Genomic DNA, 448,314 nt, shown 5'->3' on the forward strand with positions numbered 1-448,314 from the left:
CGGAACCGGTTGGACGCGGTGCTGGCGCGCACGGTGCGCGAGGGCGAGCTGACCCAGGCCTCGGAGCATGACGGCAAGGCATCGATGTCCTCCTGGCTGCGGGGCCACCACCGCCTGTCCCAGGGCGAGGCGAGCCGGCTGGTGCGCAACGGGCGCGCCCTGGAGCAGCTACCGGCCCTCGCAGCAGCGGCTACGGCTGGTGCGGTGACCGCGGAAGCCGTGTCCGTGGTCGCGCCGGTCGCCTCGGCCGAGAACCTCGCCCGCGCCGAGGCGCAGGACGTCGACGTCCCGGCGATCGACGCCGCACTCACGACGGTGGCATCGACCCGGCCGCATGCCGAACTGCGGCAGGTGGTCGGCCACTACCTGGCCCGCCTCGACCCCGACGGCACCGAACCCGACCCCACCGAGAAGCGGTCGCTGTCGCTGAGCAAGCGCACCGACGGGTCGCTGTCCTTCCACGGCACCCTCGACGCCATCGGCGGGGAGAAGCTCCAGGCCGCGGTCGAGTCGATCCTGCAGGCATCCCGCCCCGCGGGGGACACCCGCACCCGCGCCCAGCAGGCCGCTGACGCCTTGGTCCAACTGTGCGACAACGCCTTGGCCTCGGGCAGCCTGCCCACCCTGCGCGGGCACAACCCGCACGTGGTGGCCACCCTCGACCTCGCGGACCTGATGGACACCTCGACCGGGGCAGGCGCCGGCCGCACGGGCTTCGGCGGCATCATCTCCGCGGCCAAGGCGCGCTGGCTCGCCTGCGGCGGCAACGTCACCCGCATCGTCATCAGCCCCGAAGGCCAGCCCCTGGACCTCGGTCGCTCCAAGCGCCTGGTTCCCCCGCACCTGCGCCGAGCAGTCGAGACCCGCGACCGCCACTGCGTGTTCGCCGGCTGCGACGCCCCCACCCACTGGTGCGACGTCCACCACCTGGTGCACTGGATCGACGACGGGGACACGTCGCTGGAGAACTCGGCACTCCTGTGCGAACGGCACCACACCAAGGTCCACCACGGCTTCCGGGTGGAACGACAACCCGACGGGCGATGGCGCACCTGGCGCCCGGACGGCACGGAGATCGTCGTCCACCAACCCTTCCTCGTCGCCGCCTGAGGTTTCGGGCGTGCCGCTGGCGGCTGAGGTGACCGCGGCGAGGCCTAGAGGCACGGGGACGTAGCCTCGCCCCGCACGAGCGCTCACCCGCGCCGGCACCGAGTGCGATGGAGAACCCGCAGCGCATGTACGAGTACGAGAAGGACGGCGCCGAGATCTACCGGCAGTCGTTCGCCACCATCCGCGCCGAGGCGGACCTGAGCGGCATGCCCGAGGACGTCGCGCGAGTGGCGGTCCGCATGATCCACGCCTGCGGGCAGGTGGACCTGGTCGAGGACGTGGCCTACTCCCCCGCCGTGGTCGAGCGCGCCCGGGCCGCCCTGGACGCCGGCGCGCCCGTGCTCTGCGACGTCCAGATGGTCGCCTCCGGCGTCACCCGCCGCCGGCTGCCCAAGGACAACGACGTCGTCTGCACGCTCAACGACCCGCGCACGCCCGCACTCGCCGCGGAGCTGGGCACCACCCGCACCGCCGCCGCGCTCGAGCTGTGGCGCGACCGCCTGGACGGCGCCGTGGTGGCCATCGGCAACGCGCCGACCGCGCTGTTCCACCTGCTCGAGATGGTCGCCGCCGGGGCTCCCCGACCGGCCGCCGTCCTCGGCATCCCCGTCGGCTTCATCGGCGCGGCCGAGTCCAAGGACGCCCTGGCCGCCTCGGACCTGGACTTTCTCGTCGTCCGCGGCCGGCGCGGGGGCAGCGCCATCACCGCCGCCGCCGTCAACGCGATCGCGACGGACGTCGAATGAGCGGACAGGGGCGTGAGCATCGCAGCGAGGAACGAGCGAGGAGCGGAGGGCCACGCGGGAGCGAATCGGGAGCGCAGAGCACCGGACGTCTCTACGGCGTGGGGCTCGGTCCCGGTGACCCCGAACTGCTCACCGTCAAGGCGGCCCGGCTGATCGGCGCCGCCGACGTCGTCGCCTTCCACGCCGCGCGGCACGGCAGGTCGGTGGCCCGCGGGATCGCCGCGCCCTACCTGCGCGAGGGCCAGATCGAGGAGCTGCTGGTCTACCCGGTCACCACCGAGACCACCGATCACCCCGGCGGCTACCAGGGCGCGATCGACGAGTTCTACGAGGCAGCGGCCGCCCGGCTCGCCGCGCACCTGGAAGCCGGCCGCGACGTCGTCGTGCTGGCCGAGGGCGACCCGTTCTTCTACGGCTCGTACATGCACATGCACAAGCGGCTGGCGCACCGGTTCCCGACCGAGGTCGTCCCCGGCGTCACCAGCGTCAGCGGCGCGGCCGCGGCCGTCGGGCGACCGCTGGTCGAGCGGGACGAGGTGCTCACCGTCCTGCCCGGCACGCTGGGCGCCGAGGAGCTGGCCGAGTGGTTGTCGACCACCGACTCGGCCGCCGTGATGAAGCTCGGCCGCACCTTCCCGCAGGTCCGCGAGGCCTTCGAGCAGGCGGGCGTCCTCGACCGCGCGCTCTACGTCGAGCGCGCCACGACCGACGGCCAGCGCACGATGCCGCTGGCCGACGTCGACCCGGCGAGCGTCCCCTACTTCTCCCTCGCCCTGCTGCCGAGCCCGCTCACCGGCGAGCTGCCCGTCGAGGAGCGCACCGCCCACGAGGACGCGACCGCCGGCGAGGTCGTCGTCGTCGGGCTGGGCCCCGGCGCCCGGTACTGGACCACGCCCGAGGCCGCCGACGCGCTCGCCGGCGCCGACGTCCTCATCGGCTACGGCCCGTACCTGGACCGGGTGCCGGCCAATCCGCGCCAGCAGCGGTACCCGAGCGACAACCGGGTGGAGGCAGAGCGCGCCGCCCACGCCCTGGAGCTGGCCGGCTCCGGACGGCGCGTGGCGGTCGTCTCCAGCGGCGACCCGGGCGTCTTCGCGATGGCGGCGGCGGTGCTCGAGGTAGCGGGGCGACCGGAGTTCGTCGACGTGCCGGTGCGCATCGTCCCCGGCCTGACCGCGGCTCAGGCGGTGGCGTCGAAGGTCGGTGCCCCGCTCGGGCACGACTTCTGCGTGATGTCGCTGTCCGACGTGCTCAAGCCCTGGGACGTCGTCGTCGACCGGCTGCGCCACGCGGCGGCCGCCGACCTGGTGATCGCCCTCTACAACCCGCGGTCCAAGCACCGCCCACACCAGCTCGGTGAGGCGCAGAAGGTGCTGCTGGAGAACCGCTCGCCCGACACCGTCGTGGTGGTCGGCCGGGATGTCGGCGGACCCGAGGAGCGGCTGACCGTGACCACGCTCGGCGAGCTGGACCCGGAGACCGTCGACATGCGGTGCCTGCTGATCATCGGGTCCTCGCAGACCCGGGTGGGCCCGTCCGGTCAGGTCTGGACGTCGCGGACCTACCCCGGCTGAGGCCGGTCAGGCGACGACGGTGAACCACCCGTGCACCACGTCGCCGACCCGGACCCCCGCCGGCCCCGGCACCGCGTCCTCCGGCACGACGACGGTCACCGAGCCGTCGTAGGTCGTCCCCGTGCCGCGCACGTCACGGGCCGGCTCGAGGACGTCGCCCTGGTGGAACTCGACCAGGATGTCGAGCACCGGGCGCTCCTCGTCGACGACAGCGGGGCCGCCGCTGTCCCGGCACTCCCAGGGACCGGTCACCGGCACGGTCACCTCGTCGCCGGGGCGCACCTCCTCGGGGGTCGCCATCACGATCGGCACCGCGCACGCGCCGGCGCTGTCGCCCTCGTCCTCGTCCTCGGCCGCATCGGCGCACCCGGTCGCCGCGGCGAGGAGCAGAGCACCGATGACCGCCGTCCGCCGTCGCATGCGGGCGACCGTCCTCGTGGCACCCCCGTCAGTCAACGGATGACGCCCGATCGAGACCGGCTCGTACCCAGGTCAGCGCCTCGTCGACGGTCGCGACCACCGGCACCCCCTCCGGCAACGGCGGTCGACGCACCAGCACCACCGGCAGCCCGAGCTCGCGGGCGGCGGTCAGCTTGGCCGCCGTCATGGACCCGCCGCTGTCCTTGGTGACGACGACTTCGACGGCGTGCTCGCGCAGCAGGGCCAGTTCGTCGTCGAGGCTGAACGGGCCACGTTCGAGCACGACGGTGGTGCGCGCCGGCAGCGGCGGCTCCGGCGGGTCCACCGACCGCACGAGGCAGTGCGCCGTCAGCCCGGCGAACGCAGCCAACCCCTGCCGGCCGGTGGTGAGGAAGACGCGATCGAAGCCGGCGACGGCTGCGGCGGCGCCCTCCAGCGAGTCGACCCACCGCCAGTCGTCGCCCGGCTGCGCGGTCCAGCCCGGGCGCTGCAGGCGCAGCAGGGGCACGCCCGCGAGGTCGGCGGCGGCCGCCGCGGAGGCGGTCATCGTCGTGGCGAAGGGGTGCGTCGCGTCGACGACGGCGTCCACCGGATTCTCGGCCAGCCAGGCGGTCAGCCCCTCTATCCCGCCGAAGCCACCGATGCGCACCTCCCCCGGCGGCAGCACCGGATCGGCGACCCGCCCGGCCAGCGAGCTCAGGACGTCGACGCCGTCGGCGACCAGCGCCGTCGCCAGCCGACGCGCCTCGCCCGTCCCCCCGAGCACGAGCACCCGGCCGGTCCCGCTCACCACCGGTGCATCCTGATCACGTGACGACCGCGGGCAGGGAGGGCAGCAGCGGGCTGCGCTACGGCTGGACGACCGGCGCCTGCGCGACCGCGGCGACCACGGCCGCGTACACCGCACTGCTCACCGGCGACTTCCCCGACCCGGTGTCGATCGACCTCCCCAAGGACAACCACCCGTCGTTCGCGCTGGCGAAGGAACTGCTCAGCGACGGCGCCGCCACCGCGGGCGTCGTCAAGGACGCCGGGGACGACCCCGACGTCACGCACGGCGCGCTGGTGTCGGCGCGGGTGACCCACGGCGAGCCGGGCACCGGCGTGACCTTCCGCGCCGGCGAGGGCGTCGGCACGGTCACCAAGCCCGGCCTGCCCCTGGCGGTCGGCGAGCCGGCGATCAACCCGATGCCCCGGCAGTTCATCCGCGAGCACGTCGCCGCGGTCGCCGCCCGTCACGGGGGCACCGGCGACGTCGTCGTCGAGATCTCGGTCGAGCACGGCGAGGAGCTGGCCCGGAAGACCTGGAACCCCCGGCTGGGCATCCTGGGCGGGCTGTCGATCCTCGGCACCACCGGCGTCGTCGTGCCCTACTCGTGCTCGGCGTGGATCGACTCGATCCGCCGCGGCATCGATGTCGCCCGGGCCGCCGGTCATCAGCACGTGGCCGGGTGCACCGGGTCGACCAGCGAGCGGGTCGCCGCCGAGCTGCACGGCCTGCCCGAGGACGCGCTGCTCGACATGGGCGACTTCGCCGGCGCCGTCCTGAAGTACCTGCGCCGCCACCCGGTCCCGCGGCTGACGGTTGCGGGCGGCATCGGCAAGCTGGCGAAGCTCGCCGACGGCCACCTCGACCTCCACTCCGGCCGCTCCCAGGTGTCCACGGAGTCGCTGGCGGCCCGGGTCCGCGACGCCGGCGGCCCACCGGAGCTGGTCGCCGGCGTGCGCGCCGCCAACACCGCGCTCGACGCGCTCCAGCAGTGCTCGGCCGCTGGCGTCCCGCTCGGCGACCTGGTCGCGGCCGGCGCCCGCGACACCGCGCTCGGGGTCCTCCGCGGCGCGCCGGTCGAGGTCGACGTCGTGGTCATCGACCGCGGCGGGACCGTCGTCGGCCGCGCCTAGGAGCGGCATCGCGTCGTCGAGTACAGGTGGCTGTCGGGGAACTCCCCCGCGGTCAGCACCGCACCGACGATCACCACCGCGGTCCGCTTCACCCCGGCGGCCTCGACCTGCTCCGCGATGTCGTCGAGCGTGCCGCGCAGGATCAGCTCGTCGTCCCGGCTGGCGCGGGCCACCACCGCCACCGGGCAGTCCGCGCCGTAGTGCGGCACCAGCTCGGGGACGAGTTCGGCGATCCGCTGCACGGCCAGGTGCAGGACCAGCGTCGCCCGCGAGGCCCCGAGCGTGGCGAGGTCCTCTCCCTCCGGCATCGGCGTGGAGCGGGCCGACGTGCGCGTGAGGATGACCGTCTGCCCCACGCCCGGCACGGTCAGCTCCCGCTTGAGCGAGGCGGCGGCCGCGGCGAACGCCGGCACACCGGGGACGACGTCGTAGGGGACGCCGGCCGCGTCCAGGCGGCGCATCTGCTCGGCCATCGCGCTGTAGACCGACGGGTCGCCGGAGTGCAGCCGGGCGACGTCGTGAGCCGCCTCGTGCGCGGCGACCAGCTCGGCGGTGATCTCGTCGAGGTCCAGGTCGGCGGTGTCGACGAGCCGGGCCCCGGGGGGTGCGGTGTCCAGCAGCTCGCGCGGCACGAGGGCGCCGGCGTAGAGGCAGACGGGGGCAGCGGCGATGATTCGCGCCGCCCGCAGCGTGATCAGATCGGCGGCGCCGGGGCCCGCTCCGATGAAGTGCACGGTCATCTCGTCACGCTCCAGATCGTCACCGGCAGCGCGGGCCGGAGCGCGGTGAAGCCGCCCACCGGGCTCGCGTGCGACACCTGCAGGCGAGTGAGATCGCCGCCGACCTCCGCCTGCCAGCGGGCCACCCACGCCTCGCTCTCCAGCGTGACGGCGTTGACCACCAGCCGGCCACCGGGCCCGAGTGCCTCCCAGCACGCGGCCAGCAGTCCGGGCACGGTCACCCCTCCCCCGACGAAGACGGCGTCCGGGGTGGGCAGCCCGGTCAGGGCCTCGGGGGCGCGGCCCTCGACCACCTGGAGGTCGGGCACGCCCAGCCGTCCGGCGTTGCGCAGGATCCGCTCGGCCCGGTCCGGCGCGCTCTCCACGGCGACCGCGCGGCAGGACGGGTGGGTGCGCATCCACTCGATGCCGATCGAGCCCGAGCCCGCGCCGACGTCCCACAGCAGCTGACCGGGCAGCGGGCAGAGCCGGGCGAGGGTCACCGCACGGACGTCGCGCTTGGTGAGCTGGCCGTCGTGCTCGTAGGCGTCGTCGGGCAGCCCCGGCGTCGCCGGCAGCGGCACGGTGCCCGGGTCGGCGACCACGTCCACGGCAGTGACCACCAGCGGGTCGGTCTCGGCGTGCGGCCACGCGGCGGCGCTGCCGGTGAACCGGCGCTCGCCCGGCCCGCCCAGCTGGGCCAGCGCCGTGATCCGGCTGGCGCCGTAGCCCCAGACCGCGAGACGGTTCGCGACCGCTGCCGGGGACCCCGTGTCGGACCCGAGCACCAGCAGCCGCCGACCCGGCGTGACGTGCGGGGCGAGCAGCTCCACCGGCCGGCCCACCACGGGGACGACGGTGGTCTCCTCCACCGACCAGCCCATCCGCGCGCAGGCCAGCGTCACCGAGGAGGGGTGCGGGACGACCTCCACGGCCTGCGGCCCCAGCACGCGGACCAGCGACGTCCCGATGCCGGAGAACATCGGGTCACCGCTGGCCAGGACGACGACGCGGCGGCCGGGGTGCGCCTCGCGCAGGCCGGTGAGCGCCGGCGCCAGCGGCCGGGGCCAGGGCACCCGCTCGGCGCCCACGTCCGGCGGCACGAGGGCCAGCTGCCGCTCGCTGCCGCGCAGCACGTCGGCGGCCTCGATCGACCGGCGGGCAGCCGGTGAGAGACCGTCCCAGCCGTCGGCGCCGATGCCGACGACCACGACCGGGTTGTCGGCGGAGGAATCGGGCGCTGGCACGGGCGCCGATCCTAGGGAGGCACCCACCCCGCGTGACGGCTGCGGGGTGGCCGTGGTCTGATGACGCCGCCACACGCGACGGCAGTGGAGGAAGCCCGGTGAGATTCCGGCGCGGTCCCGCCACTGTGAGCCGGCCCCCGGGTCGGTGAGTCAGGAACTCCCGCCGTCGCGCTCCTGCCACCTCCGGGCGTGGACACCCGGGGAGAGGACGCGTGTTCCGTGCGCCGTACCCGCGCATGACCTATCCCTTCAGCGCCGTCGTCGGCATGGACGACATGCGGCTGGCCCTGCTGCTCAACGCCGTCTCCCCCGCGGTCGGCGGCGTGCTGGTGCGCGGCGAGAAGGGCACGGCCAAGTCGACGGCTGTCCGCGCATTGGCCGCCGTCCTGCCGCCGGTCGCGGTCGTGGCCGGCTGCCGGTTCGCCTGCGACCCCGCCGCTCCTGACCCCGCCTGCCCGGACGGCCCGCACGAGCCGACCACCGGCGGTCCGGTGCGTCCGGCGCGGTTGGTCGAGCTGCCCGTGGGTGCCTCCGAGGACCGCGTGGTCGGCTCGCTGGACCTCGAGCGCGCGCTCACGGAGGGCGTCAAGGCTTTCGAGCCCGGCCTGCTGGCCGCCGCCCACCGGGGCGTGCTCTACGTCGACGAGGTCAACCTGCTGCACGACCACCTGGTCGACCTGCTGCTGGACGCCGCGGCCATGGGCACCGCCTACGTCGAGCGCGAGGGCGTCTCCGTCCGGCACGCCGCCCGCTTCCTGCTCGTCGGGACGATGAACCCCGAGGAGGGCGAACTGCGGCCGCAGCTGCTCGACCGCTTCGGCCTCACCGTCGAGGTGGCCGCGCCACGTGACCCGGCCGCCCGGGCCGAGGTGGTGCGCCGGCGGTTCGCCTCCGACGCCGATCCGGCCGGGTTCGCCGCCGCGTGGTCGGGCGAGGAGACCGGGCTGGCCGCCCGCATCGCCGACGCCCGCGCCCGACTGCCGCACGTCGTCCTCTCCGACGCCGCGCTGCAGCAGGTGACCGCGGTCTGCGCCGCCTTCGACGTCGACGGCCTCCGCGCCGACCTGGTCACCGCCCGCGCCGCGATCGCACACGCCGCCTGGTGCGGCCGCGACGAGGTGACCGAGGACGACGTCCGGGTGGCCGCCCGCCTCGCACTCCCCCACCGCCGCCGTCGCAACCCCTTCGACGCCCCCGGCCTGGACGACGAGACGCTGGAGCAGGCGCTGTCCGACAGCCGCCCGGAGGACGACGGCCCCGACGACGACGGCCCCGACGGCGGCGGCCCCGACGGCGGCGGTGCACCTCCTCCGCCGCCCTCCGGCGCTCCCGACGACACCGGCGCGTCGGCTCCCGAGGGCCAGGATGGCCATCCTGGCCCTGACGACACCGGCGGGCCGACGACGGCGCCGCGCGGCGAGGGCGGCGGCCGCGCCGAGGCCTCCTCCGCACCCGACCGGGCCGCGGTCGCGCCGTCCGAGCCGTTCCGCGCGCGGCGACTGGAGGTGCCCGGCATCGGTGCCGGTGCGTCCGGCCGGCGGTCGCGGGCGCGCTCCGAGCGTGGCCGGGTGGTGGGTTCGACCACGCCGGGCGGCAGCGTCACGAAGCTGCACCTGGTCGACACCGTGCTGGCCGCCGCGCCGCACCAGCGGGCACGCGGCCGCACCGGTCCGGGCCTGCGGATCGCCCGCGAGGACCTGCGCCAGGCCGTGCTCGAGGGCCGCGAGGGCAACCTCGTCCTGTTCGTGGTCGACGCGAGCGGCTCGATGGGCTCGCGGGCGCGGATGGGTGCGGTCAAGGGCGCCGTCCTCTCCCTGCTCCTGGACGCCTACCAGCGCCGCGACAAGGTCGGCCTGGTCACCTTCCGCGGCACCTCGGCCGAGGTCGCGCTGCCGCCCACCTGGTCGGTGGAGGCGGCCGCCACCCGGCTGACCGACCTGCCGACCGGCGGCCGCACCCCGCTGGCCGCGGGGCTGCTCGCGGCGCACGACGTCCTCCGGGTCGAGCGCATCCGCGATCCGCAGCGCCGCCCGCTGCTGGTCGTCGTCACCGACGGCCGGGCCACGGGCGCCCGGGGCAGCAGCTCGCTGGCCGAGGCCCAGGCCGCGGCGCGGCTGCTCGCGTCCACGGGCGCCGCCTCCGTCGTCGTCGACTGCGAGTCCGGCCCGGTCCGGCTCGGCCTGGCCGGGGCACTCGGGACGGCGCTGGGCGCGCAGACCCTGCGCCTGGAGGAGCTGGCCGCCGACGCGCTGGCCGCCACCGTCCGCAGCGCACGACGGGCGGCCTGACATGCCTCAGGGGAAGGTCGCGGTCGACCCGAAGGACGGGCTGACGACGCGGCAGCGGCGCAACCGGCCGCTGCTCGTTGTGCACACCGGCGTGATGAAGGGGAAGTCCACCGCCGCCTTCGGGATGGCGATGCGCGCCTGGAACCAGGGCTGGTCGATCGCGGTCTACCAGTTCGTCAAGAGCGCCAAGTGGAAGGTCGGCGAGGAGAACGCGCTGAGCGCCCTGGGCCGGCTGCACGAGCAGACCGGTGAGGGCGGTCCCGTGGTCTGGCACAAGATGGGCTCCGGCTGGAGCTGGTCGCGCCGCGCCGGCACCGAGACCGACCACGCCGCCGACGCCGCCGAGGGCTGGGCGCAGATCAAGCGCGACCTGGCCGCGGAGGCACACCGCTTCTACGTGCTGGACGAGTTCACCTACCCGATGAAGTGGGGCTGGGTGGACGTCGACGACGTCGTCGAGACCCTCGCGAACCGACCGGGCACCCAGCACGTGGTGATCACCGGGCGGGACGCGCACCCGGCCCTGGTCGAGGCCGCCGACCTGGTGGTGGAGATGACCAAGGTCAAGCACCCCATGGACGCAGGCCAGAAGGGCCAGCGGGGGATCGAGTGGTGACCGTGCCGCGGCTGGTCGTGGCCGCGCCGTCGTCCAACGCGGGCAAGACGTCGGTGGCCACCGGGCTGATCGCCGCGCTCACCGCGCGCGGGCTCACCGTCTCGCCGCACAAGGTCGGCCCCGACTACATCGACCCCGGCTACCACGCCCTCGCGGCCGGCCGCCCCGGCCGCAACCTCGACCCGTGGATGGTGGGCGAGGAGCGGATCGCCCCGCTGTTCCTCCGCGGCGCCCTGCACCCCCGGCCTGCCGACGTCGCCGTCGTCGAGGGCGTGATGGGCCTGTTCGACGGCGCCAGCCACCCCTCGGCCGAGCCGGGCTTCTCCTCGACCGCGCACGTCGCCCGGCTGCTGCAGGCGCCCGTCGTGCTCGTCGTCGACGGCTCCTCGCAGGCGCGGTCGGTGGCGGCCCTCGTGCACGGGTTCGCGACGTTCGACCCCGCGGTCCGGCTCGGCGGCGTCGTCCTCAACCGGGTGGGCAGCGACCGGCACGAGGCGATCCTGCGCGAGGCGCTGGCCGACGCCGGGGTGCCGGTGCTCGGCGCGGTCCGCCGGCTGGAGCAGCTGCACACCCCGTCCCGGCACCTCGGGCTGATCCCGGCGGCCGAGCGGTCCGGCGAGGCGCTGGCGACGGTCCGGGGCCTCGGCGAGGTCGTGGGCGCCGCCGTCGACCTGGACGCCGTGCTCGCCCTCGCGCGGTCGGCTCCCCCGCTGGACGCCGCGCCCTGGGACCCGGCCGCGGAGGTCTCCCCCGTCCCCGGCCGCCCGAGGATCGCCGTCGCGGGCGGTCCGGCCTTCACCTTCGGCTACGCGGAGACCACCGAGCTGCTCGAGGCCGCGGGGGCCGAGGTCGTCGTCGTCGACCCGCTGCGCGACGAGTTGCTGCCGCCCGGCACCGCCGGGCTGGTCGTCGGCGGCGGCTTCCCCGAGGTGCACGCCGCGGAGCTGTCGGCGAACGGGTCGCTGCGCGCCGACGTCGCCGCGCTCGCGGCCCGCGGCGCACCGGTCGCCGCCGAGTGCGCCGGGCTGCTCTACCTCGGCCGCGAGCTGGACGGCCGACCGATGTGCGGCGTCCTCGACGTGGCGACGGCGATGTCGCCCCGGCTGACCCTGGGCTACCGGGCCGCGGTCGCCGTCGCCGACTCGGTGCTCGCGCCGGCCGGCACCCGCGTGCGCGGCCACGAGTTCCACCGCACGCACGCCCACCCGCCGGCCGGCCCCACCGGCGCCTGGGCGTGGTCCGGAGCCGGACCCGAGGGCTTCGTCAGCGGCAGCGTGCACGCCTCCTACCTGCACCTCCACTGGGCCGGCTCCCCGCAGCTCGCCGCCCGCTTCGTCACCGAGTGCGCCCGTCGATCGGAGAACGTCCGTGCACATCGCTGAAGGTTTCCTCCCGGCCGGGCACGCCGCCGGTTGGACGATCGCCGCTGCCCCGTTCGTCGTGCACGGCGCCCGCGCCGTGGTGAAGGAGGTGCGGGAGAACCCCGAGTCCACGTTGCTGCTCGGCGCGGCCGGGGCCTTCACCTTCGTGCTCAGCGCCATCAAGCTGCCGAGCGTCACCGGCAGCTCCAGCCACCCGACCGGCACCGGTCCCGGAGCGATCCTCTTCCGGCCACCGGTGATGGCTCTGCTGGGCACCGTCGTGCTGCTGTTCCAGGCGCTGCTCCTGGCGCACGGCGGGCTGACCACGCTCGGCGCGAACGCCTTCGCCTTCGCCGTCGTCGGGCCGTGGGCCGGGTACGGCGCCTACCGGCTGGCCCGCGCCGCCGGCGCCGGCCTGCTCCCCGCGGTGTTCGCCGCCGTCGCGCTGGCCGACCTGGCCACCTACGTCACCACGTCGTTCCAGCTGGCGCTGGCCTTCCCCGACGCGGAGAGCGGCCTGGCCGGTGCGCTGCTGAAGTTCCTCGGCGTCTTCGCGGTCACCCAGATCCCGCTGGCCGTGGGCGAGGGCCTGCTCGGCGTCCTGCTCTTCCGCGTGCTCACCGTCAACGCCCGCCCCGAGCTCGAGCGGCTCGGGATCCTGACGCCCGCCCCCGTCGCGACAGCTGCCGGAGGTGCCGCATGACCCGCCGCACGCTCGTGAACGCGCTGCTCGTCCTCGCCGTCGTCGCCCTCTTCGCCGTCCCGCTGCTGATCGACGGCGGCAGCTCGGAGTACGGCGGCACCGACGCCGCCGTCACCGAGGAGCTGGAGGCCGACGGCTACACCCCCTGGTTCGACTCGCTGTTCAGCCCGGCCGGCGAGGTCGAGTCCGGGCTGTTCGCGCTGCAGGCCGCCCTCGGCGGTGGGGTGCTCGGCTACGTCCTCGGTCGGCTGCGGGGACGACGCACCCCGACCCCGGCTGCCCCGGGAGCCGGCGAGCAGTGACCGGTCTGGCCGTCGACGACGCGGCGTGGGCCAGCGCCTGGCGCCGGCGCGCGCCGGGCGACAAGGTGCTGCTCTGCGGCGGCCTGGTCGTCACCGCCCTCGTGCTGCCCGCGTGGCCGGGCAGCGCCCTCGTCGCCGTCGTCGCGGTGGCGCTCGCCCTCGGCCCGGCCCGGGTACCGGCCCGCACCTTCGCCCGGGCGGTCCGCTGGCCGCTGGCGTTCGTCGCGGTGGGGGCGGTCACCGCGGTGGTCGAGGTGGGGGGCGACGGGGTCGGCTGGGCGCCGGACGCTGCGGCGCACGCCGGCTCGCTGGTCGGGCACGCGGTGGCCGGGAGCGCCGCGGTGCTGCTCCTGGCCACGACGACGCCGATGTCCGACCTGCTGCCCGCGCTGCGCCGTGCCCGGGTGCCGGCGGCGGTCGTCGAGGTCGCCTCGGTGACGTACCGCCTGCTGTTCGTGCTGCTGGACAGCCTGCGCGCTGTCCGCGAGGCGCAGGCCGCACGGATGGGCTATTCGTCGCTGCGCCGCTCCTACCGCTCGTCGGGCGCGCTGGCCGCGGCGGTGCTCACCCGGTCCTGGGACCGCGCCCGCCGCATGCAGGAGGGGCTGGCCGGCCGCGGCATGGACACGGGTCTGCGGGTGCTGCCCGAGGTGCTGCCCTCGTCCCGCCCGTTCCTGGCCGCCACCGCCGCCGGGCTCACCACCATCGTCGCGACGTCGGCGGTGCTGGCGTGAGCCACCGGACGCTGACCGCGACCGGGTTGGTGGCCGGGTACGAACGTGGCCGCCCCGTGCTGGAGGGCGCTTCGCTGACCGTGCCGGCGGGCCGGCGGCTGGCCGTGCTGGGTGCCAACGGTTCGGGGAAGACGACGCTGCTGCGCTGCCTGTCCGGAGCGCTGGTGCCCTCGGCCGGCGAGGTGAGCGTCGACGGCGCTCGTCTGGGCCACGGCCGCCGGGCGCTGCGGGCGCACCGGCAGGAGGTCCAGCTGGTGCTGCAGGACCCCGACGACCAGCTGTTCAGCGCGTCGGTGGCGCAGGACGTCTCGTTCGGGCCGCTCAACCTCGGCCTGCCCGAGCGGGAGGTGCGCACCCGGGTGGCCGAGGCGCTGGCGCTGCTGGCCGTCGACGACCTCGCGGCGCGTCCGACCCACCAGCTCTCCTACGGCGAGCGCAAGCGGGTGGCGATCGCCGGGGCGGTGGCCATGCGCCCGTGCGTGCTGCTGCTCGACGAGCCGACGGCGGGCCTGGACCCCTCGGCCGTCGCCGAGACGCTGGCCGCGCTCGCCCGCCTGCAGGAGCACGACGCGACCGTGGTCATGAGCACGCACGACGTCGACCTGGCCCTGCGCTGGGCCGACGAGGTGGCGGTGGTGGTCGACCGCCGGGTGGTGCAGGGCGAGCCCCAGACGCTGCTCGGCGACGACGACCTGCTGCGGCGGGCCCGGCTGGACCGCCCCTGGGCGCTGACCGTGGGGGTCCGCCTCCGCGCCCTCGGCCTGCTGCCCGACGGCCCGCTCCCCCGGGACGCCGCCGGGCTGCTCGCCGGCCTCCCCGACCGCCCCCTGTCCGACCGATCCACGGTGCCGACGTGACCACCGTCGGGCTGGGCGCGGTCTCCGGCGTGACCGCGGACGAGGTGCTCGCCGCGGTCGACGCGGTGCTGCCTGCCGCGACGGTCGGCGTGCGCATCGCGACCCTGGACGTCCGGGCCGCGGAGCCAGGCCTCCGGGAAGCGGCCGACCGGCGGGGCTGGGCGCTCGTCGGTCACCCGGCCGCGGAGCTGGCCCGGGTCCCGGTGCCCACGCCGTCCGCCCGGGTGGCGGCCGCCGTCGGGACCGGCTCGGTGGCCGAGGCGGCCGCGCTGCTGCACGGCGGCACGCTCACCGTGCCCAAGACGGTGCACGGCCGGGTGACCGTGGCGGTGGCCGTGGCCGTGGCACCGGCGGATCCGGACCTCTCCCACCACGGCGACGCGGAACTCGCCCCGGGTCTGGTCGACCTGGCCGTCAACGTCCGCGCCGACGCACCGCCGCCGTGGCTGCGCGCCGTCCTGCACGCCTCGATCGACGCCGCGGCCGCCTATCCGGACCCGGCGCCCGCCCGGACCGCGGTCGCCGCCGCGCACGGCCGCCCCGACGACGAGGTGCTGCTCACCGCCGGCGCCGCGGAGGCCTTCGTCCTGGTGGCCCGGGCACTGCGTCCGCGCCTCGCGGCCGTCGTCCACCCCTCCTTCACCGAGCCGGAGGCGGCGCTGCGGGCCGCCGGGCACCCGGTCACCCGGGTCCTCCTGCCCGCCGACGACGGCCGGCGGCTCGACCCGGCCGCCGTGCCCGAGGACGCCGACCTCGTGGTGCTCGGCAACCCGACGAACCCGACCTCGGTGCTCCATCCCGCCGCGACCGTCGCCGCCCTCGCCCGCCCGGGCCGGGTGCTGCTGGTGGACGAGGCGTTCGCCGACACGGTGCCCGGGGAGCCGGAGTCGCTGGCGGACCGGCGCGACCTCCCCGGGCTGCTGGTGGTGCGCAGCCTCACGAAGACCTGGGGGCTGGCCGGGGTGCGCGTCGGCTACGCCGTCGGGCCCGCTCCGCTGATCGCCCGCCTCGCCGCGCAGCAGCCGCAGTGGCCGGTCTCCACCCCCGCGCTCGCCGCACTGGCCGCGTGCACCACGCCGGAGGCGCGCGCCGAGGCCGAGCAGGCCGCCCAGGACCTCACCGGCTGGCGCACGACGCTGCTCGAGTGCCTGCCGCCGTCGGTCGTCGTCGAGGGCGATCCGCGCTCCTCGTTCGTCCTCCTGCGCGTGCCGGACGGGCTCGCCGTGCGCGAGGAGCTGCGCCGCCGCGGCTGGGCGGTGCGCCGCGGGGACACCTTCCCGGGGCTCACCGGCGACCACCTGCGGGTGGCGGTGCGCCGGCCGGAGGTCTCGCGCGCCTTCGCCGCCGTCCTCGCCGACGTCGTCGCCGGCACCACTCCGTACACCTCGGAGGTGCCGTGAGCACCTTTCTCCCCCGCCCGCCCGCGCCCTTGCTGCCGGTCGGCCTGCACCTGCACGACCGGCGGGTCGTCGTCGTCGGTGGCGGGCCGAGCGCCCACCTCGCGGCGGTCGGGCTGCTGGCGGCCGGGGCGCGGGTCACCGTCGTCGGCCCGGAGGTCGTCCCGGCGCTGGAGTCGCTCGCCGGCTCGGGCGCGCTGACCTGGCTGCCGCGCCCCTACGCCGCCGGTGACCTGGCGGCGGCCTGGTACGCCGTCACCGCCACCGGCGACCCCCTGGTGGACGACGCCGTCGCCGCCGACGCCGAGCGCGACCGGATCTTCTGCACCCGCGCCGACGCGCCGGAGGCCTCCAGCGCCACTCCCGCGCCCACCGGCCGCGAGGACCAGGCACCCGTCGGCGGGCCCGGGCGGGTCGTGCTCGTGGGCGGCGGTCCGGGCGACCCGGGGCTGATCACCGTCCGGGGACGGCAGGCGCTGGCGCAGGCCGACGTCGTCGTCGTCGACAACCTCGGCCCGCGCTCGCTGCTGGCCGGGTTGCAGCCCCACGTCGAGATCGTGGACGCCTCGAAGCTGCCCCGCGGGCGCGCCATGCCGCAGGAGGACATCAACGCGGTGCTGGTCTCCCGCGCGCTGGCAGGCAGGCGGGTGGTCCGGCTCAAGGGCGGCGACCCGTTCGTCTTCGGCCGCGGGATGGAGGAGGTGCTCGCCTGCGCGGCCGCGGACGTCCCGGTCGAGGTGGTCCCCGGCGTGACGAGCGCGGTCGGGGTACCCGGCATCGCCGGCATCCCGGTGACCCACCGAGGGCTCACCCACGAGTTCGTCGTCGTCTCGGGGCACCTGCCGCCGGGGCATCCCCAGTCGCTCGTCGACTGGTCGGCGATCGGTCGCCTCCGGGGGACGGTGGTCGTGCTCATGGGTGTGGAGACCGCGCCGGCGATCGCCTCGGCCCTGATCCAGCACGGCCGCGCTCCGGAGACCCCGGTCGCCGTGGTGGTCGAGGGCACGACGGGCCGGGAGCGCACGCTCCGGACGACGCTCGCCGGGGTCGGGACCACGATGGCCGATGAGGACGTCCGGCCGCCCGCGGTGTGGGTGGTCGGCGACGTCGTCGCTCTGGCAGGCGCGGTGCCGGTCCCCGCCTCAGCGGGTAGCCGGGGCTCCCGCGCGTAGGCCAGTCAGGGGGTGACCTCGACCAGGTCCATCACGAAGACCAGGGTGGCGTCGCCGGGGATCACCGGCGGCGAGCCCTCCGGCCCGTAGCCGAGGTCGCTGGGGATGGTGATCATCCGGCGGCCGCCGACCTTCATGCCCTCGATGCCCTGCTCGAAGCCGGGGATGACCCGGCCGGCACCGAGCGGGACCGGGATCGTCTCGTCCGCGCCGCCGCTCCAGGAGGAGTCGAACTCCTCCCCGCTCTCGTAGAACGCGCCCACGTACTTCACGTCGGCGGTGCTGCCCGTGACGGCCTCCGCCCCGTCGCCGACGACGACGTCGTCGATGACCAGCTCGTCCGGCGCCGGATCGTCCGAGGCGGGGACCTCGGGCTTCTCCGACAGGTCCGTGGTGACCTCCGTGGCCGCCGCGCTCGGGCTGCTGTCCGGCGAGTCGGCGCCGTCGTCCGAACCGCAGGCGGCCAGCGAGACGGAGAGGGCGACGGCGATCAGCGCCCGGGAGGCGGTACGGCGGGACATCGGGTCACTCCTGGCGAGCAGCGCTCGGGTCGGGCTCGTGGACGAGCCGGCAGTCGGGGGGCGGTTCCCCCATCGTCCCAGAGAAGCGGTGGCGATCAGTCGCAGTCCTCGCAGCGGACGTCGGGGACGTCCTCCCCGGCGATGAAGTCGCTGATCCAGTCGATGAGCTGCGTGCCCTCGACCTCGCTGCCGTAGAGGACGTCGTCGCCGGCGGTGTTGACGTGCTGCGTGCCCGGGCCGACCCAGGAGCTGACCTCGACGCCGTTGGACTCGATGAACTCCGCGTTGCGGTCGATCAGCTCCGGCAGCGGCGTGCCGGCGAAGCCGATCAGGTCGGTGAACCGGCGCTGCACCTCGTCGTTGGCGGTGTCGACCGTCGCCAGGGCGATGCCCGGCACGTGCCGGCCGGTCTGCACGAACAGGCCGGGCAGCGACCACGCCGTCTGCGGCTGGCCGGCGGCCTCGGGCCACGCCGGGAGCCGGTCGAAGATGCCCCAGAGCCCACCGATGGCGCCGGTGATGAGCTCGTCGCCGGGGTAGGCGCCGGACGCGTCCGCGATCACCTTGATGTCGGCGTCGGGCAGCAGGTCGTGGGCCAGCCCGCCGTACAGCGGGGCACCGGCCGAGCCGGCGCTGAAGCCCAGGACGACCACCTCCTCGGCGTCGGGGAACTCCCGCGCCAGGCCTTCGAGCGCGGTGGTCGCGTTGACCCTGCCCTTGTGCTCGACCACGACGCCACCGCCGTAGTCCTGCGTGTTGTCGCCCAGGTGCAGGTCGCCGGTGCAGTACGGCACGTAGACGACGCTGTAGCCGGCCAGCGGGTTGTCCGGGTTGGCCACGTCGACCAGGCCGTCGGTGGCCGGCGTCGGCGTCCCGTCGCTGTAGACGTACCCGGGTTCGTCGGGCAGGTCGCTCTCGAGGTTGGGCTTCGACGTCCCGTTCTCCGACCCGCAGGTCTCGGCGCTGAAGCAGGCGCCGCCACCCTCGAGGACGAAGACGACCTTCGTCGGGTCGGCCTCGTGCATCCAGTAGTGGAACTCGGTGCCGTCGCTGCACTCGCACTCGTCGGTGCCGGCCACCTTCTCCCAGGTGACCTCCTGGGCCGTCGTCTCCTCGGTCGGCGCCGCGGCGGCAGCGGGGTCGCCTCCGTCGGACGAGGGAGACTCCTCCGAGCACGCGGCGAGACCGGAGAGGGCGAGGACGGCGACGAGTGGCGGCAGCAGCCGGCGGCGGATCACGGGCGGACAGTAATACGGGCGACACGTGACGTTCGCCCCTGGTCCACCCGCCGGTCACCACGAGTTCGCTGGTCGGGCCTGCATCCGGACAGGGGCTCGGAACCGAACACCGTTCGTGGACCCGCGACAGTGGATCCTGCAGCCCCTCGTGGATGCCGGACTGCCCTCAGAGACGATCACCGATCTGCTGTTCCGCCTGAGCTTCGAGGCGGTGGCCCGGGACGGCGACCTCGACGGTGACGCCTGCGCCGTCGTCGACGGTCAGCCGCCCGCCGTCCGGGCGGCCTGGGTGGAGACGCTGAGCCGCATGATCGCAGCTGCGGAGCTCACCTCCTAGCCGGCGGCGTCCGGCACCGGTGACCGGTCGAGGACCCGCCCGGCCACCGTCTCCAGCAGCGGCCGGTCGTGCGAGATCGCGAGCACGCCGATGCCGGCCTCCCGGCAGTGCTCGAGCAGCAGCGTCCAGATGCGGGCCTGGGTGACGGCGTCGAGGCTGGCGCTGATCTCGTCGGCCACGAGGTAACGCGGCCGGACCAGCAGCGCCCGGGCCAGGTTCACCCGCTGCAGCTCCCCGCCGCTGATCTCGTGCGGATAGCGGTCCAGCCAGTCGCGGTGGACGAGCCGCTCGTCCAGCCCGTCGAGTTCCGCTCCGGTGGCCGCGAGCGCCTGCCGCACCGTCCAGCGTGGGTCGATGGCGCGCTCGGGCTGCTGGAGCACCAGCTGCACGGGGTGCGGCGCACGGCGGGGCCGCGGTACGGCGCCGTCGACGGTCACCCGACCGCGGTCGGGTCGCAGGTGCCCGGCCAGCACCCGGCCCAGGGTGCTCTTGCCGCCGCCGCTGGGCCCGCAGAGCCCGAGCACCTCACCTGCCTCGATGCCGAGGTCGTCCCCGGTGAGCACCCACGGGCGGTCGCGCGCGTAGCGGAACCAGACGCCCTCGGCCTGCAGCATCAGACGCCCTCCGCCACGCGGAAGCCGTTGCCGGGCAGCGCCTGCCACAGCGCCCGCGTGAAGGGATGGGTCAGCGCGTCGCCGTCGCCGGTGAAGGCGGCCGGGTCGGCGGTGTCGACGGTGCGGCCCTCGCGGCAGATGACGACGTGGTCGGCCACCTCCAGGGCCGCCCGCAGCTCGTGGGTGATGAGCACGACCGCGCACCCCTCGTCGGCCATCGTCCGGAGCTCACGCAGCGTCGCCCCCACGTCCGCGGGTGGCAGACCCGTCGTCGGCTCGTCGGCGAGCAGCACCCGGGGACTGCTCAGCGTGGCCATGGCCACCAGCACCCGCCGGGCCATGCCGCCGGACAGCTCGTGCGGATAGCGGCGCAGGACCTCGGGTCCGAGCCCCCGGCGCGCGAGGGCCTGGGCTGCCGCGCCCCGGGGGTCGTCGTGCCCGGCCAGCTGCGCGGAGCGGCGCACCTGACGGCCGACGGTGGCCAACGGGTCGAGGAAGCCGGTCGCCTGCGGCAGCAGCGTCATGCCCCTGCCCGCGTGCCGGCGCCGGCCGGCCGCGTCCTGCCGGACGCCGTCGAACAGGACGTTCCCGCGCTCGACGGCATTCGCCGGCAAGAGGCCTAGCACCGCGGAGGCGAGCAGGCTCTTGCCCGCCCCGCTGGCGCCGACCAGGGCGACGACCTCCCCCGCATCGGCGGTGAGGTCCATGCCGGTCAGCGCGTGCACGGTCCGGCGCCGCAGCCCCCGCTCGTACTGGACGAAGTCAACCTCCAGCCCGTGCACCTCCAGCAGGGTGCCCGTCACAGGTGGTGGCTCCGCGGGTCGAGCAGCGCGCGGCTGCTGCTGCCGATCGTGTCGACGAGCGTGACCACCACCAGCAGGCACAGGCCGGGGAGCACGGCCAGCCACCACGCGCCGGCGGTCAGGTGACGCATCGACTCGGCCAGCAGGATGCCGATCGAGGGCTCCCCCGGATCGACGCCGAGGCCGAGGAACGACAGCGCCGCCTCGTGCAGGATCGCGTGCGGGAAGAGCAGCACCGTGCCCACGAGGAAGTGGCCGGTGAGGTGACCCGCCAGGTGCCGGCGGGCGATCCAGCCGCGGCCGTGCCCCTGCTGCCGGGAGATCGCCACGTAGTCCGACGACATGACCTCCCGGGCGCGCCCCCGCAGCACGCGGGTGAGCGTGGGCCAGTGGGTGAGCGCCACGGCGGCGACCACCGCACCGGTGCCCCCGCCCAGGGCGAAGGCCACCAGGATCAGCAGCACGAGGTGCGGCAGCGCCAGGAACAGGTCGACCAGCCAGCCGACCGCCCGGTCGACGACACCGCCGAACACCGCGGCGGAACACGCCAGGGCGAGCGCGATCGCGGCGGAGACCACCGCTGCCGCGACGCCGACGACCAGGCTCAGCCGCAGACCGGCCAGCGTCCGCGCGAGCATGTCGCGGCCCAGCCGGTCGGTGCCGAACCAGTGCGACGCGGAGGGGCCCAGGTTCCGGTCGGTCAGGCTGGTCGTCTGCGCGGCGTCGGCGGCCAGGCCGCCGGCGACGACCACGCCGAGGACGACGAGCACCGACAGCCCGACCCAGGCCAGCGTGCGGCTGCGCCGGTCGGCGAACCGCCGCCCCGGCCGCTCCAGGACGGCGGTCATCGCGCACCTACCCGTTCCGGCGCCAGCGGACCGGGATCGAGCAGCGGTTCCCCCGGCTCGCCCCGGCCCCAGCGGGGACGGCGGGCTCGCCCCAGCTCCTGGGCGACGCGGGGATCCAGGCGGGCGTGCACGAGGTCGCCGAGCTGGTTGCCGACGAAGACGAACACCGTGGTGAACAGGGCGATGCCGAGCAGCAGCGGCACGTCCTGCCCGAGTGCGGCCGTGGTCGTCGCCGCGCCCAGGCCCGGGTAGGAGAAGACCTGCTCGGCCAGCACCGAGCCGCCGAACAGCTCGCCGAGCGAGGCGAACTGCAGCAGGACCGCCGGCGCGGCGGCGTTGCGCAGCACGTGGTGGACGACCACTCCGCGGGTCGACTCCCCCTGCGCCCGGGCGAAGGTGACGTGGTCGCTGGCCATCGCCTCGATCACCGCGTACCGGGTGTGCAGCACCACGGGCGCGACGCCGACGACCGAGAGCGTCAGCGCGGGCAGCAGGAGGTGGTGCAGCCGGTCGAGCAGGGTCACGTCGTCGGCGAGCACCCCGACCGGGACGGCACAGCAGACCGGCGTCCAGCCCAGCGACACGGAGAAGACGTAGAGCAGCAGGAGACCGACCCAGAACGTCGGCGCCGAGGCCAGCGTGTAGGCCCACCAGGTGACCACGCGGTCGGTGAACCGGCCCTGCCGCATGCCGGCGAGCACCCCGAGGGAGAAGCCGAACACCCCGGAGAGCAGCCAGGCGGTCGCCATGAGCGCCAGGCTGGTCAGGAACCGTTCGCCGATGACCTCGGTGACCGGCTGGTTGAACGACAGCGAGCGGCCCAGGTCGCCCTGCGCGACGTTGCCCAGCCAGGTCGCGAACCGTTCGAGCGGCGGGTCGTCCAGACCCCAGCGCTCGGCGATCTGCGCCCGCTGCTCGGGGCCGATGGCCGCGATGTCCCCGCCGACGTAGGCGTCGACCGGGTCCACCGGCGAGTGCACCATCAGCGCGAAGGACGCCGTCGCCACGGCGGCGAGCAGCAGCACCAGCCGGACCAGCCGGCCGGCCAGGGCCTGGCCCGCGCGGGTCAGCAGGTCCATCGCCACCCGGTGATCCCCGCGGTGACCGGCCAGCCGTGGCCGTGGGGTTCGATCCGCGGGGCACCCAGGTCCAGGCACTCGTCGACGACGTAGGTGTGGTCGAGGTTGACCAGCCATGCCCAGGCGGCGTCGCCGGACGGACCGAAGCCGGTGCCCTTGCCGTCGTACTGGGCGGCCCGCCACTCCTCCTCCGCCACCGCGGGCTCCGTGGCGGTCATCGCCGCCTCGAGGTGGGCGTCCACCTCCGGGTTGCCGTAGAAGCCGGGGTTCCAGTACTCCACGCCCGCCTGGGTCGAGGAGTAGAGGTTGTACATCTCGGTCGGGTCGAGGCTGCCCCAGCCGAAGAGCACCGCGTCGGCGTGCAGGCGCTGGTCGATGACGTCCCAGCTCTCCCCCTTGGCCTGGATCTCGATGCCGAGGGGTGCCACCATGTCGGCCACCGAGAGCGCGAGCCCCTGGCGCAGCGAGTCGGCGGCCGGGTAGAGCAGCGAGAAGGCCGCGCGCACGCCGTCCTTCTCGCGGACGCCGTCGCCGTCGGAGTCGGTCCAGCCGGCCTCCTCCAGGAGCTCCTCGGCGCCGTCGAGGTCGGCGTCCTCGATCGCGGAGCCGGGCTCGTACCAGGGCAGGCCGTCGACGGGGCCGGTCGCGGGTGAGCCGTAGCCCTCCAGGACGCCGTCGACGAGCGCCTGCCGGTCGACGGCGAGGTTGATCGCCTGCCGGACTGCGAGGTCGGAGGTGACGTCGTTGCCGATCGGCGCGCCGTCGTCGGTCGTCTCCCCCGTGTCAGGGACGTACGGGAACGTGATGCCGCGGTTGTCGACCGACTCGACCTCTACCAGCCGCATCCCCGGCACCCGGGTGGGCGCCAGCTGGGCGGGCACCGCGGCCACGTCGACCTGGCCGGCCGAGGCCGCGGCGATCGAGGCGTCCTCGCCGGTGAACTGGAAGACGATCCGCTCGAACTCCGGCCGCTGGCCGTAGTAGTCCTCGTTGCGCTCGACGATGAGCTGCTGGCCCCGGTCCCACTGCACGAGCTCGAACGGGCCGGAGCCCACGGGGTTGCGGGCGTAGTCGGGGCCGTGCGCGTGCTCGGGCACGATGCCGAGGCTGATCAGGCGGTTCACGAAGGTGCTCTGCGGGCGCTCCAGCCGGAGTTCGACGGTGTCGTCGTCCACGGCCACCGCCTCGCGCAGCGCGGTCACGTCGGTGAGCCCACCGCTGCGGCTGGCGGTGGTGAACGTGTAGGCGACGTCGTCGGCCGTGACCGGCGCCCCGTCGGTGAAGCGGGCGTCGGTGCGGATGTCCACGGTCCAGACCAGGCCGTTCTCGCTCACCGACCAGTCGGTGGCCAGGTCGGGGACGACGTCGAGGTTCTCGTCCCGGGCGAGCAGCGTGGACTGGAAGAGCGGGGAGCCGTACCGGCCCCAGCCCAGCGTCGGGTCGTAGCCGTCGTCGGACTCGCCGCCGATGGCCAGCACCAGCTCGGCGGGGGCCTCCGCCGCCCTGATGGGGCTGCCGCCGTCGCCGCACGCGGTGAGCGCGGTGGCGAGCACGACCGCGCCCGCGAGCGGAGCGACGGACCTCGGAACTGCGCGCACGGGGGACCCCTTCGTCGACCTGGATCCCGACCTTATTGCAAGGCGCTTGCAACAAGCCCACCCGGTCCGCGGAGGCGCACGCAGGCGCGAGCGCAGGGTTGTGCGCCCTTCCGGTGCCGCCGGAAGGCGGATTCCCCCGCGCTCGCCGCTCGGTGAGGTGGGCCGTCAGCTGCCGGCGCGACGGACGGCGGCGCAGAAGACGCGCGCGTCCTCGACGGTCCCCTCCAGCGGCGCGAGCACCGACGAGCGCGCCACCTCCGCGACGCGCGCGGTGAGCCGCTGCTCCGCCCGGCGTCGTCGCCGGCGGGCACCAGCGCGGACGAAGGGCCGGGCCAGCACCGCCAGCAGCGCGCCGGCGAGCAGCCCGAGCACCAGCAGCAGGGTCGGCAGGGGGATGCCCTCGACCTCCGGCAGCGGCAGGACGTCGTCCAACTGCAGCCAGCCCAGGACGACGAGGCCGAGCAGCCACAGCGCTCCGACGAGAGCGCAGGCCAGCAGCGCCCACTGCAGCCCGCCGACCGCCCGCTGCCACAGCGGCACCCGTGTCGGCCCGAGGTCGGCACCGGTGACGGCGCGGTCGAGCTCGTCGGCCAGCCCGCTGCCCGCCTCGTCGGCGGTCCGCCGCAGCTCGTCCCGCCACCCCTGGGGCAGCCCCTCGCCCGCCGCGGTGCGGACCTGCCGGAGCGCGGCGGTCATCCCCGCCTGCTGCACCGCCCCGGCGGTCGGCAGCGACGACCGCGCCCGCTCGTCACCCAGGTGCAGGCGCTCCAGGGGGTCCGGGCGCAGCTTCCGCACCCAGCGCAGCAGCGGCCACCCGGTGCGCGCCGTTCCCTCCCGGACGGCGGAGCGCTCCACCGCCGCCGTCACCACCGGTACACCGGCCGCGCCGGCCAGCGCCCCGGTCAGCTCCGCCTCGGCCGCGCGCGCGGACCCGGCACCCGGGTCACCGTCCGGGCAGTGCGCGGAGAGCGCCTCGGCGGTGGCCCGGACGTCGGCGGTCAGCCGTTCGGTCGCCGCCCTGCGGGCGCTGACCCGCCGCCCCAGCTCGCCGCGCAGCTCCATCAGGCCCGCGCCCGTGCGCGCCGACGTGGCGACGATCGGCGTGCCCGCGAGCCCCTCGCCGTCCAGGAGCCGGCGCAGGTCGGCCAGGCAGGCGGCCGCCGCCTGCTCGTCGAGCCGGTCGATCTGGTTGAGCACCACGACCAGCACCCCGGCGTGACCGGCCATCGGCGCCAGGTAGCGGCCGTGCACCGCGGCGTCCGCGTACTTCTGGGGGTCGAGCACCCAGACCAGCACGTCGACCAGCTCCACCAGCCGGTCGACCTCCAGCCGGTGCTCCAGCCGGACGCTGTCGTGGTCGGGCAGGTCGAGCAGCACCAGGCCGTCCAGCGCCGGTTCGGCATCGGCCACCCGGTGCCGACGCGGCACCTCCAGCCAGTCGAGCAGGCGGTCCGCGCCGGCCTCGCCCCAGACCGACGCGTGCGCCACGCCGGTCGTCGGCCGCCGCACGCCCGGGGTGCTCACCTCGGCGCCGGAGAGCGCGTTGAACAAGGTGGACTTGCCGCTGCCGGTGGCGCCGGCCAGGGCGACGACGGTGGCGTCGCCGAGGGCCTCGCGCGCCCTGGCCTTGGCCAGGAGCGTGCGGGCGCGGGCGACGTCGGGAACGTCCAGCCGCCCCTCGGCCACCTCGACCGCCTCGCGCAACGCGGCGAGCCGGTCGGTCAGCGGAAGGGCGTCGCGGTCCCTGCGCCTCATCGCTGCGCCTGCCGCGCCGCGGAGAGCTCGGCGGCGGCCGCACGCAGCTCCGCGACGGCGTCGGGCGGCGGTGCGCTCCGGTCGACCAGTTCGTCGAAACGCGCGCGCTCGTCGGTGAGCAAGCTGTTCGCCCGCTGCTCCAGATCCTCCCGGGCCCGGGTGGCCAGCGCCCGCACCGCGGAGTCGCCGAACACCGCCTCCAGCACCCGCTGGCCGACCGCCGTCGTCCCACCGGCGACCGCCACCTCTCCACCGGTGAGCCCACCGGTGGAGGCGAAGACGGCGACCATGACCACGGCGCCCACCCCGTTGACCCCCCACGAGTAGGCCCGCGCGCGGGTGCGCTTGTCCGCACCCTCGTTGCGCACGAGGTCGAGCACGGTGCCCTGCCAGTCGCGCACCTGGGCCGAGGCCGCCGCCGCGTAGTCCGGCGAGGCCGTCTCGAGGTCCGGAGGACCGGCGGCCAGCAGACTCGGTCCACCCGGCGTCCCCCGCCAGGCGTTGACCGTCCGCTCGGCGGCCTCCTCCGCTGCGTCGCGCAGGAGCACCTCCACCCCCGACTCGAGGGCCTGCTGCAGCCCGGCACCGGCCGAGGGACGCCCGGTGAGCGATGCGGTGATCCGGTCGCGCAGCCGGCCGACCTGGCCCTGCAGGGCGCGCATCCACTCCCCCGTGCCGACGAACTCCTGCCAGCGGGCGAGCACCTCGCCGCGCAGCAGCGCCCCGCTGGCGACGCCCTCGGACACCGCGGTGCACGCCCGCGCGTAGGCGGCCTCGGCGGCATCGCGGAGCGCCTCGGCGGCAGCGGCCTGCCGCGCCACGCCCTCGGCGACCAGGTCGACTCGACCGCCCAGGCTCTCCAGCGCCCCGGCCAGGGTCTGGCGGACGACGGCGGCGCGCTGCTCCTGGTCCGCGGCCAGCGAGTGCAGCCAGGAGCGCAGCGGTTCGACCTGGTCCTCGGGCAGGAAGCCGCCGCTGAGCGGGCGCTCCTCGATGACGAACAGCCGCGCGGCGGACAGCCCGGCGGTGCGGAGCATCCCGCCGAGGTCCGCCGCGATCTCGCCCGACGCTTCGGGCGGCACGCGGTCGAGCACCACGGCCAGCGCGGTGCCCCGCTCCTGGGCAGTGCGCAACAGCTCCCACGGGACGGCGTCGGCGTAGCGGGCGGCCGTGGTCACGAACACCCACAGGTCGGCGGCCGCCAGCAGCTGGCCGGCCAGCTCGCGGTTGGTCTCCACCACCGAGTCCACGTCCGGGGCGTCCAGCACCGCGAGCCCCGGCGGGAGCGCGTCGCTGACCACCAGCCGGAGCCCACCGGTGACCTCGCCCTCGCCGGTGCTGCGGGCCAGGCCCGGGAGCACCCGGTCGCCGGCGAAGGCGGCACGGTCGGCCGGCGCGCAGACCAGCACCGGTGCGCGCGTCGTCGGGCGCAGCACACCGGCGGTGGTGACCGGCGTGCCGAGGAGGCTGTTGACCAGCGTGGACTTACCGGCACCGGTGGACCCGCCGACGACGGCCAGCAGCGGGGCGTCGAGGTCGCGCAGCCGGGGCAGCAGGTAGTCGTCGACCTGGTCGACGACGGCGCGGGCCGAGCGGCTCGCCTCGTCGCGGCCGGGCACGTCCAGGTACAGGGGGACCTCGGCCAGGAGGTCGCGGAGCGCCTGCAGGGCGTCGGGGAGGCGCGGCGCAGAGGTGCTCATGACCTGCATACCTGCCCCCGACGGAGCCGGCTCACCCGCGCGCCGCGAACGCGCCGCCGCGACGGCTCTCAGCGGGTCAGCGGGCCGTCCACCGCGGAGGCCGCTTCTCGGCGAACGCCTTCATGCCCTCGGCCGCGTCCGCCGACGCGAACAGGCGGCTCATCTCCTCGCCGGAGCGGTCCCACACGGCGGTCTCCGCGGGCCGGTCGCCGTCGACGATGCCGAGCGCCAGCCGCTTGCTGGCCTGCACCGCGAGCGGGGCGTTCGAGGCGATGACCTCGGCCAGGCGCATCGCCGTCGGCACCACGTCGGCGGCCGGGACGACCTCGTTCACCAGGCCCCAGCGCAGCGCCTCCTCCGCGCTCATCGGCTCCCCCGTGAGCACGAGCCGCATCGCCACCTTGCGCGGCAGCTGCTCGGGGAGCCGGAACACCCCGCCGGCGGCGGCGAGCAGTCCGCGCTTGACCTCCGGCACCCCGAAGGTGGCGTGCTCCGCAGCGACGACGAGGTCGGCGGCGAGCGCCAGCTCCGTGCCGCCGCCCAGCGCCGCACCGTTCACCGCGGCGATCACCGGCGTGCTCATGGGGTGGCGCACGAAGCCGGCGAAGCCGTAGTGCTCGCGGCCCGGCACGATCGCCCGCTCGCCTCGGGCCAACGCCTTCAGGTCGGCCCCGGCGGAGAACGCCTGGTCCCCGGCGCCGGTGAGCACGACGCAGCGGATCTCCGGGTCGGCCTCGGCGGCGTCGAACGCGTCGGCGAGCCGGGTGGCGACGTCGAGGTCGAGGGCGTTGCGCGCCCCCGGCCGGTTGATGGTGATGAGCGAGACGTGGCCGAGGTGCTCGGTCAGGACGGTCGGCTGGTCGGGGGTGCTCACTGCGGGCCTCCGGGACGGTGCGACGAGCGGGCGGAGCGGGAACCGGTCACGGGCTGCTCAGACACCGAGCGAGCGGCCGATGATCTCCTTCATGATCTCGGTCGTCCCGCCGTAGATGGTCTGGATGCGCGAGTCGACGAACGCCTTGGCGACCGGGTACTCGAGCATGTAGCCGTAGCCGCCGTGCAGCTGCAGGCACCGGTCGACGACGCGCTTCTGCAGCTCCGTCGTCCACCACTTCGCCATGGCGGCGTCCTCGGCGGTGAACCGCCGGGCGTTGTGCTCGAGGATCGCCTTCTCCAGGAAGGTCTCGGCGACGGAGACCTCGGTGTGCATCTCGGCGAGCTCGAACCGGGTGTTCTGGAACTTCCCGATCGGCTTGCCGAACGCGGTGCGCTCCTTGCAGTACTCGACGGTCAGGTCCAGCACGTTGCGGGCCGAGGCGACGGCGCCCGCCGCGATGGACAGCCGCTCCTGGGGCAGGTTCTCCATGAGGTGGAAGAAGCCGTGCCCCTCGGTGCCGAGCAGGTTGGCCGCCGGCACGCGCACGTCCTCGAAGAAGAGCTCGGCGGTGTCCTGGGCCTTGAGGCCGACCTTGTCCAGGTTGCGCCCGCGCTCGAAGCCGGGCATGCCGCGCTCGACGACGAGCAGCGAGAAGCCACGGGCGCCGGCCTCGGGGTCGGTGCGGGCGACGACGATCACCAGGTCGGCGTTGATGCCGTTGGTGATGAAGGTCTTGGACCCGTTCAGCACCCACTCGTCGCCGTCCCGGCGGGCCGAGGTCGTGAGGCCCTGGAGGTCGGAGCCGGCACCCGGCTCGGTCATGGCGATCGCGGTGATGATCGCGCCGCTGACGACGCCGGGCAGCCAGCGCTGCTTCTGCTCCTCGGTGGTGAGGCCGGTCAGGTAGGGCGCGACGACGTCGTTCTGCAGCGTGAAGCCCAGACCGCTGGCCCCGACCCGGCTGATCTCGGCGGTGAGGATCGCGTTGTAGCGGAAATCCGTGACCCCGCCCCCGCCGTACTCCTCGGGCACGTCCATGCCGAGCAGCCCCTGCTCGCCCGCCTTGAGCCAGACGGACCGGTCGACGACCCCGGCCTCCTCCCACGTCGCGTGGTGCGGAACGACCTCCTTGGCCAGGAACTCGCGCAGCATGGCGCGGAACGCCTCGTGCTCGGCTTCGTAGAGCGCGGACTGCACGGCCACCTCCGGGTCGGGCGATCGCCTCCGGGGCGGAGGCCCCAGGAACATAACGGGCAGCTACATTGCCCGACCATGCCCGCCCCTTCCCCGGAACGGCCCTTCGGTGCGCTGCTGACGGCCATGGTCACGCCGATGACCGACGACGGCGCCCTCGACCTGGACGCCGCCGAGCGCCTCGCCGTCGACCTGGTCGAAGCCGGGCACGACGGCCTCGTGCTCAACGGCACCACCGGCGAGGCGCCGACGACGTCGGACCGCGAGAAGGCCGACCTGGTGCGCGCCGTGGTCCGGGCCCTGGGTGGGCGCGCCCTCGTCCTCGCCGGCGCCGGCTCCAACGACACGCGGCACGCGGTCGCGATGGCGCGGCACGCGGCCGAGGCCGGCGCCGACGGGCTGCTCGCGGTGACGCCCTACTACTCCCGGCCGTCGCAGGACGGGGTGGTCGCGCACCTGACCGCCGTCGCCGACGCCGGTGACCTGCCGGTGATGCTCTACGACGTCCCCGCCCGCACGGGGCTCCGGTTGAACGCGGACTCGCTGCGCCGGCTCGCCGAGCACCCGCGCATCACCGCGGTGAAGGACGCGACCGAGGACCCGGCCGCCGCGTTCCGGCTGATCCACGAGACGGGGCTGGCCTGGTACTGCGGCGACGACGGCCTGCTGCTGCCGTTCCTGTCGGTCGGCGCGGTGGGGGTGGTGAGCATGGCCGGGCACCTGGTCGGCGAGCAGCTCGCGCACGTCATCGCGCTGGCCGAGGCGGGCGAGCCGGAGAAGGCCCGCGAGGTGTTCCGGTCGGTGCTGCCCGTGATCGACCTGATCGTCGGCTCGGGCAACGGCGCGCTCCGGTCGAAGCTCGCGCTCGCCCTCACCGGCCGCATCCCCGGGCCGGCGATGCGGCTGCCGCAGCTGCCCGCGGGCGAGGACGAGACCGCCGCGGTCCGCGCGGCGCTGACGGCGGCCCTCGGCGCCCCCTAGCCCGGTTCCCGCCCGCGTGCGCGACGGACGGGGTGGGAGTGACGGGTGCGCCGAACACGCACCCGGCGGTGCTGGTCCGGAGGCGCCGCGGCTCGGACCCTGGCTCCATGACCAGCGTCTACGCGTACGGCACAGCACACGCGGTCGTGATGGTCGGCTCCTTCGGCGTGGGCGGTCTCCAGCCGCGCCAGATCGGCCCGGCCCACGCCACCATCGGCCGGGTCAGCGGACAGAGCCGGAAGGCGCTCTGCGGCGCCTACGTCTCCCTCGACGAGCAGCAGCCGTGGCCCCCGGAGGGCTACGACGACCAGCAGCTCTGCGCCTCCTGCGCCGAGCTGGCCGCCCTCTGACCCCCGCCCTCTGATTCGCCGTCACCCGCCGGCGACCGACGGCAGCACCTGCACGACGGCGCCGTCCGTCACCGCCGTGTCCAGCCCGCCCTGCCAGCGCACGTCCTCGCCGTCGACGTAGACGTCCACGAACCGGCGCACCCGCCCCGTCTCGTCGCGGATCCGCCTGCCCAGCGTCGGGTGCCGGGCGGCGAGCGCGTCCAGCAGGTCGGCGAGCGTGTCCCCTGCCGGGTCGACGTCGAGGTGCCTGGTGCCGCCGGCCAGGTCGGCGAGCGCCCCCGGGAGCACCACCTGGACGGTCACGGCAGCCGGACGGCCCGCACCGCGAGGACGTCGGGGAGATGGTCGGCGACGAGCGTGAAGGTGTCCCCCTCGTCCGCGCTGGCGTAGACGCAGCCGTCGCGGGTGCCGAGGTAGAGACCGGTCGGGTCGGCGTCGTCCACGCAGAAGGCGTCCCGCAGCACGGTGGTCCACGCGGCGTCGGGCAGGCCGTCGCCCACCTCGGCCCAGGTCCCGCCGGCGTCGCGGGTGCGGTGCACGCGCAGCCGCCCGTCCGGCGGTACACGCTGCACGTCGGCCACCAGGGGCACGACCCACGCCGTACCGGGGGTCGACGGCGAGGCGGCGATGGGGAAACCGAAGTCGGCGGGCAGCCCCTCGGCGATCGACGTCCAGGAGTCGCCGCCATCGTCGGTGCGGAACACCCCGAAGTGGTTCTGGGCGTACATCCGCGCCGGGTCCCCTGCGTCGACGGCGACCTTGTGCACGCACTGGCCGTACTCCGGCGGTTCGGGGAGGAAGACGGCGCTGATGCCGCGGTTGCGGGGCGCCCAGCCGGTGGCGCCGTCGTCGCTGACGTAGACGCCGCCGGTGCTCATCGCCACCGTGACCCGGTCGGACGCCGGGTCCGGGAGGATCGTGTGCACGGCTCCGCCACCGGCGCCGGGCTCCCAGGTGGGCCGGTGCGGGTGGTCCCACAGACCGCGGACCAGGGAGAAGCTGCAGCCGCCGTCGGTGCTGCGCCACAGCGAGTGCGGCTCGCAGCCGGCCCACACGACGTCGGGGCGCCCGGCCGAGTCGGGGCGCAACTGCCAGACCCGGGCCAGCGCGGCCCCGGTGTCCTCGGGAAAGCGGACGGCGCCATCGTCGGTCTCCTGCCAGGAGGCGCCCAGGTCGTCGGACCGGACCACCGACGGGCCCCAGTGCCCGTACTGGATGCCGGCGAGGACCCGCGGTCGCGGACGCCGCGTGTCGACGCACACCGCGGCCACCTCCTGGGCCAGCAGGTGCGGTTCCCCCACGGTCCAGGTGCGCCGGTCGTCGTCGCTGCGGGCCAGCCACAGCCCCTTGCGTGTGCCGATCGCCAGCAGAACGGTCATGACGCCCCTCCCGGGTGGATGGTCTCGGGAGGAGAGACCGCCGGGAGGTGCGGAACTCAGCGGCGGGTGGCGCCGCCCGTCCCCGGGTCGGTCGGCAGGGTCTGGGTCCGGTCCGGCGCGGCGTCGGCCTGGGCGGCGTGCCGGCCGGTGTGGTCGGTGGTCGTGCCGTTCCCGTGCACCAGATCGGGGGCGGCCTTCTGGGCCCGGGCGCGGAGCTGATCGGCGGCCGTGCGGTCCTCGTCGGCGCGGGCGGACCGCTCCCGGGCCTCCTTCTCGGCGAGCGCGGCGCGCTCCTGCGCCTCGGCCAGGTCGCGGCGCGCCGCGGCGGCCTGCTCCTCGGCCAGCGCCTGTTCCTTCTCGGCGCGGGCCCCGCGGATCTGGGCCTCCTGCAGGTTCTCGCGAGCCTGCTCGCGCTTGCGGGCGCGGGAGATGCGCGAGCGCTTGCTCAGCGCCAGGACGAGCAGCGCGAGCAGAACCACGGCCACGACGACGAGCAGGACGACGAGCCAGGTGTCCATGGTGCCTCCCTCGGTAGACAGGGAGGGTGCCCTCGGGTCAGCGGCAGGAAACGCCCGCGCGGCGCTTGATGATCACCGCGGTCACTTCAGGGCGCTGCCGGCCTGCCACTCGTCCCACGGGACCGTCCAGTCGTCGATGTCGGACGACAGCGTGCCCGCCATGGAGCCACGGACCTCGACGACGTCGCCCGGCACGGAGAAGTCGAAGAACCAGGCGGCCCGCTCGGTCGAGAGGTTGATGCAGCCGTGGGAGACGTTGGTGTTGCCCTGCTGCGCCACCGACCAGGGGGCGGCGTGCACGAACTCGCCGCTGTCGGAGATGCGGACGGCGTACTCGACCGGCGTGCGGTAGCCGCCCGGCGCGTCGACGGGCACCCCGTAGGTGCTGGAGTCCATGACTCGGTTGCGGTTCATCTCGGTGACCACGTGCGCGCCGTTGTAGCTCGGGTTGTCCGGGCTGCCGGCGCTCATCGGGAAGCTCTGCACCAGCCGGTCGCCGTCGTAGACATCCATCGTGTAGGTGGAGGCGTCGGCGATGGAGACGTGCTTGTCGCCGATGGAGAACTCGACGGTGCGGTCCTTCTCCCCCCAGACGCCCTCTCCGAAGTCCACGCCGTAGAGGTTCGCGTCCAGGCGCACATCGATGTTGGCGGGCCAGTACTCCGAAGGCCGGAAGTGCACCTCGTCGTCGTCCACCCAGCTCCACACGCCGTCGGTCGGGGTGGAGCTGGTGACCACGAGGTTGCGCTCGACGGCGGCCTTGTCGGCGACCGGGTCGTCGAAGTAGACGCGGATCGGCATGCCGACGCCGACGGTCTGGCCGCCCAGCGGGCCGACCGAGGGCGTGGACACCGCGGCCGGGGTCACCGTCGTGAAGGTGGAGGTCACCTCTGTCTCGTTGTCGGCGTCGTTGGTCGCCGTGGCGGTGAGCGTGTAGCTGGTGGCGTAGGCCAGAGGCGTCTCCGGGATCCAGACCTCGGTGCCGGCGTCGCCCTCCGCCGGGGCGATCTCGCCCTCGACGGGCGCGCCGGTGCCGTCCACGAGGGTCACCTCGGCGAGCTCGCCGTTCACGACGGAGATCTCCAGCGGGGTGAGGGGCCCGACGTCGACCGCGCCCTCGGACGGCGCGACGGTGACCTTCGCCGGAGGGACCGCGGCGGCGGAGCTGCCCGACCCTTCGCCGTCGTCCCCACTGCACCCTGCCAGGAACACCAGGGTTCCCAGTGCCAGGACCGCCGCTGCTCGCCGCACCTCGCGACTCCTCTCCCCCGCCGGCACCGCTCGGAGGACGCCGGGACACCAGTGTCCACGCCGGAGGGCCACCTGCGCCGCGACGTGCGGCAACGCACGTCCCGATTCGGCGACGGCGGGGTGTGGTGAGGGACTCCCCGCCACCCCCGCACCAGGAGGAACGGGCGCTGGTATCGTTCTCCCTCGTTGCCCGGCCCGCCGGGTGACTCGCGCCATTAGCTCAATTGGCAGAGCAGCTGACTCTTAATCAGCGGGTTCGGGGTTCGAGTCCCTGATGGCGCACCACCCGGAGCGGCCCGGTCCTCGTGGACCGGGCCGCTCCGTCGTTCACCGCCGGCTGGGGGCGTCGGCGACCGGGGTCCGGCTGAGCTTCCGCCAGATCCAGCTCGACGGCACCCGGTGGCCGTGGACGACGTACTCCAGGACCGACGGGACGAAGAGCGTGGTGTCGAGGGCACGCCGCGCCCCGGGCCGGCCGGCCAGCAGCAGTTCGTCCCCGGCCTTCAGGACGAAGTCCTCGTCGGGCGCGAGCGTGGTCCCACTGCCCCGCAGCACCAGCAGCGCCACCGCGTGGAGGCGCTCCTCCCGGTTCTCCGGATTGCGCAGCAGGTCCCCGAGGCGGGCCGATGCGGACGCGAGCCATCCGGCGAGCGCCGGCGCCTCCTGGCCGGTCAGCCGCACCTTCCAGAGCGCCTGGAGGCGGGTGCCGCAGACGCGGGTGAGGGAGTCGATCACCGCGGCCGCCCACGCGTCACCGAGCCCGGGCATCTCCCGCAGGAACCGCCACAGCAACGGGGTGGACAACTGCGCGTAGACCTCGTGGGCGACCACCTCGCTGGGCACGAGCAGGGCATCGATGTCCATCGCGGCGAACAGTGGTGCGCTCGCCGGCCGGTTCTGCCGAGCCACGAGGAACAGCGACGGCTTGCTCCGGCGGGCCGCCGCGACCAGCGACAGGTTGGTCGTGTCGTTGTTCGTGCCGGCGACGAGGCCGACGGCACGGTCGAGGTCCGCCTGCGCCAGGATCCACGGGTCGGACCCGTCGCCCACCAGCAACCCGGGGTCGTCGACGTCCTCCGGGTGATCGTCGATGACCGTCACCTCGAGGCCCTCGGCACGCAGGTCGGCGGCCAGCTCGCGCCCCAACCGGCCGTACCCGCAGATGATCCAGCGGCCCGCCCGCGGGGGTGCGGCGCGATCGGTCAGCTCGCTGCCGGGCCCGCTCTGGAGCCACATGAGGAGCTGGTAGGACGCAGGAGCCCGCAGCGCCAGCCGGAGATGGTCCCCGAACCGGTCGAACGGGTTGACCAGGTTGGGGCTGCCGAATGCCTGCATCCGCTCGGCGAGCGCGCGTGACGTGACCCGGGCGATGACCGGGAGCTCGGGGCGCAGCAGCGCGGCCGACATCACGACCACGAGGTTGGCCTCCTCGTCGTCGGTCAGCGCGACGACCGCCTCGCACGACGGATGGTCGAGCCCGGCGACGGCGAGGTGTCCCGGGTCCCGCGCATCGGCGGCCAACCCGGGGACGTCGCCGCGGTACGAGTCCAGCTCGAGGCCGTCGATCCGTTCGCCGTCCTTGTCCAGGACGACGAATCGCCGCCCCAGGCCGTCGAGGGAGTGGCCCAACAGCTCCCCGGTCCGCCCGTAGCCGGCGATGAGCACGAATGGTTCGCGCAGCCGGGACACCTTCCTGCTGAAGTGCTGCAGCGCCAGCGCCGACCGGAAGGCGCGGTCCTGCAGGAGTGCCAGCAGCGAGCCGATCGCGTAGGCCCAGCCGATCACCGTCAGGTAGATCGAGATCGTGACCCACATCCGCTGGCTGTACGTGAACGGGTACGGGAGCTCCCCGAATCCGATCGTCGACGCGGTGTAGCTCATGAAGTAGAAGGCGTCGAAGAAGCCCATGCGCGACGGCTGGCCGTCGAGGTCCTGACCGGGGATGAGGGTCAGGCCGAGCACGCTCACCGCGAAGATGACGATCAGGACGATCAGCGGCGTCCGCATGCGCCGCAGGATCAGGAAGATCGTGGCCGACGCCTGCGACGCGGAGGCGGCAGCGACCCGCAGCGCGGCCCGGCGGTGGTGATGCTCGTCGTCGCCGTCGAACAGGTGCCGCCAGAAGGTGAGCAGCGGATTGCCCACGACCGCCTCCGATCACCCGCGGTGGAAGGAGACCGTCTCCACGACGAGCAGCACGACCGAGACGATGTTGGCCAGCAGCGCGCCTCCCGACAGGGAGACCACGCTCGCCGTCCACGACTCGTTCATGCCCGCGGTCGACACGTACGTGGCGTAGCCGAACAGCAGGGCGGCGCCGATCAGCTGGAGATCGGCGACCAGGCTCGTGGCCAGGTGGACGGCGCCGATCTGCGTGCGGTCACCGAACTTGAGCACCGTCGCGATCAGGTTGACCACCACCGCCGCGAACAGCTCGTAGGGGTTGTGCAGAGCGGGGTCGTCGATGTCGCCGATGAAGAAGCCGAAGTTCAGCGTCGCGGCCAGCATGACGAAGAAGCCGAAGACCACCTTCTCCAGATTCACCCGAACCACCTGCCCTCGTGATCCCGCACGCGTGGCACCGATCGTGCTGGTCGGCGGCCCAGCGCGCGCGCCGAGCGGTGATCCCGGGATCGCGCGCGGTCGACGACCGCGCCGGCGCCGCCGTCCGTAGGGTCGCCCCGGTGGCGTGGAAGCGGGCGGCGTTCGCCCTGTTCGCAGTGGCCGCGGGCACGAACGTCCCGACGCCGCTGCTGCTCGTCTACCAGGAGCGACTGGGCCTCTCCCCCGAGGTGCTCACCACCCTCTTCGGCGTCTACGCGGCCGGCCTCGTGCCCGCGCTGCTCGTCGCCGGCCCGCTGTCGGACCGCATCGGCCGCCGGCGGGTCGCGCTCCCCGGGATGGTGCTCGCAGCCCTCGCATCCCTGGCCTTCGCCGCCGCGGGTGACGCCCTGGCCCTGCTGTTCCTCGCCCGCTTCGCCCAGGGCGTCGTCAGCGGCATGGTGTTCAGCGTCGGCAGCGCCTGGCTGGGCGAGCTGTCCAGCGCCTCCGGGGACGGCGCCGGCGGTCGGCGCGCGGCGTTCGCCATGACGGCGGGGTTCTCGCTCGGCCCGCTCACCAGCGGGCTGCTCGGCCAGTACGGGCCGGCGCCCACGGTGCTGCCCTACCTGGTCCACGTCGTCCTGGTCGGCGTCGGTCTGGTCCTCGCCCTCCGGCTGCCCGAGACCGTCGACCTGTCCCGCCCCGACCCCCACGGCACCGAGCCGCGGCCTGGCGCACCCCTGATCCGTCCGGGCGACGGGCTCCTGGTGCTCACCGTCCTCGCGCCGGTCGCCGTCTGCGTCTACGCCTTCCCCTCCACCATCATCAGCGCGGTGCCGCTGCTGGTGGACCTGCCGTACGGCGGGGTGGCGGTGACCGGCGTCCTCGCCGGCGTCACCCTCGGCGCCGGCACGCTCGTGGCCGGTCTGCAGCGGCGGTTCCTGGCGTGGACCGCCGTCGCCGGCGCCGGCCTGGGGGCGCTCGGCTTCGGGGCCGCCGTCGTCTTCGCGACGACGGAGGCCGTCGCCTGGCTCGCGCTCGCCGCACCGCTGCTGGGCGCGGGCGGTGGCCTCTGCCTCGCCGCCGGGCTGACGCTCACCGCCCGACTGGCCGCACCGGCACGGCTGGGCGCGCTGACCTCGCTGTTCCTGGCCTGCGCCTACCTCGGCTTCGCCGCCCCCTTCGCGATGGCCGTGGCCGCGCGGGCGTCGTCCGCGCCCGTGCCCCTGGCGGTGGCCGCCGCGCTGAGCGGAGCGCTCGCGCTGCGCCTGCTGCCGGTCGCCCGCGCCGGCCGGCTGTAGCAGCGGACGACGGCGGCGCCCCCTCCGCGAGGAGAAGGCGCCGCCGTCGTGCCTGCCGGGGATCAGCCGGCGATCTGCTCCGCGAACTGGCCCTCGAACGCGTCGGCCAGGACCTTCGCGCCGCCCTCGACATCCGCCGGCTGGAGCACGAAGCTCTGCAGGCTCGGGGACTTGCCGACCTCGAAGCCCTGGATCGGGACGACGAGACCACCGGTCTCGACCTCCTCCAGCTCGCTGAAGGCGTTGAGCACGCCTTCACGGGTGAGGTCGCCGTTCTCGCAGGCCGCGTCGAGCACCTGCTTCATCATCTCGCTCATGCCGAAGCCCACGACCACGCCCAGGCTGACCGTGGCCTCCGGGTAGGCCTCCTTGTACTGCTCGAGGAGCTCCGGGTGCGCGTCGAAAGACGACACCGGCGAGGCCACGTAGAGGTGCGTCTTCAGCCAGTCGGCCGCCGGTCCCTGCAGCAGGCCGGGCGCGAAGACCGGGTTGCTGCCGAGGATCGGCACGTCCAGGCCCTGCGCCTCGGCCACGGTGGCCACCGACGCCGTCTGCCCGGGGGCGACGGTGAGCGCGATGAGGTCGACGCCGGCCGCCGCGAACTGGGTGACCTGCGCGCTCATGTCCTGGTCCGTCGCCTTGATCTGCGCCTCGATCACCTCGAGGCCCATCTCCTCGGCGACGGCCTTCGTGCCGGCCAGGCCGTTGGCGCCGTACTCGCCCTCGAAGTAGATGTGGCCGACCGTGTCGCCCTCGGCGAGGAGACCCTCCTCGAAGAGGTAGTCGTACCCGTTGGCGATCTCCACGTCGTACGTCGCACCGACGACACCGGTCCCGGGGATCTCGGTGAGCGTCTTGGACCAGGCCGACGGGAAGTTGACGATCTGGTCGGACTCGTACTCGGGCGCGAGTGCGGTGTTGATCGGCGAGCCGATCGTCTGCTGCATCGCCAGGATGCTGTCCTTCATCCCGCTGTACAGCTGCACCCCCTGCTGGGGCACGTAGCCGGTGTCCTGCACGTCGAGCTCGACGTCGTAGGTGTCGCAGACCTGGTTGTCCTCCCAGAACAGCTCGTTGGCCTGGGTGATGTCCTTGCCCAGCGCGGCGAAGACACCGGTGAGGTCGGTGAGGACGCCGAGCCGGATGGTCTGGCCCTCGACGCCGATGTCGGTCTGCACGTCGGCGCCGCCTCCCCCGCCGCCTCCCCCGCCGCCGGACTCCGGAGCCTTGGTGCTGCAGCCGGTGGCGGCCAGGACGAGGCCGGCGGCCAGCATCGTGGCGCCGGTCGAACGCTTGCTGAGTCTCACGTGGTGCTCCCTTGGGCTGGCGGGTCGGACGGACTGGGTTCGCTGGAACGGCTGGGTGTGTCGGGTGGGTGCTCGGTGACCCGTCCGCCCGGGCGGCGGGACCGGCCGGCGATGCGGTTGGCGATACCGGCCAGGCCGGCGGGCTCGAAGAGGATCACCAGGACGATGGCCGCGCCGAACAGGAACCGGGCCGCCTCACCGGCCGCCAGTCCGCCGCCGCCCACGAAGGGGATCAGGTCGGCGTAGCGCTGGAAGATCAGTGGCAGCGCACTGACGAAGATCGCCCCCAGCACGGCTCCGTTCACCGAGCCCAGGCCACCGAGGACGATCATGGCGAGGTAGAGGATGGAGAGCTCGAGGCCGAACGACTCCGGGGCGATGCTGCCGATCGACAGCGCGTACATGACCCCGGCCAGCCCGGCGTACATCGAGCTGACGAGGAAGATGCGGGCCTTGTAGCCCTGGACGTTGACGCCCATGACCGACGCCGCGACCTCGCTGTCCCGGAGCGTCTGCAGTGCCCGGCCCGGGCGGCTGCGCAGGATGTTGCGGGCGAAGAGGTAGGCGGCGAGCGCGAGGACGAGCCCGAGGTACCAGAGCCGCTCGGCCTCGCGGAACGGCACCGCGAGCACGTACAGCTCCGGATCGCGGTTGCCGAAGGTGAAGCCGAACAGCGAGAACTCCGGTGCCGACCGCCCGTTGAAGCCGCCGGTCACCTCGGTCCAGCTGTTGAGCACGTGGATGCCGATGAAGACCAGCGCCAGCGACGCCACCCCGAGGTAGATGCCGCGCAGCCGCGCCGCCAGCGGGCTGAAGAGGAGTCCCGCGAGGCCGGCGAGGAGGACACCGACGATCATGCCGATGATCGGTGGGAGGCCCAGGCCGCCGAGCTCGGCGACACCGAGGCCGCCCGGCTCTCCGGAGACGTAGACGTAGCTGACCGCCCCCACGGCCAGGAAGAAGGCGTGGGCGAGGGAGAGCTGGCCGCTGGTTCCCACGAGCAGGTTCAGGCCGATCGCGCCCACGATCGCGCCGGCGGCGGCGAATCCCGTGCGCAGCCAGAACTCCTCCACGTAGAGCGGCAGCGCGAGCATCACCACCAGCGCGAGGACCAGCAGCAGCGGGCGTAGCCAGGACCGGCCACGACCAGCCGGCGCGGGGCGACCGACCCCCGAGGGATGGGCCCCGGGAGCCTCGGTGAGGGTCGACTCAGACACGGGTCAGCTCCTTGGTCCCGAACAGGCCCGACGGGCGGAACATCAGGACCGCGATCATCACGATGAAGGGGACGACGGCACTGAACCCGCGGCCCAGGAAGAGCAGCTGGTCCTGGTAGCCGGCCGCCATCGCCTCGGCGATGCCGATCAGCAGGCCGCCCACGAGCGCTCCTCCCGTGGAGTCCAGGCCGCCGAGGATCGCGGCCGGGAAGGCCCGCAGCGCCACGGCGTAGGTGCTCGGGCTGACCCCCGGGGTGGGCGAGCCGACGAGGAACAGGGCGGCGACCGCGGCGAGCACGCCCGCGACCACCCAGGCCAGTGCGGACACCCGCCCCTGCTTGATGCCCATCAGCGCCGCGGTCTCGCCGTCCTCGGCCGAGGCGCGCATCGCGATGCCCCAGTTGGAGTACTTGAAGGCGGCGAAGAACAGCCCGATCAGGACGGCGGCGACGGCGATCGCGATGAGGCGGTTCTCGGAGATCCCGACGTCACCGACGCGGACCGACCCTCCGGCCCACGGGTGGGGGACGTTGAGGATGTCCGAACCGATCCGCCGGATCAGCTCCGTGAGCAGGATGATGTCCACGCCGATGGTGACGATGGCCAGACTGATCACCGCCGCCCCCCGGAGCCGGTTGATGATCACGCGTTCGATGACGAACGCCGCGACCGCGGTGATCGCGATCCCCACCAGGGCAGCCAGCAGGAAGCCCAGGGGCTCGGACAACCGGGCGATGGAGTAGGCGCCCAGCAGCAGCAGGGAACCGTGCGTGAAGCTGACCACCTCGCTCGCCTTGAAGATGATCACGAAGCCCAGCGCTATGAGGGCGTACATCGCGCCGAGCGAGATGCCGTTCAGCAGGAGCGACAGGAACTGGGTCACGACGGCATCCCTGGGGTCTCGGAGGAGGAGGCGCCGGCCGCGGCCGCCTCGGCCGCCTCCGACGGGTCGATCTCGTCACCGGAGCCGAGGTAGGCCCGGATGACCTCGGGGTCCCGCTGCACCTCGGCCGGAGTGCCGTCGGCGATGCGCCGGCCGAAGTCCAGGACGGTCACGCGGTCGGCCAGCGACATGACCATTCCCATGTCGTGCTCGACCAGGACGACGGAGATGCCGAGCCCGGCGCGGATCTCCAGGATCGCCTCCGCCATGCGGTGGGTCTCCTCGGCGTTCATGCCGGCCACCGGCTCGTCCAGCAGCAGCAGCCGCGGCTCCGTGCACAGCGCCCGCGCGACCTCCACCCGCTTCTGATCGCCGTAGGACAGCACCCCGACGGGCGTGTGCAGCTTGTCGCCGAGCTCCAGGAACTCCGCGATCTCCGCGACCCGGGCGCCGTGGAGCTTCCCCTCCTTGGTGGCCCGCGGCAGCCTCAGCCCCGCCGCGATGAACCCCGCTCTCGTCAGGTGGTGACGCCCGAGCATCAGGTTCTCGGCGACGGTCTGGCCGGCCGACAGCGCGATGTTCTGGAACGCGCGGGCGACACCGACGCCGGCGATCTTGTACGGCCGCATCTGGTCGAGCCGGTGCTCGCCGAACCGGACCTGCCCCTCGGCGGCGCGGTAGACGCCGGACAGGACGTTGAACATCGTCGACTTGCCCGCGCCGTTGGGGCCGATGATCGCGTGGATGGTGCCGGGCTCCACGGTGAAGGACACCTCGGACAGGGCCTTGATCGCCCCGAACCTCACGCTGACGTTCTCCACGAGGACCGGGGGGATGTCCGACCGGACGTCGGTGTCCGGTCCGGGGGCGCTCACTGCGTCCACCGCGAGAGCTTGCGGCCCGACGTCGCCCGCCGGCGCGGTGCGCCGTCGGCGCCGTCGGCGTCGTGCCCCAGGTAGAGCCGCTGCACCTCATCGGTGCGGGCGAGCTCGCGTGCGTCACCCGACAGCGACACCTCGCCGACGTCGAGCACGTAGGCCAGATGCGCGACGCCGAGGGCCATGGTCGCGTTCTGCTCCACCAGCAGCACCGACGTCCCCTGCCGGTTGATCTCGGCGATGACCTCGCCGATCTGGCCGATGATGCGCGGCGCCAGGCCCAGCGACGGCTCGTCGAGCAGCAGCAGCTTGGGGCTGGCCATCAGGGCGCGGCCGATCGCCAGCATCTGCTGCTCCCCGCCGGACAGCAGGGCCCCTCGCTGGGAGCTGCGCTCCCGGAGCACCGGGAACAGGTCGTAGACGCGGTCCTGGGCCCGGGCCTTCGCGGCCTTGTCCCTGCTGCCCATGCCACCGGCCCGGAGGTTCTCCTCCACCGTGAGCCGGCCGAAGATCCGCCGCCCCTCGGGCACCTGGACCAGGCCCATGCGGACCGTCTGCGCGGGATCCCGCGAGCCCAGCTCGGTCTCGCCGAAGCGGACCGACCCCGAGTCGATCCGCCCACGGTGCAGCCGCAGGGTGCCCGAGATGGCGCGCAGCAGGGTCGTCTTCCCGGCACCGTTGCTGCCGAGGACGGCGACGACCTCGCCGTCGGGCACCTCCATCGACACCCCCCGGACCGCCTGCACGGCCCCGCCGTAGGTGACGTGCAGCTTGTCGATGCTCAGCACCGGCTGCCTCCGTACGCCGCGAGGCCCCCGCGGGGCACCCGACAGCTGTGTCGCCGATGGGCCTCGGCAGGCGGGGAAGGATGTGACCTGGACCACATGAGCGGGACTCTAAGGGCACGGCGGCCTTCTTCGGGGATCCACAGTTCACGGTTCGGTCACGTCTGCGGCCCGCCCACTCGGGGGAAGGCCGCGGAGGACCCCGGCGTTCACCCGCCGTGAGGTCTCCCCGGGACAGCGACGCCGACGTCGACGTCGTCGTGATCGGGGCCGGGCAGGCCGGGCTCTCGACCGCCTACGGCCTGCTCCGCCAGGGGTTCGAGCCGCACACCGGGTTCGTCGTGCTGGACGCCGACGATGCACCCGGCGGCGCCTGGCAGCACCGCTGGCCCTCGCTCACCCTGACCACCACCCACCGGGTGCACGACCTGCCCGGCCTGCCCTTCACCCCGGACGACGACACCGCGCCCGCCGTCGAGTCGGTGCCCGCCTACTACGCGGTGTACGAGCGGCACTTCGACCTGCCGGTCATCCGGCCGGTCCGGGTCACCGGCGTCCGCCGCACCGGCGACGACCGCTTCCGCGTCGAGACCGATGCCGGGGCCTGGACCGCCCGCGCGGTGGTCAACGCGACCGGCACCTGGACCCGCCCCTTCGTCCCCCGCTACCCCGGCCAGGAGACCTTCCGCGGGCGGCAGCTGCACACCGTCGACTACCGCGTCCCCGAGGAGTTCCACGGGCAGCACGTCGTCGTCGTGGGGGGCGGAGCCTCGGCCACCCAGCTGCTCGGGGAGATCAGCCGGGTGGCCTCCACCACCTGGGTCACCCGGCGGGAGCCGGTCTGGCGCGACGACCCGTTCGACGAGGACGCCGGCCGCGCGGCCGTCGCGCTGGTCGAGGAGGCGGTGCGCGAAGGGCGTCGACCGGGCAGCGTCGTCGGCGTCACCGGGCTGCTCACCTCCACCCCCTACGTCCGCGACGGCCTCGACCGCGGCGTCCTGGAGCGCCGGCCGATGTTCGACCGCATCACCCCTGACGGCGTCGAGTGGGCGGACGGCACCGTCGTCCGCGCCGACGTCATCCTCTGGGCCACCGGCTTCCGTGCCGCCGTCGGCCACCTGGCTCCGCTGCACCTGCGCGCGCCGGGCGGCGGCATCCGGATGGACGGCACCCACGTCGCCGGCGAGCCCCGGCTCCACCTGGTCGGGTACGGCCCCTCCGCCAGCACCATCGGCGCCAACCGGGCCGGACAGTCGGCCGCACGTCAGCTGCGCCGGCTGCTCCGACCGGACCTCGCCCGCACCGCCTGAACCGGGGCCGCACCCTGGCCCGGGGCGGGGTGTTCGTAGGGGGATGTTCAGGGTTCGTTCAGGGCGCTCCCCGATGTGCCGGGCACCCCCGCGCCGCGAGGCTTCCAGCATGACTTTTCGGATCCCGTCCACGGGCGCGCGGCCATGATCAGCGTCTCGGGCCTCACCAAGAAGTACGGCGACAAGGTCGCCGTCGACGACGTCTCGTTCACCGTCGCCACGGGCCGGGTGACCGGCTTCCTCGGCCCGAACGGCGCCGGCAAGTCGACGACGATGCGCATGGTCCTCGGCCTGGACCGGCCGACCGCGGGCAGCGTCACCGTCAACGGCCGCCGCTACCGCGACTCCCCCGCCCCGCTGCGCGAGGTCGGCGCCCTGCTCGAGGCCAAGGCGCTGCACCCGGGCCGCTCCGCCCGCGACCACCTCCGCTGGCTGGCCGCGAGCAACCGCATCCCGACGAGCCGGGTGGACGAGGTGCTGGAGCTGGTCGGGCTCGAGGCGGTCGCCGGCACCCGGGTCGGCAAGTTCTCCCTCGGCATGGGCCAGCGGCTGGGCATCGCGGTCGCGCTGCTCGGCGACCCGCCCGTCGTCGTCCTCGACGAGCCGGTCAACGGGCTGGACCCCGAGGGCATCCGCTGGGTGCGCACCCTGGCCCGGCAGCTGGCCACGGAGGGCCGCACCGTGTTCATCTCCAGCCACCTCATGTCGGAGATGGCGCTGACCGCCGACCACCTCGTGGTCATCGGCCGGGGCCGGATCCTCGCCGACTGCTCGATGCGCGAGTTCATCGCCGAGCACGCCGCCTCCTACGTGAAGGTCCGCTCGCCTCAGCGCGGGCAGGTCGCCGACCTGCTGCGCGGCGCCGGTGCGGACGTCACGCCGGTCGACGACGAGCTGCACGTGCAGGGGCTGGACGCCGCCGCCGTGGGCGAGCTCGTCGGCGACAAGGGCCTCTACCTGCACGAGCTCACGCTGGTGCGCTCTTCGCTCGAGGACGCCTTCATGACACTGACCTCCGCGAGCGTCGAGTACTCGGCCCGCGCCCGCACCGACCAGGCCGGAGCCCTCCGATGACCGTCACCGCCGAGAGCCGCACCGTCGAGCTCGACCCGCGCCGCAACGTCCCGGGCACCCGCCCGGGCTTCTCCTCGACGCTGCGCGCCGAGTGGATCAAGTTCTGGTCGGTCCGCTCGACGATGTGGTCGACCGTGATGCTCTTCGTCCTGGGCGCCGGCCTCACCGCGCTGATCTGCGCGACGAACGCCGAGTGGCTGGCCAGCAGCGAGGCCGACGAGTCCCCCGGGTCGTTCATCACCTTCGGTCTGACGTTCGCGCAGATCACCGCGATCGTGCTCGGGACGCTGACGGTGACCAGCGAGTACGGCACCGGGATGATCCGGGCCACGCTGGCGGCGACCCCGCGGCGGGGAGCGGTGCTGGCGGCCAAGGCGCTGGTGCTCACCGGCACCCTGTTCGTCGCCGGCACGGTGACGGCGTTCGCCGGCTACTTCGCGGGCAACTTCTTCCTCGACCGCGAGGGCATCGGCCTGGCGCTGAGCGACGACGGCGTGCTGCGCTCGATGTTCGGCAGCGGGCTCTACATGACCGGCCTGGGCCTGCTGGCCGCCGGCGTCGGCATCCTCGTCCGGCACACCGCGGCGGCGCTGTCCATGGTCCTCGCGCTGGTCTTCGTGGCCGGGAACATGGCCTTCCTGCTGCCGGGGACCTGGGGCGAGTGGGTCGCGAAGCTCATGCCGGGCAACGCCGGATCGCCGGTCGCCGTCCCGGTGCCGTTCAACCCCGAGGCGCTGACCCCCTGGACCGGATTCGCCGCCTTCGGGGCCGAGGTCCTGGTGCTGCTGGTCATCGGCTGGATGGTCTTCCAGCGGCGCGACGCCTGAGCACCCGCTCCACCCCTGCATCGGTCACCCACCCACCTACCTGTCGCCCACCCACCCGTCCCTCGGCCGCCCGGCCGGGGGACAGTGGTGCGGTGACATCTGCTGACCCGGCCGCCGAGGGGCGCCGCCGCGCCGACGAGTTCCTGACCCTGCTGACGGCGGAGGACCGCGCCGCCGACACCCTCCTCGAGGGCCTCACCGAGGTCCGCGACCTGGTCTTCCTGGGCGCCGGCCTCACGGCGATCGCCCGCGCCGAGGGCCGGGCGCTCCCGACGGCGCAGCGGGCGCAGGCCAGCACCCGCCAGACGAACCTCGGTCAGCTGCGCGACCGGTCGCGTGGCGACGTGGACGGCCTGCGCGCCTGGCTGCGGAAGTCGGGCGAGGAGATCCTCTTCATCCGCTCGCTGCACGCCACGGCGCAGCAGACCTCCGGCTGACCCCTCAGCCGCGGGTCGGACGGGCGGCCGCGGCCGCCACGGGCAGCAGCGCCGCGAGCGCGGCGGCCACCACGACGTAGGTCCAGTCCAGGCCGATGCCCGCGGCCAGCACGCCGAGGGCGAGCGCGCCGGTCGCGGTGCCGGCGTCGAACGAGGCGTTCCACATCGCGCTCGCCGCCGTCGTCCCGGACTCGCCGGCGCGGGTGAAGGACGACAGCAGCGTCAGGTTCTGCACGGCGCCGAAGCCCGCGCCGAACACCGCCGCGCCGGCCAGCACCCACGCGTCCCCGGCGACCAGCCCCGCGGCGATGGCCACCAGCCCGCCTGCCGCGAGCACGACGGCGAGCGGCAGCAGCAGCCGCACGCCCAGCCGGTCGGCGAGCATCCCTGCGCGCCAGCGGCTCAGCGCGCCGGTCGCCCCGAACAGCAGCAGGGCCGTGGTGGCCAGCACGCCGTCCGGGCGCTCGATGGGCAGGAACGTCACGACGCCGCCGCCGGCCAGCGTCACCGCGAACAGCACCACCGACGGCGCCACGGCCGCCAGCACCGCCGCACGGTTCGTCCCGGCCGCGCCGGGGGCCGGCTGCGGTCCGATCTCGCGCATGAGCAACGGCACCAGCGGGATGCCGAGCAGCGGCGAGGCGCCGAGCCAGGACAGCGTCGCCACCGAGTCCCCGAGCACCAGCGCCACCCCGCCGGGCACCGCGATCATGTTCGGGACGGCGATCGCCAGGCCGTACAGCCCGATGGACTCCCCGCGCCGATCGGGCGGGGCGACCTGCGCCGACAGCGTCGCGCCGAGCACGGTGAGTACGGCGAAGCCCGCGCCGCGCACGGCCGACAGCGCGCTGATCCAGGCGACGCCGTCGTCGAGCACGTAGAGCGGCGACGGGACGCCCATGGCCACCAGCCCCACCACCAGCACCGGGCTGACCCCGAACCGTGCGGTCAACGCCGGGATGGTGGCCTGCACGGCGATGGTGACGACGAGGAAGACCGCGGTGACGACACCCGCCGTGCTCTCCTCCGCGCCGCCCTCGACGGCGTACACGGGCAGCGAGGCCAGCGTCAGGCAGTAGCTGGCGAACCCGAGGAAGGTCACCCCGATCAACGCCTGCATGCCGCGTGACCGCCACAACGACGTCCGCTCCGTGTCCACTGCCCCGCTCACCCGAGAAGCATGACGCGTCCCGCTCCGCGGGCCGCCATCCGGTCGCCTACGCTCGAACCGATGGCTGCGCGGAGGGGAGCTGCGGCGGACGACGGCCGCGGCACCGGTGACGACGTGCTGCGCCTCCTCCGGACCGGCACCGCGGCCGAGCACGAGGACGTCGAGCGCACCCTCGACCTGCTCGACCCGTCGCTGACCCGTCACCGCCTCGCGCAGGTCCTGGACGCGATGCACGGATTCTGGCGCGCCGCCGAGGCGGGCCTGGACGGCTGGGCCGCCCGCTGCCCCGCGGACGCCGAAGGGGTGGACTGGCCGCGCCGTCGCCGCGCGTCCCTCTTCGCGGCCGACCTGCGGAAGCTGGACGCGCCGCCCTCCGACGACGCACCCCTGCTCCCCGACGTCCCGGGCACCGACGAGGCGCTCGGCCGGATGTACGTGCTCGAGGGCTCGACCCTCGGGGGCGTCTTCATCGACCGGCACCTGGCCGCCCTGCCGGAGCTGGCCGGGGTCACGGTCCACTCCTTCTCCCCCTACGGCAGCGAGACCGGCGCCATGTGGGCCGCCTTCCGCCGGACCACCCGCGCACGGATCTCCGAAGGCGGGGACGCCGCGGCCATGCTCGCCTCGGCGCGCACGACCTTCGCCGGGCTGGCCGGCTGGTGCCGGCGCGCCACCGTGCCGGCATGACCGACGCCGCGGAGATCGAGTTCCTGGCGCCGGGGGCGCCGGTCGACCTCGACAACTGCGCGCGCGAGCCGATCCACGTGCCCGGCAGCATCCAGCCCCGAGGGGTGCTCCTCGTGGTCAGCGACCCCGCTCACGTGGTCGAGCAGGCGTCGGAGAACCTCGAGCAGCTGACCGGGGTGCCCTGGGGACAGGCGTTGGGCCGCCCGCTGGCCGACGTCCTCGGCGGGGGTGCCGCGGACGCGGTGATCCGCTCCGCGAGCGCCTTCGGCGACCTGCGCGAACGCAACCCCGTCGAGTTGGTCCTCGACGTGCACGGGGTCCCGGACCCGGTCGACGCCGTGCTGCACCGCGCCGTCGTCGAGGGCCGGCGGGCGGCCGGCCGCGGTGGGGCGACGGAGGGCGCGCCGACCACGAGCCTCGTGGTGGAGCTGGAGCCGGCCCGCGGACCGCGGCCGTTCTCCTTCCCCAACACCTACCAGGCGGTGCGCGGGACGGTGGCCGACCTCAACCGGGCCGCCTCGCTCCAGGAGCTCTACGACATCACCGCGCAGGCGGTGCGCGACCTCACCGGCTTCGACCGCGTGATGGTCTACCGCTACGACGCCGACTACAACGGCGAGGTCGTCGCCGAGGCGAAGCTCGAGGAGCTCAACTCCTTCCTGGGCCAGCACTACCCGGCCTCGGACATCCCGGCCCAGGCGCGGGCCCTGTACGAGAAGAACTGGATCCGGCTCATCTCCGACGTGGACTACGAGCCCTCGCCGGTCCGGCCGACCGACCACCCGGCCAGCGGGCAGCCGCTGGACATGACCTACTCCACGCTGCGCAGCGTCTCGCCGATCCACCTCGAGTACCTGGGCAACATGGGTGTCCGCGCCTCCATGTCGATCTCGCTGCTGCGCGACGACAAGCTGTGGGGCCTCATCGCCTGCCACCACTACAGCGGCCCGCACGCCCCGCCCTACGCCACGCGCGCCGCAGCGGAATTCCTCGGCTCGACGCTGTCCCTGCGCCTGGTCGACCGTGCCGAGGAGGACGAGGTGCGCCGCGCGATGCGGGTGCGAGCGACCCTCACCTCGCTCACCGCGGCAGCCCTGGACGAGGACCGCCGGCTCACCGACACGCTCCTGGGTTCACCCGACCTGCTCGACCTGCTGCCCGCCGACGGCGTCGTCGTCCGGCTCCAGGGGCTGACCGGCAGCAGCGGGGCCGAGGTCCCCCTCGAGGTCGCCGACGCGATCGCCGCCTGGGCGGCCGGCCGGGGGGACGACGTCGTCGCCACCGACTCGCTGGGCCGGGACGCGCCCTCGCTGAGCGCGCCCGAGGACGTCCCCTGCGGGGCGCTCGTGCTGCCGCTGCCCGAGGGCCAGTACGTGCTGTGGCTCCGGGGCGAGGCGGTGCGGCACGTCGACTGGGGCGGCGACCCGCACAACAAGGCGATCGCCGAGCGCCAGGGCGAGGAGATCCGGCTGAGCCCCCGCAAGTCCTTCGAGCGGTGGCGGGAGGTCGTGCGCGGCCGCTCGCAACCGTGGACGACGGAGGAGGTGGCCGAGGCCGCCGAGCTGCGCACCCACCTGCTCGAGGCGCTCTACGCCCGCTCGCGCAGCGTCGTGCGCGCCGCGGAGACCTTGCAGCGCAGCCTGCTCACCGAGCCCGTGCAGCCCGACGGCTTGGAGCTGGCCGTCCGCTACGTGCCCGCCGCGCGCGAGGCGCAGGTGGGGGGCGACTGGTACGACGTGTTCGGCCTGCCCGACGGCTCGACGATCCTGGTCATCGGCGACGTCGTCGGCCACGACAGCCAGGCCGCGGCCACGATGGGCCAGCTGCGCGGACTGCTCCGGGGCATCGCCTACTCGGGGAGCGGCGGGCCGACCGAGGTCCTCACCCAGCTCGACGGGGCGATCCAGGGGCTCGGGCTCGGCGCGCTGGCCACGGTGCTGGTCGGCCGGCTCGAGCGGCCCGAGGGGGCCGACGGCGCCACGCTCCTGCGCTGGGCGAGTGCCGGCCACCTGCCGCCGCTGCTGCGCTCCCCGGACGGCCCGGTCCGGCCGCTCGACGCAGCGCGGGCCGGCCTGCTCCTGGGCGTGGACCCGACCCGGCCGCGGACCGAGCAGCAGGTGCTCCTCGAGCCCGGCAGCACCCTGCTGCTCTACACCGACGGGCTGGTCGAGCGCCGCGACCAGGTGTTCGACGACGGCGTCGACCTGCTCGCCGCAGCGCTGGGCGACCTGCGGGACCTGCCGGTCGACGAGCTCTGCGACGCGCTGCTGGCCCGGCTGCTGCCCGACGGCGCGGAGGACGACGTCGCGCTGGTCGCCGTCTGCCTCCGGCCCTGCGGCGGCTGAGGCTCAGTCGTCCAGTTCGGGCGCCGCGAACAGCGGCGTCAGGCCGTCGTCCGGAGCTCCCGGCGCGTCGGTGCGATGGGTGGGCACGTCGGGGATCGTGTCCCGGACGGGGACCTCGGGGAGCCCGCGGGCGTCGCGTTCCAGCGCCGCCAGCAACCGCTCCTCGTCAGGCGCGAGGTCCCCCGGTCCGAGCCGCCCGCCGTGCCCGTACGCCTCCGACCCGGACGTCGTCCGGTCGTCCGGGTCGCTGCCGAATGGTCCGGCCATGCTCATGCCGCCCACCTCCTGCCGGGGTCAACGAGGGAAGTTGGGCTCGAGACGCGGCACGATCTGCATCTCCGGCACGAAGGCCGACGGGTGCAGCAGGACGAGCGTGCGCACCATCTCGGCCACCGCCGCCGGCGGCATCATCAGGTGGGACGGGATGCCCCACTGCTCCATCATCGGGGTGTCCATGGCGGCGGGGATGACCGACTGCACGCGGCACGGGAAGGGCCGCTCGGTGCCGTCCTCGGCCCGCGTCGCCTTCTCCCGCAGCTCGCGCTGGATGCAGCGGGTGGCGTTGAGGAAGCCGGCCTTGGAGCCGTTGTAGGCGATCGCGCCGCTGCCCGAGGTGATCGCCGAGAGCGACACGATGTGCACCACGTCGGCGGTGCGCCCCTCCGGCAGGTGCTGCACCCGCTTGGTGAACTCGCTGGTCAGGAAGATCGGGCCCTCGAAGTTCACCGCCTGCACCCGCCGGTAGTCGGCGAGGTCGATGTCGGTGACGTACCCCGGCCGGTCGATGCCTGCGACGTTCACCAGGATGTCGAAGCTGTCGCCGTGCGCGTCGAAGAGCCCGCCGACGACGGTGCGCCGGCTCTCGTCGTCGGTGACGTCCAGGGCCACGACCTCGGCGCTGCCACCGCCGTCGGACACCAGGCCCAGGGTCTGCTCGCTCCCGGCGGCGTCGATGTCCGCGATCGCCACGTGCGCCCCGGCCTCGGCCAGGGCCAGCGCCGTGGCGCGCCCGAGCCCGCTCGCCGCACCCGTGACGAGCGCGACGCGCCCCTTGAGCGACTCCTGCATCGTTCCTCCAGTCCCGCGGTCGGTCAGCTCCCGACAGCCTCGCGGAGAACCCGCGCGGTCGCAGGTCGGGGCGTCAGCCCCCGATGGAACCGCTGGCCGACACGCCCTGGAACGCGGGACGCGGCGCGGCCCAGACGTCGGCCATCGTCACCGTGCGGAGCTGCCGGTCCCGGATCAGCTCCAGGAGCTCGCCGTACACCGTGGTGACCGTGCGCTGGTTGGCGTGGCCCACGACGATGGCCTGCGGCACGAACCACTCGCGGGCGTAGCCGACCAGCTCGGCCCCGGTGAGCACCCGGGAGTCGCCCAGCGTGCCGTTCCACATCGCGATGGTCGGGTGCCCGAGGTCGGCGGCGATCCGGTCGGTGCGGTCGTCGTGCGACCCGAACGGTGGCCGGAAGAACGGGGTGTCGACGCCGAACGTGGTCCGGATGAAGTCGCGGTTGCGGGCGATCTCCTCGGCCACCTCGGCATCGCCGAGAGTGGTCACGTCGGGGTGGGACCAGGTGTGGTTGCCCAGGGCGACCTGGCCGGAGTCGACCAGCGGGCGGAGGACGGCGGCGTTCTCCTCCCACGACCGGTAGCAGCCATTGGGGAAGAGGGTGAGCCGGACGTCGGCGTCCTTCGCGAAGGCGGCGAAGGAGGCCACGACCTCGCTGCTGGTGCCGTCGTCGATGGTGAGCGCCAGTCCGTTGCCCGCACCCGGGAGCTCGGTGACCACCCCGGTGGGCGGGAGCAGCGTGCCCGGCGCCGCGGCGACCGCAGCCGCCGGCGACGGCGACGCGGGGGTGGGCGCGGCGACGGGCGCGGCCGCTCCGGCGCGCGTGCCGGTGACCGCGCCGCGCCCGGTGGCGGCCACGGCCAGTCCTGCCGCGAGGGTGAGCAGGAACCGTCGTCGGTCCATGCGCGCGACGCTAGGCAGGGCGACGCGGCTCCCCGGTGGAGGCGGCCGGCGACGCGCCGCAGCCGTTCGGAGCGCATCGGCAGGGCTGCGCTCGGTGACCAGACCCGCTCACCGAGCGTCCCGCGGGAACTACCGCCGGTCAGGCGGTCGGCACCAGCCCGGCGTCCTCGATCATCCGCGCCTGCTCCCGACACCACGGCGACCAGGCGTCGCCCTCGGTCTCCTGACGCCGGCGGAAGGCCGCCCAGTCGAGCACCTCCCACGCCCCCACCTCGGTCGGGTCAGGGGCGGGCGGGCCGGCGTAGCGGCCCAGGTAGACGGGGCAAATCTCGTTCTCCACCACGCCCCGGAACTCGGCCCGGTAGCGGTAGCCGGGCAGCGCGGGGCGGAGCTCGCTGACTTGCAGGCCCAGCTCGAAGGCGGCCCGGCGGGCGATCGCGGCATCGTCGTCCTCGTCCGGCCCGGGGTGACCGCACACGGTGTTCGTCCACATGCCCGGGAAGGTCTGCTTCCCGTCGGCCCGCCGCGTGACCAGCAGCCGGCCGTCGTCGTCGAACAGGTACGCGGAGAAGGCACGGTGCAGCGGCGTCTCCCCGTGGTGCACCAGCGGCTTGGGCATGGTGCCGATGGCGCGGCCGTCGTCGTCGACCAGCACGATCATCTCGGGAGAAGGGGAGGTCACCGCCCCATCGTCCCTGACCACGGCTGCGCGCGCCGGAGCCCTCGCGCGAGCGCATCCGGTGCGGGACCGGCCGTCGAGGGGCACAGTCGTCAGATGGACAGCTTCCGCCGCGACGGCCTGACCTTCGACGTCCGCGACGCCGGCCCCCGGGACGGCGAACCGGTCGTGCTCCTGCACGGCTTCCCGCAGGACTCCGCCGCCTGGGACCTCGTCGCCCCGGCACTGCACCAGCACGGGCTGCGCACCCTGGCACCGGACCAGCGCGGCTACTCCCCCATGGCCCGTCCCCACGGGCGCGCGCACTACCGGCTCCGCGAGACCGTCGGCGACGTGCTCGCCCTGCTGGACGCCGCCGGGCTGGAGAGCGCGCACGTCGTCGGCCACGACTGGGGCGGCATCGTCGCCTGGGCCCTCGGCGCCTGGTACCCCGAGCGGGTCCGCACGCTGACCGCCCTGTCGGTGCCGCATCCGGCGGCGATGGCCAAGGCCATGGTCACCAGTGACCAGGGCCTGCGGTCGTACTACATGGGCGTGTTCCAGCTGCCGGTGCTCCCGGAGCGGCTACTGCTGGCCGGGAACGGCGCGGTCCTGCGCCGCATGCTCCGCTCCGGCGGACTCGACGACGCCCTCGTCGACCACTACGTCCGCCGCATGCAGGAGCCGGGTGCGGTGTCGGCCGCCCTCGGCTGGTACCGCGCCCTGCCCTGGGCCGGCCGCGACCCGGTCGGCAGGGTCCGGGTGCCGACCCTGCACATCTGGAGCACCGGCGACGCCTTCCTCGGCCGGGCCGCGACGGAGGCCACCGAGCGCTTCGTCGAGGCGCCCTACCGGCTGGAGGTGCTCGAGGGTGTGCCGCACTGGATCCCCGAGCTGGCTGCCGACCGCGTCGCCGAGCTGGTGACCGCGCACGTGCGCACCGCGGCCTCCTGACCACTGCGAGCCGACGGGAGCCGTGCTCGGCAGACTGATCGCATGACGGCGACGACGTCCCCGACCACCCGGGCCGAGCGGCTCGACCGGTTGCCCTTCACCCGTGAGCACGGCCGGCTGGTCTTCGGCTCCGGGCTGGGCTGGGCCCTCGACGCCATGGACGTCGGGCTCATCTCGTTCGTGCTGGCCGCCCTCGCCGCACAGCAGCAGTGGGGCGTCACCTCCTCCGAGCTGTCCTGGATCGCCTCGATCGGGTTCATCGGCATGGCGGTGGGCGCCACCGCGGGCGGCCTGCTCGCCGACCGGATCGGTCGACGCCAGGTCTTCGCGCTCACCCTGCTGGTGTTCGGGCTGGCCACCGGCGCCGCTGCCCTGTCGTGGTCGGTCGGCGCATTGATGGTCTTCCGCTTCCTCATCGGTCTGGGCCTGGGCGCCGAACTCCCCGTCGCCTCCACCCTGGTCAGCGAGTTCGCCCCCGCGCGGGTCCGCGGCCGGGTGGTCGTGTGGCTGGAGGCGTTCTGGGCACTCGGCTGGACGCTGGCCGCGCTGATCGGCTTCCTGGTCGTGCCCGGGAGCGACGCGGGATGGCGGTGGGCGCTCGCGCTCGGTGCGCTCCCCGCGCTCTACGCCGCGGTCGTCCGGTGGGGGCTGCCCGAGTCGGTGCGCTTCCTCGAGACCCGCGGGCGGGTCGAGGAGGCCGAGGCCGCGGTACGGCGCTTCGAGCAGTCGGCGGGCGTCGCGCCCGTCGAGTCGCCGTTGCCCACGCCGGTCGCGGCACCCGGTCCCCGGGCACTGTGGGCGACCGGCACCCGGCTCCGGACCGCCGCCCTGTGGACCGTCTGGTTCAGCATCAACTTCGCGTACTACGGCGCGTTCATCTGGCTGCCGTCCCTGCTGGTCGCCAACGGCTTCACGCTGACCAAGTCCTTCGGGTACACCCTGGTGATCACGCTGGCGCAGTTGCCGGGCTACGCCCTGGCCGCCTATCTGATCGAGCGGTGGGGACGCCGGGCCACGCTGGCCACCTTCCTCGCCGGGTCGGCCCTCGGGGCCGGGATGTTCGCCGCCGCGGACAGCGACACCACCGTCCTGGTCACCGGCATGGTTCTGTCGTTCTTCAACCTCGGGGCGTGGGGCGCGCTGTACGCGGTGACGCCGGAGGTCTACCCGACGGTGCTGCGGGCGACGGGGGCCGGCGCAGCCGCGGGATTCGGCAGGCTGGCGTCGATCGCCGCGCCGCTGTGCGTGCCCCCGCTGGTCGACGCAGGGGGCACCGGACTGGTGTTCGGGACCTTCAGCGCGTTCTTCGTGCTCGGCGCCCTGGCCACCTGGGGACTGCCCGAGCGCCGGGGACAGACGCTCGAGGACGACGTCCCGATGCCGTCGTCCGTGGCGGCCTGACCGGGGGCCGGAGCCCCTGGTCCGCCGTCCGCGAGCGGAGCACAGTGACCGGGCATGACCGTCGACCCGGTGCAGACGAACCCCGAGCACTACTCCGTCGTGTTCGAGAACGAGCGGGTGCGGGTGCTGGAGTACACCGACCGGCCCGGCGACCGGACGACCCCGCACGCGCACCCGGACAGCGTCATGCACACGCTCAGCGCGTTCCGCCGGCGACTGCACTCCGGGGACGTCCACCGCGACGTCGACATGCCGGCCGGCCTCACCGCATGGCTGCCCGCCCAGGAGCACTCGGGCGAGAACATCGGTGAGACGGAGACCCACGTGCTCTTCGTCGAGCTCAAGGACGGCGCCGCGCGAGCACCGGGAACCGCAGCCCTCGGCCCGGCGTGACCTGAGCAAAGAAAGCTTTGCAAAGGGACCTTTGCGGTTCTACGGTGCTGGGCATGACCGGCACGCCGCCGCCTTGGAACGCCATCGACGTCCAGGACGTGCGCGCCCTGCGGGCCCTCGCCCACCCGCTGCGCATGAGCCTGCTGGCCGCCCTGCGCAGCGACGGGCCCTCCACCGCCAGCCGGCTCGCCGACCGGCTGGGTGAGAGCAGCGGCGCCACGAGCTACCACCTGCGTCAGCTGGCCGGGTTCGGGTTCGTCGAGGAGGTCCCCGACCAGGGCACCGGGCGCGAGCGCTGGTGGCGCGCGCTGCACCGGAGCACCCGCTGGAACACCGAGGACTTCCTCGACGAGCCCGGCGGGCGTGAGGTCGTCGACGAGCTGACCGACCGGATCGTCGCCCACCAGCGCCGCATGCTCGCCGCGTTCGCCGCCGAGCGCGAGCAGCTGGACGACGAGTGGCGCTCGGCCGCCTCGCTCAACGACTGGGGCGTGCGGGTCTCCCCCGCCCGGGCCCGCGAGCTGATCGGCGAGCTCAACGACGTCGTCCAGCGCTGGCGGGACGAGAACGAGGAGCCGGACCAGCCCCTGGTGCACGTGCTGCTGGACCTCTTCCCGCTGCGGGACTACCCGCTGTGACCGCCGTCCTGGACGCCGACCGGGCGCGCCGGCGCTTCGTCGGGCTCACGGCCCTCCGGTGGCTGCCCGTCGGCGTCGCCGTCCCCGTCTCGGTGCTGCTGGCCACCGCGCGCGGGCTCTCGCCGGCCGACATCGGGGTGACCGTCGCCGTGTACGGCGCCGTCGCCCTGCTGCTCGAGCTGCCCACGGGCGGCCTGGCCGACGCCCTCGGGCACCGGCCGGTCCTCGTGCTCTCCGGGCTGTTCACCGTGGCCGGGCTGCTGACCATGGCCGTGGCCGACAACATGCTGCTGTTCCTCGTCGCCTGGTCGCTCAAGGGCGTGGCCCGGGCCCTGGACTCCGGGCCGCTCGAGGCCTGGTACGTCGACACCGTCCACCGGTCCGAGCCTGGCGCGGACGTGACCTCCGGGCTGTCGCGGGCGGCCGCCGCCGACGCCATCGGGCTGAGCGCGGGTGCGGTGCTGGGCGGGGCGCTCCCGCTGCTGGTCGACCGCGGTGGCGCGTCGGCGCTCGCGGTCCCGCTGCTGGTCGCCGCCGCCTTCGGCGCCGTCCACGTCGTCGCGGTGCTGCTGCTCGTGGTCCCGGTGCGGCCGCCTACGACGTCCGGCGCCGCGGCTCTGCGCAGCGGCGTCCGCGAGGTCCCGCTCGTGATCTCGACGACCGTCCGGCTCGTGCTCACCGACCGGCTGCTGCGCCTGCTGCTGGTCGTCTCCTTCCTCGTCGGCGTCGTGCTGACCGCGTTGGAGCTGCTCGGTCCCCTGCACGTCGCCGAGCTCGCCGGGTCCCCGGAGCGGGGGTCGGCGGTGTTCGGCGTCGTCACCGCGGTCTCCTTCGCCGCGGCAGCGGTCGGCTCGCTGCTGGCACCCGCGCTGGGCCGGGTGACCAGGGGCTCGGTGGCATGGTCCAGCGCGCTCACCTCGGTGCTCGGGGCGGTCGCCGTGGCGCTGTTCGCCCTCGCCCCCGCGCTCGTCGTGGCCGCGGTCGCCTACTCGCTCTTCTACCTGTTCAACGGGGCGGCGTGGCCCCTGCGCCAGCGGCTGATGCACGACCAGACGACGGCCGGTCAGCGCGCGACGACGCTCTCGGCGAAGTCTCTGGCGCTCATGCTCGGCGGGCTGCTCGGCAACCTGATGCTCCCCCGGCTCGCCGACGACGCCGGCTTGCCGGCCGGGCTGCTCGCCGGCGCCGCGGGCATGCTGCTGCTGGCGGTGGTCTCCCTCGGCCTGCGGCCCGGATCCGGGGACGCCGGTTCGCACCGCCCGGACCGGGTAGCGGCAGCTCATGGCTGAGTTCACCCCGGGTCACCTCAAGGGCGCCACCGTCGCGATCACCGGCGCGAGCGGCAACGTCGGGACGGCGCTGCTGCGCCGGCTGACCGCGCCGGGCAGCGGTGTCGCGGAGGTGCGCGGGCTGGCGCGTCGGGTGCCGCCGCAGGTGGCCCCCTACGACGGCGTCCGGTGGTTCTCCGCCGACCTCGGGGACCCGGCCGACGAGACGGCCCTGGCGGAGTTCGTGGACGGCGCCGACGTGGTGATCCACCTCGCCTGGGCGCTGCAGCCCGGACGCGAGCCCGACCGGCTGCACAAGGTGAACGTCGACGGCTCCTGGCGGGTCGCCCGGGCCGCCAGTGCCGCCGGCGTGAAGCACTTCCTGCACATGTCCTCGATCGGCGCCTACGCCGCGGGCGCCGTCGGTCGTCGGGTGACCGAGGACTGGCCGACCACCGGCGTCCCGAGCTCGCAGTACAGCCGGGACAAGAGCGAGGCCGAGCGCGTCGTGCGCCAGGTCCTGGCGCACCGGACGCCCACGGTGCTGTCGGTCGCCCGGCCCACGCTGGTGCTCCAGCCGGAGGCGGGCAGCGAGATCGGCCGCTACTTCCTGGGCCCGCTGGTCTTCGGTCTCGCCCGGCAGATCCCGGGCGCGCTGGCCCGGCTGCTGCCGCTCCCGCTCCCGAAGGTGGCGGTGTCCTTCGTGCACGCCGACGACGTGGCCGACGCGCTCGTGCGGATCGTGGACCGGCAGGTGCCGGGTCCGTTCAACATCGCGAGCGACCCGGTGCTCGACGCCGCCGGCATCGCGGAGGCATTGGGCACCCGCCGGATCCCGGTGCCCGCGATCGCCCTGCGGGTGCCCCTGCAGGCGGCCTTCACCGCCCACCTGGTGCCCACCGAGCCGGGCTGGCTGGACATGGGCACCTCGCTGCCGGCCATGGACACCACCCGCGCCCGCACCCTGCTGGACTGGCAGCCGGTCCACCGCAGCGACGACGTGCTGCGCCAGTTCGTGGCCGCGCTGGGTGCCGGCACCGGCGGACCGGGCGCGCTGCTGCGACCGGCCTCCGGCCCGGCGCTCGACCCGGCCGGTGACCCGGCGAACGTCCCGGGACCGCGGGCCGACTGACTCCGGTTCAGCCGCGGCTGGTCCAGGCCCCCACGTCGCGACCGGTCCGGGCGAAGACCTCCGAGGCGCGGTCGGCGCGCAGGGCGACCAGCGTCGCCTCGCCCTCGGCGAGCGTGATCTCCGGGGCGTCCTCGGCCACCACGCGCGCGGTCGCGGTGGCCCGCCGGCCCTCCACCGAGACCAGCTCGCCGGTGACCACGAGCGGCACGCCCAGGTGCACCGGCCGGCGGTAGGAGACGGTCAGCGAGGCGGTGAGCCCGCCGTGGCCCGCTGCCCGCGCGGACCGGGCGAGCACGTGGTCGAGCAGGGTGGCGACGACGCCGCCGTGCACCAGGCCGGGTGGGCCCTCGTGCTGCTTGCCGACCGTCACCCGGCCGACGCAGCGGCGCTCCTCCGGCCGGTCCTGGACGACCATCGGCGGAGCCACCGGGCTGCCGGGACCGTAGACCGGGCTGTACCAGCGCTCGCCGGTCGCCGGGTCGTCCACCGACGCGATCTCGTGCACCTCGCGGAGATCCTCGGACAGCAGGCCGGTCAGGTCCCGGGCCGCGCGGGTGGCCTCGGCGAGCCGGTCCGGCGGCACCTCGGTGCGGACGGCGGCGTCGACCAGGTCGCGCAGCGCCTGCCCGAGCTCCGCGACGGCGTCCCGGCGGACCCCCCGCTGCTCCGGGGTCAGCTCCCTAGCCACGGGGCATGCCGGCCTCGCGCAGGAGCGCGCCGCCGATGATCACCCGCTGCACCTCGCTGGTGCCCTCGTAGAGCCGGTAGAGCCGGGCGTCGCGGTAGAAGCGCTCGACCGGCGTCGTCCGCAGGTAGCCCAGCCCGCCGTGCACCTGGACGGCCTTGTCGACGGCCCGGCCGACCATCTCGGTGCAGAAGAGCTTCGCCGAGGAGGGACCGACCGAGGTGTCCTCGCCGGTGTCGTAGCGGGCGGCGACGTCGCGGACCATGCTTCGGGCGGCCAGCAGCTCGGCGTGCATGTCGGCCAGCATGGCCTGCACCAGCTGGAACCGGCCGATCGGCGCACCGCCCTGCTTGGCCGTGGCGGCGTAGGCGACGGACTCGTCGAGCACCCGCTGCGCCATGCCGACGCACAGCGCGGCGATGTGCAGCCGGCCGCGGGAGAGCACGGTGAGCGCCTTGGCGTAGCCGCGCCCCTCCTCGCCGACCAGGGCCTCGGCGGGCACCCGCACGTCGTCGAAGAACACCTCGGCCGTCCAGGCGCCGGACTGCCCCATTTTCTTGTCCTTGGGGCCCACGGTCACCCCCGGCGTCGACGTCTCGACGACGAAGCTGGAGATGCCCCGCCCGCCCTTCTCCTCCGGGTTGGTCCGGGCGAAGACGACGAAGAGGTCGGCCAGCGGCGCGTTGGTGATGTAGCGCTTGCTGCCGTTGATGACCCACGAGTCGCCGTCGCGGCGGGCCGAGGTGCGCAGGGCGGAGGGGTCCGAGCCCGCCTCGGCCTCGGTGAGGGCGAAGGAGCCGATGAGCTCGCCGGCCGAGAGCCCGGGCAGGTACTTCTTCTTCTGCGTCTCGTCACCGAAGCGGGCGATCACCTGGCCGGAGATGCCGTTGTTGGTGCCGAACAACGAGCGGAACGCCGGCGTGGTGTAGCCGAACTCGATCGCCAGCTCGACGTCCTCGCTCATGGTGACGCCGAGGCCGCCGTACTCCTCGGGCAGCGCGTAGCCGAAGAGGCCCATCTCGGCGATCTGCGCCCGCAGCTCGTCGGGGATGCGGTCCTCGTCCTCGATCCGCTCCTCGAGGGGCACGACCTCCTCGCGCACGAGCTGACGGACGGCGTGCTTGATCTGACGGAAGTCCTCGGCATCCATGGGACGCATTGTGCCGCGCCGGTCAGCGACCGGCGCGGCACCTGCGCTCAGGCGAGGGCGTCGAGGCGGGCCATGTCCTCGGAGGAGAGGCGCACGCCGGCGGCCCCCAGGTTCTCGGTCAGGTGGTCGACCGACTTCGTGCCCGGGATCGGGAGGATCACCGGCGACTTCTGCAGCAGCCAGGCCAGCGCCACCTGGGACGGCGTGGCGTCCAGCTCGCGGGCGATGTCGGCGACCGGGCTGTCCGGCGCGGCCAGGTTGCCGGTGGCGATCGGGAACCACGGGATGAAGGCGATGCCCTCGGCCGTGGCGTAGTCGAGCACGTCCTGGCTCTGGCGCGTCGTGAGGTTGTACAGGTTCTGCACGCTCACGATCTCGGTCACCTCGCGGGCGGCCTTCAGCTCCTCGACCGACACCTCCGAGACGCCGATGTGCCGGACCTTGCCATCGGCCTTGAGCTCGGCGAAGGCACCGAGCTGGTCGGCCAGGGGCACCTCCGGGTCGATGCGGTGGAGCTGGATGAGGTCGATCCGGTCGACCTTCAGGTGCCGCAGCGAGAGCTCGACCTGCTGCTTGAGGTAGGCAGGGCGCCCGACCGGCGTCCAGATGCCGGGGCCCTGGCGGGTCAGGCCGGCCTTGGTGGCGATGACCAGGCCGTCGGCGTAGGGGTGCAGCGCCTCGGCGATGATCTGCTCACTGATTTCGGGGCCGTAGGAGTCGGCGGTGTCGATGAAGTCGACGCCCTGCTCGACGGCGGCCTGCACGACGCGGACGGCGGCGGCGCGGTCGGCCGGCTCACCCCAGACGCCGGGGCCGGGGAGCTGCATGGCGCCGTAGCCGAGCCTGTGCACGGGGAGGTCCCCGCCGATGGTGAAGGTGTCGCTGAGTTCTGCAGTGGTCATGCCACCGGCCAGCACGCGCGGGCGGGCAGGTGTTCCCGGCACCGTGGACCATGGTCGGCGTGGGCGCAGTCGAGGGTGGCCGGGTCGGGGAGATCGTGGTGCTGCGGCACGGGCAGACGGAATGGAGCAAGGGCGGGCGGCACACCGGCCTGACCGACCTCGCGCTGCTGCCCGAGGGCGAGGAGCAGGCGCGGGCCCTGCGCCCGAAGCTCGGCTCTCGGGGGTTCGCCGAGGTGTGGGTCAGCCCCCTGCAGCGGGCCGGCCGCACCGCCGAGCTCGCGGGTCTGGCCCCCACCGGCGCCGATCCCGACCTGGTGGAGCTGGACTACGGCGGCTACGAGGGCCGGACGACGGCGGAGATCAGCGCGGAGCTCGGGCGCGAGTGGTCGATCTGGGCCGACAGCACCGTGCCCGGTGAGACCCCGGGCGAGTCGCTGGACCAGGTGGCCGAGCGGGTGGACCGGGTGCTCGACCGGGCGCGGGCCCGGCTGTCCGACGGGGACGTCGCACTCGTCGCCCACGGGCACGTGCTGCGGGTGCTCACCGCGCGGTGGCTCGGGCTTCCCCCGCAGGCCGGCGCCCTGTTCGCGCTGCCGGCGGCGGCCTACGGCGTCCTCGGGCACGAGCACTCCCGGCCGGTGCTGACCGGCTGGGCGCTGACCTGAGACGGCGGCTCAGCGGGAGCGGGTGACCCCGACCGCCTGGAAGCCGCCGTCCTGTCGCTCGACCGGCCGCGCGGGCCGGACCGGCCGGCCGAAGAGCCACCCCTGGCCCAGGTCGGCACCGAGGGTGGCGACCTCCTCGGCCAGCTGCTCGGTCTCGATGCCCTCGGCGACGACGACGGCGCCGAGCTGGTGTGCCAGGTCGGTGACCGCCTTGAGCACCGTGCGGGCACCCTCGTCGGGCAGGCCCTGCACGAGCCCCTTGTCCAGCTTGACCACCTCGGGCCGGACGGCGGCCAGCAGCGACAGGCTCGAGTAGCCCGAGCCGACGTCGTCGAGGGCGACGCGCCAGCCCAGCGACCGGTAGTGCTCGAGGACGGTGACCAGGTGCCCGCGGTCGGCGATGGCGTGGGACTCGACGACCTCGAAGACGAACTGGTGCGGCGCCAGGCCGGAGGCGTGGGCTGCCTGCTCGGTGCTGGCCAGGCACACCTGGGCGCGGTAGATCGACGTCGGGTTGAAGTTGATGAACAGGTCGTGGTCGCCGATCCAGGACAGCGCGCCCTCGATCGCCGACTCCCGGCCGATGCGGTCCAGCCGCGCCAGCCAGCCGGCGGACTCGGCCACGAAGAACAGGTCGCCGCCACCCACCTCGCGGCCGTCGACGAGGCCGCGCAGCAGGGCCTCGTGAGCGACGACGGAGCGGTCCGACAGGCGGACGATCGGCTGGTAGGCCGACCAGAACTCGGCCTCGGCCAGGACGCCGACCTCGACGGTCACGCCGCGCCGGGCCAGCTCGACGGCGAGGCTGGGTGCGGTCAGCAGGCGGGCGGTCCGCGCGGTGCCGTCCGTCGGCGGATCGGTGGCCACGCGCACCGCCTCGAGCTCGGCGGCCGTCAGCTCCCGGGCGAGCCGCTGGAAGAGCCGGTCGATCCCTCGGCCGCCCCGGGGGTCGAGCACGTCGACCAGGTGCGGCGAGCTGCTCACGTCGAGGTCCAGGGCAGCCGCGGTGCGCGCGACCGTCGGGAGGACGTGACCGATGGAGGTGGCGAGCAGCACGCGGGTCGCCGCGCCCGGCACGTCCCAGTGCTCGCGGCAGCTGCACCCGATCCCGCAGATCGTTCCCACGCCAGCAGGATGAACCACACCGGGCCATACCGCACGAGGCGCGCGCGGCGCGTCCGCCGAGCCCGACCGGGTGACCGCCGGCGGACTCACAGGCGATCTTGTCGAGTTACGAGACTTGAGTCCCTTAAGGTCGAGACATGCCCGTTCTCTCCGATCCCGACGTCCGCCCGAGTCGCGGGGGCCGGCCGCGCGACCCCAGCCGGGACGGCGTCATCCGTGCCGCGATCCTGCGGCTGCTCGGCGAGGTCGGCTACGGCGCGCTGACCATGGACGCCGTGGCCAGCGAAGCCGGGGTGGGCAAGGCGACGATCTACCGCCGGTGGCGCACCAAGGAGGAGCTGGTCGTCGACACCGTCGCTGAGCTGAACTCCGTGCAGGCCGAGCTCCGCGACACCGGCTCCATCCAGGGCGATCTGCGCGCACTCCTCGGCGCGATGGTGGGCATGGTCAACAGCCCGGCCGGGGCGGCGACGCAGGCCCTGCTGTCCTCCATGCAGCACCAGCCGGCGTTGGCCCAGGCGTTCCGCGAGGGTCCGATGGCAGTGTGGCGGAGCGCGTTCGACCAGGTCTGGGAACGCGGCGAGCAGCGCGGAGAGATCGACCCCGGTTTGTCCGGGTCCCTGATCGCCGAGGCGATCGGCGCCCCGCTCGTGCAGCGCTGGCTGGTCAACGGGCAGCCGGTCGACGAGGCATTCGCGGACGCCGTGGTCGACCAGGTGGCGCTCCCGCTGTTGCGGGCGAACGGCGCGAAGCTCTAGGTCCGGGCCGGCGCCCGGCCCCGGCTCACCAGCCGAGCGTGCCGGGCGCGCCCTTGAACGGTCCGACGACGTCGTCGGTGATCCAGCCGCCGTAGAAGTTCCCCGGCTGCGGGCGGACGACCTCGCCGTCCACCGTGACGCGGTCCACCCGGCCGGGGTAGAAGGCGACCGCGCCGGCGAGGTGCTCGAAGCCCGGGGTCGGCTGCTCGTAGGACCAGCCGGCCGCCGGCACCCGCCGGTCGCCGACGACGACGTCCCAGTAGGTCGCCTGGCCCTTCCACTCGCACCACGACCCGCCCGACGCGCGCTCCAGCAGCCCGTCGGCGAGGTCCTCGCGTGGCACGTAGTAGGTCGGCGGGTGGCTGGTCTCGCAGACCCGGATCGCCCGGGGGGTGTCGCCCAGCACCTGCCCGGCGACCTCCAGCACGACGTGCCGCGGCGTCACCAGGGCAGACGGCGGGCGCGGGTAGTCCCAGACGGACTCCTGGCCCGGTCCGACGGGATCGCGGCGGACGGGCACCCGGTCAGTCGTTGCGGTGCCGGACCCGCTGGACGACGACGAAGGTGACGAGCAGGCCCACGGCACCGGCGGCAGCCATCCCCGCGGGCGTCTGCAGCCAGCGCACGACGGCGTCCTGACCCTTGGCGCGCAGGCGCGTCGGGCTCGTCCGGTAGGTCAGCTGGTCCAGCGTGGCGGCCAGCGACTCGCGGGCGGCGTCGATCTCCAGCTGGATCTGTCGGGGGTCGCGAGGCACCCCGACAGCCTGCCAGACGTCGCCGGAGTCAGCCCCTCCACCGTCCGACCTCCACCCCGGTGGGTGCTCCTAGACTCCGGTGCCACGCGGGAGTGGTGTAACGGCAGCCACGCCAGACTTAGGATCTGGTGCCTTCGGGCGTGGGGGTTCGACTCCCCCCTCCCGCACTCGCCGGCGCCTGTTCTCCGACGGCGCGGCGGAGGGTTGTGGCGGCCGCCGGCTGGGTGCAGCCTGCCCGCATGGGCGCCTACAGCGAGCACCTCCGGCCGCGCCTGCACACCTTCGCGCTGAAGGAGAAGCTCACCGGTGAGGTCCGCGGCCGGGTCTGCGCCGGGCTGTCGGGCGACGTCCTGGAGATCGGCATCGGGTCCGCGCTGAACCAGCCGCACCTGCCGCCGGCGGTCGCCGGCGTGTGGGCCGTCGAGCCGTCGGCGACCGCCATCCGGCTCGGGGCCGAGCGCCGGGCGGCGTCCGCGATCCCGGTCGTCATCGCCGGGGACGACGCGCAGTCGCTGCCCTTCCCCGACGACCGGTTCGACGCAGCGCTGTGCACCTGGGTCCTGTGCGGGATCCCGGACCCCGGCAGGGCGCTGGCCGAGATCGCCCGAGTGCTGAGGCCCGGCGGCACGCTGCACTTCGTGGAGCACGGACTGGCGCCCGACCCCAGGACGGTGACGTGGCAGCGACGCGGCAACCGGATCAACCGGGCGATCGCCGGCTGCGTGCTCGACAACGACGTCGCGTCGCTGCTGGACGCGTCGCCGCTCACGGTCACGCGGATGTCGACCTTCTACGAGAAGGGCGCACCCAAGCCGGCGGGGTACATGTACGAGGGCAGCGCGGTCGCCTGACCGTCGTCCGAGATCACGCGCCGCCGTCCACGCCCCGGTCCGGTTGGCTCATGTCCCCGGTGCCCGGCGTGCCCTCGGCCAGCCCGTAGCGCAGGTAGACCGTGCCCTTCCCGCCGGCCGCGGGCGGTTCGAGCAGCGTGAGGTTGGTCGGCACCTCGCCGCCGGCGAAGACCTTCTTGCCGACGCCCAGCACGACCGGGTGCAGCCACAGGTCGAGCCGGTCGAACAGCTTCTCGCGCAGCAGGGTCTGCACCAGGTCCAGGCTCCCGACGACCTTGATGTCCTCGTGCCGCTCGCGGATCTCGCGCACCGCGGCAGGCAGGTCCGGGCCGAGCTGGGTGGATCCCGCCCAGGAGAGGTCGGGCGTCCCACGCGAGGCGACGTACTTGGGGATCGAGTTGAACAGCTGGGCGATGCCGTCGTCCTGGCCGCCCCCCTGGTGCGGCCAGTGGGCGGCGAAGATGTCGTAGGTCCGCCGGCCGAGCAGCAGCGCGTCGGTGCCCTCGTACGCCTCACCGATCTGCGCCCCGGAGACCTCGTCCATCAGGGGCGCCTGCCAGCCACCGAACGGGAAGCCGCCCTCCGGGTCCTCCTCGGGGCCGCCGGGCGCCTGCCCGACGAGGTCGAGGGTCGCGAACATCTCGATGTGGATGAGGCCCATGGCGAGCTCCTGCAGGTCGGTTCCGTGGCGGTCGCGGGGTAGACCGGCGCCCGGGCGCGAACTCATTGCCCCGGGGGCTCGCCGGCGTCCACCTAGGGTCGACGGGCGATGATCACCGACTTCCTGCTGGACCACTCGGCGCTCGTCCCGGGGGCACTGGGACTCGCCGCGCTGGTCTGCGCCCTCGTCGGCCACGCCGTACTGCGGGTCGCCCGCCCGGGCTCCCCGGTGATCCCCGCACTCGCCGTCGTCGCCGCCGTCGGCGTCCTGGTCCTGACGATGCCACCGACGGGACGCGGCGCCTCGATCCGCGGCTGCACCGTGCAGTTCGCCTGGCCCGGCCCGGGCAGCGTGGAGCTCCTGGCCAACGTCGCACTGCTGATGCCCGTCGTCGTCTTCGCGACGCTGGCCACCCGCCGCCCGTGGGCGGTGCTCGGAGCCGGCTCCGGGGCGTCCGCCGCGATCGAGGCCGTGCAGGCCCTGGTGCCGGCGATCGGTCGCGCCTGCGACACCAACGACTGGGCGATGAACACGCTCGGGGTGGTGGTCGCCACCGGGATCGCCGGGGCGACCCTCGCTCTCGCCGACCGAGCAGCGGCGCGACGGGGCGACGGAACCGCCCGGACTCCGATCGGCACCGCGCGCTGAGCCCCGGGGTCAGAGCTCGACGCGGAGGTCCAGCTCGGCCGACGGGGTCTCCGGGTCGTCGTCGTCCACCACTGCCAGCAGGTGCACCGTGCCGCCCTCGACCGCACGCAGCGCCAGCCCCTCCACCTTGTGCACGTGGCCGTCGATCTCGGGCAGCGGCTCGACGGCGACGACGGTCCCGTCGTCGACCAGCGCGAGCGCGATGGCGACGACCGGGCCGTCGTCGACGGCGTTGGGGGTGTCCTCCGCGGCGGCGCTGAGCAGCATGCGGCCGTCCGGCAGCGCGACGGCGTCGGTCACCGCCAGGCCGACTCCCTCGATCTCGCCGAGGTCGTAGCGCAGCGGACGGCCGACTCGCACCTCCGCCGCGGCGGCCCGGCCGAGCACCGCCGCGACCAGCGCCTCGAGCGACAGCTCCACGCTGGCCGAGGCGATGCCGGCGTGCAGGTTGCCCCGCTGGAACCAGCGCACGCGGTCCTCGTGGCGGGCCGCCCCCTCGAGGTTGAGCTGGTCCACGGGGACGTCCAGCAGCGCGGCGGCGTGCTCGTAGAGGGGTGCCAGGTTGGCAGCGGTGGCCACCGGCTCGCCGTCCACCAGGCGCACCAGGACGCCGCGCATGCGGCGCGGCGAGGACCCGGAGCCCAGCAGCAGCACCGCCGGCTCGCCGTCCACCACGGCCGGGCACGCCACCTCGAGGTCGGGCTTGAGGCGCTTGGTGCCGGCGGCCTCGGAGAACCGGTCCAGCCCGTCGACCGGAGGCAGCAGCCGCACCGGCGTCACCGAGCCGGACCGGCGCCAGGCGGCGAGCGTGGCGTCGTCCTGCGCGATCAGCCACCCGTCGCCCAGCGGCGCGATGGCCGAGGCCGCGGTCACCGGTGCGCCGTCGTCGAAGTGCAGCCGGCGGCCCCCGTCCACGAACACCCGCATGCCCCCACTGTGCCGGGCGCGCCGCTCCCCTGCCCCTCGGACCGGGCTCACCCGTCGGGGTGAGGACGGCGCGGCGCCCGCTCCGGCGCGGCGCCGGGCACGCCGAACGACCGGGTATGAGCAACGCCGCCACCATCGCCGGACGCCACCGCGCCCCGGAAGACGTCGTCGAGACGATCGCCTCCCTGGCCGACGTCGACCGCCCCGGCCGGCACGCGGAGCCGGGCGACGACCTGCCGATCTACGAGTCCCTGCGCGCCGAACTGGCCGCGGTGGACTGGTTCAGCCTCGGCCGCTGACCCTCAGGGCGCGCCGAGCAGCTCGGCGATGACCGGCACCAGGGCGGCGAACGCCTGCCCGCGGTGGCTGCGCGCGTCCTTCTCCCCCGGCGACAGCTGCGCCGAGGTGACCTCGAGGCCCTCGGGCACGAAGACCGGGTCGTAGCCGAACCCGTTGTCCCCCCGCTCCTCGCGGATCACGGTGCCCCGCCACTCCCTCTCGATCACCCGCTCGGTGCCGCCGGGCAGCACCAGGGCCGCCGCGCACACGAACGCCGCGCCCCGCCGTCCGTCGGGCACGTCGGAGAGCTGCCCCAGGAGCAGGGCGGTGTTCGCCGCGTCGTCCCCGTGCCGGCCCGACCAGCGGGCCGAGAGGATGCCCGGCATGCCGTTGAGCGCGTCGACGGTGAGCCCCGAGTCGTCCGCGACGGCCGGCAGGCCGGTGTACCGCACCGCCTCGCGCGCCTTGAGCAGCGCGTTCTCGGTGAAGGTCGCGCCGGTCTCGGGCGCCTCCGGGTACTCCTCGACGTCCGAGAGCCCCACGACCTCCACACCGGGGACGGCGCTGGCCAGCAGCCGGCGCAGCTCGGTGAGCTTGCCCGCGTTGCGGGTGGCCAGCAGCAGCCGGGCGCTCATCGTGCGAGCGCGGCGGCCTGCAGGCGGGTCAGCTCGGCGCAGCCGGCCACGGCGAGGTCGAGCAGCGCGTCGAGGGTCGGCCGGTCGAACACCGCCCCCTCCGCGGTGCCCTGCACCTCGACGAACCCGCCGTCGCCGGTGCACACCACGTTCATGTCGGTGCCGGCGCGGACGTCCTCCTCGTAGGCCAGGTCCAGCCGCGGCTCGCCGTCGATGACACCGACGCTGACGGCGGCGACCGACTGGACCAGCGGCTCCTTCTTGGCCAGCTTCTTGCGGTCACCGAGCCACGAGACGGCGTCGGCCAGGGCCACGTAGGCGCCGGTGATCGCCGCGGTCCGCGTGCCCCCGTCGGCCTGGAGCACGTCGCAGTCGATGGCGATGCTGTTCTCCCCGAGGGCGCCGAGGTCGATCGAGGCGCGCAGCGAGCGGCCGATGAGCCGGCTGATCTCGTGGGTGCGGCCGCCGATCTTGCCCCTGACCGACTCGCGGTCGCTGCGGGTGTGGGTGGCGCGCGGCAGCATCGAGTACTCGGCGGTGACCCACCCGAGGCCCGAGCCCTTGCGCCAGCGCGGCACGCCCTCGGTCACGCTCGCCGCGCACAGCACCCGGGTGCGGCCGAACTCCACCAGCACCGAGCCCTCGGCGTGGTCGAGCCAGTTGCGGGTGATGGTCACGGGGCGGAGCTGGTCGGCGGTACGGCCGTCGGCGCGCGGGGTGGAGGGAGGCTGGCTCACGGGAACCGACACTAGTGCGCGGCCGTCGCGCGGCGCCGGGCCCGTGGGTCGGCCAGGATCGCCGTCATGAGATCGGAGCTGCGTGCCGTCCGCACCGGCGGCGTCCCCGTCGTCGTCGACCTGACCGACGAGTGCGCCGAGTTCGTCAGCACCGAGGGCGACGGGCTGCTGCACGTCTTCGTGCCACACGCCACCGCCGGCATCGCGCTGGTCGAGACCGGTGCGGGCAGCGACGACGACCTGCTCGCCCAGCTCGACGTGCTGCTCCCCCGCGACGACCGCTGGCGGCACCGGCACGGCAGCCCCGGGCACGGCCGCGACCACGTGCTGCCGGCCTTCGTGCCGCCGCACGCCACCGTGCCCGTGCTGGAAGGCCGCATGCAGCTGGGCACCTGGCAGCGGATCTGCCTGGTCGACACCAACACCGACAACCACCAGCGGCACGTGCGCTTCTCCTTCCTGGCCGGCTGACGGCACCAGGGGCACCGACCGGCTGCGTCCGCGTCCCCGGGAGGAGGCAGGATGCGGGCATGACCGACAGCAGCACCGACACGGCACCCGTCCGCCTCACCCCCGGCGAGCCCGCGCCGGAGTTCACGCTGCCCGACGCCGACGGCACCCCGGTGTCGCTGTCGTCCTACCGCGGCCGGCGGGTGATCGTGTACTGCTACCCGGCGGCACTGACCCCGGGCTGCACCACGCAGGCCGTCGACTTCACCGCCGCCGCCGGTGACCTCGCCGAGGCGGGGCTGGACATCATCGGCGTGTCCCCCGATCCCGTCGAGAAGCTGCAGCGCTTCAAGGAGAAGGAGGACATCCGCATCACCCTGGTCTCCGACCCGGACAAGGAGGTGCTCTCCTCCTACGGCGCGTACGGGCCGAAGAAGCTCTACGGCAAGCAGGTCGTCGGGGTCATCCGCTCCACGTTCGTCATCGACGCCGAGGGCCGGGTAGAGAAGGCCGCCTACAACGTCAAGGCCACCGGGCACGTCGCGAAGCTGCGCCGCGACCTCGGCCTCGACTGAGCCGCACCCCGACGTCAGCGCTGGTCGAACCGGAGGACGCTGGTGACGAGTGCGTCCATGACCGTGGTGGCCGTCTTGAGGTCGGGTGTCCGGGCGGCCAGCACGTCGGAGTAGAGGAACGACTCCCCGAGCCGGACGACGGCGAGGGCCAGCAGCGGGACGGGCATCAGCGGCGCGAACGCGTGCTCGTCGACGTCCCGCTGGAACAGCGAGGCATAGGCCTCCACCATCCGCGGGTGCACCAGTCCCTCCGGATCGGTGAGCACCCGGATGGCCATCGCGGGCTCCTCGTCGAGCAGCCGCTGCAGCGCCGGAGCGGTCCCGAGGGCGAAGCGGAACTCCTCGCTCACCGACAGGCAGCGCAGCCGACCGCGCGGCTCCGCACCCGCCGGCCGTTCGTCGTGCTCGCGCTGGATCCTGGCCAGGGTGCGGGCACCGAGGTGGGCCAGGGCGTCGCCGAGGATCGCGTCCCGGTTGCCCGCCCGGCGGAACAGCGTCGCCCGGGAGATCCCCAGCTCGGCGGCCAGCGTTCCGGTGTCCAGCCGCCGGCCCTGCAGGAGCATCCCCGCTGCCGTGCGCACGATCTCCTCGCGAGGCCCCGTCACGCTCGCAGCGTAGGACAGCGGGGGCGGGCTCCGAAGCGCTCGGAGCCCGCCCCCTCAGTCCGACCGGCTCACATGGGGCAGGTGGCCCGGTAGTCCGAGACCGACCCGAAGCTCGAGACCGACGGGCCCGGGCAGAGGAACGGGGTGTACCGGGTGTCGTCGTCCACGAAGCGCTTCAGCCACGCGATGGAGCTCGACGCGATGTCGGTGTTCGGGCTGTTCGGCGCGAAGTGGCTCGCGTTGTTCAGCTCGAGGTAGGCCCGCTCCGGCGCGTTGGTCAGGCTGTTGTAGAACGGGATGGAGTGGCTGCTGACGGAAGCCACGCTGTCGTTCTCCGCACCGATCACGAGGGTGGGCGTGCGGACCTCCGGCCAGGTCTTGTCGGTGTTCCAGCCGGTCAGCGGGATGGCCGCCTGCAGTGAGGGCCGGTCCTTGGCCGCCTCGAGCGCGCCACCGCCGCCCATGGAGTGACCCATCACCGCCAGCCGGCTCGCGTCCACCCGGGAGCGGACCGCGCTGGAGCCGGTGAGGTAGTCCAGCGCGGCCAGCAGCTGGTCACCGCGGGAGGCCGGCTGGTCGTAGCGCGAGTTGGTGTTGAAGGTGATGACGACGAAGCCCTGGGAGGCGATCCGCGGGCCCAGCCAGGCGATGGTCGACTCCGACGCGGTGTAGCCGGGCGAGATCGCCACCCCGCCGAACGTGCCCGCCGTCGTGGTCGTCGGGTAGTAGATGGTCGCCGACCCGAAGCCGGGCGTGGACAGGTTGGAGACCGCCGTCGAGGAGACGGCGAACGGGCCGCGCTCGGCGGAGATGCTGGCCTGGGTCGGTGCGGGGCCCCGCCACCAGGACGGGTCGGCGGAGGCAGGGATCGACAGGGCGACGACCGTCGCCAGTGCGAGGGCGAGAGCCGCGAGGGCGCGCGCCAGCAGGCGTGGAGTGGGCACGGTGGACCTTTCCGGGGAGTGCCGCGACCGACGGGCAGCGGCGACCGAGGGAGGGATGCGCCGACGCACCGGGCCCGGTATGTGATGCACATCACCGTCGACGCCGCGTCAACGTAACGTCACGGATCGCGGCCGCGCAACACTTCCGCCAACTGTTTCAGAACCCGCCGGTCACCGGCCACCCGGCGGCTCCGGGAGCTGCTGGTGCCGCAGGCCGCCGCCCGTCACCGGAACCGCCGGAACACCCTCCGGAGGACACCGCCGCGGCTCCGCTGCTCCTCCTCCGGCCGCCGCTCGACACCTGGCGGCAGGGGGTGCGGGGCCGACCACGTGCGGCGCGGCTGCTCGGTCAGCCAGCTCTCGTCGAGGCGGACGCCGGTCAGCCGCTCGAGGAGGACGAAGGAGTTCGCCGTCGTGTCCTCGTCGACGCCGAAGCCCAGTCCGCCCTCCTCGGGCAGCGGATCCCCGGCGGGTTCGTAGGTGGGGACGACCGGGTCGAACGACCGGACGACGACGCCCTGCCGCGCCACGATGAACCGGAACTTCGCGTTGACGTTGAAGAACACCGACACGGCGACCCCCTCGCGCGACAGCGCGGCGAGCTTCTGCTCATCGGACAGGAACCAGCCGTTGGGTTCCGCGACGACGAGCCAGCCCTCGAGCTCCTCGACCTGGACCGGCCAGTCCCAACCGTCGCCGTCCAGGTCGTCGAAGGCCTGGTCGAACGTCACCAGCCGCTCGCTCTCCCAGTCGAACTCCAGCACGTCCCCGACCTGCTGCAGGTCCGCACCCCGGAGCAGGGTGACGGTGAGGGCGTCGATCTGCTCGGTCCACTCGTAGCCGCTCACGCGTCGCCTGCCGCCTCGGCCGCGCGCTTGCGGCGCTTGCCCTCGTGCATCGCCTGCACCCGGGCGACCGGGATCGTGTGCCCCTGCGCAACCAGATCGGTGGGCAGCGCCTGCGGGTCGGGCAGCGACCCGGACCACGGATCGGTGTCGCCCAGCAGCCCCGGCGCCGTCGTGACGGTGAAGTCCGCGGGCCGCACCTCCCCGAGCCGGTCCCACGGCACGGGGAAGGACACCGGCAGCCCCGGCCGGACGCGCGGGCTGTAGGCGGCGACCACCGTGCCCTGCCCCGACCGCGTGGAGTCGACGAAGACCTTCCCCTCCCGGTCCTCCTTGAGGTAGGCCGTCGTCGCCACCTCCGGGTCCAGCGCGGCGGTCCGAGCGGCCAATGCCCGGGTGGCGGCGGCGACGTCCTCGAAGGACGAACCGGTCAGCGGGACGACGACATGCACGCCCTTCGACCCGCTGGTCTTCACCGCACCGGTGAGGCCCGCGTCCTCCAGCGCACGCCGCACCAACCCGGCCACCGCCACGACCGCCCTGAAGTCCGCCCCCTCCGGCGGGTCGAGGTCGAGCACCAGGCCGGTGGGCTCGGGCTCGCCCACGCGCAGGAACGGGACGTGGAACTCGACGGCGCGCTGGTTGGCCAGCCAGATCAGCGTGCGCCGGTCGTCGCAGAGCACCTGGTGCACCTCGCGGTGGGCGCCGGCTGCCCAGACCGGCACGGTGCGCACCCACTGCGGCGCGCCCTTGCTCACGTTGCGCTGCATGAACGGCGCCTGCCCGGGCCGGACGCGCATGACCGAGAGCGGGCGCCCGGCCAACCCCGGCAGCATGCGGTCGGCCACGGCCGAGAGGTAGGTGACCAGGTCGCCCTTGGTCACGCCCAGCCCGTCGCCCAGCGGCGCGTCCAGGCTGCTCAGGGAGACGCCGTCCAGCTCATCCATGAGCGTCACCGTTCCGCGTCCGCCCCCGTCGAGCAACCGGCCCGCCTGCAGGGGCCCGCCGCGAACGTGCGAGTGGCGGGGGCAGGAGGGTCCTTCGTCAGATCTCGTAGACGCCGGAGGGCTGTACGAGCTCGGTCTCGGAGAACACCGAGCTGGCGGCGAACAGCTGGCCGATGCGGTCGACCCACGCGGGGATGTGGGTGAGCAGGAGCCGGCCCACCCCCGCGGCCGCCGCGTGCTCGGCCGCCTGGCGGCCGGTGAGGTGCAGCCCCGGCGGCTGGTCCGGGTCGTCGTCCGGGTGGGCCGCCTCGGCGAGCAGCACGTCGGCGCCGCGGGCCAGCTCGACGACGCGGTCGCTCGCGCCCGTGTCCCCCGTGTAGACCAGGGACCGCCCGCCGGCGGTCAGCCGGATGGCGTACGTCTCGACGGGGTGCGCGGTGCGGGCCAGCTCGACCTCGAACGGGCCGATCGTCAGGGCGCCGGGGCCCACGGGCACGAAGTCGAAGACGTCGGTGAGCCCGTCGCCGTCCATGTCGTAGGCCATCGCCAGCCGTCGCTCGGCACCCACCGGCGCGTACAGGGGGACCAGCCGGCCCGGCGAGCGCTTGGAGTACCGGTGCCACACCACGAACGGCGCGACGTCCAGGCAGTGGTCGGCGTGCAGGTGGGAGAGGAAGACGGCGTCGACCGAGCCCGGGTCGATGAGCCCCTGCAACGCCCCGAACGCGCCGTTGCCCAGGTCCAGCACCAGCCGGAACCCCTCGTGCTCGACCAGGTAGCTCGACGCCGGCGACCCCGGGCCGGGGCCGCTGCCCGAGCAGCCCACCACGGTCAGCTTCATGCCGCCCCCACCGCGCCGGCGCGCAGCACCGAGCCGATCTCGGGACCGAGGAAGCGGCGGCCCAGCCGCGCAAAGGGCTCCGGATCGCCGGTGGCGAGGAAGGCGTGCTGCGGCGGCGCCGCGTCCTCGCGCAGCATCCCGCTGCTCGTCAGCACCCGGTAGACGTCCTTGGCGGTCTCTTCCGCGCTGGACACCAGGGTGACGTCGTCCCCGAGCACCAGCGAGAGGACGCCGGTCAGCAGCGGGTAGTGCGTGCACCCGAGGACGACGGTGTCGACACCGGCGGCCAGCAGCGGGTCGAGGTACGACTGCGCCAGCCCCAGCAGCTGCCGGCCGCTGGTGACCCCGCGCTCGACGAAGTCGACGAAGCTCGGGCAGGCGGCGCTGGTGACGCTGAGCCCGGGCACCGCGGCGAAGGCGTCCTCGTACGCGCCGCTGGTGATGGTGGCCTGCGTGCCGATGACGCCGATCCGCCCGCTGCGGGTGGCGGCGGTGGCCCGGCGCACGGCGGGGAGCACGACCTCGACGACGGGGACGTCGTACCGCTCCCGGGCGTCGCGCAACGAGGCGGCGCTGGCCGAGTTGCAGGCCACGACCAGCATCTTGACGCCGTCGGCCACCAGGCCGTCCATCACGGCCAGGGAGTGGCGGCGGACCTCGGCGATCGGCAGCGGCCCGTAGGGGCCGTTGGCGGTGTCCCCGATGTAGCGGATCGCCTCGCCCGGCAACTGGTCCAGCACCGCCCGGGCGACGGTGAGCCCACCGACGCCCGAGTCGAAGATGCCGATCGGTGCGTCCGCACCCGGCTGCGTCGTCCCCATGTCGCCGGTCAGGCTAGCCGTCCGTCCCGTCCGCTGCCCGCACGGCGGCGAGGACGGCGGTGGCGGCCCGGACCAACGCGGCGTTGTCCGGGGCCGGCGACCCGTCGGGCAGGTGCAGGACGTCCTCCAGCCCGATGCGGGTGTCCAGCCCGCGGCGGATGGCCAGCGCGAGGGCGGGCCAGCAGCTGGTGCCCTCGCCGTGCAGGAGCACCGGCGGCCCGTCGCCGACGGCGGCCAGCAGCCGCTCGGCCTCCGCCTCCGTGCCGGCCTGGTCCAGGCCGTCGGGCAGCTCCAGCAGCACGCGCAGGCACCGGTCGCGGTGCGGCGACGCCTGCCAGGCGGCCACCCCCGCCAGGTGCCACAGGCCCGCCTCCACCTGGACGCCGCGGTCGAGCAGCGCAGCGGCGACGTCGTCGGCGCCGTCCTCGTGCCAGTTCACCGAGGCGAAGTCCGGCAGGACGGTCCAGGCACCGACGGCGGCGACCCGCTGGGCCGCGTCGGGCAGCGCCCAGGCGCCGGTGGTCACGCCGACCGGCACGCCGGGCACGGCCGCCCGGACCGCGGAGACCACCGCCGCCACGTCGGCGGCCTGCAGGGAGTCGGCTCCGGCGGCGTCCTTGGGATGGAGGTGCAGCGCTCCGGCGCCGGCGGCGGCGACCGCCGCGGCCTCCCGGGCGACCTCCTCGGGAGTGCACGGCAGGGCCGGGTGGTCACCCGGGCGGCGGGGACCGTTGGGGCAGGCCTTGATCAGCACTCCCGCACCCTGTCAGGTCACACCGACAGGATCATGCCCAGAGCTGGCCCTCCAGCGCGGCGGACGCCTCCTCCAGCGTGCCGGCGTAGGCGCCGGTGGAGAGGTACTTCCAGCCGCCGTCGCAGACGATGAAGACGATGTCGGCCCGACGCCCGGCCGCCACCTCCTTGTCGGCGATGCCCAGCGCGGCGTGCAGGATCGCGCCGGTCGAGATGCCGGCGAAGATGCCCTCGCGCTCCACCAGCTGGCGGGTGCGGTGGATCGCGTCGTCCGGGCCCACGGAGAACCGGGAGTCCAGCAGCGAGGCGTCGTAGAGCTCGGGGATGAACCCCTCGTCGATGTTGCGCAGCCCGTAGACGAGCTCGCCGTACCGGGGCTCGGCCGCGATCACCTGGATGCCCGGCTTGTGCTCCCTGAAGTAGCGGGAGCAGCCCATCAGCGTGCCCGTCGTCCCCAGCCCTGCGACGAAGTGGGTGATCGACGGCAGGTCGGCGAGGATCTCCGGGGCCGTGCCCTCGTAGTGCGCCTGGGCGTTGGCCGGGTTGCCGTACTGGTAGAGCATCACCCAGTCGTCGTGCTCGGCGGCGAGCTCCTTGGCCATGGCGACGGCCTGGTTCGAGCCGCCGGCGGCCGGCGACGAGATGATCTGCGCGCCGTACATCTCCAGCAGCTGCCGGCGCTCGATCGAGGTGTTCTCCGGCATCACGCAGATCAGCCGGTAGCCGCGCTGCCGGGCGACCATGGCCAGGGAGATGCCGGTGTTGCCGCTCGTCGGCTCGAGGATGGTCGAGCCGGGCTGCAGCCGCCCCTCCTTCTCGGCCGCCTCGATCATCTTGATCGCCGCGCGGTCCTTGATGGAGCCGGTGGGGTTGTGGTCCTCGAGCTTGGCCCACAGCCGGACGTCGGAGGTCGGCGAGAGGCTGGGCAGCCCGACGAGCGGGGTGCCGCCGAGCGAGTCGACGAGCGAGGCGAAGCGGGCCATGGGAGCTCTTCCGGGAGGGGTGGCGGGGAGGGTGGTGTGGTGCGTCAGCAGCCGCCCGCGACCGCCGGGAGGATGGTCACCGAGTCGCCGTCCTTGACCTGGGTGTCCAAGGCGCCGGTGAAGCGCACGTCCTCGTCGTTGACGTAGACGTTGACGAAGCGGTGCAGCTTGCCCTCCTCGGTGACGAGGCGGTTCTTCAGGCCCGAGTGCTGGGCGTCGAGGTCGTCGATGAGCGCTGCCAGGGTGGCGCCGCTGCCCTCGACGGTCTTGTTGCCGCCGGTGTGGGTGCGCAGGATGGTCGGGATCCGGACCTGGATGGCCATGGCGTGCGTTCTCCTCGGGAGTTCAGCTGTCGTGGGGTCGCTGCCGCGTCGGGCAGCGGGTGGTGCGTCTAGGTGGGCGAACGCCCGGCCGCCGCGCGGGATTCCGGGCAGCGGCGATGGCCCTCCGGCAGGGCCCGCCGCGAGCGTGGGAGCGGCGGGGAGCAGGAGGGGCCGTGTTCAGTCGTAGACGACGGTGGTCGGCGAGTGGCCGAAGAGGTAGGACTCGACGATCTCGACCTCCTCCTCGCTCACCTCGCCGTCGACGATCCGGTAGCTGCGGAACTCGACGTCGTCGCCGGCCAGCCCCGTCCGCTCCGCGTGGTGCCGGGTGGAGACCAGCACGTAGTGGGTGCGGGGGTCGGCGGCCGGACCGGACGCGTAGCCGACGTCGGTGCGCGACGGGTAGGCCTCGGTGGCGGTGTGCGAGTGGTAGACGACGACCGGCCACTCGTCACGGTCGTCCATCTCGCGGTACAGCCGCAGCAGGTCGGCGGAGTCGAACTCGTAGAACGTGGGCGACCGCGCGGCGTTCAGCATCGGGATGAAGCGCTCGGGACGCTCGGTCCCCTCGGGTCCGGCGACGACGCCACAGGCCTCGTCCGGATGGTCCTTCCGGGCGTGGGCCACGATGGCGTCGTAGGTCGCGCGGTCGATGCGCAGCACACCGGCAGTCTAGGCGTCCGCCGTTCCGGTCCCGGGACAGGGCCGGGAAGGGTGGCCTCGGCAACCATCGGCGGGCCAACCGATACGGTCTCGATCCGTGTGGGACGAAGCTCTGCTGATCGCCGGCGTCGTGCTGTTCCCGCTGCCCGCACTCGTCCTCGGCGCCCGGGGCCTGTTCCGGCACCGCGGCTACGTCACCGGCGATCCGAACGACCGCGCCTCCGTCGTCGTCATGGTGACGCTGCGGATGCTCGTCCTGCTGCTCGTCCTGGCGCTGTCGGGCATCACGCTGATCTCGTGCATCGGGGCCTGGATCAAGGACGTCGAGCTGCACGGCCTGGTCTACGTGTTCTTCACCCTCGACCTGCTGCTGACGGCGCTGGTGCTGCTCACCTTCGGCCGGAGCGAGAAGCGACCAGCGCGTCGACGAGCGAGCCCTGCACGGCGGTGAGCCAGTAGTAGACGGCCAGCTGCTGGTCCTCCTCGCCGGCGACCTCCTCCGGCGGCTCGGTCTCCTCGCTGATGTCGAGCCGGGTGCCCAGGGCCAGGCGCAGGTCGTTGCTGGTCCGCAGCCAGGCACCGGCCTGGTCGGCGTCCAGGCGCACCTCACCGCCCTCGGCGGGCAGCGAGGCGCGCACCATGGCCAGGTCGTCGCCCTTCGCGCTGCGCAGCGAGGACTCGGTCAGTTCGCGGTAGTCCGCGGCCAGTTCCGGGTCGGAGCGGTGGCCGTCGGGGAACAGCCGGCCCAGCACCGGGTCGTCGCCGACGTCGTCGAGGTCGGCGGTGAGCAGCTGCTCCAGCTGGTCGAGCAGCAGCCCGAGGATGCCCGCCTCGGCCCGCTCCAGGCGAGCGACCAGCTCGCCGCTGCGCGCGGCCCTGAAGGGCTTCATGTGTCCCTCTGGTAGCTGGCCCACAGGCCGTAGGCGTGCAGCCGGCTGGTGTCGTGCTCCATGCGCTCGCGCGGGCCGGAGCTCACGACCGCCTTGCCGTCGTGGTGCACCTGCAGCATCAGTGCCGTTGCGGTGGCCTCGTCGTAGCCGAACAGCTCCTGCAGCACGAAGGTCACGTAGGTCATGAGGTTGACCGGGTCGTTCCACACGATCGTCACCCACGGACGGTCGAGCTCGCTGCGCTCGTCGCTGGTGGTCTCCGGCGTCCACGTCGGAGCGAGAGGTCCGGCCACGGCTCCACCTTAGGACGCCGATCTGCCCCGGAGCCGGGGCCCGCCTACGCTCCCCGATCATGGCTGTGGACACCGGGCTGACTCCCCCACCGGCTCCCGCACTCTTCACCGACCGGTACGAGCTGACGATGGTCGCCGCCGCACTGGCCGACGGCACCGCCGACCGCCAGTGCGTCTTCGAGGTCTTCGCGCGGCGGCTCCCGCACGGCCGCCGGTACGGCGTGCTCGCCGGCACCGGCCGGCTCCTGGAGGCGCTGCCGTACTTCCGGTTCGGCGACGACGAGATCGCCGCGCTGCGCGAGCAGGGGCTCACCGACGCCCGCCTGCTGGACTGGCTGGCCGACTTCCGCTTCTCCGGCGACATCGACGGCTACGCCGAGGGCGAGCTGTACTTCCCCGGCTCCCCGGTGCTCACCGTGCGCGCCTCCTTCGCCGAGGGGGTGCTGCTGGAGACCCTCGCGCTCTCGGTGCTCAACCACGACAGCGCGATCGCCTCGGCCGCGGCCCGGATGATCTCGGCGGCCTGCGACCGGCCGTGCATCGAGATGGGCTCGCGCCGCACGCACGAGGAGGCCGCCGTCGCCGCCGCCAGGGCCGCGCACCTCGTCGGGTTCGCGACCAGCTCCAACCTGGAGGCCGGCCGGCGGTACGCGGTCCCCACCACGGGCACGAGCGCGCACGCCTTCACGCTGCTGCACGACGACGAGCGGTCCGCGTTCGAGGCCCAGGTCGCGGCCCTGGGCAAGGGCACGACGCTGCTGGTGGACACCTACGACGTCGAGCAGGGCATCCGGACGGCGGTCGAGGTGGCCGGCCCCGAGCTGGGCGGCATCCGGCTCGACTCCGGCGACCTCCCGACGCTGGCCACCCGGGCGCGCGAGCTGCTGGACTCCCTCGGCGCGACCGGGACCCGCATCGTGGTGACCAGCGACCTCGACGAGTACGCCATCGCCGGCCTGGCCGCGGCACCGGTCGACGGCTACGGCGTCGGCACCTCGCTGGTCACCGGGTCGGGCGCACCCACCGTCGGCATGGTCTACAAGCTGGTCGAGCGGGACGGCGTGCCGGTGGCGAAGCGGTCCGAGGGCAAGCGATCGGTGGGCGGGCGCAAGTCCGCCGTCCGGCGGCACGATGCCGACGGCGTGGCGACGGCCGAGCTCGTCACCGCCGAGCCCGTCGCCGCGCGCCCCGGCGACCGCGACCTGCTCGTGCCGCTGGTGCGCGACGGCGACATCTGCGACCCGGTCTCCCCGGCCGAGGCGCTGCACCGGGCCAAGGCGCACCACCTGCAGGTACGCGCGGCGCTGCCGCCGGAGGCGTTCGCCCTCTCGCGCGGCGAGCCCGTGCTCGACACCGTCACCGCCTGAGCCTTCGAGTAAGAGGACCCCGTCCCTCTCACCCCTCGCACGCTCGGAGCGAGCCTCCGGACGGGGCCGAAGATCAACCGGAAGGAACTGCCTTCTCATGACCCGCGCGCTGATCGTCGTCGACGTGCAGAACGACTTCTGCGAGGGCGGCAGCCTCGCCGTGGCCGGCGGCGCCGCGGTGGCCGCCGCGATCACCGAGCACGTGGCCGGTGCCGGCTACGACCACGTCGTCGCCACCCGGGACCACCACATCGACCCGGGCGCCCACTTCTCCGACGCTCCCGACTTCGTCGACTCCTGGCCGCGGCACTGCGTCGTCGGCACCGACGGGGTCCAACTGCACCCGGCGCTGGACCGCGGGCCGATCGAGGCGGTCTTCGACAAGGGCGAGCACGCCGCCGCCTATTCGGGCTTCGAGGGCGCGGCGGACGGCGTGGCGCTGGCGGACTGGCTCCGGCAGCACGACGTGGACGCCGTCGACGTCGTGGGCATCGCCACCGACCACTGCGTGCGGGCCACCGCGCTCGACGCCGTCGCCAACGGCCTGGCGACCCGCGTCCTGCTCCACCTCACCGCCGGGGTCTCGGAGACGACCACCGAGGCCGCCCTCGACCAGCTCCGGACCGCCGGCGTCGGCCTGGAGGGGTCGGTCCACCGCCCCGCCGTGGGACCAGGGACGCCCTAGACGGCGTCGAGGACCTCGTCGCGGGTGAAGCCGAGCACCTGGAGGACGGCGTCCAGGTAGGGCTGGTTGAGCGCGGTGTGCGCCTGCTCGCGCACGAAGGGCTTGGCGTTGAAGGCGATGCCCAGCCCCGCGGTGTTGAGCATGTCGAGGTCGTTGGCGCCGTCGCCGACGGCCACGGTCTGGTCCAGCGGGATCCCGTGCTCCGCGGCGAACCGGGCCAGAGCGCGCGCCTTGCCGGGCCGGTCGACGATCTCCCCCACCAGCCCGCCGGTCAGCCGGCCGTCCACGACCTCGAGGGTGTTGGCCGCCGCGAAGTCCAGCCCGAGGCTCTCGGCCAGCGGATCGGTGATCTGGGTGAAGCCGCCGCTGACGATCCCGCAGCGGAAGCCGAGGCGCTGCAGCGTGCGGATGAGCGTGCGGGCGCCAGGGGTGAGGACGAGGGCCTCGCGGACCTCGTCGAGCACCTCCACCGGCAGCCCGGCCAGGACGGCGACCCGCTTGCGCAGCGACTCGGCGAAGTCGAGCTCCCCGTTCATGGCCGCGGCGGTGATCCGCGCGACCTCGGCCGCACGACCGGCCCGGGCCGCGAGCTCGTCGATCACCTCGCCGCGGACGAGGGTGGAGTCGACGTCGAGCACGATCAGCCGCTTGCTGCGGCGCGTCAGCCCCACCTGCTCGACCGCGATGTCCGTACCGGTGGTCGCGGCGACCGAGGCCAGCTCGGTGCGCAGGGCGGTGGCCTCCGCGCCCGAAACGGTCAGCTCGAAGCTGGTCACGGGATAGTCCGAGAGCCGGCGGATGGCGTCGATGTTGCCGCCGACCGCGGCGATGCCCCGGGCGGCCCCAGCCACCGCCGCCGGTGCGACGGGGCGGCCCAGCAGAATCACGTGGTGGGGGCGGCCGCCCGGAACGGACGCGGGACCGGCGTCGGCCGGCTCGACGTCCACCCGGAGGCCGACGTCGGTGGCGACGGCCGCGGCCAGCGGACGCAGGTGCTCCAGCAGCTCGTCCTGCCCCACCGGCGGGCCGGCGTCCGCGGGCAGTACCCCGACGACGACGCCGAGGACCAGCTGCCCGTGCACCACGACCTGCTCGACGTCGAGGACCTCCACGGCGGGTGCGCCCTCGGCCAGCGCCGCGAACAACCGCGCCGTGACACCGGGCCGGTCGGCGCCGTTCACCGTCAGCAGGGCGCGGGCGGGAGCGGCCTCGGGGACCTCGGTCGGCAAGGGCGTGGGGTCCGGTGGCACCCGGCCATCGTGCCGTACACCCTGGCCGGTGAACCCGAGAGGCCCAGAACCTCGACGGTTCTGGGCCTCTCCGGTTCAGTGCTCGACGCGGATCAGGTGGGGTCGGGGTCGTTCGGCCCCTGGCGAGGACCGGTGCCGGGCACCAGCTCGCTGACCCCGCCGTAGGGCTCGTGCCGCTTGCCGGCGTGCGCCTCGGCCTGGAGCCGGTCGACCAGGTGCGGGTAGTGCGCCTCGAAGGCGGGGCGCTCCGAGCGGATCCGCGGGATCTCCACGAAGTTGTGCCGCGGCGGCGGGGACGACGTCGCCCACTCCAGCGAGTTGCCGTGGCCCCACGGGTCGTCGCGCAGGGCGAGCTTCCCGTACTTCCAGGAGCGGACCACGTTGTAGATGAACGGGATCACCGAGGCGCCCAGCACGAAGCTGAAGATCGTCGAGATCATGTTCAGCGTGGTGAAGGTGTCGGTGGCCGCGTAGTCCACGTAGCGGCGCGGCATGCCCTCGTTGCCCAGCCAGTGCTGCACGAGGAACGTGCCGTGGAAGCCGACGAAGGTCATCCAGAACTGCAGCTTGCTCAGCCGCTCGTCCATCATCCGGCCGCACATCTTGGGGAACCAGAACGCGACGCCGGCGTAGGCGGCGAACACCACGGTGCCGAAGACGACGTAGTGGAAGTGCGCGACGACGAAGTAGCTGTCGGACACGTGCCAGTCCAGCGGCGGGGAGGCCAGCAGCACACCGGTCAGCCCACCGAGCAGGAAGGTGACCAGGAAGCCGACCGACCACAGCATCGGGCTCTCGAAGGTCATCTGGCCGCGCCACATGGTGCCGATCCAGTTGAAGAACTTCAGCCCGGTGGGCACCGCGATCAGGTAGGTCAGGAACGCGAAGAACGGCAGCAGCACCGCGCCGGTGGCGAACATGTGGTGCGCCCACACGGCCAGCGAGAGGAAGCCGATGGCGAGGGTCGCCCCGACCATGCCCTTGTAGCCGAACAGCGGCTTGCGGGCGAAGACCGGGATGATCTCGGTGACGATGCCGAAGAACGGCAGCGCGATGATGTAGACCTCGGGGTGCCCGAAGAACCAGAAGAGGTGCTGCCACAGCATCGGCCCGCCGTTCTCGCGGGAGTAGATGAGGGCGCCCAGGTTCCGGTCGGCCAGCAGCGCGAGCAGCGCGGCGGTCAGGATCGGGAAGGCGAGCAGGATCAGGATCGCCGTCACCAGGGTGTTCCAGGTGAAGATCGGCATCCGGAACATCGTCATCCCCGGCGCGCGCAGGCAGACGATCGTGGCGATGAAGTTGACGCCACCGAGGATCGTGCCCAGACCCGAGACCGCCAGGCCGCTGATCCAGAGGTTCGCGCCCACGCCCGGGCTGTGCACGACGTCGGACAGCGGGACGTAGGCCGTCCATCCGAAGTCCGGCGCACCACCGGGGGTGATGAACGACGACACCACGATCGTGGAGCCGAACAGGAACAGCCAGAACGACAAGGCGTTCAGCCGCGGGAACGCGACGTCGGGCGCGCCGATCTGCAGCGGCATGATCAGGTTGCCGAAGGCGAAGAACAGCGGCGTCGCGAACATCAGCAGCATCAGCGTGCCGTGCATCGTGAACAGCTGGTTGTACTGCTCCGGCGACAGGAACTGCAGCTCCGGCCGACCCAGTTCAGCCCGGATCAGCATGGCCATCAGGCCACCCAGGATGAAGAAGACGAACGACGTCGTCAGGTACATCAGGCCGATGGTCTTGTGGTCGGTGGTCCGCAGCAGGTTGGACAGCCGCGACCCCTTCTCGACCACGTGAGCCGGGCTCGGCCGACTCACGATGGGCGCCGGTGCAATCGTCACGTCCCGCAGCTTAGACGGGCCTCCGGCCGTCCCTGCCGCGGGACGGGACGGGCGCGTCGGACGTCACATCCGGCCTCCCGTCCCGGGCCGCTACGGGCGGCGGTAGACGGCCACCTGCACCGCGACGGTGACCTCCACCGGCTCGGGCAGCACGGCGATCCGATCTGCGCGGATGCCCGCCGGGAGGTGCCGGGCATGCGGGCCCATGCCCACCAGCGTCCCCACGGCGGCGTGGTCGAGCCGCAGGACGTCGCGCCGCTCCGCGTTCGCCACCGGCACCAGGTGGGGCTCCAGCGAACCGGTCAGCCGGGCCGCCTTGTCCGGGTCGACGCGCAGCAGGTTCAGCGGTCCGACCAGCTCCCCCAGGTGGTCGGCGGCGGGCGTCACCACGACCAGCCGCCCCTCCGGGTGCAGGACGCGGGCGATCTCGGGGCCGTTGCGCGGGGCGAAGACGACCAGGACCCGGTCGGCCGCACCGTCCCGGACCGGGAGCCGGGCCCAGGTGTCGGCGACGACCGCCATCGCCCGCGGGTGCGCCCGGGCGGCTCGGCGCGCGGCGAAGGGCGAGGAGTCCAGGACGACGCCGCTCGCACCGGGGGCGCGGTCGAGCACGGCGGCCAGGTGGTGGCCGGTGCCGCCACCCAGGTCCAGCAGCACCCCCGGCTCCGCTCCCCCGTCGAGCACGGCGTCGGCCAGGGCCGCGCTGATGCCGGCGTAGTGACCGGCGGCGAGGAAGGCCACCCGGTCGGCCACCATCTCCGCCGAGTCGCCCGAGGGGGCCCGGTGCCCCGGAGGCAGCAGCGTCACGTGCCCCTGGCGGGCCCGGTCGTGGGAGTGCCCGGCCGGGCAGCGCAGCACGCCGCCGTCCTCACCGACCGCCAGGGGCCCGGCGCAGACCGGGCAGGCAAGCGCCGCCACGGCGGCCTCCGGCAGGTCGGGACGCCGGCTCACGATCGGGGCGGCACCGCGTGGAACACGACGTCGCGCAGCTGCCCGGCGTCGGCCACCGCGGTGACGAAGGTGCCGTGCGGCTGACGCCGCCGGTCGGTGGGCGACCCGGGGTTGAGCAGCCGGAGCCCGGTCGGTGCCGTGGTGTCCCAGGGGATGTGGCTGTGCCCGAACACCAGGACGTCGGTGTCGGGGAAGCGGGCGGCGCACCGGAGCTCGCGGCCCTTCGCGTCGCCCGTCTCGTGGACGACGGCGAAGCGCACGCCCTCGATCTCGGCGCGGGCCACCCCCGGCAGCCGCTCGCGCAGCGCCCCGTGGTCGTTGTTGCCGTACACCGCGACCAGCCGCCGGGACCGCTCCTCGAGGAGGTCCAGCAGCGCCACGTCGACCCAGTCGCCGGCGTGCACGACCACGTCCGAGCTCACGATCGCGTCCCAGAGGGAATGAGGTAGATCACGGGCCCGCTTCGGGACGTGCGTGTCCGAGGTGAACACCAGCGAAACAGGCACGACGACATGGTCGCAGGCCGTTACGTTGCTGCCTCGGCCGGCGATCCCGGCTCACCCGCGCGAACGATGAGGACCCCGTGACCGACCCCGTGCACACCACCGCCGCCGACGGGGCCCAGCCCCCCGCCGACGAGCCCTACGAGCGCCGCTGGCTGGCTCTCGGCATCATCTCCATGACCGTCCTGCTCGTGGTCCTCGACGCCACGATCGTCAACATCGCACTGCCGGCGGTCACCACCGACCTGGACATCAGCACCGCCAGCCAGCAGTGGATCGTCACGGCCTACACCCTCACCTTCGGCGGCTTCCTGCTGCTCGGCGGTCGCATCGCCGACTTCTGGGGCCGCAAGCGCGCCTACCTCGCCGGCGCCGCGGGCTTCGCGCTCGCCTCGGCGCTCGGCGGCGTGGCCCAGAACGAGGCGATGCTCTTCGGCGCCCGGGCCCTGCAGGGTGTCTTCGCCGCCCTGCTCGCCCCGGCGTCCCTCGCGCTGATCACCGTGCTGTTCACCGAGCCGAAGGAGCGGGCCAAGGCCTTCGGCGTCTACGGCGCCCTGGCCGGTGGCGGTGCCGCGATCGGGCTCCTGATGGGCGGCATCCTCACCGAGTACGCCGACTGGCGCTGGTGCTTCTGGGTCAACCTGCCCATCGCCCTGCTCGCCATCGTGCTGGCCATCCGGTTCGTGCCGGAGAGCAAGGCCCCGGGCGACACCAGCTACGACATCCCCGGCGCGGTGCTCATCACCGCCGGGCTGGCCTCGATCGTCTACGGCTTCACCCGCGTCGCCGAGGCCGCGCAAGCCAACTCCGCCGAGGCGAGGGCTGCCAACCAGGCGGCCCAGGCACAGGGCAGCACCACGCTGGTGTCGCCGGAGAGCGGCTGGGCCGACGGCCTCGCCTGGGTCTTCATCGTCGGCGGCGTGGTCCTGGTGGCCCTGTTCGTCGCCACGGAGCTGCGGACCCGCAATCCCCTGCTGCCGATGCGCATCGTCCTGGACCGGAACCGCGGCGGGGCCTACCTGACCTCGACGCTCGTCGGCGCGGGGCTCATCGGGGCGTTCTTCTTCCTGTCGCTGTACTTCCAGCAGGTGCTGGACTACTCGCCGGTGCAGGCGGGCCTCGCGTCGCTGCCGACCACCCTGGGCGTCTTCATCGCGGCCGGTGCGGCCAGCGTCCTGGTGCCGAAGATCGGACCCCGGCCGCTGATGATCGCCGGCGGGCTGTTCGCCGCCGCCGGGCTCTTCACGCTCTCCTTCGTGGGGGTCGACACCGGCTTCTGGCAGCTGCCCTTCCCGGGTGAGCTGCTGCTGGGCCTGGGCCTGGGCTTCACGTTCGTACCCCTGTCGAATCTGGCGCTCATCGGCGCGGGCCCGCGCGACGCCGGCGCGGCCAGCGCGATGCTCAACGCCACCCAGCAGGTGGGTGCCTCCATCGGCACCGCCGTCCTGGCGTCGCTGTCCGTCGCGGCGATCAGCTCCTACACCGCCGACGCCCTGACCTCCGGCGGTGACCCGCGTGATCCGGCCATCGGCCTGGAGGCGCAGGTGGAGGGCTACACCACTGCCTTCACGTGGGCCTCGGTGCTGCTGGTGATCGGGGCGCTGGTCTCGGCGTTCCTGGTCAAGGCGACCAAGGAGGACCTGCCGGCCGACGACGCCGTCGTCCCGGTCGCATAGCTCGTGTGTGGACCCGGCGCGGGGGCCGGAGGCCTCCCGCCGGGTTCACACCGTGGGGCTCAGCGCAGGTGGAACGGCTCCTGGTGGCGGTGTCGTCCGGAGGACGACGGTGTCATCGCTCCGCCATGGCGCGGAGGCGGGCGTTGTAGGCGTTGAGCTCGGCGTCGCCGCTGCGGTCGGCCGCCCGGTCGAGGGCCCGTGCGCGGCGTTCGTCGGAACCCATCCACGAGGCAAGGACGACGACCAGCACGATCACCGTGGGCAGCTCTCCGAAGGACCAGGCGATGCCACCGGCGACGCTCTGGTCGCCGACCGGGTCGACGCCCCAGCTCGCCGGCGGGTTGGCGAAGCTGTCCACGAGCAGCGAACTGGCCATCATCACCGCGACGCCGAAGAAGGCGTGGAACGGCACCGGGATGACCAGCTCGAGGATCCGCGTCGGATGGGCGTGGGTGCTCGGCCACGGGTCCTGGGCGATGATCGGCCCGAAGAACAGCAGCCCGGTGACGACGAAGTGCGCCAGCATGAACTGGTGCCCCGCCGGGTTGCTCATGAGTGCGTCGAAGATCGGCGTGAAGTAGATGCCGTAGAGGCTGGCGATGAACAGCGGCACGGTGAAGCCCGGTGACGCCAGGATCCGGGTGAACCGGCTGTGCAGGAAGTTCAGCAGCAGGGCGCGCGGGGCGGCGGCCGCGCCCTGACCGCGGGGCAGGGTCCGCAGCGCCAGCGTCACGGGAGCGGCCACCAGGAGCAGGATCGGCGTAATCATCGCCAGCACCATGTGCTGGACCATGTGCAGGCTGAACAGCACCATGCTGTAGCCGTTGAGCCAGGTGCCGGTCACGGCGGCGATCGACAGCGTGCCCACGACCCACGCCGCGGTGCGCCACCACGGCCAGGAGACACCGGTCCGCCGCAGCCGGACGACGGCGACCAGGTAGGCCACCAGCCCGACGAGGCTCAGGACGGCGAGCACCGACCAGGGCTCCAGGTGCGGCAGGAACACGCGGCCCCAGGTGGGCGGCTCGCCCGGCACCCACATCCCCGAGTGGTGCCCGTGCCCGTTCCCGTGCTCCACCGACGCCTCCGTCTCTCTGCCGGTCAGTGCTCGCACCACTGTCCCACCCGGGGGCGCTCGCGGGGGCAGCGCCTTCAGTCGTGCACGGGCGCCTCGTGGCCGGCGTGCGAGCGGGCCTCCAGCTGGAAGGTGCAGTGCTCCACGTCGAAGTGCGACCCGAGGCAGGCGCACAGCGCATCGAGCACCCGCCCGCCGTGCCCGGCCCCGAGCGCCTCGTCGGTGACGACGACGTGCGCGGAGAGGACCGGCAGCCCCGAGGTGATCGTCCAGGCGTGCAGGTCGTGCACGCCGACGACGCCGTCCACGCCGAGTATGTGCTCCCGGACGGTGCCGAGGTCGACGCCGCGGGGTGCTGCCTCCAGCAGGATGTCCAAGGCCTCGCGCAGCAGGTGCCAGGCCCGCGGCAGCACGAGGACGCCGATGGCCAGCGACGCCACCGTGTCGGCGTGCGACCAGCCGGTGACGGCCATGACCAGCGCGGCGACGATGACCGCCACCGAGCCGAGGGCGTCGGCCAGCACCTCGAGGTAGGCGCCGCGCAGGTTGAGCGACTCCCCCCTCCCCTGGTGCAGCACGGCGAGCGACACCAGGTTGACCACGAGCCCGACGGCGCCCACGGCGAGCACCAGCCCCGGCGCGATCTCCGGGGGGCTGCCGATCCGGCGGACCCCCTCGACCAGCACGTACCCGGCCACCCCGAGCAGCAGCAGCCCGTTGGCGACGGCGGCGAGGATCTCGGCGCGCTGCCAGCCGAAGGTGCGCCGTCCCCGGGCCGGCCGCTGGGCGAGGGTGACCGCCGTGAGGGCGAGGGCGATCCCGACCGCGTCCGTCGCCATGTGGCCGGCGTCGGCGAGCAGCGCCAGGGAACCGCTGAGGACGGCGGCGACGAGCTCCGTCGCAAGCACCGCGACGGTCAGCCCGAGCACGACCGCGAGCCGACGGCGCCTCCCCCGGGTTGCCGGTGCGGCGGCATGGCCGTGGTCGTGCCCCATGCGTCCTCCCTCCGGCATCCCTCCCGGGGCGGAAGTCTGCCGGATGCACCACGCCCCCGGCCGGAGGAGTCCGGCCGGGGGCGTCGAGGTGCGGGTCCTGGGCGCGAGGTGTCAGATCTGGACGCCGCGCTCCCGCAGCCACGGCAGCGGGTCGACCTTGGTGCCGTTCATCCCGCCGACGTGCACCTCGAAGTGCAGGTGCGGCCCGGTCGACTGACCGCGGTTGCCCAGCAGGGCGATGGTGTCACCGGCGCGGACCACCTGACCGGCCTCGACGAGGATCTCGTCCATGTGGCCGTAGACGGTGACGTCGCCGTTGTCGTGCTGGATGTAGACCACGAGGCCGTACCCGCCGGCCGGTCCTGCCTCGAGGACGACGCCGTCCATGACCGCGTACTCCGGGGTCCGCATCGGCGCCGCCAGGTCGATGCCGGCGTGCACCGTGCCCCAGCGGGCGCCGAAGCCGCTGGTGAGCCGGGCACCGTTCACCGGCGCCACGACCTTCGGGCGGGCCGCCTCGGCAGCCGCCACGACGGCGAAGAAGTCGGCCTTGGCCTGGACGTCGGCGGCCGCGGTCGAGGCCGCGTCGCGCTCATTGCGGCTGACGACCAGTTCCTGGAGCAGGCGGGTGGACTCGGCGTCGGCCAGGGCCGCCGTCGGCTCCGCCTCGATGCCGAGCTGCTCGGCGACGCTGACCGTCTCGGCGACGGCGGGTGCGTCGGCGCGGGCGGAGGGGTCGGTGTCGACGAACGCCCCCACGCTCAGCGCACCCACGATGCCGGCCGCCAGGTAGAAGGCGGGACGGCGGCGCACGACCGGCATGCGGTGGCGACCCGTCCGCCGGGGGCGCCGGTCGGCGGTGGCCAGGGCCACCTCGGCCGGCTCGACCTGCAGCTGGGCCAGGGCCTCGTCCACGAACGCCGGGACGACGGCCGCGGCCGGCGCGGAGTCCTCGGGCCGGTCCGGCGGGAGGACGACGACGTCGGCGACAGTCCCGGGCTCGACGGTCTCCACCGCGATGTCCGCCACGACGAGATCGGTCACCGGGACGACCTCTGCGGGGACGACCACTGCGGGGGCGGAGGGACGGGGCCGCGGGCGGGGCTTCGCCTGCTGCACCGGCGCCGCGGCCTGCTCGACGGCGGCCGGCTCAGCGGGGACGACCCTCCTCGCGGGCGCAGCCTTCGCCCTGGCGGCGGCTGGCGTGGCCGCAGCGCGCTTCGTCGCGGCGGCGTTCCTGGTCGTACCGGCGGCCTTCGTCGGAGCGCCGGCCCCGGCCTTCGGGGACGCCGTGGTCCTGGCGGCAGCCTCGGCCTTCGCCGTCCCCGCGGTCGGGGCCTTCGCGGCCTTCGAGGTCGTGGCCTTCGACGCGGCAGCAGCCCTGGCCGCAGTCGTGGCCCGTGCGGCGGCGGTGCGCGCCGTCGTCGCCCCTGCGCTGGCGGCCTTCGCGGCTGCCGTGCGGGCGGTCGCCGCCGCGGTGCGGGCGGCGGTCGATCCCGCGGCAGCGGTGGTGGCGGCCTTGGCCCGGGCGGCCAGCGAACCGGCAGCGGTCACAGCCTTGGCCGTCGAGCGCCCGCCACCGGGACGGTCAGCGGCGATCCCCGTGCGCGACGCCTTCCCCTGGCGCTGCTGCGGGACCTGCGGGGAGACCTTCCCGTCGACCTCCCCGGCCGGGCGCCGCGAGTTCACGCGGGTCGCCGTGGGGGTCGTGGCCGGCGTCGCGGGAGCGACGTCCCGACCGTCCTCGACGGGTCGATCGTGGTGGAGCGAAGTCATGCACCTGGAGCTTCCGTAGGGGGCATTGCCGTGCCCCCGGGGAGAAGGGCGGGGCCCATGTAAACACGTCGTGATCGGTTCGTGATCTGCGTCGCGGGGTATTGACCTGCAGTTCTGTGGTCTTAGCCACGGAAAACCATGGGTGTGGTTCGGCCGGGTGTAACGCCTTTGTCACAAAGGGTGAGTGGCACGCCGTAGCTGGTTGAAAGTTGCGCCAGGTCGCCCGCACCAGGGCAGAGAGCCGTCGGAACAACCGAACCACGGCCCTAACGAGGAGACGAACCGCATGCGCGCAGTGACCTGGCACGGCCGAGGGGACGTCCGGGTGGAGACCGTCCCGGACCCGACGATCCAGGACCCCACCGACGTGATCGTCGAGATCACCTCGAGCGGCATCTGCGGCTCCGACCTCCACCTCATCGAGGTCATGGCGCCGTTCATGTCGGTGGGCGACATCATGGGTCACGAGCCGATGGGCGTGGTCCGGGAGGTCGGCCGCGAGGTCACCGCGGTCAAGGCCGGCGACCGGGTCGTCGTCCCGTTCAACATCTCGTGCAACACCTGCTGGATGTGCTCGCAGGGGCTGAACTCCCAGTGCGAGACGACCCAGAACCGCGAGCAGGGCATGGGCGCCTCGCTGTTCGGCTACACGAAGCTCTACGGGCAGGTGCCCGGCGGTCAGGCGGAGTACCTGCGCGTGCCCTTCGGCAACACCCTGCCGATCAAGGTGCCCGACGCGCCGCTGGACGACCGGTACGTCTACCTCTCCGACGTCCTCCCGACCGCGTGGCAGGCGGTGCAGTACGCCGGCATCCCGCAGGGCGGCAGCGTGCTGGTCCTCGGCCTCGGGCCGATCGGCGACATGTGCACCCGCATCGCCAAGCACCTGGGCGCCGGTCAGGTCATCGCCTCCGACGTCGTCCCCGAGCGGCTGGCCCGGGCCCGGCGCAACGGCATCACCGTCATCGACACCACCACCCAGGCCGACGTGGTGGCCCAGGTGCGCGACCTGACGGACGGCCGCGGGCCCGACGCGGTCATCGATGCCGTCGGCATGGAGGCGCACGGCTCGCCGGTGGCGACCTTCGCGCAGAAGGCGTCGGCGCTCGTCCCCGACGCGATCATGGAGAAGGTCATGCAGGTGGCCGGCGTCGACCGGCTGGCGGCGCTCAACACCGCCATCGAGGCGGTGCGCCGCGGCGGCACCATCTCCCTCTCCGGCGTCTACGGCGGCGCCACCGACCCCCTGCCCCTCATGCGCATGTTCGACAAGCAGATCCAGTTGCGCATGGGCCAGGCCAACGTCTGGCGCTGGGTGCCCGACATCCTGCCGCTGCTGCTCGAGGGCGACCCGCTGGGCGTCGACGACTTCGCCACGCACCGGGTGCCGCTCGAGCAGGCTCCCGAGGCGTACGCGAACTTCCGCGAGAAGAAGGACGGCGCCGTCAAGGTGCTGCTCCAGCCCTGACCGGCGCACCGGGGGCGAACACCCGCCCCTGGTGTGAGCAGCTCCACCGCCGCCCCGGGCATGCCCCGGGGCGGCGGACCGCTGCAACCGGCAGAGAATGAGGCACCACCGCCTCAGCCCGGCCCTCCAGGACGACGCCGTCCGCCGGCTCCTGCCCGCCCGCGTCCCTGGAGTTCCCCCGTGCCCCGCGCCCTGCTCGCCCTGGCCATCGGCGCCTTCGGGATCGGCACGACCGAGTTCGTCGTCATGGGCATGCTGCCCGAGATCGCCGACGGCCTCGACGTGTCGGTGTCCGCCGTCGGCCTGCTCATCTCCGCCTACGCCATCGGCGTCGTGGTCGGCGCCCCCACGCTCACCGCGCTCGGCCTGCGCTTCACGCCCCGCCAGACGCTCGTCGCGCTGATGGTGGTCTTCGTCGTCGGCAACCTGCTCGCCGCGTGCGCCCCGACCTACGGCACGCTCGCCGCGGCCCGGGTGCTCACCGCCCTCGCACACGGCTCCTTCTTCGGCGTGGGTGCGATCGCGGCCCGCCGGCTCGTCGCCCCCGAGCGCGCCACCCAGGCGATCTCCCTCATGGTCACCGGGCTGACGCTGGCCAACGTCATCGGCGTCCCGGCCGGTACCTGGGTCGCCCAGCAGACCAGCTGGCGGCTGGTGCTGGCCGCCATCGCCGGGATCGGCGTCCTGACCATCGCCGGGCTGCTGGCCTGGCTGCCCTCGGACGGCGGCGAGCCGACGGACCTGCGCACCGAGCTCTCCGCGTTCCGCAGCCGCCAGGTCTGGCTGGTCCTCGCCCTCACGATGGTCGGCTTCGCGGCCACCTTCGCGGTCTACAGCTACGTGGCACCGATCCTCACCGACCTGGCAGGCTTCTCCTCCGGCAGCGTCACGCCGGTGCTCGCGCTGTTCGGCGTCGGCACCACGGTGGGCACGCTGCTGGGCGGCCGACTGGGCAGCCGCTTCGACTTCGGGTTCGTCGCGCTCGGGATGCTCGGGGTCGCCGTCGTGCTCGCGGTGTTCGCCCTCTCCGCCCGCAACGCCGTCGCCGCCGTCGTCCTGCTGGTGCTGTTCGGCACGCTCGGCTTCGCGATGGGGCCGATCGTGCTCAACGGCGTCATCGAGGCCGCGGCCGTGCCCGGCGGCAGCCTGGTGTCGGCCGCCAACCAGGCCGCCTTCAACGTGGCCAACGCCCTGGGTGCGGCGCTCGGCGCGCTGGTCATCTCCCAGGGGTACGGCCTCACCGCGCCGATGTGGGTGGGTGCGGGGCTGGCCGTCGCCGGCGCCGGCATCGCGCTGTGGGTCCGGCAGGGTGCGCGCCGGCCGGTGGGCACACCCCTCTCCTCGTCCGTCCCCGCCGCACCGGAGCCCGCGGGCGCGCGCTGAGCCGCGCATACCCCGCCGCTCGGGGGTAGGGACCGGCCATGACCATCGGCACCGCAGAACCCTCCGGCACCTACCCCCTGGGCGGCCGCGCCGTCTTCCGTCTCGGCTACGGCGCGATGCAGCTCGCCGGCCCGCACGTGATGGGGCCGCCGGCCGACCGGGACGAGGCGATCGCGGTGCTCCGCCGCGCGGTCGAGCTGGGCGTGAACCACATCGACACCAGCGACTACTACGGCCCGCACGTGGTCAACGAGCTCATCCGGGAGGCGCTGCACCCCTACCCCGAGGACCTGGTGATCGTCACCAAGGTCGGTGCCCGGCGGACCCCCGAGGGCGAGTGGCCGGAGGCGCTGTCGGCCGACGAGCTGCGCTCCGCCGTCGAGGACAACCTGCGCAACCTGGGCGTCGAGGCGATGGACGTGGTGAACCTGCGGATGCCCGGCTTCGCCGAGCCGGTCGAGCGCTCGCTGGCCGAGCCGTTCGAGGCGCTCGCCCAGCTGCAGCAGGAGGGGAAGATCAGGCAACTGGGCATCAGCAACGTCACCACGCAGATGGTCGCCGAGGCCCGCGCCATCGCACCGGTGGCATGCGTGCAGAACCACTACAACCTGGTGCACCGGGACGACGACCCGCTGATCGACGCCCTGGCGCGCGAGGACATCGCCTACGTGCCGTTCTTCCCCCTCGGCGGGTTCAGCCCGCTGCAGTCGGCGGCCCTGGAGACGGTGGCCCGGCGGCTGGAGACGACGCCGATGCAGGTGGCCCTGGCCTGGCTGCTTACCCGGTCGCCCAACGTGCTGCTCATCCCCGGGACGTCGTCGGTGGCGCACCTGGAGGAGAACATGCTCGCCTCCGCGCGGGTGCTCGGTCCCCTGGAGCTCCAGGAGCTCGACCGCATCGGCGGCACCGGGGAGCCCGACGTCGACCTGTGAGCGTCAGCCGCCCACCGGGCCGAGCACCCGGTCGAGGTGCGCGTTGCCCAGCACCCCGACCGGGTCCAACCGCGCGCGCAGGGCCGTGAACTCGTCGAACCGTGGATAGCGGGTGCGCAGCGCCGCCGCGTCCAGGCCGTGCAGCTTCCCCCAGTGCGGCCGGCCACCGACGCTGCCGGCCAGCGACTCGAGGGCGGCGAACCAGGAGCCCGGGTCGGTGCGGGCCGGGACGTGCGCAGCGATGTAGGCGGTGTCCCGGCCCGAGGCCGTCGACAGCGGGATGTCGTCGGCGGCCGCCACCCGCACCTCGACGGGGAAGGATGCCTGGAACTCCCCGGCCGCGGCGATCCGGTGCAGCTCGGTCAGGATCGCGGGTGCCTCGTCCCGCGGGACGGCGTACTCCATCTCGACGAAGCGCACCCGGCGCCGGCTGACGAAGACGCGGTGCGAGGCGTCGGTCCACGAGCGCCTGCCCAGCCCCCGGGCGGTGACGGCGGCCAGCTGCGGGATCAGCGCGGGCCGGCGGCGGCCGGCTGCGACCATGCCCGCGAAGACGATGTTGGACAGGACCTCGTCCTCCCACACCGCGCGCCAGCGCGGAAGCGGGGCCAGGCCCGACTCCAGCGGCACGCGGGTGTTGCGCTTGGTCAGGCACCGGTCGGTGTGCGGGAACCAGTAGAACTCGACGTGGTCGGTCGAGGTCATGAACTCCCCGAACCCGTCCAGCAGGTCCCCGAGGCGGGCCGGCCCCTCCTCCGCTCGCAGCGCGAAGGCCGGCTCCGCCTGCAGGGTCACCGTGTCGAGCACACCCAGGGCGCCCAGCCCGATGCGGGCGGCGGCGAAGACGTCGGCGTTCTCGTCGGCGGAGCAGTGCAGGCGCGAGCCGTCGGCCAGCACCAGGTCCAGGGCCCGCAGCTGGGTGGCCAGGCCGCCGAAGCGGGCGCCGGTGCCGTGCGTGCCGGTGGAGAGCGCGCCGGAGACGGTCTGCCGGTCGATGTCGCCGAGGTTGGTCAGGGACCAGCCCCGCGCGGCGAGCTCGGCGTTGAGCCGGTGCAGCGGCATCCCCGCCTGCACCGTGACCAGCCCGGCGCCGTCGACGTCCACCAGGGCGGCGTGCCGGTCGAGCACCAGCTGGACGTCCTCGGGCCGGCCGATGGCGGTGAACGAGTGCCCCGAGCCGATGGGGCGCACCCGGCGGCCCGACTCCCCCGCCCGCACGAGGGCGGCCGCGATCTCGTCGGCACTTGTGGGGTGGACGACGTCGACCCCCGCCACCCGCTGGTTGCCGGCCCAGTTCCGCCAGTTCCCGTCCTCGGTGATCATCGGGCGCGGGCGACCCGGGTCTCGTCGAACACCGGCTCGGCCGACTCGTAGACCCGCCCGTCGGAGCCGAACACGAGGAACCGGTCGAAGGAGCGGGCGAACCACCGGTCGTGGGTCACCGCCAGCACGGTGCCCTCGAAGGCGGCCAGCGCCTCCTCCAGGGCCTCGGCCGAGAGCACGTCGAGGTTGTCGGTGGGCTCGTCGAGCAGCAGCAGCGTGGCGCCGCCCAGCTCGAGCATGAGGATCTGGAAGCGCGCCTGCTGCCCGCCCGAGAGCGTCCGGAAGGGCTGGTCGGCGGCCCCGTTGAGCCCGTAGCGGCGCAGCGCGGCCATGGCGCGGCCCCGGTCCACGCCGGGGCGGCCCGGCTCGCCGTGCCAGAGCAGGTCGACCGGCGTCCGGTCCTGCCACTCGGGGTGGGCGTGCGTCTGGGCGAAGATCCCGGGGACGACGCGCGCGCCCAGCCGCCAGGAGCCGGTGTGCGCGACGTCCTGCCCGGCGAGCAGCCGGAGGAAGTGCGACTTGCCCGCACCGTTGGCACCCAGGACGCCCACGCGGTCGCCGAACCAGAGCTCGGCGTCGAAGGGCTGCATGAGGCCGGTCAGCTCCAGCCCCTCGGCGATCACCGAGCGCACGCCCGTCCGCCCGCCGCGCAGCCGCATCGCCACCTTCTGCTCCGGCGGACGCTCCGGCGGCGGGCCGGCCGCCTCGAACTTGGCCAGCCGGGTCTGCATCGCGTGGTACCGGTTGGCCATGTCCGGGGAGTTCGCGGCCTGCTGCTGCATGGTGCGCACCAGGTCGATCAGCCGCTGGTGCTCCTCGTCCCAGCGGCGCCGCAGCTCGGCCAGCCGCTCGTGCCGCGCGGTGCGGGCCTCGGGGTAGGAGGCGAACCCGCCGCCGTGCACCCACGCGGTCCCGCCCTCGACGGTGATGACCCGGTCGGCCACCCGCGCCAGCAGCTCGCGGTCGTGGCTGACGAACAGGACCGTCTTGCGGGTCTCCAGCAGCCGCTCCTCCAGCCAGCGCTTGCCCGGGACGTCGAGGTAGTTGTCCGGCTCGTCGAGCAGCAGCACCTGGTCGGGGCCGCGCAGCAGCGCCTCGAGCGCCAGCCGCTTCTGCTCCCCGCCCGACAGCGTCGAGAGCTCGCGGTACTTGCACCGGTCGTAGGGCACGCCCAGCGCGGCGACGGTCACGGTGTCCCAGGTGACCTCGATGTCGTAGCCGCCGACGTCGCCCCAGTGCGCCAGCGCGTTCGCGTAGGTCATCTGGGTGGGTTCGTCGTCGCTCTCCATCATGGCGAGCTCGGCGGCCTCGACCGCGTGCCACGCCTCCTGGACGGCGGGCGGCGCGAGGTCCACGAGCAGCCGCTGGACGGTGGTGCCGTCGCGCACCGAGCCGATGAACTGGCGCATCACGCCCAGCCCGCCCGTGCGCGCGATCGCGCCGGCCTCGGGCACCAGGTCACCGGCGATGATCCGCAGCAGCGTCGTCTTGCCGGCCCCGTTCTCGCCGACGAGCGCGGCACGGGCACCCTCGCCGACGCGGAACGAGACGTCGTCCAGCAGCACCCGCCCGTCGGAGAGGGTGTGCCGGACCGCGCTCACGTCGACCGAACCGGAACCGATGCCCACCCGGACATCCTCCCGGCAGGGGCAACCCGATTCCGAGGGGCCCGCCGGTCAGCCGACGTGCATCCCCAGCCGGTAGCGCGCCAGCCGTTCCACGAGCTCGGGCAGTGCGCCGACCGGCGAACCTCCGAGGTCCCGCCGGCTCTCCCGGACGACGCGCACGACGAGCTGCGGCCGCACCCGGCCGGCGTACTCGCCGCGGAGCCGGTCGACGGCCTGCTGGACGGCGGGGTCGGAGCAGGGCAGCTCGGAGGAGGAGTCGGGGCTGCTGGGCGGGACGGTCAGGGTCATCGACGATCTCCCACGGGTGGGCGGGTGCCGGGCTGTCCCGGTTGCTCCACCACCGTGCCGGGACGCCCCCGCCGGCGCCAGGGACCTAGGACTCGCCCTCGGTGAAGTACTCGTTGCGACCGGACGACGTGTTGGCGACGGCATCGCGCAGCAGGGCGCCGAGCTCACCGGTGTCGACGCGGTCCAGCGAGGTGAAGCGGATGCAGCTCTTGCCGCAGGAGACCTTCCCGAGCCGCTCCGCCCGGTCCTCGGCGAGGTAGCCGCCGTCGACCACCGCGCAGACGTAGAGAGACAGGTGCCGCTTCTGGGCGGCCAGTGCGATCAGCGGCCAGCTCGTCGTCTCCCGGGCCGAGCGCGGCCGGTAGGGCATGAGGCCGTACCCCAGCATCTGCCCGGCGCCGGCGGGCGCCAGCCCGCGGTCGATACCGGGCGCGGCCTCCTGCACCAGCGCGTCGACGCGGCGCAACTCGGCCTCGCGCGGGCCCGCAGCGGCGAACCACTCGTCGATGCCGCCGGTCACGACGTCGGCCTCAGCCCAGGGCGAGGGAGAGGACGGTCGCGCCGGCCGCCAGGACCATGGCGAGGACGAGGACGGCGGCCACGATGCGCCGGCGCCGCTCCGCGCGGGAACCCCAGGGACCAGTCATACCGCCACGCTAGCCCCGGGCGGCGGTCACCACGAGACCACACGCGCTGGAGATCGTCGGACCCCGGTGACACGGTGTCCCCGTGACCACGGGGTCCGAGATCGGGTTGCTCCGGCTCGTCGCGCAGCGGGTGGCCGGCCCGCGCGCGGCCACGCCGCTCGACGCCGTGCGCCGGCTGACCGCCGTCCAGGGGCAGGACCACCCCGGCTCCGTCACCTCGGTCGCGCTGCGCACCGCCGGCCGGTCGCGAGCCGAGGTCCTCGCGGCGATGGACCGCGGCGAGATCGTCCGGTCCTGGCCGATGCGCGGCACCCTGCACCTCACCGCCGCCGAGGACCTGCCCTGGATGCTGGATCTGCTGGGCGAGCGCGCGCTGGCCGGCGTCGGCAAGCGCCGCGCCTCCCTGGAGCTGACCGACGAGGACGTGGCGCGGGCCTGCGCGGCGGCCGTGGCCGCCCTCTCCGGCGGCCGGCGGCTGTCCCGGGCCGGGTTGCTGGCCGCGATCGAGGCCGGCGGGGTCGCCGTCACCGGACAGCGCGGCTACCACCTGCTGTGGTTCGCCGCCCAGACCGGCCACACCTGCCTGGGGCCGACCGAGGACGGCGAGCAGCAGTTCGTCCTGCTCGACGAGTGGGTGCCCCGGCCGCGCCGGCTGGAGCGCGAGGAGGCGCTGGGCGAGCTGGCGGCACGCTTCTTCGCCGGGCACGGGCCGGCGCCCGTGCAGGACCTCGCCCGCTGGTCGGGGCTGACCGTCCGCGACTCCCGCGCCGGGCTCGCCACCGCCCGGGAGCAGCTGGAGTCGATGACCGTCGAGGGCGTCGAGCACTTCCTCGACCCGGCCACCCCCGAGCTGCTCGCCGCCTGCCGGGAGGAGGCGCGGGGCACGTTCCTCCTGCCGGGCTTCGACGAGTTCGTGCTCGGCTACGGCGACCGCAGCGCCGTCCTCGATCCCGCCTTCGCCACGCGCATCGTGCCGGGCAGCAACGGGATGTTCCTGTCCACCGTCGTCGTCGACGGCCGGGTCGTGGGCACCTGGCGCCACGAGGGCCGCGGCGCGCGCCGGGCCGCCGTCGGCACCGCCTTCGACCCCGCGGACGCCGACCTGGTGGCCGGCGTTCCCGAGCTCGCCGCCGCGCTGCCCTGACCGGGGCGCGCGACGGCTGCGCGGCGGTCAGGAGGAGGGGCGCTCCACCAGGAAGACCGGGATCTGGCGGTCGGTCTTCTGCTGGTACTCGGCGTAGGGCGGGTAGGCGGCGACGGCGCGCTCCCACCACACCCGCTTCTCGTCGCCGGTGATCTCGCGGGCGACGCCGTCCCACGGCTCCGGGCCGTCCTGCACGGTCACCTGGTCGGGGTGCGCGCGCAGGTTGGCCACCCAGGCGGGGTCCGTCGGCGCGCCGCCCTGCGAGCCCACCATGGCGTAGACGCCGTCGTGCTCGACGCGCATGAGGGCCTGCTTGCGCACCTTCCCGCTCTTGGCACCGCGCGTGCTGAAGATCGCGACCGGCAGGCCGGTGTCCAGCAGCGTGTTCGCCTCCCGGCCCCCGGTCTCCTCGTAGCGGGCGACCTGGTCGCGGACCCACTTCTGCGGACTGGGCTCGTACTCACCTTCCAGCGGCATGACCCGAACCTAAGGCGCTGCGCGCCGGCCGTCCTGCGGAGGGGCGAAGTCGATGGTGTGCGGCACGAAGAAGCTCAGGTTGTCGGTGATCAGGCCGTCGCTCTCCCGGATGCCCAGCCCCGCCGGCTCGCCGTCGACCACCCACGCGCCCAGCACCGGGTGGTGTGGGCCGTCCACGCCGGCGAAGTCTGGCAGCGGCGCGAACTCCTGCACGACGAAGCCCTCGGTGCCGTACCGCCCCGGCAGTTGAGTGGTCACCGCGCCGTCCCGCACGATCGCGACGTTGGCGCCCTCTCGGCCCCACAGCGGCTTGCGGACGTAGGTCTGCCAGGCCGACGGCATCTCGTCGGCGAAGTAGGCGGGCAGGAGGTACTGGCCGAGCACCGGGTCGCTGCCGAACAGCTGCCACAGCACCGGCAGCAGCGCCTTGGTGCTCCACAGCATCTTGTAGGCCGGCTCGACCCACGTCGTCCCGCCGGGACGCATCCCGTCGGCCAGGACGGCGGCGCCGAACTCGTCCTCGATCAGCCACTCCCAGGGATAGAGCTTGAAGACGACGTCGAGATGGCGGCCCTGCGGGTCGTAGAACCGGCCGTCCCCGGAGTCGAGCACGATGTCCTCGACCACGAGCTCGATCGCCTCGTAGCCGGCCTGCACCACGGTGTCCATGAGGTAGGCGACGGTCATCCGGTCCTCGCCGGAGGTCTCCTCGCTGGTCCAGGCCAGGTGCACCCGCGGCCGGACGCCGGTGCGCCGCTCCCACTTGGTGAGGTTGCGCTGCCAGGCCGCCACGAGGGTGTCGTGCAGCGCGTTCCACTGGTCGCGCCCCTGTCCGGTGAACAGGTGCCAGTTCCACTGGGTGACGGCCGACTCGACCAGCCCGGTGGGGGTGTCGGCGTTGAACTCCAACAGCTTGGGCGGGCCGTCGCCGTCGTAGCGCAGGTCGAAGCGGCCGTAGATGCTCGGCGGCTCCTCCGCCCATGTCCGGCGGATCTGCGGTCGGGCCATGGGCGGGATGTTCAGCCGGTCGAACAGCTCGTTGTCGACGACGTGGTCGCCGGCGGCCACGCACATCTGGAACAGCTGGCGGACGGCGCCGTCGAGCTCCTCGACCTCGGCCATGGAGAAGTCGTAGAACGGCCCCTCGCGCCAGTAGCTGCGCACCTCGCCGCCGGGCAGGTGGGTGCGGTTGTAGACCAGCCCCTGGGACTCGATCTCCGCCTCCCAGCCGGGGCGGACGATCCCGCTCTCGATCCGTCGCACGGGAGGCGGCTCAGCTCCCCGCGCCGGAGCCGGCCTTGTTGCCGATCCCGCTGCCGATGCCGCCGCTCACCCGCTGGCCGGCGCTCACCTTGCCCGTGCCGGGCAGGCCGGCGCGCTGCCGCGCGGCGCTGTCACCCGGGTTGATCCGCGTGCCGCCCGAGGGCAGCACCGTGCCGACCGGCAGCCCGGGACGGAAGCCACCGAGGTAGAGGAAGAACAGCCCGCCGCCCAGACCCCCGCCGCGGTCGTCGTCGCAGAGGTCCTCGTCGACGATCTCGCCGTTCTCGTCGGTGCAGTAGGCGACCTGCTCGTCGTCCTCGCCGCCCGCTCCGCACCCGGCCATGAAGCCGGTCGCGGCGGTGGCGAGCACCGTGGTCGTGAGGGCGGCGCGGACGCGGTTGGAGACCGCCATGACGTGGTTCCTCCTCGGGTTCCCCCAGACAGTAGATCGTGGAACCGGACGGCCGCTCGCACCCAGCGCGCCGGTCCCGTCCGCACGCCGCCGGCGGTGCCGCGTGCGCCCCTCGGGTCGCGGAGCCGACCCTCGGAATGGCACCGTCTCAGGCGGCCGGATCCCCCGGACGCACGCCGACCCGCCCTGCCCGGGCCGCAGACCACGGAGGACCGCCGAGCATGAGGTACCGCGAGAGCGGCAGCCTGGACACGTCCGGGGTGCGGGACGCCCGCGGTCGCGGCGGTGGTGGCCGGGGCATCGCCGTGGGCGGTGGCGGGCTGGGCCTGGTGGGGCTGCTCGTCGTCGTCCTGCTGCAGGTGCTCGGCGGTGGGGACGGCGGAGGCGGTGCGGCGGCCGGCGCCTTGTCCGGGCTCGGTCAGGACCAGACCGTCGACAACACGACGCTGGCGCAGAACTGCCGGACCGGCGCCGACGCCAACGAATCGGTCGAGTGCGCGGTCGTCGCCGACGTGGAGTCGATCCAGGACTACTGGTCCGGGGTGCTGCGCGGGCGGTACGAGCCCACGAAGACGACCTTCTTCACCGGCTCGGTGCAGACCGCCTGCGGGGCCGGGTCGAGCGGCTCGGGGCCCTTCTACTGCCCGGCCGACCAGCTGGTCTACATCGACCTGACCTTCTTCGACCAGATGCGCGAGCAGTTCGGCGCCCAGGGCGGTCTGTTCGTCGACGCCTACATCATCGCCCACGAGTACGGCCACCACGTGCAGAACCTGCTCGGCACCAACGCGCGGGTCACGCCCGGGGAGAGCGGCCCGACCAGCGGCTCGGTGCGGCTGGAGCTGCAGGCCGACTGCTACGCGGGCGCCTGGGCGAAGCACGCCGAGACCGTGCCCGATGACTCGGGCGAGCCGCTGATCGCGGACATCACCGACGACGACATCGACCGGGCGCTGGACGCCGCCGCCCGCATCGGCGACGACTACATCCAGGAGAACCTCGGCGGCGGGACGGTGGACCAGGAGGCCTTCACCCACGGCAGCTCCGAGCAGCGGCAGCGGTGGTTCCGCACCGGCTACGAGACCGGCGACCCGAACCGCTGCGACACCTTCGCGACCGACGACCTCGGATGAAGGAGACCCTAGTGCCCCCCACCGCTCGCGAGCTCGCGTCGGGCCCCTACCCGGGGGCCGAGAACCTCAGCCTCGACCGTGACGGGCACACCGCCGTCCTGACCATCGACCGGCCGGCGAAGCGCAACGCGATGACCGCGGAGATGTGGGCCGCGCTCCCCGGCGTGCTGGCCGGCCCGGCCGCCGACCCCGCCGTGCGGGTGCTCGTCGTGACCGGCGCGGGCCCCAGCTTCTGCGCCGGCGCTGACATCGCCGGCCTGCTCGGGGGGCCCGACGCGCAGGACCCGATGGCCGAGGTCCGGGCGCACAACCTCGCGGCGCAGGCGGCGCTCCGGGCCTTCCCCAAGCCGACGGTCGCGATGATCCGCGGGCACTGCATCGGCGGCGGCGTGGAGATCGCCGCCTCCTGCGACCTGCGCTTCGCCGACCGCTCGAGCGTCTTCGGGGTGACGCCGTCGAAGGTGGGCATCGTCTACCCGCCGTCGTCGACCCGGGCACTGGTGGACCTGGTGGGCCCGGCCACGACCAAGTACCTGCTCTTCAGCGGTGAGCTGCTCGACGCGGACGACGCGCTGCGCACGGGCCTGGTCGACCGGCTGGTCGAACCCGCGGACCTCGAGGACGAGGTGCGGCGGTTCGCCGACGTGCTCGCCGCCCGCTCGGCGCTCACCCAGCGGGCCACCAAGGAAATCGTGGCCGCGCTCACCGAAGGCACCGACGCGGAGGCCGTCGCCACCCCGCGGTACCGCGAGACGATCACCGCCGGGGAGCTGCCGGAGGGGGTCGCCGCCTTCGCCGAGCGACGTCCGCCGCGCTTCGGCTGGACAGGCTGACCTGCAGATCCCTGTTTCGCGACCCCTCCGGCAGGGGTACCACAACCTCTGCGGCGCACCCACGGGGGCTGCCCGGCGCGACATCGCTGTCGCACCTCGGCTCCCTCTCCGCCCGCCCGTGACGCATGGAAGCGCCGGGCGGAAGGCCGGTTCCGGCACCGCTTGGATCAAGAAGATCACGCAGCAGGTGTGGCCGAACCACTCCAGGGTAGCGCCACTCCGACCACGAGAACTGCCCATGAACACTGCCGAGGAGGACCGATGACTCACTCCATCGACGCCCCGCTCCCCCCGCCCACCACCACGGCGGGGAGCACGGGCCAGAGCTCGCCCAGCAAGGCCGACGTCGCCAAGGACGAGGCGAAGGCCGTCGGCCAGACCGCGGCCCAGGCCGGTAGCCAGGTCGCCTCGACCGCTGCCGACCAGGCCAAGGAGGTCGCACACGAGACCCAGCGCCAGGCGCAGGACCTGCTCAAGCAGGGCCAGTCGCAGCTCAAGGACCAGACTGTCGCCCAGCAGCAGAAGGCCGCTCAGGGCCTGAGCTCGCTGGCCGGCGAGCTGCGCAGCCTCGCGGACGGCACCAGCCAGGGTGCCCCCGGACCGGCCCGCGACCTGCTCCAGCAGGCCTCCGGCTACATCGAGACGTTCGCCGACAAGCTGCAGAACCGCGAGCCGGCCGAGCTGCTCGAGGAGGTCCGCAGCCTCGCCCGTCGTCGCCCGGGCATGTTCCTGCTCGGTGCCGCTGCTGCCGGAATCGTCGCCGGCCGGCTGACCAGCGGCGTGCGCGCCGCCCACAGCGACTCCGGCCCGTCCGGCAACACCGGTGGCTACCCCACGACCAACTACGTGGACCCGACGCCGACCTACTCGGACACCACGTACACCGACACCACGAGCACCTACACGGGTACCGGCGCCGCCTACTCGACGGCCGGCTCCGCCCCGCTGCCGCCGCCCCCGTACGGCACCGTGCCCCCCGAGGGCAGCGTCGTGCCGCCGGCCACCCCGGCCGGCTGGGACGACCCGGCTCGCCGCCCCGGTGGGGTGGGCTGACGCATGAGCACCCCGTACACCCCGGGCCAGCCCACGGGCGGCCCCGGCTACGCCCCACCGATGGTGGAGCCCGCGACCCAGAATTACGCGGCCGACTACTCCGGTGAGCACAGCGGCAGCCTCGGGACGCCGACGACGGCCGACGGCCGCCCCGACGTCGAGGGCAACTCGGTCGGTGCGCTGATCGGCGAGGTCACCAAGGACCTCTCGACCCTCATGCGCCAGGAGCTCGAGCTGGCCAAGGTCGAGCTCAAGGCCGAGGCAGTGAAGGCGGGCACGGGCGCAGGCCTGTTCGGTGCCGCCGGCTTCGCCGCCTACTTCGCGGTGCTCTTCCTGTCCGTGGCCCTGTGGTGGGCGCTGTCCCACCTCGTCGGCCACAGCTGGTCGGCCCTGATCGTCGCGATCCTCTGGGGGATCGTCGCCGCGGTGGCCGCCCTGATGGGCAAGAAGAAGTTCCAGCAGGTCAACCCCAAGCCCGAGCGCACCGTGGAGACCCTTTCCCAGGTGCCGGGCGCCCTCAAGCCCAACTGACCCCCACGACGAAGGAGTCGCACCAATGACCAGCAGTGACCCGGACGTCATCCGGCGGCAGATCGAGGACACCCGGCGCGAGCTCAGCTACGACGTCGACGCCCTCAACGAGAAGGTCAACCCCGCACGTGTCATGGACCGGCGGGTGACCGCCGCGAAGGGGCGCGTCTCCGGCCTCAAGGACAAGGTGATGGGTACCGCGCACGACACCAAGCAGTCCGCGCACGGGACGGCGTCCAACGCCGTCGGGTCCGTGCAGGGCGCCGCCGGTAACGCCGCCGGCACCGTGCAGGACGCCGCGCACAGTGCGGCCGGTGCCATCCAGGGCGCTCCGGACGCGGCCATCCGGCAGACCCAGGGCAACCCCCTGGCCGCCGGGCTGATCGCCTTCGGTGTCGGCTGGCTGGTGTCGAGCCTGCTCCCGGCCACGCAGAAGGAGCAGCAGCTCGCGCAGCAGGCCGAGACGGCCGTCCGCGACAACAAGGACGCCCTGCTGGCCCCGGCCAAGCAGGCCGCCCAGGAGATCGGCGACCAGCTCAAGCCGGCCGCCCAGGACGCCGTCGAGTCGGTGAAGTCCACCGCCCAGGACGCCGCCGCGACCGTCAAGAGCGAGGGGCAGTCCGCTGCCCAGGACGTGCAGGGCCAGGCCCAGCAGTCCAAGGAGTCGGTGCAGGGCCAGTAGGTCCGGCCCCTGCTCCACCCGGGTCCCTGACCCGATCGCTCAGCACCGCGCCCCGCCGGGTCCGCCCGGCGGGGCGCAGTGCTGTCCGGACCGGCCCGTGCCGGCCTGCCGGGCCTCGCCCCAACGGGTGACGCCGCGGTCGCCAGACCTGCTGCGGCCGCCGCGGGCCGCCGACGTCTGAGGCATGACCGCCGCTGTCCTGGACCGGGGCCGACCGGCCGCCTCCTGGCGGGCGACGCTGCGTGGCCCTGTCCCCGCCACGCTGCTGACCGTCGTCGCGGTGGCGCTGCTCGCCACCGGCGTGCTGCCCGTCGTCCGGACCGGGGCGGTGCTGGCCGGCCTCGTCGCGGCCGCCCTTGCCGTGGGCACCGACTGGCTCACGCGCGCATCGACCTCCACCGTGCGCGCCGTCGTCGTCCCGCTGGCCGGCACCGCGTCCGTCGCGCTGCTGCACGCCGGCACGGAGTCCTCGGCACTGCTCCTCCTGGCCCTGGCTCCGGCGAGCGCCCTGGCCGGCACCGCGCAGCGCCTGGGCCGGCAGGCCCGCGTCATCGACCGGCTGCAGGCGGAGCAGGCCGTCCTGCTGGAGCAGGTCCAGAGCCGCGCCGACGAGCTCGACCAGGCCTCGCGGATCCTGGCCGCCCGCGCGCAGACCATGACCAGCGTCATCGACGCGGTCACCGAGCAGTCGATCATCGGCACCGACCCCGACGGCACGATCCGCGTCTGGAACCCGGGCGCGGAGAAGCTCCTCGGTCTCCCCCGGGCCGACGTCGTCCGGCAGCGCTCGATCCTGGACTTCCACCTGCCCGAGGAGCTCGAGGACGCGGCCGGCAACGGCGGTACGCCCGGCGGTCTCTACGCCCTCGTGCAGACCGCCCAGGAGCACGGCAGCGACGTGCGCGACTGGACCTACGTGGGGGCGGACGGGCGTCAGCGCACCGTCTCCGTCGCCGTCACGCCGCGCACCGACGACCGCGGCGTGCACGCCGGGTGGAACTTCGTCGGCACGGACATGACCGAGATCCGGGCCACGGAGCGGATGAAGGACCAGTTCGTCAGCCTCATCTCCCACGAGCTGCGCACCCCGCTGACCTCGATCTTGGGCTACCTCGAACTGGTCCTCGACGACGACGACCAGACGCTGACCGACGAGCAGCGGCAGTACCTGACGACGGTGGAGCGCAACGCCGACCGCCTGCTGCGCCTCGTGGGCGACCTGCTGTTCACCGCGCGCGTGGAAGCCGGGCAGTTCACGCTGCAGCCCGAGGACGTCGACCTGGTGGGGATCGTGCAGGCCGCCGAGGAGACCGCCCGCGTCGCCGCCACGAACGCCGGCGTGCAGCTCCGCGTGGAGGCACCCGCCGGCGGGCTCGTGGTCGCCGGCGACCCGGTGCGGCTGGGTCAGGCCTGCGACAACCTCGTGTCCAACGCCGTCAAGTTCACGCCCGCGGGCGGGCAGGTGACGCTCACCGTCGCTGCCGGCTGGCAGTCCGAGGACGGCGCGGTGACCCCGGCCGAGCGCCCCGGCACGGTGCCGGTCGCCCAGCTGGCGGTGCGCGACACCGGCATCGGCATCCCCAACGACGAGCAGGGCAAGCTGTTCACCCGGTTCTTCCGCGCCTCGACCGCCCAGCGCAACGCCGTCCCCGGCGTGGGTCTGGGCCTGTCCATCACCAAGGCGATCACCACCGCGCACGGCGGCACGCTGGACCTGGTGAGCGTGGAGGGCGAGGGCACCACGTTCACGCTCACGCTCCCCCGCACCGCCTGATCCCGGCGTCACCAGCGCCCCCGTCCCCTGCCAGGGGCCGGGGGCGCTCCGCTTTTCCGCGGAAAGGCAGCCCGCCTTTCCGCGGAAAAGCGGCCGTGGACGGCGGAAACGGCCCTGACAGCCCCGATCTGCGGGTCACTCGTCGCAGCCTTGCGGATTCCTTGCGGATTCCGGGCGGGTGGCCTGCGGAAGGGCCTCCAGAGTTCTCCTTGTCGCCGGATGAGCCGGTGACACGGACACAGGGAGAACGAAGATGAGCGCCAAGGTCACCAGCTCCACCACCCGCAAGGTCGTCGGCTCGCTCGGCGTCATCGGCGCGGCTGCTGCCGTCGCCGGCATGGGCACCTTCGGTTCCTTCACCGACAGCACCACCCCGGTCGCCACGACCATCAACTCCGGCACCGTCTCGATCGACCTCACCAAGGCGTCGACCCTCGAGTTCTCCGCCGCCGAGCTCATCCCGGGCGACTCGGTCACCCGCACCTTCACGCTGAAGAACGACGGCAGCAGCGACCTCGGCTCGATCATGCTCGCCTCGGCCGCCACCACGAGCAGCATCCTGACGACGGACGCGACCAACGGCCTGCAGCTGTCCGTGAAGTCCTGCCCCGTGGCCTGGACCCAGAGCGGCAACTCCTTCACCTGCGCCAGCGGCGAGAAGACGCTGCTCGCGTCGGGCCCCGCCGTCAACAACAAGGTCCTGGATGCCCCCGCATCGCTGGGCGCCGGCAAGTCCGACAACCTGGCGATCTCCTACGCGCTGCCCGTCTCCGCCGGCAACGAGTTCCAGGGCAAGCAGGCCGCGTTCAGCCTCACCTTCACCGCCACCCAGCGCACCGCGCCGGCTGCGCGCTGACCCGGCTGATCCGACCGGAGATCACACCATGACCGCCGTCCTCCCCGTCCGTCGCCCGGGGGCAGCACAGACGCTGCCCCCGGCCGAGGACAACCGCTCCGCGCACGACCGGTCCGCCGGTCCGGCCCGCACGCTGGGCCTGCTCGCCCCGTGGCTGGTCCGCGCGGTGGTCGGGCTGGCCGTCGCGGTCTTCGCACTCCTCGCCGTGGGACCCCACGTCCTCGGCTACCGCACCATGACGATGCTCACCGGCAGCATGGCCCCGATGATCGAGCCGGGCGACGTCACCGTCGTCACGCCGATCGCCGTCGAGGACGTCACCGAGGGCATGGTCATCACGTACCACCAGCCGATCGGCGACCGCTCGATCGTCACCCACCGGGTGGTCGAGGTCGACCGCAGCGCCGACGGCCGGGTCAGCGTCCGCACCAAGGGCGACGCCAACGAGGCGATCGACCCGTGGACGGCGACCCTCGAGGGCGACACCGCCTACGAGGTCCGGGCCGTGGTGCCCGAGCTCGGCCACCTCATCCAGGCGCTCCGCACCCCCGTCATCACCCAGGTGCTGCTCTACGGCGCCCCGGCCCTGCTGGCCGGCTGGCTGCTGCTCTCCATCTGGCGCCCCACCTCCGAGACCACCGACGACACCGAGACCCGTGAGGAGGACCTGTCGTGAACCGCCTCCGCCGCTCGGCCGTCCTGCTCGGCCTGACCGCCGCCGTGATCGTCGGCAGCAGCATCCCCGCCTCGGCCACCTTCTCCGAGTCCGTCAGCACCAACACCGCCGCGCTGCGCACTCTCACCGTCGCCGCGCCCACCGGGCTGGTCGTCGACGACACTTGCACCACGACGACGACGACCGTGAAGCGCACCGTGTACACGAACCCGGGCACCGGCGCGCAGACCACGAGGTACTACAGCTCCTCGACGACGCAGTCGACCAGCTCCACCAACGAGGACAGCACGACGACACAGACGGTGGCCGGCCCCGGCCCCAACGAGACGACGACCACCACGGTCACCAAGGACACCGACCTGTCCGTGACGCTCCGCTGGACGGCCAGCACGTCCAGCCGCGTGGGCAGCTACCTGGTGTCCGCCCACCTGGGCATCAACGGGTCGGTCAGTCCGCTGATGACCACCACCAGCGCCACGACGTCGGTCACGCAGACGCAGGACGCCGACGCGCTGGCCTACCGGCCGAGCCTGTCGGTCACCACGCAGACCACGTACGGCTGGACCGCCGCCTCCGCGCAGACGCGGGTGCTGTCGTGCTGACCGCCCTCGTCGTCGACGCCGACGCCCTCGCCCGCCGCCGGGTCATCGGGCTCCTCCGCCTCGGCGGGTGGGACGTCCAGGAGGCCTCGGACGTGGCCGCCGCGCTGCACATGGCCGCCTCCACCCCCTACGACCTGGTCGTCACCGACGTCACGGTCGGCGGGGAGGACGGGCTGGAGCTGCTCCGTCAGCTGCGCCGCGACGGTTCGCAGGCCCGCTTCCTGGTCGTGACGGCGGACCCGTCGCCGGCCACGAGCGCCGAGGCAGCCGCCGCCGGTGCGTGGGCCTGCCTGCCCAAGCCGGTCGACCCCGGCGCACTCCTCGACTTCCTGCGCAGCCGGACCACGGGGCCGGCTGCGCAGGGCGACCGCTACGAGATCCACGAGATCGACGACCTGCACGACGACGACCTCGAGGACGAACTGATGGACCGACTCCAGGAGATGTACGTGAGCGCGCTACCGGGCCGGCTGTCGGCCATCGACGTCCACACCCGCCAGGGCAACAGCCCCGCCGTGGCCTCGGCCGCCTACACCCTGGCCGGCACCAGCGGCCAGCTCGGGCACCCCGAGGTCGCCTCGATCTGCCAGGCGATCGCCGCCGATGCCCGGCGCGGCGTCCTGGCCCACTCCCGGGTGCAGCACCTGCACGCACTCGCCGGCGTCTGAGAAAGGACCCCCGTCCTGCCCACCCCTCGCACGCTCGGGGCGGGACCCGGGACGGGGCCGGGTCGGACGCGCACGAACGAAGGGCCCGCAGACGAGGGGGAATCGTCTGCGGGCCCTTCCGTGTGCCCGGCCCCGTGGGGGCCGGGATCAGGCAGCGACGAGGCGGTAGCCGACGCCGCGCACGGTGCGGATCTCCGGAGAGCTCAGCCCGGCGGCGACCAGCTTGCGGCGCAGGTTGGACATGTGCGCCTCGACCAGCCGGAGGTTGCCCTCCCAGTCGGTCTGCCAGACCTCGCGCAGCAGCGTCTCCCGCTGCAGCACCCGTCCCGGGCGGGAGGCGAGCGCGGCGAGCAGGTCGAACTCGGTGCGGGTCAGGTCGACGACGGCGCCGTCGACGCGCACCTCCCGGCTCTCCTCGTCCACCTCGAGCTCGGCGAGCCGGCGGACCGACTCCTCCGCCTCGGGCGCGGGCTGCGGGGCCGGCGCGGTGCGCGGGAAGCGCAGCATGGCCTGCACCCGCGCCACCAGCTCGCGGGGCGAGAACGGCTTGGCCATGTACCCGTCGGCCCCGACGGCCAGACCGATGAGCAGGTCGACCTCCTCGGCGCGCGCGGTGAGCATGAGGACGTAGCAGGCGGTCTCGGCACGGATCTGCCGGCAGAGCTCGGTGCCGTCGGTGTCGGGCAGGCCGAGGTCGAGCACGATGAGGTCCGGCGCCTCGCGCCGCACCTCCTCCATGGCCTCCGCTCCCGTCCCGACGGCGCGCACCCGCATCCCCGCGCGCTCCAGGACCGTGCTGACCAGCGTGCGGATCTCCTCGGTGTCCTCCACGACGAGCACGGATGGCTTCTCCACGTTCCTCCCCCCTCCGATGCGTTCACGAGGCCCGCGACCGATGGGTCGGGGTCACCTGACTGAGTGATCGGCCCGGGTGCCGGGCAGCTTGAGCCGAGCGGGGCCGAGCGGGTCCTCCCCGGTCACCCCTCCGGGTGATGCCGGGGCTCGTCCGGCTCCACAAGTCCCCCGCCGGGGCCGTTGCCGAGTGCGGGGCACGACGTGTCCTCCTCCCCCCGGGGAGGCGCCCACCCGCTGAGGAGCTGGCCATGGACGGCGACGTCCGCGTCCTGGTCGTCGATGACGACCCCGACATCGCACAGTTCGTGCGCACCGTCCTGAGCAAGGCCGGGATGCACGCGGTGGCCTGCTTCGATCCGCTGGAGGCCCTGGCACTTGCGGCCCGCGACTCCTTCGATGCCGTCGTCACCGACATCGAGATGCCCGGCATGAACGGCCTGGAGTTCCTCGGCCGGCTGCGCGAGCTGCAGACCGACCTGCCCGTGGCCGTCATGACCGCGCACGCCTCGGTCGACTACGCGGTCGAGGCGCTGCGCCGCAACGCCGACGAGTTCATGGTCAAGCCGGTGCGCCGCGACGACGTCGTCGCGACCGTGCGCCGGCTGGTCGAGCTCGGCATCGCCCGCCGGGCCACCGCCCGGCACCAGACGGTGCTGGCCATCGGCGCCCACCCCGACGACGTCGAGCTCGGCATCGGCGGCACCCTGGCCGCGCACCGGTCCGCCGGTGACCAGGTCGTGATCCTGACGCTGTCCCGTGGCGCACGCGGCGGCGAGGCCGGCGACCGCATGGGCGAGTCCATGGCCGCCGCGGAGCTCATCGGCGCGCGGCTGTTCATGGAGGACCTCGAGGACACCCGCATCAGCGAGGCCGACCCCACCGTCTCGATCATCGAGCGCGTCGTCGCCCAGGTGCAGCCGACCATCGTCTACACGCACTCCGCGCACGACCGGCACCAGGACCACCGCGCCGTCCACCGCGCGGCCACCGTTGCCACCCGCAACGTGCCCACGTTCGCCTGCTACCAGAGCCCGTCGGCCACGGTCGACTACCGGCCCACCCGGTTCGTGAGCATCGACGGCTTCACCGACACCAAGCTCGCGCTGCTGGCCTGCTTCGGCTCGCAGGCCGGCATCCGCAACTACATGCAGGACGACTTCGTCCTCGCCACCAGCCGCTACTGGTCCCGCTACGGCGGCGGCCAGCACTGCGAGCCGCTCGAGGTGATCCGCGAGGCCAGTGCCGTCGTGGGCGCCCAGAGCGACGCGCCCGCCATCCCCGTCCAGTCCTCGAACCTCACGGAGCGCTCCGGTGTCTGACAACTCCCCCGTCCGCGTGCTAGTGACCGGCGCCGGAGGCCCCGCGGGCGTCGCCGTCCTCCGGTCCCTCGCCCGCCGTCCCGACGTCACGCTGCTGGCCGCGGACATGGACCGCTACGCCAGCGGCCTGTACCTCGTCGACGAGGGCGCCCGCTTCCTCGTCGAGCCGGGCCTGGCCGACACCTTCGTCGACTCCCTCGTCGACCTCTGCGAGCGGGAGCGGGTCGACGTCCTCTTCTCCACGGTCGACGTCGAGCTGCCGCGCATCGCCGCCGAGCGCAAGCGCCTGGACGCCGTCGGCACCGCGCTGGCCGCGCCCAGCCTGGAGACCCTCGAGGTCTGCCTGGACAAGTTCGCGCTCGCCCGGCGCTGCGCCGACGTGCTGCCCACGCCCCGCACCGAGCTGCTGGGCACGACCGACCCGGGATCGTGGGACTACCCGGTGATCGTCAAGCCGCGCCGCGGCGCCGGTTCGCGCGGCGTGCACCAGGTCGACGACGCCGACGCGCTGCGTGCGCTGGGCGCCGACGAGGACATCCTCGTGCAGGCGATGCTCCCCGGCGACGAGTACAGCGTCGACACCCTGGCCGACGCCGACGGGCACGTGGTCGCCGCGGTGCCGCGCTCGCGGCTGCGGGTCGACTCCGGCGTCTCGGTGGCCGGCTGCACCGTCGCCGACCGCGAGCTGGAGCAGACCGCCCGCCAGGTCGCCGAGGCCATCGGCCTGGTCGGGGTCGCCAACGTGCAGCTGCGCCGCGACGCCGAGGGCCGGGCCGCCCTGCTCGAGGTCAACCCGCGCTTCCCAGGCGCGATGCCCCTGACGGTCGCCGCCGGCGTGGACATGCCCTCCCTGGCGCTCGACCTGGCGCTGGGCCGCCCGCTGCCGGACTCGGTGCCCTTCGCCGAGGTGGCCGTCGTGCGGTACCTCGAGGACGTCTTCCTCGACCCGGCCGACGTGCTCGCCGAGCCGTCCGGCGAGGCCGGCCGATGACCGCCGACCTGCTCCGCACCGACCACCACGTGCACTCCACCTGGTCCGACGACGCGGTGAGCACGACGCTGGAGAACCTGGCCGCCGCGCGCGACGCCGGGCTGGCCAGCATCCGCATGGTCGACCACGTCCGCACGACCACGACCTACGTGCCGGAGTTCCTGGCCGAGGTCGCGGCCCTGCCGCCGGTGGAGGGCCTGGAGGTCCTCACCGGGGTCGAGGCCAAGATCCTCGACGCCTCCGGCCGCCTCGACGTGCCCGACGACCTCGTGGTCGGGACCGGCGGCGTCGACCGGATCCTCATCGCCGACCACCAGTTCCCCGGGCTCGACGGCCCGTGGAGCCCCCGGCGGACGCTCGAGGAGATCGAGCGCGGTCTCTCGGCCCAGGACGCCCTCGGCATCCTGGTCGAGGCCACCGTCCGCGCCATGGACCGGGCCGGCCGCGGCCAGCTCGCGCACGTGTTCTCGCTCCTGCCCAAGATCGGGCTCGCCGAGTCCGACCTGACCGATCAGCACGTCGACGCCGTCGCACAGGCCGCCGTCCGCACGGGCACGACGGTCGAGGTCAACGAGAAGTGGCGCTGCCCCGGGCCCCACGTGGTCCTGGCGTTCGCCGCCGCCGGCGTGACGCTCGTCGGCTCCACCGACAGCCACGAGGCGTCGTCGGTCGGCCGCTACTCGTGGGTCGCCGGCAGCGTGCCGGCCGGAGCGCCGGCGGTGACCCGGTGAGCGACGTCCTGGCCGCAGGCCCCGACCTGGCCGGCATCGGCCGCGACGTGCTGGTCGGCGTCTTCCTGATCTTCGTCGCCTTCGGCGCGATCCCCGTGCTCGCCGGCCTGGCGCAGTTCCTCCTCATCCCCGTGCACGCCGTGCGCAACCACTACCGCGAGACCGGGCCCTACCTGCCCAACGTCGCGGTGCTGGTGCCGGCGTGGAACGAGGCGGCCGTGCTGACCACCTCGGTCGAGCGCCTCATGGGGCTGGACTACCCGCCGGACCGGCTGCGCGTGTACGTGGTCGACGACGCCAGCACCGACGACACCCCCGCGGTGATGGCCGGGCTCGGCGCCCGCTTCCCGGGGCGGGTCGTGCACCTGCGCCGCGAGAAGGGCGGCGAGGGCAAGGCGCACACCCTCAACCACGGGCTGCGCGAGATCCTCGCCGACGACTGGATGGAGGCGCTCCTGATCATGGACGCCGACGTCATCTACGCCGCCGACTCGCTGCGCAAGATGACCCGCCACCTGGCCGACCCCACCGTCGGTGCGGTCACCGCCTACATCCGCGAGGGCAGCGAGGACGCCCACGGGATCACCCGCTTCATCGGGTTCGACTACCTGGCGGCCCAGGCGGCCTCCCGGCGCGCGCAGAACGTCGCCGGCGCCATGGCCTGCCTCGCCGGCGGTGCGCAGCTGCACACCCGGGAGAACCTCGAGGCCATCGGCGGCCAGATCGACACCTCCTCGCTGGCCGAGGACACCGTCACCACGTTCCGCACCCAGTTGGCCGGGCGCCGCGTCGTCTTCGAGCCGCACGCCCGCGTGCTGGCCGAGGAGCCGGCCGGCATCGACGCGCTGTGGAAGCAGCGGCTGCGCTGGGCCCGGGGCAACGTGCAGATCACCTCGATGTACCGCCACCTGTGGTTCCGGAAGTCGGTGCACCCCGGTCTGGGCGGCTTCTTCTTCGGGGTCTTCTGGTTCGCGATCCTGCTCCTGCCGGTGGCGATGCTGCTGACCTCGATCGGTCTCATCGGCCTGTACCTGCTGGACAGCGACCTGGCCGCGTCCGTGTTCGGGGCGGCGGTGTTCGTCCCCGTGGCGACCTTCGTCTTCATGATCACCATGACGATCTCGGTCGACCCGCGGGTCGGGCTCAAGGTGTGGAAGGAGGCGCTGCTCTTCCCGGGTGCCATCTCCTTCACCGTGTTGGTCGGGGCCACCTTCCCGACGCTGGTCCCGTGGGGTGCCGGTGACGCCAGCGGCTGGACGCTGTTCGTCTACAGCTGGCTGGTGCTGTGCGTGCCGATGGCCTTCCTGGTCCGGAAGCTCGAGCTCACCCGCTGGGGCCGCCGGTTGGCCCCCATCGGGCTCTATCTCGTCGGGTTCGGCCCGATGATGTGCGCGATCACCGTGGACGCCTACGTCAAGGAGTTCCGCGGGGCCGCGATGACCTGGGACAAGACCGAGAAGACCGGAAGGGTCATGGCATGAGCAGGGGACGCACCACCAGCGACCGGGCAGCAGCCGCGGTCGCAGCGAGCCTCGCCTCGCGCCCGTACCGCATCTCGCCGCCGGTCGTGCTGACCGCCGGAGAGCTGGCCGCCCGCGGCGGGGTGCTCCCCGTCTGGGCCGACCCGATGGCGCTGGCCGACGAGACCGAGGCCGACCGGCTCCGGGAGCGGCGGCTGTACGCCGGCCTCGCGAGCGCGATCGCCGTCGTCGTCCTGCTCTGGACGGTGCGCGCCCTGGTCATGTGACCGCCCCGCCACCGGCCCGCGCGCTCCTCGCAGGAGCGCGCGGGCCGGTGTCACGTCCGCACCCGCCGCAGCTCGACGGCGACGGACCCGTAGGGGGACGTCGCCCCGCGGTGGACGGCGATCGTCGCCAGCCCCCGCTCCCCCGCGAGTCGCCCGATCGCCGCCGTCACCGGCTCCAGCGCGTCGGGCGTCATCAGCGAGAACGCCACGACCACGCGTCCGCCGGGGCGGAGCACCCGGTCGACGACGTCCCACTCCGGTGCGGGCGGCGTCCAGAACGCCCGCACGTCGAAGGCGACGACGACGTCGAAGGGCGCGGCGCCCAGGTCCGCGGTGACCAGCGGCGCCGTGATCAGCCGCACCCGGCCGTGGGAGACCGCGTCGGCGTTCCGGCGGGCCGCGGTGGCGGTCATGGTCGCGGACCGGTCGACGCCCACCACCTCGCCGCGGGCGGCCCGCGCGGCGAGCAGCGAGAGCAGCACTCCGTGGCCGCAGCCGACCTCGAGCACCCGGTCGGACTCCCGGGGAGCAACGACCGCCGCCGCCCAGGCGAGCCGCTCGGAGGCCCGCACCGCGGTCAGTTCAGGGTGCGGGTCGACGGCGGGAGTGCGCCGCCGGCGAGGAGTTCCGCGGTGGCGTCCTGCAGCGCCGTGAGCGCGACCCGCTGGGTGTTGGGGCCGGTCGAGACGCGGGCCACGCCGAGCTCCTCCAGCTCGCGGACCGACGGCGAGCGACCGGGGACGGCGATGACGCTCAGCCGCCCGGGCCCGAATGCCTCGGCCAGCACCGCGATCTCCTCGCGCTCCACCGCCCCGGGGACGAAGACCACCGGCGCCCCCGCCTCCAGGTAGGCCCGGCCGCGCCGGACCGCCTCGGTCAGCACCTCCGTCCGGTCCGCCCCCGCGTCGGCGCGGAGCAGGGCGTCGGTGCGCGCGATGAGCACGAACCCGATCCCGGCGTCCCGACCGGCGGCCAGCACCGCCTCGACCGCCGCGACGGCCTCGTCCAGCGGCCGCATGCCGTCCTCGAGGTTGCCGCCCACGGCACCGGCTCCGATCGCCCGCCGCGCGGTCTCGCCCGGGTCGCCGTAACCGGCCTCCACGTCCATGGACACGGGCAGGTCCACGGCCGCGGCGATGCGGGCCACCATGTCCAGGTGCAGGTCCAGGGGAATCCGCTCGCCGTCCTCGTAGCCGAACGTGGCCGCGATGGAGTGGCTGGCCGTGGCCAGCGCCCGGACGCCGTCCGTACCGGCGACCACCCGCGCGGAGACGACGTCCCACACGTTGGCGAGCACGAGGATCTCCGGTGCGGCGTGCAGGTCCAGCAGGGTTCGGGCGCGGTCGGCGAGGTCGGGCACGGACCGAACCTAGCCCCGGCTCGCGCCGCTGACCAGGAAGGCTGGCGCTCGGCGCACAGGTAAGGCTAACCTGCGTCGCAGTGCTCGACTCCGGTCCGGGCAGCCCACCCCCGCCGTCTCCCGGTTAGGCCGAAGCCGCGCATGTACGTGTGCCACTGCAACGTGGTGAGTGACCGCGACATCCTCGAGTCGATCGCCAACGGCGCGCGCTGCGTGGCCGACGTCGCCCGCGCCACCGGTGCCGGCCGCACGTGCGGTGGCTGCGTGGAGACCATGCGCGAACTCGTGTGCCAGCATTGCCCGGTCATGACCGAGCGACAGCTGGGAGTTGCAGGTGCAGCCCGTTAGTCCCCGAGTGGTCGAACTGCTCAACGATGCGTTGACCTTCGAGCTCACCGTCACCAACACGTACTTCCTCAACGCCCGCATGCTGGACGCCTGGGGACTCCCGAAGCTGGGCAAGGTCTTCTACGACCTGTCCATCGACGAGATGCGCGACGCCGACGCCCTGATCCAGCGCATCCTGCTGTTCGACGGCCACCCCAACCTGCAGCGCCTGGGGTCGATCCGCGTCGGCGAGACCGCCGAGGAGATGCTCGTCCTGGCCCTGGACAGCGAGAAGGCCGCCGTGGCCCAGTTCAACGCCTCGGCCAAGGAGTGCCACGACCTCGGTGACCACGGCACCGCCTCGGTCTTCGAGGAGATGGTGCTCGACGAGGAGAAGCACGCGGACTGGTTCGAGGCCCAGCTCGGTGCCATCGAGCGGGTCGGTGCGGCCCAGTACCTCGCCGCGCAGATCTCCACCGAGACCCCCTGAGCGCGTAGCCGCACGTACCGAGGGCCGCCTCCCGCTCCACCGGGAGGCGGCCCTCGTCGTCCTAGCCGGCGAGCAGCTCGCGGAGTGCGTCGAGCTGCAGGGTCGCGGCCCGCAGCCCGATGCCGGTGTAGAAGACGTCGTCCTCGACGGCGTGCGCCCGGCCCTGCTGCACGCCGGTCAGCAGCGGCCACAGCGGCCCGGCCACGACCGCGGCCTCGCCCGAGTCGTCGGCCGGCCCGTAGGACGAGTACAGGATGACGTCGGCGTCCGCCCGGGTCAGCTCCTCCGCGCTGAGCTCCGCGAACGTCGGGAGGTCGTCGGCGGTCGGCAGCTGCAGGTGGTCCAGCCCGATGTCGGCCATGACCGTGCCGATGAACGACGCGGCGGTGTAGACCCGGATGCCGCCCTCGACGAAGCGCATCGTGCTGACCGTCGTGGCGGCGGGGTCGCCGATCTCCTGCCCCAGCGCGGCGGCGTCGGCCTCGTACGCCTCGATGAGCTCCTCGGCCTCGTCCTCCAGCCCGAGGGCCTCCGCGTCCAGTCGGAGGTTGTCCTTCCAGACCACGCCCACCTGGTCGGCGAAGACCGTCGGGGCGATCTGCGCCAGCTGCTCGTAGAGGTCCTCGTGCCGGGTCTTGCTCGAGAGGATCAGGTCGGGCTCGACGGCCGCGATCGCCTCGAGGTCGGGCTCGCTGATCGTCCCCACGACCTCGACGTCGGCCGCGTCGTCGGCCAGGTAGCTGAGGAAGCCGTCGGACACCGCGGTCGTCACCGCACCGACGGGAGTGACGCCGAGCGAGAGCACGGAGTCCAGCTCCCCGGTGTCCAGGACCACGACCCGCTCCGGGCGCTCGGGGATCTCCGTGCTGCCCATGGCGTGCTCGACCGTGCGCGGGAACCCCCCGTCGCCGGCCGCGGGCGATCCGGTGCCGGCATCCCGCTCGTCGTCGCTCCCGCAGCCGGCGAGGGACAGGGCCGCGGCGAGGGCCACAGCGGTCGCGGACAGGGCAGCACTTCTCATGTCTCTCCTCATGGGTGCGCACGCGCATTCGTCGCACGTGCCTCTGGATCCGTTCGCGACCGTGTGCAAGACTCCGGTGCGAAGCCAGGTGAGGCTAGCCTAAGTTGACTCCGCCTCCGCACCTGCCGGCCACCGGGAGAGAACGCATGACCGTCCAGACAGTGCAGGTCCCGGTCTACCGGCCCTTCGGCGCGCAGGTGCTCCGCCTGCGTCGCCTGAGCCCGAGCTTCCTGCGCGTCACGTTCACCGGCGCCGATCTCGACGAGTTCGGCAGCAACGGCTTCGACCAGCGGATCAAGGTCATGCTGCCGCTGCCCGGTCGCGGCATCGACGACTGCCCGACCGACCCCGACTGGTACGGCGCCTGGCGGGCGCTGCCGGCCGAGCGCCGGATGCCGATTCGCACGTACACGATCCGCGCGGTGCGGTCCGAGCAGCGCGAGGTGGACGTCGACTTCGTGCTCCACGGCGCGACCGGACCGGCGTCGGCGTGGGCGGAGTCCGCCGTGATCGGCGACGAGGTCGTCCTCATCGGCCCGAACGCCCGCTTCCCCGGCCCCACCGGCGGGTTCGAGTGGCACCCGCCGGTCGACGCCTCCTGCCTGCTGATCGCCGGCGACGAGACCGCCGTGCCCGCGATCTGCACCATCGTCGAGTCGCTGCCGGCCGGTCAGCGCGCCCGGGTGCTGCTCGAGATCCCGGAGCCGGGCGACGTGCTCGACGTGGCGGTGCCCCCCGGCGTCGAGGTCACCTGGCTGCCCCGCTCGCGGGGCGCCGGCGTGCCCGCGCCCCGCGGCTCCCTCCTCACCGCCGCGGTCGTCGAGGCCACGGCCGAGCTCGCCGACCTCCTGGCCCCCTCCCCCGTCGCGGCCCTCGAGGACATCGACGTCGACAGCGGCATCCTGTGGGAGGTCCCCGCCGAGGCCGGCTCCGCCCCCGGCTCCTCGGGCGTCTACGCGTGGCTGGCCGGCGAGGCCGGCGTGGTCAAGGGCCTGCGCCGCCACCTGGTCCAGGAGCTGGGCGTCGACCGCCGCTCCGTGGCGTTCATGGGGTACTGGCGCGAGGGCCGCGAGAGCGACTGACCCGCCCGGTCCCACGCCGTGCCGGGGCCGGCCCGGTTTGACCGTTGTCAGCAACCGGTGTCACATGGAGCGATGAGCGCAGCCCCTGACGTCCTGGCCATGGACGGCGTCGCGGTCATCGGCACCCTGGGATTCTTCGTCCCCGCCGCGATCCTCCTCACCGTCGTGGTCCTCGCCGTCGTCCGGGACCGCCGGCTGGCCGCCCAGGAGGAGGCGGACGAGGCCGCCGAGCAGGCCCGTGCGCGCGAGGCGCTGGACGACTACGAGGACATCCAGGGACACCGGCCCGGCGATCGCCCTAGGACTCCCCCAACCGACTGAGCGCGGCCTCCACGGCGTCCTGCACGGTGCCGGCCATCTCGGTGCGGAAGGCCGCCAGCAGCGCCTGAGCGGCGACCGGCTGCAGCCGCGCCACGGTCGCCCGGATCTCCTCGATCTGGTCGGGCGGGGCACCGGCGTCCACCCACGCCTGCCACCGGGTGTCGACGAACATCTGCACGTAGGTGCGCGCGATCTCCCGCACGTGCTCGGTGACCTGCATCTGGGCGGTGACCAGCGCGGTGACCGGGACGCCCAGGGCGAGCACCTGGATGCCGGCGGTGAGCAGAGCGGGGTCCAGCACCCGGAGGTGCGTCTCGTCGACCCGTTCCACCAGGCCGAGCTCGACCAGGCTGTCGACGACGGCCGGGTCCTCGGGCACGCCGGCGCGGGCGGCCAGCTCGGCCCCGGTGGTGAGCTCGGGCTCGGGCGGCAACCAGGGCGCGAGCAGCGCGCGGTGCAGGGCCAGGGTGACCGAGCTGCCCATCGCCGGCGCCGCGGTCAGCGTCCGCTCGATCATGGCGAGCGTGTAGCCCTCGGCCAGCATCTCGCGCACCAGCAGCAGCCGGGCGACGTGCTCGCGTCCGTAGTAGCCGGTGCGGCCGACCATGCGCGGGGGCGGGAGCAGCCCGCGGGCGGAGTAGGCCCGCACGTTGCGCACGGTCACTCCCGCACGGGCGGCGAGCTGGTCGACCGTGAACTCGCGGTCCTCGCCGTCCGGCATCGGTTCTGCTGCCGTGACCACGCACACCTCCTCCCCGCGCATCCCCACGGTAAACGGCTCGTTCTATGTAGCAGTTGTCGATGTCACGGTTGAGGTGTTCCATGGCCTCACACCTACTGAGGGGGTTTGCGTGCTGCTCGCCGCTGAGACACGTCCCGCCGGGGGGGCCGCGCTCGGCGAGGTCGCCCTCGCCACCGGCATCGGAGCCGGCCTGACCGCCGTCCTCCTGGGCCTCGTGTGGGCGCACCGGACCCGCCGCTCCACCGTGCTCACCACGGTCGGCAACAAGTTGGGCTCCGCCACCGGCGTGCCGGCCTGGGTCGCGCTGCCCACCATCCTGACCACGATCTCGCTGCTGGTGGCGCTCCTGGGCATGCTGTGGGACATCGCGCTGCACATCGGCGTGGGCCGAGACGAGGGCCCGCTGGCCAACCCGGCGCACTTCCTCATCCTCTTCGGGCTCTTCGGCGTCTTCGCCGGCGGCATCCTGGCCTGCGCCATGCCGCTGGACGAGAAGCCAGGCCCGGCCGCGGTCCGCTTCGTCCGCGGCTGGGACGTGCCGGTGGGCGGCATCCTGCTCACCGTCGCCGGCTTCTACGCGCTGCTCGGCTTCCCACTGGACGACGTCTGGCACCGCCTGTTCGGCCAGGACGTCACCCTCTGGGGCCCGACGCACCTGATGCTCATCGGTGGCGCCGGCCTGTCGATCGTCGGCCTGCTCGTGCTCGAGCAGGAGGGCCACGGCTCCCTCTCCACCGACGACGGCGACGTGAAGGCCGGGCGCACCGCCCGCTTCGTCCGCCAGGCCGCCGCCACCGGTGGCCTGCTGCTGGGCATGTCGGTGTTCCAGGGCGAGTACGACTTCGACGTCCCGCAGTTCCGGCTGGTCCTCGAGCCGTTCATGATCGCCGCGGCGGCGGGCATCGCGCTGGTCGGCGCCCGCCTGTTCATGGGCCGCGGCGGGGCGCTGGCCGCGGTCGCGTTCTTCCTCGTCATCCGCAGCGGCATCGCGCTCGTCGTGGGCCCGGGCCTCGGCGAGATCACGCCGAGCTTCCCGCTCTACCTGGGCTCCGCGATCGTCGTCGAGGTGCTCGCGCTGTCCGTGGCGCTGCTGCGCCGCCCGGTCCTGTTCGGCGCCGTCGCCGGTGTCGGCATCGGCACGATCGGCCACGCCACCGAGGCGGGCTGGACCCACCTGGTCCAGACGCTGAGCTGGAACAGCGACATCCTGGTCGAGGGCACGCTGATGGCGATCGTCGGCGGCGTCGCCGGTGGCCTGCTGGGTTCGCTCCTGGCCCTCGGTCTGCGGCGCCGGCTGCCCCGGCCGGCCGTGGCGCGCACCGTGCTGCTCGGCAGCCTCGTGGCCCTGGCCGCCTGCCTGGCCAACGGGCTGATCGCGCACGTGCCGGACGACCTCGACGCCACCTTCGCCATCACCGACGTCGAGACCGACCCCCGCACCGCCGACATCACCGTCCAGCTGGACCCCGCGGACTTCGCCGACGACCCCGCCTGGGTGCAGATCACCGCTTGGCAGGGCGACGGCCTGGTCGTGAACGCCCTCGAGCGCGTCGGTGAGGGCGAGTACCGGACCACCGAGCCGGTGCCGCTGCACGGGACCTGGAAGACGCTGCTTCGGGTGCACGACGGTCGCACCCTGACCGCGATCCCGATCTACCTGCCGGCCGACGAGGCGATCGACGAGCCGGAGGTCCCTGCCGAGGACGGGATGACCCGCTCGGCGATCCCCGAGATCGACATCCTGCAGCGCGAGCTCAAGGAGGGCGGCGGCGGCGTGTGGCTGGCCGCCAACCTCGTGGTGCTGGTCTGCACGCTGGCGATCATCGCTGCCCTGGCCTGGGGCGTGGCCCGCTACTCCCGGCGGGCGGCGGCCGCCGAGCCGTTCCCCGACAGCCCGGCGGATGCGCCGGCCGACGAGTCGCGGACGTCCACCGGCGCCGTCTGACCGCCCCGGCCCGCCCCTTCCCTGCGCACACCGGAGACTCACCACGTGACCGCCCGTCCTGTCCGGCTGCCCCGCGCCGTGGCGGCGTCCGCCGTCGCCCTCGTCCTCCCGCTGGCCGCCTGCGCCGGCACCGACGAGCCCCGCCCGTCAGCGGCGAGTTCGTCGTCCAGCAGCACGTCGTCCAGCAGCACCTCGTCCAGCACGTCGAGCAGTGCTGCCGGGGCCGGGGCAGCGAGCAGTTCTCCGGGACAGGGATCGCTGCGCGCCGAGCTGGACGTCGTTGCCGGGCCGGTGGAGCAGGCGGGCCGGATCTCCGTACGGGTGGGCGAGTCGGTCACCCTGGTGCTCAACAGCACGATCGACGACGAACTGCACGTGCACGGCTACGACCTGACCGCCGATCTCCGGGCGGGTCAGACCACCGAGCTGACCTTCGACGCCACCATCCCGGGGGTCTTCGAGATCGAGCTGCACGACGCGGGAACGGTGCTGCTGACCCTGCAGGTCTCGTGACCGCATGACGGTCCTCGCCCACGGGGTGGGGTCGCGCACCGACCTGCCCATCCCCATCGGGTTCGCCCTCTACGGCGCCGGCGCCGCCATCCTCGCCAGCTTCGCCGTCCTGCTGCTGTTCTGGCGCAGCCCGCACCTCGGTGGGCCGGACGCCGGCCGCCCGCTGCCCGCGGGGCTCCAGCGGCTGCTGGACAGCTCCGGGGTGCGCCGCGGACTGCAGGCCGTCGCGCTGCTGATCGCCGCCTTCGTCGTGACGGCCGCCCTGGCCGGGCCGGAGGAGACCTCCCGCAACCTGGGTCCGTGGGTCCTGTTCGTCACCTTCTGGGTGGGGCTCGTCCCGGTCAGCCTGCTGCTCGGACCGGTGTGGCGGGTGGTGAACCCCCTGCGGCTGCTGCATCGACTGCTACGGCCGCTCGGCCCCGATGCGCCCGGCGCGGCCCAGCTGCCGGCGCTCGGGCTGTGGCCCGCGGCCGGTGCGCTCACCGTGTTCGTGTGGCTGGAGCTGGTCCATCCCGACCGCACCGAGCCGGTCACCGTCGCGGTCTTCCTCCTCGGCTACGCCGCCGTCCAGCTGGCGTGCGCGCAGTGGTTCGGCGAGGGCTGGTTCGCCCGCGGCGACGGGTTCGAGGCCTACTCCACGCTGATCGCCCGGCTGTCCCCCTGGGGACGGCGCAGCGACGGGCGGCTCGTCCTGCGCAACCCCCTGGCCAACGCGCTGGCCACGCCGTCCCGGCCCGGGCTGTCGGCGCTGGTGATGGTGCTGCTCGGCTCCACCGCCTTCGACGGGCTGACGCGCACCGTCTGGTGGCAGACCGGCCCCGGCTCGGCGAACGACTGGTTCTCCGGCACCGTCGGGCTGCTGCTGTCCATCGCCCTGGTCTCCGGGCTCTACGTGCTCGGCACTCGGCTCTCCGGCCGGCTCGCCGGGCAGGAGCAGGGCGTCCAGCCGGCGCGGTACGCGGCGACGGTGATCCCGATCGCGCTCGGCTACACGGTGGCGCACTACTTCAGCCTGCTGATGCTGGACGGGCAGACGACCTGGATCCTGATCAGCAACCCGTTCGGCACCGACGGCGTCGACCTGTTCGGCACCTACGGCAACCGGGTCGACCTCACCGCGGTCAGCGCCGACGTCATCGCCCTGGTGCAGGTGGGCGCCATCATCACGGGGCACGTGGTGGGCGTGATCCTGGCCCACGAGCGCGCACTCCTGTCGGCGCGCCGGGCCCGGGCGTCCGACCAGCTGCCCCTGGTGCTGGTCATGGTCGTGTTCACCCTCGGCGGGCTGGGTCTGCTCTTCGGGTTCTGAGCCGGCCGCCCCCCCGGGTGAGGCACACGGGCTGGGCTTCAGCACGGGGCGGCGGATGCCGATGGAGAGAGAGCCGCGTCCGGCGCCACCGGGGTCCACTCCCCGATCCAGCGGAAGGACCGCTCCCGTGATCGCAGTGACCTGTCGCAACGGCGAGCACTTCACCATCGACCCGGCCGAGATCGAGCGCGCGCAGTCCGTGCCCGACACCGTCCTGCACATGGTGGGTGGCCGGACCTACGTGCTCGCCATGAGCCTGGACGAGCTGCTGCGTGCAATCCGCGACTCTCACGCCGAGCGGCTGGTCGTCCAGAAGCGCCTGGCCGGCGGGACGGCCGAGCTCGCCGACTCCGCCTCGACCGTCCGCGCGGCGGCGACCCTGCGGGTGGAGCGGCGCGCACGCAGCCGGGACGGCGACGCCCCCGGCTCCCCCGCCGACCGGCGGACCGACGACGGACCCACTCCCGACGCCTGACCCCTGCCTTTCCGCGGAAGAGCAGACGTCGTCAGACGTCGGTCGAGGGGCGGTACGGGCGGTCCCCGCCCAGGGCGGTGAGCAGGCCGTCGACCACCGCGTCGGGCGACCCGGCACCGGAGATCTCCGCCCCCGCCTCGTCAGGCTGGAGCGGTTCGAGCGTGGCGAGCTGGCTCTCGAGCAGGGATGCGGGCATGTAGTGGCCCTTCCGGCCCTCGAGCCGGGTGCGCAGGACCTCGGCGTCGACGGTCACGTGGGCGAACCACACCGACGGCCGCCCCTCGCGGAGCAGGTCGCGGTAGCTGCGCTTGAGCGCCGAGCAGGTGAGGACGACGGAGCGGCCGGTCGCCTCCCGCTGGTCGATCCAGCCGCCGATGATGCGCAGCCACGGCCAGCGGTCGTCGTCGTCGAGCGGCTGCCCCGCGGCCATCTTCTCGACGTTGGCGCGCGGGTGGAACTCGTCGCCCTCGGCGAACTCCCACTCCAGCCGCTCCGCCAGCCGTTCGGCGACGGTGGTCTTCCCCGAGCCGGACACCCCCATGACGACCACCGTGGTTGCCGTGTTCGTGCCGTCGACCTGCATGGACCGACCGTAGGACCGCGCGCCGCGCACGGCGAGACGGTTCAGCACGCGGCCAGCGCCGCCAGCAGTTCGGGCCAGGCGGCGCTGCGCGGATCGATGACGACGAAGTGGCCACCCTCGACCTCGACGAGGCCGGCCGAGGGGTGCGCCGCCACGTAGGACCGGCCCAGGGAGAGCGGGACGATCTCGTCGGAGGTGCCGTGCACGACCGTGACCGGGGCCGCGGGCGCGGGCTGCCGCACCGGGTCCAGGTCGGGCCGCTCGCCGGCCGGCCGCCCCAGGAACGCGCGGACGGCGTCGCCGTCCAGAGCCAGCTCCTCGCCCAGCCGGAGATCCGCCACCGGCGCCAGCGCCAGCACCCCGGCCAGCGGGGGGGTCCGCAGGTCGGCGGCAGCCTGCAGCACCAGGTGCCCGCCGGCGGAGTGCCCGGCGAGCACGAGCCGCCCGTCGCACCTTCCGGCGACGTCGGGAGCCCCGCTCAGGAAGCCGATGGCCGCGGCGACGTCGTCCACCGTGTCGTCGGGCCGGCCGGGAACCCGCCGGTACTCGATCGCCGCGGTCGTCCACCCGGCCTCCGCGAGTGCCGCCGTCAGCGGCCGGACGTGGACGCGGTCGTAGGCCGGCCGCCAGAAGCCGCCGTGCACGAACACGACGAGCGGCCGCCGCTCGGCGCCGGCACGGCCGAAGCGGACGTCGACGACGGCGTCGGGGTGGTCGCCGTACCGGAGTTCGAGGTCGGGTGCGGGAGCGGGCAGCTGCAGGACCGAGCGGTCCTCGGCGGCAGTCACCCCAGCCGCTGACCGGCGGCCCGCAGGCTGTCCAGGGCAGGGCCGTACATGCGGGTCTTGATGGTGCCGAGCGTCGGACCGGCCTTGCCGGCCAGTGCGTCGGCGAGCTCCACCGCCGTCGCGCGGACGGCGTCCTCGGCCACGGCCTGGTCGACGATCCCGGCGTCGACGGCCTCGACACCTCCGTAGCGGCGGCCGGTGGTCATCGCGATGTGCGCGGTCTGCGGCGCCAGGCGGGACTGGATGAGCGCCGACATCCCCGGGGTGAAGGGGATCTGGATGTCGACCTCGGGCAGGCACCAGAACCCGCGGTCGGCGCGCATGACCCGGACGTCGTGGCTCAAGGTCAGCATGGCTCCGGCCGCGAAAGCGTGCCCCTGGACGGCGGCCACCGTGACCAGCGGGAGAGCGAGCACTCGGGCGAGCAGGTGCTGCACCCCGGACACGTACCCGCCGCGCTCGTCCTCGTGGCCGGCGAGCCACTCGAGGTCCAGACCGTTGGAGAAGAACTTCCCGGTGGCCGTGGTGACGAGGGCGCGGGGGCCCTCGGCCTGCTCCACCTCGTCGAGGGCCGCGTTCACCGCAACCAGCCAGTCGGGGTGGAAGCGGTTCTCGGTGTCGCCGAGGTCGAGCACGAACACGTCGCCGGAGCGGTCCAACGAGGGCATGGCGGGTCCTTCCGCAGGAGTCAGGCGGTGCCGGGCCGGCCCACCGCAGCGGCGGTGCTGGCCCGTGTCGACGCCGATCATGCCGTCCGGCAGTGTTCGACCCGCTCGGGGCGTCGCGAGCGGTCGGTCCACGGGAGGAGCGCGGGTGCGCAGGCTCTACGTCGTCACCCATCCCGAGGCGGCACACCACCTGTCCGGCGAGGTGGGCGGGTGGTCGGACACGGAACTCAGCGAGCGGGGCCTGCGCCAGGCCGACGCCGTCGCGGCGCGCATCCGGGAGCTCGTTCCCGCCGACGCCGCGGTGCAGCTGCACTCCTCCGACCTGACCCGGACGGTGCAGACGGCGGAGGCGATCGGCGCGCGGCTGGATGTGCAACCGGTTCTGCTGCCCGGACTGCGCGAGAAGTCCTACGGCGTCGCCGAGGGGCGGCCGCAGGCGTGGCTGGACGCCCGCTTCGTCCCGCCATCGCCCACCGGGGACCGGATGGACCACTCCGAGGGCATCGAGGGCGCGGAGACCCGGCGCGAGTTCGCCGTCCGCGTGTACGCCGCCGTCGACCGCATCCTGGCCGGCCCGGGTGCGCACCACGTCGTCGTCACCCACGGCTTCGCGCTGACCTTCGTCGTCTGCGCGTGGATCCGCATGCCGCTGGAGGCCACGGGATACGTCAACTTCAGGTCGACGAGCGGCGGGATCACGGTTCTCGAGGAGGACGACTTCTTCGCCAACCGCAGCGTGGTGCGACTGGACGAGACCGCGCACCTCCCCTGACGGGTGGTCAGGCCGGCTTCCGCCAGACCGAGACGGCGCTCTCGCTGTCAGCGGTGAACGGCCGCCCGTGCCAGTCGGCCACCCGGCGGACGTGCTCGAGACCGGCCAGCTGCGCCATGAGGTCCAGCTCGGCGGGCCAGACGTAGCGGTGGTTGCTGGCGGCGTACCGCACGGTGCCGTCGTCCTCCCGCCAGTAGTGGTGGGAGGTGCCCTGCTGGGTGACGAGGTCGAGGGTGTCGAAGCCGACGTGACGCCCGCCGACGTGGAAGGGCACCGCCGTCTGCCCGGGCGGGAACCGGCGGAGCTGCGGGATCCACAGCTCGACGACGAAGTGGCCACCGGGCGCCAGGTGACGGGCGGCGTTCCGGGAGCAGTCGACCTGCCCGGCCTGCGTCCGGACGTTCCCGAGGCTGTTCCACACGACGTAGACCAGGGCGAACGTGCCCGGCGCGGTGGCCGTGGCCATGTCCCCCATCACGACCGGCAGGTCCGGGCGCTTGCGGTGCAGCTGATCGGCCATGGGCTGCGACAACTCGATGCCGGTGACCGGCACGCCCCGGGACGCCAGCGGGATGGCCACCCGGCCCGTGCCGACGGCGAACTCCAGCGCGGGCCCCTCCCCCGCCAGCTCGGCCAGGAAGTCCACGGCGGGGTCGAGGACGTCGGCCGTGAACATGAACGACGACGTCCGGTCGTAGCCGGCCGCCGTCGCCTCGTCCCACACGTCGCTGCTCGTCACGATGCGGAGCCTGGCCCGCCCGGCCCTGTACGGCCAACGAGTTACTTGGGTCACAGCTCGGCCACAGCATCCGTACGGCTAGTGACTCACGTCACTGCGCAAGGTAGAGATCCCGCTTAGCGCCTCGGGCGCCCACCACCGCGGCACCCTGCCCGCGCACCGGTGGCTCTGCACGCGAACGGCTGAGGAGACAACACATGCGAGGACATCGGCGTCCGACAGAGCTCCCCTGGAAGCGGGCTCTCGCTTCCCTGGGACTCGTAGGAGTACTGCTCGGCACCGCCGCCTGCGGGGGGGACGACGGCGGCGGGGGCGGGGGCGGCAACGGAGCGGGCGGTGCGAACCCGGACGACATCTCCGAGCAGGGTGACCCGGTCGAGGGCGGTGAGATCACCGTGGGGCTGGAGGCCGAGACCAACAGCTGGCTGCCCGGAGAGGGCTCCTTCGCCAACTCGGGCACCACGGTCGCCTACGCGATCTACGACCCGCTGATGAAACGGACGGCGGATGGTGAGGTCAGGCCCTACCTCGCCGAGTCGATGGAACCCAATGCGGACCTCACCACCTGGACCCTGAAGCTGCGCCCGGACATCCAGTTCCACGACGGCACGCCGCTGAACGGCGAGGCGCTCAAGACGATCTTCGACACCTACCTCATGGCGCCGACGTCCAACGTGAAGAACACGCTGGCCGATGTCGCCTCGCTGGACGTCGTGGACGACCTGACCGTGGAGTACAAGCTGAAGCAGGCCAACGCCGCGTTCCCGGACGTGCTGACCACCTCCCCCGGCTGGCCCTTCTCGCCCACCGCGGCGGCGAAGTTCGGCCCCGACGCCGGCGCCAATCCGGTCGGGACCGGCCCGTTCAAGTTCGTGTCCTGGCAGCGGGACAGCAACTTCGTGGTCGAGAAGAACGAGGACTACTGGCGGGACGGGCTGCCCTACCTCGACGGGATCACCTTCCGGCCGATCCCCGACGAGGACACCCGCCTGTCCAGCCTGCAGAGCGGTGACATCGACGCCATGCAGACCCTGCGGCAGAGCACCGTCGCCAAGGCCCGCGACCTCGACGGCGTGGACAACTACGAGTACCTGGGCAACAACAGCGGCGGATCGATCATCAACACGAGCATCGCGCCGTTCGACGACCTGCGGGTGCGGCAGGCCCTGGCCTACGGCATCGACCAGCCGGCCCTCATCGACGTCATCGGCGGCACCGGGCTGACCCCCGACGCCACCCAGTACTTCAGCCCGGACAGCCCGTACTACTCCGAAAAGGCGGCGGAGGCCTTCCCGACCTACGACGCCGAGCGCGCCCAGGAGCTGTACGACGAGTACATCAACGACCCGCAGCGCTCCGACGGCCAGCCGGTCGGGACCGACCTCTCGTTCACGTACCGCTGCCCGCCCGACCCCACCCTCAACGAGCTCTCCCAGCTCTACCAGTCCTTCTGGAGCCAGCTGGGCATGGATGTGAAGCTCGAGACCGTCGAGCAGGCCGCCCACGTCCAGAACGGGATCGCGAAGGACTACGAGGTGCAGTGCTGGCGGGTGGGTGCGGAGACCGATCCGTACACCACGCTGAAGAACGCCTTCACCGAGGGCCCGCTCAACTTCACCGGCTACACCAGCCCGGAGATCGACGAGGGCCTGGACACCCTGCGCACCACGACGGACGTGGAGGAGCGCAAGGCGGCCGTGGAGCAGATCAGCATGGACATTTCCGAAAACGTGCCGAACCTGTTCACCGGCTACACCCTCACCGACATCGCGGTGCGGGACGTGGTGAAGAACGTCGACGGCTGGACGTTCCCCGACGGCGATGAAGGTGACGGAGTCCCTGGCGCACAGGCCATGTGGGGCGAGGTCTGGACGACCGAGTAGCACGTCCTCACGCAGGAACACGACGGCCCGGGCGGATCACCGCCCGGGCCGTCGTGCGTCCCATCGCCCCACCCTCGCAGCGAGCGAGGAGGCGGGGCCGCTCGCGATGCCAGACCGTGCCCGGTGGGCGCCGCGGCTGAGGTCGGGAACGAGTCAGGCCGCCCCCCGTATCGGAGAACGGCCTGATCGAAGGGGGTGGGGCTGAGGGGACTCGAGCCCCTGACCCCCACACTGCCAGGCCGTCATGATCACGTTCGAGGCGGTTCACTGCAGTCCCATAAGGCGTGCGACCAGCGGAGAATTACGGCTGCGCACGGCTACGAATGACCGCGAACGACGCCAACTGCAACCACAACTGCAACCACGGCGGGCGGATCTTTAGCAGAGCTGAATAGGCATGCTAACAATGCGGCGAAGTTGGCACGCCACTCGCGCCAGAGACGGCGCAGCTGTAGACGTGCCGGCCGACGAATCTGGCTCACCGCCCATGCTGCGGTTCCCAGCAACGTCATCAGTTCCGTCAGCCGTTGCATGTGTCGGACCGACATCGATTTCACGTCCTTGATCATCGCCTGGTTCCGTGGTCATCCCCCTGAGCTGTGCACGAACATGTCCACCTGTCTGTTTAGGTAAATGTCTAGCGTAACGCGCAGAAGTATGTTAACTTGTCTACGGAGGTGGTCATGGTGGTCCAGCCACGAGTGCTACGCCCAGTGCCCGACCCGCTGGGGAGCTACATCCGTCCGGGGTATAAGGACGGACCCGATGTCCTCCAGCTGCTCGTCGAGGGACGGTCGATCGCATCTGGGCTTGTCGCTAACCCCACCTGGGGGAACCGGCAGGCCGATCTGATGACCGAAGCCGGTCGGCAAGGCCTCGAGACGGTGCTCGACCCGTTGACTGTCGACCTGGGCACCGCGGGTGGCTTCGGTCGAGGGAGGGTCAGGAATCTTCCGTGGGCGGGGAACGCACCCCACTTGCCCGATGACCTGACTGGCCTCGCCGGTGTTCCGCTTGTCCGGGCGATTGCCGAGGAGGTGCAGGCCCGGGGATACAGCGCGGTGCTGGCTCCGACCCACTTCTTGTCTGCGGCTGATGACCCATGGCTGTTGATCGACGCCGACCTGACGCATCGACTCCGAGCCGAACTGGACCGTCTCGGTCTGGGTCACGTGCGGATCTACTACCCCCTGGTGGTCAAGGCCGAGGTGTTCCGGCACGCAGAAGCCCGAGGCCGGCTGGTACAAACGTTGCGCCCACCGCTGCCCATCGACGCCGTGTGGTTGCGGATCCATCCGTTCGGCACCAACAGCAGCGGACCGCTGGCGCTGCGCCGATACCTCGAGGGGTGCCGAGACCTGCACGCCACCGGCGTGCCGCTGGTCGCTGAGCACTCAGGCACGGTCGGCCTGGCACTGATGGCCTTCGGAGCCGTGGGTGGGATCGAATCGGGCATCACCTTCAGCGAGGGAGTCCAGCTAGGCGGCCTATTCAAGGCCCCCGACCCCGACGACCGCGGCTTCTCGCCCGCCCCCCGCATCTACCTACACCAACTGGGAACCTTCCTGCCGCCGGAGCGGGGCGAGGCATTCTTCGGCGCCCGAGGCATGAAGTCCGCCCACGGCTGCACCAACAGCGGCTGCTGCCCCCGAGGCTGGCAGGACATGCAGATGCGGCCCCGTCGACACTTCCTGCTTCAGCGAGCCCATGAGGTAGCCACGCTCAGTGCAACGCCGCCGCCGTTGCGGGCTGGCCTGTACATGGAGAACTTTCTTCGACCGGCGTCCGACCGCGCGGTGCGTGCGGCGGAGATCGAGCCCAGCCTGGAGCCGGCACGAAAGCGCCTGGACTCCTGGCGGGGCACGCTGGGCGCTCAGTTGGAGAAGCACTCGGTGTTCACCGTCAGTGAGCCCGCGGCCGGTAAGCGCCTGCGCCGTCCCGCCTGAAGAAGCAGGGGGCGAGCGGTTCAGTGTCTGTCGGGCAATCCATCGGCTGCTGCAAGGGCTACCTGCTGGCAGCGCGCTCCGCGCTGCCACCACCGCACCAGGGTCCTTGCGGACCAGAGCCGTATACGTCTCCTCGCGTCGGGTCGCACGGGAGACGGTGGCAACCCTCCATTGGATCCTCGCCGCAGACTCGGTGGGCCCCCTCCGGGGGATGTGGCCTCCGGGGATCATGAGAATCCTGATCCAGATACAGATTCGAACCGGCACCCCTGTCCCGGTGCCCGCCGATAGCGACGCCAGGCTGCAACCGCAGTCGACTTTCGCTGATGATCTTCCCCGTATCACCGCTGCCTGCACCTAGACGGCGGTAGGACGCGTTACCCCCACTCACAGGAGGACCTCATGCCAGGTGCAGTCGCTGACCGCCTGGACTCGATCAAGCAGCACGCCGGGATCCGCGGTCGCGAGATCGCTCAACTGCTTGACACCACACCTCAAACCGTGTCTCGGTGGCAGCAGGGCCATGTAGACCCCCAGCCAAGCAAGCTACAGAACCTGCTTACCTTGGAGTGGCTGACAGACCAGCTCGCCGAGTTCTTCCCACCAGATCAAGCGCGCCTTTGGCTATTCGCCCCACACAGACTGTTGGGCGGGGACACGCCAGCCGCACGCATACAGCAGGGCAAACACCAGGACGTGCTAGCTCTCATCGATCAGCTGCGCGACGGGGCCTTCGTCTGAGCATGTCCACGTCAAGCCACGATCCCGAGCTGCTCGACGCCCTCGAAGAACTGGCTACCAATCCCTACGAAGGCACCGCCTGGCGACACATGTTCAACGACTATCCGCCCTCCAAGGTCAACATCTCGGGCGCCCGCTGGAACCCTGCAGGGGTGGGTGCGATTTACCTGGCGGTGGACCGGGACACCGCCGAAGCTGAGGGTCAGCACGCGGTCGACATCCAGCCAGCGCGAATGTTCGCTCGGCGCGTTCTCTACGAGGTCAACATCGATGTGGATGACGTGGTTGACCTCACCGCTGTGGGGGCCTTGCGGTCGGTAGGCCTCTCATCACGTGACATAGAAGCCGACGACTTCACGAACTGTCAGAAGGTCGGAGCCGCGGCGGCCTGGTTAGGTCGTGGAGGTCTCCTGGTCCCCAGTGCCCGAGCCGCTGGCAGCAACTTGGTCGTCTTAGTCGACAGCTCCGCAGCCGCCACCGACGTCACCATCGTCTCCACACAAGTACTCGAGACCCGCTAAGCGGCCTCCGAGTGGCGACGAGCAGGGCTGCTGTACCTGCGGTGAACTGGGTGAGCAGAGCGGGATCGACGGTGGGCGGTCACCAGACATGTCTAGCGTGACGCAGGCGATCACTTACGTTCTCGAGCCGTGCGCACAGCCACCAAGCTCCCCGAACAGGTCGGACAGCTGGACGAGGGCCGGGAAGGTGGGCAGCGCAAGCACCCTTGCACGCCAACTTCCAACAGGGGCGAACACGTCGTCGGCAACGCCGTGTGGCAGCGGTGGCCGAGGTGCCGGCTCTCCCAGACCACCTGTGAAAGGTTTTTTCGTGGCTCCTAAGAGGTGTGAGAGCGATCAGAGCGCTCAGATCGCGACACCAACAGCGATAGCGGCAATCAGGAAGATGATTGAAGCTCTAGTGGCCTTGCCAACGCTACCGCACAGCACCAACTTTTACGCGGACGATCACGCCTGCTGCACTGACGTCCGCCTAGATTACGAGTCGGCCAACACGCGCCGCGAGCGAATGGCGACGCATCTTGAATGCGCCTGGGGCGCGCCATTACTGCTGATTGGCGAGGCCGCAGGGTGGCGCGGCGCCAGACAGACGGGAGTGCCATTTACGGCACCCTTCGACCTTCATGGCAGCGGTATGCGTGAACCCAGCGCGACGATCGTGCGACAGACCATCGCGAATTCCGGAATGCCGGGGCGAGTCATGACCTGGAACGCGTACCCTCTGCACCCCCATCAGGTCGGGCTAGCAGCATCAAATCGATCGCCGACGGCGCGGGAGGTTGCCAGCGGCCTTCCGCTCCTAGATCAGCTGGTTCGTGGGCGCCGCATCATTGCCGTTGGCCGACGTGCCGCCGACTCGTTGGCCCAGATATTCGACGCCCCACCCCCGATAGCATCCGCTGCCAAAGTATCGTCCATGGCCGTCCAGGTGCGACATCCATCCTTCGGCGGGGCGCGCGCTTTCCGGGAGCAGTTTGCCATGGCACTTGTCCACTTTGGCTTCACGAAGCAAAGCGGAGCGCCCATCGATCATCCCTAGGTTACCCAAGACTTGTCGTCGCAGAATCCAAAGCAGCGGCGATGTCCCCGACAAGTCGGTCCCTAGTGTCAGGCTCTCGGACATCGGCTTCCGCCGGCACGATGAATTTTGGACTCGACTTCCATCTATCAACGAACCCGTCGAAACTCTGGCGGATAGCCTCAAGGAGTTCGTCCCCTGCCACTCCCTCGCCAGGACGATCTCGCTCCGCCACCCGAGACCGCGCTTGCGCCGGGGTCAGTTGGCGGAACACGAGTAAGTCAGGCACGAGGTAACTACGCTCCAGAACACGCGTCAGGTCCCGCAACAGTTGCGCCTCCCGCAAAGGGATGCGGCCCAAACTCTCGTTCGCAGCTAGGTACGCTCCTGAGTGCTCGAAGGGTGTACGGTCCTCCACGATAACGTCGGGGAGTGCCGTATCAACTCTTGCCAGCTCCGATCGCAACGCGTCATGCCGATGGACAGATGCAAGAAGAAAGTGAACCTGGCTCGCAAACCCCCAACGAGGGAAGTCGAGGTAGGAGTCGGCGAAGAACGCATTGTCCTCCTCAACATGTCCTTCAAGGTGACCCTGCCAACCCAGCTTGTCGATCAATGCCTGCGCCAAGGTTGAGGCGCCGGCCCCGATCGAGCCAGTCACCACCACATAGCGACGGCGCGCCTGCGGAAATGACTGGTGATCCGGTTGCTTGCCGTTCGGCATGATGCTCATGCGTGCTCGAGGCCCCCGTCCGAAGAGTCGATCCTTCCATCTTAAGTGGTCCACACTCCCGTGAGTAGCCGTAATCTCAACCCACGAGGCGGGAGTGCGATGGAACGACCGATCGGGCGCGCGTGTTCATGAGGTTGCGCGACAACGCGTCCTTCAAATCGGCGATACCGCCAAACTGAACAATCGTTCCCCCAGCATCTTCGATCAAGCCCGCAGCAAATCGGGACACCTTTTCGCCGCTGCGTACGATAGCTACAATTGGGACGCCGGCATGGGCTGCAATAGCGAGCTCGGCACCGACACCGGTACTCGGGGCGCCGACGTGCGCAATGACAAGGTCGCTATTTAGGAGTTCGCGCACATCGCGACGGTATACCTCAGAGGCGCTGACAAACTGCGCGCGTTCCGGATCGGTGTGCATGTGAGGCACGTAAGGGTCAAGATCGAGGGTAGTTACAATTTCAGCAACCGCCTCATATAGCGCTCTGGCGAGGCGGAGGTCCGTCGAGCCTTGGAGCGGTCCAGAAATGTAAACGCGCATCACAAATCTTTCGCTAGGGGGAGCCTTTGCAGATATGAATCGAAGTCGTGTTCGCCCCGTGCGCGCCTATACGGACGGGGGCGACTCAAGACGGTGGTAAGAAGATCACCGTGAAGCACGTACACAGTGTCATCGGCGGTCTCGTCGCGAACAGGGCGGCCTTGGAGAATGGGCAGTTCTCCTTGGTCGCGAAATGCGGGTCGTACCGCCAGCATTTTTCCCGTGTAGTGGCGATCCCCAACCTCGATGGTGGCCTCCGCGGCGTAGGCCGAGCCATGGGTCAGCGCTTGAGTGACCAAGTCCGGGCGCAAGTGACGACGCGAAAGGCCCGGCGGGAGGTAAACCCCATCCACGGTGCGACAGTAGGAGCTTTGGATCCGCCAATTAACCCCACGCCGGTGCTGGAGGTACTGCCATGCCGTCAGGACGGTCCTTGGCAGAAGTGTCGCAACTCGACGCAGAAGCGTCACATGCGAAACCAAGTAGGTGTCGTAAAGACGATTGTAGTCGGCAAGGGTTCTCAACGGATTACTTGTTAGGTAGTCGGACACGTCGCCCACAGGTACGAGCAGCTCGGCGGCACCATAGTCGCAAAGCTCTTCAATCTGCCGGTGCGATTGACGATTCTGGAGATCAGAGAGGGCGCGGCGGTCATCCGCCAGTGTCTCATACAGCAAGATATGGGCGATCTCGTGCGCTTCTGTGAACCTGACTCTCCGCCACGACATGTCCTCGCGGCGGTAGACGGTCCACCCGCGGCTATGAGCATGTAGACGCCCGTGTGCGCCGCTTCCGGGCCGCGCCTTCGCTCGACGAGCCGACAATTCCTCAAGGATGGGGGTGAGGGCATATGGTCCCGATTGCTGCCGAGTACGACGACGAAGATCTGCACATGCTGCGTCCATTGCGGCAGCAGGACTCGACGCGTTCCAAGCGCCTGCGAACGCGACCAGGGAAGGGGCGACGGCACCGCGTCGGACGGGTTGCTCTCGACGTTTCACCTCGGGCGCTCTTGCGGCCACGGGCGTGCCCGCGCCTCCGGTAACGGGGCTGCCCGTTTCAGCTTGTTCGTTGAAAGGGAACGAAAGCTGCGGGTCTTCGGGCGTCACTGTCTCACCGTCCATGGCGCCCGCTGGACAGACTCTCCCAACGGGATCGGACCTCCCATGGTCAGCGCACGGCGTCCAACGCTGCGCGGATGTCGTCGTCCGAGTACTCCCGAACATCTCCATCCCTAGCAGCCAGGGCCACTTCGCTGCGCATCAGCTCCCGGACGGCGGCGGGCAGACGGCTGATGGGAAGGTCGTCCCCTTGACGCTCGGAAAAGCGAGCGATCGCCTGAACAGCATCCTCGTATGCGCTGTCATGTCCGAAGGCGGCGACCTTCGAGGAAGGGCGACTAAGATCCGCGATGTCCTCGCCGATTCCCAGGTTGAAGAGAGTGCCTTGGTCGTCTTGGTCCAGCGGCTCGATTTCCGGGGCAGCGGGCCGCGGGAACGACGCTTCGATCTTGCTTCTCGTCACTCCTCGCAGGTATTCTGGAAGGTCGGCCACGATCGCGTCGGCCTTATCCAGCAGACCACGCTTTGCGGCCACCCATGACGCCAGGACATTGAACAGCGCCAGCCAGTACTTGTTGAGGACGGCGGCAGCCATGCCCCGCAAGGCATCAAACTCTGCTTCAGTCGAGGTGTGCCGCATCTGGGCCTCGAGCCTCGCGAGCTCCGTGGCCTGTCCGATGGGTGTGGCGAGCTCACGCGCGGCCTGGCGCGCGGCGCGCTCCGTTGGGTCTTGATCTGTGAGCTTATCGGCGGCAGCCAGCGCAGCAGCGTCCTCACGGGGCATCTCGGGCATCACGATGGATTCGCCAGGTCCCGCCGCGGCCAGAGCACGGGTCGTTGGCATCTCGAAAGGGGTGTCGTAGACGTGCATCGATGCAGCCCAATGAACGTACTGAGTCATCGGGATGCCGACCGTTGCCGCGACAACTTCTCCCAGCAACGAGAACTCGAAGAAGTTAAAGTGCATCAGCCGGAAGGCGTTGTTTGACCGCATTACGGTCGACATGATCAGGCCCCCGTCACGGACATGGAAGAACATGCCGAACGTGCACGGAATGTCGCTTGAGACCCGGACCGCATCCTCGGGCGACCAGACCACCGCGGCGGCCTGCCGCGTATCTGGGCTGGTCCGCAGCCGTTCGATGACACCGCGGATCTGGTCGAGCCCGGGTGCCGCGTCGAAGAGTCGCTTCCCGTAGCTGGAGCCGGGCACCGTGAGACGGTTGTCGGTGTACGACCGGACCTTTTCCTCGTAGAAGGCGATGTCCTCCAGGCGGTTGGAGCCCGCCACCATCCACACGAACCGCGCGACGGCGCCGACGATGTTCAAGCGACGCTGAGGTGCGTTGGCGATCCGGGCGCACGGGTTCGACATGCCCGTCTGGTAGTGCAGGACCTCGTAGGACTTGTCCTTCTCGGTGTCGATGTACGAGCCGTTGAGCATGTCGGAAACTGTCTGATGCAGTGCCTCGTCCACGGTAGCCGGGATCATCTGGCTGTTCCCTGTGCTCATCGGGTCTCCCCCGCTCGTAGGACCGCCGACGGTACCGGCGTCAGGGCCTTCTGCCCACGGCGCCCGTCCACCCCCAGGCTATCTGAGGGATGCGACAGGTCGGCCGAAGCCGGCCCGCCGAAGTTCCCTCCTCGTCGAGGGGCCTGCCTCCACTCCGGTTGACTCGTCGGCTGGGGTGATCAGGCCCGGGCTGCGGCGTGGGTGAGCGTCTCGTAACAGACCGGGGTGAGCCGGTCGACCGCGGCCGGCCGCGGCACCTTGGTAAAGGCCAGACGCGCCGATGTGGAGGCGGGCGTGCCCAGGACCGACGCCAGCCGCACCGGGGACGACGTGGTGGGCGATCCGGGCGGCGAGATCGCTGCCGTCTGCTCCGCCGAGGTCACTCGGCCACGCGGTGCGGACGCGAGGGCCGTTCAGCCAGCCCGGCCTCGCCCCCGGCGCGGAACCGGCGCACCCCTTGCAGGCGGCACCCAGCGACATCGTCCAGCAACACCGCACAAAGCATCAGCAGCCTTGATCCGGCCCCTCCAACGTCGAAATCATGACCGACACACCTGGTGCATCTGCGGTCCGAAGTCCGTCGTGATACATCGGAGTGGGGTCGCCATCGACGAAGGGCGTTTTGGCGGCGACTTGCCGCGGGTCGGCGGCCGGCGCACTTGCCCCATGGAGTGTCATCACTCAACCGAGCCATCACCGGCAACGCATGGCGGCAAGCTGGCCACATGGACGATCTGCTCGAGGAAGTTGAAAAGTCGATCGATGCGGGCCTCTACTACGTAGGTCTCTTCGCGTGCCTCATGATTCCCGATGTCTGCGCAGCTCTGGGTTCTGCCGACGGCAAGGCGACCCCTGCGGGATACGCCGCCTGGGTGGAGCGACACATGGCGAGATGGTGGGACAGGGGCGACGGCCAGACCCTGTACCAGTTCCGCAACTCCCTGTTACATCAGGCCACCGGTCGTCCGGACGGGAGGTCGTCAAAGCCGCGGCTCCTCTTTGCCGAGCCGGAGCGGAATCAGCGCGTTCACATGACTCTGATAGATCTTGGCGAGGATCGGGCAGTCGTTGTCGACCTGCCGACCTTTTGCTTCGAGGTGCTTGGGGCGGCGAGGTCTTGGCTGGCGTCGGTCCAGGGCACGGAACCGTTCGAGACCAACCTGCAACGGCTTATCCGACGGCACCCGGAGGGACTCCCGCCGTTTGTCGTGGGTCGGCCCGTCATCGGCTAGTTGAAGCAAGACGATGGCCGACACACGTCTTGCATCTCGGGCTGGGAACTCGTGGTGACGGGTTACAGGAGGATCGCCAGCAGACTGAGGACATGGGAACCAGCGGTACACCTGAGTACCGCGCCCGACGGCGGGCGCGCGAGCAACAACGCCGCGAGCGTCAACGTCGCACCCCGGAAGAACGCCCTCGTCCGGACTGGGCCGCCCTCGCGGCGGACGGGCCGGAACGACGCACTGCCGCGACGACCTGCGGGTGGTGCGGTGGACCGATCACCCCGCGCAGCCGCGGTCCGATCCCCAAGTGGTGCTCAGCCACTTGCCGCCACCGGGCCTGGGAGCAGAGCCGCGCGGCGACCTCCGGCAGGGCGGCAGTGCAGATGGTCGAGCGGCGGGTCGAGATTCGTGTCCCCCTCGAGCCGACCCGCAGGGACTGGTCGAGGTTGCTCGGCCAGCTCGCCAGTCAGTTGGATGACGGCCACGTCTATGACCGGGACCTGCACGCCCTTGGCCGGGCGCTGAAGCCCGTCCTGCGGTCCTACCGGCGGCGGGCGCGCTGGACCGGCGCACCTGACCTCACCTGAGCGCCCCGAGGCGGAGCTCCCGTATTGCTCCTGTGAGGCACCGGCGCCGACGGTGACGTCCGGACAGTTCGTCGTGGAGCGGGGGTGACGGGGCGGTGACGACCCGACCGGCCCGACGTCACCCCAACCGGCGCGCCACTGGCCCTCGCTATCGACATGACTCCCGGCCCTGTCGGACGGCAGCGCCCTCAGCCCGCGCGCCACGCCCCGCCGAGAGGCGCACCGATCCGGTTGGAGCGGTAGCGCGCGCCGGTGACGCCCCCGGGCGGCATGCCGTTAGGCAGCTGACCAGACCCTGTCACCCGCGGCGTCGCCAACTCGTCACAACGGATTGCGCAGCCCTGGATGCATGAGGTGTGTCGGCTCGTGATCTTGTCCGGTTCGGCTGTCGAGATGGCCGCGGAGAGCGCCCACGGCAAGGACGCGGACGTAACCGATCGGGTCGACGGTGCGGAGGTCCACTGATGGGGGTGACGTGGCGCCGCACGCGGAGGCGACTGCCGAGGACGTTGGCTTGGATCCTCACTCACGCATTAGCAGCACGATTTCCTCACGGGCCAGCAACGCCCCCGTAGGCGGCGGCTGCCTGCACGCCTTCCGACGTCAGGGTCGGATACTCCGCGACGACCTCTTTGGGGCTTATTCCGGCGGCAAGGCAGTCGAGCACCATGCTGACGGGCACGCGGGTGCCGGCGATCACCGCCTGGTCGCTCAGCAGGCCGGATCGGTGGTGACCAACGCCAGGCGATCGGAACTCATGCGCCAAGGGCGCCCACGATCTACGCCCAGCACGCCGAGCCCCGTCCTGGAGGAAATTCGGAGACGCGCCGGAGCAGGTCAGGAGACCCAGCAAGCCGACGGGCGTCGGCCCCAGGTGATGAAGAGCTCGGACAGCTGGGACTGGAGGAAAACAGGAACTTCGCCGGCCACTGTCACCACGCGGCCGGAAATGGCGCCTTCTCCGGGTGGGCGTGCGGCGCCGGACGCCGGCGCACGAGGCCACGCGACCAGGAGCACGCGACGAGGAGGGCGAGATGGGCGACGCGCAGCGACCTCGGGAGCCGGTCTTGAGCGACCCGCTGCTGCTCACACCCGAGGAGGCCGCCACGGTGCTCCGCCTCGGGCGGACGACGGTCTACGCATTGATGAAGGCCGGCGACCTGCACCCCGTCCACATCGGCCGGAGCTGCCGCCTCTCCCGCAGCGAGCTCGAACGTTACGTTCGCGGGCTGGACGCTCCCCGCACCGCTCCTCGTGCCCTGCGCCCAACCCGAACCACCACGGAGCAGCCCGGACTCTTCAAACTGGGCCCGACGTCGCCCGATGCCGCGTGAGTCCACAACCGCTCCGCCGGTGTCGGACCGCTCGGCCAGACTGACACTCCAGCCCACGACCCAGGGGTGACCAATGGCGGGACGCGCCTCGAACGGCGAGTCGACGATCTACAAGGGCGCCGACGGCCGCTGGCACGGCTACGTCTCCGTCGGGTTCACGCTCGACGGCAAGCTCGATCGCCGGCACGTCAGCAGCAAGAGCCGCGGGGTCGTGGTCGCGAAGGTCCGTGAGCTCGAGCGTAAGCGCGAGTCCGGAACGGTCGGCGAGGCGTCGACCCCGACGGTCGCTGAGTGGCTCGAGCACTGGCTGACGACCATCGCCCCGCGACGGGTGCGACAGCGGACGCTAGAGAGCTACGAGTCGGCCGTCCGCAAGCACCTGATCCCCGGCATCGGCCGGCACCGCCTCGACCGGCTGCGGCCGGAGCACCTCGACCAGCTCTACACCGCCCTGCTGGACGACGGCTACTCCCCCGCCTCCGTGCTGCGCCACCACCGCATCCTGTCCCGGGCCCTCACCGTCGCCGTCCAGCGCGGACACGTCCCGCGCAACGTCGCCGCCCTCGTCGACCCGCCCGCCCAGCGCGCCAGCGACCTCGCCACCGCACTCGACCTCGGTGAGGCCCGCGCCGTGCTGCAGGCCGCAGCCGGCGTCCGCAACTCCGCCCGCTGGACCGTCGCGCTCGCCCTCGGCCTGCGCCAGTCCGAGGCGCTGGCGTTGCAGTGGAAGGACATCGACCCGCTGGCCGGCACCCTCACCGTGCGGCGCAGCATCCACCGTGTCCGCGGCGGCGGGCTGGTGTACGAGGAGCCCAAGACCCGCCGCAGCCAGCGCACGTTGGCGCTGCCGCTGCCCCTGCTCGACGCGCTGCAGGAGCACAAAGCCGCCCAGCTCGGCGAGCGGATGCTGGCCGGCTCCGAGTGGCACGACGAAGACCTGGTCTTCGCCCAGCCCAACGGCCGGCCGATCGACAAGAAGACCGACTACGACGACTGGACACGTCTGCTCCAGGAAGCCGGCGTCCGCCACGTCCGCCTGCACGACGGGCGGCACACCGCCGCCACGCTCCTCCTGAGCGAGAACGTCCACCCGCGGGTCGTCATGGAGCTGCTCGGCCACAGCCAGATGCGCACCACGATGGACATCTACAGCCACGTCATGCCGGCACTGGCCCGCGAGGCTGCCGACCGCATGAGCGCCCTGCTGCTGCCAGGTAAGGGTGGGCAAACTGCAACCACAACTGCAACCAGAGACGACTCAGGCCGCTCCCCAGAAGGGAACGGCCTGGTCATCGGGGTGGAGCTGAGGGGACTCGAACCCCTGACCCCCACACTGCCAGTGTGGTGCGCTACCAGCTGCGCCACAGCCCCGGACCGACCCGGTCTGGTGCGTCCGGGCCGGGAGTAACTGTACAGGGGTGAACGCACGGGAACGCGCAGGGGTGGTGGCGTCGCACCGCGCGGCGCCACCTCCGGCGACTGCGCCTCAGGCGCTCTTCATCTGCGCGATGCGGATGTGGTTGCCGAACGGGTCCCGCAGGCCGAAGTCGATCCCGTAGGGCTGGTCGACCGGCTCCTCGGTGATCTCCACTCCCTTCGCCGTGAGCTCGGCGTGGGTCCGGTAGGCGTCGTCGCAGGCGAAGAAGAGGTGGCCGCCGGCCACGCCCTTGCTGATCGCCACCCGCACCTCGGCTGCGGTCTCCTCGCTCATCGAGGGCGGCCCGGGCTTCTCCAGCAGGACGGCGCGGTTGGGCTGGCCGGGCAGGGTCACGGTGAGCCAGCGCATCGGGCCGAAGGCCATGTCGGCCTGGACCTCGAACCCGAGCTTGCCGACGTAGAAGTCGAGCGCCTGGTCCTGGTCGGGGACGTAGATCTGCGTGATGGTGATCGAGGTCAGCATGGGCAGAACGCTAGGAGCGCTCACTCCCCCGGTGCTTCTCCGAAACTGCTCGGTCGCAGCCAGGCCATGGCGAAGCAGGACGGCGCCGGGGGCAGCGGGCCCCGGCGTCGGTGGACGCTGGGCGGCTCGCCCACGATGTCTCGGAAGACCCGGCTGAAGGTGCCGAGACTGGAGAAGCCCACGTCCATGCAGATGTCGGTGACGCTGCGGTCGGTGGAGCGCAGCAGGAACATGGCCCGCTCGACGCGGCGCCGCTGCAGGTAGCGGTTGGGCGTCTCGCCGAAGGTCGCCCGGAAGCTCCGGATGAAGTGCGCCTCCGACACGTACGCGATGCGCGCCAGCGTCGGGACGTCGAGCGGCTCGGCGTAGCGGCGGTCCATGGCGTCGCGCGCCCGCAGCAACCTGCGGTTCGTCTCCTCGGCCGAGCGGCTCACCCGGCAACTTTATGGAACCGGCCGGCTCTCAGGGGCCCACGCCGAGCCTGCGAGGCGTGGGGGGAGAGCCGGTCCTTCATCAGATGTCGACGCCGCGCTCGCGCAGCCAGGGCACCGGGTTGACCCGCTTCCCGTTCATCCCGCCCTTGTGCACCTCGAAGTGCAGGTGCGGCCCGGTGGACTGCCCACGGTTGCCCAGCAGCGCGATGGTCTCGCCGGCGTCCACGTAGTCGCCGGGCTCGACCAGGATCTTGTCCATGTGGCCGTAGACGGTCACGTCGCCGTTCTCGTGGAGGATGTAGACCGCCAGGCCGAAGCCCGAGGCCGACCCGGCGCGCAGCACGACCCCGTCGGCCGCCGCGTACTCGGGGGTGTGCATGGGAGCGGCCAGGTCGATGCCGTAGTGGAAGGTGCCCCATCGGCCCCCGTAGCCGCTGGTCAGTCGGGCCCCGTCGACCGGCATCACGGTCTTGGGCCGGGCGGCCTCCGCGGCTGCCGCGGCGGCGGCCTCGGCGGCTACGGCGGCCTCGGCGCGGGCCGCCCGCGAGGCGGCGACCTCCCGGAGGCGGGCCTCGGCCTCGGCGACGGTGACCGACGCCTGCGGCAGCACCTCGAGTTGCTCCTCGGCGCTGAGCATCTCCTGCTGTGCGGCGAGGACCGAGGTGCTCTCCGAGGCCGCACCGGCGGGGCCGCTGAAGCCCAGGAAGGCGGCCGCCAGGCCACCGGTGAGCAGGGCACCGAGCAGGACGCCGGGACGGCGGGCCGGCCGGGGGCGGGGCGCACGTCGGGCGCGCCTGCTGGCGGCCCGGTGGCGGGACGGTTCCACCGCGACCAGGAGGTCGGTCGGGGTGTCGGAACCCAAGCCTGCGTGCATGCACCTGCCTGTTTCGCCGGAACGTCGGCCGGGGGAAGTGGCCGGCGCCCATCGAAACATTCCGTGACTTCTTCGTGACCAGCAGTACGGCGCGTCATCGAGGACACGCCGGGTGAGATGTCGCTCACGCCCCGTCAGTCACAGGCGCAACAGACATCCATGTGATTCGCCCGCGATGAGCGGCGTCACACCCGTGCGGGCGACGGGCGGTTTGGCCGGGGCCATGGCTGGCAATGATCCTTCTCCGGGCGTGAAACAACGGCGCCCTCCGTACGCCCTGCTTCCGGTTGCGACCTGATGACATCGGCGCCGGAACCATTGCGCGGCTGGGTGCCGCACCCGTGTACTGCTGGTCTGCACCGGTCCGGAACCGGGTCGGCCGCCGGAGTCGGCAGCACGGACGCGACGAAGGAGGGGTGCGATGACGCAGGTCGAGATCTTCCCGTTCTCCCCGGCGCCCATCTCTGGGTCGTCACTGCCGGAGATCCACCCGCTCACCGAGCGGTCCCTCGGCCACTACAGCGACCAGGTGCTGGTGCCCACCTACGACCGCGCGGCCCTCACGCCCGCCGTCGTCCACTTCAGCGTCGGCGGCTTCCACCGCGCCCACCAGCTGCTCTACTTCGACGAGGTCGCCGAGCGCCGGATCAGCGACGGGTGGGGCGTGGTCGGCGTCGGCCTGCACAGCCGCACCATGAAAGAGGCCCTGGCGCCGCAGGACCACCTGTACACCGTGGTCGAGCGCAGCCCCGACGGCGAGCGCGCCCGCGTCGTCGGCGTGATGGTCGACTACCACTTCGCCCCCGACGACCCGGCCCGCGTGCTGGACCTGCTCACCGACGAGCGCACCCGCATGGTCTCGCTGACCATCACCGGCAGCGGCTACCGGCTGAGCCCCTCGAGCGGGACGTTCGACGCCGACGACGTCGACATCCGCGCCGACCTGCGCTGCCCGGAGCGCCCCCGCACCGTCTTCGGCTACCTCGTCGAGGCGCTCGACCGGCGCCGTCGCGCCGGCCTGCCTCCGTTCACCGTCGTCTCCTGCGACAACATGCATCGCAACGGCGACGCCGCACGGGCGGCCGTGGTCGGCTTCGCCCGCCTCCGGGACGAGGTGCTGGCCCGTTGGATCGCCGACCGGGTGGCCTTCCCCAGCAGCATGGTCGACCGGATCACGCCACACACGCCCCCGGGCGAGCGCGAGGCCGTCGCGCGCCGCTACGGCGTCGACGACCGCTGGCCGGTCATCACCGAGCCGTTCTCGCAGTGGATCATCGAGGACACCTTCAGCAACGGCCGCCCACCGCTGGACCAGGTCGGGGTCCGCTTCGTACCCGACGTCGCCGCCTACGAGCTGATGAAGACCCGGTTGCTCAACGCCAGCCACTGCGCGCTGGGGTACCTGGGCTCGCTGGCCGGTCTGGCCACGCTCGACCAGGTCATGACCGAGCCGGTCTTCGTGCACTACATCGAGCGGCTCATGGACGACGAGGTCACGCCGCTGCTTCCCCAGCCCGAGGGCATCGATCTCGACGAGTACAAGCGCACGCTGCTGCAGCGCTTCGCCAACCCCGCGATCTCCGACGGGCTGCCCCGGCTGTGCCGCCGCGGCTCGGCCAAGATGCCGCACCACCTGCTGCCGTCGCTGGAGGAGGCACTGTCCTCCGGCCGACCGCACCGCCTGCTCACCCTCGCCCTCGCCGGCTGGTTCCGGTACCTGCGCGGCACCGACGAGGCCGGGGAGCCGCTGACGATTGACGACCCGCACGCCGAGCGCCTGCGGATCCTGGCCCGCGCGGGCGGCACCGACCCCCGCCCGCTGCTGGGGCTCCGGCCCCTGTTCGGCACCCTGGGGGACGACGCCGACTTCGTCGACGAGCTGCAGCAGGCCCTGGAACGGCTCGACCGCGACGGCGTCCGCGCCTCGCTGGCCACCGGCACCGCGGTGCCGCTCCGCTAGCCGCTCCACCGCACGGCCCCACCACCCGAGACCGACCGACCGACAGGAGACCACCCGGTGCCGACCGTTCCGCCGACGCTCACCGAGCAGGTGACCCACCTGCTCTGCGACGCCGACGGCAACCTCTTCCCCTCCGAGGAGCCGGCGTTCGATGCCTCCGCCGAGGTGACCAACGCCTTCCTGGCGTCGCTCGGGGTCGACCGGAGCTACACGGCCACCGAGCTGCGGACCGCGGCCACCGGCATGAACTTCCGGTCCACGGCGGCCACCCTCGCCGCGGAGGCCGGACACCCCGACGCCGACGTCGAGCCCTGGGTCGCCGAGGAGCGCCGGGCGGTCACCGCGCACCTGGGCCGCACCCTGCAGCCGCACCCGCCGACGCAGGAGGCGCTGCGCACCCTGGCCGGGCCCCTGACGCTGGCCGTGGTCAGCTCCAGCGCGCTGGCCCGCCTGGCAGTCTGCTTCACCGCGACCGGCCTCGACGACCTCCTCCCGCCGGACCGCCGGTTCAGCGCCGAGGACTCGCTCCCCACGCCGACCAGCAAGCCCGACCCCGCCGTCTACCGGCACGCGTGCGAGCAGCTGGGCATCCGGCCGGAGCAGGGCCTGGCCGTCGAGGACGCCGTCGCCGGTGTCCGGTCCGCCGTCGCCGCGGGCTGCCCCGTCGTCGGCAACCTGCTGTTCGTGCTGCCCGAGGAGCGCGCGGAGCGGTCCGCCGCCCTGATGGCCGCCGGCGCGCTCACCGTCGTCTCCTCCTGGTCGGAGCTCGCCGAGCTGCTGCTGCCCGCCGGCGACGTCCTGCTCGGGACGGGGGCCGGACGGTGAACATCGTCTACGTCGCCTTCCGGGGTCACTTCTCCGACAGCCCCCGCGCGCTCTACCGCGAGATCCGGGCCCGCGGGATCGAGGCCACCCACACGTGGCTGTCCGCGCCGCACACCCAGGAAACCTTCCCTGACGACGTCGCGACCGTGACCTTCGGCAGCCCGGAGTCCATCGCCGCGCTCGAGGGCGCCGACCTGGTCATCTCCAACGACCACATCCCGCTGGACTGGGAAAAGCGGCCGGGCACGACCTACCTGCAGACCTGGCACGGCACGATGCTCAAGCGCGTGCACAACGACGTGCTGTGGGCACCCGAGGGCCGCCTGGCCTACCTCGACCAGGACATCGCCCGCTGGGACCTGCTCCTCTCCCCCAACGCCGTCACCACCGAGCGGCTGCGCAAGGCTTTCGGGTTCACCGGGCCGATCCACGAGACCGGCCTGCCGCGCAACGACCTGCTGCACAGCCCGCAGCGGGACGAGGTGCGCGCCCGCGTGCGGGCCGACCTCGGCATCGGCGAGGACCAGCGGGTCGTCCTCTACACCCCGACGTGGCGCGACGACCTGGTCTTCGCGGGCGCCGAGGGACGGTCCTTCGAGTTCCCGATCGACCTGGACGCGTTCACGCAGCGGCTGGGCGCCGACCACGTGCTCCTGCTCCGGCTGCACAACATGGTGCTCGACCGGCTGAACCCCGCCGAGGGCTCCGTCATCCGCGACGTCAGCGGCTACCCCGACATCCAGGACCTGTACCTGGCCGCCGACGTGATGGTGACCGACTACTCCTCGACGATGTTCGACTTCGCCAACACCGGCCGGCCGATGGTGTTCTTCACCTACGATCTGGACCGGTACCGGGACGAGCTGCGAGGCTTCTACTTCGACCTGGAAGACGTCGCCCCGGGCCCGCTCGTGCACACCAGCGAGGAGCTGGTCGACGCGCTCGCCGACATCGACCGGGTCAGCGAGAAGCACGCCGCGCGCTACGCGCACTTCCAGGAACTGTTCACCCACCTCGAGGACGGCGCCGCGACCCGGCGGGTCCTCGATCTCATCCTCCCGGCCGCAACCGCGTCCGGGCAGACCAGTACGACCGAGGGAGATGATGCTGGTGCGCAACGGTGACCGCGTACTCAACCCCGTACGACGGGGCATGGCACCCCTCGCGACACGGACGACCGGACGGCGGACCGAGGGGCAGTCGGTGCAGGTGATCATCCTGGCCGCCGGCATGGGCACCCGGCTGGGACGCCAGGACCCCAAGCCGCTCACCCAGCTCCGCGACGGCCGCAGCATCCTGCAGCGCCAGCTGGACGGCCTCCGCGCCGTCCTGGGCGAGGACGTCTGCGTCACCGTCGTCGTCGGCTACCGCAGCAAGCGGATCATGAAGGCCGCTCCGGACCTGCTGTTCGCCTACAACCCGGACTTCGCCGAGACCAACACGTCGAAGAGCCTGCTGCGCGGGCTGCGCACCACCCGCGAGGGCGGCGTCCTGTGGCTCAACGGCGACGTCGTCTTCGACCCGGCCGTGATCGAGCTGGCGCTGCCGACGATCGCCGCCGACGAGAGCTTCGTGTGCGTGGACACCAACACCGTCGCCGACGAGGAGGTCAAGTACACCCTCGACGCCGACGGCTACGTGCAGGAGCTGTCCAAGACCGTCGTCGGCGGCCTGGGCGAGGCCGTGGGCATCAACTACGTGTCCTCGGCCGACAAGGCCACGCTGATCGACCACCTGGCCGCCTGCGGCGACCAGGACTACTTCGAGCGCGGCATCGAGACGGCCATCGCGACCGAGGGCCTGAAGGTCCGGGCGGTCGACATCTCGCAGTACAGCGCGGTCGAGGTGGACTTCGAGACCGACCTGGCCCGCGCCAACTCGCTGTTCTCCGTCAAGAAGAACACCGTCGCCGACGTCGGCTGAGCACCGGCCGGCCGGGAGGTGCTCCCGGCCGGCCGGACACGCCGGTCAGCCGACGACCACCTCGAGGTCCGTGGCGATGTCGCGGGAGGTGTTCTCCGAGTCGAACGCGACGTGCGCCGCGTCATCGGAGCCGTACAGCAGCAGCAGCGCGGAGTGGGCCCGGCCGTCGTCCTCGGCCAGCGGCACACCGGCCGCGAGCTGGGCCTGCTCGATGGCGTCCTGGTCGCCGGTCAGCCCGACGAACCCGACGGGCAGGTCGGCATCGAACCGGCCCAGGTACTCCCCCAGCACCTCGGGGGTGTCGGTGTCCGGGTCGGTGGTCACGAAGACCACCTGGACCTGGTCGGCGACCGAGGGGTCCACCGAGCGCAGCGCCACCGCGACGTCGGCCATCGTCGTCGGGCAGATGTCCGGGCAGTTGGTGTAGCCGAAGAACAGCAGCGTCGGCCGCCCGGCCGTCTGCGCCTTGAAGTCGTAGGCCGCGCCGGTGGCGTCGGTCAGCGTGAACGACGGCCGCCGGTAGGGCTCGGCCAGGTCGAATCCCGCGTAGACGTCCTCCGGGCCCTCGACGGTGGCCGGCGGTGCGTCGGCGTGGTCGTGCCCGCTCCCCGAGGTGGGTGACGCCTCCTCGGCCGACGACGTGCCGCCGCAGCCGGACAGGCCCAGCCCGGCCGCGAGGAGGAACGCTGGGAGGGCTCCCCGGGTACGACTGCGCAGTCCTCGGCTCACGGGGCCACGGTACGTCGCCGCGCGGCCAGCCCGAGCGCCAGACCACCCAGTCCGGCCAGCAGGCCGAGCACCGCGAGGACGAGCGCGGTGACGGCGACGCCCGAGGCGCCGTCGTCCTCGACCTCGGCCGAGGTGGAGGTACCGGCGCTGTCGGCGGCGTCCCCGCTCGAGGCCGCACCGCTCAGCGCGAGCACCGGAGCGGGCCGCTCCGGCTCCGGCTGACCGTCGACGGTCGGCTCGATCCACGCCGCCTCGGTGCCGTCGCTGTAGGTCTGCACCGCCGGGAAGGAGAGCTCGTCGACGTCGTCGGGGAACGCGCCGCCGGACAGGGCGAACTCCTGGAACTCACCCGGCGCGATGCCGGCGCCGGCGTCGGCCCGGAACTCCACCACCGACACGTAGCTGGTGATCTCCTGGCCGTGCGCCTCGAGGGGTTCGGGGAGCTCGGAGGTGGTCATGACGACCGTCCAGCCGGGCACCGGCTGGGCGCGCAGCGAGGCCAGGGCCGACTCCTCGGGGACCTGGATCCGCAGCGCGACGGTGCTGGCCGTGTCGCTCTCGTTCGGGACCCGGAAGGTGAGCTTGCCGTAGCCGCCCGGGGCGGCGTCGGTGCTCGACACCGTCACGTGCGCGGACGCCGTCGACGCGACGGCCACCGACGCGGCGAGCGCCGCGGTGGCGGTGGCGAGGACGACGACGGCCCGGGAGCGGGCACGGGGCATGGACATGGAACTCCTCAGGGTCGTGGGTGGGGTCGGTCGTCGGTGCGCCGGTCAGCGCACCGCGAACGTGGTGGAGGCGGTGGTGGCGGTGAACTCGTCGAGGCGCACGGTGACCGTCAGGCGCCACGTGCCGGCTGTGGGGACGGCCATGTCCTGGGCGACGTAGCGGCCCGGTCCGGCGGCCGCGATGTCGACGTCGAGCGGGCCGATCTCCTGCTGCTCCTCGGTCAGCGCGACGCGGATCTGCTCCGGCTGGGTCGCGCGGCCCTCGTCGTCGTACAGGTACAGCTGGAGGACGTTGGACCCCGCCTGCGCGGGCACGACGGTCACCTGGACGCTGCCGGCCTCACCGGAGGAACCCTCCAGCGACATCGTGACGTCGACCGGATCCCCCGCGACGGCCTGCGCCGGCGGCGTGCCGACGAGCACCGCGGAGACCAGGACGATCGCGGCACCGAGCACGGCCTCGACCAGCATCGACCGGCGCAGCGAGGGCAGCTGGTCCCGGGCCCCGTCGGACTGCATCCGGCTGCGCGCGGCCACCGACTCGTCCTCGTCGGAGTCCACCCGTCCCTCCGCCGTGGCGCCGAAGGCGTGGGCCGTGACGCGGGTGCGGCGCCCCGCGGGCGCCCGGCGGACGCCCAGCCGCTGCTGGACCCACACCCGGGAGACCCCGGCCGCCCCGAGGACGACCAGGAAGAAGGTCAGCTTCGCCATGAGCAGCCGGCCGTAGACGGTGTCGACCAGCGCCGTGGGCGAGCCGAGCTCGCGCACGCTCTGCAGGATGCCGGTGACGACGAGGGCCGCCACGGCGGCGAACGCGACCCGGGAGAACCGGCGCATCGCGTCGGCGAAGTCGGCGTCCTCGTCGAACGGCCGCAGCACCACCAGCAGCAGCGCCACCAGTCCGCCGAGCCACACCGACATGGCGACGACGTGCACCGCCGTGACCCCGATGGCGAGGACCGGCCACGAGCCCGCCACCGCGTGGCCCGTCGCCGCGGTCGCCAGGGCGAGGCCCGTGGCGGACAGCGCGGCGGCCGCGAGCTCCGGGACCTCCGGCGGGCCCTCGCGGCGCCAGGCAGGTCGCAGCGCGAACAGCAGGGCGACCGCCAGGACGGCGCGGGCCAGGAGCGCCCAGCCGGCGGTGGAGGCGGCGGTGGCGGACAGCAGCTCCGGGTCCAGCAGCGATCCGAGGCCGGATCCGGCCGCGTACGGGCCCTGCAGGAGGAACAGCAGCACGGCCGTTCCCGCCGCGGTCGCCGCGCCCCACGTGCTCATCAGCCGCAGCCGGCGCGACGACCACCCGCGGGGCAGGCACAGCAGCACCAGCACGGGGACGCCGACGGCGAACGCGATGCCCGCGAACCCGACCGTGCGGACCAGCTGCTGGGCGCCCTCCACCAGCCGGTCGGCGATGGGGCCGTCGGCAGAGGCGGCCACGAGCTCGCCGTCGCCGACGACGAAGGAGAAGGCCCCCTGGATGGGATGGGAGTCGGCGGAGACGATCCGGTAGGTGACCAGGTAGCCGCCGTCACCGAGGTCCGGCTGCAGCGGGATGGTCACCACGTCGCCGTCGACGGAGGCGTCGTCGGTGTCGACGCGCTCCCCCTCAGCCGTCAGGACCCGGGCGTACCCAGCGCCCAGCGACACCCCCTCGTTGAAGGTCAGCGTCACCTCCGTGGGCGCGGTCTCGAGCCGGGCGCTCTCCCCCGGCTCGGTCGCCACGAGCCCGGCGTGCGCGGCAGCAGGGCCGGCGAGGACGACGCCGGCCAGCAGCCAGCCGGTGACGAGCAGCAGCAGGGGCATACGCCGGCGGCTCCGGAGCACGCTCACGCGGCCACCCGCTGGCGGTTCCGGGAGAGCAGGACGCGCGGGCGACGCCGCCGGCTGCGGTTGCGGAAGGCGCCCGCCGACACCAGGACGACGCCCGCGACCAGCAGCAGGTGGGTCAGCGCTCGGTCGGCGTGCACGTGCCCCGCGCCGAGGTCGGCCAGGGTCACCGGCATCAGCAGCGCCGTGAAGGACAGCAGGAAGGGCAGCGCCCCGGCCGCGAGCCGCGGCGCCGCCGCCACCGCCAGGAAGGCCGCGGCTACGGCCAGGTTCCACGCGCCCGTCTCGTGGGTCATGTGGGTCGGCGCGCTCATGGCGCCGGCGCCCGAGACGAGCACCGGCCAGGCGATCCCGGCCTGCGCGACGCCGACGGCGAGCAGCGCCAGCCGCAGGGCGGTGTCCAGCAGCTGCTTCCGGGCCGCCGCGGCGGCCCCCGGCAGCTCCTGGGGCAGCGCCGCCAGGACGGCACCGGTGAGGTCGGGGACCGCCGGCGCCGAGGCCAGCCGGGCCCGGCGCGTGGCCCGGGCGGCCTCGTCCGACCAGCCGGCGCAGGCGGCGCAGGTGTCGAGGTGGCGCTCCAGCTCGCGGTCGGGCATCCCGAGGGGCTCGCCGTCGAGCCGCGCGGAGATCGCCTCGCGGAAGGGGTGGCACGGCATGTGGAGGTAGTCGCCCGGGCGCCCCGCGGAGTTCCCGAGACGTCGATCACACCCCGACAGGTGGCCGCTGAGGGTCCGCGGGCCGGGTCTGCGGGAGGATGGGGACGTGGACGAGCTGGCACCCCTCGCGGCCGACGCCGCGGGCGGCGATCCGCTCGCCGCGGCCGCTCTCGTCCGGGCGACCCAGTCCGACGTCTGGCGGCTGTGCGCCGCACTGGGCGACGCCGGCACGGCCGACGACCTCACGCAGGAGACCTACCTGCGCGCCTTCGGCTCGCTGCACCGCTTCGAGGGCCGTTCGTCGGTGCGCACCTGGCTGCTGGCCATCGCCCGCCGCGTCTGCGCCGACGCCGTCCGCACCCGGCGGCGCCGTCGGCTGACCATGGTCCGCGACGACGCCGGCCTGGCCGAGGTGCCCGCGCGGGGGGGCCCGGACCCGGTCGGCGAGAGCGCCGGCGTGGCCGACCTGCTGGCCCGCATGGACCCCGACCGGCGCGAGGCGTTCGTGCTCACCCAGCTGCTGGGGCTGTCCTACGCCGAGGCCGCGGAGGTCGCCGGCTGCGCCGTCGGCACCATCCGCTCCCGCGTGGCGCGGGGGCGGGCCGACCTGGTCGAGTCACTCGCCGGGGTGGACGTGGACGACGACGAGGGCGACGTCGCTCACAGGTGACGGGCAGGTGACCGGGAGGTGACATCCCGGCCACCTATGCTCCCCGCGTGCCCTTCAGCCTGACGCCCAAGGACTCGAGCTTCTACCCGCTGTTCACCGCATCCGCGGAGAACCTGGTGACGGCGACCGAGGTCCTCGGCGAGTTCGTCCACGACCACGCGCGCCGGGAGGAGCTCGCCGTCCGGCTGCGCGACCTCGAGCACGTCGGCGACCAGGCGACGCACGCGATCTTCCGGGCGCTGAACACCAGCTTCGTCACCCCGTTCGACCGGGAGGACATCTACGCGCTGGCCAGCAACCTCGACGACGTCATGGACTACGTCGAGGCCGCGGCCGACCTGGTGATCCTCACCGGCCTGGGCACGCTGCCGGCCGAGATGAGCCAGCAGGTCGCACTCCTGCAGCGCTGCGCGCAGGTCACCGCCGAGGCGATGCCCCGGCTGAAGACGCTCAAGGACCTCTCCGACTACTGGATCGAGGTCAACCGGATCGAGAACGAGGCCGACAAGCTCTACCGGCGGCTGCTGTCCCGCCTGTACAGCGGCGAGTTCGACGCGCTGGAGATCCTCAAGCTCAAAGAGGTCGCCGACCAGCTGGAAGAGGCCGCCGACGCGTTCGAGCACCTCGCCAACGTGGTCGAGACGATCGCCGTCAAGGAGTCCTGACCCCGATGGACCTCTGCTGATGGGCCTCTGCTGATGGACGCCGCCTTCATCGGCCTGATCGTCATCATCCTGGTGGCGCTGGCGTTCGACTACACCAACGGCTTCCACGACGCGGCCAACGCCATCGCGGTCGCCGTCTCCACCAAGGCGCTGACCCCGCGCGTCGCCCTCGCCCTCGCGGCGGTGATGAACCTGGTCGGGGCGCTGCTGTCGACCGAGGTCGCCAAGACCGTCGGCGCCGGCATCATCGACCCGCCCGAGGGCAACAACGGCCTGGAGATCGTCTTCGCCGCCCTCGTCGGGGCGATCGTCTGGAACCTGATCACCTGGTGGTACGGGCTGCCGTCGTCCTCGTCGCACGCTCTCATCGGCGGGCTCGTCGGAGCCGCGCTGGCCGCCGCCCACTCGGTGCAGTGGATGGGCATCCTCGACAAGGTCGTCATCCCGATGATCGTGTCGCCGCTGGTCGGCTTCGGCCTGGGCTACCTGTTCATGCTGGCGCTGCTGTGGACCTTCCGGCGGGCCCACGTCTCCAAGGCCAACCGCAACTTCCGCTACGCCCAGATCGTCAGCTCCGCGACCATGGCCCTGGGTCACGGCATGCAGGACGCCCAGAAGACGATGGGCATCATCACCCTCGCCCTGTTCACCGCCGGAGAGATCGACAGCTTCGAGGTGCCCTTCTGGGTGGTCCTGTCCGCCGCCGCGGCGATCAGCGCCGGCACCTACGCCGGTGGCTTCCGGATCATGCGGACCATGGGCCGCCGGATCATCCAGCTCACGCCCGCCGGCGGGTTCGCCGCGCAGACGGTGGCCTCCAGCGTCATGGTGACGACGGCGACGGTGTTCGCCGTCCCGGTGTCGACGACGCACATCACGACCACCTCCATCATGGGCGTGGGCTCGACCCGGCGGCTCTCCGCGGTCCGCTGGGGCGTGGCGGGCAACATCCTCGTCGCCTGGATCGTCACGCTGCCGGCTGCCGGATCGGTGGCCGCCGTGGCGTACTTCGTGACCGACCTCGCGGTCGGCTGATACTCCTCGGGTGACCGGCGTCGAGAGTTCCGCTCCCTCCGGCGTCGCCCTCGGCACCGCGCCGGGACGGTGGCTGCTCACGGCGACCGTGCTCGCCTCGGGCATGGCGTTCCTGGACGCGACCGCGGTGCAGGTGGCGCTGCCGACGATCGGCCGCGACCTCGGCGGCTCCCTGTCGGACCTGCAGTGGATCGTCAACGGCTACACGCTGCCGCTGGCCGCGCTGATCCTGCTCGGCGGCTCGCTGGGCGACCGGTACGGCCGGCGGCGGGTCTTCCTCGTGGGCGTGGCCTGGTTCGCCGCTGCGTCGCTGCTGTGCGGGCTCGCCCAGACGCCGGGCCAGCTGATCGCCGCCCGCGCGCTCCAGGGCATCGGCGGCGCCCTCCTGACCCCCGGCAGCCTGGCGCTCATCCAGTCCTCCTTCCGCCCCGCCGACCGGGCGCCGGCGATCGGGGTGTGGTCCTCCCTCTCCGGAGTCGCCGGGCTCGTCGGCCCGTTCCTCGGCGGCGCGCTCATCGACCTGGTCAGCTGGCGGCTGGTGTTCCTCCTCAACGTGCCGCTGGCCGTGCTCGTGGTCGTCGTCGCCGGACGGCACGTGCCCGAGAGCCGCGACCCCGGCCCGCACGGACGATTCGACGTCCCCGGTGCGGTGCTGGGTGCCGTGGCCCTCGGCGCGCTGACCTACGCGCTCATCACCGCCGGGGAGCGCGGCGGTACCGACGTCGTGGTGGCCGCGGTCGCGGCGGTGGTCACCGGGGCGCTGTTCGTCGTCCGCGAGCGGCGGACCCGCTCTCCCATGCTCCCGCCCCGGCTGTTCGCCGACCGGCAGTTCACCGGCGCCAACCTGGCCACCCTCGCCGTCTACGGGGCCCTCGGTGGCAGCTCGCTGTTCCTCGTCCTGCAGCTGCAGGGCGTGCTCGGCTACGGCGCCACGGCCGCGGGCGCCGCGACGCTGCCGACCATCCTGCTGATCACGCTGCTCTCACCGCGCGCCGGCGCACTGGCCACGCGGATCGGGCCGCGGCTGCCCATGAGCCTGGGTCCGCTGGTCGTGGCCGCCGGCACCCTGCTCCTGGTGGGGGTCGACGGCAGCGCCCCCTACTGGCTCGAGATCCTGCCGGGCGCCGTCCTGCAGGGCCTCGGCATGGCGCTCACGGTGGCCCCGCTGACGGCGAGCGTCCTGGGCGCCGCACCGGACGCGCTCGCCGGCGTGGCCAGCGGCGTGAACAACGCCGTGGCGCGCGCCGCCTCCCTGCTGACCGTCGCGGCCCTGCCGGTGGTCGTGGGCCTGTCGGGGAGCGACTACGTGGATCCGGCCGCGCTCACCGACGGCTACCGCGGGGCGATGATCGTGTGCGCCGGGCTCTTCGCCGCCGGGGCCGCGGTGGCGTGGACGACGATCCGGAACGACGTCCTGCGCGCCTGATCCCACTGTCTGGACACCGCATTGCTGCATAAGCGCATCGATCTGGTAGACATAGCGCCGTGACGCGGACGACGACGCTGCTCCTGGTGAGCCGCCTGCACGTCGATCTGCTGCGCGTCTGCACCGCCGCCTGTCCGGGCTGCTGAGCTCCCCGGCGCCGTTTCCGGCGCCCCCTCGTCTCACCCCCTCTCGTTCCCGCGGGCCCCCGTGCGCCTGCGCCTCTCCTGAGACCCGGAGTCAGTCCCCCGTGAAGACCCTCGTCCTGCTCGCCCTCGTCGGCCTGGGCGCCCAGCTCGTCGACGGCAGCCTCGGCATGGCCTACGGCGCCACCTCGACGACGTTGCTGCTCGCCATCGGCACCAACCCCGCGGCCGCCTCGGCGACCATCCACCTGGCCGAGATCGGGACGACGCTGACGTCCGGCCTCTCGCACTGGAAGTTCGGGAACGTCGACTGGAAGGTCGTCGCGAAGATCGGCATCCCCGGCGCGGTCGGCGCCTTCGTCGGCGCGACCGTCCTGTCCAACCTCTCGACCGAGGTCGCCGCCCCGGTCATGTCGCTGATCCTGCTGTCGCTCGGGATCTACCTGCTCGTCCGGTTCACCCTCCGCGGCATCGACCGGCGGAACCTGGGGAAGCCGGTCCGCAAGCGCTTCCTCGGCCCGCTCGGCCTGGTGGCCGGCTTCGTCGACGCCACCGGCGGCGGCGGCTGGGGTCCGGTCGGGACGCCGGCACTGCTGGCCAGCGGCCGGATGGAGCCGCGCAAGGTCATCGGCTCGGTCAGCACCGCGGAGTTCCTCGTGGCCCTCGCCGCGAGCCTCGGCTTCTTCTTCGCACTCGGCTCGCAGGGCATCGACTTCACCTGGGTGGCCGCCCTGCTGATCGGCGGCTCGATCGCCGCGCCGCTCGCGGCCTGGATGGTGCGGCACATCCCGCCGCGGATGCTCGGCTCCCTGGTCGGTGGCCTCATCGTGCTGACCAACACCCGGACGCTGCTCAGGAGCGACTGGATCGACGCCGGCGACGCGACGCGCTACGCCGCCTATGCGGCCATCTCCGTGATCTGGGTGCTGGCGGTCGTGCACTCCTTCCGCCAGCACCGCAAGGACGTCGCGATCGAGTCGGCCGGCGCCGACGCCACCGAGGCGATCCGCACGGCCGGGACGGAGGCCGTGGCCGACCCCAACATCGCCCTCGAGGTGTCCCGGGACGAGCAGCTCGCCGGCCGTCCCAGCGCCCCGCGCGACTGAAAGAGGACCCCCTTCCTCCCCACCCTTCGCAGGCTCAGGGCGGGCCCCTGGAAGGGAGCCGATCCAGTCATCCTGAGCCGAGCAGCCGCGCCTCCAGCTCCGGGGGCAGGCCGGGCTCCGCGAGCTGTGCCATCCGGGCCAGGGGCGGCCGGCCGGAGCGCTGGAGCCACGCCCAGGTATCGGCCACCGTCTCGCGCAGCGGGCGGCTCATCGGCAGGCCGAGCTCCCTGGCCCGGGTGGTGTCGACGTCCCACGCCGTGCGGGCCATGTCCACCGGGAGCCACAGCGGCAGGTGCACCCACGGCTGGACGCCGGCAGCGAGCAGGTCGCCCTCCGGGACCGGCACCCACTCCGCATCGCTGCCGGTCACCTCGCGGCACAGGTCCAGCAGACCGCCCAGCGTGGTCATCCCCGCCGGGCCGGTGGCGTTGACCGCCCCGGAGGCCCCCCGCTCGGCCATCCCGACCAGCCAGGAGGCGAGGTCGCGGGCGTCCACCACCGCGATGGGCTGGTCCAGCGCGTCGGGGACGACGACGCGTCCACCGCGCGCGATGCGCTCCAGCCACCAGCCCAGCCGGTGGACGTCGTCCCAGGGGCCGACGATGAGCCCGGCGCGCGCAGTGAGGAAGCCCCCGCCGACGGCGCCGCCGACCACCCGCTCGGCGTAGGCCTTGTTCGGCCCGTAGTCGTCGTCCTCGCCGTCCCAGGTGGGCTCGTCGTCCTCGCGGCCGACCGGGCCGGGCGGCCAGCCGCGGTAGGCGTTGAGGCTGCTGACCAACGCGTAGCCGGCGACGCCGCCCAGCACCGCCGCGGCGTGGCGGGCGGCGGCACGCGTCTGGCAGGACGTGTCCACGACCAGCTCCGGCGCCCAGCCGGCCAGGGCCCGCGGCAGCGCGTCCGCGTCGTCCCGGTCGCCGTGCAGCGCACGCACGCCGTCGGGCGGCTCGCCGGAGACGCCCCGGGTGAAGGTTGCGACGTCGTGGCCGCGCTCGAGTGCCGCCGTCACCACGTGCCGGCCGAGGAAGTGGGTCCCGCCGAGGACCAGGAGTCGCATGCCCTCAGCCCAGCGGACCGCTCCCCCGGCCGTCCAGCCGGTTCGCGGCGGGCGTAGCCGGACTAGACCGCGCGGCGGTGCACCTGCGGGACCTGGGGCAGCGGCGTCGACCGCGCGGCGGCCAGCACCATCTGCGGCGAGCGCGGCAGCCCGCGGCGGGTGCACAGGCGCAGCGCGCGGGCGCCGGTGAGCACGTCGGTCTCCGGCGGGACGACGAGCAGGTCCGCGCGCTGCGTGCCCCCGTTCCAGGTGAGGCAGACGACCAGCGGGTCCATGCTGCGGAAGCCGCCGGTGCGCACCAGGCGGTCGCGGAGGACCAGCTTGCGAGGTGCCGGCTCCCAGGCCTCCAGCGAGTAGGTGAAGCGCTCGATGCGGACGCCCCGGCGTTCGAGCTCCGCGATCAGCTCGGGCAGCTCCACGCCCAGGTCCCGGCTGCGCGGGAACCAGGCGCCGTCGAAGGCGGAGTTCCCGTCACCGGCGCCGTCCCGCAGGCTCACCCGGACATCGATCCCGCCCCGGAAGTGGTTCTCCGCCGGAGCCGTTCGGGTGATCGTCGTCATGCGGTCGGCCGCCTCTCGTGCACTCGTCCCCCTGGGGTCATGACCCATGACCCCGAGGAGAACGTAGGCCGCGTGTTGCGCGGGTCCCGGTGCACGAGTGACGGGCGTGGCGGCCGCCTGCGGCTCGTCGTCACCACCCGTGCGCGGCTCGCCACACCTTCCCGACCGCCTCCCCCGCTTTTCCGCGGAAAGGCAGGCGGCCTTTCCGCGGAAAAGCGGAAGGGCCCCCGGCGCGGGTGCGCCGGGGGCCCTTCGATGCCGTGGATCAGGCCGGCTTGGGCTTCTTGTTCTTGGCCTTGCCGCGCTCGGTCTGGTCGAGCACCACCTTGCGGATGCGGACGGTGGCCGGGGTGACCTCGACGCACTCGTCCTCGGCGCAGAACTCCAGCGCCTGCTCCAGGTTCAGCACCCGCGGGGGGATCAGCCGCTCGAGCTCCTCGGAGGTGCTCTTGCGCATGTTGGTGAGCTTCTTCTCCTTGGTGATGTTCACGTCCATGTCGTCCGGACGGGAGTTCTCACCGACGATCATGCCCTCGTAGACCTCGGTGCCGGGCTGGACCATCATCTGGCCGCGCTCCTGCAGGGAGAACATCGAGTACGTCGTCGCCACGCCCTGGCGGTCGGCGACCAGCGAGCCGGTCGGGCGGGCGCGCATGTCGCCCAGCCACGGCTCGTAGCCCTCGAGGTTGTGGTTCAGGACGCCGGTGCCGCGGGTCTCGGTGAGGAACTCGGTGCGGAACCCGATCAGGCCACGGGACGGCACGATGTACTCCATCCGCGCCCAGCCGGTGTCGTGGTGCACCAGGTTCTCCAGGCGCGCGCGCCGGACGGCCAGCGCCTGGGTCAGCGTGCCCACGTACTCACCCGGGACGTCGATCGTCACGCGCTCGACCGGCTCGTGGAGCTTGCCGTCGACCATCTTGGTCACGACGGTCGGGCGGCCGACGGTCAGCTCGAACTCCTCGCGGCGCAGCTGCTCCACGAGGATGGCCAGCGCCAGCTCGCCACGGCCCTGCATCTCCCAGGTGTCGGGGCGGTCGGTCGGCAGCATGCGGACCGACACGTTGCCCACGAGCTCCTGGTCGAGGCGGTTCTTGACCAGTCGGGCGGTGAGCTTCTTGCCCGACTTGCCGGCCAGCGGCGAGGTGTTGATGCCGATGGTGATCGAGATCGAGGGCTCGTCGACGGTCAGCGGGGGCAGCGGGCGCGGGTCGTTCGGATCGGCGAGCGTGTCGCCGATCATGACGTCCTCGATACCGGCGATGGCGACGAGCTCACCGGGGCCGGCGCTCGCGGCCGGGGTGCGGGTGAGGCCCTCGGTGACGAGCAGCTCGGTGATCTTGACGTTCTTGATCGTGCCGTCGACCTTGCACCAGGCGACCTGCTGGCCGCTCTTCATCTCACCGGAGTGGATGCGCAGCAGCGCGAGGCGGCCGAGATAAGGCGAGGCGTCGAGGTTGGTGACCTGTGCGCGCAGCGGCTCCTCGGCGTCGTAGACCGGCGCCGGGATGGTGTCCAGCAGCGTCTTGACCAGCGGCGCCAGGTCGTCGCTGTCCGGCTCGGTGCCGTTCTCCGGGCGGGTGAGCGAGGCCTTACCGCTGCGGCCGCTGCAGTAGACGATCGGGAAGTCGAGGTTGTCGGCGGACATGCCGGCGTCCTCCATGAGCTCCATGAACAGCTCGTAGCACTCGTCGACGACCTCGGCGATGCGCGCGTCGGCGCGGTCGGTCTTGTTGACCGCGAGGATGACCGGCATCCCCTTCGCGAGCGCCTTGCGGAGCACGAAGCGGGTCTGCGGGAGCGGACCCTCGGAGGCGTCGACGAGCAGGCAGACGCCGTCGACCATCGACAGGCCGCGCTCCACCTCGCCACCGAAGTCGGCGTGACCCGGGGTGTCGACGATGTTGACGACGACGGGGTTGCCGTTCTCGTCGGCCAGGTGGATCGCGGTGTTCTTGGCCAGGATGGTGATGCCGCGTTCGCGCTCGAGGTCCATCGAGTCCATCACGCGGTCCTGCGTGGAGTCGTTGTCCGTCCCCTCACCCTTGGCGCGCCCGAGGGCGCCTGCCTGGCGGAGGAGGGCGTCGACCAGGGTCGTCTTCCCGTGGTCGACGTGAGCGATGATCGCCACGTTGCGCAGGTCGTCGCGAGTGGGCATGCGGAAGGGCACCTCAGAGGGGGTTCGGGGAGGCCGCAGCGTCAGCGCGCGGCATCTCGTGCAACAGCCGCCCGTGCGGCGACCTTCCCAGGGTAGTCGTTCAGCCGACCGGTTCCTGCTCCCGAGCGGCGTCGGCCACCTGGAAGGTGACCCCTGCGGCGGCGAGAGTGACCAGACTCACGGCCAGCCAGGCGGACATGCCGACCGCGATCGCCAGCACGTGTGCCAGCACGAAGGCCCCGACGTAGAGCGCGGCCAGCGCGACGGCGGTGGCCGGCCCCTTGCGGCGGAGCCACAGGTACCCGGCCGCGAGTCCTGCGGCGGCGAAGACGGCACCGCCGAGCGCGCGGACACCGGTGCCCTGCGCGATGCCGAAGCCGGCGGCCAGGCCGACGGCGACCAGGACGGCCGAGGGGAAGCGGGAGCGGACGAGGCCGACTGTCGACATGCCTCCAGTCTCCCCCGGCGCACGACGCTGGGATCAGGTCACCTGATCCCAGCGCGTCCTCCCTCGCGGTGCGCGGTGGGGGAGGACGCGCTGCGGTGAGGGAGGACGCGCGAGAGGCCCCGGACGGTCATCCGTCCGGGGCCTCTCGGGGCGTGCTGCTCGATCAGGCGGTGCGGAGCACGGCCTCGATCTCGAGCTCGACGTTGATCTTGTCGCCGACGACGACGCCGCCGCCGTCCATCGGCATGGCGATGTCGACGCCGAACTCGGAGCGGGAGATGACGGTCTTGGCGCTGAAGCCGGCGCGCGTGCCGCCGTAGGCGTCCGGGCCGAAGCCGTTGAGCTCGAGCTCCAGGGTGACGGGCTTGGTGATGCCCTTGAGGGTCAGCTCGCCGTCGACGTGCCAGTCCTCGCCCTCGGCGCGCACGCCGGTGGAGCGGAAGGTCATCACGGTGTGGTTGCCCACGTCGAAGAAGTCGGCGGACTTGATGTGGGCGTCACGCTGCTCCTGACGGGTGTCGATGGAGTCCATGTCGATCGTGGCGGTGACCGAGGACTGCGACGGGTCGGCGGCGGTGACGAGCTCGCCGGAGAACTCACGGAAGTAGCCGCGCACCTTGCTGACCATCATGTGGCGGACGGAGAAGCCGACGGTCGAGTGGCTGGCGTCGATGTCCCAGGTGCCGACGACGTATCCGGGGATCTGGACGGTGCTGGTCATGGTGTCTCCAGGTTGTTGAAAGTTTGACCTTCGCGGACCGTAGCGTAGTTGAGAGCTTGACTATTCCGCCAGTACTATCTGCACATGACCGCGCACGTGTCGCACGCCCCCGCCGGTGCCCCCGACCTCACGGCACCGCGCTGGCTGGATGCCGAGGAGCAGCGCGCCTGGCGGGCGTGGCTGTTCAGCGCCCAGCTCCTGATGGACCGCCTCGACCGCGAGCTGACCCATGCCACGGGCATCTCGCACGCCTACTACGAGATCCTCGTCGCCCTCTCGGAGGCGCCCGAGCGGATGATGCGGATGAGCGAGCTGGCCGACCGCTGCCTGTCCTCGCGCAGCCGCCTCTCCCACGCCGTCTCCCGGCTCGAGGAGCGGGGCTGGGTGCGCCGGCAGGTCTGCCCCGAGGACGGCCGCGGGCAGCTCGCCGTCCTCACCGAGGAGGGGTTCGCCGCACTCGACGGCGCCGCCCCGGTGCACGTGGAGAGCGTGCGCACGCACCTGTTCGACCAGCTCACCCCCGACCAGGTCGAGAACATGCGCGACCTCGGCGAGACGCTCCTGGGCCACCTCGACCCCGCCACGGTCCGCACGCTTCCCTGAGGCGGGGCCGAGGCCGAGGACTCAGTCCCGGGACTCGACGTCCGGCGGCGGGGCGGGCCACCGGGGCACCCCGGCGATCGCCCCGTCACCGAGTCCCGTGGTGAACCGCGGCGGCCGCTTCTCCAGGAACGCGGCCACGCCCTCGGCGCTGTCGGGCCCCGCACCGAGCTCGACCACCGCCCGGGACTCCGCGCGGTGCGCGTCCCAGGGCGACGGGGCACCGAGCATCGACCACAGGAGCTGACGGGCGGCGCCCACCGCGATGCCGCTGGTGTTCGCGACGATCTCGCGGGCCAGGGCGTGGGCGGTCGGCAGCAACTGGTCGTCGGGCACCACCCGGGAGACCAGGCCGCCGCGCAGCGCCTCTGCGGCGTCGAAGACCCGTCCCGTGGCGACCCACTCCATCGCCTGGCTGATCCCGACCACCCGGGGCAGGAACCACGACGAGGCGGCCTCCGGCACGATGCCGACCCGGCCGAACACGAAGCCGAAGCGCGCCGACTCGGCGGCGATCCGGACGTCCATGGGCAGGGTCATCGTCGCCCCGACCCCCACCGCGGGGCCGTTGACCGCGGCGATGACCGGCTTGCGCAGCGCGGCGAACGCCAGGCTCACCACTCCCCCGGCGTCCCGGGGGTAGCCGGCGATGTCCTCGCGCAGCTCCGGCGGGCGGTGCCGCGTCAGCCGGTCGGCGAAGGTGTCCGCACCGCCGCCGAGGTCGGCGCCGGCGCAGAACCCGCGGCCCGACCCGGTGACGACGACGACGCGCACCTCGTCGTCCGCATCGGCCGCGGCCGCCACCCGGACGAGCTCGTCGGCCATCGTGGGGGTGAAGGCGTTCAGCCGCTCGGGACGGTGCAGCCGGATCGTGGCGATCCGGTCGGTGACGTCGTAGCGGAGCTCGGTCAGTTCCATGCCGCACCGTGCCAGCCGCCACCTCGGGCAGTCAACGGTGACTGTTCCTCGCGCGGCTGCGGCCCTAGGCTCGCCCGGTGACGTCCGATCCCGTGCCGCTGGAGACCGCGCGGGCACCTCGGTCACGCTCGGCGCGCACCGCCGACAGCCGGCTGCTGATCCTCGACGCCGCCGTCGACTGCCTCGTCGAGGAGGGCTACGCCGGTGCCTCCACGCTCGCCGTCCAGGCGCGGGCCGGCATCTCCCGCGGGCGGCTGCTGCACCACTTCCCGTCCCGGGCGGAACTCCTGGTGGCGGCCTGCGACCACCTGGTGACGACGCAGCTCGAGGAGGTACGGCGGCGGTCGGTGGCCCTCATGGCCGACGGCCCCACCGGGCGCGAGCGGGTCGACCGCGCCATCGACCTGATGTGGGCGACGTTCCAGGAGCCGCCGTTCTGGGCGGCCACCGAGCTGTGGACCGCCGCCCGCACCGACCCCGCCCTGCGCGCCGCGCTCCGGGGTGGCGAGGGGCGGCTGCGCGCGGCGATGGCCGCGGTCGGCGACGGCATCTGGGGCCCGGAGTTCGCCGCCTCGCCGGTCTACGCCGACCTCACCGAGCTGCTGTTCACCAGCATGCGCGGGGTGGCGCTGGTGTACGCCTTCGAGCCCCGGCCGCCCGCCACCGATCCGCACCTCCCGCTGTGGAAGCGGCTGGCGGCCCGGCTGCTCGGCCTCGACGGCCACGCTTGACCCCCCGGGCGGGCACGGCCAGCATGACGCAGATCACATCCGGCCGGCCCGTCGAGGAGTGCCCGTGAGTGTCGAGATCCCCGTCCTGCAGGGCCGGGGCATGACCATGGGCGACCAGCTCGCCCGGCACGCCCGGAAGGCCCCGGACGCGACCGCGCTCCGGTTCGAGGGCACCGGCCGCAGCTACGGCGAGCTCGACGAGCGGGTGACCCGGCTGGCCCGCGCCCTGCAGCAGCGGGGCGTCGGCACCGGCGACCGGATCGCGGTCCTGGCGCTCAACGGGATGGAGACCTGGGAGGCCTACCTCGCCGGCGTGCGGCTGGGCGCGATCGTCGTCCCGGTCAACTTCCGGCTCGTGGCCGACGAGGTCGCCTACGTGCTCACCGACTCGGGCGCTGTCGCGCTCGTCGTCGACACCGCGCTCGCCGAGGTCGCCGCGAAGGCGCGGGAGCTGGCCCCGTCGGTGACCACGACGCTGACGATCGGGCAGGACTACGAGGAGGCCCTGGCCGCAGCGGGCGCCGAGCCCCTCGACGTGACCGTCGACGAAGACGAGCCCGCGTTCCTGATGTACACCTCGGGGACCACCGGCCGACCCAAGGGCGCCGTGCTGACCCACCGCAACCTGCTCATGCACGCCTTCAGCCAGATCACCACCCTCGGCATGGATCCCGACGACCGGGTCGGGGTCCCCGGCGCGCCGCTGTTCCACATCGCCGGCCTGGCCGGGGGCATGCCGCCGCTGCTGCTGGGCGGCACCCACGTGATCATCCGGTCCGGGGCCTTCGACCCCGTCGAGACGCTGGACATGATGGAGCGCGAGCAGGTCTCGAGCATCTTCCTGGTCCCGGCGATGTGGGCCGCCGTCCTCGCCGTCCCGGGCATCGCGGAGCGCGACCTCTCGCACCTGCGCCGCGTCTCCTGGGGTGCGGCACCCGCGTCGACGACCCTGCTGCGCTCGCTGATCGACGCCTTCCCCCACGCCGAGGTCGTCACCGCGTTCGGGCAGACCGAGTGCAGCCCGGTCACCTGCCTGCTGCGCGGCGAGGACTCGCTGCGCAAGATCGGCTCGGTCGGCACGCCGATCCTCAACGTCGAGGTCCGGGTGGTCGACGACGCCATGGACGACGTGCCGCAGGGCGAGGTCGGCGAGATCGTCTACCGCAGCCCGATGGTCATGAAGGAGTACTGGAACAAGCCGGAGGCGACGGCTGAGGCGTTCGCGGGCGGCTGGTTCCACTCCGGGGACCTCGTGCGGCAGGACGAGGACGGCTACTTCTACGTCGTCGACCGCAAGAAGGACATGATCATCTCGGGCGGCGAGAACATCTACTGCGCCGAGGTGGAGGACGTGCTGGCCGCGCACCCCAAGGTCGGCGAGGTCGCGCTGATCGGGGTTCCGGACACGAGGTACGGGGAGGCCCCGCTGGCGGTGGTCGCCCCGCGCGACGCGGACGACCCACCGACGCCGGAGGAGCTCGCGGCGTGGTGCCGGGAGAAGCTGGCCCGCTACAAGAACCCGCGGGAGTACTCCGTCGTCGCCGCGCTGCCCCGCAATCCCAGCGGCAAGGTGCTCAAGACGGCTCTGCGCCAGGAGCACTCCGCCGGCTCCCTGGTGGCCGAACCCGTCGTATAGCGGTCAGCCGGTCCAGGCGTCGGCGACCCGCTCGACGACCTCGGCCGCCTGCGCGCGGCCTGCCCGCGCCGAGGGCGCCCGGGCCGCGGGGTCGAGCACGTTCTTGCCGATCGCCGTGCGCGCGCCCTGGTCCGGGGTGACGACGGCGACGCGCGCCGACACCATGCCGGTCACCTGCGCGTCGACGCTGGCGATCGGCCCGACGCCGCGCGGGATCGGAGCGAGGACGACCAGCCGGTCGTAGCCCTGGGCGAGGTCGGCGTTGGCCGTCGAGCGCATCCCGCCGTCGATGTAGCGCCGGTCGCCGATCGTGACCGGCGGGTAGACGCCGGGGACGGCGCAGCTGGCGGCCACCGCCTGCAGCAGGGGAACCCCGGAGGCGCGGTCGAAGGCGCGGAACTCGCCGGTCTCCGCGTCCACGGCGGTGATGACGAGCTGCCGGTCGGGCCACTCACGGCCGACCAGCCGGGAGCCGATCACGTCCAGGCGCTCCTGCTCGGTCGGCGTCAGCCCGGCCTTCTCGGCGGCGAGCGCGACCGATCCGACCCGGCGGCGGAAGTCCTCGTCCCGGCCGCGGCTGACCAGCATCGCCCAGCCGTAGCGCGCCAGGTTCGAGCGCGACATCCGCGCCACCTTCTCCTGCGCGGGCGGCTCCAGCTGCCGGGCGAACATGGCTTCGAGGTCCGCCCCGGCGGTCACCTGCGCGCCGACGACGGAGCCCGCCGACGTGCCCACGACCAGGTCGGCGGAGGCCAGATCCACCCCCGCGTCGGCGAGGCCGGCCAGCACACCGATCTCCCAGGCGATCCCGGTGATTCCGCCCCCACCGAGGACGAGGGCCGTGCGCTGGTCGCTCATGCCCCCATGGTCACAGACCCTCGACACCGGTTGTGGCGTGGGCCACCCTGGCGGGGATGATCCGACGGACGGACTCCGCGACGAAAGGACGGGCATGACCGCCACGCAGCCGGCACCGGACACCTCGACGAGGAGCTGGCCCCCCGGCCTGCCGCGGTCGCTGGAGTACCCGAACGTGCCGGTCGGCTCGATCCTCCGGGCGGCCGTCCGCCGGTGGGGCGACCGGGACGCGTTCGTCCAGCACGACCTCCCGCTGCCCTACACCGAGCTGGGCGCCCGCGCGCACGCCGTCGCCGGCTGGCTGGGCGACCACGGCATCGGGCGCGGCGACGTCGTCGCCCTGCACATCCCGAACTGCCGCCAGTACCCGGCGCTGTACTTCGGGATCATGCTGTCGGGGGCGACCTTCTCCCCCACCAACCCGCTGCTGCCGGCCGCCGACCTCGCCGCCCAGCTCACCGACGCCGGCGCCACCGCCCTCATCACCTGGGACCTGGTGCTGCCGTTGGTGCGCCCCGCCCTGGCCGCCTCGCCCGTGCGGACCGTGATCGTCACCGGCGAGGCGCACTCCCTCGACTTCGGCGCCCGCCTGGACGTGGCCGAGGGCGACGTCGACGCCGCCGACCTGCTGGGCGGCGACCCCACCGACCGGCACCTCGACGCCGCCGTCGACGTGGACGCCGACCTGGCCCACCTCGCCTACACCGGCGGCACGACCGGGGTGAGCAAGGGCGTGGAGCTCCCGCACAGCAACGTGATCACCAACGCGCTGCAGTCGGTGTGCTGGAGCAACGGCGCGGTGCCGGAGCTCGACGAGCACGGTGACGTCACCGCCCGCCAGGTCGCCGGCACCGACGAGTACCCGGTCCGGATGGGCACCGCCCGGCTCATCAACCTGACGCCCTGGTTCCACGCGATGGGCGCCGTCGGCTTCCTCAACGGCATGGTCATGAGCGGGACGACCGTCGTCATCCACCCGCGCTTCGACCCGGCGAAGTACGTCGAGGACATGGCCCGCTACGACGTGACCTCCATCGGGGGCGCGCCGCCCATCTTCGTGGCGCTGCTGCAGGTGCCGTCGTTCGTCGAGGGCGAGTGGCCGAACGTGCGCGGGGTGTCCAGCGGCGCCGCTCCCCTCCCGGTACCGCTCATCCAGCGACTCCAGGCGCTGCTGCCCAACGCCACGATCGGCGAGGGCTACGGGCTCACCGAGGTCACCATGATGGCCACGGGCAACCCCACCTTCCGGTCCGGCACCCGCAAGCCCGGCACGGTCGGCGTCCCGGTCTTCGACACCGAGATCAGCATCCGGTCGCTCGAGGACGGCGCGGAGGTGCCCCAGGGCGAGCGGGGCGAGGTCTGCATCCGCGGCCCGCAGGTGATGCGCGGGTACGCGCACCGGCCAGAGGCCACCGCCGAGTCGATCGACGCCGACGGCTGGTTCCACACCGGGGACGTCGGAATCCTCGACGAGGACGGCTACCTGTCGATCGTCGACCGCACGAAGGACATGCTGCTCTACAAGGGCTACAACGTCTTCCCGCGCGAGCTCGAGGAGATCCTGTTCGGCACGCCCGGCGTCGCGGGCGCCGCGGTCGTCGGGCGCCCCGACGAGGAGGCCGGCGAGCTGCCGGTCGCCTACGTCGTCCGCAAGGGTGACGACGCCGGCGCGGCACTCACCCGCGAGTCGGTGCTGGAGGCCGTGAACGACAAGGTGACGCACTACAAGCGGCTGCGCGACGTCGTGTTCATCGACGCCATCCCGGTCTCCGCCGCGGGCAAGGTGCTCAAGCGCGAGCTCGCCGCCCTGGAGCGCGAGAAGGTCGGCGGCTGACGCCGTCCGCCCGGACCCCGGCCTGAACCACCCGCCACCGCCCCGATCGGACCTGTGACCCGATCGGGGCGGTGGCGCGCGCGGGAGGCTCCGCCTCACTACTGTCCGCGGCGTGGACAGCGCGTGGGAGGGCACCGAGACCGAGCACACCGGTGTCCGGATCGCGCACGAGGAGGTCTCACCGGTCCGGCAGGTGCTCCGCCGGGTGTGGATCGCCGCGATCGTGCTGGTCGTCGTCGTCCTGGTCGTCTACCTCGACCGGGATGGCTACGAGGACAGCAAGGGCGGCCCGCTCTCCCTGCTGGACGCGGCCTACTACGCCACGGTCACCCTCTCCACGACGGGCTACGGGGACATCACCCCGGTCACGCCCGAGGCACGGCTCATCAACATCCTGCTGATCACGCCCCTGCGGATCATGTTCCTGATCGTCCTCATCGGGACGACCCTCGAGGCGCTCACCGCGCGCTCGCGGGAGGAGTTCCGCATCCGACGCTGGAGGTCCCGCGTGCGTCAGCACGTCATCGTCTGCGGCTACGGCACCAAGGGGCGCAGCGCCATCCGCTCGCTCATCGCCAACGGCACGCCGGCCGACAAGATCGTGGTCGTCGACCCCGAGCCCCGGGCCATCGACGAGGCCAACTCCCTCGGCCTGACCGGCATCATCGGCGACGCCGGCCGCACCGAGGTGCTCCGCCGGGCCTCCGTCGAGCGCGCCCGGGCGGTCATCGTCGCGGCCAACCGGGACGACGCCGCCGTCCTCATCACCCTGACCGTGCGGCAGCTCAACCACAGCGTGCCGATCACGACCAGCGTCCGGGAGGAGGAGAACGCCAACCTCCTCCGCCAGTCCGGCGCCGACACCGTCATCACCACCTCGGCGACGTCCGGGCGGCTGCTCGGCCTGTCCACCGACTCGCCCCGGGTGGTGGCCGTGGTCGAGGACCTGGTCACCGGCGGCCAGGGGCTGGACCTGCACCAGCGCACGGCGACCGCCAGCGAGGTGGGCCTGGGTCCCCGCGACCTGCGCGACATCGTCCTGTCGGTGACCCGCGGCGGCCGCACGCTCCGCTTCGACGACCCGCTGATCGGAACTCTCCAGCCCGAGGACGTGCTCGTCGTGGTGAAGGCGCACGAGCCCAACAAGCCCAACCGACCGCCGACCCAGCCCTCGCCGATCTAGGCCCGGACGAAGGTCTGCGTCTCCTCGTCGCGGCCGCGCAGGGTGACGGTCCGGTCGGGACGCCAGTGGTGGCGCTCGCCGGGCGCGGCCGCTTGCACGGTGGCCTCGCCGGCCACCGCACGGCCGGGGTGGTCCTTGGCGAGCTCGGTGAGCCGCGCCGCCTCGTTCACCGGGTCGCCGATCACCGTGTACTCCAGCCGGCTGGCCGCACCGACCTGACCGGCCCACACCGGCCCGCACGCCACACCCACCCCGACGTCGACCTCACCGGCGTCGGCGACGGCGTCGCAGATGCGGCGGGCCGCCCGCAGCGCAGCACCGGCCGGATCCGGGTGGTCGGTGGGGGCGCCGAAGACGCACAGCGCGGCGTCGCCCTCGAACTTGTTCACCAGCCCGCCCTCGTCCTCCACGGTGTCGACGACGACGGCGAAGAACCGGTTGAGCAGGCCCACCATCTGCTCGGGTCCGGTGCGGCGGACCAGCGAGGTGGACCCGGCGATGTCGACGAACAGGGCGGCGACGGTGCGCTGCTCCCCGCCGAGGCTCACCCCGGTGCGCAGCGCCTGCTGGGCCACCGTCGTCCCGACGTGCCGGCCGAACAGGTCGCGCAGCCGCTCCCGCTCGGCGAGGCCGGCGACCATGGTGTTGACACCCTCCTGCAGCAGCCCGATCTCGCCGGCGTCGTCCACCAGCACGTCGACGTCGTAGTCGCCCCTCCCGACCTGCTGAACCGCGCGGCGCAGGTCGCGCAGCGGCTGACCGACCGCGCGGGCGGTCAGCAACGTGGCCAGCCCGCCGACGAGCAGGGCGACGACGACGAGGAAGACCACGGCTCCCTCCCCCGGCCCGTCGGGGTTGCTCGGGTCGAGGAAGAGCAGCACGACGCCGAGCAGCGGCACCCCGCTGGTCAGCGCCCAGGTGAGCAGGAGCCGGGGCCGCACGCCGAGGATCAGCGCGCCGACCGGCGGGTGGGCCGCCAGGGCCCGGGCGGTCACGGCGCGCGCGGCGCGGGCGGTGAGCAGGTAGGTGACACCGGCGGTCACGACGCCGCCCAGCGTGACCGCGACGCCCACCCGCAGTCCGACCAGCGGATCGGGGAAGACGAACGCGGACACGGTGGCGGTGAGCACCGCCCCGACGAACCAGATCCAGGCCGCGGTGAGCGCGGTGTCCAGCGGCAGGCGGAGGGCCTGGCGGGCCTCCGCGCCGGTCGGCTCGCGGTGATCCATCAGCCAGCGGTTCGTGGACCGCTGCCGGCGCAGCCCGGCCACCGTCCCGACCGGGAAGGCGACGACGAGGTAGGCGGCGGCGGTCCACAGCACCTCGGTCCGGCCGGTGCGGCCGCTGCCGTCGTCGACACCGACGAGGAGCGAGACGACGGTGCCGACACCGATGGCGTTGGCGATCAGCACCAGCAGGACGATGAGGGGGACGGCGGTGCGGCCGCTGGGCGCCCACTCGGCCCACGCACCGTCCCGGGCGACCGTGACCGGCCGCTTGACGTCCTCCGAGGTCATGATCAGCGCAACGAGACCCGGGGGGCCCCGGTTCCGGGGACTCCCCCGATCGTGATCACGCGGCCATGATGACCGACGGCACGCGGCGACGACGAGGAGACCTCCGGTGGACCAGCACGACTACCTGCAGCACGACGGCCTCGCCCTGGGCGAGCTCGTGGCCCGCGGAGAGGTGACGGCCGCGGAGCTGCTCGCCGCCGCCCGGACACGGGCCCGCGAGGTGGAGCCGGCGATCAACGCCATCTGCACCTGGCTGGACGACCACGCCGACGAGCGCGCCGCCCAGCCGCTGTCCGGTCCCTTCGCCGGTGTGCCGTTCCTGCTCAAGGACCTGCACCAGCACCTGGCCGGCCAGCCCACGTCCGACGGCTGCCGCGCCCTGGCCGGGCGGAAGGCGGAGCGGACCAGCACGGTGGTGCAGCGCTGGCTGGACGCCGGGGTCGTCGTCTTCGGCAAGACCAGCACGCCGGAGTTCGGGTCGAAGGGGATCACCGAGCCGACCCTGTTCGGCCCGACGCGCAACCCCTGGGATCTGGAGCGGACCCCCGGTGGCTCCTCCGGCGGTTCGGCCGCCGCGGTCGCCGCCGGCATCGTGCCGGTCGCCGCGGCCAGCGACGGTGGCGGGTCCATCCGCATCCCCGCGGCCTGCACCGGGCTGGTCGGGCTCAAGGCCGGCCGCGGGCTGGTGCCGTTCGGCCCGGACGAGAGCGAGCCGCTCAACGGGCTGGCGACGAGCGGTGTGGTCTCCCGGTCGGTGCGCGACACCGCCGCGATGCTGGACGTGCTGGCCGGGCCCGACGCCATGAGCCCGTTCGCACCGGCCCTGCCGGAGCGGCCGCTGCTGGACCGGCTGGACGAGGCGCCGGGCCGGCTGCGGATCGGCTTCACGACCGACTGCGCGCTGCGCGACCAGCCGCACCCCGAAGCCGTGCGCGCCGTCGAGCACGCGGCCGCGCTGCTCACCGAACTCGGGCACGAGGTGGAGGAGGTGGCCCCGCCGCACGACGACCGGCAGCTGGGCCGTGACTTCCTCACCATCTGGTTCGTCCACCAGGCCAACGAGGTCGCCCGGATCAGGCGAGAGACCGGCGCCGGGGACGACGGGTTCGAGGTCGACACCCGGATCATGGCCGCACTGGGCCGGTCGTACAGCGCCGTCGAGCTGCAGGCGGCCGACGAGCGACGGCGGCTCTACATCTCCGCGCTCGCCGACTTCCACTCCAGGTACGACCTGCTCCTGACCCCGACCCTCGGTGAGCCGCCGATCCGGGTCGGCTCCCTCGACACCCCCGCGCACCTGCAGCGGATCAGCGAGGTGCTGCTGCGCACCCGGACCACCGGGGTGCTGCGGCGGATGGGCATCGTCGAGCAGCTGGTCGAGGCCAACCTCGGCTGGGTTCCCTACACGCAGCTGGCCAACGTGACGGGGCGACCGGCGATCAGCCTGCCGCTGTACCGGACGCCCGACGGCCTGCCGCTCGGGGTCCAGTTCGTCGGCCGGTTGCGCAGCGAGGAGCTGCTCCTGCGCCTGGCCCGCCAGCTGGAGGTGGCCGCACCCTGGGCGCAGCACCTGCCGCGGCCGGTGGTCGCCGCGGCGGCCTGACCCGGCAGCCCGACGGACGCCGGAACCGTCGGTGGCCGGTCCTACGGTGACCGCACGACATCCCGGCACCCGGAGAGGCATCCCGTGACCGCCCTGGAGAACCGCCCGCGCACGGCTCTGCTCGTCATCGACGTCCAGAACGGCGTCGTCGGCGAGGCCTTCGACCGCGATCGCGTGGTCGCGACCATCGGCGGCCTCGTCGACCGGGCCCGCGCCCACGGGGTGCCGGTGGTGTGGGTGCAGCACTCCGACGAGGGTCTTCCCGAGGGCACGCCCGGGTGGCAGATCGTCCCGGAGCTGGCGCCGGGGAACGGCGAGGCGGTCGTGCACAAGAACTACGGCGACTCCTTCGAGGCGACCGACCTCGAGGAGCGGCTGGCCGAGCACGGCGTGGGGCGGCTCGTGGTCACCGGCGCGCAGACCGACGCGTGCATCCGCTCCACGCTGCACGGCGCGCTGGTGCGCGGCTACGACACCACGCTGGTCTCCGACGGGCACACCACCGAGGACATGCGCAGGTTCGGCATGCCCATCGGGCCGGCGGAGGCGATCGCCTACACCAACACCTACTGGGCCTACACCGCTGCGCCCGGTCGCACCGGAGCCGTGACGAGCGCCGCCGAGGTCGACTTCACGACGGCGTGAGCACGGAGCCGGATCCGGCCCGGACGTCAGCCGCGCGCGATCTCCTCGACGATCCGCCGCGCCTCCGCACGGCCCTCCGGAGCCGGCACGAGCGGGTAGACGTGCACCGCACCGGGGCAGACGGTGACGCGCAGCTCGGCGCCCGCAGCCGCGGCGCGCTCCTGCAGCAGCAGGACGTCGGGCAGGCAGAGCTCGCGCGTGCCCACGGTGACGTCCATGGGCGCGAGCCCGGCGAGCTGCCCGTTGATCGGGCTGAGCTTCGGCTGGGTGGGGTCGTCACCGCCGGCCCAGGTCTTGCCCGCCTCCACGGTGCCGTCGATGTTCAGCCAGGGGTCGCGGGGCTCCAGCGCGGGCAGGTCGGGGTGGCTGAGCGTCAGGTCCAGCCACGGCGAGAGAAGCACCAGCCGCCGCGGCTGGGGCAGGCCCTCGGGAGTCAGCGTCTGGGCGAACCCCAGCGCCAGTCCCCCGCCGGCGGAGTCCCCGGCGACGGTGACCGCCGACGCGTCGACCTCGGCGAGCAGGTCGCGGTAGACCTGGGTGACGAAGGGATAGGCCTCGCGGTAGGTGTGCTGCGGCGCGAGCCCGTAGAGCGGCACCTCCACCCGCACGCCGGCGTCGGCCAGCTTCGAGATCAGCGCCCAGTGCTGCTTGGCGATCTCACCGGTGTAGGAGCCGCCGTGCAGGTAGACCACCGCCCGCCCGGTACCGCCGTCCCGCGGGGCGACGGTGGTGCACGGGAAGCCGTGCACCAGGCGGGTGCGCACGTCGTGCCGCGAGCGCAGGGCGGCTGGAGGCTCGTTCGACCCCTTGGGTGCCGCGATGCGCGTGCGTGCGCGCTCCACCGTGGCCGTCCGGGGCTTCCGGGTGAGGCGCAGGACGCCCGAGATCACTCGCATCTGCAGGCTGGCCATGGGGTCGGCGTCCTCTCCGGTTCTCGACGTGCGTGCGCGGCGCACCCTATGCACCGCTGGAGTCGGCGGAGGAGCCGGCGGCGGCGGAGGGGCTCCTGGTGACCGCCACCGGCCCACTGCTCACATGTCGCGGTAGCGGACCGCTGCCTCCAGGCCCTTGCGCAGCCAGTCCTCCTTGACCGGACGCCCGGGCTGCGAGAAGACGGCGTACGCCTTGGTGTCGCGCTGGTAGCGCCAGCCCTCGGCCAGGGAGCCGACGTCGTAGGCGTCGTAGCCGATCGCGTCGAGGAACGCGGTCACCGTCGCCTTGGCGTCGGCGTCGTCCCCGGCGATGGCGAGCACGGACCGGTCGGGGTCACCGGCGGGCTTGGCCAGGCTGACCATCCCGGCCGCTGGCACGTTGTTGAAGCACTTCACGACGTGCGACCCGGGAAGGTGGGCCTGCAGCAGCTCGCTGACCGTCGTCGACTCGTCGTCGAGCTCCGGGATCTGGCCGTCGCGCTGCGGGTAGTAGTTGTTGGTGTCGATGACGACCTTGCCGCGCAGGGGTTCCACCGGGACCTCGCGGTAGGCCTTGAGCGGCACGGAGACGACGACGAGGTCGCCGGCCTCTCCCGCCTCGGCCGGCGTCGCCGCTCGCGCCTTCGGTCCGAGCTCCGCCACGAGGTCGGCAAGTGTGTCGGGGCCGCGGCTGTTGCTGAGCACCACGTCGTAGCCGGCGGAGACCGCGAGCCGGGCGATCCCTCCGCCGATGTGGCCGCTGCCGATGAGTCCGAGAGTCGTCATGCCCGGGGCAAGTCAGGCGTGACCCACGCCATTCCCGCCGCGGTCAGAGGTCCCGGTGCCCCGGTTCCCCGACGCGGTCCTCGACGGCGCCGTGCCGGAGCAGGCTGACGACGGCCAGCGCGAGGCCACCCCAGATCACGAGCATCGACACCACCATCATCACGATCGCGGACGTGCTCATCGGGATCCTCCCTCGGTCGCGTGCAACGGGGCTGCCGGATCGGAGCCGGGTGGTGCCCCGTCCAGGTGGGTGCCGGCACGCCACGGCAGGCGCGCCAGGAGGAAGCCGACCAGCGGAAGGGCCACGACCAGCAGCCACCCGAACACGAGCAGCAGCCAGTCGGGATAGTCCTCGTAGGGCGCCCGGAGGTCGTCCCGCAGGGCGAAGAAGAGGACGACGGCCAGGCCCGCCGGGGCGACGAGGCTCGTCAGGATGCGCCACCCGGCACCGATCCTGGGACGACCGTGGACGTTCAGGTGGTCCCCGAGGCCGGTCAGTGCCCGCAGCACCCAGGCCACGACGAGCATGCTGATCAGCGCCACGACGAGGATGCCGTACTGGTTCACGAAGTGGTCGACGACGTCGAGCACGTAGATGCCGCTGGTCGTGCTGAAGAGCACCAGGCTGAGCACGGCGGCGGGCACCACGACCCCCAGAGTCGCGGTGAGGCGGCCGGTGTCCAGCTTGTCGCGGACGGCGGAGATCACGACCTCAATCACGCTGACCAGCGAGGTGATGCCGGCGATGACGAGCGAACCGAAGAACAGCACGCCGATCAGGGCTCCGGCCGGGGCCTCGCTGATGATCGCGGGGAAGGCCACGAACGCCAGCCCGATCCCGTCACTGGCGACCTCGCTGACCCCGACGCCGCCCGCCTGGGCCATGAAACCCAGGGCGGCGAACACCCCGATCCCGGCCAGCAGCTCGAAGCCCGAGTTCGAGAACCCCACGACGAGGCCGGAGCCGATCATGTCCTCGCGACGGCCCACGTACGAGGCGTACGTGATCATGATCCCGAAGCCGATCGACAGCGAGAAGAAGATCTGCCCGAATGCGGCCGCCCATACCGAGGCCGATCCGAGCGCCGACCAGTCGGGCGTGAACAGCGCGTCGAGGCCCTCGCCGGCGCCAGGCAGGAACAGCGCCCGCACCACGAGAGCGGTGAAGGCGAGCACCAGCACGGGGATGAAGATCAGCGAGGTGGCCCCGATCCCGCGCTGGACGCCGAGCGCCATGATCGCGAGAACTGCCAGCCAGACGATCAGGAGCGGCACGAGCACCCCGGGCACCACGTCGGCGGTCACCCGGATGTCGCCGGCCTGGAGGAACTCCCCGAAGAAGAAGCCCTCGGGGTCGTCGCCCCAGGCCTCGTCGAGGGAGAAGAAGGTGTAGCGCAGGGCCCAGGCGATGACCGCCGCGTAGTAGATGGCGATGAGGAAGCAGATGCCCACCTGCCACCAGCCGAGGCCCTCGGTGCCACGGCGGAGCCGGGCGAAGGAGAGCGGCGCAGAGCCGCGGTGGCGGTGCCCGATCGCGTAGTCCAGCAGCAGGAACGGGATGCCCGCGGTCAGCAGCGCGACCAGGTACGGCACCACGAAGGCACCGCCGCCGTTCTCGTAGGCGACGTACGGGAACCGCCAGATGTTGCCGAGACCGACGGCGGACCCGATCGCCGCCAGGATGAACACCCGTCTGGAGCTGAACGCGCCGCGACGTCCCTGCTCCTCCGACTCCTGCTGCGTCGATCCGCCCGCCGTCGTGCTCATCGGACCTCCTGGTCGTGATCGGCCGAGCTGCGCACACGAGCACCGCTCGGCGTCGCGCCGATGGAAAGAGGATGGCAGGACTCCGGCCACTCGGCTGCCGGAACGGCGTCCCCACTGTTCACCCGGCCTTTGATTACGGGTTCGGCGATCTCGTAATTCCCGGCCACCGGGCTGCCCTTCACTGCTGTCGTCCCCCACCACGGCAGAAAGCGTGCGTACCGATGCGCCCCACCCTCCGTCGCCCCGCGGCCCTCGCGATGGGCCTCGCCCTCGCCGCCACCACCGCGGCCGGCTGCTCCTCCTCGTCGGCCGACGAGCCGGACGAGTCCGACAGCACGATCACCTTCGCGACGACACCGCTCAGCGACGACCCGACCGTCGAGAACCCCGTCGAGGCCTTCACCGAGCTGCTCGAGGAGGAGACCGGCCGGACGGTCGAGGTCATCGACGTGCCCGACTACCTCAGCGTCGTCGAGGCGATCCGCACCGACCACGTCGACATCGGCATCATGAGCGGCTTCCCGTCCGCGCTCGCGGTCAACACCGGCGAAGTCGACGCGCTGGTCGCCTGGCCGGGCAACGGCGAGCCGGTGTCCACCTGCATGGTGCTCGCCGACTCCCCCTACCGGGACGTGGCGGACTTCGAGGGTCAGAAGCTCGCGATGGCCGACCAGGCCTCCAGCAGCGGCTACTTCATGCCCGTCCAGATGCTCGACGCCGCCGGCCTCACCAAGGACGAGGACTACGAGATCGTGTTCGCCGGAGGTCACGACGGCGCGATGCTCGCCCTCAAGAACGGCGACGTCGCAGCCGCCTGCACGTCCACGATGCTCCCGCCGCTGTCCATCGAGTGGGGCATCTTCGCCGAGGGTGACTTCCGCACCGTCGGGGAGAGCGACGGGATGGCCGTCTCGATGAGCGTGCTGGGCAGCCAGGAGCTCGACACCGAGACGCGCGAGCTGCTGGAGAAGGCGATCCCCGAGGTGTTCTCGGCCAAGAACGCCGGCCGTCTCGGCGTCCTCATGCAGGGCATGGAGGGCGCGGCGATGATCGCTCCGGACAACGACATCTTCAGCCCCATCGTCGACGTCGCGCGGCTCGCCGGCGCGGACATCTCGGACCTGAAGTGACCCTGCTCGGCGCTCCGGCGCAGCGCGACCTCGGGGCCGCCGCCCCGCGGCCCGTACCGGGCCCGGCCGTGGTCACCGTGCGGGATCTGTCCGTCGCCTACGGGGAGGACACCGTGCTCACCGGGGTCGACCTCGACCTGTTCGGTGGGGAGGTGGTCGCACTCCTCGGCGCGTCCGGATCGGGCAAGTCGAGCCTGATGAAGAGCCTCACCGGGTTCGCTCCGATCACGGGAGGCTCGGCAGTCGTGGACGGGCACGAGCTCCGCGGGGCCCGGCCGCGCGAACTGCGCACGGTCCGGGCCGGCGTCGGCCAGATCTTCCAGCAGTTCAACCTGATCCCACGGCTCTCGGTGCTCACCAACGTGCTCGCCGGGTGCCTGCACCGCACCGGGCCCGCCTCCGCCCTGGGGCACTTCCCCGCGCACGAACGGCGGCGGGCCCTGGAGCTGCTCGACCGGGTGGGCATCGCGCACAAGGCCAACGAGCCGGCCCGCTCCCTGAGCGGCGGCCAGCAGCAGCGCGTCGCCATCGCCCGGGCGCTGATGCAGCAGCCACGGGTCATCCTGGCCGACGAGCCGGTCGCCTCGCTGGACCCGCGGCTGGCCGACTCGGTGCTGGCCCTGCTGCGCGACATCGCCGTCAGCGACGGCATCCCGGTGCTGGTCAGCCTGCACGTGGTCGACCTCGCGCTGGTCCACAGCGATCGCATCGTCGGCCTGCGCGACGGCCGGGCGCTCCTCTCCGGCCGCGCCGGAGAGCTCGGCTCGGCCACGCTGCACGAGCTCTACGCCGACGAGGAGGACCCCGATGTCGACGACCTCTGAGACCCGGACCGCGGCCCCGCAGGCGCGGAAGCCGCAGCTCGACCCGCTCGAGCGGGCCCGCCTCGAGCGGTCGATCGTGTGGCCGCGGACGCGGACGCTGGCGAGCCTGCCGATCCTGCTGGGCGTCCTCTGGTGGTCCTCCGCGGGCGCCGAGTTCGACCCTTTCGCACTCGGCTCGGGTGCGGTGAACATCGTCGACTACCTGTCGCGGCTCTGGCCGCCGGACTTCTCCGAGTTCGGCACGATCGTCCGCCTGCTGGTGGAGACGCTGCAGATGGCGATCATCGGGACCCTGCTGGGCTCGGTGCTGTCGCTGCTGATGGCGTTCGCCGCCTCGGCGACCATCGCGCCGCCGTGGGTCTACTACCCGGCGCGGTGGACCATGAATGTCATCCGGTCGGTCCCTGAGCTCGTGTTCGCGCTGATGTTCGTCTCGGCCGTGGGTCTCGGGCCGTTCGCCGGCATCCTCGCCATGACGCTGGGCTCGATCGGCTCCATCGGCAAGGTCTACGCCGAGGCCATGGAGTCCGTCGACCAGGGCCCGGTCACCGCCATGCGCTCGGTGGGCGCCTCGCCCCGGCAGGTCGTCCAGTTCGCCGTGCTCCCACAGGCGGCCCCGCTGCTGGTCTCGTACACGCTGCTGCTCTTCGAGGGCAACGTCCGCGGCGCCACGATCCTCGGCCTCGTCGGCGCCGGCGGCATCGGTCTCGAGCTGACCACCGCCATGCGCATGTACGACTACGGCCACCTGGGCGCGATCGTGCTCAGCATCATCGTCGTGGTGACGGTCATCGACCAGTGCAGCGCCCTGATCCGCAAGCGCCTCACCTGACCGGCCACAGTGCCGGACCTCCACCCGTAGAGGACCTCTGCCATGACCATGATCCAGACCTTCCCCCTCGCCAACCTCCGCGACCTCGGCGGCATCCCGGTCCGGGGCGGCCGGGTCCGCCCCGGACTCGTGTTCCGCAGCGACGACGTCGCCCTGGTCGACGAACCCGGCGCCCTCGCGCTCGTCCAGTCGGGGGTGTCCCTCGTCATCGACCTGCGGTCGCCCGGCGAGGCGACCCGCACGGGGCGGGGCGTGCTGAGCGGCCACCCGGTGGACTACCTCCACCTGCCGCTCACCGCCGACGTCTCCGACCCCACCGCTCTGGTGCAGCTGTTCTCCGGGAGCGACCACCCCGAACGGACGATGGGCGCCTGGTACGCCCAGCTGCTCGAGGAACGCTCGGCGGAGATCGTCCGGGGACTGCGCGCCATCGCGGACAACCCCGGCGGCAGCCTGTTCCACTGCGCCGCCGGCAAGGACCGGACGGGCATCTTCGCCGCCGCCCTGCTCACCGTGCTCGGGGCGGACGAGCCCTCGATCGTCGCCGACTACGCCCGCACGGCCGCCGTGATCGAGGCGATCATGGCCCGGTTCGCCGGCCACCAGGCGCCGGGGGCGGCCGAGGAGTGGAAGGAGCTGCCGGCAGCGTTGATGGGCGCCTCGCCGGCGACGATGGCGAGCATGCTCGAGACCACGCGCACCGCGCACGGGTCGGTCGCGGCGCTGCTCGCCGCCGGCGGGTGCGACGCCGCGCTCGCCGCTCGGCTGCGGGACCGGCTGGTGGAGCCTGCATGACGGAGCCTTCTCCGACGCTGGTGCGCTCGCCCGTGGACCGGCGTCCGGGCCGGCCGCGGGACGAGGACATCGAGGAACGGGTGCTGGCGGCGACCCTCGCGCTGGTGGACGCCGGCGCGCCGGTCACCCTCGGCCGGGTGGTCGCGGGGAGCGGTGCCAGCCGGGCCGCGATCTACCGGCGGTGGCCGTCGCTGACCGCGCTGCTGGCGGCCGCCCTCGACCAGGGGCGCGAGGTCCTGCGCGTTCCCGGCGACGGCGACCTGCGCGAACGCCTCTTCGGGCTCTACCTCGACGGACCGGCGCGCGTGGCGGAGAGCTACACCGACGCCCGCTTCCGCCGGCGTCTCCAGCTCACCCTCGCCGACCGTGCGCTGCAGCGCGCCTACTGGGACGCGCACGTCAACCGTCGCCGGCTCCCGGTGACCGAGCTGCTGCAGCAGGGGGTGGCGGCCGGCGAGCTGCGGGCCGACCTGGACATCGAGGCGACGATCGACCTGATCAACGGAGTCTTCTACTACCAGGTGATCGTCCGCGGGGAGAACCCGCTGGAGCCTGCCACGCGAGCCCGGTGCGCTGCCGCGCTGGACCTCGTCTGGCGCGGGATGGCGGCCGAGCCGCGGTAGGCGCTGCCCGCCGGTGAGCCCGGCACGCACCCGCGTGGAACGACGAACGCCCCGGACCGTGAGGTCCGGGGCGTTCGTCGTTCAGGGGTGGAGGTGGCGGGAATCGAACCCGCGTCCTTCGACGCATCACCAGGGCTTCTCCGAGCGCAGTCTGCGTTGCCTCTGCTCGGCCCCGTCGATCATGCAGACATGTCGACGTGACGGGCCCAGTCACTGTTTGATGTCCCACGCGCACCCGCGACCGGTGCGCGCAGTGAGTCATCTAGCTGATGCCAGGAACCGGGTCGATGACGAACCCGGGCTGACAGACTCGCCTAGCTGCTATCAGGCAGCGAGAGCGAAGTCGCGCTGATTGGAATCGGCGCTTGTGTTTTTTGCAACGGATGGTTAACGAGCTCATCGTTGCCTTCCTCGGCTCGCTTCCCCTGGTCACCCGACCGAAGTCGAGACCGTTCACCCCCTGTGTAGTTGTGCAGACAGCTTAACGGCACGCACCAGGAGGTTGTTCCCCCGCGCCGCCGGCGTCGCCCGTCAGCGGAGGACGGATCCCGGGAAGCTGCGGGTGGTGTGCAGCTCGTAGGTGAAGATCCCCGCTCGCACGCCCGGGTCGCCCTCCATCAGCTCGCGCGCCTCGTCCAGGTCCATGTCGAGGACGGCGACGCCGCACAGATCGGTGTCGTCGTCCACGGCGCAGACCACCGGCATCCGCCCCTCGCCCTTGAGGCCGAGGTTCCGGCGGCCGTGCTCCCAGATCAGGCCGGGCGTCTCCGCGGATCCCATGGCCGGCCCGTCGCGCAGCACCATGAGCGTGTAGGTGCGGCTGGCCGCCAGCAGCTGGTTCATCTCGTCATCGGTGACCGACATGTCGACTCCTCGCCTACTCGGCAGGTTCCGTGGTGGCGGCCGCGTCCTGGAGGCGGCCGAGGATGGTGGCCCACCCCTGGGCGAAGCTGCCGCCGAGGTAGCCGCCGGGCAGGGCGCAGTCCTCGCCGAGCTCCCGATCGGTCAGGGCGTCCCAGCCGCGGTGCTCCAGCTGCACCTCGGTCAGCCGGGCGGCGAGCGCCGTGAAGCGGAGCTCCACGCAGGTCGGCGTCCCGGTCGCGTTCCAGGTCATGGTCAGTCCGGACGGCGGCTGCCACTCCAGGATCTGGCCCCACTCGTGCGTCGTGCCGTCGTCCCAGGTCTCGTAGACCCGCCCGCCGGCGCGCGGCTCCAGGGTGACCTCGCGGACCCGCTCCCGGCCGACCGAGAACGGCACCAGCGGCCACCAGTCGGCCAGCCGTCCGGTGAAGACCGCGAACGTGTGCTCCGCGCCGCTGCGCACCAGCGTGGACTGCCGGATCGGTGGCCGCAACGACCGGACGTTGTCCGGGACCGCCTCCGCACTGCTCATCGCGTACTCCCCTCACCGGCGTCCCGCTCGGCCTCCACCAGCCGGCGCCCCAGGTCCAGCGACGAGGCCCACAGCTCGTCGAGCGCCGTGCGGAGGGCGGCGATGCGGTCGGGATTGGCGCGGTACAGCCGTCGCGTCCCGTCGCGCCGCTCGGTGAGCAGGTCGGCCGACCGCAGCACGGTGAGGTGCTGGCTGACCGCGGTCCGGGTCACGTCGAACGCGGCGGCGATCTCCCCGGCGGCCAGCTCCTCCCGCGCGACCAGGCGCAGGATCTGGCGGCGGCGCGGGTCGGCCAGCGCGCGGAAGACGTCATCGGTGTCCGGCTCGCGTGCTGCGGCGGTCATGCCCACAGTCCTACCGGGTTGCCGTCCGGATCGGCCAGGACCGCGAACGTGCCGAAGCCGCCGGGCAGCTCGGTGGGCTCGACGAGGCGCCGACCGCCGAGCCGCTCGGCACGCTCCAGGTAGGTCGGCAGGTCGTCCACGCGGACGTAGATCTTCACGCCCGTGTCGCCGTCCTCCATGGACGGGCCGATCCCACCGGGGATCGTCGGCTCGTCGGCGGCGGTGTCCACGAGGGCGTAGCCGCCCCAGTCCGGGTCCTCGTCCACCGACCACTCGAACAGGCCCGCGTAGAACTCCTTCGCTCGCGCGGGCTGCGCGCTCACGATCTCGAACATCGCCACCGGTCGACCCATGACCCTCTCCTTTGCGTCAGCGTGGTCTAACGTTAGCCACAACTGGCGGAAGAGCGCAAGGGGTGGATCAGATCCAGCCGCGCCGCTTGAACACCAGGTACAGCGCCAGGCTGACGATGCCCATGAGGACGACGGCGAAGGGGTAGCCGTAGTACCAGTCCGTCTCCGGCATGTGGTCGAAGTTCATGCCGTAGACGGTGCCGACGAGCGTGGGCGCGAAGAGGATGGCCGCCCAGGCCGAGATCTTCTTGACCTCCTCGCCCTGCGCGATCGACGCCTCGGTCAGCTCGCGGATCTCCTCGTTCTGCCGCTGCGCCACCAGGGTCGCGTTGACGGTGAGGATGTCGCGCAGCTGCTGCCGGAAGCCCTCGACCCGCTCGATCACCTGCATCACGTGGTCGGCGACGTCGCGGAGGTAGCTGCGCAGCTCCTCGTCGACGCCGTACTTGTCGAACCCCGACGTGATCGCCGCGATGATGCCGGTCAGCGGAGCGGCGGCGCGCTGGAACTCCAGCACCTCCTGCGAGAGCTCGTAGATGCGCCGGGAGACCCCCGGGTCGCCGCGGAAAACCTCCGTCTCGATCTCGTCGATGTCGGTCGCCAGCCCGTCGACGACCGGGCGGTAGCCGTCCACGACGGCGTCCAGGGTCGCGTACAGCACCGCCTCGCTGCCCTTCGCGAGCAGCGCCGGCTCGCTCTCCAGCCGACGGCGCACCCGCGACAGGTCCGGGGACTCGCTGTGCCGGACGGTGATGGCGAAGTCCGCGCCGAGGAACAGGTGCAGCTCCCCGAACTCCACCTCCTCGGCGGCGTCCAGGTACCGGGCCGCCTTGAGGACCACGAACAGGGTGTTGCCGTACCGCTCGAACTTCGGCCGCTGGTGCGCCTTGATCGCGTCCTCGACCGCGAGCTCGGGCAGCTCGAACAGCTCGGCGAGCTCGCCCAGCTCTTGCGGCTCCGGCCGGTACAGACCCAGCCAGGCCAGCCGCTCCTCGCCGAGGTCGAGCTCGGCGCGGCTGTCGGCAGCCGAGTCCGGCGTCGCCACCCGGCGGCCGTCGGAGTAGACGGCGTTGTCGACCACGCGGGAGCGTGCGGGCGGGGCGCCGGCCGGCGCGGGCGGCACCGCACGGACCTCGGGGCGGGGACGGCGGGTCAGCGTGGAGAGGGCGCTCAGCGGCGCGAGACGACGCTCGGTCATGACGGACTCCCGGAGGACGGGGACGACGAGGGACACCGAGAGGTCCTCGCGCGCCGCCGTCGGGCGGTCAGCGCCGGGCGGGGAGGACCTCGGGCGCGGTACTGGGAGGTTCGCTGCGCATGCGCTGGTCCCCCTTCCCGGCCACGGCCTCCTCCGTCAGGAGGCCGTCGTCCATGGTGTCACGCGCCCGGCCGTGCGCGTCGCCCTTCCGGGTGAACGCCGGGCGACGGTCAGCCGACGGAGCCGAGCACCAGGTCCACCATCACCGGCAGCAGGATGACGATCAGCAGCGCCCCGAGGATGTCGAAGGAGAAGCCGCTGCGGATCATCTTGGTGATGGGCACGACGCCCGAGCCGTACGCGATCGCGTTCTGCGGCGTCGACACCGGCAGCATGAACCCGAACGAGGCCGCGAACGTCGCGGCCAGTGCCGGCACGAACGGGTTGACCCCGGCGGCCATGGCCACCGGGATGATGATCGGGACGACGACGGCGGCCGAGGCGGTGTTGCTGGTCGTCTCGCTGATGATGATCGCCAGGACCACGGCGAAGATCGTGATCGCGAAGCTGCTGGTCAGACCCAGCTTGTCGGCCGATGCCTCGCCGATGGTCTCGGCCAGGCCGGTGCTGGCCAGCAGCGAGCCGAAGATGATGCCGGTGCCGAACAGCAGGATCGTGCCCCAGTCGATCTTCGCCGCGTCGCTCCAGTTGAGGGTGAACTCGCGCGACTTCCAGTCCGTGGGCAGCAGGAACAGCAACGAGGCACCGAGGACGGCGATGATGCCTTCGTCCATGCGGTCGCTGATGGTCGTGTAGAGGTCCGACTCGGTGCCGGCGGTCAGCGCGATGACGCCGGGGAAGATCCAGCACGCCACGGTGACCGTGAAGGCGATCAGCGTGTTCTTCTCCGCGCGCGAGAACTTGCCGAGACCGGCCCGCTCGGCCTGCACGTACTCGCTGACCCCTTCGATGCGGCGGATCTCCGGCTTGTTCAGCAGCAGCAGGACGACAGCCAGCGCGACGAACATCAGCGCGCAGATGGGCAGGGCCATCAGCATCCAGTCGAGGAAGCCGATCCGCTCCCCCGTCGCCTCCTCGATCAACCCACGACCGATCAGGTTCGGCGGCGTCCCGACCGGCGTGAGCAGGCCGCCGACGCTGGCCCCGTAGGCGAGCATGAGCATCACCGCGACGCCGACCCGCAGGCGCAGGGGGTCGAAGTCCGGCTTCACCAGCTCCTTGTCCTGCAGCAGCTTGGCGATCACGGAGATGATGCCGAGCGCCGTCGGCAGCAGCATCGCGACGGTGGCGGTGTTGGACACGAACGCCGAGAGCAGCGCCGTGATGGCGCCGAAGGCGATGACCACCCGGTAGGTCGAGGTGCCGACCCATTTCAGGGACAGCACGAACATCGCGAAGCGCCGGGCCAGGCCGTGCTTGAGCATCGCCATCGCGAGGATGAAGGCGCCGATGAAGGTGAAGACCGTCGTCGAGCCGAACGGCGCCAGCGCGTCGTCGGCCGGCACCACGCCCATGGTCACGATCGCGCCGATGCCGATGAGCCCGCCGACCGGGATCGGCACCGGCTCGGTGATCCACAGGACGATGACGCCCAGCAGGATCGCCGCGAGCAGGTGCTGGTCGCGCGGCAGGTCGAACGGGATGAGGGCGAAGACGATCGTCACGACCGGCGCCAGGAAGAGCCCGACGGTGCGCCGGCCCTTCTCGAACCGCTCCTCGGCAGGGCTGAGGGTCTGCTCCCCCAGGCTGCGGTAGGTCGCGCTGCCGCGGAAGGCGGCGTCGACGTCGGTGCGCTGGACTGGGGTCCGCTCCGTTGCGGTCATGACGCCTCCCGGCTCTGGGGTTGAGCCGACCTTAGGGAGTGCGGCGTCGGGGAGCGACCGCTGGCCCGATCAGCCCTTGGCCAGGCCCGATGCGCTGAGGGCACCGTTGGCGACCAGCGTCCGCGAGAGGTCCTTGGCGATCTCGACGACCCGCTCGGTGCGCTCGGGTCCGAGGAACAGCCACGGGTCGGCGGAGAGCGCGTCGGTGTGCACCTCGAGGCGGGCCCGCAGCTCGACGCCCTCCTCGGTGAGGCCGGCGTCGTCCACCAGGCCGCGGTCGGCCAGTGCCTGCACCGCGTCGGCCCACTCCTGCTCGCTCCAGCCGCGGGTGGCCTTGGCCGCCTCCGGGGTGAAGCCGCGACCCATCGCGGTGTGGGTCACGAGCGCCTCGATGCCCGAGAGACCGGAGTGCAGCAGCGCGGCGACGTGCCCGTCGCCGCGGTGCTCGCGCAGCAGCGTGGCCCCGTGCCACAGGACCAGCAGCGGTTCCTCCGGCCACGGCAGGTCCGCGTGCCCGGCGTAGAGCGCGCGGCCCTCCGGCGTCAGCACCGTCGTGGCCTCGCGCAGCAGCTCCCCCAGCTCGGCGACCTCGTCGGAGGACGCCGCCTCGCCGAGCAGCCGGGTGAGGGAGGCGCGGGCGGCGTCGAGCCGGGCGGCCAGCACCTGCTCGGGAGTGGCCAGCGCCCAGGCGGCCGGGATGGTGCGGGCCACCAGGGCCGGCGAGAAGTTGTAGAAGGTCGCCGTCACCGTGCCGGCACCCACCGGACCCATGGCCGCGGACCGGCCGGCGAAGTAGCACATCCGACCGGGCCGCAGCCCTACCGCCGTCAGGTGCTGCTCGGTCTCGGGCGCGAAGTAGACGTGCGAGTGCAGGAGCTCGACGGCGCGGTGCGCACGGGCCACCTGCCGGGGGTCGAGGACGGCAGGGGGCGGATCGGCGCTGACCATGGCCGCACCCTAGCCACCTGCGACCGCCGGGAGGGACGTCGACCAGCTGACCTGCGTGCGGGTGGTCCGGAAGCCCAGCCGCTCGTAGACGCCCGGGGCGCCGGTCACGTTGCCGCTGTCGACGTCCAGCCCCGCCGTCCGGCAGCCGGCCGCCGCGGCCGCGCGCAGCACCGCGGTGATCAAGGCCGAGGCCACGCCCCGGCCGCGTGCGGCGGGCAGCACGCCGATCTGACCGAGGTGGACCTCGTCGTGTCCCCTCGCGCGCGAGTCCGCCTCGTACACGTAGGCGAGCGCGTAGCCGACGACGGCGCCGTCCGCGAGAGCCAGAACCGACAGATCCGGCCGGAACGCGCGCTGGCCGGTGAAGAGCGTGCGCCACGTCGCCGCGTCCCGTTCGGCGGACCCGTGGTGCTCGGTGAACGAGGCGTTGTGCGCCTGCCGGACCTCCTCGTCCCGGTTCCAGCTGAACGGCACCAGCTCCATCCCGTCGACCCCCGGCACCGCGGGCACCCCGGACAGCGGGCGCGCCATCGTGCGGTACCACCGCTCGGGGCGGAAGCCGGCACGGCGGACGACCCCACCCAGCGACGTCATCGCGGCCGGTACCGACACCCCCAGCACGGCGGGCGACGCGGGGTGGCGGTCGGCGTGGATCTCGCCGCCCCGGGCGACCTGCCAGGCGAGGAGGGCGCGACCGATGCCGCGACCCCGCCAGGCGGGGTGGACGCGGGCCTCCAGATCGATCCGGAAGGCGTCCCGGAAGGTGGGGAGAGCCAGGACGGTGGCCCAGGCGACGAGCGCGCCGGCGGGATCCCGTACGGCCACGCCGTCGCGTCCCAGGTCGACGAGGTCGTTGACCCACCACTCGGTCAGGTCCTCGGCGCTCCAGTGCTCGCCGGTGTCGTCGACCTTCTCCGCCTCGGCCAGGAGGGCCGCGGCATCGGCCGCGTCCGCCGGGGTCAGCGGAGCGACGGAGAGGTCCTCGGGGAGGACGGGGAGAGCGACCACGTCATCGGAGGCTAGGCACCCGGGCGCCGGGGGGCGACGGAATTCAGCGCCGCACGAACAGGCAGAACGGGTGCCCGGCGGGGTCGCGGAAGACCCGCACGACCTCGTCCTCGTCCTCGTGGCCGCCGACCGGCTCCGCGCCGGCCTCCTCGGCCAGCGCGCAGGCGGCGTCGAGGTCGTCGACGAGGAAGTCCAGGTGCTGCTGCATCTGCTGGGCCCCCGGCTCGGGCGGCCAGACCGGCGGGACGTGGTCGCGCTCCAGCTGGAAGGACAGCCCGGTGCTGCCGTCGGTCGGCCGCAGCGTCGCCCACTCGTCGGTGTCGTCCCGCATCGGCCAGTCGAGCAGCCGCTGGTAGAACCGCGCCAGACCGCGTGGGTCGGGCGTCCCGAGGACGCTCGCGGTGAAGGTGACGCTCGGCATCAGGTCTCCAGTCCGAACAGTCGGGCGCCGTTCTCCCAGAGGACGGCGCGCAGCCAGTCCTCACCCAGCTCCAGCCGGTGCAGGGCCTCGAGCTGGTGGGCGTAGGCGTAGGGGATCGACGGGAAGTCGCTGCCGAGCAGCACCTTGCCGCGCAGGTCCGACAGTCTCGGCAGCTGGGCCCGGTCGAAGGCGTTCCGCCCGCGCTCGGTGAAGTCGGTGGCGAACATCGTGGTGTCCAGGTGCACGCGCTCGTACCGCTCGGCCAGGTCGAGGAACTCGCCGTACTCGGGCATGCCGAGGTGGGCGATCACCAGTTGCAGCCGCGGGAAGCGTTGCAGGAGCCCGGCCATCGGCTCGGGGCCGGTGTGCTCGCCGGCCAGCGGGCCCGAGCCGCAGTGGATCACCACCGGCGTGCCGGTCTCCTCCAGCCGCGCCCACACGTCGTCGAGCAGCCGGTCCCGCGGGTCGAAGGCGCCCACCTGCACGTGCACCTTGAACACCCGGGCGCCCCGGTCAAGTGCGTCGGCGACGTAGCCGGCCGCCTCCGGCTCCGGGTAGAAGGTGGCCGACTGCAGCACCCGCGGGCGCCCCTGGGCGAAGTCGTGGGACCACTCGTTGAGCCACGCGGCCATGCCCGGCTTGTGCGGGTAGGGCAGCGTCGAGAAGGCCCGCACCCCCAGCCGCTCCAGGACGGCGAGCCGCTCGTCCACCGGCAGCCGGTAGGTGATCGGCCAGGAGGCGGTGCCGTAGTTGTCCCGCGCCCGGCCGAAGTACTCCCACACCTTCTCCTGCACGCGCTCCGGGAGGAAGTGGACGTGCACGTCGACCAGCCCGGGCAGCCCCAGCTCGCGCCAGTACCGCGGGACGTCGGCGTCGTCGACGGGAGCTGCGATCACGCGCCGACCCTAGGGTGACCGGCACCGCTGAAGACAGCCGTCCGGGTGACACGAAAACCTGGTCTCAGTAAAAACTTGTACCGGGTCCACCTTTGTGGCTAAGGTGATCACGTGACCAGGGCAGGGAAGTCGTCGCTCCCCGAGCGCTGCCCCCTGTCCGCAGTCATGGGGCTCCGAGAGCGCAAGAAGCTCGAGGCCTGGCGCACCATCCGCTCCACCGCGCTGGCACTGATCAGCGAGCGCGGCTTCGACGCCGTCAGCGTCGAGGACATCGCCGCCGCGTCCGGCGTCTCCCGCACCACGTTCTTCAGCTACTTCCCCAGCAAGGAAGCGGTCGTCTTCGACCTCGATCCCCTGGAGGTCCAGCACTGGCGGGACCTCCTGGCGGACCCGAGGGCGGACCTGCCGCTGTGGGAGGCGCTGACCGACGTCTCGCTCGGTCTGGCACGACTGCTCGCCGAACGGCTGCCCCTGCAGAAGCGGTTGTTCGAGCAGTCACCGGAACTGTGCACGTCGTCGCGGAACACCTGCGACGCCTTCGGGCCCGACCTCAAGGAATGGATCAGCCGCCGCACTCCGGACGGCGACTCGCTCCGCACCACGCTCGTCTACAACACCGCCTTCGCCGCGTTCACCACGGCGATCGAGGCCTGGGATCCCGACGACTCCTTCGAGCACTTCCTGGAGCTCGTCCGCGACTGCCTGCGCTGGGCCGGCGCAGGACTCGCACATCCCGTGAGCTGACCCGCTCCTCCCCCGGCCGGCCCTGACTCCCGTCGGCCGGAACCCCGCCCGTCCCCGCGACCGCGCACCGCTGCCGGCCGCCCGGACCCGCGCGTCCTCATCCCCTCCACTGCGCACCGCGCAGGAAGGACGGCGCAGCCATGCCCGTCGACAGCCTCCCCGACCTCCGACACTCCCCGTCCGCCGGCGAACCGGCCGGACCGCAACCCGCGCACCCCGATCCCCGGCGATGGCTCGCACTCGCCGTCATCGCGGTCGCCCAGCTGATGATCGTGCTGGACGTCTCGATCGTGAACATCGCGCTGCCCGATGCCGGCGCCGACCTGGGCATCAGCGCGGCCAACATCCAGTGGGTCGTGACCGCGTACACCCTCACCTTCGGCGGGCTGCTGCTGCTCGGCGGCCGGGTCTCCGACATCATCGGCCGCAAGCGCGCCTTCCTCATCGGGCTCATGGGCTTCGCCGCCGCCTCCGGGCTGGGCGGCATCGCACCCAACCAGGAACTGCTCTTCGGCGCCCGCGCGCTCCAGGGCGCGTTCGCCGCACTGCTGGCACCGGCGGCGCTGTCGCTGCTCGCCCTCGCCTTCACCGAGCCCAGGGAGCGGGCCCGCGCCTTCGGCGTCTTCGGCGCCGTCTCCGGTGGCGGCGCGGCGATCGGGCTCATCCTCGGCGGCACCCTGACCGAGTTCGCGTCCTGGCGCTGGACCCTCGGCGTCAACGTGCCGATCGCCGTCGCCACGGCGCTGGCCGCCGTCGTGCTGGTCCGCGAGAGCCGGGCGGAGGGCGACCGCCACTTCGACGTGCCCGGCGTCCTGATGTCCACGGCCGGGCTCGCCAGCCTGGTCTACGGCTTCAGCAAGGCCGCCGAGGCGGGCGTGGGCTGGTCCGACCCGCTCACGCTGACGCTGCTGGGGGCTGCCGCCGTGCTGCTGGTCGGCTTCGTCCTCCACGAGCGCCGGGCCGCCCACCCGCTCCTCCCGCTCCGCATCGTGCTGGAGCGCAACCGCGGTGGGTCCTACGCCGTGTTCCTGCTGGTGGGCGCGGGCCTGTTCTCGATGTTCCTGTTCCTGACGTTCTACTTCCAGGAGACGCTGGGCTACACCCCGCTGGAGTCGGGCTTCGCGTTCCTCCCCTTCAGCGGCGGCATCATCATCGGCGCAGGGCTGGTCTCCCAGGTCCTCCCCCGGGTCGGACCGCGGCCGCTGATCGTCGGCGGGCTGGCGCTGGCCGGTGCCGGGATGCTCTGGCTCACGCAGGTCGGCGTGACCAGCTCCTTCCTCACCAGCGTGCTGCCGGCCGAGCTGGCCATCAGCTTCGGCATGGCGATGGTCTTCGTCTCCGCGTCGAGCACCGCACTGCTGGGAGTCGACGAGCACGACGCCGGGGTGGCCTCCGCGACGCTGACCACCGCCCAGCAGATCGGCGGATCGCTCGGTCTGGCGCTGCTGAACACGTTCTTCGCGTCCGCCGTCGCCGACCGGATGGCCGCCGACCCGGCCGGAGGGCCGGACGCCGCCATGGTCCACGGCTACCACGTGGCCTTCGTGTGGGCCGCGGTCTTCCTCGGCGTCGCCCTGCTCATCGGCGCCGCCCTGATCTCCGCCCGGAAGGACGACCTCCCGGCGCCGGAGATGGCGCTGGCGGCCTGACCGCTCCCGCTCCCGCCGCCGGGTCCGGGCTCGCGCCCCGGGCCCGGCAGCGGGCTGTCCGGCCCCGTCAGAGGGTGACGACGACCTTGCCGCGCACGTGCCCCTGGGCCACCAGCCGGTGGGCGGCGACGAGGTCCTCGAGCGGGAACGCCTTGGCGATCGGCACCCGCAGCTGGCCGGCGTCGGCCATCCGGCCCAGCTCCTCCAGGTCGTGCTGCTCGGGTCGCACGAAGACGTAGCGGCCACCCATGTCGTTGACCGACGGGTCGACGACCGAGGCGATCCGCGACACGTCGCGCACCTGCGCCCGGGCGTCGGCCAGGGTCTCGCCGCCGACCAGGTCCAGGACGGCGTCCACCGGTTCGGACAGCTGCCCGCTGATCGGGCCGGCCGAGTAGTCGAGCACCTCGGCGGCACCGGCGTCCTTGAGGAAGCCGTGGTTGCGCGGGCTCGCCGTCCCGATGACGTGGGCCCCCAGGGCGACGGCGATCTGCACCGCGTTGAACCCCACGCCACCCGCCGCGCGGTGAATCAGCACGCGGTCGCCCTCGCCGACGTCGAGCGCCTCGGTGAGCGCCTGGTAGGCGGTGAGCCCGGCCAGTGGCAGCGCCCCGGCCTCGGCGAAGGAGAGCGACTCCGGCTTGTGCGCGAGGCAGCGCTGCGGTGCCGGCACCAGTTCGGCCGCCGTCCCCCACTGGACGTCGTCGCGGCGGACGTAGCCGAACACCTCGTCGCCGGGGGCGAACGCGACCACCGCCGGTCCGACCGCCTCGACGACGCCGGCGACGTCCCAGCCCGGGACGATCGGGAAGTGGTGCGGATAGAAGCTCGCCAGCCCACCGGCCCGGATCCCCATGTCGACGGGGTTGACGCCCGCGGCCCGCACCCGCACGAGCACGGTGTCCGGTCCGACGGGTGGCTCCGGGAGGTCGTCGCGCAGCGTCAGGACGTCGTCGTCCCCGAACCGGTCGTAGGCCATTCCTCGCATGCCGCTCACCGTAGGCGGGCGCTCCGCGACGGGCCCGCGGTGGCCGTCAGCGCCGCCGGGCCCGGCCCGGGGAGGACGTCGTCCACTCGAGGACCCACTGCTCCCCCACCGGGAGCGCGGCCCACCGCCGCGACGCGTCCTGCACCGCGGCGACGGCGGCCTCGATCCGCTCCCCCGGGACGCCGGAGACAGCGACCGCGCCGGGCAGCACCTGCTCACCGCGCGCCAGCCGGCCGACGACGTCGGCGAGGTGCTCCGCCTGCATGACGGCGTCGCGGCGCTCCTGCTCGAGCCGGTCCGAGCGCTCCGCGGCGACTCGAGGACGGCGTGGACGAGGTCGTGCGGCAGATCGGCCCCACCACCGGCCCCGCGCATGGTGAAGACGACGCCGTCGTCCCGCTCGACGAGGGTCTCGACCGGACGGCGGTCGGCCATCCGCTGGAACGTCATCCGCACGGTTCGCATCGTCCCGGTCGGGTCGAGCGAATCACCGGAGCGTCAGCGGCGGCCCTTCACGTACCGGCCGAACGCCTTCTGGATCTCGCGGCGGGAGTCGCGCTCGGCCATGTCGTGCCGCTTGTCGTAGGACTTCTTGCCCTTGGCGAGCGCGAGGGTCGCCTTGACCTTGCCGTCCTTGAAGTACAGGTCGAGCGGGACGAGCGTGAGCCCGCCCTCCTTGATCTTGCCGATCAGCTTGTCGATCTCGCTGCGGTGCATGAGCACCTTGCGCTTGCGGCGCGGGGCGTGGTTGGTCCACGTCCCCTCCGCGTACTCCGCGATGTGCACGTGCTGCAGCCACACCTCGCCGTCGTCGATCGAGGCGAAGCCGTCGACGAGCGAGGCGCGTCCGGCACGCAGGCTCTTCACCTCGGTGCCGGTGAGCACGAGACCCACCTCGTACTCGTCGAGGATCGAGTAGTCGTGCCGCGCCTTCTTGTTCTGGGCGATGAACTTGCGCCCCTGTTCCCGCGGCATCCCACCAGGTTAGCTGCGTACGACATCTGCGATCTCGTGGCCGTCCCGGCGCCGACCGCCACGACACCGCAGAAGTCAGGAGGCAGCAGCCCCGGCCTGTGGATGACGACGGCGCACCGACCGGCCCAGCGCAACGCTGTCCGGGTGTCCAGTCGCCCCGTCCCGTCCCGCCTGCACCGACCCGCCACCCGGCGCGACACCCGCGCCGCGGGGATCACCGACTGGCAACTGCGCCACGGCGACATCGCCCGGCTGTCCAGGGACACCTACCTGCCGGAGCGCGATGCCGCCGACTGCTGGGGCGACCGCACGAGGTCGTCGCCGCCGTCCGCCTCGCTCTGGCCGGGTGACTGTCGCGATCTCGTGGCCGTCAGGGCGGGACGGCCACGAGATCGCAGATGTCAGAGGGCGGCTACAGGCGGACGTACAGCCGCAGGGTCACGTAGGCGGCGGACGCGGCCAGCGCGACGCCCACCCCCGAGATGATGAGGCTGTTCATGATGACCGCGCTCCACTCGACCTGCGGGATGATGCCCGCCTTGATCGGCCCGGCCAGCGTCCGGTCGACGAACAGCACCTTGGCCACGACCAGCCCGCCCGCGGCCAGCAGGCCACCGATGAGCCCGGCGAAAGCGGCCTCGAGGATGAACGGCAGCTGGGTGTACCAGCGCGAGGCGCCGACCAGCCGCATGATGCTGGTCTCGTTACGGCGGTTGAACGCCGCCAGCTGGATCGTGTTCGCGATCAGCAGCAGCGCCGCGAGAGCCTGGACGACGGCGACGGCGAGCGTGCCGTTGCGGGCACCGTTGAGCAGGCTGAACAGCCGGTCGAGGAAGTCGCCCTCGTCGCGGACCCGGTCGACGCCGTTCTCCCCGTTGGGGAACTGCTCGGCGATGACCGGGTAGCGCTCAGGGTTGACCAGCTCGACGCGGAAGCTCTCCGGGAGGGCGTCGGCGGGCGTGTTCTCGACCAGTTCGGGCTGCTGGCTGAACTGCTCCTGGAAGCGCTCGTAGGCCTCTTCCTTGTTCTCGTAGACGAAGCTCTTCACCTCCGACGAGGAGGACAGCTGGGTCTCGATGGCCGCGCGCTGCTCCTCGGTGACGTCGTCGGCGAGGAAGATGGACACCTGCACCTTGTCGTAGAAGATGTCCTTCATCTTCGGGATCATCCCGCCGGGTCCGCCGATGAGCAGACCGACGCCCATGAGCCCGAGCGAGATGGCCGTCGTCAGGATCATCGCGACCGTCATGGTCAGGTTGCGACGCAGCCCGGTGGCCACCTCGGAGAGCACGAAGTTGACGCGCATGGATTTCCTGTCGTGGAGTTCGGAGAGGCGCGGTCAGCGGGGCGGGGTCAGCGGCCGACGCCGTAGACGCCGCGCGACTGGTCGCGGGTGAGTGCTCCCCCGTTGAGCTCGATCACGCGGCGCCGCATCGAGTCCACGATGTGGTAGTCGTGCGTCGCCATGATCACGGTCGTCCCGGTCCGGTTGATCCGCTCGAGCAGCAGCATGATGCCCTCGCTGGTCTCCGGGTCGAGGTTTCCGGTCGGCTCGTCGGCCAGCAGCACCAGCGGGCGGTTCACGAAGGCGCGGGCGATGGCCACCCGCTGCTGCTCGCCACCGGAGAGCTCACCGGGCAGCCGGTTGGCCTTGCCCTCGAGCCCGACCATCTCCAGCACCTCGGGCACCACCCTGCGGATGGTGCGGTGCGGCTTGTTGATGACCTCGAGGGCGAAGGCGACGTTCTGGGCCACGGTCCGGTTGCGCAGCAGGCGGAAGTCCTGGAAGACGCAGCCGATGGTGCGGCGGAGCTTGGGGACGTTCCACTTGCTCATGGTGTTCAGCGTCTTGCCGTTCACCACGATGGTCCCGGAGGTCGGGTCCTCCTCCTTCAGCAGCAGCCGGAGGAAGGTCGACTTGCCCGATCCGGAGGAACCGATGAGGAAGACGAACTCGCCCTTGTCGATCTCCGTGGTCACGTCGTCCAGTGCCGGCCGGCCGCTCGCCGGGTAGAGCTTGGTGACGTGTTGCATTTCGATCACGAGGCGCCACGGTACTAGCAACAGGGCTCCCTACCCGGCGTTCGCCACGGAACTCGCGGGACTCGTTCTCGCCGTCCGTGACCGCCCGCCGCAAACGCCCAGGACACCCGTCACGCACAGTCGGGATGCGGCCGTCGCGGGTCGCGGGAGTGACCTCGCCTACAGCCGGGCTACGCCGCTTCCTGCTGACGGCGCCACCGGATGCCGGCCTCGATGAACGCGTCGATCCCGCCGTCCAGCACGTCGGAGGGGTTGCCGCTCTCCTGCTCGGTGCGCAAGTCCTTGACCATCTGGTACGGGTGCAGCACGTAGGAGCGCATCTGGTTGCCCCAGCTGCTGCCGCCGTCGCCCTTCAGCGCGTCCATCTCGGCCCGCTGCTCCGCCTGCCGGACGACGAGCAGCCGTGCCTGGAGCACCCGCAGCGCCGCGGCCCGGTTCTGGATCTGGCTCTTCTCGTTCTGGCAGGACACCACGATGCCGGTGGGGATGTGGGTCATGCGGACGGCGGAGTCGGTGGTGTTGACGCTCTGCCCGCCGGGGCCCGAGGAGCGGAAGACGTCGACCCGGATCTCGTTCTCGGGGATGTCGACGTGGTCGGTCTGCTCGACGACCGGCAGGACCTCGACGCCGGCGAACGAGGTCTGCCGCCGGCCCTGGTTGTCGAACGGCGAGATGCGGACCAGCCGGTGGGTGCCCTGCTCGACCGAGAGGGTGCCGTAGGCGTAGGGCACCTTGACCGCGAAGGTGGCCGACTTGATGCCGGCCTCCTCGGCGTAGCTGACGTCGTAGACCTCGGTCGGGTACTTGTGGCGCTCGGCCCAGCGCAGGTACATGCGCATGAGCATCTCGGCGAAGTCGGCGGCGTCCACGCCACCGGCCTCCGACCGGATGGTGACCAGGGCCTCGCGGGAGTCGTACTCGCCGTTGAGCAGCGTGCGCACCTCGAGCTCGTCGATGACCGACCGGATGCTCTCCAGCTCGCGCTCGGTCTCCGCGAGGGTGGCCTCGTCGCCCTCGTCGGCGGCCATCTCGTGCATCAGGCCGACGTCGTCCAGGCGGCTGCGCAGCTCCTCGACCCGCCGCAGCGTGCCCTGCAGGAACGACAGCCGCGAGGTGAGCGCCTGAGCGGCCTCGACGTCGTTCCAGAGGTCCGGCGCGGCGGCCTGCTGCTCGAGCTCGGCGATCTCCTGGCGGAGGTCGTCCACGTCCAGGACGGCCTCGATCGACTCCAGGGTCGTGTTCAGTTCGTCGAGTACGACGGAGAAGTCAGCGGCCACGTCGACCCAGAGTAGTGGGCCCCGCGACCGGCCGAGCCGTCAGACGAGCTCGGCGGGCCTGCGGACGACGCCGGCGGCCACGGCGGCCTCGGTGAGCAGCGGCCGGGGCGGGCGCCCCGCCGCCCGCTCCACCATCCAGGCGGCCAGCTCGTCGGCCGGCATGGGCCGGGCGATGTGGTAGCCCTGGGCGAACGTGCAGCCCAGCTCGGTGGCCGTGGCCAGCTGTTCGGCGGTCTCCACGCCCTCCGCGAGGGTGCGCATGCCGAAGGCCTTGGCGAGGCCGACGACGGCCGCGATCGCCGCGGCCGACTCGCTCCGCCGCCCTTCGGCACCGACGACGAGGCTGCGATCGATCTTCAGCACGCCGACGGGCAGCGAGATCAGCTGGCTGAGGCTTGAGAAGCCGCTGCCGAAGTCGTCGATCGACACCTCGACCCCGGAGATCCTCAGCTGGGCGAACTGGGCAGCGGCCAGCGCCGGGTCCTCGGCCACGCTGGTCTCGGTCAGTTCGAGGACCAGTCGCTCGGGCGGCAGCCCGGACGCCGCGAGCGCGTCCAGGACGTCCTCCACCAGGGTGCCCGCCGTGCAGTGGTGCGCGCTGATGTTGACGCCACCGACCAACGGCAGCCCGTCGGCGTCCCAGGCGGCGAGCTGCCGGGTCGCGGTGGCGAGGACCCACCGGGTCAGCGGCACCACCAGGTCGTGCTGCTCGGCCAGGGCGATGAACTCCGAGGGTGGCAGCAGCCCGCGCTCCGGGTGCTGCCAGCGGACCAGCGCCTCGATGCCGCTGCAGTCACCGCTCGGCAGGTGCATCACCGGCTGGTAGTGCAGGACGAGCTCGTCGCGGTCGATGGCGTCGCGCAGCTCGGCGGCCAGCGTGGCCCGGCGTTCGGCCGCGACCCGGAGGTCGGGGCTGAACACCCGCACCCGGTTGCGGCCCGCGGCCTTGGCCGCGTACATGGCCAGATCGGCGTCGCGGACCAGGTCCGTCGAGCGCAGGTACCGGTGACCCGAGGTGCCGGCGATCCCGATGCTGGCACCGACGCGGACCGCGCGACCGGCGAGTTCGAAGGGACGCGCGACGGTGGCGCGCAGCCGTTCGGCCAGCGCCTCGGCGTCGTCGGGTGAGCACGTGCGGGACAGGACGACGAACTCGTCGCCGCCCAGGCGACCCACCGTGTCGCCCTCGCGCACCGCGGCGGTCAGCCGGGCGGCGACCTCCCGCAGCAGGTCGTCGCCGGTGTCGTGGCCCAGGGAGTCGTTGACCTCCTTGAACCCGTCGAGGTCCAGGAACAGCACGGCCGGGCTCGCGCCGGGCGCCGACAGGTCGGTGTCGAGGAGCTCGTGCAGGTAGGCCCGGTTCGGCAGTCCGGTGAGGGCGTCGTGCCGCGCCTGCCAGGCCGACGCGCGCTGGGCGCGGACGCGGGAGGTGACGTCGGTGTGGGTGACGACGATGTTGCCGGCGCGGTCGACCCGGGACGCCTGGAGGTGGAACCAGCGGGTGCCCGACGGAAGGGTCACCGGGTAGTCGGCGGTGGCGGAGTCGCGCAGACCCATCGAGACCTCGCGGACGCCGGCCACGAGGGCGCGGGTGTGCTCGTCGTCGCGGACCTGGATCGCGAGCGTGAAGTAGTCGTCGCCCACCGCGATGCGGAACCGGTCGTCGTCCAGGATCTCGGCGGCCTCGGTCCACGCCGAGTTGGCGAGCAGCACGGTGCCGCGGGGGTCGACCAGCAGCGTCGGGGAGGGCAGCGCGTCCAGCACGGCCTCGACGAGGAGCGGGGCGCCCGGCCGGTCACCGGCGCGGCGGCGCACGTCGGCGGGCAGTGCCCGGCTCGGTCGTGGTCGCACGTCCCCACCATTCGTCCTGGGCCGCCGTCGGCGTCCACGTCCTGCCCCATCGGCACGCCGAGGGAGCGACGTCAGCCCCGCACGACCTGGGACTCCCCCATGGGGTGAGTCACGGCTCCCGGGTCTCCGCGGCGATCCAGCGAAGGTACGCGGGGTTGCCTGCCACCACCGGCAGGGCCAGCACGCACGGCACGTCGTAGCCGTGCAGCTCGACGACGCGCGCGACGACGGCGTCCACGAGCGACCGGCGGGTGTGCAGGGCGACGCGCGCCTCCATCTCCTCCTGCACAGCGCCGTCCCACCGGAACACCGAGCGGATCGGGGCGACGTGCTGCCCGCAGGCAACCAGCCGTTCCTCGACCAGCGTCCGGGTGAGGGCCGTCAGCCGCTCGGCATCCGCGTCGGTGACCACGATCTCGCAGCACTCCTCGTCCACGCCCCGATCCTGGCGCACGAACGGGCGGGGCGACTTCGGCTCCGGCTGATTGAGGTCGCGGTCGGCGGGGGTAGGAGGCCCTCATGACCGACGAGAAGACGATCGAGATCGACGGCGAGACCTACGTACTGCGCCACGACGGCGAGGGCCTGCAGGTGGGCCGGCGCGTCGACGGCGACGTGACCTGGCTCGACACCGTCGCCGACAGCCTGCTGCCCGAGGCCGCCCGCTCGGCGGTGCAGTCCGGGGACACGTCGAACGAGGCGCTGCAGACGGCTGTCCGCGGCGTGCTCGAGGCCGAGGTGCGGCGCGGCGGCTGATCCGCTGACAGCAGTACGCCGCGGGGCGGTCGCGGAGGCCCCGCGGCCGCCCCGCGGCGCGTTCAGCGGTTGCCGCGCCCTCGGCCCCGGCCGCTGCCCCGGTCGTGGTCCCGCTCCCGCTCCCTGGCCTGCTCCTGGGCCTTCTCCCAGGCGGCGGCGAGCTCGCGGAGCCGCGCCATGTTGCGCTCGTGGATCTCCTGCCCCGAGGGCCGCTCGACGTGCGGCGGGGCCGGTGCGGTCGGCGGGGCAGGCGGGGCCGGCGGCGGGGGAACGACCACCGGCGGCCGGGCGGGAGTCGGCCGGGGCCTCGACGCGGGTGCCGGCGCGGGTGCCGGGGCGGGGACCGGAGCCGGGGTGACGCGTGCGGGAGCCCGGGTCGGCGCGGCAGCGGGAGCCGGCCGGGCGACGGGCGTGCGCGTCGCCGCCGCGGACGGCGCCGTGGGCCGGGCACCGCCGGTCGCTGCGGACGCATGCGGGCGCGACGGTGCAGGCGGGGACGCGTGGACGGCGTGCTGGCGCAGGGTGCCATCGGCGCCCGCCGGCCAGTCGGGGTCGACGAGCGGCCACTCCGCCCAGGCGGCCGGGTCGAGCAGCTGCGGGAGGACTTCTGCCGTCGTCCTCCGGTCCAGGTGGTCCGCGGTGGCCGAGCCGATCTCGGCGGCGGCGGTCACGTCGCACGCCGCGCTGCCCAGGAAGCTCCGACCCTCGGCGCAGTCCGCACGTGCGGCGGCAGCCGCGGCGATCTCGAGCACGAGAGCGCCGACGGAGTCGTGCAGCTCCCGCGTCGCCTCCCGCGTGCCTTCGCCGGCCAGCGCCCGGGTCAGCACCTCCGCGATCTCCGGGGCCGACGGGACGGGCAGCGGTGCGACGGTGAGCAGCGCCGGGCCGGGTCCGACGCTCCAGCGCGCCACCTCTCCGGGCAGCAGCACCATGGCGGCCGGCGCCGTCCGGCGGACGACGTCGGAGCGGGCGTCGTTCTGCGAGCGCAGCAGCACCCGCCCCTGGAGGTCCCCCCGGCCCGAGACGACGACCGGGCGGTCCCGGTCGTTGCGCAGCGTCATGCCGGTCCCGTCCACGCACGCCTCGACCGGGAAAGAGGCGGGCACCGCACCGCGGGTGCCGTCGGCGGCGCAGAGCACCGGCGCGGCGGGAACGGGCGCCGCGGACGCGGCCGGCACGGACAGCACGGGCGCCACCAGCAGCACCGCGGACGCCAGGACGCGACGTCTCACGACGGGAAGCCGCACGTCGGCTGCGCCTGGACGTCCACCTGCTCCAGCCCCGCGGTGACCGCGACGCGCACCCGCTCGGGCAGCGGTCCGTCGCCGACCTGCCCGAGCGCACGGACGAGGCCGTCGAGAGCGGTCACCAGACCGTCGTGCCCGTCCTCGGACCGGACGACGGCGAGGACGCCGCGCAGCTCGGCCACCACACCGGAGACCTGGGTGCGCGACTCGACGTCCTTCCCGGCCGCCAGCGTGCCGATCGAGAGGGGCAGCCGGCGGAGCTCGGACAGGGAGGCGAGCCGGGAGCAGAAGGTGGGGGCGTCGGCGGGCGCCTCGTAGGACGACGCCCGGGCCTCTGTGCCCTCCGCCAACGGTGGCTCGTCGGCGGACGCGCAGGCCGCGACGGCGGCGAGGACGACGGTGGGCACGCCGAGACGGACGGCACCGGCGATTCGCACGCGCAGAAGGTAAGTGGCCCCGAACCCGTTCCTGGCACGCGCGGACCGGCACCACCGGGTCGGGTGACAGGCGTTCGAGGGGTCCGGTCACCCCCCGTGACCGGCCGCGATCGGAACGGAACTCATCCGGAGGGGTGAGATCCGCGTCAACGACCAGGCCCGGCCTCCCGATGGGAGGGCGTGACGCACTCCATGCGCGGCCGCCCCCTGCGGGCCCTCGCCTTCGCCGCCGGCTCCCTCGTGCTGCTGACGGCCGGGTGCGACGCCGGCACGACGCCCGCTCCGGTGGGCAAGGCCGCGCTGGAGAAGCCGGCGACGCCCGCCGTCGCAGCACCGGCTGCCGGAAGCGCCACCACCCCGCTCGACTGGAAGTCACCGGCGTACGCCGCGCTGGGCTGCGCTCCGCGCGCCGAGTGGGTGGCGCAGGGACTGCCCGCCGACGCCTGGGACGCCCGGACCGTGCGCACCACCTTCGCCGACGTGACCGGCGACGGGACCGACGAGGCGCTGGTGCAGGTCACCTGCCCGGCGGCGGTCTCGTCCCACGCCGACCACGTGGTCGTCTTCGACGTCACCACCGCACGACCTCGGCTGCTGGGTGTGCTGGGCGACGACCTGGTGCACCCGCGGGCGGAGGTCGCGACCGAGGGCACGACGGTGACCCTCAGCGGTCCGACCGTCGGCGACGACGACCCGCACTGCTGCCCCGGCCACTGGGGCACCGTCACCTACGCCTGGGACGGCGCGGCGTTCGTCGTCCGGTCCCGGTCCGAGGTGCCCGGCACGCAGCCGGCCGGCGGCGGACGCCTGGCCGACGGCGAGCACGTGGGTGTGCTGCTCTCGGTCGGGGACGACGAGGTATCGGTCCTCGTGCTCGACTGGTTCGAGGGCGCCGACGCCGTGGCGGCCTGCCGCGAGGACGGCGTCGAGAACCACGGCACCGCCTGGTGCAACGAGTACTACGCCCGCGACGGCGGCCGGACGACGACCGTGCCCGTGTCGGCCTCGGCGTCGCTGAGCTACCTCGACCTCGGCACGATGGAGGACGTCGCCGTCGGCCAGGTCGCCGCGCTGGCCGGGACGTACTGGGTCTCCGAGGACCCCGAGGGCGCCGGCTACACCCGCTTCCGCACCGGGGACGGCGAGATCACCGAGCTGGCGAGCATCTACACCCCCTGACGACCGGAGGGGTCCCGGTCCCGACCGGGTGAACCTGCTCGCCCGTCCGGGCGGCTCTCGCCCGCCGTCGTGACGCAGGGTGACCCGGGTCGGCAGGATTCCGCCGGTGACCGTGGTCAGGAAAGTGCTCGCCTCGCTGGCCACCGTCGGTGCCGCCGTCGGCCTCATGGCCTTCGGGACGCTCGGTGAGTTCACGGCCGAGGACGCCGGCTTCCCGCGGACCTCGCTCAGCGACGGGTGACCTCGTACTCCAGGAGCAGCGGGTGCGGCGGGTACGAGGTGCGCCGCTGCCGGCCGGTGGCCGTCCAGCCGAGCTTCTCGTAGAGCCGTCGCGCGCGGCGGTTGTCCCCGAATACCCACAGCCGCAGCCGCCGGACCTCGGGCGGGTACGTGCGCAGCAACGCGTCGTGCAGCCAGGTGGCCAGGCCGCTCCCCCAGGTCTCCGGCGACGTGCCGAAGTGCAGCAGCTCGTCCCCCCGGCGGGCGGCGAATCCCAGCACACCTCCGCCGGCGCGGGTGACCACGTACGCGGCGATCGACCGGTCCTGGAGCTCGGCCACCCACCGGTCGCGGATCTCCTCGAGCGGGAAGGGGTGCGCGGTCTGGTCGAACACGTCCGCCAAGCCGAGCACGGCGCCGCGACGCTGACCGTCGAGCAGCTCGGGCAGGTCGGCCGGCGTCATCCGGCGCAGCGACCACTCGTGGGATTCCGCTCCGGCCTGCCGCTCGGCCTCGTCGTCCTGACGCCCGCGCACGCCGTCCCTCACCTTCTTTGTAGCAGTTCCGGTCAAGCCTCATGAGGCTGATTTTTCGGCTCTATGGTCGCGGATCTCAGATCGGAGTCGATGTCCGTGGACCCCCTCACCACCAGCACGTTCGCCCTCCCCGACGGCCTGTCCGCCAAGGCCGATCCCACCCTGATCGCCGCCGACGAGCAGCACTTCGCGGCGATCTCCGCCAGCCTGTCCTCCTCCATCGCCGAGCTCTCCGGGCGCCTCGACGCCGAGCGCCGCGCTCGCGGTGGCACCGGCCTGGCCGCGCTCGACCGCGACCTGGAGATCCACCGCCTGACCTCCCGCCTGCGCACCCTGCGCCGCTTGAGACTGGACCTCTGCCTCGGGCGCATCGTGGGCACGGACGGGGAACCGGTGTACATCGGCCGGCTCGGCCTCACCGACACCACGGGCGTGCGGCTGCTGGTCGACTGGCGCTCCCCCGCCGCCGAGCCGTTCTTCGGCGCCACCCACGCGCACCCGATGGGCCTGGTCAGCCGCCGCCGGTACCGCTGGACCCGCGGCCGGATCACCGACTACTGGGACGAGGTGTTCACCGCCGAGGGACTCGAGGGGCACGCGGCGCTGGACGACCAGTCCGCCTTCATCGCCACCCTCGGCACCAACCGCTCGGCGCGGATGCGCGACGTGCTGGGCACCATCCAGGCCGACCAGGACGCGATCATCCGGGCCGGTTCCCCCGGTGCGCTCGTCGTGGACGGCGGCCCGGGAACGGGGAAGACCGTCGTCGCCCTGCACCGGACGGCGTACCTGCTCTACGCCGATCCGCGGGTCGGGCACGACCGCGGCGGCGTCCTGTTCGTCGGCCCGCACGAGCCGTACCTGGCCTACGTGTCCGACGTGCTGCCCAGCCTGGGCGAGGAGGGCGTGCGGACGGCCACGCTGCGCGACCTGCTGCCCGAGGGTGCGACGGCGGCGGCCGAGGTGGACCCCGAGGTGGCGCGGCTGAAGGCGACACCGCGGGTGATCGAGGCGATCGAGGCGGCGGTGCGGTTCTACGAGGAGCCACCCTCCACCGGCCTCAGCGTCGAGACGCCGTGGTCGGACCTGCGGCTCGGCCCCGGCGACTGGGCCGAGGCTTTCGAGGCTCCGGATCCCGGCACTCCGCACAACGAGGCCCGCGAGCGGGTCTGGGAGGAGCTGGTCGCGATCCTCGTGGACCGGGCGGAGGACGACGACGTCTCCTCCGACGAGCTGCGCAGGCTCCTCGAGTCGCACCGGGAGCTGCGGGCGACGTTCGACCGTGCGTGGCCGTTGCTCGAGGCGACCGACGTCGTCGCGGACCTGTGGTCGGTCCCGGCCTACCTGCGGCGGTGCGCACCGTGGTCGACGGCGGACGAGGTGCGGGCGCTGCAGCGGCCGGAGGCCTCGGCGTGGACGGTGTCGGACCTGCCGTGGCTCGACGCGGCCCGGCACCGTCTCGGCGATCCGGGAGCCGCGCGGCGGAAGCGACTGCAGGACGCCGTCACCGCCCGCGAGCGCGAGCGCATGGCCGGCGTCATCGACGAGCTCATCCAGGCCGACGACTCCGAGCTGCTGCTGATGACGTCGCTGCGGCACGGCGACCTGCGAGATGCGCTGGTCGACGAGGCCGCGCTGCCCACAGCGGAGCGAGACCCGCTCGCCGGGCCGTTCGCGCACGTGGTGGTGGACGAGGCGCAGGAGCTGACCGACGCGGAGTGGCAGATGCTGCTGCTCCGGTGCCCGTCGGGGAGCTTCACGATCGTCGGCGACCGGGCGCAGGCGCGGCACGGATTCCCCGAGTCGTGGGAGGAGCGGCTGGCGCGGGTGGGGCTCGGCGCGGTGCGGGTGGCCTCGCTGACCGTCAACTACCGGACGCCGGCGGAGGTCATGGCCGAGGCGGAGCCGGTGATCCGGGCGGTGCTGCCGGACGCGAACGTCCCGACGTCGATCCGCAGCAGCGGCGTGCCCGTCCTGCACGGTCCGGTCGCGGAGCGGGACGACGTCGTGGCCGCCTGGCTGGACGAGCACGCGGAAGGCGTCGGCTGCGTCATCGGCGACCCGACCTTCGCCGCCACCGACCGGGTGCGGTCGCTGACCCCGGTGCTCGCGAAGGGGCTGGAGTTCGACCTCGTGGTGCTGGTGCGGCCCGAATCGTTCGGGACGGGTGTCGAGGGTGCGGTGGACCGCTACGTCGCCATGACCCGGGCGACGCAGCGCCTCGCCGTCCTCACCTGACATCCTTGCGGGACCGCCGAAATCTCGACGGCCGTGGGAGGGGTTCGCCCTGGTTGTGGGCCTGGTGGGGCGCCTGGGGACGGAGTCGACGACGGGCCTCCACTCTGCCAATCGCACCGCTGCAGTTCAGCAACCTACGTCGGCGTCGATGTGCCGTCCGGGCACCAGGATTGCGGCCATGTCTGCTCGACGGGTGCGCGCTGCTCTCCTCGCCATGCTGGTCATCGCCTCCGGAACCGCCCTGGCCGCGCCGCCGGGGCTGTCGGTCGCGCGCGCCGCCGCGGACACGGCCCCTCCCGCCCTCGTGGCGTTCGACTTCACGCCGCGGACCGTCGACATCAGCGCAGGACCGGCGTCGGTCACCGTCAGCGCCCGGATCACCGACGCGACCGGCGCTGAGGCGCCGACCATCTCGTTCACCAGCGACACCACGTCCCAGACCGCCGGCTTCGGCTCGATGACCCGGACCTCGGGCACCGCTCAGGACGGCACCTACACCCGCACCATCACCATCCCCAAGGGTGCGGCCCCCGGGACCTGGTCCGCCTCCCTGTTCCCACTGAGCGACACCCTCGGCAACGACGGCACCTTCGGCCCACCTCCCGGCTTCCCGAAGACCCTCACCGTCACCGCCGGCGCTTCTGTGACTGCGCCGGGCCCGCCGAGGATCGGCACGCCGTCGCGGGGTGACGCCTCGGCCACCGCCCGGTGGACCGCACCGGCCAGCACCGGCGGCTCGGCCATCACCGGCTACACCATCCGCACCTACCGCGGCACCACGCTGGTCAAGACGACCTACGCCAGCGCCTCGGCCACCGCCCTGGCCGTGACCGGACTGCGCAACGGCTCCGCCCACACCTTCACCGTCGCAGCCAAGAACGCCCGCGGCACCGGCGCCTTCTCCGCCCGCAGCGCCGCTGTCACCCCGGCCACCGTTCCCGGTCAGCCCAGGATCGGCACACCGTCGCGGGGCAACGCCTCGGCCACCGCCCGGTGGACCGCACCGGCCAGCACCGGCGGCTCGGCCATCACCGGCTACACCATCCGCACCTACCGCGGCACCACGCTGGTCAAGACGACCTACGCCAGCGCCTCGGCCACCGCCCTGGCCGTGACCGGACTGCGCAACGGCTCCGCCCACACCTTCACCGTCGCAGCCAAGAACGCCCGCGGCACCGGCGCCTTCTCCGCCCGCAGCGCCGCCGTCACGCCCATCGCGCCGCCGCCTCTTCCGCCGGCACCGGCGCCGACGTACTACGCGAACTGCGACGCGGTCCGTGCGGCGGGGAAGGCTCCTCTCCTCCGGGGCCAGCCCGGTTACTCGACCAAGCTCGATCGGGACGGCGACGGGGTCGCCTGCGAACCGTGACGTGAAGGGCGGCGGTCACGCTGGTCGATCGGGACGGGTGTCGAGGGTGCGGTGGACCGCTACGTCGCCATGACCCGGGCGACGCAGCGCCTCGCCGTCCTCACCTGACGTCCCCGCGGGAACGCCGGACGGTGCGCACGGCGAGGACGACGCCGCCCACGATGAGCAGGCCGCCGATGCCCTGGAGTCCGGGCGAGTCGTCGGACTCCCCGGCCACCATGCCCAGCACTCCGACGACGATCAGCGCGACGACGGCCACGGCCGCGAGGTAGGGCCTCATCCCCGCATCGTGGCACTCGCACCCAGCGGCGCGTCGCTCCCGCGGTGGAGCTCAGTGCGACGCGGGGTGCCGGAGTGGTTCGCGTGACGACGCGGGACTGGAGTGGGCACGGCGACTCCCCGGTTCCGAAAATGCCGGCGGTCCTTGGCAGTCTCGCTGCGCCACGACACGGCACCGCCTCCTCAGGATCGGGGTCATGTCTTCTCGTCGCGTCCGTGCGGGGCTCGTGGCCGCCTTCTTGCTGGCCTCCGGTCTGGTCCAGGCCCCGCTCACCGGGATGCCCGCGGCATCGGCCGAGAACGAGCTCCCCGGATCCGTCGTCGAACAGGCGTCCGTGACCACTCCGGGTGCGCCGAGGATCGGCGAGCCCGAGCCGGGCAACCGTTCCGCCGTGGCGGTCTGGTCGGCCCCCGCCGGCGACGGCGGATCGAGGATCACCGGCTACGTCGTCCGCGCCTACCGCGATGACACCCTCGTCACGACCGTGTCCGTCGGCCGAGGGGCCCGGACCGCGACGGTGACCGGCCTGACCGGCAGCGCGGCGTACACCCTCGACGTGTCCGCCCGCAGCGCCGCAGGCACCGGCGCCCCGTCGGCGCGCAGCGCTCCGGTCACCCCGATCGGCCCGCCGGCCGCCCCCGGCATCGGTGCGGTCACCAGGGGCGACCGCTCGGCCGTCGTCCGCTGGGCCGGGCCGGCCAGCAACGGCGGTGCGCCGGTCACCGGCTACGTGGTCCGGGTGTACCGCGGCAAGGCGCTCGTGAAGACCCTCAACGCCAACGCGGTGGCCCGGCGGCTGGCCGTGACCGGCCTGACCGACGGCGTCGCGTACACCGTGAGCGTCTCGGCCCGGAACGCCAAGGGCGTCGGCACCGCCTCGGCGCGCAGCGCAGCGGTGACACCGGGTACCAGCACCCGCTAGCCGGCCCCGGGAGCGCCCGCGCGGAAGTCGTGATCGACTGCGCGCGTGGCTCTCGTGGACCGGCTCGACCGTCTGCAGCGCCGCCATCCGGCCGCCGGTTTCCCCATCGCCGTCGTCTACAAGTACGTCGACGACTCCGGCCCGTTCCTGGCCGCGCTGATCACGTACTACGCGTTCGTCTCGATGTTCCCGCTGCTGCTGCTCTCCTCGACGATCCTCGGCGCCGTGCTGGACGGGAACCCGGAGCTGCAGGAGCGGTTGATCGACTCCGCGCTCAGCCAGCTCCCGGTGGTCGGTGAGCAGCTGGGCGAGCCCCAGGGCCTCAGCGGCGGGACGCTCGGGGCCGTGGTCGGCATCCTCGGCGCGCTGTACGGCGGCCTCGGCGTCGCCCAGGCCGTGCAGCACGCGATGAACACCGCGTGGAACGTGCCGCGCAACAACCGCCCCAACCCGTTCCTGGCCCGGGGTCGCAGCCTGCTGCTGCTGGCCACCGCCGGGCTCACGGTCATCGGGACGACGGCGCTGTCCACGCTGGGCTCGGGCGCCGCCGGATCGTTCGGCATGGTGGTGCAGGCGCTGGTGCTGGTGGCCTCCGTGCTGATCAACGCGGTGGTCTTCACCTTCGCGTTCCTGCTGGCCACGACCCGGGAGCTGGGCGTACGCGACGTGCTGCCCGGGTCGCTGCTCGCCGCCGTCCTCTGGCAGCTGCTGCAGACCTTCGGGGTGACCTACGTCAGCCGCGTGATGGAGAGCGCCAGCGCCGTCAACGGGGTGTTTGCCCTCGTGCTCGGGCTCCTGGCCTTCCTCTACCTGGCGGCGGTCGCGGGTGTGCTCTGCATCGAGATCAACGTGGTGCGGGTGGACAAGCTGTACCCGCGCGCGCTGCTCACCCCCTTCACCGACGCCGTCGACCTCACCCCCGGCGACCGGCGCAGCTACACCGGCAAGGCGAAGGCCGAGCGCCTCAAGGGCTTCGAGACCGTGCACGTCACCTTCGACGAGCGCACGCCCCGACCCCAGCCCGAGCGCGACGGCGACTGAGCCGCAGCTACCGGCGGGCGAAGACGTAGGGCCGGAGCGGGGGCTCCTCGGCCACGTCGGGGGCGTTGCCATCTGAGTTGCCGGCGTAGGCCAGCAGCCCCGCGAAGTCGGTGGCGAACGTCGCCGGGTCCACGCCCGGCTGGAACGGCTGCGCGCAGGTGGTGAGCGGAATCCGGGTGCGGACGGCGGGGCCGGGGTGGCCCAGCGCGTCGGCGACGATCGCGAATCCGACGGCGTCGAAGCTGCCGATGGCGAAGTGGTCCGCGGTGTTCGTCGGGCAGACGTCCTGCGTGGCGATATTGGCGATCCGCCCGTGCCCGGTGCGCAGTGCGGAGCTGGGAGCCGGTCCGAAGTTCGGGACGACGACCTCGTCGAGGCGGGTGTAGGCGACCGTGTAGTCGATGCCGCGGAACGTCTCGGCGCCGCTGTTGAGCGCGCGCAGGAACTGCGACCGCGAGGCCTGCTGGTGGAAGGCGGGGTTGCAGCTGCGCTCCCGGCACGTGACGTCGGAGAGCACGGTGCCGTGGTTGGAGGGGCTCAGGCCGACGAGGTCGTCGACGACCTTCCGGGTGTCGGGCCAGAAGCGCAGCGCCCAGCGGGGCACCATGCCGCCCTGGCTCCAGCCGACGACGTCGACCTCGCGGCCGGACTTCCGGCTCATCGTGCGCAGGGAGTGGACGACGTACTCGGCGGCGACCTGGATGTCGCCGGTCGCGTCGAACGGCAGGGTGACGGCGCACCAGCGGATGCCCATGGCGGTGAAGGCGCGCTGGTAGTTCCAGGAGAAGTTCGGCTTCGGCGTCACCGTCGTGCCGGGAACGAGCAGGACCGGGTCCTTCTTCAGGCCGGTGAGCGGTCCGCTGCAGGTGAGGGCCGCGTCGAGCTGCGCCTTCGGGACGCTCAGCGCCGGACCGGGGCGGTCGAGCGGCGCGAACCCGTCGGTGGCGGACGCCGCACCGGGCGTCGCGACGACCATGGCGGCTGCAGCTGCCGCCACCAGCCAGGAACGGATGCCGCGCACGCGCACTCCTCGAGCTCCGGACGCGCCTCGTCGCGCGCCGTCGGGAGGTCAACGAGTGCGGCGACGCGAGGGTGCGCGGGCCGGCCTGCGAGCATCGGTGTTGCCGGACCGGCAACAGGCCTGGCCGGGCCCGCTCGTGACCGGCGAGAGTCTGCGCGTGACCGACTCCGCAGCACGACCCGGATCCGACGTCTCCTTCCCGGCCGGCGGATTCGTCGGCAACCCCGCCGAGCGCGCGCAGTGGGACGACCGCTACAGCTCCCAGTCAGAGCGGCTCTGGAGCGGCCGGCCCAACGGTGCGCTCGTCGCCGAGGTCGCCGATCTGGCGCCGGGGCGCGTGCTCGACGTCGGCTGCGGCGAAGGGGCCGACGCCGTCTGGCTGGCCGGCCGCGGCTGGGACGTCACCGCCCTGGAGGTGTCGGGCGTCGCGCTCGAGCGGGCGGCCCGGCACGCGCAGGACGCCGGCGTCGCCGTCACCTGGGTGCATGCCGGCCTGGTCGAGGCCGCCCTCCCGCCCGCGTCCTTCGACCTCGTCTCCGCGATGTACCCGGCCCTGCTGCGCACCCCGGACGCGGCCGCGGAACGCGCACTGCTCGGGGCGGTCGCCCCCGGCGGGGTGCTGCTGCTGGTGCACCACGCGGGGATGGAGACGCACGTCCCGGAGGAGGGCCGCCCCGATCCGGCCGACTACGTCTGGCCCTCCATGGTCGCCGCGCTGCTCGACGACAACTGGCGGGTGGAGGTCGATGAGGAGCGCCCGCGGATGGTGCCGGAAGGCGGCGCCGGCGCCCACCACGCGAACGACGTCGTGCTGCGAGCCCGCCGCCTGCGCTGATCCGCCTGGACGTTCGGCGGGGACACAGCCCGATTCGGCCTCAGTCCATGTGCGGGTCGGCGTCCTCGTCCGCGGTGAACGCCGCCCACAGCGCGGCGTAGGAGCCACCCGCGGCGAGCAGTTCGGCGTGCGGTCCGATCTCGACCAGCCGGCCGTGGTCGAGCACCGCGACCCGGTCCGCGCGCGCCGCCGTCGTCAGCCGGTGCGCGACCACCAGCGTGGTCCGCCGCCGGGCCACCGCGTCGGCCGCACGGGTGACGGCGGCCTCCGTCGCCAGGTCGAGCGACGCCGTCGCCTCGTCGAACAGCAGCACGTCCGGATCGACCAGCTCCGCACGCGCCAGGGCGAGCAACTGCCGCTGCCCGGCCGACAGCGAGCGGCCACGCTCCCCCACCCGCGTGCGGTAGCCCTTCGGCAGCCCGGCGACCATGTCGTGCGCCCCGACGGCCCGGGCTGCGGCCTCCACCTCGCCGTCGGTCGCGTCGGGCCGGCCGTAGGCGATGGCGTCGCGCACGGTGCCGGAGAAGAGGTACGCCTCCTGCGGGACGACGCCGAGCCGCGCCCGGTACTGCAGCAAGTCCAGCGAGCGCAGGTCGGCGCCGTCCACGCACACCGCCCCGGACGTCGGGTCGTAGAACCGCGCGACCAGCTTCACGACGGTCGACTTGCCGGCCCCGGTCTCTCCGACCAGCGCGAGGGTCTCCCCCGGCGCGACGGTCAGCGTCACGTCTCGCAGCGCCGGAGAAGGGGCGCCGTTGTAGGCGAACGTGACGTCGGCCAGCCGGACCTCGCCGCGCAGCGGACCCACGGGCTTGGCGTCGACGGCGGCCGGGGTCGACGTCGGCGTGCGCAGCAGGTCCCGCACCCGGCGCAGTCCGACGGAGGCCTGCTGGTAGCTGTCGAACACCTGCGAGAGCTGCTGGACGGGGGCGAAGAAGGTGTCCACGTACAGGATGAAGGCGATCAGCACGCCGGCGGTGATGCTGCCGGAGGTGAGCCGGGCGGCGCCGACCGCGAGCACCGCGGCGGCGGCCACCTCGGACAGGAACTCGACGAACGGGAAGTAGGTGGCGATGTACCGCTGGGCCCGCAGCCGGACGTCGCGGTAGGCCTTCGCGTAGCCCTCGAAGACGGCGGTCGAGTGCTCGGTGCGGTCGAACGCCTGGGTGACCCGCACCCCGGCGACGTCCTCCTGCAGCCGGGCGTTGACCGCGCTGACCCGCTCGCGCGCCTCCGTGTAGGCGGGCACGGACCGGGAGCGGAACCAGACGGTCGCGACCACCAGCACCGGCAGCACGGCCACCAGCACGAACGCCAGCTCCACGTCGAAGAGGAACAGCGCGACCAGCACCCCGGTCAGGGTGAGCACGCTGACCACCGCGGTCGTGAGCCCGGTCTGCAGGAACGCCGACAGCGCGTCGACGTCGGTGGTCATCCGCGTCATGATCCGGCCGCCGAGCTCGCGCTCGTAGTAGTCCAGTCCGAGCCGCTGCAGCTGGGCGAAGGTCTTCACCCGCAGCGTGTAGAGCAGCCGCTCGCCGGTGCGCCCGGCCAGCCATGTGGATGCACGGGACAGCGCGAAGTCGACGACCACGACGGCCAGCGCGATGCCGGCGACGGCCAGCAGCAGGGAGAGCGACTGCTGGGATACGCCGTCGTCGATGCCCGTGCGCACGAGCGCCGGGATGGCCAGCTGGGCGGCGGTGTCTCCGGCGACGAGGACGAGTGCTGCGGCCAGCGGCCAGCGGAAGGGCCGGATCAGCCGCCACAGCGAGAAGTCGGGCTCGGCGGCCCGGGCCCGCTCGGCCGGGACGTCGGGAAGCTCGTTGGCCGGGGGCAGCCGGTCGACCAGCCCTCGCAGCATCGGGGTGGGCGCGGCCGCGGCGGCCACCCCGCCCGAGCCCGGCCCGCCGATGGAGCCGGTGGCGGCCCGCGACGGCCCGTCGTCCTCGGCCGGCACCTCCGGCTCGGGCCAGGCCTCAGGCGTGGTGCCACCGGGCGGCAGTTCCTCGACCAGCGGCGGGACGTCTCCCTCGGCACCGGAGAGCAGCAGCCGGTAGAGCGGTGACCGCGCCTCGAGCTCGGCGGCGGTGCCGACGTCGACCACCCGGCCGGCGTCCAGGACGGCGATCCGGTCGGCCAGGGCCAGGGTCGAGCGCCGGTGCGCGACCAGAAGCGTGGTGCGGCCCTGCATCTCCCCGCGCAGCGCCTCGTGGATGCGCGCCTCCACCGCCGCGTCGACGGCGGACGTCGCGTCGTCGAGGACGAGGACGCGCGGGTCGACCAGCAGCGCGCGGGCGAGCGCGACCCGCTGCCGCTGACCGCCGGAGAGGGTGAGCCCCTGCTCGCCGACGACGGTGTCGTAGCCGTTCGGCAGCTCGCTGATGAAGCCGTCGGCTTGCGCGGCGCGGGCGGCGGCACGCACCTCGTCGTCCGTGGCGTCCGGGCGGCCGAAAGCGATGTTGGACCGCACCGAGTCGGAGAACAGGAAGCTGTCCTCGAAGACGACGCCGAGTGAGGACCGGAGCCCTCGGGTGTCCAGGTCGCGGACGTCGACCCCGCCGATCCGCACGGCACCGGTGGACACGTCGTAGAACCGGGGCAGCAGGTTCACCACGCTGGATTTGCCCGACCCGGCGGTGCCGATCAGCGCGAGGGTCTCCCCCGGCTCGATCCGCAGCGACACCCCCGACAGCACCGGCCGGTCGTCGTCGTGGCCGAAGGTGACGTCGTCCAGCTCGACGGTCAACGGGCCGTCGGGCAGTGCGCCGGTGCCGGACACGACCTCGGGCCGGGCGTCGATGATCTCCAGCACCCGCTCGACCCCGGCCCGGGCCTGCGGCCCGATGGTGAGCAGGCCGGCCAGCTGGCGGACCGGGGAGACGAGCGCGGCCAGGTAGGTGGCGAAGGCGAGGAACGTGCCCAGGCTGATGTCGCCGCGCAGCGCGAGCCAGCCGCCCAGCGCGAGCACTCCGACCTGCCCGAGCGCGGGTATCCCCTGCAGCATCGGGTTGTAGCGCGAGGTGTACCGGACCACCCGCATGCGAGCGCCGAAGAGCCGGCGGGCGCCGGCGTCGATCCGGTCCAGCTCCCGGTCCTCCTGGCCGAAGCCCTTGACCACGCGCACGCCGGTGACAGCCGCCTCGACGTCGCCGACAACCGCCCCGGCCTGCTGCTGGGCCGCCCAGTTCGCCGGGAAGAGGTCGCGCCTCGACCGCAGGGCCACCCACCACAGCGCTGGACCGACGGCGAGGGCGACGAGGGTGAGCAGCGGAGACAGATACGCCATCACGCACAGCGAGACGACGAAGAGGAGGGCGTTGCCGGTCAGGTTGGGCAGGAACGCCAGCAGCCCCTGGACCAGCGTCACGTCGCTGATCGCCCGGCTGACCGTCTGGCCGGTCTGCATCCGGTCCTGGCCCGGGCCGTCGAGCCGGGCGAGTGCTGCATGGACGTCGTCGCGCAGGTCCATCTGGACATCGAGCGACAACCGTCCGGCGAGGTAGCGGCGGACGAACCCGGCAGCGAACCGCAGCACTCCGGCGGCGACGAGCGCGATGACGAACGGCGTGACATCCACTGCGACGCCGGACTCGACACCGGCGACCACGCGGTCGACCACCTCGCGGGTCAGCAGCGGTGCGATCCCCGCGACCACGGAGGCCACCAGTGCGGCGGCGAACGCGCCGATCAGGTCACGGCGGTGCCGCAGGCAGTAGCCGATGAGCCGCTTGAGCCAGCCACCCTCCGGCGGCGGGGGCTCGGCAATGCCGCGGGTGCCGGAAAGCTGGAGCTCGGTCGCCGTCACGAGGTGACCGCCGCCCCCGGGAGGACGACGGAGCGGGACGGCACGTCCTCAGTGTGCAACGGCCTGCTCAGCGGTTGCGCTGCACCTTCCCGCCCGGGGCGCCGACCATGAACTCGACGAGGGTTCGGACCACCTGCGGCTCGAGACCTTCGGTGTGCCCCTTGCCCTTCCGCAGCACGTCGGCCACCACCAGGTCTCCCCGCAGCCCCGGGTAGACGTACACCTCCGCCGTGCCCGGTCCGGGCAGCCGGCCCCACGCCAGGGTCGATCCGCCGGGACGGGTGTCGTGGATCCGCCCGGGCTGGTCGTCGACGACGTCGTCGAGCCGGACGCGGTCGCCGCCGCCGAACCGCTCGGCCCAGGGCGAGGTGTCGGGCAGCGAGACGATCTCGTGCTCCCCGGCGGTGTACACGAAGGAGAACTCCGCCGAGGGCAGCCCCTCCGCGACGGAGAACATCCGGGCCCGTACCTCCGGCGGGATCGGCTGCTGGCCCGGCTGGAGGGGCGGACCGAACCCCTCGGCGAGTGGAGCCTGCCCCAGCCGTCCACCGCCGAGGCTCAGCCAGCCGTCGACCCGGTCGGCCCACCAGTCGGTGCGCAGCAGCCGGTTCGAGGTCAGGCTGCCCTGCGAGTGCGCGGCGAGCCAGAACGACCGGACCTGCCCCGGGTACCGGGCGAGGACGTCCTCGACGACGGCCTGCAGGTACGCGTCGTCGGCCTCGGCGACCCACCGGCGGAAGGGCACCTTCGTCTGCGCGGTCGGTGTGGCGACCACCAGCCCGTACTCGTCGACGTGGTCGTGCACCGGGAAGTACTCGCGCTGCCAGGGACCCAGGGAGCCGGCGCCGTGGAGGTTCAGCACGAACACGACGCCGTCCTCCGCCGGGGCATCGGGCCGGTCGAGGGTGAACGGGCGGCCGTCCAGGTCGACCTTCTCGGTGATCACGGCCCGACGCTAGGGGCGGCGGAGCACCAGCGGAAGGTGCCGCACCCGACCGCCTGAGGGCACGAGCGTTCCTCGCTACTCGAAGTAGCGTCGCGGCGCCTCGACCAGCATCTGCCGAATCTGGTCCTCGGTGACGCCCCGGTCCCGCAGCATGGGCAGCACGTCGGTGCTGATGTGGGTGAAGTTCCAGTTCGGCGCGATCTGCTCCTTGGCGGCCTGGGCCTCGACGCCGGGGAAGTAGTCGATGTAACAGCTCGCGTCGTGGGCGAGCACCATCTGGCCCGCGTAGCCACGTTCGGCGAGCGCGACGATGGTGTCCACCCGCGACGTCGTGGGGTTGTAGATGTCGAGCCCGAAGCGGTCCATGCCGAGCAGGCAGCCGGCCTCGGCGAGCTCGCTCAGGTAATCGAGGTCGTTGCTGTCGCCGGCGTGCCCGATGACCACCTTCGTGAGGTCGACGCCCTCGTCACGGAACACCTGGAGTGCCAGCAGCCCCGCCTGGTTGCCCACCGACGTGTGCACCGTGATGGGCGCACCGGTTGCCCGGTGGGTCGCCGAGCAGGCGCGCAGGTTGCGCTCGACGCCAGGGGTCAGGCCCTTGGCCTCCACGACGCATTTGAGGAAGGCGGCCTTCACCCCGGTGCTGGCGATGCCGTCGGTGAGGTCGGAGGTGAAGTCGTCGATCATCGGGTCGGTGGGCAGGTCGAGGAGCAGGCCCGGGCCGCGGTGCTCGTACTGGTGCGGCAGCTCGTCGTAGGTGTAGAGGCCGGTGGCCACGATGATGTTGAGGTCGGTCTGCTCCGCGACCCGCTGCACCCGCGGGATGTAGCGCCCGAGCCCCCACACCGTGGGGTCGAGGATTGTGTCGATGCCCAGCGCCTTCAGCTCGTCGAGCTTGGTGACGGCGTCGGCCACGCGCTCGTCCTCGTCCCACCAGTCGCCGTCGCCGTAGTTCTGCACGTGCTCGGTGGAGAGCACGAAGACGTGCTCGTGCATGAGGGTCGGCCCCATGTCGGCGGTGTCGATCGGGCCACGGACGGTCTCGACGGTGGGCATGACGTCCCTTCGGGTGGGTGGGCGGTGCTCAGCGCACCGGTTGCCAGTCGGTGCCCTCGCGGAGCGACGGCTTGAGCACCTTGCCGCCGGGATTGCGGGGCAGCGGCTCGGACCGGACGACGACGTACTGGGGCACCTTGAAGTCCGCGAGCCGCTCACCAGCGAACGCGATGAGGTCGGGCGCCTCCAGCGTGCGGCCGGGAAGCGGGACCACGACCGCGCCGACCTTCTCGCCCATCATCGAATCCGCAACGCCGATGACGGCGACCTCGCCCACGTCCGGATGCGCGGCGAGGGCGTTCTCCACCTCGACGCAGTACACGTTCTCGCCACCGCGGTTGATCATGTCCTTCTTGCGATCGACGATGTAGACGCGTCCCTCGTCGTCGATGCGGGCCAGGTCGCCGCTGTGCAGCCAGCCGTCGACGAAGGTCTCCGCCGTCTGCTCCGGCTTGGCCCAGTAGCCGGCGACGACGTGCGGCCCCCGGATGAGCAGCTCCCCCACCCCGCTGTCCGGGTCGGGGTCCTCGACCTGCACGTCGACCACGGGAGCCGGGTAACCGACGGAGTCGGCGTGCTCGGCGGCGTCCTCGTGCGGCAGGTAGGTGGAGACCGACGAGGTCTCGGTCAGCCCGAATCCGTTGCCGACCCGGGCCGTCGGGAAGGCCTGCTGGATGCGGTGCACGAGGTCGGGCGCGATTGGCGCGCCGCCGTAGCTGAGCGACATGACCGAGCTGGTGTCGATGTCGCCGAAGTTCGGTTGCTGGAGGGCCAGCCAGTAGATGGCGGGCACCGTGGTGAGGACGTCGACGCGCTCGTCCTGGATTGCGCGCAGGAACGCGTGGACCTCGAACGCGGGCATGATCACGGACGTCCCGGCGACCGCGGTGACCACGAGCAGCTGGGAGTTGCAGCCGGTGACGTGGAACAGCGGGACCGAGATCAGCGTGGTGCGCGGCTCGCGGCCCAGGTTGAGGCAGCGCAGGCAGGTTTCGATGTTGGAGAGGTAGTTCTCGTGGGTGGTCATCGCACCCTTGGGGAAGCCCGTCGTCCCGGACGTGTAGAAGATTCCGGCCAGGTCGGTGTGCTGCTGGTCGGTGGTCTCCAGCGGATTGCCGTCCGGGAGCGGGGCGCCCGGCTCGAACATGAAGGCGGCGCCGGAGTCCTCGACGACGTACCGGACCTCGGGTTCGGCGAAGCGGGTGTTCACCGGTACGACGACGGCGCCGGCGAGCAGCGTGCCCCAGAACGCGTAGACCCAGTCGTTGCCGTTGGGCAGCCGGTTGGCGACCCGGTCCCCCGGCTGCACCCCGGCCGCGCGCAGGCCGCCGGCGACCCGGGCGGCGCGGTCCCACAGCTGCCGGTAGGTCACCCGCTCACCGCCGAGCTCGACCAGCGCCTCGCCGTCCGGACGGCTCTCGACCGCTGATCGCAGGATCTCCGGCAGGTTGCGCGGCAGGTCCCGGTAGCGGCGGATGCCGTCGGGGCCCACCTCGGTGCCACTGCGGTCGAAGGGGTACGGCATGCCGACCTCGCTGACGTCGTCGTCCGGCGCTGGTCAGCGGAGTCTGTTCCCGCGGAGGCCGCGCGTCCAGAGTCGAGCCGCCGGCCGCTGTGGCCCGCATCCCCGGCACTGTCGCTGATTCGAAACCGGCTGGTACAGCCGGAGAGGAACCCTGGGCTCAGCCGCACCTGTTATTGCCGTGCGTCGTAACTCGGTGGAGTCGATTCAGAACGTCAAGGCCCTGACACTTCGATGGGAACGGGCGCGGTCACCGCCATCCATATGACCGCGCTCATGCGGATGTGGGCGGAGGTCAGCCGTCGACGTAGCGGTCGCGCTCGACGACGAACTGGCCGGTGGCGGTGTTGGCGTCGACGACCTCCGGCAGCAGCGGGATCCGGACGGTCACCGTCACGCAGACGGAGAACTCCTCCCCCGGCGTCAGCGTCGGCACGTACGAGCCGGCCGCGTCGCAGTCCGAGCCATCCGGCGCGTACTGCACCCGCACGTCGGTCGCGTCCACCGACTGGTCCTCCACCGCCAGCTGCGCCGCCCGCAGCGCCTGCTCCTGGCCGGTCGCCGGATCAGGTGCGGTGCCCATCGCCCGGCCCGCCTCCCGCGCCGCCGCCGTCGCCGCGAACACGCCGCGCTGCACCGCCGAGAACCCGGCCACGATGTAGACCAGCGGCACGAACACCACCAGCGCGATGAACACGAACTCCACCAGCGCCGAGCCTCGCTCGCCGTCGACCTGCCCGAGCCGGGCGCGCAGCCACCTCACGCGCCCTCCTTCACCGCGCGGCCGGTGACCTCCAGCGGCAGCAGATTGCCCAGTGCCGAGATCAGCGACGGCACCGACCCCGAACAGCGCACGACCACCAGCGTCAGCCCGGTCGGGTCCGTCTCCTCCTCCGAGGTGCACGCCAATCCCTCGGCGGTCCGCTGGTTGGTCGCCCGCTCGACCACCTCCACCGTCCGCGCCGCACCCAGCGACGAGTCGACGTCGGCGTTGGCCGCGAACCGGGCACCCTCCTGCGCGCTCGCCGTCACCACGTTGCGCACGTGCGCGTAGACGGCCACCTGCAGCACCGCCAGCAGCAGCGCCACGATCAGCAGCGAGACCAGCACGAAGTCGACGACGGCACTCCCCCGCTCGCCGTCGTCCTCCGGAACCTGCTGCCTAACCACCGCTCGTGACGCTGGTGAGCGCGTTGCTCACCGCGTCGACGATCGCCGTCCGGAACGGGATGAGGATGGCCAGCACGAGCGCCGCCGTCATCACCGTGATCATGACCCAGCCCGGGACGTCGCCCCGCTCCGGATCGTCGCCCTCGAGCCGGGCGGTCAGGGCGGCGAGAGCCGCCGTCAGGTAGGCGAACGGGCGCATGAGTGCGTCCTTTCCTCGTGTCCCGTGGCTCATTGCGCCAGCGAGACGATGCTGATCAGCCCCGGGAACAGGGCGAAGAGAACGGTGACCGGCAGCACCAGGAACACGACCGGAACCATCATGGCGATCTCCTTGCGACCACCGGCCTCGAGCAGGCGGCGCTTACCGGCCTCCCGCACGTCGGCGGCCTGAGCGCGCAGCACCTCGGCCAGCGGAGTCCCGCGCTCGATGGCCACGAGCAGCCCGTCGATGAAGCGGGCCAGCGCGTCCAGAGACGTCCGGTCGGCCACCTGCTGCAGCGCCTCGGTCAGCGGAACTCCCGCACGCGCCCGCCCCAGCGCGTTGCCCAGTTCGCGGGCCAGCTCGCCGCCGGACAGCCGGGTGACCCGCGCGATCGCGGCGGTCGGGCTCTCCCCCGCCGTCACCGCCAGCGCCAGCAGCTCGGCGACCACCGGGAACTCCGCCAGCAGCAGCTCCTCGCGGCGGTTGACCTGCTGCGTGAGCCACCAGTCGCGTCCCAGCACGCCGCCGACCAGCCCCGCCACCAGCAGGAGTGCGGCCGACAGCACGTTGGTGCTTCCGGCCGCCGCGGAGCCGACGCCCGCCACGGTCACACCGCCCAACAGGCCGAGCGCGCCCCACACCACCTGCTCGACGCGGAAGTCCTCGACGGTCATGTCCCCGCCGAGCGCGTCCAGCCGGCGGCGCACCGCGGCCCGCCCGCCGAGGAAGCGGTCGACCATCCGGGCGCCGTCGCCGATGGCCGGGCCGAAGACCCGCCGGACGGCGACCAGCAGCCCCGGCTCGGTCACGGTGCCCAGCAGCCGGGACGGCGGCGGGGTGTCGTGCACGTAGGGCGCGAGCCGGTCGACCAGCCGCACCGCCCGGAACGGCGGCGCGTACCGGACCGCCAGGATCAGCCCGGACGCCGCGACCAGGCCGAGCAGCATGCCGAGCACGCCCGGGCTCACTGGAGCACCCGCACGTCCTGGGGCAGCCGCCCGATATGCAGCATCAGCCGGTAGGCGACCAGGCACACCGCCCCGCCACCGAGCAGGATCACCGTGCCCACGGGGGTGTCGTAGGCCGACAGCGTCGTGGACTGGGTGGCCAGCAGCAGGAGCACCACCCACGGGGCGGCGACCGCCAGCCGCGCGGCAGACACCACCCAGCCCTGCCGGGTCTCCAGCTCCGCGCGGGCCCGTGCGTCCTCGCGCAGGAAGGTGGCCAGCGTGCGCAGCACCCGGCCGAGGTCGGTGCCGCCCACCTCGCGCGCCACCCGCAGCGTCTCCACGATCCGGTCGCCCACCGGGTCGGCCAGGTCGTCCTTGAGCCGGTCGAGCCCGGCGCTGAACCGGCCGCTGGAGCGGTAGTCGGCGGCGAACCGGGCGAACGGCGGGCGCAGCACCTCCGGTCCCCGCGTGCTCAACGCCGACAGCGCCTCGGGCAGGGACATCCCGGCGCGCACCGCCGAGGAGAGGTTGTCCACGACCTCGGGCCACACCTCGCGCAGGTCGGCCTGCCGCTTCGCCGCCAGCCGGCGCACCTGCGTGTACGGCAGCGCGCAGCCGAACAGCCCGAAGGCCAGGCTGACGGTGACCGTGCCGGTGGTCAGCAGCACGACGACCAGCACGAGCAGCCCCAGTCCGACCTGCAGGGCGATCAGCTGGGCGGCGTTGATGCCGGTCAGCCCCGCCGCACCAAGCAGCTGCTGCACGCGGCCGGGACGCTTCGCCGTCGTCGACCGCTGCGGAGCCCGCGGACCGCTGCGCCAGATCAGCAGCAGCCCCAGACCGAACAGGAAGCCGAGCAGCGCACCGGACTCCGTCATCTCAGGTGCTCCGTCATGCCAGCAGCCCGGCCAGGTCGAAGCCGCGGGCGGCGAAGCGGTCGGGGTGCGGCGGGTAGCCGTCGGCCCGCACCAGCCGCCCGTCGCGGCTGGTGAAGATGTCGGCCGTCTCGATGACACCGCCCTCGGCGCGGCCGGGCAGCGCCACGATCTCGCGCACCCGCCGGAGACCGGAGGGCTCGGTGCCGACGTGCACGACCAGGTCGACGCTGGAGGCCACGGTGGGGACGACGAACGCCGTGCCGATGTTCTCCCCGGCCAGCAGCGGCAGCGTGCACATCTTCACCACGGCCTCGCGGGCGCTGTTCGCGTGCAGCGTGCACATGCCGGGAAGGCCGGAGTTCAGGGCGATCAGCAGGTCCAGGCACTCCTCCTGGCGCACCTCACCGACGACGATCCGCGAGGGCCGCATGCGCAGCGCCTCCTTCACCAGTCGGCGCAGCGGGATCTCCCCGGCGCCCTCGAGGTTCGGCTGGCGGGTCTGCATCGCGACGACGTCGGGCAGCGGGACCCGCAACTCGAAGACCTCCTCGCAGGTGATCACGCGCTCCTGCGCCGGGATCGCCGCGCACAGGCAGTTGAGCAGCGTCGTCTTCCCGGCCTGCGTGCCGCCGGAGACCAGCACGTTGAGCCCCGCCGCGACCGCCGCCTCCAGGAAGCGCGCCGCCTGCACCGTGATGGTGCCCAGCGCGATGAGCTCGTCCAGCGAGTGCGCCTGCAGGACGAATTTCCGGATGTTGACCGCCATGTGCCGGCGGGTGATGTCCGGGATGACGACGTGCAGCCGCGAGCCGTCGGGCATCGTCGCGTCCACGAACGGCGTCGACATGTCGATCCGCCGGCCCGAGGTGCGCAGCATCCGCTCGACCAGATCGGCCAGCTCGCCCGGGGCGAGGATCGTCGTCGTCAGTTCCGACCGGCCGCGGCGGGCGATGAACACCCGGCCCGGCTCGTTGACCCAGATCTCCTCGACCTCGGGGTCGTCGAGGTAGCGCTGCAGCGGCCCGAACCCGGCCACCCGGTCCAGCACGTCGCGGACGACGGACTCGACGTCGTCGATCGGCGGCAGCGCCGAGGTCAGCGACCGCTCGGAGTAGTCGGCGACGACGTCGCGGACCAGCAACCGCACCGGGCCCGGGTCGGTGAAGGGATCCAGGCCGCGGCGGCGGATGAGCTCACGGACCTCCCCGTCCACGACCTCCAGAGCGCTCGCCACGGGCGGACCCTAAGAGAACGGACCGGTCCGAGGAGGTGCCGAACCGGCTGCCTGTGGACGACGGAGCCCAAGGTCCACCCGCGCGGGTGAACGCCCGACCGGCCCGCCTCCACGACCGACCGGCCCGCCGGGGCGGTCGCGAGGCGCAGGATTCTGCTGCGCTGGTCAGCCCCTCGAACGCACGGCCGCGCGCACGCCCCAGCCGGTGACGGCGTCGGCTGCCCGGCGCCACAGCGGCCGTCCGTGGTGCTCCAGCCGCGCCAGCCGGGCCTCGAGGTCCGCGACCCGCCCCGCATCCGGGCTCACGACCTGCGGACGAGCGGCCATCACGGCCAGGCCGTCGGCCATCCCGGCGACCACGCCGGCCGCGTCCTCGGGGGACAGCCGCGCCGTGCCGACGCACATCGCGCCGCGCCACAGACTGAGGACGATCAACCCCTTCTCGACGTGCGTCGAGACCCGGATCGACCGCCCCTCACCGCGGACGTCCTCTGCCCAGTGCCCGTGCACGGGCAGCGCCACGACTGTCATCGACCCAGGTTGGCCGCGGCGCGGTCCAGGGTCAAGCAACCCGGTCCAGGCGCACGCGGGTCAGCCGGTCTCGGCGATCTTCCGGATCGCGTCGAGGGTCTCCGGGATTCCCTCGTGGGCGGCCCGGGTGCGGTCGGCGATCTGTTCCTCGGCGGCCTCGCCGTAGCGCTCGTGGAAGAACTCGATGCCGGCCGGCAGGAACTCCCACGACTCGGTCAGCCGCGTGCCGCCGTCCACCGGCTCCATCGTGAAGGCCCACCGCACGAGACGTCCGCCGACGACCCAGGCGAACTCCCGTCCGCGGTCGGCGGCGACCACCTGGCTGCGGGTCTCCCAGGTGCGCGAGGGCACCTCGTTCCGGCCGGTGAACCAGGCCCCCACCCGGGCGGTGTCGCCCTCGTCCCACCAGCACGCCCGGCACTGCGGGCTCCACTCCCCGGTCCGGGTCACGTCCGACACGAGGTCGTACACCGCCTCCGGCGTGGCACGGACGACGACGGACGACGAGTACGCGAGGTTCTCCACGGCCCCATGGTCGCAACCGGCCGCCGAGCCCGCGTCCCACCGGTCGGCGCCCCGTACGCCGCCGGAGTGTGCGACCAGTGTGCGAGTGCTGGCCGTGGTTGCGGCGCGCCCGGAACGCGAGCCTCGATCCGGCGCCGCACGTCCGTGCGACGCCGGGACCCGCTCCCCCCGCGAGGTCCCCACGCCTCGCACTCCGGAGATCCGAGTGAAACTCCCCCAGTCCGCCCTGGCCGTCGCCGTCACGGCCGGCATCGTCAGCGGCTTGGCGCCGTTCGTGGCGCTCGCCGCACCCCCACCGGGCGCCGCCCCCCCGGCCTTCGCGCTCACCCAGGTGAGCGGCGGCTTCCCCGGCGAGGACGACTACGTCGAGGGCCAGGTGCTCGACACCAGCGCCGACGGCCGGTTCGTCCTCTACAAGGGTCACGTCAACGCCTGGGACCGCGCCTTTCAGCCGGGCCTGTTCGTCGTGGACCGCGGGACCGGTGCCAGCCGGCTGGTGTGGGAGGACCCCGCCCGTCCCGGCAACCCCGGCGGCTTCCTGGGCCCCGACGCCGCCTCGCTGTCCGCCGACGGATCGGTGGTCGTCTGGACCACCCGGGACGACGTCGTGGCGGAGCCCAGCGACGTCTCGCGCGAGGCGTTCCGCACCGTGCTCGCCGACGGGACGACCACCCGCATCCCGCGGTCCCCCGAGGCCGGCATGCGAGAGGTCGAGGCCGTCGACGTCTCCGCCGACGGGACGCGCGCCGCGGTCCTCGTCAGCGACGGCTGGGGCGGCCAGGCCCGCGTCGAGGTGGTCGACCTGCTCACCGGCACGGTCGTCGCCTCCCGCGAGGTCCCCGGCGCGAGCCCCGACCTCGAGCTCAGCGCCGACGGCGGCACGGTCGCGTGGCTCGAGCACGTCGAAGGACCGCTCGACGAGTGGGAGAACCCGACCTGGGACTCGGTCGCGGTCGTCGCGGCCGCCGACACCCTGGAGCCCGTCGCCTCCCTGCCCGACCACGTCGCGTACACGCCCTCCCTCGACGCCGCGGGCGAGCAGGTCGCCTACGTGGGCCCCGAGGGCGCGCTGCTGGTGGCCGATCTGACCGCCGCGGGCACCCCGCGCCGGGCGGTCGAGACCGCCGGCTCCGGCGAGGTGCACCGGCCGCAGCTGTCCGGCGACGGCACGACCGTCGTCTACGACGAGCGCAGGTACGAGGAGGGTTCCGCCGCGAGCGCCGCATGGGCCGTCGACCTGGCCAGCGGCGCCGCCACGCTCGTCGCCGGCACGTCCGAAGGTGCATCGGAGGACGACGGCTCCGGCGACGAGGGCTCCGGCGACGAGGGCGAGGAGCCCGGCTCGGTCCTCGGCACCAGCGCCTTCCGCCCGGTCCCGTCGCACGACGGCACCCATGTCGTCACCTGGCTGGACGGGAAGATCGTCATGGCCGTCGAGACCGGCGACGCGCCCGACACCACGGCACCGACGTGGCCCGCTGACGCCCGGCTGGTCGCCGAGCCGTTCGACCGCCACACCGTTCGGCTCACCTGGCCCGCGGCCACCGACGACCGCCAGGTGCGCGGCTACGAGATCACCGCCGACGGCGCCGTCCTCACCACGGTAGGCGCGGACCGGACCGGCCACGACGTCCCGCTGCACTCCGACGACCGCGCCGAGCGGGTCGTGGAGTACGGCGTCCGCGCACTCGACACCAGCGGCAACGCCTCCCCCGCGCTGACCGCCGCTGCCCGCAACAGCGCCCAGATCAGCGTGCAGCGCGCCGCCCACGACGCCTTGCGGGTCACCTGGGAAGCCAGCGACGACCCCGCCGTCACCGCTTACCGCGTGCTGCGGGCAGCCGGTGGCCAGTCGGCCGACGGCTCGCTCGGCGGCCAGTCGGAGTGGGAGCAGCTCGCCGACCGGCCCACCGGCACGACCGCGCTGCTGGACGAGGCCCTGCCGGCCCTCACCTGGTTCGACTACCGGGTCGACCTGGTCATGGACGACGGCTCGACCCGCCCGTGGGCGACCCGCACCAGCGAGCACACCGACCTCCCGGAGGCGGTGGCGATGACCGTCGACCAGGAGCGGGCGAGTTCCGTGCGGGTGGCCTGGCCGGAGCTGTCGGCCTCGGCCCCCCTGCTCCACTACCGCGTCGAGTACCGGCAGACCTGGCCGGTCCGCGAGACGGAGTGGACGCAGGCCGACCTCGTCGACCGGAGCGAGGAGCGGCTGACCACCATCAGCGGCCTCGCCCCGCGCACCACCTACGCCGTCCGCGCCGTCGCCGTCCTCGACCGCGGCTGGCCCGAGCGGCCCTGGACGCACGAGATCAGCGCCACCACTGTCAGCGAAGGCATCACCAGGCTCGACGTCCAGGCACCGCGCACCGCCGACGGCGCCGCCCTCGTCCTGGGGAGCGACCTGACCGCCACCGCCACCGGCGAGCCGGGCCTGGACGCGGAGCTGCGGCTGTGGCCCACGTCGGCGCACACCGGTGAGCCGACGGCCGTCGTCCCGATGCAGGAACCGACGCCCGGCACCTACGTCAGCGACCCCTACCGGCTCGACGGCACGCTGACCGCCGTCGGCTGGGCCGAGGTCGCGCTGACCGACGGCAGCCGCACCCTGACGCGTGGCACGACCGTCGCCCCGGTCAGCGGGCAGCTCGACCTGGAGATCGCGTCCTCGCCCGACGACCTCGGCGCGCTGAAGGCCGTGCTCAACGGGCCGCGCGGCCGGCAGGAGCTGCCGGTGACCGCACCCGGGCAGGTGAGCGTGCCGCTCTCCCCCGGCACGTGGGGCATCCAGCTGGTGGCCGGCGACGGCGAGATCGTGGCCTCCCGCGGGGTCCTGGCCGTGACCGCCGGCAAGAAGGTGGCCGTCGCGCTCGCCCCCGTCCGGGCCGCGCAGCTCGACGTGGCCCTCACCGCGCCGAACGGCGTGCCGGTGCCCGCGGGCACGCTCAGCGTGCGCGACGACCAAGGCACGCTGCTGGTCCAGCGCCGGATGGGCCCGGCGACGACGGCCACCGTCATCAACGGCCTGCCCGGCCACGTGCAGCTCACGCTGGACTACCGCTTCGACGACCAGTCGGTGCGGATCGTCCAGCCGCGCGTCACCATCGACTCCGGCACGGGCCGCTCCTCGGTGCCACTCGCCCTGGCACCGATCCCGGCCGCCACCACCGACGTCACCGTGACCGGAGCCGGCAAGCCGGTCGGCTCGGCCGCCGTGCAGCTGGTGCAGACCGCCGACGACCGCACCTTCACCACGACGGCGACCACCGGCGGCGACGGACGGGCCGTCCTCACCGGCCTGGCAGGCGCCGGCACCCTGTCGGCGACGGCGGACTTCCACACCGCCGCCGCCAAGCCGGTGGAGCTGACCGCCGACCGCCGGGGGGACCTGACGATCGACCTGCCGCGCACCCCGACCTACCGGGTGCAGCCGCACCTGGTCGTGGTGAGCCCGGACGGGGAGCGGGTCGAGCAGCCGCTCGACTGGCGCACCGCGAGCCACTTCCACGCCACGCTGCGCATGGGGTCGGGGTCGACGATGTCCGGCCGCACCATGGCGCCCTCGGTGCCCTACGAGGGCGTCGCCGGTGACCGGGTCGAGCTCTGCGCCGACGGGCGCCAGGCCCACCTGCCGCAGGGCTGCACCAGCATCGTCCTCGGCGACGACCTCGACGCGGACATCACGCTGGAGCTGGCGCAGGTCGGCTCGGCCCGCGCCGAGCTGGTCGACGAGACCGGCACCCGCGTGGCCAACTGGACGGCGAGCATCTACCGCACGGTGGCCGGTGGCCGCGCCGAGTACGCCGGGGCCCGCACTGGCAACGGTGCCACGCCGGTGCTCGCCTTCGCCTCGGCCGGGCTGTACACGATCACGTGGAGCGACAGCGCCGGGCGCCGCGGCACCAGCGACGTCGTCGTCGACACCGGGACCACGGCGGACCTCGGCCGGGTCACCCTGTCCAAGGCGGCGGCTGCGCCGGCCGACGTGACCGTGCAGTCGCTGCCCGACCCGGTGATGCCGGGTGCGCTGCTCGTCGTCCGGGTCTCGCTCCCGGCCTCGGACACCGTGCGCTCGCAGCTGCGGGTCCGGCTCCCCGGCGGCACCACCGCCCAGGCCGGCACCGCGACCATCGACGGCGCCCGCGCCGCATCGACGGTCACCGACGGCACCGTCGTCGTGCCGCTGTCGGGCCGGGGCGCCACCACGGTGCGCGTCCCGCTGACCGTGGGCTCCGACGTGCTCGACGGCGAGCTGTCCGCACCGATCTCGCTGCGGATGGCCGACGGCGCGGTGCTGGACCTGCCGCCGTCGTCGGCGCAGGTGCGCCGGGTCGAGATGGAGGGCCCGACCGAGACGGCCGGAGCGTTCACCGTTCGCGGCCGGGCTCCGGCCGGAACACCCATCGCCGTGCGGGACGAGGCGGGCCGGGTGCTCGCCGAGACCTCCGCCGGCGCGGGTGGCCGCTGGTCGACGCCGGTGCAGCTGCACGCTCCGCTCGAGGGCGTGACGTACCGGCTGGTCGCCGTCACCACGGCGCCCGGTCCCGACGGCGGCACGGTCGAACTGCTGTCGGAGCCGCTCGACGTCCGGTACAGCGCCTCGGACGTCAAGCCGGTGTCGATCACCGTCGACAACGCGATCGCCGACGCCCGCGGCCGCTCCGTGACCTGGGACCCGCGCACGGGCAACGCCGCGCCGACCCTGGTCTACGTGCCCTCCGTGCCCACGAAGCTCACCGCGCGCTTCGAGGACGCCTCACGGGTGCGTGGCTTCACCGCCTACATCGGCTCCGAGGAGCAGGAGGGCAGCTGCACGGCGACCGAGTGCACCGCCACCTTCCCACCGATGTCGTCCACGGACGTCGGTGAGATCGCCGTCGGCTACACGGTCGACGCCCTCCCGATGGCCAACGGCTCGACCCGCGTGCCGACGCTCGAGGAGATGGTCGCCACCGTGGCCCACCCCTTCAACGCGCCGGAGGACGCGGTGTTCGAGGTGACCGGTCGGGACGAGTACACCGGCCGGTGGTCGGTGCAGGGCATGCCGCTGGTGACTCGCTCCAGCATCGGTGCCGCCACGGAGCTGCCCGCACCGAGCGCGGCGGACCAGGCCCTGGCCGCTGCGGCCGGAGCCCCGATCCGGGGCCTGGAGGTCTCCACCCCGGGCGAGGGCGACGACAAGGAGATCGTCGTGGGCGCGTACGTGGCCACCTCGTGGCTCGACGGCGGGCCCGCCGGCCGGTCGGTGTCCGCGCTCATGGCCGACACCAAGATCACCTGGAAGTGGGTGGAGAAGCGACTGAAGGTCGGCAAGGCGTTCTACGACCTGTACGACATCTCGGCCAACGGCGCGAACAATCAGCAGCTCGACGCGCTGATGGACCACGTCGACCTCAACATCCGGGCATGCCAGCCCGAGATCGCCGAGGAGCTCGAGGGCTACATCGACGACGCCAAGGCCACGTTGGTGCTGCACAGGTACGCGACCAACGCGCTGGACTGGGCGACGCTCGCCGGGGGCAGCTTCGCGACCACGTCGAACGAGAGCCTCGGCGGGCACATCAACACGACGATCAAGACCCTCTTCAAGGGCGGGCTGACCTTCCTGGGCAACGCGTTCATCGAGCGCGCCGTCGAGCGGGTCGAGGCCGTGGGGATGAAGAGCTGCGACCCGCGGGTGAAGTTCGTGCCCAAGGAGTACAAGCCCGGGTCCTGGGGGGTCGGCTCGCCCACCTGGATCTTCGACCCCAGCGGCTACGTCTACGAGGCGCTCGGTACGCAGCGGCTCGAGGGCGTGACGGCCACGGTGCTCAGCGGGCCGTCGCCGCAGGGTCCGTGGACGGCCTGGGACGCCGAGGCCTTCGGCCAGACCAACCCGCAGTCCACCTCGGTCGAGGGGACCTACGGCTGGGACGTGCCGCAGGGGTGGTGGATGGTCCGCTACGAGAAGGAGGGCTACCGGACCGCGCACAGCGAGCCGCTGCAGGTGCTGCCCGAGCACTACGGCGTCGACGTCGACCTGCACCGGCTGGCACCGCCGGCCCTGAGCGGCGTGACCGCGACGGCCGACGGCGCGGTGGAGGTGGTCTTCGACGAGTGGATGAGCAGCGACTCGGTGCGGGCCGGCCTGTCGGTCCGCGCCGGGGCGACGGCGGTGCCCGGCACCGTGACCGCCGTCGGTGAGCAGCGCTCGCCCGGGGACGTCGCGCTGGCCCGCACCTTCCGGTTCGTGCCGGCGACGCCCTTCGGCTCCGGCCAGGTGCTGACCGTGACGGCGCCGGGGACCACGCTCGACCACGGCGGGGTCACCCTCGGGGCGGACGCGACCCGGACCGTGACCGCACCGACCCGGCCGGACGGCCCAGTCTCCTGCGGCGCCCTGGGACTGAGCGTCTCCCCCGGCGGCCAGGTCCGGAAGGGCACGACCCTGACGGTCGGCGTGTCCGGTCTCCCCGGCGCCCAGGTGACGCTGCGGGCGCTCACCTCGGCCAGCGTCATCGACTGGCTCAAGGCGGTGCTGACCGGCCGGCTCGACGGTGCCCGGCCGTGGGTCGTCGTCGGCACCGCGAAGCTGGGGACGGACGGGAAGGCGACCTTCCCCTACCGCGCCGACCGCGACACCCTGTTGCAGGCCGGGCAGCAGAACTGCCTCCTGACCGGCCGGATCGCGGCGGTCGACGTGAAGTGACCCGGTGAGCGCGCGGCCCCCGGCACCCTGCGGTGCCGGGGGTCGCGTGCGTCAGGCCCCGGCGCGTCGCTGCTCGACGACGCGCAGCCGCCCGGAACGGGGGACGACGCGCTCGCGCAGCTCGTGGAGCTCGAGCGCCCGACCCCGGTCGGCGGCGTCGTCGTAGGCGTCCTCGCCGAGCGCCCTGCGGGCCTGCCCGCAGGCCTCGTCCAGGGCCTGCTGGCTGAGCAGCCGGTAGCTGCCGCCCTGCGAGCCGGAGACCTCCAGCAGCGCGTCCGCGGCGCCGGCAAGCGTCGCGGCGCACTCGTGCTCGCCGGCCGCCACCTCGACGACCACCAGGCTCTGCGCGAAGTGCGCGACGTTCAGCACGTCGCCCACCTCGTACGACAGCTCGAAGCCGGCCTCCAGCCGGCGGCGGGCCTCGGGGAGGTCGCCGGCCTGCAGCGCCCCGTGGCCGAGTCCCGCCAGTGCCATCGACAACGCCAGCCGGTCACCGCGCTCGCGGGCGCTGGCCAGGCCGCGCTCGGTGCTGCGGACCGCTCCCGCCTCGTCACCGGCTGCGCGCAGCAGCGTGCCGCGCCAGATCGCGCACATCGAGAGCAGCCACGCGCAGCAGGAGCGGGTACCCCGCGCGGCGCCCTCGTCGGCGACGTCCAGGTGCCCTGCGGCCGCGGCCAGGTCGCCACGGATCATCGCCACCAGCGCGAGACCGGAGGAGGCGTGGGCGACGACGTCGACGTCACCGACGCGTCTGCCGTTGTCGACGGCCACCTCCCAGTGCCCCCCGGCGGCCTCGGGATCGTCGTGCGCCAGCGCCAGGCACCCCGCGGCGTTCGCCGCGACCGCGAGGTCGGCGGCGCCCGCTGCGTCCGGCACGGCCGCGAGCCGGTCGGCGGCAGCGGCGACCACGCGCTCGGTCAGCCGGCGTCCGAACGGCACCCGCTGGCGGAACCACCAGTAGCGCTGCAGCTCCCAGCACAGGCGCGCCGCGGTCCGCAGGTCGCCACGGGCCAGTGACCGCTCGACCGCGAGCGCCGCGTCGTCCTCGTCCAGCTCCACCCGGGCCAGCCAGTGGAGCTGGTCGGCGCAGGCGTAGCCGTCGTGGGCCCGCTCGGCGAGCGCGAGGTAGTGCCGGGCGTGCGCCGCGTGGACGAGGTCGCGCTCCGGGTCGTGCAGCAGCGACCGTGCGTACTGGGCGACCGGTTCGAGCAGGTCGTAGCGCCCACCCGGGTGGACCCGGACCAGCGAGTGCTCGACCAGGACCGCCAGGCACGAGAGCACGTCCCGCTCGCCGTCGCCCGCCACCGCCTCGACCGCGTCGAGGTCGAATCCGCCGGTGAACGCACCCAGCCGCCGCAGCAGCGTCCGCGCGTCGTCGCCGAGCAGCTGGTAGCTCCAGTCCAGGGTCGCGGTCAGGGTGCGCTGGCGGGACGGCAGGTCGCGTTGCCCGCCACCGGCCATCGCGGCGTCCAGCCGGGTGAGCAGCACCGCCGGGCTGAGCAGCCGGACCTTGGCCGCGGCCAGCTCCAGGGCCAGCGGGATGCCCGCGAGCCGCGCGCACACCTGGGCCACGGCCGTGGCATTGCCCTCGTCGACGTCGAAGGCGGGTGCCACCGCGCGAGCCCGCGCGAGGAAGAGCGCGCCGGCCGGCGAGCCGGCCACCTCCTGGGCACGAGCCGACCTCCGCGGTACGGCGAGCGGCTGGACCGGGTGCTCCTGCTCGCCACGCAGCCGGAGCGCCGCGCGGCTCGTCGCGAGCAGCACCACGCCGGGGCACCGCTCCAGCAGCTCCCCCAGGTCGGCCACCGCGTCGAGCAGGTGCTCGCAGTTGTCGACAACCAGGAGCAGACGGGCGTGCCGCAGCGCACCAGCGACCGCGGCGGGGGTGTCCATGCCCTCTCCACCGGCCAGCCCGACGCCCCGGCCGACCGCCGGGATCACCAGCGTCGGGTCGGTCAGCGCAGCGAGGGGCACCCAGGCGACGCCGTCGGGGAACGCCGCTGCCGCCCGGGCCGCCACCTCCACCGCCAGCCGCGACTTGCCCACGCCGCCGATACCGGTGAGCGTGACGACCCGCGCATCCGCCGCGCCGAGCTGGGCGGTCAGCTCGGCCACCTCGACCTCGCGGCCGACCAGCGCCGTGGGCGGCATGGGCAGCGCACTCGGCCGGAGCCCCGCGGGAGCCGACGTGACGACGTCGCCGGCCGGGCCTCGCGATCGCCGCGGAACGGCGGCGCGCAGCGCGGCCTGCTCGGCGTCCGTGAGTCCCAGCCCGTCGCCGAGCGCCCGGACGGTGTGCGGGTACGGGCGCGTGCGCGCGCCACGCTCCAGCGCGCTGATCGCGTGCGGGGTCAGACCCGAGCGCTCGGCCAGCTCCTCCTGGGTGAAACCCGCCCGTTCGCGCAGGGAACGCAGGAGCTCGGCGAACGACGCTCCTGCGGGGCTGGCGGGCACGCGGGCAGCGTAGAGAAACCGGGCGGTCCGCACAGGACCGATGCGCGCGGCCCACGATCGAGTTCGGGCTCCGGCCAGGCGCATCAGCAGGGCCGCGAGGCGCCGTCCTGCGCGTAGCGTCGCCCCACGGAGCCGTCCAGGCTCCCGACGAGCGGAGCGCACGCCATGGGTGACAAGTCCCCGAAACAGTCGTCAGCGAAGAAGCCCGCGGGGAAGTCCATCAAGGAGAAGCGGCAGGACAAGCGGAACGCCGCCGACACGTCCTCGCAGATGGACAACCTGACGCACGGCAGCAAGAAGCACTGAGCCGCTGAGCGACGGGCGGCGCACACGGGTGCGCCGCCCGCCCAGGGCTACCGCAGGGTGGCGACGACGACGTGCGGGCCGGGCTCCGCGAGAGCGTGCCGCACCTGCTCGGCCAGCTCCTCGGCGGTGTTCGCCCGCGACGCCGGCACGCCCATGCCCTGTGCCAGCGAGACGAAGTCCAGCGCCGGCCCGGTGAGGTCGAGCAGCTTGCGCGCCCGCTCGCCGTCGCTGGCCGCGCCCACGCGGGTCAGCTCGTGCTCCAGGATCGCGTACGAGCCGTTGTCGCAGATGATCGTGGTGATGTTCGCCTGCTCGCGGGCGTAGCTCCACAGCGCCGAGATCGTGTACATCGCGCTGCCGTCGGCCTGGATGCCGATCACCGGCCGGTCCGGGCAGGCCACGGCCGCGCCCAGCGCCATGGGCAGCCCGTCACCGATCGCGCCGCCGGTCAGCGACAGCCAGTCGTGCCGCGGGCCGGCCGAGGTCATCTCGGTGAGGCCCGCACCGGAGGTGAGCGCCTCGTCGACGACGATCGCGTTCTCCGGCAGCAGCGCGCCGACGACCGCGGCCATGGCCCGCGGGTTCAGCTTCCCGGTGGGCAGCTCGGGGGTCTCCCGCTCCATCACCTTCGGCTCGGCGCCCGGCGCGGCCAACTCGGCCAGCGCCTCCAGCGCGGCGACGCCGTTCTCCCCGGGGAGGCTCAGCACGTGCACCGTGCAGTCCTCCGGCACCGGGTGCCCGGGCATGCCGGGGTAGGCGAAGAAGTGGACCGGGGCCGTGGCACCGGCCAGCACCAGGTGCTTCGTCCCCTTCAACGCCGCCATCGCCATCTCCGGCGGGTAGGGCAGGCGGTGCAGGTCCGGGAGGCCGGCCCCGCGGGCGGTGCGCGCGGGGAAGGTCTCGGCCACCAGGCGCACGCCGGTGCCGGCGGCGACCCGTGCCGCTGCCAGCTGACCCTCCGGGGAGGCCATCACGTCGCCGCCCAGGAGGATCACCGTCTCCTCGCCCGAGGTCACGACCTTGGCGATGCCCTCGATCAGCGACGGCGCGGCGTGCGGCCGGGGCCGGACGTCCAGCGGCAGGGCGGGCTCGGCGCCCTCCTCCCACGACACGTCGGCCGGGAGGATCAGCGTGGCGATCCCGGTCTTCTTGGCCATCGCCACGGCCTCCGCGGCGTCGCCGGCCACGTCGGCCGGGGACAGCGAACGACGGACCCATCCGGAGACGGTGCCGGCGATGGCGTCGATGTCGGACTCCAGCGGGGCGTCCAGGCGCTTGTGCGAGCGGGCGTGGTCGCCGACGACGTTGACCAGCGGCGTCCTGCCCCGGCGCGCGTTGTGCAGGTTGGCCAGACCGTTGCCCAGGCCGGGGCCCAGGTGCAGCAGCGTGGCCGCCGGCCGACCGGCCATGCGCGCGTAGCCGTCGGCCGCTCCGGTGGCGACGCCCTCGAACAGGGTGAGCACCGCGCGCATGTCGGGCACGTCGTCCAGCGCCGCGACGAAGTGCATCTCGGAGGTACCTGGGTTGGAGAAGCAGACGTCCACGCCCGCGTCGACCAAGGTCCGGATCAGAGCCTGTGCACCGTTCACAGTTCCCGACCCTGGCACGGGCCCCCGCCCACAGCTACCCCAGGGGGTCAGGAGCCACCGGGCTCGAGCACCAGCGACCCGGCGATGACGTCGAACAGGGCGACCAGCTCCTCGGCCACGGGCGCGGTGACCGTGCCGAAGGAGAGCACCAGCGCGCCGCCGCCGTCCGGCAGCGCGACGACCCAGTCCAGGCTCGTCGTGGCCAGGGCCCCGGCGCTCCCCTCGACCGGGCGCCGGCCCACCCGTCGCCGTCGGACCGCGGGTAGACCGGCCACCGGCCGGACGTCGGCCTCGACGACGTCGTCCCCCTCGCCGAACAGGAGGGCCACCTCGGCGATCAGCCCGGGGTCGTCGGCGGCCCCGCGGACCAGCGACACCGCGCAGGTGGCCGACACCGGCACGCCGCGGACGAGACCCAGGTGCGCGTGCAGCGTGGTCGCGCCCGCCTGCCGCGCCTCGGACAGCAGGCTCCGCAGCTCGGCCTGCATCCGCCGGCGCACCGGCGCGACGCGGTCACGAGGCAGGTGCGCCATCTGCCGGTCCAGCAGCCGGCGGATCGCCGTGCGGCCCGCCTCGGCCTCCACCGGCAACGTCACCCAGTTCGGCGGCAGGAGCAGCGACCAACGCCAGTCCGCCGTCGCACCGGCCGCGGTCCGCGACCCACTCACGACAGCGACCACCGCACCGCCGTGGCGAGCTCCTGCAGCGGCTCGCCCGCCGAGGCCCCGTCGACCAGGTCGACGACGTAGAGGGACAGCACGAGCACCACCTCGTGCTCGCGGTCGGGCCACAGCACCGCGCGCTGCTCGTGCACCATGCGGATCCCGTCCTCGCCGCGCACCGCCGGCCGCCAGCGGACCGTCAGCGCGGGGCCGCTCGCGGTGTCCAGCCGGTCGACGTCGATGTCGCCGTGCCGGTCCGCCGAGACGTCCACGACCGTCGTGAGGACGTCGTCGTCGCTCGCGGTCGGCGCCAGCGGGAACAGCCGGAGGAGGGCGACCGGACCTGGCTGCAGGACCCCGGGGGCCGGGAGCAGGCTCCAGGCGAGCGCCGTCACGATGCCGTCCTGCGCCAGCCGGCCCGCCTGCCTGAGCACCGTCCGCGCCGACCCCGCGATGAGCGCGGCGACGTCCTCCATCCGGTCGCCGGACGCCTGCCTGGTCAGGGCACTCGCCGCCGCGGACGCCTGGGCGTCGATGTCGCCCTCGAGGGGCAGCGGCAGCCAGCGGCCGTGGCCGGGGACCGAGATCTGCAGCCCGCTCACCGCAGCGCCGCCTCGGGCGCGGCCGCCACCCGGCGCATCGCGCGCCGGTCGGCGATCCCCCGGCGCAGCGTGTCGGCGAGCCGCAGGCCGAGCAGCCCGAGCGACGCGACCAGCAGGACGACGCCGACCGGGCCGTTCCAGTACATGGTCATGGCCGAGGTTCCGACGGCCAGCGCGACGGCGCAGCCGCTCAGCCAGGCGGTGGTCTGCGTGGCCTCACCCCGCTCGGTCTCGGACAGCAGGTAGCTGGGCTGGATCTTCGCCGACAGCGGGGCGGCCAGGCCGACCGGGGTCCCCCGGCCCACGGGTGCGGGGAGCGCGTCGAGGCCGGCCTCGCGCAGCTCCCGCGCCAGGTCCTCCCGGGCCCTGTCCGTCGGCGCCCACAGCCCCGGGTCCAGCGTCACGTACTCGTTCCCGGCGGCATCGAGCAGCCGGACGGACTGCGGCGCGAGCACCGCCTGCCGGACTCCCCCGCGTGCGGGGCCGGGCAGCCACACCTCCCGGCCACGGTCGGTCAGCACCACCTCGTCGTCGCTGATCTCGACGGTGGCCTCGGCCAGGCCGCGCACCACCCGTCCCTCCGGACGGGGCCGGATGACCGACCGCGAGTCCCGGCCGGGGGTCGGCCCCGGCTCGCGGGCCTCCGCCCGCGCCCGACTGCCGGCCACGATCACCGGTGCGACCACGAGGATCGACAACAGGGTCAGCACGGCGATGACCCACATGCCCTCCCCGAACCCGGCCAGCAGCCCCAGCGCCAACGCGATCGAGCTGACCAACGGACCCCGCCGGCCGGGCCAGGGCGGCGCGGGCTGCGGCCGGAGCAGGACCTCCGACACCCCCTCCAGCGCCTCGAGATCGCGGGCCTCGGCCGGCTCCAGCGGCAGACCCAGGGCCGTCGCGAACGCCGGCGCGCCGGTGATCTCGCGCCACTCCGCACCGGTCGAGTAGGCCGGTGGCGCCCAGTCGATCAGCCCGAGGGCCAGCAACGGAGTGCCGGCGCGGTCGAGCAGGACCAGCAGCTCGTCGCTGCCCGCCCGGCCGGGCAGGAAGCGCCGGGCGTCGTCGTAGCCGATGTGCAGCGCCCGGGCGACCGCACCCGGGGCGAGCAGCTGCCGCTCCTGGCCGGACACGTCGGTGAGCGCGACGGCACCGTCGTCGGTCACGCGGAGGCGCATCGACCGCGCCGCCGGTAGCGCACGTCCACCGAGCAGCTTCGGGCGCAGCTCGGCCACGCGTCGGGGAGCCGCCATCAGTCGGCCAGGTGCCAGTAGGCGTCGGACGTGGCATCCACGAGCGGGTCCTGCCACTCGACCACCAGGTCGTCGGTGCCGTCGGCCAACTGCGCGCCGGTGCTGACCTGGTTGAGGGTGACCGCACGGTGGCCCTGCTGGACGAGGTCGTCCAGGCCCAGGCGCAGCGGAGCCGACAGCTGCATCCCACCGAGGCGCTGCAGCTCGGCCAGTTCCCTGGCCACGTCCGCATCGAGGGCCGTGACCTGGCTCGCACGGGGTGCCTGCGTGACCGCGCCGGCGTGCACGTCGTCGGCGGCCTGCCGGCCGGCCTGGGAGGCCCGCTCGGCGGCGTCGTCGAGGTACTGCTGGCCCCACTGCCGCAGGGGGTTCGCCGGGTCGGCGATGTGGGTGGCGTTCCCGGCGCGGGTGTAGTTCGCCGCACCGGCCTCCAGCACCTCCTGGGCGGCACGGGCCGAGTCGTCGGCGGCCTGCGCGACGTCGCTGCGCAGCAGCGGCACCGCCTTGCCCAGCCCCTTGGCGATCCACTGCCCGGCGCCCGCGGTGACGAGACCGAGGACGTCCATGCCGATGTCCACCCAGGTCACCCCCTCCACGCCGGAGGCCATCATCGCGGCGTGCGCTCCGAACTGGACCGCACCAGCGGCGAAAGCCCCCCAGAACAGCGCACTCATGAGGAGCGCCGCGGGCGCCGCCACGAGGACGAGCACCGCGATCGTGATCACCGCCAGGGCCAGCGCGATCCGGCCGGCCCACGTCGCGATCCGGTCGAGCAGCACCGCGTGGTCGCGCACCCAGCCACCGACGTTGTCCCAGAAGCCGTCGTTGCCGTGCTCGGACGCGTCGCGGATCCGGCCGGCCACGCGCTCCGCGGCGCTGTCGAGGTCGTCGAGCGCCTCGTCGAGCCGCCGCCGGGCCGCCTCGAGCCGCTGCACGGCGTCGTCGCGGGCCGCGGTGTGCTGCCGCTGCGCGGCGAGCTGGTCGGGGGTGGGGTCGACGACGGACTCGTAGGGGTCGTTCGCGTAGCGCCGCCGGTCCTCCTCCGCGGTCTCGGCGTCGCGCAGGGCCCCCGCCGACTCGTCCCGGGCGCGGGTCAGCGGCGCCACCCAGCCGTGCACGGCCTCGGCGAGCTCGCGGTAGCGCCGCTCGGCGTCGCTCAGGTCCTCGGCGAGGTCGCCCGCCGCCTCGGCGAACTTCCGGGCGGCCTCCCCCGTCCAGCCGTCCAGGTCGGACATCCGGCGGAGCTGACCGCTGAGGCGCTCGATGTCGTCGGCCGTCGTCCCGTATCCCTCGGCGAGGCGCTGGGCGTGCGCCGGCTCACCGGGCACGGGGTCGCGCCCGTGGCCCAGGAGCTGCCAGTCGCCTGCCCTCGCCGTCACGCGTCCTCCTCCAGGATCGCCTCGATGTCGGCCGCCAGCTGGTCGTCGACCTCCTGGAAGGTGGAGGCACTGGACGTCGCCATGTCCCCCACCTCGCGCAGCGAGGTCGTCAGCTTGCCCCGCTTGTCGTCCCAGCTGCCGGCGAAGTCGTCGAGCGCGTCAGCCACCCGACGGTGACCGATCTCCTCGTCGTCCCAGCGGGTGCCCGCGGTGTCGCCCTCGAGCCCGTCCGCCAGACCGGACAGCTGCCGGCCCAGCCCGCCGAGCAGCTCCAGGCTGTACTGCAGGTCAGCCACGCGGCGGCTCCTCTCGGGGGGTGCGGTGAGCGGCGGCACGCCGCCACCGGTCGGATCACTGCGGACAATCTGCCCCATCCGGTCCGGATGGTGCACGACGGCTGTGGACACGGTGCGGTGCCGGGGCAGGAAGCACTCGGACCGGTGTCACCCGGACCTGTGGACAACCCCCGAACGGAGCGCGCACCCCGCTGCGGACTGTTACGGTCCGGTCCGTATCCGACCCGTCCCGTCGGTGCCAGAGACGCACCCGGGCCGTCCCGATTGGACTTCAACCATGGCGAACGTCAACGTCACCTACCAGCAGATGGAAGACGCGGCCGGCCGGCTCACGAACGGGCGCACCGAGATCGACGGCATGCTCGGCCAGCTCAAGAGCCTCGTCGACCAGCTCGTCGCCGAGGGCTACGTCACCGACAGCTCCAGCCGCAGCTTCCAGGCCTCGTACGACGAGTTCAACACCGGCGCCCGCAACATGATCGGTGGCCTCGACGGCATGGCGTCCTACCTCAACCAGGCCGCCGCGACCTTCCGCGACGCAGACACCCAGCTGGCCAGCGCCCTCGGTCGCTGACGACTCCCCAGCACTCCTGAGGCCGCCTCGCACCGCGAGGCGGCCTCAGCCGTTCCCGGGGCTGCCGCACGCCGTGGCGGCCGGCCCCGCGGTCACTCCACGCGGACGACGAGGGCCGCGGCCATCCGGTCGGCCTGCTCCACCAGCGCGTCCCCGAGGGCCAGCGCACGCCACGTCGTGGTGACGCGGAGCAGGGCGTCGTCGACCCTCGGCAGCTCCAGCACGAAGGACACCCGCTCGACGACCGATCCGTCGTCGTCCTCGCGCAGCTCGTGCTGCCGGACCGCCGGGCCGGCGACCAGCAGCCGGCGACCGACCTCGGGTGCGCTCAGGTGTTCCGGCCGCTGCACCGCCAGCGCCCGCGCCAGGTCGTCGAGGTCCGGCAGGTCACCCGCCGTGCCGAACACCAGCTCGACGTGGCAGGACGCGACCACCGGGGCCAGGGGCTGGGGCAGGAAGACGAACGCCAGCTCCACCTGTGCCTCGTACGCCGCGCGGGCGTGCGCGAGCACCGACTCCGTCGTCACCAGCACGGCCTGGTCCTCCGCCCCGGGGCCGGCGAGCTCACGGACCAGACCCTCGGCCCACCCGGCCGCCTCCGCCTCGTCCTCCGGCACCGCGTACCAGCCGGGATCGGGCTCCAGCTCCAGCTCCAGCTCCGGGTCCTCGGCGGTCACGCGGGGCCGCCCGGCCGGTCGAGCACGAGGCGCCGCCACAGCAACCGCCCCCACTGGACGCCGGCGGTGAGCACGAGCGTGGCCAGCAGCGCGACCGTGACGGCCGGGCCGTCGTCCACGAGGAAGCCGTACATCAGCAGGAATGCGGCGAATGCAGCCGTCTGCCAGACCGCGGCCTGGCCGGGCAGCCCGGACGGCCAGGTGGCCGCGGCGACGGTCGCCCGCCCGGGCGGTGAGTGGATCCCCCGGGCCAGATGCTCCTCGTCCTGCGGTCGCCGCGCGGGTGCAGCGCTCCGATCCAGCAGCAGGCCGGCGTCCGCGCAGGCCCGCTCCAGTGCGGCGTCCGCACCGTCGGCACCGAACCAGAGCGCCCAGGGCAGGGTCGCCCGCGGCGTCCCGTCAGCGGTGCGCAGCTCCAGCTGGGCGGTCGCGGTGCCGGGCCGCACCACCGCGGCGCTCGTCACCCCACGGGAGCCGCCGCGCGGCAGCCTGCGCTCGCGGCCCAGCCCGTCGACCACGACGACGTCCTCGGGTTCCAGGCGCAGCTGGGCCGTCCGACGGAACCGTCGCGTGCTGGGGACGGCCGGCAGCGGCCGCAGGGCGGGTGCACCGGTTCCCCGATCGCGGCCGGCCAGCAGCCCGAACGCCCACAACCCGGCGGCGGCGAGGGTGCTGAGCAGCAGTCCGGAGGCGGCGGCCGTCCAGAGCGACACGGGCGGCTCGTCGCCCAGGATCGCCCAGAGCAGCGCGACCACCGCCAGCACCGCCGCAGCTGAGCGCAGCACCGTGTAGGCCACCGGCAGCCGCCGCCAGGGGGTCAGGAGCGGCGGCGAGGCGGTGAGCGCCGCAACCAGCTCCGACGGCGGAACGGGTCGCAGCGGGATACCCGCCTGGTCGAGCAGGTCGGGGACCCCGGACCGCTCGAGCGCCTCCCGCGGGCGGGTCAGCTCCTCGGCCTCGGGCACCCAGTCACGCAGATCGATCCGCGCGACGCGGGAGCCGTCGGGAGCCAGCAGGTCCACGGCGCCCAGGGAGTGCGGCGCGACGTCGGCGAGCAACGGGCCGCCGAGGTGCGCGGCGGTCGTGACATCACCCTCCGCGCCCACCGCGAACTCGCGGAGCACCCGGCCGTCGCGCACGAGCGCGAGCCGCTGCGGTCCGGCGACCAGGCGGACCCTGCGGACGACGTCGCGCTGCGGGATGCCGCGGGCGGCCGGGCGGGCCGGTTCCGGGACAAGGGTCACGCGCCCCGGCTCCGCGCGGGAGGAGGTCTCGGTCACCGCGGCTGGAAGGTGGTGCGGTCCTTGAGACCGTCCAGCGCACCGGACTTGTCCGCGGCGTCGGTGCCGATCGGCCCGAACGTCGCGCCGGTGAGCGTGCCCATCTGCCACCGGAGCGAGTTCGTGTAGGCCGCGACGGCGGGGGTCGCGCGGGCAGCATCCGAGAGCTGCCCCAGCCTCGCGAGCTCCAGCCGGGCGGCGTCGTCCAGCATCGGGTTGCCCGCGGCGCCGTTGCGCATCAGCGTGGCGGTGTTCCCCCAGTTCGACGGGGCGGCGTACCGCGCGAGGTCGGCCATGCCCTCGCCCGTCTCGCGGGCGATGGTCACCGGGTTGAACGCCCCGGCGAGGCCGGTCGGTCGCCGGGTGGCCGCGTGCGCCAGACCGTCGGTGACCTGGTCACGGGTCAGCCCCATCCCGGGCTGGGCCTTGGCCTGCGCACGGGCCTGGATGGTCATGCGCCGCAGGGCCTTGCCGCCGACGTGGGCGCCGCCGCGCGCCGCGACCATGCCGGAGACCAGCTCGTCGGTCCGGGACGCCTGCGCGGCGGCGCGGGCTCCCCGGGCGCCCAGCTTGACGCCGGTGAGCGCGGCGCGACCGATGCCGAGGGTGACCAGGGAGAAGGCGTTCAACCCGACCTCCAGCCAGCTCCCCCTTCCCTGGAGGGCGAGCACGATCGAGCCGATCAGGGCGAGCGCGGACGCCAGCGCGGCCAGGCCGGTCAGCACGGCGGCGGCGATCTGCCCGATCACCGGGATCCAGCCGACCAGCAACGCGAGGACGCCGAGGGCGGCGGCGATGTTGGACAGCCACTCGGTGATCTGCTTGAGGTTCCGGTCGAGCCACTCGACGGCGTCGCCCAGCACCTTCCCGACCCCGGCCAACCGGCCGTCGTTCAGCTTGTCGCTGCCGGTGATCTCCTCGATGGCACCGGCCGCCGTCGTGGCCGCCGTGTCCCGGGCGGTCTCGGCCTCCCCCAGCATCCGACGCGCGCGGGCCAGGTCGGCGGCCGCGTTCTCGGCCTGCCGATCGAGGTGCGAGGTGTCCGGTGGCGGCGTCTCCGGCGGGGCCGAGGCGTGCTGCCGGGCCTGCTCCCGTCGTGCGTTGTCGGCCGAGCGGGCCTGCTGCTCGGCCTCCTTCGCCAGCGCCAGGGCACTGTCCGCGCGGTTCTGCGCCGAGCGCAGTTCACCGCTGTAGGTGCGCAGCGCGCCGCCGGCGACCTCGTAGCGGTCGACCACCCTGTCCAGCTTCTCGGCGACCTCGCGCCCCTGGTGGCGCCACTCGTTCCCGGCGTCGCTGTCCCAGCTCTCGTCACGCGCCAGCGCCCGGAGCCGGGCCGCCTGGTCGCGGAGAGCGGTGGCGGTGTCCTCGTAGCGACGGCCGATCCGGTCGACCTCGTCCGGGTCGCCGGGGATCGGGTCGCTGCCGGCCAGGGGGCTCCAGTCGGTGGGTCGGGTCACGAGCCGCTCTCCTCCAAGGCTGCTGCCAGTTCGTCGTCGACCTGCCTGTAGGTGCGAGCGGCCTCGTGCGTCATCTCGGCGAGGTAGGTCATGTCCTCGAGGAAGTCCTCGCGCCGCACCTTCCAGCCGTCGGCGAACTCGCCGATGCGGGACGCCAGGCGCGCGTGGCCCACGGCGGCGCGCGCGTCGTCGGCGATGTCGCCGGCCCGCTGGAACTCGCGGCCGAGGACGTCGAGCTGTCCACCCGCCTCCTCGAGCATGGCCAGGTCGACGCGGAGCGAGTCGGTCATCTCATCCCTCCTGCAGCAGCGGTCGAGGAATCGTAACGACGCCGGCGCCGCCCGGCTCCTCGTCGGCGGGGTCTGTGGACGCCCAGCGCAGTGTGGTGGCGACGGCGTCGAACACCTCCACGAGCGCGGCGGCGAGCGGCTCCATCGGCGTCCGGAACTGGAGCAGGAGCACCCGAGGCTGCTGCGGCACCGGCACGTGCAGGTCCAGGCAGGTGGTCGCCGGCGCATCCTCCTGCTCGGCCTCCTGCCGCCACTGCGCCCGCAGTGCCGGCCCCGCGGGGAGGACCACCTCGGTGACCTCCGCGCCCTCGTCGCGACGACGGCGGGCCAGCGCCTCCAGCTCGGCCGGGTCGGCCAGTGGCACGCCGCTCACCAGCAGCGACGCCGACAGCGGAACGCCGGCCAACGTGCCCACGGACAGGAAGAACTGCAGGCCTCCGGCATCGGCCGCGCGGGAGGCCTGCTCCTCGAGCTCCGCCCGCGCCTGCGCCTTGAGGTGCGGCGCGTCGTCGATGCCCCGCCATTGGCGGTCGACCAGCGCCGCGATCTGCTTCTGCCAGCGGCCCGGCGAGAGGTCGATCGCCCACCAGCCGTCGGGGACGACCAGCTCGTACCGCCCCGGTGCCGTCATGCCGGCAACCCCGGGGCGCTCGGCACGGCCACCGTCAGCAGGGCGCTGTCGCCCAGGTGCAGCAGGCCGCGGCCGGGCTGCACCGGCTGGCCGACGACGCTGCGCGGGATCCGGACGCCGATGAGGTCGCCGTCGGTGGTGCCCTGCGGCGACAGCAGCACCCCCTGCCGCGACTTCTTGGCCTCCACCTGCCAGCCCGACAGGCCGGTGCAGATGCTGTCCGCGTTGCCGGCCAGCACGAGGCTGCGCCCCGGTCCGGCCGCACCCTTGAGCACGTCCCGGAACAGCTCGGAGGCCGGGCAGTCGCGCAGCACGTCGCCGTCGTCGAGCAGGACGACCAGGGGCCGGTCGGGGTCGGCGGTGAGCAGGGCGCGCCACTCGTCGGCCGGCGCCGAGGCGTCGGTGACGACGCCGACCACACCGGGCCGCCCGGCCAGCTGCCGCAACGGCGAGGGCTTGGGCGCACCGACGACGACCGCGGTGCCCTGCCGCAGCAGCGACTCGGCCATCACGGCGAGCAGCGTGCTCTTGCCGGATCGCCCGGGGCCGGCCACGACGAAGGCGGGGCCGCCGCGGCCGAGGTCGGGACCGGCGCCGGTGAGTTCGTCACCGCCCACGCCCACGAGCGCGAACTCCGGACCGCTCGCCGCAGGCCGCAGCTCCCACGCCTGCTCGAAGGTGATGCGCGCGGGCAGCACGTCGACCCGGAACGGGCGCGAGGACCGCGGCACCAGGGCGTCGCGGACGTGCGCGGCCTTCCCGATCTCGGCCAGCGCTGCCGCCTGCCCCTGCCCGGACTCGTCCTCGGCCAGCAGGGCGACCTGCGTCTCGACGCCGCCGTCGACGGTGAGGCCCCGCCCGGGGGGCATGGCGTCGGGCACCTGCTTCGCGCTCACCCCGATCAGCGGGTAGTCGCCCCGGTCGGCCAGCCGCATGACCAGCTTGTTGTCCGTGAGCGAGGCCAGCCGCGAGGTGCCCAGGGACCGGTCACCGGTGATGACCGCGGAGATGCCCACCGAGGCGCCTTCGCGGACGATCGCCATGATGACGTCGGTCAACCGCCCGCCGTCGACCTCGCCCAGCGTCGGCGTGTAGCCCTCCCAGCGGTCGAGCAGCAGCAGGACGTGCGGGAGCCGCTGCTCGGCAGGTGCGGCGCGCCGCTGCTCGGTGATGTCGGCGAAGCCGCCGTCGGCCAGGATCTGCTGCCGCCGCTCGAGCTCGCGGGCCAGCCGGTCCAGCAGCCGGACCGCGCGCTCGGTCTGCGTGCGCGTCACGACCGCTCCGCACTGCGGCAGGTCCGTGAGGGGGAGCAACGCCCCGTTGCCGCAGTCGAGCCCGTAGAGGTGGACGTCGCCGGCCGAGCAGCGGCTGCCGACGGCGCCGGCGAGCGTGCGCAGCACCTGCGAGCGGCCGCTCTTGGGCGAGCCGATGACCAGCAGGTGACCGTCGGTGGAGGGATCGAAGGTGGCCGGCCGCCGCTCCTGCAGCGCCGGCAGGTCCTGCAGCCCGAACGGCAGCCGGGACGCCGCGGCCGCGCCGAGTGCGGGCGTCTCGACGTCGGCGGCCAGCAGGCGCTCGGGCAGCGCCTCCAGCCACGGGCTGCGCTGCGCCGGCACCGACTCCGTGCGGGCCGCCCCGCGGACGGACTCCACCAGCACCGACAGGTCGGTGACCTCGACGTCGGAGGCGGCCACCAGGGACGCCGGGCGCCCGGGTGCGGCGTAGCCGACCTGGTGCCACGACAGCGGGATGACGAACGGGGGGGCGGCGGCCACCGGGCGGGCACCGGGCCGGCGGCCACCGATGCGGCCGGCCTGGAAGGGCACCAGACCGCCATGCCCCAGCCGCGCGTACCCGCGGCCGGGTGCGGACTTGGGGATGCGCGCGGCGTCGGTGGCATCGAGGACGTCGGTGCTGTCGGCGCCGTCGGTGACCCGCAACGCGATGCGCAGGTTGGTGTTGGCGCGGATCTCCGGCGACACCACCCCGCTGGGGCGCTGGGTCGCCAGGATCAGGTGGATGCCCAGCGACCGGCCGCGCTGGGCGATGTTGACCAGACCGGTGACGAAGTCGGGCAGCTCGCGGGCCATCGAGGCGAACTCGTCGATGACGATGAGCAGCCGGGGCAGCGGCGGGCGACCGGGCTCCCGCGCCTGCAGGTCGATGTAGTCGTCGATGTCCTTCACGCCGGCGCCGGCCAGCCAGTGCTCGCGGTACCGCAGCTCCGCACCCAGCGAGGTGAGGGCGCGCTCCACCAGATGGGCGTCGAGGTCGGTGACCATGCCGACGGTGTGCGGTAGGTGCACGCAGTCCTTGAACGCGCTGCCGCCCTTGTAGTCGACCAGCACGAAGTTGAGCACGTCGGGCCGGTTCGCCACCGCCAGCGAGGCGATCATCGTCTGCAGCAGCTCCGACTTGCCCGCACCGGTGGTGCCGGCGACCAGCCCGTGCGGGCCGTCGGTGCGCAGGTCGAGGGTGAACGGCCCGTTGAGCCCGGCGCCCACCACCATCTGCGTGGTGCGGCCCTCCAGCTGCCAGCGGGCGCGGATGCCATCGACGGTGGGCGGCTCGAGCCCGAGCACGTCGAGCAGCCGCACGCTGTCGGGCAGCACGGCGTCGTCGTCCTCGTCGCTCACGTCGCGCAGCGGGGCCAGGGCCCGGGCGGCGGCCTCGGCGAGCTCCGTCGCGACGGGCTCGGCGAGCACGGCGGGCACGGGGTCGTGCCCGCTGCGCCGCACCAGCAGCGCGGAGTCGTCCTCGGCGTCGTACACCGCCGTCGCCCGCGCCGCCTCGGGCAGGAAGCGCTCCTCCTCGTCGGCGCAGACGGCGTAGACGCCCACCTCCGGGCCGTCCTGCAGGACCTGCCCCAGGCCGGGGGTGGCGCGCAGTGCGCGGAACCCGTGCACGACGACGACGTGGGCGGGGAACGACTCGGGGTGCACGCGGCCCCCACCGGTGGCAGCGTGCTCGCGGCGCGCCTTGATCAGCGCGGTCAGCTCGGCCACCCGGGCGGCGACCGTGTCGGCGTCGTTGCCGACGAAGGCAACCGGCCCCTCGCCGTCGGCCGGGCGGGCGTGCGGCAGCCAACGCAGCCAGTTCCACTCGGCGCTGGACCGCGAGGCAAGCAGGGTGAGGGCGAGGTCGCGCGGCGGGTGGTGCACGGCCAGCTGCAGTACCACCCAGCGCAGCAGGCCGGCCAGCCGGTCGGCGGGACCGGCCAGGCCGACGACGCCGGCCTCGCGCAGCGGGACGACGACGGGAACCGCTCGCACCGTGTGCTGCTCGGGCGGCTCGTCGGAAGCGCCCCGGCGCACGACCACCACCTCGGCCGGCAGGTCGGCCGCACCCAGGCGCAGGTCGAGGGCGTCGGGGTCGGTCCGCCGGCGCTCCCACAGCCGGCGGCGCGGGAGGACGGCGGTGAGCAGCAGCTGCGCGGCGTCGGGGTGGTCGGTGCGCCGACGGGTGGTCTCGTCGGCGAGCGCGACCCGGATGCGCTCGCGGGCGCGGGCCAGCTCCTCCTCGTACTCCTCGCGGGCGCGGCGGTCCTCGCGGGCGGTCTGCCGCCGGTCGGAGACGGTGTTGCTGATCATCATCACCGGGCTCGCGATGGCGAACATGAGGTAGAGGGGCGAGCGCAGCACCAGCGCCAGCGTGATGCCGATCGCCAGCGGCGCCAGCACCATCACCAGCGGGAAACGGCGCGGCTCGCGCGCCTTCGGCTCCTGCGGGAGCTGGATCTTCACCTCGCGGCGCGAGGGCAGCAGCCGGGGAGCGCGGACGAAGGCGCGGACGCCGGGGCCGGCCGGCTCCACGGCGGCGTCCGAGGCCGCGGCCGGCACGATGACCAGCTGGGTGTCCCCCAGCCGGAAGACCTGACCGGGAGCGACAGGGATGGGCTCCTCGGGCACCGGCTCGCCCTCGAGCTGCGTGCCGTTGGCCGAGCCGAGGTCGGCCAGGGTGGCGCCCTCGGCGGTCACGGTGAGGACGGCGTGCCGGCGGGACATCGACCGGTCGGCGAATCCGAAGGGGCTGCTGCGGCCCAGCTCGTGGGTGCCGATCGGCAGCTCGGCGACCAGGCCGCTGCCGGGGCCGCTCGCCACGTGCAGCTGCCAGCCACGGGACGGGGGCGGCGGCCGCTCGCCCGCGACGGCGGCCGCGGTGAGCCTGACGACGCTGCCCTCGATCAGGGGCGACTCCCCCACGGGGTGCTCGTCCTCCAGCCGCTGCCCGGCCAGGAACAGCCCCTCCGCGGGCACGCCCGCCGCCCGGCCCAGCGCGGCGGCGACGTCGCCGACAGGGGTGTCGTCGTCGGTGTCGAGGGCGACGTCGAGCAGGTCGCGGTCGGTCTGCCCGACGCTCAGCTGGATGCGCACGAGTGATCCTCCCGCGTCAGCCGGCGCTGTTCTGCAGCACGTCGAAGGTGCGGCTGCGGGACTCGAGGTCCCCGAGCCGCACCGACACGGTGCACCGCGAACCGACGGTGTTGGCGTAGGGCACCCGGTCGACGAAGGCGAGCGACCCGGTGCAGTCGTCGGTGCGCACCTCCAGTTCGCCGCCGAGCTGGCGCAGCAGGACCGTCGGCGCGGGGGTGCGGCTGCTGAAGACGACGGAGATGTTGTCCGCCGCGTCGGTGCCACGCCAGACCGGGAGCACCACCAGGTCGACGGTCCCGGCCACGCGGACCGTGTCGCCGATCTGCACCTCGAGGGCCTCCAGCCGCTGCGCCGGGTACACGGCGGTGGCCACCAGGCCCTCGAGCGCCGCATCGGTCGCCGTGCCCTGCTCGACCAGCCGTTCCCGCAGCGCGGAGGCGTCGACGTCGTCCCCGCCCGGGAAGGCCACGGTGTAGCTGGCGGTCGCGTCACCCCCGGCCGGCACGTCGACCGGCACCTGCCAGCCGCAGGCGGTGGTGGCCACGCCCGGCGTCACGTCGCGGACCGCGAGCACCGACCAGGAGACCTCGGGGCACGGGGCGCCGTCCTCCGGGGCGGGCACCGCCTCGAACAGGGGTCCGGCGATCCCGTTCTCGGCCGACCAGGTGACCGTGGTGGTGAGGCTCCCGGCCTCGGGGTCGTAGGCGGCCTCGCGGACCACGGACAGGCCGGAGGGCAGCTGCCCCGTCGGGCCGATCGCGGTGACCTCCTCGACGGCCGTGTCGGTCGCCGTGCCGCCCCGGGTACCGCGCGCGCCGTCGTCCCCGGAGGTGAGGGCGACCACGCCGATCACGGCACCCACGGCGACCAGCGACCCGCCCACGGTCCACCAGGTGCGGCGGTCGCGCAGCCACCCGGTCCGCGAGTTCTCCTCGTCGGTGGCCGCGGGCGCGGGGGCCACCGGCTGCGGCCGCGGGGCGCGCAGCTGGGTCTGCGCGGAGGCGGTGTCGTCGCCGGGCGCGGCGTGCGGGGCCACCCACGGGCCGTCCTCGGCGGGTGCGGCGACGGGCAGCTCCGCGGGCGCGGCGGCGGAGGCCTTGATGTTCGTGGCACCCGGGTCGAGGTCGGCCGCGGGGCGGTGCCCGAGCACGCCGAAGGCCGGCATCTCCCCCACGCGCGCCGACGCCCAGGCCTGCGGCTCGGGGATGACCGGCAGCCCGCCGACCTCCGCGACGGCGGGCAGCAGGTCACGCAGTGCCGCGGCCGCGGCGGCGGCCGACGGACGGCGGGCCGGGTCCTTGGCGAGCAGCCCCTGCAGCACGGCGTCGACCGGCGCGGGCAGCCCCTCGATCGGCGGGGGCTCGGCGGTGACGTGCCGATTGGCGACGGCGTAGCCGGTGCCGCCCCCGGCGAACGGGGGCCGGCCCGCGAGCAGCTCGTAGAGCACGATGCCCGCGCCGTAGACGTCCGACGCCGCGCTCACCGTCTCGGCGGTGAAGATCTCCGGTGCCATGTAGTCCGGCGTGCCGAGCACGCCGGTCATGCGCACCGTCGTCTCCTGCGCCAGCCGGGCGATGCTGAAGTCGCTGAGCAGCACCGCCGGGGGCTCGGCGTCGGTGAGCAGCACGTTGTCCGGCTTGACGTCGCGGTGCAGGACGCCCCGGGTGTGGGCGGTGGCGAGCGCCTCGAGCACGTCGGCGGCGATGCGCACGGCCTCGCCCACGGGGAGGGTGCCGGCCGCCCGCAGCCGGGCGCGCAGGTCGGCCCCGCGCACCAGGTCCATGACGATGGCGAGGTCGTCGCCCTCGATGACCAGGTCGCGGACCCGGACGACGTTCGGGTGCACGAGGTCCAGGAGGATCGAGCGCTCCTGCACGAACCGGGTCAGGATCTCCGGGTCGCGGGCGAACTCGGGGCGCAGCAGCTTGGCCGCGACCTCCTCGCCCGTGCGCTGGTCGACCGCGGCCCAGACCTGGCCCATCGCGCCGCTGCCGAGCTGCCGCTCGAGGACGTAGCGGCTGCCGAGCGCGCGGGTGGTCTGCATGCCCCTCGTCCTATCAGCCTTCGTCGGCGGGGAGGACGAACCAGGAGAGCGCGGGCGCGCCCTGCTCCACGCCGCGGCCGGGGCCGCGGGTCGTGGCCTGGAGCAAAGCGACGCCGTCGTTCCCGAGGGCCTGCCCTGCACCGAACGTCAGCTCCGGACCGGCGAGGCCGTCGTCGGCGCCCAGCTCGAGCTCCCGCAGGGCGGCGAGGACGTCGGCGGGCTCGGTCGACGCCGCCTGCTCGGCCGCGGTGGACAGGGCCAGCACGGCGTCGTGGCTGCGGACGTCGGCGGTGGCCGCGCCGTCCCGGCCGAAGGTCTCCGGGCCCAGCAGCGCCGGCACGCCCGGGTCCTGAGCCGCCAGCCGCACCGCGGCCAGGAAGTGCACGACGCCGGGCTCGGTCGAGGAGTCGGTGACGGCGGGGCCGACGGTGAAGAACTGCCCTGCCGTGGTCGCGGTGCCGCCGGCACCCAGGTCGGCCAGCCGACCGCCGAACGCCGGGGCGAGTGCGGTCGGGGCGAGCACGACCGGCAGAGTGGGCACGACACCCTGCAGCGCCGCCACCGTCTCGGCCGAGGTCTCGGCGGAGGCGCCCACGACCACGGCGTCGGCGCTCCCGTCGGTCAGCGGCCGGGCGGCCGCGGCGACCTGCCCGGCGAGGGCGTCCCCCGCGGTCAGGGGCACGCGGAGCGCCGGGTCGGCCAGGGCCGCGAGCTCGTCGCCGGCGCCCTCGCCGGTGAGGGCCAGGGGTGCGCGCTGCCCACGCTCGGCCAGCAGGCCGCTGATCCGCTCGCTCACCTGGCTCGCACTCGGCCCGGTGCGCCAGGCCGCCTCGCCGGTCCCGCCGTCGCGGGCGTCGTAGGGCAGCAGGACGGCGGTGTCCGCCGCGGCCGCCAGCGGCAGCGCCGCGTCCAGGTGCGGCCCGGCCGAGGCGTAGACGATGCCGGCCACGCCCGAGTCGAGCAGCTGCTGGGTTGCGGTGACCGCGCCCTCGGCGGTGCCGCGGTCGTCGACGACCTCGAGCTCCACCCGGTCGTCGTCACCCTCGTCCAGCCGGAACTCCGCGACCCGGGCTCCCGCCGCCAGCGCGGCGAACTCGGCACCCTCGCCCCGGGCGCCGCCGCTGGTCACGACCACGCCGACGCGCACGGGCTGCTCGAGGTCGCCGAGCAGCGAGAGCTCGACCGCCGGTGGCGGGGCCGGCGCGAAGTCCTCGCCGCGGCCCTCGTCGTCGGTGTCCCCTCCGGTGCAGCCGGAGACCGCCAGGGCGGCCAGTGCGAGGCCGCCGATGAGTCGACGCACGTCAGCCCTCCGCACCGAGTCGGAAGACGAACACCGTCGAGGACGTCGAGCCGCGCGGCAGGTCGACGCCGAACGGGCCGAAGCCCTGCGCCGCCTGCAGCGAGCGGGCCAGCTGCTGGGACTCCAGCTGCGCGTCGGCCAGCTCGGCGACCCGCACGCCCCGGAAGCTCGCCGCGCTCTGGCTGGTCTCCTGCACCTGCTCGGTGCGGACCCCGGTCTGGCCGGCGCTGTTCTGGATGACCCCGAGCAGCCCGCGCCCCTGCGCGGCAGACCCGAGGTCGAGCAGCACCTTCTGCAGCTGCGCCTGCAGCGCCGCGGCGGCCGCGGACTGCGAGGTGTTCGCGGCCGCGATCTGCTCGGCCAGCCGACCGATCGAGGACTGCGCGGCCTCGCCCAGGTCCTGCTCGGCGGCGGCCTGGACGGCGTCCAGCCGCGCGGTCTGCTCCTTGACGACGGCCCGGCCCTGCTCGAGCTGCTGGGCGGCGGAGGCGTCGAGCTGGCCGGAGAGGTCGTCGCTGAGCCCCTCGAGCGAGGAGTCGGCGTCCTGGCCGGCGGCCGCGGCGTCCTCGGCGGCGTCCTGGACCTCCTCGGCACCGGCGGCGTTCACGCCGGCCGACGCCTCGTCGATCAGCTTCCGCAGGTTCGCCGCGACGGCGGTCTGGTTGCACTGCACCTTCGCGAAGTGCGTGGTGACGGCGTTGAGCGGTGGGCTCGTGACCACCGGCGGCGGGCTCGCGCAGGTGTACGAGCTGCTCGCCGGCGGGGTGTAGAGCTCGCCGATGTCCGCCAGGAGGTCGGTCACGCCGTCCTGCAGGCGGGTGTCGGACACCGGGCCGTTCACCAGGCCGGTGAGCCCTGCGAGCGGACCGGAGATCAGCCCGGCCAGCTGGCCCTTGAGCCCGGTCAGCGCCGGCTGCATGCCGTCGAGGCCGGTGCGGGCGGCGGTGGTGGCGGCAGTGACGTCGGCCCAGGCCGCGGCCTCCTCGGCCACGCGCTCGACCAGCGGGTCCGGAGTACCGGGCAGCGGCAGCGGCAGCGGCTCACCGGCGCAGTCCTTGCCGTCGACCGAGCGGCGCATGGCGTCGTACTCCGGGGAGGTGGCCGGGTCCGTGGCGGCGTCCACGGCGCAGATCGAGGCGGCCAGCGCCTCCAGCTGGGCGGTGATGCTGCCGGTGCCCTGGAGCTCGGTCAGCCGCTCGCCGGCCAGGACGTCGATGGCGTCCAGCTGGTTCTCGACGTCCGCGGCGGCGACGTCGTCCACCGCGTCCGTGGCGGCCTCGATGCCGTCCTCGAGGGTGCCGATCCCGGTCAGCAGATCGGTCACGGTGCTGCCAGGGGTCAGCAGACCCTGCAGCGCATCACCGGCCGTCTTCAGCTCGCCGACCTGGACGACCAGGGCGGCGATCATCGCGTCGACGTCGTCGATGGCGTCCAGGTCCAGGGCGCCGGCGACCTGGCTGCCCTTCGACTGCACCTCTCCGGCGAGCCGGACCAGCTCGGAGCCGGCGCCGACCAGTCGGCAGACCAGCGCCTCGCCGCCGGGCGGGCAGGAACCGGCGTCGCCGATGGCGTCGCGGAGGGTGGTGCGCAGGTCCTCGACGCAGTCGCCGCTGGCCGAGGCCATCTCGCGGAGCTGCTTGCTGACGGTGTCCAGCTGGCCGAGCAGCGTGCCGGCCACCTCGGTGTCGGTGCCGGTGCCGCCGCAGGAGACCGGCGTGGGCGTCGCCTCGCGGCTCGGGGTGCCGAAGTAGTCCTTGACGCTCTGCACGGCGGTGGCCAGCGCGCCGGTGGCCTGGCCGTTGGTCGACCGGACCGTGCCGGCGACGGAGTCGTCGAGGGCGCGGAGGTCGGCGATCACGGCCGCGGCCGCGGCGTCGACGTCGGAGGCGGTGCGGTTGAGCGCGTCGGTCGCCGCGGCGCCGACCTGGCCGGCGTTCACGGTCAGCGTCTGCTGCACCGAGAGCAGGCTGTCGGTCACCTGGGCCAGCGTCGCGTTCACGTTGGCGATGAGGCCGATCGTGTTGTTCTCGGAACCGATCATCGCGGCCTTGCCCCCGAAGGCGTCGCCGACGAGCCGGGCCACGGAGGTGTCGGTGGCCAGCCCCGGCTGGACGGCCAGGCTGAGCTCGGGCAGCTCGAAGTCGGTCGCGTCCTGCACGAGCGTGAAGGTGGTGCTGGGCGACAGCCGCGGCGGCGCGAGCAGCGACGCCCACTGCACCGTCGTCGCGTCCTCGCCGGCGCTGACCACGCCGTTGGTGGTGCCCGGCTCGGTGGCGCCCGGCTGGGAGCGCACCAGGGTGGCGGCGCTGTCCGCGGGCATCGTCGCGCTGGCGACGACGGTGAGCGGTGTGGTGACCAGCTCGTAGCTCTCGCGGGCCACCCCGGCGGCGTCGTACTGGAATCGCTCGGGGCGAACGGTGGTGTTCTGCACCGTCAGGTTGATCTCGACCCGGCCGCTGACCCCCTCGAGGTCGGCGAGGTCGGTGCCCACGCGGCCGTCGTGCCGCCACGAGGTGGTGATCAGGACGGGGAGGTCACCGGCGTGCTGCGCGGGGTCGAGCTTCCGCGTCTTCGTCGTGGTCTCGTCGCCGTCCTCGTCCCGGCTGACCAGCGCCGAGGTGAGCGTGGTGACCCCGCCGTCGGTGCCCAGCTCCACGGTGACCGCCTGCAGCGCGCGCTGCGGGGCCTCCTCGGCGAGCACCACGGGCGCACCCACGGCGGCCACGCCCAGGAGCACCGCTGACGTACCCGCCGTGATGCCCCACCGTCGACGGGACCTCGACCTGATCGACTTGCCCCGCCGTAGGCCGGTTGTGCCCTTCACGACTGTCTCCCCGCGTGTCTTCTCCGCCGCGCTCCCGCGTCCCGGTCGGGGCGAACCCCGGTCCGGCACTGCGGTCGGACACCCCTCGGTCCGGGAACGGCAGCAGATCCCGCCGGAGGGTAGACGGAACCGTCCGTATCGGTCCAACCCTGTCTCCGTCACCACCCGGCGAGGCGACCCTCGCACGCGGCGACAGGCCCGGCGACCGGGGACGCCCGTCCGGGTGACGCCGCGCCCAGGCGGCCGCCAGGGCCTCGACCGGGCCGGTCAGAAGGTCAGGACGATCCGCCCGCGGATGCCGCCGGCCTCGAGCAGCCGGTGCGCGTCGGCGGCCTGCTCGGCGGGGAAGGTGCGCGCGACCCGCAGCGTCAGGACGCCGTCCTCCACCTGCTGGCGCAGCCGGTCCAGCGCGGCCCGGTCCTCGGCTGCCCGCGCGACCTGGTTGGGGAGGGCGCGGAGGCCCCGCTCCCCGTTGCCCTTGTAGCCACGGACGGTCGCCATCGCGCCGCCGTCCTTCACCGCAGCCAGCACGAGCTCGCTCTGCACCGCGCCGTCGGCCAGGCCGTCGACACCGTCCGGGTAGAGCTCCCGGATGCGCGCAGCGACGTCGTCCCCCCGGCGCACGACGACGTCGGCGCCGAGGTCGCGAACCAGCTGCTCGTCGGCCTCGGAGGCGTCGGCGACGACGGTCAGCCCGTCGGCCTTGGCCAGTTGGACGACGAAGCCACCGAAGGCCCCGGCCGATCCGGTGACCGCGAGCACCTGGCCCGGCTGCAGCGCCATGCGGTCCAACGCCATGCGGGCGGTGAGCCCGTTCATCGGCAGCGTGCACGCCTCGATCGCGGTGGCGCCCCGCGGCGCGCGCACCACCGAGTTGCCGGAGAGCACCTTGTCCTCGCGGTAGGCGCCGTGGGGCCCCATCGGGACGACGATGCCCATCGCGAGGTCGCCGACGGCCAGGTGGTCGACGCCCTCGCCCACCTCGGTGACGATGCCGGCGACGTCCATGCCCGGCACCCACGGCGGCGTCTTGAACGGGTCGCGGCCCGCGTACGCCCCCGACCGCGCATGGGTGTCGGTGGGGGCCACCGCGGCCGCCTGCACCTGGAGGCGGACCTGGCCCGGGCCGAGCGGCTCCGGCTCGACGTCGACCATGTGCAGGGCCTCGGGCCCACCGAACTCGGTCACTCCCGCTGCTCGCATGCGTCCTGCATACCGGACGCCCCGTCGGCCGGCGAGCCTTCTCAGCCGGTCCCTAGCGGAACCGGGCGCCGGCTGCGGCCGGCCTGGTCGGGACAGGTCCGATCACGTCCCGGATGCTCTGCACGGTGGTCGCCAGGTCGGCGGCGCCGTCGAGCACGACCTCTCCGGGGACGCCGAGGGTGTCCGACGGCACGTACCACTCCCGGAGCTTGTCGACCGGCAGCTCCGTTCCGAGCGGCCGGGCCATGTGCCTGCGCACCGTCTCCTCGAGCGGCACGTCCAGGTAGAAGACGTGCGTCGGGCCGGGGTGCTCCGCGATGACCTCCCGCAGCATGTCGCGGTAGTGATCCGCCACGAAGATTCCCTCGGCGATGACGTTGTAGCTCCGGCCGGTGCAGTAGCGGATGGTGTGCGCGATCAGGCCGATGTTGTCGGCGCCAGGTGTGTCGTGCTCGCGCAGGACCACCCGCCGGAAGTGGTCCTGGCCGATGTTCGCCGTGCCGCGACCGAGCGCTCTCTGGAGCGCGGCGGCGATCGTCGTCTTGCCGCTGGCGGAGTTGCCGCGCAGCACGATCAGGTGAGGTCGGCCGTCCACCTCACGGACCCTAGCGGCGTGCCCGCCGGGGCGGGCGGCACTCGTGACACCATAGATGGTTGCGCTGACGTCAATATGGTGTCATGGTGACGTCATGGACCTCACCCCCTTCGTCGACCAGCTGCGCCGCGATCTCCTGGCGGCCGCTGACGCCGGTGGCGAGGAGTCCCGCGCACTGGCCGAGCGGCTGACCGCTCCGCTGGAGTCCTCGGTCCGCCTGGCACTGCTGTCCGCGCTGTCCCAGGCCGCCGAGGAGATCACCGCCGAGCTCGCCCCCGGCGCCGTCGACGTGCGGCTCCGCGGCAGCGACCTCGGCTTCGCGGTGACCGCTCCCCCGTCACCCGAGCCGGCACCGGCAGAAGCACCGGCCGCCGAGCCGGCAGCGGACGTCGAGGAGGGCGAGACCGTCCGCATCACGCTCCGCCTGCCCGAGCAGCTCAAGGCCCGCGTCGACGAGGCGGCCACCCGCCTGGGCGTCTCGGTCAACACCTGGCTGGTCCGGGCGGTCGCCAACGCCGTCGATCCCCAGACGCGCCCGTCGTCCGAATCCCGCCGCGGCCGCCGTGCCCACGGCGCCGAGTACACGGGCTGGGCCCGCTAGCCGCCCCGCCCGGCACACGCACCCGCACCGCCGACCCCGACCGACCGGTCCGGGGGCGATCCCGCCTGCCCCGAGGAGGGCACAGCCATGCCCACGTTCGACACCCCCGGCCCCGTCCGGGCCCGCATCGAGGTCGCCTACGGCGCCGTGCAGGTCCGCGCCGACGACCGCCACGACACCACCGTCATCGTCCGGCCGCGCAACGCCGAGAGCTCCGCCGACGTCGCCGCCGCCGAGCAGACCCAGGTCACGTTCCGCGACGGCGAGCTGCTGATCCGGTCGACCAGCCGCCCCCGGCTGCTCTTCTTCGGTTCCGGCCCGGAGATCGACGTCGACGTCGTCCTGCCGGCGGGCTCTTCCCTCGACGTCCGCACCACCGCCGGTGACATCACCTGCCTCGGGCGAATGGGCGCCGCCGACCTGGAGTGCAAGCACGGCGCCGTCCGCATCGACCAGGCCGGCACCCTGCGTGCCCGCAGCTCCAGCGGCAACGTCTCCGCCGACACCGTGGACGGCCGCACCGAGGTCACCACCTCCTACGGGGAGATCCGGGTCGGCGAGACCGCCGGGCCGGCCCGGCTGGAGACCGGCTACGGCAACGTCACCGTCGAGCGGGCGCTCGGCTCGCTGGCCGGCACCACCAAGTACGGCCAGGTGCGCGTCGGCGAGGCCGTCCGCGGCTCGCTGATCCTGGAGACCGCCTACGGCGAGGTCGAGGCCGGCGTGCGCGAGGGGACGGCCGCCTGGCTGGACGTCTCCGCCGGCACCGGGCGCGTCCGCAACCTGCTCACCGAGAGCGAAGGTCCCGAGGGCGCCGACGAGACCGTCGAGATCCACGCCCGTACGTCCTACGGCGACATCACGATCCGCCGGGCCTGAGAGGAGACCGACATGCCCACCGACGCCGCCATCGCCGTCACCGGACTGCGCAAGTCCTTCGGTGCGAAGGTCGTCCTCGACGGCCTCGACCTGACCGTGCCCGAGGGGACGGTCTTCGCCCTGCTCGGCCCCAACGGAGCCGGCAAGACCACCACCGTCGACATCCTGTCCACCCTGCTGCCACCCGACGGTGGGGAGGCCCGCATCGCCGGGCACGACCTGCGCCGCGAGGCCGACGGCGTGCGGTCCTCGATCGCGCTGACCGGCCAGTTCTCCGCCCTCGACGACCTGCTGACCGGGGCCGAGAACCTCCGCCTCGTGGCCGACCTGCTGCACGTCGGCCGCGGCGAGGGCCGGCGCCGGGCAGCCGACCTGCTCGAGCGGTTCGACCTGGTCGACGCCGCCGACCGGGTGCCGAGCACCTACTCCGGCGGCATGCGCCGGCGTCTCGACCTCGCCATGGGGCTCATGGGCGACCCGCGCGTGGTCTTCCTCGACGAGCCGACGACCGGCCTGGACCCGCGCAGCCGCCGGGCCATGTGGGACGTCGTCCGCGGGCTGGTGGCCGACGGCGTGACCATCCTCCTCACCACGCAGTACCTGGAGGAGGCCGACCAGCTGGCCGACCGCATCGGTGTGCTGGACTCCGGCCGGCTGGTCGCCGAGGGCACCGCCGACGAGCTGAAGCGCCTGGTCCCCGGCGGGCACGTGCGCCTGCAGTTCGACGACGCGCCGTCCCTGCACGAGGCCGCGCGCGTGCTCGGCCTCCCCGCGCCCGACGCCGCCGGGCTGGCGCTGGAGGTCCCCGGCGACGGCGGCGTCGCCGAGCTGCGCGCCCTGCTCACCCGGCTGGACGACGCTCGCATCGACGTCGCCGGCCTGACCGTGCACACCCCCGACCTGGACGACGTCTTCCTGGCGCTGACCGGCCGCCCGACCCCCGCAGAGGTGACCGCATGACCACGCTCGCACTCACCGTGACCGACTCCGCGACGATGCTGCGGCGCAACCTCAAGCGGGCCGTCCGCTACCCCGGCCTGACGCTGATCGTCGCCGCCCTGCCGATCGTCTTCCTGCTGCTGTTCGTCTACGTCTTCGGCGGGACGCTCGGCGCCGGGCTGGGCCTGCCGTCCGGCGGCCGGGCAGAGTACCTCGACTACGTCGCCCCCGGGATCCTCGTCCTGGCCATCACCGGCGGGGCGCAGGGAACCGCGATCGGCATCGCCATGGACATGACCGAGGGCATCATCGCCCGGTTCCGCACCATGTCGATCGCCCGCGGGTCGGTGCTCACCGGACACGTCGTCGGCGCGGTGATCCAGACGATGGTGGGGCTGACCCTCGTCGTCGCCGTCGCGCTGCTCATCGGCTTCCGGCCCGGCGCGAACGCCGTGGAGTGGCTCGCGGTCGCCGGCGTCCTGGCCATGACCAGCTTCGCGCTGTCCTGGCTGTCGATCGCCATGGGGCTGCACACGAAGACCGTCGAGGCGGCGAGCAACCTGCCGATGCCGCTGATGCTCCTGCCGTTCTTCGGCAGCGGCTTCGTGCCGGTGGAGTCGATGCCGGCGGCGCTGCGGTGGTTCGCCGAGAACCAGCCGTTCACGCCGATCATCGAGACGGTGCGCGGCCTGCTCACCGGGACGGCCATCGGCTCCAGCGGCCTGGTGGCGACGGCGTGGTGCGTGGGCATCGCGCTGGTCGGCTACCTGTGGGCGCGGCGCAACTACGAGCGCCGTCCCGCCCGCTGAGAGTCTCGGGAGCGTCGAACGCCGGAGGCCCAGGACCGACGCGGTCCTGGGCCTCCTGGGTTCGACGGTCAGGCGGGTCAGCTCTTGATCTTGTACTCCTTGAGCAGACCGCGGCTGATGATCGTCTTCTGGATCTCGCTGGTGCCCTCGCCGATGAGCAGGAAGGGCGCCTCGCGCATGAGCCGCTCGATCTCGTACTCCTTGGAGTACCCGTAGCCGCCGTGGATGCGGAAGGACTGCGTGGTGACCTCGGCGCAGTACTCGCTGGCCAGCGTCTTGGCCATGCCCGACTCCACGTCGCTGCGCTTGCCGGCGTCCTTGAGGCGGGCGGCGTTGACCATCATCAGATGGGCGGCCTCGACCTTGATGGCCATCTCGGCGAGCTGGAAGGCGATCGCCTGGTGGTGGGCGATCGGCTTGCCGAAGGTCTCCCGCTGCTGGGCGTAGGCGATGGCCAGCTCGAAGGCGCGGATCGAGATGCCGCAGGCGCGGGCCGCGACGTTGACCCGGCCGACCTCGACGCCGTCCATCATGTGCGCGAAGCCCTTGCCGGGGACGCCGCCGAGGATGTCGCCGGCCTTGGCCTGGTAGCCGTCGAACACCAGCTCGGTGGTGTCGACGCCCTTGTAGCCCATCTTGTCGATCTTCCCGGGGATCGTGATCCCGGGCTTGACCTCGCCGAAGCCGGCCGGCTTCTCGATCAGGAAGGTCGTGAGGTTCTCGTGGGCGCGCTCGGCGCCCTCGTCGGTGCGCACCAGCGCGGCGACCAGGGTCGAGCTGCCGCCGTTCGTCAGCCACATCTTCTGGCCGTTGATCGTGTAGTCGCCGTCGGCGTTCTTCGTCGCCTTGGTGCGGATGGCGGCGACGTCGGAACCCAGACCGGGCTCCGACATGGAGAAGGCCCCGCGCACCTCGCCGGTGGCCATGCGCGGGAGGTAGTACTCCTTCTGCTCCTGCGTGCCGTGCTGGCGCAGCAGGTAGGCCACGATGAAGTGGGTGTTGATGACGCCGGAGACGCTCATCCAGCCGCGGGCGATCTCCTCGACCACCAGCGCGTAGGTCAGCAGCGACTCGCCGAGGCCGCCGTACTCCTCGGGGATCATCAGGCCGAAGATGCCGAGCTCCTTGAGCCCGTCCACGATCTCCTGCGGGTAGATGTCGCCGTGCTCGAGCTCCTGCGCGTGCGGGATGATCTCGCGGTCGACGAAGCTCCTGACGGTCGACAGGATCTCGCGCTGGATGTCGGTCAGGTCAGCGGTCTGTGCCAAGCGGGTCAACGGTCCACTCCTTCGGGACTTCTGCGTCCGTGTTACCGCCGAGTATGGGCCACGCCCACCGGCGCTCCGCGTGCGCCCGGTCACCTGCGGTATGGACTCCGGGGGCCGTGGGGTGCAGCCTGTGCCGCACCGGACGAGCGGTCCGTCCCGACCGGAGGAGTGCGCCGTGCGCCTCGCCCTCGTCACCTGCGGCACGCGCGGGGACACCCAGCCGATGCTCGTGCTGGCCCTGGAGCTGCAGCGGCGGGGTCACGAGGTCGTCCTCGGGGTGTCGCCCAATCTGGTCGGCTGGTGCCTGGCGGCCGGGGTGACGGCCCTGCCCTTCGGCCCGGACAGCCAGGCCTTCATGACCTCCGCGCGCGGGCAGGAGTGGCTGGCCGCGGGGAACGTGCGGGCGTTCATGGCCGCGCTGTCGGCCGAGTCGACGCAGCACGCCCCGGAGAGTCGCGCACAGCTGCGGGCGGTGACCGCCGGGGCCGACCTCGTGGTGGCCGGGGTGCTCGCCGAGGACGTCGCGCTGGCCGCCGCCGAGGCAGCCGGCGTCCTGCTGGTGACGCTGCACAGCTTCCCGGTGCGCCGCACGTCGGCCTACCCGGCCGCGCTGGTCACCCAGCGCCCGCTGCCCGCGCCGGTCAACCGGATCACGCACCTCCTGTTCGAGCAGGTCTGGTGGCGCGGCGTCCGCACCGAGGTGGCCGACTGCCGCCGCGACCTCGGGCTGCCTGCGAGCCGCCGATCGACGGCCCGGCAGCTCGCGGACAGGGGTTCGACGGAGGTCCAGGCCTACAGCCGGCTGCTGGTGCCGGCTCTGGACGACTACGGCCCGCACCGTCCGCTGGTCGGGTTCCTGGACCCCACCCCCGAGCTGCGGGCGCGGGTCGGCGAGACGGGCATCGACCCCGACCTCGCCGGCTGGCTCGACGAGGGGCCGCCACCGGTGTTCGTGGGGTTCGGCAGCATGCCGGTCACGGATCCGGCCGCGGCGCTCGACCGGGTGCGCGCCGTCTGCACCCGCCTGGGGCTGCGGGCGCTGGTCGGCGCCGGCTGGAGCGCCTTCACGGGCGCCGGCGATGACCGGGTGCGCGTGGCCGGCGTCCTCGACCACGACGCGGTGCTGCCGCGGTGCGCGGCCGCCGTCCACCACGGCGGCGCGGGCACGACGTCCGCCGTCGTCTCCGCCGGCCTGCCGTCGCTGGTCTGCTCGGTCTTCGCCGACCAGCCGTTCTGGGGAGCGCGGCTGCAGGCGCTCGGTGTCGGGACGCACGTCCGGTTCGCCGACCTGGACGAGACCGCGCTCGAGCGCGGCCTCCGGGCGGCGCTGGAGCCGGCCACCGTCGAACGGGCCGGCCGGCTCGGGGCGGCCCTCCGGGAGGAGCGCGGCGCCGAGCTCCGGGTCGCCGACCTGCTCGAGGCGACCGTCGAGCGGACGCCGGTCTGACCGCCCGCGCGGCCGGATCGAGCGAGTGTCTGCTCCCGTGGGCGGCCCGGCCGTGGTGGAGTAGGCCGACCGGCCGGCCCTCGCCGGCGAGCACGAGGAGATTCGATGAGCAGTCCGGACGACGGCAGGCAGACCGCTCCCGACGGGGGCCGCTACCCCGGCGAGCAGCCGCCCGGACAGCCGGGCTACGGCCAGCCGGGGTTCGGGCCGCCCCAGTACGACGAGACCCGGTACGCGCCGGGCCAGGACCAGTACGGGCAGGGCCAGTACGGCCAGCCGCCCTACGGCCAGCCCCCGTACGGCCAGCCCCCCTACGGCCAGCCCCCGTACGGCCAGCCGGCCTACGGCTATCCCTACGGCCGGCCGACCAACTCGCTGGCGATCCTGTCGCTGGTGCTGGCCTTCGTCTTCGCACCGGCCGGGCTGGTCACCGGCATCATCGCCCGCCGGCAGATCCGCCGGACCCACGAGGACGGCGACGGTCTGGCACTCGCCGGCATCATCGTCGGCGGCATCGTGACCGCCTTCTTCGTCCTGCTCATCGTCGTCTGGCTGATCGCCGTCATCGCGCTGGCCAACGAGAGCTACTGAGACGACGACGGCCGCCCGGGTGCACCGGGCGGCCGTCGATCGGGATCGTTCTCAGCTCTCCGGCGGTGTGAAGGACGACGTCCGGGAGAGCCCGGCGGCGCGGCCCTTGCCCGCGATGACCAGCGCCATCTTGCGGCTGGCCTCGTCGATCATCTCGTCGCCGAGCATCGCCGAGCCCTTCTTGCCACCGGCCTCCGACGTCGCCCAGTCGTAGGCGTCGAGGATGAGCTCGGCGTGGTCGTAGTCCTCCTGGGACGGCGCGTAGATCTCGTTCGCGGCGTCGATCTGGCCGGGGTGGAGCACCCACTTGCCGTCGAAGCCGAGCATCGCCGAGCGCTTGGCGACCTCCTCGAACGCGGGCACGTCGCGCACCTGCAGGAAGGGGCCGTCGATGGCCTGCACGCCACGGGCGCGGGCGGCCATGAGGATCTGCATGAGGATGTAGTGGAACGGGTCGCCCGGGTAGTCGGGGTGCAGCGCGCCCACGACCAGGGACTTCATGTTGATCGAGGCCATGAAGTCGGCGGGGCCGAAGATGATCGTCTCGATGCGGTCGCTGGCGAACGCGATGTCGTTGACGTTGATGAGGCCCTGCGCGGTCTCGATCTGCGCCTCGATGCCGATCTTGCCGACCTCGTAGCCGTTGGCCTTCTCGATCTGGGTCAGCAGCATGTCCAGCGCCTTGACCTGAGCGGCGTCCTGGACCTTCGGCAGCATGATCGCGTCGAGGTTCGCGCCGGCGCCCCCGACGACCTCCAGCACGTCCTGGAAGGTCCACTCCGTCGTCCAGTCGTTGACCCGGACGGTGCGGATCTTGTCGCCCCAGCCGCCCTCGTTCAGCGCTGCGACGATGTTCTTGCGGGCACCGGGCTTGGCCAGCGGCGCGCACGCGTCCTCGAGGTCGAGGAACACCTGGTCCGCGGGGAGGCCCTTGGCCTTCTCGAGGAACCGGGGGTTGCTGCCGGGAACGGCCAGGTTGGAACGGCGGGATCGGAGCTCGGCCACAGTGCCTCCGCTGATCTGGAGTCGACGATTCGGTTGCACGGAGCGTAGCGACGGGCCTCGCCGCTCGCGTCATCGCGGTGATCACCGGGCCAGCGCGGCGACCCACCGGGCGAAGGTCTGCACGCCCTGATCGGCGTCCGACCCGGCCGTCAGGCTGCCGTCGCGGAACGCCCTCCCGAGCTTCCCCGGCACCGGGACGGGGAGCACCACCCCTCCCCGGCCGGTGGCCCGGGCGTAGCTCCGGACCATGGAGGTCATGCGCAGGACCTCCGGTCCGGCCAGGTCGGCGACGCGCCCGGCGGGGCCCGCCTCGACCAGGGCGACCAGGCGCTCGGCGACCTCCCGAGCAGCGACCGGCTGCGACGTCATCACCGGTACCGGGTGGAAGGGGCCGAACCGCAGCTGACCGTGGAGCTGCCCGGCGAACTCGTGGAACTGCGTGGCCCGCAGCAGGGTCCAGGGCACCGGCCCGGCCGTCACGAGCTCCTCCTGCGCCACCTTGCCGGCGTAGTGCCCGACCGGTGCGCGGTCGATGCCGACGATGGACAGCGCGACGTGGTGGCCCACACCCACCCGGGCCTCGGCGGCCAGGAGGTTCGTGGTGACGGCCCGGAAGAACCGCACCGCCTCCTCCCCCGACTGCGTCATGACCGACGCCACGTCCACTACGGCGTCGACTCCGTGGAGGACCGCGTCCAGCCCCGTGCCGGCGGCGAGGTCCACCCCGCGGGAGCGCGACAGGACGACGACCTCGTGCCCGTGCTCCTCGGCGACGTCCACGACGTGGTGGCCGACGGTGCCGGTCCCACCGGCGACGGCGACCCTCATCGGGTTCCCGCCACGAACGCGCCGCGGACACCGGTCGGGTCGGCCGACGGGCTCTCCCGGACGGGCAGCAGCAGCGGGACCGCGAGCACGGCGGTGACGCTCAGCGCGATGACCTGCGCGACGGCGTCCACGACCGGCAGTCCGGCGAGGTGGTGCAGGTGGTAACCGAGGTGGGGCACCGAGTAGACGATCCAGGCCATCGCGACGACGAGCCCGGGCCCGCGCTCGCGGTACCGCGACGCGGCCGCGGAGGCCACGGCGAGCCCGAGGTTGAAGGCCCCGACGTCACGGACGAGGTGCTCGTTGTAGGGCCCGTCGGCAGCGACCCAGGCACCGAGAGGGCCGGGGAACGACTCGTAGAACGAGGCGGGGAACAGGAGGGCCCAGAGCCCGACGTAGAGCCCCAGGAGGACGAGGATCCAGAGCGGGATCCGGCGTGCGGTCAGCGTCATGCCCATGGGACGACGCAGTCGCCAGCGATGTGACGTCAGGTGGCGGGTTCGACCAGCGTGGTCGGGCGGCTCCCGCGCACCACGAGGGCGACACCGGCGACGACGGCGAGCATCCCGGGCAGCGCGAGCAGCGGCGGCGCCTGCTGCAGGAGCACCAGCGCGACCAGCGTCGCCCCAGGCACCTCGAGCAGGATCACCAGGCTGACCATCGTCGGCCCCACCGTCGAGAGCACCAGGTTCAGCAGTGTGTGCCCGAGCAGCTGGGCGCAGAAGGTGATCCCCGCGATGAGCAGCCAGTCGCGGCCGCTCATCCCCAGCAGGGGTACGTCGAAGAGCAGCGCGCCGAGGGCCACCACCACCGCGCAGACGGAGTAGGCGACGACGGCGTAGGCCGAGGTGGACAACCGCTCGCGCGCCCTCGCGCCGGCCAGCACGTAGCCGCCCGCGAAGATCGCCCCGAGCAGGGCCAGGCCGTCACCGGCCAGCGCCTCCAGGCTCACCGACACGTCGACGCCGGCGATGAGCCCGGCCCCTGCGACGGCGAGCACGAGCCCCCACCAGACGGTTGCGGGCAGCCGCACGCCCACGAACCGGGCGGCCAGAGCCGTCCAGATCGGGGTGGTGGTGACCAGCGCGGTGGAGGCGGCGACCGTGGTCATGGTCAGGCTCGGCAGCCAGGCGGCGAAGTGCGCGGCCAGGAACAGCCCGGCGACGACCGAGCTCCGCAGGTCGCGCAGCGTCAGGCCTTGCAGGGTCGACCGCTCCCGCGTCAGCAGCACCGGCAGCAGGACGGCGGCGCCGACGGCGTTGCGCCAGAAGGCGACCGCCAGCACCGGGGCCACCACCAGCGCGGTGAGCGGCCCCGACATGGAGACGCCGAGGACGGCCACGCCCATGAGCGCGACGTCGCGGCCCCCTGGTCGCTGGACCGCCCACGAGGACGCGGCACCGCCACGGCCCTCGTGCAGGGTCCCGCCGCGAGCCTGCGAGTGGAGGGGGGCAGGAGGGTCCTCCATCACTCCTGGGGGATCCGGATCCGGCCGCTCGCGATCGGCACGACCGTCCCGCGCACCGTGGCGCCGGTGGCCTTCCCCGCGGCGGCCGTCACCGTGCACTCGAGCAGCGACGGCCGGCCCATCGCCTCGCCCTGCCGGACGGTGAACGACGTCGTCCCGTCGCCGGCGAGCAGGCCGGCCTCCACCAGCCAGACGCCCGTGCCCAGGGCGGCCGAACCGGTGGCCGGGTCCTCGCCCCAGGCGATGTCGCGGGCGAAGACGCGGGCGTCCGCGGTGGCCGTGGTCGCGTCCCAGGACAGCACCGACACGCCTTCTCCCACGGCCAGCTCGCGCAGCGCGGCGGGCCGGGGGACGGCGCGGTCGACGGCGTCGGGCCGCACGGAGAGGTAGGCGAAGGGCAGGCCGCACCCGGCGACCTCGACCGGCACGCCGGTGACGTCGGCCGGCTCCAGCCCCAGGGCCCGGGCCAGCTCCTCGGCCGCGGGGCCGTCCTCGAGGGTCGGCGTCCCACCGGAGAGGGTGGCGCCCTCGTCGTCCACCACCACGTCGAGCACACCGGCGCCGCACTCCTGGCGCACCCTGCCCGCTGCCAGCCGGCCGGCCCGCACCAGCGTGTGCGCGGCGCCGACGCTGGGGTGGCCGGCGAAGGGCAGCTCGGCGTACGGCGTGAAGATGCGCACCCGGTAGTCGGCGCCGGGCTCGGTCGGGGTGCACAGGAACGAGGTCTCGGAGAGGTGGAACTCGTTGGCCAGCGCCTGGCACTGCCCGGTGGTGAGCGCGTCGGCGTCGTGCACGACGGCCAGCGGGTTCCCGGCGAACGCCCGCGGCGCGAACACGTCGACGATCTCGTAGTCCAGCGAGTCCGGGCCGTTCACGGCGCCGACGGTAGCCTCCCCCTCGGCGACCGAGACTGCGAGGGCGCGCACCAGGCAGAGCACCCCCGCCCCGGGGGCCGACGAGCCCCAGCGAGGAGGAGCCCGTGACCACGGTGACCAGGGCGTACGTCTCCCGGCTCGCCGGGCTGACCGTGTTCGACCCCAACGGTGACCGCGTCGGCAAGGTGCGCGACGCCGTCGTCGCGCTGCGGATGGGCACCGCGTGCCCCCGCGTGCTGGGGCTGGTCGTCGAGGTGGTCGCCCGCCGGCGGATCTTCGTGCCGATGGGCCGGGTCACCGCGATCGACCCGGGCGCGGTGATGCTCGCCTCGGGCACCCTGAACCTGAAGCGCTTCGAGCAGCGGGCCGGGGAGACGCTGGTGCTCGGCGAGCTGCTGGACCGCTCGGTGCAGATCCTGGAGAGCGGGAAGCCGGCCCACGTCGTCGACGCCGGCATCGAGCAGACCCGCACCGGCGACTGGCAGCTCTCGAAGCTCGCCGTCCAGGAGCCCGGCCGGCTGGGACGGCGCGGCCAGCTGCACACCGTGGCCTGGGACGAGGTGTCCGGGCTGGCGCTCCCGCAGACCGGGCAGGGCGCCGAGACGCTCATCGCCACCTACCGGGAGCTCAACGCCGCCGACATGGCGCACGCGCTGCAGGAGCTGCCCATCAAGCGCCGGCACGAGGTCGCCGAGGCCATGGACGACGAGCGCCTGGCCGACGTCCTCGGTGAGCTGCCCGAGGCCGACCAGGTGGTCATCCTCGGCACGCTGCAGGAGCGCCGCGCCGCCGACGTCCTCGAGGAGATGGACCCCGACGACGCCGCCGACCTCCTCGCGGAGCTGTCGAACGTCGACCGCAACCGGCTGCTGGAGCTGATGGAGCCGGACGAGGCCGAGCCGGTTCGCCAGCTGCTCAAGTACTCCGAGGACACCGCCGGCGGGATGATGACCAGCGAGCCGGTCATCCTGGCCCCCGACGCGACGATCGCCGAGGCGCTGGCACGGGTGCGGGAGCCGGAGCTGACCCCCTCGCTGGCCAGCCAGGTCTACGTCTGCCGCCCGCCCTCGGCCACCCCCACGGGCCGGTACCTCGGGCTGGCGCACATCCAGCGGCTGCTGCGCGAACCCCCGTCCAGCCTGGTCAGCGGCATCCTCGACGACCTCGAGCCGCTGCGCCCGGAGACCCCGCTGGCGGAGGTGACCCACTACTTCGCCACCTACAACCTCGTGGCCGCCCCGGTCGTCGACGCCCAGGGCCGGCTCGTGGGCGCGGTCAGCGTGGACGACGTCCTCGACCACCTGCTGCCGGACGACTGGCGCGAGCGGGCCCGACGTGGCTGACGGCCCCCGGCTCGACGTCCCCAGCGGTGGGCCCCGTCGGTTCACCGGGTTCCTCCGGCTGAACCCCGACTCGGTCGGCGCGTTCGCCGAGGGGATCGCCCGCTTCCTGGGCACCGGCCGCTTCCTCGCCGTCCAGACGATCATCGTGATCGTCTGGATCACGCTGAACGTGGTCGCCGTCAACCTCCGGTGGGACCCCTACCCGTTCATCCTGCTCAACCTGGCGTTCTCCACCCAGGCCGCCTACGCCGCGCCGCTGATCCTCCTGGCGCAGAACCGGCAGGCCGACCGCGACCGGGTGCAGGCCGAGGAGGACCGCGCCCGCGCCGCCTCGACCCGCGCGGACACCGAGTACCTGGCCCGGGAACTGGCCTCGCTGCGCGTCGCGGTCGGCGAGCTGGCCACCCGTGACTTCATCCGCAGCGAGCTCAACCGGCTGGCCGTGGACGACTCCGGCGACGACGGCGAGCGCCGCGAGAAGAAGCAGAAGAAGAAGCGCGACCCGGTCGCCTGAGCCGCCCGACGCAGCCAGCGCTCAGCCGGCCAGCAGGTGCACGCCCGCGCCGGTCGCCCCGGCGAGCGCGATCACCACGATGAACGGTGCCCGCAACGCCAGTGCCAGGGCCGCCACGGCCAGCCCGGCCAGGCGCCCGTCGACGACGACGCGGTCCTCGCTGGTCAGGCCCTGGACGGCGACCAGCGCGGCCAGCAGCGCGGCCGGCACGAAATCCACGATGCGGGCGATCCACGGCTGCTCGACCCAGGCCGCCGGCACCGACATCCCGGCCAGCTTGAGCAGGTAGCAGCCGATGGAGGCGACGACGACCGCCGTCCACATCGTGTCGCCGCTCATGCCGGCCGCTCCGCTGTCCGGGGCCGCCCGGCCAGCGCGACGGCGACGACCGCGACGATCACCTGCACGCCCGCGGGGACGAACGGGGTCAGCGCCAGCGCGATCACCGCTCCTCCGATCGCGACCCGCCGCTGCGCGCCCGCCTCGGTCGAGCTCGACCGCTGCAGCCGCGGCCACAGCAGGGCGAGGAAGGCCGCCGGGACGACGGAGTCCAGGGCGGCCTGCGCGGTCTCGCCCAGCCCGGAGGCGCCGAGCGCGCCGACCAGGGTCATGGCGTTCCAGCCGAGGTAGATCGTCGCCCCGGTGGCCCAGAAGGCCAGCCGCCCGAGCTCGCGGTCGGGCGCGGCCACGGCCATCGCGGTGGTCTCGTCGATCACCCAGTGGGCGGCGCCGGCCCGGCCCAGCGCGCTCCGGGGCGCCAGGAGCGGCGCCATCCGAACCCCGTACACGGTGTTGCGGACGCCGAGCAGCAGGGCGCTGCCGATGGCGGCCGGCGCGCTCCCCCCGGCACCGAGGACGCCGATCAGGGCGAACTGCGAGGCGCCGGAGAACATCAGCGCCGACAGGGTCATGGCCTGCCAGGCGTCGAGCCCGGCGCCCTCGGCTGCGGCCCCGAAGGCGATGCCGTAGAAACCGACGGCGATGCCGAGCCCGATGGCGTCGCGGAGCGTGCGGGAACGGGCGGGGTCGGACACGTCCGCAGAGGTTAGGCGTCGCCCCGTTCGGCGCCCGACCCGGCGCGCGACCGCCGCCGCACGGTGCGGTCGAGGATGCCCAGCGTTCCCTTGAGTGCGCTCTCCGGGACGATCGGGAGGGTGAGGAAGGGCCGGTAGTCCTCGCGCAGGTTCGACCAGTCGCAGTACGAGGTGACCCGGGTCCCGCCGTCGGCCGGCTCCAGGCGGTAGCCGTACACGTGCTGGAGCGGCGGCCTGATGGTGCCCTCGATGGTCCAGGCGATCTCCCGGTCCGGCTCGAAGGCGGTGATGACCACCTCGACGTCGTACTCGCCCATCGGCAGGTCGCCCAGCGCCTCGCGGTCCATGTGCACGAGGAACCGGTCGCCGACGGCCGCGACCGGCTCGCCCTCGGCGTCCATGAGCATCCCCGAGGCGTCGATGTCCACGTGACCCTGCGGATCGCACAGCACCGCGAAGACCTCGTGCGGGGCGGCCGGGATGACGCGCGTCGCCTCGATGCGCTCGGCGGCGGGGTCCGCGGTGGACGGGGCGTCGTCGGGAACGGTCACGCGCAGGAGCATGGCAGCAGCTGCGCAGCAGATCACCCCCGCGACCGGCGGTCGCCCACCGGGCCCGCCGTACAGTGGCTGCGACCCGTGTGCGCAGGTAGCGCGAAGGCCTGCGGCCGGACGGGTCCCCCGTCGAAGGAGACAGACGCACCGATGTCCGACACCCTGACCGGCACGCCGGCGCTCGACGCCATCACCGCCGCTCTGGCCACCGTCCAGGACCCCGAGATCAACCGTCCGCTCACCGAGCTGGGCATGGTCAAGGACGTCCAGATCGCCGCGGACGGTTCCGTGCGCGTCGAGGTCTACCTCACCGTCGCCGGCTGCCCGATGCGCGAGACGATCACCAACCGCGTGACGCAGGCCGTCGGCGCCGTCGCGGGCGTGACCGGGGTTCAGGTCGTCCTGGACGTGATGGACGACGCGCAGCGCGCCGAGCTGCGCAAGACCGTCCGCGGCACCGACGTCGCCGACCCGGTCATCCCCTTCGCCCAGCCAGGCTCGCTGACCCGTGTCTACGCGGTCGCCTCGGGCAAGGGCGGCGTCGGCAAGTCCTCGGTCACGGTCAACCTGGCCGCCGCGCTGGCCAAGCGCGGCCTGGCCGTCGGCGTCGTGGACGCCGACATCTACGGCCACTCGGTGCCGCGCATGCTGGGCACCGAGGAGAAGCCGACCCAGGTCGACAGCATGATCATGCCGCCGCAGGCCCTCGGGGTGAAGCTCATCTCGATCGGCATGTTCACCCCGGGCAACACCCCGGTCGTGTGGCGCGGGCCGATGCTGCACCGCGCGCTGCAGCAGTTCCTCGCCGACGTGTGGTGGGGCGACCTCGACGTCCTGCTGCTGGACCTGCCCCCGGGCACCGGCGACGTCGCCATCTCGATCGCCCAGCTGCTGCCGAACGCCGAGATCCTCATCGTGACCACGCCGCAGCTGGCCGCCGCCGAGGTGGCCGAGCGGGCCGGTGCGATCGCGACCCAGACCCACCAGCAGGTGGTCGGCGTCATCGAGAACATGTCGTGGCTGGAGCTGCCCGACGGCTCCCGCATGGAGATCTTCGGCTCCGGTGGCGGCGAGGCCGTGTCCGACGCCCTCACCAAGACCCTCGGTGCCCGCGTGCCGGTGCTGGGGCAGATCCCGCTCGACACGCGCCTGCGGGAGTGCGGCGACGCCGGCGCCCCGATCGTGCTGACCGAGCCGGACTCCCCGGCCGCCCAGGCGCTCACCAAGATCGCCGACGGGCTGGCCAGCCGCCAGCGCGGCCTGTCCGGCATGTCGCTCGGCCTCACGCCGGTCAAGCGCTGACACCAGCTCCGCCTCTTCTGGGGTGTTCCTCCCGGTCCCGGGGTCCTGCAGGACCTCCCGAGCACGAGGAACACCCCAGACGTACGTTCGGGGCGTGACCGAGAAGCTGATCTCCGAGAGCATCACCGTCGACGCCCCGCCGGAGGTCGTCTTCGCGATCCTGGCCGACCCCCGCCAGCACTCGCGCATCGACGGGTCCGGTTCGGTCGGCTCGGTGATCAGCGCACCCGAGCGGCTCACCGCGACCGGGCAGACGTTCACCGTGCGGATGAAGCTGTTCGGCGTCCCCTACGTCATCCGCAACCGGGTGGTCGAGTTCGAGCCGGCCCGGCGGATCGCCTGGCGCCACTTCACCGCCAACCGCTGGCGCTACGAGCTCGCGCCCACCGCCGACGGCGGGACGACGGTCACCGAGACCTTCGACGCCTCGCGCGCCGACCGGGTCACCGACACCGTGGTCCGCGCGGCCAAGTTCCCCGAGCGCAACCGCGAGGGCATCGTCGGCACGCTGCAGCGCCTGAAGGCCGCCGCGGAGCAGGACGCCGCCCGAGCCCAGCGCTCGTGAGCACGCCGGAGATCACCACCCCGTGACGGCGGTCGATGCGGTCCTCAGGGCAACCCTGAGCGCGTGCTGATCTCGGGGGCCCGGGCCTAGGTGGCGTCGGGGTCGAACGGGGGCGGGACCGCGCGGTCCCGCGGGCGGGCGGCCATCGGGGCCGCCGCGGCCATCGAGGCTGCCGTGCTCCCGGAGTGGCCGGCGCCCGGCTCGTCGTCCTCGAAGAGCTGGCTGCGGATGAACGTCTTCGGGTGGTACCTGCGCAGGTCGAGGTCGCGCAGCTCCGGCAGGTCGTCGCCCAGGGTCTCGTTGACCTGAGCGCGGACGCCGGTGATCGCGGAGCGGACCTTCTTCAGCCCGGCCGCGGCGTCCTTGGCCAGGTGCGGGAGGCGCTCGGGACCGAAGATGAACAGCGCCGCGAGCGCCAGGACGATGATCTCGCCCCAGCCGATCGAGTCGAACACGCGCCGCCCCCTCTCTCCGGGCTCCCAGCCTAGGTGGCGCCGTCCAGCGAACCCCCCGGAGTCCGGGAGGTGGACGGCTCGCGTCCGCTAGGCGGCGTCGAGAGTCGCCCGGAGCTCCTGGGACTCGCCACCGCGCACGACCTCGATGGTGATCTCCTCGCCCGGAGCGAACCGGTCGACGGCGACGACGAGCTCCTCGGAGCTGCCGACCCGGTCACCGGCGACCTCGATGATCACGTCGCGCTCCCGGATGCCGGCGGCGGCGGCAGCGCTGCCCGGCTCGACGTTGAGCACCAGGGCGCCGTCGCGGGTGCCGTCGGTGACCGAGCGGGCGTTGACCCCGAGCGACGAGTGCACCGCGCTGCCCGTGGAGATCAGCTGCTCGGCGATGTCGCGCACGGTGTCGATCGGGATGGCGAAGCCCAGGCCGATGGACCCCCCGCTGGTGCCGTTGCCGCCGAGCGAGGCGATCGCGGTGTTGATGCCCACCAGCGCGCCGGTGGCGTCGACCAGCGCGCCGCCGGAATTGCCCGGGTTGATCGGCGCATCGGTCTGCACCGCGCTGATGACGGCGTTGGTGTCGCTGCCCTCGCCGGCCAGGCGCACCGGCCGCTCGAGCGCGCTGACGATGCCGCTGGTGACCGTGCCGGCCAGGCCCAGCGGCGAGCCGATGGCCACCACCGGGTCGCCGACGGCGACGTTGTCGGACTCCCCCAGCGTCGCGGTGACCAGCTCGGGCTTCTCGACCTTGATGACGGCGAGGTCGCTGGCCGGGTCGCGGCCGACGATGCGGGCGTCCGAGCCGCTGCCGTCGGAGAACACCGCGCGGATCTCGGCGCCGTCGACGCCGTCCGCGCCGGAGACGACGTGATTGTTGGTGACGATGTAGCCGTCGTCGCCGTCGATCACCACGCCGGAGCCGGTCGCGCCGGCCTCGCCGACGCGCACCTCGATGGAGACCACCGCGGGCATCACCTCCGCGGCGATCGCGGAGACCGAGCCCGGCTCACGGGTGATGCCGGGGTCGACCTGGGTCAGCGTCGTGCCGGGCGAGAGCAGCGGCGATTCCGGTGTGGCGCGGGTGAGCCACCAGCCGACGCCGCCGCCGATGGCCCCGACGAGGAGCACGGCGAGCAGCACCAGCGCGGAGAGCCGGACCGAGAGATCGCGCAGCCGGACCTTCGTGCGGCCCCGGTCGTCGACGACGATCGGGCCGGACTGCTCCTCGGGTGACGGCGGGTAGACCGCGGGGGCGCCGAGCCCGGCCGGGGCGTAGGGGTCACGCCACGGGTCGCTGCGGGCGTCGGCCTTCCACCACGGGCCGGTCGCGGTGCGACGCCGTCCCGGACGGCCGGACGGCGGCTCCTGCAGGCCCCGCTGCCCCGGAGCGGCCGGCGCGAAGGCGCGCAGCACCGCCTCGGGGGGCGGCGGAGGGGTGGGACGGGCCGGCGGCCGGGGACGGTCCTCGGCGAAGCTCCCGGGCACGCTCGCCGGACGACCGAAGGCTGCCTGGTGGCCGGCGCCCGGTTCCGGAGCGGGGACCCGGCGCGGCTGCAGGCGGTCGGGCACCTCGCCGAAGGGCCCGTCCTGCCCGGACGGGCGGACGAAGGCCCGGTCCTCCGGGAGGTCGGCCTCCCGCGGCGGGGTGCCCCGGTCGTCGGACGTGGTCAGGGTGTGCCGCCCTGCCCGTCGAGCGGCGTCGTCGTCCCGATGTCCAGCGTGCGGACGACCGGCGGGACGACCTCGGTGTGCTGGCGGACGCCGGAGTCCGCGGCCGTGCCAGGCGCCGCGGGGGCGTCGGGGGGCAGGTTCAGGGCGAGCGCGGTGACGCCGGCGCCGAGGCCGGCGAGCGTGCCGACGAGCCCGCGGCGCAGCCACCGCGCGTGGTCGGGCCGGTGCGGGCGGTCCTGCGGGGACAGGTCGACCTCCCAGGCGCCTGCGCCGTCGCGCACGGTGAGCCGGGCGGCGTCCGAGCCCAGCGACATCGGGCCACCGCCGGCACCGGGGACGTCGGCGGTGAAGGGGATGGCGCACAGCCGCGACATCAGGTCACCGGGCACGGCCACCTCCTGCGAGCCGTGCAGGGCCTCCTTGGCCTCGCGCTGCGCCTGCACCGCCATGCGGCACTCCATGCAGCCGGCCAGGTGGCGGGCGGCGCGTGCGGCGGGGCCGGCGGTCAGCTCGCCGTCGACGAGGGCCGCGATCGCCTCCTGCGCCAGGTGGCTCTCGGGCATGCTCATCGCGTCCCGCCCCCTCCCAGGATCACGTCGTCCTCGGTGGTCACCCGGCCCGGGGCCAGGTGTGCCAGCGCCTGCCGGAGCTGCACGCGTCCGCGGTGGATGCGGCTGCGCACGGTGCCGAGCTTGATGCCCAGCGTCGCCGCGATCTCCTCGTAGGTGAGGCCCTCGATGTCGCAGAGGACGACGGCGACGCGGAACTCCGGGGACAGCGCGTCGAGCGCCGCCTGGATCTGCGGGTCCAGGTGCGTGTCGGCGTAGACCTGCTCGGGGCTCGGCGCGCGACCGGGCAGGCGCTCGGTGTCCTCGGGGAGCGCGTCGAACCGGATCCGCTGCCGGCGCCGCACCATGTCGAGAAAGAGGTTGGTGGTGATGCGGTGCAGCCAGCCCTCGAAGGTGCCGGGCGAGAAGTCGGCGAGGGAGCGGAAGACCCGGACGAACGTCTCCTGGGTCAGGTCCTCGGCGTCCTGCGGGTTGCCCGAGAGCCGGTAGGCCAGCCGGTACACGCGGGCCGAGTGCTCGCGCACGACCTGCTCCCAGGTGGGCGCGACCCAGCCCTCGATCTCGGGTCGCACGGGCTCGGACACGGCACCAGTATCGCCGACGGGCGCCGTCGCGACCGGTTCGACGTCGGAGGATCGCTCGGACAGGGGTCGCTGGAGGCGCACGTCAGGTCCAACGGACGGCCGCGCGCGCGGTGTTCCCGCAGCACACCCTTCCCAGTGAACTCACAGCTCGGTCACGGCGCGGGCGTCCGGACGCGTCCGCGAGGTGGCGGCGGCCACTACCCTCGGCCGGTGATGAGCGCCCACCCACCGCCGCCGGGGAGCGGTCCGGGGGGCGCCGCCTGGGCCGACCGCTTCGTCGGCGAGTCCGAGGAGATGGCCGCCGCGCGCGAGCGTGCCGTCCGGCTGCCCGGGCCCCCGCCCGTCGAGCCCTCGGTGGGTGCCACCCTGGCCGTCCTCGCCTCGAGCGTGGGAGCGCGCGCGGTGGTTTCCATCGGCAGCGGCGGCGGGCTGTCCGGCCTGTGGCTGCTGCGCGGGATGCGCGCCGACGGCGTCCTCACCGCGCTGGACGGCGATCCCGAGCAGCTGCGGGCGGCCCGCGCCGCCTTCTCCGGCGCCGGCGTCCCCCCGGGCCGGACCCGGCTGATCTTCGGCACGCCCGCCGAGGTGCTCCCCCGGCTCTCCTCCGGCGCCTACGACATGGTGGTCTGCGCCGGACCGCCGCGCGAGTACGCCGCCCAGCTGGACGGGGTGCTCGACCTGGTGCGCGTCGGAGGCACGGTGGCGCTGCACGGCCTGCTGGCCGGTGGCCGCATCGCCGACCGCACCGTCCGCGATCCGCAGACGGTGGCCTGGCGCGAGATCGCCCGCGCGATCCGCGAGGACGAGGGCCTGGTGTCGGCCGTCCTCCCGATCGGTGACGGCCTGCTGGTCGCGACCAGGAGCGGCTAGGCCGGGCCGAAGGCGAACTCGTCCACCTGTTCCCAGGGGCCGCCGAGGTACCGCCACAACCCCAGGCCGCAGGCGCGGACGTCGTACGCCACGAACTCCGCGAGCAGCCGCTCGTGCAGCGCCCGGGCGACCGCGGGCGCCACCTTGTTCTGCACGGTCACGTGCGGGGCGTGCTTCTGCCGGTCCTGCGGCGTGAGCCACGGTTGCCACGCCGAGACCAGTCCGGCCCGCAGCGCGCCGACCTCGGGCGAGGACAGCGCGTAGGCGACCCCCCGGCCGAGGAAGCGCACGCCGGTGACCGCGACGTCGAACGCCGGGCGGTCGGCGGCCTGCGCCAAGTCCGCGCGGACGGCGTCGAGCTGCTCCCCCGGGAGCGCGTGGAACAGCGTCACGTGCGCGGCGAGGACGTTGCGCTCGGGTGGGAAGTGCTGCTCCCGCAACCGGTCGAACCGCTGCTGCGCCGCCTCCTCCAGCAGGAGGGTGACGATCAGCGGCTCCGTCATCTCCGGACTACAGCAGCGCGCGGGCGCCCTTGCCCAGCACGGTCACTCCGCCGGCGCTCACGTGGTAGCGCTCGCGGTCGAGCTCCGTGTCCACGCCGATGCGGGCACCGGGCGGGACGACGACGTTCTTGTCCAGGATCGCCCGGCGGACGATCGCCCCCTCGCCGATGACGACGCCGTTCATGACGACGCTGCCCTCCACGCGGGCGCCCCGCTCGACCCGGACCCCGGGCGAGATGACGGAGCCGTGCACCGCGCCACCGCCGATGATCGCTCCGGCGCTGACCATCGACTCCTCCGCGCGGCCACCCAGCACGAACTTCGCCGGGGGCAGCTGGGGCGGCAGCGTGTAGATCGGCCAGCGGTCGTTGTAGAGGTTGAAGACCGGGGTGACCGAGACCAGGTCCATGTGCGAGTCGTAGTAGGAGTCGATCGTTCCGACGTCCCGCCAGTAGCCGTGGTCGCGCTCGGTCGCGCCGGGGACGACGTTGGTCGAGAAGTCGTAGACCCACGCCTCCCCCGCCGCGGCGAGCATCGGCATGATCGAGCCACCCATGTCGTGCGCGGAGCTCTCGTCGGCCGCGTCGGTGCGCAGCGCCTCGAGCAGCGCGTCGGTGGTGAAGACGTAGTTGCCCATCGAGGCGAAGCTCTCCTCGGGCGAGTCCGGCAGACCGGGCGGGTCGGCCGGCTTCTCCAGGAAGCCGAGGACCTTGCCGCCGGCGTCGGAGTCGATCACGCCGAACTCGGTCGCCTCGCGACGCGGCACCCGCAGCCCCGCGATGGTCACGCCGGCACCGGTCTGCAGGTGCTGGTCGATCATCTGGCGCGGGTCCATGCGGTACACGTGGTCGGCACCGAAGACGACCACGATATCGGGGCGCTCGTCGTAGATGAGGTTCAGGCTCTGGAAGATCGCGTCGGCGCTGCCGGTGTACCAGCGCGGCCCGAGGCGCTGCTGCGCCGGCACCGGCGTGATGTAGCCGCCGAGCAGCTGCGACATCCGCCAAGTCGTGGTGATGTGCCGGTCGAGGCTGTGGCTCTTGTACTGGGTGAGGACGGCGATCTGCCGGATGTCCCCGTTCACCAGGTTGGAGAGCACGAAGTCGATGAGGCGGTAGTTCCCGCCGAAGGGCACCGCCGGCTTGGCACGGTCCTGGGTCAGCGGCGACAACCGCTTTCCCTCACCGCCCGCCAGGACGATGCCGAGCACCCGAGGACCGCCACGCATGCCGGAAACGTAACCGCTGTGCAGCACATTGACTCGCCCAGAGGCCACGAGGCCACCCTTCAGGGGCCCACGGCGAGCTTGCGAGGCGTGGGGGGAAGGGTGGTCCTTCAACCCTTACGGTGATCGGGTGCGCATCGGCATCGTGACCCGTGAGTGGCCGCCGGACGTCTACGGCGGTGCCGGCGTCCACGTCGAGCACCTCGTGGCCGCGCTCCGGGGACTCCCTGCCGGGACCGCCGGCGGAGAGCTCGACGTCGACGTCCACTGCTTCGGCAGCCCGCGGGACGACGCCACCGCGCACGCCGTCCCCGAGGGGCTGCGCGAGGCCAACGGCGCACTGCAGGCCCTCGGCGTCGACGTGCAGATCGCCGCGGCACTGGGCGACGCCGACCTGGTGCACAGCCACACCTGGTACGCCAACACCGCAGGCCTGCTGGCCGCCCTGGTGCACGGCGCCCCGCACGTGATCACGGCGCACTCGCTGGAGCCCCGCCGCCCGTGGAAGGCCGAGCAGCTCGGCGGCGGCTACCGGCTCTCGTCGTGGGCCGAGCGCACCGCCTACCTGGCGGCCGACGCGGTGATCGCGGTGAGCCACGGCATGCGCACCGACGTCCTGGACGCCTACCCCGAGCTCGACCCGGCCCGCGTGCACGTCGTCGGCAACGGCGTGGACGCCGAGGCCTACCGCCCGGTCGAGGCACCGGACACCGTGCGCGCCCTCGGCGTGGACCCCGACCGCCCCTACGCCCTGTTCGTCGGGCGCATCACGCGGCAGAAGGGGCTGGTCCACCTGCTGGCCGCGGCCGAGCAGCTCCCGGCCGACGTGGGGCTGGTGCTGTGCGCCGGCGCCGCCGACACCCCGGCCGAGCACCAGCAGGTCGCCGACGCCGTCGCCGCGCTCCAGGCGCGGCGCGAGGGCGTGGTCTGGATCGAGGCGATGCTCCCGCGCGAGCAGTTGGTCCCCCTGATCACCGGGGCCACCGTCTTCGTCGTCCCCTCGGTCTACGAGCCGCTGGGCATCGTGAACCTGGAGGCCGCGGCCTGCGGCACCGCCGTCGTCGCCAGTGCCGTGGGCGGCATCCCGGAGGTGGTCGACGACGGCCGCACCGGGCTGCTGGTGCCCTACGACCCGGAGGACCCCGACGGGTTCGCCGCCGGCCTCGCGGCCCGGATGACCGAGCTGCTGCGTGATCCGGACCGGGCGGCGCGGATGGGCGCGGCCGGCCGCGAGCGGGTGCTCGCCGAGTTCGGCTGGCCGGCGATCGCCCGGCAGACCGTCGACGTCTACACCGCCGTCCTGTCGGGGCGGGCGTAGCGGCCCCGCTGGTACCGTTCGGTCGCCGGCCCGTGCGCCGGTGGCGCAGCAGCAGCGAAGTCCGGTGCGAACCCGGCGCTGTCCCGCAACTGTGAGGCCCCCGCTCCTGGAGCAGAGGGTGCCGAGCCAGATCGCCTGCTCTGCGCCATGCAACCGACCCTCGCGGCTGGGGTCGCGCATCGGGCGTCGGGTCAGCTCGGAGCCGACCCTCGCCGCCTCCGCTGGAGGCCCTCCCCTTGTCCGGTTCCCTTGCCCGCGCGGCGCGGTCGACGTCGCGCGCCCGCCGGCGGTCCCGCGTCGCCCTGCCGGCGCTCACGGCGCTGCTGCTGGCCCTCCCCGCCTGCGGCGACTCCTCCGACGGTGACGACGACGGCGCCGCGGCGTCCTCCGCGGCGACCGACTTCCCGGTGACCCTCACCGCCGACAACGGCGAGGTGACCATCGAGGAGCAGCCCGCCGCGATCGTCTCCATGTCCCCCACGGCCACCGAGACGCTGTTCGCCATCGGCGCCGGTGACCAGGTCGAGGCGGTGGACGACAACTCCAACTACCCGGCCGACGCGCCGATCACCGACCTGTCCGCGTTCACCCCGAACGCCGAGGCGATCGTGGCCTACGAACCGGACCTCGTGGTGCTCAGCGACGACCAGAACGGGATCGTCGACTCGCTGGAGGCCCTCGACGTCCCGGTGCTGCTGCTCGGGTCCGCGGAGGACCTGGACGAGGCGTACGCCCAGATGGAGCTGCTGGGCGAGGCGACCGGGCACGCCGACGAGGCCGCCGACGTCGTGGCCGACGTGCAGGACCGGATCCGGGCCGCCGTCGACTCGGTGTCCGCCGACGCCGCCGGGCAGAAGGTGTTCCACGAGCTCGGCCCGGAGCTCTACTCCGCCGACAGCTCCACCTTCATCGGCAGCATCTACAGCCTGTTCGGGCTGGAGAACATCGCCGACAGCGCCCCTGACCCGAGCGGTGGCTATCCGCAGCTGTCCGCCGAGTTCGTCGTCGAGCAGGCACCCGACCTGATCGTGCTCGCCGACACCAAGTGCTGCGAGCAGAGCGCGGCCACCGTCGCCCAGCGGCCGGCCTTCGACGCCCTCCCGGCCGTGGTCGACGGCCGCGTCGTCGAGGCCGACGACGACGTCGCGTCGCGTTGGGGCCCGCGCATCGCGGACTTCGCCGAGACCGTCGCCGAGGCCCTGCAGGGCTGAGGACCTCCCCCCGTGACCGCCACCACCTCCCGCACCCGGCCCGGCCGCAACACGGCCGGGCCGGGTGCGGTGCGTCCCCGGCGGTCCACCGCCGTGGTGACCGGTGCCGCCGGCCTCGCGCTGGCGGTGTCCGTGCTCGCCGGGACCTGGGTGGGCGCGGTCCCCCTGCCCCCCGGCGGGGTGGTGCTCACCCTGGCCGACCGGGCGCTGGGCCCCTTCGGCGTGGACGTGCCGGGCGGGCTCGAGGGCACGCAGGCCGCGGTGCTGCTGCAGCTGCGCCTGCCGCGGGTGGTCCTCGCCGTCCTGGTCGGCGCGGCGCTGGCCGTCTCCGGTGCGGCCTACCAGGGCGTGTTCCGCAACCCGCTCGCCGACCCCTACCTCCTGGGCGCGGCCGCCGGCGCAGGCCTCGGGGCCACCCTCACCATCGCCTACTCCCCCGTGCAGTCGCTGGGGCCCGTGGGCATCGTCCCGCTCGCCGCGTTCGCCGGCGCCCTGTTCGGCGTCTTCTGCGCCCTGGGCCTGGGCAGCGTCGCAGGTGGCGCGCACAGCCCCACGCTGCTGCTGGCCGGCATCGCGGTGGCCGCCTTCCTGGCCGCGGCGCAGAACCTCGTGCAGCAGCAGAACACCGACGACCTCCGCCAGATCTACGGCTGGATGATCGGCCAGCTCGGCAGCTCGCAGTGGTCCGACGTCGTGCTGGTCCTCCCCTACCTGGGCGTCGCCTGCGCCGTCCTGCTCTGCTGCGGCCGGGCGCTGGACGTCCTCGCCGTCGGGGACGACGAGGCGGCCTCGCTGGGCGTGCACCCGGGCCGGCTGCGCCTGCTGGTCATCCTGGCCGCCTCCCTCGCCACCGCCTCCGCCGTGGCCGTCAGCGGACTCATCGGCTTCGTCGGTCTGGTCGTGCCGCACATCGTGCGCCGGCTGGCCGGGGGTTCCTACACCCGCGTGCTGCCGCTGTCGCTGCTGGTCGGCGGAGCCTTCCTGGTGGTCGCCGACCTGATCGCCCGCGTGATCCTGGCGCCGGCCGAGCTGCCGATCGGCGTGGTCACCGCCTTCATCGGCGCGCCCTTCTTCGCCGCCCTCCTCTGGGCCGGGGCGCGGCGCCGGTGACCGCGCCGGAGCCGGCCGCGCCGGAGTCCTTCGTGCGAGGCGCCCGGGTCGAGGTCGTGGGCCTGAGCGCCGCCTACGGCCGCACCCGGGTCCTGGACTCGGTGCGCTTCACCGTCGAGCCCGGCGGGTGGCTGGCCGTCATCGGACCGAACGGCTCGGGCAAGTCGACCCTGCTGCGCTCGGTGCTCGGCCTGCAGAGCCACGAGGGGCACGTCCGCATCGACGGCGTCCCCACCACCGGCATGCCGCGGCGCGACCGCGCCCGGCTGCTGGCGTACGCCCCGCAGCTGCCGGTGCTGCCCGAGGGCATCAGCACGCTGGAGTACGTCACCCTGGGCCGCACCCCGCACCGGCCGCTGCTGGCCGCGCCCCGCCGGCACGACCGCGAGGTCGTCGCCGACGTGCTGCAGCGCCTGGACCTCGAGCCGCTGGCCGACCGGCTCCTGGTGACGCTGTCCGGCGGGGAGCAACAGCGGGCCGTCCTGGCCCGGGCGCTCGCGCAGCGGCCGAGGGTGCTGTTCCTCGACGAGCCCACGGCGGCGCTCGACCTCGGCCACGCGCAGCAGGTGCTCGACCTGCTCGACCGCCTGCGCCGCCAGGACGGGCTGACCGTCGTCAGCACGCTGCACGACCTCACGCTGGCCGGCCAGTACGCCGACCGGCTCACCCTGCTCGCGCGCGGCCGCGTGGTCGCGGAGGGCACCCCGGCCGACGTCCTCACCCCCGCGGCGCTGGCCGAGCACTACGGCGCCCGCGCCCAGGTGGTGACCGGTCCCGACGGCCTCGCCGTGCTGCCGGTCCGCTGAGGCGCTAGCCACCGGCCGACGCGCTGCGGATGAGCTCGCCGACCTCGGGCCGTGAGGCATGTGCCCCGGCCGCCAGGAAGGACTGCTGGATCACCTCGTCCAGGCGGTGCCGCGCCATCATGTCGTCGCCCATCACTTCCTGCTCGGCAGCGCCCGGCGTGAAGACCACGGTGGGGATGCCCGCCGCCTCGAGCGCCCGCACCTCCTGGCGCAGCAGCCGGGCGGAGTGCCTCCGGGCCGCCGCGTAGACGCTGAGCGAGCGCCCAGCGGGTCCGCTCATGGGTGCGACGACGATGGCCAGGTCGAACCCGCCGCCGCGCAGCAGCGCCGCGTTCGTCGGCGAGTGCGCGCCGCCGTCGACGTACGTGTGCCCGTTGATCTCCACCGGTGCGAAGTAGCCGGGGACGGCGCAGGACGCCGCGACGGCCAGGTGGATCGGCGGAGCGGCAGTGCCGGGGCGGCCGAAGACCACCCGGCGGCCGTCGTGCCGGTGCACCGCGCAGATCCACAGCGGGTCCTCGGGCCAGCCCGGCCGCTCCAGTTCGCGCAGCGCGGCGAGCTGCTCGGTGATGTCCCGCCGTCCGGGCGCCGCCAGGGCCATGGCGGCCGCCAGCGGCCGGAACCGCCACGGCCGGGTCAAGGCCCGCTGCACCATCCCCACCGCGGGCAGCCGCATGGGCAGGCGCAGCAGCTCCACCGGGCGGAACGGCGCCAGCTCGGGAATCTCCGTGTCGGCGATCTGGCGCAGCAGGTCGCCGTCGCCGGAGAGCGGGGCCTTCACGGTCCACGCGGCGAGGTCCTCGGCCCGCACCCCGAGCCGCAGCAGCGTCCCGGTGATGGAGCCGGCGGAGGTGCCGACGATCAGGTCGGCCGATCGGGGGTCGAAGCCGAAGTCGTGCTCGAGCACGGCCAGGACACCGGCGTGGTAGGCCTGCCCGACCACACCGCCGGCGCCCAGGACCAGGCCGACACGCGTCACGTGGTCATCCTGCCCCGCGCGCCGGGGCCCGGCAGCGGGCGGGGATCCGGTTCAGCGTCCAGCCCGGAACCGGACGGCGTCACCCGGGCGCAGCTGGGCGGCCAGCGGGAGGTCGGCGGTGACGACGACGGCCGGGACCGGGTACCCGCCGGTCACCGGGTGGTCGGCGAGGAAGAGCACCGGAGCGCCGTCGGGCGGCACCTGCAGCGCACCCGGGACCAGGCCCTCGCTGGGCAGCTCGCCGTCCCGGGCGCGGCCCAGCCGCGGACCGGTCAGCCGCAGCCCCACCCGGTCGCTGTCGGACCCGACCTGCCAGTCCTGCGTGGTGAGCGCGGTCCAGGCGGCGTCGTCCAGCCAGTCGCGCCGCGGACCCGGCAGCACCCGGAGCACCGGCCGCTCCGGCGGGGCCCCGACCGGTGCGACGTCCACGAACGGCTCCTCGCCCGCGAGGCCGCCGACCGGCAGCAGCGTGCCCGCGGCCAGGGGCGGCGGACCGAGGCCGGACAGCGTGTCGGTGCTGCGCGACCCGAGCACCGGTGGGACGTCGACGCCGCCGCGCACCGCCACGTAGCTGCGCAGGCCCCGCCATGGCGAGCCGAGCGCCAGCACCGATCCGGCGGGCACCGTGGTGGGCGCGGCGAAGGGCGCGGGCCGGCCATCGATCTCCACCGATGACGGGGCGCCGGTCACGGCCACCAGCACGGTGCGCGCGGCCCGCATCCGCAGCCCGCCCGCGGTGACCTCCAGCAGCGCCGCCTCCGGCCGGTTGCCGACGAGGCGGTTGGCCAGCCCGGCGGCGGTCGCGTCCGCGGCGCCGGACCGGGTGACCCCGATGGCGGCGTGACCCGGGCGGCCCTGGTCCTGCACCGTCGTGAGCGGGCCGGTCGCGAGGACGGTCAGCACGTCAGACCACCTCGCGGAACCGGACGCGTGCCCCCGGCACCAGCAGCGCCGGCGGGTCGCGGTGGACGTCGAAGAGGACGGCGTCGGTGCGGCCGACCAGCTGCCAGCCCCCGGGCGAGGAGCGCGGGTAGATCCCGGCGTACGGGCCGGCCAGCGCCACCGCGCCGGCCGGCACCCGCGTGCGCGGCGTCTCCCGCCGGGGCACGTGCAGGTCCTCCGGCAGCCCGGTCAGGTAGCCGAACCCGGGCGCGAACCCGCTGAACGCCACGGTCAGCTCGACCCCGGTCAGCACCGCGACGACGTCGGACTCGCGCCGGCCCCAGAGCCGGGCGACCTCCGCCAGGTCCGGCCCGTCGAAGGTGACCGGGACGGTGACCAGCGCAGCGCCGGCGGCCGGCCCGGCGTCGGTCACCGGGAGCCGGCGCAGCGTCGCCGCGTCGAGGTCCGTCGGCGGGCGGTCCAGGACGACCAGGACGGTGCGCGCGGCCGGCACCAGCTCCCGCTGACCGGGCAGCGGGGTCTGCTCCAGGGCCCTGCGGACCGCCTCGACGTCGGCCGGGCCGGCCACCTCGACCAGCAGTGCGCGGTCGCCGCAGGGCAGGACGCGGATCGACCGCTCAGCCCTGTCCACCGGTCCATGATCGCCGCCGCCCGGTCCGCTGACCAGCAGCGACCCGGACCCACCGTCGCCGTCGCGTGTCCGGCCTGACAGGCTCCCTCTCCATGAGCAAGCAGCTCCCCACCCCGGACGGTGAGGCCCTGCGATCGCTGCTGCGCGCCTCCCACCTGCTGCCCGCCGATCAGGTCGGCTCGGTCATCGCCGAGAAGGCCGCCCTGCTCGGGGCCCGCGAGGCCGTCGTGTACCTCGCCGACTACGGCCAGCAGCTCCTCCTCCCGGTGCCGGGGAACGGCGTTCCGGTGCGCGAGCCGCTGCCGGTCGACGGGTCCACGCGCGGCCAGGTCTTCCGGCGGGTGGAGCTCCTCCGCGAGCCGACGGCCGACGGAGGGACCCGGCTGTGGCTCCCGTTGATCGACGGCGCAGAACGCCTCGGGATCATCGAGCTGGCTTTCCCCGACGATCCGCGCGATCGGTACGAGGAGGAGGTACGGGCCTTCGTCAGCATCGTCGCGGAGCTGTCGGTGACCCGGAACCTCTACAGCGACGTGCTGCGGTTGCTGCGGCGCCGTCGTCCGCTGACCATGGCCGCCGAGATCCAGTGGGAACTCCTGCCGCCACTCACCTTCGGCACCGACCAGATCGTCATCACCGGAATGCTGGAGCCGGCCTACGAGATCGGCGGGGACACCTTCGACTACGCCGTCAACCGAGAGACCGCCGACCTGCTCGTCCTCGACGCCGTCGGGCACGGCCTCCGCGCCGCGCTGATCGCCGCCGCCGCGCTCGGCGCCTACCGTCACGCCCGGCGTGCGGGCGGCCACCTGCCGGAGGTAGCAGCCGCGATGAACACGATCATCGCCGAGAACTTCGGCGAGAGCTGGTTCGCGACCGCGCTCCTGGCCCGCATCAATCTGCCCACCGGCCGGTTGACCTGGGTCAACGCCGGTCACCCCGCCCCGATCGTCGTCCGCCAGGGCGCACTGGTGCACCCGCCCGTCTGCCCCTCGTCGCGCCCCCTGGGACTGCAGAGCGAGCCGGTCATCGAGTGCGAGACTCAACTCGAGCCCGGCGACCGCGTACTCCTCTACACCGACGGGGTCGTCGAGGCCCGATCCCCCGACGGGCAGTTCTTCGGCGAGGAGCGGCTGGCCGACTTCGTCATCCGCGCGGAGGAAGCCGGCGACCCACCCCCGGAGACCCTGCGCCGACTCATGCGCAGCGTCATGGACCACCAGGCGGGCAGACTGCAGGACGACGCCAGCATCGTGCTCGTCGAGTGGCGCACCGACCGCCACAAGGTCATGCGCCTGTGAGCCGGCCGCAGGGTGTGCGCCCGGCGTCGGCATCTGGACTCCCTGCCCCCGTCCTGGTGCTCGGGCTGATCGCCGCCCCCGGGGCGGCTGCCGCCCTGGCTGCGGGCCTGTGCGACGACCTGGCCGCCGAGCTCTCCGTGCAGCACCCCGAGGTCGCCTGGCAGGTGCGCGCCGTCGAGGACGGGCTGGTCCAGCCGCCGGCCGACGACGCGGAGCTGGTGGCCGCCACCCGCGACCGGCTGCTGCGGGAGGACTGGGACCTCGCGGTGTGCCTCACCGACGTGCCGCTGGAGAGCGCCCGCCGCCCGGTGGTCGGGCACGCCAGCCCGGTGCACGGCGTCGCGGTGCTCTCCCTGCCGGCGCTGGGTGCCGTGGGCCGGCGGCGGCGTGCGCTGCAGACGACGGTCGGCCTCGTCCAGGCGCTGGCCGGGGACGGCGAGCCGGACGACGAGGGCGACCGCGCGACGATCAGCCGCCGGCTGCGGCAGCTCGCGGTCGACCCGGCCGACTCCACCGAGGGCGTGCGCTTCACCGCGCGGGTGCTGTCGGGGAACCTCTCGATGCTGGTCGGCATGGTGCGGGCCAACCGGCCGTGGCGGCTGGCGATCCGGCTCTCCCGCGCGCTGACCGCCGCCATCGCCGCCGGGGTGTTCGCCCTCGTCACCCCCGACATCTGGCGCCTCGCCGACGTGTTCGGCTCGGTCCGGCTGTCCGCCGTCGCCGTGGGCTCGGTCGCTGCCACCGCGATCACCCTGGTCGTCGGCGCGCAGCTGTGGGAGCGGGCCCGGTCGAGGCGGTCGCGCAAGCAGGTGACCCTCTTCAACCTGGCGACGCTGGGCACCGTGGTCATCGGCGTGCTGTCGCTGTACGCCGCGCTGTTCGGGCTCGCCCTGGTCGGTGCCCTGCTGCTCGTCGTCGACCCGCTGTTCACCGAGGCCCTGGGCCACCCCGCCGGGTTCACCGACCACCTCGAGCTGGCCTGGCTGATCAGCTCGCTGGCCACCGTGGGCGGCGCGCTCGGCGCCGGACTGGAGACCGACGAGGCGGTGCGCGAGGCGGCCTACGCCTACCGCCCGGGCGGTGGCGACGCCGAGTCGGCGGAGGTCCCGGCGCCGAGCTGAGGCGTCAGCCGGTGAACGCGGTGAGCGCCACGCCGGCCTGCTCCAGCGCCGTCCGCACCGCACGGGCCAGCTCGACCGCACCGGGGGTGTCCCCGTGCACGCAGATGGAGGCGACGGCCGCCGGCACGGTGCTGCCGTCCACGGCCACCACGGTCCCCTCGACCGCCATGCGCACGGCCCGCGCCGCGACCTCGGCCGGGTCGTGCACGAGGGCCCCCGGCTCGCGGCGCGGCACCAGGCCGCCGTCGGCGGTGTAGCCGCGGTCGGCGAAGCCCTCCGCGAACGGACGCAGGCCGACCGCCTCCGCCGCCCGGAGCAGCGCCGACCCCGGCAGCCCCAGCACCGGCAGCGCCGGGTCGTGGGCGACGACGGCGTCGACCACGGCCCGGGCCTGCCCTTCGTGACCCACGGCTGCGTTGTAGAGCGCACCGTGCGGCTTGACGTAGCGGACCCGGGTGCCCTCGGCCCGGGCGATGCCGTCGAGCGCGGCCAGCTGGTACAGGACGTCGTCGGCGAGCTCGGCCGGCTCGACGTCGATGAACCGGCGGCCGAAGCCGGCGAGGTCGCGGTAGGAGACCTGTGCCCCGACGGCCACGCCCGTGGCGGCGGCGCCGGCGCACACGCGGCGCATCGTCGTCGGGTCGCCGGCGTGGAAGCCGCACGCGACGTTGGCGCTCGTGACCACGCCGAGCAGCGCCTCGTCGTCGCCCAGCCGCCAGACGCCGAAGCCCTCACCGAGATCGGCGTTGAGGTCGACGGTGCTGCTCACCGGCGCAGTGTCGCACTGCGCCGGTGAGCCGACCGCGTCAGAGCTCCGGCTTGAGCTGCACCTTCACGACGCCGTCCTCCTTCTTCTGGAACTTGCGGTACATCTCCGGCGCCTCGGACAGCGGCACCCGGTGCGTGGCGAAGGTGTCGACGCCGAGCGGATCGGCGTCGGTGAGCAGCGGCATGATCTCCGGGACCCAGCGCTTGATGTTGCACTGACCCATGCGCAGCTGGATCTGCTTGTCGAACATGGTCATCAACGGCATCGGGTCGGCCGCGCCGCCGTAGACGCCCGACAGCGAGATGGTGCCGCCGCGACGGACGATGTCGATCGCCGAGTAGAGCGCGTTGAGCCGGTCGACGCCGGCGTGCTCCATGATCGGCGCGGACACCGCCTTCGGGAGCAGACCGGCCGCCTTCTGGACGAAGCTCGTGGCCGGCGACCCGTGCGCCTCCATGCCGACGGCGTCCAGCACCGAGTCCGGTCCGCGGCCGCCGGTCATGTCGCGGATCGCGTCGCCGATCTCCTCGACCTCGTTCAGGTCGACGACCTCGATGCCGCGGGCGCGCACCCGCCCGAGGCGCTCGGGGACCAGGTCCACCCCGATGACCCGGTAGCCCTTGTGCTGGGCGATGCGGCAGGCGAAGTCACCGATCGGGCCCAGGCCCAGCACCACCAGCGTGCCGCCCTCGGGCACGGCGGCGTAGTCCACGCCTTGCCACGCCGTCGGCAGGATGTCCGAGAGGTAGGCGAACCGGTCGTCGGCCGGTCCCTCCGGCAGCGGGATGTGCGTGAACTGCGCCTGCGGCACCCGCAGGTACTCCGCCTGGCCGCCGGCGACCTCGCCGTAGAGCTTGGAGAAGCCGAACAGCGCGGCGCCCGTGCCGTGCTCGCGCACCTGGGTGGTCTCGCACTGCGTGTAGAGCTGCTGCTGGCACATCCAGCAGTGCCCGCAGGAGATCTGGAAGGGGATGGAGACGCGGTCCCCCACCTTCAGGTTCCCGACCGCCGATCCGACCTCCACGACCTGGCCCATGCTCTCGTGGCCGAGGATGTCGCCCACGCCCATGAACGGCGACAGCGGCTCGTACAGGTGCAGGTCCGAGCCGCAGATGTTCGACGTGGTGACCCGGATGACCGCGTCCGTGGGCTCCTGCACGAAGGGATCGGGCACCTCCTCGACACGTACGTCCCGCTGTCCGTGCCAGGTCACTGCCTTCATGGATCCACCGTTCGTCGTCCGCGCGCGCCGTCGGCGCGACGTCGTCCCAGGTCGGGTGCCCGTGGCCGGTGGTGCGAAACCGCACAGCGCGCCGTCCACCCGTACGGAATGCGACTCCTCCACCGCACGCTGCACCAGGCATGGCACCGGCCGAGCCGCTGACGCTCTTCGACCCCGAGCCGCCGACGACCCCCGCACCACCGAACCGCCTGCTGCAGGTGCGCCGCATCTACGCCGAGCCCGCCGCACTCGACAGCTCGCGCGGCCGTCAGGTCCTCGGTCGCTTCCCCGGCGCCGAGGTGGTCGAGGTGCCCTCGCACTGGCAGATCCCCGACCTGCACGGCAACGAGGGCAACGTGGAGCGCTGGGTGCGGGTCAAGACCGAGACGCTCGTGCTCGGCGTCAAGAAGTCGCTCTCCGCGCGGCCCAACGGGCGGTCGGCGAACTGGATCGCGCCCTCGACCGCCAACGGCTGCGCCATGGCGTGCGCCTACTGCTACGTGCCGCGGCGCAAGGGCTACGCCAATCCGATCACCGTGTTCACCAACATCGAGCAGATCACCGGCTACCTCCGCCGGCACGTCGGCCGGCAGGGCCCCAAGCCCGAGCCCGACCAGGCCGATCCGGACAGCTGGGTCTACGACCTGGGCGAGAACAGCGACTGCTCGGTCGACGCGCTCGTCAGCGACAACGTCGCCGACCTCATCGCCACGTTCCGGGAGCTGCCCACCGCCAAGGCGTCGTTCGCGACGAAGTACGTCAACCGGCAACTGCTCGACCTCGACCCCGCTGGCCGCACCCGCATCCGGTTCTCCGTCATGCCGGAGGACGACGCGCGCGTGCTCGACGTCCGCACGAGCCCCGTGGCCGAGCGCATCGCCGCGGTCGACGACTTCGTCGAGGCGGGCTACGAGGTGCACCTCAACCTCTCGCCGGTCGTGCTGCGCGACGGCTGGGAGTCCGCCTGGGCTGCGCTGTTACAGCGACTGGACGACCAGCTGTCGCCCGCCACCAAGGCGCAGGCCGCCGCGGAGGTCATCCTGCTCACGCACAACCGCGATCTGCACGAGGTCAACCTCGGCTGGCACCCGAAGGCCGAGGACCTGCTCTGGCGCCCGGAGCTGCAGCAGCCCAAGCGCAGCCAGAACGGCCAGGACAACGTCCGCTACCGGAACGACGTCAAGCGGGACGGGGTACAGCGACTGCAACGACTGGTGGAGCTGCATGCACCCTGGCTGCGCATCCGGTACGCCTTCTGACCGGCCGGGGTGCCGACGATCGGGCAGAGTGGTCCTTGTCGCCATGGCCACATGTCGACTCTGCGTGTCAGGGGCCTGACAGCGCGTGCCATCCTGGCAGCGCACGGATCGATCTGCGGGGGGGACGTCGGCACAGATGCTGAGCTCTGCCCTGCCCGCACGCGCGCTCGTCGAGGCGCTGCCCGACACCGTCGTCGTCGCCGACGGGGAGGGGCGGATCGCCTACGTCAACGCGGCGGTCGCCACCCTCCTCGGGCACAGCCCGGCGAGCCTGATGGGCCGATCCCTGACCGTGCTCATGCCCGAGCGCTTCCGCGGCTCCCACGGCTCGGGGTTCCGGCGCTTCCGACTCACCGGCGAGGGCGAGCTGGTGGGCGCGACGACCCAGGTCCCCGCCCTGCATGCCAGTGGCCGGGAGATCCCGATCGACCTGACCCTCGCGCGACTGGAACCGGCCGCCGGGTCAGATCCCGACAGCGCGGTGGTCGTCGCGGTCCTGCGTGACGCCAGCACCACCATCCTGCTCGAGCGGCAGCTGCAGGTCAGCCGGTACCTGACGGCCACGCTGCGAGTCACCGCGGCCCTCACCGAGGCGGCGGACTCCGACGTGGCCTTCGAGCAGCTCCTGCCGACCCTCTGCACCGAGCTGGACTGGGACGCCGCCACGCTCTGGCAGCCCGAGAGCAGCGGCGGTCACCTGGTCCACTCGCGCACCTGGGAGGCCCCCGGCGCAGCCATCCCGGCGCTCGTGGCCGACTCGGCCACGCGGACCTTCGTGCGCGGTCAGGGGCTGCCGGGCCTGGCGTGGCAGCACCGGGCCCCCGTGGTGGTCGAGGACCTCTGGGACGACGCCCGTTTCCTGCGGGCCGACGCCGCACGAGCCGATGCCGTGCGCACCGGTGCGGCATTCCCCGTCATGCACGGGGACACCCTGCTGGCCGTCTGCGAGCTCTTCTCCCGGGAGCAGCGGGACGTCCCGGTGGAACTCCTCGCCGTCCTGGCGCACGCCGGACGGCAGATCGGCCAGTTCCTGGCACGGCTGGAGGCGGAGTCCGAGGTCCGGGACCTCGCCGACACCCTGCAGCGGAGCCTGCTCCCCTCGCACCTGCCCACGATCCCGGGTGTCCAGGTGGCCGCCCGGTACCGGCCCGGCGGAGGGTCGGCGCTGGTGGGTGGGGACACCTACGACGTCATGCCGCTGCCGGACGGACGGTGGATGGTGCTGATCGCTGACGTCTGCGGCACCGGCGCCGAGGCCGCGGCGGTCACCGCGCTGACCCGGCACACGGCGCGGGCGGCGGCCGCCGCCGGGAACCCGGGCGACATGCTGAGCGCGGTCAACACCGCCCTGCTGCACGAGCAGGGCCGCGGCCCGCTGCGCTTCGTCACGGCCTGCTGCCTCGTCCTCGAGCCGACGGCCGCGGGGCACCGGGTGCACCTCGCCGTCGCCGGTCACCCGTTGCCCCTGCTGCGCTCGGCCGACGGCGCGGTGACCGAGGTGGGGGCACCGGGGCGGCCGCTCGGCGTCGACGCAGACGTGCAGTTCGAGACGACGTCCGTCGACCTGACGTCAGGCGCGACGCTGCTGCTCTACACCGACGGCGTCACCGAGGCGCGGGACGCCGCCGGTTCCCAGTTCGGGGAGGAGGGCCTGGCACGGCTGCTCTCCGGCCGGGACTGCGCGGATGCCGAGAAGGCCGTGACCGCGGTGAAGGCCGCGGTCGAGGCCCAGGTGGCCGGCTCACGGTACGAGGCGGACGACATGGCACTGCTGGCGCTCACCGTCCCGGCCTGAGTCGACCGGCCCGCTCCGTGTCGGCGTGGGCCGCGCCCACCTGCCGCCGGCCCCGCTCAGGAGGACGACGTCGGTCCACCGACGGGCGAGCCACCCCCGCGGTCCGGTTACCGTGGCCGCGTGGCGCGGGTGGCGGTGGTGGGCGCCGGACTCGGCGGTCTGGCCGCGGCCGCACGACTGGCCGCACAGGGGCACGCGGTCACCGTGCTCGAGCGGTCCCAGGAGATCGGCGGCAAGCTCGGCCGGCTCACCGTGGACGGGCACACCTTCGACACCGGCCCGAGCCTGGTCACGCTCCCGCAGGTCTACCGCGACCTGTTCGCGGCCACCGGCGCTCCCCTGGAGAACTCGGTGGACCTCGTGCGGGTGGACCCGGCCGTGGCGTACCGGTTCGCCGACGGCACGCACCTGGCCTTCCCGGGTGAGCCCGGCGCCGTGCCCGCCGCGCTGGACGCCGCGCTCGGTGCCGGAGCCGGCGAGCAGTGGTCGGCGCTCATGGCCCGCGCGCAGCACATGTGGCGGATCAGCGAGAGGCCCTTCCTGCGCACCCCGCTCGCCGGTGCCGCCACGCTGGCCCGGCTCGCCCGCCGCCCGGCGGACGTCGCCACCATCGCGCCGTGGCAGTCGCTGCGGGGGCTCGGCGAGGCCTACCTCCGGCATCCGCACCTGCGGACCCTGCTCGACCGGTACGCCACCTACTCCGGCTCCGATCCGCGCCGCGCTCCGGCGGTGCTCGCCACGGTCGCGCACGCCGAGCAGGCGTTCGGCTCCTGGTACGTGCGCGGCGGCCTGCACCGGCTCGCGCTCGCGGTCGCCGAGCGTGCCGTCGAGCGGGGTGCCCTCCTCCGCACCGGCTGCGCGGTGCGGAGGGTCGTCGTCGCCGGTGGCCGGGCGGCGGGCGTGGAACTGGCCGACGGCGAGGTGGTCGCGGCCGACGTCGTCGTCTCGAACGTGGACGCCGCGGCGCTCTACGCGGACCTGGTGCCGGCCCGGGCGACGGCGGCGCCCCGTCGGGCCCTGGCGCGGGCGACGCCGTCCCTGTCCGGCTTCGTGCTGCTGCTGGGGCTCCGCGGCCGCACCCCCGACCTGGCGCACCACACGGTGCGCTTCCCGGCCGACTACGACGCCGAGTTCGACGCGGTCTTCGGCACCGGCCGGCACGCCGGGCACCCGCGGCCGGTGGCGGACCCGACCGTCTACGTCAGCGCGCCGGACGACCCGGCACTGCGGCCCGACGAGGACAGCGAGTCGTGGTTCGTGCTGGTCAACGCGCCGCGGCACGAGCCCGGGCGCGGTGTCGACTGGGACGAACCCGGCCTGGCCGAGCGGTACGCCGACCGGGTGCTGCAGGTGATGGCCGACCGCGGACTCGACGTGCGCGACCGGGTGCGCGTGCGGGTGACGCGCACCCCGGCCGACCTCGAACGGGACACCGGCAGCGTCGGCGGCTCGATCTACGGAACGTCGAGCAACGGGGCGCGGGCGGCCTTCCTCCGTCCGGCCAACGCCTCCCCCGTCCCCGGCCTGTTCCTGGTCGGCGGATCGGCGCACCCCGGCGGCGGGCTGCCCCTGGTGACGCTGTCCGCGGAGATCGTCGCCGGGCTGGTGGGCCCCGCCTGACCGCGCCTGGGGCGCGAGTCCGTGCGAAGGTCGACAGGGTGCGCACCGACCCCCCGTCCTGCGGCGCCGAGCAGCTGCAGCTGACCTCCTTCCTCGACTACCAGCGCGAGACGCTGCTCCGGAAGGCCGAAGGCCTCACCGACGAACAGCTGGCGCAGCCGCTGCCGCCGTCCACGCTGACCTTGGGCGGCCTGCTCAACCACCTCGCCTACGTCGAGGACACCTGGTTCCGCGTCCGGTTCGCCGGGCTCTCCGACGACCCGCTGTGGGGCGCCGTCGACTGGGCGGCGGATCCCGACTTCGACTTCCGCACCGCGGGAGACGTGCCCGGCGACGAGCTGCGCCGGCGCTACGCGGAGGCCTGCGCGCGCAGCCGCCAGGTCGTCGCCCGGACCGACACCCTCGACCAGCGCTCGGCACAGGCGCGCGCCAACGGGCGGTACTTCGACCTGCGCTGGGTGCTGCTGCACATGATCGAGGAGACCGCCCGGCACGCCGGCCACGCCGATCTGCTGCGCGAGGCGGTCGACGGGACCGTGGGCGACTGATCCCCGCCGACCGACCGGCTCAGCCGCGGGCCGCGCCGTAGCCGAGCAGCGCGGCCAGGCCGAGCGCGCTGCGCGGCTGGTAGGCCGCCCGCCACAGGCCGCCGTGCGCCGCCTCGTGCGCCTCGTCCTGCCACGGGTGGTCGTGGAGCGGTCCGCCGCCGGTGTGCAGGTCGTGCACCAGCAGTGCGGCCATGAGCACGTTGGAGGTGGCCGGCTCGAAGATCTCGACGCCGAACCGGTGGGCACCGGCGTAGGCAGCGGCGAGCGCGCGGTTCTTCACCACCGACCGGGTGCGCGTCGGCGGGGCGACGTTCATCGACACGGTGGTCCCGGCCGCGCGCGCCGTCGTCGCCCGCCACCGCTGCAGCCGCTTGGCCAGGGCGTAGTTGGGCCCCTGTTGCGCGACCAGGCTGTCGGCGATACCCGGGTCGGTACCGGGCACGTAGGCGCGCTGGAGCAGCCGGCCGCCCGACACGGTGCGCAACGGACGTCCGAGCAGCTTCGCCCCGCGGGAACGGGCGGCGTACGCGCGCACGGACTGCGCCACGGCATCGGCAGGGACGGCGAAGACGTCGGTCGGGGTGGCCAGGAAGGCCAGCGCCAGCTCGGGCCGGGCCGCGGCCAGCCGCACGGTGAGGGCGTCGACCGCCGCGGACACCCGCACGTTGGTCGCCCCGTCGGCGTAGACGTAGTTGCCCAGCACCGGCCGACCGGCCAGGGTCGCGGCCCACTCGGCCACCGCCGGCACCTCGGTGATCAGATCCGCTCCGGCGCGGGCCGGTTCCGGGTCGGCCGACGGGTCGTCGAAGGGCACGAGCAGGGTGCCCGCGCTCCCGCGCGCGGTGTCGAGCACGCGCTCCCACAGCGGTGCGCGGGGCAGGTCGACACCGGCGACCCGGGCGCCCCAGCGCAGCAGCGCGGTCAGCGGACCCATCTCGGCCCCGGCGCCCAGGACGACGACGGTGCTGTCCGGCACCGCGAGCCACTCGGGGTTCGCCGCCACGGTGCGCACCGCCTCGGCGCACGAGGGCTCGACCACACCGGCGGTCACCCAGTCGTCCAGGTGCCGGAGCAGCGCGTCGCCCCGCAGCCGCCGGCCGTGGAAGGGCAGCGAGAGCTCGCGTTCGGGCTCCGCGGTGCCCCGGACCTCGACCGTGTGCAGCGCGCGGCCGGCGGGCGCCCCGGCGAGCTCGTCGAGACCGGCCTCGCCGTCCGGGCCGGCGACGCGCATGCGCCGGTGCAGCGAGTCCAGTCCCGCCCCGGCGATGGTGCGGGCGGCCTCCCCGGAGGGCAGCCCGGCCTCCACCAGGCGGCGGAAGTGGGTCAGGTAACCCCCGCGCCAGTTGGTCTCCCGCTCGGCGGCCAGGGCTCCGGCGGCATCCACGGGACGCAGCGCGTCGGCGGTCACCGCCCGGCCCAGCGCCGCGGTGCTCCGCCGGCCGTCCGGGCCCGCCGGGAACACGACGCCCCGCTCGTCCTCGCTCATCGCTCCGCTCCCATCGGTCCAGCCTCTCCCGGCGCACCGGCCTCCAGCCACCGCAGCAGCGTGCGGGTGCCGAACCCCGTTCCGCCCTTCACCGTCTCGCCGTCGTCGGAGCCGGCGCGTGCCGGTCCCGCGATGTCCAGGTGCGCCCACGGCAGCTCCCCGGCGAAGAATCGCAGGAACAGCGCGGCCGTCGTGCCGCCGGGGTTGCCCGGTGAGTTGTTCGCGTCGGCGACGCTGCTGTCCAGCAGGTCGCGGTACTGCTCGTCCAGCGGCAGCCGCCACAGCGGCTCCCCGACCACCGCGGCAGCGGTGGCCAACGCCTCGGCGAGCCCGTCGGTGGTCGCGTACAGCCCGGCGGTCCGGGTGCCCAGCGCCTGCTTCATCGCGCCGGTCAGCGTGGCGACGTCGACCAGGGCGGTGGCTCCCAGCTCGAGCCTCGCGTAGGCCAGTGCGTCGGCCAGGACCAGCCGCCCCTCCGCGTCGGTGGTGCGCACCTCGGTGGTGCGCCCGCCGACGTGCCGCACGACGTCGGCCGGGCGGTAGGCAGCACCGGAGAGGGCGTTCTCGGCGGCCGGGACCACCGCGGTCACCGCGACCGGCAGCTCGAGGCGAGCGGCGGCGTCGACGGCTGCGAGCACGGCGGCCGCACCGGCCATGTCGGTGTGCATGTGGCGCAGACCGGCGTTCGTCTTGATCGAGATGCCGCCGGTGTCGAAGGTGATCCCCTTGCCGACCAGGACGGGGTGCGCCGGTCCGGCCGACGGCGGGCGGTAGGTGGCGACGACGACCCGCGGCGGGGACGCCGAGCCACCGCCCACCGCGAGGACCCCACCGAAGCCGCCGGCCCGCAGCTCCGCGGGTCCGAGCACGGTCACCGAGACGTGCGGGAGCGAGCCCAGCCGGGTCCGCACCTGCTCGGCGAGCCACTCCGGGTCCGCGACGTTCGGTGGCGTGTTCACCAGGTCGCGCGCCCACGCCACCGCCCGGGCGGTCACCTCACCGGCGGCGGCTGCCCGCGTCATCCCCGGCGTGCCCACCACGACGGCCACCTCGGCCAGCCGCCGCGGTGCCCGCGCGGACGAGCCGTGGAACCGGTAGCCGGCCAGCACGGCGGCCTCCACGGCGGCGCGCACCTCCTCGGCACCCGCCGGGCCCGCCGCACCGTCCAGCGGCAGGACCAGCCGGGTGGCGCCGTGCTCGGCCAACGTCTGGGCCCGCCGCACGCAGATGGCCACGTAGCGGCGCAGCTCCGGCACCGTGCCGGCGCCCGTCCCGACGGCGACCACGCTGCGCGGGCGCCGTCCGGCGACGGGGATGTTCGTGATGGTGCCCGCCGCACCTCGGTTCCCCGTGTCGGCCAGCGCGCCGGTGAGCAGTTCCGGGCTGACGGCCGGCGCCGGCCCGGTCAGCCAGGCAGGCAGCGCCCCGCCCTCCCCCACCGGCACGGCCAGCAGGTCGTCGGTGCCGAGGACGGGCAGGTCGGTCAGGAGCTCGATGCGGGGGAACGGCGCGGCCCCGGCAACCGGCTGTGCGCCGGCGGCCGGGGCCGTGTCGTCCTGCGCTGCACTGCCCGGGGGCAGGTCGGCGGAGGTGGTCAGCTGGTCGCGCCCTTGAGCGCCTCCGACAGCGCCGCCGCCTCGTCGGGCGACAACTCGACGACGAGACGACCGCCTCCCTCGAGCGGCACGCGCATGACCAGGCCGCGGCCTTCCTTGGTCACCTCGAGGGGACCTTCACCCGTGCGCGGCTTCATGGCCGCCATGCGTGCCTCCTTCGCCGGCCACACCGCTCCCCGCCGGGGCGGGGGGTGGGGTGGCGTCCGTCGCTGCTGGAACTCCGACGCCAATGATCCCGTATGGGGCTCCGTCGTCCAACACGAGGGCCCTTCAGGGTGACGCGCGGAAGCAGTCGGCGACGTGGTCGTCCACCATCCCGGTCGCCTGCATGAGCGCGTAGGCGGTCGTCGGGCCCACGAACACGAACCCTCGGCGCTTCAGTTCCCTGGCCATCGCCACCGACTCGGGGCTGGTCGCGGGGACGTCCGCCATCGTGGCCGGCCGGGGCCGTGGACCCGTCGGCGCGAAGGACCACAGCAGCGCCGAGAGCCCCTCCGGCTGCTGCTGCGCGGTCCGGGCGTTGCGGACGGCGGCGGCGATCTTCGCGCGGTTGCGCACGATGCCCGCGTCGGCCATCAGCCGTTCCTCATCCTCGGGGCCGAACTCCGCCACGGCGTCGATCGAGAAACCGGCGAAGGCGGTGCGGAACGCCGGCCGCTTGCGCAGGATCGTGATCCAGGCCAGCCCGGACTGGAACGCCTCGAGGCACATGCGCTCGAACAGGGCGTCGTCGCCGTGCAGCGGCGTCCCCCACTCCTCGTCGTGGTAGGCGACGTACTCGGGGGACGACCCGGCCCAGGCGCAGCGCTGCACGTCGGCGACCGTAGTCCCGGGCACCGACAGGTCAGCGGGCAGCGGCGTCGAGCGCCTCGGTGCCGGGGGCGGACGGAGCGGCCGCGTTGCGCCGTGTCGCCAGCACGCAGCCGGCCAGCACCAGCGGCAGGCCGAGCGCGATGCCCAGGGTGAACGGCTCGTCGAGGAGCAGGACGCCGAGCAGCACCGCGACCGCCGGGTTGACGAACGTGATGACCAGGGCGCGCTGCGGACCGACCTCGCGGATCAGCGCGAAGAACAGCCCGAGCGCCAGCGCGGTGCACACCACCCCCAGGGCGGCCAGGGAGAGCAGCGCCTGCCCCGACGCGTCGACGGCGTCGCCCAGTTGCGGCAGCGCGAAGGGCGCGTAGACGACGGTGGTCACCGCCAGCGCGACGGCCGCGGCGGCCACCCCGGGCACCTCGGGCAACCGGCGGCTCACGACCAGCGGCGCGGTCGCGTAGCCGACCGTCACCAGCGCGACCGCGACCACCGGGAGCAGCTGCGCCCCGGTCAGGTCCAGCCCGAGCAGCGCGGCGATGCCGACGACGCCGACTCCCATGCCGGCCATCCGCACGCGGGTGAGCCGTTCCTCCTCACCGGCCAGGCGGCCCGCCAGCGCGGCGACGAAGGGCACCGCGGCCACCAGCAGTCCGGTCAGCGAGCTGGACAGCGACTGCTCGGCGTAGGAGAGCAGCAGCCACGGCACGGTCATCTCCAGCGCGGCGAACACCAGCAGCCAGCGCCATGCGCGCAGCGCCGGTGCCAGACCTCCGCGGCCGATGGTCCAGGGCAGCAGCAGCGCCGCGCCGATCGCGCAGCGCACGAAGACCACGACGACCGGCGCCACCTCGTCGACGGCCACCTTGATCAGCAAGTACGGGACGCCCCAGATGACCGACATGGCCAGGAACAGCGCCCACCCACGGCGGCTCACCGGCCAGCGGCTCCCCCGGACCGGGCCGCGACGGCCGCGAAGCGGCGCAGCGAACGGCGCACGCCCCACCGCACGAACGGCCGGACGGCGTACCAGCCCGGCGTGAGGACGACCCCGAACCAGCCCCAGGGCAGGTAGAAGCGCTCGGTCCACACGAACGTGGCGTGCTTCCCGCGGGGCTCGATCTCGAAGATGCCCGGACCGCGGATGACCCGGCCGGTGTGCTGCACCTCGACCAGCCGCGGCGGGTCCCACTTCGTGATCACCATGGTGTCCAGCAGCCCGAGGTGCCGGCCGCCGGGCAGGGGCACGCCGGTGCGCGCCGCGAGCCGCCCACCGACGCCCTGCGCCGGTCCGCCGACCGTCTCCACGTCGGTGGCGACCATCCACTCGCCCTGCCCGACCCAGTCGGTGAGCACTTCCCAGACCCGCTCGGGCGATGCCTCGACGTCGATCCGCTCGACCAGCTCAGGCATGGGGGTGCTCCTCGTCGTCGTCCGCGGGTGGTGTCAGCCCGCTCTTCAGGTGGTCGGGAGGCGTCGGATGCAGCCGTCTGGTCAGCGCGGCGATCTCGGCGTCTCGCTCGTCGAGCGTCCGGGCGAACTGGTCGAGCAGCCAGTCCACCTCGGTCATCCGGTAGCCCCGCAGGGTCACCGTCATCCTCAGCGCCCGCACGTCGTCACCCGTCACCGGCCGGGCGCTCGGCAGCTCCACCGGTGAGCGGTCGAGGTCGGCCGGGGGCTGGGTCTCGCCGCGCCCCAGCAGCAGCGAGGCGCCGAGGAAGAGCAGGGCGGCGACGACCAGGACACCGACGAGGAAGAGGAGCAGGTCGAACACGTCAGGCGTCGGAGGGGCCGACCGGGGCCTGCATGCTGCCGTCGTCCCCGCGTGCCCGGCCGGCGTCGGAGGCCTGGATCGCGGCGACCACCTCGGCGACGTCGTCGGTGACGGTGAGCAGCTCCAGGTCGGCGGGGCTGATCGTGCCGGTGGCCGCCATGGTCGTGCGGATCCAGTCGAGGAGCCCCGACCAGTACTCGGTGCCGAACAGGATGACGGGGAACCGGGTGACCTTGCGGGTCTGCACCAGGGTCAGCGCCTCGAACAGCTCGTCGAGGGTGCCGAAGCCGCCGGGGAGGATCACGAAGGCCTGCGCGTACTTCACGAACATCGTCTTGCGGACGAAGAAGTAGCGGAAGGTGATGCCGAGATCGACCCACTCGTTGAGCTCCTGCTCGAACGGCAGCTCGATGCCGAGCCCGACCGAGAGCCCCCCGGCCTCGCAGGCCCCCCGGTTGGCCGCCTCCATCGCGCCCGGGCCACCGCCCGTGACGACCGCGTACCCGGCCTGCGCCAGCGCCGCGCCGATGGCCACCCCTGCCGCGTAGTGCGGGTGGTCGGCCGGCGTGCGCGCACTGCCGAACACGCTGACCGCGCGCGGCAGCTCCGCGAGCAGCCCGAAGCCCTCGACGAACTCGCTCTGGATGCGCAGCACGCGCCACGGGTCCGTGTGCAGCCAGTCGGTCTGGCCACGGCGGTCGAGCAGCCGCTGGTCCGTCGTCGTCCCGGCCGTCCTCGGGTCCGGCTCGCTGCCGCGCAGCATGACCGGGCCGCGGTGCCGGGCCGGCCGCCTCGGCCGCGCGCCCGGCTCGGTCGCCGGCCTGCCGGGGTCCTGCGGGCCGGGTGCGTCCTGCGGGCTGGGCGGGACGGTCATGCGGGGCTCCCGGACAGGTAGGCGACCAGCGCGTCCTCGGCCGGCTGCAGCCGGTCGATCAGGACGTGCTCCTCGCGGGTGTGGGCGAGCGTCGGGTCGCCGGGCCCGTAGTTCAGGGCAGGGATGCCGAAGGCGGCGAAGCGGGCGACGTCGGTCCAGCCCAGCTTGGCCCTCGGCGGCCGGCCGACGGCGGCGACGAACGCGGCCGCGGCCGGCTCCGAGAGCCCCGGCAGGGCGCCGCCGGAGTGGTCGACGATCTCCAGCGTCGCGCCGGCCTCGACGGCGTGCGCGAACACCTCGCGGACGTGCGCCTCGGCGGCGTCCTCGTCCCGGTCGGGTGCGTAGCGAAAGTTGACCAGCAGGGCGGCCTCGTCCGGGATCACGTTGCCCGCAACCCCGCCCGAGATGCCGACGGCGTTGAGCCCCTCGCGGTAGGTGCAGCCGTCGATCTCGACCTCGCGGGCCTCGTAGGCGGCCAGCGTGGCCAGCGGCCCGGCCAGCCCGTGGATCGCGTTGCGCCCGAGCCAGCTCCGTGCGCTGTGCGCGCGGTGCCCCGGCGTCGTCAGCCGTGCCCGCAGCGTGCCCTGGCAGCCGCCCTCGATCTCGCCGGCGGTGGGCTCCAGCAGGATCGCGAGGTCCCCGTACAGCCAGCCCCGGCGCTCGCGGGCGACCCGGCCGAGGCCGTTCTTGACCGCCTCGACCTCTTCGTTGTCGTAGAAGACGAACGTCAGGTCGTGCGCGGGTTCGGCGCCCGGGACGCCGAAGAGCCCGGCGAGCCGCAGCATCACCGCGTCACCGGACTTCATGTCGCTGGTGCCGCAGCCGTACAGCCGGTCGCCCTCGATGCGGCTGGGGACGTTGTCGGCGATCGGCACGGTGTCCAGGTGGCCGGCCAGCACCACGCGCGTCGGGCGGCCGAGATTGGTGCGCGCCAGGACGGCGTCGCCCACCCGCTCCACCTCCAGGCCGCCGAGGGCGCGCAGCGCCGTCTCGACGAGGTCGGCCAGCGGCTTCTCGTCCCCGGAGACCGACGGGACGTCGACCAGCGCACGGGTCAGCGTGAGGACGTCGGCGGAGAGGTCGAGCGGAGGGAGGTCACTCACGACGCCGAGCCTAGGGCCAGGCTCCACCGTCGGCCCCGCCCGGAGGCCCGTGCCGAGCGTGCGAGGCATGAGAGGGGCGGGGTCCTTGAGCGGTAGCGTCCTACCCGTGACTGCCGCGACCGTCTCCGCTTCCGCCGCCGGCCTCGCCACCGTGACGCCTTCGGGCACGGTGCTCGACACCTGGTACCCCGAACCTCGCCTCGGCGCGCCCGCGGGCGCGAAGCCCGGCACCACCCGGATCGGCGCGCTCGACCTGTCCGGCGAGCTGGGGCCCGACTACGGCGGCCTGGTGCGCAGCGACGAGGCGCGCGGGGTGGAGATCATCGCCGTCCGCACCGTCATCCCCGACCTCGCCACCCCGCCGGTGGACACCTACGACGTGTGGCTGCGACTGCACCTGCTCTCGCACCGGCTGATCAGGCCGAACAGTGCCGACCTGACCGGCGCCTTCGGCCTGCTCACCAACGTGGCCTGGACCAGCGCCGGACCGGTCGAGGCCGCGACGTTCAACGCGCACCGGCTGCGCGCCGCCGTCGGCCACGTCACCGTCTTCGGCGTGGACAAGTTCCCGCGGATGGTCGACTACGTCATCCCCTCGGGCGTCCGGATCGCCGACGCCGACCGCGTGCGCCTCGGAGCCCACCTGGCCGAGGGGACGACGGTCATGCACGAGGGCTTCGTCAACTTCAACGCCGGCACGCTCGGCGCCTCGATGGTGGAGGGCCGGATCAGCCAGGGCGTCGTCGTGGGCGCCGACAGCGACATCGGCGGCGGCTCCTCGATCATGGGCACGCTGTCCGGTGGCGGGACAGAGGTCATCTCGATCGGCACCGGCTGCCTGCTGGGCGCGAACGCCGGCATCGGTATCTCGCTCGGGAACGACTGCATCGTCGAGGCCGGCTGCTACGTCACCGGCGGCTCGCGGATCACGCTGCCCGACGGCTCGGTGGTCAAGGCGCGCGAGCTGTCCGGCCGCGACGGTCTGCTGTTCCGACGCAACAGCGTCAGCGGCGCACTGGAGGTGGTCCTCCGCCAGGGCCGCACGTGGGGCTCGCTGAACGCCGAGCTGCACGCGAACTGACGCAGCAGCGGCGGCTTCCGGCCCGGCACGGGTCACAGGTGGCGGTCCAGGGAGTCCACAGCTTCGCGACCTAGGGTCGGTCGCGATGGCCCCTTCCACGTCGACCGCGATGCGGGCAGCCGCGCCTGCCCGGCGTCGTCCCGCCCGACGGCCGTCGACGCGGGGGCGCCGCGGGGGCGGCCGTCGGGGCCGCAAGGACAACTGGTGGCCCGTCGCGATCGTCGCCGCTCTGGTGCTGCTCGGCGTCGCCTGGGCGCGCTCGGCCGACGACGTCCCCGCCGAGGGCAGCTGCACCGTCGACGGCGGCACGGTGACGGTGAGCGCGGAGCAGGCGCGGCACGCGACCACGATCGCGCGCGTGGCCCGCGACCGCGGGCTGCCCGAGCGCGCGGTCGTCATCGCGCTGGCCACCGCCCAGCAGGAGTCCGGTCTGCGGAACCTCGACTACGGCGACCGGGACTCCCTGGGGCTGTTCCAGCAGCGACCCTCGCAGGGCTGGGGCTCGCCCGCGCAGGTGCGGGACCCCGTCTACGCCGCCGGGAAGTTCTACGACGGGCTCGTCGAGGTCCCGGGCTGGGAGACGGGGCGGCTGACCGAGGTGGCGCAGACGGTGCAGCGCAGCGGCTTCCCCGAGGCGTACCAGAAGCACGAGGCCATGGCCCAGGAGCTGGCCACCGCCCTCACCGACAACGCCCTCGCCTGCACCTGATCCGATCAGGCGCCGGCGATGGGGCGCCCCACGGTCAGCGACTCCTGGAGCTGCCGATCCAGCGACCGGTAGGCCGCATCGGGCTCCGTCCCGGTGGCGTCCAGCACGGTGCTGAAGAAGCACCGCGCCGCCGCGGCCAGGACGACGTCGAGCACCTCGTCCTCGGTGAGGCCGAGGCCCCGCAGCTCGGCCAGGTCCTGCTCGCTCATCTCCACCGCTCCCCCGGCGACCTTCTCAGCCAGCCGGACGACGGCGGCGTCGACCGGGTCGAGGTCGCCGGGGGCGCCGCGGGTCAGCGCTCGTACTTCCGGCGCACCGTCGAACTGCTCGACCAGGACCTTCCCGTGCGCCAGGCAGCAGTAGCTCGACCCGAGCCGCCGGGCCGCCGCCAGCGTGGCCAGCTCGTAGCGGCGGGGGTCCATGGACGCCTTGACGGCGGCGTTGAGCCCGCGCCAGGCCTCGAGGACGGCGGGGCGCCGGGCGAACGTCCTGGTGTAGTTCGCGACGTACCCCAGGGCTGCCCGGTCGCGGTCGAACGCAGCGGCAACCTCCGCCGACGAGCTCTCGTCGGCGTCTGAGATCCAGCTCATGGCGGGACGGTAGGCCCGCGCCCCGTCACGCGGAAGGAGTGCCGCCGCGGTCACCGCCCGACGTAGGCCGCCAGGTGCTGCCCGGTCAGCGTGGACCGGTCGGCCACCAGATCGGCCGGCGTGCCCTCGAAGACCACCCGGCCACCGTCGCGCCCGGCGCCCGGCCCGAGGTCGATGATCCAGTCGGCGTGCGCCATGACCGCCTGGTGGTGCTCGATGACGATGACCGACCGGCCGGAGTCGACGAGACGGTCGAGGAGACCCAGCAGGTTCTCGACGTCGGCCAGGTGCAGACCGGTGGTCGGCTCGTCCAGGACGTAGACGCTGCCCTTCTCCGCCATCTGGGTGGCCAGCTTCAGCCGCTGCCGCTCGCCGCCGGAGAGCGTCGTCAGCGGCTGGCCGAGGCTCAGGTAGCCCAGCCCGACGTCGGCCAGCCGGTCGAGGATCGTGTGCGCGGCCGGCACCTTGGCCTCACCGGCGGCGAAGAACTGCTCGGCCTCGGCGACCGACATCGCGAGCACCTCGGCGATGTTCCGGCCGCCGAGCGTGTACTCGAGCACCGAGGCCTGGAACCGCCGGCCCTCGCACTCCTCGCACGGGGACTCGACAGTGGCCATGACGCCCAGGTCGATGAAGATGACCCCGGCGCCGTTGCAGGTCGGGCAGGCGCCCTCGGAGTTCGAGCTGAACAGGGCGGGCTTCACGCCGTTGGCCTTGGCGAACGCCTTGCGGATCGGCTCCAGCAGCCCGGTGTACGTCGCCGGGTTGCTCCGCCGGGAGCCCTTGATCGCGCCCTGGTCGACCACCACCACGCCCTCGCGGCCGGCGATCGAGCCGGTGACCAGCGAGCTCTTGCCGGAGCCGGCCACGCCCGTGAGGACGCACAGGACGCCGAGCGGGACATCGACGTCGACGTCCTGCAGGTTGTGCGTCGACGCGCCGCGCACCTCCAGGACCCCGGAGGCCGACCGCACCTCGTCCTTCACCGACGCCCGGTAGCCGAAGTGCCGGCCGGTGACGGTGTCGCTGGTCCGCAACTCCTCCACGGTGCCCTCGAAGCAGACGACGCCGCCCCCTGTCCCCGCACCGGGCCCCAGGTCCACGACGTGGTCGGCGATGGCGATGGTCTCGGGCTTGTGCTCGACCACGAGCACGGTGTTGCCCTTGTCCCGCAGTTGCAGCAGCAGCCCGTTCATCCGCTCGATGTCGTGCGGGTGCAGGCCGACGGTCGGCTCGTCGAAGACGTAGGTGACGTCGGTGAGCGAGGACCCGAGGTGCCGGATCATCTTGGTCCGCTGCGCCTCACCGCCGGACAGCGTGCCCGCTGACCGGTCGAGCGACAGGTAGCCCAGCCCGATCTCGGTGAACGAGTCCAGCAGGTGCTGCAGCCCGGTGAGCAGCGGGGCCACGGACGGCTGCTCGAGCTTCCGCACCCACGCGGCGAGGTCGCTGATCTGCATCTCGCACAGGTCGGCGATGTTCTTGCCCTTGATGCGGGACGACCGGGCCTCCGGGGTGAGCCGGGTGCCCTCGCACTCCGGGCAGGTCTGGAAGGTGATCACCCGCTCGACGAAGCGGCGGACGTGCGGCTGCAGGGCGTCGATGTCCTTGGAGAGCATCGTCTTCTGGACCTTCGGGATCACGCCCTCGTAGGTCAGGTTGATGCCTTCCACCTTGATCTTGGTGGGCTCCTCGTAGAGGAGGGTGTTCAGCTCCTTCTTCGTGTACTTCGCGATCGGCTTGTCCAGGTCCAGGCCGATGCCCTGGAAGAGCCGGCCGTACCAGCCGTCCATGCTGTAGCCCGGGACGGTGAGCGCGCCCTCGGCCAGCGACTTGCTGTCGTCGTAGAGCGCGGTGAGGTCGAAGTCGGAGACGGAGCCCATGCCCTCGCACCGCGGGCACATGCCGCCGAGGTAGACCGCGTCGCGCACCACGGCCTTCTCGACCCGGCCGCCGGCCTTCTCGGTGCTCATCACCCCGCTCGCCTTGCGCGTCGGCACGTTGAACGAGAACGCGGTGGGCGGCCCGATGTGCGGCGTCCCGAGCCGGCTGAACAGGATGCGCAGCATGGCGTTGGCATCGGTGGCGGTGCCGACGGTGGAGCGCGGGTTGGCCCCCATCCGCTCCTGGTCGACGATGATCGCCGTCGTCAGGCCCTCCAGCAGGTCGACCTCGGGCCGGGTGAGCGACGGCATGAAGCCCTGCAGGAAGGCGCTGTAGGTCTCGTTGATCAGCCGCTGGGACTCCGCGGCGATGGTCGCGAAGACCAGCGAGCTCTTCCCCGAACCCGAGACGCCGGTGAACACGGTGAGCCGCCGCTTGGGCAGCTCGACGCTGACGTCCTTGAGGTTGTTCACCCGCGCACCCAGCACACGGATGACGTCGTGGCTGTCGGCGGCGTGCCTCGCGGTGGCCTCGGTCGTCGCGCTCATGGGTCGGTGCCTCCATCCGTCGGGACCGGCCGCGCGGCAGCGACCGTCCGGAGTTCTACCAGGGGTGTCCGACAGGGATGACCGGTCGAGGACCGACTTCTCAGCTGCGCTGCTGGATCCGGACGGTGTTGCCGGCCGGGTCGCGGAAGGCGCAGTCACGGACGCCGTAGGGCTGGTCGGCCGGCTCCTGCATGACCTCGGCCCCGCTGGCGACCATCCGCTCGAACACCCCGGCGAGGTCCCCGGTGGCCAGGATCAGGGAGGCGTAGGTGCCCTTGGCCATCATCTCGGCGATGGTCCGCCGCTCGTCGTCGGTGATGCCGGGGTCGGCCGCTGGCGGGTGCAGGACGAGGGTCGTCGCAGCCGGGTCGCCGGCCGGGCCCAGGGTGAGCCAGCGCATGCCCTCGTAGCCGACGTCGTTGCGGAGCTCGAAGCCAAGCGCGTCGCGGTAGAAGGCCAGGGAGGCGTCGGGGTCGGTGTGCGGCAGGAACGCGTGGTGGATGGTGAGGTCCATGCCGGTCACGCTAGGGACGGGTGCCCGACCGCTGCTTCTCGATTCCTGACCGATCCGTGACCCTGACCGGCCGGGTGACCTGCTTGGCGACGCACGCCGGCAGGCCGGCCGTCCCACCGGCCCGCTGCCGGTAGACGCTGGGCGGCATGCCCACCAACTCGGTGAAGCGGGTGCTGAACGTGCCCAGCGACGAGCAGCCCACGGCGAAGCAGACCTCGGTGACGGTCAGGTCGCCGCGGCGCAGCAGCGTCATGGCCCGCTCGATGCGGCGGGTCATCAGGTAGGCGTAGGGCGACTCGCCGTAGGCCGCCCGGAACTCGCGGCTGAGGTGCCCGGCCGACATGTGCGCCCCCCGGGCCAGCGCCTCGACGTCCAGCGGCTGCGCGTACTCCCGGTCGATGCGGTCCTTCACCCGGCGCAGGCGGGCGAGATCGCGCAGGCGCTGCTCCGCGACCGGTTCGCTGCCCACCGGTCGGATGCTGCCACGGCGGGCAAACGTGGTGAACCGCCCCGCTCCCCCGACCGAGGGAGGAGCGCTCAATCCGGCGTGCGGGCGAGCCGACACCGTGGCATGACGATCGCGCCCTCCACCCCTCCCGGTCCGGCGGTCACCCCGGGTCCCGACGACGCCGCGGTCTCCGACGTGACCGTCCTGCTGCCGACCCGCGAGGACCTCCTCGCCCGGCTCGACGAGACGCTGCCCACCGCCCGCCGCTGGCCGAGCACCCTGCTGATCGTGGGTCTGCTGCGCCGCGACGACGGCTGGCCGACCCCCGCCACGACGCTGGCCTCGACCACGATGCTGCTCGCCCGCTCGCTGCGCGGTGACGACTGGCTCGGGTCCGCGGGCGCAGCCGAGTTCGCCATCGTGCTCGCCGGTGACGAGAGCGCCGCCGAGGTCGCTGCCCGGCGGCTGACGACCGCCGTCGCCGCGCTCGGCATCCCCGGCCTGTCCGCGGCCGCGGGCATCGCCTCGCTGCGTACCGGTCTGACGCCGCACGAGGTCTTCCGGCGCGCCACGCTCAGCCTCACCGCCGCCCGGCGGACCGGGCCGACGACGGTGATCCGCTACCGCGAGCCGGTCTAGCCGGCCAGGCGCTCCACGGCGGCGTCGATGCGCTCGTCGGTCGCGGTGAGCGCCATGCGGACGTGCCGCGCCCCGGCGGGCCCGTAGAAGCTGCCAGGGGCGGCGACGACCCCGAGCCCCGCCAGCCAGTCGATCGTCGCCCAGCAGTCCTCGTCGCGGGTGACCCAGAGGTACAGGCCGGCCTCGGAGTGGTCGATCCGCAGCCCCGCGGCGCGCACCGCCGCGGCCAGCCGGTCACGGCGGGCGCGGTAGCGCTCGCGCTGCGCGTCGACGTGCGCGTCGTCGCCCAGGGCCGCGGTGATCGCGGCCTGCACAGGCGTGGGCACGAGCAGCCCGAGGTGCCGGCGGACCTCCCACACGCGGCGCACCAGCGCCGGGTCACCGGACAGCAGGCCGCCGCGGTACCCCGCGGCACTGGACTGCTTGGAGAGCGAGTGGACCGCGAGCAGCCCGGTGTGGTCGTCCCCGGCGACCGCGGGGTGCAGGATCGACCGCGGCTCGACCTCCCAGCCCAGCGTCACGTAGCACTCGTCGGCCGCGACGGGCACGCCGTGCGCCCGGCCCCACTCGACCCACGCGCGCAGCTCGTCGTCGCCCAGGACCCGGCCGTGCGGGTTGCCCGGGGAGTTCAGCCAGACCAGGACGACGCCGTCGGCGTCCTCCGGGGGGACGTCGGTACGCAGGACGGTCAGCCCGGCGACCACCGCGCCCACCTCGTACGTGGGGTAGGCGACCGAGGGGATCAGGACCGTGCCTCCGGCGGGCAGCCCCAGCAGCGTCGGCAGCAGCGCGACCAGCTCCTTGGAGCCGACCGTGGGGATCACCGAGGGGACGGCCGCGAGCGGGTCGGCGAGCGTGACGCCCAGCCGCCGCTGCAGCCAGCCGGCGGCCGCCGTGCGCAGCACTGCGGTGCCCAACGCGGTCGGGTAGCCCGGCGCGTTGCCTGCCGCGGCCAGCGCCTCGCCGAGCAGCGCCGGGGTGTCGTCGACCGGGGTGCCGATCGAGAGATCGACGACCCCGTCAGGGTGCTGCGCGGCCCGCAGCCGGGCCGGCTCCAGCGAGTCCCACGGGAAGTCCGGCAGGACGCGCCCCGGGCCGGGGACCTGGGCGGTCAGTGCCCTTCGCCCTGGGGCGGGAGAGCCGCGACCAGCGGGTGGTCCTTGTTGATCTTCCCGGTCTTGGCGGCGCCCCCGGGGCTGCCCAGGTCGGAGAAGAACTCCACGTTGGCGTTGTAGAAGTCCTTCCACTTGTCCGGGACGTCGTCCTCGTAGTAGATGGCCTCGACCGGGCAGACCGGCTCGCACGCACCGCAGTCGACGCACTCGTCGGGGTGGATGTAGAGCATCCGGTCGCCCTCGTAGATGCAGTCCACCGGGCACTCGTCGATGCACGCCTTGTCGAGGACGTCGACGCAGGCCTGTGTGATGACGTAGGTCACGGTGGTTCCTCCCGAGGGACGGTGCGGGCGGCGACCGCGGGGACGGTCGATCGGCTGAATTAGTATCACCCTCCCGCGGCCGGACGGCCGGGAAGGGTGCCCTTCCCCGCGCGCTCACCCGGTGGAGGGAGACCGCGCGTACCCGCTCGAGACCAGAGGTAGGCATGCCCGGCGCGTACCCCCTCGACGTGCGCGGCCTGGAGGAGCTCGCCGCCCGCACCTGGCGCGGCGTGGAGGAGGAGCGCTACGGCGACTGGCTGCTCCGCGCCGGTGGCGGATTCAGCGGGCGGGCCAACTCCGCGCTCGTCGTCGGCGACGCCCCCGAGCCGCTCGCCGACGCCGTTCCCGCGGTCGCCCGCTGGTACGCCGATCGGGGTCTGCCGCCCAGGGCCCAGCTGCCCGGCCCGCCGGGCGAGGCAGACACGGCGTTCGCCGCCGCGGGCTGGACGCGCGCCGAGGACGTCCTGGTGCTCACCGCGCCGCTGACGGACTGGCCGGCGCCCGACGTCCCGGTGGAGCTCTCCCCCGCACCGGACGCCGCCTGGCTGGCCGGGTACCGCTACCGCGGCGCGGCCCTGCCACCGGCGGCCCGCGCCGTGCTCACCCGGGCGGACGACCCGCTGTTCGCCTCGGTGCGCCCCGCATCGTCGCCCGCCCTCGCCGCCGCCGTCGCCCGCGGAGCGGTGGAGGACGGCTGGCTGGTCATCACCGCGGTCACCGTCGACGGGGAGTTCCGCCGCCGGGGGCTGGCCCGCGCGGTCATGGCGGCGCTCGCCACCGCGGGGCGCGAGCGCGGCGCGCACTCCTGCCTGCTGCAGGTGAGCGAGGACAACGAGCCGGCGCTGGCGCTCTACGCGCGGCTGGGCTTCACCGAGCACCACCGCTACCACTACCGGTCGGCGCCGGTCTGACCGGCGCGGCCAGGATCCGGCCGACGGCGAACGCCGCCGCCACGACGCCGAGCACCAGGAAGGCCAGCCCGACCCCACCGGTCACCCCGGAGCCGACCAGCACCAGGTCGCCCTCCGGACGGCGCACGGTCGCACCCAGGGCCACGACCAGCCACACCACCCCCGGCAGGACGCCGACCGCGCGCGAGCCCGACAGCCGGTGCGCCAGCGGCACGAGCAGCAGGTTGCCCGCCACGGCCGCCAGCACCGACAGGGGGATCGGCACCGCGCCGGCCCGCAGCGGCAGCCAGAACGCCTCGACCAGCGCCAGCCAGGCAGCGGCGACGACGGCGAGCAGCGCCCACCCGATGCGCGCGGCGATCCGGACTATCACCTGTCCAGGCCGGCGAACAGGTCGTCCTCCCAGCCGTGCGGACCGCCGCCCGGGCCGCGCTCCCCGCGCACCAGGCGGTAGTGCTCGACGGCGGCCAGCTCCAGCCCCAGGTTGTTGGAGAGGGCGAAGAAAGGCCCGTCCACCAGGATCTGCGTGGGGTGCGCGCGCATGGCGGCGTCCTTGTGCTGGGCGAACGCGCCGCCGTCCACCTCCGTCGTCACGACGTCGTCCGGCACGGCGAACGGCAGGTCGTCGGCGCTCGTGACCCCGTCGAAGAACGTCGTGTCACCGGCGGCGGCCATGGCGTCGATGCCCTGCTGCAGGAGCGTGCGGGGCATGGCGTTCCAGTAGACCTTCGCGATCGTCCACGCCAGGCCCAGGTCGGGCCGGAAGCCGGGGTCCGCGGCCAGGTCGGCGGCGCGCATCGCCACCCGGTGCGCCTGGATGTGGTCGGGGTGGCCGTAGCCCCCGAAGTCGTCGTAGGTGACCAGCACCTGGGGGCGGACCTCGCGGATCACCGCGACCGCGTGCGACGCCGCCTCGTCGAGGTCGGCGTTCCAGAACGCGCGGGGGTGCTCGTTGGCCGGCGTCCCCATCATCCCGGAGTCCCGGTAGCGGCCCGCACCGCCGAGGAAGCGGAAGTCGGTGACGCCGAGCGCCGCCATGGCCCCCCGGAGTTCGCCGATGCGGTAGCCGCCGAGCTGGTCGGCCTGGTCGGCCGCCAGCTGCGCGAGCTCGGGGACGAGGATCTCGCCCTCCTCACCCAGGGTGCAGGTGAGCAGGGTGACCCCGGCCCCCTCTGCGACGTACCGCGCCATGGTGGCGCCGTTGTTGATCGTCTCGTCGTCGGGGTGGGCGTGCACGAGGAGGACGCGCCGGTCGGGAGCCATCACACCGTGATCCTGCCGGATCACCGCTCAGTCGACGTCGACCGGTACGACCGTCCGGGCCTCGGCGAAGTGGCAGGCCGCCGGGTGACCCTGGCCGCGGTCGACCAGCGCCGGCGCCTCGGTGGCGCAGATGTCCTGCGCCTTCCAGCAGCGGGTCCGGAACCGGCAGCCCGACGGCGGGTCGGCGGGGCTGGGCACGTCGCCCTGCAGCAGGATGCGGTCCTTCTGGCCGCGCAGGTGCGGCTCGTGCAGCGGCACCGAGGACAGCAGCGCCTGGGTGTATGGGTGCGACGGCGTCGTGTAGACCTGCTCGTCGGTGCCCTCCTCGACGATCGAGCCGAGGTACATCACCGACACCCGGTCGGAGATGTGCCGGACCACCGACAGGTCGTGGGCGATGAACAGGTAGGACAGCCCGAACTCGTCCTGCAGGTCCTCGAGCAGGTTGACCACCTGGGCCTGCACCGAGACGTCGAGGGCCGAGACCGGCTCGTCGCAGACGATGACCTCGGGCCGCAGGGCCAGCGCGCGGGCGATGCCGATGCGCTGCCGCTGACCGCCGGAGAACTGGTGCGGGTAGCGGTTGACGTAGTCGGGGTTCAGGCCGACCCGGTCCAGCAGCTCCTGCGTGCGCTCGAGGCGGTTCTTGCGGGGCGCGATGTCGGCGTGCACCGACCAGCCCTCGGCGACGATGTCGCCGACGGTCATCCGCGGGTTCAGCGAGGAGTACGGGTCCTGGAAGATGATCTGGACCTCGCGCCGGTACTCCTTGAGGGCGCGGCCGGACATGCCCGCCAGGTCCTTGCCCTTGTAGAGGATCGACCCACCCGTCGGCTTCTCCAGCGCGACCAGCAGCTTCGACACGGTCGACTTCCCGCAGCCGGACTCGCCGACCAGGCCGACGGTCTCGCCGCGGCGCAGGGTCATGTTGACGCCGTCGACCGCGCGGACGTGGCCGATCGTGCGCTTGAACAGGACGCCCTGCGTCAACGGGAAGTGCTTCTGCAGGTCGCGCATCTCCAGCAACGTCTCACCGAGCGGGCCTCGCGCGGACGCGCTCGCCGGAGCGGTGGACACGGCGGACGCGGCGGTCGCGCCGGTGGACTCAGACGGCTCGGACACCGAGGACCTCCTCGCTGTAGTGGCACGCTGCCTCGCGGCCGGAGGCGACCAGGCGCAGCGGCGGGACGTCGATCGAGCACTCGCGGCCGGGCGCCGCCTCGGCGCCGAGGCGACGGCGGGCGCACCGCGGGTGGAAGGGGCAGCCGCTCGGGATGGCGGCCAGGTTCGGCGGCTGGCCGACGATCGGCTGCAGCCGGCCGCCCTTGGCCTCGACCTGCGGCACCGAGTTCATCAGCCCCTCGGTGTAGGGGTGGCCGGCGTCGGTGAAGACGTCGTCGACGGTGCCCCGCTCCACGATCCGGCCGGCGTACATGACCGCGACGTTGTCGGCGACCTCGTTCACCACGCCGAGGTCGTGGGTGATGAGGATCAGACCCATGCCCGTCTCCCGCTGCAGGTCCTTGAGCAGGTCCATGACCTGCGCCTGCACCGTGACGTCGAGGGCGGTGGTGGGCTCGTCGGCGATGAGGATGCGCGGGTCCAGCGCGATCGCCATGGCGATCATGACGCGCTGGCGCATGCCGCCGGAGAACTGGTGCGGGTAGTCGTCGACCCGCTTGGCCGCGGCCGGGATGCGCACGCGGTCCATCAGCTCGACGGCCTTGCGCTTGGCCTCCTTGCGGGAGGCCCCCTGGTGCACCCGGAACATCTCCCCGATCTGCCACCCGACGCTGTAGACCGGGTTCAGGGACGACAGCGCGTCCTGGAAGATCATCGAGATGCCCGGGCCGCGGACCTGGCGCTGGTCCTCCGCGGACATGGCGAGCATGTCGCGGCCCTCGAACCGGATGGCGCCGCTGACCACCGCCGGCGGGACGTCGAGGATGCCCATGATCGCCTGGGCGGAGACGGACTTGCCCGAGCCGGACTCGCCGAGGATCGCCAGCGTCTCCCCCTCCGCCAGCGAGTAGCTGATGCCGTTGACGGCGCTGACGACGCCGGACCGCTGCCGGAACTCGACGTGCAGGTCCTCGACCTCGAGCAGGGTGGCACCGGTGGTCGCGCGGGACGGCGCGGGGTCGGTCTGGAACTGGGTCATGCGCGCTGCCTCGGGTCGAGGGCGTCGCGCAGTGCGTCGCCCATCAGGATGAAGGCCATCACCGTCAGGGTCAGGACGATGCTGGGGAAGAGCACCAGGTGCGGGGCATCGCGCACGTCGCTCTGGCCGGCCTCGATCTGCAGGCCCCAGGAGAACGCCGGGCGCTGCAGGCCCACGCCCAGGTAGGTGAGCGTCGCCTCGGCCGCGATGATCACGCCGATGGTGATCGTCGTGTAGACCAGCACCGGCGCGACGGCGTTCGGGAGGATGTGCCGCACCAGGATCCGGGTGTTGCCCGCCCCCATGGCCCGCGCGGCGGCGACGTAGTCCGAGCTCTTGACCGCGATCACCTGCGAGCGGACCAGCCGCATCGCGGTCATCCAGCCGAACAGCGCCAGCGCGAGGGCGACCGCACCCGGCCCCCGAGAGTTGATGATCGGGATGCTCGTCTCGGGACCGACGCGGAGCAGGACCAGCGCGCCGAGGATGAGCGGCAGCGCGTAGAAGATGTCCGCGATCCGGGACAGGATGCCATCGGTGACGCCCCCGAAGTAGCCGGCGATGGCCCCCACGGCGACGCCCAACAGCAGGATGACCACCACGGCGAAGACGCCGATGATCAACGAGTTGCGCGCCCCGTAGACGACGTTGGACAGGTAGTCGCAGCCCTGCACGTCGTAGCCGAACCAGTGGTCGGCCGACGGCAGCGCCCGGGAGTTGGCCAGGTCGCAGGCCCGCGGGTCCTGCCCGCGGGCGAAGACCTGCGGCACGATCGCCATCACGGTGAACAGCACGGTGAGGACGGCGCCGATCCAGAACAACGGGTTGCGCTTGAGCGCGGCCCACGCGTCGGACCAGAGGCTGTTCTGCCGGTCGCTGGTCGGATCGACGGAGGGGCTGGCCAGGCCGGTCGTCGTCCCCGCCTCGATCTCGTCCTTGCGCAGGTCGGCCTGCTGCTGGTCAGTCATAACGGATCCTCGGGTCCAGGACGGCGTAGAGCACGTCGACCACCAGGTTGAAGAAGATGAAGAAGAAGACCATCAGCGTCACGATGCCGACGACGACGGCGCCCTCCTGGGCGCGGATGGCGTCGAAGACCTCCCGGCCGATACCGGGCAGGTTGAAGACGGTCTCGGTGACGATCGCGCCGCCGAGCAGGGCGCCGATGTCGGCCCCGATGAAGGTGACGACCGGGATCAGGCTGTTGCGCAGCGTGTGCTGGACGATGATCCGCCTCGGCGGCAGACCCTTGGCCTTTGCCGTCCGCACGTAGTCGGCGCGCAGGTTCTCGGCGATGCTCGTCCGGGTCAGCCGGGCCACGTAGGCCAGCGAGCCGGAGGCCAGGACCAGGCCGGGCAGCACGTAGCCGTACCAGCCCTCCCGGGTACCCGCGATGGGGAACCAGCCGAGCTTCAGGCCGAACAGCAGCTGGGCCAGGAAGGCCAGCACCAGGATCGGGATGGCGACGACGACCGTCGTCGACACCAGGACGAGGTTGTCGAAGTAGCTGTTGCGGCGGATGCCGGCGAGCACACCGGCGGTCAGGCCGATGACGATCTCGAAGATGACCGCGACGATGGTCAGCCGGATCGTCACCGGGAGCGTCCGCTCGATGGTGTCGAGGACCGGGCGGCCGCGGAAGTCGGTGCCCAGGTCGCCCTGGAAGAGCCCCTTGAGGTACTCCCAGTACTGCATCCAGAGCGGGTCGTCGAGGTGGAACCGCTCGGTGAGCACCTGGACGACGGCCGGGGACACCGGACGGTCGCCGGCGAGGGCGCGGATCGGGTCGCCGGGAAGTGCGTAGACCACCGAGAAGATCAAGATGGACGCGCCCAGCATGACCGGGATGGTGAGCAAGAGTCGGCGCGCGACGTAGCGGCCCATGGTCCCCCTCCGGGGTGTCTGCGCCCCTGGTCAGGCAGGGGCGCCGGTGTCCATCGTGCCGGTCCGGCGGCACTCGCGCCGCCGGGGGCCCCGTCCTCAGCGGACGGGTGCCCCCGGCGGGTCGTGCGGGCCGCTAGGGCCGTCAGCCGTTGACGGTGACCTCGGACCAGACGGGACGCTGGAACAGGTCGATCCGGACGTTGTCCACGTTGTCGGTGTGGACGGACTGGATCTGGGTGAAGAACATCGGCGCGTACGGCATGTCCTCGGCGATGAGGTCCTCGGCCTGCTGGTAGAAGCCGATGGCCTCTTCCTCGCTACCGGCCTTGTCACCCTCGGCGATCAGGGCGTCGGCCTCTGCGTTGCCGTAGAACGAGTAGTTCGAGCCCAGCGGCGGCAGGGACGACTCGCTGAACAGCGGGGTCAGGTAGCTCTCCGCGGCCGGGTAGTCGAAGCTCCAGCCCATGCGGAAGGGGCCGGTGAAGCCCTTCTGCTCACCCAGCGGCAGGTACTGGGCGAAGTCGAGGTTGCCCTGGAGGCTGAACTCGATGCCCAGGTTGGTGCGCAGCTGGTTGCCGACGGCCTCCATCCACGCGTCGTGGCCGCCACCGGCGTTGAACCACAGGTTGACCGGCTGGCTCTTGTCGAAGCCGGCCTCCTCGAGCAGCTGGTTGGCCGCGTCGACGTCGAAGGTGCAGAACTCGCAGGACCCCTCGCGGTAGCCGTCGACGACCGGCGCGATAAACGAGTCGGCCGCGGTGCGGGTGCCGGAGAAGATCGCCTCGGAGATGGCGTCCCGGTCGATCGCCATGGAGATGGCCTGGCGGACCCGCGGGTCGCTGAAGCGGGCGTCGTAGGTCGGGAAGCCCAGGTAGGTGATCTGGGAGACCTCGGTGTTGATGAAGTTGTCGCCGAACTCGCTCTCGGCCGACTTGATGACCTCCGGCGGGATGACGTCGACGATGTCGACGTTGCCGTCCTGGGCGTCGGTGTAGGCGGTGGCCTGGTCGGCGTAGACGATGAACTCCATGCCCTCGGCCTGGGCCTTGTCCTCACCGGCGTAGTCCTCGTACCGGGTCAGGGTGATGCCCTGGCCGGGCACGTACTCGCTGTCGGCCTGGAACGGGCCGTTGCCGATCGGGTTGGTCCCGAAGGCCTCCGGGTCCTCGAAGAAGGCCTCGGGGAGCGGGTTGAAGGCGTCGTAGCCGACGACCGCCGGGAACAGCGAGAACGGCGCGGCGAGCGCGACGGTGAAGGTCAGGTCGTCCTCGACCGCGAGGCCGCTGAGCTCGGTGGCGGCACCGTCCTGCAGCTCCTGGAACCCGGCGATGCGGGCCAGGTACGAGCCGCCGTCCTGGGCGTTCTCCGGGTTGGCGGTGTAGTTCCAGGCGTCGACGAACGACTGCGCGGTGACCTCGGAGCCGTCGTGGAACGTCCACCCGTCCTTGAGGGTGATCGTCCAGTTCTGGTTGTCCTCGGACTCGATGGACTCGGCGACGCCGGTGTACTCGACCTCGCCCTCCTCCGAGTAGCCCACGAGGCCGGTCCACAGGGCGGCGATGACCTTGGCGCCCTCGCTCTCGGTGGTGTTGCCGGGGATGAGCGGGCTCTTCGGCTCGCCGATGTAGGCGGTGAAGGTGCCGCCGTCGCCGCCGGAGCCGGATCCGTTGTCATCGCTGCCGCCGCCACAGGCGGACAGCAGCATCGCGCCGGCCAGGGCCGTGGCGACGAGCGCACCAGGGCGCTTGTTGAGCTTCACGTGGAGGCCTCTCTCGTTCCGCGAGCGCGGAGTCTCGGACTGGTCGGCCAGGACCTGCACGGGCGTGGGCCTGGCGATCGTGTGTCGGACACGCACGTGTACGGGTCGGGAACCCGACGTGCACGGGGAGCAACGCTAAGCATCCGCCGGAGGGGTTGCCACCAGCGTTGTCCATTTGTGACCTGTCTCCACGATGTCACAGCAGCCACCGCAAGGGCTCCTGGGGTCCTGCCCTGCGACGGGACGGACCGAGGCCTTCACGCCTTCCTTCCCGGACACCTTGCGGTGGGCCCGCGGCGGCGACGACGCGCCGACGTGTCGGCCAGGGCGGCCAGGGGTAGGTGGAGGGCTGGACCACGAGAGAGGACGACGCATGAGCGGCGAGGACAAGGCCAACAACAAGGTCGAGGAGTTCGGCGGCAAGGCCAAGGAGGCCCTCGGCAACGCGACCGGCGACAAGGACCTCCAGGCGGCCGGCGAGAAGGACCAGACGAAGAGCAACCTGAAGCAGGCCGGCGAGAAGGTCAAGGACGCCTTCAAGTAGACCCGCACCACGCACGGCGGAGGCCGCAGCCCACCGGGGTGCGGCCTCCGCCGCGTCTCCCTGCTTTTCCGCGGTAAAGCGGTCTGCTTTTCCGCGGAAAAGCAGATCAGGCACCGTCAGCCGGCGCCCGGTCGCGTCCGGAGCGCGGTGGCTATCCGGCTGACGACGTCGTCCATGTGACGCAGGTCGGCGGCCGAGAGCCGGATGACGCGCCAGCCGGCGGCGACCAGCGCGGCCAGGCGGGCGTCGTCCTTCACGATCTGCAGCCCCTCGAAGTGGTGCTCGCCGTCGTACTCGACGATCAGCCGCTGCTCCGGCCAGGCCAGGTCGACGCGCGCCAGCCACGCGCCGTCCTCCACCACCTCGTACTGCAGGACGGGAGCCGGCAGCCCGCCGAGAGCGCACGCGACCCGGACCCAGGACTCGGGCGGCGACTCGCTCCGCCCGTCGACCAGGCCGAACGCCCGCCGCGCTCGTCTGGACCGCCATGCCGCCACCGGGCGCTCCTGCATCTGCTGCAGGGTGCCGACGTCCAGCAGACGCATCCGCACCATCGCGTCGAGCACCCCGACCGCCGTGCCGATCGGCTCGAGCGCCGCGACGTCCCATGCCGTCCTGCGGGGGCAGGTGTGGCGGATGCCCTCCTCGTCGATCAGCACGTCGGACGTCGGGACGTCGGCGGTGTGGACGCGCACCCCGCCCGGTCCTCTCCATTTCGTCCCCGGTGGGACGACGACCGTCACCGGGTCGCCGTAACCGGGCGCCGGGACGCCCATCAGCGTGGCGGCGGACCGACCAGCCAGCACCGCTGATGCCGGCATCAACAGCGCGGCTGCACGGCAGCGCAGTCCGTGATCCCGGGCCAGCGACGGATCGGCGTAGACGCCGTGCAGCACTCGGAGGTAGGGGCCGTTCTGCAGCTGGTGCCGGGTGAGCACCCCTTCGGAGACGGCGTGTGCCCCGATGAACACGCCGTGCAGTCCCAGGGACCGGAGATACATCCCGGCATGGTCGCCGTCCCGGCCCCTTCCGCGCTCCCGCCGTCCACAGCCCCGCTCTTCCGCGGAGAAGCGGGACGCTTTTCCGCGGTAAAGCGGGGTCAGGAGCGGGTGAGGAGGGTGCGGACGGCGGGGAGAAGAGGGCGGTCGGCGGCGATCCAGTCGACGTCGTCCAGCTCGTCGGCCGTCACCCACCGCAGCGCGGCGTGCTCGTGGGCCACCGGCTCCCCCGACACGACCCGCGCCGCCCACACCCGCATGGTCGAGGCCCCCCGCGGTCCGCCGCCGACGACGCCGTCGAGCGGAACCTCGCCGAGGAAGTCGCCCGGCTCGACGGTCGCGCCCAGCTCCTCGGCGCACTCGCGCACCAGCGCCGCCAGCTGCGACTCGCCCGGCTCGACCTTGCCGCCCGGGAACTCCCAGCAGCCGTCGTACGGCCCGCCCGACCGCTGCGCCACCAGCACCCGGCCGGCATCGACGAGCGCAGCCCCGACCACCTGCACGACCTCGTGCGCCCGGGCCTCCGCGGCAGCGACGTAGCCGGCCAGGTCCACCCGCACCGCCCGCTGCAGCCGGCGGCGCAGCACCCGGTCGGCCACCCAGCCCAGCGGACCCCGCAGCCCGCTCCCGCCGTCGATCCGCTGGTCGACCAGCGTGCCGTCCGCGGTCGCGGTGAACCGGCGCGCGGAGGTCACCCGACCACGCCCGGTCGGGGATTCCGTGACGTGGACGTCGGAGTACGGGCGGTCCGACTCCACCTCCCGCAGCGGCGTCGGCCAGGAGCGGCCCGGAGCGCGGGCGACGTCGAACGCGACGGTCAGCGGCGCCTCCACCAAGGTGGTGAAACGCAGGCTGAACACGCGGCCACTCTCCCAGACCACGGCAGGATGGCCCCCGTGCGCATCAACGCCCGGGTCGACTACGCCATCCGAGCCGTCGTCGAACTGGCCGCCGTCGCACCGGACTCGATGACGGCCGATGCCATCGCCACCGCCCAGGGCATCCCCAGCAGGTTCCTGCAGGCAATCCTCACCGACCTGCAGCGGGCCCGCGTGGTCACCAGCCAGCGGGGCCGGGACGGCGGCTACCGCCTCGGGCTGCCGGCCTCGGAGATCTCCATCGCGCGCATCATGCGGATCGAGCAGGGCTTCCTCGCCGAGGTGCACGGCCAGCGGCCCGAGGACGTGAGCTACCCGGGCGCGGCCGCCGCCCTCGCGCCGGTGTGGGTCGCGGCGCGCGAGGCCTACCGCCGGGTGCTCGAGGGCGTCACCGTCGCCGACGTCGTCGAGGGACGACTCCCCGAGCACGCCGCCGAGCTGGTCGCGATGGACGAGGCGTGGCGCTCGTTCGGCAGCTGAGGCGCCGAGGTGTGAGCCGCTCCACGGCACCGGCCCGGTGAGCTGTGGCACCATCATCGGTGTGACGGGCCGCGGCGTACTCCTCGTGGCGCGCTTGCACATCGATCTCGCGCGCGTCTCCAGCGCCGCCTGTCGCGCCTCGCGCTGACCCAGGTCCCTCCCCGCAGACATCCACTGCGACCCGAACCGGCAGCGCCCTCCCCAACCATCGCGGCCGCCGCCGTGCCGGGGCCAGGCGCAGGAAGAAGTACCGAACGTGACGACCCCCACCCGCACGAGCAACCGCCCCAAGCGCGGCGAGGGCCAGTGGGCTCTGGGCTACCGGGAGCCGCTCAACCCGAACGAGCGGATGAAGAAGGACTCCGACGGCCTCGAGGTACGCCAGCGGATCATCGACATCTACTCGAAGAGCGGGTTCGACAGCATCGACCCCGGTGACCTCCGCGGCCGCATGCGGTGGATGGGGCTGTACACCCAGCGGGCGCAGGGCATCCCCGGCGGCAAGACCGCCGTGCTGGAGCCCGAGGAGCTCGAGGACAAGTACTTCATGATGCGGGCCCGCATCGACGGCGGGCAGCTGACCAGCGACGCCCTGCGGGTCATCGGCGGCATCAGCACCGACTTCGGCCGCGACGTCGCCGACGTCACCGACCGGCAGAACGTCCAGTACCACTGGATCCGCATCGAGGACGTCCCCGAGATATGGCGGCGGCTCGAGTCCGTGGGCCTCAGCACGATGGAGGCGTGCGGCGACGTGCCGCGCGTCATGCTCGGCTGCCCGCTGGCCGGGATCCTGGAGGACGAGATCCTCGACGCCACCGACGTCATCGCCGAGACCGTGGCGAAGTACGTCGGCAACCCCGAGTTCAGCAACCTCCCGCGCAAGTGGAAGACCTCGATGTCGGGGTGCGTGGACCACTGCACCGAGCCCGAGATCGACGACGTCTCCTTCGTGGGGGTCGTGAACGAGGCCGGCGAGGCCGGCTACGACCTCTGGGTCGGCGGCGGGCTGTCCACCAACCCGATGTTCGCCCAGCGTGTCGGCGTCTTCGTCCGTCCCGACCAGGTGACCGAGGTCTGGGCCGCCTGCACCAGCGTCTTCCGCGACTACGGCTACCGCCGCCAGCGCAACCGCGCCCGCATCAAGTTCCTCATCGCCGACTGGGGCCCCGAGAAGTTCCGCCAGGTCCTGCAGGACGAGTACCTGCACGCCGCCCTGCCGGACGGCCCCGCCCCCGCGCCGGCCAAGCACGACCAGCGTGACCACGTCGGCGTCAGCCGGCAGAAGGACGGCCTCAACGCCGTCGGCTTCGCCCTGCGCACCGGACGGATCACCGGCTCGCTGCTCACCACGATCGCGAACCTGGCCGACGAGTACGGGCAGGGCCGGATCCGGACGACGACGCAGCAGAAGCTGGTCATCCTCGACGTCCCGGACGAGAAGGTGGAGGCGCTGGTCGCCGCGCTCGCCGAGCACGACCTGCAGGTGCGCCCGAGCGCCTTCCGCCGCGGCACGATGGCCTGCACCGGCCTGGAGTTCTGCAAGCTGGCGATCGTCGAGACCAAGCAGCACGCGCAGGACCTCTACGCCGAGCTGGAGAAGCGGCTGCCGGACTTCGACGTCCCGATCGGGATCAACGTCAACGGCTGCCCGAACAGCTGCGCCCGCTTCCAGACCGCCGACATCGGGTTCAAGGGCTCGATGGTCAAGGACGACAACGGCGAGATGGTCGAGGGCTTCCAGGTGCACCTGGGCGGCCATCTGGGCGTGGAGGCCACCTTCGGCCGCAAGTTCCGCGGCCACAAGGTGACCAAGGCCGAGACGGCCGACTACTGCGAGCGGGTGCTGCGCGGTTTCCTGGACCGCCGCACGCCCGGTGAGTCCTTCGCCCACTACGTCTCGCGCGCCGAGGAGGACTGGCTCCTGTGAGCGAGGAGGCGGGCGCGGGAAGGACCCGGCAGTTGCCGGTGTTCCACTGCCCGTACTGCGGGGACGAGGACCTCACCCCGTACGAGGGTGAATCGGCCGACGGCTGGCGTTGCAGCGCCTGCCTCCGGGCGTTCTCCGTCCGTCTGATCGCAACGGGAGTGCAGCACTGATGACGACCGCCATCGCAGCGACGCCGGAGCAGGCCGCCGAGGCCGACGCCCGTTTCGGTGCCATCGCCGACCCGGTCGAGCAGGCGCTGGCCGCCCTGGAGTGGGCCGGGGAGACCTTCGGCGACCAGTTCGCGATCACCTCGTCCATGGCCGACGGCCTGCTCGCCCACCTGGCGAGCCGGGCGATCCCCGGCGTGCACGTCATCTTCCTCGACACCGGCTTCCACTTCGCCGAGACGATCGGCACGCGGGACTGGATCACCGGGGTGCTCCCCGTGACCCTGGTCAACGTCACCGCGCCCCAGACGCCGGCCGAGCAGGAGCTCTCCTTCGGGCCGAAGCTCTACGAGCGCGACCCCGACCTGTGCTGCTCGATGCGCAAGGTGGAGCCGCTGGCCAAGACGCTGTCCGGCTACTCCGCCTGGGGCTCGGGCGTGCGCCGCGACGAGTCCGCGACCCGCGCCGACACGAAGCTGGTCGACTGGGACGCCAAGCGCGGCATGGTGAAGGTCAACCCGATCGCCGCCTGGACCCAGGCGGACGTCGACGCCTACATCGCCGAGCACCAGGTGCCGGTGAACCCGCTGTTCGAGCTGGGCTACGGCTCGATCGGCTGCTCGCCCTGCACCCGGCCGGTGGCACCCGGCGAGGACCCGCGCGCCGGACGCTGGGCGGGCTCGACCAAGACGGAGTGCGGCCTGCACACCTGAGCGAGGCCCCCGTGCCGCGTCCTCCGCGACTCTCCCCCGACGACGTCGCCCGCGCGCTCACCGAGCTGCCGCTGTGGTCCGGGGATGCCGACGGCCTGCGGCGCTCCGTGGAGCTGCCCGGCTTCCGGGACGCCGTCGCCGCGATCGTCGCCATCGCGGACGTCGCCGAGGCGATGGACCACCACCCCGACGTCGACCTGCGATGGCGGACGCTGCACCTGTCGCTGGTCAGCCACTCCGAGGGTGGCGTGAGCGAGTTGGATCTCGAGCTGGCGCGCCGCATCGACGCACTGCTCCCCTGACGCGACGCGAGCCCCACACCGGTCCGGTGCGGGGCTCGCGTGCATGGCGTCAGCTGCCGACGCGGCCGCCGTCCTGGCGGTAGGCGACGGCGACGCTCGGCCGGGGGAACGGATTGACCCGGCGCCGGTCCGGCCACGTGCTCGACGGCGCGTCGACCGTGGAGCCGTCGGTCTCCCCCGGGTGCTGCACCGCGACGAACACCGACCGCGCGTCCCGGGTGATCAGCGGACCGCTGCACTCGGCCCCGAACGGCACCGTGAGGAACCGCTTCACCTGGCCGCGCTCGCGCCCCTCGGTGGGGACGGCGTAGAGGCCGTCGTTGCTGCCGGGGAGGTTGCTCGGGCTGCCGTCGGTCGAGATCCACAGGTTGCCGGCGGGGTCGAACTCGACGTTGTCGGGGCAGGAGATCGCGCTGACCTTGGTCTTGTCGAAGCCGGCGAAGTAGGTGCTCGGGTCGGACGGGTCACCGGCCACCAGGAAGATCCGCCAGGAGAACCGCTCGCCCGCGGCTCCTGCGGTCTCCTTCCACTCGACGATGTGCCCGTGCCGGTTCCTGCTGCGCGGGTTGGCCTCGTCCGCCGCGGGGTTCGTCCCGACACCTCGGTTGGTGTTGTTGGTCAGCGCCGCGTACACCCGCCCGTTGACCGGATTGACCTGGATGTCCTCCGGCCGGTCCATCTTCGTGGGCGCCCATTCGGGGCCGCGTGCGCTCAGCTCGTCGGCGGCCAGGCGGGTGAAGGTGAGCACCCAGTCGACCTTCCGACCCGGAACCATCGACGCGCCGTTCTTCACCAGCGGGATCCACCGGCCGGTGCCGTCGAACTCGCCGTCCGAGGGCAGCGTCCCTGTGCCGTCGATCTCGGCCGCCGAGTCGCCGGTGAACTGCGCGACGTAGAGGTCGCCCTCGTCGAGCAGGGTCAGGTTGTGCGCGCGGGAGGCCCGGTCGTGTCCCCGCCGGAACTTCTTCTTCGAGACGAACTTGTAGATGTAGTCGAAGCGCTCGTCGTCACCGGAGTAGGCGACGACGCGCCCGTCCTCGGCGATGCGCACGTCGGCGCCCTCGTGCTTGAACCGGCCCATGGCCGTGCGCTTCTTCGGCCGCGACGTCGGGTCGTAGGGGTCGACCTCCACGACCCAGCCGAAGCGGTTGACCTCGTTCGGCTCGGCGGCGACGTCGAAGCGCGGGTCCACCTCGTGCCACCGGCGTCCGGCCGCCGCGCTGGTGGAGATGCCGTACCGGGCGAGGCGCCGCTCGGGGTCGGCCACCGGACCGGCCGCCGGGCCGAAGTACTGGTTGAAGTTCTCTTCGCCGTGCAGCGTGGTCCCCCACGGCGTCTGACCGCCGGCGCAGTTGTTGAGCGTGCCGAGAACGGTGCGCCCGCGCGGGTCGGCCTTGGTCCTGAGGTACTCCGAGCCGGCCGCGGGGCCGGTGAACTCCATGGGGGTGTCCGCGGTGATCCGGCGGTTGCGGCGGCCGTTGCGGACGGGGCGCCACTCGCCGGTGTTGCCGTGCCGCCGGACCTCCACCACGGAGATCCCGTGGGCCATCATCGCGATCCGCTTCTGCTGCGGAGTCGTCGGCGAGGACTCGGTCGCGACGCCGGAGAACATCAGCTGTTCGTTGGTGTACTCGTGGTTGACGACGAGCAGGGCCTCACGGTCCTTGTCGTCCAGCGGCAGCAGGCCGATGTAGTCGCAGTTGTAGCCGAACTGCTTGGCCTGGGCCTCCGGGGTCTGCCGGGCGATGTCGAACTCCGGCGCGCCGGCCACGACGGGGTCGCCCCACCGCATGACCACCGAGTAGCGGTACCCCTGCGCGGTGACCAGCTCGTCCAGCGTGTTCTGCTCGACCGGCCGGAACGTCAGCGCCCCACCCCGGGTGCTCCCCCCGGGCCGGCCCGACGGACCGCGCTCGTTCGCGGCGGCCGGGGCCAGAGGCCCGGCGGCCACGATGAGCGCACCGGCGCCGGCCGCCTTGAGCATGTTGCGCCGGCTGAAGGCCGTCTGTACGACGTCGGCGAACGTGGGGTTGTCGCTCTGGTTCGGGATGGCGGAGTCGCAGGCGTTGCCGCACTTGTAGAAACACGTCACGTGGCTGCGGTTGCCGTGCCGCTTGAGGTCGAGGAAGGGCAGCAGCGCGCGACGGCGCGGCTCCTGGAGGTCGGTCATCGGATCCCTCTGGTCGGAACGGGCGAGACCCGAGGGACGCTAGGAAGTCCAGGACGCGGCTGGATGGACGCCGGGTGAACGCTGGGAGAGCGCAGGGACACGGCTCGCCCCGTCCGCTTTTCCGCGGAGAAGCGGTCCGCTTTTCCGCGGAGAAGCGGTCTGCTTTTCCGCGGAAAAGCAGGGTCAGGCGGTGACGGGCAGGACCAGCAGGCGGAGGAGCCGGTCGGCCTCGGCGTCGGGGTCGGCGGTCAGACCGGTGTGCACCGGTCCGGGCTGGATGACGGTGCTGCGCGGCGCGGTCAGCCAGCGGAACCGCGACCCGAGCGCCTCCCGCCCGGCCGCCCCGGCCCCGGGGTCCGCGGCGCACACGTCGGTCGCGGCCTGCAGCGCGCGGCCGATCGCCGCCGCGTCGGCCGTGGCGTCCAGGGCGCGCAGCCGCTCGGGGTCCAGGTGCACGCGGGCACCGAGGTAGTCCCGCTGCCGGCAGTAGACGAGGACGCCGGCGTTGAGGAACTCGCCCCGCTCGACCCGCGGCACGACGCGCAGCACGGCGTATTCGAAGGTGTCCCGACCCGTCATCGCTGGGTGATCCCGTCCGGCGGCGGAGGACCCAGCCACGACGGGCGGTTCTCGCCCCGCGGCGCCCTGCGGCGGCCCGCTCCCCCGGCCTCGGTGGCCGCGACCAGCCCCGGCAGCCAGGAGTCCCGCGCCGCAAGCCGGGCGAGGAGCTGCTCGACGTAGCGAACACGCAGCTCCGCGGGCGCCTCGCCCTGCAGCCAAGAGTCCGGCACCAACCCGAGCACCCCGTCCAGCAACTCGCGGGTGACCCTCGGCGCCAGCGCGGCGTCGGCGGCGGGCACGTCCGGCGCGCACTCGATCAGCGCGTGCGCCGACGCGTCGTAGGGCCGGGCCACCGCGGCGGCGGCACCAGGCCAGTGGTGGTGGAAGGTCAGCGCGGCGCCGTGGTCGATGAGCTGCAGCCGGTCGTGCCAGAAGAGCATGTTCGGGTTGCGCCAGGAGCGGTCGACGTTGCCCACGAGCGCGTCGAACCACAGCACGCGGCCGGCCAGCCCGCCGTCCACGCCGTCGGCGCCGGCCTCGAAGTCCAGCGCACCGGGCAGGTAGTCCAGGCCCAGGTTCAGGCCGGCGGAGCGCTGCAGCAGCTCCTGCACCTCGACGTCCGGCTCCCCCACCGCGAGCTCCGGGGCGACGTCGACGGTGACCAGCGTCGGCACCGGCAGGTCCAGCGCCCGGGCCAGCTCGCCGCAGACGACCTCGGCGACCAGCACGTTCACGCCCTGCCCGGCGGCCTGCCACTTCACCACGTAGGTGCCCAGGTCGTCGGCCTCCATGAGCCCCGGCAGCGAGCCACCCTCACGGAGTGGGGTGACGTAGCGGGTGGCGGTGACGGAGGCGAGCACAGTGCCGGCGACCCTACCGGGGTGCCGTCCGCCAGTAGCCGGACATCAGCTCGTGCGACCAGGCCGGCTGGCGGATCTCGCCCCGTGGTGCGAACTCCGTCATGTAGGGCTTGAGGTCGAGCACCGGTGTGCCGTCGATGGCGTCCAGGGCGTGCACCGTCAGGGTGAGCCCGTCCATCGCGAGCAGGCGGCAGACGCTGACCCCGATCCGGTTGGGCCGGCCCTTCGCGCGCTGGGCGAAGATCCCGACCTTCGGCCAGTCCTCGTTGCCGCGCGGGTGCCGGGCGCGGGTCTGGACCGTGGACGGCTCGACGCGGTCGAAGACGTAGACGACCTCGACGTGCGAGAAGTCGGCCAGCCCGTCGAGCGCGTCAGGGGTGAACCGCTCGGCGTCGAGCGTGACGGTCGCCGTCACCGTGTCCCAGTCGTCGTCCAGCGGCTCGGTGCGAGGTGAGTTGACGTAGCCGATCGGGGTCATCTCCATGCGGGCAGCGTGCCAGCCGCCGACTTCAGGGGGTGCGCTGCGGCTGCAGGTCGATCTCCACGGGGCACACGTGCGGCGGTGTCGCGACCATCCAGCGGACGGCCGCGGCGACGTCGTCGGCCTGCAGCAGCCGTCGGGCCGCACGCCCGGCGCCCGCGCCCCCGCCCCGGCCGCCACCAGCCCCCCGGGCGCCCCTGCCCCCCGCGTCGGGGAACACTCAGCCCCGACGAGGGGAGGCGACGATGGGGCTGTTCCGGGCGACCGACCCCGCGGCGCTGCGCGGCACGCCCTTCAGCTACCCCGAGGTGGGCGGCACGGGCGCGGCGGAGCTGCCCGCGGGCTACCGCACCGCGACGTACTCGTCGGTCGTGGGCACCGGCCGGGCCGACTTCGAGCGGGCGGTGACCGCCGTCTTCGACTGGCGGGCCCAGCGCAGCGTCGGGTTCGTCGTGCGCGCCGACGGCCCGGCGAGCACGCCCGGCACCGTCGTCGTCCTGACCGCCGGACTGCCGCGCCTGGGCTACGAGCTGCCGTGCCGGGTGGTCGAGGCGCGGGCCGACGGCGACGAGCGAAGCTTCTCCTACGGCACGCTGGCCGGCCACCCGGAGAGCGGCGAGGAGCGCTTCACGGTGCGGCTGCTGCCCGACGGCGACGTCGTCTACGAGATCCGGGTGTTCTTCCGGCTGGCCTCCCCCGCCGCCCGCGTGGCCGGGCCGCTGAGCCTCGTGCTGCAGCGGCTGGGCACCCGGCGGTACCTCGCCGCGATCGGCGCGGCCGCCCGGGGGCGAGGCGGGTGACCGATGAGTCGCCCGACGCCGAGCGGTCGGTACGTGCACGTCCACCGGCAGGGAGCAGAGGCATATGGGGCTGGCAACGGACGTCGAGGCGGTGGTCGCCGCTGCGGTGGCCGACGGGCAGGTACCCGGAGCGGCGTGGCGGGTCGACCGCGGGGACGAGGTGGCCGTGGGCGCGGCGGGCACGCACACCCCCGGTGGGGACGACGCGATGCGCCCCGACGCCGTCTTCCGGCTGTCCTCCACCACCAAGCCGGTGGTCGCCGTCGCGGCCCTCGCCCTGGTCGACGCCGGCCTCCTCGACCTCGAGGGACCGGTGGACGCGCACCTGCCCGAGCTGGCCGACCCGGTGGTGCTGGCCGATCCCGCCGACGCCGCCGCGGGCACCGTGCCGGCCCGCCGCCCGATCACCGTGCGGGACGTCCTGACCTTCCGGTTGGGCCTGGGCATGGACTTCACCGCGCCGTGGCCGACACCCACCATCACCGCGCTGGCGGCCACCGGTCTGCCGGCCGGACCGCCCCAGCCGCAGGGCGCCCCACCGCCGGACGAGTGGCTGCGCCGCCTGTCGACGGTGCCGCTGGCGTACCAACCCGGGGAGCGTTGGCTGTACCACCTCGGGGCGTCGGTGCTCGGCGTCCTGGTCGCCCGGGCTGCCGGCCGTCCGCTGCCGGAGGTGCTGGCCGAGCGGGTGCTCGCACCGCTGGGTCTGGCGGACACCGGCTTCGGCGTCCCCGCCTCCGCGCGGAACCGGCTGGGCCCGCACTGGACGCCGCCGGACGCCGAGGGCCGGCGGGAGTGCTACGACCCACCGGACGGGCAGTGGAGCCGGCCCCCCGCGTTCCCCGACGGCGGCGACGGGCTGGTCTCCACGGTCGACGACCTGGCGGCGGTCGCCGCGATGCTGCGGAACGGCGGCCGGGCACCGGACGGCGGGACCGTCCTCCGCGAAACCACCGTGGCGGAGATGCTGACCGAGCAGGTCGGCCCGGTCGACGACGAGGGCGGCGGCTGGGGGCTGGGGCTGGGCGTGCGCCGGACGGACGAGCCCGGTGGCCGCTCGGCCGGTTCCTACGGGTGGGACGGCGGCCTGGGCAGCTCGTGGTGGAGCGATCCGCGCACGGGGGTGTCGGCAGTGCTGCTGACCAACCAGATGTGGTCATCCCCCACCCCGCCGCCGGTCTTCGACGCGTTCCGGGCCGTCGCGTTCGGCCCGCGCTAGACGTCCCGTCGCTCGTGCAGCACGGCGCCGAGCACCCACGCGCCGACGGCCCAGGCCGCCACGACTGCCATCCCGACCGGCCAGCTGGTGGGCACCGAGAAGAAGGCGTCCTGCCCGACCCGCACCATGGGCAGCGCCTGGGCGAGCCGCTCGGCCCACCGCGGTCCGGACAGCGCGAGCACCGGCGGGAGCACCAGCACCAGCGCCGTCCCCACCATCACGGCTCCCGCGGTGGAGCGCAGCACCGTGCCCAGGGCGATTCCCAGCACCCCCACGAGCGCCGCGGCGCCCGCCTGCAGGCCGAGGGTGCGCAGCACCGCCGGATCGGTGGGGGGCACGCCGCCGGGCACCGCGGTGAGGGTGCGGGCGGCGAGGAAGCACAGCGCGGCGAGGACGACGGCGAGCAGCAGGCACCAGACCACGACCACGACGGTCTTCGCCAGGAGCAGCCGCGTGCGCCGGGGCACGGCGGTGAGGGTGCTGACCGCGCTCCCCGACGCGAACTCCGCGGTCACGGTGAGCAACCCGACCACCAGCAGCGCCAGCTGCCCGAAACCGAAGCCGATGAGAGCCGTCTGGACGGCGACCTCCGGCCGGTCGGCGGTGTCGGTGCTCGCGGCCGCCAGCGCGCCCACGGCCCCTACGACGAGGACGAACACCCCCGTGGCCCACCAGGTGGAGCGCACCGACCAGAGCTTCGTCCACTCGCTGCCCACCACGGCCGAGAAGGGCACTCCCCTCACCGTGCCGCCGCCCGGTACTCGACGTCGTCGCCGGTCAGGGCCAGGTAGGCGGCCTCGAGCGAGGCGGTCACCTGCGTCAGCTCGTGCACCCGGACCCCGGACAGGAAGGCGACGTCGCCCACCTGGTCGGTGTCCAGCCCTTCGACCCGCAGCGAGCCGTCGATCTGCAGCTCGATCGCCGCCCCGGCCCGCTGCAGCGCGGCGGCCAGCAGCGGCGCCTGCGGGCTGCGCACGCGGACGGCGGAGTGCGCGCCCAGCAGATCGCTCATCGGCACGTCGGCGAGCAACCGGCCCCTCCCGAGGACGACGAGGTGGTCGGCGGTGTCCTCCATCTCGCTCATCAGGTGGCTGGACACCAGCACCGTGCGGCCCTCGTCGGCGAGGTCGCGCAGCAGCTCGCGCATCCAGCGGATGCCTTCGGGGTCCAGCCCGTTGACCGGCTCGTCGAGCAGCAGGACGTCGGGATCGCCGAGCAGCGCGGCCGCGATGCCCAGCCGCTGCCCCATGCCGAGGGAGAAGCCGCCCACCCGGTCGTGGGCGACGCTCTCCAGGCCGACCAGCTCGATGACGTCGTCCACCCGGGAGGCGGGCAGTGCGTTGCTCCGGGCAAGCGCCAGCAGGTGGGCGTAGGCGCTCCGCCCGGGGTGCCGTGCCCGGGGGTCGACGAGCGCGCCGACACGCCGCATCGGGTGCGCCAGGTCGCGGTAGGGGCGGCCGAGCACCCGCGTCGTCCCGGAGGTCGGGCGGGTGAGACCCAGGACGCAGCGCATCGTCGTCGTCTTGCCGGAGCCGTTGGGTCCGAGGAAGCCGGTGACGCGGCCCGGGTGGACGGTGACGGTGAGATCGGAGACGGCGGCCCGGGAGCGGTACTCCTTGGTCAGCGCCTCGACCTCGATCACGGGCGACAGCATGGCGAGCCGCCCGCCCCCGGCGGAAGAGGCGCGCCCTCACCCCTCGGTGCGGACGTCGTCGCGCTCGCGCTGGATCAGCTCCTTGCTGCGCACCAGCCGCAGCGCGGTGACCACCAGCAGGCCACCGGCCATGTTGAGCAGGGTCGTGTACCAGAACCACGCGATCCAGTCGCCGTAGCCGAACGGCCCGCCCGCGTGGATGCCGGCGAAGATGATCAGCGAGTCCAGGATCGAGTGGAACAGCACCAGACCAGCCAGGACGAAGGCGCCCGCCACGGCGGCGACGATCTTGCCGGTCTCGGACTCCGCGCCCTGCTGCATGCGGGTCATCAGGGTGATGGAGCTGCCGGCGAGGAAGGCGAGGCACACCGACTGCAGGTCCAGCGGCGCGTCGACGAAGGTGGTCGCCGACTCGATCGCCGTGACGCCCAGCTCCGGCAGCGCGTGCACGACGATCCACATCACCAGCCAGCCCCCGACCAGATTGGCGACCAGCGTCCCGCTCCACAGCTTCGCCAGCTGGCCGATCCCCGCCCGGCCGGCGACGACCGCGGTGACCGGCACCAGGAACCCCTCGGTGAAGAGCTCGCTGCGGGCCAGCAGCAGCGCGATGAACCCGATGCTGAACGCGAGGCCGGCCAGCAGGTGGCTGCCGGTCTCGGCGTAGACGGCGAGCAGGGCCAGCACGCCGACCCCGACCTCCAGCCCGCCGGCCAGCCCTGTGGACAGCACCTCGCGCCACGTCCGGTGCAGCCGCTGCGCCCCCTGGCTGACGATCCGGTCGAACGCCTGGGCGACCTCGTCCTCCTCGGGGGCGTCGGTCTCGCCGAGCTCGCTGCGTGCCTCGTCGGTGGTCACGGGTCCCCTTCTCCCCCGCGTTCCCGGGCGGCCCGCGGCGCAGGGGCGCTACCCCCCGCCCGGCCGGGCACACGTCGCCGCACCCGGTCGGGTCGCCGCGGGCCGCCGCGACCAGCAGGATCAGCGACCGTGGACCGCGACCTGCTCGACTACGCCGTGGAGCTGGTCGAGGAGGCCGGCGGCCTGGCGGCCCGGTGGTTCACCGTCGCCAGCCCGCGGACCACGGCCGCCGGTGCGTCACCGGTCGAGGTGGAGGTGGAGCGGCTGCTGCGCACCCGCATCGCCGCCCGGTACCCCGACGACGCGGTTCTCGGCAAGGAGTCCGAGATCTCGGCCGGCACCGACGGCCGCCGGTGGGTGCTCGACCCGATCAACGGCACCAGCCTGTTCGCCCACCGGGTGCCGACCTTCAACGTGCTGCTGGCGGTCGAGGACGCCGAGGGTCCGCTCGTGGCCGTGGCCGGCTACCCGATGAGCGACGAGCTGCTCTACGCCGGGCGGGGCCTGGGCTGCTGGCACGCGCTGGCCGGGCGCCCGGTGCGGCAGGTCCGCGTCAACGACCACACGCGGCTGCGTGGCGCCCTGGTCGAGATGCTCAACCCGCTGGCCTGGTCCGAGGAGCTGCTGGTCACCCTGCACCGCGAGCTCTACCTGCAACCGTGGACCAAGGGCGACGTCGACCTGGCCACGGGGCTCGCCGACGCACTGGTGATCGCCGGCGCCCCGATGGGCTACGAGGACCTCGCCGTCCTCCCCCTGCTGATCGGGGAGGCCGGCGGCCGGGTCACCGACCTCTCGGGGCGGGACGTGCTGCGTGGCGACGGCTCGGTGCTCGCCACCAACGGCCGGCTGCACGACGCCCTGCTGGACCTGGTCGCCGGGCTCCCGCACGGGCGGGACTTCGCCGCGCTCCGCCGGGAGCCCTGACCCGCGCCCGAGGAACGGCGACCGGCCTCCGGTCACGCCTGGCGACATTCCGGCACCGGCACGTGTTGGATCACGTCATGATCCGTGGACTGCGTCAGGCCCTGCTCATGATCGTCGCGGGGGCCCTCACGGGTCTGGTCGCCGGAGCCGTCTGGGCAGCTGTCGGTGACACCGGCTTCCAGCGCGCGGCCGGCATCTGCCTGATGGCGGTCGCCGGACTCCTCGCGCTGACCGGCGGGAGCGTGCTGTCCCGTGCCACCACCACGGACGCGCGGGCCTTCCTCGGCCGGGGTCCCTCGCGCGAGGACCCCGCCAGCGGTGAGGGGCTCACCGCCGCCGGCGTCTTCCTCTTCGTGTCCCTGCCCCTGCTGGTGCTCGGGCTCGTCCTGCTCGGCTGACCGCGCGCCGCCTACTTGAGGAAGGGCGCCCGCTTCAGCAGCTTGAGGCCGGTGGTCATCAGCGACGCGTACTTCTCCAGCGGCTGACCGGGGATCGGGCCGATCGGCATCCCGCGCTGCACCGCGACCGTCTGCGACTCCGTGTACTTGAGGATGCCCTCGCGCCCGTGCCGCCGGCCGACGCCGGAGTCCTTCATGCCGCCCATGGGTGCGTCGTGCGAGGCCCAGGCCGCGGCGTAGCCCTCGTTGACGTTGACCGTGCCGGCCTGGATGCGGGTCGCGAGCTCCGCGCCCCGCTTCGCCGTCGTCCAGATGCTGGCGTTGAGCCCGTAGTCGGTGTCGTTGGCGCGGCGGACCGCCTCCTCGGCGTCGGCCACCCGGGCGACGGCGACGACCGGCCCGAAGGTCTCGTCGCGGGCCAGGGCCATCTCGTCGGTCACGCCCTCGAGCACGGTGGGCTCGTAGAACAGCGGGCCGAGGTCGGGGCGCGGCTGCCCGCCCGCGAGCACGCGCGCGCCCTTGGCGACGGCGTCGTCGACGTGCCGGGTGACGACGTCGAGCTGGTCGGAGCTCACCAGCGAACCCATGTCGGCGTCCCAGCCCAGACCGGCGCCGAGCTCCATCGCCTCCACCCGCTCGGCGAACGCCGGCACGAACCGGTCGTAGATCGCGTCCTCGACGTACATCCGCTCCACGCTGATGCACAACTGGCCGGAGTTGGAGAAGCAGGCGCGGATCGCGCCCTCGACCGCCTTGTCCAGGTCGGCGTCGGCCAGCACGATCATCGGGTTCTTGCCGCCGAGCTCGGCGGAGAAGCCGATCAGCCGGCGCGCGCACTGCTCGGCGACGATCCGGCCGGTCGCGGTGGAGCCGGTGAACATCAGGTACTCGACGCCCTCGATGAGCGGGGCCCCCAGCACCCGGCCCGCGCCGGTGACGACCTGGAACAGGTCGCGGGGCAGGCCTGCCTCGAACAGCAGCTCGACGGCGATCAGCGCGGTGAACGGCGTCTGCGCGTCGGGCTTGAGCACGATGCCGTTGCCGGCGAGCAGCGCGGGGATGGCGTCGGAGACCGCCAGGGTCAGCGGGTAGTTCCAGGGGCTGATCACGCCGATCAGGCCCTTGGGGTGGTGGTGCTCCACGGTGCGGGTCAGCACCGGCAGCGCCCCCTGCCGACGGGTCGGCCGCAGGTGCGATGCGGCGGTGTTCGCGTAGTACCGCGCGGTCATGGCGACGTCGGCGAGCTCCTCGAAGGCGCTCACCCGGTTCTTGCCGGTCTCGACCTGCGTGATGTCCAGGATCTGGTCCTGCCGCTCGAGGACCAGGTCGTGGTAGCGGAGCATGACCGCCCGCCGCTCGGCCAGCGGGCGGGCGGCCCACTCGACCTGCGCCGCCCGCGCCCGGCGCTGCGCCTCGGCGACGTCCTCGGCGGTGCAGGTGGGCACCTCGCCGATCAGCGCCCCGTCGAACGGGGCGTGGGACGCCTGCCGCGGACGGCCGGGTGCGGCGGTGACCAGCGCGGCCAGCCGGGTCACGAGGTCGTGGGCGAGGGGGCCGGGGGCGGCGGTGCCCGTCGGGGCGAGCTCGGCGGTCGACATGGCACATACCTACCCCGCTGACCTGCGGTTCAGGCAGGGGGCCCGCTCGGGCCGAACCGCTCCACCCGGATCGAGGACGCGGGCTGACCGGCGGTCTCGAGCAGCTGGGTGGCCGCCTCGGCGAAGGACGCCGACCCGCAGACGTAGGCGGTCTGTCCCGGTTCCCATAGCGGGATCAGCTCGTGCGCGGCCAGCCGGCCGGCCGGGCGGATGCCGTGCTGCTCGCGGGTCAGCGCGATCAACGCACCGGCCGCGGCCAGCTCGTCGGCGTAGGGCAGCGCGGCCAGGGTGCGGGCGGAGACGGCGATGCGCAGCAGGTCCTCCCTGCCGATAGCGCGGGCGTGCCGCAGCATCGAGACGAAGGGGACGACGCCCGATCCGCCGGCCACCAGTAGCGCCGGCGTCTCGCCGTCCCACACGAACCAGCCCCCGATCGGGCCGCGCACCTCCAGTTCGTCGCCCGGCTCGACGACGTCGGCCAGGTAGGTGGACACCTCGCCGTCGTCCAGCCGCTCCACGAAGAGCTCGACCAGCGGGTCGCCCGGCGCGGAGGCCACCGAGTACGAGCGCTGGGCGGTGTAGCCGTCCTCGGCGGTCAGCCGGACGACGTAGTGCTGCCCGGGCAGGTGGTCGATCCGGTCGTGCACGTCCAGCCGCAGCTCCACGGACCGCTGGATCGGGCGTCGCACGCCGGACACCGTCGCCGTCGTCCAGCCACCCGCGGGGGCCTTCACTGCGCCACCCGGCCTCGCTGCAGGGCCCCGCGGCGAGCGTGCGAGTCGTGGGGGGCAGCGAGGTCCTTAATCACCCTGGTACCGCTGCTGCCGCCAGGGGTCGCCCAGGTCGTGGTAGCCGTTCTGCTCCCAGAAGCCGGGCTGGTCGCGCTGCAGGAGGGTGAGCCGGGTGACCCACTTGGCGCTCTTCCAGAAGTAGAGGTGCGGCACGAGCAGCCGGACCGGCCCGCCGTGCTCGATCGGCAGCGGCTTGCCGTCGTACTCCCAGACGATCCACGCCTTGCCGCCGGTGATGTGCTCCAGCGGCAGGTTGGTCGTGTAGCCGGTCTTCGACGTCGCCATGACGAAGCGCGCCTCGGCGGTCGGCCGGGCCGCCTCGAGCAGGGAGTCGACGGAGACCCCGGCGAACCAGGTGCCGAACTTCGACCACGTCGTCACGCAGTGGATGTCCCCGCGGTACTCCGACCGGGGCAGGGCGTGGGCCTGGTCCCAGTCCCAGGTCGTGGGCGACTCGACCGCGCCGTCGACGGTGATCGACCACGTCTCCGGCGCGATGCGCGGGGTGGGCTCGGCGGTGAGCACGGGCCAGTCGGTGCCGGCGTCGTACTGGCCGGGCGGGAGGCGGGGGTCGCGGTCGCGGCGGCGCCCCAGGAAGCCGCGGGTGGGTCCAGGCATGCCGTCACTCTGCCGCATCCGGGGTGCCCGGAGGACGACCGTCCGGGCCCCGGCGCACCGCCCGGAACAGGTCCGACCCGCCAGTGAACGATCCCGGCGGCGGTAAGGCAACCCTTACGAGAGACGTGTCACCGCGCGTTAACGTGGTGGGCGGCCCGGGAACGTCCTAGTTTGGGCGCCGTGGTGACGGTGACGGACTCGACGCAGCGCAGGGCACCCAAGGCGGCCAAGACCACCTCGGTCTTCAAGAAGGCCGTCATGGCGATCAGCGGCATCATCCTGGTGCTGTACCTGATCGCGCACATGATCGGGAACCTCAAGGCCTTCTCGGGCGAAGAGGAGTTCAACCACTACTCCGAGTGGCTGCGGACCATCGGCAACCCCGCGCTCCCGGGCTCGACCGCGCTCTGGTTGATCCGGATCGTGCTGCTGGTCGCCGTGTTCGCCCACATGTGGGCCGCGATCTCGCTGTGGCGCCAGGCCAAGCGCGCCCGCCCCCAGGGCTACGTCACGAAGAAGGCGATGGCCCAGAGCTACGCCTCGCGGACCATGCGCTGGGGCGGCGTGATCATCGCCGCCTTCGTCATCTGGCACCTGCTCGACCTCACCTGGGGCACGGTGAACAGCGCGGCCGACTCCGGGCCCTACGACAAGCTGGTCGCCAGCTTCTCCAACCCGGTCTCCACCGCGTTCTACGCGATCGCGGTCATCCTCGTGGGCATGCACCTGCGCCACGGCATCTGGAGCGCCACCCAGACCCTCGGCCAGAGCAACCGCCGCCGGGAGGTGACCGTGAACTACGCCGCCACCGCCATCGCCACGGTCCTCACCCTCGGCTTCCTGCTCGTGCCCTTCTCCGTCCTCTTCGGTCTGATCGACTAAGGATCCCCAGGCATGCCTCTCGAACTGTTCACCGAAGGCGACCCGATCGCCGACACCAAGGCGCCGATGGACGTGCCGATCGGCGAGCGCTGGAACGAGCGCAAGTTCCGCGGCCGCCTGGTCAACCCGACCAACCGCCGCAAGATGACGATCATCGTCGTCGGAACCGGCCTGGCCGGCGGCGCGGCGGCCGCGACGCTCGGCGAGGCCGGCTACAACGTCAAGTCCTTCTGGTACCAGGACAGCCCGCGCCGCGCGCACAGCGTCGCCGCGCAGGGCGGGATCAACGCCGCCAAGAACTACCGCAACGACGGCGACAGCGTGCACCGGCTGTTCTACGACACGGTCAAGGGCGGCGACTTCCGCGCCCGCGAGAACAACGTGCACCGCCTCGCCGAGGTGAGCGTCAACATCATCGACCAGGCGGTCGCCCAGGGCGTGCCCTTCGCCCGCGAGTACGGCGGCCTGCTCGACAACCGCTCCTTCGGTGGCACCCAGGTGTCGCGCACCTTCTACGCCCGCGGCCAGACGGGCCAGCAGCTGCTCTACGGCGCCTACCAGGCCCTCGAGCGGCAGATCGCGGCCGGCAGCGTCGAGCAGAACGCGCGCACCGAGATGCTCGACCTGATCGTCGTCGACGGCCGCGCCCGCGGCATCGTCGCCCGCGACCTGGTCACCGGCGAGCTCAGCACGCACTTCGGCGACGCCGTCGTGCTGGCCAGCGGTGGCTACAGCAACGTCTTCTACCTCTCCACGAACGCCAAGGGCTCGAACACCACGGCGATCTGGCGCGCGCACAAGCGGGGCGCGTACTTCGCCAACCCCTGCTACACGCAGATCCACCCGACCTGCATCCCGGTCAAGGGCGACTACCAGTCGAAGCTGACCCTGATGTCGGAATCGCTCCGCAACGACGGCCGCGTGTGGGTGCCCAAGGAGCGCGGCGACGACCGCCCGGCCAACGACATCCCCGAGGACGAGCGCGACTACTACCTCGAGCGGCTCTACCCCTCGTTCGGCAACCTGGTGCCCCGCGACATCGCCTCGCGCCAGGCCAAGAACGTGTGCGACGAGGGCCGCGGCGTCGGCCCCGGCGGGCTGGGGGTCTACCTCGACTTCGCCGAGGCGATCGAGCGGCTGGGCCGCCCGGCGGTCGAGGCCAAGTACGGGAACCTCTTCGACATGTACGCCCAGATCACGGGCGAGGACCCCTACGTGACGCCGATGCGGATCTTCCCCGCCGTGCACTACACGATGGGCGGCCTGTGGGTGGACTACGACCTGCAGTCGACGATCCCCGGCATGTTCGTCATCGGTGAGGCCAACTTCTCCGACCACGGCGCCAACCGCCTGGGTGCCAGCGCGCTCATGCAGGGCCTGGCCGACGGCTACTTCGTCCTGCCGTCGACGATCAGCAGCTACCTGGCCGACGGGCCGTTCGAGAAGGTCGACGCGAGCCACCCCGCCGCCGTCGAAGCGCTCCAGGGCGTGCAGCAGCAGACGCAGAAGCTGCTCAGCATCAACGGCAACCGCACGCCGGCGTCCTTCCACCGCGAGCTCGGCCAGCTGATGTGGGACCTCTGCGGCATGGAGCGCACGGACGAGGGGCTGCGCAAGGCCATCGACCGCATCCGGGAGATCCGCCAGGAGTTCTGGAGCAACCTCAAGGTCGGCGGCGACTGGCACTCGTTCAACCAGACGCTGGAGCACGCCGGCCGCGTCGCCGACTTCATCGAGCTCGGCGAGCTCATGTGCATCGACGCGCTGCACCGCCGCGAGAGCTGCGGCGGGCACTTCCGTGCCGAGAGCCAGACCCCCGAGGGCGAGGCGCTGCGCGACGACGAGAACTTCGCCTACGTCGCCGCCTGGGAGTGGACGCCGGAGGGCCAGCCCCCGGTCCTCCACAAGGAAGACCTCAACTACGAGTACGTCCACCTCGCGCAGCGGAGCTACAAGTGACAGCGACCCACGAAGACACGATGCGCTCCAGCGTCGGCGACCCCGGCGCGGGCAAGCGCGGCATGAACCTGACGCTGCGCGTCTGGCGCCAGCAGGGGCCGACCGTCAAGGGCAAGATGGTGACCTACAAGGTCACCGACATCTCCCCCGACATGTCGTTCCTCGAGATGCTCGACGTGCTCAACGAGCAGCTGATCCTGCAGGGCGACGACCCGGTCGCCTTCGACCACGACTGCCGCGAGGGCATCTGCGGCATGTGCGGCGTCGTCATCAACGGCATGGCGCACGGCCCGCAGCAGACGACGACCTGCCAGCTGCACATGCGGTCGTTCAAGGACGGCGACACGATCGACGTCGAGCCGTGGCGCGCCACCGCCTTCCCGATCATCAAGGACCTCGCCGTCGACCGGCGGGCGCTGGACCGGATCATCCAGGCCGGCGGCTACATCAGCGTCCCGACCGGCACCGCTCCCGAGGCGCACGCCACCCCGGTGCCGAAGAAGGACGCCGACAACGCGTTCGACGCCGCCACCTGCATCGGCTGCGGCGCCTGCGTGGCGGCCTGCCCGAACGCCTCCTCGATGCTGTTCACCGCCGCCAAGGTCACGCACCTGGGCCTGCTCCCCCAGGGGCAGCCCGAGCGCAACGACCGCGTGGTCAACATGGTCGCCCAGCAGGACCGCGAGGGCTTCGGTGGCTGCACCAACATCGGCGAGTGCTCCGCGGCGTGCCCGAAGGGCATCTCCATGGAGACCATCTCCCGGCTGAACCACGACCTGCTCGGCGCCCTGCGCGCGGGGGCCCGCCCCAAGAGCTGACAGAAGGACGCACAGAGGCCCCCGCCGGAACATCGGCGGGGGCCTCTCTCGTGCTGCGGCGCCGGGGTCAGGGGCGCCGCGGTCGGTGGGTCAGGCGACGGGGACCTCGGCCCGCTCGTCGAGCCAGGACCACAGCGCCTCGGCCGGCAGCGGCCGGCTGAGGTGGTAGCCCTGGACGACGTCGCAGCCGTGGAAGGTGAGCGCGTCGACCGTGGCCTGGTCCTCGGCGCCCTCGGCCACGAGCACCAGCCCGAGGGCGTGGGCCAGCTGCAGGGTCGAGGTGACGATCGACTCGGCCCGGGGGCTGCCGGTCATCTCGCCGACGAAGGTGCGGTCCAGCTTGAGCTCGGTGACCGGCAGCGCGGCGAGGTACGCCAGGCTGGAGTAGCCGGTCCCGTAGTCGTCGATGGCGACCCCCACACCGTCGTCGCGGAGTCGGCCGAGCACGCGCACGGCACGCTCGCGGTCCTCCATGAGCAGGCTCTCGGTCACCTCGAGCACCAGGCAGCCCGCCGACAGCTCGTGCTCGGCCAGCAGCGCCCGCACCTGGTCGGGGAAGGCCTCGTCCACCAGGTTGGACGGGCTGACGTTGACCGCCATGGTGAGCAGGCGGCCGCGGTCGGACCACGACCGGCACTGGGCCAGCGCGATGTCGATGACCCGGCTGGTCAGCTGCGCCATGAGCCCGGCGGACTCGGCGAGCTCGATGAAGGCGTCGGGGAACAGCAGGCCGCGGGTCGGGTGCTGCCAGCGGACCAGCGCCTCCACGCCGTCGACGGTGCCGGTCGCGAGCGCCAGCTTGGGTTGGTAGTGCAGCACCAGCTCGTCCTGCTCGATGGCGCGGCGCAGCTGGGCGACGTCCTCCAGCCGGTGGCGGCCGTGTCCGTCGCGCTCCTCGTCGTACACCGCGACACCGGTGCGGCCGGACTTCGCCGCGTACATGGCCAGGTCGGCCAGCTGGAGCAGCTCCACGGCGCTGATCGACTCGTCCGGGCCGATCGCGACGCCCACGCTGACGTCGACATCGAGGACCATGCCGCTGAAGCCGAAGGGGCGCTGCAGCTCGGCCCGCAGGCGCTGGGCCAGGCCCAGTGCCTCCGCGGCGTCGAGGTCCTGCGCCAGGACGACGAACTCGTCGCCGCCCAGTCGGGCCAGCACGTCGTCGGCCCGGAGCTGGGCACGCAGCCGGGGGCCCACCTGGGCCAGCAGCGCATCACCGACGGCGTGGCCGAGCGAGTCGTTGATCTCCTTGAACCTGTCCAGGTCGAGCACCAGGACGGCGGTCCGTTCGCCGGCGGCCAGCCGGAGGTCGGCCTCGGCGAGGGCCTCGAAGACCGACCGCCGGTTGGGCAGCCCGGTCAGCTCGTCGGTGCGCGCCTGCCGTCGGCTGTCGGCCAGCGCCCGCACGTCGCGGAAGGTCAGCCCCGTCCGGGCCAGGGCGGCGAGGACGGCGACGAGCGCGAAGGCGCCGGCCACGGGGTCGCCGGTGGCCAGGTACCCCGTGAACAGCAGGGTGAGCGCGGCGACGGCACAGGCGCCCGGGATGACCAGCGCGCTGCCCCCGTCGATCCGTCCGCGGCCCCCGCGAGAGGTGCGCTGGATGGCGGCCATGCCGCAGCAGACGAAGGCGAGGCCCCAGGCGATGTCGAGCGGTCCGCCGACGGTGTAGGTGCCCTCCGCCAGCTGGTAGGCGTAGACGGTGTCGGTGACGACGAACAGCCCCAGGGCGGCGGTGACCCACCACCAGCCCGGCCCGGCGTCACGGCCGATGAGGGCCAGCCCGCCGGCGACCAGGCTGAGCAGCAGCAGGTCGCCGATCGGGTAGAGCATCGCGGTCGCCACGACCAGCCTGCCGCCGTCGGCCGACTGGAGCAGGGCGCCGATGCCGGCGGCCGCGGCGACCGCGGCGGCGGTGCAGCCGGTGACGATGCAGTCGAGCCACATGTTGGCCGTCAGCCGCCGGACGCGCCCGCGGAGCAGGAGCAGGAAGGCGACGAAGGCGAGCGGGAAGAAGCCGAGGAACGCGGCATCGGACCACGCGGGGTCCGGCATCTCGTCGAGATCGCGGTAGTGGAACTCGTAGGCGGCCGCGCCGCTGAAGTAGGAGAACACCGCCGCGGCGAAGCACCACCAGGAGGCGCGGTCGGCCGACCCGGCGCCGCGCACGACCAGGATGAGCACGAGCCCGGCGAGGAAGAAGAGCTTGCCCTGAGCGGCCAGCAGGTCGCCGACGGCGTCCGCGCCGAGCGCGACGGCGGTCAGCGCGACCACCCAGATGCCGACCAGCAGGACCGCGAGCCGGCGGACCACGCGCAACGGGCGCGCGTCGTCGCGCGCCTCGTCGGACAGGTCCTCCAGGACGTCCGGTAGCCGATCCCTCATGCCCTCCCATCGGTCGAGAGGTGGGTGACCTGCAGCACTTATCCCGAACTGGCGTCACGGTTCCCCCGTCGGAGGGAGCGGCGGCACGGGCGCCGCTGTCCCGGGTGTCGGGCGAACCCTCACTGCTCCTCCCCACGGGTGACCGGGGTTCAGCTCGGTGAGCCGCCTGTCGACGTCGTGCGGGGACGACCACGGCGGGAGGAGGACGGGCGCATGGACGGGGACCACGGCCACACGGGGGCGCAGGACGACCGCACCCCTCGGCGGCTCGGCCGGACCGGCCGGCTGCTGTGTGTGGCGGTGCTCGTCGCGGTCCTGCTGGCCATCGCCCTCGCCGTGGGCATCCCCGGGCGGGACGACCCGGCGCTGCTGGACCAGGTGCACCTGCCGTGGTGGGTGCTCGCACTGGCCTTCATCGCCACGGAGACGTTCGTCCTCAACGTCCAGGTGCGGCGCGAGACGCAGACGATCTCCCTCAGCGAGATCCCGCTCGTCCTCGGCCTCTTCTTCGCCGCACCGCTGCCCCTGCTCCTGGCACGGGTGGTCGCCAACGCCGCAGTGATGGTCGTGGTCCGCCGCTCACCACCGGTGAAGATGGTGTTCAACGTCGCCCTGCTGATCGGGTCGACGTGCGTCGCGATCAGCGTGTTCTCCGCGCTGGCGCCCTCGACCGGCGAGCTGACGGCCTCGTCGTGGCTGGCCGCGTACGCGGCCGCGCTGCTCGCCGACGTGCTGTGCGCGCTGGCCATCGGGGCCATGATCGCCGTCCACGACGGCGGCGTGAACGTGCGCGGGCTGCTCACCGAGGCGGGCTCGGTGCTCGTACCGGCCCTCGGCGTGACCATCGGCCTGCTGGCGGTGACGAGCCTGGTGGCGTCGACGAGCAGCGCATGGCTGCTGGTGGCGCTCGGTGCCGGCCTCCTGGTGGGCTTCCGCGCCTACGCCTCGCTGGCCGAGCGGCACCTGAACCTCGAACGGCTCTACCGCTTCAGCCAGGCGGTGAGCAGCACCCCGGGAACCGACGAGCTCATGGGCAACGTGCTGACCGAGGCGCGGGAGATCCTCCGGGCCGAGCACGCCACGGTCGTCTTCGTCGCCTCCGACGGTGGCCTGGTGGCGAGGATCGGTCTCGGCGCCACCGGACGGCTCACCCGGTCGGAGGCGCCGCCCAGCGAGCAGGACGCGTGGATGATCCGCGAGGTGGTCGACGGCGGCGGGACCCTGCTCATGCCCCGGGGCACCCGCGACCCCCGGATGCGCGAGTGGCTGGAGGCGGCCGGTGTCCGTGACGCGGTGGCGGTGCCGCTGACCGGTGGGGCGGGCATCGTCGGTGTGCTCGTCGTCGCCGATCGCTGGGGGGACGTGAAGACCTTCGAGCCCGACGACGTCCTGCTGCTGGAGACCGTGACCAACCACGCCGGTGTGGCGCTGCGCAACGGCGAGCTCATCGGCCGGCTCCGGCACGACGCGCTCCACGACGCGCTCACCGGGCTGCCGAACCGCACCCTGCTGCAGCGCGAGCTCGCCGCCGCGCTGGAGGCGGTCGCGAGCGGCCGCTCGGCCGGGGCCGCCGTCATGGTCCTCGACCTGGACGGGTTCAAGTCCGTCAACGACACCCTCGGGCACCAGCAGGGCGACGCGCTGCTCGTCGAGGTGGGGGCGCGGCTCACCGCCGCGCTCGGCCGGGCCGGCACGGTCGGGCGGCTCAGCGGCGACGAGTTCGCCGTGGTGCTGACCGGTGCGGACGACGAGGAGGCCGCTGTACGGGTCGGGCGCCGGGTCCTGCGCGCGCTGGAGCACCCGGTGGTCCTGGACGGGCTCGAGGTCGTCATCGGCGCCTCGCTCGGCATCGCGCTCGCTCCGGCGCACGGCGACGACCCGGCGGGCCTGCTCAAGCGCGCCGACCTCGCCATGTACGACGCCAAGACCTCGACCCGGAGCCTGCGCGTCTACGAGGCCGACCTGGACGCCGACCACCCGCGCCGGCTGACCCTCGCATCCGACCTGCGCACCGCGCTGCAGCAGGGCGACCTGCAGGTGCACGTGCAACCGCAGGCGCGGCTGGACACCGACGCGGTCGTCGGCGTCGAGGCACTGGTCCGCTGGGAGCACCCCCGGCTCGGCTGGGTGTCCCCGGACGAGTTCGTCCCCGTGGCGGAGCGCGCCGGCCTCATCGGCGCCCTGACCAGTCAGGTGCTGGAGATCGCGCTCGCCGCTGTCGCCTCGTGGCGCGCGGCCGGGAGGGACCTGGGGATCGCCGTCAACCTCTCCACCCGCAGCCTCCAGGACCCCGACCTGGTCGACGAGATCGCCCGCCTGCTGCGGCGCCACGACGTGCCGGCGGCCCGGTTGACCCTCGAGGTCACCGAGAGCTCCGTGATGGGCGACCCCGCCCGGGCGGTGGCGCTCCTGCACCAGCTCCGCGATCTCGGCGTGCGCCTGTCGGTGGACGACTTCGGCACCGGGTACTCGTCGCTGTCCTACCTGCAGCGCCTCCCCGTCCAGGAGGTGAAGATCGACCGCAGCTTCGTCGCCGGGCTGGACCGCGGCACGGAGAACGTCGCCATCGTCCGGGCCATCGTCGACCTGGGCCGGAACCTGGGCCTGGACGTCGTGGCCGAGGGGGTCGAGGACCAGGCGACGCGCGACCGGCTCGCGGCCATGGACTGCGATCTGCTGCAGGGGTGGCACCTGGCCCGGGCCATGCCGGTCGAGGAACTCCTGCCCTGGCTCACCGCACGCGACCAGGCCCCCCACCGTCGCACGGTCCGCGCCGTCGACAGCTCTCGCCGGGCCTGACCGCGACGAGGGAGGACCGCCACCGCGTTCCCGTCCGAGGCGGGTTGCGTTCCCTGGCCCGGGGCCGTCGTCCTGCCCTACGGTGCCCGGCATGGCGACCTGGGACGACGTGGCCCGGACGTGTCTGGCGCTCCCGCAGACGAGCGAGGGCGTCTCGCGCGGATGGCGGCAGTGGAAGGTGCGGGACAAGGCCTTCGTGTGGGAGCGCCCGCTCGGGAAGAAGGACGTCGCCGAGCTGGGCGACGCCGCCCCGACCGGCCCGGTGATGGCGGCCTACGTCCCCGACGAAGGCGCGAAGGCCGCCCTCGTCGCCGAGGAGCCGGAGCTCTACTTCACGACCTCGCACTTCGACGGCTACGCAACGGTGCTGTGCCGCCTGGACCGGCTGGGTCAGCGGGACCTGACCGAGCTCGCGACCGAGGCGTGGGCCTGCCGCGCCCCGCGCCGGCTGCTGGCCGAGCACCCGCCGCCGCAAGGTCCCTGACGCCTCAACCCCGCGCGGGGACGATCCGCTCGATGACGTCGGCCGGCATCAGCCCCGCCTTGCCGAAGCGCCGGGCGGCCTCCACGAACTGCGGCGCGCACGATCCGAGGTCGACGAGCATCTCGCGGGCGGCGTCCTCCCGGCCGGCCAGGGCGGCGACCACGGCCCGCCACATGAGCTGGTCGGGCTCGGTGCTGGCGTCCATCGGGCGCAGCAGCTCGAGCTCACGGTCGGCGGTGACCGGGTCGCCGTCGATGGCGAGCTGGAACGCCCGGACGACGTCCTGGTACCGGGCGCGGGTGACCAGCAGGTCCGCGAGCGCGGTGATCGGATCGTGCGAGTCGTCGACCCGCAGGTCGACCACCATGTCGTGCCAGGGGCGGCCGGTGGTGGTCGCGCGGATGACCATGATCGCGGCCGACCGCCGTCCCCGGAAGTCACCGCCCGCCTCCTCCCCCGCCTGCAGGGCGCTCAGCAGCCGCTCGGCCAGCGGACCACCGGAGCTCTCGAACCGCTCCACCATGCATTCCCACACCTGCTCGGAAGCGGCCATGTTGGCCAGGGCCACGCAGGTGTCGCCGACCAGGTGGCCGGCGGCGTCGACGCACTGCCCTCCGGTGTAGGCGGCGAGGTCACCGGTGACGCCGAGGACGGCGACCTGCCGGCGCTCGGGCTGCGGGTCGACGCTGCTCAGCGCGGTGAGCACCTCCTGGGCGGTGAACCCGCCGCGCAGGAGGTCCAGGCCGACGGCCCCGTACATGGGCTCGGCCATCGACTGGGTGGCGATGACCCCGTGGCCGGGCAGGGCGAAGGGCACGCTGTTGCCGACGGCGAAGGCCTGGGACTGGGTGGCAACGCCCAGGTCCCCGCTCTCGGGGTCCCGGGCGACGATCGAGTACGTCACCCGGAAAGCCTGCCCGCACCGGCCCGTCGGACAAACACCGGTCGCCCGGCGCGTGCGGCGCCTGAGCGGGGTAGGGAGACGGCATGCGTTTCTCCCCGGCCGTATTCCTGCCGGTCCTCGCGCTGTCCGCCCTCGTCGGGTGCGGCGGCAAGGAGCAGCCCGACGATGCGGCTGCGACCACCACTGCCGAGCCGGCCCCCGAGTCCAGTGCGCCAGGCTCGTCCTCCGCCACCGCCTCGGACTCCCCCGGCGCCGCGAGTCCCGGGCAGGTCCCGCGGCCCGGACCGGACAGCTGCGAACCCGTGGCCGAGGCCCCCGACGGCGTGTACGTCGTCGCCGACGCGGGCGAGGTGATCCTGCGTCTGGAGGATTCCGGGATCACCCTCGACGTCCGCTCGACCGACGGGTGGTCCACCTCCGTCGACAGCGACGAGGACGAGGCCGACGTCGAGTTCACCCGCGGCGACGAGACCATCGACTTCGAGGCCGACGTCGAGGCGGGCAGGCTCGTCATCCAGGTCTGCGACGAGGACTGAGCCCGCCCGGGCCGCTCAGGCGCGCACGGACTCCATCGCCTGGGCCAGCAGCTCGACCGACCGCAGCCGGCCCTCCACGGACGAGGACTGGTGGGCGATGATCAGCTCGTCGGCGTCGGAGAATTCCCGGAAGCCCTCGACGTACTCGGCGAGCTGACCCGGTGCACCGACGGCGGTGTGGGTGAGCATCCCCTCCACGTGGTGCCCGGCGCCCTGGACGAGCAGCTGGTCGGCCTGCTCGTCGGTCAGCGACTGCCCGCGCCCGAACAGCCCGATGGCGAGGTTGCGCTTGACCGCCTGCAGCTGCTCGCGGGCGGCGTCCTCGGTGTCGGCGGCGACCACGTTCATGCCGGCGATCACGTACGGGCGGTCCAGCTGCTCCGAGGGCTTGAACTCGCGGCGGTAGGCCTCGACCGCCGGCTGGAGCATCTGCGGGGCGAAGTGCGAGGCGAACGCGTAGGGCAGTCCGAGTGCGGCGGCCAGCGTCGCGCCGAACATCGAGGAGCCCAGGATGTACAGCGGCACGCGCGAGCCCTTGCCGGGGATGGCGTCGACGCCGGCCACGCGCGTCTCGCCGGCGAGGTACCCCTGGAGCTCCAGCACGTCCTGCGGGAAGCGGTCGGCGGAGTTCGGGTTGCGGCGGAGCGCGTACATCGTGTTCTGGTCGCTGCCGGGCGCACGGCCCAGGCCCAGGTCGATGCGGCCGGGGTACATCGCGTCGAGCGTGCCGAACTGCTCGGCGATGGTCAGCGGCGAGTGGTTGGGCAGCATGACGCCGCCGGCGCCGAGGCGGATCGTGCGGGTGTGCGCCCCGACGTGCGAGATGAGGACGCTGGTCGCCGACGAGGCGATCCGCGGCATGTTGTGGTGCTCGGCGTACCAGACCCGCTCGTAGCCGTGCTCCTCGGCGCGCTGGGCGAGGGCCACGCTGGCGGCGATGCTGCTGGAGGCCGTCTCCCCCCGGTTGATCGGCGCGAGGTCGAGGACGGACAGCGGGATGCGCATGGAGAGGTGCCTTTCACGTCGGTTGCCATGCGCAACCCCGCCGTCGGCCCCAGGCTTCCCGCGACCCCGGCGGTCGTGCCTCAGCGGCTCTGCAGCGCGTCCAGCGCCACCGCCATGGCCGCCGCGACGCGGAAGTCCAGCCGCGGGTCGGGCACGGTCACGTCGTACCGGTCGCGGATGGCCTTCCGGCGCTCGCTCACCAGGACCGGCGCGCCGGTCGCGGTGTCGGCGAAGTCGAAGTGGAAGACGAAGGGCACCCAGACGTCGCCGAGGTAGGGGATCAGCTCCCACATGCGGCGGAGGACGGCGATGACCGGCCGGCGTTCCCGGCCCACCGCCTCGATCCCCGGTGCGGACAGCTCCCAGGTGGACCGGAGCAGGCTGGCGCCGAACTTCTTGCTGAAGCTCCCCAGCGGGGTGCCGTGCTCGTCGAGCACGTCGTGCCGGGCGTGGACGTCGAGCCGCTGGCGCGCCTTGAACGAGAAGACCGGCCGGCTCCGGGACTCGTCGGAGAAGAAGACCACCTCCTCCTTGAGCTTCATGCGCTTCTGCTCGGCGAAGGCCAGCAGCGCGCCCTCGGTCCCGTCCGGGTGCACGGCCCGGATCTCGTACCGGTTCACCATCACCGTCACCCGCTGCGAGACGGTGAACCTCGGCACCACCATCGGTGCCGGCTGCTGCGGAGCCGGGGGCGTGCTCACGTAGAACTCCTCGTGGGTCGGGTCGGGTCGGGTCGGCCGGAGCGGCCGGCCTGCAGTGGATCAGGGCGGTGGAGCGGTGGACACTTCTCCACCGGATGTTCGGGCCGTCGTCATCCGATCGACACCTCGGAGCGTCACGCTCCTGGGATGACAGCCAGCCTCTTCGTGACCGGGACGCCCGTGGCGTGGACCGGCCGCGACCCGCGGGACGCGGAGGCGTCCGGGGCCGACCTCGTGCACGCCGTGGCCAAGCCCGTGGTCGACGGCCTGGACTCCTCGGTCTGCGGGCAGCTGGTGACCGCCAGCGCGGGCCGGGACTGGTCCGTCGATCCGGGCACCGCCCGCTGCCCCGAGTGCGCCCGGATCGCCGATCACGCGGGCGGCGTCGCGCGGTAGCCGTTGACGGCGGCGTGCAGCCGCCGGGCCAGCCGCTCCAGCGGGCTCAGCGCCTCCCCGGGACCACCGGCCGCGGGCGGCGGCAGCAGCACCCAGAGCAGCAGGTAGAGCAGGACCCCGCTGCCACCCAGGAGCGTCAGGGCCACGAACCCCACGCGCCAGAGGACGGCGTCGATCCCGGTGTGGTCGGCCAGGCCACCGCAGACCCCGCCGGCCATCCGGTCGGTGCCGCTGCGCCGGGCCTCCGGACGAGGGCCGGGAGACGTGGGCGGCTGGTCGAGGGACGGGGTGTCGAACGCTGCATCGGTCATGGGGAGAGCCTGCCGACGACGGCGCCCCAGAACCATCCGGTGACGCCCGGATCCGTCCCCCATCCCGCGGTCAGGGTCCTGCCCGGGGTCCGGCCGCTCGTGGAGCCGACACGCCGCCCCGAGCAGACGTACCGTCGACGGGGTGAGCGTCCTCCCCGCCCAGGCCCTCCGCCTCGACGACCGCTTCGCCCGCGCGCTGCCCGAGATGGCCCTGCCGTGGCAGGCCGAGGAGGCGCCCGAGCCGCGCCTGCTCGCGCTGAACGAGCCGCTGGCCGCCGAGCTCGGCCTCGACCCCGCCGCCCTGCGCACCCCCGAGGGCCTGCGCCTGCTCGTCGGCACCGCGGTGCCCGAGGGCGCGCGCCCGGTCGCCCAGGCGTACTCCGGCCACCAGTTCGGCGGCTACTCCCCGCGGCTCGGTGACGGCCGCGCCCTCCTGCTGGGCGAGCTCGTCGATGCGCAGGGCACGGTGCGCGACCTGCACCTCAAGGGCTCCGGCCGCACACCGTTCGCGCGCGGGGGCGACGGCCTGGCCGCCGTCGGCCCGATGCTGCGCGAGTACGTCATCAGCGAGGCGATGCACGCCCTCGGCATCCCGACGACCCGATCCCTGGCCGTGGTCGCGACCGGTCGGCGGATCCGCCGGGAGACGGTGCTGCCGGGCGCTGTCCTGGCGCGGGTGGCGAGCAGCCACCTCCGGGTCGGCAGCTTCCAGTACGCCCGCGCCACCGACGACGTCGACCTGCTCCGCCGCCTGGCCGACCTCGCCATCGAGCGGCACCACCCACGCGCCGCCGAGGCGGAGAACCGCTACCTCGCGCTGTTCGAGGCGGTGCTCGCGGTGCAGGCGTCGCTGGTGGCGCAGTGGATGCTGGTCGGCTTCATCCACGGGGTCATGAACACCGACAACATGACGATCTCCGGCGAGACGATCGACTACGGCCCGTGCGCCTTCATGGAGGCCTACGACCCGGACACCGTCTACAGCTCGATCGACGAGGGCGGCCGGTACCGCTACGGCAACCAGCCCCTGGCGGCGGAGTGGAACCTCGCCCGGCTGGCCGAGGCGCTGCTCCCGCTGATCTCCGACGACACCGAGCAGGCGATCGCGCTGGCGGTGGAGACGCTGAAGACCTTCCGGCCGCGGTACGACGCCGCCCTCGCCGAGGGGATGCGGGCCAAGCTCGGGCTGCCCGCCGACGCCGACGGAACCGCGCTCGTCGACGAGCTGCTGGACCTCCTCCAGGGCAACCACGTCGACTGGACGTCGTTCTTCCGCCGGCTGGCCGACGCCGCCCGCGGCGACGCCGAGCCGGTGCGGCTGTTGTTCCTCGACCTCGCCGGCATCGACGGCTGGCTGGAGCGCTGGCGCTCGCTGGGCCCCGACGGGGAGGCGATGGACCGGGTGAACCCGGTCTACATCCCGCGCAACCACCTGGTCGAGGAGGCGCTGGACGCCGCGACGGCCGGCGACACGACCCTCGTCGAGGAGCTGGTGGAGGTGCTGAGCGCGCCCTTCGCCGAGCGCCCCGACCACGAGCGGTACGCCGGACCGGCACCCCAGGACTTCGGGGCCACGTTCCGCACCTTCTGCGGGACCTGACCCTCCCGCACCCCGGCCGGCTGGTGCCGGCGTGACCCCAGGCGCGGCTGGTGTCGCAGGGGTGGACGGGGAAGCGAGGACCGTCCGGAGGGTGACCGGTACCACCATCGCCGGCGGGAAAGGGGATATTTGTCGGTCGGCAGCTGTTCGCCGGCGGCGAGCGACGAGCGAGGGAGGCATGTGATGGCGGGTGCGAGCACCCCGGCCGACCCGCGCCGTCCCGAGCCCGACACCGCCGGGGGCAGCGGCGCCCCGGCCGAGAAGCAGCACTTCCGGCCTGACATCCAGGGCCTGCGCGCGGTCGCCGTCGGGCTCGTCGTCGCCGACCACGTGTTCGGGTGGCCCGCCGGCGGCTTCATCGGCGTCGACGTGTTCTTCGTGATCTCGGGCTTCCTGATCACCAGCCTGCTCGTCCGCGAGCGCTCGCGGACCGGCCGGATCTCCTTCCGGGCCTTCTACGCCCGGCGCGCGCGGCGCCTGCTCCCGGCGGCCCTCGTCGCCCTGGCGGCCACGACGGTCGCCGCCTACCTGGTCTTCCTGGGCGGCCGGTTCCGGGAGACCGTCACCGACGTCGTCTGGGCGGCGCTGTTCGGCGCCAACATCAACTTCGCCCGTCAGGGCACCGACTACTTCGAGGGGACGGCCGCGCCGTCGCTGGTGCAGCACTTCTGGTCGCTGTCGGTCGAGGAGCAGTTCTACCTCGTCTGGCCCGCGCTGATCCTGCTCGCCTTCACCTTCTCGGGGCGGGGCGGGCGACGCCGTGGGGCGCATGCCGCCCCCTCCCGGCGCTCCCCCGCGCTCGCGCTGTGGCTGCTGCTCGGGACGGTCACCGCGGCCTCCTTCGCCTGGTCGGTGCACGCGACGGGCGCCTCCCCGGTGACCGCCTACTTCTCCACCTTCACCCGCGCCTGGGAGCTGGGCGTGGGCGCGCTCGTCGCGATCTCGGTGAGCCGGCTGCAGCGCCTGCCCTCGCCGCTGCGTGCGCTGCTCGCCTGGGCCGGCCTGGCCGTCGTGGCCGGCGCCGCCTTCGTCATCGACGACGGGACGCCGTTCCCCGGCACCGCCGCGTCGCTGCCGGTCCTCGGGGCGGCGCTCCTGCTCGCCTGGGGCGGCGCGCCGGGCGGCCCGGGTACCCGGTGGGCCCTGGGCAGTGCACCCGCCGGTTTCCTCGGGGCCATCTCGTACTCGCTGTACCTGTGGCACTGGCCGGTCCTGATCATCGCCGGAGCGCTCCTGACGCCCGGTTCGACGGTGTTCTACGCCGTCGCCGTCGGAGTCGCGCTGGCCGCGGCCACGGTGTCCTACTACTGCATCGAGCAGCCGGTGCTGCACACCAACTGGCTGCTGCCGCACCGCCCGGTCGATCCCGCCCGCGCCCGGCCGGTCTTCGTCCGAGCCGGCGCCGTCGGGCTGGTCGCCGCCGGTGTCGCGGCCATGACCGTCGTCGCCGTGGTCGTGGCGCCGTGGGGCCAGGGGGGCAACGCCCGGGCCGACGCGGCACGGGCCGCGGCGCAGGCCGACGAGGCCGCCCTGGACGCCGGTGGCCCGCCGCTCACCCCCCTGCAGCAGGACATCCGGGCCGCGACGCTGGCCACCGAGTGGCCGGCCGACCTCGACCCGAGCCTGGAGGAGCTGCCGGCCTACGGCGACGAGGTGTGGCCGGCAGGCTGCCTGGTCGTCGACGAGAAGGGTCTCGACGAGTGCGGGTTCGGCGACCAGGATGCCGAGCGGACCGCCGTCGTCCTGGGCGACTCCTACGGCGCCGCCTGGGTGCCGGCCCTGGCGAGCGGGCTGGTCCCGCGCGGCTGGTACGTGCAGGCCCTGACCATGGCCGGGTGCGGGAACGTCACCGCACCGACGCTCCTGTACGGCAAGCCCTTCACCGACTGCACGGAGCACCGGGAGTGGGCGATCGAGCGCGTCCTCGATACCCGCCCCGACCTCGTGGTGCTCAGCAACGCGTGGACCGCCGACTTCGTCGACGACTCCACCGACCGCGCGACGCTGTACCGGGACGGGCTCACCGAGGTGGTGCGGCGCGTCCAGGCGTCGGGTGCGCGGATCGTCATCCTGGCCGGCCCGCCCGGCTCGGCGAACCTCCAGGAGTGCCCGACCGGGATCAACGGACCGGACGACTGCCTCGAGGGGCCGGTGAAGAGCTTCGCGACCGAGGTGGCCACCGAGCGCGAGGTGGCGGCCGCGACCGGCGCGCTGGCGATCGACCCGGAGCAGTGGTTCTGCATCGACGGGCTGTGCCCGACCTTCGTGGCCGGCACGGCGGTGTACACGGACGGGCGCCACATCACGGTGGAGTACGGGGAGCGGATCGGACCGGAGGTCGTGGCTGCGTTCGGCCTCCCGTGAGCGGCGGGGGGCCGTAATGCCCGGGGCCCGGGCACACTGGCGCTCCGGGACGGGACAGGCGGGATCCCGCCGATGAAGAGTTGACCGACGAGGTGCTGCGCGGCGGCACGCGATGGAGCACCGAGGAGAGGACGTCGATGGCGGGCGCGACCACCCTGGCCGGCTCACGCTCTCCGGAGCCGGACGGCGTCCGCGCCACCCCCACCGTCGCCGACGGACGGGGGCACTTCCGGCCGGACATCGAGGGTCTCCGCGCCGTCGCGGTCGGTCTGGTCTTCGCCGATCACGTCTTCGGGTGGCCCGCCGGCGGCTTCATCGGCGTCGACGTCTTCTTCGTGATCTCGGGGTTCCTGATCACCAGCCTGCTCGTCCGCGAGCGGGCCAGGACGGGGCGGATCTCCTTCCGCGGCTTCTACGCCCGCCGAGCGCGCCGGTTGTTCCCCGCCGCCTTCCTCACCCTCGCCGCGACCACGGCGGCGGCCTGGTTCGTATTCCTCGGCGGCCGCTTCCAGGAGACCGTCACCGACGTCGTCTGGGCGGCGCTCTTCGGCGCCAACATCAACTTCGCCCGGCAGGGCACCGACTACTTCGAGGCGACCGCCGCGCCGTCCCTCGTGCAGCACTTCTGGTCGCTGGCGGTCGAGGAGCAGTTCTACCTGGTCTGGCCCGCGCTGATCCTGGTCGCCTTCGCCCTCCCCGCCGTGCGTGCCCGCCATCGCGCAGCTCCGCCGGAGGGTGCCGGTACCCGGACGGTGGCCCTGGTGATCCTGCTCGGCACGGTCACCGCGGCGTCCTTCGCCTGGTCGGTGCACGCCACCAGCGCCTCACCGGTGACCGCCTACTTCTCCACCTTCACCCGCGCCTGGGAGCTCGGCGTCGGGGCGCTGGTCGCGGTGACCGCCACCCAGCTGCACCGGGTCCCCGCGCCGGTGCGCGCCGCCCTGGCCTGGATCGGGCTGGGCGCGGTCGTGTCGGCCGCGTTCCTCATCGACGACGGCACGTCCTTCCCCGGCACCGCAGCCGCCCTCCCGGTGCTCGGCACCGCAGCGCTCGTCGCCTGGGGGGCGACGCCGGGCGGCCCGGGGACGCGGTGGCTGCTGTCCAGCGCACCGGCCGGATTCCTCGGCGCGATCTCGTACTCGCTCTACCTGTGGCACTGGCCCGTGCTGATCCTCGCCGGGGCGCTGGTGCTGCCCGGGTCGGCGGTGTTCTACGCCGGGGTCGTCGGCGCCTCGCTGCTGCTGGCGACCTTCTCGTACTACTGCGTCGAGCAGCCGGTCCTGCACACGAACTGGCTGCTCCCCCACCGCCCCATCCAGCCGGCGCGCGCACGGCCGGTCTTCCGCCGGGCTCGGACGGTCGGCCTCGGCGCCGTGGTGGTCACGGTGGCGGTGGTCGCCACGGTGGTCGTCGCGCCGTGGGGCGACGGTGGGGACGCCCGGGCCGAGGCGGCACGGGCGGCGGAACAGGCCGACGCCGAGCGGGCCGAGCTGGGGCTGCCGCCCCTGACCCCCCTCCAGCGGGACATCCAGGCGGCGACCTTCGCGACCGAGTGGCCGGCCGACCTCGAGCCGAGCCTGGACGAGCTGCCCGGCTACCTCAAGAAGCAGTGGGACCAGGGCTGCCTGCACATCAGCGAGTCGAACGTCGACCGGTGCCGGTCCGGTGACCCCGCGGCACCCCGGTCCCTCGTCGTCCTCGGCGACTCCTTCGCCGCCGCGTGGATCCCGGGTCTCAGCGAGGAGCTCGTGCCGGCGGGCTGGTCGGTGGAGAGCCTGACGTTCGGCCTCTGCCCGAACATCACCGCGATGACCCTCTTCGAGGGTCAACCCTTCGAGGCGTGCCCGGAGCACCGGGAGTGGGCGATCGAGCGCATCCTCGAGCAGCGGCCGGACGTGGTGGTGCTGAGCCACTCCTGGCGCGCGCAGCTGGAGGACGGGGTCGACCGGCGGGAGCTGTACCTGGACGGGCTCACCCAGGTGGTGCGACGGGTGCAGGCGTCCGGCGCCGAGGTGGTCATCCTGGGCGCACCTCCCGGCTCGGAGAGCCTGCAGGACTGCCCGACCGGGCTCAACCGGCCGACCGACTGCCTCCGGGGTCCGGCCGACAGCTTCTTCCCGCAGGTGGAGAGCGAGCAGCTCGTTGCCGCCGCCACCGGGGTCCGGGCCATCGATCCCCAGCAGTGGTTCTGCTACGACGGGGTCTGCCCCACGTTCGTCGGGAACACACCGGTCTACGGCGACGGCCAGCACCTGACCGCCGAGTACGCCCGGCGCATCGCACCGGACCTGGTGACCGCGATCCTCCAACCCTGACCGGCCGCAGGATGGTTACGTTGCCGCTTCACACCCCGAGCACAGGGATGGTCATGCGCCGTTCGGTTCTTCCCGCCCTCTCGCTGGCGCTCGTCCTGAGCGCCTGCGGGTTCAGCGACGCCGCGGACGGGGACGCCGACGCGAGCAGCACCGCCGCACCGTCCACGAGCAGCGAGGCGGCGCCGGGCACCGAAGTGGAGCTCAACGAGCGCGGCAACATCGCGGTGGAGTTCGGCGAGGAGGCCGCCATCCGCGCGTCGTCCGACCCGGAGGCGCCGCCGATGCTGACGCTGACCATCGAGGAGTTGCTCGTCGACCCGCCCTGCGACGACGAGTCGGAGGTGCCTCCGGAGAACGGTCACTACCTGGCCTTCCGGATGCGGGCGGTGGCCTCGGACGACTTCGATCCGAGGGTGGCGAGCCCGATCGCCGACTACGACTTCAGCGTCCTGGGGTCCGACGGCACCAGCTTCGACCCGGTCAGCCCGGCCGGCCGGGCCTGCTTCGGCCCGCCGCGGTTGATCCAGAACATGCGGGTGGGGCCGGGTTACGAGTACGAGGGCTGGATGGTGCTCGACGCGCCGGTCGAGAGCGGCGCCCTGGTCTACGCACCCGGCGGCGAAGGACCCAACCAGTGGGAGTGGCAGTTCTGAGCGTCCGCGCCCGCTGACGCCCGCGGTCACCGCGCGGGAACGGCCACGGGTGGGCAGGCTCACCAGGTGACACGACACGAGGTCCTCATCGTCGGCGCCGGCAACGCCGGCATCTCCCTGGCCGCCCGGCTGCTCCGCGACGGCGCCCGGGACGTCGCCGTCCTCGCCGCCCAGCCGGTGCACCGCTACAAGCCGCTGCTGAACTACGTGGCCGCGGGCGAGGCGACGATGGCCGACCTCGAACGCCCCATGGCCGACGTCGTCCCCGAGGGCTGCACGTGGATCCGCGACAGCGCCGCCGCGGTCGACCCCGCCGCCCTGACCGTCCGGACGCGCTCGGGGCGCACGCTGCAGTACGGGACTCTGGTCGTCTGTCCGGGTCTGGAGGAGGACTGGGCGGCCACCCCGGGGCTGCAGGCCGCCTACGCCGACGGGTGGGCCGCCTCGTCCTACGTGCCGGGGAGCACGCCCACGGTCTGGCCCCGGCTGTCGGCGCTGCGCGGCGGCTCCGTCGTCTTCACCGTGCCGCCGGAGCCGGCGTCGTGCGGGCCGACGGCGCTGAAGCCGCTGCTCATGGCCTGCGACCACTGGCGGCGGGCCGGCGTCCTCGGCGCACTGGAGGTGCGGCTCGTCCTGCCCGGCGTGACGGCGACGGGCGTGCCGCGGGCCGACGAGGTGCTGGAGAACAGGTTCGCCGACTTCGGCATCCAGGTGCTGCGCGAGGCGCGCATCGAGTCGGTGGACGCCGAGGCGCACGCGCTCACCGTCGCCTCGGCCACCGGGCGGCAGGTGCTGGCGGACGTCGCCTTCGCGCACGCGGTGCCGCACTACCGCGCCCCGCGCTGGATCGCCGACGCCGGGCTCGCCGCCGAAGCCGCGCCGGGCCTGGTCGACATCGACCCGCAGACCCTGCGCTCCCGCCGGCACGAGTCGATCTGGGCGATCGGCGACGCCGCGGACGCGGCCACCCGGCCCTCGGGTGGTGGGCTGCGCAAGCAGGTGGACGTCCTCGCCCGGAACATCGCCGCCGCCCGGGAGGCGAAGCCGCTGCAGCACTACGACGGCTACACCGTCGTGCCCATCACCGTGGACCGGCGGAAGCTGGCGCTCAACGAGGTGGACCGCGAGGGCAACCCGAGCCCGTCCGTACCGTTCATCGACCCCTTCGTGCCTCGTCGCACGGCCTGGCTGTTCGACCGCTACGGGCTCCCGCAGGTCTACTTCCGGCGCATCCTCCGCGGCCGGGTCTGACTCAACCGGCGGTGCGCCGGCGCACCGCCAGCAGCACCACGCAGCCCAGCAGGAGGACGGCGGCACCCGCGGCGAGCATGGGCAGCACCTCCGTGCCCGTGCGCGCCAGCTCGGGGTCCGGGGAGCCGTCCGCAGGCGCGGACGGGTCGGCCGGCGTCGACGGGTCAGCCGGCTCCTCGGCGCCGTCCGGGGGGACGGGCGGGGCGGGATCCGGTCCGCCGCCCGGCGACCCGGTGCCGGTGACCGCCGCCGCAGCGCTGGTGGCGCTGCCCGCGGTGTTGGTGAACACCGCGCGGAAGAGCGTCGTCCCGGTCCTGGCGGTCGTCGTCAGGGAGCTGCCCGTCGCGCCGGGGACGTCGGTCCAGGTGCCGCCTCCGTCGCGGGAGGTCTGCCACTGCACGGTCGGTGCGGGAGCGCCCGCCGCGGCGGCGGTCAACGTCGCCGCGCTGCCGGTCGCGGCCGTGACCGGCGCCGGATCGGTGGTGACCACGGGGGCCACGTCGGTCCCGGGCGCCGCCACGACCACGACGGCCGTCAGCGCGGACGTCGTGCCGTCGGGAGCCGCACCCAGCGCGACGAGTCGCCACACGCCACCCGCGGTGAGGACCGGCATGGCGGCGAAGGCGCCGGTGTCGTCGGCCTGCACGGATCCGAGGTCGACCGGCGCGGGAGCCGCGGCGGCGGCCATGGACGCCGTCGCCACGGCCGGCGCCGGAGCGCTCAGCAGGTAGCCGACCAGCGTGACCCGGGCGCCGGGCGCCAGCCCGGTACCGCTCACGGCAGTACCCGAACCCGGCGTGACCGGGGCGGTCGGTGCCGTCAGCGCTCCGGTCGGGGAAGGTGCGGCCGCCGGCGGCAGGGGGCGGAAGCAGGTCGCCGGTCCGTCGACCTCGTTGCCCCCGCCGTCGACGACCACGTCCCCGAGCGGAATGGGCCCGTCGCCCCAGAGGATGCGGCAGGAGCCGCCGCTGTTGCCCACCACGCTCGCGCGGGTGAGGGTCAGCGGCCCGTAGGTGGCCAGGCCGCCACCGTACGTCCCGTTGCCCGGCGCCACGGCGCCGGCGACGTTCGCCTCGACGACGGAGTCGACCACCTCGACCGGGCCCCCGCGGGTGAACAGCCCGCCACCGACCAGCGCCCGGTTCCCCTCGACGACGGAGTCCGCCACGGTCGCCGGCGTGCCCTGCAGCACCACGCCACCGCCGAAGCCGTTGGCCGCCAGCCCGTTGAACCGGTCGGGGAAGCCGTTGTCCAGCACGTCGACGCCCGTGAGGCTCGTGGCGGCCTCTCGGATGGAGGCGGCCAGGATCGCGCCGCCGTACCCCGTGCCGGGCGTGCCGACCTCGTTGCCTTCGAAGCGCGTGTCCGAGATCGAGAGCTCGTGGTCGAACGAGGCCACCGCCCCTCCGCCGTACATCCGGTCCACGCCGGCCCGCCAGTCGAGCGTCACGCCGTTGCCGGTGAAGGTGCTGCCGGTGATCACCAACGGCGCACCGAACGGGCTGGGGGGCAGCGGCTCGGGCGGGGGCTGGGTGGCGAGCCCCGAGTAGAGACTGGAGACGTAGGCCAGGACCGCACCACCGGAGGCGAGCCCGGTCGCCGTGTTGTCGGTGAAGACGGTGCCCGTGATCGTGGTCTGCTGGCGCTGCCGTACGGCGATGGCTCCTCCGCCGGACCCGTCGTTCGGGCACGTCACGCGGTTGCCGGCGAACTCGCTGTCGACGACGGTCAGTCGGCCGAAACCCTGGGACAGGATGGCGCCGCCGCGGTTGAAGGCCCGGTTGTCGACGAAGCGCACCCGTTCGGCGACCAGGTTCGCGAGGTTCCAGACGGCGCCTCCACCGGGGTAGCCGGCGTCCTGCGACCAGCCGGCCCTGAGCGTGAGGTCCCGGAGGGTCAGCGTCGGCAGGTCGTCGGGCGACGAGACCTCGGACCCGGCCTGGACGGCGAACAACGAGGTCCGCTGCGCGCCGTCGATGACCACGTCGTGCCCGGCCCCGCTGATGGTCACCGACTTGTCCACGATGATCGTGCTGCCGCCCTCGGGGGTGACCACGATGGGGTCGTCGCACGCGATGGCCACGGTGCCGCCGTCGGGGACGTCGGCGAGCGCCTGGCGCAGCGCGGCCTCGGTGCAGTCGGTGACCGTCTGGTCGCCGGGTGCGGCGGCGGCGGGGCCGACGCCGGACCCCAGCACGAGGCCGAGCACGCCCCCAGCCACCAGCAGGGCTCGACGCCGCGGTGCAGGACGACTCGACACGGGGCTCCCTCGGGCTGATCCACCGGGCCCACGCGGGCGCCGGCGGCATACTTGCAGGTCGCAGGGCCTGCGGGGCGCTCATCCGGCGCGGACACGCGGCCTGCCGGCCCGGGTGGGCTCTGGGACGACGCAGGTGTCACATCCCGGCCGAGCGCGGTGTCTCCATGTCGACACCATCGACGACCTGGAGGAGACATGGCGAGCAGCACGCGGGTTCCCCCGACCGAGATCACCGGCATCTACGGGGGACTCCTGAAGAAGATGAGCCGGCGGATGCTGGGGCAGGTGCCGGACGCCGCCGGGGTGCTGTGGCACTACCCGGCCCTGCTCAAGGACGCCATGGGGTTCGGGCGCAAGGTCGAGTCGTGGAACCGGCTCGACCGGGACCTCGCCTCGTTCGCGGCCATGGCCGTTGCCGGGGTGATCGGCTGCAGCTTCTGCCTCGACCTCCACTACTTCATGACGCACAACCTCGGGCTGGACGAGGCCAAGGCGCGCGAGGTGCCACGCTGGCGCGAGTCCGCCGTCTTCACGCCCCTGGAGCGCAGCGTCATGGAGTACGCCGAGGCGATGTGCCACACCCCGCCGACCGTGACCGACGAGCTGTCGGCCGAACTGCTCGAGGCGCTCGGGGCGCCGGCGATGCTGGAGCTCACCTTCCGCGTCGGGGCGATGAACATGACGGCCCGCGGCAACGTGGCCCTCGGTATCCGGTCGCAGGAGTTCGCGGCGTCCTGCGGGTTGCCGCCGCTGGCGTCCCCGGCGGCCGGTGGTCTGACCCCCGCATGACCGACGACCCGTTCACCGCCCACCGCAGCCTGCTCTTCACCGTCGCCTACGAGATGCTCGGCTCGGCAGCCGACGCGGACGACACGGTGCAGGAGACCTGGCTGCGGTGGGCGGACGTCGACCGGGCGACGGTGCGGGACCCGCGGGCCTACCTGGTGCGCATGGTCACGCGACAGGCGCTCAACCGATTGCGCACGGTGTCCCGCAGACGCGAGGACTACGTGGGCGAGTGGCTGCCGGAGCCGCTGCTGACCAGCCCCGACGTCGCCGACGACGTCGAGCTGGCCGAGAGCGTCTCGATCGCGATGCTCACGGTGCTCGAGACGCTGGGCCCGACCGAGCGGGCCGTCCTCGTGCTGCACGAGGTGTTCGTCGTGCCCTACGACGAGATCGCCGCGGCAGTGGGCAAGTCGTCGGCGGCGGTACGGCAGATCGCGCACCGGGCGCGCGAGCACGTGGCCGCGCGGCGACCCCGCATGACGGTGAGCCGTGAGGAGCAGCAGCGGGTCGTGGACCGTTTCCTGACCGCCCTCACCGCGGGCGACCTGCAGGGGCTGCTGGACGTGCTGGCCCCGGACGTCGTCGTCGTCGCGGACGGCGGCGGCCTGGCGCCGGCGGCGCTGCGTCCCTTCCGCGGCCGGGCGAGGGTGGCCAACGCCCTCTCCCGCTTCACCGCGTTCGTACCGGCCACGCCGCCGATGACGACTGCGCTGATCAACGGCGCGGTGGCCGCACGGCTGGATCCGGGCGGCGAGTTCGACACCGCCATCACCTTCGTGATCGAGGACGGCCTGATCTCCCAGATGCACGCGATCCGCAACCCGCAGAAACTCGGCCGGCTCGACACCGTCGCCGAACTCCGGCGCTGACGCCGGGGCGGACGGCGACCACTGCCCGACCGACCCCGCCTCCACGGCTCGGCTGCCTGGCCACGCCATACTCTCCGCGTCGCCCAGCGGGGTGACCTGTCCGGCGGGCCACGGGGGCGTGCCGCCGGAGGAACGGTCGTCGGAGCGCGGGCTCCACCTGCGGACGCCCCCCCGGAGGCGAGGGCGACCGTGCGCAGTCCTGTTCCCACCGACGGCCGCCGCGCGTTCCTGCTGCTGGCCGCCGCGGGGCTGGCGTCCGCCTGCGCACCCTCGGCCGCGCCGCCGCACGAACGGGCACAGGCGCCGACCCGCACTCCGGCCGCCCCCACCGCCAGTGCGCCTCCGGTCCCGCCGGTCACCGCTCCCGCCGGCCCGACGCGGGAGGACGTCGTCGCGCGGTACGCCGGCGTGGCGCCAGCGGCGTTCGGGCTCGACGTGCCGGGCGTGGTGAACCGGCTCCCTACGCGGGAGCGCGTCGTCGCGCTGACCTTCGACGCGTGCGGCGGCGCGCGGGGCAGCGGCTACGACGCCGCGCTGATCGACACCCTGCGGGCGTCGGGGACGCCGGCCACGCTCTTCCTGAACCAGCGCTGGATCCTCGCCCACCCCGACCGCGCCGCGGAGCTGGCGGCCGACCCGCTGTTCGAGCTGGCCAACCACGGCACGACCCACCTGCCGCTGTCGGTGCGCGGAGCCGCGGCCTACGGGATCCCTGGGACGAGCGACCCGGGTGCGGTGTTCGACGAGATCTCCGGCAACCGGCGGGCGCTGACCGAGCTGACCGGCGCCCCTCCGCGGTTCTTCCGGTCGGGGACGGCGCACTACGACGACGTCGCCGTCCGGATCGCCGGGGACATCGGTGAGACGGTGGTGAACTTCGACGTCAACGGCGACGCCGGTGCGACGTTCGGCCCGCGGCAGGTGACCGCCGCCCTCTGCACCGCGACGCCCGGGTCGATCGTCATCGGCCACCTGAACCAGCCCGGCGGCGGCACCGCCGCCGGTGTGGCGGCCGCCCTGCCCCGGCTGGCAGCGGACGGATTCCGCTTCGCACGGCTGTCGGAGCACCGCTAGCGGACAGCCGCTCCTCCGGCCGGCCCGCCGGCGAGAAGTGCTGATCTGGACAAGCAGGCGAGGATGTGACCGCACGGTCCCGCTCGGCGCCGTGCAGTGCGCGCACCTCGCCTCATACCTGACGCTGCCAGGAGGACCGAGACCGTGACCGGTTACGTGCTGCGCCGCTCCCTGCTGTCCCTCATGGCTCTCACCACCCTGCTCGCGGGGGCCGGCGCCCTGCTCCTCGTGTGGGGCGCGCCGCTCTGGCTGCCGGTCGTGCTGGCCGTGGTGGTCGTCGGCGCGCAGTGGGCGCTCTCGCCCTACCTGATCAGCTGGTTGATCCCGGCGTTCGAGCTCCCACGGAAGACGGGCCGGTACGACACCTTCGAGTACGACGTCAGGGACTATCCGAGGGCCCGGCTGCTCGCCGAGATGGTGGAGCGGCGCTGCCTCGAGGCCGGGGTCGAGCCGGTCCGGCTCGGCATCGTGGACGACGGCACCCCCAACGCCTTCACCTTCGGGCACACCCGGGGCAACGCCCGCATCTACGTCACCCGCGGCCTCCTCGACCGGCTCGACGAGCGCGAGCTCGACGCAGTGGTCAGCCACGAGGTGGGGCACGTGCGGCAGAACGACGTCGTCGTCATGGCGATCGCCGCGACGGTGCCGATCGTCCTGTACTACGCCTACCTCGCGCTCCGGGACAGCCGGCAGCAGGCCACCGTCGTCCCGGCCCTGGTCAGCTTCGTCGGCTATCTGCTGTCGCAGCTGGTGGTGCTGGCGCTCAGCCGGGCACGGGAGCTGGGCGCGGACCACTACAGCTGCCGCGTCACCGGTGACGGCGACGCGCTCTGCAGCGCACTGGTCTCCATCGGCTACGGCATGGGGAAGGTGGACGCCGCACGTGCGTCCCGCATCACCGCCGCGCGCGCGGGCAAGGACAAGGACCTCCAGCGGGCCGCAGCCAAGGAGGAGCGCCGCGCCTCCCGGCTGCGCGCGGCCGGGGTGCTCGGCATCGCGGACGTCGGCCAGGGCGCAACGGTGCTCGCCGCCACCGAGCGCGGTCTGGAGCCGACCGAGGTCATCGGAGCGCTGCGCTGGGACACCTGCACCCCGTGGGCCCGGTTCAGCCAGCTCTTCTCCACCCACCCCCTCGTGGTGCGACGCATCGCTGCCCTCGAGGACAGCGGCCTTCCCGGGTCGCCGCAGCGCTGGAGTGCGCGGGAGGTCGCCACCACCTGCTCCGGTCCCGATCTCGACCGGGCACGGCGGCGCTTCGTCCCGGAGGCGGTGGCCCGGTACGCACCGTTCGTGGCCCTGGCCGTGTTCCTCGTCGCCTGGTCCTGGGACGACGGCGTGTTGATGGCGCAGGCCGCCACCCTCGGGGGGCTCGCGCTGGTCGTCCGCACCGCGCTGCAGCGGCCGCTCCGGAGCCCGGAACCGACCGAGCGGATCGCCTCGCTGCTGCCCCGCTTGGATGCGAACCCGGCCAGCGGCATCCCGGTCGAGGTCCGTGGCCAGGTGACCGGCCGCGGGATGCCCGGCTACGTGCTCTCGCCCGACCTGGTCGTGCAGGACGACTCGGGCTTCGTGCCCGTGCTCTACCAGCAGCCCTGGCCGTTCGCGCGCAGCATCTTCGGCCTGCTCCGCGTGCCCGACCTCCTCGAGCAGGAGGTCGTCGTCCGCGGCTGGTACCGCCGCACGCCGGCTCCCGTCCTCGAGCTCCGCGAGCTGGTGCCCGCCCGGGGAGGGCGGGTCCGCGGCTTCGCGTGGGTCGCCGCCTACGCCCTGTCGCTCGGCATCACGCTGGCCGGCGGCGTCGCATGGTGGCTGCTGACGCTCCCCGGCTGAGTGGCCGCAGCCTGCCGAGGGCGCTCCACGGCCCTGGAACCCACTGTTGGCGGCGCCCTTCCCTGCTGTGTGCGCGGCGCTCGCCCCCGGGTCATGTCGCGGCCGGAGCCTCGTGGTGCCCGAACGCCGACCGTCCCAGGAGGAAGCCATGACCACGCCCTCGGCCACGAACCCCAAGGCCACCGACACCGCCGCGGCGAAGCGCACCGCGGACGTCTCCCCGCAGCCCGCGACCGGCGGTCCCGACGAGATGGAGGAGCTCGCGCGCACCCGCGACGAGGCGGAGGACCGCGCCCGCGAGCTGCTGGCCGCACAGGTCCTGCAGGAGTCGCGCAACGGGTCGCACGACGAGCGGGCCCGCCAGCTCGTCCTCGCCGTCCGCCGCGACCTGCTCGTGGAGCTGCGCGAGCAGGAGCAGGAGCAGGCCCGGCGGCAGCTCGCCTCGGCCGCCGACAGCAGCGAGGATGCCGTCGAGGGCCTCGTGCAGGGCGTGACGACGATCGTGCGCAGCCTCGTGCCGGCCGTGCTCGTGCGTCCGGAGGAGGTCATCGAGACCACCTACGCACTGGCCGACCAGAGTCTCCGCGTGACCCGCCGGCTGGCGCTGGTGCTCACCCAGAGCGTGCGCAGCCTCGTCACGGCCTGACGCACCGGACGCACGCGGGTGGCCGTCGGAGCAGGTGTTCGGCGGTCACCCGCCCCGCGGTGATCCCGTCGGACCCATGACCGATGAGTTCCCGCCGGCGGGAGGTCTTCTCTGGGACCGCTTCCACGAGAGGACGCCGAGATGGACACCGCCCAGTCCCCCGCCGAGGAGTACCGCGAGATCGGCGGCCGCTTCACCCGCCTGGTCGAGGGGGTCCGCGACGCCGCGACCTGGGACCGGCCCGCCCCGGTCGCCGGCTGGAGCGCACGCGACGTCGTCCGGCACCTGGTCGAGTGGTTCCCAGGCTTCCTGCACGCGGGCGCCGGTGTCGAGCTGCCCACCGGGCCGCCGGTCGACGACGACCCGGTGGCCGCCTGGCGGACCTTCAGCGCAGGGGTGCAGGCGCTGCTCGACGACCCGGCGTCCGCCGACCTCGTGGTCCGCAATCCGCACATCGGCGACGTGCCGCTGCCGCGCGCGGTGTCGCAGTTCTTCACCGCCGACGTCTTTCTGCACTCCTGGGACCTGGCCCGCGCCACCGGGCAGGACGAGACGCTCGATCCCGAACGCTGCGCGGCGATGCTCGAGGGCATGGAGCCGATGGACGAGCTCCTGCGGTCCAGCGGTCAGTACGGGCCCCGGGTGCCGGTGCCTGCGGACGCCGACCCGCAGACCCGGCTGCTCGCCTTCATCGGCCGCGATCCCCGCTGACCTCCCGCCACCGCGGCGCCCCCCGCGTGGCTAGCGTGCCGGGGGTGGACAGCCGTGACGGCTCGCGCGACTGGGTGAGGTCCGTGCCGAGCGTCGCCACCGTGAGCCGCCTCGTCGAGTCCGAGTACCGGGTTGCCGTCACCGGAGCCGTCCTGGTGCGGTCGTCCACCAACGACGTCTACCGGGTGGATACCGCGGTGCGCTCTTATGCCGTGAAGGTCTACGGGGCAGGCCGGTGGACGCCCGACGAGGTGCGCTGGGAACAGCAGCTGGCGCGACACCTCACCGACTCCGGGTTCCCGATCGCCGCCGACGTGCCGTTGGCCGACGGCGACACCGTCGGGATCCTGTCCGCGCCCGAGGGAGAACGCCCCGTTGCCATGGCGGAGTGGATGCCTGGCGAGAAGCCACAGCCGCCGGGGACCGACGCCCTCTACCGGGATCTCGGGAGATCGCTGGCACAATTCCATGTCGCTGCCGACCACTTCCGCAGCAGCCGTCCGCGTCGCACCGTCCGCACGGCTTCCGAAGTCCGCGAGGTGAGCGATGTACTGGACACCGACTCCCCTCGCCGGCGTCTAATCGAGGGTGCCGCCGCCGAGGCGCAGCGGCAACTCACCCGGCTCGCCGACCAGGGCTTGCACTGGGGGATCCGACATGGCGACGCCTCGCTGGACAACATCCATGTCAGCGACTCGGGACTGCACTTCTACGACCTGGATCTCGCCGGGCCGGGTTGGCAGGTCGAGGACCTCACCCCGGCTTTGTCGACCGGCTTCGCCGATGCCTTCCTGGCCGGCTACACCGCCGTCCGACCGCTCCCATCGGTCGAGCTGGAGGCGCTGCCCTGGCTGCGCATCATGAACTGCCTCCAGAACCTCCACTTCCATCTCGTCCGCAGGCCGGCGTCGGAGGGCACCGCATCGCTGGCCGAGGGCTGGGTCGAGGCAGGCTTCGAGGCCCTTGCTGCCACCGCTGGTCCACTCGGGCTCGACATCTGAGGCCACGACGCTGACGTGTGGTGGCTCCGCTGAGAGACGGTCTCCGACCTGCACTGCTACCGCTGGGCCTTCATGGAGGGCCGCGGGCGAAACCGAACGTTGTGCGGACAATCTGCGGACTCGATGCGGACTGGGCTCTGGATGTGCGGGTCGACCCTGGCACGTCGACGCGGCGCACGCTCAGCTACGAGACTTCCTCCGGAATCTGCTCGTCGAGGGCGCGGCGGCGGGTGAGGCGCGTTGACGTGCCACTGGACGAGCTCGCCGAGTCCGGGCTCAGCGCACTGTCGGCGGCCGGGAGCCTGACCTCGCAGGCGGTGCACCGGCTGGTCGCCGTGACGCTTGCCGGACTGCGCCCCTCCAACTGACTCGCGCACCCACTCCCCACCCGCCACCAGCGGGACGACCGGTTGACCCACCGCCGATCGATCGCCTCCACCCCTGGCGGGCATACCCCAGGGGGGTACGGTGCTAGGTACGGCAGGAAAGCCGGACCGAGGAGGAGTGGTCATGCCAGCTCAACAGCGGACGGCCGTGCTCGAGGTCGCCGGAGTGCACTGGGCGTCAGAGAAGTCGACGGTTGAGCGGCTGCTCGGTCGCCGGCCAGGCGTGCTCGCAGTGGACGCCAACCCAGTCGGGCAGACGGCCACCGTCAGCTACGACCCGACGCAGACCTCGGTGACCGAGCTGGCTGCGTGGGTGCGCGAGTGCGGCTACCACTGTGCCGGGCAGTCGGTTCCCCAGCACGTGTGCGACCCCGCGGCAGAGCCGAGTCGAGCACATGACCGGCAGGACCGGCAAGACGCCGAGGCGGAGGCCTCCGACGCGGACCCCGGTCACGACGGTCACGACGCAGGCGGCCAGGTCGCAATGACCGCGCAGGACGCGATGGGTCACGGCGGGCACCACGGCTCGATGTCGATGGCCGACATGGCCCGCGACATGCGCAACCGGTTCCTGGTCGCAGCGGTGCTCTCGGTGCCCATCCTGCTGTGGTCACCGATCGGGCGGGACGTGCTCGGCTTCGACACCGCCGCCCCGTTCGGGCTGCGTGACGACGTCTTCTCGCTGGCGCTGAGCCTGCCGGTCATCTTCTGGTCGGCCTGGATTTTCTTCGACGGTGCCTACCGTGCGCTCAAGGCCCGCACCCTGGACATGATGGTGCTCGTCGCCGTGGCCATCGGGGCTGGCTGGGGCTACAGCGTGGTCATCACCTTCACCGGCGGTGGCGAGGTGTTCTACGAGGCCGCGACCGTGCTGACCGCATTCGTGCTGCTCGGCCACTGGTTCGAGATGCGCGCCCGCGGCGGGGCGAACGACGCCATCCGCACCCTGCTCGAGCTGGCGCCGCCGCGCGCGGTGGTCCTCCGCGACGGCCAGCCGGTCGAGGTGCCCACCGCCGAGGTGGTCGTCGGTGACCTGCTGCTGGTCCGCCCCGGTGCGAAGGTGCCCGTCGACGGAGTCGTGGAAGACGGCGAGTCCGAGGTCGACGAGTCGATGGTGACCGGCGAAAGCCTGCCGGTGCCCAAGGCATCGGGCGGCCAGGTCATCGGCGCGTCGGTCAACACGACCGGCACGCTGCGGGTGCGGGCGACGAAAGTCGGCTCGGACACAGCGCTGGCGCAGATCGTCGCCCTGGTCCAGCAGGCGCAGGCGTCCAAGGCGCCCGGGCAGCGACTGGCCGACCGGGCCGCGTTCTGGCTGGTCCTGGTCGCGCTCATCGGCGGCGCCCTGACGCTGGCGGTGTGGCTGGCCGTCGGGGCGTCGCTGGCGACCGCCATGCTGTTCGCGGTGACGGTCGTGGTCATCACCTGCCCCGACGCCCTAGGCCTGGCCACCCCGACCGCCATCATGGTCGGCACCGGCCTGGGCGCCCAGCGCGGTGTGCTCTTCAAGAGCGCGACCGCGCTGGAGACCGCCGCGCACATCGCCACGGTGGCCTTCGACAAGACCGGCACCCTGACAAAGGGCGAGCCGGAGGTCACCGACGTCATCGTCGACGGAAGCGCCGTAGGCCTGGACGAGGACACCGTGCTGGCGCTGGCCGCCGCCGTGGAGCGGGAGTCCGAGCACCCTCTGGCCGCTGCGGTCGCCGCCTACGCCGCAGACCGCGCAGCGCCGGTGCTGCCCGCGACCGGGTTCCACAACGTGCCCGGACACGGAGCCATCGCACAGGTCGACGGCCGGACCGTCGCCGTGGGCAACGCCAAGCTGCTGGCCGCCGAAGGTGTCGACCTCGGGCGGCTGGGCCCCCGTCGGGACCAACTGGCCGCCGGCGGGCGTACCGCGGTGCTCGTCGCCATCGACGGGCACGCCGTCGCCGTCATCGCGCTGGCCGACGCAGCGCGCCCGAGCTCCGCAGCGGCGGTCGCGGCCTTGCACGAGGCAGGTGTCCGGGTTGTCATGATCACCGGGGACAACGCCGCCACCGGCCGGCGCATCGGCGACACGCTCGGTATCGACGAGGTCATCGCCGAGGTCCTGCCCGCGGACAAGGCAACCAAGATCGCCGAATTGCAGGCCGGCGGCGCGAAGGTCGCCTTCGTCGGGGACGGCGTGAACGACGCTCCCGCGCTGGCCACCGCTGATGTCGGTGTCGCGATCGGCGCCGGCACCGACGTGGCCATCGAGAGCGCCGACGTGGTCCTGATGACGTCAGACCCCCTCGGTGTGCCGACGGCGCTGACCATCGGCCAGGCGACGGTGCGCAAGGAGAAGCAGAACCTCGCCTGGGCGATCACCTACAACGGGCTGGCGCTGCCGATCGCCGCCGGGGTGTTCGCCTCCTGGGGTCTGGTGCTGCGCCCGGAGATCGCGGCACTCACGATGTCGGGGTCCTCGTTCCTGGTGGCGGTGAACGCACTGCTGCTCAAGCGACTGCGGCTGCCGGGCGCACCGCCGGCACCAGCGCCGCAGGCGAACGCGGCACCCGAACCGGAGCCTGCGTCCCGCTGACGGACACGGCACACGGAGGCGGCCCTCCCCGGCGAGTCACCGGGCGGGCCGCCTACCGTGGAGCGAGAGGGGGGTGAGCATGGGCGCGCGGTTGTGGACAGCACTGCTGTTGCTGGGTGCGGTCGTGCTCATGCACGGGCTCCAGTGCGCCTCCGCCGACCACACCGGCGCCACCCCGTTGCTGTCCGCCGTGACCGCCGGCCACGGAAAGCCAACCGATCCGGCGGTCACCACCACGGCCGCCGCGATGCCCGTCGCCGAGCACACCGCAGCCACTCCGGCGCCCGACGCGGCGGGCAACGCGGGCACGGCCGCGCACGGCCGGAGCGTCACGGCGCCGCACAACGGCGCCGCACACCTGTGGGCAATCTGCCTCGCCGTGCTGGCCGCTGGCCTCGCCCTGCTGTCGACCCTCGCCGGTCTGCGACTGCTGCGGCTCGGCTGGGCCGCTGCCCGTCCCGCGTTCACCCGCGCTGCCGGCTCACTACCCACGCTCCGGCCACCGGAGCTCTTTGCACTCTGCGTCCTGCGGATCTAGGCCCAACCGTCCCACCGCCCGCCCCGCCACCCTCGTCGTGGCCCGGCGGCGGTCGTCACGCCTTCATCCCCTCCAGCAGAGAGAAGCAGAGAGATGACCCGCACCACCGCACGTCTGCCCCACCTCGCCGCCGCCCTCGTCGCCAGCAGCCTCGTCCTCACCGCCTGTGGCGAGGACAGCTCCGACGCCGCCGGGGCTGGTTCTGCCAGCAGCAGCCAGCCTTCGGACAGCACCAGCGCCAGCGCCGAGACGGAGCACAACGACGCCGACATCGCCTTCGCCAGCGGCATGGTGCCGCACCACAAGGGAGCCATCGAGATGGCCCAGCTGGCTGCTGGCCGGGCCGCGGACCCCCGCGTGCTGGACCTCGCCTCCCGCATCGAGGCCGCGCAGGGGCCCGAGATCGACACCCTCAACGGCTGGCTGGCCGAGTGGGGTGCCGCCACCGACAGCGGCATGGACCACGGCAGCATGGACCACGAAAGCGCGGACTCCGGCCACATGGGCGGCATGGACATGGCCGCGCTGATGGACGCGACCGGCGCGGAGTTCGACCGGCTGTTCCTCGAGGAGATGGTCGTCCACCACCGCGGCGCAGTGGACATGGCCGAAGCCGAACTGGCCGAAGGCCGCAACAGCGAGGCCCTGGCGATGGCCGAAACCATCCGCGACACCCAGGTCGGCGAGATCGCGGCGATGGAGCAACTGCTCACCGAGCTCGGCGGCTGACCATTGCCGCGGCGGGGTGAGCACGGTGCTCACCCCGCCGCGGATCCGCCCGCTCTCATCCGCACCACATCTCGGAGAAGTCATGCGCTCATCGCGCTACGTCCTGACCGCAGCCGCCGGCCTGGCCGCTGCGCTGACTGGCTGCTCGGACGCAGCCCCGGCGCCCGCCGACGCCGCCCCGCCCGCCGACACCGTCGCGCTGCCACCCGGGCATGTGCATGGCCTGGCCTACGATCCCGGCGACGGCGCACTGCTTGTGGCCACACACCAGGGGCTCGTCGAAGTCGCCGACGACGGCACCGCGGCCACGCTGGGGCCGGTCATCGACCTGATGGGCTTCACCGTCACCGGATCTGACCACTACCTCGCGTCGGGTCACCCCGGGCTGCGCGTCGATCTGCCGAACCCGGTAGGGCTCATCTCCTCCACCGACGGCGGGCAGACCTGGGCGTCGGTGTCCCGGGCCGGTGAGTCGGACTTCCACGCCCTGACCGCCCTGCCCGGCGGCGGCGTGCTGGGGTTTGACGGCGCGCTGCGCCGCAGCGCCGACGGACGTGCTTGGGAGGAGCTGTCCATCCCGGCGGAGCCGCACACGCTGGCCGCCGCCCCTGACGGCGGCACCGTGCTGGCCACTACCGCCCAGGGGGTGTTGCGTTCGACCGATGCCGGCGGCAGCTGGGCAGTGGTGACCGCTGCGCCGGTGCTTCAGGTGGCCACCTGGGCGGAGGACGGCACCACCGCGGTCGGGGTGGATCCGGAGGGCGGGGTGTGGATGAGCACCGACGCCGCAGCTACCTGGCGCCAGACCGGCGGGCTCGCTTCGGCGCCGCACGCAGTCGCGGCCACCGCCAGCGCCGGCCGCCCGCTGGAGATTGCTGTCGTGACCGACGAGGGCCTCATGCGGTCCGTCGACGGCGGGCGCACCTTCACCCGGCTGCTCGGGTACTGACGCATCCGCCTCGCCGCCGGCCGGCATCACCGGCCGGCGGCCGGGCGGAACCCTCAGCCGAGGGAGGCGATGAGGTCGCGGCAGGCGGCCTCGCAGCGGCGGCAGGCCTCGGCGCAGATCCGGCAGTGCTCGTGCATCGACGCGTGCTGCTCGCACTCGTCGCCGCACGCCTTGCACGCTGCCGCGCAGGCCTCCAGCACCGCCCGCGTCAGATTCGCGTCGTAGCCGGTATGCCGTGACAGCACCCGCCCGGTGACGTCGCAGACGTCGGCGCAGTCGGCATTGGTGCGGATGCACTTGGTCAACTCGGCAACCATGTCCTCGGACAAGCAGGCATCCGCGCACGCGGTGCAAGCCTGAGCGCACTCGAAGCACGCCTCGATGCAGGCGGTCAGCTTCTCCCGCTCCACCCCGCCGAGACCCTTCGGATAGGTGTCCAGCATCTGAGCAGCGACAGTCATGTGACCTCCTCCTCACGCCGGCGCCGACAGCCCAGCGCTGTCACGGTTCGAACCGGCCCTGGCGTAGGTCTACCCACCGGTGGGTATCGCGCACCGACGTCACGGGGTCGTCACCTGCCGAACGGCGTTCAGGGCTCTCGCGAGCACCGAAGTCGCAAGCGCAGCGCAGCGCAGCAGCGCGGACCCCCCATCAGGCGGTCGCAAACCGGATCCCGCGGCTCAGCGTCGGTTCGCGCCTCCAAGGCCAAGAGCGCCTCGGCCTCGTCTACTCGACCCGACGGTCGTGCTCATCGCGGGCGGCGTCCAAGGCCCGTGGTTGCTCGCGCGCCTTCGTTATCGCCGCCGCCTGCGATTCGCCGTTCTGACCACCGCTGCCCCCGTTCGTCCAGCTGACCGACCGCCGGATCGTCACACGCCCTCTGAACACGGCCCCCGACCCGAGCGCCACCCCAGCAGCACGCCGGCACCCGCAGCCGGCGTCACCCCACCCCTCCGACCTGACACACCTCATGCATCAAGGGTTCACGTGGATTCGTTGCAACGAGTAGGCGGCGACGATCGTCGACGACGGCCAGGTGCGCGGATCGCGTGGAACTCGTCGAGTCGCCGGGGAACCACGGCGTTCGCAGTCATCCCGCAGCGCGCAGCGGGGTGCCTGCGCGAAGGTTCTGCCCGGCGACCGCGCCGTCCCCCGTTCGCACCTTGAGATCGTCCTCGGCTGCGTGGGTGCGCCGGCGTCCGCCCTCCGTTCGATCACCCGCTATCGGCTACCGGCTACGAACCACGGAGGGCGTCCACCTGTTCGCGCCACTCCTGGTAGGCACGGATCCACTTCGCCGCCGCCTGACCCCCCTCGGCGTTCAACCACTCCTCGGCCTGCCTCAACTTGTTCTTGCCGCGCTTTCCGAACCGCCACCTTCACCGATGTCGAGCTGCGGTTGCTCCGACGGTCGCACGTCGAGTCGTGGGTCAAGCAGATGATCGCGGCCGGCCTGGCTCCGGGCACCGTCCACACCCGGGTGCAGAACGTGCGCGCCGTCCTGCGCGGCGCCGTCCGCGACCGGGTCATCGCAACCGACCCCAGCGGCGGGGTGACACTCCCCCGCCGCCGGCGCCGCGAACACGCCATGAGCATCCCCACGCCGCCCCAGGTCGGCGCGCTGCTCCCCGCGGCCGACGACCGGTTCGCCACCTACATCGCCATCTGCGCCTCCGGCGGCCTCCGACTCGGAGAGGCGGCTGCGCTGCAGGTCGGCGACGTCGACTTCCTCCGGCGCCGAGTGGTCATCAGCCGGCAGGTCCAGCGAGGACCCGGCGGCACGGTCGAACTGCGGGCACCCAAGCACGGCTCGGAGCGGAGGATCGTCGTCCCCGACCGGCTGCTCACCCTGCTCGCCGGGCACGTGGAGCATCACCTATCCAGCGGCGATCCGGAACGCTGGCTCTTCCCCACCCCGACCGGCACTCCGCCGCACCAGAACACCGTCGGGCACCAGTGGCGCAAGGCGACGTCAGCAGCCGGCCTGACGGGCTTGCGGCTGCACGACCTGCGGCACTTCCTCGCCTCCGGGCTCATCGCCTCCGGGTGCGACGTCGTCACCGTGCAACGGGCCCTCGGGCACGCCTCGGCGACCACGACGCTGAACCCCTACGGCCACCTCTGGCCCGACGCGGAGGACCGCACCCGAGCCGCCACGGACGGTCTGATGTCCGCAGCGCTCGACGATCCAGCGGACCCTCTGCGGACCGGGTGGCGCTGACAGACGTCTGGCCAGCAGACTTGGCCAGGGTTAGACGTTGAAGCGGAACTCCACCACGTCGCCGTCGGCCATGACGTACTCCTTGCCCTCCATGCGGACCCAGCCCTTGGACTTGGCCTCGGCCATGGAGCCGGCCTCGACCAGCTGGTCGTAGGAGATGATCTCGGCCTTGATGAAGCCGCGCTGGAAGTCGGTGTGGATGACGCCGGCGGCCTGCGGGGCGGTGGCGCCGACCGGGATGGTCCAGGCGCGCGCCTCCTTGGGGCCCGCGGTCAGGTAGGTCTGCAGCCCGAGGGTGCGGAAGCCGACCTTGGCCAGCTGGTCCAGGCCAGGCTCGTTCTGCCCGATGGACTCCAGCAGCTCGGCGGCCTCCTCGGCGGGCAGCTCGATGAGCTCGGACTCGGTCTGCGCGTCGAGGAAGATCGCCTCGGCCGGGGCGACCAGGGCACGCAGCTCGTCGAGCATCCCCTCGTTCGCCAGCTCGTCGGCGTCCACGTTGAACACGTAGAGGAACGGCTTGGTGGTCATCAGGGTCAGCTCGCGCAGGGGCTCCGGGTCGACGCCGGCGGCGAACAGGGTGCGCCCCTCGTCCAGCACCTTCTGCGCCTCGAGAGCGGCGGACAGCAGAGCGGCGCGCTCCTTGTCCTTCCGCGACTCCTTCTCCAGCCGCGGGACCGCCTTCTCCAGCGTCTGCATGTCGGCCAGCACGAGCTCGGTGTTGATCGTCTCGATGTCGTCGGCCGGGCTGACCTTGCCGTCGACGTGGACGACGTCGGGGTCGGTGAACACCCGGATGACCTGGCAGATCGCGTCGCTCTCGCGGATGTTGGCGAGGAACTTGTTGCCCAGGCCCGCGCCCTCGCTGGCGCCGCGGACGATGCCGGCGATGTCGACGAACGACACGGTGGCCGGGATGATCTTCTGGCTGCCGAAGATCTCGGCGAGCTTCTCCAGCCGGGGGTCGGGCACGCCCACGACGCCGACGTTGGGCTCGATGGTCGCGAACGGGTAGTTCGCCGCCAGCACGTCGTTCTTGGTCAGGGCGTTGAAGAGGGTCGACTTGCCGACGTTGGGCAGGCCGACGATCCCGATGGTGAGGCTCACGGGAGGTCAGGTTACGTGCCGCGTGCACCCGCCCCGTCCGGATGAGGCGCTGCTCCAGTTCCGCGACCGGGACGCCGACGACTGATGCGGACCAGTCGAAGGGACGTGTCATGGGGAAGACCCGCACCGACGCCGAGCAGCAGATCGCCGAGCTGCTCCGGACGGCGAAGAAGTCGTTGCACCTCTCCGTGGCGTTCCTCTCCCGGCTCGACGGCACCACCCAGCACCTCGAGGTCGTGGAGTCCTCGGTGCCCTTCCTGTTCCAGGAGGGCGTCACGCAGGTCCAGGAGACGACGCTGTGCCAGGCGATCCTGGACAAGAAGCTGCCCGCGGTGATCCCGGACCTCAAGGTCCACCCCGCCGCGATGAGGCTGCCCGCGGCGCGCATGCCGCGCATCCGCAGCTACGTGTCGGTGCCCGTCACCCTCTCCGACGGCACCCTCTACGGCACGTTCTGCGCGGCCGGTCTCACCTCGGACAAGGACCTCACCAAGCGCGACAAGGCGCTGATGGACGTCCTCGCCTCGGCCGCCTCCGTGATCATCGAGCCGCAGGTCAAGGAGACCGAGCGGCGCACCGAGATCGAGCACCGGCTGGACCCGGTCGTGGCCGGCGGCGGGCCGGCGGTCGCGCTCCAGCCCATCGTCGACCTGGGCACCGGCGTCCGCGTCGGGTCCGAGGCCCTCAGCCGCTTCCCCGCCGAGTGGGAGCGCACGCCCGACGTCGTCTTCGCCGAGGCGCACAGCGTGGGCCGGGGCGACGAGCTCGAACTCCTCGCCCTCCGCCGCGCCGCCGAGCACCTCCAGGTCGTGGAGGGCTACGTCGCCATGAACGTCTCACCCGGCACCCTGATGACCCCGGCATTCACGGAGTTGCTCGCCGAGCTGCCCGTGGACCGGGTGCTGCTCGAGCTCTCGGAGCACGACCCCGTGGAGGACTACGACGCGCTCATGGCGGTGCTGGCGCCCTTCCGTGCGGCCGGGCTGCGGCTGGCCATCGACGACGTCGGGGCGGGCTTCTCCTCGTTGCGGCACATCGTCGTCACCTCGCCCGACGTCATCAAGATCGACCGGAGCCTGGTCACCGGCGTGGACGCCGACCCGGTCCGGAGCATCCTCATCCGCTCGCTCGTGGACTTCGCCCGAGGACTGGGCGCCCGCGTCGTGGCCGAGGGCATCGAGACCGCCGAGGAGGCCGCCGTCCTCCGGGACCTGGCGGTCGACTACGGGCAGGGCTGGCACTTCGGCCGGCCGGCAGTGCCCGAACCGGTCGGCGCGCCGGAGCCCGAGCCGGCACCCGCGGCGCCCATCCCCGTGCCCCGCCCGCGCCGGACTCTCGCGCGCCGCACCTGACCCACGGCTCCACGCGGGTGGGATCAGCGCCCCGGCGACGGCAGCAGTCCGCGTTCCACCGCGACGAGCACCGCGCGCGTCCGGTCGTCGACCCCGAGCTTCGCGAAGACCCGGAGCAGGTGCGTCTTCACCGTCGCCTCGCCGATGAACAGGTCCCGGCCGATCTCGGCGTTGGTCAGCCCCCGGGCCACCCCCGCCAGCACCTCCAGCTCCCGCGCGGTGGGCGCGTCGGCAGCCGGCGCCCGCATCCGCGACACCAGCCGGGCCGCCACCGGAGGGGCGAGCACCGTCTCGCCCCGCGCGGCCGCTCGCACGGCATCGGCCAGCTGCGGCAGCGGGGTGTCCTTGAGCAGGTAGCCGGTCGCACCCGCCTCGACGGCGCGGACGATGTCGGCGTCGGTGTCGTACGTGGTGAGCACCAGCACCCGCACGGCCGGGTGGTCGGCCGCGAGCCGGCCGGTCGCGGTGGCGCCGTCCATGCGCGGCATGCGCAGGTCCATGAGGACGACGTCCGGCGTCAGCGACGCGACCATGGCCAGCGCCTCGAGACCATCGCCGGCCTCGCCGACGACGTCGATGTCCGGCTGCGCGGCGAGCCAGCCGACGACCCCGCCGCGGACGACGGGGTGGTCGTCCACCACCAGCACCCGGATCGCGCTCATCGGACCGGCACCCGCACCGTCACCCGGGTTCCCTCCCCGGGCACCGACCGCACGTCGACGTCGCCACCGACCTCCTGCGCCCGGTCGCGCAGGCCGGCCAGGCCCACGCCTACGGAGACGGCCGGGTCGAAGCCCACGCCGTCGTCCTCGACGTGCACCGACACCTGCGCGTCGTCCCCCGACCCGACCCGGCTCACGCGCAGCACCACCGCGCTGGCCGACGCGTGCCGGCGCACGTTCGCCAGCGCCTCCTGGGCGCCCCGCAGCAGCACGATCTCCTCGGCCCGGCTCAGGGCCGGGCCCACGCCCCCGAGCGCCGCGGTGTCCACCCGCGTGACGACGCCGGTCTCGCGGCCGAACCGCTCCGCCAGGCGCTGCAGCGCCTCCACGAGGGTCGCCGAGTCCAGCGCGACCGGCGCGAAGGCGGCGACCATGGCGCGGGCCTCGGCGAGGTTCTCCCGCGCGACCTCCTCGATGACGGCCAGCCGCTCCGCCGCGGCCGCCGGGTCGCCGGGCAGCACGGCCGCCGCGGTCTGCGCGAGGACGACGATGCTCGTGTAGCCCTGCGCCAGGGTGTCGTGCACCTCCCGGGCCAGCCGCTCCCGCTCGGCGACCATGCCCTGCTGGTGGTGCAGCGCCGCGAGCTCGGCGCGGGTGGACTCCAGCTCGAGGATCAGCGCCGCCCGCTGGTCGCTCTGCTCGAGCACGCGGTGCACCCAGATGCCCATGGCCAGGCTGAAGGCCAGCCCGACGAGGGTGGAACCGGGGCCCCACAGGGGTTCCTCGCCCCGTGTCCAGTCGACCAGCGGGCCGACCGTCGCCGCGGCGGCCAGCACGAAGGTCCACGGAACCCCCTCGCCGGCCCGCTCGACCAGGAACCACACCTGCGAGTACGCGAGGAACATCAGGAAGAGCAGCGACGGCTCGTGCCAGGCGATGACGGCCACCGCGGCGACCATGACCGCCAGGTAGCCGGTGCGCCGGCGGACGTCCCGGGAGAGCAGCGCGGGCCCGCCCATGAGGAGGTAGGCCAGCCCCCAGGCCCCGAGCGCGGTGAGGACGACGGCACGGGAGTCCCCGGCGTCGAGCGCGAGGACGTTGCCGACTGCGAGGGCGAGCAGCACCGCGAACGCCACGTGCAGGACGACGAGGGTGATCCGCCAGCCCCGCTCGGACAACGGCGGCCCGCCCGGCTCCCACTCAGGGGAGAGCCCGGCGGGCCGCGTCGACGCCGACGTCATCCCTCGCCCCGGCGCCAGCGGAACGTGCGCACGCAGACCATGACGCCGATGATCACCCATGCACCCAGTACGAGGGCAGTCCTCCCGTGCTCCCACGAGCCGGCCACCTCGCCGGCAGCCGCCGCCTCGGGCAGGAAAACCGACCGCATGCCCTGCGTGAGCCACTTGAGCGGGAACACCGCGGCGACCTGCTGCATCCAGTCCGGCAGCTCCGAGAAGACGAAGAAGACTCCGGAGAAGAACTGCAGCACGACGGAGAACCCGGTGATCCCCGCGGACGCCGCCCGGGCGCTGCCGACGAACGCGGAGACTGCGATCCCGAGGACCGTTCCGGCGAGGACGCCGAGCAGGGCGACCCAGCCGAAGGTCAGCCATCGTCCGGCGTCGGCCGGCAGAGGGACGTCGTAGGCCACCGCGGCCACGCTCAGCAGGATGGCCAGCTGGGCCACCGTGGTCACGACGACCTGGCCGGCCTTGCCCAGGACGTAGGCCGCCGGCGGGGTGCCGAGCACCTGCAGGCGGCCCAGGTCGCCGCGCTCGCGCTCCTCGGCGATCGCGATACCGACCGCCTGGAAGCTGGTCAGCATGATGCCGGTCGCCGCGATGCCGGCCAGGAAGTAGTCCTCGAACCGGACGTCGGGACCCGTCGTCTCGCCGCCGAAGACCGAGCCGAAGATGACCAGCATGATCACGGGATAGGCGAAGGAGAAGACCACCTGTCCGGGGTCGCGCAGGTACAACCGCAGCTCCAGGCCGATGCGTGCCAGGCCGATGCGCAGCGCACCGGGTGGCGCCGGCCGGTCCACGGCGCGGGTGCCGGCGCGGGCGCCACCCACGGCGTCGGTCCTGTCGGTCGTCGCGGTCATCGGAGCACTCCCTCGTCCTCGGTGTGGCTGACGTCGGCGGGAGCCGGTGCGGCCCCGACCAGCTCGAGGTAGATCTCTTCCAGGCTCGGCCGCGTGACCGTCAGGTCCGGCAGGTCGGCCCGCGGGGCGGACGCGAGCAGGGCGCGCAGCGTCGCGGCGGGCTCGGTGGTGACGACGGTCCGGACGACGTCACCCTCCCGCCAGCGGACGGTGGACCGTCTCCTGCGCTCACCGCCCATCCGGTCGGGCGGAGCGACGTCGACCAGGCGGCCGGCGTCGATGACCCCGACCCGGTCGGCGAGGTGGGCGGCCTCGTCCAGGTAGTGGGTGGTGAGCAGGATCGTCGTCCCGCCGTCGCGCAGCCGCTCGAGCACCGTCCAGAACTGGCGGCGGGCGACCGGGTCCAGGCCGGTGGTCGGCTCGTCCAGGAACAGCAGATCGGGCCGGCCCTGCATGCTGAGCGCCACCTCCAGGCGGCGGCGCTGGCCACCGGACAGGGTGGCCGCACGGCGGCCGGCCGCCTCGGTGAGCCCGACCGCGGCGATCAGCTCGTCGGTGTCCTCGGCCAGCGCGTGGTAGACGGCGAAGTGGTCCAGCGTCTCGCGGACCGTCAGCGCGTCGCCCGCCCCGGTGGACTGGCCGACGACGCCGATCCGGTCGCGCCACGCCCTCCTGCCGGTGACCGGATCATCGCCCAGCACGCGCACCTCGCCCTCGTCGCGCCGGCGCAGCCCCTCCAGGATCTCGACGGTGGTCGTCTTGCCAGCGCCGTTGGGGCCGAGCAGCGCGAAGACCTCCCCGCGGTGGACGTCGAGGTCGAGCCCGTCCACCACCGCACGTCCGGCATACCGCTTGACCAGGCCGCGCACCCGCACGGCCGGTTCGTCCGCGTGCGCCACGGCCGTGGTGCCGGGCGCCGTCCATGTCGTCGTCATGCACCGAGCCTGTCGACCCCCCGGCCGCGCCGGGACCGTCGAAGCACTGGTCCGCCGTCCACCGACCGGTGGACACGGGCCCTCCGCCGGTCAGCCGGGTGGTGGGAGGAGGGCCGACTCGTCGAACTCCGGACGGTCCACCGCCGCCGCGAGCCGCTGCGGCGCCAGCACGCAGTAGCTGTCGGTCAGCAGCTCCCGGACCTCGGCCCAGTCGACCCCGTCGTCCAGGCGCAGCCCGACCTCGTCACCGCGCCAGGGTGCGGCGAAGAACGGTGGTCCGGTCCGGCGCAGGGTCTCCAGCTCCAGCCCCGAGGAGCGGAAGGTGAGGACCCGGCTCGGCCCCGCGGTCCCGGCGGCCCGGGCATGGCCCTCCGGACGCCCGCCCTCGATGGTCAGCAGGTGGGCGAAGGTCCGCCCCCGCACGCGCCAGCGGGTGCCGACCCAGGCCTGCTCCTCGTAGGCCGCGGGAAGCGCCAGGGCGATCCCGCGCACGCCGGCCAGCAGTTCGCTCTCCATCCCCACCTCCGCTCTGCATCCGTTCCCACCCTGGACGACGGGTACGACAGGCAGAACTCACCGGTCGGGGGCGTGGTGGATCCATGCACGGCGGTGTCCGAAACCCGCCGGTGCGCCCCGCCGGGGGCTGCCATGCTCGTCCCATGACAGCGACGGCCGACCACGAGCACCGCTACCGGGCGGTGGCCGGCCGGGACGCGCGGTTCGACGGCTGGTTCTTCACCGCGGTGCGCACCACCGGCATCTACTGCCGTCCGTCGTGCCCCGCCCGCACGCCCGCGCCGCACAACGTCTCTTTCTTCAGCACCGCGGCGGGAGCGCAGGCGGCCGGCTACCGCGCCTGCCGCCGCTGCCGGCCCGACGCCGCGCCCGGGTCACCCGAGTGGGACGTGCGCGCCGACGTGGTCGCCCGTGCCATGCGGCTGATCGGCGACGGCGAGGTGGAGCGCTCCGGGGTGCCCGGGCTCGCCCGGCGGCTGGGCTACTCCGAGCGCCAGTTGCACCGGCTCGTCGTCGGCGAACTCGGCGTCGGCCCGCTCGCCCTGGCACGGGCACAACGGGCGCAGACCGCGCGGGTGCTCATCGAGACCACCAACCTGCCAATGGCCGACGTCGCCTTCGCCGCGGGGTTCGCCAGCATCCGGCAGTTCAACGACACGGTCCGCGAGGTCTTCGCCGCCACGCCCACCGAGCTGCGGCGCCGTCCGTCCCCCGCCTCCGGCGGCGCCCCGGGTTCGCTGACTCTCCGGCTGACCGCCCGCGCGCCCTACGACGCCGCCGAGGTCCTGCTCTTCCTCGGCGCCCACGCCGTCCCCGGCCTCGAGGAGTGGGACGGGAGCACCTTCTCCCGCGTCCTCGACCTGCCGCACGGGCCCGGCGTCGTGTCCCTCTCCCCGGCTCCCGACGCGGCCGCCGCGGTGAGCGCCCGGCTGCAGCTGACGCAGCTCCGCGACCTCGGGGTGGCGGTCAGCCGCTGCCGGCGGATGCTCGACCTGGACGCCGACCCCGCGGCCGTCGACGGCGTCCTCGGCGCCGACCCGGCGCTGGCCGACGTCGTGGCGCTCGCACCCGGCCGGCGGGTCCCGGGCTCCCCCGAAGCCCCCGAGCTGGCGGTCCGCGCCGTCCTCGGCCAGCAGGTCTCCGTCGCCGGTGCCCGCACGCTCACCGCGCGGCTGCTGCCCGTGGCCGGCGTCGCCCTGCCCACCCCGGTCGGCACGCTCACGCACGCCTTCCCCCGCCCCGAGGCGCTGGCCGTCGCCGACCTGGGCGGCATCGGACTGACCGGTGCGCGCCGGGCGGCGCTGCAGGCCCTGGCCACCGCCCTGGCCGACGGGGACGTCGCGCTCGACCCCGGGGCCGACCGGGAGGAGGCGCGGCGGGCGCTCCTCGCCGTCCGCGGCATCGGCCCGTGGACGGCGGCGCTGGTCGCCCTCCGCGGTCTGGCCGACCCCGACGTGTGGTTGCCCGGCGACCTGGCGTTGCGGCGCTCCCTCACCGCCCTCGGGAGCACCGACGCCGAGGCCGCCACCCGCTGGCGCCCGTGGCGCTCCTACGCCGTGATGCACCTGTGGGCGCTCGCGGCGCCCGCCTTCTTCACCCGCCCACCACACCCTGAGCGCCCTCTTCCTGACATCCCGACCACACCCACTGCACCTCCCCCCGGACGGAGCGCCCGATGACCCCTCCCGCTGCCCGCTACGCGACCGTGGCCACACCGCCCGGTCCGTTCACCGTCGTCGTCACCGACGAGCCCCCCGGCCCGGTGGTCCTGGCCAGCGGCTGGACCGAGGACGTCGCCGAGCTGCTGCCCGTGGTGCACCGCTCGCTGCGGCCCACCTGGGTCGAGCGCGCCGACGGGCTCCCCGTCCTCGACACCGTGGAGGCCTTCTTCGCCGGCGACGTCACGGCCATCGAAGAGGTGCCGGTGCGCCAGCGCTCCGGCCCGTTCCTCGAGGACGCCTGGGACGTCCTGCGCACCGTGCCCGCCGGGGCGCCGGACACCTACACCTCCTTCGCCGCCCGGTGCGGCCGCCCCACGGCCGTGCGGGCCGCGGCGAACGCGTGCGCCCGCAACGCGGCGGCCCTCTTCGTGCCCTGCCACCGGGTGCTCGGCTCGAGCGGCGGTCTGGGCGGCTTCCGCTGGGGGACGTCGGTCAAGCGCCAGCTCCTCGACCACGAGGCGCGGTACGCACCGGTCGCCGCGGCCTAGCCCCACCTCCCCCGAACTGTCGGACCCTTCCGGCAGCGTGTCCGGCATGGACGCCGCTTCCCTGCTCCTCGGGCTCCTCCTGGGCGCGCTGCTCGCCACCGCCGCCACCCTCGGCGTGGTCACCCTGCTCGCCCGCCGCCGCCCCAGCGACACCGGTCTGGAGCCGGTGCACGAGTCGCTCGACCACCTCCACCGATTGCTCGCGGGAATGGAGCGGGCGCGCGCCACCGCCCATGGCGAGCTGCGCGAGCAGATGGGCACGGTGGGCCAGAGCTCCGCGCAGCTGAAGCAGGAGACCGCCGCCCTGGTGACGGCCCTGCGCACGCCGCACGTGCGCGGCCGGTGGGGCGAGGTGCAGCTGCGGCGGGTGGTCGAGGTGGCCGGCCTGCTCGAGCACTGCGACTTCGTCGAGCAGCCCTCCGGCACCAACGACGAGGGCGCAGGTGTCCGGCCCGACCTCGTCGTCACCCTCTCCGACGGCCGCCAGGTGGTGGTCGACGCAAAGGTGCCCTTCACCGGGTACATCGAGGCGGTCCAGGCCACCGACCAGGGGGTCCGCGACCACCGGGTCGCCGCCCACGCCCGGCAGCTGCGCGCGCACGTGGACGCACTGGCGGCCCGTCGCTACCCCACGGCGTTCCGGCCCGCCGCCCCCTTCACGGTGCTGTTCGTCCCCTCCGACGGGTTCCTCATCACCGCGCTCGAGGCCGAGCCCGGCCTGCTCGAGTACGGCTTCTCCCGGGACGTCGTCCTGGCCACGCCCAGCACGCTGCTGGCCCTGCTGCGCACGGTGGCCTACTCCTGGCGGCAGGAGCGGCTGGCGCGGGACGCCGACCAGGTCCTCGAGGTCGGCCGGCGCCTGCACGCCCGGCTGTCCACGCTGTCCGGGCACCTGACCCGGCTCGGCTCGGCGCTGGGCACCACGATGACCCGGTTCAACGAGACGGTCGGCTCCTACGAGCGGTCCGTCCTCACCGCAGCACGGCGGTTCGACGACCTCGGCATCGCAGAGCAGCCGGTGCCCACGCCGGAGCCCGTGGAGGCGACGGTGCGCACCCTGCGCCCGCCGGAGCCGGCCGTGGGCACCGACGCGGTCGTGCTGGACGGCGAGGACCGGTTCGAGGCGGGCCGCCGCTATGACGACGAAGGGCGGGACGGCACCCGCGGCTGACCCTGCTCGGGCGCGACGGGCACCGGAGGACGTCCCCGGAGTCCGTGCTGACCCGCTCGTCCCACCACTCACTCCATGTCGCCAAGTCGACACTGCCGGGGGGCGACTCGGGCCCGTCTTCCGCCCGTGTGGCAGCTCCACTCGCTACCGTGGCCAGCGAGGGACGGCCGCCCGGGCCCGACCGCGGTGGAACGGAGGTGCGCCATGGCCACGGCGAGTACGGCCGATGCATGGCGGCAGGGCGGGGGCTCCCCCGACCGGTCGTTCCCCGGGTCGCGCATGCCCCGTGAGGAACGCGCCATGAACCCCGACCGCAGTGCTCGCCCGGGTCGCCCACCGGTCCCACCCCGGGGTCGCCCTGCGGACCGGCTCCGTTCCGACGTCGACCGCGGCCGCCCGGTCCCGCCGCGCCGCGAGTCCCTCCGGCCCGACCGTTCGCTCGAGCACGAGCCCGCCGGCGCCCGCCCGGCCGGTGCGCGTCCTGCCGACGCCCGTCCCGCGGGCGCGCGGGCCCGCGCCGACGCTCGCCCCGTCACCGGCGGCGGCACCGTCCGCGGCGCCGTCGCGGTGCTCGGCATGTTCCTGGTGACCCTCGCCGGCGCCGGCATCGACTCGTTCGTGGGCGTCGGGCTCGGCATGATCACGCTGGCGGCCCTGCTCGGCTCCACCGGCGTGGCCATGCTGGTGGTCCGCCGCCGCGACATGTTCTCCGTCGTCGCCTCGCCGCCGCTGGTGTTCATCGCGGTCGCCGCGCTCAACATCGCGCTGGCCCCGTCGGCCCTCTTCAACCTGCCGACGATCGCCACCCTGCTGATCCGCGGCTTCCCGACGATGGCCATGGCGGCCGGCGTGGCCGTCGTGGTCGCCGTCGGCCGGCTGATCGCCCGCCGCTGACCCGCACCGGATCTCCTGGCACGGACGCAGAAGAGCCCGTCACCGCAGTCCGGTGACGGGCTCTTCTCGGTACCAGGTGCTCAGTCGCCGGTGGCCTGGGCCTTCTCGGCGCGCCGCAGCTCGTGCGGCAGCGCGAAGACGAGGCGCTCCTCGGCGGCCTTGACCGTCTCCACGTCGGCGAAGCCGCGGGCGGCCAACCAGTCCAGCACCTCGCTCACGAGGATCTCGGGCACCGAGGCACCGCTGGTGACACCCACCGTGCGCACGCCCTCGAGCCAGGCCTCGTCGATCTCCGAGGCGAAGTCGACCAGGTAGGACGCCCGGGAGCCGGCCTCGAGGGCCACCTCCACCAGGCGCACCGAGTTGGACGAGTTCGTGGAGCCGACGACCAGCACGAGGTCGCACTCGGCGGCCATCTGCTTCACCGCCTGCTGACGGTTCTGGGTGGCGTAGCAGATGTCGTCGCTCGGCGGGGACTGCAGACCGGGGAAGCGGTTCTTCAGCTGGTCGACCGTCGCCAGGGTCTCGTCCACCGAGAGGGTGGTCTGCGACAGCCACACGACCTTCTCGGGGTCGCGGACCTGGACGTTCGCGACGTCCTCGGCGCCGTCGACGAGCTGGATGTGGGCGGGCGCCTCACCGGCGGTGCCCTCGACCTCCTCGTGCCCGCGGTGGCCGATCAGCAGGATGTCGAAGTCGTCCCGGGCGAAGCGCTTGGCCTCCTGGTGCACCTTGGTCACCAGCGGGCAGGTCGCGTCGATGGTGCGCAGCTGGCGGTCGGCCGCCTCCTGGTGCACCGCCGGGGAGACGCCGTGGGCGCTGAAGACGACGACGGAACCCTCGGGGACCTCGGTCGTCTCGTCGACGAAGATCGCGCCCCGCCGCTCCAGGGTGGCCACCACGTGCTTGTTGTGGACGATCTGCTTGCGCACGTAGACCGGCGCGCCGTGGATCTCCAGGGCGCGCTCGACCGCGACCACCGCCCGGTCCACACCGGCGCAGTAACCCCGGGGATCGGCCAGCAGGACACGTCCGCGCTGATCTGCCATGCACCCAGCGTACGTGGGCGGAGGCGCCTGCCGGGGAGCGCGAGCGTGGTCAGGAACACCATCCGAACGGGGACCAGGGCCGGGGTGGGGGTGTCGACCTGTGATCCGTGGGGCAAGGTGACCCCATGTCTCGTGAGATCCCTGAGGTTGTCCGCGCTGCTGCCGGCCTGGCCGCGACCGTCGTCGACGAGGCGCGCAGGCTGCCCGAGACGCTCCCCGGCCTGCCGGTGCGCCTCATCGGCATGGCCATGCAGCACGCGATGAAGGTGCAGCAGCAGTACGCCGGGCTCGTCGCCCGCGGCGACGAGCTGTTCACCGGGATCCGCGGTGACGCCGAGCCGGGCATGGCCACCTTCGACGACGACGGCGACGCCGCACCTGTCGAGGGATTCCGCGGGTCTGCCTTCGACCGCGCCGACGTCGTCCCGGACGAGGTCCCCGACCGCGTGGGCGCGCAGGCCACGGTCGAGGAGTCCGTAGCGGAGGCGCCGGCCACCGAGGAGATCCTCGAGGAGCTGGCCATCGACGAGGCGATCGAGGCGGCTCCCACGCTCGAGGAGACCGCTCCCGCAGCCGCGGCGGCCGACGAAGACCTCACCGCACCCGAGGACACCGCGGTCGAGCTGCCCGTCGCCGGCGCGGCCGACATCGACGACATCCCCACCTCGGTGGACGTCCTGAACGCCGACGGCAGCGACATCACCACCGTCGACGCCGCCGTGACGGACGAGGGCATCGCCACCCCTGCGCCCGCCGACTACGCCGACACCACCGACGACGGCACCGATGTCGCCCGGGGCGACGGTCCGATCGCCGCCGAGGTGGGTGCGGACGACACCGACGCCGCCATCGCGGCGGGCGCCGCCGTGGACGCCGCCGGTGCGGGCTCGGTGGAGTCGACCGACACCGCCTCGACCGACACCGCCTCGACCGACGCCGCCTCGACCGACGCCGCGGCCGGCGACAGCGCACCGGCGGAGGCCCCGATCGACGGCTACGACAGCTTCTCCATCGCGCAGCTGCGCGGCCGGCTCCGTGGCTACGCGCTCTCCACGGTGGCCGACCTCGTGGCCTACGAGGAGTCGGCGCAGGCCCGCCCGGACTACCTCCGCATGCTGCGCAACCGGCTGGAGAAGCTCGAGGAGCAGGCCGTCGAGTCCAGCCCGCTCGCCCCGCGCGGCGCCTGAACCACCCGGCGCGATGCGCCGGCGGTGAACCGGAGAGGCCCAGGACCATGCCGGTCCTGGGCCTCTCGGGTTCACCGGTCCGAGGACCGGCACGGTCGGGCGGGGCTCGCGAAGTGGCCGTGACAGGCTGGCGGTGTGACCGCTCCCTCCTCCCCCGAGGCGCCGTGGCCGGTGCGGACGGTCGCACGCAAGATCGCCGACTGGATCGGCCGGCTCGGCGAGGTGTGGGTCGAGGGCCAGGTCGCGCAGCTCTCCCGGCGCGGCAACGCCGCCACCGTCTTCCTGACCCTGCGCGACCCGGTGGCCGACCTGTCCGTCCCGGTCACCTGCCACCGGGACATCGCCGACCGTCCCGGCCTGGAGCTCACCGAGGGCGCGCGGGTGATCGTCCGCGCCCGGCCCGACTACTACGTCGCCCGCGGCTCCTTCTCGCTGCGCGCCACCGAGATCCGCGCCGTCGGCCTCGGTGAACTGCTCGCCCGCATCGAGCGCATCCGGCAGCTGCTGGCCGCCGAGGGTCTGTTCGACCGCACCCGAAAGCGACCGCTGCCGTTCGCACCCGCCGTCGTCGGCGTCATCACCGGCCGGGACAGCGCCGCCGAACGCGACGTCCTGGTCACCGCCCGCCGCCGCTGGCCCGCCGTCCGGTTCGAGATGTACAACTGCGCCGTCCAGGGACCGCAGGCCGCGCAGAACGTCATCGACGGCCTGCGCCGGCTCGACGCTGACTCCGCCGTGGAGGTCATCGTCATCGCCCGCGGCGGCGGCTCGGTCGAGGACCTGTTGCCCTTCTCCGACGAAGGGCTGGTGCGGGCCATCGCGGCCACCCGCACCCCGGTGGTCACCGCGGTCGGGCACGAGACCGACACGACGCTGGTCGACCACGTCGCGGACGTCCGCGCGGCCACCCCGACCGACGCCGCCCACCGGATCGTGCCCGAGATCGGTGAGCAGCGACGGCTGGTCGAGGGGCTCCGCAGCCGCGCGCGGCACCTGGTGGCCTCGCGGGTCGAGCAGCAGGAGCGCTGGCTGGAGTCGGTCCGCACCCGTCCGGTGCTGGCCAGCCCCGACCGGCTGCTGCACGGGCGGGCCGACGACGTCGCGCAGCTGCGCACCCGCGCCCGGCGCACCGTCGTCCAGCGCGTCGACGCCGCCGAGCGCGACCTGGAGCACGCCCGGGCCCGCGTGACGGCGCTGTCGCCGGCGGCCACGCTCGCCCGGGGGTACGCGGTGATGCAACGGGCCGACGGCGCACTGGTGCGCGATCCGGCGGAGGTGACCGACGGCGAGCGCCTGCGCGTCCGGGTCAGCGGTGGCCAGCTTCCCGTCCGCGTCGACCGGCAGGATGGGGAACCGTGAGCGAGCAGACCGACGAGCCGACGACCACCTACGAGCAGGCGCGCGAGGAGCTCGCCGACGTCGTCCGGCGGCTGGAGGCCGGCGGGCTGACCCTCGAGGAGTCGCTGGCGCTGTGGGAGCGCGGCGAGGAGCTGGCGACGCTCTGCCAGCACTGGCTGGACCGCGCCCGGGAGCGCCTCGCCGCCGCCGCGCCGACGGACGACCAGGGCTGAGCTCAGGCCGGACGCCGCTCCGCCACCCCGCCCGCCGCCGACCGGGGGGACACGAGCAGCCCCGCGTCGGCCAGCGCACCGAGGACGCGGTCGGCGCGACGGCGGAGTTCGGGCAGGTCCGCGACGCCACCCCGCTCGACGAGGCAGCGGGCGATCAGGTCCCGCACCCCTGTGTCGCCGGTCGTCCCCTGCCGGACCGCGGGGACGCGGGTGACCATGCCGCACGGGCAGGATCCGCCGGCCGCCGGGGGCCGGTGGTCACCGTGCGCGCAGACGTCGTCCTCGGGCATGTCGGCTCCTCGTCCGACCGGCTGCCGCGGTGGCGCCGGGCGTGCGGTGATCGTGGGGCGACCGCACGCACGACGCCGCACGAAACCCCGCACGTCGATCAGTCGTCCGACACCCGACACGGAACCGCAACAACGCCGGCGGTCAGCTCTCCGCGGGGCGCACCGCGGCGGCGACGGCCCGCAGCTCGTCGTCGGTCGCCGATCCGGTGACGACCAGGACCACCTGACCCTCCTCGCGGGTCAGGGCGGTCTCTCCCCGCTCGGTGGTCAGCCGGGTCCACGGCTCGCCGGAGACGTCCGCCGTGCCCTCGTCGGTCGCGCCCTCGAGCACCGCACGCACCGGCTCGGCGCCGGCGTCGTCGCTGACGGTGAAACCGGCGAACTCCCCGGACGGGGTCAGGTAGCCGATCTCGAGCGTCACCGGTGCCCCCGCGTCGGCGAAGCCGGCGTCCGTGCGCGCGCTGGTCGGGCGGTAGTCCTCCGGCAACCCGGCCGGGGCCTGCACCTCGTAGCCGGCCCGCTCGGCGGCCAGCCGCACGGTGGCCGTCGGGTCGACCGTGCGCACGGTCTCCTCGTTGCTCGCGCGGAACGCCTGCCACGCCACGAGGAGGAGGCAGATGACGACCAGCGGGACCAGCGACCGGATCATGTTCGCCGCGCTCATCCGGTTCGCGCGCTCCACGGCCGGCGACGACGCTCCCGCCGGAAGCTGCTCCGCCACCACCGGGGACTCCGGCCGGTCGGCGGGTCGCGGGCTCGTCGGGCCGACTTCGGTCATGCACATAGGATCGCAGGAGAGCTCCACCGCCCTGCCGCCCATGGCCGCGTCCCGGGTTCCGCCCTGCGCTCGACGGCGGTCGGGACGGGCCCCCCACCAGGAGGTCCCGTGTCGCTGCCCGTTCCCGAAGGCCCCGTCTCCTCGAGCGGGCGCGACTTCCGCACCGACCGCCCCGCTCCCGACCGCAACCTGGCCCTCGAGCTGGTGCGGGTGACCGAGGCCGCGGCGATGGCCGCCGGGCGCTGGGTCGGGCGGGGCGACAAGAACGGCGGTGACGGTGCCGCGGTCGACGCGATGCGGGCCCTCATCGGCACGGTGAGCATGAAGGGCGTCGTCGTCATCGGGGAGGGCGAGAAGGACGAGGCCCCGATGCTCTACAACGGCGAGCAGGTGGGTGACGGCCAGGGCCCGGAGTGCGACGTCGCCGTCGACCCCATCGACGGCACCACGCTGATGGCGAAGGGCATGCCGAACGCGATCGCCGTCATGGCGGTGGCCGACCGCGGCGCGATGTACGACCCGTCGGCGGTCTTCTACATGGAGAAGCTGGCCACCGGGCCGGCCGCCGCCGACGTCGTCGACATCACCGTGCCCGTGGCGGAGAACATCCGCCGCGTCGCCAAGGCGAAGAAGAGCTCGGTCGGCGACGTCACCGTCTGCATCCTCGACCGGCCGCGGCACGCCCAGCTGGTGCAGGAGGTCCGCGAGGCCGGCGCCCGCATCAAGTTCATCACCGACGGCGACGTCGCCAGCGCGATCGCGGCCGCCCGCGAGGGCACCGGCGTGGACCTCATCCTCGGCATCGGCGGCACGCCGGAGGGCATCATCGCCGCCTGCGCGCTCAAGTGCATGGGCGGCACCTTCCAGGGCCGGCTCTGGCCCAAGGACGACGAGGAGCGCCAGAAGGCCCTCGACGCCGGCCACGACCTCGACCGGGTGCTGCACATCGACGACCTGGTGCGCGGCGACGTCTTCTTCGTCGCCACCGGCATCACCGACGGCGAGCTGCTGCGCGGGGTCCAGTACCGCGCCGGCGGGTGCACCACGCAGTCGCTGGTGATGCGCTCGAAGTCGGGCACGATCCGCTCGATCGAGAGCCTGCACTCGCTGGAGAAGCTGCGCGCCTACTCCGCCGTCCCCTTCGACCGCGAGGCCTGAGTCAGAGCCGCCGCTGGGCGAGCCGGTCCATGACCTGCCGCCAGCGGCTGGCCGACTCCCCGGGGGCGAGGCTGCGCAGCTTCAGGTCGCCGAACACGGTGCGGGCGTGCACGACGACCCGCGGGGTGCCGCTCACGCGGGGCACCGGCGCGAGGTCGACCTTGCGGTCGCCGAACACGGTGCGTCCCTGGATCTCCGCGTCCACCCCCTCCGCGACGATCACGTCGACGTCGCCGAAGTACGTGGTCAGGTAGAGGTCGAGCCGGTCGGCGTCGGTGCGCAGCCCGCGCAGGTCCATCCGCACGTCGCCGAAGACGGTGGAGACCCGGAGCGGCACCGACGGGCCGGCGAGCGTGATGTCCCCGAAGACGCTGGTCTGCTGCTCCGGGGCGCGGGTACCGACGATCTCGGCCGGCGCACCGGCCGGGAGGTCCGAGACCAGCCGGGCGAGCTCGTCCGTGGTGACCGCGGCGTAGGCGGCGCCGGCCCGCTGGCCGAACTCGTCGAGGTCGATACGCCCCTCGGCGAGCGCCGTCTGGAGCCGGGCGACCAGCGCCTCGCGGTCGGAGTCGGAGGCCCGGACGCCCGGGGCCCCGGCGTCTCCCGGGGCCGGTACGGCAGGGAGTCGTGCGTCGTCGGACACGACCCCGACCGTAGCCGAGACGCCGCTCGGCGGACCGGTCAGCTGGCCGGCGGAAAGGCGTCCACGAAGTAGACCTTCGAGGCGTCGGCGTTCGGCTGCCGGCCCGCGCAGGTGCCGCCGTACAGCTCGTAGGCGGACTCCGGTGGCGACTGCCGGTAGAGGTCGTCGCAGGCCTCCATGTCGCCGTCGTAGCACTGCTCGGCGTACTCGTCGAACTCCGGGTCGTCCCCGAGGCCCTCGGGCTCCGAGGTCGCCGCCGGGACCGAGGAGTCGCCGCCGCGCCCCCCGCTGTCGCCGTCGTCGTCGGAACCGAGCCCGACGAACAGGGCGACCGCCACCCCGGCGACGACCAGGGCGGCGAGCGCGGCCAGGACGATGGCCACCTTGTTGCCCTTCCCCGAGGTGGCCGCGCCCTGCCCCCAGGGCGGGGTGGGCGCCTGGTCCTGCGGCTGGCCATACGGGGTCTGGCCGTAGTACTGGCCGTGCTGCGGCTGCCCGTAGGGGGCCTGGCCGTACTGCGGCTGCCCGTAGGGCGCCTGTCCGTACGGCGGCTGACCGTACTGCGGCGGCCCTTGGTAGGGACCCTGCGCGCCGGGCTGCGGGCCGGCGGCGTCCGGGGCGGGCTGCCACTCGGGGTAGGGCCGGGCGGACGGTTCCGGCTGCGGGCCGGCGGGGCGGTCGCCCCCCGTGTCGGAACCACCCGGGTGCGGGTACGGCGGCTGCGACATCGGAACTCCTCGCTCGGGCACGGGCTGCCGTCGGCGATGCTAGGGCTTCCCGATCCGGGTCGTGCCACGGTTCCGGGCCCCGACACACACCCGGGGTGCGCCGCGCCGTCCGCACTACGCTCCGCCCGACAGCCACCAACTCCTCGGAAGTGCGGTGTCCATGGGCAACGACATCCATCCCACCGCGGTCATCGAGGGCGATGTGCAGCTCGGGGACCACAACACCATCGGTCCGTTCTGTCACCTGCGCGGCCCGCTCGTCATGGGCGACGACAACCTGCTGTCCTCGCACGTCTGCATCGGACTACCGGGACAGGACACCCGCAACCCCCGGTACGACGACTCGGACAAGCGCGTCGCCATCGGCAACCGCAACACGATCCGTGAGTTCGCCTCGGTGCAGAAGGGCTGCTACGAGGACGTGACGACGATCGGCGACGACGTGTTCCTGATGCAGAGCGTCCACGTACCCCACGACGCGCAACTGGAGGACCACGTGGTGCTCACGCCCATGGTGGCCCTGGCCGGCCTGGTCCGGGTGCTCCGGGGCGCCAACCTGGCGCTGGGGAGCGGCGTCGTCCAGGACGTCGTCGTCGGCCAGTACTCCATCGTGGCCGCGGGAGCCGTGGCCCGCCGCCACGTCCGACCGTTCACGCGTTCGATCCCCGGCAAGCCCGACAGCATCAACCACTACGCGGTCGAGAAGTTCGGCTTCGCCGAGCACGCGACCGACATCGCGGCGTACGTCCTCGAGGGTCGTACACCGGCCCGAGGGCCGGTGCGGGACGTCGTCGAGCACTACGAGACGACCGTGCGGGACAGGGAACGATCCCGCGAGCGCCGGGGCTGATCGCAGCCCGGGGCGGGGGTGTCTAGGGTCGCTGCCGGAGCACTGACACCACACCACACCGGGAGCGCACCGTGTCCACCGAGCCGGAGTACCGCGTCGAGCACGACTCCATGGGAGAGGTCCGCGTTCCCGCATGGGCCAAGTGGCGGGCCCAGACCCAGCGCGCCGTCGAGAACTTCCCGATCTCCGGCACCCCGATCGAGCGCGAACTCATCGCCGCCCTGGCCGCCATCAAGGGCGCGGCCGCCGCGGTCAACGCCGACCTCGGGGTCGTCGACAGCGCCGTCGCCGGTGCGATCGGCGAAGCCGCCGCGGCCGTGGCCCGCGGCGACTGGGACGACCACTTCCCCATCGACGTGTTCCAGACCGGCTCGGGGACGTCGAGCAACATGAACACCAACGAGGTCATCGCCAGCCTCGCGACCGAGTCGCTGGGCAGCGCGGTGCACCCCAACGACCACGTCAACGCCTCGCAGTCGTCCAACGACGTCTTCCCCTCGGCCATCCACATCGCCGCCACCCGGGCCATCGTCACCACCCTGATCCCGGCCCTGCAGCACCTCGAGGCCTCGCTGGAGCGCAAGGCCGAGGAGTTCGCGACGGTCGTGAAGAGCGGTCGCACGCACCTCATGGACGCCACTCCGGTGACCCTGGGTCAGGAGTTCGGCGGCTACGCGGCGGCGGTCCGCTACGGCGTCGAGCGGCTGCAGGCCTCGCTCCCCCGCATCGGCGAGCTGCCGCTGGGCGGCACGGCGGTCGGCACCGGGATCAACACCCCGCCCGGGTTCGCCGCCGCGATCATCGACAAGCTGGCCGGCGAGCTCGACCTCCCCCTGACCGAGGCCCGCAACCACTTCGAGGCGCAGAGCTCGCGCGACTCGCTGGTGGAGGCCTCCGGCCAGCTCAAGACGATCGCCGTCGGTCTCATCAAGATCGTGAACGACCTGCGGTGGATGGGCTCTGGCCCGCGCACCGGGCTCGGCGAGATCCAGCTGCCCGACCTCCAGCCCGGCAGCTCGATCATGCCCGGCAAGGTGAACCCGGTGATCCCCGAGGCGGTCATCCAGGTGGGCGCCCAGGTGATCGGGAACGACGCCGCGGTCACCTACGCCGGCACCACCGGCGTCTTCGAGCTCAACGTCACGCTCCCGCTCATGGCCCGCAACGTCCTGGAGTCGATCCGCCTGCTGGCCAACGTCAGCCGGCTGCTGGCCGACCGCTGCGTCGACGGGATCGTGGCCGACGTCGAGCAGTGCCGGATCTACGCCGAGTCCTCGCCGTCGATCGTCACGCCGCTGAACAAGTACATCGGGTACGAGGAGGCCGCGGTCGTGGCCAAGCAGTCGCTCAAGGAGCAGAAGACCATCCGCCAGGTGGTGCTGGAGCGCGGCTACGTCGAGCAGGGGAAGCTCACCGAGCAGCAGCTCGACGAGGCCCTCGATGTGCTCTCGATGACCCATCCCTGACTCCCGCTGCGCCAGCGGGGCCCGACGACGCAACGGCGGTCGGTGTCGCGGTCCGGGTCGATGGAGCGTCTGCCGATAACAGCGGCGTGGCTCTCGATGAACGACGTTCCCTCGGCCCGGGCCGCCGCACCACGGACTGGAATCCTCGCCCGCAGGGTGACGGCGCCGGCTGTCGGATCGTCGATCTGCCCCGGATCACGGACCCCCGCGGCAATCTGACGATGATCGAGGGCGGCGACCACGTCCCCTTCGACATCGCCCGGGTCTACTACCTCTACGACGTCCCTGGGGGCGAGTCGCGGGGCGGCCACGCCCACCGCGACCTCCAGCAACTCATCGTCGCGGCCTCCGGCAGCTTCGACGTCGTCGTCGACGACGGCTCCCGCACAGCGCGGTTCCACCTCAACCGCTCGTACCACGGGCTGTACGTCCCCCGGCTGACCTGGCGGGAGCTCGGCAACTTCTCCTCCGGCAGCGTCTGCCTCGTGATGGCCTCGCTGCCCTACTCCGAGGACGACTACTACCGGGACTACGACGGCTTCGCCGACGCCCGCCGGGCCGCCGAGGCGGCCGGGGAACTCGTCGCTCCGGCGCCGGCATGACCGCAGCGCCGCCCGGGCGCCTGCGGGTGCCGTTCCTGGACCTCCAGCGTCTGCACGCCGAACTGCAGGACGATCTCGACGCAGCTGCCCTTCGAGTGCTGCACAGCGACCGCGTGCTGATGGGTCCCGAGCTCGAGCGCTTCGAGCAGGCATGGGCCGCGGCGGTCGGGGCGGGGTACGCCGTCGGGGTGGGCAGCGGGCTCGACGCCCTGTCGCTCGGGCTGCGCGCCCTCGGTGTCGGCGACGGTGACGAGGTCCTCGTCCCCTCGCACACCTTCGTGGCCACCTGGCTGGCCGTCGTGCACGTCGGGGCGGTCCCGGTGCCGGTCGACGTGCTCTCCGCGGCCGGCGCCTGGGACGCCGACGCACTGGAGGACGCCGTCACCCCGCGCACCCGCGCCGTGGTGCCCGTGCACCTCTACGGGCACCCGGTCGACCTCGACGCCGTACTGCGGGTCGCCGGCCGTCACGATCTCGTCGTCCTGGACGACGCGGCGCAGGCCCACGGCGCCCGGATCGGCGGCCGGCCACTGGGCGGTCTCACGCACGCGACGGCGTGGAGCTTCTACCCGGGCAAGAACCTGGGCGCCTTCGGTGACGGCGGTGCGGTCACCACCTCGGACCCCGTCACCGCGCAGCGGCTGCGCTCGCTGCGCAACTACGGCTCCACCGAGAAGTACCGGCACGACGAGGTCGGCTGGAACAGCCGGCTGGACGAGCTGCAGGCCGCCCTGCTGACGGTGAAGCTGACTCGGCTGTCCGAGCACAACGCCCGCCGGGACGCCGCGGCCCGACGCTACGACGAGGGCCTGGCCGGTCTGGACCTGGTCCTCCCCGAGCGGGTGCCTGGCACCGATCCCGTCTGGCACCTCTACGTCGTCCGCAGCCCGCACCGTGACCGGCTGCGCGAGCACCTCGCCGCGTACGGGGTGGAGACCCTCGTGCACTACCCCGTGCCGCCGCACCGCCAGGGCGCCTTCGCCGGCACCGGGCTCGCCGACGCGCACCTGCCGATGGCCGACCGGCTCGCCCGCGAGGTGCTGAGCCTGCCGATGGGCCCGACCCTGCGCCGCGAGGAGCAGGGCGCGGTGATCGACGCGGTGCGCAGCTTCCGCCCCTGATCCGAGCCCCAGCACCAGGCCCCTGAAGGAGACGACCACATCCATGACCGGACCACTGGTCAGCATCCTGATCCCCACGTACAACGGCGAGCGCTACCTCAAGGCCGCGCTGCGCTCGGCGCGGGACCAGAGCTACCGCAACGTCGAGATCGTCATCGGCGACGACGGCTCGATCGACAGCACTCCGTCGATCATCGCCGCGGCCGCGGCCGAGGACGACCGCATCCGGGTGATCCGGCACGAGACCAACGTCGGTGCCTACGAGAACCTCCGGTCGGTCCTGGAGGCGGCCGGCGGCGAGTACGTGAAGTACCTGCTGCACGACGACGTCCTCGCCACCGACTGCGTGCGCGAGCTGGTGCGCGGGCTGGAGTCGACGCCGGACGCCGCCCTGGCGTTCTCCCGTCGCTCGCTGATCGACGAGAACGGCCGATCGCTGGGCGAGTTCCCGGCGGTCCGGGACCGGCCCGGGGCCATCGACGGCCGGGAGCTGGGCGACACCATGCTCGAGACCTGCACCAACGTGATCGGCGAGTTCACGACGGCGCTGATCCGCCGCGACGCACTCGACCCGTCGACCATCTGGGACCCGGACGGACGGCGCGTCGACGTGATCACCGACGTCAAGGTCTGGCTCGAGCTCCTCGCCAGGGGCCCGGCGTGGTTCACCCCGCGCACGCTGAGCCGGTTCCGCCAGCATCCGGGGCAGAACACGTGGAACCCGTGGATCATGGCGCGCGGCGAGCGTGACTGGGTGCGCCTCATCGACTGGGGCATCGGGCTGGGATTCCTCGCCGAGCCGGCGCAGCGCCGCACCGCCTACGCCCGGCTCCTGGACCACGCCACCCGCCGGCTGGGCACGCTCCTCGACGACCCCAACCGTGGGCCGTCCCTGGAGGCGGTCTTCCTGGCGACCGCGGCGCTCGTGGAGCTCGAGGCCGGCGGCCCGGACCACGCCGGCGGCCCGCTCTGGGCGCGGGCGCACGGACCCGCGCTGCTCGGCCGCTTCGCACAGCAGCTGGAGGTGTGGGCCCGGACCTATCCCGTCGCTCTCGCCGCCCCGGCGCTGGACGCCGCAGAGATCGGCGCGACCGTCCAGGCACTGCGCGACGTGGCGGCCGCCGGGGTGGCCGGGAAGCTCGTGATCGCGGTCCCACCGGCAGCCCTCGAGGAGGCGGTGCCGCTGGTCGAACGCGCTCTGGCCGAGGGAACCGACATCGACGTCGAGCTCGTCCCCGCCGACGACCCGGCCGCCCTGCTCGCCCACCCCTGGCTGGCCGTCGCACCACGGGCAGCCCGCTGGCACGAGGACCGGGCGGCCGCCGTGTGGTCGGTCGACGCCGGCCACGTCATCGCCGGGTGACCGGCCAGCCGGTGGTCCGCGGGCGTGGACACCGGGCCCCGGGACCGCGACGGGGGTAGCGTCCGGATCGATGAGCGAGACAGATGTAGCCCTGCGCTACCCCGGTGGAGAACTGCCCCTTCCCGTCAAGCACGGGACCGAGGGCGCCGACGGCCTGGACACGAGCAAGCTGCTGGCCACGACCGGCACGGTCGCGCTGGACATCGGCTTCGTGAACACGGCCGCCTGCACCTCGGCGATCACCTACATCGACGGTGACGCGGGCATCCTGCGCTACCGCGGTTACCCGATCGATCAGCTGGCGGGCAAGGCCAGCTTCGTCGAGGTCAGCTACCTGCTGATCTACGGCGAGCTGCCCACCGCCGACCAACTGGCCGAGTTCGACCAGCGCATCCGCCGGCACACCCTGCTGCACGAGGACCTCAAGCAGTTCTTCAAGGGCTTCCCGCTCGACGCGCACCCCATGCCGGTGCTGTCGTCCGCGGTGAGCGCCCTGTCGACCTTCTACCAGGACTCGCTCGACCCCTTCGACCACGACCAGGTCGAGATGTCCACGACGCGCCTGCTGGCCAAGCTGCCCACGATCGCGGCCTACGCCTACAAGAAGTCGGTCGGCCAGCCGTTCCTCTACCCGGACAACTCCCTGGGCCTGGTCGAGAACTTCCTGCGCATGACCTTCGGGTTCCCCGCCGAGCCCTACGACGCCGACCCGGAGCTCGTGAAGGCGCTGGACATGCTCTTCGTCCTGCACGCCGACCACGAGCAGAACTGCTCGACGTCGACCGTGCGGCTGGTCGGGTCCTCGCACGCCAACCTGTTCGCCTCCGTCTCGGCCGGCATCAACGCGCTCTTCGGCCCGCTGCACGGCGGGGCCAACCAGTCGGTGCTGGAGATGCTCGAGGCGATCAAGGCCGACGGCGGCGACATCCCCCGCTTCGTCGAGCGGGTCAAGAACAAGGAGCCCGGCGTCAAGCTGATGGGCTTCGGCCACCGGGTCTACAAGAACTACGACCCGCGCGCGGCCATCGTGAAGTCCACCGCCGACAGCGTGCTGGACAAGCTCGGCGGCAACAACGAGCTGCTCGACCTGGCCCGCCAGCTCGAGGAGATCGCGCTGAAGGACGACTACTTCGTGGAGCGCAAGCTCTACCCGAACGTCGACTTCTACACCGGGCTGATCTACCAGGCGATGGGCTTCCCGACCCGCATGTTCACCGTGCTGTTCGCCCTCGGCCGGCTGCCCGGGTGGATCGCGCAGTGGCGCGAGATGATCGCCGACCCCACGACCAAGATCGGCCGCCCGCGCCAGCTGTACACCGGCGAGACCGAGCGCGCCTTCGTGCCGCTCGAGCGGCGCTAGGAGAAGGACTTTCTCCTCCTCACCCCTCGCACGCTGGGGGCGAGCCTCTGGAGGGGGCCACGACCGGGCCGGGCGGGCTCCCACCAGGGGGTTCCTGCCCGGCCCGATCGCTGTCCGGGACGTCGTCCCCCTACGGTGAGGGCGTCCCGCACCCGCGGAGGAGTCGCCACACCAGGAGGTCCGCCCATGGCCGAGCCGCCCGGCGACGACGTCCTCGTCGTGCCGCCCATCCCGCTGGCGAGCGGCACCCTGCTCGAACCCGAGGACGACGGACCGCCCGTGCGGATCACCGGTGTCGAGGTCGTCGTGTCCACCGAGGACGGCGGCGAGCTGCGCATCCCCCTCGTCCACCGGCACGGCGCCTGGTGGGCCCCCTGACCGCTCCGTGACCGTCCGCACCGGCGCGGGTCCTCCTGCTCATCCTTCCGAGCGCCTCCCGAGCTTTCACCCTCACCCGGAGGGGTGAGAACGCCTCGCCCCCCTCTCCGGCGCCCCTCCCGGCACGTCGATACGAGGTCTGAGCCCGACTGCACCCCCGCAGCGGGCCGGCCTTCGAGACGACGAGACCGCCGGGAGACGCCGCAGTGCCCGCACCACGCACGCCCGTCCGCTCCGCGGCCCGTCCCGCGACCCGGCCCGTCGTCGACGCCCGCGAGGCTCAGGCCCTCCGCGAGGCCATGGCCCTCCGGCAGCTCGCCGCCGCCCGTCCCGACCTGACGCCCGCCCAGCTGGCTGCCGCCCGGGCTGCCCTGGCCGCGAAGGCCGGCACGCGTCCGGCCGGCAAGCGCCCCGCCGGCAAGCGCCCCACCGCGAAGCGGCACACCACCGAGCGGTCCCCCGCCCGGACCGGCGCCGCCGCCACCGAGCGCGCCGGCTCCCGCTGGTCCTCCCGGCTGGGCGTCGTCGCCCTGGGAACTCTGCTGGTGCCGGCCCTGATCACCGTGGTGCTGCCCGGCACCACCACCCCCTCGGGCGGGCCGCTGGACGTCACCGCCCTGGCCCTCACCGCCCGCAGCTCGCTGCTGGAGGCGGCCGACGGGTACCGCGCCCTCGAGCAGACCGCCGCGCACCGCCGCGACCAGCTGGCGGAGGCGCGCGCCGCCGAGCAGTCCGCTCGCGACGCGGTCGACAGCGTCCAGCAGGTGGTCGGCACGGGCGCCGCCGACCTCTACCGCGCCACGCCCACCGCCCGCTACCCCGTGCCCAGCCTGGACGCCTCCTTCGCCGCCGGCGCGCTGGCGCAGGAGCTGGCCGCGGACGCCGACCAGGCACGCGAGGCCTCCGTGGTGCGCGCCGAACGCAGCGCCGCCGCCCTGGCCGACGCGGAGGCCCGGGTGGACCGGGCCGAGGCCGTCGCGGCCGACGCCGAGCAGGAGCTGGCCACGGCCCTCGAGCGGATGCGCGCCGAGGTCGACGACCTGAGCACCGAGGTCACCGGCCGGCTGGCCTCCCTCGGCACGATCCCCGCAGCGGGGCAGCAGCAGGAGCGCAACCAGCGGGCCGTCGCGCGCTGGCAGGGCTACCTGGCCCAGCTGACCGGCGCCGGCGTCGAGCCGCCGGCCGCCGCCGACATCGTCGACCCCACCGACCTCCCCGCCGGGCTCTCCCCCGCGCTGGACGCCGACGGCAACCCCGTTCCCGGTGTGGCCTGGGCGGTGTCGGGCAGCAGCCCGGTGACCGTGCTGCCGTCGGAGACGGTCGCCGCGGTGAGCAACGCGCTGTCCCAGCTCGGCAAGCCCTTCGTCGCCGGGTCCACCGGCCCGGAGACCTACGACTGCGGCGGCTTCACCGCTGCCTCGTGGCTCCTCGGCGGCTACGCCCTGCCCGCCACCCCCCAGCAGCAGTGGGCCACCGGCACCGCGGTGCCGCTGGACGGCCTGGAGATGGGTGACCTCGTCTTCTCCCCCGGCGGCCAGGACGTCGGCATCTACCTCGGCGACGGCGACGTGCTGGGCGCCTCGGCGGCGACGTACCAGGTGGGCATCCGTTCCGTGGCCGCCGGTTCGACCGCCGTCCGCGTGCCCGTTGCCGCGACCGGCACCCCGAACGCAGCGCTGCCCGCCGGCGGTCCGACCGGCCCGTGCGGAGCCCCGCTCGCGACGCCGGGCGGCAACAGCCCCCGCTGGGGCGGCTGGGACAACGGCGAGATCCCGACCGAGGCGCTGTGCCGCCTGGGGGTGTACCGGCACGCGCTGCGCTGCGACGCCGCGGCGGGCTACGCCGCGATGGGCGAGGCCTACGAGGCCGAGTTCGGCACCGGGCTGTGCATCACCGACTCCTACCGCTCGCTGGCCAGCCAGGTCGATGCGTTCTCCCGCAAGCCCGCGCTGGCCGCGGTGCCGGGTACCTCCAACCACGGCTGGGCCCTCGCGGTCGACCTGTGCGGCGGGATCCACCGGAGCGGGTCCGAGCAGTGGCGCTGGATGACGGCCAACGCCGGCCGGTTCGGGTTCGTCCAGCCGGACTGGGCGGCCCCCGGCGGCGAGAAGCCGGAGCCGTGGCACTGGGAGTTCGGCTACATCTCCTGAGCCGCAGCGGCTAGAGCCAGGGCAGGGTGGTCAGCCGCGCCCAGGGCAGGGTCACGTTGGCCTCGGAGGTCTCCCCCGCCAGCCGTGCGGCGACGCTCCGGCCGGCGCAGGCGACCGGCCGCTGCGGGGTGACCACCACGTGCACGTCGTCGACCGGCAGGCCGGCGTCCGCGACGCGGGTCAGCATCCGCCCGGGCGCCGCCAGCGCGGTGGTGGCCAGCACGGGCATCGAGGTGTGCGACCACAGCGCCACCGGTCCCTCGACGTGCAGCGTCAGCTGCACATCGCCGGCCCGGGCGGTGGCGGACGAGCGGATGTCGTCCACCTGCTCGGCCGGCGCGTCGGCCAGCGGCGTCCAGACGTGGGTGAGGTCGCCGCGGCGGACCACGACCCGCCACCCGACGGCGGAGCGGGTGGCGTCGGCCCAGTCGAGCACGGCGATCCCGTCCGCGGCCGCGGCCGCGTCGGTCACGGGACGGTGGGCGATCCACGAGCGCAGGGCCGCGGTCATCGCCTCGGGGGTCGGCGCGATGCCGGCCCCGGTCATGTCGTCGGCCAGCTCGGCGAGGTCCGCGCGCATGCTGCGCTCGTCCTCCTCCACGAGGAGCACGGAGCCCGCGCCGCTGCGCCGGAGCAGCTCGACCCGCAGCCGGGGGCCGGCCACCACGGGCAGCACCACCTCGACCACGTCCAGCAGGTCGGCGGCGTCGATCCGGGTCGGGCGCAGGCGCTGCACCAGGCCGACCGAACCGTGGCGTCCGAAGGCCGTCACGCTTCGACCCCGCTCAGCCGGGCGCGCAGGTCGTCCGGCAGCGGGCAGAGCGCGAGGACGGCGGTCAGCTCGGCGGCGCTGAGGCGTACCGGCAGCACGTCGGCGTCCCAGCCGGTCGCGAGCCGCACCCGCGCGGCGGAGGCGGGCCAGACGGCGTCCCGGGCGGCCGCGACGTGCAGCTCGGTCAGCACGTCCTGGAGCTGGATGTGCGCCACCGGGTGCACGGCCGGGTCACCGAGGGCGGCGCGGACGGCGGCGGCCAGCTGGAGGCGGTCGGGCGAGGCGAGCCAGTGCGGGACGAGGACCTCCGAGCCGGTGCCGCCGCTGGGCAGCACGCTCATCGGACGCCGTCCCGGGAAGACCGCCCGGCTGCCGTGCCCGACGGGACCGCGCCTGCTGTGCGGCGGGTCCGGGGGCGAGGCGTCACGACCTGGATATCGGCAGCACAGTGCCCGGATGGACCCGATCCGGGACGACGAATTGGCCCCGATCACCGACCCGGGCCGCGATCCTCCCGACAACCGGGCGTAACCGGGCGGCCGCCGAGCCGTTCCCCATGCGTAGCCGACAGCCGAGGGGCCCTCATGCGCCGCGCCATCGCTCCTGCACTGACCGCCACCGCGCTCGCCGTCGTCCTGGCCGCGACGGGTGCGACCGCACCGGCCGCCGCCACCGACGAGGCCGCCGACGGTCCACGCGCGGTGATGTTCGTGGGCAACAACTGGGAAGGGACGGCGACCGTCGTCGACGCGGCCACCCACGAGCCGATCACCACGATCTCGACCATCCCCGACCGCCGGCAGCGGATGGCCGAGATCATCGCCCGGCCGGACAAGCTGGCGTTCTACCTGGCCATCCAGGCGGCCATCGGTGAGGGCCGCGCCCAGTACACCGACGACATGTACACGACGCACGACGGCCGGCTGCTGGCCGTGAGCCGGCCGAGCTTCGCCGACGTCGTCGCCATCGACCTGGCCACCGGCGAGCTGCGCTGGCGCTTCCCGATGGAGGGCTACCGCTCCGACCACATGGGCGTCTCCCCCGACGGCACCCGGCTGCTGGTCAGCGACTCGACCGCCAACAAGGTGCACGAGCTCGACTTCGCCACCGGGCGCAAGACCGGCGAGTTCCCCAGCGGCGACAGCCCGCACGAGAACAACTACACCGCCGACGGTTCGCGGGTGTTCCACGCGAGCATCGGACGCGTCTACACACCCACCGACCGGCCCGTCGTCCGCCAGGCCTTCGACACCCTCAAGGGCGAGCAGTGGTTCCAGATCGTGCGCACCGACGGGCTCACCGTCGAGCAGCGCTGGGACATGGGCCGCGAACTCGAGGAGGCCGGCTACCCGGGCATGGCCTCGGCGGTCCGCCCGATGGCGGTGGCCCCGGACGAGCGCTACGTCTACCTGCAGGTCTCGTTCTTCCACGGCTGGATCGAGTTCGACACCCAGGCGCCGGACGCCGACACGAGCAGCACCTACGACGGCGAGCCGGCCGTCGGCGCCGTGACCCGGGTGGTCGACCTGCCGAAGCGGACCACCGAACCCCGCGAGAAGTACGTGCTCGACTCCGCGCACCACGGCCTGGCCATCAACCCCGCGGGCACGACGCTGTGCGCGGCCGGGACCATGGACGGGTACGCGGCGATCGTCGACCGCGAGACCGGCGAGCACCGGCTGGTCGAGGTGGGCGAGAAGCCCTACTGGTCGACCAACGGCGTCGTCGGCGACGAGTGCTGGGTGTCGGTGAGCGGCACCGACGAGGTGGTCGTCATCGACTACGCCACGGCCCGTGAGATCGCCCGGATCCCGGTGGGTGACCACCCCCAGCGGGTGCGCGCCGGCGTCGTCGCCGGCGACGTGCTCACCGCCTGGGAGTAGCACCGCGCCACCGAGCGCGGGGAAAGTCGCCTCTCAGCGGCTCGCGAGAGGCGGATTTCCCAGCGGTCGGTGGGGAACTACTCCGCGAGCTCGGCCAGGCGGTCCTTGAGCGCCTTCTCCACGCGGTCGGCGTAGACGTTCATGTTGCGCACCGACGTGTTGAGGTCCGAGGACAGCTGCGTCTTGGTCTGCCCACCCCAGGTGGTCAGGTACCAGGTGGCCCAGCCGAGCACGTTGGGCTGCCCGGCCCGCTGGTCGCGGCGGGCGTTCGGGTCCGGAGCACAGGCCGCGGTCAGCGCGTGGGAGAGCAGCGTCTGCTCCGCCTCGCCCATGATCTCGTCGGGCGCCTCGCCGGAGTCGGGCAGCAGGATCTCGGTGCCGTCCGGCCCGCCGTCGAGGGACTGCAGGTTGCGCAGGCCGTTGAGCGTCGCGACGGTCTGCGAGTTGCGCCGCAGGGTGGCCACGCTCTGCCCCATGTAGGCGGCGAGCTCCTTCTCGCTGGGCCGGCGCTGGTGCTCGGCGATGAAGGTGGCGATCGCCTTCTGCTGCTTGTGCTCGGTGTCGGCCGCGGTGCGCCCGTGGGCGTTGCGGCCCAGGTCGTGCACCCACTTGGACAGCTGCGTGGCCAGGAAGGCGCCGAAGGGCACCGACTTGGTCTCGTCGAACTGGCCGACGGCCTTGAGCACCCACTCGTACACCTGCTGGCCCAGGTCGTCGGGGTCGGGCAGGTGCAGCCGGATCGTGCTCATGTTCCGCTGCAGGCGCTTGAGGCTGACCGGGCCGTAGTGCCGGCACAGGTCGGCGAGGAAGTCCGGCGGGAGGTCCTTGGGCGCGCGCCGCCGGACGTCGGTCTCGGCCCGGAGGCCGACCGTCGTGCAGCCGTGCCGCGCGCACCAGGCGCGCACCCAGTCGGCGAGCACGGACGCGGAGCCGCGGGCGCCGTCCACCCGGTAGAGGCCGTCGCCCTGGTCGTAGCTGACGGTCACGCCGTCGGGCAGGTCGGCGCGCAACTCGTCGAGCGGCAGCTCGCGGTCGACGCGGAAGTGCACCCGGTCGCGGGCGGTGATGGGCGCGAGGGCCCAGCCCTCGGCCTCGGGGATGCCGCCGAAGACCAGCGGCTGCCGGGCACGGGCGCGGGGATCGAGGGTGGACGAGGCGGTCGCGAAGATGTCGGACACCGGAACTCCTGGCACTACGGGGAAGGACAGACCTCGGGGAAGAAGGCCTGCGGAGCAGCTCGGAGGCGACGTCAGGCCGGGATGCGCTCCCCCGGGCCCGCGGTCCGCGGGCTCGGGACCGGCGAGCCGGCGGAGGACACCGGCAGGGCCTCGACGACGTCGGCGGCGGTGACGCCGGAGGCCGCGCGCTCGATCAGCACCGCGGCGGCGGCGCGCTCGGCGCCACTGGGCTCGGCGACGTACACCGGCATGTGGTCGTAGAGCGAGGTGAAGACCGCGCTCACGAACGCGTAGGCGGCCTGCGCCTGCGGCGAGAACTTGGCGACGCCGGTGCGCGGACCGAGGTCCACGCCGACCGTCACCCGGACGACGCGGTCGTCCTTGCTCAGGCCGGAGACCGCGAACGCGACCTCGTCGTGCTCGGCGGCCAGCGAGGCGAGAGCCGCGAGGCACTTGCGCGTGGCACCGCGCCGCGGACGCAACTGGACGTGGACGACCACGGACTCGTGCTCGCCGCCGTGGTCGACGCCGGTCTGCGCGTTGGATGCACTGTGTTGCATGGTGATCGCCCCCTGTCACTTGCTTGGGGAGAAATCTGCCTCATCCCCTCGGCAACCGAGGGCACAACACTCGCCGTGTCCTACGCACGTGTCGGCCAACTCTTCGGCAGAAGTTGCCCGTGTCGCTGGCCCCACGGCGCTCGAGGGGCGGCCTTTGGCAGCGTCTGCCGAAGACAGCCCCTCGACACCGGCGGCTCAGGCCTGCGCGTCCTCCACCTGCTCGGCCGCCGGCTCGGCGCTGACCGGGGCGAACGCCGCCAGCGCACCGAGGCTGTCGGCAGTGACCTGGGCGGCGAGGGCGTTGGCCTCCGCGATCTGCCGGTAGACCTCCTCGCGGTGGATGGTGACCTCGCGGGGGGCCTTGAAGCCCAGGCGGACGGTGCCGCCGCGCACCTCGACGACGTGGACCTCGATGTCGTCGCCGATGCGGATGGTCTCGCCGACGCTGCGCGTGAGTGTGAGCACGTGTACCCCTCCATGGGTGTGTGTGGTGCCGTCCGTGGCTGCCCGCGGGCGGGCGGACGGGCGGGACGCCCGTCGAAAAGTGTTATCGGCGCACGGGGCACCGGACCGGATGGGTGGGATCGGACAGGACGACCTGCCGCGCCCGGCGGGTGGCGGGGTTCACCACGAGCGGCGCCCGGAGGTTGGCCGTCGTCCCGGAGACGTCCCCGTCCGGCACCGTCAGCAGGGCGTACACGCGCCCCGCCTGCACCGAGGCCAGTCCCAGCTCCGCCAGCGCCGACCCCGGGAGCACGGGGGCGTACTCCGGGAAGAAGGCGGTCGCGGGAGCCACGAGGAAGCGCGGACCGTCGGGCGCCATCGACTGGAGCCAGGACAGCAGGCCGGAGGCGTCGGCGGGCACCAGCACGAACTCCCGGTGGTCGGGGAATCCGGCCAGCGGCTCGGTCAGCTCCACGACCAGGACCGCGGGGACGGCGTCCTCGACGCGCTGGACCGGCGTGCTCGCGGGGGCGTGCGGGCGCGCGGCCAGGAGTGCCGGGGACGGCGTCATGCCGGGCACCTCCTCGGAGCGCCGGCCACGGGGGCGGGGTGGCCGGTCATCAGCGGAGGTAGTCGAGCAGGGTGGGCGAGATGGACTTCGCGGTCGCGGCGAGCGCGGCCTCGTAGCCCATCTGGCGCATCTGCACGTCCATGATCGTCTTGGGGAGGTCGATGTCCTCGGCCGCGCCCAGCTGCTTGCGCAGGGTGATCTGCCGGTCGGCGTTGACCTGCTCCGCCTGGTCGAGCCGCGCGCCGCGGGCGCCGATGTCGGCGAGGGCACCGGTCATCTTCTCGAAGACCGCGTCGAGCGCCCCGAGGTCGGCGTCCAGCCCCGGCACGTTGGTGGTCAGATCGGTGGCGATGCGGCCGACGACGGCGAACAGGTCGTTCGCGCCGGTGCCGAACGCCTCCGGCCCGGTGAGGTCCACCCGCAGGAGCTCGCTGTCGGAGACCCGCCGCAGGACCTCGGCACGATCGTCACCGACGTAGTTGCCGGCGGGCCCGTAGGCGGCGTCCCCGGCCGTCACGCCCCCGAACAGGGGCCGACCCATGACCTTGGTGTTGGCCATGTTGAGCAGGCCGTCGCGCAGCGAGGCGACCTCGATGGCCAGGGCCTGCTGGCTGGCGGGTGAGCTGGCCGCGTTGTTGCCCTGGAGGGTCAGGTTCCGGACGCGCTTGACCACGTCCATCATCTCCATCAGCGTCGAGCTGCCCTGCTCGAGCCAGGACTTCGCGTCGGTGACGTTGCGGGCCTGCTGCGCGACCGACGCCTGCTCGGTCCGCGTCTGCATCGCGGTGTTGGTCCCGGTGGGCGAGTCCGACGGCCGGCTGATCGCCTTGCCGGAGGTGAGCTGCTGCTGCAGCTTGCCCAGGGCGTCGAGGTTCCGGTTGAGGCCCTGCAGGCTGGTGAGCGTGACTGCACGCTGGGTGATGCGCACTCAGATCACAGCCCCACGCGGCCGGTGCGGTTGATCAGCACGTCGAGCATCTCGTCGATCGTGCTGACCAGCCGGCCGGCCGCGGCGTACGCGTGCTGGTACGAGAGCATGTTCGTCATCTCCTCGTCGAGGTTGACGCCGGCCACCGACTCGCGGGACGCGTCGATCTGGGTCGTGATGACCTGCTGGATCTGGACGCCGCGGTTGGCCACCGCCGCCTCGACACCGAGCTGGACGACCAGCCTCCGGTACGTGGCGTCCGGACCACCGGCCTTGCTGCGCAGCTGGGCGATCTCGTCGGCCTTGCTGCTGTCGGTGTTCGCCGCACCCGGCAGGCCGGAGGCTGCGATCAGTGCCGGGTCGTCGAACGCCACGCGGATGTTCGATGCGTTGATGGGACTGCCGTCGGCGGACTCGAAGACGTCGATCCCCGGGTTGCCCAGCTTGTCGTAGGCGCCGGTGGTGTGGACCCCGTTGACCGCGTCCGCGAAGTCCTTCGCCAGCGCGTCCAGGTCGGACTGGTAGCTCGGGAAGATCCCGTTCATCGCCGCGAGCTGCCCCGCCGCCGTGCCGTCGGGGCGCACCGTGTGCCCGCCGACCGCGGTGACGACCCGGACCGGGGAGGTCCCGGTACCGGCCAGGTCCAGGCTGCCGGCGACCGCCAGCTTGGTGGCACTCGTCCCGCCGACCAGGGTCACGCCGCCGACGATGACGTCGACCATGCCGTCCTTGCCGTGCCGGACACTGGCGCCGGCCTGGTCCGCGAGCTTCATGACCAGCAGGTCGCGCTGGTCGACCAGCGAGTTGACCGGCAGGCTGGTCTGGTTCCCGCGCTGGATGGCCTGGTTGAGGTCGGCGATCGACGCCGCGGCCGCGTTGACGTCGTCCACCAGGACGGTGAGGTTCTCCCGCGTCTGGTTCCACTGCGCCTTCAGCGAGGCGGAGGCGAAGTGCAGCCCGCCCACGAGCGCCTCCATCTGCTGGAGGACCTGGGCGCGCGTCGCGTCGGTGTCCGGACCGTTCGTCACGGCCTCCCAGCCGTCCCACACGTCGGCGAGCAGGCTCTGGATGCCCTGGTCACCGGGCTCGCGGAAGGCAGTCTCCACCTGCTCGAGGGCACCCGCCTCGGTGCTCAGCCGGGCGTAGTTGGCGTGCTCGGTGTGGCCGCGGCCCTCGAGGAAGGCGTCGCGGATGCGGGTGACCTGCTCGACCGAGACCCCGCCCCCGATCCCGTCGCTGGTCGAGTAGAAGGCGGGGACGGCGCTGCCGCCGATGGCCTGCATGTCGGCCCGCTGGCGGGAGTAGCCCTCGGTGTTGACGTTGGCGATGTTCTGGCCGGCCACGTCGAGTGCCCGCCGCTGCGCCCAGAGCGCCGTCGTCGCGGCGTTGAGCGCGGAGAAGGTCCCGCTCACAGGGCGCCGTCCAGGGTGACCGCGCGGTGGCTGCCGTCGTCGTGGCGGCCGCTGGAACCGTAGGTGCCCGTGGCGGAGCGGGTCTTCATCAGCGTGTCGCTGATGGCGGCCAGGCCGCCCTCGATCAGCTCCCGGTTGGCGTCGGACAGGCTGCGCAGGTCGGTGATGAGCACCAGCAGCGCCTCGTGGTGCTTGCCGAACAGGTCGTTCCACGGCGCCGGGGCGGCCTCGGCGACCTGCTTCAGCGACGGGTTGGCCTGCAGGCCGAGGCGCGCAGCGATGGCCTCGGTGGCCGCCGACCGCTCCACCTCGAGGGTGCGCATCTGGTCGAGGACGACCTCGATCTCGTGCGCGATGCGCGCCAGCCAGCGGGTCTTCCCGGTGACGATCAGGTACTGCTTCTCCTCCGCCTTGAACAGCAGGAGGTCCAGGAGTTCCTGTTCCCGCCACAGCAACGTCGACAGGTGCTGGTAGTCCACGCGTCCACCGCCTCTCCGTCTCTCGTGCTGGGCGCCGCTGCGGTCGACCCGCCCGGCGCTCCCTCGTCGGAGGTGGCTTCGGCACCGTTCCCGGCCCCCTCAAGCCGAAGTGCGCAGCGACGTGCTCAAGTCGAGACCGAAAGTTGCCGATGAGCGGTGCCACCCCGGCCCGGGTCAGCCGAGAAGAGAGGCGTGAGCCCAGCCCGTACCTTCGCGTCCGAGCGCCCTCAGCGCGAGCGGATCCCGCTCGAACGTCCCGCCGCCGGACGCACTCCGCACCCGTCGAAGCCTCCTGTCCGGGCGCGGAGCCAGGCCGACGTCGACGCCCTGGTCACGGAGCACCTGCCGTTGGCCGCGTTCGCGGTGAACGCCGTCGCGGCCCGCATCTCGTTGCCCGCGCACGTCAGCCGGGACGACCTGCTCTCCTGCGCCCACGTGGCCCTGGTCGAGGTCGCCAGGCGCTTCGACCCCTCGGCCGGCGCCTCGTTCAGCACCTACGCCCTGGCGCGGTTGCAGGGAGCGGTGCTCGACGAGCTGCGCTCGGGCGATTGGGCTAGCCGCTCGGTGCGCGCCGCCGCCCGCCGCACCGACGCCGCCGCCGACGCGCTCACCATCTCGCTGGGCCGGCCCCCGACGCGCGAGGAGCTGGCCGCCGCGCTGGGCGTGCCGAGCAGCGAGCTCGACAGCCTGCGGGTGGACGTCCACCGCGCGGTCATGGTGAGCATCGACGCCGAGACCGGCGCCGACGGGAGTTCGCTCGACCTGCCGGACACCGGGGAGTCCCCCGAGCGCGCCCTGCTCCGCACCGAACGGGCGCGGTACCTGCACGAGGCGATCCGCGCGCTGCCCGACCGGCTGGACGAGGTCGTCGAGCGGAACTTCTTCGGTGACGAATCGCTGACCGACATCGCGGAGGACCTCGGCGTCACCCTCTCCCGCGTCTCGCAGATGCGGGCTCGCGCCCTCACGCTCCTCCACGCCGCCATGAGCGAGGTGTGGGACGGCAGGGCCGTACCCGCCGACGGCGGCGTGCGCGCCCGCAACCAGCAGCGCAGCTACGTCGACCGGGTCGCCGGCCGGCAGCACACCGTGCCCGGACCGCGCACCCCGTGGGCCGGGGTAGCCCGACCGGCCTGAGGCCGGTCCCCCTCTCCCGAACGACGTGGTCCCCGTACGCCTGACGGCGGACGGGGACCACGGTGAACGGCCGGCGGGTGGACGGCTGGGTCGGACGAGCTACCCCGTCACCAGGGCGCGGTCGGTCGTCCACAGGGCGGAGCCCAGGAGCTCGTCGACGACGTCGAGCGCGTCGGCAGAGAAGGTGAGTTCCTCACCGATCGACAGACCCGCCACCTCGGGTGCCTCCACCTCCAGGCAGAGATCCCCGCAGTCCTCGGTCGTCTGCCCCACGCTCTCGAGCACCGACGTGAGGCACGCGATGCTGGCGGCCGCGGTCGCGTCGTCGCCGGGCACCGGAGGCAGGCTGACCCGCAGGCGCGGGTGTGCCGCCGCGGTCTCGGCCAACCGCGCCATCCAGGCCTCGTGGCACTCCCAGCCCGCGGGGACGCGGACCGCGAGCGTCGGCCGGTGGGCGGCGACGACCGCGAGGTCGTAGCGCATCCGGCGGTCGAGGAGCCCCGCGATCGGCTCGGCGAAGAACTCCGGTGCCGGGATCGTGCCCGCCGGCATGATGCGTGCGGTGAGCGCCGAGAGGCGGGCTCCGTAGCCGGGCTCCTCGATCCGTTCGGGGTACTCGTCGAGATCCGCAGGGGCCGCCGACCTGGCCAGGTCGTACACCGCCTCGAGCCCGGCGTCCCAGGCCGGGCCGGCGTTGACGGCGCGGACCTGCTCGGCGGCGTGCCGCCCCCGTCGGTGGCGCAGGTCGGGATCGGCCACCAGCTCGGCCAGCGTCGCGAAGTACTCGTCGTCGGTCCGCCCCACGTACCCCGCACCGGTCACGCCGGGGATGTCGGCGTGGTAGACGTCCCCGTACGGGATGTCCGGCTGGAGGCTGAGGGTGGGAAGCCCGGCCATGGCCGCCTCGACGAGGGCCGTTCCGCCGGTCAGCGGGTAGGAGTCCAGGTACAGGTCCATCGCCGGGAAGAGGGACTCGGGATCGGGGAGGAAGCCGAGCGGGAAGACCCGTCCCGGGAACCTCTCCCCCAGCGCCTGCCACTGTTCCGTGTCCGAGGGCCCGACGAGGTAGACCACGAGCTGGTCGAACCGCTCCAGGGCCTGCGCGAGGATCCCGTCGAAGCCCTCCCCCCACACCGGCGACATCTTGTACGGGCTGCCCACCGACAGGGCGGCCACCTGGTCCTGCAAGCCCAGCGCCGCCCGCATCTCCTCCCGCGAGGACGACAGCGGGACGTCGGGGACGGGCAGCGCCAGCCGGGCATGCCGCTCGGGGCGGACGCCGCGGAGCTCACGGGTGACACGGAGCCCGGGTGAGCGGTTGTCCACCACGAGGTCGGCGCAGCCGAGGCCGAGCCAGAACGTGTGGTCGGCGTGGTTCTCCAGGAGCACCGGTGGCCGGCGACCGGGCATGTTCGCGGCCGCCAGGGCGATGGCGTCCCAGGGGTGCGTGTGGAGGACGACCACGTCGGCGGCGTCCATGTGCCGGCGCAGTGCGTGCGCCCGGGCACCGAAGGTGGGGTGCGCCTCCTTGAGGTCGAAGACCTGACCTCCCGTGGACCGGGCGGCGGCCCGCAGCGGTTCGGGCGACGGCCCGCCCTGATTGGTGAGCACGACGTCCGAGCGACGGGGATCGCGCTCGATCCACCGCCACGCGAGGCGGGTGTGCCCGCCGACGCCGTAGGTCTCGCTCAGCACGTGCAGCACACGGCCACGGGCCCGCTGCCCGTCGATCTCGGGCGCGGGCCCCCCGGCGCGGGCGGCGGACACCACGGCGCGCTCGAGCCGCGGGTCGGCGAGCAGCCCGACGGGCGCGCACCAGGTCATGTTCCCGATCAGGGTCGCGGTCAGCAGCACCCTTTCCAGGTCGCCCTGGCGGGCGTAGGCCTCGACGACCTCCACCAGCCGGTCGTACTGCTCGCGGTGGGCCGCGACCCGTCGCAGTGCGTCGTCGGAGACCGAACGGGCGGCGACCGGGGTGCGCGGGCCGGGGATCTGCATGGTCATGACCGGCTCAGGCGCCGATGCGCTGGCTGCGGACCCGGTTGTCGAGCGCCCGACGCCAGGCGTCCGCCCAGACCGGGGCGGTGTGCTCGGTCAGGTGCTGGGCGAGTACCACCTCGCGGTTGCGGGCAGCGATCTCGCGGCGGCGGTCGCCGTCGTCGATCGCCTTCGCGATGTGGTCGGCCCAATCACGGGGCCGCTTCGCCCGCATGCCCAGGCCCAGGCGCTCGTAGTCCGGTGTGTTCGACCGGATCGGGAAGACACCGCGGGCGGCGTACTCCAGGGGCTTGAGCCAGCTCTTGGCCTCGTTGAACCGGTCGAGCCGCAGCGGGGCGATGCCCACGTCGAAGAGCTCTCCCACGGCCGAGAGGTACTCGTCCACGGTGTCCTTCCACGGCACCTCGATCGGCGGCTCCGGGAGGTGCAACCGCTGCTGGGCGTCCATGGCCTGACCGAGGATCGTGAACCGGCTCGCGCGGCGCGCGCGGTCCAGCCCCTGCTGCAGTCCCGACTCCATGGCCTGGAGGTCGTAGGGGTGGCTCGCCAGCGATCCCGTCCAGCCGACCGTGACCGTCTCCGGCTCCGGCCGGTCGTAGGCGGGGGCCAGCTCGGCGATCCGCCGGGGGATGGCGTTGGGCACCACGACGCCACGACCGTGCCGGGCGTACTCCTCCAGCAGCGCCGGGGTGGTGGCGGTGACCAGGTCCGCCTCGCGGGCGCATGCCGCGATCCAGTGCGCGACGTTGTGGTGCTGGATCGTGGCGAAGCCCATGTGCCCGTAGGCGATGCCGCTGAACAGGTCGTCGATCTCCACGACGACGGCCACGCCCTGCGCCTGGAGCAGACGCAGGATCTGCAGGGCCGGCTTCGTCTTCGGCAGCTGGAGGACCACGACGTCCGCGCCGTCCGCGTCCACCGAGATCACGTCGGAGGACTCGTCCTCGGCCGGACCGCTCATCCGCGTGGCGAGCCCGTAGCTCAGGGTGACCTGGACTTCGAGGCCCGCCTCGTTGACGGCCCGGGCGGGCTCGGTCGCCCGGTAGTACAGCGACCCCGCGAAGCGGGTCGACGACAACTTGACCTTCATGGCCGGCGGGTGTCCTTCCGGGTCCGGGTTCACGACGCCGCCACGGTGCGGACCACACCGGGCTGGCAACGGCCCCACGCGGAGCCACCGGGCTCCCCATCGGCAGTCCCGGTGCGGGTCGACACCGCACGATCGCGGTTCTGCGGCTGCCTCGGCCCCGTCCGGGTGAAGCAGTCGAAAAAGTCCCGGATTCGGGTCAAGGACCGGCGCCGGACAGCCGTAGACCCCTGTGCAACACCCCGCCAGCACGGATGCCAGCGGATTCAAGTAAGGCCCCGTCCAAGGAGGAACCTCATGGGTCTCAGCGTCAACACCAACATCGCGGCGATGAACTCGTACCGCAACCTGTCCAACACGGACAACCAGCTCAGCAAGTCGCTGGAGAAGCTCTCCTCGGGCTACCGGATCAACCGCGCCGCCGACGACGCGGCCGGCCTGGCCATCTCCGAGGGCCTGCGCTCGCAGATCGGTGGCCTCAAGGTCGCCATCCGCAACACGCAGGACGGCGTCTCCGTCGTGCAGACCGCTGAAGGTGCGCTCACCGAGACGCACGCCATCCTTCAGCGCATGCGCGACCTGGCGGTCCAGTCGGCGAACGGCAGCAACGACGCCAACTCGCGTTCGGCTCTCAACTCCGAGGCGACCGCGCTGAAGGACGAGCTGACCCGCATCGCCGACAAGACCACGTTCAACAACGTGAAGCTGCTCGACGGCACCTTCTCGTCGCAGAACTTCCAGGTCGGCTACGCCTCTGGTGACACCATCTCGGTGAGCATCAAGGGCTCGGCCGCCGGTTCGGGCTTCTCCGCTACGCAGCTCGGCGTCAGCGGCGTGGACCTGAGCTCGGCCAGCGGCGCGGCTGCTGCGATCGGCTCCATCGACACCGCCATCAAGACGGTCTCCACCTCGCGTGCGGACCTGGGTGCCCTGCAGAACCGGTTCGAGCACACCATCAAGAACCTGAGCGTGACCCAGGAGAACCTGCAGGCCTCCGAGTCCCGCATCCGCGACACCGACATGGCCCAGGAGATGACCAACTTCTCCCGGAACCAGATCCTGAGCCAGGCCGGTACCTCGATGCTCGCGCAGGCCAACCAGGCCTCGCAGAACATCCTGAAGCTGCTGGGCTGATCCTCGCGGATCTCCTGAGGTGGTCCCCCGGGACCACCTGAGCAGCACCCTGCACCACCGGTGAGGGGGGAGGCCCTGGGCCTCCCCCCTCACCGCGCACGGCAACCCGACACCTTGGAGGCGCAGTGGCCGGCATGAGCGTGGGAGGCCTGGTGTCCGGCATGGACACCGCCTCGATCATCGACGGGCTGATCTCCGTCGAGGCGAACTCCCAGACCCTGCTCAAGCAGCGGCTGTCCGCCACCCAGTCCCAGGGCACCGCCTACCGGGCCATCAACACCCGCTTCGACGCCGTCCGCTCGGCCGCCGAGGCACTCACCAAGGACGCCGCCTGGCAGTCCGCGAAGGCGCTGAGCTCGTCGACGTCGGTCACCGCCAGCTCGGTCGGCGGCGCAACCGCGGGTTCGGTCACCTTCACCGTGGACCAGGTCGCCAAGGCGCACTCGGCGGTCAGCTCCACGACGTGGACGGCGACCGGGACCCAGACCGCCGACGACATCGACTTCGGTGCCACGACGCTCGACGTCGTCGTCGGGGGCAAGACGACCAACGTCAGCCTGGACCGCAACGGCGACGGCAAGGCCACCCTCTCCGAGGCCGCCGCGGCGATCAACGCCGCCGGTCTCGGCGTGACCGCGACCCCGCTGAAGGTCACCGACACCGGCTACCGGATGTCGCTCACCTCGACGACCACCGGCGCCGCCTCGGCCTTCAGCGCCACCGGGTTCACGACCGCCACGCAGGGGCGCAACGCCGAGATCACCGTCGGCGACGCCGGCAGCAGCTACAGCATGAGCTCCCCGACCAACACGTTCTCCGGGCTGATCGCCGGGACGACGATCACGGTCACCAAGCCGGAGACCGGCGTGACCGTCAACGTGACCCCCGACCCCGACGCGGTCGCCGCAAAGGTCGAGTCGCTGGTCACCGCGGTGAACGGGCTCCTCGACAGCATCTCCGCCTACACCGACGCCGACAGCGGCACCGCCTCCCTGAAGGGCGACAGCACGCTGCGCCAGCTGGCGACGCAGACCCTCGACGTCCTCGCCTTCGCCGTCGGCAGCGACGGCTCGGCCTCCAAGGTCGGGCTGCAGCTGACCAAGGACGGGCACTACACGTTCGACAAGACGAAGTTCACCGCCCAGCTCGCCGCCGACCCCACCGTGGCGCGGCGCATGTTCGACTCGGCCACCGCGAACGGTGGCGCGGACGACGACCTGGCCACCACGGCGGACAACGGCACCACGCCGACCGGCATCGCCGCCAAGTTGCTCGCCATGGCCAAGTCGGCGACCGACACGACGATCGGGTCGCTGACCGTGCTGGCCAAGGGCACCGACACCCGGGCCAAGGAGCTCAAGGACAGCATCGCCGCCTGGGACCTCCGGCTGGAGATGCGGCGGGCGACGCTCACCCGCCAGTTCACCGCGATGGAGACCGCGCTCAGCACGATGCAGAACCAGTCCAACTGGCTGGCCTCCGCCATGAGCTCCATGTCGGGGACGAAGAAGCAGTAGCGCCCGACCGGCTCGTGCAGTCCGGCCGCGTCGGCCGGCCATCCCCCGCAGGACACAGATCTAGGAGTCGATCACGATGAGCAACGCGGCCCTGCGCGCTCGTTATCTCGGGAACTCGGTCACCACGGCCTCCCCGCAGCAGCTGCTGGTGATGCTCTACGACCGGCTCGCACTCGACCTCGAGCGTGCCCAGATCGCCATCGCCGACGGCGACCGCGACGAGGCCACCGCGCAGGTCCAGCACGCACAGGACATCGTGCTCGAACTGCTCGCCAGCCTGCGCGTCGACATCTGGGAGGGCGGGCCCCGCCTGGCCGCCCTCTACGACTGGCTGATCCGCGAGCTGTCGCAGGCCACCATCAAGCCGGACGCCAACCGGATCGGCTCCTGCCGCTCGGTCGTCGAGCCGCTGCGCGATGCGTGGCGGCAGGCAGCGGCATCCCTGGCCGGCGCCCCGTCATGACCGGCCTGAGCCCGGTCGGCGGCGCCGCCACCGCAGGGTTCGGCCACAGCCCGTACGCCCCCCCGGACCCGCGCGGTCCGGCCGGCGACCGACGTGACCGGCGCGGCGCGGCGCGGGACTGGCGCCAGGCCCTCGACGAGCTCGAGGGCGACGTCCTGGACGCCCAGGAGCTTCTCGCCCGAGGTCGCGCCGAGGAGATCGCCACCTGGGGCCGGCGTGCGGAGGACTGGATTCCCCCGCACGACCTGGGGCCGCTGCCACCGGACCTCCGCGAGCGGGCCGCCCGGCTGCTCCAGCACCAGCTCGCCGTCGCCGAGCACCTGGCCGAGCGGATCACCCAGTCGCAGAAGCAGCGCGACGTCGCCGCCCGCATGTCCTACGCCCCGGCCCGGCCCGTCGCCAGCTACATCGACCGCGGGCTCTGACCGCCGCCGACCCGAACCGCACGCCCACACCTACCCAGCCCCGCCCCCGGCCCAGCCGGCGGCGGGGCTCTGCTTTTCCGCGGAGAAGCAGCCCGCTTTTCCGCGGAAAAGCAGAAGAGTTGCCAACTCCCCCGTCCCCGTCGGCCCAGGACACGGCGAGGTCACCGCCAGTCCCACCCGCCACCGCTCCCCCTCGGGGTCACACGCTTCTCTCGCGGATCACCCGGACGGTCAGCCGGGAGGCCCGCGCTGCCGATGAGGCAGGGGCACGGAGAGCAAGCCCTTTCGCCACGGATCGGCGGACCACGCACTCGTTCGCGAGTGCTTCTTCCGCCTACCCCGGAGGTCGATCGTGTCCCGCTCGTCCGTTCTCCCCGCTCGATGATCGGGGAGATCACCCCCGCCGCCCTGCACGCCAGCCTCTCCGGTCTGGCCCAGCGTCAGCGGGTCACCGCCGACAACATCGCCAACATCAACACCCCGGGCTTCCTCGCCGGCCGCGTGGACTTCGAGTCCTCGCTCGCGGGCGCGCTGCGCAACGGCGAGACGCCGCAGATCAACGGGGGCACCGTCGCCCGCTCGCTGGAGCCGACCAACACCAACGGCAACAACGTGAACCTGGATGCGGAGACCCTCATCGCCACCGAGACCGGCCTGCGGTACCAGCTGGCCCTGAACGCGCTGGACGGCAAGTACAACTCCATCCGCACGGCCCTCAGGACGCAGTGACCATGGCCATCTTCGACACCTTCGGCATCTCCGGCTCGGGCCTGATGACCCACCGCAAGTGGCTGGACGCCGTCTCGGACAACATCGCCAACGTCAACACCGTGCGCCGCACGGACGAGGACGCCTTCCAGCAGCGGATGGTCGTCGCCGAGGCGGTCGAGTACGGCACCGGCGAGGGCGGCGTCCGCGTCGCCCGGGCGGAGTTCGGCAACGCCGAAGGCCGCCTGGTGTACCAGCCCGACCACCCGCTGGCCGACGACGCCGGTTACGTGAAGTACCCCGACATCGACCTCGGGGACCAGATGTCCCAGATGATCATGGCGCAGCGCGGCTACCAGGCCAACCTCGCCGTGGTCGAGCGGGCGACCGAGGCCTACCAGGCCGCCCTGCAGCTCGGGAAGGGCTGATCATGACGTTCCCCATCGGGGCCATCCCCGGCATCGGCGCCGCCATCGGTACCGGCGGCGTCGCCGGCATCGACAGCACGGCCGCCGTGAACGGCACCGGCGCCGTCGGCGGCGACGCGTTCTCGTCGATCCTCGCGACGTCCTTCGACCAGCTGGCCGCCACCCAGGCGACGTCCGACGGTCTGGCCGCCCAGGCCGCCACCGGCGACCTGAAGGACGTGCACGACTACATGATCGCCCGGAATGAGGCGTCGCTGGCGACCGAGATGGTCGTGGGCATCAAGAACGCGGCCGTCAGCGCCTTCAACGAGATCATGAGGATGCCCATCTGATGAACAAGGCACTCGCCGGGACGCTGGAGCGTGCCCGCTCCACGTTCGCCACGATCAGCCTGGGGCAGAAGGTCGTCATCGGCCTCCTGCTCGCCGGGCTGCTCCTCGGCGGGTTCTTCTTCTCGAGGTGGATCACCGCGCCCACGCAGGCGCCGCTGTTCTCCAACCTCGCCGCGAACGACGCTGCGGCCATCGTCGAGGAGCTGAACGCCGCCGGCGTCGCCTACGAGCTCACAGACGGTGGCCAGACGATCATGGTGGCCAAGGACGCGGTGTACGACCTCCGCCTGCAGATGAGCGGCCAGGGCCTGCCCGCGGGTCAGGACACCGGCTACGCGCTGCTGGACGAGCAGGGCATCACCACCAGCGAGTTCCAGCAGGAGGTCACCTACAAGCGCGCCCTGGAGGGCGAGCTGTCGAAGACCCTCGAGTCCCTGGACGGCGTCAACGAGGCCATCGTGAGCGTCGCGCTGCCCAAGGAGGAGGTCTTCGTGACCGACCAGGCCGAGCCGACCGCCTCGGTGCTGCTCGACCTGGCCGCCGGCACGCAGCTCTCCGGCGAGCAGATCCAGGCGGTGACGAACCTGGTCTCGTCCAGCGTGGAGAAGATGTCGCCCGAGCAGGTGACGGTCACCGACACCTCCGGCCAGGTGCTCTCCACCCCCGGCAGCGGGATCAGCGCGGCCGCCGGTGACGCCCGGTCCCAGGTGGAGATGGACTACCAGAACCGGCTCGCCACCAACGCCCAGAAGATCCTGGACTCGGTGCTCGGCCCCAACAAGGCCGTCGTTTCCGTCCGCGCCGACGTCGACCTCGACCAGCGCGACACCACCTCGAAGACGTACACCTACGAGGAGGGCACCCCCCCGGTCTCGGAGAGCACCACCACCGAGGACTACACCGGCGCCGGTGGTGCCCCCGTGGGTGGCGTCCTGGGCCCGGAGAACATGCCCGACGCGGCCGGCAACGCCGGTGGGGGCGACTCGAACTACACCAAGGAGTCGACCACCGCGAACAACGCCGTCGGCGAGACCACCGAGATCACGCAGGCCGCCCCCGGTGGCCTGAACCGGCTGACCGTCTCCGTGGTCATGGACCAGGCCGTGGCGGGGAACCTGCCCCAGGCCCAGATCCAGGCCCTCGTCGAGGACGCCGTCGGGCTGGACGCGGCACGCGGCGACGCGATCACCGTGGCCGCCATGCCCTTCGACACCACCGCCGCCGACCTGGCCGCCGCGCAGATGGAGGCCGCTCGCGAGGCGGAGGCCAGCGAGGCGATGTGGTCGATGATCCGCACCGGCGGCATCGCTGCCGGCATCGCGCTGGTCGTGCTGGTGGTGTGGCTGCGCTCGCGCAAGCGCGGCGAGCCCGAGGAGGACTACGAGCCCCTCGAGCTCACCGACGACATGCTCGCCGAGCTCGACCGCATCCGGATCTCCAGCACGCGCGAGGAGCCGATCGACAACGCGCGGGCCGAGCTGGAGGCCGCTGAGCGGCTGAAGGTCCGGAGCGAGATCTCCACGATGGTCAACGAACGCCCCGACGAGGTCGCGGCGATGCTCCGCGGCTGGTTGACGGAGAACAAGGCATGACGCTCGCGGGCATGGACCAGTTGCTGGCTGCGGACGGGGCGAACCTGCCCGCTGTTCCCCCGGCTCCCGCACGGCCGGAGCTCCCCGGACTGCGCAAGGCCGCGGTCTTCCTGGCGCAGATGAGCAAGGAGGAGGCCGGCGTCCTGCTGGCCAAGCTCCGTCCGCGCGAGGTCGAGTCGCTGACCCGGGAGCTCATGCGCCTGGGCTCGGTCGAGCTCGGGGACGTGGACGAGGTGATGAACGAGTTCCACGGCCTGATGACCGCGCAGCACTTCATCGGCCGGGGCGGCGTCGAGTTCGCCCGCGAGATCCTCGCGGCGGGCCTCGGGGAGGACAAGGCGGGCGACATCCTGTCCCGCCTCAACGTCGTCTACACCGAGGTGCCGTTCGCCTCCCTGCGCAACGCGGACGTGCGGCAGCTCGTCACGTTCCTCAAGGACGAGCACGCGCAGATCATCGCGCTGGTGCTCGCCCACCTCCCGGCGGGGCAGTCGGCCGAGGTGCTGTCGGGTTTCGCCCCCGAGCAGCAGGCCGAGGTCGCGCACCGCATCGCCACGATGGACCGCACCTCGCCGGAGATGGTCCGCCTCGTGGAGGAGGAGCTGGGCCGCCGGATGGGCTCGATCCTGGCCCACCAGGACATGTCCACCGCCGGTGGCGTCGAGGCCCTCGTCGAGATCATCAACCGCTCGCCGCGGCCCACCGAGCGCTCCATCCTCGAGTGGCTGGACAGCACCGACCCGGAGCTGGCCGACCAGGTCCGCTCGCAGATGTTCGTCTTCGAGGACATCGTCACCATCGACGACCGCTCCCTGCAGCTGGTGCTGCGCGAGGTCGAGGCCAACGACCTGGCCACGGCGCTCAAGGGTGTGCGGCCCGACGTCCGCGACAAGATCCAGCGCAACCTCTCCGAGCGCGCCGCCGAGAACCTCTCCGAGGAGATCGAGCTGCTCGGCCCGGTGCGCACGCGCACCGTCGAGGAAGCACAGGCCAAGGTCGTCGGCGTCATCCGCACGCTCGAGGAGCAGGGTGTGCTGACCATCTCGCGCGGCGGGGACGATGAGTTCGTTGCCTGAGCCCCGCACGAACGGCGGGGCGGCCCTGGTCGCCCCGGACTCCATGGCGGTCGTGCTGCGCAGCGCGGACGCCGGCGCACCGCCGGCCCCGCGGGCACCGCGCGAGGGCGCCGTCCTGCGCGGTGGCGCGGCGAGCAGTGCCCGCCCGTACCGCCAGGTCGCGGACGTGCCGGCCCCCCGTCCGGAGCCCTCGCCCATCGAGCGCCGCACGACGGTCCGCCGCGCGGAGGACCAGCCCGTCGCCGGCGGCCGGCCCACCGTCCGCCTCGGGGAGGTCTACGCCGAGGAGCTCGACCGGCTGCGGCGCCAAGCCCACGCCGAGGGCTTCGCCGCGGGGCGGGTCGAGGGCATGGCCGCGGCCGCCGAGGTGGTCGCGCAGGCCGAGCAGGCCGCCGCCGAGCGCATGGCCGAGGCGCAGCAGCGCTGGGAACGGCGGATCGCCTCGGCCACCGCCGCCCTCGGCGCCGCTGCCGCGCGCCTCGAGGAGTCCTCCCTGCCGACCGCGGAGGACATCCGCGAGACCGTCATCGGCTCCGTGCTCACCCTGCTCGAGGACCTGCTGGGCCGGGAGCTGGCCCTGGCCGACTCCCCCGTGCTGGACGCGGTGCGCCGCGCGCTGACCCTCTGCCCCGCCGACGCGCCCGCCCTCGTGCGCGTGCACCCCGACGACCTGGCCGAAGTCCCGGCCGACGCGCTCGCCGAGCTGCCCGACCACGTCCGCGTGGTCGCCGACCCCGCGGTCGAGCGGGCCGGCGCGATCGCCGAGACCGGCTCCCGGCGCATCGACGCCCAGCTCGTCTCCGCGCTCGAGCGGGTGCAGGCGGTGCTGCTCGCATGACCCCGCCCGCCCTCCCCCTGTCGCTCCTCACCCGCGCCCGCGCGGCCGCGTCGCCCCAGGTCACCGGGGTGGTCACCGGAGCGATGGGCCTGACGCTCACCGTCGACGGAATCGCCGCCGCCGTCGGCGACCTGGTCGAGATCAACCCCGCCACGCGGCCCCTGCTGGCCGAGGTCGTGGCCGTCGGGCGGGACCGGCTCACCTGCATGCCGCTGGGCACGCTGTCCGGCGTCCACGCCGGGGCGCCCGTGCGGGCCACCGGGATGCCGCTCCAGGTGCCGGTCGGCGAGGCGCTGCTCGGCCGCGTCCTCGACGGGCTGGGCCGCCCGGTCGACGGCGGGCCGCCGCTGGCCTCCCGGGTCTCCTGGGTCGACCTGGCGAGCGAGACGCCGCACGCCCTGTCCCGCACCCGCGTGGAGGAGCCGCTCACCTTCGGCGTCCGCGCCCTGGACACCCTCGTCCCCTGCGGCAAGGGCCAGCGCCTGGGCATCTTCGCCGGCTCGGGCGTCGGCAAGTCCAGCCTGCTCGCTCAGATCACGCGGGGCACCGATGCCGACGTCCGCGTCATCGGCCTCATCGGCGAGCGAGGCCGTGAGGTCCGCGAGTTCCTGGAGGAGAACCTCGGCCCGGAGGGGATGGCGCGCACCGTCGTCGTCGTCGCCACCTCCGACGAGCCGCCGCTGGTCCGGCTGAAGGCCGCCTTCGTCGCCACCCGCATCGCCGAGGCGTTCCGCGACCAGGGCCGCGACGTGCTGCTGCTCATGGACTCGATCACCCGGACCGCCATGGCCCAGCGCGAGGTCGGGCTGTCCGCGGGCGAGCCGCCGGCCACCCGCGGCTACCCGCCGAGCGTCTTCGCGATGATGCCGCAGCTGCTGGAGAAGGCCGGCACGGGCGCCGTCGGCTCCATCACGGGGCTCTACACCGTGCTGGTCGAGGGCGACGACCACAACGAACCGATCGCCGACACCGCGCGCTCGATCCTGGACGGGCACATCGTGCTCACCCGGAAGCTCGCCACCGTCGGGCACTTCCCGGCCATCGACGTGCTGGAGTCGATCTCCCGCGTCGCCACGGCCGTCGTGCCGCCGCCGCAGATGGCCGACGCCCGCGAGATCCGCCGGCTGATGGGTGCGCTGCGCGACGTCAAAGAACTCATCGAGATCGGCGCCTACCAGGCCGGCAGCGACCCGCTGGTCGACCGGGCACGCGACCTCGCCCCGCAGATCGAGGCCTTCCTGCAGCAGCCGATGGGTGAGTCGACGCCGACGCCCGAGGCGTGGGCGTGGCTGCAGCGGATCGTGCGGTCGTGAAGAAGGCCGCCTTCCGGCTGCAGCCGGTCCTCGAGCTGCGCCGCACGCAGGAGCGCGCCGCCGCCGTGGCCTCGGCCCGCGCGGCCGCCGCGGCGTCGGACGCGGCCCGGCGCGCGTCCGACTACGAGACGACGCTCGCCACGGCCTCGCTGCCGCGATCGCTCCCGTCCGGCGACTTCCTGGCCGCCATGACGGTGCTGCGCTTCGCCGCCACCGACGCCTCCGACGCCCGCGCCGCCGCGACCGCCGCGGCCGAGCAGGCCGAGGCGGTCCGCGCGCAGTGGACGGCGGCGGCGCAGCGCACCAAGGCGCTGGAGCGGCTGCGCGAGCGCCACCGCGAGGCCCAGCAGCACGCCGAGGCCGCCGCCGAGGAGCGCGCGGTCGACGACCTGGTGACCGGCCGCGCCGGCCGGGGAACCGCCGAGGAGGAGGTCCCGTGGACGGCCTGACCGCGGTGCAGGCGCGGATCAGCGAGATCCAGTCCCGCTTCACCCCGCAGATCGCGGCGTCCTCGTCCGGCTGGGCGTCGGCCGCTGCGGCCGCCGGCCTGGGCGGCACCACTGCCGCGTCCAGCAGCTCCGCCACGAGCGCGGCCGGGACAGCCTCCGAGACGGCGGTCGTCGCCGAGGCGACCAAGCACCTCGGGGTCCCCTACCTCTGGGGCGGCACGGACCCCGCGAAGGGGCTGGACTGCTCCGGCCTGGTCCAGGTCGTCTTCGGCAACCTCGGCATCGACCTGCCCCGAACGTCCTCCCAGCAGGCCACCAGCGGCACCGCCGTGGCCTCGCTCGCCGACGCCCGCCCCGGCGACCTGGTCTTCTTCGACCACTCGTCGTCCCGGGCCGGCATCGACCACGTCGGCATCTACGTCGGCAACGGCAAGATGATCGCCGCGCCGCAGGCGGGCGAGGTCGTCAAGGTGCAGGACGTCGGCAACCCGACCTCCATCCGGCGGGTCCTCCCCCAGGCCGCGCCGGTCGCCGCGGCGGCAGGGGTCGGCGGGGGCGTCGCCGGCGTCCCCTACGCAAACCTGTTCACCGGCGCCGCCGGCCGCCACGGGGTCGACGCCTCGCTGCTGGCCGCCGTCGCCTCGGTCGAGTCGAACTTCGACGCCGGCGCGGTCTCCCCCGCCGGCGCCGAGGGCCTCATGCAGTTCATGCCGGCCACCGCCCGCGGCCTCGGGGTGTCCGCCCTCGACCCGGCATCGGCCGTCGACGGCGCCGCCCGCTACCTCAAGCAGCTGACCGGGCAGTTCGGCTCCACCGAGCTGGCGCTGGCCGCCTACAACGCCGGGCCGGGGACGGTGAGCCGCTACGGCGGCATCCCGCCCTACCCGGAGACCCAGAACTACGTCCGCAACGTCATGAGCAAGGCGGAGGCCTACCGATGAGCGCACCCCTGATGCCGACGGCGCCCGCCGTCCGCGGGCCCTCGACCGGTGGTGCCGCGGACGCGGGCGGCGCCGAGAGCGCCGCACCGTTCGCCTCCGCGCTGGACGGCGCCCTGTCCGAGGGCCGCGGAGCGGTCGACGACGGGGCGACCGACGACGGCGGGGCGCAGGACCACGGGTCCGCGGCCACGACCGTCGTCCCCGTCGACGCCGTGGCCGCCGGGGTGCCCGCACCCGCGGACCTCGCCGCCACGCTCTTCGCCCTCGCCCTCGGGACGTCCCAGGCCGCCGCGCAGGCGGCGGGCACCGGCGCTGCGCCCACCATCACGACCGACGGCGGCACGGTCGCCGGGGTCGCGGCCGCGGCCGCAGCACCGGCCACCGTCGCCGGAGCCGCGCCTGCCCTCGCCGTCCCGGCTCCGACCGCCACGACTGCGCCCACCGCGGCGGCGGGGGTCTCCCCGGTCCTCGCGGGCGGCGGCGCACCGGCGTCCGCGACCGGCCTGCCCGTCGACGTGGTCGTCACGTCGCCCGTGCCCGGGACGCCGGGTGCCGCAGCGGCTCCCACCGGGCCGTCCCTCGTCACGGCCGGCGCCACCGCGGCAGGCCCGACCGCGGCCTCCGCCCCGGCCGGCGTCCTCACCGAGGCGGCCACCACGGTGGCCGCGGCCGCGTCGGCCGCCGGAGCCGCGACGGCGTCGGTGTCCACCGGCGCCGATCCGGCCGCCCCGGGCACCTCCGTGCCGGCCGGGACCGACCTGCCCGTGGCGGGCGCCGCCTCGTCGGCCGGTGCGGACACCGGAGCGGCGGGCCAGGACGCCGGCGGTACGCCGTCGGGCAGTGGATCCACCGAGCCGGTCACGACCGGGATCTCCGGCCCGGCACCCACCGGCACGGCAGCGGCCGCCGCCGACGCCGACGGCCCGACCGCCGCAGCGAGCCAGCCGGTGGCGGCGCAGGTCGCCCGGCAGGTGGCCGTCCTGCGCGGTGCACCCGACGGCTCGCACACCATGACCCTGGTCCTCACCCCCGAGACCCTCGGGCCGGTGGAGGTCTCGGTGACCGTCACCCAGGGCACGATCGACCTGGTCCTCCGCGGGGCGCACGAGCAGAGCCGGGCCGCGCTGCTCGACGCGCTGCCCGACCTGCGCCGCGACCTCGAGTCCGCCGGCCTGGTGACCGCCAAGCTCGAGGTGTCCAAGGACAGCGGCGGGTCGTGGCTGGACCGGCACGCCGCCGGTCAGCAGGCCCAGCAGGGCTTCGGCGACCGCCCCGGGCAGCAGGGTCCGGCCGACGGTCGGTCACGACCATGGCTGCGGCCTGCCGATAGCGGAGAGACCAGGACCGCCCCGACCACCGGATCCGGCTCGTCGGGCGTCGACGTCCGCGTCTGAACAGGAGACCCACCCATGACGGACGCACTCAACGGCTACGGCACCGTCCCGCCGCCCTCCGCGACCCCCCAGGTCGACCGCGGGGACCAGATGGGCAAGGACACCTTCCTCAAGCTCCTGGTCGCGCAGATGCGCTACCAGGACCCCTCGAAGCCGGTGGACAGCTCGCAGATGATCGCGCAGACGGCGACCTTCACCCAGGTGGAGAAGCTCGAGCAGCTCGCCACGATGGGCGCCACGTCGCTGGTGCTCCAGGAGCACGCGGCCGCGGGCGCCATGGTCGGCCGCCAGGTCACCTACACCGACACCAACGGGGCCACCGTCACCGGCCTCGTCTCCTCCGTCCGCCTCGCCTCCGGCAAGTCCGAGGCCGTCGCCGTCGTCGACGGCAAGGACGTGCAGGTCGGCCGGATCACCGCACTCTCCACCCCCACGCCGAGCTCAGGGACGAGCTCCTCCGCGGCGTCCTGACCCACTTCCCCGCACGACACCCGAGGAGATCCTCCGCATGCTCCGCTCCATGTTCTCCGCCATCTCCGGCCTGAAGGCCCACCAGGCGAAGATGGACGTCACCGGTAACAACATCGCCAACGTCAACACCGTCGGCTACAAGAGCAGCGCCACCGTCTTCCAGGACACGCTCTCGCAGGTCGTGCGCGCCGGTGGCGCCCCGGCCGCCGACCGCGGCGGCACGAACCCGGCCCAGATCGGCCTCGGCGTGAAGCTGGCGGCCATCACGACCAACTGGACCAACGGCGCCGCCCAGTCCACCGGCCGCTCGACCGACTTCATGATCGAGGGCGACGGCTTCTTCGTGACCCGTGGTCCCGGCGGCGAGCAGCTCTACACCCGGGCCGGCTCCTTCGACTTCGACGCCGGCGGCCGGCTGACCACCCCGGACGGCAGCATCCTCCAGGGCTGGCGGGCGGACGCGAACGGCGCCATCAACGCCAACGGGCCGATCGAGGACCTGACCGTCCCCTACGGCGCCACCGTGCCCCCGGAGCCCACCGGCAACTCCGCCCTCGGCGGCAACCTGAACTCCGCCGCTGCCGTCGGCGCGTTCGTGCAGACCCCGGTCCGCATGTACGACCAGATGGGCGTGGCCCAGCAGGTGACCTACACCTTCACGAAGCTGGCCGACAACGAGTGGCAGCTCGTCGTCAACAACGGCGACGACGACGGCAACCCCGCCACCCCGCCGCCGGCGCTGGCGCTGACCAACCCCGACGGCACCGCCTTCGACGGCGTCGTGCGGTTCGACCCGGTGAACGGCGCCATGACCGCGCCGGCCGGCCAGATCCGCTTCGCCCCCGGTGCGGTCGCATGGCCCGACCCGGTGACGATCGACCTCGAGGGCCTGACCCAGTTCGGCGGCAAGAGCGAGGTCGTGCCGACCGACGTCGACGGCTACGCACAGGGCTCCCTCCAGGGCTTCGAGCTCTCGAACGACGGCACCATCACCGGCACCTACTCCAACGGGCTCCGGCAGAACCTGGGCCAGCTGTCGATGGCGTCGTTCAACAACCCGAGCGGCCTGGAGAAGGCGGGCAACTCCTCGTTCCGGATCGCGCAGAACTCCGGCGAGGCGATGATCGGCGTCGCCGGTGCCGGCGGCCGCGGCATCCTCTCCTCCGGCGCGCTGGAGATGTCGAACGTCGACCTCTCCGAGGAGTTCACCAGCCTGATCGTCGCCCAGCGCGGCTTCCAGGCGAACAGCCGCGTGATCAGCGCCTCCGACGAGCTCCTCGGCGACCTCGTCAACCTGAAGCGCTAGCCCGTCGCCGGTCCCGTCCGCATCCCCCGGTGGGTGTGGGCGGGACCGGCGGTCCGGCGCCCCCGGGTGACCGGCGCGCGCCCCGCTCGGCTCAAGGACCTGCTGTCCGACGCCGATGGTGACAGTGACGTTTCCCGCCCGACTCTCTCCTCCCGCCCGACCCCACCCCCGCCCCACCGAGCAAGAGGACCGTCCCGTGATCCGTGTGACCCGCCTGAACGGGGAGCAGTTCGCGCTCAACCCCGACCTCATCGAGCGGGTCGAGGCTCACCCCGACACCGTCGTGTTCCTGGCGGACGGCACCCGGTACGTGGTCAAGGAGACCGTGGACGAGGTGGTGCTCGAGATCCGCGAGTACCGGGCGGGCATCCTCGCGACGTCCTACGAGATGGACCGCGGCGAGTACCGCCCCGACCGGCCCGAGCTGGCCGGCATCTCCTCGGTCGTGCCCTTCCCGGGTACCGAGGAGCGCTGACCCATGGATCCGGTCACGCTGCTCGGTTTCGGGATCTCGATCGTCGCCCTGTTCGTCTTCATGACGCTCGAGGGCGTCGCCCCCATGGCGCTGCTGTTCCTCCCGGCGATCATTCTCGTCATCGTCGCCACCTTCGGTGCGGCGATCGCCAGCCAGACGATGGCCGACCTCAAGAAGTTGCCGTCCTGGTTCAAGATGGCGGTGGTGCCGGGCAAGGTCCCGCCGCCCACCGAGCAGATCCAGACGCTGGTGAGCCTCGCCGAGAAGGCCCGCAAGGAGGGCCTGCTGGCCCTCGAGGCCCAGGTGAAGGCCATCGAGGACCCCTTCCTCAAGCGCGGCCTGCAGATGGGCATCGACGGCACCGACCCCGAAGAGCTGCGCACCGTCCTGGAGAGCGAGATCTCGGCCAAGAAGGCCGAGGACAAGGTCGCGGCCAAGTTCATGAACGCCATGGGCGGCTACGCGCCGACCATCGGCATCCTGGGCTGCATCGTCGGCCTGATGAACGTCATGGCCAACCTGCAGAACCCGGAGACGCTCGGCCCGATGGTCTCCGCGGCGTTCATCGCCACGCTGTGGGGCGTCATGGCGGCCAACTTCTGGTTCCTGCCGATGGGCGCCAAGATCCTCCGCGTCAGCGAGCTCCAGGCCGCCCAGATGGAGCTGCTCGTCGAGGGCATCGCCGAGATCCAGGCCGGCACCAGCCCGCGCGCGGTCCGCCAGAAGCTGAACGCGCTCATCCCGCCGAGCGAGCTCGCCAAGGAAGCCGCATGAGTGCGGGCCACGGCGGCAGCCGCCGGAAGAAGCACGAGGAGCACGAGGAGCACGAGAACCACGAACGGTGGCTGGTGTCGGCCTTCGACATGATGACGCTGCTCTTCGTGCTGTTCGTGGTGCTCTTCGCGATGAGCAAGGTGGACGAGCAGAAGTTCGCCGCCCTCGCGAAGGGCCTGGCCGAGAGCTTCGGCGGACCGATCACGGTGAGCCCCGGCCCCACCCCGGAGGGATCGGTCCTCGACGGCCTGCCCGGCGCCGTCGACATCGCCTCGGCCATCCCCTCGGACCCGACGGTCTCCGAGGCCCAGGTCGACAAGGCAGCCGCAGCCGCGGCGGCCGAACGTGCCCAGCGGGTCGCCAACGAGGCGCAGGGCGCCTACGACGAGCTGGCCGCGGCCCGTGACCAGCTGGCGGCGGCGCTGGCCGAGGCCGGCTACCCCGACGCCGCGCGGTTCGAGATCGACGAGCGCGGCCTGGTGGTGCACATCGTCGCCGACGCCGTCCTCTTCGACGCCGAGGAGGCGGTCCTGCGCCCCGAGGGCAGGGCGATCCTCACCGCCGTGGCACCCACCCTCACCGGGCTGCCCAACGTGATGCGGGTCGAGGGTCACGCCAACCACCTGCCCGTCACCCGCGGCGGCCCCTGGCCGTCGAACTGGGAGCTGTCGGGTTGGCGGGCCAGCACGGTGCTCCGGTACCTGGCCTCCGACGGCGTCCCCGAGGACCGGTTGTCCGCGGCCGGCTACTCGTCCACGAAGCCACTGGTGCCGATCTCCGACCCCGCGGCGATCAGCGTCAACCGACGCGTCGACGTCGTCGTCCTCTCCACCGCCTCGGCGGAGGCCAACGCGCTGTTGCCGGGCATCGACTCCGCCACGACCGGCGCCCCGCCGGCCGGTGCCGCACCCGCCGGCGCCGCCACCCAGGACACCACGCACGAGGAGGGCCACTCATGAGCAAGGACAAGGACAAGGACAAGGCGACCGAGACCGACGAGGAGGCCCCGAAGGGCAAGAAGAAGCTCTTCCTCATCATCGGCGTGGCCGTGCTGGCGATCGCCGGCGCGGCGTACTTCTTCGTCTTCTCCGGGGGCGAGGCCGAGGCGGCGGCGCCGGAGCACGGTGGCTACACCGCGCTGGAGCCCATCGCGGTCAACCTGGCGGGTGGTGGCTACCTCAAGATCGGCATCACCCTGGACTACACGCTGGCTGCCGCCGGCGGCGGTCACGGCGGGGGCGGTGTCGACGGCGCCAAGGCCTACGACGCGATCATCTCGACGTTCTCGCAGGCCAAGCCCGCGGACGTCATCAGTGCGCGCGACGCTCTGAAGGAAGCGCTGGAGCAGAAGATCATCGCCGCGTACACCGAGCACGACGTGCCGATGGTGATGGGCATCTACTACACCGAGTACGTCACGCAGTAACCCCGCGGCACCGCCAGGGCAGAAGTGGACAGCCCTGCCCTGGCGGTGCTGTCGGGTGCACGGTCCCGGGCCCCCGGGACGACCGTCCATCCGGTCACCCGGGCACCCCCCGCACCACCGGTCACAGCACTCCCGCCCGCCGTCGGGCGGCCCCGGGTCACCGGTCAGGGTGCCTGCGGTCCCCGCCGATGAATGTCTGCGTGACCACCCCCGAGACCGGCCCGGCCCCCCGCGCGGGCGGCCCGCAGGCCCCGGCGGCGGCACCGGCCGGCGGCACCCGGAGCCGGCGCGGCGAGCCCCGCACCTACGACTTCCGCCGCCCCACGAAGCTCTCCCGCGAGCACGTCCGCGTCATGCAGATCGCGCAGGAGTCCTTCGCCCGCCAGGCGACGACGATCCTCACCACGTTCCTCCGCACCGGTGCGCGCATGGAGCTGCGGAGCATCGAGCAGTTCTCCTACGACGACTACGTCCACACGCTGCCCGACCCGATCTTCATCACGACGTTCACGCTGGAGCCGCTGGCCGGCAAGGGCATGATCGCCTACCCGCTGGACATCGCGATGGCGATCGTCGACCACATGCTCGGTGGTTCCGGCGCCGCGGCACAGCCCGCCCGGCCGATGACGGCGATGGAGACCACCATCACCACCCATCTGCTCGAGCGGCTGCTGCACGAGTTCGCGGCGTCGTTCGCCGGCATCACGCAGCTCCAGCCGGCGATGACGGGCTTCGAGTACAACCCGCAGCTGGCCCAGGCGGCCTCGGGCTCGGACACCGTCATGGTCGCGAACTTCGCCATGGCCGTGGGCAGCCGCGAGGGCGAGGCGACGCTGGTCCTGCCCTTCTCCTCCTTCGCCCAGTCGCTGAACAACGCCGCCTCCCCGCAGCTGTCCGAGTCCGCGCTGCGCAAGCGCAAGAAGGCGGCCGAGGCACTGGCCGCCCGCCTCAACCTGGTGCCCGTGGACGTCAGCGTGCGGTTCGCGCCGCTGTCGGTGTCCTCGGCCGACCTCCTCTCCCTCGCCGTCGGCGACGTCCTCCTGCTGCGCCACCCGCGTGACAGCCCGCTCGAGGTCACCACCAACGACGTGACGTTCGCCTACGCGATCGCCAGCAACCACCGCCGACGCCTGGCTGCCTCGATCGTTCCCACCCCGCACGCTGCCGTGAAGGACACCGCATGAGCACCGACAGCTCCCAGGACTCCCAGACCGTCACCGCCGTGGTGGCGGCCGCGGCCCGCGCCGCGGCGACCCTGGTCCCCGCCACGACGCAGCTGGTCGCCGGCGCCCCCGTCAGCGACCCGGACACCGTCCCGCTGCCCCCCGGTGCGGCCTCGGCCGTCGCCGCCGGGCTGTCCGGCGAGGTCAGCGGCGACGTCGTGCTGATCGTCTCCGCCGACGTCGTCGAGGCGCTGAGCAACTCCCCCGTCGGCAAGATGGACGTCGCCGCCGCGCTGCGCCCGGCCCTCGAGGCGGCCGCGGCCACCCTCGGGCGGGTCCGCGTCGCCTCCGAGCGGCTCGAGGAGCCGGTCGCCGCCTTGGACGGGCTGCGCGACAAGGGCATGTTCGTGGCCGTCCCCCTCATGGCCGACGGCGAGCACCAGGCCACCTTCGCGCTGCAGGTGAACCTGCCCGCCGCGCGCGGTCAGGGCGGCAGCCTGGACCTCCTCCGGCACGTGGCCATGGAGGTCACCGTCGAGATCGGGCGCACCCGCATGACCGTGCAGGAGCTGCTCTCGCTGCACCCCGGCGAGGTGGTCGAGCTCGACCGGGCCGCCAGCGCCCCGGCGGACCTGCTCGTCAACGGCACCCTCATCGCCCGCGGCGAGGTCGTCGTCGTCGACGAGGACTTCGGCCTGCGGATCAGCGAGATCGTCAGCGATGCAGCCGAGCTCGGTGCGACCGCATGACCTGGATGATCATCCGGCTGATCCTGTCGCTGGCCTTCATCGGCGGGGTGCTGCTGTTCGCGGCGCGGCTGGCCAAGAAGCGCGGCCTGGGGCAGGGCAACGGCCTGATCGAGGTCGTGGCCCGCCACCGGCTCGGCCGCACGAGCACCCTCAACGTCGTCCGGATCGCCGACGTCGTCCTGGTCGTGGGCGCCACCGAGGAGCAGGTCACCCTGCTCGCGGAGATCGACTCCGACAGCATCGACGACGCGCTGCACGAGCGGACGCCGGTCCGGCAGCTGCCCAGCGCCACCCACGACGACGACCTCGGCCGGCACCACGACGACCTGGGTCGGCACCACGACGAGCACCTCGACCCGCGGCACGAGCTCGATCGCGGTCCCCGGGTCGCCCGCCCCTCCACCGGCGCGCTCGCCGGATCGGTCCTCGACCGCCAGGGCTGGGGCAACCTCGTCGACCAGATGCGCGAGCGGACGGTCCGCCGGCCATGACCGCCCTGCTCCGGCGGCGGACCCCCGCCGCGGGCGCCCGGCGGCGCGCGACGGTGGTGCTGCTGCTGACGCTGTTGTCGGCCGTGGCTGCCGTGCTGCTGGCCGGCCCGGCCGCCGCGGCACCCACCGCCCCGACCGCGCCCACCGCGCCCACCGATCCGGTCGTCCCGGGCATCGGCGGGGCCGACGGCGGCGTCGACATCTCCATCGGTGGCGGCTCCGCGAGCACGTCGATCACGCTGATCCTGGCGATCACCGTCCTGTCGGTGGCGCCGTCGGTGCTGCTGCTGGCCACCTCCTTCACCAAGATCATCGTCGTCCTCGGCATCACCCGGAACGCCCTCGGGCTGCCGACGTCGCCCCCGAACCAGGTGCTCACCGGCCTGGCGCTGTTCCTCACGCTGTTCGTGATGGGCCCGGTCTTCGGTGACATCAACGAGGTCGCGGTCCAGCCGTACATGGACGGCGCGTTGTCGACCTCCCAGGCCTACGACGCCGGCGTCGTCCCGCTGCGCGAGTTCCTGCTGGGCAACACCCGCGAGGACGAGCTGAAGCTGATGATCGGGCTCTCCGGCGAGGAGGCACCGGCGGACGCCGGCGCGGTCAGCATGACCACGCTGATCCCGGCCTTCGTGCTCTCCGAGCTCAAGAGCGCCTTCATCATCGGGCTGGTCATCTTCATCCCGTTCCTGGTGCTCGACATGCTGGTCAGCGCCTCGCTCATGTCGATGGGCATGATGATGGTCCCGCCGACCATCGTGTCGCTGCCCTTCAAGCTGCTGCTGTTCGTCGTGGTCGACGGCTGGTCGCTGATCACCACCGCGCTCGTCGGCTCGTACGGGGGTGGCTGAGGATGAGTGACGCAGACGTCACCGAGATCGCGACCGAGACGATGATGGTCGCGGCCAAGGTCGCCGCCCCGATCCTGCTGACGGCGCTGCTGGTGGGCTTCGTGATCTCGCTGTTCCAGGCAGCGACGCAGATCCAGGAGCCGACGCTGTCCTTCGTCCCCAAGATGATCGCGGTCGCCGTCGCGCTGCTGATCACGGGGAACTGGGTCCTGGCCTCGCTGGTGGACTTCACCCACCACCTGTTCGACCAGCTGCCCCGACTGCTCGACCGGACCTGAGCCATGGACCTCTCGGTCCCCGCCGTCACCCTGGCCGCCCTGCTCCTCGGCACCGCCCGGGCGGCCGGGTTCGTGATGCTCGCCCCGCCGTTCAGCTCCAAGACCATCCCGGCGCCGGTCAAGGGCGCGCTGGCGATGTCCCTGTCCCTGCTCCTGTCGACGCAGATCGCCCCGTCGCTGCCCGAGCCGACGGCGGGCTTCCTCGTCGTCGCGGCAGTCACCGAGGCGATCATCGGGGCGGCACTGGGCTTCGTCGTGCAGGTCCTCTTCACCGCCGTCCAGATGGCCGGTGACCTCATCGACGTGACCGGCGGCTTCTCCCTGCAGCCGGCCTACGACCCGCTGTCGATGACGCAGAACGCCGCGATCGGCCGGCTGCACTACCTGCTGGCGGTCACCCTGCTGTTCACCAGCGGCGGCCACCTGCTCATGGTCAAGGGGTTCGCGACCTCGTACGAGGGGCTGCCCGTCGGCGGCGAGGTCCCCGTGGACCAGCTGGGCGCGGTGCTGATCCAGGCCGTGTCGATGATGTTCCTGGCCGCCCTGCAGATCGCCGGTCCGATGGTCGCCGTGCTGCTGCTGGCCGACGTGGCGCTCGCGCTGCTGAGCCGGGCCGCGCCCGCGCTCAACATCTTCTCGTTCGGCTTCCCGGTGAAGATCATGCTGACGCTGTTCATGCTCGGTCTCACCTTCCCGCTGCTGCCGTCGGCGCTGGACGGGCTGCTCGAGCACGGGGTGCAGGCCATGACCTCGCTGCGGAGCGGCTGACCGGTGGCCAAGGACGGTCCCGGCGGTGAGAAGACCGAGAAGCCCACTCCCCAGCGCCTGAAGAAGGCGCGCAAGGAAGGGCAGATCCCCCGCACGCAGGAGCTCGGTACCTGGCTGGGCATGGCGGCGGCCAGCGTCCTGCTGCCGATGATCGCGAGCAAGGGCTTCGCCGAGGTGCAGAAGCTGTTCCTGCAGATCAAGGCCGTGGCCGCCCAGCCCGAGACGTCCGCGATCGCTGCCCTGCTCGGGCAGGCCCTGGCCGCGTTCCTCACCACGGTGCTGCCCCTGGCCCTGGCGCTCATGGTCGTCGGCGTCCTGGCCTCGGCCTCCCAGGGTGGCGTCACGTTCGCCACCAAGGGGATGAAGCCGACGCTGAAGAAGTTCAACCCCGCCACCGGGCTGAAGCGCATGTTCGGCACCCAGGGTCTCTGGGAGGTGGTCAAGGCGATCATCAAGACGGTGTCGCTCGGGGCGGTCGTCGTCATCACCAGCGACCGGGCGCAGACGCTGGTCTCCGGGGCCGGGGCGCTGCCGCTGTCGGCGGTCATCGACGTCTTCGTCGACTCGGCGATCCTCATGTTCCGCGTGGTCGCCGTGACCGGCCTGGTCATCGCCGTCGCGGACTACGTCGTCGTCCGCCAGAAGATGATGAAGCAGCTCAAGATGAGCAAGTACGAGATCACCCAGGAGCACAAGCAGGCCGAGGGTGACCCGTACATGAAGGCCCAGCGCAAGGGCGTGGCCCTGGCCATGTCGCGGAACCGGATGATGGCCGAGGTCACCGAGGCCGACGTGCTCCTGGTCAACCCCACGCACGTCGCCGTGGCCCTCAAGTACGAGGCCGCGAAGGGCGCACCCAGGGTGGTGGCCAAGGGTGCCGGCGAGGTCGCGGCCAGGCTCCGCGAGATCGCCGCGGAGGCCCGGGTGCCGATGGTCCAGGACATCCCCCTGGCCCGTGCGCTGCACGCCTCCTGCGAGCTCGGGCAGGAGGTGCCGCCGCAGCTGTTCACCGCGGTCGCGCGGGTGCTGGCGTTCGTCATGCACCTGGGTGCGCGCGGCGTGCGCGGCGGCCTGCACCGTCCCGGCTTCGAGGCGCCGGACACCACCGACCTGCCCAAGGCGGGACGACGCCGCGTCGCCGCGTAGTCCACCTGCTGGGCGGTACCGGGGGCACCCGCGCCTGCCGATGAAGACAGACGTGAGCCAGCCCCCGTCGTCCGCACCCGCATCCCTGGCGGTGGGCGCGTGAAGGGCATCGCCAAGGCCGCCGTGCCCGTCGGCGTCGTCGCGATCGTGCTCATGCTGGTCGTGCCCATGCCGGCCGCCCTGATGGACCTGCTCATCGGGCTGAACCTCGCGCTCTCGTTGCTCATCCTGCTGGTGGCCATGCAGATCCGGCGCCCGCTGGACTTCGCGGTCTTCCCCTCGCTGCTGCTCATCGCGACGCTGTTCCGGCTGGCCCTGAACGTCTCCTCGACGCGGCTGGTGCTCACCGACGGCTACGCCGGCAAGGTGATCGAGGCCTTCGGCCACATCGTCATCGCCGGCTCGCTGGTCGTCGGCCTGGTGATCTTCGTGATCCTCACCGTGGTGCAGTTCGTCGTCATCACCAACGGTGCCGGCCGCGTGGCCGAGGTCGGCGCCCGCTTCACCCTCGACGCGATGCCCGGCAAGCAGATGGCGATCGACGCCGACCTCAACGCCGGGCTGATCAACGAGGACCAGGCGCGCAAGCGCCGCCACGAGGTCACCGCCGAGGCCGACTTCTACGGCTCGATGGACGGTGCGTCGAAGTTCGTCAAGGGCGACGCCATCGCCGGCATCATCGTCACGCTGGTGAACCTGATCGGCGGGTTCGCGATCGGGGTCATGCAGCGCGGTCTTGCCCCCGCCGAGGCGGTCTCCACCTACTCGCTGCTGACCGTCGGCGACGGCCTGGTCTCCATGATCCCGGCGCTTCTGATGTCCACCGCGACCGGCATCATCGTGACCCGGTCGGCCACCGAGGGCGACATGGGCACCGACCTGATCGCCCAGCTGGGCCGGTTCAAGCAGCCGGTCCAGATCGCCGGCGGCGCCGCCCTCGCCCTCTGCCTGATCCCCGGCCTCCCGAAGCTGCCGTTCCTGCTCGTCGGCGGGCTCTTCCTCATCCTGTCCACCCGCATGACCGACGCGCCGGAGATCGACGAGGAGGCCGAGGCCGCGGCAGCCGCCGCCGAGGCCGAGCCGCAGCCGGACTCGCACGAGGCGATCGTCGAGAAGATGCGAGTGGACCCGCTGGAGCTCGAGGTGGCCTACGACCTGGTGGAGCTGGTCGACACCGCGCGCGGCGGCGACCTGCTCGACCGCGTCAAGGCGCTGCGCCGCAAGGTGGCCATGGAGACCGGCCTGGTCATCCCGCTGGTGCGCACCCGCGACAACCTGGATCTGCAGGGGTCCCAGTACGTCATCTGGCTCAACGGCGTCCCCGCGGCCAAGGGCATCTCCCCCGCCGGCACCGTGCTCGCGATCGGCGACAACCTCGAGGGGCTGCCGGGCAAGGCCACCCGAGAGCCGGTGTTCGGGCTGGCCGCCAAGTGGGTCCCGGTCGAGCTCCAGCGCGCCGCCGAGATGGCCGGCGCCACCGTCGTCGATCGCTCCTCGGTCATCACCACGCACCTGGCCGAGGTCGTCCGCCAGAACGCCGCGGACCTGCTCGGACGCGAGGACGTGCGCCTGCTCGTGGAGATGATCCGCCGGACGCACCCCGTCGTCGTCGAGGAACTGACCCCCGCGCTGCTCACCCTGGGAGAGGTGCAACGCGTGTTGCACGCGTTGCTCGAAGAGGGTGTGTCGATCCGGGACCTGGTCCGCATCTTCGAGGCACTCTCTGTGCGTGCGAAGCAGTCGACCGACCTCGACGGACTGGTCGAGGCCGCCCGCTCCGCACTCGGCTCGGCGATCAGCCACCCGTACGTGACCCCCGACGAGCGACTGCACGTCTTCACCCTCGAGCCCGCCTTCGAGCAGCGGCTCCTGGAGTCGGTCCGGCAGACCGAGGGCGGTGCCGTGCTGGCCCTGGACGCCGGCGCCGTCGACGCCCTGGTCGTCGGGTGCAGCGGACTGCTGGAGGACGCCGAGCGCCAGGGCCTGTCGCCCGTGCTCGTCTGCTCGCCGCAGGTCAGGTCCGCGCTGGCCCGGCTGATGCGCCAGGTCCTGCCCCGCCTTCCGGTGATCTCGTACGCCGAGGTCTCCCGGACCGCACAGATCGAGTCGCTGGGAGTGGTGAGCGGTGCCGTTGCGATCCGTTGAGGCTGCCACCCGCGACGACGCCATCGCGGCCGCGCGGGAGCAGTTCGGCCCGGCCGCCCGCGTCGTCGGGGTCCGTCGCGTCCGCTCGGGCGGGGTGCTCGGGTTCTTCGCGACCGAGCGCTACGTCGCCGAGGTCGCACCCGACCCGTACGGCGTCCCGGGCCTGCCCGTGGCCGTCCCCGCCCGGCCCGCCGGCGCACTGACCGAGGACCCCGACACCGGATCGCTGGCCGCCTTCGGCTCGCCGCTGGCCTCGGCCGCACCGGCCCGGGCGCGTACGGCACCCCCGCGCAACGGCGCTGCCGCGTGGGCCGCCGAGGCAGCCCGGCCCGTCGCTGCGGCGGCCCGGAACGACGTCCGCGCCACCGCCACCGCGGGCGCCACCGCCACGGCCGCCCGTCGTACCGAGGTGCCGGCCCCCCGGTCCCGGCCCGCCGACGACGAGCGCGTCGACGAGCTCGCCGGACTCCTGGGCATGGCCGGCACGCCGGCCGAGCCGCGGCGGAGCACGCCGGCCCCGGCCCCGCGGGCCGGAGCCCCGGAAGTCACACCCCGACCCGGTGTCTCGCTCGCCAGCTTCCCGCGCGCCACGCGGGAGACCTCGCCGCCGCCCCTGGCGGACGAGGCGGCTGCCGACGACGAGGCGGGTGACGCGCCCTCGCCCTTCACCGCCGCGCTCGCGCGGATGGTGGCCGGCGACCGCGACGTGCAGCACGCGGTGCGCGAGGCACTGGAGACCGCCGACGGGACGCGGTCCGCGGCCGAGCGGGCCGTGCCGGATCCCGAGCCCGAGGCCTCCCCCGCAGTGGAAGTCGAACCAACGAAGCCAGCGGTGTGGTCGCGTACGACCCGCCAGAAGGAGGAAACGGTGGGAGACCAGGTCATCGCGCCGCCCTCCACGTCGGTCGACGAGCGGACGGGATCCGCCTCGTGGGCGGACGAGCTCGCATTCGCCGACGAGGCGTTCACGACCGAGTCGTTCGCGCACGAGGCCCTCACGGACGAGGCCTTCTCCACCGAGGCCTTCTCCACCGAGGCGTTCGCGGAGGAGTCCTTCGTCCGCGATGCCGTGGTCCGGGAGCCGCTCGTGCGCGAGGCCGTCGTCCGCGAGCCCTCCGCCGACTCCCTCCTCACCGGGTCGGACGCCGGCGAGGCGTCCTCCGGTCGGACGCCGGTCGAGGAGCCGCCCGCGGCCAGCTCGACGCCGGTCTCGCGGGAGGAGGCGATCGCCGAGGTGCTGCGCGCGGCCCTGGCCGAGGGACACTCCGACGACGCGCTGGCCGGCATCCTGCGCAGGGTGGTCGCCGGCGATGCGCCGCAGACCGCTCCGGTCGAGCCCGCCGCCGTCCTGGCGACGGAGCCCGCCCCGGCGGCACCCGAGACCGGACCCGCCGTGGACGTGGCCCCCGAGCCCGTCGCCGAGGTCGCCGCGGTTACCGACCTCTTCGGCCCCGTGCCGACTCCCGCGGCACCGGCACCGGCACCGGCACCGGCACCGGCAACGGCTCCGGCCACGCCCGCCGCCGTCCCGTCGCTCTCCACCGGGCTGTGGGGCGAGGTCATCGCGGCACCGGCGGTCGTCGCTCCTGCCGACGAGCCGGATGCGCCGATCCGGGCGGAGGTGGCGCATGCCCGGCCGACCCCCGCTGCCGAGACGCCGTCGACCCCGGCTGAGGAGCCACTCGCCGGCACCTCGCTCTTCGGCGCGCCCGCGCCGGCCACCACCGCTCCCGAGCAGGTGGCCGAGACGGACGTCGCGGCCCCCGCCGAGACCGGCACCGACCTGGACGGGGCCGGCAGCACCGAGGCCGCCGTCGCGGAGACCGCTGTCCCGGAGACCGCGGTCGCCGAGACCGCCGTCGCCGAGACCACGGTCGCCGAGACCACGGTGGCCGCCGCGGAGCTCGAGGTCGCGCCCGTGCTGGCCCGCACCGCGAGCGACCCCGCGCCCGTCGGCCGGTCGATGACGATGGACGAGACCACCGTCATGCCGCCGCTGTCCCTGCTTCCCGGATCGCCGTCCCGGGGCCGCGGGCTGCCGCCCGTCCCCCCACGGACCGGCCGGCCGCCCGTGCCGCCGTCGCAGTCCCGCGTCCCGGCCACGCCGCCGACCGCATCGTCGGGTGCAGCCTCGCCCGCCACCCGCGGTGCCGACGACGTCCCGGCGTCCTCCCGCACGCCCGAGCTGCTGGCCACCGTGACCCGGCTGCCCGTCGGTCCCCTGATGGCCGCGCCCGAGACGCCGGACATGCCGGAGCTCGCCGACCTCGCGGACCTGATCGAGGCCGACGGCTCCGGGCTGCTGGACGCACCGGAGCTGCCCGCCGCTGTTTCCGCGCGCCCCTCGCGGGTGCGCATCGCGCCGCCGAGCACGCCGGCCGAGGTCGTCTCGCGGCTGTCCGCGCTCGGCGTCCCCGCCGACCTGCTCGGCCCTGCCTTCACCGCGGATGTCGCGGCCGACGGCATCTACGCCGCGCTCACCCGCGTACTCGGGCAGCGACTGCCGGAGGCTCCCGAGCTGCCGAGCGGCGCCGGGGACGTGCTGTTCGTCGTGGGTCCGGGCGTCGAGACCCTGCGCGCGGCGCGCTCGCTGGCCGCGACCATGCGGCTGGACCCCGACCGGGTGCAGTGGGCCACCCGCGGTGACCTGGTCGGCCTCTCCCCCGAGACCAGCCGGATGAGCACGATCGACGCCGCGCTGCGCCGTCGGCAGGACGCCGCCGCCTCCGGCAGCGTCACGATCGTCGCCGTGGACGCGCCCCTGCGCTCCGACGCGTACTGGATGGCGCAGATGCTGGCCATCTGGACACCGGTCGCGGTGTGGGCGGTCGTCGAGGCGACCCGCAAGCCGGAGGACATCGAGCACTGGCTCGAGGGCCTGGCCCGCGTCGACGCGCTGATCGTGCAGGACACCGACCTGTCCGCCGACCCGGCCGTCGTCCTGGCCGACCTGGCCGCTCCGGTCGCCGTCGTCGACGGCCTGCGCGCCACCCCGCACCGGTGGGCCTCGGTCCTCTGCGAGCGGCTGGAGAGCGCACCCGCATGAACCCGTTGCGCTGGGACGTGCTCCTCGTCGGGTTCGTGCTGGCTCTCCCGGTGCTCGCGCTCGGGCTCCGGGGTGATCTCAGCGCCGACGAGGTGATGGTGCGGCTGCCGTGGTGCCTGGCCGCGGGCTGGGGTGCGGTGGCGCTGCTCCGGATGGCGAGTGCTCCGCGGACGCCGGCCGGCGCGACGAGCGGGCCCAAGCGCCCCGAGCGGCCGGCTCGCGAGGACGAACCCGCCGCCTGACCCGGCACCGGGGTGGCTCCGGCGCCCGGATCGCCACCTTCTCGGGTGTCCACAGGCACGACCCCAGTCCACCGGCCGGCGTCGCTGGGGCCCGGGTGACCGGTGGCGGGCCAGCGTGTCCGGGTGACGACCTCCGACCCGCGACCATCCCTCCACCTGCGCCGCAACGCCGTCCGGGACGGGTGCTCCGAGGATCCCGCCGAGCGTCACCGCCTGCTCGTCCGCGCCACGCTCGCCGGCCTCCGGCTGAGCGCCGTGGTGAGCCACCAGTCGGCGGCGGTGCTGCACGGGCTCCCGCTCTGGGACGTCCGCTGGACCGGGTGCACGTCACCCGTCGCCCGGCCGCCTCGAACGACACGGCTCGGGTTCTGCGGTGCCACGTCGCCCGCCTCCGGGACGACGAGATCGATGAGGTCGACGGACTCGCGGTCACCTCCCTCGCGCGCACGGCCCTCGACCTGGCGCGGTCACTTCCGCACGAGGCGGCGGTCGTCGCCCTGGACGCGGCCCTGCACCAGGGGCGGCTGCACCGCGACGTCCTCCGCGAACGGCTCTTCGACCTCGCTGGGGCACCCGGCAGTCGAGCGGCGGCACGGGCGGTCGACTTCGCGGACGGTCGCAGCGAGAGCGTCGGCGAGTCGCGCAGCCGCGTCCTGCTGCACCGCTGGGGCGTGGGTCCCTCGTCGCTGCCGTTCGAGGTCCGCGGCGGGGACGGCCTCCTGGTCGCGCGGACCGACTTCGCGTGGGAGGAGCACGGCCTGCTCGGCGAGTTCGACGGGCGGGTGAAGTACGGCCGGCTCCTGCGCCCGGGCCAGGAACCCGGCGACGCCGTGTTCGCGGAGAAGCGCCGCGAGGACGCCGTCCGGGACGAGGGGTGGGGCGTGACGCGATGGGTGTGGGCCGACCTGGTTACGGGCCACCGGTTGGCCGCACGCGTGCGCAGGGCGCTGGACCGGGCCCGGCGCTAGCCCACTCCTGGGGTGTTCCTCGCGCTCATGGGGTCCTGCAGAACCCCATGAGCGCGAGGAAGACCGCACCGGCCGGAGGCGGGGTCAGAGCGGGAGGTCCTCCAGCATCTCGGTGACCAGCGCCGCGATCGGCGAGCGCTCCGAGCGGGTCAGCGTCATGTGGGCGAACAGCGGGTGCCCCTTGAGGTTCTCCACCACCGCCGCGATGCCGTCGTGCCGACCCACCCGCA

460 protein-coding genes, 3 tRNA genes, 1 other RNA gene, 1 pseudogene and 1 riboswitch (1 of these 466 only partly in view) are annotated in these 448,314 nt (G+C 73.5%); of the genes and pseudogenes, 223 read left to right on the forward strand and 242 right to left on the reverse strand.

Features of this window, described 5'->3' with window-relative positions; translation table 11 throughout:
• The 3 genes from BLS70_RS03380 to BLS70_RS03390 form a co-directional block, all read left to right on the forward strand.
• Positions 1–1,110, forward strand: a 1,110-nt coding sequence (locus BLS70_RS03380; protein WP_143030335.1) for an HNH endonuclease signature motif containing protein, incomplete at its 5' end; no start/stop codon positions are given.
• Positions 1,111–1,217: 107 nt separating this feature from the next.
• Positions 1,218–1,856 (forward strand): precorrin-8X methylmutase, encoded by a 639-nt coding sequence (locus BLS70_RS03385; protein WP_255362214.1) that lies wholly within the window; start codon positions 1,218–1,220, stop codon positions 1,854–1,856.
• Positions 1,853–3,430 (forward strand): precorrin-2 C(20)-methyltransferase, encoded by a 1,578-nt coding sequence (locus tag BLS70_RS03390; RefSeq protein ID WP_091764262.1) that lies wholly within the window; start codon positions 1,853–1,855, stop codon positions 3,428–3,430. Before BLS70_RS03385 ends, BLS70_RS03390 begins: the two co-directional genes overlap by 4 nt.
• A 6-nt stretch (positions 3,431–3,436) precedes the next feature.
• Here the strand turns inward: BLS70_RS03390 and BLS70_RS03395 are convergent, their stop codons facing one another.
• A complete protein-coding gene (locus BLS70_RS03395; protein WP_091764265.1) occupies positions 3,437–3,850 on the reverse strand; it encodes a hypothetical protein in 414 nt (137 codons plus the stop codon).
• A gap of 28 nt (positions 3,851–3,878) precedes the next feature.
• Complete coding sequence (locus BLS70_RS03400) at positions 3,879–4,640, reverse strand: cobalt-precorrin-6A reductase (RefSeq protein ID WP_218122265.1); 762 nt, start codon at positions 4,638–4,640, stop codon at positions 3,879–3,881.
• A 20-nt stretch (positions 4,641–4,660) separates the two neighbouring features.
• Between BLS70_RS03400 and BLS70_RS03405 the strand changes: the two genes are divergently transcribed.
• On the forward strand, positions 4,661–5,752 hold the full coding sequence (locus BLS70_RS03405; RefSeq protein ID WP_091764268.1) for a cobalt-precorrin-5B (C(1))-methyltransferase: 1,092 nt from the start codon (positions 4,661–4,663) through the stop codon (positions 5,750–5,752).
• On the opposite strand, the gene cobM is transcribed toward BLS70_RS03405, so the two are convergent.
• Both cobM and cbiE read right to left on the reverse strand, forming a co-directional pair.
• Complete coding sequence (cobM, locus tag BLS70_RS03410; protein ID WP_091764272.1) at positions 5,749–6,492, reverse strand: precorrin-4 C(11)-methyltransferase; 744 nt, start codon at positions 6,490–6,492, stop codon at positions 5,749–5,751. The genes BLS70_RS03405 and cobM overlap by 4 nt on opposite strands.
• The gene (gene cbiE / locus BLS70_RS03415; protein ID WP_091764274.1) at positions 6,489–7,718 is read right to left on the reverse strand and encodes a precorrin-6y C5,15-methyltransferase (decarboxylating) subunit CbiE; all 1,230 of its coding nucleotides are present in this window, start codon (positions 7,716–7,718) and stop codon (positions 6,489–6,491) included. Before cbiE ends, cobM begins: the two co-directional genes overlap by 4 nt.
• Positions 7,719–7,765: 47 nt before the next feature.
• A riboswitch (cobalamin riboswitch) is annotated at positions 7,766–7,897 on the forward strand.
• Between the two features lie 33 nt (positions 7,898–7,930).
• Here cbiE and BLS70_RS03420 point away from each other — a divergent pair.
• Genes BLS70_RS03420 through cobA form a run of 9 tightly spaced genes read left to right on the forward strand, consistent with a single transcriptional unit; the run spans position 7,931 to position 17,148 of the window.
• Positions 7,931–10,006, forward strand: coding sequence for a putative cobaltochelatase (locus tag BLS70_RS03420; protein WP_255362215.1), 2,076 nt, complete (start codon positions 7,931–7,933; stop codon positions 10,004–10,006).
• A 1-nt stretch (position 10,007) separates the two neighbouring features.
• Positions 10,008–10,622 (forward strand): cob(I)yrinic acid a,c-diamide adenosyltransferase, encoded by a 615-nt coding sequence (gene cobO / locus BLS70_RS03425; RefSeq protein WP_091764279.1) that lies wholly within the window; start codon positions 10,008–10,010, stop codon positions 10,620–10,622.
• Positions 10,619–12,004: a cobyrinic acid a,c-diamide synthase CobB gene (locus tag BLS70_RS03430; protein WP_091764803.1), complete on the forward strand. Its 1,386-nt coding sequence runs from the start codon at positions 10,619–10,621 to the stop codon at positions 12,002–12,004. Before cobO ends, BLS70_RS03430 begins: the two co-directional genes overlap by 4 nt.
• The gene (locus BLS70_RS03435) at positions 11,991–12,686 is read left to right on the forward strand and encodes an energy-coupling factor ABC transporter permease (protein ID WP_091764280.1); all 696 of its coding nucleotides are present in this window, start codon (positions 11,991–11,993) and stop codon (positions 12,684–12,686) included. Before BLS70_RS03430 ends, BLS70_RS03435 begins: the two co-directional genes overlap by 14 nt.
• The gene (locus BLS70_RS03440; RefSeq protein WP_091764282.1) at positions 12,683–12,988 is read left to right on the forward strand and encodes an energy-coupling factor ABC transporter substrate-binding protein; all 306 of its coding nucleotides are present in this window, start codon (positions 12,683–12,685) and stop codon (positions 12,986–12,988) included. Before BLS70_RS03435 ends, BLS70_RS03440 begins: the two co-directional genes overlap by 4 nt.
• Positions 12,985–13,722: a cobalt ECF transporter T component CbiQ gene (gene cbiQ / locus BLS70_RS03445; RefSeq protein WP_091764284.1), complete on the forward strand. Its 738-nt coding sequence runs from the start codon at positions 12,985–12,987 to the stop codon at positions 13,720–13,722. The genes BLS70_RS03440 and cbiQ overlap by 4 nt, the downstream gene beginning before the upstream one ends.
• Entirely contained in the window at positions 13,719–14,579 is an 861-nt protein-coding gene (locus BLS70_RS03450) for an energy-coupling factor ABC transporter ATP-binding protein (protein ID WP_091764286.1), read from the forward strand. The genes cbiQ and BLS70_RS03450 overlap by 4 nt, the downstream gene beginning before the upstream one ends.
• Positions 14,576–15,979, forward strand: coding sequence for an Rv2231c family histidinol phosphate aminotransferase CobC (gene cobC, locus BLS70_RS03455; RefSeq protein ID WP_091764288.1), 1,404 nt, complete (start codon positions 14,576–14,578; stop codon positions 15,977–15,979). The genes BLS70_RS03450 and cobC overlap by 4 nt, the downstream gene beginning before the upstream one ends.
• Positions 15,976–17,148, forward strand: coding sequence for a uroporphyrinogen-III C-methyltransferase (gene cobA / locus BLS70_RS03460; RefSeq protein WP_091764290.1), 1,173 nt, complete (start codon positions 15,976–15,978; stop codon positions 17,146–17,148). Before cobC ends, cobA begins: the two co-directional genes overlap by 4 nt.
• Before the next feature lie 5 nt (positions 17,149–17,153).
• Here cobA and BLS70_RS03465 read toward each other — a convergent pair whose 3' ends face one another.
• Positions 17,154–17,669, reverse strand: coding sequence for an FKBP-type peptidyl-prolyl cis-trans isomerase (locus tag BLS70_RS03465; RefSeq protein ID WP_091764291.1), 516 nt, complete (start codon positions 17,667–17,669; stop codon positions 17,154–17,156).
• Between the two features lie 95 nt (positions 17,670–17,764).
• Positions 17,765–18,907: a pectin acetylesterase-family hydrolase gene (locus BLS70_RS03470; RefSeq protein ID WP_091764292.1), complete on the reverse strand. Its 1,143-nt coding sequence runs from the start codon at positions 18,905–18,907 to the stop codon at positions 17,765–17,767.
• A 115-nt stretch (positions 18,908–19,022) separates the two neighbouring features.
• Between BLS70_RS03470 and BLS70_RS03475 the strand changes: the two genes are divergently transcribed.
• Positions 19,023–19,244: a hypothetical protein gene (locus BLS70_RS03475; protein ID WP_091764293.1), complete on the forward strand. Its 222-nt coding sequence runs from the start codon at positions 19,023–19,025 to the stop codon at positions 19,242–19,244.
• Here BLS70_RS03475 and BLS70_RS03480 read toward each other — a convergent pair.
• The 9 genes from BLS70_RS03480 to BLS70_RS03520 form a co-directional block, all read right to left on the reverse strand.
• The gene (locus BLS70_RS03480; RefSeq protein WP_091764294.1) at positions 19,241–19,858 is read right to left on the reverse strand and encodes an ABC transporter ATP-binding protein; all 618 of its coding nucleotides are present in this window, start codon (positions 19,856–19,858) and stop codon (positions 19,241–19,243) included. The genes BLS70_RS03475 and BLS70_RS03480 overlap by 4 nt on opposite strands.
• Complete coding sequence (locus tag BLS70_RS03485) at positions 19,858–20,661, reverse strand: ATP-binding cassette domain-containing protein (protein ID WP_218122266.1); 804 nt, start codon at positions 20,659–20,661, stop codon at positions 19,858–19,860. Before BLS70_RS03485 ends, BLS70_RS03480 begins: the two co-directional genes overlap by 1 nt.
• Positions 20,658–21,509: an ABC transporter permease gene (locus tag BLS70_RS03490; RefSeq protein WP_091764295.1), complete on the reverse strand. Its 852-nt coding sequence runs from the start codon at positions 21,507–21,509 to the stop codon at positions 20,658–20,660. Before BLS70_RS03490 ends, BLS70_RS03485 begins: the two co-directional genes overlap by 4 nt.
• Complete coding sequence (locus tag BLS70_RS03495; RefSeq protein ID WP_091764805.1) at positions 21,506–22,588, reverse strand: ABC transporter permease; 1,083 nt, start codon at positions 22,586–22,588, stop codon at positions 21,506–21,508. Before BLS70_RS03495 ends, BLS70_RS03490 begins: the two co-directional genes overlap by 4 nt.
• On the reverse strand, positions 22,576–24,186 hold the full coding sequence (locus tag BLS70_RS03500; protein ID WP_091764296.1) for an ABC transporter substrate-binding protein: 1,611 nt from the start codon (positions 24,184–24,186) through the stop codon (positions 22,576–22,578). The genes BLS70_RS03495 and BLS70_RS03500 overlap by 13 nt, the downstream gene beginning before the upstream one ends.
• Positions 24,187–24,351: 165 nt before the next feature.
• Positions 24,352–25,941 carry a GTPase gene (locus BLS70_RS03505; RefSeq protein WP_091764297.1) on the reverse strand — a complete coding sequence of 530 codons (1,590 nt, stop codon included), beginning with the start codon at positions 25,939–25,941 and terminating at the stop codon, positions 24,352–24,354.
• Positions 25,938–27,641 (reverse strand): GTPase family protein, encoded by a 1,704-nt coding sequence (locus BLS70_RS03510; RefSeq protein ID WP_091764298.1) that lies wholly within the window; start codon positions 27,639–27,641, stop codon positions 25,938–25,940. The genes BLS70_RS03505 and BLS70_RS03510 overlap by 4 nt, the downstream gene beginning before the upstream one ends.
• A gap of 76 nt (positions 27,642–27,717) precedes the next feature.
• A complete protein-coding gene (locus BLS70_RS03515; RefSeq protein WP_091764299.1) occupies positions 27,718–28,515 on the reverse strand; it encodes a crotonase/enoyl-CoA hydratase family protein in 798 nt (265 codons plus the stop codon).
• A gap of 57 nt (positions 28,516–28,572) precedes the next feature.
• Positions 28,573–29,715, reverse strand: coding sequence for an acyl-CoA dehydrogenase family protein (locus BLS70_RS03520; RefSeq protein ID WP_091764806.1), 1,143 nt, complete (start codon positions 29,713–29,715; stop codon positions 28,573–28,575).
• 75 nt (positions 29,716–29,790) lie between these two features.
• On the opposite strand from BLS70_RS03520, the gene dapA reads away from it, so the two are divergent.
• On the forward strand, positions 29,791–30,693 hold the full coding sequence (dapA, locus tag BLS70_RS03525) for a 4-hydroxy-tetrahydrodipicolinate synthase (protein WP_091764300.1): 903 nt from the start codon (positions 29,791–29,793) through the stop codon (positions 30,691–30,693).
• A 107-nt stretch (positions 30,694–30,800) separates the two neighbouring features.
• A complete protein-coding gene (locus tag BLS70_RS03530) occupies positions 30,801–31,043 on the forward strand; it encodes a hypothetical protein (RefSeq protein ID WP_091764807.1) in 243 nt (80 codons plus the stop codon).
• Between the two features lie 21 nt (positions 31,044–31,064).
• On the opposite strand, the gene BLS70_RS03535 is transcribed toward BLS70_RS03530, so the two are convergent.
• From BLS70_RS03535 to BLS70_RS03550, 4 genes are all read right to left on the reverse strand, one after another.
• A complete protein-coding gene (locus BLS70_RS03535) occupies positions 31,065–31,346 on the reverse strand; it encodes a ubiquitin-like small modifier protein 1 (RefSeq protein ID WP_091764301.1) in 282 nt (93 codons plus the stop codon).
• Positions 31,343–32,422 carry a sialidase family protein gene (locus BLS70_RS03540; RefSeq protein WP_091764302.1) on the reverse strand — a complete coding sequence of 360 codons (1,080 nt, stop codon included), beginning with the start codon at positions 32,420–32,422 and terminating at the stop codon, positions 31,343–31,345. The genes BLS70_RS03535 and BLS70_RS03540 overlap by 4 nt, the downstream gene beginning before the upstream one ends.
• A gap of 56 nt (positions 32,423–32,478) precedes the next feature.
• Positions 32,479–32,940 carry a hypothetical protein gene (locus BLS70_RS03545; RefSeq protein ID WP_091764303.1) on the reverse strand — a complete coding sequence of 154 codons (462 nt, stop codon included), beginning with the start codon at positions 32,938–32,940 and terminating at the stop codon, positions 32,479–32,481.
• Positions 32,941–33,021: 81 nt separating this feature from the next.
• Positions 33,022–34,191, reverse strand: coding sequence for a L,D-transpeptidase (locus BLS70_RS03550; protein ID WP_255362216.1), 1,170 nt, complete (start codon positions 34,189–34,191; stop codon positions 33,022–33,024).
• 209 nt (positions 34,192–34,400) lie between these two features.
• Here BLS70_RS03550 and BLS70_RS03555 point away from each other — a divergent pair.
• Positions 34,401–34,476 (forward strand) — tRNA-Lys (locus tag BLS70_RS03555).
• Between the two features lie 42 nt (positions 34,477–34,518).
• Here BLS70_RS03555 and BLS70_RS03560 read toward each other — a convergent pair.
• Positions 34,519–36,336 carry a potassium channel family protein gene (locus BLS70_RS03560; RefSeq protein ID WP_218122268.1) on the reverse strand — a complete coding sequence of 606 codons (1,818 nt, stop codon included), beginning with the start codon at positions 36,334–36,336 and terminating at the stop codon, positions 34,519–34,521.
• A 12-nt stretch (positions 36,337–36,348) separates the two neighbouring features.
• The gene (locus BLS70_RS03565) at positions 36,349–36,735 is read right to left on the reverse strand and encodes a DUF6394 family protein (RefSeq protein ID WP_091764305.1); all 387 of its coding nucleotides are present in this window, start codon (positions 36,733–36,735) and stop codon (positions 36,349–36,351) included.
• Positions 36,736–36,875: 140 nt separating this feature from the next.
• Between BLS70_RS03565 and BLS70_RS03570 the strand changes: the two genes are divergently transcribed.
• Positions 36,876–38,033, forward strand: coding sequence for an MFS transporter (locus tag BLS70_RS03570; RefSeq protein WP_091764809.1), 1,158 nt, complete (start codon positions 36,876–36,878; stop codon positions 38,031–38,033).
• Positions 38,034–38,095: 62 nt separating this feature from the next.
• On the opposite strand, the gene BLS70_RS03575 is transcribed toward BLS70_RS03570, so the two are convergent.
• The 5 genes from BLS70_RS03575 to BLS70_RS03595 are packed head-to-tail and all read right to left on the reverse strand — an operon-like array spanning position 38,096 to position 43,106.
• Positions 38,096–39,340 carry an ABC transporter substrate-binding protein gene (locus tag BLS70_RS03575; RefSeq protein WP_091764306.1) on the reverse strand — a complete coding sequence of 415 codons (1,245 nt, stop codon included), beginning with the start codon at positions 39,338–39,340 and terminating at the stop codon, positions 38,096–38,098.
• The gene (locus BLS70_RS03580) at positions 39,337–40,557 is read right to left on the reverse strand and encodes a branched-chain amino acid ABC transporter permease (RefSeq protein WP_091764307.1); all 1,221 of its coding nucleotides are present in this window, start codon (positions 40,555–40,557) and stop codon (positions 39,337–39,339) included. The genes BLS70_RS03575 and BLS70_RS03580 overlap by 4 nt, the downstream gene beginning before the upstream one ends.
• Positions 40,550–41,440: a branched-chain amino acid ABC transporter permease gene (locus BLS70_RS03585; protein ID WP_091764308.1), complete on the reverse strand. Its 891-nt coding sequence runs from the start codon at positions 41,438–41,440 to the stop codon at positions 40,550–40,552. Before BLS70_RS03585 ends, BLS70_RS03580 begins: the two co-directional genes overlap by 8 nt.
• Positions 41,437–42,324 carry an ABC transporter ATP-binding protein gene (locus tag BLS70_RS03590; RefSeq protein WP_255362217.1) on the reverse strand — a complete coding sequence of 296 codons (888 nt, stop codon included), beginning with the start codon at positions 42,322–42,324 and terminating at the stop codon, positions 41,437–41,439. The genes BLS70_RS03585 and BLS70_RS03590 overlap by 4 nt, the downstream gene beginning before the upstream one ends.
• Complete coding sequence (locus BLS70_RS03595) at positions 42,312–43,106, reverse strand: ABC transporter ATP-binding protein (RefSeq protein WP_091764310.1); 795 nt, start codon at positions 43,104–43,106, stop codon at positions 42,312–42,314. Before BLS70_RS03595 ends, BLS70_RS03590 begins: the two co-directional genes overlap by 13 nt.
• Before the next feature lie 215 nt (positions 43,107–43,321).
• Here BLS70_RS03595 and BLS70_RS03600 point away from each other — a divergent pair, with 215 nt between their 5' ends.
• The 4 genes from BLS70_RS03600 (at position 43,322) to BLS70_RS03615 (ending at position 46,751) form a co-directional block, all read left to right on the forward strand.
• Complete coding sequence (locus tag BLS70_RS03600; RefSeq protein ID WP_091764311.1) at positions 43,322–44,413, forward strand: NAD(P)-binding domain-containing protein; 1,092 nt, start codon at positions 43,322–43,324, stop codon at positions 44,411–44,413.
• Positions 44,414–44,557: 144 nt separating this feature from the next.
• Positions 44,558–45,487, forward strand: a complete 930-nt coding sequence (locus BLS70_RS03605; protein ID WP_091764312.1) for an ABC transporter ATP-binding protein — start codon at positions 44,558–44,560, stop codon at positions 45,485–45,487.
• Positions 45,484–46,314, forward strand: a complete 831-nt coding sequence (locus BLS70_RS03610) for an ABC-2 transporter permease (protein ID WP_091764313.1) — start codon at positions 45,484–45,486, stop codon at positions 46,312–46,314. The genes BLS70_RS03605 and BLS70_RS03610 overlap by 4 nt, the downstream gene beginning before the upstream one ends.
• 92 nt (positions 46,315–46,406) lie before the next feature.
• Entirely contained in the window at positions 46,407–46,751 is a 345-nt protein-coding gene (locus BLS70_RS03615) for a hypothetical protein (RefSeq protein ID WP_091764314.1), read from the forward strand.
• 4 nt (positions 46,752–46,755) lie between these two features.
• Here the strand turns inward: BLS70_RS03615 and BLS70_RS03620 are convergent, their stop codons facing one another.
• Complete coding sequence (locus tag BLS70_RS03620; RefSeq protein ID WP_255362218.1) at positions 46,756–47,922, reverse strand: MFS transporter; 1,167 nt, start codon at positions 47,920–47,922, stop codon at positions 46,756–46,758.
• A gap of 60 nt (positions 47,923–47,982) precedes the next feature.
• Here BLS70_RS03620 and BLS70_RS03625 point away from each other — a divergent pair, with 60 nt between their 5' ends.
• Entirely contained in the window at positions 47,983–48,609 is a 627-nt protein-coding gene (locus BLS70_RS03625) for a biliverdin-producing heme oxygenase (RefSeq protein ID WP_091764316.1), read from the forward strand.
• Positions 48,606–50,954: a SpoIIE family protein phosphatase gene (locus tag BLS70_RS03630; RefSeq protein WP_091764810.1), complete on the forward strand. Its 2,349-nt coding sequence runs from the start codon at positions 48,606–48,608 to the stop codon at positions 50,952–50,954. Before BLS70_RS03625 ends, BLS70_RS03630 begins: the two co-directional genes overlap by 4 nt.
• Before the next feature lie 3 nt (positions 50,955–50,957).
• Here BLS70_RS03630 and BLS70_RS03635 read toward each other — a convergent pair whose 3' ends face one another.
• The 4 genes from BLS70_RS03635 to idi form a co-directional block, all read right to left on the reverse strand.
• Positions 50,958–51,227, reverse strand: coding sequence for a hypothetical protein (locus BLS70_RS03635; protein ID WP_255362219.1), 270 nt, complete (start codon positions 51,225–51,227; stop codon positions 50,958–50,960).
• Between the two features lie 21 nt (positions 51,228–51,248).
• A complete protein-coding gene (locus tag BLS70_RS03640) occupies positions 51,249–52,022 on the reverse strand; it encodes an SDR family NAD(P)-dependent oxidoreductase (protein ID WP_091764317.1) in 774 nt (257 codons plus the stop codon).
• 73 nt (positions 52,023–52,095) lie between these two features.
• Positions 52,096–52,926 carry a polysaccharide deacetylase family protein gene (locus BLS70_RS03645; protein WP_091764318.1) on the reverse strand — a complete coding sequence of 277 codons (831 nt, stop codon included), beginning with the start codon at positions 52,924–52,926 and terminating at the stop codon, positions 52,096–52,098.
• A 139-nt stretch (positions 52,927–53,065) separates the two neighbouring features.
• A complete protein-coding gene (idi, locus tag BLS70_RS03650; RefSeq protein WP_255362220.1) occupies positions 53,066–53,608 on the reverse strand; it encodes an isopentenyl-diphosphate Delta-isomerase in 543 nt (180 codons plus the stop codon).
• Between the two features lie 93 nt (positions 53,609–53,701).
• On the opposite strand from idi, the gene BLS70_RS03655 reads away from it, so the two are divergent.
• From BLS70_RS03655 to BLS70_RS03680, 6 genes are read left to right on the forward strand one after another with little or no spacing between them, the layout of a single operon-like run.
• On the forward strand, positions 53,702–54,538 hold the full coding sequence (locus BLS70_RS03655) for an alpha/beta fold hydrolase (RefSeq protein WP_091764320.1): 837 nt from the start codon (positions 53,702–53,704) through the stop codon (positions 54,536–54,538).
• 42 nt (positions 54,539–54,580) lie between these two features.
• Positions 54,581–55,939 carry an MFS transporter gene (locus tag BLS70_RS03660; protein WP_091764321.1) on the forward strand — a complete coding sequence of 453 codons (1,359 nt, stop codon included), beginning with the start codon at positions 54,581–54,583 and terminating at the stop codon, positions 55,937–55,939.
• 54 nt (positions 55,940–55,993) lie between these two features.
• Entirely contained in the window at positions 55,994–56,332 is a 339-nt protein-coding gene (locus BLS70_RS03665) for a cytoplasmic protein (RefSeq protein WP_091764322.1), read from the forward strand.
• A 53-nt stretch (positions 56,333–56,385) separates the two neighbouring features.
• Positions 56,386–56,970, forward strand: a complete 585-nt coding sequence (locus tag BLS70_RS20405) for a helix-turn-helix domain-containing protein (RefSeq protein ID WP_143030336.1) — start codon at positions 56,386–56,388, stop codon at positions 56,968–56,970.
• Entirely contained in the window at positions 56,967–58,259 is a 1,293-nt protein-coding gene (locus BLS70_RS03675; protein ID WP_176946273.1) for an MFS transporter, read from the forward strand. Before BLS70_RS20405 ends, BLS70_RS03675 begins: the two co-directional genes overlap by 4 nt.
• Positions 58,252–59,370: an NAD-dependent epimerase/dehydratase family protein gene (locus BLS70_RS03680; protein ID WP_091764324.1), complete on the forward strand. Its 1,119-nt coding sequence runs from the start codon at positions 58,252–58,254 to the stop codon at positions 59,368–59,370. The genes BLS70_RS03675 and BLS70_RS03680 overlap by 8 nt, the downstream gene beginning before the upstream one ends.
• A 7-nt stretch (positions 59,371–59,377) precedes the next feature.
• Here the strand turns inward: BLS70_RS03680 and BLS70_RS03685 are convergent, their stop codons facing one another.
• The 3 genes from BLS70_RS03685 to BLS70_RS03695 are packed head-to-tail and all read right to left on the reverse strand — an operon-like array spanning position 59,378 to position 62,107.
• Positions 59,378–60,058, reverse strand: coding sequence for a PaaI family thioesterase (locus BLS70_RS03685; RefSeq protein ID WP_091764325.1), 681 nt, complete (start codon positions 60,056–60,058; stop codon positions 59,378–59,380).
• On the reverse strand, positions 60,051–61,205 hold the full coding sequence (locus BLS70_RS03690; protein WP_091764326.1) for an acyl-CoA dehydrogenase family protein: 1,155 nt from the start codon (positions 61,203–61,205) through the stop codon (positions 60,051–60,053). Before BLS70_RS03690 ends, BLS70_RS03685 begins: the two co-directional genes overlap by 8 nt.
• Before the next feature lie 47 nt (positions 61,206–61,252).
• Entirely contained in the window at positions 61,253–62,107 is an 855-nt protein-coding gene (locus BLS70_RS03695) for an aldo/keto reductase (protein WP_091764812.1), read from the reverse strand.
• 59 nt (positions 62,108–62,166) lie between these two features.
• On the opposite strand from BLS70_RS03695, the gene BLS70_RS03700 reads away from it, so the two are divergent.
• Positions 62,167–62,772: a histidine phosphatase family protein gene (locus BLS70_RS03700; RefSeq protein WP_255362221.1), complete on the forward strand. Its 606-nt coding sequence runs from the start codon at positions 62,167–62,169 to the stop codon at positions 62,770–62,772.
• A gap of 9 nt (positions 62,773–62,781) precedes the next feature.
• On the opposite strand, the gene BLS70_RS03705 is transcribed toward BLS70_RS03700, so the two are convergent.
• The gene (locus BLS70_RS03705; RefSeq protein WP_091764327.1) at positions 62,782–63,897 is read right to left on the reverse strand and encodes an EAL domain-containing protein; all 1,116 of its coding nucleotides are present in this window, start codon (positions 63,895–63,897) and stop codon (positions 62,782–62,784) included.
• Positions 63,898–64,034: 137 nt separating this feature from the next.
• Between BLS70_RS03705 and BLS70_RS03710 the strand changes: the two genes are divergently transcribed.
• Positions 64,035–64,655 carry a TetR/AcrR family transcriptional regulator gene (locus tag BLS70_RS03710; RefSeq protein WP_091764328.1) on the forward strand — a complete coding sequence of 207 codons (621 nt, stop codon included), beginning with the start codon at positions 64,035–64,037 and terminating at the stop codon, positions 64,653–64,655.
• Positions 64,656–64,680: 25 nt separating this feature from the next.
• Here the strand turns inward: BLS70_RS03710 and BLS70_RS03715 are convergent, their stop codons facing one another.
• On the reverse strand, positions 64,681–65,175 hold the full coding sequence (locus tag BLS70_RS03715; RefSeq protein WP_091764329.1) for a DUF427 domain-containing protein: 495 nt from the start codon (positions 65,173–65,175) through the stop codon (positions 64,681–64,683).
• A gap of 4 nt (positions 65,176–65,179) precedes the next feature.
• The gene (locus tag BLS70_RS03720) at positions 65,180–65,410 is read right to left on the reverse strand and encodes a DUF3618 domain-containing protein (RefSeq protein WP_091764330.1); all 231 of its coding nucleotides are present in this window, start codon (positions 65,408–65,410) and stop codon (positions 65,180–65,182) included.
• Between the two features lie 86 nt (positions 65,411–65,496).
• On the opposite strand from BLS70_RS03720, the gene BLS70_RS03725 reads away from it, so the two are divergent.
• Positions 65,497–65,577, forward strand: a tRNA-Leu gene (locus BLS70_RS03725).
• 72 nt (positions 65,578–65,649) lie between these two features.
• Positions 65,650–66,261, forward strand: a complete 612-nt coding sequence (locus BLS70_RS03730; RefSeq protein ID WP_091764814.1) for a class I SAM-dependent methyltransferase — start codon at positions 65,650–65,652, stop codon at positions 66,259–66,261.
• Between the two features lie 13 nt (positions 66,262–66,274).
• Here BLS70_RS03730 and BLS70_RS03735 read toward each other — a convergent pair whose 3' ends face one another.
• Positions 66,275–66,922: a dihydrofolate reductase family protein gene (locus BLS70_RS03735; RefSeq protein WP_091764331.1), complete on the reverse strand. Its 648-nt coding sequence runs from the start codon at positions 66,920–66,922 to the stop codon at positions 66,275–66,277.
• A gap of 108 nt (positions 66,923–67,030) precedes the next feature.
• Here BLS70_RS03735 and BLS70_RS03740 point away from each other — a divergent pair, with 108 nt between their 5' ends.
• Positions 67,031–67,570: a VanZ family protein gene (locus BLS70_RS03740; RefSeq protein ID WP_091764332.1), complete on the forward strand. Its 540-nt coding sequence runs from the start codon at positions 67,031–67,033 to the stop codon at positions 67,568–67,570.
• Positions 67,571–67,579: 9 nt separating this feature from the next.
• Here BLS70_RS03740 and BLS70_RS03745 read toward each other — a convergent pair whose 3' ends face one another.
• Positions 67,580–68,497: a DUF6910 family protein gene (locus BLS70_RS03745; RefSeq protein WP_091764333.1), complete on the reverse strand. Its 918-nt coding sequence runs from the start codon at positions 68,495–68,497 to the stop codon at positions 67,580–67,582.
• 116 nt (positions 68,498–68,613) lie between these two features.
• On the opposite strand from BLS70_RS03745, the gene BLS70_RS03750 reads away from it, so the two are divergent.
• Positions 68,614–68,796 carry a hypothetical protein gene (locus BLS70_RS03750; protein ID WP_091764334.1) on the forward strand — a complete coding sequence of 61 codons (183 nt, stop codon included), beginning with the start codon at positions 68,614–68,616 and terminating at the stop codon, positions 68,794–68,796.
• A 3-nt stretch (positions 68,797–68,799) separates the two neighbouring features.
• Here BLS70_RS03750 and rdgB read toward each other — a convergent pair whose 3' ends face one another.
• Together rdgB and rph are read right to left on the reverse strand one after the other, a co-directional pair.
• A complete protein-coding gene (gene rdgB / locus BLS70_RS03755) occupies positions 68,800–69,411 on the reverse strand; it encodes an RdgB/HAM1 family non-canonical purine NTP pyrophosphatase (RefSeq protein WP_091764335.1) in 612 nt (203 codons plus the stop codon).
• Positions 69,408–70,148 (reverse strand): ribonuclease PH, encoded by a 741-nt coding sequence (rph, locus tag BLS70_RS03760; RefSeq protein WP_091764336.1) that lies wholly within the window; start codon positions 70,146–70,148, stop codon positions 69,408–69,410. The genes rdgB and rph overlap by 4 nt, the downstream gene beginning before the upstream one ends.
• Before the next feature lie 66 nt (positions 70,149–70,214).
• Here rph and BLS70_RS03765 point away from each other — a divergent pair, with 66 nt between their 5' ends.
• Positions 70,215–70,619 (forward strand): YjbQ family protein, encoded by a 405-nt coding sequence (locus BLS70_RS03765; protein WP_176946274.1) that lies wholly within the window; start codon positions 70,215–70,217, stop codon positions 70,617–70,619.
• A gap of 59 nt (positions 70,620–70,678) precedes the next feature.
• Complete coding sequence (bcp, locus tag BLS70_RS03770; RefSeq protein ID WP_091764338.1) at positions 70,679–71,173, forward strand: thioredoxin-dependent thiol peroxidase; 495 nt, start codon at positions 70,679–70,681, stop codon at positions 71,171–71,173.
• Between the two features lie 14 nt (positions 71,174–71,187).
• Here the strand turns inward: bcp and BLS70_RS03775 are convergent, their stop codons facing one another.
• From BLS70_RS03775 to BLS70_RS03820, 10 genes are all read right to left on the reverse strand, one after another.
• Entirely contained in the window at positions 71,188–71,778 is a 591-nt protein-coding gene (locus tag BLS70_RS03775) for a QsdR family transcriptional regulator (protein ID WP_091764339.1), read from the reverse strand.
• 68 nt (positions 71,779–71,846) lie between these two features.
• Entirely contained in the window at positions 71,847–72,722 is an 876-nt protein-coding gene (locus tag BLS70_RS03780) for an alpha/beta hydrolase family protein (protein WP_091764340.1), read from the reverse strand.
• A gap of 224 nt (positions 72,723–72,946) precedes the next feature.
• Complete coding sequence (locus BLS70_RS03785) at positions 72,947–73,570, reverse strand: DUF6461 domain-containing protein (protein WP_091764341.1); 624 nt, start codon at positions 73,568–73,570, stop codon at positions 72,947–72,949.
• Positions 73,567–74,514: a DNA polymerase domain-containing protein gene (locus BLS70_RS03790; protein ID WP_091764815.1), complete on the reverse strand. Its 948-nt coding sequence runs from the start codon at positions 74,512–74,514 to the stop codon at positions 73,567–73,569. Before BLS70_RS03790 ends, BLS70_RS03785 begins: the two co-directional genes overlap by 4 nt.
• 97 nt (positions 74,515–74,611) lie before the next feature.
• On the reverse strand, positions 74,612–75,355 hold the full coding sequence (locus tag BLS70_RS03795; RefSeq protein ID WP_091764342.1) for an MBL fold metallo-hydrolase: 744 nt from the start codon (positions 75,353–75,355) through the stop codon (positions 74,612–74,614).
• Entirely contained in the window at positions 75,352–76,176 is an 825-nt protein-coding gene (gene murI, locus BLS70_RS03800) for a glutamate racemase (RefSeq protein ID WP_091764343.1), read from the reverse strand. The genes BLS70_RS03795 and murI overlap by 4 nt, the downstream gene beginning before the upstream one ends.
• Positions 76,177–76,189: 13 nt before the next feature.
• A complete protein-coding gene (locus BLS70_RS03805; RefSeq protein WP_091764344.1) occupies positions 76,190–76,930 on the reverse strand; it encodes a 3-keto-5-aminohexanoate cleavage protein in 741 nt (246 codons plus the stop codon).
• Between the two features lie 31 nt (positions 76,931–76,961).
• Positions 76,962–77,912 (reverse strand): PLP-dependent cysteine synthase family protein, encoded by a 951-nt coding sequence (locus BLS70_RS03810; protein ID WP_091764345.1) that lies wholly within the window; start codon positions 77,910–77,912, stop codon positions 76,962–76,964.
• Between the two features lie 44 nt (positions 77,913–77,956).
• On the reverse strand, positions 77,957–78,235 hold the full coding sequence (locus tag BLS70_RS03815; protein WP_091764346.1) for a MoaD/ThiS family protein: 279 nt from the start codon (positions 78,233–78,235) through the stop codon (positions 77,957–77,959).
• Positions 78,236–78,412: 177 nt separating this feature from the next.
• Complete coding sequence (locus BLS70_RS03820) at positions 78,413–78,898, reverse strand: M67 family metallopeptidase (protein WP_091764347.1); 486 nt, start codon at positions 78,896–78,898, stop codon at positions 78,413–78,415.
• 97 nt (positions 78,899–78,995) lie between these two features.
• Between BLS70_RS03820 and BLS70_RS03825 the strand changes: the two genes are divergently transcribed.
• Positions 78,996–79,349, forward strand: a complete 354-nt coding sequence (locus BLS70_RS03825) for a hypothetical protein (protein ID WP_091764348.1) — start codon at positions 78,996–78,998, stop codon at positions 79,347–79,349.
• On the opposite strand, the gene BLS70_RS03830 is transcribed toward BLS70_RS03825, so the two are convergent.
• Together BLS70_RS03830 and clpS are read right to left on the reverse strand one after the other, a co-directional pair.
• Positions 79,288–79,788: a DUF2017 family protein gene (locus BLS70_RS03830; protein ID WP_091764349.1), complete on the reverse strand. Its 501-nt coding sequence runs from the start codon at positions 79,786–79,788 to the stop codon at positions 79,288–79,290. The genes BLS70_RS03825 and BLS70_RS03830 overlap by 62 nt on opposite strands.
• Complete coding sequence (gene clpS / locus BLS70_RS03835; RefSeq protein WP_091764350.1) at positions 79,785–80,081, reverse strand: ATP-dependent Clp protease adapter ClpS; 297 nt, start codon at positions 80,079–80,081, stop codon at positions 79,785–79,787. The genes BLS70_RS03830 and clpS overlap by 4 nt, the downstream gene beginning before the upstream one ends.
• 59 nt (positions 80,082–80,140) lie before the next feature.
• On the opposite strand from clpS, the gene BLS70_RS03840 reads away from it, so the two are divergent.
• Complete coding sequence (locus tag BLS70_RS03840) at positions 80,141–81,448, forward strand: nicotinate phosphoribosyltransferase (RefSeq protein WP_091764351.1); 1,308 nt, start codon at positions 80,141–80,143, stop codon at positions 81,446–81,448.
• Positions 81,449–81,545: 97 nt separating this feature from the next.
• Positions 81,546–82,133: an isochorismatase family protein gene (locus tag BLS70_RS03845; RefSeq protein WP_091764352.1), complete on the forward strand. Its 588-nt coding sequence runs from the start codon at positions 81,546–81,548 to the stop codon at positions 82,131–82,133.
• Here the strand turns inward: BLS70_RS03845 and serB are convergent.
• From serB to BLS70_RS03865, 4 genes are all read right to left on the reverse strand, one after another.
• Entirely contained in the window at positions 82,130–83,383 is a 1,254-nt protein-coding gene (serB, locus tag BLS70_RS03850) for a phosphoserine phosphatase SerB (protein WP_091764353.1), read from the reverse strand. The two genes, BLS70_RS03845 and serB, sit on opposite strands and share 4 nt — an antisense overlap.
• A gap of 92 nt (positions 83,384–83,475) precedes the next feature.
• Positions 83,476–85,233: an aa3-type cytochrome oxidase subunit I gene (ctaD, locus tag BLS70_RS03855; protein ID WP_091764354.1), complete on the reverse strand. Its 1,758-nt coding sequence runs from the start codon at positions 85,231–85,233 to the stop codon at positions 83,476–83,478.
• A 90-nt stretch (positions 85,234–85,323) separates the two neighbouring features.
• Positions 85,324–86,166 carry a putative RNA methyltransferase gene (locus BLS70_RS03860; RefSeq protein ID WP_439645381.1) on the reverse strand — a complete coding sequence of 281 codons (843 nt, stop codon included), beginning with the start codon at positions 86,164–86,166 and terminating at the stop codon, positions 85,324–85,326.
• Between the two features lie 14 nt (positions 86,167–86,180).
• Positions 86,181–86,690, reverse strand: a complete 510-nt coding sequence (locus BLS70_RS03865; RefSeq protein WP_091764356.1) for a metallophosphoesterase family protein — start codon at positions 86,688–86,690, stop codon at positions 86,181–86,183.
• A gap of 77 nt (positions 86,691–86,767) precedes the next feature.
• On the opposite strand from BLS70_RS03865, the gene BLS70_RS03870 reads away from it, so the two are divergent.
• The gene (locus tag BLS70_RS03870) at positions 86,768–88,363 is read left to right on the forward strand and encodes an MFS transporter (RefSeq protein ID WP_255362222.1); all 1,596 of its coding nucleotides are present in this window, start codon (positions 86,768–86,770) and stop codon (positions 88,361–88,363) included.
• Positions 88,364–88,475: 112 nt separating this feature from the next.
• Here BLS70_RS03870 and BLS70_RS03875 read toward each other — a convergent pair whose 3' ends face one another.
• The 3 genes from BLS70_RS03875 to BLS70_RS03885 form a co-directional block, all read right to left on the reverse strand.
• Positions 88,476–89,441: a cytochrome c oxidase assembly protein gene (locus BLS70_RS03875; protein ID WP_255362223.1), complete on the reverse strand. Its 966-nt coding sequence runs from the start codon at positions 89,439–89,441 to the stop codon at positions 88,476–88,478.
• 74 nt (positions 89,442–89,515) lie between these two features.
• Positions 89,516–90,433, reverse strand: a complete 918-nt coding sequence (locus tag BLS70_RS03880; protein ID WP_091764357.1) for a cation diffusion facilitator family transporter — start codon at positions 90,431–90,433, stop codon at positions 89,516–89,518.
• Between the two features lie 111 nt (positions 90,434–90,544).
• The gene (locus tag BLS70_RS03885) at positions 90,545–91,477 is read right to left on the reverse strand and encodes a M23 family metallopeptidase (RefSeq protein WP_255362224.1); all 933 of its coding nucleotides are present in this window, start codon (positions 91,475–91,477) and stop codon (positions 90,545–90,547) included.
• Between the two features lie 160 nt (positions 91,478–91,637).
• Between BLS70_RS03885 and BLS70_RS03890 the strand changes: the two genes are divergently transcribed.
• The 4 genes from BLS70_RS03890 to BLS70_RS03905 all read left to right on the forward strand — a co-directional run bounded on the left by BLS70_RS03890 (position 91,638) and on the right by BLS70_RS03905 (position 95,992).
• Positions 91,638–92,228 (forward strand): hypothetical protein, encoded by a 591-nt coding sequence (locus BLS70_RS03890; RefSeq protein ID WP_091764358.1) that lies wholly within the window; start codon positions 91,638–91,640, stop codon positions 92,226–92,228.
• A gap of 267 nt (positions 92,229–92,495) precedes the next feature.
• The gene (locus tag BLS70_RS03895) at positions 92,496–93,677 is read left to right on the forward strand and encodes a zinc-dependent alcohol dehydrogenase (RefSeq protein WP_091764359.1); all 1,182 of its coding nucleotides are present in this window, start codon (positions 92,496–92,498) and stop codon (positions 93,675–93,677) included.
• Positions 93,678–93,857: 180 nt separating this feature from the next.
• Positions 93,858–95,060 carry an MFS transporter gene (locus BLS70_RS03900; RefSeq protein ID WP_091764360.1) on the forward strand — a complete coding sequence of 401 codons (1,203 nt, stop codon included), beginning with the start codon at positions 93,858–93,860 and terminating at the stop codon, positions 95,058–95,060.
• 38 nt (positions 95,061–95,098) lie between these two features.
• A complete protein-coding gene (locus BLS70_RS03905; protein WP_091764361.1) occupies positions 95,099–95,992 on the forward strand; it encodes an oxidoreductase in 894 nt (297 codons plus the stop codon).
• Positions 95,993–95,995: 3 nt separating this feature from the next.
• Here BLS70_RS03905 and BLS70_RS03910 read toward each other — a convergent pair whose 3' ends face one another.
• From BLS70_RS03910 to BLS70_RS03925, 4 genes are all read right to left on the reverse strand, one after another.
• Positions 95,996–97,315, reverse strand: a complete 1,320-nt coding sequence (locus tag BLS70_RS03910; protein WP_176946275.1) for a D-arabinono-1,4-lactone oxidase — start codon at positions 97,313–97,315, stop codon at positions 95,996–95,998.
• Positions 97,312–98,943 (reverse strand): ABC-F family ATP-binding cassette domain-containing protein, encoded by a 1,632-nt coding sequence (locus tag BLS70_RS03915; RefSeq protein WP_255362225.1) that lies wholly within the window; start codon positions 98,941–98,943, stop codon positions 97,312–97,314. Before BLS70_RS03915 ends, BLS70_RS03910 begins: the two co-directional genes overlap by 4 nt.
• 48 nt (positions 98,944–98,991) lie before the next feature.
• Positions 98,992–99,231 carry a three-helix bundle dimerization domain-containing protein gene (locus BLS70_RS03920; RefSeq protein WP_091764362.1) on the reverse strand — a complete coding sequence of 80 codons (240 nt, stop codon included), beginning with the start codon at positions 99,229–99,231 and terminating at the stop codon, positions 98,992–98,994.
• Between the two features lie 85 nt (positions 99,232–99,316).
• Positions 99,317–99,751 carry a DUF1801 domain-containing protein gene (locus tag BLS70_RS03925; RefSeq protein WP_091764363.1) on the reverse strand — a complete coding sequence of 145 codons (435 nt, stop codon included), beginning with the start codon at positions 99,749–99,751 and terminating at the stop codon, positions 99,317–99,319.
• Positions 99,752–99,960: 209 nt separating this feature from the next.
• On the opposite strand from BLS70_RS03925, the gene BLS70_RS03930 reads away from it, so the two are divergent.
• Entirely contained in the window at positions 99,961–101,022 is a 1,062-nt protein-coding gene (locus tag BLS70_RS03930) for a winged helix DNA-binding domain-containing protein (protein WP_091764364.1), read from the forward strand.
• Between the two features lie 27 nt (positions 101,023–101,049).
• Here BLS70_RS03930 and BLS70_RS03935 read toward each other — a convergent pair whose 3' ends face one another.
• From BLS70_RS03935 to BLS70_RS03945, 3 genes are read right to left on the reverse strand one after another with little or no spacing between them, the layout of a single operon-like run.
• The gene (locus BLS70_RS03935; RefSeq protein WP_091764365.1) at positions 101,050–101,499 is read right to left on the reverse strand and encodes a nitroreductase family deazaflavin-dependent oxidoreductase; all 450 of its coding nucleotides are present in this window, start codon (positions 101,497–101,499) and stop codon (positions 101,050–101,052) included.
• A 9-nt stretch (positions 101,500–101,508) separates the two neighbouring features.
• Positions 101,509–102,762, reverse strand: coding sequence for a glutathionylspermidine synthase family protein (locus tag BLS70_RS03940; RefSeq protein ID WP_176946276.1), 1,254 nt, complete (start codon positions 102,760–102,762; stop codon positions 101,509–101,511).
• Between the two features lie 10 nt (positions 102,763–102,772).
• Positions 102,773–103,174: a hypothetical protein gene (locus BLS70_RS03945; RefSeq protein WP_091764366.1), complete on the reverse strand. Its 402-nt coding sequence runs from the start codon at positions 103,172–103,174 to the stop codon at positions 102,773–102,775.
• 221 nt (positions 103,175–103,395) lie between these two features.
• Between BLS70_RS03945 and ypfJ the strand changes: the two genes are divergently transcribed.
• The 10 genes from ypfJ to BLS70_RS20685 all read left to right on the forward strand — a co-directional run bounded on the left by ypfJ (position 103,396) and on the right by BLS70_RS20685 (position 111,982).
• A complete protein-coding gene (ypfJ, locus tag BLS70_RS03950) occupies positions 103,396–104,307 on the forward strand; it encodes a KPN_02809 family neutral zinc metallopeptidase (RefSeq protein ID WP_091764367.1) in 912 nt (303 codons plus the stop codon).
• Between the two features lie 11 nt (positions 104,308–104,318).
• Complete coding sequence (locus tag BLS70_RS03955) at positions 104,319–105,140, forward strand: enoyl-CoA hydratase/isomerase family protein (RefSeq protein ID WP_255362226.1); 822 nt, start codon at positions 104,319–104,321, stop codon at positions 105,138–105,140.
• 261 nt (positions 105,141–105,401) lie between these two features.
• Positions 105,402–106,193, forward strand: coding sequence for a hypothetical protein (locus BLS70_RS03960; RefSeq protein WP_091764369.1), 792 nt, complete (start codon positions 105,402–105,404; stop codon positions 106,191–106,193).
• Between the two features lie 3 nt (positions 106,194–106,196).
• Complete coding sequence (locus BLS70_RS03965) at positions 106,197–106,724, forward strand: phage holin family protein (RefSeq protein WP_091764370.1); 528 nt, start codon at positions 106,197–106,199, stop codon at positions 106,722–106,724.
• 25 nt (positions 106,725–106,749) lie between these two features.
• The gene (locus tag BLS70_RS03970) at positions 106,750–107,406 is read left to right on the forward strand and encodes a DUF3618 domain-containing protein (RefSeq protein ID WP_091764371.1); all 657 of its coding nucleotides are present in this window, start codon (positions 106,750–106,752) and stop codon (positions 107,404–107,406) included.
• A 184-nt stretch (positions 107,407–107,590) separates the two neighbouring features.
• Entirely contained in the window at positions 107,591–109,180 is a 1,590-nt protein-coding gene (locus BLS70_RS03975; protein WP_091764372.1) for a sensor histidine kinase, read from the forward strand.
• 253 nt (positions 109,181–109,433) lie between these two features.
• Entirely contained in the window at positions 109,434–110,036 is a 603-nt protein-coding gene (locus BLS70_RS03980; protein WP_091764373.1) for a TasA family protein, read from the forward strand.
• A 28-nt stretch (positions 110,037–110,064) separates the two neighbouring features.
• The gene (locus BLS70_RS03985) at positions 110,065–110,712 is read left to right on the forward strand and encodes a signal peptidase I (protein ID WP_218122269.1); all 648 of its coding nucleotides are present in this window, start codon (positions 110,065–110,067) and stop codon (positions 110,710–110,712) included.
• Entirely contained in the window at positions 110,709–111,314 is a 606-nt protein-coding gene (locus BLS70_RS20680; RefSeq protein WP_176946277.1) for a hypothetical protein, read from the forward strand. The genes BLS70_RS03985 and BLS70_RS20680 overlap by 4 nt, the downstream gene beginning before the upstream one ends.
• Complete coding sequence (locus BLS70_RS20685) at positions 111,308–111,982, forward strand: response regulator (protein ID WP_176946278.1); 675 nt, start codon at positions 111,308–111,310, stop codon at positions 111,980–111,982. Before BLS70_RS20680 ends, BLS70_RS20685 begins: the two co-directional genes overlap by 7 nt.
• Before the next feature lie 147 nt (positions 111,983–112,129).
• Here the strand turns inward: BLS70_RS20685 and BLS70_RS03995 are convergent, their stop codons facing one another.
• Positions 112,130–112,837, reverse strand: coding sequence for a response regulator transcription factor (locus BLS70_RS03995; protein WP_091764375.1), 708 nt, complete (start codon positions 112,835–112,837; stop codon positions 112,130–112,132).
• A gap of 248 nt (positions 112,838–113,085) precedes the next feature.
• Here BLS70_RS03995 and BLS70_RS04000 point away from each other — a divergent pair, with 248 nt between their 5' ends.
• Genes BLS70_RS04000 through BLS70_RS04020 form a run of 5 tightly spaced genes read left to right on the forward strand, consistent with a single transcriptional unit; the run spans position 113,086 to position 117,625 of the window.
• Positions 113,086–114,156, forward strand: a complete 1,071-nt coding sequence (locus BLS70_RS04000) for a response regulator (protein ID WP_091764376.1) — start codon at positions 113,086–113,088, stop codon at positions 114,154–114,156.
• The gene (locus BLS70_RS04005) at positions 114,149–115,147 is read left to right on the forward strand and encodes an ATP-grasp domain-containing protein (RefSeq protein WP_091764377.1); all 999 of its coding nucleotides are present in this window, start codon (positions 114,149–114,151) and stop codon (positions 115,145–115,147) included. The genes BLS70_RS04000 and BLS70_RS04005 overlap by 8 nt, the downstream gene beginning before the upstream one ends.
• Entirely contained in the window at positions 115,144–115,878 is a 735-nt protein-coding gene (locus BLS70_RS04010; protein WP_091764378.1) for a PHP domain-containing protein, read from the forward strand. Before BLS70_RS04005 ends, BLS70_RS04010 begins: the two co-directional genes overlap by 4 nt.
• Complete coding sequence (locus BLS70_RS04015; protein WP_218122270.1) at positions 115,875–117,359, forward strand: glycosyltransferase family 2 protein; 1,485 nt, start codon at positions 115,875–115,877, stop codon at positions 117,357–117,359. Before BLS70_RS04010 ends, BLS70_RS04015 begins: the two co-directional genes overlap by 4 nt.
• Positions 117,356–117,625 (forward strand): hypothetical protein, encoded by a 270-nt coding sequence (locus tag BLS70_RS04020; RefSeq protein ID WP_091764379.1) that lies wholly within the window; start codon positions 117,356–117,358, stop codon positions 117,623–117,625. Before BLS70_RS04015 ends, BLS70_RS04020 begins: the two co-directional genes overlap by 4 nt.
• A gap of 50 nt (positions 117,626–117,675) precedes the next feature.
• Here BLS70_RS04020 and BLS70_RS04025 read toward each other — a convergent pair whose 3' ends face one another.
• Together BLS70_RS04025 and BLS70_RS04030 are read right to left on the reverse strand one after the other, a co-directional pair.
• On the reverse strand, positions 117,676–118,197 hold the full coding sequence (locus BLS70_RS04025) for a class I SAM-dependent methyltransferase (protein ID WP_176946279.1): 522 nt from the start codon (positions 118,195–118,197) through the stop codon (positions 117,676–117,678).
• A 5-nt stretch (positions 118,198–118,202) separates the two neighbouring features.
• Entirely contained in the window at positions 118,203–118,985 is a 783-nt protein-coding gene (locus tag BLS70_RS04030; protein ID WP_091764380.1) for an isocitrate lyase/PEP mutase family protein, read from the reverse strand.
• A gap of 141 nt (positions 118,986–119,126) precedes the next feature.
• On the opposite strand from BLS70_RS04030, the gene BLS70_RS04035 reads away from it, so the two are divergent.
• Both BLS70_RS04035 and bfr read left to right on the forward strand, forming a co-directional pair.
• Positions 119,127–119,333, forward strand: a complete 207-nt coding sequence (locus tag BLS70_RS04035) for a (2Fe-2S)-binding protein (RefSeq protein WP_091764381.1) — start codon at positions 119,127–119,129, stop codon at positions 119,331–119,333.
• Positions 119,320–119,802, forward strand: a complete 483-nt coding sequence (bfr, locus tag BLS70_RS04040; protein WP_091764382.1) for a bacterioferritin — start codon at positions 119,320–119,322, stop codon at positions 119,800–119,802. The genes BLS70_RS04035 and bfr overlap by 14 nt, the downstream gene beginning before the upstream one ends.
• 61 nt (positions 119,803–119,863) lie before the next feature.
• Here bfr and BLS70_RS04045 read toward each other — a convergent pair whose 3' ends face one another.
• Positions 119,864–120,823: an ABC transporter substrate-binding protein gene (locus tag BLS70_RS04045; protein ID WP_176946281.1), complete on the reverse strand. Its 960-nt coding sequence runs from the start codon at positions 120,821–120,823 to the stop codon at positions 119,864–119,866.
• Between the two features lie 146 nt (positions 120,824–120,969).
• Here BLS70_RS04045 and BLS70_RS04050 point away from each other — a divergent pair, with 146 nt between their 5' ends.
• Together BLS70_RS04050 and BLS70_RS04055 are read left to right on the forward strand one after the other, a co-directional pair.
• Positions 120,970–121,905: a siderophore-interacting protein gene (locus BLS70_RS04050; protein ID WP_091764384.1), complete on the forward strand. Its 936-nt coding sequence runs from the start codon at positions 120,970–120,972 to the stop codon at positions 121,903–121,905.
• Positions 121,906–121,977: 72 nt separating this feature from the next.
• Entirely contained in the window at positions 121,978–122,226 is a 249-nt protein-coding gene (locus BLS70_RS04055; protein ID WP_091764385.1) for a hypothetical protein, read from the forward strand.
• On the opposite strand, the gene BLS70_RS04060 is transcribed toward BLS70_RS04055, so the two are convergent.
• A complete protein-coding gene (locus BLS70_RS04060; protein WP_176946282.1) occupies positions 122,204–122,968 on the reverse strand; it encodes a MerR family transcriptional regulator in 765 nt (254 codons plus the stop codon). The two genes, BLS70_RS04055 and BLS70_RS04060, sit on opposite strands and share 23 nt — an antisense overlap.
• Positions 122,969–123,077: 109 nt before the next feature.
• Between BLS70_RS04060 and BLS70_RS04065 the strand changes: the two genes are divergently transcribed.
• The 4 genes from BLS70_RS04065 (at position 123,078) to BLS70_RS04080 (ending at position 127,210) form a co-directional block, all read left to right on the forward strand.
• Positions 123,078–124,913: a hypothetical protein gene (locus BLS70_RS04065; protein ID WP_091764387.1), complete on the forward strand. Its 1,836-nt coding sequence runs from the start codon at positions 123,078–123,080 to the stop codon at positions 124,911–124,913.
• 45 nt (positions 124,914–124,958) lie between these two features.
• On the forward strand, positions 124,959–125,426 hold the full coding sequence (locus tag BLS70_RS04070) for a cupredoxin domain-containing protein (protein ID WP_255362228.1): 468 nt from the start codon (positions 124,959–124,961) through the stop codon (positions 125,424–125,426).
• Positions 125,427–125,430: 4 nt separating this feature from the next.
• A complete protein-coding gene (locus BLS70_RS04075; RefSeq protein ID WP_091764388.1) occupies positions 125,431–126,735 on the forward strand; it encodes a hypothetical protein in 1,305 nt (434 codons plus the stop codon).
• Positions 126,736–126,862: 127 nt separating this feature from the next.
• Complete coding sequence (locus BLS70_RS04080) at positions 126,863–127,210, forward strand: flagellar FlbD family protein (RefSeq protein ID WP_176946283.1); 348 nt, start codon at positions 126,863–126,865, stop codon at positions 127,208–127,210.
• A 31-nt stretch (positions 127,211–127,241) separates the two neighbouring features.
• Here BLS70_RS04080 and BLS70_RS04085 read toward each other — a convergent pair whose 3' ends face one another.
• From BLS70_RS04085 to BLS70_RS04095, 3 genes are read right to left on the reverse strand one after another with little or no spacing between them, the layout of a single operon-like run.
• The gene (locus BLS70_RS04085) at positions 127,242–127,793 is read right to left on the reverse strand and encodes a gluconokinase (protein ID WP_091764826.1); all 552 of its coding nucleotides are present in this window, start codon (positions 127,791–127,793) and stop codon (positions 127,242–127,244) included.
• 41 nt (positions 127,794–127,834) lie between these two features.
• Entirely contained in the window at positions 127,835–128,581 is a 747-nt protein-coding gene (locus tag BLS70_RS04090) for an alpha/beta hydrolase (protein ID WP_091764390.1), read from the reverse strand.
• Positions 128,578–129,249, reverse strand: coding sequence for an enoyl-CoA hydratase-related protein (locus BLS70_RS04095; protein WP_091764391.1), 672 nt, complete (start codon positions 129,247–129,249; stop codon positions 128,578–128,580). The genes BLS70_RS04090 and BLS70_RS04095 overlap by 4 nt, the downstream gene beginning before the upstream one ends.
• A 145-nt stretch (positions 129,250–129,394) precedes the next feature.
• On the opposite strand from BLS70_RS04095, the gene BLS70_RS04100 reads away from it, so the two are divergent.
• On the forward strand, positions 129,395–130,021 hold the full coding sequence (locus BLS70_RS04100) for a histidine phosphatase family protein (protein ID WP_091764392.1): 627 nt from the start codon (positions 129,395–129,397) through the stop codon (positions 130,019–130,021).
• A 7-nt stretch (positions 130,022–130,028) separates the two neighbouring features.
• On the opposite strand, the gene BLS70_RS04105 is transcribed toward BLS70_RS04100, so the two are convergent.
• Positions 130,029–130,760 carry a class I SAM-dependent DNA methyltransferase gene (locus tag BLS70_RS04105; RefSeq protein ID WP_091764393.1) on the reverse strand — a complete coding sequence of 244 codons (732 nt, stop codon included), beginning with the start codon at positions 130,758–130,760 and terminating at the stop codon, positions 130,029–130,031.
• 197 nt (positions 130,761–130,957) lie between these two features.
• Here BLS70_RS04105 and BLS70_RS04110 point away from each other — a divergent pair, with 197 nt between their 5' ends.
• On the forward strand, positions 130,958–132,643 hold the full coding sequence (locus BLS70_RS04110; protein WP_091764394.1) for an ABC transporter substrate-binding protein: 1,686 nt from the start codon (positions 130,958–130,960) through the stop codon (positions 132,641–132,643).
• A gap of 317 nt (positions 132,644–132,960) precedes the next feature.
• Here the strand turns inward: BLS70_RS04110 and BLS70_RS20410 are convergent, their stop codons facing one another.
• Positions 132,961–133,212: a hypothetical protein gene (locus BLS70_RS20410; protein WP_143030337.1), complete on the reverse strand. Its 252-nt coding sequence runs from the start codon at positions 133,210–133,212 to the stop codon at positions 132,961–132,963.
• Between the two features lie 144 nt (positions 133,213–133,356).
• Here BLS70_RS20410 and BLS70_RS04115 point away from each other — a divergent pair, with 144 nt between their 5' ends.
• The 3 genes from BLS70_RS04115 to BLS70_RS04125 all read left to right on the forward strand — a co-directional run bounded on the left by BLS70_RS04115 (position 133,357) and on the right by BLS70_RS04125 (position 135,851).
• On the forward strand, positions 133,357–134,589 hold the full coding sequence (locus tag BLS70_RS04115) for a hypothetical protein (RefSeq protein WP_091764395.1): 1,233 nt from the start codon (positions 133,357–133,359) through the stop codon (positions 134,587–134,589).
• A gap of 402 nt (positions 134,590–134,991) precedes the next feature.
• Complete coding sequence (locus tag BLS70_RS21580; protein WP_091764396.1) at positions 134,992–135,330, forward strand: antitoxin Xre/MbcA/ParS toxin-binding domain-containing protein; 339 nt, start codon at positions 134,992–134,994, stop codon at positions 135,328–135,330.
• Positions 135,331–135,332: 2 nt separating this feature from the next.
• Complete coding sequence (locus tag BLS70_RS04125; RefSeq protein WP_091764397.1) at positions 135,333–135,851, forward strand: RES family NAD+ phosphorylase; 519 nt, start codon at positions 135,333–135,335, stop codon at positions 135,849–135,851.
• A 1,040-nt stretch (positions 135,852–136,891) separates the two neighbouring features.
• Here the strand turns inward: BLS70_RS04125 and BLS70_RS04135 are convergent.
• From BLS70_RS04135 to BLS70_RS04155, 5 genes are all read right to left on the reverse strand, one after another.
• Complete coding sequence (locus BLS70_RS04135) at positions 136,892–137,602, reverse strand: deoxynucleoside kinase (protein ID WP_091764399.1); 711 nt, start codon at positions 137,600–137,602, stop codon at positions 136,892–136,894.
• Between the two features lie 76 nt (positions 137,603–137,678).
• Entirely contained in the window at positions 137,679–138,143 is a 465-nt protein-coding gene (locus BLS70_RS04140; RefSeq protein WP_143030338.1) for a nucleoside 2-deoxyribosyltransferase, read from the reverse strand.
• Positions 138,143–139,375 carry an ImmA/IrrE family metallo-endopeptidase gene (locus BLS70_RS21585; protein WP_091764401.1) on the reverse strand — a complete coding sequence of 411 codons (1,233 nt, stop codon included), beginning with the start codon at positions 139,373–139,375 and terminating at the stop codon, positions 138,143–138,145. The genes BLS70_RS04140 and BLS70_RS21585 overlap by 1 nt, the downstream gene beginning before the upstream one ends.
• Positions 139,314–140,717, reverse strand: coding sequence for a thymidylate synthase (locus BLS70_RS04150; RefSeq protein WP_091764402.1), 1,404 nt, complete (start codon positions 140,715–140,717; stop codon positions 139,314–139,316). The genes BLS70_RS21585 and BLS70_RS04150 overlap by 62 nt, the downstream gene beginning before the upstream one ends.
• Before the next feature lie 179 nt (positions 140,718–140,896).
• On the reverse strand, positions 140,897–141,100 hold the full coding sequence (locus BLS70_RS04155; protein ID WP_091764403.1) for a hypothetical protein: 204 nt from the start codon (positions 141,098–141,100) through the stop codon (positions 140,897–140,899).
• Positions 141,101–141,442: 342 nt separating this feature from the next.
• Between BLS70_RS04155 and BLS70_RS04160 the strand changes: the two genes are divergently transcribed.
• Together BLS70_RS04160 and BLS70_RS04165 are read left to right on the forward strand one after the other, a co-directional pair.
• Positions 141,443–141,949, forward strand: a complete 507-nt coding sequence (locus BLS70_RS04160; RefSeq protein WP_091764404.1) for a hypothetical protein — start codon at positions 141,443–141,445, stop codon at positions 141,947–141,949.
• 377 nt (positions 141,950–142,326) lie between these two features.
• Complete coding sequence (locus BLS70_RS04165) at positions 142,327–142,530, forward strand: hypothetical protein (RefSeq protein WP_091764827.1); 204 nt, start codon at positions 142,327–142,329, stop codon at positions 142,528–142,530.
• Positions 142,531–143,080: 550 nt separating this feature from the next.
• Here BLS70_RS04165 and BLS70_RS21190 read toward each other — a convergent pair.
• Positions 143,081–143,638: a DUF433 domain-containing protein gene (locus BLS70_RS21190; protein WP_369406206.1), complete on the reverse strand. Its 558-nt coding sequence runs from the start codon at positions 143,636–143,638 to the stop codon at positions 143,081–143,083.
• On the opposite strand from BLS70_RS21190, the gene BLS70_RS04175 reads away from it, so the two are divergent.
• The gene (locus BLS70_RS04175; protein ID WP_218122272.1) at positions 143,598–143,864 is read left to right on the forward strand and encodes a helix-turn-helix domain-containing protein; all 267 of its coding nucleotides are present in this window, start codon (positions 143,598–143,600) and stop codon (positions 143,862–143,864) included. The genes BLS70_RS21190 and BLS70_RS04175 overlap by 41 nt on opposite strands.
• Before the next feature lie 73 nt (positions 143,865–143,937).
• Positions 143,938–144,963, forward strand: a pseudogene (locus BLS70_RS21590) (tyrosine-type recombinase/integrase); the annotation flags it as partial.
• A gap of 199 nt (positions 144,964–145,162) precedes the next feature.
• Here the strand turns inward: BLS70_RS21590 and BLS70_RS04185 are convergent.
• From BLS70_RS04185 to BLS70_RS04200, 4 genes are all read right to left on the reverse strand, one after another.
• Positions 145,163–145,235: transfer RNA gene (locus tag BLS70_RS04185), tRNA-Ala, on the reverse strand.
• Positions 145,236–145,350: 115 nt separating this feature from the next.
• Positions 145,351–145,764, reverse strand: coding sequence for a VOC family protein (locus BLS70_RS04190; RefSeq protein ID WP_091764406.1), 414 nt, complete (start codon positions 145,762–145,764; stop codon positions 145,351–145,353).
• Between the two features lie 20 nt (positions 145,765–145,784).
• The gene (locus BLS70_RS04195) at positions 145,785–146,198 is read right to left on the reverse strand and encodes a helix-turn-helix domain-containing protein (RefSeq protein ID WP_176946285.1); all 414 of its coding nucleotides are present in this window, start codon (positions 146,196–146,198) and stop codon (positions 145,785–145,787) included.
• Positions 146,199–146,277: 79 nt separating this feature from the next.
• A complete protein-coding gene (locus BLS70_RS04200; protein WP_255362230.1) occupies positions 146,278–147,060 on the reverse strand; it encodes a M23 family metallopeptidase in 783 nt (260 codons plus the stop codon).
• Between the two features lie 433 nt (positions 147,061–147,493).
• Here BLS70_RS04200 and BLS70_RS04205 point away from each other — a divergent pair, with 433 nt between their 5' ends.
• From BLS70_RS04205 to BLS70_RS04220, 4 genes are read left to right on the forward strand one after another with little or no spacing between them, the layout of a single operon-like run.
• Positions 147,494–149,032 carry a mannitol dehydrogenase family protein gene (locus BLS70_RS04205; RefSeq protein WP_091764408.1) on the forward strand — a complete coding sequence of 513 codons (1,539 nt, stop codon included), beginning with the start codon at positions 147,494–147,496 and terminating at the stop codon, positions 149,030–149,032.
• A gap of 57 nt (positions 149,033–149,089) precedes the next feature.
• Positions 149,090–149,857: an HAD family hydrolase gene (locus BLS70_RS04210; RefSeq protein ID WP_091764409.1), complete on the forward strand. Its 768-nt coding sequence runs from the start codon at positions 149,090–149,092 to the stop codon at positions 149,855–149,857.
• Positions 149,854–150,981: a CDP-glycerol glycerophosphotransferase family protein gene (locus BLS70_RS04215; protein ID WP_091764410.1), complete on the forward strand. Its 1,128-nt coding sequence runs from the start codon at positions 149,854–149,856 to the stop codon at positions 150,979–150,981. Before BLS70_RS04210 ends, BLS70_RS04215 begins: the two co-directional genes overlap by 4 nt.
• A gap of 28 nt (positions 150,982–151,009) precedes the next feature.
• Positions 151,010–151,780, forward strand: coding sequence for a phosphocholine cytidylyltransferase family protein (locus BLS70_RS04220; RefSeq protein WP_091764411.1), 771 nt, complete (start codon positions 151,010–151,012; stop codon positions 151,778–151,780).
• A 45-nt stretch (positions 151,781–151,825) separates the two neighbouring features.
• Here BLS70_RS04220 and BLS70_RS04225 read toward each other — a convergent pair whose 3' ends face one another.
• Genes BLS70_RS04225 through BLS70_RS04240 form a run of 4 tightly spaced genes read right to left on the reverse strand, consistent with a single transcriptional unit; the run spans position 151,826 to position 155,720 of the window.
• A complete protein-coding gene (locus tag BLS70_RS04225; protein WP_091764412.1) occupies positions 151,826–152,509 on the reverse strand; it encodes an SCO family protein in 684 nt (227 codons plus the stop codon).
• A complete protein-coding gene (locus tag BLS70_RS04230) occupies positions 152,506–153,237 on the reverse strand; it encodes a YcnI family protein (protein ID WP_091764413.1) in 732 nt (243 codons plus the stop codon). Before BLS70_RS04230 ends, BLS70_RS04225 begins: the two co-directional genes overlap by 4 nt.
• A gap of 45 nt (positions 153,238–153,282) precedes the next feature.
• The gene (locus BLS70_RS04235; protein ID WP_255362231.1) at positions 153,283–155,067 is read right to left on the reverse strand and encodes a copper resistance CopC/CopD family protein; all 1,785 of its coding nucleotides are present in this window, start codon (positions 155,065–155,067) and stop codon (positions 153,283–153,285) included.
• The gene (locus tag BLS70_RS04240; RefSeq protein ID WP_091764415.1) at positions 155,064–155,720 is read right to left on the reverse strand and encodes a zf-HC2 domain-containing protein; all 657 of its coding nucleotides are present in this window, start codon (positions 155,718–155,720) and stop codon (positions 155,064–155,066) included. The genes BLS70_RS04235 and BLS70_RS04240 overlap by 4 nt, the downstream gene beginning before the upstream one ends.
• A gap of 106 nt (positions 155,721–155,826) precedes the next feature.
• Here BLS70_RS04240 and BLS70_RS04245 point away from each other — a divergent pair, with 106 nt between their 5' ends.
• From BLS70_RS04245 to BLS70_RS04265, 5 genes are all read left to right on the forward strand, one after another.
• On the forward strand, positions 155,827–156,390 hold the full coding sequence (locus BLS70_RS04245; RefSeq protein ID WP_091764416.1) for a sigma-70 family RNA polymerase sigma factor: 564 nt from the start codon (positions 155,827–155,829) through the stop codon (positions 156,388–156,390).
• 47 nt (positions 156,391–156,437) lie between these two features.
• Positions 156,438–157,055: a DUF47 domain-containing protein gene (locus BLS70_RS04250; RefSeq protein ID WP_091764417.1), complete on the forward strand. Its 618-nt coding sequence runs from the start codon at positions 156,438–156,440 to the stop codon at positions 157,053–157,055.
• A 33-nt stretch (positions 157,056–157,088) separates the two neighbouring features.
• Positions 157,089–158,090 (forward strand): inorganic phosphate transporter, encoded by a 1,002-nt coding sequence (locus BLS70_RS04255; RefSeq protein ID WP_091764418.1) that lies wholly within the window; start codon positions 157,089–157,091, stop codon positions 158,088–158,090.
• A gap of 10 nt (positions 158,091–158,100) precedes the next feature.
• Positions 158,101–159,516 (forward strand): MFS transporter, encoded by a 1,416-nt coding sequence (locus BLS70_RS04260; protein WP_255362232.1) that lies wholly within the window; start codon positions 158,101–158,103, stop codon positions 159,514–159,516.
• 247 nt (positions 159,517–159,763) lie between these two features.
• Positions 159,764–160,765 carry a sulfite exporter TauE/SafE family protein gene (locus tag BLS70_RS04265; protein WP_091764419.1) on the forward strand — a complete coding sequence of 334 codons (1,002 nt, stop codon included), beginning with the start codon at positions 159,764–159,766 and terminating at the stop codon, positions 160,763–160,765.
• A gap of 67 nt (positions 160,766–160,832) precedes the next feature.
• Here the strand turns inward: BLS70_RS04265 and BLS70_RS04270 are convergent, their stop codons facing one another.
• The 5 genes from BLS70_RS04270 to BLS70_RS04290 all read right to left on the reverse strand — a co-directional run bounded on the left by BLS70_RS04270 (position 160,833) and on the right by BLS70_RS04290 (position 165,706).
• Positions 160,833–161,819: an NAD-dependent epimerase/dehydratase family protein gene (locus BLS70_RS04270; RefSeq protein WP_091764420.1), complete on the reverse strand. Its 987-nt coding sequence runs from the start codon at positions 161,817–161,819 to the stop codon at positions 160,833–160,835.
• Positions 161,820–161,881: 62 nt separating this feature from the next.
• On the reverse strand, positions 161,882–162,379 hold the full coding sequence (locus BLS70_RS04275) for a DUF5994 family protein (protein ID WP_091764421.1): 498 nt from the start codon (positions 162,377–162,379) through the stop codon (positions 161,882–161,884).
• 265 nt (positions 162,380–162,644) lie between these two features.
• Positions 162,645–164,537, reverse strand: a complete 1,893-nt coding sequence (gene typA, locus BLS70_RS04280) for a translational GTPase TypA (protein ID WP_091764422.1) — start codon at positions 164,535–164,537, stop codon at positions 162,645–162,647.
• A 100-nt stretch (positions 164,538–164,637) separates the two neighbouring features.
• Positions 164,638–164,985: a hypothetical protein gene (locus BLS70_RS04285; RefSeq protein WP_091764423.1), complete on the reverse strand. Its 348-nt coding sequence runs from the start codon at positions 164,983–164,985 to the stop codon at positions 164,638–164,640.
• A gap of 163 nt (positions 164,986–165,148) precedes the next feature.
• Entirely contained in the window at positions 165,149–165,706 is a 558-nt protein-coding gene (locus tag BLS70_RS04290; protein ID WP_091764424.1) for a YceI family protein, read from the reverse strand.
• 84 nt (positions 165,707–165,790) lie between these two features.
• Between BLS70_RS04290 and BLS70_RS04295 the strand changes: the two genes are divergently transcribed.
• Positions 165,791–166,309 carry a MarR family winged helix-turn-helix transcriptional regulator gene (locus tag BLS70_RS04295; RefSeq protein ID WP_091764425.1) on the forward strand — a complete coding sequence of 173 codons (519 nt, stop codon included), beginning with the start codon at positions 165,791–165,793 and terminating at the stop codon, positions 166,307–166,309.
• Positions 166,310–166,330: 21 nt separating this feature from the next.
• Here BLS70_RS04295 and BLS70_RS04300 read toward each other — a convergent pair whose 3' ends face one another.
• On the reverse strand, positions 166,331–167,224 hold the full coding sequence (locus BLS70_RS04300; RefSeq protein ID WP_091764426.1) for an enoyl-CoA hydratase-related protein: 894 nt from the start codon (positions 167,222–167,224) through the stop codon (positions 166,331–166,333).
• Positions 167,225–167,301: 77 nt separating this feature from the next.
• Between BLS70_RS04300 and BLS70_RS04305 the strand changes: the two genes are divergently transcribed.
• Positions 167,302–167,955 (forward strand): TetR/AcrR family transcriptional regulator, encoded by a 654-nt coding sequence (locus BLS70_RS04305; RefSeq protein WP_218122274.1) that lies wholly within the window; start codon positions 167,302–167,304, stop codon positions 167,953–167,955.
• Between the two features lie 64 nt (positions 167,956–168,019).
• Positions 168,020–169,591: a long-chain-fatty-acid--CoA ligase gene (locus BLS70_RS04310; protein ID WP_218122275.1), complete on the forward strand. Its 1,572-nt coding sequence runs from the start codon at positions 168,020–168,022 to the stop codon at positions 169,589–169,591.
• Positions 169,592–169,594: 3 nt separating this feature from the next.
• Here the strand turns inward: BLS70_RS04310 and BLS70_RS04315 are convergent, their stop codons facing one another.
• The gene (locus BLS70_RS04315; RefSeq protein ID WP_091764428.1) at positions 169,595–170,449 is read right to left on the reverse strand and encodes a patatin-like phospholipase family protein; all 855 of its coding nucleotides are present in this window, start codon (positions 170,447–170,449) and stop codon (positions 169,595–169,597) included.
• Positions 170,450–170,543: 94 nt separating this feature from the next.
• Here BLS70_RS04315 and BLS70_RS04320 point away from each other — a divergent pair, with 94 nt between their 5' ends.
• Both BLS70_RS04320 and BLS70_RS04325 read left to right on the forward strand, forming a co-directional pair.
• Positions 170,544–172,283 carry a class I adenylate-forming enzyme family protein gene (locus BLS70_RS04320; RefSeq protein WP_091764429.1) on the forward strand — a complete coding sequence of 580 codons (1,740 nt, stop codon included), beginning with the start codon at positions 170,544–170,546 and terminating at the stop codon, positions 172,281–172,283.
• A gap of 112 nt (positions 172,284–172,395) precedes the next feature.
• Positions 172,396–173,466: a potassium channel family protein gene (locus BLS70_RS04325; RefSeq protein WP_176946286.1), complete on the forward strand. Its 1,071-nt coding sequence runs from the start codon at positions 172,396–172,398 to the stop codon at positions 173,464–173,466.
• On the opposite strand, the gene BLS70_RS04330 is transcribed toward BLS70_RS04325, so the two are convergent.
• A complete protein-coding gene (locus BLS70_RS04330) occupies positions 173,463–174,983 on the reverse strand; it encodes an adenylate/guanylate cyclase domain-containing protein (RefSeq protein WP_091764430.1) in 1,521 nt (506 codons plus the stop codon). The genes BLS70_RS04325 and BLS70_RS04330 overlap by 4 nt on opposite strands.
• Before the next feature lie 106 nt (positions 174,984–175,089).
• On the opposite strand from BLS70_RS04330, the gene BLS70_RS04335 reads away from it, so the two are divergent.
• Together BLS70_RS04335 and BLS70_RS04340 are read left to right on the forward strand one after the other, a co-directional pair.
• The gene (locus tag BLS70_RS04335; RefSeq protein WP_091764431.1) at positions 175,090–176,586 is read left to right on the forward strand and encodes an amidase; all 1,497 of its coding nucleotides are present in this window, start codon (positions 175,090–175,092) and stop codon (positions 176,584–176,586) included.
• A gap of 84 nt (positions 176,587–176,670) precedes the next feature.
• Entirely contained in the window at positions 176,671–177,231 is a 561-nt protein-coding gene (locus BLS70_RS04340; protein ID WP_091764432.1) for a cysteine hydrolase family protein, read from the forward strand.
• Between the two features lie 26 nt (positions 177,232–177,257).
• Here BLS70_RS04340 and BLS70_RS04345 read toward each other — a convergent pair whose 3' ends face one another.
• From BLS70_RS04345 to BLS70_RS04360, 4 genes are all read right to left on the reverse strand, one after another.
• A complete protein-coding gene (locus BLS70_RS04345; RefSeq protein ID WP_091764433.1) occupies positions 177,258–178,142 on the reverse strand; it encodes an alpha/beta hydrolase fold domain-containing protein in 885 nt (294 codons plus the stop codon).
• 120 nt (positions 178,143–178,262) lie between these two features.
• Positions 178,263–178,928: an NADPH-dependent F420 reductase gene (locus tag BLS70_RS04350; protein WP_091764434.1), complete on the reverse strand. Its 666-nt coding sequence runs from the start codon at positions 178,926–178,928 to the stop codon at positions 178,263–178,265.
• 43 nt (positions 178,929–178,971) lie between these two features.
• Entirely contained in the window at positions 178,972–179,109 is a 138-nt protein-coding gene (locus tag BLS70_RS04355; RefSeq protein ID WP_091764435.1) for a methionine/alanine import family NSS transporter small subunit, read from the reverse strand.
• A complete protein-coding gene (locus BLS70_RS04360; RefSeq protein WP_091764436.1) occupies positions 179,106–180,695 on the reverse strand; it encodes a sodium-dependent transporter in 1,590 nt (529 codons plus the stop codon). The genes BLS70_RS04355 and BLS70_RS04360 overlap by 4 nt, the downstream gene beginning before the upstream one ends.
• 221 nt (positions 180,696–180,916) lie before the next feature.
• Here BLS70_RS04360 and phnD point away from each other — a divergent pair, with 221 nt between their 5' ends.
• From phnD to BLS70_RS04385, 5 genes are read left to right on the forward strand one after another with little or no spacing between them, the layout of a single operon-like run.
• Positions 180,917–181,825: a phosphate/phosphite/phosphonate ABC transporter substrate-binding protein gene (phnD, locus tag BLS70_RS04365; protein ID WP_091764437.1), complete on the forward strand. Its 909-nt coding sequence runs from the start codon at positions 180,917–180,919 to the stop codon at positions 181,823–181,825.
• Positions 181,822–182,649 (forward strand): phosphonate ABC transporter ATP-binding protein, encoded by an 828-nt coding sequence (locus BLS70_RS04370; protein WP_218122276.1) that lies wholly within the window; start codon positions 181,822–181,824, stop codon positions 182,647–182,649. Before phnD ends, BLS70_RS04370 begins: the two co-directional genes overlap by 4 nt.
• On the forward strand, positions 182,633–183,481 hold the full coding sequence (gene phnE, locus BLS70_RS04375) for a phosphonate ABC transporter, permease protein PhnE (RefSeq protein ID WP_091764438.1): 849 nt from the start codon (positions 182,633–182,635) through the stop codon (positions 183,479–183,481). Before BLS70_RS04370 ends, phnE begins: the two co-directional genes overlap by 17 nt.
• Positions 183,482–183,523: 42 nt before the next feature.
• Complete coding sequence (locus BLS70_RS04380; protein ID WP_091764439.1) at positions 183,524–184,276, forward strand: tyrosine-protein phosphatase; 753 nt, start codon at positions 183,524–183,526, stop codon at positions 184,274–184,276.
• On the forward strand, positions 184,273–184,899 hold the full coding sequence (locus tag BLS70_RS04385; protein WP_091764440.1) for a TetR-like C-terminal domain-containing protein: 627 nt from the start codon (positions 184,273–184,275) through the stop codon (positions 184,897–184,899). The genes BLS70_RS04380 and BLS70_RS04385 overlap by 4 nt, the downstream gene beginning before the upstream one ends.
• Before the next feature lie 85 nt (positions 184,900–184,984).
• On the opposite strand, the gene ssrA is transcribed toward BLS70_RS04385, so the two are convergent.
• The 11 genes from ssrA to BLS70_RS04440 form a co-directional block, all read right to left on the reverse strand.
• Positions 184,985–185,360, reverse strand: a transfer-messenger RNA (tmRNA) gene (gene ssrA / locus BLS70_RS04390).
• Between the two features lie 70 nt (positions 185,361–185,430).
• The gene (locus BLS70_RS04395) at positions 185,431–185,763 is read right to left on the reverse strand and encodes a YciI family protein (RefSeq protein WP_091764441.1); all 333 of its coding nucleotides are present in this window, start codon (positions 185,761–185,763) and stop codon (positions 185,431–185,433) included.
• 13 nt (positions 185,764–185,776) lie between these two features.
• The gene (locus BLS70_RS04400) at positions 185,777–186,292 is read right to left on the reverse strand and encodes an SRPBCC domain-containing protein (protein WP_091764442.1); all 516 of its coding nucleotides are present in this window, start codon (positions 186,290–186,292) and stop codon (positions 185,777–185,779) included.
• Positions 186,289–186,636 (reverse strand): ArsR/SmtB family transcription factor, encoded by a 348-nt coding sequence (locus BLS70_RS04405; protein ID WP_091764833.1) that lies wholly within the window; start codon positions 186,634–186,636, stop codon positions 186,289–186,291. The genes BLS70_RS04400 and BLS70_RS04405 overlap by 4 nt, the downstream gene beginning before the upstream one ends.
• Positions 186,633–186,989 carry a VOC family protein gene (locus tag BLS70_RS04410; protein WP_091764443.1) on the reverse strand — a complete coding sequence of 119 codons (357 nt, stop codon included), beginning with the start codon at positions 186,987–186,989 and terminating at the stop codon, positions 186,633–186,635. Before BLS70_RS04410 ends, BLS70_RS04405 begins: the two co-directional genes overlap by 4 nt.
• Before the next feature lie 67 nt (positions 186,990–187,056).
• On the reverse strand, positions 187,057–188,187 hold the full coding sequence (gene corA / locus BLS70_RS04415; RefSeq protein WP_091764834.1) for a magnesium/cobalt transporter CorA: 1,131 nt from the start codon (positions 188,185–188,187) through the stop codon (positions 187,057–187,059).
• A gap of 230 nt (positions 188,188–188,417) precedes the next feature.
• Positions 188,418–190,031, reverse strand: a complete 1,614-nt coding sequence (locus BLS70_RS04420; protein ID WP_091764444.1) for an SLC13 family permease — start codon at positions 190,029–190,031, stop codon at positions 188,418–188,420.
• A 69-nt stretch (positions 190,032–190,100) separates the two neighbouring features.
• A complete protein-coding gene (locus BLS70_RS04425) occupies positions 190,101–190,979 on the reverse strand; it encodes an SCO6745 family protein (protein ID WP_091764445.1) in 879 nt (292 codons plus the stop codon).
• A gap of 9 nt (positions 190,980–190,988) precedes the next feature.
• The gene (locus BLS70_RS04430) at positions 190,989–191,987 is read right to left on the reverse strand and encodes a GNAT family N-acetyltransferase (protein WP_091764446.1); all 999 of its coding nucleotides are present in this window, start codon (positions 191,985–191,987) and stop codon (positions 190,989–190,991) included.
• A gap of 43 nt (positions 191,988–192,030) precedes the next feature.
• Positions 192,031–192,408, reverse strand: a complete 378-nt coding sequence (locus tag BLS70_RS04435; RefSeq protein ID WP_091764447.1) for a VOC family protein — start codon at positions 192,406–192,408, stop codon at positions 192,031–192,033.
• Positions 192,408–193,304: an amidohydrolase family protein gene (locus tag BLS70_RS04440; protein WP_091764448.1), complete on the reverse strand. Its 897-nt coding sequence runs from the start codon at positions 193,302–193,304 to the stop codon at positions 192,408–192,410. The genes BLS70_RS04435 and BLS70_RS04440 overlap by 1 nt, the downstream gene beginning before the upstream one ends.
• 111 nt (positions 193,305–193,415) lie before the next feature.
• On the opposite strand from BLS70_RS04440, the gene BLS70_RS04445 reads away from it, so the two are divergent.
• Together BLS70_RS04445 and BLS70_RS04450 are read left to right on the forward strand one after the other, a co-directional pair.
• Complete coding sequence (locus BLS70_RS04445; protein ID WP_218122277.1) at positions 193,416–194,048, forward strand: TetR family transcriptional regulator; 633 nt, start codon at positions 193,416–193,418, stop codon at positions 194,046–194,048.
• A 140-nt stretch (positions 194,049–194,188) separates the two neighbouring features.
• Positions 194,189–195,697 (forward strand): MFS transporter, encoded by a 1,509-nt coding sequence (locus BLS70_RS04450; RefSeq protein ID WP_091764450.1) that lies wholly within the window; start codon positions 194,189–194,191, stop codon positions 195,695–195,697.
• Between the two features lie 67 nt (positions 195,698–195,764).
• Here the strand turns inward: BLS70_RS04450 and BLS70_RS04455 are convergent, their stop codons facing one another.
• From BLS70_RS04455 to cutA, 8 genes are all read right to left on the reverse strand, one after another.
• On the reverse strand, positions 195,765–196,685 hold the full coding sequence (locus BLS70_RS04455; RefSeq protein WP_091764835.1) for an NADP-dependent oxidoreductase: 921 nt from the start codon (positions 196,683–196,685) through the stop codon (positions 195,765–195,767).
• Between the two features lie 46 nt (positions 196,686–196,731).
• Positions 196,732–196,950 carry a hypothetical protein gene (locus BLS70_RS04460; protein ID WP_091764451.1) on the reverse strand — a complete coding sequence of 73 codons (219 nt, stop codon included), beginning with the start codon at positions 196,948–196,950 and terminating at the stop codon, positions 196,732–196,734.
• Between the two features lie 233 nt (positions 196,951–197,183).
• The gene (smpB, locus tag BLS70_RS04465) at positions 197,184–197,660 is read right to left on the reverse strand and encodes an SsrA-binding protein SmpB (RefSeq protein ID WP_091764452.1); all 477 of its coding nucleotides are present in this window, start codon (positions 197,658–197,660) and stop codon (positions 197,184–197,186) included.
• Positions 197,661–198,072: 412 nt separating this feature from the next.
• On the reverse strand, positions 198,073–198,966 hold the full coding sequence (gene ftsX / locus BLS70_RS04470; protein ID WP_091764453.1) for a permease-like cell division protein FtsX: 894 nt from the start codon (positions 198,964–198,966) through the stop codon (positions 198,073–198,075).
• Positions 198,967–199,013: 47 nt separating this feature from the next.
• A complete protein-coding gene (ftsE, locus tag BLS70_RS04475) occupies positions 199,014–199,694 on the reverse strand; it encodes a cell division ATP-binding protein FtsE (RefSeq protein WP_218122306.1) in 681 nt (226 codons plus the stop codon).
• A gap of 179 nt (positions 199,695–199,873) precedes the next feature.
• Positions 199,874–200,980 (reverse strand): peptide chain release factor 2, encoded by a 1,107-nt coding sequence (prfB, locus tag BLS70_RS04480; protein WP_091764455.1) that lies wholly within the window; start codon positions 200,978–200,980, stop codon positions 199,874–199,876.
• Between the two features lie 39 nt (positions 200,981–201,019).
• Positions 201,020–202,831: a putative bifunctional diguanylate cyclase/phosphodiesterase gene (locus BLS70_RS04485; protein ID WP_091764456.1), complete on the reverse strand. Its 1,812-nt coding sequence runs from the start codon at positions 202,829–202,831 to the stop codon at positions 201,020–201,022.
• A gap of 109 nt (positions 202,832–202,940) precedes the next feature.
• Positions 202,941–203,267, reverse strand: coding sequence for a divalent-cation tolerance protein CutA (gene cutA, locus BLS70_RS04490; RefSeq protein ID WP_091764457.1), 327 nt, complete (start codon positions 203,265–203,267; stop codon positions 202,941–202,943).
• An 83-nt stretch (positions 203,268–203,350) separates the two neighbouring features.
• Between cutA and BLS70_RS04495 the strand changes: the two genes are divergently transcribed.
• Positions 203,351–203,587 carry a hypothetical protein gene (locus tag BLS70_RS04495; protein ID WP_091764458.1) on the forward strand — a complete coding sequence of 79 codons (237 nt, stop codon included), beginning with the start codon at positions 203,351–203,353 and terminating at the stop codon, positions 203,585–203,587.
• Positions 203,588–203,649: 62 nt separating this feature from the next.
• Here BLS70_RS04495 and BLS70_RS20690 read toward each other — a convergent pair whose 3' ends face one another.
• Together BLS70_RS20690 and BLS70_RS04505 are read right to left on the reverse strand one after the other, a co-directional pair.
• The gene (locus BLS70_RS20690) at positions 203,650–204,819 is read right to left on the reverse strand and encodes a hypothetical protein (protein ID WP_176946287.1); all 1,170 of its coding nucleotides are present in this window, start codon (positions 204,817–204,819) and stop codon (positions 203,650–203,652) included.
• A complete protein-coding gene (locus BLS70_RS04505) occupies positions 204,816–205,271 on the reverse strand; it encodes a hypothetical protein (RefSeq protein ID WP_091764460.1) in 456 nt (151 codons plus the stop codon). The genes BLS70_RS20690 and BLS70_RS04505 overlap by 4 nt, the downstream gene beginning before the upstream one ends.
• 180 nt (positions 205,272–205,451) lie before the next feature.
• On the opposite strand from BLS70_RS04505, the gene BLS70_RS04510 reads away from it, so the two are divergent.
• Both BLS70_RS04510 and BLS70_RS21195 read left to right on the forward strand, forming a co-directional pair.
• Positions 205,452–206,450 carry an LppP/LprE family lipoprotein gene (locus tag BLS70_RS04510; RefSeq protein WP_091764461.1) on the forward strand — a complete coding sequence of 333 codons (999 nt, stop codon included), beginning with the start codon at positions 205,452–205,454 and terminating at the stop codon, positions 206,448–206,450.
• A 106-nt stretch (positions 206,451–206,556) separates the two neighbouring features.
• Positions 206,557–206,691, forward strand: coding sequence for a hypothetical protein (locus BLS70_RS21195; RefSeq protein WP_255362234.1), 135 nt, complete (start codon positions 206,557–206,559; stop codon positions 206,689–206,691).
• Here the strand turns inward: BLS70_RS21195 and BLS70_RS04515 are convergent.
• A complete protein-coding gene (locus BLS70_RS04515; protein WP_218122278.1) occupies positions 206,678–207,205 on the reverse strand; it encodes a GNAT family N-acetyltransferase in 528 nt (175 codons plus the stop codon). The two genes, BLS70_RS21195 and BLS70_RS04515, sit on opposite strands and share 14 nt — an antisense overlap.
• Before the next feature lie 90 nt (positions 207,206–207,295).
• Between BLS70_RS04515 and helR the strand changes: the two genes are divergently transcribed.
• Positions 207,296–209,443 (forward strand): RNA polymerase recycling motor ATPase HelR, encoded by a 2,148-nt coding sequence (gene helR, locus BLS70_RS04520; protein ID WP_255362235.1) that lies wholly within the window; start codon positions 207,296–207,298, stop codon positions 209,441–209,443.
• Positions 209,444–209,621: 178 nt separating this feature from the next.
• On the forward strand, positions 209,622–210,812 hold the full coding sequence (locus BLS70_RS04525; RefSeq protein ID WP_176946288.1) for a fibronectin type III domain-containing protein: 1,191 nt from the start codon (positions 209,622–209,624) through the stop codon (positions 210,810–210,812).
• A gap of 100 nt (positions 210,813–210,912) precedes the next feature.
• On the opposite strand, the gene BLS70_RS04530 is transcribed toward BLS70_RS04525, so the two are convergent.
• Complete coding sequence (locus BLS70_RS04530) at positions 210,913–211,092, reverse strand: hypothetical protein (protein ID WP_091764463.1); 180 nt, start codon at positions 211,090–211,092, stop codon at positions 210,913–210,915.
• A gap of 196 nt (positions 211,093–211,288) precedes the next feature.
• Between BLS70_RS04530 and BLS70_RS04535 the strand changes: the two genes are divergently transcribed.
• Positions 211,289–212,014, forward strand: a complete 726-nt coding sequence (locus tag BLS70_RS04535) for a fibronectin type III domain-containing protein (RefSeq protein ID WP_091764464.1) — start codon at positions 211,289–211,291, stop codon at positions 212,012–212,014.
• A gap of 45 nt (positions 212,015–212,059) precedes the next feature.
• On the forward strand, positions 212,060–213,055 hold the full coding sequence (locus BLS70_RS04540) for a YihY/virulence factor BrkB family protein (protein ID WP_091764465.1): 996 nt from the start codon (positions 212,060–212,062) through the stop codon (positions 213,053–213,055).
• 7 nt (positions 213,056–213,062) lie between these two features.
• Here BLS70_RS04540 and BLS70_RS04545 read toward each other — a convergent pair whose 3' ends face one another.
• Positions 213,063–214,076, reverse strand: a complete 1,014-nt coding sequence (locus BLS70_RS04545; protein ID WP_255362236.1) for a lipase family alpha/beta hydrolase — start codon at positions 214,074–214,076, stop codon at positions 213,063–213,065.
• Between the two features lie 157 nt (positions 214,077–214,233).
• Here BLS70_RS04545 and BLS70_RS04550 point away from each other — a divergent pair, with 157 nt between their 5' ends.
• A complete protein-coding gene (locus BLS70_RS04550; RefSeq protein WP_218122279.1) occupies positions 214,234–214,911 on the forward strand; it encodes a class I SAM-dependent methyltransferase in 678 nt (225 codons plus the stop codon).
• A 40-nt stretch (positions 214,912–214,951) separates the two neighbouring features.
• On the opposite strand, the gene BLS70_RS04555 is transcribed toward BLS70_RS04550, so the two are convergent.
• From BLS70_RS04555 to BLS70_RS21005, 12 genes are all read right to left on the reverse strand, one after another.
• Positions 214,952–218,719, reverse strand: a complete 3,768-nt coding sequence (locus tag BLS70_RS04555; protein WP_091764467.1) for an ABC transporter ATP-binding protein — start codon at positions 218,717–218,719, stop codon at positions 214,952–214,954.
• A gap of 67 nt (positions 218,720–218,786) precedes the next feature.
• The gene (locus BLS70_RS04560) at positions 218,787–219,665 is read right to left on the reverse strand and encodes a hypothetical protein (protein ID WP_091764468.1); all 879 of its coding nucleotides are present in this window, start codon (positions 219,663–219,665) and stop codon (positions 218,787–218,789) included.
• A 75-nt stretch (positions 219,666–219,740) separates the two neighbouring features.
• Positions 219,741–220,721, reverse strand: coding sequence for a phosphotriesterase family protein (locus BLS70_RS04565; RefSeq protein WP_091764469.1), 981 nt, complete (start codon positions 220,719–220,721; stop codon positions 219,741–219,743).
• Positions 220,722–220,749: 28 nt separating this feature from the next.
• Positions 220,750–222,246, reverse strand: coding sequence for a class I adenylate-forming enzyme family protein (locus BLS70_RS04570; protein ID WP_091764470.1), 1,497 nt, complete (start codon positions 222,244–222,246; stop codon positions 220,750–220,752).
• A gap of 292 nt (positions 222,247–222,538) precedes the next feature.
• Entirely contained in the window at positions 222,539–223,006 is a 468-nt protein-coding gene (locus tag BLS70_RS04575) for a hypothetical protein (protein ID WP_091764471.1), read from the reverse strand.
• The gene (locus BLS70_RS04580) at positions 223,003–223,413 is read right to left on the reverse strand and encodes a TadE/TadG family type IV pilus assembly protein (RefSeq protein ID WP_091764472.1); all 411 of its coding nucleotides are present in this window, start codon (positions 223,411–223,413) and stop codon (positions 223,003–223,005) included. The genes BLS70_RS04575 and BLS70_RS04580 overlap by 4 nt, the downstream gene beginning before the upstream one ends.
• Positions 223,406–223,612: a hypothetical protein gene (locus BLS70_RS04585; RefSeq protein WP_091764473.1), complete on the reverse strand. Its 207-nt coding sequence runs from the start codon at positions 223,610–223,612 to the stop codon at positions 223,406–223,408. The genes BLS70_RS04580 and BLS70_RS04585 overlap by 8 nt, the downstream gene beginning before the upstream one ends.
• Positions 223,613–223,641: 29 nt before the next feature.
• Positions 223,642–224,583, reverse strand: coding sequence for a type II secretion system F family protein (locus BLS70_RS04590; RefSeq protein ID WP_218122280.1), 942 nt, complete (start codon positions 224,581–224,583; stop codon positions 223,642–223,644).
• Positions 224,580–225,443, reverse strand: a complete 864-nt coding sequence (locus BLS70_RS04595; protein WP_091764474.1) for a type II secretion system F family protein — start codon at positions 225,441–225,443, stop codon at positions 224,580–224,582. The genes BLS70_RS04590 and BLS70_RS04595 overlap by 4 nt, the downstream gene beginning before the upstream one ends.
• 13 nt (positions 225,444–225,456) lie before the next feature.
• The gene (locus BLS70_RS04600) at positions 225,457–226,677 is read right to left on the reverse strand and encodes a TadA family conjugal transfer-associated ATPase (RefSeq protein WP_255362237.1); all 1,221 of its coding nucleotides are present in this window, start codon (positions 226,675–226,677) and stop codon (positions 225,457–225,459) included.
• Between the two features lie 165 nt (positions 226,678–226,842).
• Positions 226,843–227,208, reverse strand: coding sequence for a hypothetical protein (locus BLS70_RS04605; protein WP_143030339.1), 366 nt, complete (start codon positions 227,206–227,208; stop codon positions 226,843–226,845).
• A 60-nt stretch (positions 227,209–227,268) separates the two neighbouring features.
• Complete coding sequence (locus BLS70_RS21005; protein ID WP_218122281.1) at positions 227,269–227,733, reverse strand: SRPBCC family protein; 465 nt, start codon at positions 227,731–227,733, stop codon at positions 227,269–227,271.
• 205 nt (positions 227,734–227,938) lie between these two features.
• On the opposite strand from BLS70_RS21005, the gene BLS70_RS20695 reads away from it, so the two are divergent.
• Positions 227,939–234,424 carry a fibronectin type III domain-containing protein gene (locus BLS70_RS20695; protein ID WP_091764477.1) on the forward strand — a complete coding sequence of 2,162 codons (6,486 nt, stop codon included), beginning with the start codon at positions 227,939–227,941 and terminating at the stop codon, positions 234,422–234,424.
• 51 nt (positions 234,425–234,475) lie between these two features.
• Here the strand turns inward: BLS70_RS20695 and BLS70_RS04620 are convergent, their stop codons facing one another.
• Positions 234,476–236,878, reverse strand: a complete 2,403-nt coding sequence (locus tag BLS70_RS04620; protein ID WP_176946289.1) for an ATP-binding protein — start codon at positions 236,876–236,878, stop codon at positions 234,476–234,478.
• A gap of 165 nt (positions 236,879–237,043) precedes the next feature.
• Here BLS70_RS04620 and BLS70_RS20700 point away from each other — a divergent pair, with 165 nt between their 5' ends.
• Positions 237,044–237,184 (forward strand): hypothetical protein, encoded by a 141-nt coding sequence (locus tag BLS70_RS20700; protein ID WP_176946290.1) that lies wholly within the window; start codon positions 237,044–237,046, stop codon positions 237,182–237,184.
• A gap of 47 nt (positions 237,185–237,231) precedes the next feature.
• Here the strand turns inward: BLS70_RS20700 and BLS70_RS04625 are convergent, their stop codons facing one another.
• From BLS70_RS04625 to BLS70_RS04650, 6 genes are read right to left on the reverse strand one after another with little or no spacing between them, the layout of a single operon-like run.
• Entirely contained in the window at positions 237,232–238,791 is a 1,560-nt protein-coding gene (locus tag BLS70_RS04625) for an acetolactate synthase large subunit (RefSeq protein WP_304457092.1), read from the reverse strand.
• Positions 238,792–238,820: 29 nt separating this feature from the next.
• Complete coding sequence (locus BLS70_RS04630; protein ID WP_143030340.1) at positions 238,821–239,441, reverse strand: hypothetical protein; 621 nt, start codon at positions 239,439–239,441, stop codon at positions 238,821–238,823.
• The gene (locus BLS70_RS04635) at positions 239,438–240,037 is read right to left on the reverse strand and encodes a hypothetical protein (RefSeq protein WP_091764481.1); all 600 of its coding nucleotides are present in this window, start codon (positions 240,035–240,037) and stop codon (positions 239,438–239,440) included. The genes BLS70_RS04630 and BLS70_RS04635 overlap by 4 nt, the downstream gene beginning before the upstream one ends.
• The gene (locus BLS70_RS04640) at positions 240,034–241,290 is read right to left on the reverse strand and encodes a hypothetical protein (protein ID WP_143030341.1); all 1,257 of its coding nucleotides are present in this window, start codon (positions 241,288–241,290) and stop codon (positions 240,034–240,036) included. The genes BLS70_RS04635 and BLS70_RS04640 overlap by 4 nt, the downstream gene beginning before the upstream one ends.
• Entirely contained in the window at positions 241,290–242,669 is a 1,380-nt protein-coding gene (locus BLS70_RS04645; RefSeq protein WP_091764483.1) for a coiled-coil domain-containing protein, read from the reverse strand. The genes BLS70_RS04640 and BLS70_RS04645 overlap by 1 nt, the downstream gene beginning before the upstream one ends.
• On the reverse strand, positions 242,666–242,965 hold the full coding sequence (locus tag BLS70_RS04650) for a hypothetical protein (RefSeq protein ID WP_091764484.1): 300 nt from the start codon (positions 242,963–242,965) through the stop codon (positions 242,666–242,668). Before BLS70_RS04650 ends, BLS70_RS04645 begins: the two co-directional genes overlap by 4 nt.
• Before the next feature lie 277 nt (positions 242,966–243,242).
• Between BLS70_RS04650 and BLS70_RS04655 the strand changes: the two genes are divergently transcribed.
• A complete protein-coding gene (locus BLS70_RS04655; protein WP_091764485.1) occupies positions 243,243–243,539 on the forward strand; it encodes a WXG100 family type VII secretion target in 297 nt (98 codons plus the stop codon).
• A gap of 92 nt (positions 243,540–243,631) precedes the next feature.
• Here BLS70_RS04655 and BLS70_RS04660 read toward each other — a convergent pair whose 3' ends face one another.
• The 11 genes from BLS70_RS04660 to BLS70_RS04710 form a co-directional block, all read right to left on the reverse strand.
• Positions 243,632–244,216, reverse strand: coding sequence for a hypothetical protein (locus BLS70_RS04660; protein WP_091764486.1), 585 nt, complete (start codon positions 244,214–244,216; stop codon positions 243,632–243,634).
• On the reverse strand, positions 244,213–245,496 hold the full coding sequence (locus BLS70_RS04665) for a serine/threonine-protein kinase (protein WP_091764487.1): 1,284 nt from the start codon (positions 245,494–245,496) through the stop codon (positions 244,213–244,215). The genes BLS70_RS04660 and BLS70_RS04665 overlap by 4 nt, the downstream gene beginning before the upstream one ends.
• Positions 245,493–246,953 (reverse strand): WXG100 family type VII secretion target, encoded by a 1,461-nt coding sequence (locus tag BLS70_RS04670; RefSeq protein WP_091764488.1) that lies wholly within the window; start codon positions 246,951–246,953, stop codon positions 245,493–245,495. The genes BLS70_RS04665 and BLS70_RS04670 overlap by 4 nt, the downstream gene beginning before the upstream one ends.
• On the reverse strand, positions 246,950–247,243 hold the full coding sequence (locus BLS70_RS04675; protein WP_091764489.1) for a hypothetical protein: 294 nt from the start codon (positions 247,241–247,243) through the stop codon (positions 246,950–246,952). Before BLS70_RS04675 ends, BLS70_RS04670 begins: the two co-directional genes overlap by 4 nt.
• 1 nt (position 247,244) lies before the next feature.
• Positions 247,245–247,874, reverse strand: coding sequence for a hypothetical protein (locus BLS70_RS04680; protein ID WP_091764490.1), 630 nt, complete (start codon positions 247,872–247,874; stop codon positions 247,245–247,247).
• Complete coding sequence (locus BLS70_RS04685; protein ID WP_218122282.1) at positions 247,871–252,247, reverse strand: FtsK/SpoIIIE domain-containing protein; 4,377 nt, start codon at positions 252,245–252,247, stop codon at positions 247,871–247,873. The genes BLS70_RS04680 and BLS70_RS04685 overlap by 4 nt, the downstream gene beginning before the upstream one ends.
• Positions 252,248–252,263: 16 nt before the next feature.
• Entirely contained in the window at positions 252,264–254,291 is a 2,028-nt protein-coding gene (locus BLS70_RS21010) for a serine/threonine-protein kinase (protein WP_091764492.1), read from the reverse strand.
• A gap of 13 nt (positions 254,292–254,304) precedes the next feature.
• On the reverse strand, positions 254,305–255,591 hold the full coding sequence (locus BLS70_RS04695) for a type 1 periplasmic-binding domain-containing protein (RefSeq protein ID WP_091764493.1): 1,287 nt from the start codon (positions 255,589–255,591) through the stop codon (positions 254,305–254,307).
• Between the two features lies 1 nt (position 255,592).
• Positions 255,593–258,316 carry a hypothetical protein gene (locus BLS70_RS04700; protein WP_143030343.1) on the reverse strand — a complete coding sequence of 908 codons (2,724 nt, stop codon included), beginning with the start codon at positions 258,314–258,316 and terminating at the stop codon, positions 255,593–255,595.
• A 366-nt stretch (positions 258,317–258,682) separates the two neighbouring features.
• Complete coding sequence (locus BLS70_RS04705; protein ID WP_091764495.1) at positions 258,683–259,618, reverse strand: quinone oxidoreductase family protein; 936 nt, start codon at positions 259,616–259,618, stop codon at positions 258,683–258,685.
• A 52-nt stretch (positions 259,619–259,670) separates the two neighbouring features.
• The gene (locus BLS70_RS04710) at positions 259,671–260,213 is read right to left on the reverse strand and encodes an AAA family ATPase (protein ID WP_091764496.1); all 543 of its coding nucleotides are present in this window, start codon (positions 260,211–260,213) and stop codon (positions 259,671–259,673) included.
• 94 nt (positions 260,214–260,307) lie between these two features.
• Between BLS70_RS04710 and BLS70_RS04715 the strand changes: the two genes are divergently transcribed.
• From BLS70_RS04715 to BLS70_RS04730, 4 genes are all read left to right on the forward strand, one after another.
• On the forward strand, positions 260,308–260,814 hold the full coding sequence (locus tag BLS70_RS04715; protein ID WP_091764497.1) for a toxin-antitoxin system HicB family antitoxin: 507 nt from the start codon (positions 260,308–260,310) through the stop codon (positions 260,812–260,814).
• Between the two features lie 87 nt (positions 260,815–260,901).
• Positions 260,902–261,693, forward strand: a complete 792-nt coding sequence (locus BLS70_RS04720) for a DUF4097 family beta strand repeat-containing protein (RefSeq protein ID WP_091764498.1) — start codon at positions 260,902–260,904, stop codon at positions 261,691–261,693.
• A gap of 12 nt (positions 261,694–261,705) precedes the next feature.
• Positions 261,706–262,653: an ATP-binding cassette domain-containing protein gene (locus BLS70_RS04725; protein ID WP_091764499.1), complete on the forward strand. Its 948-nt coding sequence runs from the start codon at positions 261,706–261,708 to the stop codon at positions 262,651–262,653.
• A complete protein-coding gene (locus BLS70_RS04730) occupies positions 262,650–263,441 on the forward strand; it encodes an ABC transporter permease (protein ID WP_091764500.1) in 792 nt (263 codons plus the stop codon). Before BLS70_RS04725 ends, BLS70_RS04730 begins: the two co-directional genes overlap by 4 nt.
• A 77-nt stretch (positions 263,442–263,518) precedes the next feature.
• Here BLS70_RS04730 and BLS70_RS04735 read toward each other — a convergent pair whose 3' ends face one another.
• A complete protein-coding gene (locus BLS70_RS04735) occupies positions 263,519–264,718 on the reverse strand; it encodes an acyl-CoA dehydrogenase family protein (protein WP_091764501.1) in 1,200 nt (399 codons plus the stop codon).
• 166 nt (positions 264,719–264,884) lie between these two features.
• Here BLS70_RS04735 and BLS70_RS04740 point away from each other — a divergent pair, with 166 nt between their 5' ends.
• Both BLS70_RS04740 and BLS70_RS04745 read left to right on the forward strand, forming a co-directional pair.
• The gene (locus BLS70_RS04740; protein WP_176946291.1) at positions 264,885–266,156 is read left to right on the forward strand and encodes a glycosyltransferase; all 1,272 of its coding nucleotides are present in this window, start codon (positions 264,885–264,887) and stop codon (positions 266,154–266,156) included.
• Positions 266,157–266,261: 105 nt separating this feature from the next.
• Positions 266,262–266,747 (forward strand): DUF4190 domain-containing protein, encoded by a 486-nt coding sequence (locus BLS70_RS04745; RefSeq protein WP_091764503.1) that lies wholly within the window; start codon positions 266,262–266,264, stop codon positions 266,745–266,747.
• 51 nt (positions 266,748–266,798) lie between these two features.
• Here the strand turns inward: BLS70_RS04745 and BLS70_RS04750 are convergent, their stop codons facing one another.
• From BLS70_RS04750 to BLS70_RS04770, 5 genes are all read right to left on the reverse strand, one after another.
• Positions 266,799–267,752 carry an HpcH/HpaI aldolase/citrate lyase family protein gene (locus BLS70_RS04750; RefSeq protein ID WP_091764504.1) on the reverse strand — a complete coding sequence of 318 codons (954 nt, stop codon included), beginning with the start codon at positions 267,750–267,752 and terminating at the stop codon, positions 266,799–266,801.
• A gap of 81 nt (positions 267,753–267,833) precedes the next feature.
• Positions 267,834–268,580 carry an SDR family oxidoreductase gene (locus BLS70_RS04755; RefSeq protein ID WP_091764505.1) on the reverse strand — a complete coding sequence of 249 codons (747 nt, stop codon included), beginning with the start codon at positions 268,578–268,580 and terminating at the stop codon, positions 267,834–267,836.
• Positions 268,577–269,038, reverse strand: a complete 462-nt coding sequence (locus BLS70_RS04760) for a hypothetical protein (RefSeq protein ID WP_091764506.1) — start codon at positions 269,036–269,038, stop codon at positions 268,577–268,579. The genes BLS70_RS04755 and BLS70_RS04760 overlap by 4 nt, the downstream gene beginning before the upstream one ends.
• 29 nt (positions 269,039–269,067) lie before the next feature.
• Positions 269,068–270,048, reverse strand: a complete 981-nt coding sequence (locus tag BLS70_RS04765) for a DMT family transporter (protein ID WP_091764507.1) — start codon at positions 270,046–270,048, stop codon at positions 269,068–269,070.
• Positions 270,048–270,923: a PhzF family phenazine biosynthesis protein gene (locus BLS70_RS04770; protein ID WP_091764841.1), complete on the reverse strand. Its 876-nt coding sequence runs from the start codon at positions 270,921–270,923 to the stop codon at positions 270,048–270,050. Before BLS70_RS04770 ends, BLS70_RS04765 begins: the two co-directional genes overlap by 1 nt.
• Before the next feature lie 104 nt (positions 270,924–271,027).
• On the opposite strand from BLS70_RS04770, the gene BLS70_RS04775 reads away from it, so the two are divergent.
• Both BLS70_RS04775 and BLS70_RS04780 read left to right on the forward strand, forming a co-directional pair.
• Complete coding sequence (locus BLS70_RS04775; protein WP_091764508.1) at positions 271,028–272,266, forward strand: magnesium transporter MgtE N-terminal domain-containing protein; 1,239 nt, start codon at positions 271,028–271,030, stop codon at positions 272,264–272,266.
• Complete coding sequence (locus BLS70_RS04780; RefSeq protein WP_091764509.1) at positions 272,259–272,780, forward strand: DUF1003 domain-containing protein; 522 nt, start codon at positions 272,259–272,261, stop codon at positions 272,778–272,780. Before BLS70_RS04775 ends, BLS70_RS04780 begins: the two co-directional genes overlap by 8 nt.
• 21 nt (positions 272,781–272,801) lie before the next feature.
• Here BLS70_RS04780 and BLS70_RS04785 read toward each other — a convergent pair whose 3' ends face one another.
• Genes BLS70_RS04785 through BLS70_RS04795 form a run of 3 tightly spaced genes read right to left on the reverse strand, consistent with a single transcriptional unit; the run spans position 272,802 to position 274,365 of the window.
• On the reverse strand, positions 272,802–273,119 hold the full coding sequence (locus tag BLS70_RS04785; protein WP_091764510.1) for an AzlD domain-containing protein: 318 nt from the start codon (positions 273,117–273,119) through the stop codon (positions 272,802–272,804).
• Positions 273,116–273,814, reverse strand: coding sequence for an AzlC family ABC transporter permease (locus BLS70_RS04790; protein WP_091764511.1), 699 nt, complete (start codon positions 273,812–273,814; stop codon positions 273,116–273,118). The genes BLS70_RS04785 and BLS70_RS04790 overlap by 4 nt, the downstream gene beginning before the upstream one ends.
• Positions 273,815–273,825: 11 nt before the next feature.
• The gene (locus BLS70_RS04795) at positions 273,826–274,365 is read right to left on the reverse strand and encodes an SRPBCC family protein (protein WP_218122283.1); all 540 of its coding nucleotides are present in this window, start codon (positions 274,363–274,365) and stop codon (positions 273,826–273,828) included.
• A gap of 153 nt (positions 274,366–274,518) precedes the next feature.
• Here BLS70_RS04795 and BLS70_RS04800 point away from each other — a divergent pair, with 153 nt between their 5' ends.
• Together BLS70_RS04800 and BLS70_RS04805 are read left to right on the forward strand one after the other, a co-directional pair.
• Positions 274,519–275,670, forward strand: a complete 1,152-nt coding sequence (locus BLS70_RS04800) for an Mrp/NBP35 family ATP-binding protein (protein WP_091764513.1) — start codon at positions 274,519–274,521, stop codon at positions 275,668–275,670.
• A 94-nt stretch (positions 275,671–275,764) separates the two neighbouring features.
• A complete protein-coding gene (locus BLS70_RS04805) occupies positions 275,765–276,235 on the forward strand; it encodes an SRPBCC family protein (protein ID WP_091764514.1) in 471 nt (156 codons plus the stop codon).
• A gap of 86 nt (positions 276,236–276,321) precedes the next feature.
• On the opposite strand, the gene BLS70_RS04810 is transcribed toward BLS70_RS04805, so the two are convergent.
• The 4 genes from BLS70_RS04810 to sigE form a co-directional block, all read right to left on the reverse strand.
• Positions 276,322–276,690, reverse strand: a complete 369-nt coding sequence (locus BLS70_RS04810; RefSeq protein ID WP_091764515.1) for a twin-arginine translocase TatA/TatE family subunit — start codon at positions 276,688–276,690, stop codon at positions 276,322–276,324.
• A gap of 87 nt (positions 276,691–276,777) precedes the next feature.
• Positions 276,778–278,175, reverse strand: coding sequence for a S1C family serine protease (locus tag BLS70_RS04815; RefSeq protein ID WP_255362240.1), 1,398 nt, complete (start codon positions 278,173–278,175; stop codon positions 276,778–276,780).
• A 182-nt stretch (positions 278,176–278,357) separates the two neighbouring features.
• Positions 278,358–278,930 (reverse strand): anti-sigma factor family protein, encoded by a 573-nt coding sequence (locus BLS70_RS04820; RefSeq protein WP_091764516.1) that lies wholly within the window; start codon positions 278,928–278,930, stop codon positions 278,358–278,360.
• On the reverse strand, positions 278,927–279,514 hold the full coding sequence (gene sigE / locus BLS70_RS04825; RefSeq protein ID WP_091764843.1) for an RNA polymerase sigma factor SigE: 588 nt from the start codon (positions 279,512–279,514) through the stop codon (positions 278,927–278,929). The genes BLS70_RS04820 and sigE overlap by 4 nt, the downstream gene beginning before the upstream one ends.
• Positions 279,515–279,727: 213 nt before the next feature.
• Between sigE and BLS70_RS04830 the strand changes: the two genes are divergently transcribed.
• Positions 279,728–280,384 (forward strand): O-methyltransferase, encoded by a 657-nt coding sequence (locus BLS70_RS04830; protein ID WP_091764517.1) that lies wholly within the window; start codon positions 279,728–279,730, stop codon positions 280,382–280,384.
• Here BLS70_RS04830 and BLS70_RS04835 read toward each other — a convergent pair.
• Both BLS70_RS04835 and glgC read right to left on the reverse strand, forming a co-directional pair.
• A complete protein-coding gene (locus tag BLS70_RS04835; protein WP_091764518.1) occupies positions 280,381–280,887 on the reverse strand; it encodes a 2'-5' RNA ligase family protein in 507 nt (168 codons plus the stop codon). The genes BLS70_RS04830 and BLS70_RS04835 overlap by 4 nt on opposite strands.
• 7 nt (positions 280,888–280,894) lie before the next feature.
• The gene (gene glgC / locus BLS70_RS04840) at positions 280,895–282,115 is read right to left on the reverse strand and encodes a glucose-1-phosphate adenylyltransferase (RefSeq protein WP_091764519.1); all 1,221 of its coding nucleotides are present in this window, start codon (positions 282,113–282,115) and stop codon (positions 280,895–280,897) included.
• A gap of 127 nt (positions 282,116–282,242) precedes the next feature.
• Between glgC and glgA the strand changes: the two genes are divergently transcribed.
• The 4 genes from glgA (at position 282,243) to BLS70_RS04860 (ending at position 286,557) form a co-directional block, all read left to right on the forward strand.
• The gene (glgA, locus tag BLS70_RS04845) at positions 282,243–283,430 is read left to right on the forward strand and encodes a glycogen synthase (protein WP_091764520.1); all 1,188 of its coding nucleotides are present in this window, start codon (positions 282,243–282,245) and stop codon (positions 283,428–283,430) included.
• Between the two features lie 236 nt (positions 283,431–283,666).
• The gene (locus BLS70_RS04850) at positions 283,667–284,641 is read left to right on the forward strand and encodes an ABC transporter substrate-binding protein (RefSeq protein WP_091764521.1); all 975 of its coding nucleotides are present in this window, start codon (positions 283,667–283,669) and stop codon (positions 284,639–284,641) included.
• A gap of 12 nt (positions 284,642–284,653) precedes the next feature.
• A complete protein-coding gene (locus BLS70_RS04855; RefSeq protein WP_255362241.1) occupies positions 284,654–285,751 on the forward strand; it encodes a FecCD family ABC transporter permease in 1,098 nt (365 codons plus the stop codon).
• The gene (locus BLS70_RS04860) at positions 285,748–286,557 is read left to right on the forward strand and encodes an ABC transporter ATP-binding protein (protein ID WP_255362242.1); all 810 of its coding nucleotides are present in this window, start codon (positions 285,748–285,750) and stop codon (positions 286,555–286,557) included. Before BLS70_RS04855 ends, BLS70_RS04860 begins: the two co-directional genes overlap by 4 nt.
• Positions 286,558–286,561: 4 nt before the next feature.
• Here the strand turns inward: BLS70_RS04860 and BLS70_RS04865 are convergent, their stop codons facing one another.
• The 3 genes from BLS70_RS04865 to BLS70_RS04875 are packed head-to-tail and all read right to left on the reverse strand — an operon-like array spanning position 286,562 to position 289,070.
• Positions 286,562–287,536 (reverse strand): patatin-like phospholipase family protein, encoded by a 975-nt coding sequence (locus BLS70_RS04865; protein ID WP_091764522.1) that lies wholly within the window; start codon positions 287,534–287,536, stop codon positions 286,562–286,564.
• Between the two features lie 51 nt (positions 287,537–287,587).
• Entirely contained in the window at positions 287,588–288,439 is an 852-nt protein-coding gene (locus BLS70_RS04870; RefSeq protein ID WP_091764523.1) for a 5-oxoprolinase subunit C family protein, read from the reverse strand.
• Position 288,440: 1 nt separating this feature from the next.
• Positions 288,441–289,070, reverse strand: coding sequence for a 5-oxoprolinase subunit B family protein (locus BLS70_RS04875; protein WP_255362243.1), 630 nt, complete (start codon positions 289,068–289,070; stop codon positions 288,441–288,443).
• 92 nt (positions 289,071–289,162) lie between these two features.
• On the opposite strand from BLS70_RS04875, the gene BLS70_RS04880 reads away from it, so the two are divergent.
• Entirely contained in the window at positions 289,163–290,371 is a 1,209-nt protein-coding gene (locus tag BLS70_RS04880) for a PP2C family protein-serine/threonine phosphatase (RefSeq protein ID WP_091764847.1), read from the forward strand.
• Positions 290,368–291,492, forward strand: coding sequence for a hypothetical protein (locus BLS70_RS04885; protein ID WP_255362244.1), 1,125 nt, complete (start codon positions 290,368–290,370; stop codon positions 291,490–291,492). The genes BLS70_RS04880 and BLS70_RS04885 overlap by 4 nt, the downstream gene beginning before the upstream one ends.
• Before the next feature lie 4 nt (positions 291,493–291,496).
• Here BLS70_RS04885 and BLS70_RS04890 read toward each other — a convergent pair whose 3' ends face one another.
• Both BLS70_RS04890 and BLS70_RS04895 read right to left on the reverse strand, forming a co-directional pair.
• Positions 291,497–292,261, reverse strand: a complete 765-nt coding sequence (locus BLS70_RS04890; protein WP_091764524.1) for a LamB/YcsF family protein — start codon at positions 292,259–292,261, stop codon at positions 291,497–291,499.
• A 37-nt stretch (positions 292,262–292,298) separates the two neighbouring features.
• Complete coding sequence (locus tag BLS70_RS04895) at positions 292,299–293,483, reverse strand: zinc-dependent alcohol dehydrogenase (RefSeq protein WP_091764525.1); 1,185 nt, start codon at positions 293,481–293,483, stop codon at positions 292,299–292,301.
• A 140-nt stretch (positions 293,484–293,623) separates the two neighbouring features.
• Between BLS70_RS04895 and BLS70_RS04900 the strand changes: the two genes are divergently transcribed.
• The 4 genes from BLS70_RS04900 to BLS70_RS04915 all read left to right on the forward strand — a co-directional run bounded on the left by BLS70_RS04900 (position 293,624) and on the right by BLS70_RS04915 (position 298,705).
• Positions 293,624–294,742, forward strand: a complete 1,119-nt coding sequence (locus BLS70_RS04900; protein WP_091764526.1) for a spore photoproduct lyase family protein — start codon at positions 293,624–293,626, stop codon at positions 294,740–294,742.
• Between the two features lie 136 nt (positions 294,743–294,878).
• Positions 294,879–296,537, forward strand: coding sequence for a SpoIIE family protein phosphatase (locus BLS70_RS04905; protein WP_091764527.1), 1,659 nt, complete (start codon positions 294,879–294,881; stop codon positions 296,535–296,537).
• Positions 296,538–296,657: 120 nt separating this feature from the next.
• Positions 296,658–298,157 (forward strand): phytoene desaturase family protein, encoded by a 1,500-nt coding sequence (locus BLS70_RS04910; RefSeq protein ID WP_091764528.1) that lies wholly within the window; start codon positions 296,658–296,660, stop codon positions 298,155–298,157.
• Between the two features lie 38 nt (positions 298,158–298,195).
• A complete protein-coding gene (locus BLS70_RS04915) occupies positions 298,196–298,705 on the forward strand; it encodes a DinB family protein (RefSeq protein ID WP_091764529.1) in 510 nt (169 codons plus the stop codon).
• Between the two features lie 19 nt (positions 298,706–298,724).
• On the opposite strand, the gene BLS70_RS04920 is transcribed toward BLS70_RS04915, so the two are convergent.
• The 9 genes from BLS70_RS04920 to dapE form a co-directional block, all read right to left on the reverse strand.
• Positions 298,725–300,191 (reverse strand): hypothetical protein, encoded by a 1,467-nt coding sequence (locus BLS70_RS04920; protein ID WP_091764530.1) that lies wholly within the window; start codon positions 300,189–300,191, stop codon positions 298,725–298,727.
• Positions 300,188–301,636, reverse strand: a complete 1,449-nt coding sequence (locus BLS70_RS04925) for a leucyl aminopeptidase family protein (RefSeq protein WP_091764531.1) — start codon at positions 301,634–301,636, stop codon at positions 300,188–300,190. Before BLS70_RS04925 ends, BLS70_RS04920 begins: the two co-directional genes overlap by 4 nt.
• Positions 301,637–301,785: 149 nt before the next feature.
• Entirely contained in the window at positions 301,786–301,953 is a 168-nt protein-coding gene (locus BLS70_RS04930; protein WP_012947303.1) for a DUF3117 domain-containing protein, read from the reverse strand.
• A gap of 124 nt (positions 301,954–302,077) precedes the next feature.
• Positions 302,078–302,620 carry a DNA-3-methyladenine glycosylase I gene (locus tag BLS70_RS04935; RefSeq protein ID WP_304457094.1) on the reverse strand — a complete coding sequence of 181 codons (543 nt, stop codon included), beginning with the start codon at positions 302,618–302,620 and terminating at the stop codon, positions 302,078–302,080.
• A gap of 31 nt (positions 302,621–302,651) precedes the next feature.
• Positions 302,652–303,557 carry a DMT family transporter gene (locus BLS70_RS04940; protein WP_091764533.1) on the reverse strand — a complete coding sequence of 302 codons (906 nt, stop codon included), beginning with the start codon at positions 303,555–303,557 and terminating at the stop codon, positions 302,652–302,654.
• Positions 303,554–304,033 (reverse strand): SRPBCC family protein, encoded by a 480-nt coding sequence (locus BLS70_RS04945; protein ID WP_091764534.1) that lies wholly within the window; start codon positions 304,031–304,033, stop codon positions 303,554–303,556. The genes BLS70_RS04940 and BLS70_RS04945 overlap by 4 nt, the downstream gene beginning before the upstream one ends.
• Positions 304,026–304,394 (reverse strand): DivIVA domain-containing protein, encoded by a 369-nt coding sequence (locus BLS70_RS04950; protein ID WP_091764535.1) that lies wholly within the window; start codon positions 304,392–304,394, stop codon positions 304,026–304,028. Before BLS70_RS04950 ends, BLS70_RS04945 begins: the two co-directional genes overlap by 8 nt.
• Before the next feature lies 1 nt (position 304,395).
• Positions 304,396–305,268 carry an LOG family protein gene (locus BLS70_RS04955; protein ID WP_091764536.1) on the reverse strand — a complete coding sequence of 291 codons (873 nt, stop codon included), beginning with the start codon at positions 305,266–305,268 and terminating at the stop codon, positions 304,396–304,398.
• Entirely contained in the window at positions 305,265–306,371 is a 1,107-nt protein-coding gene (gene dapE, locus BLS70_RS04960; RefSeq protein WP_218122284.1) for a succinyl-diaminopimelate desuccinylase, read from the reverse strand. The genes BLS70_RS04955 and dapE overlap by 4 nt, the downstream gene beginning before the upstream one ends.
• Before the next feature lie 106 nt (positions 306,372–306,477).
• On the opposite strand from dapE, the gene dapD reads away from it, so the two are divergent.
• Together dapD and BLS70_RS20705 are read left to right on the forward strand one after the other, a co-directional pair.
• Positions 306,478–307,452, forward strand: coding sequence for a 2,3,4,5-tetrahydropyridine-2,6-dicarboxylate N-succinyltransferase (dapD, locus tag BLS70_RS04965; RefSeq protein ID WP_218122285.1), 975 nt, complete (start codon positions 306,478–306,480; stop codon positions 307,450–307,452).
• Positions 307,453–307,537: 85 nt separating this feature from the next.
• Positions 307,538–308,161: a hypothetical protein gene (locus BLS70_RS20705; protein ID WP_176946293.1), complete on the forward strand. Its 624-nt coding sequence runs from the start codon at positions 307,538–307,540 to the stop codon at positions 308,159–308,161.
• Between the two features lie 5 nt (positions 308,162–308,166).
• On the opposite strand, the gene BLS70_RS04975 is transcribed toward BLS70_RS20705, so the two are convergent.
• From BLS70_RS04975 to BLS70_RS04990, 4 genes are all read right to left on the reverse strand, one after another.
• Positions 308,167–308,751 (reverse strand): carboxymuconolactone decarboxylase family protein, encoded by a 585-nt coding sequence (locus tag BLS70_RS04975; protein WP_218122286.1) that lies wholly within the window; start codon positions 308,749–308,751, stop codon positions 308,167–308,169.
• A gap of 50 nt (positions 308,752–308,801) precedes the next feature.
• A complete protein-coding gene (locus BLS70_RS04980) occupies positions 308,802–311,183 on the reverse strand; it encodes an ATP-binding cassette domain-containing protein (RefSeq protein WP_091764539.1) in 2,382 nt (793 codons plus the stop codon).
• 100 nt (positions 311,184–311,283) lie between these two features.
• On the reverse strand, positions 311,284–311,697 hold the full coding sequence (locus BLS70_RS04985; protein WP_091764850.1) for a VOC family protein: 414 nt from the start codon (positions 311,695–311,697) through the stop codon (positions 311,284–311,286).
• Between the two features lie 10 nt (positions 311,698–311,707).
• Positions 311,708–312,166: a helix-turn-helix transcriptional regulator gene (locus BLS70_RS04990; protein ID WP_218122287.1), complete on the reverse strand. Its 459-nt coding sequence runs from the start codon at positions 312,164–312,166 to the stop codon at positions 311,708–311,710.
• Between the two features lie 102 nt (positions 312,167–312,268).
• Between BLS70_RS04990 and BLS70_RS04995 the strand changes: the two genes are divergently transcribed.
• Entirely contained in the window at positions 312,269–312,784 is a 516-nt protein-coding gene (locus BLS70_RS04995; RefSeq protein ID WP_091764540.1) for a GGDEF domain-containing protein, read from the forward strand.
• Here BLS70_RS04995 and dapC read toward each other — a convergent pair.
• Both dapC and fdxA read right to left on the reverse strand, forming a co-directional pair.
• Positions 312,781–313,899: a succinyldiaminopimelate transaminase gene (gene dapC / locus BLS70_RS05000; protein ID WP_218122307.1), complete on the reverse strand. Its 1,119-nt coding sequence runs from the start codon at positions 313,897–313,899 to the stop codon at positions 312,781–312,783. The genes BLS70_RS04995 and dapC overlap by 4 nt on opposite strands.
• The gene (gene fdxA, locus BLS70_RS21015; RefSeq protein WP_091764542.1) at positions 313,896–314,222 is read right to left on the reverse strand and encodes a ferredoxin; all 327 of its coding nucleotides are present in this window, start codon (positions 314,220–314,222) and stop codon (positions 313,896–313,898) included. Before fdxA ends, dapC begins: the two co-directional genes overlap by 4 nt.
• 164 nt (positions 314,223–314,386) lie before the next feature.
• On the opposite strand from fdxA, the gene BLS70_RS05010 reads away from it, so the two are divergent.
• On the forward strand, positions 314,387–315,133 hold the full coding sequence (locus BLS70_RS05010; protein WP_091764543.1) for a GNAT family N-acetyltransferase: 747 nt from the start codon (positions 314,387–314,389) through the stop codon (positions 315,131–315,133).
• Here BLS70_RS05010 and BLS70_RS05015 read toward each other — a convergent pair.
• The 7 genes from BLS70_RS05015 to BLS70_RS05045 form a co-directional block, all read right to left on the reverse strand.
• Positions 315,090–315,506: a hypothetical protein gene (locus BLS70_RS05015; RefSeq protein ID WP_255362245.1), complete on the reverse strand. Its 417-nt coding sequence runs from the start codon at positions 315,504–315,506 to the stop codon at positions 315,090–315,092. The two genes, BLS70_RS05010 and BLS70_RS05015, sit on opposite strands and share 44 nt — an antisense overlap.
• Positions 315,503–316,396 (reverse strand): N-acetyl-1-D-myo-inositol-2-amino-2-deoxy-alpha-D-glucopyranoside deacetylase, encoded by an 894-nt coding sequence (mshB, locus tag BLS70_RS05020; protein WP_091764852.1) that lies wholly within the window; start codon positions 316,394–316,396, stop codon positions 315,503–315,505. The genes BLS70_RS05015 and mshB overlap by 4 nt, the downstream gene beginning before the upstream one ends.
• Positions 316,397–316,423: 27 nt before the next feature.
• Positions 316,424–317,518, reverse strand: a complete 1,095-nt coding sequence (locus BLS70_RS05025) for an ABC transporter ATP-binding protein (protein WP_255362246.1) — start codon at positions 317,516–317,518, stop codon at positions 316,424–316,426.
• Positions 317,502–318,557, reverse strand: coding sequence for an ABC transporter ATP-binding protein (locus BLS70_RS05030; protein WP_091764544.1), 1,056 nt, complete (start codon positions 318,555–318,557; stop codon positions 317,502–317,504). Before BLS70_RS05030 ends, BLS70_RS05025 begins: the two co-directional genes overlap by 17 nt.
• Entirely contained in the window at positions 318,554–319,525 is a 972-nt protein-coding gene (locus BLS70_RS05035; RefSeq protein WP_091764545.1) for an ABC transporter permease, read from the reverse strand. Before BLS70_RS05035 ends, BLS70_RS05030 begins: the two co-directional genes overlap by 4 nt.
• The gene (locus BLS70_RS05040) at positions 319,518–320,441 is read right to left on the reverse strand and encodes an ABC transporter permease (protein WP_091764546.1); all 924 of its coding nucleotides are present in this window, start codon (positions 320,439–320,441) and stop codon (positions 319,518–319,520) included. The genes BLS70_RS05035 and BLS70_RS05040 overlap by 8 nt, the downstream gene beginning before the upstream one ends.
• A 142-nt stretch (positions 320,442–320,583) precedes the next feature.
• Positions 320,584–322,200, reverse strand: coding sequence for a peptide ABC transporter substrate-binding protein (locus BLS70_RS05045; protein ID WP_218122288.1), 1,617 nt, complete (start codon positions 322,198–322,200; stop codon positions 320,584–320,586).
• Between the two features lie 373 nt (positions 322,201–322,573).
• On the opposite strand from BLS70_RS05045, the gene BLS70_RS05050 reads away from it, so the two are divergent.
• Complete coding sequence (locus tag BLS70_RS05050) at positions 322,574–322,744, forward strand: CsbD family protein (protein ID WP_091764547.1); 171 nt, start codon at positions 322,574–322,576, stop codon at positions 322,742–322,744.
• Between the two features lie 116 nt (positions 322,745–322,860).
• Here BLS70_RS05050 and BLS70_RS05055 read toward each other — a convergent pair whose 3' ends face one another.
• Both BLS70_RS05055 and BLS70_RS05060 read right to left on the reverse strand, forming a co-directional pair.
• Positions 322,861–323,745, reverse strand: a complete 885-nt coding sequence (locus tag BLS70_RS05055; RefSeq protein ID WP_091764548.1) for an endonuclease domain-containing protein — start codon at positions 323,743–323,745, stop codon at positions 322,861–322,863.
• Between the two features lie 98 nt (positions 323,746–323,843).
• Positions 323,844–324,602 (reverse strand): (deoxy)nucleoside triphosphate pyrophosphohydrolase, encoded by a 759-nt coding sequence (locus BLS70_RS05060; protein ID WP_091764855.1) that lies wholly within the window; start codon positions 324,600–324,602, stop codon positions 323,844–323,846.
• Between the two features lie 27 nt (positions 324,603–324,629).
• Between BLS70_RS05060 and BLS70_RS05065 the strand changes: the two genes are divergently transcribed.
• The 5 genes from BLS70_RS05065 (at position 324,630) to BLS70_RS05085 (ending at position 328,212) form a co-directional block, all read left to right on the forward strand.
• The gene (locus BLS70_RS05065; RefSeq protein WP_439645380.1) at positions 324,630–325,100 is read left to right on the forward strand and encodes an RrF2 family transcriptional regulator; all 471 of its coding nucleotides are present in this window, start codon (positions 324,630–324,632) and stop codon (positions 325,098–325,100) included.
• A 61-nt stretch (positions 325,101–325,161) separates the two neighbouring features.
• Positions 325,162–325,248, forward strand: a complete 87-nt coding sequence (locus BLS70_RS21595) for a putative leader peptide (RefSeq protein WP_369406215.1) — start codon at positions 325,162–325,164, stop codon at positions 325,246–325,248.
• A gap of 108 nt (positions 325,249–325,356) precedes the next feature.
• A complete protein-coding gene (locus BLS70_RS05070; protein WP_091764550.1) occupies positions 325,357–327,030 on the forward strand; it encodes a nitrite/sulfite reductase in 1,674 nt (557 codons plus the stop codon).
• A gap of 169 nt (positions 327,031–327,199) precedes the next feature.
• The gene (locus BLS70_RS05080) at positions 327,200–327,910 is read left to right on the forward strand and encodes a phosphoadenylyl-sulfate reductase (protein WP_091764551.1); all 711 of its coding nucleotides are present in this window, start codon (positions 327,200–327,202) and stop codon (positions 327,908–327,910) included.
• Between the two features lie 11 nt (positions 327,911–327,921).
• A complete protein-coding gene (locus BLS70_RS05085; RefSeq protein ID WP_091764552.1) occupies positions 327,922–328,212 on the forward strand; it encodes a 4a-hydroxytetrahydrobiopterin dehydratase in 291 nt (96 codons plus the stop codon).
• Positions 328,213–328,261: 49 nt separating this feature from the next.
• Here BLS70_RS05085 and BLS70_RS05090 read toward each other — a convergent pair whose 3' ends face one another.
• From BLS70_RS05090 to BLS70_RS05110, 5 genes are all read right to left on the reverse strand, one after another.
• Positions 328,262–330,382, reverse strand: a complete 2,121-nt coding sequence (locus BLS70_RS05090) for a PhoX family protein (RefSeq protein ID WP_091764553.1) — start codon at positions 330,380–330,382, stop codon at positions 328,262–328,264.
• A 183-nt stretch (positions 330,383–330,565) separates the two neighbouring features.
• Positions 330,566–330,961 carry a DUF3037 domain-containing protein gene (locus tag BLS70_RS05095; protein WP_091764554.1) on the reverse strand — a complete coding sequence of 132 codons (396 nt, stop codon included), beginning with the start codon at positions 330,959–330,961 and terminating at the stop codon, positions 330,566–330,568.
• Positions 330,958–331,803 (reverse strand): HipA family kinase, encoded by an 846-nt coding sequence (locus BLS70_RS05100; protein WP_091764555.1) that lies wholly within the window; start codon positions 331,801–331,803, stop codon positions 330,958–330,960. Before BLS70_RS05100 ends, BLS70_RS05095 begins: the two co-directional genes overlap by 4 nt.
• A gap of 13 nt (positions 331,804–331,816) precedes the next feature.
• The gene (locus BLS70_RS05105; RefSeq protein WP_091764556.1) at positions 331,817–332,287 is read right to left on the reverse strand and encodes an SAM-dependent methyltransferase; all 471 of its coding nucleotides are present in this window, start codon (positions 332,285–332,287) and stop codon (positions 331,817–331,819) included.
• Positions 332,288–332,312: 25 nt separating this feature from the next.
• A complete protein-coding gene (locus BLS70_RS05110) occupies positions 332,313–332,504 on the reverse strand; it encodes a hypothetical protein (RefSeq protein WP_091764557.1) in 192 nt (63 codons plus the stop codon).
• A gap of 25 nt (positions 332,505–332,529) precedes the next feature.
• Between BLS70_RS05110 and BLS70_RS05115 the strand changes: the two genes are divergently transcribed.
• Together BLS70_RS05115 and BLS70_RS05120 are read left to right on the forward strand one after the other, a co-directional pair.
• A complete protein-coding gene (locus BLS70_RS05115; RefSeq protein ID WP_091764558.1) occupies positions 332,530–333,084 on the forward strand; it encodes a DUF1990 domain-containing protein in 555 nt (184 codons plus the stop codon).
• A gap of 64 nt (positions 333,085–333,148) precedes the next feature.
• On the forward strand, positions 333,149–334,303 hold the full coding sequence (locus tag BLS70_RS05120) for a serine hydrolase domain-containing protein (RefSeq protein ID WP_091764559.1): 1,155 nt from the start codon (positions 333,149–333,151) through the stop codon (positions 334,301–334,303).
• On the opposite strand, the gene BLS70_RS05125 is transcribed toward BLS70_RS05120, so the two are convergent.
• From BLS70_RS05125 to BLS70_RS05135, 3 genes are read right to left on the reverse strand one after another with little or no spacing between them, the layout of a single operon-like run.
• On the reverse strand, positions 334,300–335,037 hold the full coding sequence (locus BLS70_RS05125; RefSeq protein ID WP_091764560.1) for a hypothetical protein: 738 nt from the start codon (positions 335,035–335,037) through the stop codon (positions 334,300–334,302). The two genes, BLS70_RS05120 and BLS70_RS05125, sit on opposite strands and share 4 nt — an antisense overlap.
• A gap of 5 nt (positions 335,038–335,042) precedes the next feature.
• Positions 335,043–335,945 carry an ATP-binding cassette domain-containing protein gene (locus tag BLS70_RS05130; RefSeq protein WP_091764561.1) on the reverse strand — a complete coding sequence of 301 codons (903 nt, stop codon included), beginning with the start codon at positions 335,943–335,945 and terminating at the stop codon, positions 335,043–335,045.
• Positions 335,946–335,993: 48 nt separating this feature from the next.
• Positions 335,994–336,815: a formate/nitrite transporter family protein gene (locus tag BLS70_RS05135; RefSeq protein ID WP_091764562.1), complete on the reverse strand. Its 822-nt coding sequence runs from the start codon at positions 336,813–336,815 to the stop codon at positions 335,994–335,996.
• A 129-nt stretch (positions 336,816–336,944) separates the two neighbouring features.
• On the opposite strand from BLS70_RS05135, the gene BLS70_RS05140 reads away from it, so the two are divergent.
• Positions 336,945–337,742 (forward strand): inositol monophosphatase family protein, encoded by a 798-nt coding sequence (locus tag BLS70_RS05140; RefSeq protein WP_176946294.1) that lies wholly within the window; start codon positions 336,945–336,947, stop codon positions 337,740–337,742.
• Positions 337,743–337,819: 77 nt separating this feature from the next.
• Positions 337,820–338,140 carry a hypothetical protein gene (locus BLS70_RS05145; RefSeq protein ID WP_091764564.1) on the forward strand — a complete coding sequence of 107 codons (321 nt, stop codon included), beginning with the start codon at positions 337,820–337,822 and terminating at the stop codon, positions 338,138–338,140.
• Positions 338,141–338,151: 11 nt separating this feature from the next.
• Here the strand turns inward: BLS70_RS05145 and BLS70_RS05150 are convergent, their stop codons facing one another.
• The 3 genes from BLS70_RS05150 to BLS70_RS05160 form a co-directional block, all read right to left on the reverse strand.
• Positions 338,152–339,738: a succinic semialdehyde dehydrogenase gene (locus BLS70_RS05150; RefSeq protein ID WP_091764565.1), complete on the reverse strand. Its 1,587-nt coding sequence runs from the start codon at positions 339,736–339,738 to the stop codon at positions 338,152–338,154.
• 29 nt (positions 339,739–339,767) lie between these two features.
• Complete coding sequence (locus BLS70_RS05155; protein ID WP_176946295.1) at positions 339,768–340,472, reverse strand: FAD-binding oxidoreductase; 705 nt, start codon at positions 340,470–340,472, stop codon at positions 339,768–339,770.
• A 66-nt stretch (positions 340,473–340,538) separates the two neighbouring features.
• Entirely contained in the window at positions 340,539–341,147 is a 609-nt protein-coding gene (locus BLS70_RS05160) for a sulfite oxidase-like oxidoreductase (protein WP_091764858.1), read from the reverse strand.
• A gap of 180 nt (positions 341,148–341,327) precedes the next feature.
• Here BLS70_RS05160 and BLS70_RS05165 point away from each other — a divergent pair, with 180 nt between their 5' ends.
• Genes BLS70_RS05165 through BLS70_RS05175 form a run of 3 tightly spaced genes read left to right on the forward strand, consistent with a single transcriptional unit; the run spans position 341,328 to position 344,806 of the window.
• Positions 341,328–342,029: a succinate dehydrogenase cytochrome b subunit gene (locus BLS70_RS05165; RefSeq protein ID WP_091764566.1), complete on the forward strand. Its 702-nt coding sequence runs from the start codon at positions 341,328–341,330 to the stop codon at positions 342,027–342,029.
• Between the two features lie 12 nt (positions 342,030–342,041).
• Positions 342,042–343,988: a fumarate reductase/succinate dehydrogenase flavoprotein subunit gene (locus tag BLS70_RS05170; RefSeq protein ID WP_091764567.1), complete on the forward strand. Its 1,947-nt coding sequence runs from the start codon at positions 342,042–342,044 to the stop codon at positions 343,986–343,988.
• On the forward strand, positions 343,985–344,806 hold the full coding sequence (locus BLS70_RS05175) for a succinate dehydrogenase/fumarate reductase iron-sulfur subunit (protein WP_255362247.1): 822 nt from the start codon (positions 343,985–343,987) through the stop codon (positions 344,804–344,806). Before BLS70_RS05170 ends, BLS70_RS05175 begins: the two co-directional genes overlap by 4 nt.
• Before the next feature lie 90 nt (positions 344,807–344,896).
• On the opposite strand, the gene BLS70_RS05180 is transcribed toward BLS70_RS05175, so the two are convergent.
• The gene (locus BLS70_RS05180; RefSeq protein ID WP_091764568.1) at positions 344,897–347,188 is read right to left on the reverse strand and encodes a putative bifunctional diguanylate cyclase/phosphodiesterase; all 2,292 of its coding nucleotides are present in this window, start codon (positions 347,186–347,188) and stop codon (positions 344,897–344,899) included.
• A gap of 213 nt (positions 347,189–347,401) precedes the next feature.
• Between BLS70_RS05180 and BLS70_RS05185 the strand changes: the two genes are divergently transcribed.
• Together BLS70_RS05185 and BLS70_RS05190 are read left to right on the forward strand one after the other, a co-directional pair.
• Positions 347,402–349,987, forward strand: coding sequence for a putative bifunctional diguanylate cyclase/phosphodiesterase (locus tag BLS70_RS05185; RefSeq protein WP_091764569.1), 2,586 nt, complete (start codon positions 347,402–347,404; stop codon positions 349,985–349,987).
• Positions 349,988–350,078: 91 nt separating this feature from the next.
• A complete protein-coding gene (locus BLS70_RS05190; protein ID WP_091764570.1) occupies positions 350,079–350,471 on the forward strand; it encodes an MmcQ/YjbR family DNA-binding protein in 393 nt (130 codons plus the stop codon).
• 4 nt (positions 350,472–350,475) lie between these two features.
• Here BLS70_RS05190 and BLS70_RS05195 read toward each other — a convergent pair whose 3' ends face one another.
• The gene (locus BLS70_RS05195; RefSeq protein ID WP_091764571.1) at positions 350,476–351,375 is read right to left on the reverse strand and encodes a DUF1028 domain-containing protein; all 900 of its coding nucleotides are present in this window, start codon (positions 351,373–351,375) and stop codon (positions 350,476–350,478) included.
• 83 nt (positions 351,376–351,458) lie between these two features.
• Here BLS70_RS05195 and BLS70_RS05200 point away from each other — a divergent pair, with 83 nt between their 5' ends.
• Entirely contained in the window at positions 351,459–351,911 is a 453-nt protein-coding gene (locus BLS70_RS05200; RefSeq protein WP_091764572.1) for a hypothetical protein, read from the forward strand.
• 15 nt (positions 351,912–351,926) lie between these two features.
• Here the strand turns inward: BLS70_RS05200 and BLS70_RS05205 are convergent, their stop codons facing one another.
• Together BLS70_RS05205 and BLS70_RS05210 are read right to left on the reverse strand one after the other, a co-directional pair.
• Positions 351,927–352,916 carry an LLM class flavin-dependent oxidoreductase gene (locus tag BLS70_RS05205; RefSeq protein WP_091764573.1) on the reverse strand — a complete coding sequence of 330 codons (990 nt, stop codon included), beginning with the start codon at positions 352,914–352,916 and terminating at the stop codon, positions 351,927–351,929.
• Between the two features lie 80 nt (positions 352,917–352,996).
• Complete coding sequence (locus tag BLS70_RS05210; RefSeq protein WP_218122290.1) at positions 352,997–353,617, reverse strand: LURP-one-related family protein; 621 nt, start codon at positions 353,615–353,617, stop codon at positions 352,997–352,999.
• A gap of 147 nt (positions 353,618–353,764) precedes the next feature.
• On the opposite strand from BLS70_RS05210, the gene BLS70_RS05215 reads away from it, so the two are divergent.
• Entirely contained in the window at positions 353,765–354,013 is a 249-nt protein-coding gene (locus tag BLS70_RS05215; protein WP_091764574.1) for a hypothetical protein, read from the forward strand.
• Here the strand turns inward: BLS70_RS05215 and BLS70_RS05220 are convergent.
• A complete protein-coding gene (locus BLS70_RS05220) occupies positions 353,989–354,324 on the reverse strand; it encodes a PspC domain-containing protein (RefSeq protein ID WP_091764575.1) in 336 nt (111 codons plus the stop codon). The genes BLS70_RS05215 and BLS70_RS05220 overlap by 25 nt on opposite strands.
• A gap of 142 nt (positions 354,325–354,466) precedes the next feature.
• Between BLS70_RS05220 and BLS70_RS05225 the strand changes: the two genes are divergently transcribed.
• The 5 genes from BLS70_RS05225 to BLS70_RS05245 all read left to right on the forward strand — a co-directional run bounded on the left by BLS70_RS05225 (position 354,467) and on the right by BLS70_RS05245 (position 362,507).
• Positions 354,467–355,924: a protein adenylyltransferase SelO gene (locus BLS70_RS05225; RefSeq protein ID WP_091764576.1), complete on the forward strand. Its 1,458-nt coding sequence runs from the start codon at positions 354,467–354,469 to the stop codon at positions 355,922–355,924.
• A gap of 183 nt (positions 355,925–356,107) precedes the next feature.
• A complete protein-coding gene (locus tag BLS70_RS05230) occupies positions 356,108–358,288 on the forward strand; it encodes an acyltransferase family protein (protein ID WP_143030344.1) in 2,181 nt (726 codons plus the stop codon).
• 80 nt (positions 358,289–358,368) lie between these two features.
• Complete coding sequence (locus BLS70_RS05235) at positions 358,369–360,603, forward strand: acyltransferase family protein (RefSeq protein ID WP_091764578.1); 2,235 nt, start codon at positions 358,369–358,371, stop codon at positions 360,601–360,603.
• A 53-nt stretch (positions 360,604–360,656) separates the two neighbouring features.
• Positions 360,657–361,256: a hypothetical protein gene (locus BLS70_RS05240; RefSeq protein ID WP_143030345.1), complete on the forward strand. Its 600-nt coding sequence runs from the start codon at positions 360,657–360,659 to the stop codon at positions 361,254–361,256.
• Positions 361,257–361,322: 66 nt separating this feature from the next.
• Complete coding sequence (locus tag BLS70_RS05245) at positions 361,323–362,507, forward strand: FAD-dependent oxidoreductase (protein ID WP_091764580.1); 1,185 nt, start codon at positions 361,323–361,325, stop codon at positions 362,505–362,507.
• A gap of 1 nt (position 362,508) precedes the next feature.
• Here BLS70_RS05245 and BLS70_RS05250 read toward each other — a convergent pair whose 3' ends face one another.
• Positions 362,509–364,767: a DUF8696 domain-containing protein gene (locus BLS70_RS05250; protein ID WP_143030346.1), complete on the reverse strand. Its 2,259-nt coding sequence runs from the start codon at positions 364,765–364,767 to the stop codon at positions 362,509–362,511.
• 195 nt (positions 364,768–364,962) lie between these two features.
• Between BLS70_RS05250 and BLS70_RS05255 the strand changes: the two genes are divergently transcribed.
• From BLS70_RS05255 to BLS70_RS05305, 12 genes are all read left to right on the forward strand, one after another.
• A complete protein-coding gene (locus BLS70_RS05255) occupies positions 364,963–365,556 on the forward strand; it encodes a carboxymuconolactone decarboxylase family protein (protein WP_091764582.1) in 594 nt (197 codons plus the stop codon).
• A complete protein-coding gene (locus BLS70_RS05260; RefSeq protein ID WP_091764583.1) occupies positions 365,553–366,425 on the forward strand; it encodes an RNA polymerase sigma-70 factor in 873 nt (290 codons plus the stop codon). Before BLS70_RS05255 ends, BLS70_RS05260 begins: the two co-directional genes overlap by 4 nt.
• Before the next feature lie 189 nt (positions 366,426–366,614).
• Positions 366,615–367,499 carry a polysaccharide deacetylase family protein gene (locus BLS70_RS05265; RefSeq protein ID WP_091764584.1) on the forward strand — a complete coding sequence of 295 codons (885 nt, stop codon included), beginning with the start codon at positions 366,615–366,617 and terminating at the stop codon, positions 367,497–367,499.
• 144 nt (positions 367,500–367,643) lie between these two features.
• A complete protein-coding gene (locus tag BLS70_RS05270; protein WP_091764585.1) occupies positions 367,644–369,332 on the forward strand; it encodes a M48 family metalloprotease in 1,689 nt (562 codons plus the stop codon).
• 148 nt (positions 369,333–369,480) lie between these two features.
• Entirely contained in the window at positions 369,481–369,978 is a 498-nt protein-coding gene (locus BLS70_RS05275) for a hypothetical protein (protein ID WP_091764586.1), read from the forward strand.
• Between the two features lie 141 nt (positions 369,979–370,119).
• On the forward strand, positions 370,120–370,689 hold the full coding sequence (locus tag BLS70_RS05280) for a TIGR03086 family metal-binding protein (protein ID WP_091764587.1): 570 nt from the start codon (positions 370,120–370,122) through the stop codon (positions 370,687–370,689).
• 44 nt (positions 370,690–370,733) lie between these two features.
• The gene (locus tag BLS70_RS05285; protein ID WP_176946296.1) at positions 370,734–371,690 is read left to right on the forward strand and encodes a phosphotransferase enzyme family protein; all 957 of its coding nucleotides are present in this window, start codon (positions 370,734–370,736) and stop codon (positions 371,688–371,690) included.
• 245 nt (positions 371,691–371,935) lie between these two features.
• The gene (locus BLS70_RS21200) at positions 371,936–372,058 is read left to right on the forward strand and encodes a hypothetical protein (protein WP_255362248.1); all 123 of its coding nucleotides are present in this window, start codon (positions 371,936–371,938) and stop codon (positions 372,056–372,058) included.
• Positions 372,059–372,200: 142 nt separating this feature from the next.
• Positions 372,201–374,645 (forward strand): heavy metal translocating P-type ATPase, encoded by a 2,445-nt coding sequence (locus BLS70_RS05290; RefSeq protein WP_091764862.1) that lies wholly within the window; start codon positions 372,201–372,203, stop codon positions 374,643–374,645.
• A gap of 73 nt (positions 374,646–374,718) precedes the next feature.
• Positions 374,719–375,183, forward strand: a complete 465-nt coding sequence (locus BLS70_RS05295) for a hypothetical protein (RefSeq protein WP_143030348.1) — start codon at positions 374,719–374,721, stop codon at positions 375,181–375,183.
• 93 nt (positions 375,184–375,276) lie between these two features.
• On the forward strand, positions 375,277–375,912 hold the full coding sequence (locus BLS70_RS05300; protein ID WP_091764589.1) for a DUF305 domain-containing protein: 636 nt from the start codon (positions 375,277–375,279) through the stop codon (positions 375,910–375,912).
• An 82-nt stretch (positions 375,913–375,994) separates the two neighbouring features.
• Entirely contained in the window at positions 375,995–376,861 is an 867-nt protein-coding gene (locus BLS70_RS05305) for a F510_1955 family glycosylhydrolase (RefSeq protein WP_255362249.1), read from the forward strand.
• A 53-nt stretch (positions 376,862–376,914) separates the two neighbouring features.
• On the opposite strand, the gene BLS70_RS05310 is transcribed toward BLS70_RS05305, so the two are convergent.
• Positions 376,915–377,322 (reverse strand): four-helix bundle copper-binding protein, encoded by a 408-nt coding sequence (locus BLS70_RS05310; RefSeq protein ID WP_091764590.1) that lies wholly within the window; start codon positions 377,320–377,322, stop codon positions 376,915–376,917.
• 938 nt (positions 377,323–378,260) lie between these two features.
• Here BLS70_RS05310 and BLS70_RS05315 point away from each other — a divergent pair.
• Positions 378,261–379,082, forward strand: coding sequence for a tyrosine-type recombinase/integrase (locus tag BLS70_RS05315; protein ID WP_255362250.1), 822 nt, complete (start codon positions 378,261–378,263; stop codon positions 379,080–379,082).
• Between the two features lie 30 nt (positions 379,083–379,112).
• Here the strand turns inward: BLS70_RS05315 and ychF are convergent, their stop codons facing one another.
• Positions 379,113–380,186, reverse strand: a complete 1,074-nt coding sequence (ychF, locus tag BLS70_RS05320; protein WP_091764591.1) for a redox-regulated ATPase YchF — start codon at positions 380,184–380,186, stop codon at positions 379,113–379,115.
• 110 nt (positions 380,187–380,296) lie between these two features.
• Here ychF and BLS70_RS05325 point away from each other — a divergent pair, with 110 nt between their 5' ends.
• A complete protein-coding gene (locus tag BLS70_RS05325) occupies positions 380,297–381,538 on the forward strand; it encodes an EAL domain-containing protein (protein WP_091764592.1) in 1,242 nt (413 codons plus the stop codon).
• A gap of 23 nt (positions 381,539–381,561) precedes the next feature.
• On the opposite strand, the gene BLS70_RS05330 is transcribed toward BLS70_RS05325, so the two are convergent.
• From BLS70_RS05330 to BLS70_RS05350, 5 genes are all read right to left on the reverse strand, one after another.
• Entirely contained in the window at positions 381,562–382,200 is a 639-nt protein-coding gene (locus BLS70_RS05330; RefSeq protein ID WP_091764593.1) for a response regulator, read from the reverse strand.
• On the reverse strand, positions 382,197–383,441 hold the full coding sequence (locus BLS70_RS05335) for a sensor histidine kinase (RefSeq protein WP_091764594.1): 1,245 nt from the start codon (positions 383,439–383,441) through the stop codon (positions 382,197–382,199). Before BLS70_RS05335 ends, BLS70_RS05330 begins: the two co-directional genes overlap by 4 nt.
• Positions 383,438–384,307: an ABC transporter permease gene (locus tag BLS70_RS05340; protein WP_091764595.1), complete on the reverse strand. Its 870-nt coding sequence runs from the start codon at positions 384,305–384,307 to the stop codon at positions 383,438–383,440. The genes BLS70_RS05335 and BLS70_RS05340 overlap by 4 nt, the downstream gene beginning before the upstream one ends.
• Positions 384,304–385,242, reverse strand: a complete 939-nt coding sequence (locus tag BLS70_RS05345; RefSeq protein ID WP_091764596.1) for an ABC transporter ATP-binding protein — start codon at positions 385,240–385,242, stop codon at positions 384,304–384,306. The genes BLS70_RS05340 and BLS70_RS05345 overlap by 4 nt, the downstream gene beginning before the upstream one ends.
• A 90-nt stretch (positions 385,243–385,332) precedes the next feature.
• A complete protein-coding gene (locus BLS70_RS05350; RefSeq protein ID WP_091764597.1) occupies positions 385,333–385,758 on the reverse strand; it encodes an MmcQ/YjbR family DNA-binding protein in 426 nt (141 codons plus the stop codon).
• Between the two features lie 143 nt (positions 385,759–385,901).
• On the opposite strand from BLS70_RS05350, the gene BLS70_RS05355 reads away from it, so the two are divergent.
• From BLS70_RS05355 to BLS70_RS05370, 4 genes are all read left to right on the forward strand, one after another.
• Positions 385,902–387,437: an AlkA N-terminal domain-containing protein gene (locus BLS70_RS05355; protein ID WP_091764598.1), complete on the forward strand. Its 1,536-nt coding sequence runs from the start codon at positions 385,902–385,904 to the stop codon at positions 387,435–387,437.
• Complete coding sequence (locus BLS70_RS05360; protein ID WP_091764599.1) at positions 387,434–387,967, forward strand: methylated-DNA--[protein]-cysteine S-methyltransferase; 534 nt, start codon at positions 387,434–387,436, stop codon at positions 387,965–387,967. Before BLS70_RS05355 ends, BLS70_RS05360 begins: the two co-directional genes overlap by 4 nt.
• Before the next feature lie 46 nt (positions 387,968–388,013).
• Positions 388,014–389,138, forward strand: a complete 1,125-nt coding sequence (locus BLS70_RS05365; protein WP_255362251.1) for a DNA recombination protein RmuC — start codon at positions 388,014–388,016, stop codon at positions 389,136–389,138.
• A gap of 300 nt (positions 389,139–389,438) precedes the next feature.
• Entirely contained in the window at positions 389,439–390,032 is a 594-nt protein-coding gene (locus BLS70_RS05370) for a DUF6542 domain-containing protein (protein WP_091764600.1), read from the forward strand.
• An 80-nt stretch (positions 390,033–390,112) separates the two neighbouring features.
• Here BLS70_RS05370 and BLS70_RS05375 read toward each other — a convergent pair whose 3' ends face one another.
• Positions 390,113–391,081: a 4-hydroxy-3-methylbut-2-enyl diphosphate reductase gene (locus BLS70_RS05375; protein ID WP_091764601.1), complete on the reverse strand. Its 969-nt coding sequence runs from the start codon at positions 391,079–391,081 to the stop codon at positions 390,113–390,115.
• 125 nt (positions 391,082–391,206) lie between these two features.
• On the opposite strand from BLS70_RS05375, the gene BLS70_RS05380 reads away from it, so the two are divergent.
• The 3 genes from BLS70_RS05380 (at position 391,207) to BLS70_RS05390 (ending at position 393,839) form a co-directional block, all read left to right on the forward strand.
• The gene (locus BLS70_RS05380; RefSeq protein ID WP_091764602.1) at positions 391,207–392,268 is read left to right on the forward strand and encodes a hypothetical protein; all 1,062 of its coding nucleotides are present in this window, start codon (positions 391,207–391,209) and stop codon (positions 392,266–392,268) included.
• Positions 392,269–392,403: 135 nt separating this feature from the next.
• Complete coding sequence (gene xseA / locus BLS70_RS05385; RefSeq protein WP_091764603.1) at positions 392,404–393,627, forward strand: exodeoxyribonuclease VII large subunit; 1,224 nt, start codon at positions 392,404–392,406, stop codon at positions 393,625–393,627.
• Positions 393,624–393,839 (forward strand): exodeoxyribonuclease VII small subunit, encoded by a 216-nt coding sequence (locus BLS70_RS05390; protein WP_091764604.1) that lies wholly within the window; start codon positions 393,624–393,626, stop codon positions 393,837–393,839. The genes xseA and BLS70_RS05390 overlap by 4 nt, the downstream gene beginning before the upstream one ends.
• 2 nt (positions 393,840–393,841) lie before the next feature.
• Here the strand turns inward: BLS70_RS05390 and BLS70_RS05395 are convergent, their stop codons facing one another.
• Both BLS70_RS05395 and BLS70_RS05400 read right to left on the reverse strand, forming a co-directional pair.
• Positions 393,842–394,129 (reverse strand): hypothetical protein, encoded by a 288-nt coding sequence (locus tag BLS70_RS05395; protein ID WP_091764605.1) that lies wholly within the window; start codon positions 394,127–394,129, stop codon positions 393,842–393,844.
• Between the two features lie 142 nt (positions 394,130–394,271).
• Positions 394,272–394,907, reverse strand: coding sequence for a DUF4245 domain-containing protein (locus tag BLS70_RS05400; RefSeq protein WP_091764606.1), 636 nt, complete (start codon positions 394,905–394,907; stop codon positions 394,272–394,274).
• Between the two features lie 108 nt (positions 394,908–395,015).
• Between BLS70_RS05400 and glpX the strand changes: the two genes are divergently transcribed.
• Positions 395,016–396,065 carry a class II fructose-bisphosphatase gene (glpX, locus tag BLS70_RS05405; protein WP_218122291.1) on the forward strand — a complete coding sequence of 350 codons (1,050 nt, stop codon included), beginning with the start codon at positions 395,016–395,018 and terminating at the stop codon, positions 396,063–396,065.
• A 1-nt stretch (position 396,066) separates the two neighbouring features.
• On the opposite strand, the gene BLS70_RS21205 is transcribed toward glpX, so the two are convergent.
• Positions 396,067–396,708, reverse strand: a complete 642-nt coding sequence (locus tag BLS70_RS21205) for a DUF1707 SHOCT-like domain-containing protein (protein ID WP_091764607.1) — start codon at positions 396,706–396,708, stop codon at positions 396,067–396,069.
• 38 nt (positions 396,709–396,746) lie between these two features.
• Entirely contained in the window at positions 396,747–397,436 is a 690-nt protein-coding gene (locus tag BLS70_RS21210; protein WP_091764608.1) for a hypothetical protein, read from the reverse strand.
• Positions 397,437–397,596: 160 nt separating this feature from the next.
• Here BLS70_RS21210 and BLS70_RS05420 point away from each other — a divergent pair, with 160 nt between their 5' ends.
• The 8 genes from BLS70_RS05420 to BLS70_RS05455 all read left to right on the forward strand — a co-directional run bounded on the left by BLS70_RS05420 (position 397,597) and on the right by BLS70_RS05455 (position 406,726).
• Positions 397,597–398,286 carry an acyl-ACP--UDP-N-acetylglucosamine O-acyltransferase family protein gene (locus tag BLS70_RS05420; protein WP_091764609.1) on the forward strand — a complete coding sequence of 230 codons (690 nt, stop codon included), beginning with the start codon at positions 397,597–397,599 and terminating at the stop codon, positions 398,284–398,286.
• A 71-nt stretch (positions 398,287–398,357) separates the two neighbouring features.
• Positions 398,358–399,752 carry a class II fumarate hydratase gene (locus BLS70_RS05425; protein WP_091764610.1) on the forward strand — a complete coding sequence of 465 codons (1,395 nt, stop codon included), beginning with the start codon at positions 398,358–398,360 and terminating at the stop codon, positions 399,750–399,752.
• 86 nt (positions 399,753–399,838) lie between these two features.
• On the forward strand, positions 399,839–400,354 hold the full coding sequence (locus BLS70_RS05430) for a sugar 3,4-ketoisomerase (protein ID WP_091764611.1): 516 nt from the start codon (positions 399,839–399,841) through the stop codon (positions 400,352–400,354).
• Positions 400,351–401,475: a DegT/DnrJ/EryC1/StrS family aminotransferase gene (locus tag BLS70_RS05435; RefSeq protein WP_091764612.1), complete on the forward strand. Its 1,125-nt coding sequence runs from the start codon at positions 400,351–400,353 to the stop codon at positions 401,473–401,475. The genes BLS70_RS05430 and BLS70_RS05435 overlap by 4 nt, the downstream gene beginning before the upstream one ends.
• A gap of 43 nt (positions 401,476–401,518) precedes the next feature.
• The gene (locus BLS70_RS05440; protein ID WP_091764613.1) at positions 401,519–402,838 is read left to right on the forward strand and encodes a glycosyltransferase family 2 protein; all 1,320 of its coding nucleotides are present in this window, start codon (positions 401,519–401,521) and stop codon (positions 402,836–402,838) included.
• 70 nt (positions 402,839–402,908) lie between these two features.
• Positions 402,909–404,198 (forward strand): citrate synthase, encoded by a 1,290-nt coding sequence (locus BLS70_RS05445; protein ID WP_091764614.1) that lies wholly within the window; start codon positions 402,909–402,911, stop codon positions 404,196–404,198.
• A gap of 186 nt (positions 404,199–404,384) precedes the next feature.
• Positions 404,385–404,576 (forward strand): hypothetical protein, encoded by a 192-nt coding sequence (locus BLS70_RS05450; protein ID WP_091764615.1) that lies wholly within the window; start codon positions 404,385–404,387, stop codon positions 404,574–404,576.
• Between the two features lie 206 nt (positions 404,577–404,782).
• The gene (locus tag BLS70_RS05455; protein ID WP_255362252.1) at positions 404,783–406,726 is read left to right on the forward strand and encodes an NlpC/P60 family protein; all 1,944 of its coding nucleotides are present in this window, start codon (positions 404,783–404,785) and stop codon (positions 406,724–406,726) included.
• A 10-nt stretch (positions 406,727–406,736) separates the two neighbouring features.
• On the opposite strand, the gene BLS70_RS05460 is transcribed toward BLS70_RS05455, so the two are convergent.
• Together BLS70_RS05460 and BLS70_RS05465 are read right to left on the reverse strand one after the other, a co-directional pair.
• Positions 406,737–407,498 (reverse strand): hypothetical protein, encoded by a 762-nt coding sequence (locus BLS70_RS05460; protein WP_091764616.1) that lies wholly within the window; start codon positions 407,496–407,498, stop codon positions 406,737–406,739.
• Complete coding sequence (locus tag BLS70_RS05465; protein ID WP_091764617.1) at positions 407,495–407,839, reverse strand: hypothetical protein; 345 nt, start codon at positions 407,837–407,839, stop codon at positions 407,495–407,497. The genes BLS70_RS05460 and BLS70_RS05465 overlap by 4 nt, the downstream gene beginning before the upstream one ends.
• Before the next feature lie 243 nt (positions 407,840–408,082).
• Between BLS70_RS05465 and BLS70_RS05470 the strand changes: the two genes are divergently transcribed.
• Positions 408,083–409,381, forward strand: coding sequence for a YncE family protein (locus tag BLS70_RS05470; protein WP_091764618.1), 1,299 nt, complete (start codon positions 408,083–408,085; stop codon positions 409,379–409,381).
• Between the two features lie 77 nt (positions 409,382–409,458).
• On the opposite strand, the gene BLS70_RS05475 is transcribed toward BLS70_RS05470, so the two are convergent.
• The 7 genes from BLS70_RS05475 to BLS70_RS05505 form a co-directional block, all read right to left on the reverse strand.
• The gene (locus tag BLS70_RS05475) at positions 409,459–410,559 is read right to left on the reverse strand and encodes a sigma-70 family RNA polymerase sigma factor (RefSeq protein WP_255362253.1); all 1,101 of its coding nucleotides are present in this window, start codon (positions 410,557–410,559) and stop codon (positions 409,459–409,461) included.
• Between the two features lie 71 nt (positions 410,560–410,630).
• Complete coding sequence (locus tag BLS70_RS05480; RefSeq protein WP_091764619.1) at positions 410,631–411,119, reverse strand: hypothetical protein; 489 nt, start codon at positions 411,117–411,119, stop codon at positions 410,631–410,633.
• A 195-nt stretch (positions 411,120–411,314) separates the two neighbouring features.
• Positions 411,315–411,584, reverse strand: coding sequence for a carbon storage regulator CsrA (gene csrA / locus BLS70_RS05485; protein WP_091764620.1), 270 nt, complete (start codon positions 411,582–411,584; stop codon positions 411,315–411,317).
• Positions 411,585–411,666: 82 nt separating this feature from the next.
• On the reverse strand, positions 411,667–412,134 hold the full coding sequence (gene fliW, locus BLS70_RS05490; protein WP_091764621.1) for a flagellar assembly protein FliW: 468 nt from the start codon (positions 412,132–412,134) through the stop codon (positions 411,667–411,669).
• A gap of 49 nt (positions 412,135–412,183) precedes the next feature.
• Entirely contained in the window at positions 412,184–413,062 is an 879-nt protein-coding gene (flgL, locus tag BLS70_RS05495) for a flagellar hook-associated protein FlgL (protein ID WP_091764622.1), read from the reverse strand.
• A gap of 5 nt (positions 413,063–413,067) precedes the next feature.
• Complete coding sequence (gene flgK, locus BLS70_RS05500) at positions 413,068–414,474, reverse strand: flagellar hook-associated protein FlgK (protein ID WP_091764623.1); 1,407 nt, start codon at positions 414,472–414,474, stop codon at positions 413,068–413,070.
• On the reverse strand, positions 414,471–414,953 hold the full coding sequence (locus BLS70_RS05505; protein ID WP_091764624.1) for a flagellar protein FlgN: 483 nt from the start codon (positions 414,951–414,953) through the stop codon (positions 414,471–414,473). Before BLS70_RS05505 ends, flgK begins: the two co-directional genes overlap by 4 nt.
• A 192-nt stretch (positions 414,954–415,145) precedes the next feature.
• On the opposite strand from BLS70_RS05505, the gene BLS70_RS05510 reads away from it, so the two are divergent.
• Positions 415,146–416,090 carry a sigma-70 family RNA polymerase sigma factor gene (locus tag BLS70_RS05510; RefSeq protein WP_091764625.1) on the forward strand — a complete coding sequence of 315 codons (945 nt, stop codon included), beginning with the start codon at positions 415,146–415,148 and terminating at the stop codon, positions 416,088–416,090.
• A gap of 99 nt (positions 416,091–416,189) precedes the next feature.
• On the opposite strand, the gene BLS70_RS05515 is transcribed toward BLS70_RS05510, so the two are convergent.
• A complete protein-coding gene (locus tag BLS70_RS05515; protein WP_091764626.1) occupies positions 416,190–418,094 on the reverse strand; it encodes a glycosyltransferase family protein in 1,905 nt (634 codons plus the stop codon).
• Positions 418,095–418,101: 7 nt separating this feature from the next.
• The gene (locus BLS70_RS05520; RefSeq protein ID WP_091764627.1) at positions 418,102–419,178 is read right to left on the reverse strand and encodes a glycosyltransferase family protein; all 1,077 of its coding nucleotides are present in this window, start codon (positions 419,176–419,178) and stop codon (positions 418,102–418,104) included.
• Positions 419,179–419,472: 294 nt separating this feature from the next.
• Between BLS70_RS05520 and BLS70_RS05525 the strand changes: the two genes are divergently transcribed.
• From BLS70_RS05525 to BLS70_RS05675, 31 genes are all read left to right on the forward strand, one after another.
• Positions 419,473–420,309, forward strand: coding sequence for a flagellin N-terminal helical domain-containing protein (locus tag BLS70_RS05525; RefSeq protein ID WP_091764628.1), 837 nt, complete (start codon positions 419,473–419,475; stop codon positions 420,307–420,309).
• Between the two features lie 134 nt (positions 420,310–420,443).
• Complete coding sequence (gene fliD, locus BLS70_RS05530; protein WP_143030349.1) at positions 420,444–421,826, forward strand: flagellar filament capping protein FliD; 1,383 nt, start codon at positions 420,444–420,446, stop codon at positions 421,824–421,826.
• 76 nt (positions 421,827–421,902) lie between these two features.
• Positions 421,903–422,289 carry a flagellar export chaperone FliS gene (gene fliS, locus BLS70_RS05535; protein ID WP_091764630.1) on the forward strand — a complete coding sequence of 129 codons (387 nt, stop codon included), beginning with the start codon at positions 421,903–421,905 and terminating at the stop codon, positions 422,287–422,289.
• The gene (locus BLS70_RS05540; RefSeq protein ID WP_091764868.1) at positions 422,286–422,714 is read left to right on the forward strand and encodes a hypothetical protein; all 429 of its coding nucleotides are present in this window, start codon (positions 422,286–422,288) and stop codon (positions 422,712–422,714) included. Before fliS ends, BLS70_RS05540 begins: the two co-directional genes overlap by 4 nt.
• 381 nt (positions 422,715–423,095) lie before the next feature.
• Positions 423,096–423,443: a flagellar basal body rod protein FlgB gene (gene flgB / locus BLS70_RS05545; RefSeq protein WP_091764631.1), complete on the forward strand. Its 348-nt coding sequence runs from the start codon at positions 423,096–423,098 to the stop codon at positions 423,441–423,443.
• A gap of 2 nt (positions 423,444–423,445) precedes the next feature.
• On the forward strand, positions 423,446–423,850 hold the full coding sequence (gene flgC / locus BLS70_RS05550) for a flagellar basal body rod protein FlgC (RefSeq protein WP_091764632.1): 405 nt from the start codon (positions 423,446–423,448) through the stop codon (positions 423,848–423,850).
• A gap of 2 nt (positions 423,851–423,852) precedes the next feature.
• Positions 423,853–424,182 carry a flagellar hook-basal body complex protein FliE gene (gene fliE, locus BLS70_RS05555; RefSeq protein ID WP_091764633.1) on the forward strand — a complete coding sequence of 110 codons (330 nt, stop codon included), beginning with the start codon at positions 423,853–423,855 and terminating at the stop codon, positions 424,180–424,182.
• Positions 424,182–425,774: a flagellar basal-body MS-ring/collar protein FliF gene (gene fliF / locus BLS70_RS05560; RefSeq protein WP_091764634.1), complete on the forward strand. Its 1,593-nt coding sequence runs from the start codon at positions 424,182–424,184 to the stop codon at positions 425,772–425,774. Before fliE ends, fliF begins: the two co-directional genes overlap by 1 nt.
• Complete coding sequence (gene fliG, locus BLS70_RS05565; RefSeq protein WP_091764635.1) at positions 425,771–426,850, forward strand: flagellar motor switch protein FliG; 1,080 nt, start codon at positions 425,771–425,773, stop codon at positions 426,848–426,850. Before fliF ends, fliG begins: the two co-directional genes overlap by 4 nt.
• Complete coding sequence (locus tag BLS70_RS05570; RefSeq protein WP_255362254.1) at positions 426,843–427,688, forward strand: FliH/SctL family protein; 846 nt, start codon at positions 426,843–426,845, stop codon at positions 427,686–427,688. The genes fliG and BLS70_RS05570 overlap by 8 nt, the downstream gene beginning before the upstream one ends.
• Entirely contained in the window at positions 427,685–429,001 is a 1,317-nt protein-coding gene (locus BLS70_RS05575; RefSeq protein ID WP_091764636.1) for a FliI/YscN family ATPase, read from the forward strand. Before BLS70_RS05570 ends, BLS70_RS05575 begins: the two co-directional genes overlap by 4 nt.
• Positions 428,998–429,450: a flagellar FliJ family protein gene (locus BLS70_RS05580; RefSeq protein WP_091764637.1), complete on the forward strand. Its 453-nt coding sequence runs from the start codon at positions 428,998–429,000 to the stop codon at positions 429,448–429,450. Before BLS70_RS05575 ends, BLS70_RS05580 begins: the two co-directional genes overlap by 4 nt.
• Positions 429,438–430,391 (forward strand): NlpC/P60 family protein, encoded by a 954-nt coding sequence (locus tag BLS70_RS05585; RefSeq protein WP_091764638.1) that lies wholly within the window; start codon positions 429,438–429,440, stop codon positions 430,389–430,391. The genes BLS70_RS05580 and BLS70_RS05585 overlap by 13 nt, the downstream gene beginning before the upstream one ends.
• On the forward strand, positions 430,388–431,785 hold the full coding sequence (locus BLS70_RS05590) for a flagellar hook-length control protein FliK (protein ID WP_091764639.1): 1,398 nt from the start codon (positions 430,388–430,390) through the stop codon (positions 431,783–431,785). The genes BLS70_RS05585 and BLS70_RS05590 overlap by 4 nt, the downstream gene beginning before the upstream one ends.
• Before the next feature lie 15 nt (positions 431,786–431,800).
• Positions 431,801–432,256 (forward strand): flagellar hook capping FlgD N-terminal domain-containing protein, encoded by a 456-nt coding sequence (locus tag BLS70_RS05595; RefSeq protein ID WP_091764640.1) that lies wholly within the window; start codon positions 431,801–431,803, stop codon positions 432,254–432,256.
• A gap of 37 nt (positions 432,257–432,293) precedes the next feature.
• The gene (locus BLS70_RS05600) at positions 432,294–433,562 is read left to right on the forward strand and encodes a flagellar hook protein FlgE (RefSeq protein WP_091764641.1); all 1,269 of its coding nucleotides are present in this window, start codon (positions 432,294–432,296) and stop codon (positions 433,560–433,562) included.
• A 196-nt stretch (positions 433,563–433,758) separates the two neighbouring features.
• On the forward strand, positions 433,759–434,037 hold the full coding sequence (locus tag BLS70_RS05605) for a flagellar FlbD family protein (protein ID WP_091764642.1): 279 nt from the start codon (positions 433,759–433,761) through the stop codon (positions 434,035–434,037).
• A 3-nt stretch (positions 434,038–434,040) separates the two neighbouring features.
• The gene (locus tag BLS70_RS05610) at positions 434,041–434,811 is read left to right on the forward strand and encodes a motility protein A (protein WP_091764643.1); all 771 of its coding nucleotides are present in this window, start codon (positions 434,041–434,043) and stop codon (positions 434,809–434,811) included.
• Positions 434,808–435,770: a flagellar motor protein MotB gene (locus BLS70_RS05615; protein WP_091764644.1), complete on the forward strand. Its 963-nt coding sequence runs from the start codon at positions 434,808–434,810 to the stop codon at positions 435,768–435,770. Before BLS70_RS05610 ends, BLS70_RS05615 begins: the two co-directional genes overlap by 4 nt.
• Positions 435,767–436,237 carry a flagellar basal body-associated FliL family protein gene (locus BLS70_RS05620; RefSeq protein ID WP_091764645.1) on the forward strand — a complete coding sequence of 157 codons (471 nt, stop codon included), beginning with the start codon at positions 435,767–435,769 and terminating at the stop codon, positions 436,235–436,237. Before BLS70_RS05615 ends, BLS70_RS05620 begins: the two co-directional genes overlap by 4 nt.
• A 200-nt stretch (positions 436,238–436,437) precedes the next feature.
• Positions 436,438–437,421, forward strand: coding sequence for a flagellar motor switch protein FliM (locus tag BLS70_RS05625; protein WP_255362255.1), 984 nt, complete (start codon positions 436,438–436,440; stop codon positions 437,419–437,421).
• On the forward strand, positions 437,418–438,149 hold the full coding sequence (gene fliN, locus BLS70_RS05630) for a flagellar motor switch protein FliN (RefSeq protein WP_091764647.1): 732 nt from the start codon (positions 437,418–437,420) through the stop codon (positions 438,147–438,149). Before BLS70_RS05625 ends, fliN begins: the two co-directional genes overlap by 4 nt.
• Entirely contained in the window at positions 438,146–438,640 is a 495-nt protein-coding gene (locus BLS70_RS05635; RefSeq protein ID WP_091764648.1) for a FliO/MopB family protein, read from the forward strand. Before fliN ends, BLS70_RS05635 begins: the two co-directional genes overlap by 4 nt.
• The gene (fliP, locus tag BLS70_RS05640) at positions 438,637–439,491 is read left to right on the forward strand and encodes a flagellar type III secretion system pore protein FliP (protein ID WP_091764649.1); all 855 of its coding nucleotides are present in this window, start codon (positions 438,637–438,639) and stop codon (positions 439,489–439,491) included. The genes BLS70_RS05635 and fliP overlap by 4 nt, the downstream gene beginning before the upstream one ends.
• A gap of 2 nt (positions 439,492–439,493) precedes the next feature.
• Positions 439,494–439,769, forward strand: coding sequence for a flagellar biosynthesis protein FliQ (fliQ, locus tag BLS70_RS05645; protein ID WP_091764650.1), 276 nt, complete (start codon positions 439,494–439,496; stop codon positions 439,767–439,769).
• Between the two features lie 3 nt (positions 439,770–439,772).
• Positions 439,773–440,537: a flagellar biosynthetic protein FliR gene (gene fliR / locus BLS70_RS05650; RefSeq protein ID WP_091764651.1), complete on the forward strand. Its 765-nt coding sequence runs from the start codon at positions 439,773–439,775 to the stop codon at positions 440,535–440,537.
• 3 nt (positions 440,538–440,540) lie between these two features.
• On the forward strand, positions 440,541–441,683 hold the full coding sequence (locus tag BLS70_RS05655) for an EscU/YscU/HrcU family type III secretion system export apparatus switch protein (RefSeq protein WP_091764652.1): 1,143 nt from the start codon (positions 440,541–440,543) through the stop codon (positions 441,681–441,683).
• A 99-nt stretch (positions 441,684–441,782) separates the two neighbouring features.
• The gene (gene flhA, locus BLS70_RS05660) at positions 441,783–443,828 is read left to right on the forward strand and encodes a flagellar biosynthesis protein FlhA (RefSeq protein WP_091764653.1); all 2,046 of its coding nucleotides are present in this window, start codon (positions 441,783–441,785) and stop codon (positions 443,826–443,828) included.
• Entirely contained in the window at positions 443,815–446,874 is a 3,060-nt protein-coding gene (locus BLS70_RS05665) for a hypothetical protein (protein WP_143030350.1), read from the forward strand. Before flhA ends, BLS70_RS05665 begins: the two co-directional genes overlap by 14 nt.
• Complete coding sequence (locus BLS70_RS05670) at positions 446,871–447,116, forward strand: hypothetical protein (protein WP_091764655.1); 246 nt, start codon at positions 446,871–446,873, stop codon at positions 447,114–447,116. The genes BLS70_RS05665 and BLS70_RS05670 overlap by 4 nt, the downstream gene beginning before the upstream one ends.
• Before the next feature lie 320 nt (positions 447,117–447,436).
• Positions 447,437–448,084, forward strand: coding sequence for a type IV toxin-antitoxin system AbiEi family antitoxin (locus BLS70_RS05675; RefSeq protein WP_091764656.1), 648 nt, complete (start codon positions 447,437–447,439; stop codon positions 448,082–448,084).
• 84 nt (positions 448,085–448,168) lie between these two features.
• On the opposite strand, the gene phoH2 is transcribed toward BLS70_RS05675, so the two are convergent.
• On the reverse strand, positions 448,169–448,314 hold the 3' end of the coding sequence (phoH2, locus tag BLS70_RS05680) for an RNA 5'-3' helicase PhoH2 (RefSeq protein ID WP_091764657.1). It continues 1,150 nt past the right edge of the window; 146 of the gene's 1,296 nt are visible here — the last part of the coding sequence; its start codon lies off the right edge, out of view — the gene reads right to left on this strand; it ends in the stop codon at positions 448,169–448,171.

Source organism: Blastococcus aurantiacus (genome assembly GCF_900102425.1).
GTDB classification, from domain to species: domain Bacteria; phylum Actinomycetota; class Actinomycetes; order Mycobacteriales; family Geodermatophilaceae; genus Blastococcus; species Blastococcus aurantiacus.

Bases quoted from the DNA above. Each gene is read 5' to 3' on its own strand.
- BLS70_RS03385 (WP_255362214.1), top strand. From the start codon at position 1,218: ATGGAGAACCCGCAGCGCATGTACGAGTACGAGAAGGACGGCGCCGAG.
- BLS70_RS03390 (WP_091764262.1), top strand. From the start codon at position 1,853: ATGAGCGGACAGGGGCGTGAGCATCGCAGCGAGGAACGAGCGAGGAGC.
- BLS70_RS03395 (WP_091764265.1), bottom strand. From the start codon at position 3,850: ATGCGACGGCGGACGGCGGTCATCGGTGCTCTGCTCCTCGCCGCGGCG.
- cobM (WP_091764272.1), bottom strand. From the start codon at position 6,492: ATGACCGTGCACTTCATCGGAGCGGGCCCCGGCGCCGCCGATCTGATC.
- cobO (WP_091764279.1), top strand. From the start codon at position 10,008: ATGCCTCAGGGGAAGGTCGCGGTCGACCCGAAGGACGGGCTGACGACG.
- BLS70_RS03440 (WP_091764282.1), top strand. From the start codon at position 12,683: ATGACCCGCCGCACGCTCGTGAACGCGCTGCTCGTCCTCGCCGTCGTC.
- BLS70_RS03465 (WP_091764291.1), bottom strand. From the start codon at position 17,669: ATGTCCCGCCGTACCGCCTCCCGGGCGCTGATCGCCGTCGCCCTCTCC.
- BLS70_RS03480 (WP_091764294.1), bottom strand. From the start codon at position 19,858: ATGCTGCAGGCCGAGGGCGTCTGGTTCCGCTACGCGCGCGACCGCCCG.
- BLS70_RS03490 (WP_091764295.1), bottom strand. From the start codon at position 21,509: ATGACCGCCGTCCTGGAGCGGCCGGGGCGGCGGTTCGCCGACCGGCGC.
- BLS70_RS03495 (WP_091764805.1), bottom strand. From the start codon at position 22,588: ATGGACCTGCTGACCCGCGCGGGCCAGGCCCTGGCCGGCCGGCTGGTC.
- BLS70_RS03505 (WP_091764297.1), bottom strand. From the start codon at position 25,941: ATGAGGCGCAGGGACCGCGACGCCCTTCCGCTGACCGACCGGCTCGCC.
- BLS70_RS03510 (WP_091764298.1), bottom strand. From the start codon at position 27,641: ATGAGCACCTCTGCGCCGCGCCTCCCCGACGCCCTGCAGGCGCTCCGC.
- dapA (WP_091764300.1), top strand. From the start codon at position 29,791: ATGCCCGCCCCTTCCCCGGAACGGCCCTTCGGTGCGCTGCTGACGGCC.
- BLS70_RS03530 (WP_091764807.1), top strand. From the start codon at position 30,801: ATGACCAGCGTCTACGCGTACGGCACAGCACACGCGGTCGTGATGGTC.
- BLS70_RS03540 (WP_091764302.1), bottom strand. From the start codon at position 32,422: ATGACCGTTCTGCTGGCGATCGGCACACGCAAGGGGCTGTGGCTGGCC.
- BLS70_RS03545 (WP_091764303.1), bottom strand. From the start codon at position 32,940: ATGGACACCTGGCTCGTCGTCCTGCTCGTCGTCGTGGCCGTGGTTCTG.
- BLS70_RS03605 (WP_091764312.1), top strand. From the start codon at position 44,558: ATGATCAGCGTCTCGGGCCTCACCAAGAAGTACGGCGACAAGGTCGCC.
- BLS70_RS03610 (WP_091764313.1), top strand. From the start codon at position 45,484: ATGACCGTCACCGCCGAGAGCCGCACCGTCGAGCTCGACCCGCGCCGC.
- BLS70_RS03625 (WP_091764316.1), top strand. From the start codon at position 47,983: ATGGCTGCGCGGAGGGGAGCTGCGGCGGACGACGGCCGCGGCACCGGT.
- BLS70_RS03630 (WP_091764810.1), top strand. From the start codon at position 48,606: ATGACCGACGCCGCGGAGATCGAGTTCCTGGCGCCGGGGGCGCCGGTC.
- BLS70_RS03635 (WP_255362219.1), bottom strand. From the start codon at position 51,227: ATGAGCATGGCCGGACCATTCGGCAGCGACCCGGACGACCGGACGACG.
- BLS70_RS03640 (WP_091764317.1), bottom strand. From the start codon at position 52,022: ATGCAGGAGTCGCTCAAGGGGCGCGTCGCGCTCGTCACGGGTGCGGCG.
- BLS70_RS03645 (WP_091764318.1), bottom strand. From the start codon at position 52,926: ATGGACCGACGACGGTTCCTGCTCACCCTCGCGGCAGGACTGGCCGTG.
- BLS70_RS03655 (WP_091764320.1), top strand. From the start codon at position 53,702: ATGGACAGCTTCCGCCGCGACGGCCTGACCTTCGACGTCCGCGACGCC.
- BLS70_RS03660 (WP_091764321.1), top strand. From the start codon at position 54,581: ATGACGGCGACGACGTCCCCGACCACCCGGGCCGAGCGGCTCGACCGG.
- BLS70_RS03665 (WP_091764322.1), top strand. From the start codon at position 55,994: ATGACCGTCGACCCGGTGCAGACGAACCCCGAGCACTACTCCGTCGTG.
- BLS70_RS20405 (WP_143030336.1), top strand. From the start codon at position 56,386: ATGACCGGCACGCCGCCGCCTTGGAACGCCATCGACGTCCAGGACGTG.
- BLS70_RS03680 (WP_091764324.1), top strand. From the start codon at position 58,252: ATGGCTGAGTTCACCCCGGGTCACCTCAAGGGCGCCACCGTCGCGATC.
- BLS70_RS03690 (WP_091764326.1), bottom strand. From the start codon at position 61,205: ATGGATGCCGAGGACTTCCGTCAGATCAAGCACGCCGTCCGTCAGCTC.
- BLS70_RS03695 (WP_091764812.1), bottom strand. From the start codon at position 62,107: ATGACCACTGCAGAACTCAGCGACACCTTCACCATCGGCGGGGACCTC.
- BLS70_RS03710 (WP_091764328.1), top strand. From the start codon at position 64,035: ATGCCCGTTCTCTCCGATCCCGACGTCCGCCCGAGTCGCGGGGGCCGG.
- BLS70_RS03730 (WP_091764814.1), top strand. From the start codon at position 65,650: ATGGGCGCCTACAGCGAGCACCTCCGGCCGCGCCTGCACACCTTCGCG.
- BLS70_RS03735 (WP_091764331.1), bottom strand. From the start codon at position 66,922: ATGGGCCTCATCCACATCGAGATGTTCGCGACCCTCGACCTCGTCGGG.
- BLS70_RS03740 (WP_091764332.1), top strand. From the start codon at position 67,031: ATGATCACCGACTTCCTGCTGGACCACTCGGCGCTCGTCCCGGGGGCA.
- BLS70_RS03745 (WP_091764333.1), bottom strand. From the start codon at position 68,497: ATGCGGGTGTTCGTGGACGGGGGCCGCCGGCTGCACTTCGACGACGGC.
- BLS70_RS03750 (WP_091764334.1), top strand. From the start codon at position 68,614: ATGAGCAACGCCGCCACCATCGCCGGACGCCACCGCGCCCCGGAAGAC.
- rdgB (WP_091764335.1), bottom strand. From the start codon at position 69,411: ATGAGCGCCCGGCTGCTGCTGGCCACCCGCAACGCGGGCAAGCTCACC.
- BLS70_RS03765 (WP_176946274.1), top strand. From the start codon at position 70,215: ATGAGATCGGAGCTGCGTGCCGTCCGCACCGGCGGCGTCCCCGTCGTC.
- bcp (WP_091764338.1), top strand. From the start codon at position 70,679: ATGACCGACAGCAGCACCGACACGGCACCCGTCCGCCTCACCCCCGGC.
- BLS70_RS03790 (WP_091764815.1), bottom strand. From the start codon at position 74,514: ATGGATGAGCTGGACGGCGTCTCCCTGAGCAGCCTGGACGCGCCGCTG.
- BLS70_RS03795 (WP_091764342.1), bottom strand. From the start codon at position 75,355: ATGAAGCTGACCGTGGTGGGCTGCTCGGGCAGCGGCCCCGGCCCGGGG.
- murI (WP_091764343.1), bottom strand. From the start codon at position 76,176: ATGGGGACGACGCAGCCGGGTGCGGACGCACCGATCGGCATCTTCGAC.
- BLS70_RS03810 (WP_091764345.1), bottom strand. From the start codon at position 77,912: ATGGCCCGCTTCGCCTCGCTCGTCGACTCGCTCGGCGGCACCCCGCTC.
- BLS70_RS03815 (WP_091764346.1), bottom strand. From the start codon at position 78,235: ATGGCCATCCAGGTCCGGATCCCGACCATCCTGCGCACCCACACCGGC.
- BLS70_RS03830 (WP_091764349.1), bottom strand. From the start codon at position 79,788: ATGAAGCCCTTCAGGGCCGCGCGCAGCGGCGAGCTGGTCGCTCGCCTG.
- BLS70_RS03840 (WP_091764351.1), top strand. From the start codon at position 80,141: ATGGCTGTGGACACCGGGCTGACTCCCCCACCGGCTCCCGCACTCTTC.
- BLS70_RS03845 (WP_091764352.1), top strand. From the start codon at position 81,546: ATGACCCGCGCGCTGATCGTCGTCGACGTGCAGAACGACTTCTGCGAG.
- BLS70_RS03880 (WP_091764357.1), bottom strand. From the start codon at position 90,433: ATGGGGCACGACCACGGCCATGCCGCCGCACCGGCAACCCGGGGGAGG.
- BLS70_RS03895 (WP_091764359.1), top strand. From the start codon at position 92,496: ATGCGCGCAGTGACCTGGCACGGCCGAGGGGACGTCCGGGTGGAGACC.
- BLS70_RS03905 (WP_091764361.1), top strand. From the start codon at position 95,099: ATGACCATCGGCACCGCAGAACCCTCCGGCACCTACCCCCTGGGCGGC.
- BLS70_RS03910 (WP_176946275.1), bottom strand. From the start codon at position 97,315: ATGATCACCGAGGACGGGAACTGGCGGAACTGGGCCGGCAACCAGCGG.
- BLS70_RS03920 (WP_091764362.1), bottom strand. From the start codon at position 99,231: ATGACCCTGACCGTCCCGCCCAGCAGCCCCGACTCCTCCTCCGAGCTG.
- BLS70_RS03935 (WP_091764365.1), bottom strand. From the start codon at position 101,499: ATGCCGCTGGAAGGTGAGTACGAGCCCAGTCCGCAGAAGTGGGTCCGC.
- BLS70_RS03945 (WP_091764366.1), bottom strand. From the start codon at position 103,174: ATGGCGGTCTCCAACCGCGTCCGCGCCGCCCTCACGACCACGGTGCTC.
- ypfJ (WP_091764367.1), top strand. From the start codon at position 103,396: ATGAGGTACCGCGAGAGCGGCAGCCTGGACACGTCCGGGGTGCGGGAC.
- BLS70_RS03960 (WP_091764369.1), top strand. From the start codon at position 105,402: ATGACTCACTCCATCGACGCCCCGCTCCCCCCGCCCACCACCACGGCG.
- BLS70_RS03965 (WP_091764370.1), top strand. From the start codon at position 106,197: ATGAGCACCCCGTACACCCCGGGCCAGCCCACGGGCGGCCCCGGCTAC.
- BLS70_RS03970 (WP_091764371.1), top strand. From the start codon at position 106,750: ATGACCAGCAGTGACCCGGACGTCATCCGGCGGCAGATCGAGGACACC.
- BLS70_RS03975 (WP_091764372.1), top strand. From the start codon at position 107,591: ATGACCGCCGCTGTCCTGGACCGGGGCCGACCGGCCGCCTCCTGGCGG.
- BLS70_RS03980 (WP_091764373.1), top strand. From the start codon at position 109,434: ATGAGCGCCAAGGTCACCAGCTCCACCACCCGCAAGGTCGTCGGCTCG.
- BLS70_RS03985 (WP_218122269.1), top strand. From the start codon at position 110,065: ATGACCGCCGTCCTCCCCGTCCGTCGCCCGGGGGCAGCACAGACGCTG.
- BLS70_RS04000 (WP_091764376.1), top strand. From the start codon at position 113,086: ATGGACGGCGACGTCCGCGTCCTGGTCGTCGATGACGACCCCGACATC.
- BLS70_RS04010 (WP_091764378.1), top strand. From the start codon at position 115,144: ATGACCGCCGACCTGCTCCGCACCGACCACCACGTGCACTCCACCTGG.
- BLS70_RS04020 (WP_091764379.1), top strand. From the start codon at position 117,356: ATGAGCAGGGGACGCACCACCAGCGACCGGGCAGCAGCCGCGGTCGCA.
- BLS70_RS04035 (WP_091764381.1), top strand. From the start codon at position 119,127: ATGTACGTGTGCCACTGCAACGTGGTGAGTGACCGCGACATCCTCGAG.
- BLS70_RS04045 (WP_176946281.1), bottom strand. From the start codon at position 120,823: ATGAGAAGTGCTGCCCTGTCCGCGACCGCTGTGGCCCTCGCCGCGGCC.
- BLS70_RS04050 (WP_091764384.1), top strand. From the start codon at position 120,970: ATGACCGTCCAGACAGTGCAGGTCCCGGTCTACCGGCCCTTCGGCGCG.
- BLS70_RS04055 (WP_091764385.1), top strand. From the start codon at position 121,978: ATGAGCGCAGCCCCTGACGTCCTGGCCATGGACGGCGTCGCGGTCATC.
- BLS70_RS04075 (WP_091764388.1), top strand. From the start codon at position 125,431: ATGACGGTCCTCGCCCACGGGGTGGGGTCGCGCACCGACCTGCCCATC.
- BLS70_RS04085 (WP_091764826.1), bottom strand. From the start codon at position 127,793: ATGCAGGTCGACGGCACGAACACGGCAACCACGGTGGTCGTCATGGGG.
- BLS70_RS04095 (WP_091764391.1), bottom strand. From the start codon at position 129,249: ATGCCCTCGTTGGACCGCTCCGGCGACGTGTTCGTGCTCGACCTCGGC.
- BLS70_RS04110 (WP_091764394.1), top strand. From the start codon at position 130,958: ATGCGAGGACATCGGCGTCCGACAGAGCTCCCCTGGAAGCGGGCTCTC.
- BLS70_RS20410 (WP_143030337.1), bottom strand. From the start codon at position 133,212: ATGATCAAGGACGTGAAATCGATGTCGGTCCGACACATGCAACGGCTG.
- BLS70_RS21580 (WP_091764396.1), top strand. From the start codon at position 134,992: ATGCCAGGTGCAGTCGCTGACCGCCTGGACTCGATCAAGCAGCACGCC.
- BLS70_RS04125 (WP_091764397.1), top strand. From the start codon at position 135,333: ATGTCCACGTCAAGCCACGATCCCGAGCTGCTCGACGCCCTCGAAGAA.
- BLS70_RS04135 (WP_091764399.1), bottom strand. From the start codon at position 137,602: ATGAGCATCATGCCGAACGGCAAGCAACCGGATCACCAGTCATTTCCG.
- BLS70_RS04140 (WP_143030338.1), bottom strand. From the start codon at position 138,143: ATGCGCGTTTACATTTCTGGACCGCTCCAAGGCTCGACGGACCTCCGC.
- BLS70_RS21585 (WP_091764401.1), bottom strand. From the start codon at position 139,375: ATGGAGATGTTCGGGAGTACTCGGACGACGACATCCGCGCAGCGTTGG.
- BLS70_RS04150 (WP_091764402.1), bottom strand. From the start codon at position 140,717: ATGAGCACAGGGAACAGCCAGATGATCCCGGCTACCGTGGACGAGGCA.
- BLS70_RS04160 (WP_091764404.1), top strand. From the start codon at position 141,443: ATGGACGATCTGCTCGAGGAAGTTGAAAAGTCGATCGATGCGGGCCTC.
- BLS70_RS04165 (WP_091764827.1), top strand. From the start codon at position 142,327: ATGGTCGAGCGGCGGGTCGAGATTCGTGTCCCCCTCGAGCCGACCCGC.
- BLS70_RS04190 (WP_091764406.1), bottom strand. From the start codon at position 145,764: ATGCTGACCTCGATCACCATCACGCAGATCTACGTCCCCGACCAGGAC.
- BLS70_RS04205 (WP_091764408.1), top strand. From the start codon at position 147,494: ATGACGCAGGTCGAGATCTTCCCGTTCTCCCCGGCGCCCATCTCTGGG.
- BLS70_RS04220 (WP_091764411.1), top strand. From the start codon at position 151,010: ATGGCACCCCTCGCGACACGGACGACCGGACGGCGGACCGAGGGGCAG.
- BLS70_RS04230 (WP_091764413.1), bottom strand. From the start codon at position 153,237: ATGTCCATGCCCCGTGCCCGCTCCCGGGCCGTCGTCGTCCTCGCCACC.
- BLS70_RS04240 (WP_091764415.1), bottom strand. From the start codon at position 155,720: ATGCCGTGCCACCCCTTCCGCGAGGCGATCTCCGCGCGGCTCGACGGC.
- BLS70_RS04255 (WP_091764418.1), top strand. From the start codon at position 157,089: ATGGACGCCGCCTTCATCGGCCTGATCGTCATCATCCTGGTGGCGCTG.
- BLS70_RS04270 (WP_091764420.1), bottom strand. From the start codon at position 161,819: ATGCGACTCCTGGTCCTCGGCGGGACCCACTTCCTCGGCCGGCACGTG.
- BLS70_RS04275 (WP_091764421.1), bottom strand. From the start codon at position 162,379: ATGACGACGATCACCCGAACGGCTCCGGCGGAGAACCACTTCCGGGGC.
- typA (WP_091764422.1), bottom strand. From the start codon at position 164,537: ATGCCCACTCGCGACGACCTGCGCAACGTGGCGATCATCGCTCACGTC.
- BLS70_RS04285 (WP_091764423.1), bottom strand. From the start codon at position 164,985: ATGTCGACAGTCGGCCTCGTCCGCTCCCGCTTCCCCTCGGCCGTCCTG.
- BLS70_RS04290 (WP_091764424.1), bottom strand. From the start codon at position 165,706: ATGACCAGCACCGTCCAGATCCCCGGATACGTCGTCGGCACCTGGGAC.
- BLS70_RS04295 (WP_091764425.1), top strand. From the start codon at position 165,791: ATGACCGCGCACGTGTCGCACGCCCCCGCCGGTGCCCCCGACCTCACG.
- BLS70_RS04300 (WP_091764426.1), bottom strand. From the start codon at position 167,224: ATGGAACTGACCGAGCTCCGCTACGACGTCACCGACCGGATCGCCACG.
- BLS70_RS04315 (WP_091764428.1), bottom strand. From the start codon at position 170,449: ATGAGCGACCAGCGCACGGCCCTCGTCCTCGGTGGGGGCGGAATCACC.
- BLS70_RS04320 (WP_091764429.1), top strand. From the start codon at position 170,544: ATGACCGCCACGCAGCCGGCACCGGACACCTCGACGAGGAGCTGGCCC.
- BLS70_RS04330 (WP_091764430.1), bottom strand. From the start codon at position 174,983: ATGACCTCGGAGGACGTCAAGCGGCCGGTCACGGTCGCCCGGGACGGT.
- BLS70_RS04345 (WP_091764433.1), bottom strand. From the start codon at position 178,142: ATGGCCAGCCTGCAGATGCGAGTGATCTCGGGCGTCCTGCGCCTCACC.
- BLS70_RS04350 (WP_091764434.1), bottom strand. From the start codon at position 178,928: ATGACGACTCTCGGACTCATCGGCAGCGGCCACATCGGCGGAGGGATC.
- BLS70_RS04355 (WP_091764435.1), bottom strand. From the start codon at position 179,109: ATGAGCACGTCCGCGATCGTGATGATGGTGGTGTCGATGCTCGTGATC.
- BLS70_RS04360 (WP_091764436.1), bottom strand. From the start codon at position 180,695: ATGAGCACGACGGCGGGCGGATCGACGCAGCAGGAGTCGGAGGAGCAG.
- phnD (WP_091764437.1), top strand. From the start codon at position 180,917: ATGCGCCCCACCCTCCGTCGCCCCGCGGCCCTCGCGATGGGCCTCGCC.
- phnE (WP_091764438.1), top strand. From the start codon at position 182,633: ATGTCGACGACCTCTGAGACCCGGACCGCGGCCCCGCAGGCGCGGAAG.
- BLS70_RS04380 (WP_091764439.1), top strand. From the start codon at position 183,524: ATGACCATGATCCAGACCTTCCCCCTCGCCAACCTCCGCGACCTCGGC.
- BLS70_RS04385 (WP_091764440.1), top strand. From the start codon at position 184,273: ATGACGGAGCCTTCTCCGACGCTGGTGCGCTCGCCCGTGGACCGGCGT.
- BLS70_RS04395 (WP_091764441.1), bottom strand. From the start codon at position 185,763: ATGTCGGTCACCGATGACGAGATGAACCAGCTGCTGGCGGCCAGCCGC.
- BLS70_RS04400 (WP_091764442.1), bottom strand. From the start codon at position 186,292: ATGAGCAGTGCGGAGGCGGTCCCGGACAACGTCCGGTCGTTGCGGCCA.
- BLS70_RS04405 (WP_091764833.1), bottom strand. From the start codon at position 186,636: ATGACCGCCGCAGCACGCGAGCCGGACACCGATGACGTCTTCCGCGCG.
- BLS70_RS04410 (WP_091764443.1), bottom strand. From the start codon at position 186,989: ATGGGTCGACCGGTGGCGATGTTCGAGATCGTGAGCGCGCAGCCCGCG.
- corA (WP_091764834.1), bottom strand. From the start codon at position 188,187: ATGACCGAGCGTCGTCTCGCGCCGCTGAGCGCCCTCTCCACGCTGACC.
- BLS70_RS04420 (WP_091764444.1), bottom strand. From the start codon at position 190,031: ATGACCGCAACGGAGCGGACCCCAGTCCAGCGCACCGACGTCGACGCC.
- BLS70_RS04425 (WP_091764445.1), bottom strand. From the start codon at position 190,979: ATGGTCAGCGCCGATCCGCCCCCTGCCGTCCTCGACCCCCGGCAGGTG.
- BLS70_RS04435 (WP_091764447.1), bottom strand. From the start codon at position 192,408: ATGCCGAGCGTCACCTTCACCGCGAGCGTCCTCGGGACGCCCGACCCA.
- BLS70_RS04450 (WP_091764450.1), top strand. From the start codon at position 194,189: ATGCCCGTCGACAGCCTCCCCGACCTCCGACACTCCCCGTCCGCCGGC.
- BLS70_RS04455 (WP_091764835.1), bottom strand. From the start codon at position 196,685: ATGCGAGGAATGGCCTACGACCGGTTCGGGGACGACGACGTCCTGACG.
- BLS70_RS04460 (WP_091764451.1), bottom strand. From the start codon at position 196,950: ATGCAGGCGGAGCACCTCGCCGACGTCGTCGGCCGGCTGGCGCGCGGT.
- smpB (WP_091764452.1), bottom strand. From the start codon at position 197,660: ATGCCGCGGGAACAGGGGCGCAAGTTCATCGCCCAGAACAAGAAGGCG.
- ftsX (WP_091764453.1), bottom strand. From the start codon at position 198,966: ATGCGCGTCAACTTCGTGCTCTCCGAGGTGGCCACCGGGCTGCGTCGC.
- ftsE (WP_218122306.1), bottom strand. From the start codon at position 199,694: ATGCAACACGTCACCAAGCTCTACCCGGCGAGCGGCCGGCCGGCACTG.
- BLS70_RS04495 (WP_091764458.1), top strand. From the start codon at position 203,351: ATGACCGACGAGAAGACGATCGAGATCGACGGCGAGACCTACGTACTG.
- helR (WP_255362235.1), top strand. From the start codon at position 207,296: ATGTCCGTGGACCCCCTCACCACCAGCACGTTCGCCCTCCCCGACGGC.
- BLS70_RS04525 (WP_176946288.1), top strand. From the start codon at position 209,622: ATGTCTGCTCGACGGGTGCGCGCTGCTCTCCTCGCCATGCTGGTCATC.
- BLS70_RS04530 (WP_091764463.1), bottom strand. From the start codon at position 211,092: ATGAGGCCCTACCTCGCGGCCGTGGCCGTCGTCGCGCTGATCGTCGTC.
- BLS70_RS04535 (WP_091764464.1), top strand. From the start codon at position 211,289: ATGTCTTCTCGTCGCGTCCGTGCGGGGCTCGTGGCCGCCTTCTTGCTG.
- BLS70_RS04565 (WP_091764469.1), bottom strand. From the start codon at position 220,721: ATGCCCACCGTCGAGACCGTCCGTGGCCCGATCGACACCGCCGACATG.
- BLS70_RS04570 (WP_091764470.1), bottom strand. From the start codon at position 222,246: ATGCCGTACCCCTTCGACCGCAGTGGCACCGAGGTGGGCCCCGACGGC.
- BLS70_RS04585 (WP_091764473.1), bottom strand. From the start codon at position 223,612: ATGCGCCCGTTCGCCTACCTGACGGCGGCTCTCGCCGCCCTGACCGCC.
- BLS70_RS04595 (WP_091764474.1), bottom strand. From the start codon at position 225,443: ATGACGGAGTCCGGTGCGCTGCTCGGCTTCCTGTTCGGTCTGGGGCTG.
- BLS70_RS04605 (WP_143030339.1), bottom strand. From the start codon at position 227,208: ATGACAGTCGTGGCGCTGCCCGTGCACGGGCACTGGGCAGAGGACGTC.
- BLS70_RS20700 (WP_176946290.1), top strand. From the start codon at position 237,044: ATGGGTGACAAGTCCCCGAAACAGTCGTCAGCGAAGAAGCCCGCGGGG.
- BLS70_RS04640 (WP_143030341.1), bottom strand. From the start codon at position 241,290: ATGGCGGCTCCCCGACGCGTGGCCGAGCTGCGCCCGAAGCTGCTCGGT.
- BLS70_RS04655 (WP_091764485.1), top strand. From the start codon at position 243,243: ATGGCGAACGTCAACGTCACCTACCAGCAGATGGAAGACGCGGCCGGC.
- BLS70_RS04675 (WP_091764489.1), bottom strand. From the start codon at position 247,243: ATGACCGACTCGCTCCGCGTCGACCTGGCCATGCTCGAGGAGGCGGGT.
- BLS70_RS04680 (WP_091764490.1), bottom strand. From the start codon at position 247,874: ATGACGGCACCGGGGCGGTACGAGCTGGTCGTCCCCGACGGCTGGTGG.
- BLS70_RS21010 (WP_091764492.1), bottom strand. From the start codon at position 254,291: ATGCAGACCACCCGCGCGCTCGGCAGCCGCTACGTCCTCGAGCGGCAG.
- BLS70_RS04705 (WP_091764495.1), bottom strand. From the start codon at position 259,618: ATGCGAGCAGCGGGAGTGACCGAGTTCGGTGGGCCCGAGGCCCTGCAC.
- BLS70_RS04715 (WP_091764497.1), top strand. From the start codon at position 260,308: ATGGACCTCACCCCCTTCGTCGACCAGCTGCGCCGCGATCTCCTGGCG.
- BLS70_RS04720 (WP_091764498.1), top strand. From the start codon at position 260,902: ATGCCCACGTTCGACACCCCCGGCCCCGTCCGGGCCCGCATCGAGGTC.
- BLS70_RS04725 (WP_091764499.1), top strand. From the start codon at position 261,706: ATGCCCACCGACGCCGCCATCGCCGTCACCGGACTGCGCAAGTCCTTC.
- BLS70_RS04730 (WP_091764500.1), top strand. From the start codon at position 262,650: ATGACCACGCTCGCACTCACCGTGACCGACTCCGCGACGATGCTGCGG.
- BLS70_RS04745 (WP_091764503.1), top strand. From the start codon at position 266,262: ATGAGCAGTCCGGACGACGGCAGGCAGACCGCTCCCGACGGGGGCCGC.
- BLS70_RS04755 (WP_091764505.1), bottom strand. From the start codon at position 268,580: ATGAGGGTCGCCGTCGCCGGTGGGACCGGCACCGTCGGCCACCACGTC.
- BLS70_RS04760 (WP_091764506.1), bottom strand. From the start codon at position 269,038: ATGGGCATGACGCTGACCGCACGCCGGATCCCGCTCTGGATCCTCGTC.
- BLS70_RS04765 (WP_091764507.1), bottom strand. From the start codon at position 270,048: ATGGAGGACCCTCCTGCCCCCCTCCACTCGCAGGCTCGCGGCGGGACC.
- BLS70_RS04785 (WP_091764510.1), bottom strand. From the start codon at position 273,119: ATGAGCGGCGACACGATGTGGACGGCGGTCGTCGTCGCCTCCATCGGC.
- BLS70_RS04800 (WP_091764513.1), top strand. From the start codon at position 274,519: ATGTCCGACACCCTGACCGGCACGCCGGCGCTCGACGCCATCACCGCC.
- BLS70_RS04820 (WP_091764516.1), bottom strand. From the start codon at position 278,930: ATGAGCATGCCCGAGAGCCACCTGGCGCAGGAGGCGATCGCGGCCCTC.
- BLS70_RS04830 (WP_091764517.1), top strand. From the start codon at position 279,728: ATGAGCGCCCACCCACCGCCGCCGGGGAGCGGTCCGGGGGGCGCCGCC.
- BLS70_RS04835 (WP_091764518.1), bottom strand. From the start codon at position 280,887: ATGACGGAGCCGCTGATCGTCACCCTCCTGCTGGAGGAGGCGGCGCAG.
- glgC (WP_091764519.1), bottom strand. From the start codon at position 282,115: ATGCGTGGCGGTCCTCGGGTGCTCGGCATCGTCCTGGCGGGCGGTGAG.
- BLS70_RS04880 (WP_091764847.1), top strand. From the start codon at position 289,163: ATGAGCAAGCAGCTCCCCACCCCGGACGGTGAGGCCCTGCGATCGCTG.
- BLS70_RS04895 (WP_091764525.1), bottom strand. From the start codon at position 293,483: ATGAAGGCAGTGACCTGGCACGGACAGCGGGACGTACGTGTCGAGGAG.
- BLS70_RS04900 (WP_091764526.1), top strand. From the start codon at position 293,624: ATGGCACCGGCCGAGCCGCTGACGCTCTTCGACCCCGAGCCGCCGACG.
- BLS70_RS04905 (WP_091764527.1), top strand. From the start codon at position 294,879: ATGCTGAGCTCTGCCCTGCCCGCACGCGCGCTCGTCGAGGCGCTGCCC.
- BLS70_RS04920 (WP_091764530.1), bottom strand. From the start codon at position 300,191: ATGAGCGAGGACGAGCGGGGCGTCGTGTTCCCGGCGGGCCCGGACGGC.
- BLS70_RS04930 (WP_012947303.1), bottom strand. From the start codon at position 301,953: ATGGCGGCCATGAAGCCGCGCACGGGTGAAGGTCCCCTCGAGGTGACC.
- BLS70_RS04945 (WP_091764534.1), bottom strand. From the start codon at position 304,033: ATGCCTGAGCTGGTCGAGCGGATCGACGTCGAGGCATCGCCCGAGCGG.
- BLS70_RS04955 (WP_091764536.1), bottom strand. From the start codon at position 305,268: ATGACCGTCCCGCCCAGCCCGCAGGACGCACCCGGCCCGCAGGACCCC.
- BLS70_RS20705 (WP_176946293.1), top strand. From the start codon at position 307,538: ATGGCCCCTTCCACGTCGACCGCGATGCGGGCAGCCGCGCCTGCCCGG.
- BLS70_RS04975 (WP_218122286.1), bottom strand. From the start codon at position 308,751: ATGAGCTGGATCTCAGACGCCGACGAGAGCTCGTCGGCGGAGGTTGCC.
- BLS70_RS04980 (WP_091764539.1), bottom strand. From the start codon at position 311,183: ATGAGCGCGACGACCGAGGCCACCGCGAGGCACGCCGCCGACAGCCAC.
- BLS70_RS04985 (WP_091764850.1), bottom strand. From the start codon at position 311,697: ATGGACCTCACCATCCACCACGCGTTCCTGCCGCACACCGACCCCGAC.
- BLS70_RS04995 (WP_091764540.1), top strand. From the start codon at position 312,269: ATGACGATCGCGCCCTCCACCCCTCCCGGTCCGGCGGTCACCCCGGGT.
- BLS70_RS05010 (WP_091764543.1), top strand. From the start codon at position 314,387: ATGCCCGGCGCGTACCCCCTCGACGTGCGCGGCCTGGAGGAGCTCGCC.
- mshB (WP_091764852.1), bottom strand. From the start codon at position 316,396: ATGGCTCCCGACCGGCGCGTCCTCCTCGTGCACGCCCACCCCGACGAC.
- BLS70_RS05030 (WP_091764544.1), bottom strand. From the start codon at position 318,557: ATGACCCAGTTCCAGACCGACCCCGCGCCGTCCCGCGCGACCACCGGT.
- BLS70_RS05035 (WP_091764545.1), bottom strand. From the start codon at position 319,525: ATGACTGACCAGCAGCAGGCCGACCTGCGCAAGGACGAGATCGAGGCG.
- BLS70_RS05040 (WP_091764546.1), bottom strand. From the start codon at position 320,441: ATGGGCCGCTACGTCGCGCGCCGACTCTTGCTCACCATCCCGGTCATG.
- BLS70_RS05050 (WP_091764547.1), top strand. From the start codon at position 322,574: ATGAGCGGCGAGGACAAGGCCAACAACAAGGTCGAGGAGTTCGGCGGC.
- BLS70_RS05055 (WP_091764548.1), bottom strand. From the start codon at position 323,745: ATGTATCTCCGGTCCCTGGGACTGCACGGCGTGTTCATCGGGGCACAC.
- BLS70_RS05065 (WP_439645380.1), top strand. From the start codon at position 324,630: ATGGCCCCCGTGCGCATCAACGCCCGGGTCGACTACGCCATCCGAGCC.
- BLS70_RS05080 (WP_091764551.1), top strand. From the start codon at position 327,200: ATGACGACCGCCATCGCAGCGACGCCGGAGCAGGCCGCCGAGGCCGAC.
- BLS70_RS05090 (WP_091764553.1), bottom strand. From the start codon at position 330,382: ATGACCGACCTCCAGGAGCCGCGCCGTCGCGCGCTGCTGCCCTTCCTC.
- BLS70_RS05095 (WP_091764554.1), bottom strand. From the start codon at position 330,961: ATGACGGGTCGGGACACCTTCGAATACGCCGTGCTGCGCGTCGTGCCG.
- BLS70_RS05105 (WP_091764556.1), bottom strand. From the start codon at position 332,287: ATGGAGATGACCCCGATCGGCTACGTCAACTCACCTCGCACCGAGCCG.
- BLS70_RS05115 (WP_091764558.1), top strand. From the start codon at position 332,530: ATGGGGCTGTTCCGGGCGACCGACCCCGCGGCGCTGCGCGGCACGCCC.
- BLS70_RS05120 (WP_091764559.1), top strand. From the start codon at position 333,149: ATGGGGCTGGCAACGGACGTCGAGGCGGTGGTCGCCGCTGCGGTGGCC.
- BLS70_RS05145 (WP_091764564.1), top strand. From the start codon at position 337,820: ATGATCCGTGGACTGCGTCAGGCCCTGCTCATGATCGTCGCGGGGGCC.
- BLS70_RS05150 (WP_091764565.1), bottom strand. From the start codon at position 339,738: ATGTCGACCGCCGAGCTCGCCCCGACGGGCACCGCCGCCCCCGGCCCC.
- BLS70_RS05160 (WP_091764858.1), bottom strand. From the start codon at position 341,147: ATGCCTGGACCCACCCGCGGCTTCCTGGGGCGCCGCCGCGACCGCGAC.
- BLS70_RS05170 (WP_091764567.1), top strand. From the start codon at position 342,042: ATGCCTCTCGAACTGTTCACCGAAGGCGACCCGATCGCCGACACCAAG.
- BLS70_RS05180 (WP_091764568.1), bottom strand. From the start codon at position 347,188: ATGAGGGATCGGCTACCGGACGTCCTGGAGGACCTGTCCGACGAGGCG.
- BLS70_RS05185 (WP_091764569.1), top strand. From the start codon at position 347,402: ATGGACGGGGACCACGGCCACACGGGGGCGCAGGACGACCGCACCCCT.
- BLS70_RS05190 (WP_091764570.1), top strand. From the start codon at position 350,079: ATGGCGACCTGGGACGACGTGGCCCGGACGTGTCTGGCGCTCCCGCAG.
- BLS70_RS05200 (WP_091764572.1), top strand. From the start codon at position 351,459: ATGCGTTTCTCCCCGGCCGTATTCCTGCCGGTCCTCGCGCTGTCCGCC.
- BLS70_RS05205 (WP_091764573.1), bottom strand. From the start codon at position 352,916: ATGCGCATCCCGCTGTCCGTCCTCGACCTCGCGCCGATCAACCGGGGG.
- BLS70_RS05215 (WP_091764574.1), top strand. From the start codon at position 353,765: ATGACAGCCAGCCTCTTCGTGACCGGGACGCCCGTGGCGTGGACCGGC.
- BLS70_RS05220 (WP_091764575.1), bottom strand. From the start codon at position 354,324: ATGACCGATGCAGCGTTCGACACCCCGTCCCTCGACCAGCCGCCCACG.
- BLS70_RS05230 (WP_143030344.1), top strand. From the start codon at position 356,108: ATGGCGGGTGCGAGCACCCCGGCCGACCCGCGCCGTCCCGAGCCCGAC.
- BLS70_RS05240 (WP_143030345.1), top strand. From the start codon at position 360,657: ATGCGCCGTTCGGTTCTTCCCGCCCTCTCGCTGGCGCTCGTCCTGAGC.
- BLS70_RS05255 (WP_091764582.1), top strand. From the start codon at position 364,963: ATGGCGAGCAGCACGCGGGTTCCCCCGACCGAGATCACCGGCATCTAC.
- BLS70_RS05260 (WP_091764583.1), top strand. From the start codon at position 365,553: ATGACCGACGACCCGTTCACCGCCCACCGCAGCCTGCTCTTCACCGTC.
- BLS70_RS05275 (WP_091764586.1), top strand. From the start codon at position 369,481: ATGACCACGCCCTCGGCCACGAACCCCAAGGCCACCGACACCGCCGCG.
- BLS70_RS05280 (WP_091764587.1), top strand. From the start codon at position 370,120: ATGGACACCGCCCAGTCCCCCGCCGAGGAGTACCGCGAGATCGGCGGC.
- BLS70_RS05290 (WP_091764862.1), top strand. From the start codon at position 372,201: ATGCCAGCTCAACAGCGGACGGCCGTGCTCGAGGTCGCCGGAGTGCAC.
- BLS70_RS05300 (WP_091764589.1), top strand. From the start codon at position 375,277: ATGACCCGCACCACCGCACGTCTGCCCCACCTCGCCGCCGCCCTCGTC.
- BLS70_RS05305 (WP_255362249.1), top strand. From the start codon at position 375,995: ATGCGCTCATCGCGCTACGTCCTGACCGCAGCCGCCGGCCTGGCCGCT.
- BLS70_RS05310 (WP_091764590.1), bottom strand. From the start codon at position 377,322: ATGACTGTCGCTGCTCAGATGCTGGACACCTATCCGAAGGGTCTCGGC.
- BLS70_RS05325 (WP_091764592.1), top strand. From the start codon at position 380,297: ATGGGGAAGACCCGCACCGACGCCGAGCAGCAGATCGCCGAGCTGCTC.
- BLS70_RS05330 (WP_091764593.1), bottom strand. From the start codon at position 382,200: ATGAGCGCGATCCGGGTGCTGGTGGTGGACGACCACCCCGTCGTCCGC.
- BLS70_RS05335 (WP_091764594.1), bottom strand. From the start codon at position 383,441: ATGACGTCGGCGTCGACGCGGCCCGCCGGGCTCTCCCCTGAGTGGGAG.
- BLS70_RS05340 (WP_091764595.1), bottom strand. From the start codon at position 384,307: ATGACCGCGACGACCGACAGGACCGACGCCGTGGGTGGCGCCCGCGCC.
- BLS70_RS05345 (WP_091764596.1), bottom strand. From the start codon at position 385,242: ATGACGACGACATGGACGGCGCCCGGCACCACGGCCGTGGCGCACGCG.
- BLS70_RS05350 (WP_091764597.1), bottom strand. From the start codon at position 385,758: ATGGAGAGCGAACTGCTGGCCGGCGTGCGCGGGATCGCCCTGGCGCTT.
- BLS70_RS05355 (WP_091764598.1), top strand. From the start codon at position 385,902: ATGACAGCGACGGCCGACCACGAGCACCGCTACCGGGCGGTGGCCGGC.
- BLS70_RS05360 (WP_091764599.1), top strand. From the start codon at position 387,434: ATGACCCCTCCCGCTGCCCGCTACGCGACCGTGGCCACACCGCCCGGT.
- BLS70_RS05365 (WP_255362251.1), top strand. From the start codon at position 388,014: ATGGACGCCGCTTCCCTGCTCCTCGGGCTCCTCCTGGGCGCGCTGCTC.
- BLS70_RS05370 (WP_091764600.1), top strand. From the start codon at position 389,439: ATGAACCCCGACCGCAGTGCTCGCCCGGGTCGCCCACCGGTCCCACCC.
- BLS70_RS05375 (WP_091764601.1), bottom strand. From the start codon at position 391,081: ATGGCAGATCAGCGCGGACGTGTCCTGCTGGCCGATCCCCGGGGTTAC.
- BLS70_RS05380 (WP_091764602.1), top strand. From the start codon at position 391,207: ATGTCTCGTGAGATCCCTGAGGTTGTCCGCGCTGCTGCCGGCCTGGCC.
- BLS70_RS05395 (WP_091764605.1), bottom strand. From the start codon at position 394,129: ATGCCCGAGGACGACGTCTGCGCGCACGGTGACCACCGGCCCCCGGCG.
- BLS70_RS05400 (WP_091764606.1), bottom strand. From the start codon at position 394,907: ATGACCGAAGTCGGCCCGACGAGCCCGCGACCCGCCGACCGGCCGGAG.
- BLS70_RS21210 (WP_091764608.1), bottom strand. From the start codon at position 397,436: ATGTCGCAGCCGCCGTACCCGCACCCGGGTGGTTCCGACACGGGGGGC.
- BLS70_RS05420 (WP_091764609.1), top strand. From the start codon at position 397,597: ATGGGCAACGACATCCATCCCACCGCGGTCATCGAGGGCGATGTGCAG.
- BLS70_RS05435 (WP_091764612.1), top strand. From the start codon at position 400,351: ATGACCGCAGCGCCGCCCGGGCGCCTGCGGGTGCCGTTCCTGGACCTC.
- BLS70_RS05440 (WP_091764613.1), top strand. From the start codon at position 401,519: ATGACCGGACCACTGGTCAGCATCCTGATCCCCACGTACAACGGCGAG.
- BLS70_RS05445 (WP_091764614.1), top strand. From the start codon at position 402,909: ATGAGCGAGACAGATGTAGCCCTGCGCTACCCCGGTGGAGAACTGCCC.
- BLS70_RS05450 (WP_091764615.1), top strand. From the start codon at position 404,385: ATGGCCGAGCCGCCCGGCGACGACGTCCTCGTCGTGCCGCCCATCCCG.
- BLS70_RS05465 (WP_091764617.1), bottom strand. From the start codon at position 407,839: ATGAGCGTGCTGCCCAGCGGCGGCACCGGCTCGGAGGTCCTCGTCCCG.
- BLS70_RS05470 (WP_091764618.1), top strand. From the start codon at position 408,083: ATGCGCCGCGCCATCGCTCCTGCACTGACCGCCACCGCGCTCGCCGTC.
- BLS70_RS05480 (WP_091764619.1), bottom strand. From the start codon at position 411,119: ATGCAACACAGTGCATCCAACGCGCAGACCGGCGTCGACCACGGCGGC.
- fliW (WP_091764621.1), bottom strand. From the start codon at position 412,134: ATGACGCCGTCCCCGGCACTCCTGGCCGCGCGCCCGCACGCCCCCGCG.
- BLS70_RS05515 (WP_091764626.1), bottom strand. From the start codon at position 418,094: ATGACCATGCAGATCCCCGGCCCGCGCACCCCGGTCGCCGCCCGTTCG.
- BLS70_RS05520 (WP_091764627.1), bottom strand. From the start codon at position 419,178: ATGAAGGTCAAGTTGTCGTCGACCCGCTTCGCGGGGTCGCTGTACTAC.
- BLS70_RS05525 (WP_091764628.1), top strand. From the start codon at position 419,473: ATGGGTCTCAGCGTCAACACCAACATCGCGGCGATGAACTCGTACCGC.
- fliD (WP_143030349.1), top strand. From the start codon at position 420,444: ATGAGCGTGGGAGGCCTGGTGTCCGGCATGGACACCGCCTCGATCATC.
- fliS (WP_091764630.1), top strand. From the start codon at position 421,903: ATGAGCAACGCGGCCCTGCGCGCTCGTTATCTCGGGAACTCGGTCACC.
- BLS70_RS05540 (WP_091764868.1), top strand. From the start codon at position 422,286: ATGACCGGCCTGAGCCCGGTCGGCGGCGCCGCCACCGCAGGGTTCGGC.
- flgB (WP_091764631.1), top strand. From the start codon at position 423,096: ATGATCGGGGAGATCACCCCCGCCGCCCTGCACGCCAGCCTCTCCGGT.
- flgC (WP_091764632.1), top strand. From the start codon at position 423,446: ATGGCCATCTTCGACACCTTCGGCATCTCCGGCTCGGGCCTGATGACC.
- fliE (WP_091764633.1), top strand. From the start codon at position 423,853: ATGACGTTCCCCATCGGGGCCATCCCCGGCATCGGCGCCGCCATCGGT.
- fliF (WP_091764634.1), top strand. From the start codon at position 424,182: ATGAACAAGGCACTCGCCGGGACGCTGGAGCGTGCCCGCTCCACGTTC.
- fliG (WP_091764635.1), top strand. From the start codon at position 425,771: ATGACGCTCGCGGGCATGGACCAGTTGCTGGCTGCGGACGGGGCGAAC.
- BLS70_RS05575 (WP_091764636.1), top strand. From the start codon at position 427,685: ATGACCCCGCCCGCCCTCCCCCTGTCGCTCCTCACCCGCGCCCGCGCG.
- BLS70_RS05590 (WP_091764639.1), top strand. From the start codon at position 430,388: ATGAGCGCACCCCTGATGCCGACGGCGCCCGCCGTCCGCGGGCCCTCG.
- BLS70_RS05595 (WP_091764640.1), top strand. From the start codon at position 431,801: ATGACGGACGCACTCAACGGCTACGGCACCGTCCCGCCGCCCTCCGCG.
- BLS70_RS05600 (WP_091764641.1), top strand. From the start codon at position 432,294: ATGCTCCGCTCCATGTTCTCCGCCATCTCCGGCCTGAAGGCCCACCAG.
- BLS70_RS05610 (WP_091764643.1), top strand. From the start codon at position 434,041: ATGGATCCGGTCACGCTGCTCGGTTTCGGGATCTCGATCGTCGCCCTG.
- BLS70_RS05615 (WP_091764644.1), top strand. From the start codon at position 434,808: ATGAGTGCGGGCCACGGCGGCAGCCGCCGGAAGAAGCACGAGGAGCAC.
- BLS70_RS05620 (WP_091764645.1), top strand. From the start codon at position 435,767: ATGAGCAAGGACAAGGACAAGGACAAGGCGACCGAGACCGACGAGGAG.
- fliN (WP_091764647.1), top strand. From the start codon at position 437,418: ATGAGCACCGACAGCTCCCAGGACTCCCAGACCGTCACCGCCGTGGTG.
- BLS70_RS05635 (WP_091764648.1), top strand. From the start codon at position 438,146: ATGACCTGGATGATCATCCGGCTGATCCTGTCGCTGGCCTTCATCGGC.
- fliP (WP_091764649.1), top strand. From the start codon at position 438,637: ATGACCGCCCTGCTCCGGCGGCGGACCCCCGCCGCGGGCGCCCGGCGG.
- fliQ (WP_091764650.1), top strand. From the start codon at position 439,494: ATGAGTGACGCAGACGTCACCGAGATCGCGACCGAGACGATGATGGTC.
- fliR (WP_091764651.1), top strand. From the start codon at position 439,773: ATGGACCTCTCGGTCCCCGCCGTCACCCTGGCCGCCCTGCTCCTCGGC.
- BLS70_RS05670 (WP_091764655.1), top strand. From the start codon at position 446,871: ATGAACCCGTTGCGCTGGGACGTGCTCCTCGTCGGGTTCGTGCTGGCT.